Annotated in this window: 421 protein-coding genes, 3 tRNA genes and 6 pseudogenes (1 of these 430 cut by a window edge); 170 read left to right on the forward strand and 260 right to left on the reverse strand. The window is 55.3% G+C overall.

The genetic code is table 11. The annotated features are described in order from the left end of the window. The 11 genes from HS105_11355 to HS105_11405 all read right to left on the reverse strand — a co-directional run. Positions 1-1,585: the 5' portion of a cbb3-type cytochrome c oxidase subunit I gene (locus HS105_11355; GenBank protein ID MBE7517183.1), read on the reverse strand. Its footprint begins 92 nt before the window's first position; the window shows 1,585 of its 1,677 coding nt (coding positions 1-1,585); the start codon lies at positions 1,583-1,585; its stop codon lies beyond the left edge, outside the window. 14 nt (positions 1,586-1,599) lie between these two features. Continuing rightward, entirely contained in the window at positions 1,600-2,646 is a 1,047-nt protein-coding gene (gene coxB, locus HS105_11360; protein ID MBE7517184.1) for a cytochrome c oxidase subunit II, read from the reverse strand. 1 nt (position 2,647) lies between these two features. After that, positions 2,648-3,550: an SCO family protein gene (locus tag HS105_11365; protein ID MBE7517185.1), complete on the reverse strand. Its 903-nt coding sequence runs from the start codon at positions 3,548-3,550 to the stop codon at positions 2,648-2,650. Beyond that, positions 3,550-4,095, reverse strand: coding sequence for a hypothetical protein (locus HS105_11370; protein ID MBE7517186.1), 546 nt, complete (start codon positions 4,093-4,095; stop codon positions 3,550-3,552). The genes HS105_11365 and HS105_11370 overlap by 1 nt, the downstream gene beginning before the upstream one ends. 28 nt (positions 4,096-4,123) lie before the next feature. Next, entirely contained in the window at positions 4,124-5,341 is a 1,218-nt protein-coding gene (locus HS105_11375; GenBank protein ID MBE7517187.1) for a hypothetical protein, read from the reverse strand. After that, positions 5,342-6,076 (reverse strand): cytochrome c, encoded by a 735-nt coding sequence (locus HS105_11380; GenBank protein ID MBE7517188.1) that lies wholly within the window; start codon positions 6,074-6,076, stop codon positions 5,342-5,344. It abuts the gene before it with no gap. Next, the gene (locus HS105_11385; GenBank protein ID MBE7517189.1) at positions 6,063-6,572 is read right to left on the reverse strand and encodes a DUF3341 domain-containing protein; all 510 of its coding nucleotides are present in this window, start codon (positions 6,570-6,572) and stop codon (positions 6,063-6,065) included. The genes HS105_11380 and HS105_11385 overlap by 14 nt, the downstream gene beginning before the upstream one ends. 71 nt (positions 6,573-6,643) lie before the next feature. Beyond that, positions 6,644-8,092 (reverse strand): polysulfide reductase NrfD, encoded by a 1,449-nt coding sequence (nrfD, locus tag HS105_11390; protein MBE7517190.1) that lies wholly within the window; start codon positions 8,090-8,092, stop codon positions 6,644-6,646. A gap of 41 nt (positions 8,093-8,133) precedes the next feature. After that, positions 8,134-11,397 carry a TAT-variant-translocated molybdopterin oxidoreductase gene (locus tag HS105_11395; protein MBE7517191.1) on the reverse strand — a complete coding sequence of 1,088 codons (3,264 nt, stop codon included), beginning with the start codon at positions 11,395-11,397 and terminating at the stop codon, positions 8,134-8,136. A 34-nt stretch (positions 11,398-11,431) separates the two neighbouring features. Further along, positions 11,432-12,091, reverse strand: a complete 660-nt coding sequence (locus HS105_11400; GenBank protein ID MBE7517192.1) for a cytochrome c3 family protein — start codon at positions 12,089-12,091, stop codon at positions 11,432-11,434. A 240-nt stretch (positions 12,092-12,331) separates the two neighbouring features. Next, positions 12,332-13,255: an ROK family protein gene (locus tag HS105_11405; GenBank protein MBE7517193.1), complete on the reverse strand. Its 924-nt coding sequence runs from the start codon at positions 13,253-13,255 to the stop codon at positions 12,332-12,334. Between the two features lie 178 nt (positions 13,256-13,433). Here HS105_11405 and HS105_11410 point away from each other — a divergent pair, with 178 nt between their 5' ends. Both HS105_11410 and HS105_11415 read left to right on the forward strand, forming a co-directional pair. Then, positions 13,434-14,207 carry a DedA family protein gene (locus HS105_11410; protein MBE7517194.1) on the forward strand — a complete coding sequence of 258 codons (774 nt, stop codon included), beginning with the start codon at positions 13,434-13,436 and terminating at the stop codon, positions 14,205-14,207. Positions 14,208-14,221: 14 nt separating this feature from the next. Next, entirely contained in the window at positions 14,222-15,241 is a 1,020-nt protein-coding gene (locus tag HS105_11415) for a GHMP kinase (protein ID MBE7517195.1), read from the forward strand. Here the strand turns inward: HS105_11415 and purQ are convergent. Both purQ and purS read right to left on the reverse strand, forming a co-directional pair. Continuing rightward, entirely contained in the window at positions 15,238-15,936 is a 699-nt protein-coding gene (gene purQ / locus HS105_11420) for a phosphoribosylformylglycinamidine synthase subunit PurQ (GenBank protein ID MBE7517196.1), read from the reverse strand. The genes HS105_11415 and purQ overlap by 4 nt on opposite strands. Beyond that, positions 15,933-16,178, reverse strand: coding sequence for a phosphoribosylformylglycinamidine synthase subunit PurS (gene purS / locus HS105_11425; protein ID MBE7517197.1), 246 nt, complete (start codon positions 16,176-16,178; stop codon positions 15,933-15,935). The genes purQ and purS overlap by 4 nt, the downstream gene beginning before the upstream one ends. A 134-nt stretch (positions 16,179-16,312) precedes the next feature. Here purS and HS105_11430 point away from each other — a divergent pair, with 134 nt between their 5' ends. Beyond that, a complete protein-coding gene (locus HS105_11430) occupies positions 16,313-16,696 on the forward strand; it encodes a hypothetical protein (protein MBE7517198.1) in 384 nt (127 codons plus the stop codon). 82 nt (positions 16,697-16,778) lie between these two features. Then, on the forward strand, positions 16,779-17,183 hold the full coding sequence (locus HS105_11435; protein MBE7517199.1) for a hypothetical protein: 405 nt from the start codon (positions 16,779-16,781) through the stop codon (positions 17,181-17,183). On the opposite strand, the gene HS105_11440 is transcribed toward HS105_11435, so the two are convergent. From HS105_11440 to HS105_11515, 16 genes and pseudogenes are all read right to left on the reverse strand, one after another. Next, positions 17,180-18,472, reverse strand: coding sequence for an adenylosuccinate lyase (locus tag HS105_11440; GenBank protein ID MBE7517200.1), 1,293 nt, complete (start codon positions 18,470-18,472; stop codon positions 17,180-17,182). The two genes, HS105_11435 and HS105_11440, sit on opposite strands and share 4 nt — an antisense overlap. Before the next feature lie 131 nt (positions 18,473-18,603). Continuing rightward, complete coding sequence (gene asd, locus HS105_11445; GenBank protein ID MBE7517201.1) at positions 18,604-19,641, reverse strand: aspartate-semialdehyde dehydrogenase; 1,038 nt, start codon at positions 19,639-19,641, stop codon at positions 18,604-18,606. A 9-nt stretch (positions 19,642-19,650) separates the two neighbouring features. Beyond that, positions 19,651-20,802 carry a pyridoxal phosphate-dependent aminotransferase gene (locus tag HS105_11450; GenBank protein ID MBE7517202.1) on the reverse strand — a complete coding sequence of 384 codons (1,152 nt, stop codon included), beginning with the start codon at positions 20,800-20,802 and terminating at the stop codon, positions 19,651-19,653. Further along, positions 20,799-20,999: a hypothetical protein gene (locus HS105_11455; protein MBE7517203.1), complete on the reverse strand. Its 201-nt coding sequence runs from the start codon at positions 20,997-20,999 to the stop codon at positions 20,799-20,801. The genes HS105_11450 and HS105_11455 overlap by 4 nt, the downstream gene beginning before the upstream one ends. Before the next feature lie 28 nt (positions 21,000-21,027). Further along, positions 21,028-22,497 (reverse strand): RNB domain-containing ribonuclease, encoded by a 1,470-nt coding sequence (locus HS105_11460; GenBank protein MBE7517204.1) that lies wholly within the window; start codon positions 22,495-22,497, stop codon positions 21,028-21,030. Between the two features lie 51 nt (positions 22,498-22,548). Then, entirely contained in the window at positions 22,549-23,382 is an 834-nt protein-coding gene (locus tag HS105_11465; protein MBE7517205.1) for a 2,3,4,5-tetrahydropyridine-2,6-dicarboxylate N-succinyltransferase, read from the reverse strand. A 24-nt stretch (positions 23,383-23,406) separates the two neighbouring features. Continuing rightward, complete coding sequence (locus HS105_11470; protein MBE7517206.1) at positions 23,407-24,285, reverse strand: 4-hydroxy-tetrahydrodipicolinate synthase; 879 nt, start codon at positions 24,283-24,285, stop codon at positions 23,407-23,409. 17 nt (positions 24,286-24,302) lie between these two features. After that, positions 24,303-25,007 carry a dihydrodipicolinate reductase gene (locus HS105_11475; GenBank protein ID MBE7517207.1) on the reverse strand — a complete coding sequence of 235 codons (705 nt, stop codon included), beginning with the start codon at positions 25,005-25,007 and terminating at the stop codon, positions 24,303-24,305. Positions 25,008-25,082: 75 nt separating this feature from the next. Continuing rightward, positions 25,083-25,493, reverse strand: a pseudogene (locus HS105_11480) (GxxExxY protein). 65 nt (positions 25,494-25,558) lie between these two features. After that, a complete protein-coding gene (locus HS105_11485) occupies positions 25,559-26,560 on the reverse strand; it encodes a M20/M25/M40 family metallo-hydrolase (GenBank protein MBE7517208.1) in 1,002 nt (333 codons plus the stop codon). A gap of 412 nt (positions 26,561-26,972) precedes the next feature. Beyond that, complete coding sequence (locus HS105_11490; GenBank protein MBE7517209.1) at positions 26,973-27,401, reverse strand: type II toxin-antitoxin system VapC family toxin; 429 nt, start codon at positions 27,399-27,401, stop codon at positions 26,973-26,975. Then, positions 27,401-27,658, reverse strand: coding sequence for a hypothetical protein (locus HS105_11495; protein ID MBE7517210.1), 258 nt, complete (start codon positions 27,656-27,658; stop codon positions 27,401-27,403). Before HS105_11495 ends, HS105_11490 begins: the two co-directional genes overlap by 1 nt. Before the next feature lie 30 nt (positions 27,659-27,688). Continuing rightward, positions 27,689-29,062 (reverse strand): lysine-sensitive aspartokinase 3, encoded by a 1,374-nt coding sequence (gene lysC / locus HS105_11500; GenBank protein ID MBE7517211.1) that lies wholly within the window; start codon positions 29,060-29,062, stop codon positions 27,689-27,691. Positions 29,063-29,166: 104 nt separating this feature from the next. Further along, positions 29,167-29,955, reverse strand: a complete 789-nt coding sequence (locus tag HS105_11505) for a 3-oxoacyl-ACP reductase FabG (GenBank protein ID MBE7517212.1) — start codon at positions 29,953-29,955, stop codon at positions 29,167-29,169. Continuing rightward, positions 29,952-31,013, reverse strand: coding sequence for an alpha/beta fold hydrolase (locus HS105_11510; GenBank protein MBE7517213.1), 1,062 nt, complete (start codon positions 31,011-31,013; stop codon positions 29,952-29,954). The genes HS105_11505 and HS105_11510 overlap by 4 nt, the downstream gene beginning before the upstream one ends. Positions 31,014-31,087: 74 nt before the next feature. Further along, positions 31,088-32,398, reverse strand: coding sequence for a homocysteine synthase (locus HS105_11515; GenBank protein ID MBE7517214.1), 1,311 nt, complete (start codon positions 32,396-32,398; stop codon positions 31,088-31,090). 351 nt (positions 32,399-32,749) lie between these two features. On the opposite strand from HS105_11515, the gene HS105_11520 reads away from it, so the two are divergent. The 4 genes from HS105_11520 (at position 32,750) to HS105_11535 (ending at position 38,341) form a co-directional block, all read left to right on the forward strand. Beyond that, a complete protein-coding gene (locus HS105_11520; protein MBE7517215.1) occupies positions 32,750-35,530 on the forward strand; it encodes an AMP-binding protein in 2,781 nt (926 codons plus the stop codon). Between the two features lie 34 nt (positions 35,531-35,564). After that, complete coding sequence (locus tag HS105_11525) at positions 35,565-36,464, forward strand: cation transporter (GenBank protein MBE7517216.1); 900 nt, start codon at positions 35,565-35,567, stop codon at positions 36,462-36,464. Positions 36,465-36,499: 35 nt separating this feature from the next. Beyond that, a complete protein-coding gene (locus HS105_11530) occupies positions 36,500-37,108 on the forward strand; it encodes a DNA-3-methyladenine glycosylase 2 family protein (protein ID MBE7517217.1) in 609 nt (202 codons plus the stop codon). Positions 37,109-37,291: 183 nt separating this feature from the next. Continuing rightward, positions 37,292-38,341 (forward strand): hypothetical protein, encoded by a 1,050-nt coding sequence (locus HS105_11535; GenBank protein ID MBE7517218.1) that lies wholly within the window; start codon positions 37,292-37,294, stop codon positions 38,339-38,341. 6 nt (positions 38,342-38,347) lie between these two features. On the opposite strand, the gene HS105_11540 is transcribed toward HS105_11535, so the two are convergent. Continuing rightward, complete coding sequence (locus HS105_11540) at positions 38,348-39,196, reverse strand: DEAD/DEAH box helicase (GenBank protein MBE7517219.1); 849 nt, start codon at positions 39,194-39,196, stop codon at positions 38,348-38,350. Positions 39,197-39,335: 139 nt separating this feature from the next. Between HS105_11540 and HS105_11545 the strand changes: the two genes are divergently transcribed. The 5 genes from HS105_11545 (at position 39,336) to HS105_11565 (ending at position 47,056) form a co-directional block, all read left to right on the forward strand. Beyond that, positions 39,336-40,763, forward strand: coding sequence for a hypothetical protein (locus HS105_11545; protein MBE7517220.1), 1,428 nt, complete (start codon positions 39,336-39,338; stop codon positions 40,761-40,763). 2 nt (positions 40,764-40,765) lie between these two features. Further along, positions 40,766-41,476, forward strand: a complete 711-nt coding sequence (locus HS105_11550; protein ID MBE7517221.1) for a hypothetical protein — start codon at positions 40,766-40,768, stop codon at positions 41,474-41,476. 112 nt (positions 41,477-41,588) lie between these two features. Next, positions 41,589-44,396, forward strand: coding sequence for a preprotein translocase subunit SecA (secA, locus tag HS105_11555; GenBank protein MBE7517222.1), 2,808 nt, complete (start codon positions 41,589-41,591; stop codon positions 44,394-44,396). Between the two features lie 7 nt (positions 44,397-44,403). Then, complete coding sequence (locus HS105_11560) at positions 44,404-44,940, forward strand: energy transducer TonB (protein ID MBE7517223.1); 537 nt, start codon at positions 44,404-44,406, stop codon at positions 44,938-44,940. 19 nt (positions 44,941-44,959) lie between these two features. Continuing rightward, positions 44,960-47,056 (forward strand): beta-propeller domain-containing protein, encoded by a 2,097-nt coding sequence (locus HS105_11565; GenBank protein ID MBE7517224.1) that lies wholly within the window; start codon positions 44,960-44,962, stop codon positions 47,054-47,056. Between the two features lie 6 nt (positions 47,057-47,062). On the opposite strand, the gene HS105_11570 is transcribed toward HS105_11565, so the two are convergent. Beyond that, the gene (locus tag HS105_11570; GenBank protein ID MBE7517225.1) at positions 47,063-48,355 is read right to left on the reverse strand and encodes a membrane dipeptidase; all 1,293 of its coding nucleotides are present in this window, start codon (positions 48,353-48,355) and stop codon (positions 47,063-47,065) included. A gap of 212 nt (positions 48,356-48,567) precedes the next feature. Here HS105_11570 and HS105_11575 point away from each other — a divergent pair, with 212 nt between their 5' ends. Beyond that, complete coding sequence (locus tag HS105_11575) at positions 48,568-51,927, forward strand: PAS domain S-box protein (protein MBE7517226.1); 3,360 nt, start codon at positions 48,568-48,570, stop codon at positions 51,925-51,927. On the opposite strand, the gene HS105_11580 is transcribed toward HS105_11575, so the two are convergent. Beyond that, positions 51,898-52,941, reverse strand: coding sequence for a serine hydrolase (locus HS105_11580; protein MBE7517227.1), 1,044 nt, complete (start codon positions 52,939-52,941; stop codon positions 51,898-51,900). The genes HS105_11575 and HS105_11580 overlap by 30 nt on opposite strands. Before the next feature lie 141 nt (positions 52,942-53,082). Between HS105_11580 and HS105_11585 the strand changes: the two genes are divergently transcribed. Further along, the gene (locus tag HS105_11585; protein ID MBE7517228.1) at positions 53,083-53,499 is read left to right on the forward strand and encodes a hypothetical protein; all 417 of its coding nucleotides are present in this window, start codon (positions 53,083-53,085) and stop codon (positions 53,497-53,499) included. A 20-nt stretch (positions 53,500-53,519) separates the two neighbouring features. On the opposite strand, the gene HS105_11590 is transcribed toward HS105_11585, so the two are convergent. From HS105_11590 to HS105_11630, 9 genes and pseudogenes are all read right to left on the reverse strand, one after another. Continuing rightward, positions 53,520-54,539: an NAD-dependent epimerase/dehydratase family protein gene (locus HS105_11590; GenBank protein ID MBE7517229.1), complete on the reverse strand. Its 1,020-nt coding sequence runs from the start codon at positions 54,537-54,539 to the stop codon at positions 53,520-53,522. A 59-nt stretch (positions 54,540-54,598) separates the two neighbouring features. Further along, a complete protein-coding gene (locus HS105_11595) occupies positions 54,599-59,134 on the reverse strand; it encodes an AMP-binding protein (protein ID MBE7517230.1) in 4,536 nt (1,511 codons plus the stop codon). A gap of 37 nt (positions 59,135-59,171) precedes the next feature. Then, positions 59,172-59,576, reverse strand: a complete 405-nt coding sequence (locus tag HS105_11600; protein MBE7517231.1) for a GIY-YIG nuclease family protein — start codon at positions 59,574-59,576, stop codon at positions 59,172-59,174. Positions 59,577-59,666: 90 nt separating this feature from the next. Further along, positions 59,667-60,197 carry an ORF6N domain-containing protein gene (locus HS105_11605; GenBank protein ID MBE7517232.1) on the reverse strand — a complete coding sequence of 177 codons (531 nt, stop codon included), beginning with the start codon at positions 60,195-60,197 and terminating at the stop codon, positions 59,667-59,669. A gap of 199 nt (positions 60,198-60,396) precedes the next feature. Beyond that, positions 60,397-60,759: a type II toxin-antitoxin system VapC family toxin gene (locus HS105_11610; GenBank protein MBE7517233.1), complete on the reverse strand. Its 363-nt coding sequence runs from the start codon at positions 60,757-60,759 to the stop codon at positions 60,397-60,399. Further along, complete coding sequence (locus HS105_11615) at positions 60,746-60,976, reverse strand: type II toxin-antitoxin system Phd/YefM family antitoxin (protein ID MBE7517234.1); 231 nt, start codon at positions 60,974-60,976, stop codon at positions 60,746-60,748. Before HS105_11615 ends, HS105_11610 begins: the two co-directional genes overlap by 14 nt. A 43-nt stretch (positions 60,977-61,019) precedes the next feature. Further along, positions 61,020-62,621 carry a DUF2088 domain-containing protein gene (locus tag HS105_11620; GenBank protein MBE7517235.1) on the reverse strand — a complete coding sequence of 534 codons (1,602 nt, stop codon included), beginning with the start codon at positions 62,619-62,621 and terminating at the stop codon, positions 61,020-61,022. 129 nt (positions 62,622-62,750) lie between these two features. Continuing rightward, positions 62,751-63,179, reverse strand: a pseudogene (gene tnpA / locus HS105_11625) (IS200/IS605 family transposase). Between the two features lie 108 nt (positions 63,180-63,287). Beyond that, positions 63,288-63,962, reverse strand: coding sequence for an HAD-IB family hydrolase (locus HS105_11630; protein ID MBE7517236.1), 675 nt, complete (start codon positions 63,960-63,962; stop codon positions 63,288-63,290). Positions 63,963-64,115: 153 nt separating this feature from the next. Here HS105_11630 and coaD point away from each other — a divergent pair, with 153 nt between their 5' ends. Together coaD and HS105_11640 are read left to right on the forward strand one after the other, a co-directional pair. Next, the gene (gene coaD, locus HS105_11635; GenBank protein ID MBE7517237.1) at positions 64,116-64,613 is read left to right on the forward strand and encodes a pantetheine-phosphate adenylyltransferase; all 498 of its coding nucleotides are present in this window, start codon (positions 64,116-64,118) and stop codon (positions 64,611-64,613) included. 82 nt (positions 64,614-64,695) lie between these two features. Continuing rightward, entirely contained in the window at positions 64,696-65,886 is a 1,191-nt protein-coding gene (locus tag HS105_11640; protein MBE7517238.1) for a pyridoxal phosphate-dependent aminotransferase, read from the forward strand. 105 nt (positions 65,887-65,991) lie between these two features. Here the strand turns inward: HS105_11640 and HS105_11645 are convergent, their stop codons facing one another. The 6 genes from HS105_11645 to HS105_11670 all read right to left on the reverse strand — a co-directional run bounded on the left by HS105_11645 (position 65,992) and on the right by HS105_11670 (position 73,770). After that, positions 65,992-67,485 (reverse strand): ABC transporter ATP-binding protein, encoded by a 1,494-nt coding sequence (locus tag HS105_11645; GenBank protein MBE7517239.1) that lies wholly within the window; start codon positions 67,483-67,485, stop codon positions 65,992-65,994. Between the two features lie 232 nt (positions 67,486-67,717). Beyond that, positions 67,718-68,119, reverse strand: a complete 402-nt coding sequence (locus HS105_11650; protein ID MBE7517240.1) for a type II toxin-antitoxin system death-on-curing family toxin — start codon at positions 68,117-68,119, stop codon at positions 67,718-67,720. Beyond that, positions 68,109-68,366 (reverse strand): hypothetical protein, encoded by a 258-nt coding sequence (locus tag HS105_11655; GenBank protein MBE7517241.1) that lies wholly within the window; start codon positions 68,364-68,366, stop codon positions 68,109-68,111. The genes HS105_11650 and HS105_11655 overlap by 11 nt, the downstream gene beginning before the upstream one ends. Positions 68,367-68,408: 42 nt before the next feature. Continuing rightward, positions 68,409-69,479, reverse strand: a complete 1,071-nt coding sequence (locus HS105_11660; GenBank protein ID MBE7517242.1) for a BMP family ABC transporter substrate-binding protein — start codon at positions 69,477-69,479, stop codon at positions 68,409-68,411. A gap of 1 nt (position 69,480) precedes the next feature. Beyond that, positions 69,481-70,794 (reverse strand): thymidine phosphorylase, encoded by a 1,314-nt coding sequence (locus tag HS105_11665; protein MBE7517243.1) that lies wholly within the window; start codon positions 70,792-70,794, stop codon positions 69,481-69,483. A 150-nt stretch (positions 70,795-70,944) separates the two neighbouring features. Beyond that, the gene (locus HS105_11670) at positions 70,945-73,770 is read right to left on the reverse strand and encodes a VCBS repeat-containing protein (GenBank protein MBE7517244.1); all 2,826 of its coding nucleotides are present in this window, start codon (positions 73,768-73,770) and stop codon (positions 70,945-70,947) included. Between the two features lie 191 nt (positions 73,771-73,961). Here HS105_11670 and dacB point away from each other — a divergent pair, with 191 nt between their 5' ends. After that, positions 73,962-75,614, forward strand: a complete 1,653-nt coding sequence (gene dacB / locus HS105_11675) for a D-alanyl-D-alanine carboxypeptidase/D-alanyl-D-alanine-endopeptidase (GenBank protein ID MBE7517245.1) — start codon at positions 73,962-73,964, stop codon at positions 75,612-75,614. A gap of 10 nt (positions 75,615-75,624) precedes the next feature. On the opposite strand, the gene mpl is transcribed toward dacB, so the two are convergent. The 6 genes from mpl to HS105_11705 all read right to left on the reverse strand — a co-directional run bounded on the left by mpl (position 75,625) and on the right by HS105_11705 (position 82,579). Beyond that, positions 75,625-77,034 carry a UDP-N-acetylmuramate:L-alanyl-gamma-D-glutamyl-meso-diaminopimelate ligase gene (mpl, locus tag HS105_11680; protein MBE7517246.1) on the reverse strand — a complete coding sequence of 470 codons (1,410 nt, stop codon included), beginning with the start codon at positions 77,032-77,034 and terminating at the stop codon, positions 75,625-75,627. Between the two features lie 107 nt (positions 77,035-77,141). Next, the gene (locus tag HS105_11685) at positions 77,142-79,211 is read right to left on the reverse strand and encodes a S46 family peptidase (protein ID MBE7517247.1); all 2,070 of its coding nucleotides are present in this window, start codon (positions 79,209-79,211) and stop codon (positions 77,142-77,144) included. Between the two features lie 60 nt (positions 79,212-79,271). Next, on the reverse strand, positions 79,272-80,198 hold the full coding sequence (locus tag HS105_11690; protein MBE7517248.1) for an AAA family ATPase: 927 nt from the start codon (positions 80,196-80,198) through the stop codon (positions 79,272-79,274). Beyond that, positions 80,195-80,767, reverse strand: a complete 573-nt coding sequence (locus tag HS105_11695) for a nicotinamide mononucleotide transporter (GenBank protein ID MBE7517249.1) — start codon at positions 80,765-80,767, stop codon at positions 80,195-80,197. The genes HS105_11690 and HS105_11695 overlap by 4 nt, the downstream gene beginning before the upstream one ends. A gap of 3 nt (positions 80,768-80,770) precedes the next feature. After that, positions 80,771-81,931 carry a pyridoxal phosphate-dependent aminotransferase gene (locus HS105_11700; GenBank protein MBE7517250.1) on the reverse strand — a complete coding sequence of 387 codons (1,161 nt, stop codon included), beginning with the start codon at positions 81,929-81,931 and terminating at the stop codon, positions 80,771-80,773. Between the two features lie 51 nt (positions 81,932-81,982). After that, on the reverse strand, positions 81,983-82,579 hold the full coding sequence (locus tag HS105_11705) for a DNA-3-methyladenine glycosylase (protein MBE7517251.1): 597 nt from the start codon (positions 82,577-82,579) through the stop codon (positions 81,983-81,985). A 57-nt stretch (positions 82,580-82,636) separates the two neighbouring features. Between HS105_11705 and HS105_11710 the strand changes: the two genes are divergently transcribed. From HS105_11710 to HS105_11750, 9 genes are all read left to right on the forward strand, one after another. After that, complete coding sequence (locus tag HS105_11710) at positions 82,637-83,962, forward strand: thioredoxin domain-containing protein (protein ID MBE7517252.1); 1,326 nt, start codon at positions 82,637-82,639, stop codon at positions 83,960-83,962. A 16-nt stretch (positions 83,963-83,978) separates the two neighbouring features. Continuing rightward, positions 83,979-84,833, forward strand: a complete 855-nt coding sequence (locus HS105_11715; protein MBE7517253.1) for a glutaminyl-peptide cyclotransferase — start codon at positions 83,979-83,981, stop codon at positions 84,831-84,833. Continuing rightward, positions 84,830-85,306 carry a nucleoside deaminase gene (locus HS105_11720; protein ID MBE7517254.1) on the forward strand — a complete coding sequence of 159 codons (477 nt, stop codon included), beginning with the start codon at positions 84,830-84,832 and terminating at the stop codon, positions 85,304-85,306. The genes HS105_11715 and HS105_11720 overlap by 4 nt, the downstream gene beginning before the upstream one ends. Then, entirely contained in the window at positions 85,306-85,758 is a 453-nt protein-coding gene (locus HS105_11725) for a DMT family transporter (protein ID MBE7517255.1), read from the forward strand. Before HS105_11720 ends, HS105_11725 begins: the two co-directional genes overlap by 1 nt. A 6-nt stretch (positions 85,759-85,764) precedes the next feature. Beyond that, complete coding sequence (locus HS105_11730) at positions 85,765-87,306, forward strand: FAD binding domain-containing protein (protein MBE7517256.1); 1,542 nt, start codon at positions 85,765-85,767, stop codon at positions 87,304-87,306. Between the two features lie 42 nt (positions 87,307-87,348). Further along, positions 87,349-89,619 carry a molybdopterin-dependent oxidoreductase gene (locus HS105_11735; GenBank protein MBE7517257.1) on the forward strand — a complete coding sequence of 757 codons (2,271 nt, stop codon included), beginning with the start codon at positions 87,349-87,351 and terminating at the stop codon, positions 89,617-89,619. A gap of 59 nt (positions 89,620-89,678) precedes the next feature. Beyond that, positions 89,679-90,644: an XdhC family protein gene (locus tag HS105_11740; GenBank protein ID MBE7517258.1), complete on the forward strand. Its 966-nt coding sequence runs from the start codon at positions 89,679-89,681 to the stop codon at positions 90,642-90,644. Between the two features lie 100 nt (positions 90,645-90,744). Continuing rightward, positions 90,745-91,566 carry a VanW family protein gene (locus HS105_11745; protein ID MBE7517259.1) on the forward strand — a complete coding sequence of 274 codons (822 nt, stop codon included), beginning with the start codon at positions 90,745-90,747 and terminating at the stop codon, positions 91,564-91,566. 80 nt (positions 91,567-91,646) lie between these two features. After that, positions 91,647-92,474, forward strand: coding sequence for a TonB family protein (locus HS105_11750; protein ID MBE7517260.1), 828 nt, complete (start codon positions 91,647-91,649; stop codon positions 92,472-92,474). Between the two features lie 37 nt (positions 92,475-92,511). Here HS105_11750 and HS105_11755 read toward each other — a convergent pair whose 3' ends face one another. The 4 genes from HS105_11755 to HS105_11770 form a co-directional block, all read right to left on the reverse strand. Further along, the gene (locus HS105_11755) at positions 92,512-93,951 is read right to left on the reverse strand and encodes a DUF512 domain-containing protein (protein MBE7517261.1); all 1,440 of its coding nucleotides are present in this window, start codon (positions 93,949-93,951) and stop codon (positions 92,512-92,514) included. A 41-nt stretch (positions 93,952-93,992) separates the two neighbouring features. Beyond that, complete coding sequence (locus HS105_11760; GenBank protein MBE7517262.1) at positions 93,993-94,517, reverse strand: transposase; 525 nt, start codon at positions 94,515-94,517, stop codon at positions 93,993-93,995. 257 nt (positions 94,518-94,774) lie between these two features. Continuing rightward, complete coding sequence (ald, locus tag HS105_11765) at positions 94,775-95,887, reverse strand: alanine dehydrogenase (protein ID MBE7517263.1); 1,113 nt, start codon at positions 95,885-95,887, stop codon at positions 94,775-94,777. A gap of 127 nt (positions 95,888-96,014) precedes the next feature. Then, entirely contained in the window at positions 96,015-97,580 is a 1,566-nt protein-coding gene (locus HS105_11770; GenBank protein MBE7517264.1) for a peptide MFS transporter, read from the reverse strand. A 204-nt stretch (positions 97,581-97,784) separates the two neighbouring features. Between HS105_11770 and HS105_11775 the strand changes: the two genes are divergently transcribed. From HS105_11775 to HS105_11785, 3 genes are all read left to right on the forward strand, one after another. Continuing rightward, positions 97,785-98,126 carry a hypothetical protein gene (locus HS105_11775; protein MBE7517265.1) on the forward strand — a complete coding sequence of 114 codons (342 nt, stop codon included), beginning with the start codon at positions 97,785-97,787 and terminating at the stop codon, positions 98,124-98,126. A gap of 89 nt (positions 98,127-98,215) precedes the next feature. Beyond that, positions 98,216-98,291, forward strand: a tRNA-Ile gene (locus HS105_11780). 113 nt (positions 98,292-98,404) lie between these two features. After that, positions 98,405-99,010 (forward strand): transglutaminase family protein, encoded by a 606-nt coding sequence (locus HS105_11785; protein ID MBE7517266.1) that lies wholly within the window; start codon positions 98,405-98,407, stop codon positions 99,008-99,010. A gap of 288 nt (positions 99,011-99,298) precedes the next feature. Here the strand turns inward: HS105_11785 and HS105_11790 are convergent, their stop codons facing one another. Further along, positions 99,299-99,781, reverse strand: a complete 483-nt coding sequence (locus HS105_11790; GenBank protein MBE7517267.1) for a hypothetical protein — start codon at positions 99,779-99,781, stop codon at positions 99,299-99,301. Between the two features lie 63 nt (positions 99,782-99,844). Next, entirely contained in the window at positions 99,845-100,945 is a 1,101-nt protein-coding gene (gene ychF / locus HS105_11795; protein MBE7517268.1) for a redox-regulated ATPase YchF, read from the reverse strand. 117 nt (positions 100,946-101,062) lie between these two features. On the opposite strand from ychF, the gene HS105_11800 reads away from it, so the two are divergent. The 6 genes from HS105_11800 (at position 101,063) to HS105_11825 (ending at position 108,348) form a co-directional block, all read left to right on the forward strand. Further along, complete coding sequence (locus HS105_11800) at positions 101,063-101,869, forward strand: DUF3108 domain-containing protein (GenBank protein ID MBE7517269.1); 807 nt, start codon at positions 101,063-101,065, stop codon at positions 101,867-101,869. A gap of 77 nt (positions 101,870-101,946) precedes the next feature. Continuing rightward, positions 101,947-103,236 (forward strand): DUF4912 domain-containing protein, encoded by a 1,290-nt coding sequence (locus tag HS105_11805; protein ID MBE7517270.1) that lies wholly within the window; start codon positions 101,947-101,949, stop codon positions 103,234-103,236. A 90-nt stretch (positions 103,237-103,326) separates the two neighbouring features. Then, positions 103,327-104,928, forward strand: a complete 1,602-nt coding sequence (locus tag HS105_11810) for a DUF1957 domain-containing protein (GenBank protein ID MBE7517271.1) — start codon at positions 103,327-103,329, stop codon at positions 104,926-104,928. Between the two features lie 171 nt (positions 104,929-105,099). Further along, positions 105,100-106,419, forward strand: a complete 1,320-nt coding sequence (locus HS105_11815) for an inositol-3-phosphate synthase (GenBank protein ID MBE7517272.1) — start codon at positions 105,100-105,102, stop codon at positions 106,417-106,419. Between the two features lie 236 nt (positions 106,420-106,655). Next, entirely contained in the window at positions 106,656-107,864 is a 1,209-nt protein-coding gene (locus tag HS105_11820; GenBank protein MBE7517273.1) for an AAA family ATPase, read from the forward strand. 91 nt (positions 107,865-107,955) lie between these two features. Beyond that, positions 107,956-108,348, forward strand: a complete 393-nt coding sequence (locus HS105_11825) for a metalloregulator ArsR/SmtB family transcription factor (protein ID MBE7517274.1) — start codon at positions 107,956-107,958, stop codon at positions 108,346-108,348. Positions 108,349-108,426: 78 nt separating this feature from the next. Here the strand turns inward: HS105_11825 and HS105_11830 are convergent, their stop codons facing one another. Continuing rightward, a complete protein-coding gene (locus tag HS105_11830) occupies positions 108,427-109,170 on the reverse strand; it encodes a TlyA family RNA methyltransferase (protein ID MBE7517275.1) in 744 nt (247 codons plus the stop codon). 44 nt (positions 109,171-109,214) lie between these two features. On the opposite strand from HS105_11830, the gene HS105_11835 reads away from it, so the two are divergent. The 3 genes from HS105_11835 to HS105_11845 all read left to right on the forward strand — a co-directional run bounded on the left by HS105_11835 (position 109,215) and on the right by HS105_11845 (position 112,722). Further along, positions 109,215-110,174: a COX15/CtaA family protein gene (locus tag HS105_11835; GenBank protein ID MBE7517276.1), complete on the forward strand. Its 960-nt coding sequence runs from the start codon at positions 109,215-109,217 to the stop codon at positions 110,172-110,174. A gap of 82 nt (positions 110,175-110,256) precedes the next feature. Further along, positions 110,257-111,066 carry an ATP-binding protein gene (locus HS105_11840; GenBank protein ID MBE7517277.1) on the forward strand — a complete coding sequence of 270 codons (810 nt, stop codon included), beginning with the start codon at positions 110,257-110,259 and terminating at the stop codon, positions 111,064-111,066. Further along, positions 111,067-112,722 (forward strand): NAD+ synthase, encoded by a 1,656-nt coding sequence (locus HS105_11845; GenBank protein MBE7517278.1) that lies wholly within the window; start codon positions 111,067-111,069, stop codon positions 112,720-112,722. Between the two features lie 5 nt (positions 112,723-112,727). Here the strand turns inward: HS105_11845 and HS105_11850 are convergent, their stop codons facing one another. The 4 genes from HS105_11850 to HS105_11865 all read right to left on the reverse strand — a co-directional run bounded on the left by HS105_11850 (position 112,728) and on the right by HS105_11865 (position 117,361). Next, positions 112,728-113,840 carry a VWA domain-containing protein gene (locus tag HS105_11850; protein ID MBE7517279.1) on the reverse strand — a complete coding sequence of 371 codons (1,113 nt, stop codon included), beginning with the start codon at positions 113,838-113,840 and terminating at the stop codon, positions 112,728-112,730. Positions 113,841-113,915: 75 nt separating this feature from the next. Beyond that, complete coding sequence (locus HS105_11855; protein ID MBE7517280.1) at positions 113,916-114,884, reverse strand: OmpA family protein; 969 nt, start codon at positions 114,882-114,884, stop codon at positions 113,916-113,918. A gap of 252 nt (positions 114,885-115,136) precedes the next feature. Further along, positions 115,137-116,852: a 2-oxoglutarate dehydrogenase, E2 component, dihydrolipoamide succinyltransferase gene (gene sucB, locus HS105_11860; protein ID MBE7517281.1), complete on the reverse strand. Its 1,716-nt coding sequence runs from the start codon at positions 116,850-116,852 to the stop codon at positions 115,137-115,139. A gap of 89 nt (positions 116,853-116,941) precedes the next feature. After that, the gene (locus tag HS105_11865) at positions 116,942-117,361 is read right to left on the reverse strand and encodes a hypothetical protein (protein MBE7517282.1); all 420 of its coding nucleotides are present in this window, start codon (positions 117,359-117,361) and stop codon (positions 116,942-116,944) included. 100 nt (positions 117,362-117,461) lie between these two features. On the opposite strand from HS105_11865, the gene HS105_11870 reads away from it, so the two are divergent. After that, positions 117,462-119,633, forward strand: a complete 2,172-nt coding sequence (locus HS105_11870) for a DPP IV N-terminal domain-containing protein (protein ID MBE7517283.1) — start codon at positions 117,462-117,464, stop codon at positions 119,631-119,633. A 75-nt stretch (positions 119,634-119,708) separates the two neighbouring features. Here HS105_11870 and HS105_11875 read toward each other — a convergent pair whose 3' ends face one another. The 5 genes from HS105_11875 to HS105_11895 all read right to left on the reverse strand — a co-directional run bounded on the left by HS105_11875 (position 119,709) and on the right by HS105_11895 (position 123,265). Then, positions 119,709-120,134: a hypothetical protein gene (locus HS105_11875; GenBank protein ID MBE7517284.1), complete on the reverse strand. Its 426-nt coding sequence runs from the start codon at positions 120,132-120,134 to the stop codon at positions 119,709-119,711. Positions 120,135-120,146: 12 nt separating this feature from the next. Then, positions 120,147-120,395 carry a hypothetical protein gene (locus HS105_11880; protein ID MBE7517285.1) on the reverse strand — a complete coding sequence of 83 codons (249 nt, stop codon included), beginning with the start codon at positions 120,393-120,395 and terminating at the stop codon, positions 120,147-120,149. Then, entirely contained in the window at positions 120,392-121,408 is a 1,017-nt protein-coding gene (locus HS105_11885; protein ID MBE7517286.1) for a hypothetical protein, read from the reverse strand. Before HS105_11885 ends, HS105_11880 begins: the two co-directional genes overlap by 4 nt. Positions 121,409-121,606: 198 nt before the next feature. Continuing rightward, the gene (serA, locus tag HS105_11890) at positions 121,607-122,842 is read right to left on the reverse strand and encodes a phosphoglycerate dehydrogenase (protein ID MBE7517287.1); all 1,236 of its coding nucleotides are present in this window, start codon (positions 122,840-122,842) and stop codon (positions 121,607-121,609) included. A 33-nt stretch (positions 122,843-122,875) separates the two neighbouring features. Then, positions 122,876-123,265: a VOC family protein gene (locus tag HS105_11895; GenBank protein MBE7517288.1), complete on the reverse strand. Its 390-nt coding sequence runs from the start codon at positions 123,263-123,265 to the stop codon at positions 122,876-122,878. Between the two features lie 468 nt (positions 123,266-123,733). On the opposite strand from HS105_11895, the gene HS105_11900 reads away from it, so the two are divergent. The 3 genes from HS105_11900 to HS105_11910 all read left to right on the forward strand — a co-directional run bounded on the left by HS105_11900 (position 123,734) and on the right by HS105_11910 (position 127,732). Beyond that, entirely contained in the window at positions 123,734-125,473 is a 1,740-nt protein-coding gene (locus HS105_11900) for an SUMF1/EgtB/PvdO family nonheme iron enzyme (protein ID MBE7517289.1), read from the forward strand. A 440-nt stretch (positions 125,474-125,913) separates the two neighbouring features. Then, positions 125,914-126,360 carry an IS200/IS605 family transposase gene (gene tnpA / locus HS105_11905; GenBank protein ID MBE7517290.1) on the forward strand — a complete coding sequence of 149 codons (447 nt, stop codon included), beginning with the start codon at positions 125,914-125,916 and terminating at the stop codon, positions 126,358-126,360. Beyond that, positions 126,344-127,732 carry a hypothetical protein gene (locus tag HS105_11910; GenBank protein MBE7517291.1) on the forward strand — a complete coding sequence of 463 codons (1,389 nt, stop codon included), beginning with the start codon at positions 126,344-126,346 and terminating at the stop codon, positions 127,730-127,732. Before tnpA (HS105_11905) ends, HS105_11910 begins: the two co-directional genes overlap by 17 nt. Positions 127,733-127,870: 138 nt before the next feature. Here HS105_11910 and HS105_11915 read toward each other — a convergent pair whose 3' ends face one another. Further along, positions 127,871-128,221 carry a hypothetical protein gene (locus tag HS105_11915; GenBank protein ID MBE7517292.1) on the reverse strand — a complete coding sequence of 117 codons (351 nt, stop codon included), beginning with the start codon at positions 128,219-128,221 and terminating at the stop codon, positions 127,871-127,873. Positions 128,222-128,587: 366 nt separating this feature from the next. On the opposite strand from HS105_11915, the gene HS105_11920 reads away from it, so the two are divergent. The 4 genes from HS105_11920 (at position 128,588) to HS105_11935 (ending at position 131,460) form a co-directional block, all read left to right on the forward strand. After that, entirely contained in the window at positions 128,588-129,244 is a 657-nt protein-coding gene (locus HS105_11920) for a zinc ribbon domain-containing protein (protein ID MBE7517293.1), read from the forward strand. Positions 129,245-129,276: 32 nt separating this feature from the next. After that, complete coding sequence (locus tag HS105_11925; GenBank protein MBE7517294.1) at positions 129,277-129,924, forward strand: hypothetical protein; 648 nt, start codon at positions 129,277-129,279, stop codon at positions 129,922-129,924. Further along, a complete protein-coding gene (locus HS105_11930; GenBank protein MBE7517295.1) occupies positions 129,902-130,705 on the forward strand; it encodes a hypothetical protein in 804 nt (267 codons plus the stop codon). The genes HS105_11925 and HS105_11930 overlap by 23 nt, the downstream gene beginning before the upstream one ends. Before the next feature lie 77 nt (positions 130,706-130,782). Beyond that, complete coding sequence (locus HS105_11935; GenBank protein MBE7517296.1) at positions 130,783-131,460, forward strand: hypothetical protein; 678 nt, start codon at positions 130,783-130,785, stop codon at positions 131,458-131,460. A 107-nt stretch (positions 131,461-131,567) separates the two neighbouring features. On the opposite strand, the gene HS105_11940 is transcribed toward HS105_11935, so the two are convergent. The 3 genes from HS105_11940 to lpdA form a co-directional block, all read right to left on the reverse strand. Then, positions 131,568-131,783 (reverse strand): type II toxin-antitoxin system HicA family toxin, encoded by a 216-nt coding sequence (locus HS105_11940; GenBank protein ID MBE7517297.1) that lies wholly within the window; start codon positions 131,781-131,783, stop codon positions 131,568-131,570. Continuing rightward, complete coding sequence (locus HS105_11945; GenBank protein ID MBE7517298.1) at positions 131,780-131,983, reverse strand: type II toxin-antitoxin system HicB family antitoxin; 204 nt, start codon at positions 131,981-131,983, stop codon at positions 131,780-131,782. The genes HS105_11940 and HS105_11945 overlap by 4 nt, the downstream gene beginning before the upstream one ends. A 292-nt stretch (positions 131,984-132,275) precedes the next feature. After that, on the reverse strand, positions 132,276-133,685 hold the full coding sequence (gene lpdA / locus HS105_11950; protein ID MBE7517299.1) for a dihydrolipoyl dehydrogenase: 1,410 nt from the start codon (positions 133,683-133,685) through the stop codon (positions 132,276-132,278). Between the two features lie 164 nt (positions 133,686-133,849). On the opposite strand from lpdA, the gene HS105_11955 reads away from it, so the two are divergent. From HS105_11955 to fumC, 6 genes are all read left to right on the forward strand, one after another. Continuing rightward, positions 133,850-134,509, forward strand: a complete 660-nt coding sequence (locus HS105_11955) for a class I SAM-dependent methyltransferase (GenBank protein ID MBE7517300.1) — start codon at positions 133,850-133,852, stop codon at positions 134,507-134,509. Between the two features lie 117 nt (positions 134,510-134,626). After that, positions 134,627-135,055 (forward strand): rhodanese-like domain-containing protein, encoded by a 429-nt coding sequence (locus tag HS105_11960; GenBank protein ID MBE7517301.1) that lies wholly within the window; start codon positions 134,627-134,629, stop codon positions 135,053-135,055. A gap of 223 nt (positions 135,056-135,278) precedes the next feature. Then, a complete protein-coding gene (locus HS105_11965) occupies positions 135,279-135,656 on the forward strand; it encodes a DUF302 domain-containing protein (GenBank protein ID MBE7517302.1) in 378 nt (125 codons plus the stop codon). Positions 135,657-135,661: 5 nt separating this feature from the next. After that, complete coding sequence (locus tag HS105_11970; GenBank protein ID MBE7517303.1) at positions 135,662-136,276, forward strand: class I SAM-dependent methyltransferase; 615 nt, start codon at positions 135,662-135,664, stop codon at positions 136,274-136,276. Beyond that, the gene (locus HS105_11975; protein MBE7517304.1) at positions 136,273-137,478 is read left to right on the forward strand and encodes an aminotransferase class I/II-fold pyridoxal phosphate-dependent enzyme; all 1,206 of its coding nucleotides are present in this window, start codon (positions 136,273-136,275) and stop codon (positions 137,476-137,478) included. The genes HS105_11970 and HS105_11975 overlap by 4 nt, the downstream gene beginning before the upstream one ends. 53 nt (positions 137,479-137,531) lie before the next feature. Next, a complete protein-coding gene (gene fumC / locus HS105_11980; GenBank protein MBE7517305.1) occupies positions 137,532-138,938 on the forward strand; it encodes a class II fumarate hydratase in 1,407 nt (468 codons plus the stop codon). A 17-nt stretch (positions 138,939-138,955) separates the two neighbouring features. On the opposite strand, the gene HS105_11985 is transcribed toward fumC, so the two are convergent. The 17 genes and pseudogenes from HS105_11985 to HS105_12065 form a co-directional block, all read right to left on the reverse strand. Further along, positions 138,956-139,456, reverse strand: a complete 501-nt coding sequence (locus HS105_11985; protein ID MBE7517306.1) for a PAAR domain-containing protein — start codon at positions 139,454-139,456, stop codon at positions 138,956-138,958. Between the two features lie 22 nt (positions 139,457-139,478). After that, positions 139,479-140,063: a hypothetical protein gene (locus HS105_11990; protein ID MBE7517307.1), complete on the reverse strand. Its 585-nt coding sequence runs from the start codon at positions 140,061-140,063 to the stop codon at positions 139,479-139,481. A 168-nt stretch (positions 140,064-140,231) separates the two neighbouring features. After that, positions 140,232-142,976: a type VI secretion system tip protein VgrG gene (gene tssI / locus HS105_11995; GenBank protein ID MBE7517308.1), complete on the reverse strand. Its 2,745-nt coding sequence runs from the start codon at positions 142,974-142,976 to the stop codon at positions 140,232-140,234. Between the two features lie 66 nt (positions 142,977-143,042). Continuing rightward, complete coding sequence (locus HS105_12000) at positions 143,043-143,681, reverse strand: hypothetical protein (protein MBE7517309.1); 639 nt, start codon at positions 143,679-143,681, stop codon at positions 143,043-143,045. 3 nt (positions 143,682-143,684) lie between these two features. Beyond that, complete coding sequence (gene tssH / locus HS105_12005; GenBank protein MBE7517310.1) at positions 143,685-146,342, reverse strand: type VI secretion system ATPase TssH; 2,658 nt, start codon at positions 146,340-146,342, stop codon at positions 143,685-143,687. Positions 146,343-146,369: 27 nt separating this feature from the next. Next, the gene (tssG, locus tag HS105_12010) at positions 146,370-147,371 is read right to left on the reverse strand and encodes a type VI secretion system baseplate subunit TssG (GenBank protein MBE7517311.1); all 1,002 of its coding nucleotides are present in this window, start codon (positions 147,369-147,371) and stop codon (positions 146,370-146,372) included. Beyond that, positions 147,368-149,251, reverse strand: coding sequence for a type VI secretion system baseplate subunit TssF (tssF, locus tag HS105_12015; GenBank protein MBE7517312.1), 1,884 nt, complete (start codon positions 149,249-149,251; stop codon positions 147,368-147,370). Before tssF ends, tssG begins: the two co-directional genes overlap by 4 nt. A gap of 17 nt (positions 149,252-149,268) precedes the next feature. Then, the gene (gene tssE, locus HS105_12020; protein MBE7517313.1) at positions 149,269-149,751 is read right to left on the reverse strand and encodes a type VI secretion system baseplate subunit TssE; all 483 of its coding nucleotides are present in this window, start codon (positions 149,749-149,751) and stop codon (positions 149,269-149,271) included. A gap of 94 nt (positions 149,752-149,845) precedes the next feature. Further along, the gene (locus HS105_12025) at positions 149,846-150,334 is read right to left on the reverse strand and encodes a type VI secretion system tube protein Hcp (protein MBE7517314.1); all 489 of its coding nucleotides are present in this window, start codon (positions 150,332-150,334) and stop codon (positions 149,846-149,848) included. A gap of 136 nt (positions 150,335-150,470) precedes the next feature. After that, the gene (tssC, locus tag HS105_12030; GenBank protein MBE7517315.1) at positions 150,471-151,961 is read right to left on the reverse strand and encodes a type VI secretion system contractile sheath large subunit; all 1,491 of its coding nucleotides are present in this window, start codon (positions 151,959-151,961) and stop codon (positions 150,471-150,473) included. Positions 151,962-151,975: 14 nt separating this feature from the next. Beyond that, positions 151,976-152,482 carry a type VI secretion system contractile sheath small subunit gene (gene tssB / locus HS105_12035; GenBank protein MBE7517316.1) on the reverse strand — a complete coding sequence of 169 codons (507 nt, stop codon included), beginning with the start codon at positions 152,480-152,482 and terminating at the stop codon, positions 151,976-151,978. 65 nt (positions 152,483-152,547) lie between these two features. Next, a complete protein-coding gene (tssA, locus tag HS105_12040; protein ID MBE7517317.1) occupies positions 152,548-153,744 on the reverse strand; it encodes a type VI secretion system protein TssA in 1,197 nt (398 codons plus the stop codon). Positions 153,745-153,870: 126 nt separating this feature from the next. Then, positions 153,871-154,671: a hypothetical protein gene (locus HS105_12045; GenBank protein ID MBE7517318.1), complete on the reverse strand. Its 801-nt coding sequence runs from the start codon at positions 154,669-154,671 to the stop codon at positions 153,871-153,873. Between the two features lie 9 nt (positions 154,672-154,680). Continuing rightward, complete coding sequence (tssM, locus tag HS105_12050; protein MBE7517319.1) at positions 154,681-158,253, reverse strand: type VI secretion system membrane subunit TssM; 3,573 nt, start codon at positions 158,251-158,253, stop codon at positions 154,681-154,683. Positions 158,254-158,264: 11 nt separating this feature from the next. Continuing rightward, a complete protein-coding gene (locus HS105_12055) occupies positions 158,265-158,948 on the reverse strand; it encodes a DotU family type IV/VI secretion system protein (GenBank protein MBE7517320.1) in 684 nt (227 codons plus the stop codon). Positions 158,949-159,103: 155 nt separating this feature from the next. Then, positions 159,104-159,202, reverse strand: a pseudogene (locus HS105_12060) (energy transducer TonB). 698 nt (positions 159,203-159,900) lie between these two features. Then, a complete protein-coding gene (locus HS105_12065) occupies positions 159,901-160,476 on the reverse strand; it encodes a hypothetical protein (GenBank protein MBE7517321.1) in 576 nt (191 codons plus the stop codon). A 159-nt stretch (positions 160,477-160,635) separates the two neighbouring features. Here HS105_12065 and HS105_12070 point away from each other — a divergent pair, with 159 nt between their 5' ends. Further along, positions 160,636-160,941 carry a YbaB/EbfC family nucleoid-associated protein gene (locus HS105_12070; protein MBE7517322.1) on the forward strand — a complete coding sequence of 102 codons (306 nt, stop codon included), beginning with the start codon at positions 160,636-160,638 and terminating at the stop codon, positions 160,939-160,941. 52 nt (positions 160,942-160,993) lie between these two features. Beyond that, positions 160,994-161,608 (forward strand): recombination protein RecR, encoded by a 615-nt coding sequence (gene recR / locus HS105_12075; protein MBE7517323.1) that lies wholly within the window; start codon positions 160,994-160,996, stop codon positions 161,606-161,608. A gap of 28 nt (positions 161,609-161,636) precedes the next feature. On the opposite strand, the gene HS105_12080 is transcribed toward recR, so the two are convergent. Then, positions 161,637-162,251 (reverse strand): hypothetical protein, encoded by a 615-nt coding sequence (locus HS105_12080; protein ID MBE7517324.1) that lies wholly within the window; start codon positions 162,249-162,251, stop codon positions 161,637-161,639. A gap of 47 nt (positions 162,252-162,298) precedes the next feature. Next, positions 162,299-162,751, reverse strand: coding sequence for an NUDIX domain-containing protein (locus HS105_12085; protein ID MBE7517325.1), 453 nt, complete (start codon positions 162,749-162,751; stop codon positions 162,299-162,301). Positions 162,752-162,858: 107 nt separating this feature from the next. Here HS105_12085 and HS105_12090 point away from each other — a divergent pair, with 107 nt between their 5' ends. Together HS105_12090 and HS105_12095 are read left to right on the forward strand one after the other, a co-directional pair. Then, positions 162,859-164,817 (forward strand): VCBS repeat-containing protein, encoded by a 1,959-nt coding sequence (locus HS105_12090; protein MBE7517326.1) that lies wholly within the window; start codon positions 162,859-162,861, stop codon positions 164,815-164,817. A gap of 45 nt (positions 164,818-164,862) precedes the next feature. Beyond that, positions 164,863-165,267: a hypothetical protein gene (locus HS105_12095; protein MBE7517327.1), complete on the forward strand. Its 405-nt coding sequence runs from the start codon at positions 164,863-164,865 to the stop codon at positions 165,265-165,267. Positions 165,268-165,274: 7 nt separating this feature from the next. Here the strand turns inward: HS105_12095 and HS105_12100 are convergent, their stop codons facing one another. Genes HS105_12100 through HS105_12110 form a run of 3 tightly spaced genes read right to left on the reverse strand, consistent with a single transcriptional unit; the run spans position 165,275 to position 166,760 of the window. Next, positions 165,275-166,111: a pyrroline-5-carboxylate reductase gene (locus HS105_12100; GenBank protein MBE7517328.1), complete on the reverse strand. Its 837-nt coding sequence runs from the start codon at positions 166,109-166,111 to the stop codon at positions 165,275-165,277. Next, the gene (locus HS105_12105) at positions 166,099-166,518 is read right to left on the reverse strand and encodes a type II toxin-antitoxin system VapC family toxin (protein ID MBE7517329.1); all 420 of its coding nucleotides are present in this window, start codon (positions 166,516-166,518) and stop codon (positions 166,099-166,101) included. Before HS105_12105 ends, HS105_12100 begins: the two co-directional genes overlap by 13 nt. Then, on the reverse strand, positions 166,515-166,760 hold the full coding sequence (locus HS105_12110) for a type II toxin-antitoxin system prevent-host-death family antitoxin (protein ID MBE7517330.1): 246 nt from the start codon (positions 166,758-166,760) through the stop codon (positions 166,515-166,517). The genes HS105_12105 and HS105_12110 overlap by 4 nt, the downstream gene beginning before the upstream one ends. 147 nt (positions 166,761-166,907) lie before the next feature. On the opposite strand from HS105_12110, the gene HS105_12115 reads away from it, so the two are divergent. Further along, entirely contained in the window at positions 166,908-168,116 is a 1,209-nt protein-coding gene (locus HS105_12115) for a tyrosine--tRNA ligase (protein ID MBE7517331.1), read from the forward strand. On the opposite strand, the gene HS105_12120 is transcribed toward HS105_12115, so the two are convergent. From HS105_12120 to dnaK, 4 genes are all read right to left on the reverse strand, one after another. Beyond that, entirely contained in the window at positions 168,113-168,496 is a 384-nt protein-coding gene (locus tag HS105_12120; GenBank protein MBE7517332.1) for a helix-turn-helix transcriptional regulator, read from the reverse strand. The genes HS105_12115 and HS105_12120 overlap by 4 nt on opposite strands. Positions 168,497-168,556: 60 nt before the next feature. Further along, a complete protein-coding gene (locus HS105_12125) occupies positions 168,557-168,946 on the reverse strand; it encodes a four helix bundle protein (GenBank protein ID MBE7517333.1) in 390 nt (129 codons plus the stop codon). Between the two features lie 59 nt (positions 168,947-169,005). Further along, positions 169,006-170,160, reverse strand: a complete 1,155-nt coding sequence (gene dnaJ / locus HS105_12130) for a molecular chaperone DnaJ (GenBank protein MBE7517334.1) — start codon at positions 170,158-170,160, stop codon at positions 169,006-169,008. Positions 170,161-170,250: 90 nt separating this feature from the next. Further along, positions 170,251-172,182 (reverse strand): molecular chaperone DnaK, encoded by a 1,932-nt coding sequence (gene dnaK / locus HS105_12135; GenBank protein ID MBE7517335.1) that lies wholly within the window; start codon positions 172,180-172,182, stop codon positions 170,251-170,253. Between the two features lie 222 nt (positions 172,183-172,404). On the opposite strand from dnaK, the gene HS105_12140 reads away from it, so the two are divergent. Next, positions 172,405-174,762: a carboxypeptidase regulatory-like domain-containing protein gene (locus tag HS105_12140; GenBank protein ID MBE7517336.1), complete on the forward strand. Its 2,358-nt coding sequence runs from the start codon at positions 172,405-172,407 to the stop codon at positions 174,760-174,762. A 154-nt stretch (positions 174,763-174,916) separates the two neighbouring features. Next, positions 174,917-175,849: a hypothetical protein gene (locus tag HS105_12145; protein ID MBE7517337.1), complete on the forward strand. Its 933-nt coding sequence runs from the start codon at positions 174,917-174,919 to the stop codon at positions 175,847-175,849. Between the two features lie 83 nt (positions 175,850-175,932). Here the strand turns inward: HS105_12145 and HS105_12150 are convergent, their stop codons facing one another. Beyond that, positions 175,933-177,456, reverse strand: a complete 1,524-nt coding sequence (locus tag HS105_12150) for a DUF853 family protein (protein MBE7517338.1) — start codon at positions 177,454-177,456, stop codon at positions 175,933-175,935. A 302-nt stretch (positions 177,457-177,758) separates the two neighbouring features. Between HS105_12150 and HS105_12155 the strand changes: the two genes are divergently transcribed. Further along, positions 177,759-179,879: a sodium-translocating pyrophosphatase gene (locus tag HS105_12155; protein ID MBE7517339.1), complete on the forward strand. Its 2,121-nt coding sequence runs from the start codon at positions 177,759-177,761 to the stop codon at positions 179,877-179,879. Between the two features lie 75 nt (positions 179,880-179,954). On the opposite strand, the gene HS105_12160 is transcribed toward HS105_12155, so the two are convergent. Continuing rightward, positions 179,955-180,031, reverse strand: a tRNA-Met gene (locus HS105_12160). Between the two features lie 138 nt (positions 180,032-180,169). Here HS105_12160 and HS105_12165 point away from each other — a divergent pair. The 5 genes from HS105_12165 to HS105_12185 all read left to right on the forward strand — a co-directional run bounded on the left by HS105_12165 (position 180,170) and on the right by HS105_12185 (position 186,589). Continuing rightward, on the forward strand, positions 180,170-181,114 hold the full coding sequence (locus HS105_12165) for a tetratricopeptide repeat protein (GenBank protein ID MBE7517340.1): 945 nt from the start codon (positions 180,170-180,172) through the stop codon (positions 181,112-181,114). 270 nt (positions 181,115-181,384) lie between these two features. Beyond that, on the forward strand, positions 181,385-183,244 hold the full coding sequence (gene pilB / locus HS105_12170; GenBank protein MBE7517341.1) for a type IV-A pilus assembly ATPase PilB: 1,860 nt from the start codon (positions 181,385-181,387) through the stop codon (positions 183,242-183,244). Positions 183,245-183,264: 20 nt separating this feature from the next. Beyond that, a complete protein-coding gene (locus tag HS105_12175) occupies positions 183,265-184,059 on the forward strand; it encodes a hypothetical protein (GenBank protein MBE7517342.1) in 795 nt (264 codons plus the stop codon). Positions 184,060-184,068: 9 nt separating this feature from the next. Beyond that, positions 184,069-185,307 carry a type IV pilus twitching motility protein PilT gene (locus tag HS105_12180; GenBank protein ID MBE7517343.1) on the forward strand — a complete coding sequence of 413 codons (1,239 nt, stop codon included), beginning with the start codon at positions 184,069-184,071 and terminating at the stop codon, positions 185,305-185,307. 46 nt (positions 185,308-185,353) lie between these two features. Then, positions 185,354-186,589, forward strand: a complete 1,236-nt coding sequence (locus tag HS105_12185; protein ID MBE7517344.1) for a type II secretion system F family protein — start codon at positions 185,354-185,356, stop codon at positions 186,587-186,589. 62 nt (positions 186,590-186,651) lie between these two features. Here the strand turns inward: HS105_12185 and lon are convergent, their stop codons facing one another. From lon to HS105_12205, 4 genes are all read right to left on the reverse strand, one after another. Next, positions 186,652-189,087 (reverse strand): endopeptidase La, encoded by a 2,436-nt coding sequence (gene lon / locus HS105_12190; GenBank protein ID MBE7517345.1) that lies wholly within the window; start codon positions 189,085-189,087, stop codon positions 186,652-186,654. Between the two features lie 79 nt (positions 189,088-189,166). After that, a complete protein-coding gene (locus tag HS105_12195; protein ID MBE7517346.1) occupies positions 189,167-189,544 on the reverse strand; it encodes an Hsp20/alpha crystallin family protein in 378 nt (125 codons plus the stop codon). Between the two features lie 70 nt (positions 189,545-189,614). Further along, positions 189,615-190,031: a CBS domain-containing protein gene (locus HS105_12200; protein ID MBE7517347.1), complete on the reverse strand. Its 417-nt coding sequence runs from the start codon at positions 190,029-190,031 to the stop codon at positions 189,615-189,617. Positions 190,032-190,178: 147 nt separating this feature from the next. Then, the gene (locus HS105_12205) at positions 190,179-190,421 is read right to left on the reverse strand and encodes a hypothetical protein (protein MBE7517348.1); all 243 of its coding nucleotides are present in this window, start codon (positions 190,419-190,421) and stop codon (positions 190,179-190,181) included. Between the two features lie 221 nt (positions 190,422-190,642). Between HS105_12205 and HS105_12210 the strand changes: the two genes are divergently transcribed. Beyond that, a complete protein-coding gene (locus HS105_12210) occupies positions 190,643-194,053 on the forward strand; it encodes a hypothetical protein (protein MBE7517349.1) in 3,411 nt (1,136 codons plus the stop codon). 313 nt (positions 194,054-194,366) lie between these two features. Here the strand turns inward: HS105_12210 and nadA are convergent, their stop codons facing one another. Genes nadA through HS105_12225 form a run of 3 tightly spaced genes read right to left on the reverse strand, consistent with a single transcriptional unit; the run spans position 194,367 to position 197,256 of the window. After that, a complete protein-coding gene (nadA, locus tag HS105_12215) occupies positions 194,367-195,479 on the reverse strand; it encodes a quinolinate synthase NadA (GenBank protein MBE7517350.1) in 1,113 nt (370 codons plus the stop codon). A 57-nt stretch (positions 195,480-195,536) separates the two neighbouring features. Next, positions 195,537-196,616, reverse strand: coding sequence for an inorganic phosphate transporter (locus HS105_12220; protein ID MBE7517351.1), 1,080 nt, complete (start codon positions 196,614-196,616; stop codon positions 195,537-195,539). Between the two features lie 19 nt (positions 196,617-196,635). Continuing rightward, a complete protein-coding gene (locus tag HS105_12225) occupies positions 196,636-197,256 on the reverse strand; it encodes a DUF47 domain-containing protein (protein ID MBE7517352.1) in 621 nt (206 codons plus the stop codon). A gap of 384 nt (positions 197,257-197,640) precedes the next feature. Here HS105_12225 and HS105_12230 point away from each other — a divergent pair, with 384 nt between their 5' ends. Next, on the forward strand, positions 197,641-199,041 hold the full coding sequence (locus HS105_12230; protein MBE7517353.1) for a M48 family metalloprotease: 1,401 nt from the start codon (positions 197,641-197,643) through the stop codon (positions 199,039-199,041). Here the strand turns inward: HS105_12230 and HS105_12235 are convergent. Genes HS105_12235 through HS105_12245 form a run of 3 tightly spaced genes read right to left on the reverse strand, consistent with a single transcriptional unit; the run spans position 199,019 to position 200,725 of the window. Beyond that, positions 199,019-200,263: an MFS transporter gene (locus HS105_12235; protein ID MBE7517354.1), complete on the reverse strand. Its 1,245-nt coding sequence runs from the start codon at positions 200,261-200,263 to the stop codon at positions 199,019-199,021. The genes HS105_12230 and HS105_12235 overlap by 23 nt on opposite strands. A 5-nt stretch (positions 200,264-200,268) precedes the next feature. Further along, positions 200,269-200,529, reverse strand: coding sequence for a hypothetical protein (locus HS105_12240; GenBank protein ID MBE7517355.1), 261 nt, complete (start codon positions 200,527-200,529; stop codon positions 200,269-200,271). Further along, positions 200,510-200,725, reverse strand: coding sequence for a DNA gyrase inhibitor YacG (locus HS105_12245; GenBank protein MBE7517356.1), 216 nt, complete (start codon positions 200,723-200,725; stop codon positions 200,510-200,512). The genes HS105_12240 and HS105_12245 overlap by 20 nt, the downstream gene beginning before the upstream one ends. A 94-nt stretch (positions 200,726-200,819) precedes the next feature. Between HS105_12245 and HS105_12250 the strand changes: the two genes are divergently transcribed. Further along, a complete protein-coding gene (locus tag HS105_12250) occupies positions 200,820-201,797 on the forward strand; it encodes a hypothetical protein (GenBank protein MBE7517357.1) in 978 nt (325 codons plus the stop codon). Here the strand turns inward: HS105_12250 and HS105_12255 are convergent. Both HS105_12255 and HS105_12260 read right to left on the reverse strand, forming a co-directional pair. Next, positions 201,794-202,819, reverse strand: a complete 1,026-nt coding sequence (locus HS105_12255; GenBank protein MBE7517358.1) for a site-2 protease family protein — start codon at positions 202,817-202,819, stop codon at positions 201,794-201,796. The genes HS105_12250 and HS105_12255 overlap by 4 nt on opposite strands. Positions 202,820-202,908: 89 nt before the next feature. After that, complete coding sequence (locus HS105_12260) at positions 202,909-203,184, reverse strand: integration host factor subunit beta (GenBank protein ID MBE7517359.1); 276 nt, start codon at positions 203,182-203,184, stop codon at positions 202,909-202,911. A 179-nt stretch (positions 203,185-203,363) separates the two neighbouring features. Here HS105_12260 and HS105_12265 point away from each other — a divergent pair, with 179 nt between their 5' ends. Continuing rightward, positions 203,364-204,176, forward strand: a complete 813-nt coding sequence (locus HS105_12265) for a zinc metallopeptidase (GenBank protein MBE7517360.1) — start codon at positions 203,364-203,366, stop codon at positions 204,174-204,176. A 10-nt stretch (positions 204,177-204,186) separates the two neighbouring features. On the opposite strand, the gene HS105_12270 is transcribed toward HS105_12265, so the two are convergent. Further along, the gene (locus HS105_12270; GenBank protein MBE7517361.1) at positions 204,187-204,714 is read right to left on the reverse strand and encodes a hypothetical protein; all 528 of its coding nucleotides are present in this window, start codon (positions 204,712-204,714) and stop codon (positions 204,187-204,189) included. A gap of 98 nt (positions 204,715-204,812) precedes the next feature. Between HS105_12270 and HS105_12275 the strand changes: the two genes are divergently transcribed. The 3 genes from HS105_12275 to HS105_12285 all read left to right on the forward strand — a co-directional run bounded on the left by HS105_12275 (position 204,813) and on the right by HS105_12285 (position 209,527). Further along, on the forward strand, positions 204,813-205,406 hold the full coding sequence (locus HS105_12275) for a riboflavin synthase (protein ID MBE7517362.1): 594 nt from the start codon (positions 204,813-204,815) through the stop codon (positions 205,404-205,406). Positions 205,407-205,493: 87 nt separating this feature from the next. Further along, complete coding sequence (locus HS105_12280) at positions 205,494-207,431, forward strand: hypothetical protein (protein ID MBE7517363.1); 1,938 nt, start codon at positions 205,494-205,496, stop codon at positions 207,429-207,431. After that, complete coding sequence (locus tag HS105_12285; GenBank protein MBE7517364.1) at positions 207,431-209,527, forward strand: glycosyltransferase family 39 protein; 2,097 nt, start codon at positions 207,431-207,433, stop codon at positions 209,525-209,527. The genes HS105_12280 and HS105_12285 overlap by 1 nt, the downstream gene beginning before the upstream one ends. A 6-nt stretch (positions 209,528-209,533) precedes the next feature. On the opposite strand, the gene HS105_12290 is transcribed toward HS105_12285, so the two are convergent. From HS105_12290 to HS105_12350, 13 genes are all read right to left on the reverse strand, one after another. Further along, on the reverse strand, positions 209,534-210,268 hold the full coding sequence (locus tag HS105_12290; protein MBE7517365.1) for a type II secretion system protein: 735 nt from the start codon (positions 210,266-210,268) through the stop codon (positions 209,534-209,536). Continuing rightward, positions 210,249-211,340 (reverse strand): hypothetical protein, encoded by a 1,092-nt coding sequence (locus HS105_12295; protein ID MBE7517366.1) that lies wholly within the window; start codon positions 211,338-211,340, stop codon positions 210,249-210,251. Before HS105_12295 ends, HS105_12290 begins: the two co-directional genes overlap by 20 nt. Positions 211,341-211,350: 10 nt before the next feature. Beyond that, positions 211,351-212,235 (reverse strand): hypothetical protein, encoded by an 885-nt coding sequence (locus tag HS105_12300; protein MBE7517367.1) that lies wholly within the window; start codon positions 212,233-212,235, stop codon positions 211,351-211,353. After that, entirely contained in the window at positions 212,235-212,858 is a 624-nt protein-coding gene (locus HS105_12305; protein MBE7517368.1) for a hypothetical protein, read from the reverse strand. The genes HS105_12300 and HS105_12305 overlap by 1 nt, the downstream gene beginning before the upstream one ends. Before the next feature lie 125 nt (positions 212,859-212,983). Next, the gene (locus HS105_12310) at positions 212,984-213,913 is read right to left on the reverse strand and encodes a GGDEF domain-containing protein (protein MBE7517369.1); all 930 of its coding nucleotides are present in this window, start codon (positions 213,911-213,913) and stop codon (positions 212,984-212,986) included. Between the two features lie 107 nt (positions 213,914-214,020). Further along, complete coding sequence (locus HS105_12315) at positions 214,021-215,796, reverse strand: hypothetical protein (GenBank protein ID MBE7517370.1); 1,776 nt, start codon at positions 215,794-215,796, stop codon at positions 214,021-214,023. A gap of 142 nt (positions 215,797-215,938) precedes the next feature. After that, positions 215,939-217,894, reverse strand: a complete 1,956-nt coding sequence (locus tag HS105_12320; GenBank protein ID MBE7517371.1) for a hypothetical protein — start codon at positions 217,892-217,894, stop codon at positions 215,939-215,941. A gap of 253 nt (positions 217,895-218,147) precedes the next feature. Then, positions 218,148-218,711, reverse strand: coding sequence for a NifU family protein (locus HS105_12325; GenBank protein MBE7517372.1), 564 nt, complete (start codon positions 218,709-218,711; stop codon positions 218,148-218,150). A gap of 138 nt (positions 218,712-218,849) precedes the next feature. After that, positions 218,850-219,050, reverse strand: a complete 201-nt coding sequence (locus HS105_12330) for a hypothetical protein (protein ID MBE7517373.1) — start codon at positions 219,048-219,050, stop codon at positions 218,850-218,852. A gap of 159 nt (positions 219,051-219,209) precedes the next feature. Continuing rightward, positions 219,210-220,061 (reverse strand): peptide chain release factor N(5)-glutamine methyltransferase, encoded by an 852-nt coding sequence (gene prmC / locus HS105_12335; GenBank protein MBE7517374.1) that lies wholly within the window; start codon positions 220,059-220,061, stop codon positions 219,210-219,212. Next, positions 220,061-221,593, reverse strand: coding sequence for a sugar transferase (locus HS105_12340; protein MBE7517375.1), 1,533 nt, complete (start codon positions 221,591-221,593; stop codon positions 220,061-220,063). The genes prmC and HS105_12340 overlap by 1 nt, the downstream gene beginning before the upstream one ends. A gap of 21 nt (positions 221,594-221,614) precedes the next feature. Beyond that, entirely contained in the window at positions 221,615-223,237 is a 1,623-nt protein-coding gene (locus HS105_12345; protein ID MBE7517376.1) for a glycosyltransferase, read from the reverse strand. Between the two features lie 3 nt (positions 223,238-223,240). Beyond that, the gene (locus HS105_12350; GenBank protein ID MBE7517377.1) at positions 223,241-224,263 is read right to left on the reverse strand and encodes a glycosyltransferase family 2 protein; all 1,023 of its coding nucleotides are present in this window, start codon (positions 224,261-224,263) and stop codon (positions 223,241-223,243) included. 101 nt (positions 224,264-224,364) lie between these two features. Here HS105_12350 and HS105_12355 point away from each other — a divergent pair, with 101 nt between their 5' ends. From HS105_12355 to HS105_12370, 4 genes are read left to right on the forward strand one after another with little or no spacing between them, the layout of a single operon-like run. Next, positions 224,365-225,207, forward strand: coding sequence for a glycosyltransferase family 2 protein (locus HS105_12355; GenBank protein ID MBE7517378.1), 843 nt, complete (start codon positions 224,365-224,367; stop codon positions 225,205-225,207). After that, positions 225,204-225,974, forward strand: coding sequence for a WecB/TagA/CpsF family glycosyltransferase (locus HS105_12360; GenBank protein MBE7517379.1), 771 nt, complete (start codon positions 225,204-225,206; stop codon positions 225,972-225,974). The genes HS105_12355 and HS105_12360 overlap by 4 nt, the downstream gene beginning before the upstream one ends. Positions 225,975-226,034: 60 nt before the next feature. Continuing rightward, complete coding sequence (locus tag HS105_12365) at positions 226,035-226,556, forward strand: DUF4149 domain-containing protein (protein ID MBE7517380.1); 522 nt, start codon at positions 226,035-226,037, stop codon at positions 226,554-226,556. Continuing rightward, entirely contained in the window at positions 226,553-227,350 is a 798-nt protein-coding gene (locus HS105_12370) for a hypothetical protein (protein ID MBE7517381.1), read from the forward strand. The genes HS105_12365 and HS105_12370 overlap by 4 nt, the downstream gene beginning before the upstream one ends. A gap of 13 nt (positions 227,351-227,363) precedes the next feature. Here the strand turns inward: HS105_12370 and xerC are convergent, their stop codons facing one another. The 7 genes from xerC to HS105_12405 all read right to left on the reverse strand — a co-directional run bounded on the left by xerC (position 227,364) and on the right by HS105_12405 (position 233,015). Next, on the reverse strand, positions 227,364-228,275 hold the full coding sequence (gene xerC / locus HS105_12375) for a tyrosine recombinase XerC (GenBank protein MBE7517382.1): 912 nt from the start codon (positions 228,273-228,275) through the stop codon (positions 227,364-227,366). Next, positions 228,275-229,360 (reverse strand): VWA domain-containing protein, encoded by a 1,086-nt coding sequence (locus HS105_12380; GenBank protein MBE7517383.1) that lies wholly within the window; start codon positions 229,358-229,360, stop codon positions 228,275-228,277. The genes xerC and HS105_12380 overlap by 1 nt, the downstream gene beginning before the upstream one ends. 25 nt (positions 229,361-229,385) lie before the next feature. Continuing rightward, the gene (locus HS105_12385; protein MBE7517384.1) at positions 229,386-230,132 is read right to left on the reverse strand and encodes a sulfite exporter TauE/SafE family protein; all 747 of its coding nucleotides are present in this window, start codon (positions 230,130-230,132) and stop codon (positions 229,386-229,388) included. Next, a complete protein-coding gene (gene trmFO / locus HS105_12390; protein MBE7517385.1) occupies positions 230,120-231,454 on the reverse strand; it encodes a methylenetetrahydrofolate--tRNA-(uracil(54)-C(5))-methyltransferase (FADH(2)-oxidizing) TrmFO in 1,335 nt (444 codons plus the stop codon). The genes HS105_12385 and trmFO overlap by 13 nt, the downstream gene beginning before the upstream one ends. Positions 231,455-231,542: 88 nt before the next feature. After that, positions 231,543-231,860 carry a hypothetical protein gene (locus HS105_12395; GenBank protein ID MBE7517386.1) on the reverse strand — a complete coding sequence of 106 codons (318 nt, stop codon included), beginning with the start codon at positions 231,858-231,860 and terminating at the stop codon, positions 231,543-231,545. Between the two features lie 18 nt (positions 231,861-231,878). Next, entirely contained in the window at positions 231,879-232,730 is an 852-nt protein-coding gene (locus HS105_12400) for a P22 coat protein - protein 5 domain protein (protein ID MBE7517387.1), read from the reverse strand. 12 nt (positions 232,731-232,742) lie between these two features. Beyond that, positions 232,743-233,015: a hypothetical protein gene (locus HS105_12405; protein MBE7517388.1), complete on the reverse strand. Its 273-nt coding sequence runs from the start codon at positions 233,013-233,015 to the stop codon at positions 232,743-232,745. A gap of 133 nt (positions 233,016-233,148) precedes the next feature. Between HS105_12405 and HS105_12410 the strand changes: the two genes are divergently transcribed. After that, on the forward strand, positions 233,149-233,643 hold the full coding sequence (locus HS105_12410) for a hypothetical protein (GenBank protein ID MBE7517389.1): 495 nt from the start codon (positions 233,149-233,151) through the stop codon (positions 233,641-233,643). A gap of 20 nt (positions 233,644-233,663) precedes the next feature. On the opposite strand, the gene HS105_12415 is transcribed toward HS105_12410, so the two are convergent. From HS105_12415 to HS105_12440, 6 genes are read right to left on the reverse strand one after another with little or no spacing between them, the layout of a single operon-like run. Further along, a complete protein-coding gene (locus tag HS105_12415; GenBank protein ID MBE7517390.1) occupies positions 233,664-234,932 on the reverse strand; it encodes a phage portal protein in 1,269 nt (422 codons plus the stop codon). Then, positions 234,929-236,269 carry a phage terminase large subunit gene (terL, locus tag HS105_12420; protein MBE7517391.1) on the reverse strand — a complete coding sequence of 447 codons (1,341 nt, stop codon included), beginning with the start codon at positions 236,267-236,269 and terminating at the stop codon, positions 234,929-234,931. The genes HS105_12415 and terL overlap by 4 nt, the downstream gene beginning before the upstream one ends. Further along, a complete protein-coding gene (locus HS105_12425) occupies positions 236,266-236,649 on the reverse strand; it encodes a hypothetical protein (protein MBE7517392.1) in 384 nt (127 codons plus the stop codon). Before HS105_12425 ends, terL begins: the two co-directional genes overlap by 4 nt. After that, positions 236,606-236,992, reverse strand: coding sequence for a hypothetical protein (locus tag HS105_12430; GenBank protein ID MBE7517393.1), 387 nt, complete (start codon positions 236,990-236,992; stop codon positions 236,606-236,608). The genes HS105_12425 and HS105_12430 overlap by 44 nt, the downstream gene beginning before the upstream one ends. After that, positions 236,989-237,174, reverse strand: a complete 186-nt coding sequence (locus HS105_12435; protein ID MBE7517394.1) for a hypothetical protein — start codon at positions 237,172-237,174, stop codon at positions 236,989-236,991. The genes HS105_12430 and HS105_12435 overlap by 4 nt, the downstream gene beginning before the upstream one ends. Then, the gene (locus HS105_12440) at positions 237,171-238,226 is read right to left on the reverse strand and encodes a chitosanase (protein MBE7517395.1); all 1,056 of its coding nucleotides are present in this window, start codon (positions 238,224-238,226) and stop codon (positions 237,171-237,173) included. Before HS105_12440 ends, HS105_12435 begins: the two co-directional genes overlap by 4 nt. Positions 238,227-238,464: 238 nt before the next feature. Between HS105_12440 and HS105_12445 the strand changes: the two genes are divergently transcribed. Beyond that, complete coding sequence (locus tag HS105_12445; protein ID MBE7517396.1) at positions 238,465-238,713, forward strand: hypothetical protein; 249 nt, start codon at positions 238,465-238,467, stop codon at positions 238,711-238,713. Between the two features lie 57 nt (positions 238,714-238,770). Here the strand turns inward: HS105_12445 and HS105_12450 are convergent, their stop codons facing one another. Next, the gene (locus HS105_12450) at positions 238,771-239,505 is read right to left on the reverse strand and encodes a hypothetical protein (GenBank protein MBE7517397.1); all 735 of its coding nucleotides are present in this window, start codon (positions 239,503-239,505) and stop codon (positions 238,771-238,773) included. Between the two features lie 82 nt (positions 239,506-239,587). Then, positions 239,588-240,073 carry a hypothetical protein gene (locus HS105_12455; GenBank protein MBE7517398.1) on the reverse strand — a complete coding sequence of 162 codons (486 nt, stop codon included), beginning with the start codon at positions 240,071-240,073 and terminating at the stop codon, positions 239,588-239,590. Positions 240,074-240,158: 85 nt separating this feature from the next. Between HS105_12455 and HS105_12460 the strand changes: the two genes are divergently transcribed. Continuing rightward, positions 240,159-242,963 carry a tetratricopeptide repeat protein gene (locus HS105_12460; GenBank protein MBE7517399.1) on the forward strand — a complete coding sequence of 935 codons (2,805 nt, stop codon included), beginning with the start codon at positions 240,159-240,161 and terminating at the stop codon, positions 242,961-242,963. Here the strand turns inward: HS105_12460 and HS105_12465 are convergent. The 19 genes and pseudogenes from HS105_12465 to HS105_12555 all read right to left on the reverse strand — a co-directional run bounded on the left by HS105_12465 (position 242,960) and on the right by HS105_12555 (position 260,441). Next, positions 242,960-244,297: an O-antigen ligase family protein gene (locus tag HS105_12465; GenBank protein MBE7517400.1), complete on the reverse strand. Its 1,338-nt coding sequence runs from the start codon at positions 244,295-244,297 to the stop codon at positions 242,960-242,962. The two genes, HS105_12460 and HS105_12465, sit on opposite strands and share 4 nt — an antisense overlap. Further along, positions 244,297-245,565, reverse strand: a complete 1,269-nt coding sequence (locus HS105_12470; GenBank protein MBE7517401.1) for a hypothetical protein — start codon at positions 245,563-245,565, stop codon at positions 244,297-244,299. The genes HS105_12465 and HS105_12470 overlap by 1 nt, the downstream gene beginning before the upstream one ends. 4 nt (positions 245,566-245,569) lie before the next feature. Next, positions 245,570-247,375 carry a hypothetical protein gene (locus HS105_12475; GenBank protein ID MBE7517402.1) on the reverse strand — a complete coding sequence of 602 codons (1,806 nt, stop codon included), beginning with the start codon at positions 247,373-247,375 and terminating at the stop codon, positions 245,570-245,572. Beyond that, complete coding sequence (locus tag HS105_12480) at positions 247,376-248,614, reverse strand: glycosyltransferase (protein MBE7517403.1); 1,239 nt, start codon at positions 248,612-248,614, stop codon at positions 247,376-247,378. 99 nt (positions 248,615-248,713) lie between these two features. Continuing rightward, the gene (locus HS105_12485; protein MBE7517404.1) at positions 248,714-249,211 is read right to left on the reverse strand and encodes a dTDP-4-dehydrorhamnose 3,5-epimerase family protein; all 498 of its coding nucleotides are present in this window, start codon (positions 249,209-249,211) and stop codon (positions 248,714-248,716) included. A 405-nt stretch (positions 249,212-249,616) separates the two neighbouring features. Next, a complete protein-coding gene (locus HS105_12490; GenBank protein MBE7517405.1) occupies positions 249,617-250,393 on the reverse strand; it encodes an esterase in 777 nt (258 codons plus the stop codon). Positions 250,394-250,610: 217 nt separating this feature from the next. Next, a complete protein-coding gene (locus tag HS105_12495; protein ID MBE7517406.1) occupies positions 250,611-250,904 on the reverse strand; it encodes a putative addiction module antidote protein in 294 nt (97 codons plus the stop codon). 2 nt (positions 250,905-250,906) lie between these two features. Next, positions 250,907-251,100, reverse strand: a pseudogene (locus HS105_12500) (hypothetical protein). A gap of 127 nt (positions 251,101-251,227) precedes the next feature. After that, positions 251,228-252,517 (reverse strand): homogentisate 1,2-dioxygenase, encoded by a 1,290-nt coding sequence (locus tag HS105_12505; protein ID MBE7517407.1) that lies wholly within the window; start codon positions 252,515-252,517, stop codon positions 251,228-251,230. Positions 252,518-252,564: 47 nt separating this feature from the next. After that, the gene (locus tag HS105_12510) at positions 252,565-252,939 is read right to left on the reverse strand and encodes a GxxExxY protein (GenBank protein MBE7517408.1); all 375 of its coding nucleotides are present in this window, start codon (positions 252,937-252,939) and stop codon (positions 252,565-252,567) included. A gap of 41 nt (positions 252,940-252,980) precedes the next feature. Then, positions 252,981-254,093 (reverse strand): 4-hydroxyphenylpyruvate dioxygenase, encoded by a 1,113-nt coding sequence (hppD, locus tag HS105_12515; GenBank protein MBE7517409.1) that lies wholly within the window; start codon positions 254,091-254,093, stop codon positions 252,981-252,983. After that, positions 254,090-254,461 carry an ORF6N domain-containing protein gene (locus HS105_12520; protein MBE7517410.1) on the reverse strand — a complete coding sequence of 124 codons (372 nt, stop codon included), beginning with the start codon at positions 254,459-254,461 and terminating at the stop codon, positions 254,090-254,092. The genes hppD and HS105_12520 overlap by 4 nt, the downstream gene beginning before the upstream one ends. Positions 254,462-254,615: 154 nt before the next feature. Next, on the reverse strand, positions 254,616-255,830 hold the full coding sequence (locus HS105_12525; protein MBE7517411.1) for an IS256 family transposase: 1,215 nt from the start codon (positions 255,828-255,830) through the stop codon (positions 254,616-254,618). Between the two features lie 61 nt (positions 255,831-255,891). Beyond that, positions 255,892-256,062, reverse strand: coding sequence for an ORF6N domain-containing protein (locus HS105_12530; protein ID MBE7517412.1), 171 nt, complete (start codon positions 256,060-256,062; stop codon positions 255,892-255,894). A 143-nt stretch (positions 256,063-256,205) separates the two neighbouring features. Beyond that, entirely contained in the window at positions 256,206-257,426 is a 1,221-nt protein-coding gene (locus HS105_12535; protein MBE7517413.1) for a hypothetical protein, read from the reverse strand. A 102-nt stretch (positions 257,427-257,528) separates the two neighbouring features. Beyond that, positions 257,529-258,677 (reverse strand): WG repeat-containing protein, encoded by a 1,149-nt coding sequence (locus tag HS105_12540; protein ID MBE7517414.1) that lies wholly within the window; start codon positions 258,675-258,677, stop codon positions 257,529-257,531. A 350-nt stretch (positions 258,678-259,027) separates the two neighbouring features. After that, the gene (locus HS105_12545) at positions 259,028-259,246 is read right to left on the reverse strand and encodes a hypothetical protein (GenBank protein ID MBE7517415.1); all 219 of its coding nucleotides are present in this window, start codon (positions 259,244-259,246) and stop codon (positions 259,028-259,030) included. Between the two features lie 2 nt (positions 259,247-259,248). After that, positions 259,249-259,536: pseudogene (locus HS105_12550) on the reverse strand (type II toxin-antitoxin system HigB family toxin). Further along, positions 259,536-260,441: a phenylalanine 4-monooxygenase gene (locus HS105_12555; GenBank protein ID MBE7517416.1), complete on the reverse strand. Its 906-nt coding sequence runs from the start codon at positions 260,439-260,441 to the stop codon at positions 259,536-259,538. The pseudogene HS105_12550 and the gene HS105_12555 overlap by 1 nt, the downstream one beginning before the upstream one ends. 205 nt (positions 260,442-260,646) lie before the next feature. Between HS105_12555 and HS105_12560 the strand changes: the two genes are divergently transcribed. Further along, positions 260,647-261,078: an Lrp/AsnC family transcriptional regulator gene (locus tag HS105_12560; GenBank protein MBE7517417.1), complete on the forward strand. Its 432-nt coding sequence runs from the start codon at positions 260,647-260,649 to the stop codon at positions 261,076-261,078. A 69-nt stretch (positions 261,079-261,147) separates the two neighbouring features. On the opposite strand, the gene HS105_12565 is transcribed toward HS105_12560, so the two are convergent. Then, positions 261,148-261,564 (reverse strand): cupin domain-containing protein, encoded by a 417-nt coding sequence (locus tag HS105_12565; protein ID MBE7517418.1) that lies wholly within the window; start codon positions 261,562-261,564, stop codon positions 261,148-261,150. A gap of 107 nt (positions 261,565-261,671) precedes the next feature. On the opposite strand from HS105_12565, the gene HS105_12570 reads away from it, so the two are divergent. Together HS105_12570 and tnpA (HS105_12575) are read left to right on the forward strand one after the other, a co-directional pair. Then, a complete protein-coding gene (locus tag HS105_12570; protein MBE7517419.1) occupies positions 261,672-261,833 on the forward strand; it encodes a DNA cytosine methyltransferase in 162 nt (53 codons plus the stop codon). Between the two features lie 247 nt (positions 261,834-262,080). Beyond that, entirely contained in the window at positions 262,081-262,506 is a 426-nt protein-coding gene (gene tnpA / locus HS105_12575) for an IS200/IS605 family transposase (GenBank protein ID MBE7517420.1), read from the forward strand. A gap of 204 nt (positions 262,507-262,710) precedes the next feature. Here tnpA (HS105_12575) and HS105_12580 read toward each other — a convergent pair whose 3' ends face one another. From HS105_12580 to HS105_12600, 5 genes are all read right to left on the reverse strand, one after another. After that, positions 262,711-263,070, reverse strand: coding sequence for a DUF5615 family PIN-like protein (locus HS105_12580; protein MBE7517421.1), 360 nt, complete (start codon positions 263,068-263,070; stop codon positions 262,711-262,713). Next, positions 263,067-263,306, reverse strand: coding sequence for a DUF433 domain-containing protein (locus tag HS105_12585; GenBank protein ID MBE7517422.1), 240 nt, complete (start codon positions 263,304-263,306; stop codon positions 263,067-263,069). Before HS105_12585 ends, HS105_12580 begins: the two co-directional genes overlap by 4 nt. A gap of 37 nt (positions 263,307-263,343) precedes the next feature. Then, positions 263,344-265,014 (reverse strand): glutamate--tRNA ligase, encoded by a 1,671-nt coding sequence (locus HS105_12590; protein MBE7517423.1) that lies wholly within the window; start codon positions 265,012-265,014, stop codon positions 263,344-263,346. A gap of 44 nt (positions 265,015-265,058) precedes the next feature. After that, positions 265,059-265,679, reverse strand: a complete 621-nt coding sequence (locus HS105_12595) for a DUF421 domain-containing protein (GenBank protein MBE7517424.1) — start codon at positions 265,677-265,679, stop codon at positions 265,059-265,061. Positions 265,680-265,803: 124 nt separating this feature from the next. Beyond that, positions 265,804-265,894 (reverse strand) — tRNA-Ser (locus HS105_12600). Between the two features lie 156 nt (positions 265,895-266,050). Here HS105_12600 and HS105_12605 point away from each other — a divergent pair. Both HS105_12605 and HS105_12610 read left to right on the forward strand, forming a co-directional pair. Continuing rightward, positions 266,051-267,802 (forward strand): TonB-dependent receptor, encoded by a 1,752-nt coding sequence (locus tag HS105_12605; GenBank protein ID MBE7517425.1) that lies wholly within the window; start codon positions 266,051-266,053, stop codon positions 267,800-267,802. A 246-nt stretch (positions 267,803-268,048) separates the two neighbouring features. Further along, complete coding sequence (locus HS105_12610) at positions 268,049-271,000, forward strand: PAS domain S-box protein (GenBank protein MBE7517426.1); 2,952 nt, start codon at positions 268,049-268,051, stop codon at positions 270,998-271,000. Here the strand turns inward: HS105_12610 and HS105_12615 are convergent. Further along, positions 270,997-272,256 (reverse strand): MFS transporter, encoded by a 1,260-nt coding sequence (locus HS105_12615; GenBank protein MBE7517427.1) that lies wholly within the window; start codon positions 272,254-272,256, stop codon positions 270,997-270,999. The genes HS105_12610 and HS105_12615 overlap by 4 nt on opposite strands. A gap of 173 nt (positions 272,257-272,429) precedes the next feature. Here HS105_12615 and HS105_12620 point away from each other — a divergent pair, with 173 nt between their 5' ends. The 10 genes from HS105_12620 to HS105_12665 all read left to right on the forward strand — a co-directional run bounded on the left by HS105_12620 (position 272,430) and on the right by HS105_12665 (position 283,989). Beyond that, entirely contained in the window at positions 272,430-274,217 is a 1,788-nt protein-coding gene (locus HS105_12620) for a M61 family metallopeptidase (GenBank protein MBE7517428.1), read from the forward strand. Beyond that, positions 274,204-275,490, forward strand: a complete 1,287-nt coding sequence (locus HS105_12625) for a hypothetical protein (protein MBE7517429.1) — start codon at positions 274,204-274,206, stop codon at positions 275,488-275,490. Before HS105_12620 ends, HS105_12625 begins: the two co-directional genes overlap by 14 nt. A 258-nt stretch (positions 275,491-275,748) precedes the next feature. Then, positions 275,749-277,032, forward strand: a complete 1,284-nt coding sequence (gene murA / locus HS105_12630; protein MBE7517430.1) for a UDP-N-acetylglucosamine 1-carboxyvinyltransferase — start codon at positions 275,749-275,751, stop codon at positions 277,030-277,032. Positions 277,033-277,087: 55 nt separating this feature from the next. After that, positions 277,088-277,438, forward strand: coding sequence for a histidine triad nucleotide-binding protein (locus tag HS105_12635; protein MBE7517431.1), 351 nt, complete (start codon positions 277,088-277,090; stop codon positions 277,436-277,438). 6 nt (positions 277,439-277,444) lie between these two features. Beyond that, positions 277,445-278,326: a tetratricopeptide repeat protein gene (locus tag HS105_12640; protein ID MBE7517432.1), complete on the forward strand. Its 882-nt coding sequence runs from the start codon at positions 277,445-277,447 to the stop codon at positions 278,324-278,326. Between the two features lie 89 nt (positions 278,327-278,415). Next, the gene (locus HS105_12645) at positions 278,416-280,539 is read left to right on the forward strand and encodes a sigma 54-interacting transcriptional regulator (GenBank protein MBE7517433.1); all 2,124 of its coding nucleotides are present in this window, start codon (positions 278,416-278,418) and stop codon (positions 280,537-280,539) included. A gap of 17 nt (positions 280,540-280,556) precedes the next feature. Continuing rightward, complete coding sequence (gene selB / locus HS105_12650) at positions 280,557-282,455, forward strand: selenocysteine-specific translation elongation factor (GenBank protein ID MBE7517434.1); 1,899 nt, start codon at positions 280,557-280,559, stop codon at positions 282,453-282,455. Further along, positions 282,452-283,153 carry a DUF2071 domain-containing protein gene (locus HS105_12655; GenBank protein MBE7517435.1) on the forward strand — a complete coding sequence of 234 codons (702 nt, stop codon included), beginning with the start codon at positions 282,452-282,454 and terminating at the stop codon, positions 283,151-283,153. Before selB ends, HS105_12655 begins: the two co-directional genes overlap by 4 nt. 24 nt (positions 283,154-283,177) lie before the next feature. Then, on the forward strand, positions 283,178-283,660 hold the full coding sequence (locus HS105_12660; GenBank protein MBE7517436.1) for a dihydrofolate reductase: 483 nt from the start codon (positions 283,178-283,180) through the stop codon (positions 283,658-283,660). 32 nt (positions 283,661-283,692) lie between these two features. Further along, a complete protein-coding gene (locus HS105_12665) occupies positions 283,693-283,989 on the forward strand; it encodes a DUF962 domain-containing protein (GenBank protein MBE7517437.1) in 297 nt (98 codons plus the stop codon). 28 nt (positions 283,990-284,017) lie between these two features. Here HS105_12665 and HS105_12670 read toward each other — a convergent pair whose 3' ends face one another. Beyond that, entirely contained in the window at positions 284,018-284,995 is a 978-nt protein-coding gene (locus HS105_12670; GenBank protein ID MBE7517438.1) for an EamA family transporter, read from the reverse strand. Then, positions 284,992-285,486: an Lrp/AsnC family transcriptional regulator gene (locus HS105_12675; protein ID MBE7517439.1), complete on the reverse strand. Its 495-nt coding sequence runs from the start codon at positions 285,484-285,486 to the stop codon at positions 284,992-284,994. Before HS105_12675 ends, HS105_12670 begins: the two co-directional genes overlap by 4 nt. A gap of 199 nt (positions 285,487-285,685) precedes the next feature. Between HS105_12675 and HS105_12680 the strand changes: the two genes are divergently transcribed. Together HS105_12680 and tkt are read left to right on the forward strand one after the other, a co-directional pair. Beyond that, on the forward strand, positions 285,686-287,047 hold the full coding sequence (locus HS105_12680) for a gluconokinase (GenBank protein MBE7517440.1): 1,362 nt from the start codon (positions 285,686-285,688) through the stop codon (positions 287,045-287,047). Positions 287,048-287,131: 84 nt separating this feature from the next. Beyond that, complete coding sequence (tkt, locus tag HS105_12685) at positions 287,132-289,150, forward strand: transketolase (GenBank protein MBE7517441.1); 2,019 nt, start codon at positions 287,132-287,134, stop codon at positions 289,148-289,150. Positions 289,151-289,157: 7 nt separating this feature from the next. Here tkt and HS105_12690 read toward each other — a convergent pair whose 3' ends face one another. Next, complete coding sequence (locus HS105_12690; GenBank protein ID MBE7517442.1) at positions 289,158-289,439, reverse strand: 4a-hydroxytetrahydrobiopterin dehydratase; 282 nt, start codon at positions 289,437-289,439, stop codon at positions 289,158-289,160. A 62-nt stretch (positions 289,440-289,501) separates the two neighbouring features. On the opposite strand from HS105_12690, the gene HS105_12695 reads away from it, so the two are divergent. The 6 genes from HS105_12695 to HS105_12720 are packed head-to-tail and all read left to right on the forward strand — an operon-like array spanning position 289,502 to position 294,052. Further along, complete coding sequence (locus HS105_12695) at positions 289,502-289,990, forward strand: hypothetical protein (protein MBE7517443.1); 489 nt, start codon at positions 289,502-289,504, stop codon at positions 289,988-289,990. Between the two features lie 13 nt (positions 289,991-290,003). Then, entirely contained in the window at positions 290,004-291,230 is a 1,227-nt protein-coding gene (locus HS105_12700; protein ID MBE7517444.1) for a DUF1015 domain-containing protein, read from the forward strand. A 4-nt stretch (positions 291,231-291,234) separates the two neighbouring features. Continuing rightward, entirely contained in the window at positions 291,235-291,876 is a 642-nt protein-coding gene (pdxH, locus tag HS105_12705) for a pyridoxamine 5'-phosphate oxidase (protein MBE7517445.1), read from the forward strand. A 45-nt stretch (positions 291,877-291,921) separates the two neighbouring features. Next, positions 291,922-292,446, forward strand: a complete 525-nt coding sequence (locus tag HS105_12710; protein MBE7517446.1) for a hypothetical protein — start codon at positions 291,922-291,924, stop codon at positions 292,444-292,446. Beyond that, positions 292,443-293,225, forward strand: coding sequence for an SDR family oxidoreductase (locus HS105_12715; GenBank protein MBE7517447.1), 783 nt, complete (start codon positions 292,443-292,445; stop codon positions 293,223-293,225). Before HS105_12710 ends, HS105_12715 begins: the two co-directional genes overlap by 4 nt. Further along, positions 293,222-294,052, forward strand: coding sequence for an MBL fold metallo-hydrolase (locus tag HS105_12720; GenBank protein ID MBE7517448.1), 831 nt, complete (start codon positions 293,222-293,224; stop codon positions 294,050-294,052). The genes HS105_12715 and HS105_12720 overlap by 4 nt, the downstream gene beginning before the upstream one ends. A 143-nt stretch (positions 294,053-294,195) precedes the next feature. Here HS105_12720 and HS105_12725 read toward each other — a convergent pair whose 3' ends face one another. From HS105_12725 to ffh, 7 genes are all read right to left on the reverse strand, one after another. Beyond that, on the reverse strand, positions 294,196-294,936 hold the full coding sequence (locus tag HS105_12725; GenBank protein ID MBE7517449.1) for a ribonuclease HII: 741 nt from the start codon (positions 294,934-294,936) through the stop codon (positions 294,196-294,198). A 20-nt stretch (positions 294,937-294,956) separates the two neighbouring features. Then, complete coding sequence (gene rplS, locus HS105_12730; GenBank protein MBE7517450.1) at positions 294,957-295,322, reverse strand: 50S ribosomal protein L19; 366 nt, start codon at positions 295,320-295,322, stop codon at positions 294,957-294,959. Further along, positions 295,315-296,070 carry a tRNA (guanosine(37)-N1)-methyltransferase TrmD gene (gene trmD, locus HS105_12735; GenBank protein MBE7517451.1) on the reverse strand — a complete coding sequence of 252 codons (756 nt, stop codon included), beginning with the start codon at positions 296,068-296,070 and terminating at the stop codon, positions 295,315-295,317. The genes rplS and trmD overlap by 8 nt, the downstream gene beginning before the upstream one ends. Positions 296,071-296,112: 42 nt before the next feature. After that, complete coding sequence (gene rimM / locus HS105_12740; protein MBE7517452.1) at positions 296,113-296,619, reverse strand: 16S rRNA processing protein RimM; 507 nt, start codon at positions 296,617-296,619, stop codon at positions 296,113-296,115. Continuing rightward, positions 296,616-296,852: a KH domain-containing protein gene (locus HS105_12745; GenBank protein ID MBE7517453.1), complete on the reverse strand. Its 237-nt coding sequence runs from the start codon at positions 296,850-296,852 to the stop codon at positions 296,616-296,618. Before HS105_12745 ends, rimM begins: the two co-directional genes overlap by 4 nt. A 14-nt stretch (positions 296,853-296,866) precedes the next feature. Next, the gene (gene rpsP / locus HS105_12750) at positions 296,867-297,367 is read right to left on the reverse strand and encodes a 30S ribosomal protein S16 (protein ID MBE7517454.1); all 501 of its coding nucleotides are present in this window, start codon (positions 297,365-297,367) and stop codon (positions 296,867-296,869) included. A 74-nt stretch (positions 297,368-297,441) separates the two neighbouring features. Next, positions 297,442-298,932, reverse strand: a complete 1,491-nt coding sequence (gene ffh / locus HS105_12755; GenBank protein ID MBE7517455.1) for a signal recognition particle protein — start codon at positions 298,930-298,932, stop codon at positions 297,442-297,444. 245 nt (positions 298,933-299,177) lie between these two features. On the opposite strand from ffh, the gene HS105_12760 reads away from it, so the two are divergent. The 4 genes from HS105_12760 (at position 299,178) to HS105_12775 (ending at position 302,288) form a co-directional block, all read left to right on the forward strand. Further along, a complete protein-coding gene (locus tag HS105_12760) occupies positions 299,178-299,336 on the forward strand; it encodes a helix-turn-helix transcriptional regulator (GenBank protein ID MBE7517456.1) in 159 nt (52 codons plus the stop codon). Between the two features lie 18 nt (positions 299,337-299,354). Next, on the forward strand, positions 299,355-300,203 hold the full coding sequence (locus HS105_12765) for a Dam family site-specific DNA-(adenine-N6)-methyltransferase (protein MBE7517457.1): 849 nt from the start codon (positions 299,355-299,357) through the stop codon (positions 300,201-300,203). Positions 300,204-300,267: 64 nt separating this feature from the next. Beyond that, positions 300,268-301,251, forward strand: coding sequence for a DNA adenine methylase (locus tag HS105_12770; GenBank protein MBE7517458.1), 984 nt, complete (start codon positions 300,268-300,270; stop codon positions 301,249-301,251). A gap of 5 nt (positions 301,252-301,256) precedes the next feature. Next, on the forward strand, positions 301,257-302,288 hold the full coding sequence (locus HS105_12775; GenBank protein MBE7517459.1) for a hypothetical protein: 1,032 nt from the start codon (positions 301,257-301,259) through the stop codon (positions 302,286-302,288). Between the two features lie 137 nt (positions 302,289-302,425). Here HS105_12775 and HS105_12780 read toward each other — a convergent pair whose 3' ends face one another. Beyond that, on the reverse strand, positions 302,426-303,502 hold the full coding sequence (locus HS105_12780; GenBank protein MBE7517460.1) for a glycosyltransferase family 9 protein: 1,077 nt from the start codon (positions 303,500-303,502) through the stop codon (positions 302,426-302,428). Positions 303,503-303,505: 3 nt separating this feature from the next. Then, positions 303,506-303,685: a Trm112 family protein gene (locus HS105_12785; protein ID MBE7517461.1), complete on the reverse strand. Its 180-nt coding sequence runs from the start codon at positions 303,683-303,685 to the stop codon at positions 303,506-303,508. An 83-nt stretch (positions 303,686-303,768) separates the two neighbouring features. Between HS105_12785 and HS105_12790 the strand changes: the two genes are divergently transcribed. Continuing rightward, the gene (locus HS105_12790; protein MBE7517462.1) at positions 303,769-304,311 is read left to right on the forward strand and encodes a hypothetical protein; all 543 of its coding nucleotides are present in this window, start codon (positions 303,769-303,771) and stop codon (positions 304,309-304,311) included. A gap of 66 nt (positions 304,312-304,377) precedes the next feature. Here HS105_12790 and HS105_12795 read toward each other — a convergent pair whose 3' ends face one another. Next, positions 304,378-305,550 carry an SPFH domain-containing protein gene (locus tag HS105_12795; GenBank protein ID MBE7517463.1) on the reverse strand — a complete coding sequence of 391 codons (1,173 nt, stop codon included), beginning with the start codon at positions 305,548-305,550 and terminating at the stop codon, positions 304,378-304,380. 210 nt (positions 305,551-305,760) lie between these two features. Between HS105_12795 and HS105_12800 the strand changes: the two genes are divergently transcribed. Together HS105_12800 and HS105_12805 are read left to right on the forward strand one after the other, a co-directional pair. Further along, positions 305,761-305,904 carry a hypothetical protein gene (locus tag HS105_12800; protein ID MBE7517464.1) on the forward strand — a complete coding sequence of 48 codons (144 nt, stop codon included), beginning with the start codon at positions 305,761-305,763 and terminating at the stop codon, positions 305,902-305,904. Positions 305,905-305,944: 40 nt separating this feature from the next. Further along, positions 305,945-308,590: a protein kinase gene (locus HS105_12805; GenBank protein ID MBE7517465.1), complete on the forward strand. Its 2,646-nt coding sequence runs from the start codon at positions 305,945-305,947 to the stop codon at positions 308,588-308,590. Between the two features lie 2 nt (positions 308,591-308,592). On the opposite strand, the gene HS105_12810 is transcribed toward HS105_12805, so the two are convergent. The 7 genes from HS105_12810 to HS105_12840 form a co-directional block, all read right to left on the reverse strand. Then, on the reverse strand, positions 308,593-309,063 hold the full coding sequence (locus HS105_12810; protein ID MBE7517466.1) for a VanZ family protein: 471 nt from the start codon (positions 309,061-309,063) through the stop codon (positions 308,593-308,595). A gap of 46 nt (positions 309,064-309,109) precedes the next feature. Then, positions 309,110-310,414: a tetratricopeptide repeat protein gene (locus HS105_12815; protein ID MBE7517467.1), complete on the reverse strand. Its 1,305-nt coding sequence runs from the start codon at positions 310,412-310,414 to the stop codon at positions 309,110-309,112. A 459-nt stretch (positions 310,415-310,873) separates the two neighbouring features. Continuing rightward, positions 310,874-311,746, reverse strand: a complete 873-nt coding sequence (atpG, locus tag HS105_12820; GenBank protein MBE7517468.1) for an ATP synthase F1 subunit gamma — start codon at positions 311,744-311,746, stop codon at positions 310,874-310,876. Positions 311,747-311,800: 54 nt separating this feature from the next. Beyond that, the gene (locus tag HS105_12825) at positions 311,801-313,333 is read right to left on the reverse strand and encodes a F0F1 ATP synthase subunit alpha (GenBank protein MBE7517469.1); all 1,533 of its coding nucleotides are present in this window, start codon (positions 313,331-313,333) and stop codon (positions 311,801-311,803) included. A gap of 57 nt (positions 313,334-313,390) precedes the next feature. Continuing rightward, positions 313,391-313,933: an ATP synthase F1 subunit delta gene (gene atpH / locus HS105_12830; GenBank protein ID MBE7517470.1), complete on the reverse strand. Its 543-nt coding sequence runs from the start codon at positions 313,931-313,933 to the stop codon at positions 313,391-313,393. Position 313,934: 1 nt separating this feature from the next. Next, positions 313,935-314,510: a hypothetical protein gene (locus HS105_12835; protein ID MBE7517471.1), complete on the reverse strand. Its 576-nt coding sequence runs from the start codon at positions 314,508-314,510 to the stop codon at positions 313,935-313,937. A 5-nt stretch (positions 314,511-314,515) separates the two neighbouring features. Further along, positions 314,516-314,965 (reverse strand): hypothetical protein, encoded by a 450-nt coding sequence (locus HS105_12840; GenBank protein MBE7517472.1) that lies wholly within the window; start codon positions 314,963-314,965, stop codon positions 314,516-314,518. A 211-nt stretch (positions 314,966-315,176) separates the two neighbouring features. On the opposite strand from HS105_12840, the gene xth reads away from it, so the two are divergent. Then, entirely contained in the window at positions 315,177-315,944 is a 768-nt protein-coding gene (gene xth, locus HS105_12845) for an exodeoxyribonuclease III (protein MBE7517473.1), read from the forward strand. 3 nt (positions 315,945-315,947) lie between these two features. Here xth and HS105_12850 read toward each other — a convergent pair whose 3' ends face one another. Next, positions 315,948-316,493 carry an NAD(P)H-dependent oxidoreductase gene (locus tag HS105_12850; protein MBE7517474.1) on the reverse strand — a complete coding sequence of 182 codons (546 nt, stop codon included), beginning with the start codon at positions 316,491-316,493 and terminating at the stop codon, positions 315,948-315,950. A 137-nt stretch (positions 316,494-316,630) separates the two neighbouring features. Here HS105_12850 and HS105_12855 point away from each other — a divergent pair, with 137 nt between their 5' ends. After that, complete coding sequence (locus HS105_12855) at positions 316,631-317,047, forward strand: YbaN family protein (protein MBE7517475.1); 417 nt, start codon at positions 316,631-316,633, stop codon at positions 317,045-317,047. 31 nt (positions 317,048-317,078) lie between these two features. Here the strand turns inward: HS105_12855 and HS105_12860 are convergent, their stop codons facing one another. Then, positions 317,079-318,704, reverse strand: coding sequence for an aldehyde dehydrogenase family protein (locus HS105_12860; GenBank protein ID MBE7517476.1), 1,626 nt, complete (start codon positions 318,702-318,704; stop codon positions 317,079-317,081). Positions 318,705-318,766: 62 nt separating this feature from the next. Beyond that, positions 318,767-320,740: a hypothetical protein gene (locus HS105_12865; protein ID MBE7517477.1), complete on the reverse strand. Its 1,974-nt coding sequence runs from the start codon at positions 320,738-320,740 to the stop codon at positions 318,767-318,769. A 676-nt stretch (positions 320,741-321,416) separates the two neighbouring features. Between HS105_12865 and HS105_12870 the strand changes: the two genes are divergently transcribed. The 6 genes from HS105_12870 (at position 321,417) to HS105_12895 (ending at position 328,211) form a co-directional block, all read left to right on the forward strand. Continuing rightward, a complete protein-coding gene (locus tag HS105_12870) occupies positions 321,417-321,863 on the forward strand; it encodes an acyltransferase (GenBank protein MBE7517478.1) in 447 nt (148 codons plus the stop codon). Further along, positions 321,844-322,986: a dTDP-4-amino-4,6-dideoxygalactose transaminase gene (gene rffA / locus HS105_12875; GenBank protein MBE7517479.1), complete on the forward strand. Its 1,143-nt coding sequence runs from the start codon at positions 321,844-321,846 to the stop codon at positions 322,984-322,986. The genes HS105_12870 and rffA overlap by 20 nt, the downstream gene beginning before the upstream one ends. A 3-nt stretch (positions 322,987-322,989) precedes the next feature. Beyond that, a complete protein-coding gene (locus HS105_12880; protein MBE7517480.1) occupies positions 322,990-324,231 on the forward strand; it encodes a hypothetical protein in 1,242 nt (413 codons plus the stop codon). Positions 324,232-324,268: 37 nt separating this feature from the next. Then, the gene (locus HS105_12885; GenBank protein ID MBE7517481.1) at positions 324,269-325,048 is read left to right on the forward strand and encodes a class I SAM-dependent methyltransferase; all 780 of its coding nucleotides are present in this window, start codon (positions 324,269-324,271) and stop codon (positions 325,046-325,048) included. 108 nt (positions 325,049-325,156) lie between these two features. Beyond that, the gene (locus HS105_12890; GenBank protein ID MBE7517482.1) at positions 325,157-326,392 is read left to right on the forward strand and encodes an oligosaccharide flippase family protein; all 1,236 of its coding nucleotides are present in this window, start codon (positions 325,157-325,159) and stop codon (positions 326,390-326,392) included. 334 nt (positions 326,393-326,726) lie between these two features. Continuing rightward, a complete protein-coding gene (locus tag HS105_12895; protein MBE7517483.1) occupies positions 326,727-328,211 on the forward strand; it encodes a hypothetical protein in 1,485 nt (494 codons plus the stop codon). Between the two features lie 217 nt (positions 328,212-328,428). On the opposite strand, the gene HS105_12900 is transcribed toward HS105_12895, so the two are convergent. Then, positions 328,429-329,790, reverse strand: coding sequence for a tetratricopeptide repeat protein (locus HS105_12900; protein ID MBE7517484.1), 1,362 nt, complete (start codon positions 329,788-329,790; stop codon positions 328,429-328,431). 213 nt (positions 329,791-330,003) lie between these two features. On the opposite strand from HS105_12900, the pseudogene HS105_12905 reads away from it, so the two are divergent. Both HS105_12905 and HS105_12910 read left to right on the forward strand, forming a co-directional pair. Next, a pseudogene (locus HS105_12905) lies at positions 330,004-330,531 on the forward strand (DUF488 domain-containing protein). Between the two features lie 18 nt (positions 330,532-330,549). After that, positions 330,550-330,774, forward strand: coding sequence for a DUF2945 domain-containing protein (locus HS105_12910; GenBank protein MBE7517485.1), 225 nt, complete (start codon positions 330,550-330,552; stop codon positions 330,772-330,774). Positions 330,775-330,783: 9 nt separating this feature from the next. Here the strand turns inward: HS105_12910 and HS105_12915 are convergent, their stop codons facing one another. Both HS105_12915 and HS105_12920 read right to left on the reverse strand, forming a co-directional pair. Further along, positions 330,784-333,012 (reverse strand): NADP-dependent isocitrate dehydrogenase, encoded by a 2,229-nt coding sequence (locus tag HS105_12915; protein MBE7517486.1) that lies wholly within the window; start codon positions 333,010-333,012, stop codon positions 330,784-330,786. A 49-nt stretch (positions 333,013-333,061) separates the two neighbouring features. Continuing rightward, complete coding sequence (locus tag HS105_12920) at positions 333,062-333,313, reverse strand: hypothetical protein (GenBank protein MBE7517487.1); 252 nt, start codon at positions 333,311-333,313, stop codon at positions 333,062-333,064. Here HS105_12920 and purE point away from each other — a divergent pair, their 5' ends adjacent. From purE to larA, 7 genes are all read left to right on the forward strand, one after another. Then, positions 333,314-333,817, forward strand: coding sequence for a 5-(carboxyamino)imidazole ribonucleotide mutase (purE, locus tag HS105_12925; GenBank protein MBE7517488.1), 504 nt, complete (start codon positions 333,314-333,316; stop codon positions 333,815-333,817). Then, positions 333,817-334,956, forward strand: a complete 1,140-nt coding sequence (locus tag HS105_12930) for a 5-(carboxyamino)imidazole ribonucleotide synthase (GenBank protein ID MBE7517489.1) — start codon at positions 333,817-333,819, stop codon at positions 334,954-334,956. The genes purE and HS105_12930 overlap by 1 nt, the downstream gene beginning before the upstream one ends. A gap of 40 nt (positions 334,957-334,996) precedes the next feature. Beyond that, positions 334,997-335,494 carry a GAF domain-containing protein gene (locus tag HS105_12935; GenBank protein MBE7517490.1) on the forward strand — a complete coding sequence of 166 codons (498 nt, stop codon included), beginning with the start codon at positions 334,997-334,999 and terminating at the stop codon, positions 335,492-335,494. Position 335,495: 1 nt separating this feature from the next. Then, entirely contained in the window at positions 335,496-336,524 is a 1,029-nt protein-coding gene (locus HS105_12940; GenBank protein ID MBE7517491.1) for a TerC family protein, read from the forward strand. 8 nt (positions 336,525-336,532) lie between these two features. Further along, a complete protein-coding gene (locus HS105_12945) occupies positions 336,533-337,771 on the forward strand; it encodes a FecR domain-containing protein (protein MBE7517492.1) in 1,239 nt (412 codons plus the stop codon). 102 nt (positions 337,772-337,873) lie between these two features. Then, complete coding sequence (locus HS105_12950) at positions 337,874-338,725, forward strand: cation transporter (protein MBE7517493.1); 852 nt, start codon at positions 337,874-337,876, stop codon at positions 338,723-338,725. Then, the gene (larA, locus tag HS105_12955) at positions 338,725-339,969 is read left to right on the forward strand and encodes a nickel-dependent lactate racemase (GenBank protein MBE7517494.1); all 1,245 of its coding nucleotides are present in this window, start codon (positions 338,725-338,727) and stop codon (positions 339,967-339,969) included. The genes HS105_12950 and larA overlap by 1 nt, the downstream gene beginning before the upstream one ends. On the opposite strand, the gene HS105_12960 is transcribed toward larA, so the two are convergent. Then, entirely contained in the window at positions 339,962-340,486 is a 525-nt protein-coding gene (locus HS105_12960; GenBank protein MBE7517495.1) for a hypothetical protein, read from the reverse strand. The genes larA and HS105_12960 overlap by 8 nt on opposite strands. Positions 340,487-340,673: 187 nt before the next feature. Between HS105_12960 and HS105_12965 the strand changes: the two genes are divergently transcribed. The 5 genes from HS105_12965 to HS105_12985 all read left to right on the forward strand — a co-directional run bounded on the left by HS105_12965 (position 340,674) and on the right by HS105_12985 (position 346,859). After that, on the forward strand, positions 340,674-342,671 hold the full coding sequence (locus HS105_12965) for a DUF1800 domain-containing protein (GenBank protein MBE7517496.1): 1,998 nt from the start codon (positions 340,674-340,676) through the stop codon (positions 342,669-342,671). A 140-nt stretch (positions 342,672-342,811) separates the two neighbouring features. Continuing rightward, positions 342,812-343,657 carry an NAD-dependent epimerase/dehydratase family protein gene (locus HS105_12970; GenBank protein ID MBE7517497.1) on the forward strand — a complete coding sequence of 282 codons (846 nt, stop codon included), beginning with the start codon at positions 342,812-342,814 and terminating at the stop codon, positions 343,655-343,657. A 9-nt stretch (positions 343,658-343,666) separates the two neighbouring features. Then, a complete protein-coding gene (locus tag HS105_12975) occupies positions 343,667-344,503 on the forward strand; it encodes an ABC transporter permease (protein MBE7517498.1) in 837 nt (278 codons plus the stop codon). Between the two features lie 98 nt (positions 344,504-344,601). Continuing rightward, entirely contained in the window at positions 344,602-345,717 is a 1,116-nt protein-coding gene (locus tag HS105_12980; protein ID MBE7517499.1) for an ATP-binding cassette domain-containing protein, read from the forward strand. 14 nt (positions 345,718-345,731) lie between these two features. Then, positions 345,732-346,859: a glycosyltransferase family 4 protein gene (locus HS105_12985; protein ID MBE7517500.1), complete on the forward strand. Its 1,128-nt coding sequence runs from the start codon at positions 345,732-345,734 to the stop codon at positions 346,857-346,859. Here HS105_12985 and HS105_12990 read toward each other — a convergent pair. Together HS105_12990 and HS105_12995 are read right to left on the reverse strand one after the other, a co-directional pair. After that, complete coding sequence (locus tag HS105_12990) at positions 346,813-347,538, reverse strand: rhomboid family intramembrane serine protease (protein MBE7517501.1); 726 nt, start codon at positions 347,536-347,538, stop codon at positions 346,813-346,815. The two genes, HS105_12985 and HS105_12990, sit on opposite strands and share 47 nt — an antisense overlap. 15 nt (positions 347,539-347,553) lie before the next feature. Next, positions 347,554-348,957: a dicarboxylate/amino acid:cation symporter gene (locus HS105_12995; protein ID MBE7517502.1), complete on the reverse strand. Its 1,404-nt coding sequence runs from the start codon at positions 348,955-348,957 to the stop codon at positions 347,554-347,556. 87 nt (positions 348,958-349,044) lie between these two features. Between HS105_12995 and HS105_13000 the strand changes: the two genes are divergently transcribed. After that, complete coding sequence (locus HS105_13000; GenBank protein MBE7517503.1) at positions 349,045-350,469, forward strand: FAD-binding protein; 1,425 nt, start codon at positions 349,045-349,047, stop codon at positions 350,467-350,469. Continuing rightward, positions 350,466-350,975 (forward strand): histidine phosphatase family protein, encoded by a 510-nt coding sequence (locus tag HS105_13005; protein ID MBE7517504.1) that lies wholly within the window; start codon positions 350,466-350,468, stop codon positions 350,973-350,975. Before HS105_13000 ends, HS105_13005 begins: the two co-directional genes overlap by 4 nt. Positions 350,976-350,984: 9 nt before the next feature. Here the strand turns inward: HS105_13005 and HS105_13010 are convergent, their stop codons facing one another. Further along, positions 350,985-352,082, reverse strand: coding sequence for a VWA domain-containing protein (locus HS105_13010; protein ID MBE7517505.1), 1,098 nt, complete (start codon positions 352,080-352,082; stop codon positions 350,985-350,987). Between the two features lie 9 nt (positions 352,083-352,091). Continuing rightward, complete coding sequence (locus HS105_13015; protein ID MBE7517506.1) at positions 352,092-353,087, reverse strand: VWA domain-containing protein; 996 nt, start codon at positions 353,085-353,087, stop codon at positions 352,092-352,094. A 161-nt stretch (positions 353,088-353,248) separates the two neighbouring features. On the opposite strand from HS105_13015, the gene HS105_13020 reads away from it, so the two are divergent. Continuing rightward, complete coding sequence (locus tag HS105_13020; protein MBE7517507.1) at positions 353,249-354,607, forward strand: phosphomannomutase/phosphoglucomutase; 1,359 nt, start codon at positions 353,249-353,251, stop codon at positions 354,605-354,607. Further along, positions 354,608-355,633 (forward strand): lipopolysaccharide heptosyltransferase I, encoded by a 1,026-nt coding sequence (gene waaC / locus HS105_13025; GenBank protein MBE7517508.1) that lies wholly within the window; start codon positions 354,608-354,610, stop codon positions 355,631-355,633. Between the two features lie 90 nt (positions 355,634-355,723). Here the strand turns inward: waaC and HS105_13030 are convergent, their stop codons facing one another. From HS105_13030 to lepA, 3 genes are all read right to left on the reverse strand, one after another. After that, positions 355,724-356,545: a hypothetical protein gene (locus tag HS105_13030; protein MBE7517509.1), complete on the reverse strand. Its 822-nt coding sequence runs from the start codon at positions 356,543-356,545 to the stop codon at positions 355,724-355,726. Positions 356,546-356,562: 17 nt separating this feature from the next. Further along, positions 356,563-356,892 carry a DUF433 domain-containing protein gene (locus HS105_13035; protein MBE7517510.1) on the reverse strand — a complete coding sequence of 110 codons (330 nt, stop codon included), beginning with the start codon at positions 356,890-356,892 and terminating at the stop codon, positions 356,563-356,565. Between the two features lie 257 nt (positions 356,893-357,149). Further along, complete coding sequence (gene lepA, locus HS105_13040; protein ID MBE7517511.1) at positions 357,150-358,952, reverse strand: elongation factor 4; 1,803 nt, start codon at positions 358,950-358,952, stop codon at positions 357,150-357,152. A gap of 203 nt (positions 358,953-359,155) precedes the next feature. Here lepA and HS105_13045 point away from each other — a divergent pair, with 203 nt between their 5' ends. Together HS105_13045 and HS105_13050 are read left to right on the forward strand one after the other, a co-directional pair. Then, complete coding sequence (locus HS105_13045) at positions 359,156-359,593, forward strand: YtxH domain-containing protein (GenBank protein ID MBE7517512.1); 438 nt, start codon at positions 359,156-359,158, stop codon at positions 359,591-359,593. Positions 359,594-359,596: 3 nt separating this feature from the next. Next, complete coding sequence (locus HS105_13050) at positions 359,597-360,136, forward strand: hypothetical protein (GenBank protein ID MBE7517513.1); 540 nt, start codon at positions 359,597-359,599, stop codon at positions 360,134-360,136. A gap of 84 nt (positions 360,137-360,220) precedes the next feature. On the opposite strand, the gene HS105_13055 is transcribed toward HS105_13050, so the two are convergent. Beyond that, positions 360,221-360,766: a Spy/CpxP family protein refolding chaperone gene (locus HS105_13055; GenBank protein ID MBE7517514.1), complete on the reverse strand. Its 546-nt coding sequence runs from the start codon at positions 360,764-360,766 to the stop codon at positions 360,221-360,223. A gap of 236 nt (positions 360,767-361,002) precedes the next feature. Between HS105_13055 and HS105_13060 the strand changes: the two genes are divergently transcribed. The 5 genes from HS105_13060 to HS105_13080 all read left to right on the forward strand — a co-directional run bounded on the left by HS105_13060 (position 361,003) and on the right by HS105_13080 (position 368,309). Then, the gene (locus HS105_13060) at positions 361,003-362,928 is read left to right on the forward strand and encodes a 1-deoxy-D-xylulose-5-phosphate synthase (protein MBE7517515.1); all 1,926 of its coding nucleotides are present in this window, start codon (positions 361,003-361,005) and stop codon (positions 362,926-362,928) included. Between the two features lie 3 nt (positions 362,929-362,931). Further along, entirely contained in the window at positions 362,932-363,720 is a 789-nt protein-coding gene (locus tag HS105_13065) for a thioredoxin domain-containing protein (GenBank protein MBE7517516.1), read from the forward strand. Next, positions 363,721-364,182: a vitamin K epoxide reductase family protein gene (locus HS105_13070; GenBank protein MBE7517517.1), complete on the forward strand. Its 462-nt coding sequence runs from the start codon at positions 363,721-363,723 to the stop codon at positions 364,180-364,182. It begins immediately after the preceding gene. Positions 364,183-364,303: 121 nt separating this feature from the next. After that, positions 364,304-367,075, forward strand: a complete 2,772-nt coding sequence (locus HS105_13075; protein ID MBE7517518.1) for an insulinase family protein — start codon at positions 364,304-364,306, stop codon at positions 367,073-367,075. Positions 367,076-367,241: 166 nt separating this feature from the next. After that, the gene (locus HS105_13080; protein ID MBE7517519.1) at positions 367,242-368,309 is read left to right on the forward strand and encodes a class I fructose-bisphosphate aldolase; all 1,068 of its coding nucleotides are present in this window, start codon (positions 367,242-367,244) and stop codon (positions 368,307-368,309) included. A gap of 78 nt (positions 368,310-368,387) precedes the next feature. Here the strand turns inward: HS105_13080 and HS105_13085 are convergent, their stop codons facing one another. From HS105_13085 to HS105_13095, 3 genes are read right to left on the reverse strand one after another with little or no spacing between them, the layout of a single operon-like run. Beyond that, positions 368,388-369,062: an MBL fold metallo-hydrolase gene (locus tag HS105_13085; GenBank protein MBE7517520.1), complete on the reverse strand. Its 675-nt coding sequence runs from the start codon at positions 369,060-369,062 to the stop codon at positions 368,388-368,390. Between the two features lie 17 nt (positions 369,063-369,079). Beyond that, positions 369,080-369,385, reverse strand: coding sequence for a hypothetical protein (locus HS105_13090; GenBank protein ID MBE7517521.1), 306 nt, complete (start codon positions 369,383-369,385; stop codon positions 369,080-369,082). Further along, positions 369,382-369,828, reverse strand: coding sequence for a GNAT family N-acetyltransferase (locus HS105_13095; GenBank protein ID MBE7517522.1), 447 nt, complete (start codon positions 369,826-369,828; stop codon positions 369,382-369,384). The genes HS105_13090 and HS105_13095 overlap by 4 nt, the downstream gene beginning before the upstream one ends. 86 nt (positions 369,829-369,914) lie before the next feature. Between HS105_13095 and HS105_13100 the strand changes: the two genes are divergently transcribed. Then, positions 369,915-370,874 carry a phosphoesterase gene (locus HS105_13100; protein MBE7517523.1) on the forward strand — a complete coding sequence of 320 codons (960 nt, stop codon included), beginning with the start codon at positions 369,915-369,917 and terminating at the stop codon, positions 370,872-370,874. 93 nt (positions 370,875-370,967) lie between these two features. Here the strand turns inward: HS105_13100 and HS105_13105 are convergent, their stop codons facing one another. From HS105_13105 to HS105_13125, 5 genes are all read right to left on the reverse strand, one after another. Next, the gene (locus HS105_13105; protein ID MBE7517524.1) at positions 370,968-371,498 is read right to left on the reverse strand and encodes a hypothetical protein; all 531 of its coding nucleotides are present in this window, start codon (positions 371,496-371,498) and stop codon (positions 370,968-370,970) included. A gap of 137 nt (positions 371,499-371,635) precedes the next feature. Then, positions 371,636-371,950 (reverse strand): hypothetical protein, encoded by a 315-nt coding sequence (locus tag HS105_13110; GenBank protein ID MBE7517525.1) that lies wholly within the window; start codon positions 371,948-371,950, stop codon positions 371,636-371,638. A 305-nt stretch (positions 371,951-372,255) separates the two neighbouring features. Further along, positions 372,256-374,118: an amino acid permease gene (locus HS105_13115; GenBank protein MBE7517526.1), complete on the reverse strand. Its 1,863-nt coding sequence runs from the start codon at positions 374,116-374,118 to the stop codon at positions 372,256-372,258. 101 nt (positions 374,119-374,219) lie between these two features. Continuing rightward, positions 374,220-374,588, reverse strand: a complete 369-nt coding sequence (locus tag HS105_13120; GenBank protein ID MBE7517527.1) for a hypothetical protein — start codon at positions 374,586-374,588, stop codon at positions 374,220-374,222. A gap of 56 nt (positions 374,589-374,644) precedes the next feature. After that, a complete protein-coding gene (locus HS105_13125) occupies positions 374,645-375,790 on the reverse strand; it encodes an aminotransferase class V-fold PLP-dependent enzyme (protein MBE7517528.1) in 1,146 nt (381 codons plus the stop codon). Positions 375,791-375,858: 68 nt separating this feature from the next. Between HS105_13125 and HS105_13130 the strand changes: the two genes are divergently transcribed. The 4 genes from HS105_13130 to HS105_13145 all read left to right on the forward strand — a co-directional run bounded on the left by HS105_13130 (position 375,859) and on the right by HS105_13145 (position 380,510). Next, positions 375,859-377,544, forward strand: a complete 1,686-nt coding sequence (locus tag HS105_13130; protein MBE7517529.1) for a GAF domain-containing protein — start codon at positions 375,859-375,861, stop codon at positions 377,542-377,544. A gap of 24 nt (positions 377,545-377,568) precedes the next feature. Further along, on the forward strand, positions 377,569-378,642 hold the full coding sequence (locus HS105_13135) for a rod shape-determining protein (GenBank protein ID MBE7517530.1): 1,074 nt from the start codon (positions 377,569-377,571) through the stop codon (positions 378,640-378,642). A 127-nt stretch (positions 378,643-378,769) separates the two neighbouring features. After that, positions 378,770-379,600: a TIGR00159 family protein gene (locus HS105_13140; protein ID MBE7517531.1), complete on the forward strand. Its 831-nt coding sequence runs from the start codon at positions 378,770-378,772 to the stop codon at positions 379,598-379,600. A 1-nt stretch (position 379,601) separates the two neighbouring features. Continuing rightward, complete coding sequence (locus HS105_13145) at positions 379,602-380,510, forward strand: hypothetical protein (protein ID MBE7517532.1); 909 nt, start codon at positions 379,602-379,604, stop codon at positions 380,508-380,510. Positions 380,511-380,518: 8 nt separating this feature from the next. Here HS105_13145 and HS105_13150 read toward each other — a convergent pair whose 3' ends face one another. Further along, positions 380,519-381,190, reverse strand: a complete 672-nt coding sequence (locus HS105_13150; GenBank protein MBE7517533.1) for a hypothetical protein — start codon at positions 381,188-381,190, stop codon at positions 380,519-380,521. A 104-nt stretch (positions 381,191-381,294) separates the two neighbouring features. Between HS105_13150 and HS105_13155 the strand changes: the two genes are divergently transcribed. Both HS105_13155 and HS105_13160 read left to right on the forward strand, forming a co-directional pair. Next, positions 381,295-382,827: an O-antigen ligase family protein gene (locus HS105_13155; GenBank protein MBE7517534.1), complete on the forward strand. Its 1,533-nt coding sequence runs from the start codon at positions 381,295-381,297 to the stop codon at positions 382,825-382,827. A gap of 59 nt (positions 382,828-382,886) precedes the next feature. After that, a complete protein-coding gene (locus HS105_13160; protein ID MBE7517535.1) occupies positions 382,887-385,040 on the forward strand; it encodes a serine hydrolase in 2,154 nt (717 codons plus the stop codon). Here HS105_13160 and ttcA read toward each other — a convergent pair. Next, the gene (ttcA, locus tag HS105_13165; protein MBE7517536.1) at positions 385,037-385,939 is read right to left on the reverse strand and encodes a tRNA 2-thiocytidine(32) synthetase TtcA; all 903 of its coding nucleotides are present in this window, start codon (positions 385,937-385,939) and stop codon (positions 385,037-385,039) included. The two genes, HS105_13160 and ttcA, sit on opposite strands and share 4 nt — an antisense overlap. Positions 385,940-386,177: 238 nt before the next feature. Between ttcA and HS105_13170 the strand changes: the two genes are divergently transcribed. Together HS105_13170 and mscL are read left to right on the forward strand one after the other, a co-directional pair. Continuing rightward, positions 386,178-386,783, forward strand: a complete 606-nt coding sequence (locus tag HS105_13170; protein ID MBE7517537.1) for a polymer-forming cytoskeletal protein — start codon at positions 386,178-386,180, stop codon at positions 386,781-386,783. A gap of 41 nt (positions 386,784-386,824) precedes the next feature. After that, entirely contained in the window at positions 386,825-387,247 is a 423-nt protein-coding gene (gene mscL, locus HS105_13175) for a large conductance mechanosensitive channel protein MscL (protein MBE7517538.1), read from the forward strand. Between the two features lie 2 nt (positions 387,248-387,249). Here mscL and HS105_13180 read toward each other — a convergent pair whose 3' ends face one another. After that, the gene (locus tag HS105_13180; GenBank protein ID MBE7517539.1) at positions 387,250-387,825 is read right to left on the reverse strand and encodes a 5-formyltetrahydrofolate cyclo-ligase; all 576 of its coding nucleotides are present in this window, start codon (positions 387,823-387,825) and stop codon (positions 387,250-387,252) included. Beyond that, positions 387,822-388,943 (reverse strand): tRNA 2-thiouridine(34) synthase MnmA, encoded by a 1,122-nt coding sequence (gene mnmA, locus HS105_13185; GenBank protein MBE7517540.1) that lies wholly within the window; start codon positions 388,941-388,943, stop codon positions 387,822-387,824. The genes HS105_13180 and mnmA overlap by 4 nt, the downstream gene beginning before the upstream one ends. Positions 388,944-389,300: 357 nt before the next feature. On the opposite strand from mnmA, the gene HS105_13190 reads away from it, so the two are divergent. Further along, positions 389,301-390,719, forward strand: a complete 1,419-nt coding sequence (locus HS105_13190; GenBank protein ID MBE7517541.1) for an MATE family efflux transporter — start codon at positions 389,301-389,303, stop codon at positions 390,717-390,719. A 129-nt stretch (positions 390,720-390,848) separates the two neighbouring features. On the opposite strand, the gene HS105_13195 is transcribed toward HS105_13190, so the two are convergent. Further along, positions 390,849-391,955, reverse strand: a complete 1,107-nt coding sequence (locus HS105_13195) for a hypothetical protein (protein ID MBE7517542.1) — start codon at positions 391,953-391,955, stop codon at positions 390,849-390,851. Positions 391,956-392,162: 207 nt separating this feature from the next. On the opposite strand from HS105_13195, the gene HS105_13200 reads away from it, so the two are divergent. The 3 genes from HS105_13200 to HS105_13210 all read left to right on the forward strand — a co-directional run bounded on the left by HS105_13200 (position 392,163) and on the right by HS105_13210 (position 394,682). After that, on the forward strand, positions 392,163-392,774 hold the full coding sequence (locus HS105_13200) for a leucyl/phenylalanyl-tRNA--protein transferase (protein ID MBE7517543.1): 612 nt from the start codon (positions 392,163-392,165) through the stop codon (positions 392,772-392,774). A gap of 157 nt (positions 392,775-392,931) precedes the next feature. Next, positions 392,932-394,026 carry a sugar kinase gene (locus tag HS105_13205; GenBank protein ID MBE7517544.1) on the forward strand — a complete coding sequence of 365 codons (1,095 nt, stop codon included), beginning with the start codon at positions 392,932-392,934 and terminating at the stop codon, positions 394,024-394,026. Positions 394,027-394,028: 2 nt separating this feature from the next. Then, on the forward strand, positions 394,029-394,682 hold the full coding sequence (locus HS105_13210; protein MBE7517545.1) for a bifunctional 2-keto-4-hydroxyglutarate aldolase/2-keto-3-deoxy-6-phosphogluconate aldolase: 654 nt from the start codon (positions 394,029-394,031) through the stop codon (positions 394,680-394,682). On the opposite strand, the gene gyrB is transcribed toward HS105_13210, so the two are convergent. Next, positions 394,679-397,096, reverse strand: a complete 2,418-nt coding sequence (gyrB, locus tag HS105_13215; protein ID MBE7517546.1) for a DNA topoisomerase (ATP-hydrolyzing) subunit B — start codon at positions 397,094-397,096, stop codon at positions 394,679-394,681. The two genes, HS105_13210 and gyrB, sit on opposite strands and share 4 nt — an antisense overlap. A gap of 323 nt (positions 397,097-397,419) precedes the next feature. Then, complete coding sequence (gene recF / locus HS105_13220; protein ID MBE7517547.1) at positions 397,420-398,529, reverse strand: DNA replication and repair protein RecF; 1,110 nt, start codon at positions 398,527-398,529, stop codon at positions 397,420-397,422. 60 nt (positions 398,530-398,589) lie between these two features. On the opposite strand from recF, the gene HS105_13225 reads away from it, so the two are divergent. Then, positions 398,590-399,102, forward strand: a complete 513-nt coding sequence (locus HS105_13225; GenBank protein MBE7517548.1) for a TlpA family protein disulfide reductase — start codon at positions 398,590-398,592, stop codon at positions 399,100-399,102. A 3-nt stretch (positions 399,103-399,105) separates the two neighbouring features. On the opposite strand, the gene HS105_13230 is transcribed toward HS105_13225, so the two are convergent. The 5 genes from HS105_13230 to HS105_13250 are packed head-to-tail and all read right to left on the reverse strand — an operon-like array spanning position 399,106 to position 404,250. After that, the gene (locus HS105_13230) at positions 399,106-400,152 is read right to left on the reverse strand and encodes a zf-HC2 domain-containing protein (GenBank protein MBE7517549.1); all 1,047 of its coding nucleotides are present in this window, start codon (positions 400,150-400,152) and stop codon (positions 399,106-399,108) included. Positions 400,153-400,188: 36 nt separating this feature from the next. Further along, positions 400,189-401,139, reverse strand: coding sequence for a sigma-70 family RNA polymerase sigma factor (locus tag HS105_13235; protein MBE7517550.1), 951 nt, complete (start codon positions 401,137-401,139; stop codon positions 400,189-400,191). Between the two features lie 47 nt (positions 401,140-401,186). Further along, complete coding sequence (locus tag HS105_13240) at positions 401,187-402,233, reverse strand: abhydrolase domain-containing 18 (protein ID MBE7517551.1); 1,047 nt, start codon at positions 402,231-402,233, stop codon at positions 401,187-401,189. Between the two features lie 33 nt (positions 402,234-402,266). Then, the gene (locus HS105_13245) at positions 402,267-403,490 is read right to left on the reverse strand and encodes a PQQ-dependent sugar dehydrogenase (GenBank protein ID MBE7517552.1); all 1,224 of its coding nucleotides are present in this window, start codon (positions 403,488-403,490) and stop codon (positions 402,267-402,269) included. A 4-nt stretch (positions 403,491-403,494) separates the two neighbouring features. Further along, complete coding sequence (locus HS105_13250; GenBank protein ID MBE7517553.1) at positions 403,495-404,250, reverse strand: hypothetical protein; 756 nt, start codon at positions 404,248-404,250, stop codon at positions 403,495-403,497. Between the two features lie 61 nt (positions 404,251-404,311). Between HS105_13250 and HS105_13255 the strand changes: the two genes are divergently transcribed. Beyond that, complete coding sequence (locus HS105_13255) at positions 404,312-405,178, forward strand: polyphosphate kinase 2 family protein (protein MBE7517554.1); 867 nt, start codon at positions 404,312-404,314, stop codon at positions 405,176-405,178. Between the two features lie 7 nt (positions 405,179-405,185). Here HS105_13255 and HS105_13260 read toward each other — a convergent pair whose 3' ends face one another. The 12 genes from HS105_13260 to HS105_13315 all read right to left on the reverse strand — a co-directional run bounded on the left by HS105_13260 (position 405,186) and on the right by HS105_13315 (position 419,902). After that, a complete protein-coding gene (locus HS105_13260) occupies positions 405,186-405,833 on the reverse strand; it encodes an HAD family hydrolase (protein MBE7517555.1) in 648 nt (215 codons plus the stop codon). A gap of 12 nt (positions 405,834-405,845) precedes the next feature. Beyond that, a complete protein-coding gene (locus tag HS105_13265) occupies positions 405,846-408,941 on the reverse strand; it encodes a VWA domain-containing protein (GenBank protein MBE7517556.1) in 3,096 nt (1,031 codons plus the stop codon). 12 nt (positions 408,942-408,953) lie between these two features. After that, complete coding sequence (locus HS105_13270; protein MBE7517557.1) at positions 408,954-410,450, reverse strand: FHA domain-containing protein; 1,497 nt, start codon at positions 410,448-410,450, stop codon at positions 408,954-408,956. Between the two features lie 40 nt (positions 410,451-410,490). After that, positions 410,491-410,709 (reverse strand): hypothetical protein, encoded by a 219-nt coding sequence (locus HS105_13275; GenBank protein ID MBE7517558.1) that lies wholly within the window; start codon positions 410,707-410,709, stop codon positions 410,491-410,493. 9 nt (positions 410,710-410,718) lie between these two features. Beyond that, on the reverse strand, positions 410,719-411,498 hold the full coding sequence (gene lpxA / locus HS105_13280) for an acyl-ACP--UDP-N-acetylglucosamine O-acyltransferase (protein MBE7517559.1): 780 nt from the start codon (positions 411,496-411,498) through the stop codon (positions 410,719-410,721). Positions 411,499-411,502: 4 nt separating this feature from the next. After that, on the reverse strand, positions 411,503-411,793 hold the full coding sequence (locus HS105_13285) for a hypothetical protein (GenBank protein MBE7517560.1): 291 nt from the start codon (positions 411,791-411,793) through the stop codon (positions 411,503-411,505). Between the two features lie 5 nt (positions 411,794-411,798). Then, positions 411,799-412,245 (reverse strand): 3-hydroxyacyl-ACP dehydratase FabZ, encoded by a 447-nt coding sequence (gene fabZ, locus HS105_13290; protein MBE7517561.1) that lies wholly within the window; start codon positions 412,243-412,245, stop codon positions 411,799-411,801. Positions 412,246-412,331: 86 nt separating this feature from the next. Continuing rightward, on the reverse strand, positions 412,332-412,931 hold the full coding sequence (locus HS105_13295; GenBank protein ID MBE7517562.1) for an OmpH family outer membrane protein: 600 nt from the start codon (positions 412,929-412,931) through the stop codon (positions 412,332-412,334). A 170-nt stretch (positions 412,932-413,101) separates the two neighbouring features. After that, on the reverse strand, positions 413,102-416,176 hold the full coding sequence (gene bamA, locus HS105_13300) for an outer membrane protein assembly factor BamA (protein ID MBE7517563.1): 3,075 nt from the start codon (positions 416,174-416,176) through the stop codon (positions 413,102-413,104). A 237-nt stretch (positions 416,177-416,413) separates the two neighbouring features. Then, entirely contained in the window at positions 416,414-417,208 is a 795-nt protein-coding gene (sdhB, locus tag HS105_13305; protein ID MBE7517564.1) for a succinate dehydrogenase iron-sulfur subunit, read from the reverse strand. Positions 417,209-417,310: 102 nt separating this feature from the next. Continuing rightward, positions 417,311-419,086 (reverse strand): succinate dehydrogenase flavoprotein subunit, encoded by a 1,776-nt coding sequence (sdhA, locus tag HS105_13310; protein ID MBE7517565.1) that lies wholly within the window; start codon positions 419,084-419,086, stop codon positions 417,311-417,313. A gap of 102 nt (positions 419,087-419,188) precedes the next feature. Beyond that, a complete protein-coding gene (locus HS105_13315) occupies positions 419,189-419,902 on the reverse strand; it encodes a hypothetical protein (GenBank protein MBE7517566.1) in 714 nt (237 codons plus the stop codon). Positions 419,903-420,094: 192 nt separating this feature from the next. On the opposite strand from HS105_13315, the gene HS105_13320 reads away from it, so the two are divergent. Next, the gene (locus HS105_13320; protein MBE7517567.1) at positions 420,095-420,985 is read left to right on the forward strand and encodes a LysR family transcriptional regulator; all 891 of its coding nucleotides are present in this window, start codon (positions 420,095-420,097) and stop codon (positions 420,983-420,985) included. An 80-nt stretch (positions 420,986-421,065) separates the two neighbouring features. Here HS105_13320 and HS105_13325 read toward each other — a convergent pair whose 3' ends face one another. The 13 genes from HS105_13325 to HS105_13385 form a co-directional block, all read right to left on the reverse strand. Then, positions 421,066-422,340: an HD domain-containing protein gene (locus HS105_13325; protein ID MBE7517568.1), complete on the reverse strand. Its 1,275-nt coding sequence runs from the start codon at positions 422,338-422,340 to the stop codon at positions 421,066-421,068. A gap of 7 nt (positions 422,341-422,347) precedes the next feature. Further along, positions 422,348-422,668: an STAS domain-containing protein gene (locus tag HS105_13330; GenBank protein ID MBE7517569.1), complete on the reverse strand. Its 321-nt coding sequence runs from the start codon at positions 422,666-422,668 to the stop codon at positions 422,348-422,350. Between the two features lie 125 nt (positions 422,669-422,793). Next, positions 422,794-424,869: an ATP-binding protein gene (locus tag HS105_13335; protein MBE7517570.1), complete on the reverse strand. Its 2,076-nt coding sequence runs from the start codon at positions 424,867-424,869 to the stop codon at positions 422,794-422,796. Beyond that, positions 424,870-426,927 (reverse strand): diguanylate cyclase, encoded by a 2,058-nt coding sequence (locus tag HS105_13340; GenBank protein MBE7517571.1) that lies wholly within the window; start codon positions 426,925-426,927, stop codon positions 424,870-424,872. It abuts the gene before it with no gap. 102 nt (positions 426,928-427,029) lie between these two features. Next, positions 427,030-428,061: an ATP-binding cassette domain-containing protein gene (locus HS105_13345; protein ID MBE7517572.1), complete on the reverse strand. Its 1,032-nt coding sequence runs from the start codon at positions 428,059-428,061 to the stop codon at positions 427,030-427,032. Beyond that, positions 428,058-429,068 (reverse strand): ABC transporter ATP-binding protein, encoded by a 1,011-nt coding sequence (locus HS105_13350; GenBank protein ID MBE7517573.1) that lies wholly within the window; start codon positions 429,066-429,068, stop codon positions 428,058-428,060. The genes HS105_13345 and HS105_13350 overlap by 4 nt, the downstream gene beginning before the upstream one ends. Before the next feature lie 3 nt (positions 429,069-429,071). Beyond that, positions 429,072-430,028, reverse strand: coding sequence for an ABC transporter permease (locus tag HS105_13355; protein ID MBE7517574.1), 957 nt, complete (start codon positions 430,026-430,028; stop codon positions 429,072-429,074). A gap of 2 nt (positions 430,029-430,030) precedes the next feature. Beyond that, positions 430,031-430,948 (reverse strand): ABC transporter permease subunit, encoded by a 918-nt coding sequence (locus HS105_13360; protein MBE7517575.1) that lies wholly within the window; start codon positions 430,946-430,948, stop codon positions 430,031-430,033. 10 nt (positions 430,949-430,958) lie between these two features. After that, positions 430,959-432,977 (reverse strand): peptide ABC transporter substrate-binding protein, encoded by a 2,019-nt coding sequence (locus HS105_13365; protein ID MBE7517576.1) that lies wholly within the window; start codon positions 432,975-432,977, stop codon positions 430,959-430,961. Positions 432,978-432,996: 19 nt separating this feature from the next. Next, complete coding sequence (locus HS105_13370) at positions 432,997-434,841, reverse strand: peptide ABC transporter substrate-binding protein (GenBank protein MBE7517577.1); 1,845 nt, start codon at positions 434,839-434,841, stop codon at positions 432,997-432,999. Beyond that, complete coding sequence (locus HS105_13375; protein MBE7517578.1) at positions 434,819-435,445, reverse strand: dephospho-CoA kinase; 627 nt, start codon at positions 435,443-435,445, stop codon at positions 434,819-434,821. Before HS105_13375 ends, HS105_13370 begins: the two co-directional genes overlap by 23 nt. Then, on the reverse strand, positions 435,445-435,750 hold the full coding sequence (locus HS105_13380; protein ID MBE7517579.1) for a nucleoside triphosphate pyrophosphohydrolase family protein: 306 nt from the start codon (positions 435,748-435,750) through the stop codon (positions 435,445-435,447). Before HS105_13380 ends, HS105_13375 begins: the two co-directional genes overlap by 1 nt. Next, entirely contained in the window at positions 435,747-436,682 is a 936-nt protein-coding gene (locus HS105_13385) for a bifunctional 5,10-methylenetetrahydrofolate dehydrogenase/5,10-methenyltetrahydrofolate cyclohydrolase (GenBank protein MBE7517580.1), read from the reverse strand. Before HS105_13385 ends, HS105_13380 begins: the two co-directional genes overlap by 4 nt. A gap of 201 nt (positions 436,683-436,883) precedes the next feature. On the opposite strand from HS105_13385, the gene HS105_13390 reads away from it, so the two are divergent. Next, positions 436,884-439,163, forward strand: a complete 2,280-nt coding sequence (locus HS105_13390) for a transglycosylase SLT domain-containing protein (protein ID MBE7517581.1) — start codon at positions 436,884-436,886, stop codon at positions 439,161-439,163. A gap of 4 nt (positions 439,164-439,167) precedes the next feature. Continuing rightward, positions 439,168-440,061: an SCO family protein gene (locus tag HS105_13395; GenBank protein MBE7517582.1), complete on the forward strand. Its 894-nt coding sequence runs from the start codon at positions 439,168-439,170 to the stop codon at positions 440,059-440,061. A 1-nt stretch (position 440,062) separates the two neighbouring features. Here the strand turns inward: HS105_13395 and HS105_13400 are convergent, their stop codons facing one another. The 5 genes from HS105_13400 to HS105_13420 all read right to left on the reverse strand — a co-directional run bounded on the left by HS105_13400 (position 440,063) and on the right by HS105_13420 (position 445,244). After that, a complete protein-coding gene (locus tag HS105_13400; GenBank protein MBE7517583.1) occupies positions 440,063-441,331 on the reverse strand; it encodes an amidohydrolase family protein in 1,269 nt (422 codons plus the stop codon). Then, a complete protein-coding gene (locus tag HS105_13405; protein ID MBE7517584.1) occupies positions 441,331-441,909 on the reverse strand; it encodes a lytic transglycosylase domain-containing protein in 579 nt (192 codons plus the stop codon). Before HS105_13405 ends, HS105_13400 begins: the two co-directional genes overlap by 1 nt. A 53-nt stretch (positions 441,910-441,962) precedes the next feature. Beyond that, positions 441,963-442,100: a hypothetical protein gene (locus HS105_13410; GenBank protein MBE7517585.1), complete on the reverse strand. Its 138-nt coding sequence runs from the start codon at positions 442,098-442,100 to the stop codon at positions 441,963-441,965. A gap of 52 nt (positions 442,101-442,152) precedes the next feature. Beyond that, complete coding sequence (locus HS105_13415) at positions 442,153-444,549, reverse strand: ATP-dependent Clp protease ATP-binding subunit (protein ID MBE7517586.1); 2,397 nt, start codon at positions 444,547-444,549, stop codon at positions 442,153-442,155. Between the two features lie 173 nt (positions 444,550-444,722). Further along, a complete protein-coding gene (locus HS105_13420; GenBank protein MBE7517587.1) occupies positions 444,723-445,244 on the reverse strand; it encodes a DUF1232 domain-containing protein in 522 nt (173 codons plus the stop codon). Positions 445,245-445,338: 94 nt separating this feature from the next. Between HS105_13420 and pta the strand changes: the two genes are divergently transcribed. After that, entirely contained in the window at positions 445,339-446,352 is a 1,014-nt protein-coding gene (gene pta, locus HS105_13425) for a phosphate acetyltransferase (GenBank protein ID MBE7517588.1), read from the forward strand. On the opposite strand, the gene HS105_13430 is transcribed toward pta, so the two are convergent. After that, a complete protein-coding gene (locus HS105_13430; protein MBE7517589.1) occupies positions 446,353-447,261 on the reverse strand; it encodes a lysophospholipid acyltransferase family protein in 909 nt (302 codons plus the stop codon). A 182-nt stretch (positions 447,262-447,443) separates the two neighbouring features. Between HS105_13430 and HS105_13435 the strand changes: the two genes are divergently transcribed. From HS105_13435 to HS105_13445, 3 genes are all read left to right on the forward strand, one after another. After that, a complete protein-coding gene (locus HS105_13435) occupies positions 447,444-448,310 on the forward strand; it encodes a fatty acid desaturase (protein ID MBE7517590.1) in 867 nt (288 codons plus the stop codon). A gap of 94 nt (positions 448,311-448,404) precedes the next feature. Further along, positions 448,405-449,286: a HAMP domain-containing histidine kinase gene (locus tag HS105_13440; GenBank protein MBE7517591.1), complete on the forward strand. Its 882-nt coding sequence runs from the start codon at positions 448,405-448,407 to the stop codon at positions 449,284-449,286. Next, positions 449,283-449,993 carry a response regulator transcription factor gene (locus HS105_13445; protein MBE7517592.1) on the forward strand — a complete coding sequence of 237 codons (711 nt, stop codon included), beginning with the start codon at positions 449,283-449,285 and terminating at the stop codon, positions 449,991-449,993. Before HS105_13440 ends, HS105_13445 begins: the two co-directional genes overlap by 4 nt. 9 nt (positions 449,994-450,002) lie before the next feature. Here the strand turns inward: HS105_13445 and HS105_13450 are convergent, their stop codons facing one another. Next, the gene (locus HS105_13450) at positions 450,003-451,514 is read right to left on the reverse strand and encodes a hypothetical protein (GenBank protein ID MBE7517593.1); all 1,512 of its coding nucleotides are present in this window, start codon (positions 451,512-451,514) and stop codon (positions 450,003-450,005) included. Then, the gene (locus HS105_13455) at positions 451,466-452,230 is read right to left on the reverse strand and encodes an SGNH/GDSL hydrolase family protein (GenBank protein MBE7517594.1); all 765 of its coding nucleotides are present in this window, start codon (positions 452,228-452,230) and stop codon (positions 451,466-451,468) included. Before HS105_13455 ends, HS105_13450 begins: the two co-directional genes overlap by 49 nt. 74 nt (positions 452,231-452,304) lie before the next feature. On the opposite strand from HS105_13455, the gene HS105_13460 reads away from it, so the two are divergent. Both HS105_13460 and HS105_13465 read left to right on the forward strand, forming a co-directional pair. After that, positions 452,305-452,934 carry a hypothetical protein gene (locus tag HS105_13460; GenBank protein ID MBE7517595.1) on the forward strand — a complete coding sequence of 210 codons (630 nt, stop codon included), beginning with the start codon at positions 452,305-452,307 and terminating at the stop codon, positions 452,932-452,934. A gap of 20 nt (positions 452,935-452,954) precedes the next feature. Next, positions 452,955-454,715 carry an ABC transporter ATP-binding protein gene (locus HS105_13465; GenBank protein MBE7517596.1) on the forward strand — a complete coding sequence of 587 codons (1,761 nt, stop codon included), beginning with the start codon at positions 452,955-452,957 and terminating at the stop codon, positions 454,713-454,715. A 68-nt stretch (positions 454,716-454,783) separates the two neighbouring features. On the opposite strand, the gene HS105_13470 is transcribed toward HS105_13465, so the two are convergent. After that, a complete protein-coding gene (locus tag HS105_13470) occupies positions 454,784-455,272 on the reverse strand; it encodes a 3D domain-containing protein (GenBank protein MBE7517597.1) in 489 nt (162 codons plus the stop codon). Between the two features lie 348 nt (positions 455,273-455,620). Here HS105_13470 and HS105_13475 point away from each other — a divergent pair, with 348 nt between their 5' ends. Both HS105_13475 and HS105_13480 read left to right on the forward strand, forming a co-directional pair. After that, positions 455,621-455,986, forward strand: coding sequence for a PilZ domain-containing protein (locus HS105_13475; GenBank protein MBE7517598.1), 366 nt, complete (start codon positions 455,621-455,623; stop codon positions 455,984-455,986). A gap of 25 nt (positions 455,987-456,011) precedes the next feature. Beyond that, positions 456,012-457,157, forward strand: a complete 1,146-nt coding sequence (locus tag HS105_13480) for a saccharopine dehydrogenase NADP-binding domain-containing protein (GenBank protein MBE7517599.1) — start codon at positions 456,012-456,014, stop codon at positions 457,155-457,157. Between the two features lie 318 nt (positions 457,158-457,475). Here the strand turns inward: HS105_13480 and HS105_13485 are convergent, their stop codons facing one another. Continuing rightward, positions 457,476-458,264, reverse strand: a complete 789-nt coding sequence (locus HS105_13485; protein MBE7517600.1) for a restriction endonuclease — start codon at positions 458,262-458,264, stop codon at positions 457,476-457,478. Positions 458,265-458,540: 276 nt separating this feature from the next. Beyond that, entirely contained in the window at positions 458,541-459,107 is a 567-nt protein-coding gene (locus HS105_13490; protein MBE7517601.1) for an RNA polymerase sigma factor, read from the reverse strand. A gap of 347 nt (positions 459,108-459,454) precedes the next feature. Between HS105_13490 and HS105_13495 the strand changes: the two genes are divergently transcribed. Continuing rightward, positions 459,455-460,201 carry a hypothetical protein gene (locus HS105_13495; protein ID MBE7517602.1) on the forward strand — a complete coding sequence of 249 codons (747 nt, stop codon included), beginning with the start codon at positions 459,455-459,457 and terminating at the stop codon, positions 460,199-460,201. A gap of 15 nt (positions 460,202-460,216) precedes the next feature. On the opposite strand, the gene HS105_13500 is transcribed toward HS105_13495, so the two are convergent. Continuing rightward, the gene (locus tag HS105_13500; GenBank protein MBE7517603.1) at positions 460,217-461,341 is read right to left on the reverse strand and encodes an aminotransferase class V-fold PLP-dependent enzyme; all 1,125 of its coding nucleotides are present in this window, start codon (positions 461,339-461,341) and stop codon (positions 460,217-460,219) included. Between the last annotated feature and the right edge of the window lie 32 nt (positions 461,342-461,373).

A 461,373-nucleotide genomic window follows, 5' to 3' on the forward strand; every position in this document is an offset into this window, starting at 1 on the left:
CGGGCGTCGTTTCAAAGTTTTCCGTAGGCACAGGCGAACTTGTACGCCACTCGAGGCCGGGCAGCATCCACGGATTGGCAGGCGCCTTTTTGCCCTTAAAGAGTGAGTGCGTAAGATATATCGCCGGCATGGTCAGCCCGACCGCGAGTACGGATGCACCCGCCGTTGAAAAGATATTCAGCACCTGCAGTTCCTCAGGATACGCCGCATAGCGGCGCGGCATGCCCAGATAACCCAAAATGAGCTGCGGGAAGAATGTCAGGTTGAACCCGACAAAGATGACCATTACCGCAACTTTACCCCAAAATTCAGAGTACATTTTACCCGAGATCTTCGGCCACCAAAGATGCAGGCCGCCGAGGAACGCAATAAGCTGGCCCCCGACCATCACATAGTGGAAATGGCCGATCACAAAATATGTTTCCGTAAGATGCACTGCCAATCCGATCGAGCCTAGAACAACGCCGGTAAGGCCGCCGATCAGGAATAATCCGATGAACGAAAGGCCGTAAAGCATCGGCGTATTGAACTGGATCGAACCTTTATAGAGCGTCGCGGTCCAGTTAAAGGTCTTGATAGCTGACGGGATCGCCACGATCATCGTCAAGAATGAGAATACAAAGCTCGCGTAAACCGATTGACCCGAGACGAACATATGATGGCCCCAGATCAAAAAACCGAAGACCGAGATCGCTATCGACGAGAAAGCTACGAATTCATAGCCGAAAACCCGCTTGCGTGCAAAGTTTGCGATAAGCTCCGAAACCACACCCATCCCCGGAAGCACCATGATATAAACGGCCGGATGTGAATAGAACCAGAAAAGATGCTGGAACAAGATCGGGTCGCCGCCCAAGGCCGGGTCAAAGATGCCGATGTGGCCCAGGCGCTCGATCGCGACCAAGAGAATGGTTATCGCAACGACCGGTGTACCAATGACCATCACAAGGCTGGTTGCGTACATCGACCATACGAAAAGCGGCAGCCGGAACCATGTCATTCCGGGAGCACGCATCGTATGTGTCGTAACGATAAAGTTCAATCCTGTAAGGATCGATGAGAATCCGGAAATAAAGATACCCAGGCCTGCGCCGACGACGTAGGTGTTCGAGAACGTGGTCGAATACGGTACATAGAATGTCCAGCCTGTATCAACACCGCCCTGGATCATTGCCCAAAGAGTAATGACGGCGCCTATGACATAGATATAAAAGCTAAGGAGGTTGATCCTCGGCAGAGCAAGATCTTTGGCCCCTATCATGATCGGCAGCAAGAAATTGCCAAGCACGGCGGGGATCGACGGGATCAGGAAGAAAAAGACCATCAATATGCCGTGCTGGGTGAACAGCTTGTTATACGTTGACGTCTCGAACAGGTCGCTGGCAGGTGTCAGCAATTCGAGGCGTATTGCCGCTGCATACAGCCCGCCCATCACAAAGAATACGGATATCGACACCAAATAAAGTATCGCGATACGCTTGTGATCCTTCGTCAATAACCACGAAGCCAAGGTTGAGCCATTACTGAGATAACTCTGCGTCGGCTTCTCAATGAATCCAGTATCTATCGTTGCTTCCGTTTGCATAACACGGCCACTCCCTATTTCTTTGTATTGCCTTTTGTCTTATCATCTGCCGCGGTAGTGGCATTGGCCGCTGCAGGCTTGGTCTCGCTGCTGGATGCCGCCGGTGTCTGCCCCGCGTTAGGGCTGAGCGACTTCACATAAGCGACGAGAGAATTCAATTGCTCCTCGGTTACCTGCCCCTTAAAGGTCGGCATTATCGGCTGGAAGCCTTCGACGACCTGTGAGGCGGGATTAAGTATCGAGTTGCGGATATAGTTATCATCGGCAGTAACACTTTCACCGGTAGAAAGTTTGACCTTCGAGTCAAAAAGACCCGTAAGATTCGGCCCGCGCGCTCCCGATGTTCCGGTGTGGCATGAGGCACATCCGAGTTTGGTATCGAAAAGGTCTCGGCCTGCCTCGACCGGCGTTTGGCCTGAGGTATTGCCGCTGAGCCACGCGTCAAAATCACGCTGCTCCATCACATATACCCATCCGACCATTCCCGAGTGGTTAAGCCCGCAATATTCCGCACAGAAGATGCGATACTTGCCGGGCTTGGTCGCATTGAACCACATATAGGTGTAGCGGCCCGGAACCACATCGGCCTTTGTTCTGAACGCAGGTACGTCAAAGTCGTGTATGACATCCTCGGTCGTCATCGTGAGCTTTATGTTAGTGTTGACCGGGACGTGCAGCTCATTGATCTCACGTTGACCTGTCAGGTGCTGTGCTTTCCACATCCACTGTTTACCGACAAGATAGATATCCATCCCTTCGGTCGGAGGCGTGTACTGGTTGTAGTAAACGATCGCACCGCCGAGAAAGATACTCATGGCAACCATCAGCGGAATGACCGACCAAGTTACTTCGAGAGCCGCCGAGCCGTGGATCTCGGGAGTTCTGGCAAATTTCTCCTTTTCGCGGTACCTCAGTCCCAAGGTAAAGATCGCAAAAACGATCGGGATCGAAAAGATCAGGCTGATCGTGAGCCAATAGAAATACAGCAGATCAACATCCCGTGCGAACGTTGACGCAGCTTCAGGAAATAATGATACCCACGAAGTGTTCAGCAATATCATATCAGTTAGCGGCAGCCGGGCCGGCATTCTTGTTCTTATTCCGACGCCAGAAAACAATGCCGAAAATTCCCATCAGTATGACGGTGGCAATGCCTCCGAGACGCATGACACGCATGATCGCAACACCGTATTTTCCGGTTGCCGGATCGTAATGATAACAGTAGAGCAAGAGCTGCTCGGCAGTGTTGCCGACCTTGCCGTCCGCGGCCTCCATGACAGCGAATTTCACGTCCTTCGGTGCGTAGTCAATGCCGTAAAAATAGTGCGACAGGCGTCCCTCGGTATTTGCGACCATTATCCCGCCGGCATGAGCGAACTGGTCAGTACGGTCATCCCATTTATAGTGAAAACCGGCGGCCTGCGTAACCTTTTGTATCTGGTCTTCGGTTCCTGTCAGAAAGTGCCAGCCATTCTCGGTACCCGGCCTGTCGTAGCGTTCGAGATAAGCTGCTTTCTTATTGCGTGCAAGATCCGGGCTGTCGTTATCGCGCGGATCAAAGCTGATCGCCAAGATATCAAAATCCTTTCCCGGGTCGAGCGAAATACCCTTGAGCGAACCGGTCAGCCCGTTGAGCACCTGAGTGCAAAGCATCGGGCACTCAAAATAAACAAAGGCTACGATCACGGGCCTTTTGCCCAGATAATCGCCAAGCCTGACCTCGCGGCCATTCTCATCCTTGAGGATCGTATCAGCCGGAAGCGGCTCTCCAAGTTTTTGATCGATACCGACGGTCTTGAGAGCGTCCGGCAAGCCGGTCGTCGTATCTTCTTTCGGATCGTAGAGACGCGGATTATAGAGCGGTGAATTATAATGCTCCATAGTCTGAGAAAAGACAGAGACCGTGCCCGCCAAGACGACCGCTGCCGTAACTGCTATTCTCAATAACTTAAATTCGTACCACATTACCTTCGTATTTCCCCCGCCAGCCGTCCTGCGCTGGCATCTGAGATCATCAAATGAGAATCCTGGAAGAGTTTGTCGGCATCATCGCCCGTTCTTGCCTTCGGGTTCGATGCCAGGAATTTCTCCTTCGCCTCATTGATCGGCAAAATGACGACCGAGCCGGTCGCCTTATCTTTCTCACCGTTCCTCCAAAGATCGATCCATTGCTTATGCAAAGCCTTCCACTCGGCATCAGGAGATTCGAGTTCGAGGTTCACACGGCCTTCGGGAGAATCTACACCGAACCCCGGGGCCGATTGAAGCCGCGGTTCTGCCGGAAGAGCTTCCTTCTGCGACATGCGCATCGGGTTGCCCGGTTCTGAAGCCTCAGCCTCATGCCTGAAATTGCCGAGGGTTTTCCATAAGACCATCATTAGGATGAACGCAGTAATGATCAACAGCGACAAACCGCCGATAAACCCGAGAATGCCCTTCATGTTCACGTCATTCTCTTCGTACGCCTTATTCAGGTCGGCCGGTGTCATTTCATGCTTATTCGAGGCCATATTGCTCCAAAAACCGTCAAAATACCTATTAATGTGCCCTGCCATGTGCGACCGCACGCTCATAGAAAGGGTCATTCACCGGCACGATCGGGCGCTTCATCAACTGCCCGATAAAGAACCACAACCAAATACCGCCGACCGCGATCGGAGCAACGAAATCAAGCCAGCTCACGATGAACGCTCCGTCCGGAATGCCCGGCGTAACACGCGGAGTCGGGGCGATCTGATAGAACATATCCACGAACCGCATCAAGAGAAGGAAGGCGCCCAGCAGTGCCAGCCTTTGGGCACCGCGCTTGAACTCCTGCTGCAAGAGGATCACGAACGGAAATGCGAAGTGAAAAAGTATCAGGATCGTGCCGATCCAACCCCAGCCGCCTTTCATTCTCACCAGATACCATGAGGTCTCTTCCGGAATGTTTCCCGCCCAGATGATCAAAAACTGTGAGAAGTTGAAATATGCCCACACCATAACGAGCGCAAGCATCAGCTTTCCTAGATCGTGAAAATGGCGTGTCGTAAGCACAGCGTCCATCGGCCGCTTATCAGCCAGATACGCCAGAACCATGACACAGAACGATAATGCGCTCAACGCCCAGCCGGCAACGAACAGAAGCCCCCACATGGTCGAGAACCAATGCGGATCGAGCATCATAACCCAATCGACAACGGCAAAGGTTACGATAACGGAATATATGACAGTCATCGGGCCAGAAAAACGCGAGCTGATATCCATCGAGCGTGCAGCTCCGGCAAGATCCGCCGCCTTATCCTGCTCACCGCCCCACTTGTTCAGCAAATAGACCATCAGGCCAAAGATAAGGAAATAACATACCGAACGTACGATCCAGAACCACGGAGCCATAAAGACACCGCGATGCACCATTACAGGGTCGTCAGGCGACAGATGCGTAAATTCGTAGAACGTGTGGTTGTAAACCCCGATCGCGATCGGAACGAACATAAGGACGATCAGCGGAAGCGTCCTTGATGCAGCTTCCGTTATTCGTCTGATCACGATGCCCCAGGCACCGCCGGTCATATACTGGAGCATCAGAAGCCCGAGGCCTCCGATACAGATGCCTGCCCACGAAATAAAGCCGAAGAGCCACGACCGAAGCCCCTGCTCAGGCTGCATATATGTGCCGACCGCCCAAACGATCAGCGCAATGCCGCCAATACCCAATGCCGCAGAACGATATTTGTTCATCTCCTTCGGAGCGTAGTATTTGTCCAGGTCTGCCATTTACTTTGCTCCTCCGCGAGTGTCGGCACTCGGTTTTGCCGTGTTGGTGTTCGCTGCGGCCGGTGCGGCCTTCACTGCCTGATCAGGATCCTGACCGGCCTGCAATGCCCTGATATAAGAAACGATCGCCCATCGGTCGGCGGGCTGCAATTGATACGAGTATGAGGGCATCCGGCCCCAGCCGTTCGTTATCACATCAAAGAAATGTCCTACAGGTGCTTTTCGCAGGCGATCATCGTGAAATGTAGGCGGCTGCGGAAATCCGCGTCGCACGACCATTCCGTCTCCGGCACCGACCGGCCCGTGGCAAACCATACAATATATGTTGTAGCGATCCTGTCCTCGATCGACCAGCTCTTTAGTTACAGGGATCGGAAATTCATCGACATCGTTGGGAAAGCTTGACACCACTGTATTTCCGCTCGCATCTGTTGTTGTTTCAGGGGCCGCGGTCGTAGGATTATCGACCTTTCCGGTGTAGAAGGCTTTGTTATCGTGAAGCATACCGCGAGGCACGACGCCTTCGGGGAGCGTTCGCGACGCACGCTTATCGCTAAAGAAATCGCTTTCTTTGTATGCGCGGTAACGCGGCTGATCCTGCATATCGAAGCGAACACCGCAGGCGGATGCAACAACAGCCGCGAGCAGGCAAAGCAAAAATATCGGAACGCGTCTCATGCTCTTGCCGCAGTGAGCGTCGCCCGCTTGAAATCGGAGGCTCTTATTCCGGAACATCAATAACCTCCTGCGAACCCAAACTTTCCATGAACTTTCGTGTCTCGTCGTAATCGTAGCTGCTGTCCTTCGCCTCGATCACCAGGAAGAACTTCTCACGCGACGCCAGAGCGAATCTTGGAATATTGAACACCGGATGATACGGCGACGGCAGGCCGTTCAGAAAAAGCATCCCGAATACGGCCACGCCGGCCGAGAACAAGATCGTCAACTCGAACATCACCGGAATGAATGCCGGCAAACTGAAATGCGGACGGCCGCCGACAATGATCGGATAATCGATCACATGCACGAAGTAAACAAGGCCGAGCGCCGTCAACAATCCGGTTACGCCGCCCGCGAATATCAAATACGGCAGTATGCTGCGTTTGACGCCAAGTGCCTCATCGATCTCATGGATCGGATAAGGCGAGAACGCATCGGTCTTTGTATAGCCGGCGTCGCGCACCGCTCTGGCTGCATCCACGAGCTGGGTCGGCGTATCGAATTCCGCCATTATTCCGTAAAGTGTCTCAGACATATCTTCTTGACCTGCTACTGCCGATAACCGGATGAATCCTGCCTCGTTTAATCGTTTGGCGGATCCGTCTTGTCATAGGTGTATTCAACCTCAAGTACGTTCTCCTCAAAATCCTGCGAATGGCCGTGAACCGCCGCATCCGGAAGCAATGTACGCACCTCGAAGATCGAAATGATGGGCACAAACCTCACGAACAGATAAAGCAGCGTGAAGAAGAAGCCCAGCGTTCCGATGAACATCGTCCAATCGAATACGGTCGGGCTGTACATCGCCCATGATGACGGCAAAAAATCCCTGTGAAGGCTCGTTACGATAATGACAAACCGCTCCAGCCACATACCGACACTGACGACGACCGATATCAGGAACAACCAAAGTTCGCTCTCTCGAAAACGCTTGAACCACAAAAGCTGGATCGAAGCGCCGTTACAGAAGATCAGAAGCCAATATGACCACCAATAAGGACCGTCCCAAATACGGTTCTTCACCATGAAGACCTCGTACTCAGCGGCGCTGTACCAGCCGAAGAACGCCTCCATCGCATATCCGTAAACGACGATAAGGCCGGTCGCAAGCATCACCTTCGCACAGTAGATAAGATGCTGATCGGTGATAAAGTCCTGCATCCTGTACCACTTACGGAGCGGAATGGCAAGAATTAACACCATCGCAAAGCCGGCATACACCGCACCCGCTACAAAGTACGGCGGGAATATGGTCGCGTGCCATCCCGGAAGCTGTGCAACCGAGAAGTCCAGTGAAACGATGGAATGCACTGAAAGAACGAGCGGTGTCGAAAGGCCGGCAAGTATGAGATATGCGATCTCATATCGGTGCCAGTGCCGCGCCGAGCCACGCCATCCCCACGAAAGCAGCGCGTAAACGAACCGGAAATACTTATTCTTGGCTCTGTCGCGAAGCGTCGCGAAATCGGGGATCAATCCGACGTACCAAAAAAGAGCCGAAACCGTTGCGTAGGTCGAAACCGCAAAAACGTCCCAAATGAGCGGGCTGCGGAACTGCGGCCAAACGCCCATCGTGTTCGGATACGGGAAGAGCCAATAAATGGCAAGCCACGGGCGGCCTGTATGCAGCAGCGGAAACATCGCCGCGCAGGCCACCGCAAAGAGCGTCATCGCCTCGGCAAAACGGTTGATCGAGGTTCGCCACTTCTGGTTGAGCAGCAAAAGGATCGCCGAGATGAGCGTTCCCGCATGGCCGATGCCGATCCACCACACAAAGTTGATGATATCGAACGCCCACGCGACCGGCTGATTGTTACCCCAAATGCCGATACCGTTCGCAAGCAGCCAAACGACCGTGAACAGCAGCAGTTGGGCCACAAGGAACGATATCCCAAAGCCGATGAACCAATGGAACGGCGTCCGCTTCTTGAGCGTTACGTCACTGATCTTGTCAGTAACGGTCGCAAGCGAATGGTCGCCCTCGATCATTGGCGGATATAATTTCTTTTCGAGGTCCTGGATATCCTGCATAGGTGATATGGCCGATCCTGAAGTGGGAACAGTTCAGAGGATCAGTGTCCTTCGCCTCCCGCTTTCGTCTCTGAATGATGTCCGGGCTTTGAGACCGGCGGCCTGTAATCCGGCATTTCTTTGTTCTGATTGGTCAGCCCCGCAAGATACGTCGTACGCGGCTGAGTATTGAGTTCATTGAGCAATACATAGTCACGTTCGTCCTTCTTGGCCTTGGCTACGGCACTGTTCGGATCGCCCATATCGCCAAAGACGATAGCGTTTGTCGGGCAAACCGACTGACACGCCGTTACGACCTCGCCGTCACGGATCTTACGTCCGCCGTCCTTACGAGCTTCGATGCGTGCCGCTGAGATACGCTGTATGCAGTACGTACACTTCTCCATGACGCCGCGGCTGCGGATCGTAACCTCAGGATTGCGCATGAGTTTATACTGCGGCGTGTTCCAATCCTGATAGAGCAGGAAGTTGAAGCGCCTGACCTTGTATGGGCAGTTGTTCGAGCAATAACGAGTTCCGACGCAGCGGTTATAGACCATATCATTGAGGCCTTCCGCGCTGTGAACGGTGGCGGCAACCGGACAGACAACTTCGCACGGCGCCTGCTCACACTGCTGGCAAAGCATCGGCTGGAAGTGCGGCCCTTCCGGATCGTTTACACTCTCACCGCCGTAATACGCATCGATCCTGATCCAGTGCATCTCGCGGCTGCGATTGACCTGCTCCTTGCCGACCACAGGGATGTTATTCTCCGCTTGGCACGCTACGACGCAGGCATTACAGCCGACACACGAGTTGAGATCGATCGACATCGCCCATTTGGTATTCTCGTCGTAGAGCTTTTCGTACGGCTCACGCGGATACATCGACTTGTCGTAAAAATTCTCCTGCTTGCCGTTCCTGATCTCCTCGTCGATGTTGGCAATATCCCAACTGCGGAGGATATCGCGGCCCTCCATATTGAAATGGATCTGTGTTGAAGCAACGTCCGTCTGCTCTCCCGTACGTGTTACGTCACCAAAGCCGTGATCCATCGCATCCGAACGGCGAACGTCATAAGCGTTATAGCCAAGCCCGGTGCCGACCTTTCCCGCACGAGTCCGACCATAGCCCATGAAGATCGTAATAACATCATCGGGTTGGCCGGGCGTGATCCACATCGGGACCGGCTTTTCGATCTCGGCACCCTGATATTTGATCTTTGCGAGGTCAGAATATTGGTTGCCACCCTTTGTGTCGATGAACGCGGTTCCCTGCATACCGCCGACGAGCTCCTCGGCATTATTCTTGCGATTTATGCCCAGCTTTTCAGCGGTCTTTGGGCTTACGAGGCCGACATTCTCCCAAGTGATCTTATTAAGCGGATTCGGAAGTTCCTGAAGCCAGCCGTTATTAGCGAAGCGGCCGTCATAGACGCTCGGATCGGGCAGTATGGCTATCTCGACCGTGCCCGAACCCGCGGCCTTGGTTTCAGGCTGGCTTAAGAACGAGGCATTCACCGAAACGTTCTTTGCCGCGAGTGCCGTATTCGGAACGATACCGTTATGAACAGCTCTACGCCAATTATCCTCGAAGGAGCTGCCGGATGCGGGTAACGCGGCAGGCACTGCTTCCGCCTTCGCGGCGGCAGGAACCGTAGTTTCCGAAGCCTTTGTACCAGCTTTCGGCGCCTCTTTCGCCTCAGGCTTCGCTTCGGCCTTCGCGGCGGCAGGTTTTATGTCTTGGGTCTGCCAATAGGCCCTGACGATATCGTAGTCCTTCTTATCGAAATCCGCTTTGAAGCAAAGCTGCACAAGCTCGTGAGCGTTCTTGCCGTCGTAAAGCGGCGCGATGAGCGGCTGCACGATCGTTGCTGTGCCGTCGAACGCACGTCCATCGCTCCAGCCCTCAAGGAAGTGCTTTTGATTAACGTGCCAATGACAATATTCGGCCGTTTCATCGAAGTGCGAACCTAAGTGAACGCGCAACTCGACCTTGTTCAGCCTGTCGGGATCAAGCTTCAGATCCGCCGGCGTGTTATAAACCGGATTCCCGCCGAGTATGACAAGCAGCTTGACCTTACCTGCGTCGATATCCTGAACAAGCTCGCGAAGCTGCTCGATCTGGAGCTTATCACTGCCGGGTGCGATCGGATCGGTATAAATAACGGTCTGGCCTACATTGCCGAGAGCCTCATTCATCGCATGGGCGATAGCGTGAACCGCCGGCGAGGCACTGCGGCCCGCAACAACTAGCGATCTGCCCTTGTGCTCCGTAAGATCTTTTGCAACGCCGTTCACCCAAGCGGCATTCTCGGAATACGCGGAGTTCGCTCCGGCAACGCCTACGGCCTTTGCGATGGCCTTGGCAACCTCGGCGATCTGGCTCGGCTTGACCGCAAGCCGGTGATCGGCCTTTGCGCCCGTCAACGAGACCGTTGACTCGACCGCATAAAGCCGATTCATCTGTTTTGTCTCGGCATTGTACGCGCGGCCCTTTGAAAAATCCTTTATATAACCGACATTGAAGTCCGAAAAAATATCATGATCGAGCGTCAATATCCTTTCGGCCTTGTCGAACTTATAGACCGAATGTACGGGCGAACCGAACGCGAGCTTTGCACCCGCCATCGCATTATCGTTATTGATCGGATCGTACTGAACGAGTTTTGCGTTCGGCAGTTCGGCGGACAGCCGCTTGAATTGGTCAATAAGCGTCGGCGAATTAAGAGTTTCAGTAAGGAAGCGTATTCCCGCCCCGCCGCTTGCACGATCGCTGTCAACGGCGGCCCTTAGCGTCGGAGCAAAAGCCTCCCACGTCTTAACTGTGCCCCGAAACTTTACCTGCTCAGAACGGTCAGGGTCGTACATATTGAGGATCGACGCCTGAGCAAAGATGTCGGTCGCCCCTTGACTTCCGGGATGGTCGGGGTTGCCCTCTACCTTGATCGGCCTTCCCTCGTAAGCCTTTGCCAAAAGGCCGGTTGAGACGCCTCCGAGCGACATGGCGGTCGCTAGAAACAGCGGAACGCCGGGAAGCTGGCCTTCGGGATTCTGAACATAAGGAACGATCTTTTCGGGCGGCTGGATCACACAACCCGTAAGGCCGGCGAGAGCGAGTGACGCTCCCATGACCTTTACGAAATTGCGTCGGCTCAGGCCTTCGTCCCACGTCTCGTACTCGTGCGGATATTCCTGAGCAATAAAGTCACGAAATTCGGGCGTATCGGCCTGCTCTTCGATGCTGCGCCAATACCGTTTAGCGTCCTGCGAGATAATGCTCTCACGAAGACGTGCAAAACTTGAGGTTTTGTCTGAACTCGCCATTTTTGCTTTTACTGATCCTTGTTCCCTGCCTGAATTAACGATGACAAGTCGAGCAACTCGTCAACATTTCCCTGCTTCTGATCTTATAATCGACCTTCAATCTGTCGCGTTCCGATTGATCGATATCGCTCGGGCGAAAGTCCATATTGAAGATCTCGGACTTCGGCCGAATGAATTTCTCCGGCTCCTTATGACACGCGATGCACCATTCCATTTGAAGGGTGTTCTCTTGGTAAACAGCCGCCATCTTATCGACCGGGCCGTGACAGGTCGAACAGCCCACACCTTTCGCCACATGAATGCTGTGGTTGAAGTAGGCAAATTCAGGCAGGTCGTGAACACGCTGCCACTCAATGGGTTTGTTCTCTCTGAAACTCGCACGGATCGGCTCGAGGTACGGCTGATCCGCAAAGAGTTGGCTATGGCAGTTCATACACGTTTGTGTTGAGGGCATACCGGCGGACGCGGTCGTTTCGACCGTCTGATGACAGTAACGGCAATCGATGCCGTCATCGCCCACGTGGTGCTTGTGGCTGAACTGCACCGGCTGCTGCCTTTCAACATACCGGCCTGTCAAATACGATGAGCGTGCGATCTGCGTATAAGCATAGAAAGCCGTCCCCGCCAATATGACGACCGCGATCAGACTGATCCTTGCTACGTTATTTGAACTCTTTCGAAAGATCTGGGCCATTTTAACTCTCTCGCATCTGCAGTTCGGTGCGCTTTTAGCCGAAACCCTGCACTATTCTCACAATGCGGGACTTCAACTTCGGCCTATCGTTTACTAAATTAGATAACGAACTGTCAAGCTATTTAGAATTGTACTAAACCTAGTGTAAAGCGCAAATTCTCAAATCGAAAAAGAAAGTTCACTCGGGTGACGGCTGTTCGACACGTCAGATCGGCCATTTTTGAACCTGATTCCTTCCGATCAAGCCGAGAACGCTAAGAGGCCGGCACCTATCGCCGCGGCATTATTTCCGAGTTCGCCCTTGATGATCTCCGTTGAGTCGAATGAAGGTGAGTATGCGAGTTCTCTTGCCCGTTCGATCGCGGCATTAAGCACGATATGGTCGGCCTCCATTACCTCGCCGCCGATGACTATCATTTCAATGTTAAGAAGGTCAATAACACTTGCGATCGCAGTCCCGACAAATGTCCCGGTGCGTTCGAGCATTAGCCTTGCAAGGTCGTCATCAGCGACCGCTGCGGCAACAATATCGTCGAGCGTGATCGCGGCCTCGTCCAATTCCACCAGCGAAGATGTATTGTCCTGATGAAAACGGCTTCGCGTCCGGCGAATAATGTTCGGTGTCGAGGCAACGTCTTCGAGCCTTGTTCCGTCAGAGTCGATCGTGAAGTAGCCGAATTCGCCCGCAAAACCCGCCGCTCCTCGCCATAGGGCTCCTTTAAATATCAGAGCACCGCCGACGCCCGAACCAAGCGTTGCATAGAACAAATTCTCTGCATCGCGGCCCGCACCGGCGACAAACTCTCCGTAGCCGCCCGCATTGGCATCGTTTTCGATGATGGCACGAATGCCTGTCCCGGCCTCCACCTCAGCCGCGAGATCCATTCCCGAAAGCTCAGGGATGTGCGAACAGTATTTGACCGTCCGGCCGTCAGATGAAACGAGCCCGGGCACGGCGATTCCGAGATGCTCGAACGGCCCGCAGGCTTTCCTGAATTCCGAAAGAAGCTCCGACATCTGCTTTACCGCGGATTCGCGAAAACTGATCTCGGCATCTTTTTTATCGAATACCGTACCGTCGCGGCCAATACACACTGCGGTCATGGATGACCTTCCCAGTTCGACACCGACAGATCTTGAGGAGTTGATTTTGCTCTCGGCCATTGATCGTACTCAACAAAAAAGAAAATTTGATCGGACTATGGCGATTTTAGACAGTAGGGTAGCGGGTGTCAATAACTACGTTCCGGCATTCGTCTTCTTTGACTGATACCGCCGGCAAGGATACTCTTTCCATTGGCGTTCATTGTTGATGCGTCCGTACCGCGGCAGCCTCGGTAATATGGAAAGACACCTTTACGAGATAATCGAGATTTACGGAGTGTATGCGGTCTTTGCACTCTGTATGGTCGAAGGTGATATTACACTGCTCCTGTCGGGCGTGCTGGCAAACAGCAGCTTCTTCGGTTCCTACAGCCTCGTAAAGGTTGTTTTCTTTGGCACGCTCGGTGCGATGGTCGGTGATTCCTTCGGTTACTTTGTCGGCTTCAAGTTCCATGACGCCGTCAAGGGTTACCGCTTTTATCAAATGACGCAGCCGCGTATCGAGAAGCTGATAGATAAGTTCGGCCCGTTCGCGATCATAATCTCGAAATACGTTTACGGCATTCGTGTCGCAATGTGTATGTTTTACGGTATCAGCCGAATGCGTTTTGTAAAGTTCCTGCTGTTTGACGCGATAAGCTGTCTGCTTTGGGTCCTCGTGCTGAGCGGCGTCGGCTACTTCTTCAGCGGCGCGGTCACGTCGATCATCGGTGACTATCAGCGTATCGGGATAGCTCTTTTCTTCATCGTTCTTGTAGGCGTGCTTGTATTCTATGTGCTTGAGCGGTACTGGCTGTCCGATAAGATGGAGGATGCCAATCCGGGAGCCGTGCAAAAACTTGAGGAGACTCTGCTTGCGGTCGAGGAAGCAGGCCTCGGAACGCTCCGCGACATAGGCGGCAGGCTGCATCTCACGCGTGAGCCGACACGCGAGGAGAGGCCGGAAACGCCCGAAGCCGGGGCAGATAACCCAGCTCAGAATGCCGTAAAAGTTGATACGACCAAACCGTAAAACCGCTTCTGTTTATGATCATCGAAACTTCAGCACCGACGCGCGTTGACCTCGCCGGCGGAACGATCGACATCCCGCCGCTTTTCCTGTTTCACGAAGGTGCTGCGACCGTTAACTTCGCAGTGTCGATGCTCGCGCATTGCCGCATTGAAACGCGAGACGACGACAGGATCATACTCGAATCCGTCGATCAGAAGCGCCGCGTTGAGACGACCGTGAGCGAGGTCGCTAGCCTGAAGAGCGAATCTGAACTCGAACTGCTGTCCAAGCTCGTTTACTTCTTCCGCCCGGAGACCGGCTTTTCGATGACCACTGAGTCTGAAGCGCCGGCCGGAGCGGGCCTTGCAGGGTCGTCAACACTGAACATTGCGTGCATTGCCGCGCTCAATAAGCTAGTCGGCGATCGTTACGCACCTGAGCGGTTCATACCGATCGCTGCCAATGTCGAGTGTCAGGTCATAAAGGTGCCGACAGGGTTTCAGGACTATTATTCCGCGCAATACGGCGGCATCGCGTGCATACACTTTCAGCCCGACGGCATGCATCGTGAGCCGCTGGCGGTTGACACATCCGTTCTCGAACGCCGCGTCGCGATCTGCTACACGGGCGAGCCGAGGGATTCAGGTGTAAATAATTGGGAGTTGACAAAGCGGCACATCGACGGCGACACGGAGCTTATAAGGCTCTTTGACGGCATTCGCGACACAGCTCAAAAGGTGCGGGCTGCGCTCCGCGGCGGTGCGTGGGACGCTCTCGGCGACATCTTGGCTGAAGCACATCCTCAGCGAAAGCTTATGTCTCCCAATATCACGACGCCTCAAATGGATCACCTGATCGATGTCGCGACGGCGAACGGTGCGATCGCCGCAAAGGTGTGCGGCGCCGGCGGCGGCGGATGTATCGCCTTTTACTGCAAAGACGGCTTTCGGAGCGAGGTTGAGGCAGCCCTTGCCGGCGAAGATGGCTCCACGGTACTCGACTGGTCGCTAAACGCGGACGGCCTTACGATCGAGACGAGTTACGAGGAAAGCTAATTGAGTGTGCTGACCGCCTTTGTGAGCGAGCGGAAGATATCGCGGCCGTCATCAGAACCCAGCAACGCCTCGCACGCTCGCTCAGGATGCGGCATCATCCCGAGGACATTTCTGTCAAGATTACAAATTCCGGCGATATTCGAGCGTGCTCCGTTCGGATTGGCATCATCCGTAACATCACCGTTTTGGTCGCAGTAGCGAAAGACCACTTGGCCGTTCTCTTCGAGCATCTCAAACGTCTCGTCATCGCAGGTATAATTTCCTTCGGCGTGAGCGATCGGCAACGACAACACTTTGCTCGGCCGAACCTCCGATGTGAAAGGCGTATTTGAATTCTCAACTTTAAGATTGACGTGCTTGCAGATGAAATGAAGACTGCTGTTGCGAATCAGAGCTCCGGGCAAGAGGCCCGCTTCACAAAGGATCTGAAAACCATTGCAGATCCCGAAGACAAAACCGCCGCGAGCCGCAAGATCTTTGATCGCACCCATCACGGGCGAAAAACGTGCTAGCGCACCTGCACGCAAATAGTCGCCGTACGAAAAACCGCCGGGAACGATCACGGCATCGTAGCCGTCGAGGCTCGTTTCTTTATGCCATACGAAATCGACCGGCTGGCCGACGTGCTTTGATACGACGTGATATGCGTCGTGATCACAATTTGAACCGGGAAAAACAATCACTCCGAATTTCACTGATCCATCTCCACCCTGTAATCTTCAATGATCGGATTGGCAAGCATATCGCGGCTGATAGCTTCGGCTGCGTCGCCGATCTCGTCCGCGGACATGGTATCGTCGAACTCAAGTTCAAAGTACTTACCTTGCCGGGCGTCCGCAAGGCCTTTATGGCCAAGCAGTTCCACAGAATGCAGGATCGCTTTTCCCTGCGGGTCCAAGACCCCTTGTTTGAGCGTTACATAAACTCTGGCTTTCATCGAGCTCCTTCCGGCCTATGCATAAATTGTGGCGAACTTTGTTGAATTTATCAATAGGTTGTGCTAACTTTCACCCTACATTTCGTCAGACAACAAGCTGGTTTTGAAATTACAAAGGAGAACGGTTAAATACTATGGATAATTCTGGAAAGTCTGCACTCGGCCTCGATGCAAATGTTGCAGCAGGTTTGGCGTATCTTCCGATATGCCTTGTCAATATCGTGATGAGCATCATCATCATAGCGACCGACAAGACAAATAAGTTCGCACGTTTTGCGGCATTTCAATCGCTGCTTCTCGTCGGCGTACTGATCGTCGGCTACATCCTGACAATGATCGTAGCGGTTGCAGGCGCTGCAGCCAATTCAGCAATAATCTCCCTTTTCAGTTTGCTTGTTTGGCTGGTCTTCATTCTCGTTCCGCTCGTTTGCATGATCATTGCCTGTATCATGGCCTTCATGGGCAAGCAGTTCAAGCTTCCGATCATCGGCAATATGGCTGATAATTGGTCGAATTGATCGTGTTCTTTTTTATCGGGCCCAAGTTTATCGCTGACGACGGCGTTAATTTGGGCCTTACCAGTTTCAAAGGAGTACCTTTATGCCTAGTCCGGGAAAATCCGCTTTCGATCTCGATGAGAACGTTGCCGCAGGTTTAGCATATCTGCCGGTCTGCCTTGTCCACTTGGTGTTCAGTATAGCCATCCTTGCAACCGATAAGATCAACAAGCTTGCGCGCTTTCACGCGATACAATCGCTGCTCCTATTTGCATGCGGCATTATCGGGTATATTTGTATGTTCATCGCCATTTTCGTGGTGATGGCGCTCGCCGCCGCGACGCAAGTTTCAGCTTTTGTGTTCCTGATCTTCCTGATCTATGCCGTATTCGGGCTTTTCGCTCTTGGGCTTCTGGTGGCCCTCGTCATCTCGATGATCAAGGCATTCCAAGGGCAGATCTTCAAGCTCCCGATCATCGGCAATATGGCCGATAAGTGGTCGAGTTAATCGAACACGCGGGCGAAAACCTCATCGAGATTGCGTAAGTAGTGTCGCAGATCAAAGACGCGGTCTATCTCATCCGCCGAAAGGCGTGATGTGATGTCCCCGTCTTTCTTTATCAAGTCGCGGTAATCGCCGCCTTCGTCCCAGACCTTCATCGCGTTTCGTTGCGTGTAGGTGTAGGCGTCCTCGCGTGTTACGCCTTTCTGCGTCAAAGCGAGCATCAGTTGGCCGCTGAAGACAAGCCCGTGCGTCAGCTCAAGATTCTTGAGCATATTTTCAGGATAGACGATGAGTGTATCGAGCAGGCCCGCCGCCTTCGCAAGCATGTAATCGACCGCTGCGGATGAATCGGGAAGGACCACGCGTTCTGCCGAAGAATGCGAGATGTCGCGTTCGTGCCACAGAGCCACGTTCTCGAGCCCGACGATCGAATTCGCGCGCACCGTGCGTGCCATTCCGCAGATGCGTTCGGAAAGTATCGGGTTTCGTTTGTGCGGCATCGCCGACGAACCTTTCTGGCCTTTCTTAAAAGCCTCCTGAGCCTCGCGAACCTCCGTCCGCTGCCAATGCCGCACCTGCAATGCGATCTTTTCCAAGGTCGAGGCGATGATCGCAAGCGTACACAGGTATTCGGCGTACGATTCGCGTTGAATGACCTGGGTCGAAGCCTTAGCGGGCGCGAGGCCGAGCCGTTCGCAGACCCTTCGTTCCACGTCCGGCGACAGATGAGCGAACGCACCGACGGCACCTGATATCTTTCCTTTCGAGACGGCCTCGTGCGCCGAGATCAATCGCCGGCGGTTGATCTTCATATCTTCGTACCACAACGCCCACGTCAGCCCGAACGATGTCGGTTCGGCGTGAATGCCGTGGGTGCGGCCTATCTGCGGCGTGTCCTTGAACTCATACGCACGCCGCTTTATCACATCCATCAGTGCGTCGATCTTTGCGAACAGTATCTCGCACGATTCTTTCAGCAGCAGAGCATTCGCCGTGTCCACAACGTCGCTCGAAGTCAGCCCGTAATGCACAAACCGCGACGCCGGCCCGATATTCTCAGCCAGATTCGTCGTGAACGCGATCACGTCGTGGTCGGTCGTTTTCTCGATCTCGCTTATTCGCTCGACGGTGAACGCCGCTTTCGACTTGATCTCAACCAAAGCGTCCGCCGGTATCGTCCCGTCCTCCGCATGCACCTCGCACACAGCGATCTCAACATCCAGCCACTTCTGAAACTTATTTCCGGGCGACCACACACCGGCCATCTCGGGCAACGTATAACGTTCGATCATACACACCCGATTTTATTGTATAATCACCCGAATGTCAGTCGTCTTCGGATAAAAGATCGGTTACTGCCAAATGATCTTTGCTTCGTTATGCGTCAAATCCGACAAGGCCTCTAAAAAAAGCGTGAGTTGCCCTAGATAATGCCCTTCGAAATCAGCAGTTCGGCATTCAACACCGCAGAACCGGCGGCGCCGCGAACGGTATTGTGGCTTAAGCTTACGAATTTATAGTCGAAAACGGTGTCGGGAAAAATTCGTCCGACTGTGATGGTCATTCCGTTGCCGTTATTGCGGTCTAGTCGTGTTTGAGGCCGCGAAGGTTCGTCGGTAACTTGAATGAACCTGGCAGGCGACGAATGAAGGCCCAGCGACGGGAACATACTCATCGCATCGACGACCTGCTCAAGGTCGGCGGTCTCTTTCAGATCGACGCGGACGGAGATCATATGGCCGTCAACGACATTCACGCGGAAACACTGCGCCGACACCGGAAAATCAGCGTGCTTGATACCGCTTTCGGTAAATGTGCCTAGTATCTTCTGTGCTTCGATCTCGACCTTCGGCTCTTCGCCGGCGATGTATGGCAGGACATTGTCCGTGATATCAAGCGATGCCACACCGGGATAACCCGCACCCGAGATCGCCTGAAATGTCGTTATCACGCAGGAATCGACGCCGAAACGCCTGTGAAGCGCCGCGAGCGGCGGTGCGAACGATACCACCGCACAGTTCGGGTTCGTTACGATAAAACCCTTCGCAAAGCCGCGGTTCTGCTGCTGCTTCGTAATAAGCCCCACATGGTCGGCGTTGATCTCGGGGATCAGCAGCGGCACGTCCTCATCCATACGGTAGCTCGATGAATTCGAGATGACCGGATAGCCCGCACGCGCGAACGCCTCCTCTGTTTCGCGCGCCACGCTCGACGGCAGGCTTGAAAATACAATATCGCAGTCGAGCGGCGGCTCGATCGGCGACACGACGATGTCGCGTACATTCGGCGGAATGTTGCCCGGCAGCTTCCACGCGCACGCCTCGGAATACGGCTTGCCCGCAGAACGATCCGACGCGGCAAGCGCCGTTATCTCAAACTGCGGATGCCCTTCCAACAATTGGCAGAAACGCTGCCCGACAGTGCCCGTGGCACCAAGAATTCCTACGCGATATTTACTCACTTTTGTCCGTTACCTATCGAAAGCCTCTTTCATTCGCCTGACGCCTTCTGCCATGTTTTCTTCCGTATTGCAGAACGAAATGCGAAGGAAGCCTTTTGCCTCTTTGCCGAACGCAACGCCCGGTACGGTTACGACACGGTTTTGCAGGCATTTTTCGGCGATCTCCAAATCACTGCCAAGGCTGCGTACATCGAGCATCGTGTAAAAAGCCCCTTCGGGCGAAGTCGCTTTCAGTCCAAGTTCCTTTTCAAAAAGATCGACCAAGAATTCGCCGCGTCGTTTGTAGATGTCGCGTGCGTGCTGTTTCGCAGCCTCGGCTTCGGGCGTCCACGCGAGCAGGCTCGCTTTTTGAACTATCGTCGCCGCACACACAGTTGTGTAGCCGTGCATCACTTGTATCGCGTTCATCATCTCGGCGTCCTTGCCTGCAGCCCATCCGAGACGCCAGCCGGTCATAGATAGCGACTTTGATAAGCCGCTGACGATGATCGTCCGATCATAATACTCACTCGCTGAGTGCGGGCGATCACCAAAATAAAGCTCGCTGTAGATCTCGTCGGAAATAAGCCAAATGCCCGTTCCTTCCAGGGCCGCGGCGATGTCGCGAAGATCCTGTTCGGTCAGAACGCGGCCCGTCGGGTTTGACGGCGAGATAACGACTGCCGCTCGTGTACGTTCAGTGATCTTTGACCTGAATTCTTCGATATCAAAACCAAAGCTGCCGTCTGCCGGCATACGGTAATAAACCGGCACGCCTTGTGCGATACGCGTGCATGCGTCGTATGCCGGAAAGCTCGGGTCCGGCAGCAGCACTTCGTCTCCCTCATCGACCACGCACATAAAGGCGTCGGTCATCGCCTCTTGCGAACCGCACGTTACCACGACACCCGTGCGCGGCAGTTCCAAGTGCGGATACTGTTCGGCGATCTTATCGCGCAACGCCGGAAGGCCCGGATGCGACGTGTAGCCGTTCTGCTCGTCACGAGCGATGCGTGCCGCTTCGTCGCGGATGAACTGCGGTGTCGGCAGGTCAGGTTCGCCCAGACCGAAATTGATCGAATCAGGCAGCGCCCGCTCGAAGAACTGCCGAATCAGTGTCGGCTGCAGGCCGCGCATCCGCTGCGGCGGCATATATGCCTCGTCCTTTCGTGCCGGCTTCATTTCGTCTCGTCTTTGACGCCCTCTTCGTCAAGTTTTTCGCGGATCTCACCGACCTCTTGATTGAACTCGCCTTCCGCGATGGTGTTCGGGTCGCCGGTGAGTACGCCGCCGATCTCCTCGATACCGCCGATGATCTTTTGCGTCAGCCCGCTGATCTTCTCGGCAAGGCTGCCGTCTTTTGCCTCGGGTTCTGTCATTTTGAGCACCTCATCAATTAACAGTTTATCAGCGTTCGACGGCGAAATCGATAAAGCCGTTCTGCGGGTTGGCGGAGAGCAGCTTCACTCGGACCTTATCGCCGACATCAAGACGCTTTTGTCCGCGAACGACCATTCCATCCACAGGCGGACGAAGTATTCGTGCAAATATGCCGGCTTTCGTGTCTCCGGTAACGATCGCGTCGTATTCCTGGCCGATGTGATGCTGCAGGACGGCGGCCGCAACGATCTTTCTCATACGACGCTCAACCTTACGCGCAGCTTTCGCCTGAAGGTTCGCTTGCTCGGCAATATCGTCGAGTTCTTCGGGTGTGTAGGGCTGCTGCTCGCCCGCGATGACGGCTTTGACGATGCGCTGGACGACGATGTCGGTGAACCTGCGATTCGGAGCGGTCGAATGTGCGTAATCATTTACCGCGAGGCCGAAATGCCCGCCTGCATCCTCGCCCGGCCTTTGGACAACACATCGGCCCGCACCGATCAGCTTGATCAGCGAGAGCGAAAGGTCGGGAAAGCGTTCCGGGTCAGCCTGCTTTCGACGAGCCAAAAAGGCTGAGAACGCCGGAAGATCCGGTTCGGAGGGCAGTTGTTCGCCATATTCGGCGGCAATTCGAACGATCCCGTCCCAACGCTCGGGAGCTTCGACGACGCGTCGGAGCGAGGCGACATTCTCGCGTTCGAGAAACTCCGCCATCTCAACGTTCGTCGCGATCATAAAATTCTCAATGAGCTTGCGAGCCGCGTTCGGCTCCACGGCCCGTATCTCGCGAACCTCGCCATCCTCGACGACCGCCGAGGATTCGATGGATTCGAAATCGAGTGCTCCCTTCCTCGCACGATATTCGCCGAGACGAACTGCCGCAGCATTCTGAAGCCTGATCTGGGCTTCAAGCCCGACGGTATCGGCGATCTTCTGCGGGATCTGGCCTCGACCTTCGAGCCATTCGCCGACTGATTCGTAATCGAGCTTTGCGTGATTCCGCACCAACGCACGAAAGAATTTGGTGTCCGGCACATCGCCATTCTCTTTGACGATCATATCGGCAACGACCGCGAGACGATCCTCACCCTCGACAAGCGAAGTGATATCGGTCGAGAGCTCTTCGGGAAGCATCGGAAAGATGCGTGTCTCGGTGTAAACCGTTACCGTATTCTGCTTTGCGTGACGATCGATCGGCGTGTCTTTCTCGACGAATGCGGCAACGTCCGCGATCCCAACAAGCAAGCGGATATCGCCATTCTCAAGCTGCTCGGCCCACTCGATCTGGTCGAGATCCTTTGAAGTTTTGTTATCGATCGACGACCAGAGCGTATCGCGAAGGTCGGTGATGTTCGGTGCTGGCTCAGGATCGCGTCTCGCCACGATCTCTTTGAGCTGCGCAGCGACTGCGGCAGAAAAATCGGGTTCAAAACCATTACGGGTGACTGTCTCGTAGGCCCGTTCGCCGAGCCAGTTCTTATGTCCGGAATCGTTCATTCAGTTAAGTTCGATCTATGTAAGGCTGCTGCAAAATGCGTCTGCCCGATACTAACGAAGGTAGTCCTCGAGCTTAGTTGCGGCATCGGTTTTCTCGTCGCGATATTTGACGATGATCGGGCAATAGATCGAGAGGCCATTCTCGTGGCCGAAATCATTCGAGACCGCACGCGAACCTTGCACGACGACTGCACCGGCCGGGATCTCGAGCGAACCGCCTTCCGCCGCTTTTATTATTCGGTTATTCGGAAGATCGAACACCGGCGTCGAACGCGTCAGGATGACGCCGCTTGCGAGCACGGCACGCTCCCGGACGATCGTGCCCTCATAGACTCCCGTATTGCCGCCGACAAGAACGTCGTCCTCGATGACGACAGGCGTTGCATTCACCGGCTCGAGCACGCCGCCGATCTGCGCCGCGGCGGATAGATGCACGCGCTTGCCGATCTGCGCACAAGAGCCGACAAGAGCATGACTATCGACCATCGTGCCTTCGTCAATGTACGAACCGACATTGATATACGCGGGCGGCATTACGACGACGCTCGGCGCAACATAGCTGCCATCTCGGATCGCCGAACCGCCGACCACGATGCGAACACCATCCGCGAGCGACATCGGCCGTAAGGGAAACGTGTCCTTGTCAAAGAATTGAAGCGTCTCTGTCGGCTGCGAAAGCTCGACCATCTTTCCCATTCGAAAGCCGAGCAGAATTCCCTGCTTCACCCAAGAGTTTGCGTGCCAATTCCCGTCCGCATCTTTTTCAGCCGAGCGAATCTCACCACGCCGCAACGCGAGCTTGAATGCTTCGTAAACCTCGCGATCCGCAGCATCAAACTCAGTCTTCGCGAACATCTGTTCGATCTCTTCTCGAAGCTCCTTCATATTTCGATAGATCCGTCTTCTGAGTTACAACTTCAATTCCTTGATAATGGCGCGCAGTCGATTGCGAGTCGGTTCGGTCACCGGCACGAGCGGCAGACGGATGTTTTCTTCGCAGAGGCCGAGTTCTTTCATCACGAATTTGCACGGTGCCGGCGAAGCTTCGATGAAATTCGCTTCCATCAGCGGCAAGATCTTGTAATGAATTTTGCGTGCAAAATGGAATGAGCCGTTCAGGGCATGCTCGACCATCTTTGATGTCTCTTTGGGCAGTTCGTTGGCGATCACCGAAACAAGGCCGTCCGCACCGAGTGAGATCAGAGGCACGGTGGACGCATCATCACCCGAAAATACGCGAAAGTTCTTCGGCCGTCGGCGAATGATCTCCATTATCTGCGAGAAATTGCCGGACGCCTCTTTTGTCGCGACAATGTTATCGTGTTTCTCGGCAAGCCGCAGTGTCGTCTCCGCCGAGATATTCGACGAGGTTCGCGAAGGCACATTGTAGAGCATTATCGGCATCTCCCGAACGCTCTTTGCCACCTCGCTAAAATGGGCGAACATCCCTTCCTGCGTCGGCTTGTTGTAGTAGGGAGCGACGATAAGTGCGGCATCAGCACCGGCTTCGCGGGCCTTTCGCGTGAAATCGATCGTAGCAGCTGTATTGTTGCTGCCCGTTCCGGCGATCACGTTTGCCTTCAAGCTCTTCGCAACGGCGACCGCAGCGCGTATGACATCGAGCCGCTCGGCCTCATCCATCGTCGCGCTTTCGCCCGTTGTCCCGCACGGCACGAGAATTTTCACACCGCCTTTTATCTGGCGAGCGGCGAGCTTTCGAAAAACATCCTCGTCAAACGAGCCGTCCTTGCGGAACGGCGTTACCAATGCGGTGGCGCATCCCCGCATCCAATCGATCTTAAGCGTCATACGTTAAGGATATCACCGATCACATCGGTAAATTCAAAAAAACCTTTCTTTCCGACGATCCATTTGGCAGCCATCAGCGATCCGCGGGCAAAGCCTTCGCGCGAACGGGCCGTATGTTCGAGTAAAATCTGATCTGCCGGGCCGTCAAAGCCGACACGGTGCGTTCCCGGAATGTTGCCGGCGCGAGTTGCGGCGACGGAGATATTCCTGTCCGGGCCGATCTCGTCTCGGACGATCTCTTCTATCTTGAGTGCGGTGCCGCTCGGAGCGTCCTTTTTTCGCGAATGGTGCTGCTCCTCGATGAACACCTCGTACTCAGGAAACTTCGCGAACAGCTCGGCCGCGAATTCTGCCACACGGTAGAAAAGGTTTACGCCCGTCGAAAAATTCGCTCCGAAGACGAGGCTGCCGTTATGCAACGCAACCATCTGCTCGATCGCATCACGTTCGTTCTGCCAGCCGGTCGTGCCGATGACCGCGGCCGCTTCGGCGATCATAACGGCCTCGACATTTCGCTTCACCGCCGCCGCCGTTGAAAAATCGATCACCGCATCGGCACCGCGAAGCTTTTCAGCCAAAGCCGCCGCCGACAACGCGGCTTCACCGTCGGCGATAACAGCGACGATCTCATCACCGCCTTCGACGGCAAGCCGTTCGACGAGCTTGCCCATGGCACCGTGGCCGATAAGTGCTAGTTTCATAAATATTTTAACCACATAGGAACATAGAACACATAGAACGGAAAAAAACTATGTACCCTATGCCCATATGTGGTTCTAACTCTCCGATAGGTTTCGGTACAGTTCATTGACAAATGTTTTCTGCCCGTCCCGAAACAAATTCACACAATTGAAATTTATCAAGATCCCTTTTGGAGCACTCAATAGCTTCATTTAGGTCAAGAGCTGAGCTTCGTGAATAGGAGCAAGTGTCGAAACTGCTTTGAGTTCAACCGCCAAAATATTCTCAATGAAAAGGTCGCAACGCAACTCAGTATCTAAAACCATTTCCTTAAAACGAACGGGCACAACGAGTTCTGTCTGAAAGGCAATTTTCCTATCATTTAACTCATGCTTAAGACACTCGTGATAAACACTTTCGATAAGCCCCGGACCGATTGACTTATGTACCTCGATCGCCGCCCCGATCACGTCATATGTCAATTTATCCAGATACTTCTTCGTCATACGCTTGAGCCACATAGGAACATAGAAGACATAGTTTTTTCTTCTTTGCTATGTGCCCTATGTTCCTATGTGGTTAGTAAACTCTTTACGAGGTCAATGTACAACTCGACCGCTGTTTCAAGGTCTTTCTTAAGCACGAACTCGTCCTTCGTGTGCGCGACAAGGATCGAGCCGGGGCCGATAAGCAGCGGCTTGCCCCAGTTCGTCAAATACGGAATATCGGTCGTGAACCGCACGACCTTTTGCTCGAAGCCCGCGACAGCAAGCATCTTCACAGGCTCTGATGCTGACAACACTTCAATCTCGCCGCGACCGCGAACGACGCTCCTTATCGCGTCCTCGATCGGTTCGCGTTTTGTCGTGAGCCGTATCGCGAGGCCCGCTTCCGCGTTCGGCGGAATTACATTCAACGCCATTCCGCCCTCGATCGTCCCGATATTTACCGTAGTCTCACCGAAAAATTCATCGTTCGGCAGCCGCGTGTGCCGAACGTCTTCGAGAATGTCAAGAAGCTTCTCGATCGCCGACTCACCCTCTTCCGGATACGCCGAATGCGCGGCTTTGCCCGTCGTTCTTATCATCAGTCGGAAGGTTCCTTTTGAGCCGATCGCAAGGTCGTTATCCGTCGGCTCGCCGTTTATCAGATATTCGCACTTTGCGGCGAGCGGATGCATATTTGCGGCCTTCGCTCCCGTCGATGCACGCTCTTCCTCGACCGTGAACAGCAAGCCGATGTCCGTAATTCCCTCGGCTCGAAGACGCTCCGCCGCCGTTATCTGCGCCGCGATTATCCCTTTCGCATCACACGCCCCGCGGCCGTATATCTTCTCCTCATCCTCGGTCGGCGGAATATACGGCGGCACCGTGTCCATGTGCGTCGAAATCCAAACCCGCGGCGTTTCGTTCAAAGTTGCGATAACATTGTTCTGTCCCGGAGCAACTTCTTGAACTTCGACCGTCCAACCCAAACCCGCCAGATGATCGCGCAAGAAAAACCCGACCGCTTCCTCTTCACCGGAAACGGACGGAATGTTCATCAGGAATTTTGTGAGTTCGAATAGCGTCATTTATACACCGGATTGATGTAATTTACGTTTCCGTGAACCTCTTTGGTCGAATTGGATATTTCTGCCAAATCTCTACGCTTATCGTCAGGTCTAAACAGCAATACCCAGTAGCAATTTTTTTCGGCGTCTAGAGCCAGTTCGCTGCCCCCAAGCAACTCGGCATCCGTCACTCTGCGAAAAACATCAAGCGGCGATTGAGACAGATCATCAAGGTTACAGCTCTAATGCCGTGTACCCAGTAATATGTGTTTGAGCGGTTTGCCTTGATTCCGCGGGCCACAAAGACTTCCATCCGCCACCGGCCGAACAACGTCATCACGCTTACCCACCGTTACACTATTCAAAAGTTGACCACGAATCGGCTCGAATGCTGATTCAGGCTCAGTCGCTATCAAAGTGTAATATTCGTCTTTCATCCCAATCCATGAACCGTAAACCCAGCCGATCCCGCAGCTTTGAGAAGCCCTGCATCAGCCGAAACGAAGTCTCTATTTTTAGGATGCTCATTACACCACACCAGAGCGGCGGCAAGTTGCAGGCTGTCTGCGGCTTTTAATCCGTATTGAAACGGAAAGGTTCGGGCGAGTTGAATGATGCGATGGTCGTGCTCGATGATCTCCCACTTTGTCTCAAGATTCCCCAGTCGTTTTTTGGCTCTGTTAAATTCAACCATATCAAGCTGGTTCGTCCGCAATAACCGAGCAATAGCCGACTCCAGCTCCACCGGCGTCTCACACCATATAATTTGGCCGGACGAGCTCTTCCAAATTCGTCCGGCAGCAGACGAAGCAGATTCGTTAACACAAAGCGGCACCAAGGCACTGGTGTCAAAAAAAGGCATTAGTAAGGGGCCTCTTCTCTTTCGTCAAGAACAGCCTTTATCGCCGATCCTTTCGGCAACGACGGCGAGGAAAACAGGTCCTCCCAAAACTCTTCAGGAAGCTCGGTATCTTCCTTAGGCCCGGTTATTTTTGGTTCATGATCTCGAATGACCTTCTCCATCAAACGCTCGATAGCTTCCGCATTGTTCTTTGTTTTGAATATATCCCTGATCCTTTGCAGATTCTCAGTGTTGGCAATTTCAACTGTTACTGACATAACCAAATCTCCAGTCCCGATATTACCACATTAGAAAAACTCCTTATGCAGTTTCTTTATCACGTCGGCGGCGTCGGATTCGCGGACAACGAACGTTAGATTGACAGCGGACGCACCGTGCGAGACAAGAGCGATGTTGACGTCCTTTATGGTCGTAAAGATCTTTGATGCAAGCCCCGTCGAGGCACGAAGCCCCTCGCCGACAACGCAAATGACGGCATAGCCGCCTTCGACCTCGACCTCGCCGAGGCGCTCGAGTTCGGTAACGATCTTATCGAGTTCGGTCGTGTTGTCGAGCGTAAGTGCGATCGAAACCTCCGATGTCGAAATGACGTCGATCACCGTCCTGAAGCGCTCGAACACTTGGAAAACAGCGCTCATAAAGCCGTAGCTGCCGAGCATCCGTGCGGACGAAACGCGGAGGATCGTTATGTTCTTCTTATGCGCGATCGACTTGATCTTGTTCGGTGTTTCGGCCGAGCTCGCAACTACCATCGTGCCCGTCTCGTTCGGCTCGGATGTGTTGCAGACACGCACCGGAATGGCGTTATCAACCGCCGGCTTGATCGTCTTCGGGTGGAGCACTTTCGCACCGAAATACGCAAGTTCTGCCGCTTCTTCGTAGCTGAGGATCGGCACTGTGTGAGCGTCGCCGCATATACGCGGATCACAGGTCATAACACCCGTTACATCCGTCCATATCTGTAATTCCTGCGCAGCAAGTGCAGCGGCAACTATAGCCGCCGTATAGTCTGAACCGCCACGTCCGAGCGTCGTCGTCTCGCCCGCTTTGTTCGCAGCAATAAAGCCTCCCATCACGGGCACTTCGCCGCCCTTGATCAAAGGGAGCAGCTCAAGGCGGATCAGCTCATTTGTCTCAAAAATGAGCGGCTGAGCCGCTCCGAATTCGTCATCAGTAACGATCAAACGCCGCGAATCGACCTGCCGTGCGGCAATACCGCGCGACCTCAATACCTCGGCAAGCAGCCTCGATGAGAGCTGCTCGCCATAGCTGACGATGGCGTCTTTAAGCATCGATAGCGGCAAGCTGCGACGCTCGACACGTATCAAAAGATCATTCAACTCGCTCCGCGCGTATTGCAGTTCGGTATCGAAGGTATCCGCGTTCTCCGGCCGGATATAGTGCTTTGCGACTTCGATATGCCGCTGAAAATGCGGTTCGAGCGATGCGAACGCCGCCGTATGGTCACCGCGTTTGGCTATGTCGAAAGCGTCGAGCAGGGCGTCCGTAACCTTGGTCATCGCCGATACGACAACGATGGGCTGCCGCTCCAACTGAGTCGAAACGACCGTATGTACGCGCGCGAAGGCGGCAACATCGCCGACCGACGTTCCGCCGAATTTCATCACTGTCAGATCCGTTCGCTCGCTCACTTTGCTCATCTGAGATTAAAACACAAAGCAGCTTTCCGAAAAAACTGTGAAAGCCCGCGGGCGGGAGCAGTGATCCGGCCACGCCCGCGAGTATCGTTTACGACATCGAGATATTAGCCGCACAGGACCGCACCGCCGTTGACATTCAGCACCTCACCTGTAACGTGCCTTGCCCAATCTGACGCCAAAAATACGATCGAAAGAGCAACGTCGTCGGCAGTTGCGACACGGTTAAGCGGAATGCCGTCGATGACGCGCTCGCGAAACTCCGCATCGATAAAGACAGGGTCGTTCAGATTCGTATCGACCCATCCAGGCGCGACGGCATTGACTCGGATCCGCGGAGCAAGCTCATTCGACAAGGCTTTGGTGAACGCGATCTGGCCGCCCTTCGATGCTGCATAATTCGAATACCCTGCTTCGCCGCGCTGTCCGGCCGTGGAAGAAACGATCACGATCGAGCCGCCGCCGTTAGAGCGAAAATATGGCACGGCGGCACGGCATATCGTCCAAGTGCCTTTTAGATTCGTGTCTATCACGCGGTCCCAAAGCTCTTCAGACATTGTTTCGATGGGTTCGCCTTCCCAAATACCCGCGTTCGCAATGACTATATCGAGATGGCCGAAATTCTCGACAGCTGCCTTTGCAAGGCGCTCTGCTTCGTCCGGGACGGCAACATCCGCCTTGAATGCGAGAGCTTTTACGCCGAATGAAAGACATTCACGAACGACCGCGTCCGCCTCAAGGTCGTTTGTAAGATAGTTAACGATAACGTTAGCTCCTGCCTCAGCAAGACGTATGGCAGTTGCCCGGCCGATGCCTCGTGATGCTCCGGTAACTACAGCCGTTCTGCCCGAAAAGAGGCAGAACGGCAGTTTCTGTTCTAATTTTTCATTCTTCATAATTCAACTTTTGCAAGAGTTTTGGCTATCTGCTTTGCGTGCCGATAGGAAAGAAAATGTGCGGCCGCACTGCGTGCTTGTCCGCCGAGGACCTCGCGCAGGACGCGTGCCGTCTCATACGTGTCGCTTAGGAAGGCATCGTGCCCGTCGTCAGAACGCATCTCGTAATAACGTGCCTTGACACCGGAATCCGCGAGGCGGCCGCAAAGAGCTCGCACATCGGACGCCGGAAATAACTGATCGGATGAAATGCCGACAAGCGAAACCTTTGCCCGAATACGCTCAATGTCGCGGTCGGCAAGGTCAAAAAGGTCCATTGCCTTCAAGATCAGCTCGTACGATCCCGGCTCGAACCGCTGCAGGAACACTTCGCCCTGATGATCCAGATATCCGCCGATATCGAACCTGCCGCCGTGCTGATGCGGGTCTTCGCCGTTGCGGTTCGGCTTTCGCCCGTGGCGTGCATCGAACTGCTGATGCGACTTGTACGAAACGATCGCAACCTGCCGCGCAAGCGCGAGATCGCCCGCCGTAACGGCCTGCCGCTGAATGTGATTGAGCGCCAGCCCCATTGCGGATAACGGTGTGGCAGCGATCGAGATCGCGTGCTCGACGGAATCGGGAAATTCCGACGCGTGCTGAAGTGCAAGCATTCCGCCGACGCTGCCGCCTATTACGGCCTTGAACCTTTTGACACCCAAGCTGCGGAAAAGATGGCCGTTCGCACGCACCATATCGCGAAGGGTAACGAGCGGCGTTATGTTGTGTTCGTCCTGTTCCTTTAGCTGTCGGGCGCTTGTCGAGCCATAGCATGAGCCGAGATAATTCACGCAAATGAATGCATTCTTCGACGTGTCGAGCACCTTCTGCCTGCCGATCGTTCCGTTCCACCATTCGCCGATCCGCGAGGAACCGGTAAGAGCATGGAACACAAGCACCGCATTTGAGCGTTCAGCGTTCAGTTCGCCGTAGATCGTGCATCGCAACTTGACGGCATTGAGCACAGCGCCTGACTCCAGCTCGAACGGTTCGTCTATCGTGTGATCGAATTCGATCATTTTCACCTCCTTTGACAGAGCGGGCGATGTATTTGCAAGCAAGCACCGCACCGCCCTGTCATATCTGACGACACTTATGCCAAGGCCGCCGTCGCTGACGCCGCGGACGATGACAAAGCAGTGTCGAGATCAGCTATGATGTCGGCAATATCTTCGATCCCGACTGAAAGCCGTATCAGTTCGGGTGAAACACCGGTCGAGACTTGCTCTTCGGCAGTCAACTGCTGATGCGTCGTCGATGCGGGATGGATGACGAGCGATTTCGCATCACCGATATTTGCGAGCAGCGAGAAGAGCTTGACCGAGTTAATGAACCGCTTGCCCGCTTCGGCACCGCCCTTGATGCCGAACGTAACTATCGAACTGGCTCCATCGGGCAGGTACTTTTCGGCGAGTTTGTAGAATTTGCTCGACGGCAGCTTAGGGTAGTTCACCCATTCGACAAGCGAATGCCCGTCGAGGAATTCTGCGACCGCAAGTGCGTTCTCGCTGTGGCGCTCCACACGAAGCGGCAACGTTTCAGCCCCCTGCAAGAGCTGCCACGACGAGAACGGCGAGAGCGCCGCACCGGTATCGCGGAGGCCCTGAACACGTGCCTTTATGATGAACGCCAGCGGCCCGAAAGCCTCGGTGTACGATATGCCGTGGTAGCTCGGATCAGGCTCGTTGAACTCCGCAAAGCGGCCGCCGGCCGCCCAATCGAACTTGCCGGCATCGACTATCACGCCGCCGATCGTCGTCCCGTGTCCGCCAATGTACTTTGTCGCAGAATGAAGGACAATATCCGCTCCCCATTTTATCGGATTGCAGAGAACCGGTGACGGGATCGTGTTGTCGATAATGAGCGGCAGCCCGTTGCGGTGAGCGATCTCAGCAAGCCGCTCGATGTCGATCACATCGAGCTTCGGATTACCGACCGTTTCGGTGTATATCGCCTTCGTCCGCTCACCGATCGCCGCCTCTATGCCTTCATAGTCGGCCCCGTCAACAAGGCGAACCTTGATCCCGAGACGCGGCAGTGTGTGATGAAAGAGGTTGTAAGTGCCGCCGTAGAGCGACGTGGTTGAAACGATCTCGTCGCCGGCTCCGGCAAGCGTTATTATCGCCAGCGTTTCTGCAGCCTGTCCGCTTGCGGTCGCAAGCGCCGCAACGCCGCCTTCGAGTGCCGCCACGCGCTTTTCAAGCACATCGGTCGTAGGGTTCATAAGGCGCGTGTAGATGTTGCCGAACTCTTTCAGTGCAAAGAGGCGTGCTGCATGATCCGCGTCGTTGAACGCATACGACGTCGTTTGATAAATTGGCACGGCGCGTGAATTCGTCGCAGGGTCGATCTCTTGTCCGCCGTGTATCGCTAATGTATTGAAGCCGAAGTTGTTTTCTGACATTTCCATTTCTCTCCTATTGGTTTTATCGGCAACTTCGGTCAAAAACGAAAAAAGCCCTCGTGCCAAGTCGCACGAGAGCTTTAATAAAAGTCTTCCGTTTGTCGGCGGCGGTTTATGGTCGCCGAGACGCTTTAGCAGTGTTTTTAAGTGGAGCAAGTTGCCTTAAATCGCCACTTTGTAAGTTTTTCAATTCACGGTCGGCCATCCGTCCGCTTTGAGTAAGTTAGAACACAGTGCGGAGCGCTGTCAACCCAAGATCATCATTCCCGTGAATTTTTCGCTGCCGTGATGAAGATGATGCCGCATTTCAACTTCAAGAAACTGCGGCTCGCAATTAAACTAATCTTTAAGATGCAAGATATCGAAAAACCGGAGCAGCAGGCTGTTGCGTGGATACCGACCGAGGATGTTACAGAGCGTTCGCGCTTGATGCGATTTATGCGTCAAGTAGGTGTCTCAACTTGGGACGACCTTTATCAATACTCGATCAACAATGTCGAAAGGTTTACCGAAGACGTGCTGAAATTCCTCGATATCAAGTTCGACCCGCCGTACGACAAACTCCTCGACATTTCGAACGGCATCGAAATGCCGCGCTGGTTCTCACGGAACGCGGACACTCCCGTCCGCGTTCCGACCGCCGGGCTTAACATCACCGAAATGTGCCTCGACCGATGGCAGACGGATGAGATGAAGGACGAACCGGCGGTGATTTCGGAAGCCGAGGACGGACACACTCGCGAATTATCTTACGGCGAACTGCTTGCTATGACAGAGAGCTGCGCGGCAGGAATGCGGGCAAAGGGCCTTAAGAAAGGTGATGCGATCGGGATCCACCTGCCGATGCTTCCCGAAACAGTTGCCGCATTGCTCGCGATAAACCGCATCGGTGCGATCGCGGTACCGGTCTTTTCGGGCTATGGCATCGAAGCGATCGCCAGCCGTATGAACGCCGTCGGGGCCGCTGCGATCTTCATCAGCGAAGGATTTTCGCGGCGCGGCAAATGGGTCGATGCACTCACAACAGCCGAACAAGCTATCGACGAAGTGCCGACGATAAAAAACATCTTTCTTGTCCGAACGGCAGAAGCGAACGGCCGCACACCCGCGGAATTGAAAGGGGAAACTTGGTGTTCATTTGACCAACTCATTTCTGGAGGAGCAGATAACGCAAGGACCGAGCCGACCGCCGCCGAGGATCCGCTGATCATTCTTTACACCTCGGGCACGACCGGCAAGCCGAAGGGCATTGCTCACACGCATGCGAGTTTCCCGATCAAGGCGGCGCAGGATATGGCGTTCGGCACCGACGTCGGCAAAGGCACTCGCATTTGCTGGTACACCGACCTAGGCTGGATGATGGGGCCGTGGCTGATCTACGGCGCTCTCATTAATGGCGCAACGATCTGCATCTACGACGGCGCACCGGACTATCCGACCGCGGACCGTATGTGGAAATTTTGTGCAGATCACAAGGTCGAGGTGCTCGGCATTTCGCCAACACTAGTACGTTCGCTCGCGCGGAGCGGGGACACTCCTGTCCCCATGAGCGTCGCTTCGACGCGAACAGAAGATCTCGGCGGAGGAACCGCCGATGAGGACAAGAGTGTCCCCGCTCTGTCACGGAGAGGCTGGTATCGCTCACACAAACTACCGCATTTCGACGGTGAGGTCATTCAATTTGTAACATTCAGACTCGGAGATTCGCTGCCGCAGCCGGCACTTGAGAGGCTAAAACTTCAACTGGAGAACGAGAAACTCTCGGACGACTCAGATGCTTATCGGCAGCGCGTCGAAGAATATCTCGATCAAGGCGCCGGCGAATGCATACTTAAAGATCCCCGGGCCGCAGCCATTTTCGAAGAGCTTCTCTTGAATGAGCACGGCTCATCCTGCGATCTAAAAGCTTGGGTTGTGATGCCGAATCACGTTCATATTTTGGTGAGAATGTTGCCCGGTCACGACCTTGCAGGTCTAATCAAGCGGATAAAGGGCATCTCCGCCCGACGTATCAATCAGTTACTAGACCGCGAAGGTACGCTCTGGCAACCGGACTATTTTGACCGATATATTCGCGACGGCAAGCACTATTCCAAAACCCTTAGCTACATCGAAAACAATCCGGTAATTTCCAAACTAAGCGACAAAATAGAGAATTTCCGTTTCTCGAGTGCGTGGGCGTACAGGAGTGGGAACACTTCTGTCCCCATGAGCATCGCTTCGACGCGAACAGAAGATCTCGGCGGAGGAATCGCCGATGGGGGCAAGAGTGTCCCCGCTCCGTCGCGGTACGATCTTTCTTCGCTTCGCATCCTAGCTTCGACGGGCGAACCGTGGAATCCCGATCCTTGGTGGTGGCTCTTTGAAAAGGTCGGCAACTCAAAGCTGCCGATCATCAACTACAGCGGCGGCACCGAGATCGCGGGCGGCATTCTGATGGGAAATCCGCTTTTGCCGATCAAGCCGTGCTCATTTTCCGCTCCGTGTCCGGGTATGGATGTTGATATTTTCGGCGAAGACGGTAAGCCGGTCGAACGCGGACAAGTTGGCGAACTCGTGATAAAGCAGCCGTGGATCGGTATGGCTCGCGGATTTTGGCAGGACGCTGAGCGATATCACGAAGCATATTGGGCAAGATTTGAGAATATCTGGGTGCACGGCGACTGGGCGATGCAGGATGAGGACGGAAGCTGGTACATACTCGGACGCAGCGACGACACGCTCAAGGTTGCCGGAAAGCGTGTCGGCCCGGCCGAGGTCGAGAGTATCCTTGTATCGTACGACGGCGTCGTCGAAGCGGCAGTTATCGGCGTGCCGGACGAGGTCAAAGGCACCGCAATGGTGGCGTTCGTTGTACGGCAAAGCGACCTTCCGATCGGCGATGAACTCCAAGCCGAGCTTAAAGCATTGGTAGCAAAGGAAATTGGCAAACCGCTTGCCCCCTCGGAGATACATTTCGTCGCTGCCCTGCCGAAGACGCGAAACGCAAAAGTGATGCGGCGTGTTATTCGTTCGGCATTCCTCGGTCAGGATGCGGGCGACCTTTCGTCGCTCGAAAACCCAAATGCCGTCGCTGAAATAAGTAAACTCTGTCCGACGAAACAGAAAAACAAAAACGATACAATGGAATGAGCAGCCTGCTCCGAGGCTCGATGACGATAGGCAAATGCAGAACAAACGTCTGACCCGATTGGCATGGCTTTCAATAGCAACCGCTATTGCGACCATCTCATTAAAGGCGGCAGCATATGTGCTGACGGGATCGATCGGCCTTTTGTCGGACGCTCTCGAATCGGTCATCAATCTTGTTGCTGCGGTTTTCGCACTTTGGATGCTGACGATCGCGGGCCGGCCGGCTGATGACGGCCATCCCTATGGCCACACAAAGGCGGAGTATTTTTCCGGAGCACTCGAAGGCTCACTGATCGGAATGGCGGCGCTCAGCATCGCATGGGCGGCCATAGGACGAATGCTCGCTCCGCAGCCGATCGAGAACATCTCGCTCGGCCTCGTCATCTCTTTCATCGCATCAATCTTGAATCTCATCGTCGGCCAACTGCTCATCCGTGAAGGCCGCAAGCATCGCTCGGTAACACTCGAAGCTGACGGCAAGCATCTGATGACCGATGTTTACACGTCCGCAGGCGTTATTGTGGCTGTATTTGCGGTCGGCATAACGGGCTGGCTGATACTCGACCCGCTGATCGCGTTGATAGTTGCGGTCAATATTCTTCGGACGGGCTACGAGGTCGTCAGCCACGCAGCGACCGGCCTGATGGACGCCGCAGTGCCGCCCGAAGATCACGCAAAGATCGTCAGCATCCTCGACGGCTTCAAGGCGTCGCACGGCATTGATTATCACGCGCTGCGAACGCGGCGGTCGGGCACACGAGCATTCGTTACGGTACACATTCTCGTACCTGATGATTGGACCGTACAGTTTGGGCACCACTTCCTTGAGCAGATCGTCGATGACATACATATTGCGGTACCCGGCTCGAACGTCTTTACACATATGGAGCCGCTCAACGACCCGCTTTCGATGCAGGATATCGAACTAAAGTGACGCAAACACTCGTTACCGAAGCACATCTGCCGGAGATGGCGGAGTATCTTGCTAAAAAGCATACGATCTTCCGCAAAGTACTTATTCTCTATGGGCAGCCTCCGCTTTGGGGCCGTGAGCAGGGTTTTGCAACGCTCCTTCAGATCATCCTTGAGCAGCAAGTGTCGCTTGCCTCGGCAAAGGCCTGCTTTGATAAACTCGTGGCTCACATCGGGCGGCTCACGCCCGAAACGCTCCTTACTCTTGACGACATCACCATGAAGCGCATCGGTTTCAGCCGGCAGAAGACGGCGTATGCACGGCATTTGTCGCAGGCGCTGATCGACCGGCGGATCGATCTGGATGCCTTGGAGGCTTTGCCGGATCACGCGGTGAAGGCTGAGCTTGTAAAACTCAAAGGCGTCGGTGAATGGACAAGCGATATTTACCTTTTGATGGCGATGCTTCGGCCGGATGTGATGCCGCGCGGCGACATTGCCCTCCACGAAGCCTACCGGCGGCTCCGCGCGCTCGACGAACGGCCGTCTTCGAACACGTTCGCCGAGATCGCCGAACAATGGTCGCCCTATCGAAGCGTCGCCGCGCGGCTTCTTTGGCATTTTTATCTCAGCGAACGCCGGGCAGCACGCACTTTTGGCGAATAAATTTGTAGTAACTGCAAAAACACCTGCATTTTCGGCAAATCTTGCGCACTCAACCACATCGGAATTGACCGGCCGCTGTTTGCATTACAAGTGATCGAGTATCGGTGCGATGCGAATCAAAGCAAACCTTTCACGCTGCTTGCAGCATCTGTTATCCTAATGATCGTCGAAATGACCAATACTATGAGATCAAGAATATTTGCGGCGTTGATACTTTGTGGATTTTTGCTGAATTCGGCTGTTCTTGCCGGCCCGGACAAACGTCGGCCTGCAAAGCAAAAGCAGGCCGCCGACCTCGTTGCACTGCTTCCCGCGGCAGATGGCGCGGCTACGATCGACGTGAAGCGCTTCTTCAACAGCGCTCTTCCGCAGCTCCTGTCTGCCAACCAGAAGATGTTTGCAAAACTGCTCGGCCATGTTCGCGAGATCGAGAGCAAAACGGGCATCGACCTCCGCAAGTTCGATAACATCGCAGCGGCGGCAAACATAAAACCCGACGGAAAGGATAAATTCCGGATCGACCTCGTCGCTATTGCGCGCGGAGAACTTTCGGCAGCTGCAATGATCGGTGTCGTCAAGCTCGCATCTGACGGCAAATATCGCACGGAAACCATTGGCGAACGGACGGTTTACATTATCGACACAAAAGCGATCAAGGCCGCAGCCAAGCCGGCGAACGGCCCTGCTGCGGCAGATGCGGTTGCGGGCAAGGTGGACAGTGAAATGTTGAATGAGATCGCATTTTCCGAATGGGACGGCGGCACGCTGGTATTCGGCTCGCCCAATTTGGTCAAGGCAACGCTCGAACGGTCATCTGCGCTCTCATCCGATATCACTTCGCTTTTGTCCGCACGCGAGGCCGCGGTCTTTAGTGCCGCGTTTCGCCTACCCGACGGCATGTCCTCAACGCTGAAAATGGATACGGACGAATTTGCCAAGAATATCGATTCCATAAGGTACCTTAGCAGTTGGATCGATGTTATACCGACAGGAGCCGCACTTTCGATCCAAGCACGAACGTCAGACGCCGCACGTGCAAAAGATCTCTCGGACACGCTCTTGGGACTGCAATTCCTCGGTAAACAGCTTTTGAAGAACTCGAAGCGGGCCGATCAGCAGGTTTACGCACGGCTCGTCGAGAATGCCAAGATAACGCTTCGCGATACGGATGTGAGCATAGATCTGAAAGTGCCGCAGGCAGATGTCGATCGGCTTGTCGCAACACTGAAGTAGCCTTCGTTACCGGCGTCTTTGGCCATGCTGCCTCTTGGCCGCGAGGCGTTCAAGAGAACTGTCAAAGCTGCCGTCGGGCCTGAGAAGCGGATATAATTGAAGGCCGCCTGATAAATAGGCAGCCCTAAGCTCAACGGGCCGCGGGCCCGCTGTAATAACTCGCACCGTGCTCCCGCGCACATCTTCGATCCAGCTTGCCAGATCCTGCGGCTTTCCAATCGTTGCCGACAAGAGCAGAAGTCTGATCCGCGGAGGCGAAAGTATGATCGCCTCTTCCCAAACGTGGCCACGCTCATTATCGGCCAAATAATGGGCCTCATCGAGTATCACAAGGTCGGTGCGTACATCGAAGCCGCCCCGCAACGCGTCAAAAAGCTGATTTCTATAGATCTCAGTAGTGCCTACTATCAGCGGAGCGTCGGTATTCTCTTTCCTGTCGCCCGTCAAAATGCCGACGTTCCCGGCACCGAAGGCATCGGAAAATTCGCTGTATTTCGAGTTGGTAAGAGCTTTTAGCGGCGTGGTGTACCAAGCGCGCTTTCCCATTTCGAGCAGCCGGCGTATCTCTTCACGTGCGATCCATGTCTTTCCGCTGCCTGTCGGAGCGGTTACAAGCACGTCGTTCTCTTCGATCGCCGCAAGTGCCTCGATCTGGAATCTATCGGCAACGAACGGCGTCGGGGCGGGAACTCCGATGCCCGACAGCAGGCGTTCGACCGCTTGATGGCGTGCCGGTGAAAGCGGCGGCTCAAGTTCCACAGAACTTTCGCGTGCAAGCCGGCGTTTATCAGTTCGTTCTTTGTTTTGGCGGCGGTTGGGGCGTCGGCCCTTGTACCGCCGGTCGAAACGAGGCATTCGCATAGTTTATTGCCTGTATGGAACGAAGTCTAATCCTTTTCGCCGTTGAAAAACGATGTTATGATAGTAAGTTGCCTCGCAACCATTGAGCGGGGTTCTTGCGTCTAAGAAGCGAAAGGCCGGAGACGCGAACTATATGTTTGAATCATCTTTATTTGAACAGCCGTCCCCCATCGAGCAGCCTGTCGTCAATGAGGCTCAAAGCGGCGGTTTATTCAACGATTACGAGCTGAAGGGCTGGCAGCTAGGGCCGAGGATCTATAAGATCATCGGCATTTCGGCGCTTGCCAACATACTCGCCCTGCTCGTCTTTGCTCAGACCTCCATTTTGACGATGAAGGGCTGCGACAGTCCGCTTGTCGGAAATGTCTGTCGTGTGCTTGATACCGTCTATGTCGGAACGCTTCTCTTCGGCACCGATCGACAAATGGTCGATCAGGATTACGAAAAGACCGAGCTAGCCGATGCGGATATCACTTACGTTGACCTGACAAATGTCGATACGTCGAAACTGGAATATCCCGAGGGCTACTTTCAGATCGCGAATCCTGAGCAATTTACCGTTGACCCTGCAACCGGTGAATTGGCTGCAACAAAGCCGGGAGAGATCGCTCCCGGCATCCCGATAGGTGTTCCGCAGACCGCTCCGGCCACATCCGGTTCTACGCTGTTCGACACTAAGCCGAACATCCCCAAAAAGAACCGAAATGTGATCGATGAAAGCAAGCTGCCCAATGGCATTGACGACGCCACTGCTGGTGGGTCAAACCCGATCGCGAAGAATACGAAGGGACGCAAAGGAGTTCCGGAAGGCGGCATCAAGCCGAACGATCCGACATCGGACGACCCGACGAACAACGGAACCGTAGGTCAAAATCCTGCATCTACGCCGAAACCGTCGCCGGCGGCGGATGAGCCGACGCAGGATCGCTTTGGCGTCTATCTCAACAAGCGGCCGACCCGCGAATTTGCCGAGCAGGCGTTAAAGCAGATCGACGCAAAACAGGTTGACCTCAATACGCCTTTCAAGATAACGATGAAAGGCACGCTCGGGCTGGGAAAGGACGGAAAGACGACCATCCTGAAAGAGCCGCGATTAGTGCTTGAGAACGGCCAAACGGCGGGCGACCCCAAGATGCTGAAATTCGCCCAGGACGCGATCATTGCCTTTACGGACTCGGGCTGGTTCGGCTACCTTTCGGCGTTGAGCTCGAAAAATGTTGTTATAATGCTTGAGCAATCGGATTCCGGCGTGGTCGCGCGTATCACAGCGGATCAGCCGGATGAGAACTCCGCAAATATGGCGGCAAACGGGCTTCGAGGCCTGCTGACAGGAGCTCAAAGTTTTGCGGTTGACAATGATGAGAAGATTTTCCTGCAAGCCGCCCAACCCGGTGCTGATAAGAAAACATTCTTCGTCAACTTTCAGCTTCCGAAACAGATATTTACCGAGATGATCCAACGAAAGCTTGCCGAGCAGAAGGCCTCGCCAAAGCCTTCGCCCGGACAGCCCGATGGCAGCACAACAACCGGAAAATTAGCGAATAACACGGCACGTAAATAAGCTTGAGCCTAAATAAGAACAACTCGCTTCTCACCATCGTAACGCTCGGCGTATATCTCGGCCTGCTGCTTGCGGGCGGGGCACCGCAGGCGCTGGGGCAGGCCGCTCTTACAAAGCAGTTCGATGTAAAGGACGAGATCGAGTTCAAGGACGAACTTGACAACAAACCCGATGACGCCGCGGACTTCCTCGACGAGGTGTTTACGCTCATCCGCAACCTCGACGGACTCGCAAAAGAGAAGAAATTCGATTGGACCGCAAATAATGACCTTGCGATCGAAGGCTTTGGGATCTGCGAGTCCGATGAAAGCGACTCTTACCTTGGCTTTTATTCTGCAAATATCGGTGATGCTCCGCGGATCCAATTTAATCGTGCGGGCGTTGCCATAGCCAAGGAGCTGATCGAGCAAAAAGTGGCCGCGAACGCGGGCACAAAGTATGCTGATTGGCGCGAGGGCGTTGATGTCCGGCTTCAAACCGACGGCTCGCTCATAACTTTTACGGCAAAGGTTCGCGCTAACGATCCGACGGCTGCCGGGCAGCTCGGTGCAATAATTTCCGCAGCGGTTGCCAACCGAACATCCGCACGGATCGTAAGCGGCCCGCAGATACTCGCAGAAAAGACCACATCCGAGGTCGATGACGTTGCTGTTATTCTCGTTACGCGCCTTGCCCGTTCCGACCTCGACGCCCTGCTTACCGCCAAGGCATAGCAGCGGCGAGAAATCTCTTTTTCACCTCGCCATTTCCAAAAAAATATCAGCATACCCGAGTCTGTCGCCTTAACACGAACGCAGACCACGGAAATTTACGAATGAGGTTCTTATGGCTGTAAACAGTTTCGCAGATAAATTGGTTAAGAAGGTTTTCGGATCATCGAGCGATGTATTCCTTAAGAAAGTTAAGACGACGGTCGCCGAGATCAATTCGCTCGAACCGCGATTTCTAGCGATGAGCGACGACGAACTGAAAGCACAGACGCCGAAGTTCAAAGAGATGATCGCAAAACACATCGAAGGTATCGACGATAAGGACGAACGACGAAAGGCAGAGCAGGATATACTCGATCAGCTTCTGCCCGAGTCATTCGCTACCGTTCGCGAGGCATCAAAACGCGTTACCGGAATGCGGCATTTCGATGTTCAGCTCATCGGCGGCATCGCCCTGCACCAAGGCCGCATCGCCGAGATGCGTACGGGTGAAGGTAAAACGCTCGTTGCCACACTTCCCTCGTATTTGAACGGCCTCACAGGCCGCGGCGTTCACGTTGTTACGGTGAATGATTATCTCGCGAGCCGCGACGCCGAATGGATGGGCCGCATCCACAAATTCCTCGGCCTCGATGTCGGCTGCATCCAGAATGATATGGATGACGTCGCACGTAAGGACGCTTATGCGTGCGCGATCACCTACGGCACGAACAACGAATTCGGCTTTGATTATCTGCGCGACAACATGAAGTTCGATGTAGAATCGCTCGTACAGCCCGATCACTATTTTGCGATCATCGACGAAGTTGACTCGATCCTCATTGACGAAGCACGAACACCGCTCATCATTTCGGGAGCATCTGAAGAAGCGACCGATAAGTATTACACCGCGAACCAGATCATTCCGCACCTTGAACTCGGCCATAAGGACGAAGAAACGAAAGTAACCACGGGTGACTATCTGCTGGACGAAAAGAATCATTCAGCCGTGCTGACGGAACAAGGCGTTACCAAAGCCGAACGCCTGCTCGGTGTCTCGAACCTCTACGACCCGTCGAACATGGATATTCTCCATTGCGTCGAACAGGCGCTCAAGGCACATACGCTCTATAAGCTCGACCACCATTATGTCGTCCAGGATGGTGAGGTCATCATCGTCGATGACTTCACCGGACGCCTTATGCAGGGCCGGCGTTGGTCGGACGGGCTGCACCAGGCCGTCGAAGCAAAAGAAGGCGTCAAGATCGAGCGTGAGAACCAAACCCTTGCAACTATCACGCTGCAGAACTACTTCCGTATGTACGAAAAACTCGGCGGCATGACAGGTACTGCCGAGACCGAGGCTGAAGAATTCAATGAGGTTTACGGTCTTGACGTCGTCCAGATCCCGACAAATATGCCGATGATCCGCAAGGACACACCCGACGTGATCTATCGCACGCTGCCGGAAAAGTGGGACGCCGTGGTCAAGGAGATCAAGGAGCTGCATGAAAAGGGCCAGCCCGTGCTTGTCGGTACCGTTTCGGTCGAAAATTCGGAGTTGGTCGCGGCCAAGCTGAAGGCGCTCGGCGTTCCGCACAACGTGCTGAACGCAAAATACCACGAACGCGAGGCCGAGATCGTCGCACAGGCAGGCCGCAAGGGAGCGGTTACCATTGCAACGAACATGGCCGGCCGCGGTACTGATATCCTGCTCGGCGGCAACCCGGAATTCCTTGCCCGTGAGTACTTGAAACGTCAAGAGATCGATCCCGATGAGGCAACGGAAGAACAGTTCGAGGCGGAGTTGGCGAAGGCGAAAGCGGTCGTAAAAGAAGAGGCTCTTGCAGTGCAAGCCGTCGGCGGACTGCATATTCTCGGTACCGAAAGGCATGAATCGCGCCGCATCGACAATCAGCTTCGCGGCCGTGCGGGCCGTCAAGGCGATCCGGGAAGTTCGCATTTCGTCCTCTCACTCGAGGACGACCTGATGCGTATCTTTGCGGGCGACAAGGTTCGCTCGATGATGGAATGGCTCGGTATGGAAAAGGGCGTCGCTATCGAGTCAAAGACCGTTTCGCGGCAGATCGAGCGTGCACAGAAGGCGGTCGAGGCGCGCAACTTTGAGACGCGTAAACACGTCCTCAAATACGACGACGTTATGAACCGTCAGCGCGAAACGATCTACGGGTTGCGGCGGCAGCTTATGTTCGAGCCCGAACATCGCGAATATTTGCTCGGCGACCGAGGCGTCGCCAAGGATCTGCTTCACGACCTAACCGCAAGCTTTTTGGCAAATGATATCCATCCGGACAAATGGGATGTCGATACCTACGCGGCCGAGATCGAGAATATTTACGCGGTCGATCCCGCTCTTGATGCACATGTGGACTTCAAGAGCATGAACTCCGATCAGATCGAAGACGCTATCTGGGCGAAGGCCTCGGCAAACTATGCCGAAAAGGAAAAACTCGCGGGCGGCGACAGCCTTCGGGCATACGAGCGTTACATAATGCTCAACATCATTGATTCGCAGTGGAAGGATCATCTGCTCTCGATAGACCATGTAAAGCAGGGCATCGGCCTTGTTGGCTACGGACAAAAAGACCCGTTGGTCGAGTATAAGAAGCAGTCATTCGATATGTTCCAGGATATGCTCGACCGTATCGACACCAATACCACAAAGGCACTCTTCAACCTCGAAATAGTCGTTAAGGATGAGCAGGAGGAAATGGAGCGGCTGCAAAGGCTTGAAATGCAGCGTTCACGCCGCCAGGCCGCCGGCATGGCATTCACCGGTGCGATGGCAACGGCAGATGCCGCCGGCGCCGAGGCCGCACGCCATACGCCGTTCGTCCGCGATCAGCCTAAGGTTAAACCGAACGATCCGTGCTACTGCGGCAGCGGCAAGAAATTCAAGAAATGTCACGGCGCGGGTGTATGATCGCTGTATGAAGCCATTTATTCTTTCATTCGTATTGTTGTTCCTGACGGGGGCCGTACTCGCTCAAGATACTTTTGAGACCGGCATTACCCAATATCGATCAATGGATTATGAGGCTGCTGTCGCGACGCTTAGATCCGTGACAGCAGCTGACAAGAATAATAAGATCGCATGGGTCTATTTTGGCGCCGCGTTACTACGCAGTAGCAACACAAAGGAAGCAGCTAAGGCATTCAGAAAGGGCAGGGCCGGAAGCCAAGATCTGACACCGGGCGACGATACACCGTTAAGAATTACGAACCGAACTCGTGTGCGATACACAGAAGCTGCCCGAGAAAGGCTTGTTACAGGCAGGATCAAGCTGGCGGTGGAATTCAGGTCCGATGGAACGATCGGCTTTGTATTTCCGTTTCAAACATTGCCCGACGGATTGACAGAAAATTCTATTGCCGCAGCAAGAGGACTTACGTTCGAGCCCGCTACTCGTAACGGATCTCCCGTTACAACAGTAGCCATAATTGAACACACTTTCGATATCCACTAATAGATGAGGAACAACGATCGTGACAAAGGCTGTCTTGAACGACGGCCTTTCTCTGTCAGGGGCGTTCTTTCATTGCAAGGATAATTACCACCGCGCGTTCTTCTCTCAGATGGGAGATTTTTCCGATCGCACATATCAAGTGCAGGAGAGCGACAAAGCAATGAGAAGTTCTATATTTACGGCCGGTGTGATCTTATCCGTCTGCATCGGCGTACTCGCATATTCGCAGTTCGATACAAATTTAACGAACACGGGCGAACAAAACACGGTAAGGGCCGCGAAAGAAGGCAAGACAATGCCGGCTTTCAGTTCTGAAGAGGCACTTAAGGCGAAGTTGAAAGCGAATGCTGCTCGACGCCGCGGCAGCTCTTTCCCCGCAGCCAACTCCGCTGACGGAGCGGGCATTACCGAACCCGCGGCCACAATGTCAGCAGCCGAATCAAAGAGTTCCGCCGATTCCAGATCAACGAACGACGAAACATCAATAACCAATACGCAGACAGCAGGCGTCGATGAAGGCGGCATCGTAAAGGTTCACGGCGATCATCTCGTCATCCTTCGGCGCGGACGTTTGTTCACCGTAAAGGTCGGCGACGGCGACCTCAACCCGGTATCGAATATCAATGCGTATCCGCCGAAGATCAGCCCGAGCGGCGATTGGTATGATGAAATGCTGATCTCGGGCGACACGGTCATCGTGGTCGGTTACAGTTACAGCCGCGGCGGCACTGAGATCAACTTGTTCGACATCTCGCCGCAGGGCTCGCTGGCATATCGCTCGACCTATCATCTGCGCTCTAACGACTATTATTCGTCGCGCAACTACGCCAGCCGGCTGGTCGGCACAAAGCTTGTATTTTATACGCCGCAGTATCTTGGTTACTCGGATGACCCGATGCGCTCATTCCCGGCGATCCGCCGCTGGCATAGCGGAGCTCAGGACAGTGAGTTTCGCAGTGTTGTCCCAGCGACGAGGGTATATCATCCCGCGATACCGGACGACGAGCTCGCCGCGGACGCCCTGCACACTGTTACGGTGTGTGACCTTGCATCAGGTGAAATGCGTTGCCAAGGGACCGCGGTCCTCGGCGGAGCAGGCCGAGTATTCTATATGTCGCAAAACTCCGTCTATGTGTGGACAACGGAGCAGAACCATCGAGATCGCACCGACAGCCGCTCGATGCTTTACCGAATGCCGCTTGACGGCTCGGCTCCCTCGGCTATCCAAGTCGCCGGTGCACCGGTCGATCAGTTCTCATTCTTTGAAAACGATAACGAGCAGCTCAATGTTGTGGTTCGCAGCGACGGACGCGGCGACCAAATGTGGAATGGCGAATACTCGATCGGCGATGTGGCTCTCTTTCGGGTCAGTACAGACTCATTCTCGGACGGCAGCAGCAAGGCATCCATCGAGAACTATCGGTCGCTGCCTAAACCGGAAGGATATACGTTCCAGAACCGCTTCGTCGGCGATTACGTTCTTTACGGAACCGGGAACGGCTGGAGTGATCAGAGGAATCGGTCGATGACGCCTCTTTACGCGGTCAATTGGCGTACGGCGACCGTAACCTTCCTGAATGTCGAGCACAGCGTCGATCGTATCGAGCCGCTCGGCAATGCCGCTGTCGTTGTAGGCATCAACGGGAACGACCTTTACTTTTCGCCGGTTCGCCTCGGGCGACGACCCGAGCTGCGAACACCGTATGTCCGACCGAATGCATCGCAGGGCGAACTTCGCAGCCACGGCTTTTTCTACAAGCCCGATGATGATAACAACGGTATGCTCGGGCTGCCCATCGCCCGCCAGGGCCGCGCGGGTTACCGGCATCTTATCGAAAACTCTGCGGCCATCATATTCCTTCGAAATAAAGGGCTAAACTTCGATGAAATGGGTGAGCTGGAGGCGCGGACGGCCTCGACAAATGACGGCTGCCGCGCGTCATGTATTGACTGGTATGGCAATGCCCGGCCGATATTCCTCCGAGGCCGCATCTTTGCCCTGCTCGGCTACGAGATCGTCGAGGGCCGTCTTAGCGACGGCCGCCTTTTAGAGAAACAACGCGTGAATTACTCACCTCGCGGCTTTACTGCCGGCCGAGGCGAATACGAAGAATGACGCTGTTCATTGCCCGATCTTCGGCGGCGCAAGCTTTTTCAGGCTTCCGTCGCCGGAGATGCGGCGCGAACCCGCGACCCTTTCCATCTGCGTCATCGCACGCAGAAAATTCCCGCCGAGCACCTTTCGGATCTCGATCTCCGTATAGCCGCGGCGAAGCATCTCGTAAGTAACGAGCGGCAGATCTTCAACGCCCCGCATACCGGCCGGAAGGAACGGCACGCCGTCAAAATCGCTCCCGATACCGATGTTATCAACCGTACCTGTAACCTTTTTGATGTGGTCGATGTGATCCACGATCACTGTGTAAGGTGCGATATAGATCGGATTTTCAGCATAAAGCTTTCGCTGCGCAGCGAGGAAGCCTGCCGGGTCATCCTTGAACTTCGCCCTCAACATTTCGAGCTGCGGCTTGAGCCGAGCGTCACGTTCATTTTCCTCGCGGTTAGTTCGCGCGTCGAGGAATGACGGATAGAAATTGATCATTATCACGCCGCCGTTCTTCGCAACACGCTTCAGCACAGCATCCGACACGTTCCGCGTATGATCATTCACGCCTCTCGCCGATGAGTGCGATGCGATGATCGGCGCAGTGCTGACGTCGAGCACGTCATTCATAACTTTTTCCGAAACGTGTGAGATATCAACGAACATCCCGAGCCGGTTCATCTCGCGTACCACCTCTTTGCCGAAGTCTGAAAGGCCGTTGTTCTTCGGTTTATCGTTGTGCGCGTCTGCCCAATCGTGTGAGACATTATGCGTAAGCGTCATATAGCGGATGCCGAGGCGATAAAAGTCACGCAGTGCAGAGAGGGAATTTTCGATCGCATATCCGCCCTCGATACCCATAAGGGCGCATATCTTGCCGGCCCTCTTTGCACGGCGTATGTCCTCGGCTCTCGTACACATCGACAGCGCGTCAGGGTGACGTTCGACCTCGCGATATGTCGCATCGATCAGATCCATTGCCCGACGCATACCGCCGCCGCCGCGATATGCCGCACCCGACACATAGATCGAAAAGAACTCGCCCGTTACGCCGCCGTCGCGCAGGCGTTTGATGTCAGTGTGATACGGGTCGCCGTCGCGGTGAAACTTACCGCGTGTATCGGTACCGAGGTCGAGATCCTCATCAACCATCGGCGACGTGATATCGTTATGGCCGTCGATGACTATCGCTCGTTTGTGTATCTGAAGAGCCTTTTTCCAAAGTACCGGATCGGCACCGCTCGGCATCATTTGCGAGAATGCATAGCCGGCAAAACAAAGACCGAGGAATACGGCTGTTATTACTTTCATATCGAACACGATTTTACTCGTTTTCGCATGTTTGGCATAACCTTTCTGTGGCAGATCTTCAAAAATAAAACGCTGGTAAAATAGTACCCAAATTTGTTATACTTTGTTTTGGCTGCACCTTCCTGCGGCTTGTCTTACCGGTATTTTCGTTATGTTTAGGGCATTTGAGCCCGGCGAGATCCCTACGCTTCGACCGTAAACTCCGATCCAAAATGGACAAGATCGAAAAAAGATCGCACTCGACGACCATCCCCGGTAAGCGTCCGGAGGAACCGCCCGTACCTGCCGAGGCGATGTACGAGAGCTTTATCGAGAACCTTCCGGTAATGTTCTATGCGGTCACGCCGAAGCCTCCGCATCGAGCGATTTATATGTCGCCGAATTTTGAGGAATTCGGCTATCCCATCGAGGATTGGCTTACCCAACCGGACATTTGGGACCGCGTGATGCATCCCGACGATCGTGAACACGTTCTCGGAAAAACACGTTCGGCCATGAAGCGCGGCCGTGACGTTGATTTTGAATATCGCATAGTTTGCAAGAACGGCGACATACGCTGGATCAGGGACAGGAGCTGCTTTATACGCGACAAGAACGGCAAGCGCATATGCTGGCAAGGCGTCGTTGTCGATATCACTGAAAGGCGGCTCGCAGAGCAGAAGATCGAGCGCCGCGAGTTGCTCTATCGGACCCTTGCACATAATATCCCGCAGGCTGCGGTCCTGCTTTTCGACAAAGATCACAGATATCTGCTCGCCGAGGGGAGCCAACTTCTTAAACATAAACTCAACGGAAAAAAGATCGAGGGCAAAACCCTAAATGAGGTCTTCGATAAGGGCGTTACCGAGGAATGGGCCGCACTCTACGACCGAACGCTCGCCGGAGAATCGATAAACCTGGAAAAGGCAACTGACGATGCCGTGTACCAGATCGACCTGTTGCCGGTTCGCGACGATGCGGGAAATGTTTTTGCCGGCATGGTTATGTGGCAGGACATCTCCGAGCGCAAGAACGCTGAAGAGGCCCTGCGAAAGAGTGAGGCTCAGTATCGCGATCTGTTCGATAACGCGAGCGATATTATCTACGTGAACGATCTGGACGGCTTCCTCTTATCGATCAATAAGGCAGCGGAACGCATATTCGGATACACGCGCGAAGAAGCGTTGAAACTGAACATAGCGCAGATTGCCGCGCCGGAACACGTGAACCGCGCCCGTGCAGCATTGGCCCGTAAGGTTCGCGGCGATGCGACCCAAACGATCTACGAACTTGAATGTCTTAGCAAGACAGGGCAGCGGATCGTGCTGGAGGTCAACAGCAGCGTGATCCTCGACAACGGAGAACCGGTCGCCATCCAAGGTGTCGCTCGCGACATCACAGAACGAAAACAGGCGGAAACCGCGATACGCCGGAGCATGGAAGAGACGCGGCGAGCAGCGGAAGCCGCCCGCAACAGCGAAGCCCGCTTTCGTGAGCTTTTTGAGAATGCGAACGACCTGATCTACACGCACGACCTCGACGGCAACTTCACATCACTTAACCGTGCGGGCGAGATGATAACCGGCTATTCGCGTGCGGAAGCTCTCGAGATGAACCTAAGTGATCTGGTCGCACCTGAGTTCCTCGAAACCGCCCGGACAATGTCTTCGAAAAAGGCCGAGAGCGATACTGCACATTCGTATGAGATCGAGATCATTGCGCGGGACGGACGCCGGGTCGTGCTCGATCTCAGCACCCGATTGATCGTCGCGAACGGCCGGCCCGTCGGTGTTCAAGGCATCGGCCGCGATATCACTGAAAAACGAGCTGTAAGAAACTCGCTTCGCGACACTCTCTCACTATTCGAGACCACCTTTGAATCTACCGCGGACGGCATCGTAGTAATGAGCCTTGACCGCAACATCGTCACTTGCAACAAAAAGTTCGTTGAGATGTGGCAGGTCGATCCGGAGATAATTAAGAGTAAGAACGGCGATGCACTGGTCGCTCATATTGTTTCAAACCTGATCGACGGCGAATCATTCCTTCGCGACCTTGACGAGACGTACAAAGATCCGAATTCTGCCGTATCCGAATTACTCGAGCTGACGAACGGCCGTATCTTTGAGCGGTATTCGCAGCCTCAATACCTTGACGGGAAGCCTATCGGACGTGTTGCGTGTTTCCGCGATATAACCGAACGCAGCCGGGCAGAAGAGCGTTTAAGGCATGTTGCACTTCACGACACTTTGACCAATTTGCCGAATCGCGCCGAATTTATGAATCATCTTCAGGCGGCGATCGACCGCACGCGCGGAAATGATTATGCAAAGTTCGCGGTCCTCTTCCTGGATCTCGATCGGTTCAAGGTGATCAATGACAGCCTGGGCCACGCGGTCGGCGACAAACTGCTGGTTGCCATTGCCGAACGCCTGCAGGCAGGCGTCCGCCCGGGCGATATCGTAGCGAGGCTCGGCGGCGATGAGTTCACTATCCTACTGAACAGAAGCGGAGTCGCAGAGGATGTCGCCGGAGTTGCCGAACGCCTTCAGCGAATGATCTCCGCACCGTTCAAGATCGACAATTACGAGGTTTTCACGTCGGCGAGTATCGGCATAGTCGCCTCGGGAACGCTCGACCGCCAAGCCGAGGATTTTCTCCGCGATGCGGATGCCGCGATGTACCGTGCCAAAGAAGCAGGAAAAGCACGTTATGAGGTGTTCGACCAAGAGATGCATGTTCGCAACATGAACTTGCTGCGGATCGAGACCGATCTGCGGCATGCTGTTGATCGTAATGAGTTCGAGGTACATTATCAGCCGATCGTGGACCTTAAGAACGGCACAGTATCCGATTTCGAGGCGTTGCTCCGCTGGCGCCATCCGGAGCTTGGGCTTATTACGCCAACTCGTTTCGTCCATGTTGCCGAGGAGACAGGTTTAATAGTCCCGATCGGAAAGTGGATCCTGACCGAGGCGTGCCGGCAGATCGCAGAATGGCGTAATAAGTTCGGAAGAAAATTCGCCGTCAGCGTAAATCTTTCGGCAAAGCAACTCATGCATCCGACGCTCACGGCTGACATCGACCAAGTACTTGTAACAACCGGGCTTGATGCCGATCAGCTAAAACTCGAAGTTACCGAAAGCACCGTTATGGAGCACAGCGAAAAGGCGTTAAAGGTTCTCACCGAGCTTGATTCGCTCGGGATCGACCTTTCGACCGACGACTTCGGCACCGGCTATTCGAGCCTTAGTTATCTTCAGAAATTCCCGTTCGAGCGGCTAAAGATCGACCGCTCATTCATTAACTTGATGGTCAAGGACACAAAGAGCGCCGCGATCGTAAAGACGATCCTTATGCTTGGTGAGAATCTCGGCATCAGCGCGGTCGCCGAAGGCGTCGAGACCGTACCGCAATTCGAAGAGCTCCGCCGCCTCGGCTGCAAGCTCGGCCAAGGATACCTTTTCTCGCCGCCGGTTCGTGTTAACGAAGCAGAGTCCATTCTCGCAAAAGGCCGCGACGCTTTCCCCATCTTTCATCGTCGTGTTCTTGCGTTGTCCGCTTCACCCATCGAGCTCGCCGAAGTGCAGTAACGGCGCTGTCCTCGCACCGCGGGCTGCTATCGGGTTTTTCAGACTGTCGATCAGGCGGCCTGCAAGCTCGGGGATGATGTCTTTTTCATTTGCGTGTGCTTGTGTGAGGATCACGATAATGAATTTCCTGCCGTCAGGAAACGCCAAATACGCCGCATCGTGCCGTGCGGTGCTTGTCCAGCCTGCTTTTGACCATAGCTTTACATCGCGCAGATCACGGTCGATCAAAGCTTTGCCAATGAATGCATGTGCCTGATCCGCTTCATCGCCTTTCACGAACGGTTCGCGGTGAAGCACTTCCATCATCCGATCAGAGAACTGCTTTCCGGCAATGCGTCCGGTTACTATCTCGGCGAACAACCTCGCGGTCGCATCGGTAGTCAGCATATTGCGGTTCTCGCCGTTCGGCCCGCGTGACTGCTGTTCGATCCCGTATGCATCGGTACAAAAGGTCTTTTGATTTACATTGATGCCGGTGTAGCCCAACGCCGTGAAAAACCGATTGACGCGGTTTCGCTTGAACTGCCAGCGCTCCAATTCCTTTGCCGGCAGTTCGGGCCCGCCCGTCGTCCCCGTCAGTACATCGACGATCAGTTGTGTGGCCTCATTCGAAGAATCGACGATCATATCGCGTTCGGCACGCCTCAATTCATTGCTTGGGACGATCTTGCCATCCTCGATCTGCCGTTCGAGAGCCGCAAGGTAGAAGAGCTTAACGACACTCGCCGGATACAGTTTGATGCCGCCCTGATAACTCGCATCGAACGCCTTTGCGGGATCTGAAAGGTCAATGACGGTTGCGGCAAGTTCTCCGTCCTTGATCCCTTTCGCCGACATTATCTTGCTTACCGCATCATCGAGAATTGCCTGCAGCGACGCAGAATGAACAACCGCTATCGGCTTATAGACCGCCGGCGGCAAGATCGCGGACCTTGACGACTCCTTCTGCCCGAAGGCTGTCGATGCCAAGGCCGCGGCTATAAACAAAACAAAAAGATGGAATTGCTTTTTCATTGGCTTAGTTTTCGATAATTATAAACCGAATTTCAAAAAACACGGCGGCAATTTTGCGGCAACCAATTGCCGCTAAGCTCATCCTACTTATTAACCGGGTGTATCGTGAACTGAATGAAGATCTTGAAGGAGGCGTGAACCGTGAAACGAGCTTTACTTTTGATATCGGCGATACTGCTTCTCTCCGCAGCGGCCTTTTCACAGGCTGTTGAAGACAGGATGCATCGAACCGTCGGCTACATCTCATCAAGCGGAACCGTTGAGGACAAGTCGCATCGAACGCTCGGCTTTATTCTCGCCAACGGCACGATCGAGAATTCATCACGTCAAAAGATCGGCTACATCAGCAGCAGCGGTGCCGTCAGCGAGAGGTCGCTGCGCACGATCGGCTATATTCTAAAAAGCGGTGTCGTCGAGGACAGATCACATATAACCATCGGGCGTGTTAATAGGAACGGTTCTGTCGAGGACGGATCGCACCGAACGATCGGCTATGCCAAGGGGATCAAGCTCGAACACGCGGCGATATTTTTCTTCTTTTTCTTCGGAAATAAATGACGGCTTTCGGTGAACTTCTGTCAGCTAAAGATCCCTTCCCCGAGGAAGTTCTTCCTTAAGTAGCTCACCGTATCATTCAGCGTCGCCTGCGGGTCGCGCGGCGTAAACCCGAGTTCGGCCTCGGCTTTTGCCGAAGTAAAATACCAAAAATGTTCAGCCTGCTCTACTTCGCTCGGTGCTATCGGCGAAGGTTTCCCCCAATTCTTGAACACTGAATCTATCAGGCCGGAACCGGCGACGGCCAACTTCTTCGGCACCTTCAGCCCCGGCGCCGGTATACCGCTTAGCCGTGACAGCCGTCCGAAGAACTCTTCAAACGTCATATTCGCCGCACCCAACAGATACTTTTCTTGGTGCCGCCCTTTTTCTATCGCAGAAATAATGGCGCTTGCGACATCACGCACATCAACAAAACTGATACCGCCGCCCGGACAATACGGTATCTTTCGCCCTAGCATGTCGAGTACGGGTTTTGTCGATGACAAACGTTCATCCTGCGGGCCGAGCAAAAGCGTCGGATTCATTATCACAAGCTTTCGGCCCTTGCCTTCAAAGCCTTCTATCGCAGTTCTTTCCTGAAAATACTTTGAGGCGTAATATGCCCAGCGTGTAATGATATCGAGCGGCGGCGGATATGTTTCGTCAAAGATCTGCGGCTCACGGCTCACGGCGATCGTACCGCTCGACGACGCCAGAACGAACGTGCCGACGCCCGCTTCTTTCGCGGCCTCGCATATAAGCCGCGTACCCTGCAAATGAACTCGGTTCATCAGCGCCGCATCTGCCTGATCGCGAGAGACCTTGCCGGCAAGGTGAAGCACGACGGACGCATTCTTGCACGCCGCAGCAAGGTCATCCGGCTCAGTTACCGAACCCTCAACGGGTGTTACGCCTGCGTCCTTCATCCATTCCGGTATGTGCGACGCAAGGACGGTCAAGTTATCGGCACCTTCATCAAGTAGGGTCCGCACAACCCACGCCCCGAGGAAGCCCGTGCCGCCCGTGATCAAAATCTGCCGTATTTTCTTTGCTCTTGGCATCTCACCCCTTACCTTTCAAAAAGATCATCACATTCACGCGAGGCACTCTGTAACTGCTCCTATTCATCGATAACCGGTTCCTGTTTGCGGCTCTTTCGTCGCTCGGCCTTCCATGCCTTTCGCGTCGCTGCGACATCGAACGGCTCGCGTTTGCCGTCGCGCATATTCTCGATCTCGTGCTGAACGCGGGCAGCGATCAGGCGATACGCCTCAGTATTCGGCACTCCAGCGACCATTTCCTTCAGCTCTGAATATTCAAGAAATCGACCAACCTTTGCGCCGATACTCGCACCGATACTTTTCCGCGGCGGTATCACCATATCCTTCGGGAAGGCCTCGTATGTGCCCCAAATGTATATCGGCAGAATGCCGATCTTTTGATTTAACGCGAGGTAGCCGATGATCGGCTTGAATTCCGCGATACGGCCGCTCTTCTGCCTGCCGCCCTCCGGAAAGATCAGCGCATTATAGCCGTCTCTGAGTATCTGCAAAACATGCCTAAGCGACTGCCGCAGGCTGCCTGTGCGTTCGATCGGCACGAGCGTCGTAAAATTATTCATATACGCGCGTTTGTACTTCGTATCGAACCAATAATCGGCGGCAGCAACGGCGACCGTTTGCTCGGCAACGCCTTTTCCGAGAGCACGCTTTACCAACCCTGTATCGAGATGCGATGTGTGATTCGGCGCGACAATGAAATTCACATGCTGCGGCACGTTCGCCTCGCCCTCGATGTGTGTGTCGAGCACGTTTGAGTAGAGCGTGTCCTGGGCCAGATCGACCACTGCATTACCGATGCGTTTGACGATGCCGGGAATGTATATCTCCTTCTCTTCATCCTTCTCTTTCAGTTCAGGCTCATCGGCGAGTTTTTTCGACCGGTCAACGCGATCGACAGCTGTAAGCAGTTCACGCACCGTCTGGACCTCGTTCAGCGTATCCGGTGAAATTACGCGGCCGCCCGCATCCTCAACCGCGGCCTGAAGCTCGACGAACATCAGCGAATCAAATCCTAGTGTCAAAAGCTTGTCATCTATTGCGACATCGGACAGCGGCCTGCTTGACACGGTCGCGACGATCTTTCTGATCCAAAGGGCGTTGTCGTCGCCCTTTGCCTCGACAATGTTCTTCGTCTTTGAACGCGAGCGGCCTTCGAGCGTTTGAAGCATCTCAACGACCTCGGGCCGTTTTACTTTTCGTGTCGCCGTACGCGGCAGCTCGAACGGCGTAAGGTGCAGTACCTTTACGCGTTTGAAGAACGGCAGGCCGGCCGATATCTCGCGGAAATGCTCCTCGACCTTCTTATTCGCTTCGCTCCGATTGAGTGTGATGTCGTATTCATAATCAGGCACGACAAGCGCCGCGATCCTTTCGCCCGCATCTTCATCGGGCAGCCCGACGACGCTTAACTCTTTGATATAAGGCGACTTACCATAAAGCTCTTCGATCTCGTCGGGATAAATGTTCTTGCCGTTCGAGTCTATGATCACATCCTTCGAACGTCCGACGATGAACAGGTTTCCGTCCTCATCAAGCCGTCCGAGGTCGCCGGTGCGCAGCCATCGATCGTGCAGAACGGCTTCGGTCGCTTCCTCATTATTAAAGTAGCCGACCATTACATTCTGCCCGCGTGCCAACACTTCGCCGACACCGTTCTCGTCAGGCGAGTCGATCTTGACCTCGACGCCGGGAAGCGGTTTGCCGACACTTCCCTTCAGGAGTTTGTTGCCCGGCCGAGCGACCGTCAGCACAGGCGATGATTCGGTAAGGCCGTAACCTTCGAGCACGGTGAAGCCGAGGCCGTGCAGATCCTTTTGCACCTTCTCGGTAAGTGCCGAGCCGCCCGAGATCAAATAACGCATCTTGCCGCCCATACCCTGATGGATCGGGAAAAAGACGATCGGCCCGAGATTGAACGGCGTGTTATCACGTATCCACGCATTAAAATCGATGATATTGTCGGCGAGGTCTGCGAACCAATCGCCGCGTTCGCGCAGGCGTGTCTTTATGCGGCGATGCAGCATTTCCCAAAGCGCCGGAACGCCGACCATGCCCGTTACGTGCCCGTTCTCGATCGTGTGTGAAAGGTCCTCGGCCGTCAATTCGTTAAGATAGGTGATCTGCGTTCCGTTCGCGAACGGCGTCAAAAAGCCGGCAGAGAATTCAAATGTGTGATGCATCGGCAGCACGGACAATACACCGTCCGTGATGTCCATATCGAGTACACTCGAAAGCATCGAGATCATGTTGACGAAGTTCTTGTGCGACAGCATCACCGCTTTTGGCGTGCCGGTGGTGCCAGAAGTGAATATCAGCGATGCGATGGCGTTTGACGGAACCTTAGGCGGCAAAAGGGCGTTGCGTTTCGCCTCTTCGACCTCAGGATGCATCTCAAAGACATCGTCGAATGTCCACACGGCCGGAACGCGGACGCTCTTGTCCGCATCGCTGCCTGCCGCGAGACCGTCTCCTTCGCTCGACACCTTCGACAGATCCGCATCTTTCTTGCCTTTCGCACTATTGCGGACGGGATCATCCGCGTTCCAAACCTCCCGCAGCCGGCCCGGCAAGCCGCTGTTTTCCTCAAGCAACTTCGGCGAGATCACGATCGCGGCAGCCTCGCCGGCCTTCGCAAAATTGATCACTTCATCGACCGAACTCGACGGGTCGATCGGTATCGCCGTCGCTCCGGCCTTCAGGATCCCGAAGTAGCTAATGCCCCACTCGGGCATATTGTTCGAGAAAAGTACGACACGGCTGTTCGGCCCGATGCCGTTCGCCGCGAAGAACCCGGCGGCACGATAGACCAACTCACGCACATCTTCGTATGTGTACTGCTCTTTGCGGCCGTCACGCTCGATGCGCATTGCGACGCGTGTGCCGAAACGCTTTGTCGCCGTGTCAAAAAGATCGAGCAGATCTTTGTAGGTATAAGCACGCTTTTCGACCGATTTGAGTTCTTCTTCCAGCGTCGGCAGCACCCATTTGCGCATACCCGGAAAGTGGACGTTGAGCCAATAGTCGTACCAATCGAGCCTTTCGGGATACCACGGCAGCAGCGGTTTCTCTTTCTCCTTGATCATCGCCTGCAACGCCCGGACGTTGTCGGAACGGTAAAGATATTCGTTATCGATCATGAACGGCTTGAACATCCCGAACGCATCTATCGTCGTTTGCGTCGATTCCTTAAAGCCTTCGGTCGTCTTTTTCAGATCTGAAATGATATTGCCGATACGGCCGCCGCCCCAACGCGGTGCCGCCCTGTCCATTAGGGCGTCGGCACGCTTGGCGAGTTTATTGAGCATGGGAGCACTGGTCAGCTCGTATGTGCGCTGCGTTACAGAGCTTGTCTCTATCATTCCCGCGAGTTTATTGGCGATCTTATTGCCGGTGTCCTTTTCTTCAAAATGCTTGCGTTTGTAAAGCCCGACCAGCCCGACGATACGCTTCATATCGTTCGGGTTCGAGTCGCCGGAAGATGCCTGAAAAACGAGCGGCGGATGATCATCGATCAGAACATTCATCGCAGCCGCAAGTATCGCACCAGCGACCATATCGACCGGAATAATGTCGAGAATCAGCTTTTCATTCACCGGAATCACAGGCTGGCCGCGAAGCGCGATCAAAATAAGCGGAGCCGTCGTCGTAAAGCCCTCATTCCATCCCGGGAACGGATACGCTTGCGACGATTCGACGATCGAAGGCCGGACAAGCGACTTAACGATGTCATCCTGCGAAGCGATGATCTGCTCGGCGAGCGATTTTGAGTAGGTGTAGATATTTGTCCAGCCCCAATATTCCGCACGTTCGGCGCCAAGCTCCGTCGTACGCTCGCGGATCCACATCTTGCGTTCCCGAAATATCGCGGATTTCAGTTCGCTTTCGTCGTCCGGGTCGCGGCCTTCCTCGATGAACCGAGCGCGCGCCGCCTCGCGGAACTTTGCGGCCTGCACGGCATCGTTGGCCTCTTGACGCGCCTGCTCGCTCAAGCGGGCACAGTCCTCGACCTCACGCATGACGTCAAACGTTGTGCCGACAAGCTCATCTTTTCGCGGGAAATATCCGACGACCGGCTCATTCTCCCAGATCGGCCCGGAACGCTTACCCGCAACAAAGCACGTCGAAACGTGCACAAGCCGCGGCTTCTTCATCATCCGCGCGAGCTTAATTATGTTATTCGAACCGACAACATTTGTCCTTAGGGCCGACTCAAGCGGCGGATTGAACGTAACGTTGCCCGCGCCGTTGATGATGATATCGGTGTCGGCCATGATCGCCTCGGCCTCTGCTTCGTCGAGGCCCAGATACTCATTGCCGACATCACCGTTCACCGGTACGACCTTCGATCGAATGAAATCCTCAAATCCGTCGCCGTACTTTTCACGCAGCGGATCGAACGTCGGGCTTGTCACAATGCTCGTCCAGAATCTTATGTTCGACTCATTCGCATCACGAGCCCTGACGGTCGCATAGACCTTTCCGATCGCGGGAAAATTATGTAGCAGCATCGAGAGCGTAACCTTGCCGACAAAGCCCGTCCCGCCGATAAAAAATATCGTCTTGCCCTTAAATATCTCTGTTGGTGATAGTTTCATTTCCTGATTGGTACAAGCATTTCGTCCACGGTCTTTTTCAATTCACATTCCACGGAGGCTTCAGCTCATCAATAAGGCTGTCTTCGAGTCCCGCCGCGAGATTGATGTGAAAGCCGCCGTATTGGAACAAACCATCGGTGGACAGTCCATAGATTTCAACCGATTGTTTTTGTAAAAGGCATTTAACAAGACCCTCGTTATTGCGTGTGTTTGTAGTCTGCGAAACGTGAGCGTTTCGGTAATTTAACATTCGACTTCTAAGCCCTCTATCCGTTTTACCGATGTACATTACTTCACTATCAACAACAAATGCATATAGAATATTGGCACTTTCCGGCTCATCAAAGAGATCGAAATCTAGCTTTCCCTCAACCAGTTTCCATTTGCCAACAGGCTTAAAGCCTATAGATCCAATGCGCTTTAAGTTTTCGCCCACGACCACCTCCGTTAAACTGACTTTCAAAGGAAAAGCTCATGACCTCAATGAATTCGTGCGGATAAAACTCGTGTTTCCCTAAGGGCAATTCCTGACTCATTTCTTCCTCGTTCCAACAAATCCGATCTTCCGTTTCAAACGCTTCGGATCGCGCATGATCTCGCCTAATAACTGAAACACGACATCAAAATCGCCCTCATGCTTTGCGGCGACCTTTGCCAGTTGGTCAACCCGTTTCGCCAAATCTTTGTGCAATGCCAAAACAGCCCGCATCTTTACAAAAGCCCGCACGACAACGATACTAGCCTCAACCGCCGTCGGGCTATTAAGAATGCTCGCAAGCATAACCGCACCATGTTCGGTGAAAGCGAATGGAGCGTATTTGATATTCGAACCGCGTTTTGAGCCGCTTTTGTTCAAGGTCACAGTTTGTGACCTTGAAGCTTCCAGCTGTGATATCTCATCTTCGGTAAGTTCAAATAAGAAATCATCAGGAAATCGATGTCGATTCCTCCTAACCGCCTGTTTCAATACGCGCGTTTCGACCTTATAAACCTCAGCTAGATCACTGTCCAACATCACGCGTTGCCCACGGATGACGTAAATTTTATTTTCGACCTCTTGCATTACGGCCAAAGCCTGATTCTGTTCGGTCTCTTTGCTCATTTTATTCTTGAACAGTCCGATTACGATCTGGAACTGCAACTTCTGCGATCGGACGACTGACCGCTGTCCAACGGCTACTAATCCGTTACGCTGCAAAGCCCGGTGATCGGCTGATGCAGCATCGTTATCCCTTCGTTATAGTCTTCGGCGACGGCTTCGGTTATATCGCCAATGGAACAATTTTCGACTTCAATATCTTCCGGTCGCGCGTAATCAGCGGTATTTTTTCAACAAGGCTCGTTGCCGCGATGATCTCGTCTGCCGGATCGGATTGAAAATCAAGCGCGGTGCTAGCGCGGGCGATCTCCAAGGTTATTGGATAAACCGTTGCCTGTCGAAGAAATCTTCTGAATGCAACGCCATCAACATCAATGGAAATCCGTTTCTGTTGTACGAGTTTTGAAATTTCCCACAAAACGATGCCCGAAATAGCAACAGGTACGCCTTCGAGCAAGTCGAGTTCGCGCACCGAGAGATCGCCGATCAATCCATCTACAACTATGTGCGTGTCAAGATTCAGCATCCCATTTGATTCCAGTCGACATTATGTCCCCATGTATCTTGATCTGCCCTTTCATCGAGCCTATCCATTCGGAGTTGTTGGGCTTAATTGGTATGACTTTGGCGACCGGTTTACCTCGCTTCTCAACGACGATGCCCTCGGCCTCTAGATTGTCAAAGATACTTAGGCATTTTGCCTTAAATTCCGTTACGCTAATTGTTCGTGTTTTAGCTTTCATAACACAAATCTTATCATAATGACCAGTCAGGTGACCAGTCATTTTAATCCGTCACGCTGCAAAGCCCAATGATCGGCTGGTGGAGCATTGTGATCTCGGCGTTGCGGCCCATATATGATCGTGCCATTTCAATTGCCTCGGTCAGGTTGTCGGCGCGTTCCCAGCCGAGCATTTCGGGGACGTGAGCATTCTCGGCACCCGCGACTATAACTTTGCCGACGTGCTGACGCCCATTTTCGCCCCAATACCACATAAAGAACGGGTGCGCGCCGTGATAGGCATTGCCGCGGCGATACATCTCGACATAAGCCGGATTTGAAGCGAATTCACGCTCGTATTTCTCACGCAGATAGAAGGCGTCACGCGATTCGGGCAGCAGGCGATGAAAGAATTCGATATATGACGGGTGAAAATTATGATCGAACTCGTCAAAGCACGGATGCGTGATGACCATCACGCCGCCCTTTCGCAGCAGCGGCTTGTTGCGATACATATTGAAGTGATAGCCGAGGGCCATCACCTGCACGAGCAGCGGATTGAGCGCCGAATAGACATTGTAGGGCGAAATGTCCGGAATGCCCGAGATCAGGATGTCGCACTGCCCCTTGACCGGTATCTCGTACTGCCGATAATTCAGCTCGAGTATCCTTTCGTGAACAGGTTCGGTACGGCCCGCAAAACAGCCGATCATCTCGTATTGTGCCGGTATCGCATGCAGCATCTTTCGGCGTGCGGCACGCGGCAGCTTTGAGAACGTGCGTTTCATCGCTTCCCACTTGAGGCGGTCGGCGAATGAGAATTCGTCCTCGTTCCGCGTGAGTATGTCGTAGCCCTCGCCGAACATCCGATTGTTAAGAGCCGTCTCGATATGAAAGACCTTGCAGGCCTCGTCAACGAGCTTGCCGAGCCGGATGACCTTGTGATTGAGCGCCGACTTCGGCGGATCCATGTACGAGTCAGAGTCGCGTATCGTCTGCGGTTCGTGGTGCGCACGCAGCGACTCGTAATCGCACAGCCCGACCGCGACAGACTTATGTCCGCCGTCCATTGGCACAAAATTGACGTTGGCGTAGATCAGCAGGTCGCTCTCGATCGCACGCTTATTCACGCGAAGCGGCTCATTGTGCCGCGTGTGGCCGAGGGTGATCAGGTTGTCGTCGTCCTCGGCATCGTGGTTGTAATATCGGTCAGGGTAGAACTCGTCGAATATCTTCGAGCCGACCATCCGCTTCATCTCCCACTCGGTCATCTTGCGGTGGAGCGAATTCGCGATGATCAGGTGGATATCATCAACTCCGTTCGCCGCACACATATCCAAGATGACCTCAAGCATCGTCTGCCGTATGTCGGGCGTCGCCATCGGCGGCAGCGGTATGCTGATGTCGTCAAGCGCGATCGTTACGCGCATTCCCGGTTCGAGCAGCGCATACAGCGGCTCCATCTCGAACGGATGATTTACCGCATAGCGTATCGCCGCCTCGCGGTTCGGCAGGCCTTTGATCGGCGGATTCGGATAGATCACCCGCGTCCCTACCGGTATGTCCTCAAGGATGAAATCCTCGCCGTTCGGCATGATCCGCGGCGCCGAATCCTTGTCAATGTACACGATCGACTCGTGCGTTTTTCGTCTTAGCTGAAGTGCCATAATTTCTTAGCCCGCATCGCGGGCGGCTAGCATAAAGCCTAGGGCGTCAGCCCTAGGAACTCGTCAACAAATCTCACCCAAGCCCGCAGCCACGGGCGGCAGCGTCCCGATCTCTAAATACCTTTCATCAAACTCGACCCCGTTCTTAACCAGCAACTCAATGAACTCGTCCCGAAAATCGCGCTTCGCGTGATGAACCTCCTGTTCGGCAATGTATCGACGAACCTTCTCGATTTGCGACGCACTGACGGTAAACGCGCCATATCCACGCTGCCAAGCGAAATCTTTCGTTTCAGGAAATACATCGTGCATCCATCCACTTGAATTTGCTTTAATGTCTCTGAGCACATCGGATAGTGCCTTGTCGGGCCGCAGTTTTGCCAAAACGTGAGTATGATCAGGCATACCGTTTATCTCCAGAAAAATACCACCGAGATTTCGAATGATCCCGCCGATGTATTCATACAGCCGCACTTTCCGTTCCCCCGTAATTAGCTGTTGTCTCTCCTTCGTCCCGAAGACGATGTGATAGATCAAATTTGTGTACGACTGACCCATTTGTTTGACGCTGCCGCCCGCTTTGCGGGCTTTACCAATTTCCAATCCGTTTCCTGGGGCTCACGCCCCAGGCTTTATGCTTGTCACCCGCGTTGCGGGCAGCAGAGATCATTTCAGATCCAAGATCGCCCAGTCGTGTTGCAGGGCCGTTTGTTTCAGGCGAAAGTCGGGGCAAACGGCGACCGGATGACCGACGATCGAGAGCATCGGCAGATCGGATATCGAATCCGAATATGCATAAGACTCTGACAGATTTATGTTCTCACGCTCGGCGTATTCGCGTATCCACTTCGCCTTTGTCGCCGAAGCCATCACCGGCGGCAGAACGCGGCCCGTCGCATAGCCATTGACGAATTCGAGGCGGTTCGCAACATAATCATCAATGCCGAGATGATCCATCAATTTCGCGATGGTAAAGTCCAACGCGCCGGTCAGCACGACCTGCCGCTGCCCGATCTTCTTTCCCTGTGCGATCAGTTCTTCAGTGCCCGGAAAGATCGCAGGCTTCAGCACTTCCTCAAAAAGTTCGTCAGAAAAATACCGAAGCCGATCTTGCGAAAAGCCCTCGTAGCTGCGGAAGAAGACCTCGTTAAAGACGTTGCGCGAATACAGGTCGGTAACGCCGAAAAACGGCAGCTTTACGAGCGTCTCGACACTCTTGCGCGCGGTCTGCCAAAGCCCTTGCTGCCGCTTTGCGTAAAATGCGAGCGTGTGGACGAGGTTCGTGCTTACCAGTGTGCCTTCAAGGTCGTAAAATGCCGCCGCTTGTCCGTTTTTATTCATAGACGCGATGTGCTATCGTAATCTCACCCAAAAATGGCCCGGACCTGATAGTTAACAGAGCTTATATTAGCACCGATCCGAGCGAAGCAATAGGATTTTGAGCAACTCATTACAAAATAATTACATTTTGTAATTACATTGTAAATACATCATATGCGGCGAGCACTCTTTCCCGGCTCTTTTGACCCATTAACGAACGGCCATCTCGACATTCTTCGTCGCTCGGCACCGCTTTTTGACGAAATGATAGTCGGCGTGCTGAATAATCCTGACAAAAACCCGATGTTCACCGTCGAAGAGCGTTCAGAGATGATACGCGAGGCGCTGACGCTGATCGACGGCAGCGGCTGCAGGTTCACGGTTGCGAGCTTCTCGGGCCTGACGGCCGAATTCGCCCGCCGATCGGGCGCTTCAGCGATCGTTCGCGGCATTCGCGCCGTGAGCGATTACGAATACGAACTGCGAATGGCGTTGATGAACCGCCGGCTTGAGCCTTCGATAGAGACGGTCTTTCTGATGGCAGGCGAAGAATACTCGTACGTTTCATCGACCCTTATGAAGCAGGTCTTTTTGCTCGGCGGCCGCATCGGAGGCCTCATTCCGCCACAGGTCGAAGCCCGAATGCGAGAGAAACTTGATCCCGGCGCCTGAGAAATGAGTGCAAGGTTGCTCGGGCCGATAAATGCGACCGCCTGATTAGCCATTCCGCCTCGATATGGCACAATAGACAATTATGAGTTCATTCCCTGTTTCCGAAGCAGTTTCGGCGATGCACGGCTCATCGACATTGATCGCGGCGCAGATGGCATCTGAGATGCGGGCGCAAGGCATTGACGTCATTGATCTGTCGGTCGGCGAGCCTGATTTTTTAACGCCTGAGTTCATAAGGAATTACGCGATAGACGGGCTGAATGAGGGCTTTACGAAATACACGCCGGCGGCGGGCCTCGCGAACTTCAGGCAGGCGATCGTTGATTTTTATGCGAAGCGATTCGGTGCGGAACTTTCGACGAACGAGATAGCCGCGGCATGCGGCGGCAAACAGGCATTATTCAATGCCGCGTGTGCATTGCTCAACGCGGGCGACGAAGTGCTGATACCGCAGCCGTATTGGGTAACGTTCCCCGAGATCGTGAATTTCTGCCGAGCGGTGCCGGTTTATATCGACACCGAGCCGACTGAATTCATCCTGACGGCGGACAGTGTTGCCGCCGCGATCACGGATAAGACAAAGCTTTTGATCATCAACTCGCCGAACAATCCGACGGGCCGCGTCATACCAAAGGATGAACTTATTCGCATTTTCGAGGTTTGTGCGTCGAAGGGCGTTTACGTCATCACCGACGAGTGCTATCTGTTCTTTGTCTATCCGCCGGCGGAGCCGTTCTCGGCAGCGAGCCTGCCTGCTGCGATGCGCAAATACATCTGCATTGCCGGCAGTTTCTCAAAGACGTATGCGATGACGGGCTGGCGCATAGGCTATACGATAGCCGACCCGGAATGGACAAAAGCAATGGTCAAGCTGCAAAGCCACTCAGCAACGCACCCGACATCATTCGTGCAATACGCTTGTGCCGAGGCACTCGGCGACCTTGATAAAACGCTTGAGGTCGTCGCGCTGATGACAAATGAATACGAGAAACGCCGAAATTGGCTGGTGCCGGCGCTGAATGAGATCCGCGGATTAAAGTGTGCCATGCCGGAAGGCGCGTTCTACGCGTTCGTTGATGTTCGCGGGCTTTTGGGTGCGAAACTTCATACTTCCGCAGACGTCGCCGAAGTTATGCTGAAGCATGCTCACACCGTTGTTACGGACGGCGCGGGCTTTGGTGCCGAAGGCTTCCTGCGTATCTCGTACGCAACATCGCTCCACAACCTCGAACGTGCAATGACCGCACTGCGCGAACTCTTCGGCACGCGCTAAAAAAGACACGGCGGCATTATGCGCTCAGAAATGACCGACGGCTCGAACGAAGTTGCGCTGTCTTAGCCATTTCCGCATTCGCGCATTCGTGGCCGTACTCTTACTTCAGCCGCCGGTCATCATCAGGCCGATGTCCTCGGTAGAGGTTACGAGAGGGTCAACCTCGCCGACGATCTTGCCTTCGCGAATTACGAGCAGGCGATCGGCGAGGGCCGTTACTTCTTCTAATTCGGCGGAAACGAGCAGCACTGCCGTGCCGGCATCGCGCAGGCCGATGAGTTTGCGGTGAATGAACTCGATAGCACCGATATCGACACCGCGGGTAGGCTGTGAAACGAGCAGTAATTTGGGGTGTAACTCGAACTCGCGGCCGATAATCAGCTTCTGCTGATTGCCGCCAGAGAGCGAACGCGCCGCAAGCGTAGGATCGGACGGACGCACGTCAAAATCGCGTATTATCTCACCGACGCGTCCGGCGATCGCCGCGTTGCTCAGAAAACCTGCGGATGACGCGATAGGCGGGCGGTAATGAACGCCGAGTATGGCATTCTCCGCAAGGTCGGACTCGAGCAGAAGGCCGCGCTTGTGGCGGTCTTCGGGGATATGTGCGATACCAAGCTCTTTCAGATGGCGTGCCGAAAGGCGTGTTACATCGCGGCCGTTAAAATCAAATGAGCCTGAGCTCGGTTTTGTAAGCCCCGCAAGTGCCTCGATCAACTCCGTTTGGCCGTTGCCCTCGATCCCCGCAATACCGACTATCTCGCCCGCACGAACCGAGAACGAAACACCGTCCACCGCCAACCCGTGCTTCCCTTCGACCGACAGCTCTTTGACCTCAAGTACCGTTCCTGCCGGCTCGGCCTTTGTCTTCTCAACACGCAAAAGCACGTCGCGGCCCACGATCATACGAGCGAGTTCCTTTGCATTCGTCTCGCTCGTCGCGACGTTGCCGACCGCTCGGCCGTCACGCATAACCGTAACTTCGTCCGATATGGCCAACACTTCGTCAAGCTTATGCGTGATGATGATAATGGTCTTGCCTTGCTCCTTCATACGGCGAAGGATGTTGAAGAATTCGTCAACTTCCTGCGGCGAAAGAACCGCGGTCGGCTCATCCAAGATAAGCAGCTCGGCGTTTCGATATAGTGCCTTTAACAGCTCAACACGCTGCTGCTGCCCGACGGACAGATCCTCTATCACGGCCCGCGGATCGACTCCAAGCCTCAGCTTGTCAGAGAGCGCTTTTATGTCATGGTTAGCTTTTTCAAGGTCGAGGCTTGCCGCCGAACCTGTCTCGGCACCGAGGATTATGTTCTCGGCAACGGTCATCGTATCGACAAGCATAAAGTGCTGATGCACCATGCCGATGCCGAGCGCGATCGCATCATGCGGCGTCTTTATCGAGACCGGCTTGCCGTCAACCAGGATCTCGCCGCTGTCGGCATTGTAAAAGCCGTACGCGATGCGCATGATGGTCGATTTTCCGGCGCCGTTCTCGCCGACGATCGCGTGGATCGTACCCTTATGAACGGTCAAAGAAACATCGTTATTCGCGATAACGCTGCCGAAGGTCTTTGTGATATTTCTAAGCTCTAACATATAAGATCAGTGCGGGCCGAAGCTCGAACCCAGCAGATAAACTACGAGGCCAACCATCAATATGGCGACGGCGCCATTGACCCAGAAGCACTTCTTGAACATTGCCGGCGATGACGCAGCTTCTAAGACAACTGCACGAACCCTGGCAGTGATCATCAGGACCGAGCCGCTGTCAAGAAAAAGAAAGATGAAAAACCGATCACAACTATCAGTTTCAGAACACTCACGCGACCTAGTCGCCTTTCGGTACAACGTGTGGGCGTAACCAACCCTCGATCTCGTCAATACCCCATTTGCCCGCTTCGATTTTCAAAGCAGCATCAACGATCTCATTATCTTCTGCCGCAAGCTCACAGTCGTTCAACTCCAGAAATATTTCCATAAGGAAGGTTGCGGTCCTCTTGTTTCCTCCAACCCACGGATGGTTCTTTATTAGGCCGAAGCACATCGTTGCCGCCTGCCGAATAAGATCGGCGTCGTCATAGGCCGCCGCCTGCTTCGGTCGTGCAAGGGCTGACTCGATCAGATCTCGGCGATCTACGCCGAAATATATCTCATCCCAAGACCGCATCAACCAGATATGCAGGCTTATCGCCTCTTCGACAGGGAGATATACCGGCCCGTCAGTCGCCAATTCGCTTTAGTTCCTCGTACACTTTTCGACGCTTGGTCATCACCTTTTCAGCCACGCTTCGTGCCCGTTTCGAGAGCGGCGGCAGGACTTCGGCGCTCACTCGATCGCCATCCTTGAATGTGATAAGCACTTGCGTCCCTTTCTCGAGGTTGTTCTCACGAGCAAAATCAGCAGGCAGATCCAATACCCATGAGCGCCCAACAACCTTGATAGGCTTGTCTTTATCGGATTTTGCGTTGCTTACCATTTTTTGTCCTCGAATTATAGCACCGTTTACTATGCGTCCAGATCAATTCGCCATTGCGTCCGTAACTTTGATCTTGCCTGAGATGATATCGGCCTTTGCCTGTTCGACCTTTAGAATGACATCGCCCGGGATCAGCGATTCGCCGCGGTCATTTCGGTTATTCTCGTCCATTGCGTAGGCTACGCCGTCCTTATCGAGGCCGAAAACGTGAAAGCCGCCCTGGAACTTGCCGTCCAGCACCTCTTTAACAACGTCGTAGCAGGCATTATCAACACGCTTCACCATCGAGGTCAGTACGTAGCCGGGCTTGACGCCGTTCTGATTCGAGTCAACGCCGATAACGAATTTATTCGCCTCGCCGTTCGTTTTCCCGTATTGCTCGACGGCGTCGAACGCCCCGAGGCCCGAGTTGCCCGCAGCGGTAAAAATGACATCCGCACCGCGTTCGATCTGTGCAAGTGCGAGTTCCTTGCCCTTGCCGGGATTATTCCAGGCGGCATCCGTTACACCGACATAGTTATCGATGATCCTGATGTTCGGATTCACGCTTTTCGCCCCTTCAGCATAACCGGTCGCGAACTTATGTATCAGCGGTATATCCATTCCGCCGATAAAGCCGAGCACGCCTGTCTTCGATTTCGAAGCGGCGATCATCCCGACGAGATATGAGCCTTCATGCTCACGGAATACGAGCGATGCGACATTGCTGAGCGGTGTCTTGCCGTCCTTTTCAAAGATCACACCGTCAACGATGGCGAACTTGATATTCGGATAGTCCAACGCGACCTTTTGCATGATCGGCCCTTGAGCAAAGCCGACACCAAAGATCAGATCGAAATTCTTCTCCGCAAACGCCCGCATCGCAGGCTCGATCGAGGTCGGGTTTCCCGGCTCAACGTCAAAGAGGCAAATGTTAAGCTCCTCTTCGGCACGTTTGACGCCTTCCCATGCGGCCGCGTTGAACGAGCGGTCATTCTTACCGCCGATGTCAAAGACGATCCCGACGTTCACCTTGCAGCCCGGGCGCCGCGCCGCAACTCGCGGGCTGCACGACGACAAAAACCATACCGACATCAAAGCAAGGATGATCAAAAATATATTTCGATATCTCATATCAGACCGCTGCCCGAATAAATTTTACCGCTTTCGGAATTTCCGTTGATATTTTATAGGCACTTCGTATCATTTCGCTAATCGCCGTCGCATCGTCGGCCTTTCTTGCATAGACAGTGCCGACCGCATCGCCCTTGGCAACGTTTTCGCCCACCTTTTTGAGCGACGCAAAGCCTACAGTATGATCGACCGTATCCTCAGCCCTTACTCGTCCGCCGCCGAGCATACATACCGCGTTGCCGACCGCAAATGTATCGACTGCCGTCAGATATCCTTTAGATGCAGCGCGAATATCGAGCGTGAACAGCTTTTTTTCCAGCAGCCTGTCAGGCTTGTCGCACACACGCGGATCGCCGCCCTGAAGCTCGACATTGCGGCGAAAACGATCAAGTGCTTCGCCCGAGCGGAGCACCGAAAGTATCTTGTCCTTAGCGTCCGCCTTATTCGTTGCGATACCGCACATCAACAGCATTTTCGCAGTAAGCTCGACAGAAAGTTCGAGTGTCGGCAGCATCTCGGGTTCGGCATCGCCCCGCAAGATCTTTATGCACTCGTAAACCTCCAATGCGTTGCCGACAAATTTACCGAGCGGCTGGCTCATATCGGTTACGAGGGCCTGCGTCGTCACGCCAAATGATCGGCCGGTTTCACACAGAGCCTTTGCGAGTTTTATGGATTCGGTTGGCTTCCGTATGAATGCACCCGAGCCTGTCTTTACATCAAGGATCAAGGCATCAAGTCCCTCGGCAAGTTTCTTGGACATTATCGACGCCACGATCAGCGGAATGTACGGCACGGTCGCCGTCGCGTCGCGAAGCGCGTAAAGACGCTTGTCCGCCGGCGCTATCTGCATCGTCTGGCCGATAAGCCCGAAGCCGCACGCCTTCATCACTTGTTTTAATCGCTTGAATGAGAGGTTGACGTTATAGCCCGGGATGGATTCGAGTTTGTCGAGCGTGCCGCCCGTGTGGCCAAGCCCGCGGCCCGACACCATCGGTACAGCGATGCCGCAAGCCGCCGCTAACGGCGCTATCAGCAGCGATGTCTTATCGCCGACGCCGCCGGTCGAATGCTTGTCCGCCTTTGGCGCATCGATATCGCTAAGATCCATCACGATGCCGGAGTGCAGCATCTCGCGCGTGATCGAGTTTTGCTCACGCAGGTTCAGCCCGCGAAGGATCATCGCCATTACAAGTGCCGTGATCTGATAGTCGGCCCACGTGCCTGTCGTAAGGCCGACGACGAACTCGGCGATCTCGCCATCCTTCAAAGCATGCCCGTCACGTTTGCGTGCGATTATTTCCTGTGGACGCATATCGGTTGAACAAGTTTCGCACAACTCCGCTCAAAGTTGAATCTACCGACGTATCGTTGCCGTAAGCGGACGGGCCGCAAGCCGAATCGCTTCAAAGCATAAAAAGGCCGCCCGATCTATTCTCAGGCGGCCTGCTCGTGTGAGTTAATGTCAGCGGACGAAGATGCTTGGGACGGGAATGTCGCCCGTTGAGCCGAACTGTTTTATCAGAAGGCCGGCGGTCGAGCGTTTCACATACCAAGTGCTGCCGGTCGGACGGAACACCGCTGCGTCTGCCTGGCCGTCGCCGTCATAGTCGCCCGGCGAAGGCACATCGCCTGTCGTCCCGAACTGATCCGCGTAATATGTCAGATTTTCGCTCCGAAGGATGTACCACGTTCCCCCTGATGTCCAGAATGCAATGTCAGCCTTGCCGTCTCCCGTGTAGTCGGCAGGCACTGCCTTGTCCGTCGAAGAACCGAACTGTGTTGCGAACACGCTGTTATCCGAACTCTTGCGTATCCACCATTCGGCACCATTCGCACCGTTCGGACGGAATACGGCAATGTCAGCCTTGCCGTCGCCGTCATAGTCCGCTGCGACGGGTTTGTCGCCTGCCGCTCCGAAGCCTGTGATCGTAGTGCCGCCCGTTGTGTTGTTTATGTACCAAGTGGAGTTCGACGGACGGAACACTGCTGTGTCGGCTTTTCCGTCGGCATCGTAATCCGCAGGAACGGGCACATCGCCGTTTGCTCCGAACGGTGTTGCATAGTACGTCATATCCTCACTGCGGAGAACATACCAATAGCCTGTCGAAGGCCTCCAGAACGCCACATCAGCCTTGCCGTCGCCCGTGTAATCAGCCGCAACAACACTGTCTGTCGCAGCACCGAACTGCGTTGCGAACACTCCGTCATTCGAACTCTTTGATATCCACCACTCCGAGCCGTTCACTCCATTCGGTCGATAGATCCCGATATCCGTCTTCCCGTCCCCGTCAAAGTCGAACGCGGTTCCGGGCTGTACCGGACTGAAGATCGTGAATTGAATCAAGCGCGACACGGCAAAGCCGTTCTCAGCACCGGCATCAGTTACGTACCATCGGCCGTAGAATGTGCGGCCGACAAAGGCCGGATCGGACGGAATGGCAAGTGCAATGCTGCCGTATCCGTTACCGCTTCCGGTTCCGGCGAGTGTAATGGTGTACACGCCGAAGCTGCCGATCGTCGGAACTGATGCGCCGACGCCCGGATCCGCAGAGTCGATGACGAGTTTTGCGGCAGCACCGCCGAGACCGTTCGAGACGCCGAGCGTAAAATTCGGATTGCCGAGCATCGGCGGTTCGATGGCTGTCGCATCAGGCACACGCGCGCCGGAGCCCGCACGGCCGGTACCATGTATCAGCGGCACGCGCTCGCTTTCGGTATAAAGCCTCGGCCGGTCGAATGGGGCCGTCTCATCGCGGACACGCGGATCGGTAAGCGGGCGTTTTAGGAATGCCGCAAGGTTAGCCCGCTGTTCGTTCGTCAGCGATAACGGATGGATCAGGTCACGATCAATATTGGGCGCATTGAACTCACCGCCTATACGATAGAATTCGACAACTCCTTCGATCGCCTCTTTCTTGCCGTTATGAAAGTACGGCGAGCGGAGGAACACATTGCGCAGTGACGGGGTGCGAAAGCGGCCGTCGTCATCCTGAAGGCCCGTGATAGCGCCGCGGCCGCGGTCCTCGAACTGCGGGCGTACGCCGATGTTGTGGTAATTTCCGTCGCTGAGCAGCGGCCCGCCATGGCACGCTATGCACGAGTTCGTCAAAAAGACGATACGGCCGCCGTCCTCGTCCGGATGAAGCTCCGAAATGCCCTGTGCATATTCGTCAAGCGGCGTGCGGTCGGAGAAGAGCGTACGCTCATGCGTCCCTATCGCCATCGCGATCCGAGCCGGCGTGACCTGCGGCGTACCGAAGGCTTCCCTAAAAAGCTCCGGATATGAGCGGCCGCTTATCCAGTTCTTAAGTGCCGGCGGGATATGTGTCGCGAGGGCGAGCGGCCTTACGTTTTGAATGCGGGCAGCGACATCGACCCAAGAACGGCCATTATGACCCATCTCGCCCGCATTGACCGGCGGGCCGGCCGCCTGATTTTCGAGGCCTCCGTATGCGGTCAGAAGGACGTCGTTCGTTATCTGATCGTGAAAAACGTCGCCGGCGCGGCCGTCCCAGAACAAACCGTTGCGCGTGTAGCCCGCGTTGAGATAGGTCGGCGATTTGCGGCCGGTTACCTGCTCTCGGAATTTGAAGAGGCTGTTCCAGTTGTAGAGTCCGTTCGCGTTGTTGTCTATCACGCCCGGCGAGCCGAAGACATCGTCAGCGGTGTTAAAGACGTTGTCAAAGCCGGGATTTCGCGCCCGATCATCGTTGAAGATCGTCCGCGGGTCACTACCGCCTGCGCCGGGCCGATGGCAGGTGCCGCACGATACAGTATTCGTTGATGAAAGCTGCTCATCCCAGAACAATGCCTTGCCAAGATACGCCTTTGCGGCGGTTATGGGATTCTCGGGCGGTGCGGGCGGAGGTTCGAGCGGAAAAAAATCGTTCGGGTCGCCAGTAACCACGGCTCGAAAACCGCCATCGCCTCGGCTGAGCTGGCTTACGTTGCCGCCATTCTCGGCACGAACCCAATAATAGTAGGGCGTCGCAGCGGCCGGAGGCGTATCAAAGAAATAATTTGCCTCGGTCGTTCCGACATCAACGGCTGTAATGTAGTTTTCCGTATCGTTGCGAAAGACGCGGTAGAGTGTTGCATCACGAACCGTCTCCCACGAGACCTCGATCTTCTGGGCGTAATTACCATCCGACGCAGAAACATTCGTCGGCGAGCCGAGCGGAGCATCGAGAATTCTGCCCTTAACGCTCGTCGTTCGCGACGGCAGTAGATATAGGGCCGCGGACCCTCCGATCAGAGCAAAAATGATGCTGAGTTTAAGCCGACGCATTCTAAATACCTCTTGACGCGTGATACAACGGGACACTTTTCGGTTCTCAGGAGTATTCCCGCACATTTTAGCAGTTTTTACGGTATTGCCAAAGGAATTATGCGGCCGTTTCGGAGGACAGCTCTGCCGCAAATAATGATCGAGTGAAATAAACTGTGCAGAACATCCAGAGGTCGGGTAAAATCAGCCGTATGAAGATGCGTTCAACGGCTGCGGCCGTTCTGTTTGCAGCGGTATTTGTAGGCATTGTGGCCCACGGCAATCAAATATCGGCGGCGGCGTGGCGATCGGTCCAGGTTCAGCCGACCCCACGTCCGAGGGTGGTCGTTACGAGTGCCCCGACCTTGACGCCGACACCTACGCCGGAAGCGGCCGCTCCAAAACCGACGCCGAACGCGACGGGGCCGACCCTCGAAGAATTACAGTTAAAGATCCGTCAAAAGCTTTTCTCGCCCGATGTTCGACGAGGCCGCGTCGGCGTAAAGATCGTGTCGCTGGCAACGGGCAAGGTCGTCTTTGAGAGTGATGCCGACAAGTACTTCATTCCCGCGTCAAATATGAAGAATTTCACGATCGCAACGGCGATCGAACGGCTCGGGCCTGATTTCAAATTCATCACCGATATCATCGGCGAAGGCCCTGTCGATCCCGCAGGCACTGTCAAGGGAAACGTACGCATCTACGGACGCGGCGATATCTCGATGTCAACATCATTCGACCCTGCATTCCCTTCAGCGACGAACTATTTCCGTGCTCTCGATATGGTCGCGGATAAGCTGGCCGCCGCCGGCGTTAAGAGGATCGAGGGTGATCTGATCGGCGATGAAAGCTACTTCCGCGGCTTTGCCATTCCGCCGACGTGGGAATGGGACGATCTCGCGGCGTATTACGGTGCAAGCATCTCCGCACTGCCGATGAATGACAATGTGGTAGATGTTTCGATCCGTCCGGGTACAAAAGGCGGGCCGTGCATCGTGTCGATCCTGCCGTCAACACAGCTCGTAAAGATCATCAATAACTGCATTACGGGCAGCAGCGACACTGTTGAGATCAACCGGTTGATCGATCAGAACGTCGTTGAAGTGAACGGCGTGATGACAACGAACGCAAAAGAGAAGAAGGTCGCGATCCCGTTCTCACACATCGCCGACCTTTATATCGAGCTGCTGAAACAACGGCTTGCCGCAAAGGGCATTATCGTAACCGGCCGTGCCTTTTCGGTCAGCTCACCTCCGGCGGTGTGTAACGGCTGTACGAACGCGCCGACTTACCTTCTCGGCAAGGTAGAATCGCCGCCGCTTTCATACATCGCCGCAAAGACGATGAAATCCAGCCAGAATATGTACACCGAGACCATTCTTTGGGCTCTCGGCGAAGAGTCCGGACGTAAGAGCGGCGGTTCGGGGCCAAGTTCGGCTCTCGGGCTCGCGGCAGTAAAAAAATTCCTCACTGAGATCGGCATTCCTGCTGACGCCGTTCTGCAGTACGACGGCAGCGGAATGTCGCGCCACGATCAGATCACACCGTCCTCAGTGATCACGCTCTACACATATATGGCGAAAAGTAGGAATGCTCAGGTATGGCGAAGCAGCCTTGCTGTCGGCGGAGCGGACGGAACATTGCGGAAAAGGTTTGCAGGCACGGCCGCGGCCGGCAACTTCCACGGCAAGACCGGCACGGTCGATCAGGTTTCTGCGCTTTCCGGCTATCTCAAGACCGCAGGCGGCGAGGAGTTGGCAGTGTCGTTCATCGTCAACGGCGTGCCTGACACGCAAAAGCGCATCTCGCTTATCGATTCAATTGTGGTTGACCTTGCGAATTTTGCCGGCAAGGTCGATCAATGATCTCTGCACGCTAACGCCGCAGTACGTCGAGCAGCTTTTCATGGATGCCGCCGAAGCCGCCGTTCGACATCACGGCGACCACATCGCCGGCGCGCATTTCAGGCGCCAGATGTTCGACGATCGCATCAGCGTCCGCGAAGGTCGCAGCCTCTTTTCCGGTCGCGGCAATGTCTGCGACAAGCTTTTCTACATCGAGGAGTTCACTGCCGAAGCGCTTTGCATCCTCAGGATTGAAAACGCCGGCGATTATCACTTTGTCGGCGTGAGCGAACGCTTTTTTATAGTCATCCTCAAAAACTGAAAGGCGCGATGAACGAGAACGCGGCTCGAAAACAGCTATCAGGCGGTCATCCGCATAGCGTTGGCGGAGGGCTTTGAGCGTCTCGTCAACAGCTGTGGGATGATGTGCAAAATCGTCGATGACGGTAACGCCGCGTTCGACACCGCGAACTTCCATCCGCCGTTTTACCGACTCGAAGGTATCAAACGCCTCCTGCATCTTTTCTTGTGAGATACCCCACGCATCAGCGGCAATTATGACCGCAAGGCAGTTGCGGACGTTGAATTCGCCGATCATTTTTGTGCGAAAGCTGCCCCACTTTTCGCCGGCGCGATAGATCTCAAAGCTCGTCCCTTCGGCCGAGAACCCGATGTTGCGTGCCTGCCATTTTGCACGGTCGCCAAGCCCGAACGTCTCGACATTCGTGAAGAGTTTTCCCCGCATCGAATCAAGCACCTCCACCACGACCGGCGAATCGACACCGCAGATCAAGCGGCCGTTGCCCGGAACAAGGTTCATCAGCCGTGAGAACTGCCACTTGACAGCATCAAGATCCTTGTAGATATCGGCGTGGTCGAATTCGATATTATTTATGATCGCGATCTCCGGCAGATACGACATAAACTTTGGCTTCTTATCAAAGAATGCAGTGTCGTATTCATCACCTTCAATAACGAAATGATCGCTGTCCGTTACTCTGAAACTCCGGCCGAAATTCTGAACCACGCCGCCGACCAAAAATGTCGGATCAAGCCCGCCGACCTCGGTCATCCAGGCCGCGAGTGATGTCGTTGTCGTTTTGCCATGCGTTCCCGCGATCACCAGCGAGCGTCGGCCGCGTATGAATTCCTCGCGCACGACCTCAGCCTGCGAACGATAGAGCAGCTTGCGGTTCAACACCTCTTCCAGTTCGGGATTACCGCGCATTATGGTGTTCCCGACGATCGTTACATCGCGTTCGAGGTCGGCATTCTCGGCCTTGTAGCCCTGTATTATCTCTATGCCGAGCGCAGCAAGCTGCGTTGACATAGGCGGATAAACGTTCTGATCCGAACCTGTAACGCGGTGGCCGCGTGCCTGCAGCATTCCGGCGACCGAAGCCATCGCGGTGCCGCAAATTCCGATGAGGTGATAGTGCATATTTTACAGAACGCCGGCACATACAGGCCTGTCCGCAGGCCTGTATGTGCAAATTGGCAGGATACCGGAGCTGAGCCGTAAAAAACGAACGGCAAACGAACCCGCAGCTACCGCGCAAGAAGCTCATTTACCAGGCTGTCGGCCTTGTATAGCTTTTTCAGCGCTTCGAGTATTCCCGCGGAATGTACGCCGACCGCACGGCCGCCGTCAGCTTCATCGACATACCAATAGCGGTTTGAGAGCTTCTGATTATTGCTGTCGAAGTTGATACCGACGAATTCGCCGTTACGGTTTACGACCGGCGAGCCCGAATTGCCGCCGATGGTATCAGCCGTATAAACAAAATCGAGCGGCGTCGAGAGGTCGAGCTTATCGCGTCCGTTCTGCCAGCGGGGCGGCAAGTTCCACGGCTCCATTTGGTTAAAGCTGTCGGCGCGATCATAAAGGCCGTAGAAGGTCGTCTTATACGGTACAAGCGTCGTATCCTCTTCGTAGCCCTTGACACGGCCGTATGAGATGCGAAGGTTGAAGTTAGCGTCGGGCGGGATCGTCCTGCCGTAAACGGCGAAACGTGCCTTGGCGATCTTTTCGCCGGCGGCGGCGTCAACATTGGCGATATTCGTCTCATTCCACGCACGCAGTTCGCGAATGATAGGCTCGATCTTTCGCGCAATGACGATAAGCGGATCGGTCGAAGCATCGACCGCCGCAGAGCCGCCGTCGAGCAGCGCCTTGCGTGCCGCCGGATCCTTGAGCGTCGTCTTGTCGATCGCCTCGCTGACCACCTCGGCCGGTTCGCGAGTGCCGAGAACCGCACGTATGAACGGGTCGTTCGGCCCAAGCTCCTTCTTCGCATCGATAAGCCATTGCGTCAACGCTGCTTTATCAAGGTCGGGATAGATCGGGGCCGGCGACAGAAGGCCGAGCTTGAGCGAATCGAGGCGATTGTCGCGAAATTCGTCATATCGCTGATCGTTCGGCTTTTTGACCTCTTGCGAATAACGCACGATCTGTGTCGCGATCGAGCCGAGCCGCGACGGCGATATCGAAGTAAAGGCAAGGCGATTCGCCATACGCGGCAGTGCCGCATAAGCACGCGCGATCTGTGCCCATGCCGGTGCGTATTGAGCATTGAGCTTTGGTTGTTTTGCAAGCCCGGCTTTAAGCTCGGCTTCTTCTTTCTCTTTCTTTGCGAATTGCTTCGGGTCAAGAAGGCCGTCCTGCTGCCCGGATAAACGCTTGAGTGAGTTGCTAAGCGAGCGGATCGTGCTATGTGCCTGCCGTGCCTGCTCCGGCCCGCGTTTCGAGTAGTCCTCGAGGGCCTTGAGCCGCGATCCCCAAATCAGCTTCTGAAGCGGATTGCCGACATCGCGCTGATATTTTAGCTGTGCAACGGTCAGCAGGCGTGATGTTGAGCCCGGATTGCCAGGCAAAACGATGAACTCGCCGTCCTGTGCTCCTTTTGCCGACCACTTGAAATAATTGGGCGTTTTGATCGGCTTGCCGTCCTCATAAACACGCAGGAAGGTAACATCGAGGTCATGCCTCGGAAATACGAAATTGTCATAATCGCCGCCGAAGAAAGCGATCTGCTCCTCGGGTGCGAAAACGATGCGCAGATCGGTGTACTTTTTGAAACGGTACAACCAATACTCGCCGCCGCTGTAAAATGAGATAACCTCGCATTTAAGCGCCGTCGCAGCGGCACATTCACGCTCGATAGCCGCGCGTTCGATCTTTCGCTGCTCGCCCGCTTGCTTGTCGGTCGCCCCTTTTCTGACGGCCGAGGTTACGCGGCCGGTAACATTCTCGAAGGAGAGCAAAACGTTCGCTTCAAGGTCGGGCACGCGGATCTCATCCTTCTGGCTTTTGGCGTAAAACCCGTCCTTTATGTAGTCGTTCTCCTTTGTCGAGGATTTCGAGAGCTGGCCGCTCGCAACGTGCTGATTGGTAACAAGCAAGCCGTTCGGCGAGACAAAGCTGGACGACCCGCCGTCGCTGAGCCGTACACTCGCAAGCCGCAGGTTGTCGAGCCACTCCTTTGTCGGTTCGAAGTTATAGCGCTCTTTCCACTGCTTGAGCGGCGGATTATCAAAGGTCCACATTCCTTCATCGGCGTATCCTGCGGATGCAAGGGTGAAACTCAAAAGAATCAGAGACGTTAAAATTCTTTTCATTGCCAATACCTCAAATTGTCGATCTAATACAACGTAGTCAAAATGCCGCGATATGTCGAGTTAGCGCAGCAGCTTCTCCACCTCATCGACAGCTCGGCGCGTACGCTCGGCAAAGCTTCCGGTCAGCTCAACGAACGGAACCGTACCCGCTGTTAGACGCTCCTTAAAGCGGCAGTGCATCCAATCGCGTATCATCTCGCCGTCACGCACGCCGTCCTGAACGAACGGCACGTCCGGCGTCGGGATCAGATACAGGTCTGCCTTATCGAGTGCTCCTATCGCATCAACCTCCGCGTCGCGGCGGTTCTCGTACCGCTCGAACCAAGTGCCTGTCGTAAAAGCATTCGTATCACAGATCAGCACTCGGTTCGCGTTTCGTGCGGCCTCGTTCTCGCGCCGCTGCTGCTCCTGTGCGATATGCACGAAATCTTCGCGCGTCCACCAAACTGACGGCTTGTCCGGCGTCAGCGCACGTATCTTCTCTTCCCAATTCTCGCGGCCGTATTCGGCGACCCACAGCGTGTCGAAGTGCTCAGCCAGATGCCGTGCCAACGTGGTCTTTCCGGTTGACTCAGCCCCTATGAGAACGACCCTCTTGACAAAATAGGCACGTACGCAAGGCTCAAGGGACTGCAAGTTGTCGAGCGGTGCGGCTAATATGGCTGCCGACGAGAGATCTTCAGTCTCGCGTGCGCGTTCGATCTCAAAGAATTTCGCCCCGATCACGCGTGCATATTCCGCCGGCGAAGGGTCGCCGCCAAACACGATATCCGCTCCGGCACGCTGCCCGTTGTCGGTGAGTTCTATCCCGCAATCAGGATGTATCTCTTTGAGCCAGCTCATTCGCAGATCTGCTGCGATGGCATCATTCGCTCGAGTGTCGATAGCCACTGTCAGCATATCAACTCGACGGCGGGCCGTCCCGATCAGCTGCTTGTGTCCCAAGTGCGGCGGACAGAACCTTCCCGTGATCAGGCCTCGTGTCATACTGCGGCCGCTCCTTCAAGCCAGCTCTCGCGCCACTTGTAGTAGCCGACGAACGCCAGCCCCAAAAAGATCGCATACAGCACGGCCGTAAGATACAGCTCTTTATAGATATACAAAGGCACGTAAATGGCATCCACTGCGATCCAAAAGAGCCAATTTTCCAATAGTTTACGGTTGAGGAGCCACTGCCCGCACAGGCTGAATGATGTGGTAAGCGAATCAAAAGGAGACGCCGACCCGCCGACCTTGCTGAGAAATGTCCAAAGCAGGAGAGTGAGTGCGGTACCTATTGCAAGAACGATGGTCAATTCATGGCGTTTGATACGTGTTACGGCCAGAGCGGTTCCGCCCTCGCCGCCGTGCAGCCACATATGCCAGCCGATCGCCGTCAGCACGAAATATACGATCTGCAAGCCGGCATCGGCATACAGCCGCGATCCAAAGAAAACAATGCAGTACGCCGCGACATTTATCAGTCCGACAGGGAAATTCCAGATATTTTGCCTGACCGAAAGCCAAATATAGATGGCTCCCGCAGCAAAGGCAATGGTCTCCAGAAGCGAAGGCATTACTTATCCGAGCGTGCTCCTGAGCTTTGCCATCGCACCGTCAAGGATCTCATCTTCGCGAGCAATACAAATGCGGACGTGGGCATCCCAAAGGTCATTGTCTGCGAACGCACTGCCGGGCGTCATGCCCACTCCGGCGTCGCGCATCAGCATCTCGTTGAAGGCTATGGCATCGCTGAATTTGCGCGGAATTCGCGCCCAAATGTAGAACGCCGAGCCTGAGTTATAGATCTCGAAGCCAAGCTCCGCAAGGCCATCACAGAAACGGCGGCGTTTGGCATCGAATGTATCGCGAAGCTCTGTATAGTAGCCGTCATTTGCCGTCAGTACCTTGGCAAGAGCGGCCTGAAGCGGCGTCGCCGGACAAACGTATATCACATTTGCCGCATTGTTTATCGGAGCAATAAGCTCGCCGGTGCCGAACGCATAACCAAGCCGCCAGCCCGAGATGTTCCACGATTTTGAGAACGAATTGACCGTTATCGTACGCTCACGCATCTCGGGCAGCGATGCGATGGGAATGTGCGGCGTTTCGCCCGTTACATAGTGCTCATAGACCTCGTCGGAAACGACAAGAAGGTCTAGTTCCTTCGCGACATCGGCAATGGCTTCAAGTTCGGCTTGCGACATCACCTTTCCGCTCGGATTCGCTGGACTGCAGACGATGATCGTATGCAGCGGGTAGTCCTTGCGGCCTTTAAGTTCGCGGCAGTGTGCAAGCAGTTCATCTTTGCCGAAAGCGAGATCGGCATCCAACGCGAATGTCTCGGTCTTTGCTCCGAATTCCTCGAGTATGCGTTTGTGATACGGATAATACGGCTCGAAAACGAGCGCGGCCTTGCCTCGAAGATAGCTTTGCGCGATACCGATCAACGCGCCGGTGCCGCCGTTCGTGATCATCAGCTCAAAGGGCCGAGCATCCGCGTCGATGGAAATGCCGTTATATTTTTCGAGCTTTGCCGCGACTGCGCGCCGCAGCCCTTCATGGCCTTCGCTGCCGCCATAATGATTTTGGCTCGCGGCAATTATCGCGGCCGCCTCGGCAGCAAGCTGCGGATCGATCGGCAGTTCGGACTGCCCCTGCACAAGGTTTCCGCTCGCCGGCACAAGCCTTGTGATAGCGCGGATGTCGGGTTTTACCTTCTTAATGACCGGTTCTGACATAAACAATAAAAATAACAGCTTTCGCGGCAGGACGCTAAATAAGCTGCGGCGTCATTTACGGCTTACGAATGGGTTTCCGCTCACCCAGAACCGCAAAAGACGCTCGGCATCTTCGCCCGCAAAATCGATCCCGATGCGTTTTCCGACGGCCACTTCTTCATCCTTGAATCTCTTGTAACGCTCGATATAGATGTTCTCACCCAACAGGTCTTCGCCGTTGCGGTCGCGATCGAGGTCAAGTGCGATACAGAGCTTGCCCGGCCCAGAAGTAAGATTCGTGTCCTTCATATCGCCGCGCCGCAGCCGCATTGCATCAATGCCTTCGACCGGCTCGATGGCGCGAATAAGCACGCCGTGCGGATGGTCCGCCGGGCCGGTAACGATATTGAGCTGATGATACATCCCGTAAATGAAGTAGATATACGCATGGCCGCCCACGCCGTAGCTGACATTATTGCGAGCTGTCCGGCGGCCGCCGAAACTGTGGGCTGCACGGTCATTGTGCCCCATATACGCCTCTGTCTCGACGATCATTCCGGAGATGCGCCTACCGTCATCGCCCGGCACGACAAGCAGTTTGCCGAGCAGATCGCGGGCAAGCGACGGTGTATCGCGGGATAGATAGAATTTGCGCGAAAGCTTCTTCATGGCAACGTTCGGGCGAATAAAGGTGTCGAATTTGCTATCATCTGACCTTTGCAGCGTATGCGCACTCGAACATTACTCGCTATCTTACTTTTATCCTGTACCGCCGCACTTGCGCAAAAGCCGGACACCGTCATCGCAGTCGCCGCAGGCCACACGGTCAAGCTGAGCGACCTCGCTGATGACGTGCAGAAGATCGCGTCTGAAATGCCGGCGTCTCTCGCAAAGCAGCGGCGCGAACTGTTCTCGGATTTCCTGTTCCACCGCGTCATGAGCCTCGAAGCGGCATCGAAAGGAGTCTCGGAAAAGGAGTTTGTCGATTCAGAAAAACGAAAGGCAGCAGATCCGTCAGAGGCCGAAATAAGAACGGTCTATGAAGCGAACCGCGACCGTCTGGGTGATAAAACCTACGAAGAAGCTCATTGGATGCTCCTAAATTTCTTACGCACCGGCCCGGAAAGCAAAGCAGTTAATGCCGCGTATGACAGCTTGAAACAAAAGTACAAAGTAACTTTGGTGAAGGATATTGACGCAAAGGGCATCGCTCCCGGCGACACTGTTGCCTCGATCAGCGGTAAACCGCTGACATTAAAGGAGTTCGACACCTACGCCGCGCCTCGGCTTTATGACCTGCAAGCAGGTGCAGCCGATGAGATCATTGCGGATGCCGAGGGCCTTTTGCTCGATCTTCTTGCCCGCGACGAGGCAAAGATACAGCAACTGGAGCCGATGGATCTGTGGGCAAAGGAGGTAACCGATAAGATGAAGGACTTTTCGGATGACGAGCAGGACCGCCTCACCGAAGCCTTCAAACAGAAGCTTTTCGTCAAATACAATGCGACGATCGTTTACAAAGGCCCCGAGCCGGCGGCATATCCCGTATCTGCCGATCACGGACCTTCGACCGGGCCGGCGAATGCACCCGTTACGGTCATAATGTTCAGCGATTTTCAATGCCCGGCCTGTGCGGCAACTCATCCTGTTCTGAAGAAAGTGCTCGCAGAATATCCGGGTAAGATCCGCTTTGTCGTGCGAAACTTCCCTCTCGAAACGCTGCATCAAAACGCCTATCGTGCGGCACTTGCGGCCGGAGCGGCCAACTTGCAGGGAAAATTCTTTGAATATACTGACATACTCTACCGAGATCAGGACAAACTCGATGACGCATCGCTCAAGCGCTATGCCGCAGCCCTCGGTTTGAATGCCGCCAAGTTTGATATAGACTTGAAATCCGCCGCTGTCGCCGCCAAGGTCAAGAAGGATATGGCGGACGGCTACGACCTTGACATCACAGGCACACCGACGATCTATGTCAACGGCATAAAGGTGCGGCGGCTTACAGCCGATGCGTTCCGAGCCGCGATCGACCGCGTGCTGAAGAAATGAGCCTTTCTTTGTTCCTATGCGTTCCATATTGATCGTTTTCATTCTGAGCGTTGCCGCTGCCTGCGGCGCCCCGCCCGTAAACAACAAGCCGAACGTCAATAAGGCGCCGGCAGTACCGCAGCGGACGGCGTTGCCTGTTTACGGCTACGAGGTCGTCAAGGCATATCCGCACGACCAGCGGGCATTTACCGAAGGGCTTTTTTTCCATGACGGCGCTTTGTATGAGAGTACGGGCGAACAGAGACGCTCATCGATCCGAAAGGTCGAGCTTACAACCGGAAAGGTGCTTCAAAAATGGGATCTGCCGGCCGAGGACTTTGGCGAAGGCATAGCAATGATCGGCGACAAGATCTATATGCTCACATGGCAGCAAGGCCTCGGGCGCGTGTTCAACGCCGGCGACTTCAAACTGCTTCGCGAGTTCAGCTACCAAGGCGAAGGCTGGGGTATGACGACCGACGGGACGAACCTGATACTCTCACAGGGCACGCATGTGCTGAAGGTCATGGACCCGAACACGTTCGAAACGGTGCGGACCATTCCCGTGATGCGTGAGGACGGCAGGCCGCTTATGCGCATCAATGAACTCGAATGGATCAAAGGCGAGATATGGGCGAACGTGTGGCATTCGGAAGACCCTGAGGTGCTCGGAAAGCCGAATTATATCGCCCGCATCGACCCGAATTCGGGCAAGCTGCTAGGCTGGATAAACCTCGCGGGCATCTCGCCTGACGATCAGGACAAGCCCGGCCAAGAGGAGAATACGCTCAACGGCATTGCCTATGACAGCACCGGCGACCGCATCTTCGTCACCGGAAAGAACTGGAAAAAACTTTACGAGATCAAGATAAAGGAGCCGGCCGCACAATGAACGAGGACGATAAGAGATTCATGCTGCAGGCGATCGAGCTTGCGATCGAAGGCGTAAGAGCGGGCGACGGCGGCCCGTTCGGCTGTGTAGTGGTAAAGGACGGCGAGGTCATCGGCCGCGGGAATAATCGAGTTACCTCGGCGAACGATCCGACGGCACACGCCGAGATAGTTGCCATCCGTGATGCTTGCGGCAGGCTCGGCTCGTTCCAATTGGAGGGCTGCACCATCTATACAAGCTGCGAACCGTGCCCGATGTGCCTCGGTGCGATCTATTGGTCGCGTCCAAAGGCGATCTTCTTTGCCGGTACACGCGATGACGCAGCCGCCGCAGGCTTTGACGATGCTCTGTTTTACAGCGAAATGGATAAGCCGAATGACGAGCGCGTGCTGCAAATGAAAGCTCTCTGCCGCGATGAGGCTAAAGCGGCATTCCGAGCGTGGACTGACAAGGCCGACAAGACCGAATATTGATGTCGAACAGCTCTTACATCTTTATGCTGATCGCACTCGTCGCCGGTGCTTTTATGCCGACACAAGCCGCTACGAATAACAAAATGGCGGCAGTGATCAACAGTCCGCTGCTGGCGGCTTTCCTCTCGTTCCTGATCGGGACAGCGGCACTTCTTGTCTTCTCTGTCCTTTCCGGCAACGGGCTTGCATCACTTACGGCAGCGAAGAATGCACCGCCCGTAGCGTGGATCGGCGGACTGCTCGGGGCCTTTTTTGTTTACGCCACGGTGCTGTTGGTACCGCGTCTCGGTGTTGCGCTGACGTTCAGCCTGATCGTTGCGGGACAAATGCTTATAACGCTCGTCATCGATCACTTCGGGCTGCTCGGCGTCGATGTCAAAGAGGTAAGCCTCGCACGCGTCGCAGGCATCCTGCTGATCACTGCCGGTGTCGTCCTTATCAGAAAATTTTAAGAAACTGTGATCGAATTCATCCTCAACAACGAGAAGATCGCAACTGACCGGCCAAGCGGCACGACCATACTCGACTTCGTCCGCTATAACAAGTCTTTGACAGGAACAAAGATCGGCTGCCGCGAAGGCGATTGCGGAGCATGCACTGTCTTGGTCGGCGAACTCGCAGGCGGAACGGTTCAGTATCGCTCGGTCGTCTCTTGCTTGATGCCGCTCGCGGCGGCGCAAGGCAAACACATCGTTACCATCGAAGGCATCACGCCCGCCGACGGCTCACTGACGAGCGTTCAACAGGCGATGGTTGACGAGAGCGGCACGCAATGCGGCTTTTGCACGCCCGGCTTTGTGATGTCGCTCACGGGATTTTGCGTAAATGCCGCTCGGTGCGGAGATCAGTGCGAGGATCCGGAAAGGCTCATCGACGATGCGGTTTCGTCGATCGACGGCAATATCTGCCGCTGCACGGGCTACAAATCCATCGAGCGTGCCGCTCGGCAATTATGCGGGCTTTTGTCAGAACCGCCTGCGTCAGCGGGCGGCCAGTTCGATACGACACCTTTTACGTGCGTACCGCCATATTTCGCTGACATCGCGCCAAGGCTGCGAGACCTCGTCACCAGAGCGGCTGCAAATTCGCAACAAACTGACCGCCTGCTCACGCAGGCGGTTCTGACCGGCGGCGGAACCGACCTCTATGTTCAAAGGCCTGAGCAAATGGCAGACAGCGGCAGCATTCCGCTGCTGTACGATGACGGCCTGCGCGGTGTTCGTGATAATGGCGAATTTATCGAGATAGGAGCCGCCGCAACCGTCTCCGATCTGCTTAATTCGGACGTGATGCGCTCGATCTTTCCCGATCTTTATAAGCATCTGAAGCTCGTATCCTCGACACCGATACGCAATATGGCGACCATCGCCGGTAACTTCGTCAACGCCTCACCTATCGGTGATATGACCGTCTGGTTCCTCGCTCTTGACGCCGAGATCGATCTGTCGGAACCGCCTGCGTCAGCGGGCGGCCGGCTTCGTTCGATAAAACTGCGTGACCTCTATCTCGGCTACAAACAGCTCGCCAAGCAACCGGACGAGATCATCACTACGATTCGTTTCAAAAAACCGCCTGGTGATTTCCGCTTCAATTTCGAAAAGGTCTGCAAACGCACATACCTCGACATCGCGACAGTGAACACCGCGATCTCGCTCACTGTCAGGACGATGCCGGGTGAAGGCTGGACACCGCCCGCACTGTCAGAACCCGGAGCGATAGCGACTGGGCCCAGTGTTGCAAATATCGACTATACGATCATCGACGCTCACGTCGCCGCAGGCGGCGTCGCGGCGATACCGCTTTATCTAAAAGAAACGTCGGCTTTTCTAAAGGGCAAGCGGATCAGCGAGGAAACCATCAACGCCGCCGGCGAAATCATGCAGTCCGAGGTCTCGCCGATCTCAGACGTACGCGGAACCGAGCATTACAAACGTCTGCTGCTGCGGCAGCTTTTCCGCGCACATTTTGAAGAACTCTTCGGCACGAACGGCGCGGGATGATCGCCAAGCGGCACCTCGCGTACCGTACCAAAGATCGGCTTTATGAAGAACATCGACTCATATTCACACGTTCGCGGCGAGAGCGTTTATCTCGACGATATTCCCGTTATTCGCGGGACGCTGTATGCGTGTGTTTTTGATTCGCCGGTCGCACATGGCGGGCTGAAAAGCATCGATACGAGCGCCGCGGAACAAAGTGACGGTGTCGTATGCGTGATAACGGCAAAAGACCTCGTCGGTGAGAATCAGATCGGCGGGGTCGTACCTGACGAGCCGCTTCTGGCCGAGGGCGAGGTTCATTTTCAGGGCCAGCCTGTTGCGATCGTGGTTGCCGAGTCGGACGATCAGGCACGCAAGGCCGCAAAGCTGGTGACGGCGGAGATCGAGCCGCTAACGCCCGTTACCGATCCGCGCGTGGCGGCGGCGAACGGCGAGCTGATAGTACCGCCGAAGAAATTCGTGCTCGGTGATGTTACCGCTGCGTTCGCTCGCTGTGAATACGTTTTCGAGGGCCGCGTTGAGCTAAACGGCCAAGAACATCTCTACATCGAAACGCAGGGTGCATACGCGATCCCGACCGAGCAGGGCGGCATTCGCGTTCACTCTTCGACGCAAGGCCCGACGGCGGTTCAGCGTGCCGTCTGCCGCGTAACGGGCCTGCCGATGCACAAGGTTGAGGTCGATGTACAGAGGCTCGGCGGCGGCTTTGGCGGCAAGGAAGATCAAGGCAATGCATGGGCGTCGATCGTCTCAGTTGCCGCACAGCTGACCAAACGGCCGGTAAAATATTCGCTTCATCGAATGGAAGATATGCGGATGACAGGCAAGCGGCATCCCTATTCGAGCGATTATAAGATAGGGCTTGACCGCGACTTGAAGATAATCGCGTATGAGGCCGTCTTCTATCAAAATGCCGGTGCGAGCTGCGACCTTTCGCCGGCGGTGCTCGAACGTACGCTCTTTCACTGCACGAACAGCTATTTCATCCCGAATGTTACGGCGACGGCGTACAGCTGCCGCACGAATCTGCCGCCGAACACCGCATTTCGCGGCTTTGGCGGGCCGCAGGGTATGTTCGTGATCGAAGCCGCGATCGCCCATGCCGCAGAAAACCTCGGCGTAACGGCCGCGGAGATCCAGCGGCGAAATCTGCTTGTTGACGGCGATGAGTTCCCTTACGGCCAACTCGCCGAGAGCGACGCGGCCGCCTCATGGCAGCAGGCGGATGAGAAATTCCCGCTCACACGGCTGCAGCAGGAGGCAGACGAATTCAACGCGGGATCGAAGTATTTTAAGAAAGGCGTAGCCGTTATGCCCATCTGTTTCGGCATTTCGTTCACCAATACGCCGATGAATCAGGCTCGCTCGCTTGTTCACGTTTACACCGACGGAAGCGTTGCCGTCTCGACCGCGGCCGTCGAAATGGGCCAAGGCGTCAACACGAAAATGGCACAGGTCGCCGCCGCGATCTTCGGGATGGATATCGGCAATGTGAAGGTACATTCGACCAACACGCTCCGCATAGCCAATACATCGCCGACCGCGGCTTCGGCCGCAGCCGACCTCAACGGCCGTGCGACGCAGATCGCGTGCGAAACGATACGCGACCGCTTATTCACGGTCGCAAAGGACCTGGTCGAGGCCGCGACCGTCGAAGACCTTTCGCTAAAGGACGGCTTTGTTTACCGCAGCGGCGAGCGAACGGCGCTTTCGTGGCGTGCACTTGTTGCCGAAGCTCATCTCAGACGCGTAAGCCTTAGCGAACACAGCCATTATGCGACGCCCGGCATCAATTTCGATTGGGCGACGGCAAAAGGACATCCTTTCTCATATCACGTTTACGGCACGGCATTCGTGGGCGTAACGGTCGATTGCCTTCGCGGCCGCTATGTGGTCGATTATGTAAAAGGCTGTCACGACTTCGGAAACTCGATGAACAAAGCCGTTGACTACGGCCAGATCGAAGGCGGCATCGTCCAAGGCCTTGGCTGGATGACAATGGAGGAACTTGTTTACGACGCGGAAGGCAGGCTTCGCTCGAACGCGCTCTCGACCTACAAGGTCCCCGATATCCACTCCGTGCCAAAAGAGATCGACATCGTACCGCTTGCCGATGCCCGCAGCAGCCTTGCGATATTCAATTCAAAAGCCGTCGGCGAACCGCCGCTTATGTACGGCATCGCCGGCTATTTCGCGATCCGCAACGCGATAAGGGCGTTCAACGGCAGTTCTCCGACGTTCGACTGCCCGTTCACGCCTGAGAAGGTTTTGATGAACCTATACTCCGACGACCGGCCGATGTCGGACGAATAACGAACAACGGCCTTCGCCCCGTTCTCTACATTGCTGCCTTTCTGCGGTAAAATCCTGCTGTGTCTCCACAACCTGAATTTTGGCAATTCGTTGCGGCCCGCCTGAAGGATGGCGCTTGTGTCGAGCTTCTTGTCGTAGCGGTAAGTTCAGGGTCGAGTCCCGGGCGTGCAGGCTACAAGATGGCGGTCGCGGCGGACGGCGGGCTTTGCGGCTCGATAGGCGGCGGCGTAATGGAGGTAAAGCTTGTCGAGCAGGCGAAGGCAACACTTTCAGAGCCGCAATGTCCTGCCCGAGGATTGGTCATCCAACAGGTGCATCGCAAGAACGTCCCGAACTCGAGCGGGATGATATGCTCCGGACGGCAAAGCGTGATCGTAAAGCACCTTACTTCCGGCGACCTGCCGACGGTCGAGGGGTTACTCGCCCGCGGCGGAGCTAATTCGCCCGCCGCATTTGAGGTCTCAAATTCCGCGTTCCGAATTGTCGAAAGTACGGATGACGGCGAGCCGGTCTGCTTTCGTCAGGAAGGCGAAGCGTTCGTCTATCAAGAGGCGCTCGATCGTAAGGATCGGCTTGTTATCATCGGCGGCGGACATTGCTCGCTGGCATTGAGCGAGATCGCTGCGGGCCTCGGCTTTCACGTTTCGGTCTTCGACGACCGTCCGGAACTGAACACCATCGAAAAGAACGTATTTGCCGATAACGTAACGATCATCTCATCTTACGACCGTATTGCCGAGCATATCCCGCAGGGCGAAGATGTTTACGTGGCCGTGATGACGCTCGGCTATGTAAGCGATGCCGAAGTGATCAGAAAACTCATCGATCACGATGTGCGCTATTTCGGCGCGCTGGGCAGCACGGCAAAGATGGCGGCTTTGCTCAAGGAGCTCCGTGAAGAAGGCTTTGACGAAGCCAAGCTCGCCCGCATACGAACACCTATCGGCATAGCGATCAACAGCCGGACGCCGAAAGAGATCGCCGTTTCCATTGCCGCCGAGATCATCTCGGTCAGGAACGCCTGATCGCAGTGCAGCCACGAATTCACCAATAGCGATCACTGCCGTTCGTGCATTCGCGGGCGCACTTTCCGCTATGCTACGATAACGTTTCGGCTACCGGACAATGGACAGCAAAAATATCGCTAAACCTCTTAAACGAAGCTATTTACGTAGTTTGGCCGGGCGTGAATATTACACACTTCGCAGGCAGCTCAAATGGCTCTCGCAGTACCGCTCATTCGCAAAGAAGGACCCGGCAGCGCGTCTCGATCATTCGATCATCAAGCATCGCTCATTTATTCTCCGTCCGCTTCGCGATGTCGAAATGCACCTGCAGTACAACAAGATAACGAATCTGCGGCTCGCGATCGCTCCGCTCGACGGTATCGTGATAAAGCCGGGTGAAACGCTCTCGGTCTGGCACGAGGTCGGCAGGCCGACAGCCCGGCGGGGCTTTCTCGAAGGCCTTGTCCTGCACAACGGCCGTATCGAAAAAGGCATCGGCGGCGGACTTTGCCAGCTCGGCAATCTGCTGTATTGGATGGCTCTTCATTCGCCGCTGACCATTGCAGAACGCTACCGGCACGGCTTCGACGTATTTCCGGATATAAACCGAAAGATACCGTTCGCCTGCGGTGCTACGCTGGCGTACAACTATATCGACCTGCAGCTCCGCAACGACACGCAGGACACGTTCCGTATTGACCTGTGGCTCGACGATGAGTATTTGAACGGCGAACTGCGGTCGAGCCGCCCTGCCGAAAACGCCTATGAGATTTTTGAGACCGATCATCTGATAAAGCTCCAGCCGTGGGGCGGCTACACACGGCACAACCGCATCTGGAAACGCACAACATCGCTCGTTGACGGCATGACGAATGAAGAACTCGTTACCGAGAACCACGCGATAATGATGTACAACCCTCTGCTCAGCGACGGCAAATAATTCCACGCCTTGCACGGAACTTTTTCTTCCGAACGGTGTCTAAACATTCAGCGGTTGGCACCGGCAACAGAGGAGGAATTATGTTTGACAAGATGATCGAATCCGCAGCCGCCGGAGCTGACCTGAAAAAGCGGCGCAAGTACTTTGCAACATCAGCTGCCATCGTTGGTGTACTGTTCATAACTGCTGTCGTTATAAGCATTTACTCGGCAGAGTTCGGCGTTCACGGGAGCTTCGAAGTGAGCATTCTCGCACCGCCGATCGAGATGGCCGCTGCCGAGCCGCCAAAGCCTGAGCCGCGCACACCGACCGCACCGGTTACGCACGAAAAGAATACGCTCCCGACCCGCGTCGTAAATATGGCGCGCGTTGACGAGCCAACCGTTATTCCGACGACGACCTCGGTGGTTAAGAATCCGTATGCCGCAAGGCCGAATACGGCATTCACGATCTCGAAAGTCGATACCGATCCTGCAGTTGAAGCGTCAGCCGCGGGCCCGACCCGCAGCGGCGACACTTCAGGGACAACCACGGCAAGTATCGGAACGCGCCCAACGGGAAGCGACACTGTTGATGCCGAGAAACCTTCAACGCCTCCGCCTGCAAAGCCCGTAAAACCTCATGTGCCGCCGACGCAGACGAAAGGCGTGATAAACAGCCTTGCTATCGATCTGCCGAAGCCCGTCTATCCGCCACCGGCAAGGCAGGTGCATGCTATGGGAACGGTAAGCGTTCAAGTTACGCTTGACGAAAAAGGCAACGTGATCGCGGCAAGTGCCTTGAGCGGGCATCCGCTGCTTCGCGATTCAGCGGTAAGGGCCGCACGCGATGCACGCTTTACGCCGACACTGCTTTCCGGCGTGCCTGTAAAGGTAACGGGCATAATCACTTACAACTTCACGTTGTGATCGGAAATAAAAGGGGCGAGATGGCGTACGGCGTGCGTCATCTCGACTTAAAGAGGAACTTGATGAACGTGTCGAGGTCTATATCGTAGATCGGCAGCGGGAATTTGTCATTGAGTTCGGCGACGGTCATTCCGTCGATAAAGATCGGCTCATCCGACTTGATCATCACACGCGGTATCACCGCAAAATCTCCCACTATCTGTTCCTTCACTGCCAAAAGGTCCTGTGCTCCAAGCAGCCCGACAACTGAAACATCACCGCCGAAGTATGTATTCGGCACGGCAAGCACGTGCAGCTTTGCACCTGTCGCGGCATTATAGCGCTCGATATATTCACTGAGGATCGGTGCGAACATCTCGCCGGTCAGGATCGTGCCTCGGCGCGAAAGTATGTCGGGAGCGGCGATCTCGCGTGCCTTCGGAAAGATGGCCGCCGAATTATATCGGGGATTCGCCGGTGCGGACGCACTGCTGAAAGCGTGCCTCACTTTTTTGGGCGAAGCCTCAAGTGCTTTGAGCATCTTCTCGAACCGCGTGCTGAACGAACGCACCATGCCGACGCCGTCCTCGATCTGCGGATAATTGCCGTAATGCCGCCGCGAAGGTATCGCGACGCCGGCCTTTATGTAGATCTCGTCGCCGAGATACGCGAACGTAACGCCGAGCGTCCGGCGAAATTCCCTTTGCAGTTTCTCGACCTGTTTGATCGTCCTGCGGCAGAATTCGGGCGTAACGCGCGTCAGCCGCGGGTCCGTGTTATAGCGTGTCAGTGCAACGGGGACGATAGCAGTGCTAATCACTCGCGGGTATTCGGCGGCGAGGTCGCGCAACGTCTTTTCAAGTATCTCGCCGTCATTTATCGCGGGGCAAAGCACGATCTGAGCATGTATCTCGATATCGTTATCGAGCAGGAACTGCATCTTATCCGATATGTCCGCACGTTTTTCCGGTACGCCGAGCATAAACGCCCGCGTCTTCAGATCGGTCGTATGTACCGAAACGTACTGCGGCGACATACGCTGCTCGATGATGCGCTTCATCTCGTCCGGCGTTATCGAAGAAAGCGTAGTGTAATTGCCGTAAAGGAATGAAAGCCGTATGTCCTCATCACGTACAAAGAGCGAGTGGCGGGCGCCGTCCGGATTTCCCTTTGTAAAGCAGAATAGGCACTCATTGGCACATTGGCGAGGCACGATCTGCTCGAACATAAGCCCGAGATCCTCACCCTCTTCGCGGTCGAATTCGATATCGAGCGTTTCGCCGCTCGCCTTCTTTACGCGAAAAGTAAGCTCGGTCTCGCCCGCCGTCTGAAACCTGAAATCCAGATAATCACGCACGGGCCGGCCGTTCACGCGAACGATCCTGTCATTGACGCACAACTCCAGCTCATCGGCGACACTGCCGGGCGTAACCTCCGTGATCGTTACACCCTGCCGCCTCAACTGCGAAACCGCCGGCTCTACCGCAAATTCATACATAGTCAGAACCGCCTGCGTAAGCGGGCGGCCGGTTCGTTCGGTCAACCGTCAACTCGATCAAACTCAGGCAGCGGCCCGTCCTGCCCGTTCAGAACATAATTTGATGCAGCCCCGACGTGTTCCTCTGTCCATAGATAACGTCTGCTGCCCTTATCGACCCAAGGACTGTGAGCCTGCCCCCAAATGCTTGCCTCACGCAGCCTCCGAGTCGAGTATGCTTTCAGGTCGTTCAGCATCTTTGCCGAATCACAATTCCCGGATATTACGGCATGTACATGATTCGTTCGGACGGCAAGAGCTATCAGATACCATTCCCGAAATTTACAGACCTCTTTAATTGCGGCTTCTACGATCGTCCTGGCGTCAGCGTTAAGTAGAAACGGTTCCGATCTAAGCCTCGCGGAATGAATACCGGAACGAGCCTCGCTGGCAACCGCTCTCGGCCCGCCGTATTTATTATGATACTTGTCTATCGATCCGCGTTCGTCGCCCGGCAGCCACGTTCCGTATGTTCGGAACGTGATCAGAAAGGCAATCGGCTCGTCTGTGTCGTTCCACTTGCCCATATTTAGAACCGGCCGCCCGCTTGTGCCGTATCGAACTGGCCGCCCGCTTACACAGGCGGTTCTGACTGGCCGCCCGCTTGTGCCGTATCGAACTGGCCGCCCGCTTACACAGGCGGTTCTGACTGGCCGCCCGCTTGTGCCGTATCGAACTGGCCGCCCGCTTGTGCCGTATCGAACTGGCCGCCCGCTTACACAGGCGGTTCTGACTGGCCGCCCGCTTGTGCCGTACCGAACTGGCCGCCCGCTTACGCAGGCGGTTATGACAGGAGCGTATCGAGCGGTGTGAATTCGCGGCCCTGCGACGCAGCTACGGCGTCGTAGGTCAGCTTGCCCGCGTATGTATTCACGCCTTCGCGGAGGCTCTCATCATCCTTGATGGCCTGCTCAAAGCCCTTGTTCGCGAGGTCCAGTGCGTACGGCAGCGTTGCGTTCGTCAGAGCGAATGTCGATGTACGCGGCACCGCTCCGGGCATATTCGCGACGCAGTAATGCAGCACGCCTTCCTCGTAGAATGTCGGGTTCGAGTGGGTCGTGGCGTGGGTCGTCTCAAAGCAGCCACCCTGATCGACGGCCACATCGACAAGTACCGCACCTTGCGGGATCAAGTGCAGCATATCGCGTGTTACGAGTTTTGGTGCGGCGGCGCCGACGACCAGCACGGCACCGATCACGAGATCGGCGTGCGATATCGCCTCTTCGATCTGGTAACGCGATGATGCGAGCGTCTGCACCTTTGAAAGGAAGATGTCGTCAAGCTGGCGAAGCCGGTCAAGGTTGCGGTCAATAATGGTAACGCGGGCACCGAGGCCGACGGCCATCTTTGCTGCCTCAGTGCCGACGACACCGCCGCCGAGGATGACAACATTCGCCGCAGGAACGCCCGGAACGCCGCCGAGCAGAATGCCCTTGCCGCCGTTCATTTTTTCGAGATACGTCGCACCGACCTGAACCGACATACGGCCCGCGACCTCTGACATCGGCGTAAGCAGCGGCAGGCGGCCGTCCTTTGTGATCGTCTCATAGGCAACGCCCGTAACCTTGCGTTCGAGCATTATCTTGGTCAGCTCGACCTCAGGGGCGAGATGCAGGTAGGTGAACAGAAGCTGATTCTCACGCATTCGCGGATACTCGGGCGCGACCGGCTCCTTGACCTTTACGATCATATCGCCTGCATGCCAAACCTCGTCCGCTGTATCCAAAAGCCGGCCGCCGGCCTTCTCATACTGCTCATCGCTAAAGCCCGAGCCTTCGCCCGCCGAACGCTGTACAAAGACGCTGTGTCCGGCGTGTGCCAATGCCTGAACGCCCGCGGGCGTCAGCCCGACACGATATTCATTATCCTTTATCTCTTTCGGTAGTCCGATATTCATCAGTGATCTCTCCAACTTCTAATTTATAACGAGAACCAAACTTCTCATTCTACTTTGTTATCCGGCATTTTGCCATTGGCAGAAACCATCGCGGCGCTCCTTTCGCCCTTTATCTGATCGCGGATCATTACGGCTCCATCGGCACCATCTCTTCCGGCTCGGTGTAGAGCTTTTTAACAAGCGGCGAGATCGCGAAGAGGACGAGTGCCGCAACGATCAAAATAACGGCAACGATGGTGAAGATATTCGTCAGAACATCGGCCTTCGCCTCGAACTCGCCCGCGATGCGGCCCGCTACGTAGTTGCCCATCGATATCGAAAGGAACCATACGCCGAGCATTAGGCTTACCATCCTTGAGGGTGCGAGCTTTGTCATCGAGCTAAGCCCGACAGGGCTGAGGCAAAGCTCGCCGATAGTGTGGCACCAGTAAACAAGCACCAGCCACATCGGGCTGACCTTGCCGCCCGTTGTGAGCGACGCCGCGTACGCTACGACCACGAAGCCGACTCCCGCCATAAAAAGCCCGATGGCAAATTTCACTGCGTCGGCAGGCTGCCTTTTGCCGAGCTTCATCCAAACCCAGCCGATGATCGGTGCGAATATGATGATGAGAATGGCATTGACCGACTGCAGCCAGCTTGCGGGAAATTCCCAACCGAATATGCGGTTGTCGGTAAGCTGATTTGCAAAGAGGTTAAAGCTGGTAGCCGCCTGCTCAAAGCCCATCCAAAAGAGCGTCGAGAACGCAAAGAGGATCATCAGCACGGCAAGACGCTTCCAATCGTCAATGGTCAGCTTATCCTGCATGCCCGTAAAAAGAACACCGAGCAGGCCGGCTATCAGCACGGTGGGCATCAGTACATAACTGATGGCATCCGTAACGCCTTTGAAGTACGCAGTGCCGCCGATCACGGCAGCCGCGATCACTATAAGGCCGACCATTTGCACGATATACGCGGTGCTGATACCGTCTTCCTTTTTCTGAAGGGCGGAAGGCTCAGGCTGCGGCACTTCGCCGACGTTGGCCAGGCTGCGCCTGCCGAGATAATACTGAACAAGCCCGAAGAACATCCCGATACCGGCGGCACCGAACCCGAAGTGCCAGCTCATGTTCGGGTCGATGCCCATTCCGCCGATCCACGAACGAAAGCCCTCAGCCTGTGCCAGAAATCCGACAACCAGCGGAGCAATGAATGCCCCGAGGTTTATGCCCATATAAAATACCGAGAACCCGGCATCACGCCGCGTATCCTCACGCGTGTAAAGGTCGCCGACCATTGCCGAGATGTTCGATTTAAGAAATCCGGTGCCGACCGCGACAAGGATCAAGCCGAGGTAGAATGTGGTGATCGTCGCGAACGCAAGGGTGAAATGGCCGAACATTATGATGACGCCGCCGACAAAGGTCGCCCGCTTTGCACCGATAAAGCGGTCGGCGATCCAGCCGCCGATAAGCGGCAGAAAATAGACGCTCGCGGCGTAGAGGGCATAGATCGGCGCTGCCTCGGCAGGCTTCCAGCCGAGGCCGCCGATCGCGGTCGCCGATGTCATATAAAGCATCAGGATCGCACGCATCCCATAGAAACTGAACCTCTCCCACATTTCCGTAAAGAAAAGTGTCGAAAGGCCCTTCGGATGGCCGAAAAATGCACGGTCATGGCTCGGATCAGCGGCAATCGTATCAACGTTCATTAGGATCTCCTCGTTTGCAAAGTTGAACTATCGGACGAATTACGCAAATATAACAGAATTTCCCGTCTCCTAAAAGGTGTAACTATGCGCTCTAAAATACTTGCGGCATTTGTGATATCGGTGTGTACGGTGTTGTTCGCGGCAGATGCTGCGGCCCAGAAACGTGCGAGCGTTTCGGGGCCTGAGGTAACTGGCACATTCAGGATGAATTTCACCGGAAAGTTCAAGGGAAACTCGAACGAGATCCAGATACAGGCCCTCGGCCGCGGTAAATTACGCATCGGAATGATGCTTGTTTACCCGTACTTTGTCGGCAAAGAGCAAACGGTAAATATCGGAATTCTCGACGGCGAAGCCTCGATCACCGGCGATACGGCCGTTTATGAATCGGACGAGTTCGGCGAGTGCAGGATCATCATTACCTTTGTACGGCCCGGGACGATCAAGGTCGAACAGCAGGCCTCGGATTTTGCCTGCGGCTTCGGACATAATGTAACGGCCGACGGAACTTACACTAAGGTCAGCTCCGCCAAACCGAAATTTTGACCCAGCAGCATTGCAGGATCGAGATCGCGGCTCGCAATTCGGGCCGCGATTTGCTCCGTTTTTGCTAATTCTGTAAACTGCTTGCTTGTGCCCTTGTAGCTCAACGGTCAGAGCAGCGGACTCATAATCCGTTGGTTGTAGGTTCGAATCCTACCGAGGGCACCATCGTTGTCCCCTTCCGCACTCATCAAATTTCGCAGGCGTTCATTTTGTTCAAACTCATCTAGGCTTGAAAGCCGTTCTGTGCGGCGTCAGAATAGAGCTTTGGAGGTTTTGCGATGAAATTACAGCTCGAATCCGACCGGCTCGAAGATTACCTTGGCGAGATCCCGCCGATCATCGTATTCTCTACACCGAGGGTCAAAGAGACGATCGCCGCGATCGAAGCCCAGACGGATTCACCGAGAGAACGTGCGAAGCTCGCATTCGAATTCGCACGCGACAAGATCTCACATTCCTTTGATACGAACAGCGACGCGGTAACCATCAATGCCGAGGATGCGATCGATCAGAAAGAGGGCATTTGTTTTGCAAAATCCCATGTCCTCGCGGCGTTATTGCGCGGAATGCACATTCCCGCGGGATTTTGCTATCAACGCGTACTCCGCAAAGGCACTGTCGAATCCGGCTATGCGCTGCACGGGCTGAACGCTGTCTATCTTGACGGGACGGGTTGGTTCCGCCTCGATCCGCGCGGCAACAAACCGGGCATTGATTCGCAATTCTCTACCGACGAGGAAAAGCTCGCTTATCCGATCCGCGAAGAGTTGGGCGAGTATGATTATCCGCATGTTCTTACCGAACCGCTGCTTTCGGTTATCCGTGCGATGCAGGATACCGAGAATTGCCATACGCTTTTCTACGATCGGCCTGAGTTTATGTAACGCAGGATACGTCTTTCGACGCTTTTTCAGACATTGAAGCGGAAAGCACACCGTCATCTTCCTTGGAGAAATGTCTCCAAAAACTCTCTGTCTAACAATGAACTTCCCAAGTTTTTTTCTAAAACTTCCGCCGCTTCAGCGAGTGTGTGCGCGTTCGGAAATTGACTCTGGCGGCGCTCCCGAATGCACGGACAGAAAATGCCGATCTTTCTTGGCTTGTAGTGAACGGATCTAGTTGATCCCGTGCGCTTGACCCAAATTCGCCCGTGTCTGCCGACGGACGCAGTCTCACCCGCCGTATTCTTTTATCAGTTCAGCGCGTATTTGTTCGACGGACATCTTCTGCTCTTTTTGGAGTTTGAGTGCCTTGAGAGCTGAGTTCATACAGATATCGCAGACCGAGGCGTGACGATCCTCAAAGCAGCTGTGCAGGCTCTTGTGCCCGATCGAACGGTCGCAATGGCAATAACACGGAAGCTGAGCGATCGTCTTGGGGATCTCGCGCACGGCGGCGTAGGCTGCCTTTACATCGCTTTCGAACAGATCGGGCGAGAGCGTCGGCGGCAGGTCTTTCGCCTCTTCGGCGGTCATAAATGCCGGGATCGGCGGCTTCTGTCTTTGCTTAACACCGCTGTTCGCAACGGTTCGCGGTGCCTCATGCGAATGCGCGTTATCCGGTGCGGCAGTATTTGTCTCGGTATGCGTTGCGCAGCCGGTAAATGCCTGGAGTATCGATAGTGCGAGTGCGAAGACAAGAAAGCGTTTGAACATAATGTTTGTACTCGAAAGTCTATGGTAACAAAGCGGGCAAGAACAAGCCATTGCCGTACGGCGTCAGACATTGAAGCGGAAATCGACGACATCGCCGTCCTGCATAACGTATTCCTTGCCCTCAAGCCGAGCCAAGCCTTTTTCGGCGGCGGCCTTTCGCGAACCGCATGCGACAAGGTCGTCGTATGAAATGATCTCGGCGCGGATAAAGCCGCGTTCGATGTCGGTATGTATCTCGCCGGCGGCCTGCGGTGCTTTCGTACCGATAGGTATGGTCCACGCACGCACTTCCTTTTCGCCCGCCGTCAGGTAGGACATAAGCCCGAGCATGTGATACGCCGCCTTTATAAGCCCATCGACGCCGCTTGATGCAAGTCCGAGGTCTTTTAGATATTCGGCACGCTCATCCGCATCGAGTGCGACAAGCTCCGCTTCGAGCTTGGCACAGATAACGACAACATCGGAATTTTCTTTCGCTGCGTACTCCTTGACACTCGCTACATGCGGGTTCGCATCCGGATCGGCGAGTGCGGCCTCGTCAACATTCGCGGCGTAAACGGTCGGCTTTGTCGTCAGCAGGAACCAGCTTTTTACGATTGCCTTTTCGTCATCATCGAGACTGACGGCACGTGCCGGACGGCCCTGCTCAAGCACGGGCTGGATCTTATCGAGGATCTCGATCTCGCGTTTCGCATCCTTATCGCCCGCCTTTGCGGCACGCATTGCCTTATCGCGCCGTTTCTCTGCCGAAGCAAGGTCGGCAAGCGCCAATTCGATCTGGATCGTCTCGATATCGCGGATCGGATCGACACTGCCTTCGACGTGGACGATATTGTCATCGTCAAAGCACCGTACGACCTGCACGACGGCATGCGTCTCGCGGATATTTGCGAGGAATTGATTGCCGAGGCCCTCACCCTTTGACGCACCGCGCACAAGGCCCGCGATATCAAGGAACTCCACCGTCGCAGGCACGACCCTTTGTGCGCCGACAAGTTTTTCGAGCACCGCCAACCGTTCGTCAGGCACGGCTACGACACCGACGTTCGGCTCGATCGTCGCAAAGGGATAGTTTGCCGCCAATGCGGCCTCTTGTGCGGTCAGTGCATTAAAAAGCGTGGATTTGCCGACATTTGGCAGTCCTACGATCCCGGCTTGTAACATAATCGTCTCTCGAACAAAACGAGTATTTTACAATGCGGCCTGCGATATTACTACCGAACCCGTCAAGCAGATGAAATATTGGCGACAATCTGACGCAGCTTCGGGTATAATCTTCTATTGAACACTATGCGCCTCTCGAAGCTCTCAGCTCTGCTCATTATCTTTCCGGTGCTTTGCTTTTCGGCATTTGCACAGCCGGAACCCGACAAAGCTGTGTCAAAAATGCCGTTCGGCCCCGGCGAAGTGCTTGTTTATGAAGGCAAACTGACCAAGATCATAAGTGTCGGCGGTATCGCCGACCTCACGTTCAGTGTTTTGCAAGGCGAAGAGCCGGGCCGGCTCATCATCAAAACAAAAGCGGTCTCGAAGGGCGGGTTTCTGAGCCTCCTTAGCTTCAGCTTTCTTCAGGAATACGAAACGGTCGCCGATATGTCTGCCGGGCGCGTCTATAAAACAACCAAGCACGACGTGCAGAAAGAACGTGTACGCGACAGCGTGGCCGATTTTGACTACAAGGAAAAGCGCGTAACCTTTGTCGAAACCAACCCGAAAGAGCCGACACGGCCGCCGCGAAACATTGCCTCGGCAGTCGGCGATAAGATGTGGGATCTGACCTCGGCTATCTATTCGCTGAGGCTCGCACCGCTCGCGGTCGGAGCGAATTTGCAAGTTCCTGTCAGTGATTCGGGCCTTGTTTACGATGTGCCTGTACGCGTAACTGCACGCGAACGCCAGAATTCGATCTTCGGAAAGGTTTGGTGCTGGCGGGTCGAGCCGATGATATTCGGCGATGGCCGCCTTATAGAACAAAAGGGTAAAATGGTCATTTGGATAACGGATGACGCGCGTCGGCTTCCTGTTCGTTCGAAGATCTCGACGTCATTCGGCAAATTGGACGTCCGCCTGAAGTCGGTCGTGAGCTAGCCGCATTGCCTGCATTATCCCCTTCCTGCTTGTGCTTTTTTCTGCGATGGACGAAAATATGATTTTGCACGGTCAAAATGGCTAAGAGCACAGAAAGCACAACATCAAAGAAACGAGCAAAAAAGGCCGAAACGGCGCCTGTTGACCCGTTTGCTGAAACAGCGGACGGTACTCCTGCCGAGCCTGTCAAAAAGCCGAAGGCCGCAAGAACGGCAAGCTCGGCCAAGCCCGCTTCGGCCGACGCGTCGAAGCCGGGTCGCACACGCACTGCTGTAAAAGCGGCAGCGGCTAAAGATATTGGGGAGCCAAAGAGCGTTCGCAAGAAGGCTCGTAAAACAATTGCACTTGAGATCGATCCTTTTGCAGATGTTGCGGACACAGCACCGCCGATGCCGAAAAAGGCTGTGAAAAAGTCCCCTGCAAAGCGTACGGTAAAAACAAAAAAGGCGGCTGTTGCGGTGATCGAGCCGCCGGTGTTGCCGGAGCCGGAAGTCGAACTTTCGCCCGTGTTTCTCGCCCTTCGCGATGTTACGCTGCCCGAATTGGAACGCGAAAATCGTGCACAGCTGCTTGTTCAATCGCCGACGCGCATTTATTTCTACTGGTCTGTTCGGGCAAATCCCTGGCAGCAGCTCAAAGGTATTTTCGGTAATGATCTCGGCAGCTACACTCTTGTGGTAAAGCTCACCGACCTGACCGACGGCTCCGAGCAGATCGACCGCTGCGATGCCGAGGGCAATTGGTGGTTCACTACCGAACCTGATCACGAATACCGGGCCGAGATCGGCTTCTACGCCGTCAACAGGCCCTATTTCCGCATCATTTACTCGAATCAGGTACGCACGCCGCGCCGCAGCCCGAGTACGCACCCTTCGACCGAATCACGCTGGACCATCTCGGCGACAAAATTTGCCGAAGTGCTTGATGCATCAGGCTTTTCGCGCGACGCGTACGATGTCGCGATGGCAGGCGATGACGTGGCGGCGGCTGAGAATACGACACACACGGCATTTCGGCAGTTCATCGGAAACTCAGCGGCCGACCTCAGCAAGATATCGGCGGATGATATTCGCTATGTAATGCTGGCACTCGCATCCGGCGTTGCAGTTCACGAGCTTAACGGCCGCATCAGCCCGGCACTGTTCGCGATGCTGCAGGCCAGTGCTAAGAATGTCGGAAAGTCCTCGGCACGCGCTGCGCTGAAAGAACACTTCGAGATCGACGGCAGCGAGTGGCACGAAGAAGAAGCGGTGCCGGTCGTATTCGGCTCAAGCCTCGTCAATTTCCCGAAGACGTTAAAGCCGCGAAAGGCCGCATTGTCGTCGCCGCGATACAATCCTGTCAGCTCGCACAGCCTGCGGCAGTAGTTATTGGCGGCCGCCGATGTTAACATCAACTCACCATAATTTTACCGCCGTCAATGGCAGCTATTCGCGCGGCTGTAGATAACATCACGTATGCCAGCAGGATATTTCAGCCTGATACTACACGCCCATCTGCCGTTCGTCAGGCATCCTGAATATCCCGAATTCCTTGAAGAAGATTGGCTCTACGAGGCGATCACAGAAGTTTATCTGCCGCTCGTTTTCATATTTCGATCGCTGCACGAAGCCGGCGCGATGCCGCGCCTTGCAATGAACCTCTCGCCGCCGCTTTGCGAGATGCTCGCCGACGAACTTCTCCAGACGCGATACACGCAACACCTCTCGAACTTGCTTGAACTTGCGGAAAAAGAAGAGCTTCGCACGCAAACCGAAGACACCGAGTTCAATGATGCGGCGAAAATGTACGTCGAGAACCTACGCGTGTCATACGACCTTTGGGACAACCGCTATGGACGCGACCTGCTCAACGCCTTTCGCGAGCTGAACGACGAAGGTGTCATCGAGATCATAACGTGCTGCGCAACACACGGCTTTTTGCCGCTAGTTTCGACACAAGAGGCACGCCGCGCACAGATCGAGGTCGCGGCGGCAAATTATAAGAAGCACTTTGGCCGCAGCCCGCGCGGCATCTGGCTTGCCGAATGTGCGTACGAGCCGGGTGTTGAGGTGCTGCTGAAAGAGGCCGGCATCGAATACTTTATTGCCGACACGCATGCGATCCTTTACGGCGAGCCGAGGCCGCGTTACGGCGTTCATGCCCCCGTCGTAACACCGAACGGCGTCGCTGTTTTTGCACGTGATGTCGAAACGAGCCAGCAGGTATGGTCGGCCGAAAGCGGCTATCCGGGCAATGATGTTTATCGCGAATTTTATCGAGATATCGGCTGGGACGCGCCTCTGGATATGCTGAAGCCGCATCTGCACGCGGACGGAGCACGTCGGCATTTGGGGCTCAAATATCACCGGATCACAGGCCGCAACGTCCCGCAGAATAACAAGCAGGCATACATTCCCGCGTTGGCTCGGCAGCAAGCCGCAGATGATGCCGGACACTTTCTGAACGAGCGTATCAAACAGGCCCGGATGCTCCGCGACACGTTCGACGGACGCCCGCCGCTCGTCGTTTCGCCGTACGATGCCGAATTGTACGGCCATTGGTGGTATGAAGGCCCGCAGTTCCTCGATTTCTTTTTCCGAAAGGCACATTTCGATCAGAACACCATCGAGTGCATCACGCCGGGCGATATGCTCGACAGCGGCGTGCCTATTCAAGAACAGATGCCGGCAGCATCAAGCTGGGGCGAGAACGGCTACTACAAGGTGTGGCTCAACGAAGGCAATTCTTGGATGTACCCATATCAGCATGATGCTGAAAAGAAGATGACCGAATTCGCGAACGCCGCCGAAGATAACGAAATGAACTCGCGCCTGCTCAGCCAAATGGCTCGCGAACTTCTGCTCGCCGAGTCGTCGGATTGGGCGTTCCAGATCTATCAGGGCACGACCGTCGAGTACTCGAGCCGGCGCTTCCGCTCGCATATTCAGCGGTTCGATATGCTTGCAAAAATGTACACGTCGGGCGAGATCGATGAACTGCTGCTTGCCGAGATCGAGTCGCGCGACAATATCTTTGCCGAGGTGGATTGGCGGCATTACCGCACGAAAGATGATTGAATGAGGCTCTTTATCTAACTCATTCGCTGAGGAAATGCTGTGTTTTACAGGATATTTGCCCCGATCCGCAGCACCTAACCGCGCAGACGGTTTTTGTTAGCAACATCTGTCCATTAAAATAGAACATTGAGTATGACGCCATGCGCGGGCGCTCATGCCATCGGAGAAACTATGACAAAAAGTGGCGTTGAAGTTGCGCCGGCAGAGGGAAGGCTCGGTATCCTGCTCGTCGGACTTGGTGCCGTAAGCACGACCTTGATCGCGGGTGTCGAATCTGTCCGCCGCGGCATTTCGCAGCCAGTCGGCAGCCTTACACAGATGGGTACGATCCGGCTCGGTAAGCGAACTGATGAACGTGTGCCGAAGATCAAGGATTTCGTGCCGCTTGCCTCGCTCGACGACATCGTCTTCGGCGCGTGGGACATCTTTGCCGAAAATGCCTTCGATGCGGCAATGAATGCCGGTGTTCTCGAAAAGAGCCTTCTCGAACAGCTCGCCGAACCGCTGTCGTCATTAAAACCGATGAGTGCGGTTTTTGAGCAGTCGTATGTTAAACGTCTTCACGGCGATAACATCAAGCAAGGTAAGACCAAAATGGAGCTTGCCGAGCAGCTCATCGAAGACATTGCGGAGTTCAAACGCTCGAAAGGCTGCAGCCGGCTCGTAATGGTGTGGGCCGCTTCGACCGAGATATTCCTTCAGGCGTCCGACGTGCACGGTTCGCTCGCATCTTTTGAAAAAGGCCTTTACGACAACGATCCGCAGATATCGCCGTCGATGATCTACGCCTACGCGGCAATTAAGAGCGGCGTGCCTTTTGCAAACGGTGCACCGAACCTAACCGCCGACATCCCGGCGTTGATCGAGCTGGCCGAACGTGAGAAGGTGCCCGTCTGCGGCAAGGACTTCAAGACCGGCCAGACCTTGATGAAAACCATCGTCGCGCCGGGCCTAAAGGCTCGAATGCTGGGCCTCGACGGATGGTACTCGACCAATATCCTCGGCAATCGGGACGGCGAAGTGCTCGACGACCCCGAGAATTTCAAAACCAAAGAGGAGTCGAAACTCTCGGTACTCGAACACATCCTTCAGCCGCAGGTCTATCCTGAGCTTTACAAGGATTTCTCTCACGTCGTGCGGATCAACTATTATCCGCCGCGCGGCGATAACAAAGAAGGCTGGGACAATATCGACATTGTTGGCTGGCTCGGCTACAAGATGCAGATAAAGATCGACTTCCTCTGTCGCGACTCGATACTCGCAGCACCGCTAGCTCTCGACCTTGCTCTCTTTATGGATCTTGCTCAGCGTGCCGGTATGAAGGGCGTCCAGGAATGGCTTTCGTTCTACTTTAAAGCCCCGCAGACCGCACCCGGGCTTTATCCCGAGCATGATCTGTTCATCCAGCTTCAAAAGCTTAAAAATACTCTGCGGCACATGATGGGCGAAGACCTGATCACGCACCTCGGCCGCGAGTACTATGATGAATAGCGTCGGAACGAGGCGATCTCTATTGCTTTTTTCTCGGCAAATATGTTAAACAGTAAGTTGTCGAAGGCCTTCATACCTTTGGCGTTCCGATGGGCGTGTTGCTCCCGCGACATGTACCCGGCCAACTCATCAACTTTTGAAATCATCAATACTGGCGACAGACGGCCGTCTTCTTTACGGCAAGTCTGGTGTTCTGACCACGTCCCTTTACAGGGCGTGTCCTTGGGAGAAGTGAAATGAAGCAGGAATCGGCAAAGAAAAAAGAGAACGGCGAGACAGGGATCTTACTCGACCCTGACCGAAAAAGCCCTCGTGCGGCTGAGTTCGAAGATAAGCTCAGCGCTCAGATCGTCGGCCAGGAGCGCGCCGTCCGGCGTATGAGCGGCCTGTTCCAGATCTATCTTGCGGGAATGAATAACCCGACACGGCCGATCGGAACGATGCTCTTCCTCGGGCCGACCGGCTCGGGCAAGACGCGTGTTGTCGAGGCTGCTGCGGAAGTGCTATTTAACGACCCTTATGCGGTCGTAAAGATCGACTGTGCCGAATTCCAGCATTCGCATGAGATCGCCAAACTCATCGGCTCGCCTCCGGGATATCTCGGCCACCGCGAGACCTCGCCGATGCTTACGCAGGAGAACCTCGACAAGGCCCACACTGAAGATACGAAACTCACGTTCGTGCTTTTTGACGAGATCGAAAAGGCCTCAGACTCGCTTTGGCAGCTCCTGCTCGGCATTCTCGACAAAGCAACCCTTACACTCGGCGATAATCGGCGTGTCGATTTCTCAAGAACCATCGTCATCATGACATCGAACCTGGGCGCCCGCGAAATGTCTGAGATGATCTCCGGCGGCATCGGCTTTGCACCGACCAAAGCCGATAAAGCAAAGGAAGACAACGAGATCGACAGCAAGATCTATCGTACGGCTCTCGAAGCGGCCAAGCGGAAATTCTCGCCCGAGTTCATGAACCGCATCGATAAGGTGGTTGTTTTCCGCAGCCTCAAGGAACATCATCTTCGCCAGATCCTCGACATCGAGCTTAAGGCCGTGCAGTCGCGCATCACTGAATCGGCGGGGACGAAATTCATCTTTGAATGTACCGAGAAGGCAAAGGATTTCCTGCTCGGCGAAGGCATCGACCTTAAATATGGTGCACGCCATTTGAAGCGTGCGATCGAGCGATTTCTTGTCTATCCGCTCTCAAATCTTGTAGCGACCGAGCAACTCCGTACAGGCGACTTCGTCATCGTTGATTTTGACGAAAGCCGCGAAGGCCTGATCTTCAGAAAGCAGGAAGGTAAGATGATAATTGCCGACCCCGCAGAAGAGTGGGTCGAGCAAACGCCGCTTGAGAGCGCCGATGCCGCAGGCATGCCGCTGCCGCAGGCACAGCCGGCAACAGCACTTTCACGCTCGCAAGGCGAGAATAACGAGAGCTGATATTCCGCCCGCCTGTCATCACCATCGAGGCCGCTGCTAACAGCGGCCTTTTTTCTTGCATTACATATACGGATAACGTAATATGTGCAGCATGGCCACAAAAACCGATGAGCAAGAACTGACCGACGTCTTTCTCGCACTTGCAGACCACACCCGCCTGCAGATCGTCAGGCTGATCGGCAATTCCGAGGTTTCGGTAAGCAGGTTGTGCGAAGCTTTGGACGAAAGCCAGCCCAAGATCTCACGACACTTGGCAATGCTGCGCTCATTTGGCCTTGTAAATACAAGGCGGGACGGCAGGTCGATACACTACAGTTTGGTATCGCCCGTAAACCCGGCCGCGAAGGCGATCCTCGAAATCGCAGCGAACGGAACCTCGGCCGCCTCCGACACGGACGATGCAGTTACTCTAAAACAACATACATACGCCGAGACAGATATATCAACTCCTGCATTGAACGATATCGAGATATTCCTGCTTTGACCGAATGGCTGCTCACATTGCGGTGCTTTGGCCCGCTCAATGCGTGCAGCGTTCCATGATCCTAACTTGTGAGGCCGCTCAAGGATCGAGGCGATAAAGTGCCAGAAATTCCTTATTCCCTTCGGCCCCCAAGATCGGCGAATCGATCAGCCCGGCGCGGAACAGCCCGAGGCGAGCGGCGAAATCGTTCACCTCTGCGACAACACGCTCGTGCTTCTCTGCCTCACGGACGATGCCGCCCTTGCCTACCTCGCCGCGGCCGACCTCGAACTGCGGCTTGATCAGAACGATCAACAGACCTTCCGGCTTCAGCAATTCCATAACGGCGGTAAGCAGCATCTTGACCGAGATAAAGGAGACGTCCATTACCGCGATATCGAACCGCCGGATAAAGTCCTCGGGCTTGAGTTCGCGAGCATTCGTATTTTCGCGTACCTCGACGCGCGGATCGCTGCGAAGCCGCCAAATAAGCTGGTTCGTACCGCTGTCGATGGCAGTGACCGAAGCGCCACCGTGCTGCAAAAGGCAATCGGTAAAACCGCCTGTCGATGAGCCTATGTCGATGCAGTGAAGCCCTGCCGGATCGATACGGAACTGCTCCAGCGCGGCTTCGAGTTTCAAACCTGCGCGGCTCGCGTATTTTGATTCGCGTGAGACGCCTTTGATCCGTATCGCCGCATCAGGGGCGAAACTCTCTGACGGTTTCTCGACACGGCGTTCATTGACCAGCACCACGCCTGCCATGACCATCGCCTGTGCCTTTGTTCGCGAATCCGCCATTCCGGCAGATACAAGTAGTTTATCGATGCGTTCCTTTTTCACGATGCGCTATACAGAATGTTATGTTATTAAGTTCGGGGCCGTTAATGGAAAAGATCGAATTACCTGCATCCGTCCGCATGGCCGCGTTCACGCGATACGCTTGGGCGACACTATTTTATAACGTCATCGTTATTCTTTGGGGCGTATTTCTTCGCGCGTCGAAATCAGGCGACGGCTGCGGCCGGCATTGGCTTACCTGCCAAGGCGAGGTGATACCTTCGGCACCCGAATTAAAGGCCCTTATAGAATATTCGCATCGTATAACCAGTTTCTTCTCGCTTGTGTCGGTCGTGGTGCTGGTAATTTGGGCATTTCGCAGATTCGGTAAAGGCGACCGCGTACGAAGATCGGCGGTCGGTGCTCTTATCTTTGTCGTAACTGAAGCGCTTGTGGGTGCGGGCCTTGTTCTGACCGGCAACACGGCGGAGACCCTAACGAACGCAAGGCCATTCTGGATGGCAGGCCATTTGCTGAACACATTCATTCTGCTTGGCTTTCTGACGTCAACTGCGTGGTTCGCAAAAAACGGCCGCACTGTGAACCTCCTGCGCCCCGGCAAATACGCGGCAATGCTCGCCGCCATTGCTCTCGGCATAACGGTCATCGGAATGGCTGGGTCGCTCACGGCACTTTCCGAAATGTTATTCCCTGCCGAAAGCCTTTTGCACGGCATTGATCAGGATCTTTCATCCGCATCGCACATTCTTGTCCGCTTGCGGCTGCTGCATCCGATATTGTCGGTCGTGATCAGCGTATTTGTGATCTTTGCCGCCGGTTGGCTTGCCCGCGAGAGCGGGCGCGACCGCAGCACCGTTCGCTGGTCGAACGCGATCACGGGCCTGCTTATCTTTCAGATCTTCTTTGGTGGGGCGACACTGCTCACGCTCGCACCCATAGTTATGCAGGTCGGTCATCTGCTGATCGCTGACCTTATTTGGGTCTCGTGTGTATTGCTGGCACTAAGTTTTTATGCGGCGCCGGCAACAGAAGCGGGCGGCGGGTAGAAATCATCGCTTCAATTACGTTATTATTTGCAACAACAAGCGGCGCCGAACCGTTATTCTTTGCGGGATCAGCCGACCATCGATGCAGCGACGTATCCTTATTGTTGACGACCATAACGGCCTTGCCGGATCGCTCGGTGAGGCGTTCGGGCAGATGGGGCATTTTGTCCGCACGATCCATTCGCGTTCGGAGGCTGCGGCTGTCGATGACATCGAGAGTTTCGACCTTCTGATCAGCAACCTTGACGTCGCCAACGAACAACCAACGCAGTCAGTTTGCACATCGCCGTCATCGTGTCCTGCTTGCTCCACACTGATCGGCGATCGCGAACAGGCGACGATATTTAAGCTTTGTGCCACGAACTTTCGACGTGCGGAGTTTGACGAAGACGAGGTCTGCAAACTCGTCGCGACCGTTCTGGAGCACAAACTGAGGTCGTCGGGCACTTGTTCAACACCTAATTCGGTCCGCGAATATATCGAATTCGAGCTGCCTTCCGTTATCGGGCTGATGCACACCGTGCTCGAATATCTGATGCGGCGAGTAGAAACGCGGGGGCTTACAAATCCCGAGCGTTCGAACCTTTTTGTTGCGCTCGACGAGGCGTTCGTGAACGCCGTAAAGCACGGCAATAAGTACGACCCGACCAAGCTCGTTCGTCTAGCAGCCTCGATCTCAAGCACCGAGGCACGGTTTGTGGTCGAGGATCAGGGCGAGGGTTTCAACGTAAAGGCCATCGCCGACCCGCTCGACCCCGAAAATCTTTTCAAAACTTCGGGACGCGGCGTTCTCTTTATCCACAACATCATGGACGAAGTTACCTACAATGAACGAGGCAATCGCCTCACGATGGTGAAACGCGGCGACACCGTAACGCTCGAGAAAGCATAGATGAAAGTTACGATCGGCCAGATCAACACGACCAACGGCGACATCGCAGGCAACGTCAAAAAGATCATTGATGCGATCGAACGTGCAAAGGCCGACAGATCTGACCTTGTCGTCTTTCCTGAGATATCCACTCACGGCTACACTTCGCAGGATTGGTTCGAGGATCCCGATATCATCAATAACGCAGCTCACGCCTTGGATGAGATCATTCCGGCGACAAAAGGAATCGCTGCGATAGTCGGCACCATTCGAATGAATGACAGCGCTGACGGCCGCCGTATATTCAATTCCGCGGCTGTAATAGCGGACGGCAAATTGCTCGGTATGGCAGATAAGACACTGCTGCCCGAGTACGACGTTTTTGATGATCCGCGATGGTTCGAGCCGAACCACGCACCGCACCGCCTTTTTGACATTGCGGGTATCAGAACAGGCGTCGTTGTCTGTGAGGACCTTTGGAACGACAAGACCTTTTGGGATGACCGCCTCTACAGTAGCGACCCTGCCGATGAGGCCATAGCCCTCGGAGCCGAACTTCTGGTCTCCATAAATGCGTCGCCGTACAACAAGGGCAAAATACGGCTTCGATGCGAAATGGTCGCCCATCGTGCACGCACACAGGCCATACCGATCGTTTTTGTCAATCTCATCGGCGGCAACGACGGGATCATCTTTGACGGAGCGAGCCTCATTGCCGATGAAGAAGGCGACATTATCCTGCAGGCGGCGGCTTTTGAGGAATTTGTCGAAAGCGTCGAACTTGACGTACGCAAGCCGGATACACGCGGCATCACGGGCGGCGAGACAGCCTCCGTTACAGATGCGCTCGTGCTCGGCATACGCGATTACGCACACAAGAACGGCTTTAAGAAGGCCGTACTCGGACTGAGCGGCGGAATGGACTCCGCTCTTGTTGCAGCCCTTGCGGCACAGGCACTCGGGCCGGAGAACGTACTCTGCGTAATGATGCCTTCGCCCTTCTCATCGGAAGGCAGCGTGCGTGACAGCGAGGAACTAATCCGCAATCTCGGCTGCGACAGCCGCATCGAACCGATCTCCGATGCATTTGAAGTGCTTATCAAACAGCTTGGCCTCAGCAAACCTTCACGCGGCGGCGAAAGCCTTGCGGCCGAGAACCTGCAATCGCGGCTCCGCGGCGTGATCCTGATGGCGATATCGAATTCCGAAGGCCGCCTGCTGCTGGCGACCGGCAATAAGAGCGAACTTGCGGTCGGCTACTGCACGCTCTACGGCGACACGAACGGCGGAATTGCGGTGCTCGGCGACGTGCTTAAAACAGAAGTATGGGCGATCGCGCGTGACATCAACCGACGGGCCGGACGCGAGGTCATTCCAGGCAAGATCATTGAGAAGCGTCCGTCGGCCGAACTGGCGCCGAACCAGTTCGATCAGGACAGCCTGCCGCCCTACGAACTGATGGATCCGATCCTACAGATGTATTTTGAACAAAAGGCGGCACCCGAGGCTATCATTGCCGCCGGGCATGATAAGGAGCTTGTCTATTCGATACTGAATAGAGTTGAGCATCCGGCGAACGAATTCAAACGGCGGCAATTACCGCCGCCGCTCATCGTCTCAAAGAATGCGATAGGCGTCGGCCGCCGGCGTCCCGTAACGCACAAATACCGCCGCTAGACGGCCTATTTGGTGTAATATCCGATCCGCGAACGCGAACGCAGCCCCGGCCGCGACGGCAGCGTAACTTCCAGTTTCACATATTGGCCCGGCGGAAGATCTATCTCGGAATAGTATTGGATGAGGTACTGCGAACGCACCTCATTTGCAAGCTGACGAAATATCCGGTCAAGTGCGGCAGTGTTCGCACGGTCGTTATTCTCGTTGGCGTAATTATCCTTTGTATCTATAGGCTGAAATTTCGGCAGGAACGCCGTACCGCCGGTTTCGTCGGCGAAGGCCTGCATATTCTCTTGCCCGAAGGTACTTATCTTATTGAGCTGAAATGAGCTTCCCGCAGGATTTATCGAGTAAAAGACGGTGTCGCCGTTCTGCAGGATCTGCAGAACACGCTGCCGCTCCTTGCGGCTTGCGGCATCACGGGTTGCGACCGTCAGCTTGTAGAGCTCTTTCGAGTCTATGGTATTGATCTTTCTGCCGATCTCGGCATAGCCCTTCTGAAGTGCCTTTGCGATGTTATCGCTGTTGGTATCTTCACCGTCCGATATGGTTACAATGACGCGCCGAGTGCCGTCCGGCGCGTTCTGCTTGAGGTATTCTGCCGCCGCCCGCACCGTATCGTAGAACGCCGTATATTCCTTCGTCGCCTGTATCGAACGAAGTGCCGCCGCCGCATTCTCAGCCGTATCGAGCGGATGGACGAGCCGAGGTGAGGCCCCGATGCTGAATATGCACGCCCTATCCTCGGGCCGCATCACATCCTTTAGGAACTTGGCGGCGGTCTCGGCCTGAAATTTGAACATCGGGCTGGTCGTCGCCGAAATATCGAACAATAAAGCGATGTCGAGCGGCACTTTGTCCGCCGACCCGACCGAGTCGATCACCTGCGGCTTGCCGTTCTCGATCACACGAAAATCCGCGGCCGTCAATCCGCTTACCGCAACGCCCTGCTGATCGGTAACCGCGACAGGTATCATCACAAGCTGCGAATCGACCTTTATGATCTCATCATCCGGCGTCGGCGTTTGCTTTGGTGCGGTTTGTGCGAAAATGGCGGCAGCACAGGCAATGCTAAGGACAAGCAGATGCGCGGCTCGCACGATCGGTCGGCTGTTCATAATATCGGCAAAGAAAAAGGCGTTGCTGCCTGAGTGTGTCGATCTCAGCAAAAGCAACGCCTTGTCACAGGATGGTTATTCTTCGTTGGGATTGCTGTCCGGAGCCTTTATCTCAACGTTGGTGTTGATGCCGCGGCTCACAAGCAATTTTACTTCGACGCGGCGATTCTGGGCACGGCCTTCCCTTGTGGAATTATCGGCGACTGCCTGCAGTTCGCCAAAACCATATGATGTACCGATGCGGCGAAGCGGAACGTTGCCCTGCTCGACAAGGTAATCAATGACGGCCTGAGCACGACGCTGGCTTAGAACCTTATTCTTGGCCGCATTGCCCTCCGACGACGCAAAGCCTGTTACCTCGATGCTGAATCCCTTGAGTGTCTGTGAAGCGGACGCTATCTGGTCAAGCTGAGCCTTTGCTTCGGGCGAGAGCACCGAGCTGTTGACCTTGAAATTGACTGTCGCCGTTGACTGCACAACATAATCGTCTATATCGCTAATGCGTTTATTTGTCGCATTTACACCCGCGACCGCCGCATCGGCAGTATCTTGTGCGGCCTTTGCTCCGCCTTTTGCCGCGTTCGATATTGCCATCAGCTCATCGATCTGACCCGAAAGGCGCGAGGCGTTCTGTTCGGCTGCCGTAATGCGTTCCTCAGCGGGCGTTACACGGGCATCGATCGACTGCGCGGTCAGCAAATTGCTCTTGCTGAAACGGACCTTCGTCGCCGATAGTTTGCCGCTGCTGTCGCCGCGGCCCTCGACCTCTAGGTTGAGTCCGCGCACGAGGGCCGAGGCCGGATAGCGGTCGCCGCCGAAAAAGGCATTATTCTTGATGCTTGCATTTGGTTCGATCGCAATGCGTGTATCAACACCGGTCGCGTCGCGGATGATCATGGTCGAGTCGTTCTCTTTTGAAACGATAACGCCCTGGATCTTGTATTTCTGCCCGTTGGTCAGCGAGCGAAGTTGGTGATCTTGTGCAAGTGCCGCCACTGCAAAGATCGAGAGCATGAAGACGACTGCACCAATTTTCCTGATCATAGTAATTCCTCCGAAATGTCGCTGTATTGTCGCGAGAAGATGGACAACAGTGTTTCGACGCACGCCGTGCGAACGAGGTTGCAAACTTCTGAAATTTGTTTCAAATATCCGGTTCGTGCATCGAACCAAGAGAAAAGGACTGAAGACATTATACGGCACCGCGACCGCAAATGTCAGCAAAAAAGTTACGCAAAATGCATATCGGCCCCGCGCGAAGAGGCAGCCGCACTGCGACAATGCCGGGCCTATTCGCTATATCTCGAACGGCGCGTTCTCAATATAACGCTTCATATACGAGAGGAACTTCTCTGCATCTGCACCGTCAACTATACGATGATCGTAAGTTAATGCAAAATAAGCCATTTGCCGGATCGCAATGTAGTCATCACCATCGGGTGATGTCATCACTTTCGGGCGTTTTTCTATTGTGCCGACGCACAATATCGCAACCTGCGGCTGATTGATTATCGGCGTACCGAAAAGGCCGCCAAAAACGCCCGGGTTCGTAATCGTGAAAGTGCCGCCTTGAACTTCGTCGGGGTTTAACTTCTTGGCTCGAGCGCGGTCCGCCAGGTCGTTCGCGCTGACCGCAAGCTGCGAGAGCGACATTCGGTCGGCCTGTTTGATGACCGGTACGATCAGGCCCCAATCTAGTGCGACCGCCATACCGAGATTGATGTCGCCTTTATAGATTATCTGATCTCCGTCAACCTGCGAGTTCATTATCCGATGCTCGCGTATAGCAGCCGTTACAGCCTGAAAAATGAACGGCATAAATGTAAGCTTCGTGCCGTATTTCGCCTGAAATGCTGCCTGATTTGCCGCGCGGAACTTAGCGACATTGGTCATATCGAACTCATAAACGCTCGTAACGTGTGCCGAGGTCTGCTTTGAGAATGTCATGTGCTCGGCGATCTTCTTTCGCATCACCGACATCTTCTCGATACGGTCATCGACCGCTATCGCCGGCGGCGGCGGGACGAACGGCACAGCCGCCTTTGCCGCAGGCGGCGGTACCGGCGGAGCTCCTTTAACAAGCAGGTCTTGCGGCCGAAGAGCAGCACCGGTCTCGATAAAGCTGAGTATGTCGCCCTTTGTAACGCGGCCGCTCAAACCGCTTCCCGGAATTCGCGTAATATCGATTCCGTGTTCAGCCGCGATCTTTCGCACAAGCGGGCTTGATTTGGTTCGGCGAAGTTCATCCGCCGATGCCGAGCTTGTATCCGCATTTGCGTGGACATCCGAGATCACAGGCGGCGTTATTATCGGAGCGGCCGGAGGCGGAGCAACAGGCGATGCCTCCGCGGCTTTGGCAGGTTCCGAAACCGTAACAGCCGACCCTGAACCGCCGACAAGTGCAAGGACCGAGCCGACCTCAACCGTTTCGCCTTCCTGCACTTTGATCGCGAGCAGTTTGCCCGCCGTAGGCGACGGAACCTCGGCATCGACCTTATCGGTCGAGATCTCGAGCAAAGCTTCGTCCTTAGCGACATCGTCGCCAACGGCCTTGAGCCATTTTGAAACGGTTCCTTCGGTGATCGATTCGCCCATTTGGGGCATCACGACCTCTGCGGCAGCCGACGGATCCGCCGGTGCGGGAGTTTGCGGCACAGATACGGCTTCTGCGGAAGGCTGAGGCTCTTCAGCCTTTACCGGTTCTGCCGGCTGCTCAGGCACGGCGGCCGGTTCGGGCTTCGCCGGCGTTTGCGGAGCATCAGCAGGCTGCTCGCCTTCTTCGCCTATCACGGCTAGAGCAGTGCCGACCTCGACCGTCTCGCCCTCTTGAACATTGATCGCAAGCAGAACGCCGGCGGCCGGACTCGGCACTTCGGCATCGACCTTATCGGTCGATATCTCAAGCACGGCCTCATCCTTATCTACCTTATCGCCGACAGCTTTCAGCCACTTTGAAACGGTTCCCTCGGTGATCGATTCGCCCATTTGGGGCATTACGACTTCAACGCTCATAAAATCTCCGCAAAAAAGGTGTCAATTAGGTAGGATACAAGAATTTGGCCGCAATTTGAATTGATAAAGCCTATCCTGCGGATGAACGGCTACGACTGTGGGCCGATATTCGCCCTTACGACCGATACAAGCCGGTCGAACTGCGCTACCGAACGCGGCAATGCCACGGCTCCGCCGGGGTTCGTCATAAGAACACCGCGTTCGTCAATCGCTTCGATCTCTGTCCATAAAAGCCTGTGCCGCTTGAACTTAATGCCATTGTCGCACACGGTAACGACCGTCTTTCGCTGTACGGCGAATGAGAACATCATAACGACATAGATCACGAGGAATGCCGAGGCAAGCAAAAAATAGCCTATATTCTGCCGTAGATAAAAGGCAAGCATCATCGCCAAAAAGAACATGAATGAGAGCACGCCGATAAATACGGCACGCTGAATTATCGCGGGCTGAATCGGGTGGATCGACACTGTTTTGCCGAGATCGGACATCAGAAAGGATGTAATCATATCAAATTACGCTTGCTGGTGAATACCGCAGCGGCGGCGAAATGCAGTACACTGATGGGTGATACGGAAACAAAACTTTCGCTTCTGCGTACTAGAACAAATGAGAAAACTATCATTCTTCGTCCTTTTGATCGCGGCTTTCGCTTTTACGGCGAATGCACAAAATGCTCTTACGGCCGAGGACTACGCCCGCGCCGAAAAGATGCTCAGTTACAACACTGCGCCGCTCGTTGACCGTGCGGGCGTTCGTCCTGTATGGCTGCCGGACGGCCGTTTTTGGTACAGGGTGCTGACGCCGACGGGAAGTGAATTCGTCCTTATCGACCCGAAGGACGGATCGCGAAAGACGGCGGCAAAAATAACCGATCTCGGGCTGTCCGCGGCTCCGTCAATGGGAATGTTTCCGGCACGCTTTAGCGGCAACGCGATCATCTCGCCTGACGGCACAAAGCAGGTTTACATAAAAGACTGGAACCTCTGGGTCAAGGACCTGAATTCTGGCAAAGAAAAGCAGTTGACGACCGACGGCATAAAGGACTTCGGCTACGCCACTGATAATGCCGGCTGGAAGCACAGCGAACGTGCCATTGTGCTGTGGTCGCCCGATTCGAAAAAGGTCGCGACCTTTCGGCAGGATCAGCGGCACCTGCAGGATATGTATCTCGTTACTACGAACGTAGGCGCACCGAAACTCGAACAATGGAAATATGCCCTGCCCGAAGACAAGGACATCGCAAAGATCCATCGCGTGATAATTGATCTCGAAACAGGCAAGCTTGTACCGCTCAAAATGGAGGCGGACGACCACCGCTCGACGCTTTGCGACGATATAGCGTGCGGCGGTGAATTCACCGACAATGAATGGAGCGCCGACAGCACCACACTCGCCTTTGTTTCGAGCTCACGCGATCATAAGTCGGCAAAGTTCCGCATTGCGAACGCCGCTACCGGCGATGTGCGCGACGTTTTTCAAGAGGTTGTTCCGACACAATACGAGTCAGGGCAAGGTGCGGTCAACTGGCGTTACCTGCCTGAGACCAATGAAGCGATCTGGTACAGCGAACGCGATGATTGGGGCCACCTTTACCTCTACGACCTCGCGAAGGGTACGGTCAAGAATCAGATAACGAAGGGCAATTTTGTCGTAACCCGCGTAAGGCGCGTCGATGCCAAGAACCGCGTGATCTTCTTTGAGGCGAACGGCCGCGAAGCGGGACGCGACCCGTATTTCTCGCACTTTTACCGCATCAATTTCGATGGCTCCGGCCTGACACTCCTGACACCTGAGGACGGCAACCACGCTGCGATGTTGTCTGACGACGGCAAGTATTTCGTTGACAGCTTCTCGAAGCCGGACGTGCCGCCGACAGCGGTGCTTCGCGATATGAACGGCAAGTTGATCGCTAACCTCGAGAAAGCCGACATCTCGCGCCTGACGGCAACAGGCTGGAAGCCGCCTGTTCCTATCAAGGTCAAGTCGCACGACGGCCGCTGGGATCTTTACGGCGTAATGTTCCTGCCGACGAACCTCGATACGAGCAAGAAATATCCGGTTGTAAACTATATTTATCCCGGGCCTCAGGGCGGAGGCGTCGGCTCGCGGTCATTCTCACCGGCACGCGGCGACCATCAGGCTCTCGCGGAACTCGGTTTTGTTGTCGTCATTATAGACGGAAGCTGCAACCCGAACCGATCGAAGTCGTTCCACGATGTCTGCTACGGCAATATGGCCGACAACACGCTCGAGGATCAGATCTCAGGCCTCAAGCAGCTTGCCGAAACCCGCCCGTATCTCGACCTGACGCGCGTCGGCATTTGGGGCCACTCGGGCGGCGGATTTGCGACGGCGGCGGCGATGTTCCGCTTTCCGGATTTCTACAAGGTCGGGATCTCAGAGTCCGGCAATCACGACAACCGCAACTATGAGGACGATTGGGGCGAACGCTACATCGGCCTGCTAAACGGCGACAATTACGCACGGCAGGCAAATCAGGTCTATGCCAAGAACCTGAAGGGCAAGCTGCTGCTCGCACACGGTACGATGGACGATAACGTGCCGCCGTACAACACGCTGCTTGTCGTTGACGCTCTGATCAAGGCGAATAAGGACTTTGACCTGCTGATGATCCCGAACGCAAGGCATGGCTTCGGTGCGGCGAACAACTATATGATGCGCCGCCGCTGGGATTACTTCACGAAGAATCTTCTCGGCGTCGATCCGCCGAAGGAATACGAGTACCTGCCGAAGCAGGACCCGCGACTGATGCAGTAGCGGCATCCGCATTCACTTAGCGAACTCAGGTATTAGCCGCGTCGTAAATGGCGCGGCTAATTCGTTTTTGAAAGGTCAACTGAGAGGCTTTGTATCATCCTCTGAAGCATCGAAAAGCGATGGCGGTTCGGGCATCTGCGGCGCTTCGCTCTGCATATCACGCTGCATTTGCACTACGGCCATTTGTGCCTGCTCGGCATCACGCGCTGCAATGCGCAGCGTCAATTTGCCGTCCTTGTGGGGAACGCCGTTGAACGCGATCAGGCTGCGCGGCCGCACCTCGACCCTCGCCGGCACAACTAGGAAGCCGCGCTTGAACTTGATGTCGAGGATATCCTCGATCGAAATGCCCTTTTCCTTCACACCGTCGGATATTATTCCGAAAAGCTTCGATTCGAACTCAAGGACGATGCCCGCCGGCGAAAATTTCGCCAGTCCGTTCACTTCGGAAAATCCGCCGTTCGTCTTTGTCTTAAATGGAATACTGACAAAAGATCGCATATCTCACCGGCGTCAGTTCTGCCGCAGGAACCACTTTCCGATCCCGTAGAGGCTGATCAAAAGCCAGAATGATTCTACTATAAAGGACGGCAGGTTGAACGCGAAGATCAGCGAGATAAGTATAAGCAATGCTCCCGCCGCGTTCAGCAGCGAATAGCTCAGATGTTCGCTTTTGTTCCTTTCCGTTTGCAGCAGGATATAGCAGCCGACGATCACCGCCACACCGGCCGCACCTACGACGTCGAACCACTGAACGGTCATTTCAGCTTGTAAACACCGGCGGCGTCGCCGACCGCCCACACCGATGTTCTGCCGCGGGCAGCAACGGCGTTCAAACTCTCGCGGCCGACCTCCTTCCATGTCGCTCCGCCGTCATTTGAGATATCGGAGCCCAGCGCACCGACGGCGATGACCGTCTTTGCGTTAATGAACGCAACGCCCGAGCGATAGCCGAGGCCGCCGGTCAACGGCTTCCACGAATGGCCGCCGTCCGATGTGGCAAATACGTTGTCGCCCGCAGCCGTAGGCTTCTCGTAATTGCCGCCGACAATGATGCCGTTGTGAGCATCGCTCATAGCGATCGAAAAGATGCCGCTGCCGGACGTGCCTTTGACCATCGGCGTATTGGCCGCACCCCAGCTTTTGCCGCCGTTATGCGAGTGAAAAACGCGGGCATCGGAGCCGCCGGTCACGAGGTAGAGCAGGTTCTTATCAACGGCGATCAGGCATGTGCCGCTCGCCGCGAACGCCGCTTCGCCGGGCTTTGCCTGCGGAAGGCCGTCGGCAGGCAGCGGCTTCCATGCCTTGCCGTCCTCGGTCGCGATCAACCGGAATTTGCCGTCAACAGGATCGCTCATCGCCACGCAGTGCGTCGCATTCCAACAAGCGACGGCGTCGTAAAATGCCTTCTCGTCCGCGTTTTGGAACTGAAGTTCCCAGGTCTTGCCGCCGTCCGTCGTTTTATAGATCCGCGAGGCCCCGCCGTTACCGATGCTCAAGACGTACGCCGTTTTCGCATCGAACGCCTCGACATCGCGGAAGTCCAGACCCTGTGCACCCGGCACGCGTATCACGTCCCACCGTTTTCCGCCATTGATGGTGCGTATGACCGTGCCGCCGGTTCCGCTTGCCCAAATGACCTTTGCGTTCACGACCGAGAGCCCGCGGAATGACGTCTTCGCCTCAAGCCCCGCAACCTTCTGCTGCACCCACTGCGCCGACACCGCAAACCCGCACACCAGAACCGCCGCGGCCAATAAGATCGTTCTTCTCATAACTGCTATTCGTACCACTTAAATACGCCATCTGCAACAGTACCGCACACCAGCATGGCCGCGGTTATCAGTTGACTTTCGGCTTTCGCTTTGCGGCCTTTGCGTCCTCAGCTTTATCATCTTTGCGGTTCTCGATCTATCAGCAGACGGAAACCGAAAAGATCGCGTAAGCCCTCAGCGCTGCACAAAATGATCGGCTCAATAAACCATTCTCGCCTTGACGGTGGCGGGAACGTCCTTCAAAAGTTCGAACGCTTCTTTTGAGAGTTTCGATTCGACATCGAGGATGACGTAGCCGATCTCGTCGTTGGTCTTGAGATACTGGCCGGCGATGTTGATGCCGCGGCCCGAGAGACGCGAGTTGATCTCGCCGAGCACGCCGGGGACGTTGCGGTGAATGTGCAGTATGCGGTGAGTGCCGGCCTGTGCGGGCAGCGAGACGGGCGGCACGGTATGTGAGCCGTCGCTGGTGCCGTACTCGACATACTTTATAAGCTTGCCGGTAACGTCGAGGCCGATATTCGCCTGAGCCTCTTCGGTCGAGCCGCCGATGTGCGGCGTCAGGATCACGTTCGGCAGATTTTGCAGGACACTCGTGAATGCATCACCCGTTCTTTCGGGTTCATCCGGAAAAACATCGACCGCGGCACCCGCGAGTTTGCCGCTCTTTAACGCCTTTGCGACCGCATTCAGATCGACGACATCGCCGCGGCTGTAGTTGATGAGGATCGAACCTTTTCGCATCGACCGAAGAGCGTCGGCGTCGATCATATTCCTCGTCGTGCGGTCGGAAGGAACGTGCAAAGTTACGATGTCGGACCTCCGCAAAAGCTCTCGAAGCTCGCGCGTCTGTCGTGCGTTGCCGAGCGGCAATTTCGTCACCGCGTCGAAATAGATGACGTGCATTCCCATCGCCTCGGCCATCGTCGAGACCTGCGAACCGATGTTGCCGTAGCCGATTATGCCGAGCGTTTTACCGCGCAGCTCAAAGCTTCCCTTCGACTCCTTGAGCCAGATTCCGTTGTGTGCGGCCGCGTTCTTATCCGCGATCTTGCGTATCAGCATCACGCATAATCCGATCACCAACTCGGCGACCGAACGCGTGTTCGAGTACGGAGCGTTGAAGACCGCAATTCCCTTCTCCGTCGCCGACGCGAGATCGACCTGATTCACACCTATGCAAAAACATCCGACCGCGAGCAGCTTGTCCGCCGCCTCGATCACGTCCCGCGTGATCTTCGTCTTCGACCGAATACCGACAAGGTGCACGCCCTTGACCGCCCTCACCAGCTCGGCCTCGCTCAACGCGCCGCCCATACGCTCGATCTGCGTATAACCGCCCGCCTCAAGCTCCGAGACCGCCGCGTTAGAGATATTCTCAAGCAGAAGTATCTTAATTTTGTCGCGAGGATATGATGTCGAAGCTACTCCCATCTGTTTATCGTTGTGCGGCATTCAACTTATATTCTACTTCTCTTCGTGTAGATACAGCCGGTTGCCGTAGAGATCGCGGAGGAAGATGAACTTTCCATACGGCTCGTCGATAAGGTCACCTTCAAGTTCTACGCCATTTGCCTTGAACCTTGCGATATCGGCCTCGATGTCATCGGTTGTGATCCCGAGCAATGCATTGTCCGCATCTGACTGTTTACCTACCATTGCCTTGCCTTCGTCCGTGTGAACCGGCGCAAGCGAGATCTCAAATTCTTCCTGGCCAGGCAGGCAGACCGTCAGCCATCGATTGCCTTCGCCGAAGCTAGCGTCAGTGTGCACCGCAAACCCTAGCTTCTTCGTGTAAAAATCCAACGCCTCCTGCTGATCGCGTACGAGCAGGACAAATGATTTTACTTTTTGCATAATTACTATTGTCCGCGAAATGCTATTAACGGTGCAAGCCTAGCGGCCCCCGAACGAGAGTCCAGTTAAGAAATGAGAGTGAACATCCTTTTACGTATAATGTATAATTCTGACCTTAAACTGGATCGGCGAGGTCACGAGTTTATCGAGGAGGGCGTTTCGCTACATCCCGCAAGCTTGAATGACTCGGCACTGATCGAGTTCATCGGTGGAATAATGGTACTAGGATTGACTTTTATTCGCATGTCAGTGTAACATACCGCCCAATTTCTCATAACAATTTGTAAGAGAAAGTTTTGGAACTATGCCCATAGGTTTTAAAACTAGATCAGCGACCATGGTAATGTTCGTCTCGCTCGTTCGTTCGTTCGTTGCGATTGTCTTACTAAAAATCACAAAACAAGTGAAATCTCAAGGATGCAGGCCGAGCGATCGGTTTGCGTCCTTTTTTTTATATTTTAAACAGCTATGAAAAAACTTATCCTTGTTGCCTTTTTCTTTGTGTTTGCATTGGATGCAGCAGTCGTTATTGCCCAAAAGCGTCCGGTGCGTAAGACAACTACACCAAAACCTGCTGTAACGCAGCCGCAGCCGCAAGCGACACCCTTACCAAAGCCAAAATCTCCGGCGGAGCAGTTTTATGTCCAAGGCCTGAAGTGCCAAAAGGAAGACTACGACTGTCAGGTGTCGAACTATACAAAGGCGATCAATCTTGAATTAAACACAAAAGCCGTGTTCAAAAATCGCGGCTTGGCGTATATGGGCAAGGAAGAGTATGGAAAAGCCATCGGCGATCTCTCAAAAGCCATTGAATTGGACAAGAATGACGCCGAGGGCTACAAGGATCGCGGCAAGGCATATTATACCGTGGCTAAAAGCAATCAGGTGCTGGATATGGCGATACGTGATTTTACATCGGCGATAGAGCTTGAGCCGAAGGATGCCGAGGCGTATAAGTTTCGCGGGACGGCGTATTTTACGAGGTCGAGATTTGACGATGCAAAGGCCGATCTTGAAAAGTCTTTGAGCCTGAATCCGAAGGACGCGGACACAGCCGCGCGACTGGCTGAGGTCAGAGCCGAGGCCGCGAAATCACCCGCCGGCGCTCCGAACAGGCCTCAATCGTCGGACGACAAACTCGCCGAATTCGAAGCATGGAGCAAAACAAAAAACAGCACAAAGGCCGCGGATTACTGGGAGTTCCTGCAAACTTTCGCGAACGGTGCCTTTGCCAAGCAGGCGTATGACAAGATGATGGAGATCGGCGACCCTGAATGGAACAAGGTCAAGGACAGCCGCGACCCGTATCAATACAAGGCATATCTCGAGAAAAATCCTAACGGCCCGTTTTCCGGTTTGGCTCAGACAAAATTAAAATCCTCGACCGACGCGCTCATCGCATGGGAGCAGGTGGATAAAAGCAGTACGGCGGCGATAAACGAATTCATAAAAAAATATCCAGAATCCAAACAGGCCGCCGAGGCCGATGCCGTAAAGGAAAAGGCTAAAAAGGAATTCGAATCAAAGGCGACGGAAGCAAGGGCAAAGGATAAAACCAATTCTATCGGGATGCAGTTTGCCTTTATTCCCGCCGGGACGTTTGAGATGGGCGAGCCGGCAGCAAGCCATACCGTTACTATCAGCAAAGATTTTTACATCGGCAAATACGAAGTGACGCAGGCACAGTGGCAGGCCGTGACGGGCAGCAATCCGAGCTATATAAAACAGTGCGGCCAAAACTGTCCCGTTGAGGCCGTAAGCTGGGACGACGCGCAGGTATTTATCGCAAAGCTGAACGCAAAGAACGACGGGTTTGTTTATAGTCTGCCGACCGAGGCCCAGTGGGAATACGCGGCACGTGCTGGCACGACGGGCGATTACGGCGGCACAGGGAATCTGGATGAGATGGGCTGGTATGATAAAAACTCAGGCTCGACCTCGCACCCCGTCGGACAGAAACAGCCCAACGCATTCGGGTTATACGATATGCACGGCAACGTCTGGGAATGGTGCCAGGACTGGTACGGCGATTACCCAAAAGAAAGCGTTACCGACCCGAAAGGAGCCGCAAGCGGTCAATATCGGGTGCTTCGCGGCGGCTCGTGGCTCAGCTATGCAACTAATGCGCGTTCCGCCTATCGTATCGTCAATGCACCTGATGTCCGTGACGACTACATCGGTTTTCGGGTTGTTGCTTCCGTGAGGTAACTCTCTGACGTCAGAATCGGTAAAAGGGATTTTGCCGAGCGTGCATAGAGAGTACAAGAGATCATCCGGCGATGCCGTAAGGCATCCGAAAAACGCAGCAGGCACAGGTTGTCGAGTAGGTCAGAAACAATTCGAAAAACCGCCTGTGTCTTTAAATGGCGATTTACATTAGTCGTCGAAGACGACGGGATATTTGTAGCCCATATCGCAAGATATGGGACACGATCATAACAGGAAGGCCGAACCGTCGAAGACGGTGATATATCTTCGATGACGGCGTTAGGATATTATGCCACCATCTTCGATGGTTCCATGAAACATTGACGCCATTCCCATGGTTCACACCGTTGAACCCACGGTTTGCACCGTGGGCTACAATTATACCGTCGTCTCCGACGACTATGCACGAATAAGCCGTCGAAGACGGTGATATCACGACGATGGCACACACATATACCAATCTTATTTACCACGTCGTTTTTAGTACGGAAGGCCATATCCGTTCACTCACAAAAGAACGCCGTGCCGAACTTTTTGCCTATCTCGCGGCATTGATAAAAGAGAAAAAAGGCCTTCCTTTGATAATCAACGGTGTCGAAGACCACGTTCATCTGCTCTTCGAATTGCCGCCGAGCGTCGCGTTGTCCGACGTGATGCGGTTTCTCAAAGCGAATTCGTCCCGATGGTTCAAAGAGCGATTCGAGATACCTTTCGCATGGCAAACCGGCTTTGGGGCATTCAGTGTTTCGCGTTCGGTTGTTCCCAAAGTGTCGGATTACATTCGCGATCAGGAAGAACACCACAAAAAGCGGGGTTTCCGCGCGGAATTTATCGCCCTATTAAACAAAAGTGGTGTCGATATTGACGAAGATGATCTATGGAAGTAAAGGTTCAAACCCGTCGAAGACGGTGATATATTTTCGGCGTCCGATATTATGCCACCATCTTCGATGGTTCCTTGAAATGTCGGTGTCGTTTCCCCTCGGTTTGCACCGTGGGCTACAAATATGGCGTCGTTTTCAACGACTGGGGAGGCTTAACTATTTTATGAAAACATTATTCATATTACTGACGACAATAATTTTCTGCTCTTCGGCATTCGGACAGCAAAAGAAAGAAGTATCAAAACCCTCGCAGATCGGCATAACCGCCCCGATGCGCCGCCCCGGCGATATTCAGCCCGCACGCCCGCCGTCCACGCAGGCAAACACGTCGGGAAATCCCGCTCCTTCGGGCAATGCTAATGAGCTTGTCCAAAAGATCTTCGCCAACATGACCACTTATGCCAAAAAATCGCAAAATTGGCGGGTAGGATCAGATTGGGAATATACTACCTTTACTAATCTATCGCTTACCGGCAACGTCCTTATCGTATCGGAACGAGTTAAAGGCCGTTATATTGACAAAGCACGTGATGATTGCAAGGTAACGATCGACAAAAATTCTTGGGTTAGGCTTTGGAAAGAGCCAACAACAGGGATAATGGATGGCCTGAGTTTGCATGGCGGCGGCAAATCATGCGAATTCCACTATGAGCCGGGAGCGAACAATGCAAATTTTAATCAGCTCAACGGCCTGGTTGAACAGCTTCGAAATTTGGATAGGACACCAGCTTCGGTAAGCTCAAATAGTCAAACTTCTAACGCCAATCAATCCTCGACAAGAATAACCGTAAACCCAGCCGAAACCGCCCAGATAAATCGTCTGAAAAGGCAATTGGGCGGATCGGCCCGGCAAACGCAACAGATACAGACGGGCGAGCTGGCAGACGGTAAGGCTAAAGGCTTTAGCCATCCCTTAGCGGGACGGATCGTAAAACAATATCCCGTTAATAATGATTGCAGCACGGGAATTGTCGGAAATAAGCGGGTCTGTTGGGGAACGTGGGGATCGACTGAAGGAGTTCAGGTGCGTGTCAAAGGCCCCATCGCCGCAGGTTACAGCACTTACAAGGGGCAAAACACCGTTTATTATGAATGGCGTATTCAAATAAAAAATCCGACTAACAACATAGCCTGCTTAAATTATAAGTTCACCTATAAAGGCGGCTATCGTTCGTATGACGAGGACATCGGCGCCGGCATACCAATGCTCGGCGGAGCGTGTGTTGTTCCGAACGGAACCACCGAAGGCGGCGGAAATAGTGAGTCTTCAAAAACTTTCTCGCCTGAATCGGATGTCCATGTGGATATTCTTAACGTGCGTACCTGCTCAAAATGGAAGCAAAACGATTCGACCACTTTTGAGTGTATAGAATAGCCTCGGGTTTTGCCGCCGATCCGAGCAGCGGCGCAGCCGCAAGCAGTTTATTACGACGGTCGGAGAAGCAGAGTTTCTCCGCACATCGAGCCGCAAGATCTTTGGAAGGAATGCATTGAGATGATCTTTGCTTCTCTGTCACCGCAGGTGTTTTGGCACGTCTTTGACCTTGATGCCGAGTTTCTTGGCGAGGTTCTTCCACCTGCCGTCTTTGTCTAGATAATAGACGTAGGCGAGGTCTATGCCTTCGCCATTCACTTTTACTTCCCAATAGCCTTGATAGCCGGCATCCACGGCCTCGACGGTAGTGATCTCTTCGACGCGGTCGCCCTTGTCCTCGCAAGGAGCACAATAATGGCGAATTTGCTTCTTATCCTGCAAGAAGGCCGCCGCCTCGATCCAGCTGATCTTCTTCGCGTACGCCCTCAGTATTATCTCTTGTCGCTTCATGGCCTGCTCCACCGCGGCCTTTCCGTAGAGTCTCGTCATTACTCGATTCTCCACCGCCGCACCCAAAGCGGACATATCATCTGCTATTCACACCGGACATATGATGTGCTAACTACAGAATAATGGGATCAAGATTGACTTTTATTCGCATGTCAGTGTAACATACCGCCCAATTTCTCATAACAATTTGTAAGAGAAAGTTTTGAAGCTATGCCCATAGGTTTTAAAACTAGATCAGCGATCACGGTGACGCTCTGTCCAGCCTGTCCAGCCCCCGTTTTTTACCCCGAAAGGAAAGCTAGTGATTTAACGCTTCCGAGTTTAGGGAAAGTCGAGCCGGAGGCGAGGCTTTCACTAAACCATCTTTGTGTCCTTATTAATTTTGGGTCATGACCCATAAATATTATGAATAAATTTTGCAGAAAGTGCGGAGCCGAAATGGATGCGGATGCGGTGTTTTGCAATGAATGCGGATCCGCTGCAAGTGTTGCTCGTTCATCTGAAGTCACAATTGCAAAGTCAGTGGAACCTTTACCGATATCTAAAACAACTTCACAACCCGTTAAGAACAGCGAATCACCAACTTCGCAATTTCCCAAAGCATTGGTGGACTCGGTCAGACGACGATATCGCGAAGGGTATCTGTACGCAAGAACTATAGACGGCTTTGGCATCGCATATCAAGTTATAGGCGTAATTGTCGCGATCTTAGGGCTGATACTTGGATTTGCACTCGGAGCAGCTGCCTCTAATCCAAGAGACTCGTTCGGGCCCGATCTGGCATTCTTGGGGTTCCTTCCTTTTATCATTGGTTTAATTTTTGGTGCCATTTTGTTCATTACCGGCGTCGTTGTAAGAGCCGGCGCACAGCTTATGAAAGCGAGTTTTGATAGCGCCGTGAACAATTCGCCGTTTTTAACTAACGATGACAGAGCTGAAATGATGTCTCTGAGTGTTAGTGGCGGCGGAGTTTTAGATGGAATTGCGTTTAAATGCGCAAAATGCGGGTTAGACAACGATGGTAAAAAGAACTATTGCGTAGGCTGCGGAGCAGGTTTGTAAAAATGAGAACTTGTCAAACATGCGAAGCTTTTTTGGCTAACGATGACGTTTTTTGCGAATCATGCGGCAATCGCGTAGACGCTTATAAAAGAAAACGCCGAACAGAACTTGTTCCAACGCAACGAAATGCTGGCGGACTACCTACAAACAAAGCCGCCATGCTGTGTTACCTTGTGCCATTATCGGCTCCGCTCATAGTTTCACTTCTATTTTATGTGATGGCGAGTATGAGAGACAGACCTGACCTCGGACCGGTTTTGATGCTCTTATTTCTTGTAGGAATCATTTGTTCTTTCGGCTTTCAAACATATGTTCTTTTGTTTGAGCCTTTTAAATCAACACCATTTATACGCTTTCATGCATTTCAATCGATCTTTTTCAGCATTGCAGCAGTGATGATAGGTCCATGTGGGATTGGGATTTGGCTTTGGCTTGTGTCGTTAATTTTTATGATCTATTTGGCAGTAAAGGCAAATAAAGGACTTTGGTTTGGAGTTCCGGTCATTCAACAATGGGCGATGAAACTGGCCAGAAAACAGCCGTCTGTGACAGTTGGCCAACAGTTTATACAATCTGCATTTTGTCCGAATTGTGATGCAGATAATTCTGTTACAAATAAATTTTGCCGCAAATGCGGAGAAGCATTGGAAAAAAAAGATGAAAGTTTGTCCGAAATGTAATGGAACCTCAACCGGGGACAATCTGTTTTGTCCCGACGACGGAACGCGCTATGTCAAAAAATCCGATGCTCCGAACTTTTCGGCGTCCCGCACTGATACATTCACATTTCTGTGTCACTTATGTGACGGAATAAATAAACAGGGAGCGAAATTCTGCAAACAATGCGGCGTGGCTCTTAAGCTGCAATCGAATCAGCAATTCGAGCAAACGAATGTGGTATCAGATACTTTACAATCACCGAAAGGCGTAACACTCCCCACGACTACCGAGGCAAAACAGCCGCAAAAAAGTAATGTGCTGCCTATTATCTCAGTTTTGTTAAGCATTGTAGTTTTTGGTTCACTAATTTATATCGTCTCCAATTCCAACAATTCTACTGCATCAAGCGCGGTGGCGAACGCGGCGAACTTTCCCCCATCGCGAAATCGATCTTTTAATTCTATTGCATCAAACGCTGCATCAAACGCATCACACGCACCACCGTCTTCCCCAAACATCGGACGCACCGGACGTTTGACAACTAATCTTATTATTCGAAGCAATTCGAATAAAAATGCGGAAAATCTCGGTGTGCATTATAAAGATTCAAAAGTACGGATTCTTGATGAAGATTCGTACTCAACCGACGAAGGTTGGTCAATATGGTGGAAAGTGCGTGTGCTTGAAGAGGGCTGTGATGCGGAAGACATAAGAGGCTGCGGCAGTAATAACCGTAACGAAAACGTCGGTGAAGCCGCAATGGAAGGATGGATGAATTCTAGATTCATTGCTATCGATTGAGACGAAAATTAATGAAAACGTGTCCGAAATGTGCGAGAAAATATTCCGATGATGATATCTTTTGTTACGAGGACGGGATGCGTTTGGTTTTCGTGCCCGTTTCCGAGCCGACTGTTGTTATTACCACAGGACCTGCCAAAATTCGCGAACATACAGACTCTTCGCCGTCTGCGCTTTACCTCTTGATAGGAGTTCTCGGAACCGCTCTAGTTGCTACATTGATATATGTTTTTATTCTGAGTGATACAAAACCAGACAGTCAAAAAGTAACATCAGATTCTACTCATCCGTCAATTCTGGCAAAACAATCGCACGCAACAATCGCTAACAATTCCGAGCGGCTCACTAGACAGTCTGTTAGTTCTAATAACAACACGAGCTATGACGCTGAAATAAAAGAGCGATTGGAAAAATGGAAGTCTGATGGCGAGGCAAGAAACGCAGATGCGTTAATGGAAAATTATGCGTTTTCTGTAGATTATTACAAAAAGCGCGGAGCAACTCGTGATTTTATAAAGCAGGATAGATCCCGGGCTTATTCAAAATATACATCTATTAAGATTGACCTTACCAACATTAATATTAACTATTCAGACGACGCCTCTGCATTAGTAACGCTTGATAAAGGATTTATCCTTGACGGCAACGGTCATTTAGACGGAAAAGTTCAGCAACAAATCAAAATGATTCGTATCAATGGCGTTTGGCTTATAAAAGGCGAACGCGACACAAAGGTTTACTATATGAACCATTAAATCTATTAGGAGAATAATACCTGTGGCAGAGACAGAACATGCGAGGAATATCGAGCATTTTGGACGATGATATCGATTGCCCGCGGGCATGGGGTGGATCATGCTCGTTAAAGATTTGCGAATTCTGTTTCTGAGAGTTGTGTTTGTCGGAGAATGCTGCGCAGTGTGCCGCCTGCGACTTCGCGGTGTTTGGGAACGGTTGCTGTGATCATGCCGTTGGAGACAACTTTCGCAAATTTGACGTGGCTGCCTGCTTGGCCGGCTTCGTAAAAACCGGCTTTCAACAGTTTTCGTCTGACTTCGCGGTAAGGGAGCGGCTTCACGCGACGATCTCTAGTTCAAAGTGATGAACTTGCGGCAAGATGGTGGCAACGGGCGGAGTGAAATGGAGCAAAAGAGCTTCGTTCAGATTTTGGATCGCTTCTTCCTCGGTTTCGCCTTGCGAGGCGATATCGACCTCTAAACACTGAGCAACGAACCAATCGCCCTCTCGAGAAATGACAGCATTGAAGTCTTTGACCATATAAAGAATTATACAAAGTTTGGATTTTTTAGCGAAATTATTCTTGGGGAAACACTATGGCAGAGACAGGATATGCGCGGAATGTCGAGCATTTTGCGGCGTTGATATCGTCTGAAGGGATATACCGGCAAGTGAAACGATAGTTCCTTCGCATTTTGTAACCTGTCCGCCGTTTTCAGAAAAGGCTTTGTGACATTTCACAAAGCCTTTCGCATTTGTCATTAAGTTTCCTACGAAGTTCGCAAAAGCTTTCGCGATCATAAAAACATCCTGCGAACGCCGCCCACTCCGATCACATATGAATCGTCAGGTCGTGGACGCCTTCGGCGGCTTCCATTACGGATTCGGAGACGGTCGGGTGAGCGTGGATGACGCGGCCGAGTTCGTCTGCGGTAGTTTCGAGTGCCATGGCGACGCAGGCTTCGGCGAGAAGCTCGGTGGCGTGCGGGCCGATGATGTGAACGCCGAGCACCTCGTCGTATTTTTTCTCGGCGACGATCTTTACAAAGCCGTCTGTCTCGCCAAGGATGCGAGCCTTGCCGCTCGCAGAGAACGGGAATTTGCCGACCTTGACATCGTAGCCCGCTTCCTTTGCCTTTGCTTCGGTGAGGCCGACGCTTGCGACCTCGGGATCGCAATATGTGCAGTTCGGGACGAGGTTGAGTTTGATCGGCTCGACCTTCTTACCGGCGATCTTTTCGACGACGAGAATGCCCTCTTTCGACGCGAGGTGTGCGAGCTGCGCTGTCGGGACGACGTCGCCGATCGCGTAGATTCCGGGTTCGGCCGTCTCGTAAAATTCGTTGACCTCGACGGTTCCCTTCGGGCTGACCTTGACCTTCGTGTTCTCGAGCCCAAGGCCCTCGAGATACGCCATACGGCCGACCGCAACGAGCAGCATCTCGGCCTCAAGCGTAACGGTCTCGCCTTTTGCATTCTTGCCGGAAACCTTGACGCCCGACTTCGTCTTCTCCATTTTGTCGAGCTTTAAGCCGGTCTCGACCTTGATGCCCTGCTTTTTGAATGCCCGCTGCAACTCCTTCGAAACCTCGGCATCCTCGAGCGGCACGATGCGGTCCATAAGTTCGACAAGCGTCGTATCGGTGCCGAAACGGTGATAAACGCTCGCAAATTCCGAACCGACAGCACCCGAGCCCATCACGATCAGCGACTTCGGAACCTTTGTGAGTTCGAGAATGTGATCCGAATTGACGACCGTCTTGCCGTCCGTCTCAAAGCCCGGAATGGGCCGCACGACCGATCCCGTAGCGATGATGATGTTCTTGGTGTCGATCGTTTCTTTTTTGCCGTCGGCGAGAGCGACCTCGACCTTGCCTTTTCCGGCGATCTTACCGAAGCCGTTAAAGACCGTAACCTTATTCTTTTTCATCAGATAGGTTACGCCCGCCGAATTCTTCGCAACGATGTCGGACTTGTACTTCTGAACCTTTTCGAAGTCGAATCCGATGTTCTCGACGCTTAGACCGAAATCTGCGAAGTGATGAGCTTTGTCATACAAATGCGCCGCGTTGAGCAATGCCTTTGTCGGAATGCAGCCGCGCAGGCCGCACGTGCCGCCGAGCCGCGCGTCCTTCTCTTTCTCGATGATCGCGACCTTCAAACCCAAATGCCCCGCTCGAACCGCCGCGACATAGCCGCCGGGCCCCGAACCGATGATCGTTACGTCAAATTGTTCCGCCACAGAAATTTCCCTCTATTAAAATATTCAAATCAAAGCGTAAGTACTGATTATATCGTTATGCGAAGCGACGGACAAAGCGGCTCCGCTCGCTAAAAGATACCTTTAATACGCTTTGCCGTTATGCGAGAATTGAAATGATGTTAAATGACCGTGAAAGAATACAATTGAGGCTACGTGAACTTCAGGCCGAATTCGCCGAACGCGGCGATGCGACAGGCTGGTTTGATGCACTTTATAAAGAATCGGCGGGCGACAATACAAAGATACCGTGGGCCGATCTTGAGCCGAACCCATATTTCCAAAGATGGGTCGAGACTGCCGGCCTGAAAGGCGACGGAAAACGGGCGCTCGTCGTTGGCTGCGGGCTTGGCGACGATGCTAATTATCTCAACGGCCTTGGCTTCAAAGTAACTGCGTTCGACATCTCGCCGACAGCGATCGAATGGGCGAAGAATCTCTATCCGAGTGACGAGATCCAATTCGAGGTCGGCGACCTTTTCGAACCGGCTAACGACTGGATCGGGGCGTTCGATCTCGTGCTCGAGATATACACGATTCAGCCGCTTCCGCTTGAGTTTCGTGAAAAGGCCATAGCGGCGGTCGCGAGCTTTGTCGCTCCGAACGGCGAACTCGTTGTCGTTACCCGCGGCCGTGAGGATGATGAAGACCCCGGAACGCTGCCGTGGCCATTGTCTCGTAAAGAGTTGTCGCTCTTTGAGACACACGATCTCGAACAAGCAGAATTTGTTGAAATGGCTCCGGAGGAAGACGGCGATCCGAGGCGGTTCCTTGCTCGTTTCATTCGGCGACAGGGCGGCGGCTGACGGGAACGCTTATTGCGGGACCATGGGACGGGCAATGCCTCCAAGCAATGCCTCCAATGAGTTGATAATATAACCATATAGTTATACACTTGTCACTGGTTAAGGATTTTTGAAATAATGTACAGGATCGCCAAATTGAGAGCAGTATTTGTGGTTGCGTTGATGAGCCTTGCCTTTGCGGCTTGTACGGCGACACCGCCGCACACATCAGACACAACATCCGGCTTACAAACCGGTGTCAGCGAGATGACACCGAAAGAGGCTCTGCCGTATGTTCAGGCCGCATATTCGCAGTTCATCGATGTCCGCACCGTTGAGGAGTATGCTGAGGGACACGCCGCTCGTACGAGAAATATCCCGCTTGACACGCTTGCCGCAAACCTCGATATGATCGAGAAGAACGAGCCTGTATTCCTGATCTGCCGGAGCGGTGTACGTTCTCTTGCCGCCGCAAAGATCTTGGTTGATAACGGTTTTCCGCAGGCGATAAGCGTTTCGGGCGGAACCAATGAATGGAAGGCAGAGGGGCTGCCGATGGGAGAATAATATGAACGATGCGTTGTTATTGTTGGGCCTGCTCGGGCTGTGGCTGCTGTTCCAGTTGGTCATATTGCCGCGAATGGGCGTTTCGACCTGAATGCGCGGTGCATGTGACGCCGGGTCGCGTCAGGACAAAACAGAAGAGACGAAGATAAAGGAAACGGAGCATTAGGAGGCCGATATGGAAAATGCAGTTGCCGCAAGAACGGCGGAGAAATTCAGCTACGGTATGAAGCGCGAGATCGCGTGCGGATTTGATGAGGCGGTGGAAAGGACGCGCGAGGCTCTCAAGGGCGAAGGCTTCGGCGTGTTGTCCGAGATCCGAATGGACGAGAAACTCAAGGAGAAGCTCGGCGTGGATTTTCGCAAGTACGTGATCCTCGGGGCGTGCAATCCGCCGCTCGCTCATCAAGCGGTCGGCGAAGAGATCGACCTCGGGCTTCTGCTGCCGTGCAACGTGATCGTTTACGAGGCAGATGACGCCGCGAAGTCTGTCGTTTCCGTGATCGACGCCGCAGCGATGATGTCGGTCGTCGATAACGACAAGCTCGCATCCGTCGCAGGCCGGGTGAACGAAAAGCTCAACCGGGCACTCGACGCTATCTAGCAGCGATGGAGCGCAAGGCTCATTGGGAAAATATCTACGCCGCAAAAGCGCCCGGCGGTGTCAGTTGGTATCGGCGGCATCTCGAAACTTCACTGAGCCTGATTCTCGGCACAGGCTTGGGTACGGACGCCGCCGTAATTGACATCGGCGGCGGTGATTCCACGCTCGCGGATGACCTGCTTGAGAACGGCTTCGGTGATGTTACCGTGCTTGATATCTCTGCCGGTGCCATTGCGGCCTCGCAAAAGCGGCTTGGCGAAAAGGCCGCTCTTGTAAAGTGGATCGAGGCAGATATTACCGAGGCGGCCCTCGAAGCCGGGCGTTATGACGTCTGGCATGACAGGGCAGCCTTTCATTTCCTTACCGATGCAGCGGATCGGCGGCGATACGCCGAGCAAGCCGCCCGAGCGGTACGCACTGGCGGTCAGCTGATCGTGGCGGCGTTTGCGGAAGACGGGCCGGAGAAGTGCAGCGGGCTTGATGTCGTACGTTACAGTTCAGAGTCAATGCCGCAGGAATTCGGCCGCAGCTTCCGGCTGATCTCGTCAACGGCGGAATCTCACATCACGCCATTCGACACCACACAGAAATTCGTTTATTGTCATTATCAAAAAATATGACAAGGCGATTCGACCCAAGCGACGAGATCCAAGATCATCGAGTATTCGGCGAATTCGGCGATGTGAACCCGTCGATCACCGACTCGTCAACCTACACATTCCTAAGCCCTGAGCGGATGGAAGAGCTGTTCGAACACGAGATCGAAGGCTGCTTTCTCTATTCGCGGCATTGGAACCCGACGAACAAGTATTTGGCGGATGCGCTTGCCCGTATGGAAGCGAGCGAGGCCGCACAGGTCGCGGCTTCGGGAATGGCGGCCATTTCATCGACGATAATTCAACTCTGCGGTGCCGGCGACGAGATAGTTTGTTCACGCACGGTCTATGGCGGAACATACGCCTTGTTCAAGAATTTCCTGCCGCGGCTTGGCATAAATACGCGGTTTGTCGATATGCGCAGCCTCGACGAGGTACGCTCGAACATAAATGAGCGAACTCGTATCATTTATTGCGAATCTATATCGAACCCGCTTCTTGACGTCTCCGACATTCCGGCGCTTGCCGCGATCGCCCGCGAGCACGGCCTCAAACTCGTCGTCGATAATACGTTCAGCCCGCTGATCCTCTCGCCGATACGGCTCGGGGCCGATGTGGTCGTTCACAGCCTCACCAAATTCATCAACGGCACAAGCGACTGCGTGGCCGGCTCAATTTGTGCTTCAAATGAGTTCATTCACCGGCTCACCGATATTAACACCGGAGCATCGATGCTCTTCGGAGCGGTACTCGACAGCACGCGCGCCGCGAGTATTCTCAAGAATCTGCATTCGCTGCACTTGCGTATGCGGCAGCACAGCCGCAATGCTCAATTCCTAGCCGAAAAGCTTACGGAATTGGGAATGAGGGTACATTATCCCGGCCTTGCAGCACACCCGCAGCACGATCTTCTTACAAAACTAATGAACGACGGTTACGGCTATGGCGGCATGCTTGCCCTTGATGTCGGCGACGCGGCCGCGGCCAACCGTTTAATGACGCGGATGCAGGAGGAAAAGGTCGGCTATCTCGCCGTCAGCCTCGGTTATTTCAAAACGCTCTTCAGCTCGCCCGGCCACAGCACGTCATCCGAAATACCCGCGGAGGAACGCGAGCAGATGGGCCTCAGCGACGGGCTTGTCCGTTTTTCGATCGGCCTCGACAACAACATCGAGCTTGCGTTCGAGCGTATGAAGCACTGCCTCTCAGAGGCCGGCATCATCTAGCCCGGTACCTTCGAGAACAAGTTTGGCTGTATAATAGGGCTTTTGAATTAACTATGTCAGAAGCAATTGAAACAGCAGCAGCAACGCGAGTCGAGACGGACTCGATGGGGCCGATCGATGTGCCGTCGAACGTTTATTGGGGAGCGCAGACTCAGCGGTCGCTCGTCCATTTCAACATCGGTTTTGATGTGATGCCGCGCGAGATGATACGCGCTCTCGGCATCCTGAAAAAAGCCGCGGCGATAGTCAATTGCGACCTGGGCAAACTGCCCGAAGACAAAAAGGACCTTGTCGTGCGGGCCGCAGACGAGGTCATCGAGGGCAAGCTCGACGCACACTTCCCGCTGCGTGTTTGGCAGACAGGTTCCGGCACGCAGACGAATATGAACGCGAACGAGGTCATCTCGAACCGCGCCATCGAAATGGCGGGCGGCGAGATGGGCTCGAAACAGCCTATCCATCCGAATGACGACGTCAACAAGTCGCAGTCGTCGAACGACACCTTCCCGACGGCGATGTATATTGCGGCAGCCGAACGGATGACCGCGTTGATACCGGAAGTTGAAAAGATCAGCAACGCGATAAAGACAAAGGCGAAGGAATTCGAGGGCGTCGTGAAGATCGGCCGAACGCATCTGCAGGACGCTACGCCGATCACCGTGAGCCAGGAATTCAGCGGCTGGGCCGACCTTATCGACCGCGATATCGAACGCCTGCGTCTCGTCATGCCCGGCCTTTATGACCTTGCGATCGGCGGCACGGCCGTCGGCACGGGCCTCAATGCGCATCCTGAATTCGCCGAACGTGCCGCGGCAAAGATCGCCGAATTAACGGGCCTGCCATTCAGATCGCATCCGAACAAATTCGCGGCACTTTCGGCACACGATGAGATCGTTTTCGCTTCGGGCGCGGTTAAGACGCTGGCCGCGAGCCTTATGAAGATCGCAAATGACATTCGCTGGCTCGCTTCCGGCCCGCGATGCGGCCTCGGCGAGATATCGATCCCAGAGAACGAGCCCGGTTCGTCGATCATGCCCGGCAAGGTCAATCCTACGCAGAGCGAAGCGATGACGATGGTCGCCGTGCAGGTTTTCGGCAACGACGCTGCGATAGGTTTTGCGGGTTCGCAGGGCAACTTCGAACTGAACGTCTTCAAACCCGTGATGATCCACAACTTCCTGCATTCGGTGCGGCTGATACACGATGCGTGCCACGGATTTGTAGATTATTGTATCGCCGGAATTGAGTTGAACCGCGACAAGATCGACCATTACCTGCACGATTCGCTGATGCTCGTTACCGCACTAAATCAGCACATCGGCTACGACAACGCCGCAAAGATCGCTAAGCACGCTCACAAAAAGGGCATTTCGTTAAAAGATTCGGCTCTCGATCTGGGCCTGCTCACTTCTGAGCAGTTCGACGAATGGGTCGTCGCGGAAGATATGACGCATCCGTGATCCGGCGTTGAATTGAATTATCCGCCGATGATAACGGTCGGTTCGCCTTTCGTGATGGTGTTTTGCGGTCCGAGTGCCTCAAGGATCGTATCACCCATGCGGCCCGCAGGCAGATTATTGATCATAACGGTTGCCGAACCCGTAATATCGACGCCCGGCCCGTGCGGCGGTATAGGCAGCGGTGTCGTGCATAAATGTATATCCGCACCCGCGGCCGCGCTGCTGATAGCACTCGACATTGCAGCTAACGCGGCGGCTTTTGCGGCCTCCTCCGCGGCCTTTGCGGCGGGTCCTGCCGGCGTGCCTGCGGCTGCGGTGCTTGCAGCCTCGGCCGCCTTTACCGCAGTATCGGCAGTTGCTTTTGCTGATTGAAGTGCGGCTACGGCCGCGAGCGGAATGCCGCGCCAAGCCGGCAAAAAGCCGATCAACACGTTCGGGCTTCCCGGCCCCGGCGTCAAAATCGGCGGCAGCGGATGTGCTACCGGATCAGTTACCCTTGCTGCTGGACCTTGCGGCATATTTGCTCCCTAAATTCGGCAACTACATTGCATACGGTATCGGCAGACCGCTTTCAAGTACATTCTCTTTGATCGAAACGCTTCCGTCGGATGCGACATCGGCATCAAAACGCACAAGATCGCGGCCCTTGACGGTAAAGAGCGTACATATCGTGCCTGAGCATTTCGGCGGAACTACGACACGCGAAAATTTCTTCTGTATCTCGTCAAATCTCGCATTGTCCGCATCGCTCAAATTCGGCCGCCGGCGAATGCCGCCAATATCATCAAGTATCGTCAATGCTCCCGCAGGTGCCGCGACAGCCGCCAAATATAAACGCACGTATTCGAGGCGGTCAGACGATGAGATCAAGCTCAAGCCGGCACGTCCGACAAAGCCGGTGAATTTACCATCGTCGCCGTTGAGCACCGTACAGTCGCCTTCGCCCGGGCAGCCGATGTAGAAAATGACCGGCCGCGTAGGCAGGTCTGCCTGAACACGAAAGATAGCACCCTTTTGCAGGAACGGTGTCGCCATTTGTTCGTTTCGTTTGCCCTTTGCTCGGATCAACGAAGCGGTCGTCGGATCTGTTCTCTCGATCTTTTTTGCCAACTCTTCTATATCCATTTTTGCTTCCTTCCCACCGGCCCTATTTTCAGGGTAAGGTGTCGGTGTTGCGAGGCTCGGCGGAGTACTTTGCAGGTTGGGCTCAATTGAGAATGTTCCCGCTCCGCAACCGATAAACATCATACAGGCAAGTACTGTTGCCAATGCCGACGCGTCTGCCATACGCTGTTACGGAGTTCCGCCTCCGCCCGGATGGTGTGCATCCCAATCACCGCCATAATAGTCGGGGTATGTCTGTCCGGTCGATGTCGAAGGTACGACCTCTCCGTTATCAAAACCCTGCCGCACACGTTGGCGGCCCGCTTCGCGGCCGATCGCCTCAGCTTGCTCGTCGGAGATATTCGGGTCCGCCGCACGGGCATTGGCAACGGCCTGATCGTGTGCCTGCTGATATTCGTTTTCGAGCGGAAAATGCGAACCGGAGACATCGGTGCCGTTGGCCGCCAGTTCATTCCTGGCCTCTATGCTTCTGACAGTACCTTCCGTTTCTTCGTCGAGCATCGTATCTACATAGTCGTTTCGATTCTGCGTATCTACGTTCGCACTTCGGCCTTCGTGATGTGCCTCGGCATGATTCATCTCATGCGTGAATGTAAGTGCCGAAGTTGTCGGATCTTCGCTAGGATCGAGATTCATCCTATTGTCGCTCGAGCTGAAATAGGAGCCTTCGCCAGCGTTGAACGTCGGGTCTACGCCATAGCGATCATAAACCTCAAGAGCGTGCCGCCCCTGCGCGGAGTTTGCTAGAGTATTGCGCATCGAGGTTATGCGAGGATCTTCACCGGGACGCGGCGGGGCGATATGATGCTGCGACTTCAGTTTACGGCTCCTTCTGGTGCGGCCGCCGCCCGACCGCGGACGATCAAGATAGCCCGGCGCGCCCGTGTCAGCGGTTTCGGCATCCATCGGATCATCTATCGACGGATCGCCTGTTTCGGTTCCGAAGCCCCCGGAGTTGATCTTGACCATAGACCCTGCGATCGTAACACCCGAAGGGTCGATCACGACGCAGCTGCCGCCGACCTTCAGGCTTATTTTTGTTGATGCCTCGAGTATGATGTTCTGAGCGTTCGACTCTGCTTTCCCCTTCACCATCAAAGAGAGTCCGCCTTCGTAATTTTTGACGACGTCGCCCTTGACGGTCTCATTCAATTTGCCGTCGATGCCGATGAACTCATCTTTTTTGACGTGCAGATCGTAGCTGCCGCCGACGGTGATGGCGAGATTGCCGCCGGGTTTATTATCGGAGCGTACGCCGATGCTCTCCTGACGGTTGGCGCCGCAGGTCTCGTACATCGACTCCTTTACACGAAGATCGTAGCGCTTCTGCGAGTGGACAAAGACCTGTTCCTTGTCCTTCTTGTCCTCAAAGCGCAGCTCATTGAACCCCTTGCCGTCATCGGGCGAGGTGCGCGTTTTGATGTAGGTCAATGTCTTGAACTTCGGCAGTTCGTAGTGCGGCATCGTCTCCGGATTATAGACCGCGCCGGTGATGATCGGCCGGTCCGGGTCGCCCTCGAGAAAATCGACTATGACCTCCTGCCCGATTCGCGGAATGAACATCGTGCCCCACTTGTTGCCTGCAATTCCCGTACTGACGCGGAGCCAGCAGGATGATGTGGCATCATACTTGCCGTCGCGGTCCCAGTGGAACTGCACCTTAACGCGGCCGAACTTATCCACAAATATCTCTTCGCCCGACGGGCCTGTAACTACGGCAGTTTGACTGCCGCGCATTAGCGGCTTCACGGTGCGCCTGATCGGGCGGAACGGTGCGGAGCCGTCGCCCTGCGGTATGCATGTAAAGTTCGCAACGTAGGCATTTGCGACCGACGATTCGTCCAAGTAGGCGGGCGTCTGTATGGCCTCGGTCTTGACCGAGATGGTCAGATGATTCCGGTTGTTCGCAGGATTGGGATGTTCGGTCATACGGAACCGATAGCCCGGCGTCAGTGCACAGCAGTCCGACATACCGTAGCTCGACCTCATCGCGACATCGATCTCCTGCTGCCGCAGGCTTGTGGTTCGTTCACGATCGTCGAAGATCTTATTCAGTTTGCCGGATTGCTCACGCCCGCCCGAATCGATCCCGTCAAAGCGTTTTGCGTAGCCGCCGGGATAGTCATAGATCTCGGCATCCGACATACCTTTTGAATTCATCGCATTTGCTTCGAGCGAATTCTTAGGCAATTGGAAGTTATGATCCCGAAGCGTATAGCGGCCCGAGCAGGATTTACTCGCGGCACGCCAACTTCGGATGGCTCCTTCCCATTCATCGACATTATCGGAGATATCAATGCCGAAACGGATCGTCGAGCGCCCGGGCAATTCACGATGTGAACCCGGCATATTGCCGAGGATCATTCGGTGCGAGTTCTCAGTGTGCTCGAAATAGTAGTAGATGCCTTCTTCCTCCATCAATCTGGAGGCGAAATCAAAGTCAGACTCGCGGTATTGAACACAATAATTGCGAGCCTCGAAATTGCCTTGGATCTCGTGATCCACCTCAAAGCCTTCAAAGACCTGCCGCAATATCTCAGGCACTGACAGATTCTGAAATATGCGGCTTTGCGAATTCTGTGTAAGTATCCAAACGGACGGCACAAGTTCGGCGTGAAAATGCGACCAGCGGTGGTTACGCGAGCCTTGAGTGAACTCGACACACATTCCGTTGAAGAAGCGTTTTGTACCGTCAGGCTGAAGGACAGTAACGGTCATCTTCTGGCCGAGCATCTGTTCAGGATCGATAAGTGTAGGCACATTTCCTGCCTCTTCTTCGTCATGCACCATCTCGACATCAAAGCGGAACAGGTGCGAGATCTGCTCAGCAGCCCGCAAACGCTTGATGAGCAGAAAATCATCGTCGAGCGGCGTCGTTACCTTTAATGTTCTTCCTGCTTGTGTGGTCGGCATAGCTCTTTTGTGGGGCAATATCGTTCTGCCCGCAATATAGGACGCGCGGCAAGCGCGTTTTTTGCCCTAACGGCCTCCGTGCCGCTGCCTGTGGCTGTCATACCAAACGGCCGGCCGCGGCTCGCGTCTCGGATCGTGCACACCGCCGTCGCCGTCATACCACACGCTCGGGTTGCCGAACCGCGAAATAATACTGCCGTCACGGCCGTAAACAACGACCTCGCCTTCCCAATCACCGAATTCGATCGCCGTTTCCTCACAAAAGAAGAGCGAACAATGTTCTTCGCGGTAGTAGGTTTGCACTTCGCGGGCGGCGGTAACCTCGGCAGCGGCATTGAGAGCAATGCGGCGGCAAAGCTCATCGCCGTCGCCGCTTCGCGTCATTGTGGTCTCGGCGGCGTGACACGCAAAAAGCACGATCCGATCGACCTTTCCTCGAAGGCGCTGGAACTCCGAGACGTTCCGATACGAGATCAACTCGTGGCAGAACTGGAGTGCCGTAGTGTCCTCGGCGATGACGTGCAGGCCGTGGCACATAATATACAGCACATCTATGCCGCCGTGCGCGTCCGCGATCTCTGCGGTGTCGTTGAAGAACTCGTCGAGCGGCGTGTCCTCTGACACCTCGATCGTAAAGCTGTGCATATTCGTCGCGGGTGCACGGCCCTCGAGCCTTCTGTCATGTGCGATCACGTTTACGGCCATACGCTATTCGAATGTGTAGGCGAACTGCTCATTGTCGCCTACGGAAACACGCACGCTCTTGATGCCCTCGCCCTGTGCCATCCTCGAAAGCACCTCGCCGGACATCTCGGGCAGCAGCGTTCCGGTCAGGATGTTGTAAACATTGCGGGCACCGCTATCGACATCGGTGCACCGTTTCGCAACGGTTTCGATCACCGCATCGTCATATGAGAATGCCGCGTTGTGGTTTACCTTGATGCGGTCTGCTATCTTGCCGAGCTGCAGCTTGATGATAAGCCGCAATATATCATCCGAGATCGGATAATAAGGCACGGTTACCATACGGCCGAGCAGCGCCGGCTTGAACGCCTTTGTAAGCTCCGGCCTTACTGCATCGATCAGTCCGTCGGGCATCGGCTTGGTCTCAGGATCGGCACACAACTTCATTATGGTGTCGGTACCGACATTCGACGTAAGCAGGATGACGCAGTTCTTGAAGTCGATCTCGCGGCCTTCGCCGTCTTCGAGCACACCCTTATCGAACACTTGGAAAAAGAGTTCCATCACGTCAGGGTGTGCCTTTTCGACCTCATCAAGCAGCACTACCGAATACGGCTTGCGCCTGACGGCCTCGGTCAGCACACCGCCTTCGCCATAGCCGACGTATCCCGGAGGCGACCCTTTAAGGCTGGACACGGTGTGTGCCTCTTGATACTCGCTCATATTGATCGAGATGAGGTTGCGTTCGCCGCCATACAGCGCCTCGGCGAGAGCCAAAGCGGTCTCGGTCTTGCCTACGCCCGACGTTCCGACAAGCAGAAAGACGCCGATCGGGCGTTTCGGGTCTGTAAGGCCGGCTCGAGCGGTACGAATACGCTGTGCGATAGTGTCGAGTGCATGATCCTGCCCGAGGACACGTTCGCGGAGCGTCGAAGAAAGGTTCAGCACGGCATGGATCTCGTCTGCGACCATCTTGCCGATGGGAATGCCTGTCCAGCCCGAGATGACCTCGGCAACCGTTTGGCCGTTCACCACCGGCTGCATCAAGGGATCCTCGCCCTGAACTTGCTTCAGCTCATCGGTCGCGGTTTTGAGGTCGGCCTGCAGGGACGCGATATCGGCTGACGGCTCAGCGGCATCATCAAGCCGTGTTTGTTCAAGCTTGATACGGATACTGCGTATCTTCTCGACCAGCTCCTTTTCTTTCGTCCACTGCTCGTTCAGCTTGGCAAGCTTTTCTTCGGCAGCGGTGCGTTTCTCGATCAACTCCTGAAGACGTTCATCATGGCCCGCACCCGTGAGCTGCTCTCTTTCGAGGGCTCCGATCTCGGTGTTAAGATTCTCGATCGTTCGTGTCGTATCCTCGACCGATGCAGGCGTTGCACCTTGCCCTATCGCGACCTTCGCACACGCGGTATCAAGTACCGAAACGCTCTTATCGGGAAGCTGGCGTCCGGTAATGTAGCGAGCTGAGAGTTTGACGCATTCGACAATGGCTTCATCAAGCACGCGGACGTTGTGATGCTCCTCCATTTTATCGGCGAGGCCGCGCATCATCGCTACCGCCTTTTCTTCGTCCGGCTCTTCGACCTTTACAACCTGAAAGCGGCGTGCGAGGGCGGCATCCTTTTCAAAGTATTTCTTATATTCGGCCCATGTCGTAGCCGCGATGGTACGCAGTTCGCCGCGTGCTAGTGCGGGTTTGAGAAGGTTCGCAGCATCATTTTGGCCTGCTTGGCCACCGGCACCGATCATCGTGTGAGCCTCGTCGATAAACATTATTATCGGCTGCGGCGACGCCTTTACCTCATCGATCACGTTTTTCAGACGCTGCTCGAATTCGCCCTTGACGCCCGCTCCTGCCTGCAGCAGGCCGAGATCGAGCGAACGGACCGAAACATTCTTAAGCGGCTCCGGCACATCGCCCGAGGCGACGCGTGCCGCGAAGCCTTCGACAACGGCGGTCTTTCCGACGCCGGCCTCGCCCGTAAGTATCGGATTGTTCTGGCGGCGGCGGGTTAGAATGTCCACAATCTGGCGGATCTCACTGTCGCGGCCGAGTATCGGATCGATCTTGCCGGCGGCGGCCTTTGCGGTCAGATCCTCGGTATATTGATCCAATGCCTTTGTGCGGCCCGGAACACCGGTTGCGACCGGAGCACCGTCACCGGCGGCAGACGTCTCGCCGAGAGCCACGGCGTCGCGTGCCTCTGCTGAATCGGCGGTGACCTCTTCGAGCTTCGTTTGCAGCGATTCAGCCGAAATGTGATTGAATTCACGCGATATCTCGCGCGCAATGCGGGCAAGTCCGTCGTTCAGGACGAGGGCAAGGACAAGGTGGCCCGAACGCACGCGTGCCGCGCCGAAATCTACCGAAGCAAGCAGCCACGCATCCTGTATCCAACGCGGCAGCCGATCGCTCAATCCCGGAGTTCGCGTGTTGCCTGTCTTCAAACGATCGAGAGCTTCGCTGACATCCTTTGAGAGCCGGTCGATGTTCACCTCGTAATGGCTGCAGATCTTATGCAGGTCGGTGTCATCCTGCTCGAGCAGTTTTGCGAGGATGTGTTCGATCTCGATGTCATAATTCGTGCGTGAGAGGCAAAGCCCCGCGGCACCCTCGAGGGCGTTGCGGCATGTGTCGTTGAGTCGTGCTACAAGTGATTTAAGATTTACATTCATTCCTTTTGCCTATTTTCCGTCTTTCCCTCAGGCGAGGACGACCTGTTCATCATCCTGTGTGAAGGGCTTCGTTTTCAAAAAAGTGGTCCACCCGAGCATTGGCTTTCTCACCGCACGTGTGGTCAGAATGGCCGCAGGGACCTGTTTTGCCGCAAGTACGAGCTGAATATCATGATCGAACTCGAGGCCGAGTAGGAATTTAATGATCGACCGCAGCGGCGCCGCCGCGCTTCCGTTTGGCAGGAACGCCCGAAAACGATCAAAATTCAGCGGGCCGATGCGGATGCGGAGTTTCGACTGCTGATCCCAAACGCGTGTACCGATAATGGTGTTGACACCCAAATGGCTGTTCTTTTCGCCGAGTATGCTGTGATCGTCGGAACTGAGCTTGAGCCACTGGCCCGAGAACTGTTTGACCTTGACCGGCGTTTGAAAATAATCGCCAAGGATATTCTCGACCGCGTTATTGCTGTGCGGCCGCTGTGCAACGATGCCCGCGTACGGCAGCAGCGATTCGTCCTCGACGCTCATCCGTCCGCGAAGCCCTTTTGTGCCAAGCCCCGCAATGTCGTACAGGAACGCCGTAAAGCCGTCATCGCCGCGCTCATACGAAACCGGGAAACGATACTTTCGCCACGCCCTGTAAAAAAGCGAAACAGCCCGATGCGTAAAGATATCGAGGAACGACCACATCGCGGTATCGCGATGGCGGATGCGGTCAAAAACAAGCTCGGTATAGTGCGTCGGCAATACACCGCTGACGCCGACCATGCCCATGAAGTTGACCATCATCTCGACGCGCGTCTCGTCCGCGGTTCCAGTTTCGACCTCGTTGATCTCTTGGATCTCGCTTGGCGGAAAATCAAGGGCGACGCGCGAACGGAACCGGACGATCTCATCGGCAGGCATCGCCTCAGCACCGACACTCTGCTTGCCCGGCCGCGCCTTCTCCAGCACTCGCACGGCTTGGAAGAACTCGAACGAGTACGGCTCCTCCGCCAATTTTTTGGCAAGGCCCATCTCTGTCATAAAAGCTCCTGTTCTCCGGCACGCGGCGGAAATCGGCAAAGCTCTTCTTCACGCTGATCGGTACGAACGACGGTTTGGTTGAATGAGTTGATGCCTGCGTAAAGGCCGAGGAAATGCTCAATGACGCACGCGAAAAGGAACAGGCCGCTGCCCACGAACTGCTCTTCATCGAACGTCAATGTCGTTTCGATCCCGCGGACAAATCCCGCACCGACACGCTGCCCGATCTGGCGCACGACCTTGCGCGACGAGATACCGGTGATGCCCAATATCTGCTTCCGGGTGATCGCCGAGTCGTTGAAGTTATACAGGTGCAGTATCTCCTGCAACGCCTCGGCCGAGCCGTTGTTGTCGCCCACGATCGAGAGATAATTGAGGTTCAGGTGCGAGATCAGCCGCCAATGAGCGCTCCGCCGCTGCGGCGGCCGGAGCGTCTCGGTCGGTTTTGTAAGGCACTTTACACGCGAAAGCAACGCCGTACCTTCGATCTCAAAATCGCCTTCCTTGCCGCCGAACGGCAGCTTTGCCGGCAGATCGCGGTTCGTGCAGGTGGTCTTAACATTGAGCACCTCGACCGCAGGCACATTCGGGTCGAAATTCATATCGACGAGCGACATAAATATCTCGGTGCCTTCGTCGTCGGGACGCTGCGACTGCCGCCTGACGGTGTACCAGAACGATTTTTCCATCTGTTCGCCGTAGGCGTGCCGCATGGAATAGAACGGCGAGAATTCGCGTGTCGTATTGGTACGCGGATCGCTTGTTATGACCTCATCGACAGAATATATCTCGGTGGAATTCTGCCTGTGGACATCGGGAATTACCTGATATTCGTAACGCTGCTGCGACAGGTAGATCGGATCGGAAAGCCGTGAGAAAAGGTTGACGATCGGTGTGCATCCGAGGCGGAATGTATCCGCCGTTACAGGTGCACTCGGCGGCACAATATCCTTGACATCTATCACAAGCTCAAAATGGCTGCCGAAATTAGCGGCAATGGCACGGTCGAGGCCTTCGACATCAAAGAAAAGGAACTTGTACGGGAACGCAAAATATTCCGTCAGCAGGCGATAGCCCATGAAGGAACGCTTGGTGTAGGGCAGCATCGCCTCGTTCTCTGCAAATCCGACCTGCTTGATCGCATCTTTAGCCTGCAGAACAACCGGATCGGGCAAACGAAGCTGTATATGTTCAATGGTCTGACTTCCGATGGGTGCTTCCTTTGCGCGGAACTGCACCGTAACCGCGTTGTTGAAGATCAGCTCATAGAGCGGATACACAAGCTGCGGATCACCGTCGATATAGAACCGAAGCGTCGTCGGTACATCCTCGAGCGAACTTCTCCGAAGCTCACTAAGGCGCGAGTTGCCGTAGCAACGCATCCCGATGCGTATCTGTGCCGTCGCAAAACGTCCGCGTCCGTCCTTCGGTGCCGGCGATTCGAGCGAGGCGGACTCGACCTCGATCGGCATCAGATCGACATCATAAGCAGTTCGAAAGCGGCACGGGCTGCCGTCGATCGGCCGTGAATTGAGCCGCGTGCCGGCATCCATCTTCTGCACGGCTGTTAGTTTGTCGTGCGGCGAGCCGTAATTCATCTGCACGATCGACATCGATGGGATCGGGGCCAGATAGTGCGGATACAGGACGTTGAAGAAGGCTTCGGTTATCTCGGGCAGCTCATCATCAAGCTTCAGTCCGATGCGGCCCGTGAGGAACGCGAACGCCTCGATCAGGCGTTCAACGTGCGGGTCTTCGATCTTTTCTTCGCTGAGTTCGAGACGCGCGGCGATCTTCGGATAACGGCGTGCAAATTCCGCGCCCATGCGGCGCAGAAAGATGAGTTCGCGTTCGTAATATGCTAATAGTTCGTCACGCATCGCCCGTTAAAACGCCTCTATCGCTCCTTTACTTCAAATTCGCCGCTGCCCGACTGAAGTACCGTATCAAATACGACCGGCTCCGGTGTCGGCTCGATATCGAGGCTCGCCTCGATGCGGAATCTGAGGCTCCGCTCCGCTTCGTTCATCGGTTCGAGGATGATCCTCGGATGCAGGAACCGCGGCTCAAAATATTCAATGGTCTGTTCGAGTGCCTTTATGAGCCGCCTTTGCTCGGCGGGATTAGTCGGACTCATGGACATAATATCGGGCAGGCCGTAGCATGCCACAGAGTGCCGCACCTCGGCATCTTCGGCAACGTCGAGGTCGGGTGCCCGCGTATTGAGCAGCCATTCCAGGTCGCGGCGGACAGCCTGCTTCAGCTCACGCATCGATGTTGAGCGCGACTTCGGCGCCTCGGTCGAGACGCCGGGCTCCATATCGATGAGCCGGTCCAAGACCGACGGTGTTACCCTTACTTCTGCATCCTGTCTCGGCATTCGACTAAAAACGCGAAGGCAGGGTGGCGGGTCTTACGGTTTTCACGCCGCCCGCCTGCCCTGCTGTCCTATGGAGAAAGCTGAACGGTCGTGCTTAGATCAGCTTGTTGGCCTTCACATCGTAGCCGGCCTTAACGACACCGCCGAGCGTTCCGTCGAGCTTCTGCTCTCTGTACTCGAGCGTCATCTTCGCAAAGTTGAGCGAGATCTGATCGAGCGGGATCGTGTCAGCACCATCCGAACCGCCTGTGGTATAGGACGATACGAGGATGTCCTCGAACGTAACCTTCAAGAACTCCTGCTGCTCCTTACCTGCCTTGCGGGTAACGAGAACGGCGCGCTTGATATGCTCGCCGGTGGCGCACGCAAGGAAAAGCTTCGGCGAGGCCTTGTTGACCTTCATCACGAAGTGAAAGTCCTGCATCGCGACCTTACCCGCGCCGCCGCCGCCGCCGTATCCGAACGATCCGGTCTGGTTGGCACCCCACGAAAAGGATTCGATCTCGATGTCTCCCTTATGTTTCGCATCCTGGCTTTCGCCTTCGATGCCGTCTATCTTCAAGAAAAAATCTGCTATTGGCATTTTAGTTGCTCCTTTGACCTCGGTTAATAAAACAGCTGTGAATTACTTCTATCAGCTTCAATTGATTGACGTCTGCCGGGAGCTCTTTTGCCGAATAATTTCACATTTTTTCGGCAAAAGCTCCCGCCCCCTTTTATCACGCCTGCGCAGGTGCCGGAAGATCGGCGACCAACCGCAGCGATACTGACAGCTCGTCGAGCTGGAAGTGCGGCCGCAGGAATGCGACAGCTCTGTAAGCTCCCGGCTTGCCCGGAACTTCTGCAACATCGACGCGTGCTTCGCGCAGCGGATACTGTGCCTTGGTTGCCTGCGACGCCGTGTCGTCGTCGGTAACATAATGGCTGATCCACTGGTTGAGGAACATTTCGCAGTCCTTGCGGGACATAAATGAGCCGATCTTGTCGCGCATCATTGATTTCAGATAATGTGCAAAACGCGAAACCGCAAATATGTACTGAAGCTGGGATGAGAGACGCGCATTTGCATTTGCGGCATCGGAATCATACTTCTTGGCCTTATTGGCCGACTGTGTGCCAAAGAAGGCCGCATAATCGGTGCCTTTGCAGTGGACAAGCGGAATAAAGCCGTTATCGGAGAATTCCTTTTCGCGCCGATCGGTGATAGCGATCTCCGTCGGGCATTTCATTGCTATCTCGCCTTCGTCGGTCTCGAAGGTATGTGTCGGCAGGCCTTCGACAAGGCCGCCGCCCTCGACGCCTCGGATCGCCACGCACCAGCCGTACATCGAGAATGCCTCGGTCAGCCTTGTACCCAGAGCGTACGCCGCATTGCCCCAGAGATATTTTTTGTGATCCTTGCCGTCAACATCCTCTTCGAAGCGGAAGCTCTCGGTAGGCTTTGTCGCGGCTCCGTACGGTTCACGCATTAGAACGTGCGGAATAGTAAGGCCGACATAGCGCGAATCTTCCGATTCGCGGAAGCTCCGCCATTTCATATACTCCGTGCGGTCGAAGATCTTCGCAACATCGCGGACCTCGGCCATCTCGGAGTAAGAATCCCACCCGAACAGCCCGGCCGACGCGGCACTGATGAAAGGCGCGTGTGCGGCGGCCGCTACCTGCGATATGTTTTCGAGCAAGGCCATATCCTGCGGATGGTTGCCGAATTCGTAATCGCCGATGAGAGCCCCGAACGGCGAACCGCCGAACGTTCCGTACTCTTCCTCGTATATCTTCTTAAAGAGCGACGACTGATCGAATTCAAGAGCCCGTTCGAAGTCCTTAAGCAGGTCCTTCTTAGTAACGCTCATAACCTTGATCTTGAGCATCGGGCCTGTAAGGCTGGACTTGATCAGGTGATGCAGGCCGCGCCACGAGCCTTCCAGCTTTTGAAACTCCTCGTGGTGCATTATCTCGTTCATCTGTGCCGAGAGCAGCCGATCGATCTCAGCGATACGCGAATTTATGGCGACATCCATATTCTTTGACATCGTCAATTCGCCGCTCATGACCTGCGAGACGAACTCGCCGATCATATCCTTAGCCTGCTGCTTCTGATAGTCATCGCGGGCCATTCGGCCGTCAGCAAGTATTTGATCGAGCAGGCCGCCGCCGGATTCCTTTTCGACGGTTTTGACCGCAGCTTCTTGTTCTTTCTTAGTTGCCATTTTTATTGCTCCTCCTAACCGTCGATACCAAGCTCATCCTTGAGCTCCTTTTGCTTATCGGCGTTCGCAATGATGTCCTCGAGCATGGATTCAAGTTTCTCATTGCCATCCATTTTGGAACGCAGGTCGGCGAGCTTCTGCCGCGCTTCGACAAGCTTTCGCAGCGGCTCGACCTGCTGAACTATCTTATCCGGTTCGAAGTCGTCGATGTCCGAGAACTTAAGCTCGACGCCCATTTTGCTGCCGTCGCCGCTGAGCTTATTGTCAACGGTGAATGCAAGCCTCGGGGCCATACCGGCAAGCACTTGATTGAAGTTGTCAGGGTCGATCTCGACGAATTTCCGATTCTTGAGCGCCGGCAGCGGCTCTTCGGGTTTGCCGACAAAGTCGCCCATCACACCGACCACGAACGGCAGTTCTTTCAGTTCGATGGCACCGCCGACCTCGACATCATACGTGATCTGGACACGCGGCGGACGCACACGGTCGATCTTATGCTGTAAACTCTCTTTTTTTGGCATAGTTACTCTCCTTTTACTTATTTAATATCAAATACTCCGGACCATTACGTGCGTATGGCCGCCGATCACCAATCGCTGCTTGGCTCATCGGTCGCCGATGTTTCCGAAGACGTCTCGGCCGAACCCCAACTGTCATCCGACATCTGCCCTTGGGAATTATCAAGCCCGAGAGTGTCTCGAAGCTGAAAAAGCACGTTCTCATCCTTTATCACGTCGCGAAGCCATGTTTCGAGCGGCATATTGCCCCACTTGACCGCACGCTGAACCAGATACGCGACCGGCGAATGCGGCTCGGTCCTCTGAAAGAATGCGGCTATCTCGGCAAGCCGCTGCAAAGCCTCGCCGCGGCCGCGCACAGGCCCCGCACCGCCGCCGCTTGACGTTCCTTCGGCAGAACCTTCACCGTCCGCGTTCTCATCAGCCGCAACGCTGTCAGCCGGATCAGGCTCCTCGATACGCTTGCGTTCGAGGATCTTCTTTGCGAGGCCGCTAACCTCATCAAGCGTCTTTTTCAGATTTGAAAGCCCCGGCGTCTGGTTGCGGTCGTATTTCACCTCATCGACGTGATCAAGTTCGGCAAGAGCAGCCTCACACTCTTCGATCGTAAAACTCGTCTTTTCGCAGAATGCACGGCGTGTCTGGGCAAGAGCGGCCTTCCATTTCGCACTTGTCACGCGGTTCTCGCGTTCGGCCTGCGCCTTTAGGTCTGCGTAGTGCTGATACGACTCAGAATCCAGCGAGTCGAGATTATCGGGTATGTCAAACCTCTTTGCATCGACCCAATCGGCATAACCGTAACCCGCGCCTGAGGTCAAAGGAGCCGATCGGACGACGAACGTACCCTGGGAATCCAGCCAAGAGATCGCATTCGCGCGGCCTTCCATATCGCCTTCGTCGATCTCAGGGTGCAATGTGTCCCAGAACTTGTCCTGAAGCGCCGCAAGCAGTTTGAGGCCGTCACGCAGGCCTGCAAGGCCGTGCAGCTTTATCAGTGCTTCGGTCAGCCAAACCGCAAGCTGGATGTCCTTCGACCGGGTTGTAAGCGCGGGAATGGCGATCTCGGCGACCTTGCGATGATCCGCGGTCTTAAGCTCGGTCTGCCAATCGCCCTGCGACAGTGCGTCATCGGCGCGGCGTGCCTCGGCGATCTCGTCATAAATGCCCGAATATCGCAGATTTTCACCCGAAGGCTCGTCGTCCGAAATTGGCACAAGCAAGGCGTCAATATCTATGACCGGCGGTATTTGAAGTTCTTCGCTCATTAACAAACGGCTCCTCGCTGTAGGAACAAAGACGCTCTTTCTCAAACAATTTGCGTTATGCGCCGATAATGATACATCAAAACAATGCGCAAATACACAAGAATCTCTTATCGGCCGTCAGCCGCGTTATTCGGCCTCGTGGTCGAATTCGATGCTTTTCAGTTCAAGGATCGGCCTGTCTTTGCCGTCCATCCAAAACAGCCTAAGTCCTACACCGACAAACAGGTCGTTGCCGACGTCACGCCAATCCGTCATTCGGCCGAGCCTTACTGCGTCATTATCATGCCGATACGAGCCTGAATAGAGTGTCGGGAAGAACATTTCGCCGGCGGTTCCGTTCGTCATTTTGACATTCGCCTGCAGCCAATAGAGGTCGCGGAGCGTCTTCGGCTCAAAGAATTCGACCTTTGCCACGTTCTCGAACGGCAGCCACGTATATGTATCTTTGAAAATGACCTCGAACAGGCACATCGTCGCGTCGTTATAATCCCTGAGGTCCTCAACTGCTTCGCCGTTCACTTTGCAGGCGAAGGCGGGCCGCTCTTCCTCAACTCTGTCGAGTATCGCCCGTGCCTCGGCGCTGTTGCCCTCGCGCAGGCGATTATTGGCGTTGAGCATATCTTCGATATAGCCGGGCGGCGGTGCGAGAATGCCGGGCTTTAGCCCATCGTTAAAGAATTTTTCGCGATCCTGCTCGGCGCGGAGGCACTGCCGATAGATCAGCGAACCGATCGCCGCACCCGCATCCTGGTGGCCGATGACATCCAACTGCCGTTCTGCCCTTTCATAATTTCCGGCAAAGAGTGACAGCTCAAAGAGAAAGATGCGGCTCGAAACATTGGTCGGCTCGGCGCGCACCATATCGAGTGCCGCGGCGATGGCCGTATCAAGGTGGCCTGCATCAAGAAGTTTTTTCGCTTTATCCATTCCTCCTCCTTACTCGAAAAGGCTCTGCGGCGCCCTGACGGCCTTAAAGATCTCTCTGTCAAAAAGGTCGCCGCCGTTCGGCTTTATCGACGCAGAAACAGACTTGCCGCCGACGCTGTAACTCAGCGAATACTCGCCGCTCGCTTGCTTGGACGGATGTCCCGCATCGACGAATCTGAACAGGCCCCACGTGCCCGGGAACTTGAGCGTGCCCGGAGCCGCAGGCGCTGTCGCAGTGTTGCTGTTGCCCGCGGTCGCGGCTGCCGCCGAAGTGCCCGTCGTTACCACCACGCCGGTCTCCGCTGAGGCCGCCGCCGGAAATACGCCATTGATGGATGAAGTTCCCTCGGACGTTATCTTCTGGCCGTCGATGACAACCTCGATAAGCGAATCCTTGCCCGGCTTCAAGCTGAAGCCATATTCGAATTTTGGTGTCTGACTCGTGCCGTAAAGAGCCTTTCGTATGGCGAAGGCGCTGTTCAGATAGGCGACGAACTTATCGCTGAACTTGACCTCGGCAGTATCTTTCAGCTTGAGCACTCCGTTCGACTCTTCAAAGTATTTCTGCAAACGGTCAGTGTAGAACTTCGACAGCAGCCCGTCCGCAGGATTTAGGAATGCCGAGACCTTTGTCATATCGCATTCGGTGTCGCTCGCATCGAACGGATAGCATTTCTCGATCTCTTTTGCGGCCGGCAGCACTTGATCATTCCACTGCTTGGCGATCTGGCTCTTGGCGTCGGCACCGAGCAACGCCCGCAGGTTGCCGAGCGGTTCTTGGATCAACTCGGCGACATCCTGCGACGAAGGGGTTTCGCTAAAGCCCTGTATCAAGTTCGAGATCGCCGTCTCCGAGCGCCTGATGCCGAGGCGATCCTGATCGTTCGCAAGCTCTTGTGCGACCTGCTTGAGAGCATCGGCGGACAACCCGTTGATCGCATTCGACACTTTCCCGATCTCGCTGCGGTATTTTTCGACAGGTGCGTTCTCCTTATCTTCTTTCTTTCCAATAAATACGAATAGCGGCCTAAATTCCTTCTCCGGCTGCGAGTCGCCGCCCGTGTCGGGTGTGTCATCGCGCGTGAACCAGCTCTTTATCCATTCCCACCAGCCCGTCGCTTCGGGCTTTGCGGAAAGATTTGTGTTCTTCGCGACCTCCGTCAAAAGTACCTTCATCGGCGAGTTCGCTGACGAGAACGTCTGAAGTGCGGCTTGCGCCGCGTCCTTATTCTTGTACGGCCTGACCGTGGTAGCCTTGATAAAGGCACGCCATTGATCGGCATAATCACGCAGATAACGATCCTCGATCTTTGCCGCATCGGTGGTCTGCGCTACCTCCTTTTTGCCGAGTTCGCCCATTACCCAATCATCTTCGGAGAGTTTGTCGTTCGCCTCGGTGATCGCCTTCTTCATAAGGACGAAACCCGACTTTGTATATGCGCCCGGCACAGTGTAGCTGCCGTCCAGCAGGTTAGCATCGGCGCCGTTGCGGGCGAGGATCGCATCAACCGACATCGGGCCCAGCTTCTCGTCGATCTCACGGCTGATCTCGGAGACCTTACGCTTGTAATAGCGGTAAACCGCCGGGAATGCCTGCAGCTTCTTCCGCACGTCGTCAACAAGCTTGCCGTCGGGCATTATCCGCGGAAAGCTGTAATCGCTGTCATTGCGGTCAACCTGCTTCGCCCAGAAATCGAGCTGCTGGAGCGAAACGAGCTTCATGTCCGGCGGGATCTTCGCATCGCTCGTCCAATAGTCCTTGAACGTCGCAGCGATAAAGCCGGCGTCCGCCTTATCCTTGAATTGCCCCGTAAGCATCAAGTAAGCCTTTAGCAGATCGTACTTTTTACTAAGCAGGTCCTCTTCCTTATCGGTCAGCTTGCCCGGATTTGCGACGGGATTGGAGTCGGCGAATTTTCTAAGGTCGGTCTCGACACTTTTGATCGTAGCCGTCTTATAGCGGTTCTCGATCACCGCCATATAGATCTTCAAAAGGTTCTGCTTATAAACGCGGTTGCCGCTGTACAGCCCGAAACGCATATACCACGGAGCACCGTTCCGCTCATAATCGTCAAGCTTTACAAGCAGTTGCCTCAGATCTTCGGTCGTATTCAGTTCGTTGCGGAGCGAGCGCTCATCCGCTTTCGACGGGTCTTTGAATGCATCGGTACGCGTGATGGCAAGAAGCTTTTCGCCGCGGTCGGTGGCCTCATCCAGTAATTTTTTATTGTTGTACAGCGAGACGCCCGATAGGATCAGCAGCAGCGTTACGAGGCCCGCAAGGATGGTTGTCAACGCCCAGCCAAAGATCGGCGGACGCTGCTTTTGCGCCAAAAATGTTGCCACGAGATCGCGGTCACGCAGGATGACATCACGAAACAGCCTCTCGGTAAAATACGATGAGCCGACCGTTGGCGGGATGTTCGCGGCAGACCTTGCACCGACGTTCGATGCAAAATAGAAGCCGCGCAGGAACGGATTTTCACTAAATGGATTCGGCCGAAAAAGTGCCGCAACAAATGCTCCGATCTTACGGCGGGCTGAGCCGAAGTGAAGCGGAAAATTAAAGATACGAAGCTGCTTGACCGCCGGGAACGGTGCCGAAAGCCGTACGATGCGCCGCTTCATCACGGCATCGCGGAGGAGTTCGAATTCAGGGTCGAACTGTGCTTGTGCGTTCTCACTCTTCTCGATCGGAATGGTGGCGCCCCAAACCAGGTTCTTCGCCTCGTTCTTTGTTACGGAGAACGAATCCGAAAAGCCCTCGATCCCGTCAGCATGCGAGAAGACCAAATAGACCGGAAAACGGACCTTCAACCGCTGAACGGCATCATCGAGCCGCGTTCGCAGCACCTTTGCCGCCTGTTCGTTCTGCTGCTCGTCAGACTTGAGCGTCTGATCGGCATCGACGACGAGTATGAAGCCGTCGATCGGACGGCCCGGACGATGCTTCTTGATGGCTTCGAGCAAAACGCTCCAGTCATCCGCAACGCTTCCTTCGGCCTGATAACGGCCTGTCGTGTCGATAAAAACGCCTTCGCTCGTTACACGCCAATCGACACCTTTGGTTGGCCTAACAAGCCGCTGCTCGGATTCGCGCTGGCTTGCGGTTGTGCGAAAGTCGAGATTCGAACCGATTATCAGCGAACTCTTGCCCGACTTTGAAGGCCCGGCAACGATGTACCACGGCAGCGAATAAACCGCATCTTTGCCCGCAGCCCCGAGATTGGATGACTTTAGGAAATCAACGACCTCTTGGATGCCGCTGTCGATCTCGGCATTAGTGCCGACAGGGCCGGCCGCCTTTACGGGAGCCGCAGCCTGATCGGGCTGCGGGGCCTCAGCGTCAGGTTCGGCGGCAGCTTCGGCAGCCGCACGTTTGCGTTCACGCCTTGAGCGCACAAAACTAAAAAGCAATGCGAACGGAAGCGTCAGCAGCAGGAATGCTACAAAGATTATCCGCTGATTATCGCTGATGACGTTGCCCGGAAGCCAATAGGCAAGAACGGCCATCGCGCCGTAGAACGACATAATGCCGCCAAGTCCCAGTGCATACGATAATTGGCTTGTGTGCCAGCTCATATTTGTTACTGCTACGCTCCGAACTGCAAGTTATCTACCGCTTTCTGCAGATAATTCGACGCCATTAAAAAGAAGATCAAATAGACGATCACGGCAAAGCCGAGGCCCGCGAACGCCGTTATCTTTGCCCACATCGGCATACCGCGCTTCTTCGGCGGCTCGGGCTGATCGTCCGCCAGCCAGTGCGGCGACAGCTCAACGGGATGTATCTTGCCTGCCTTTACGAGCGCATTGGCGGTCGATTGCATGATCGCGAGCAGCTTCTCCTGCTCATAGACGCCGTAACGCCCCTTAAAGCCAAGCAGCATACAGAAGTAATAGACCTCGACCGCATCCTGCGTTACGTCGATCTGCCGCAGCATCGACTCAAGCTTGTCAAAGAACTTGTTGCCGGCGAGCTGTTCGCCGAAATACTCGAGCTGTAGCGGATTGTGCTCCCACTCATCACGCAGCGGGAAGTTGTTCGTCAGCACCGTCTCGTCCACAAAGGACGCGAGCGCGAACTTCGACACCGAAACGATCTTATGATTGAAGCGGTAGCGCTCGGCACGCTTTTCAAAGTCGTCAAGCATACCCGCGATTCGCGGCCGCAACTCGTTCGAAGGCGCGACGATTCCGGACTTCAGCCGTAGGACCAGATCAAATATCGGCCCGGCAAAAGCGATCAGATCGTTCTTACTTGCGTTTTCTGACATTCAGCTTGCCTACATTCTAGCCTTAAAACATTTATTTTCCAAGACTTTGCTGCCTTCGTCCTGACCTAGCGTTCAGGTGACGGATTTGCCGTCGGGCGCGGCCCCTGACGCGGTGTCGGCGCCGGTGTCCTTGGAGCGATATTCGTAAAACGCGGCGTCGGCGATACTTCCGGTGTCGGAGCGGCGGTGCGTTCGGGCGTCGGTTCGGGTGTCGCCGTCGGACTTGGGCTCGGTTTTGGCGTCGGCGTCGGTGTCTTGATCTGCATATTAACATTCGTGTTCAGATTGACATCGGGTGTTGACGCACTCGGCACCGCATTAAAGTTAAAATTCGAATCAAAGCCGACATTTGTGTTCAGGTTCGTATTCTGATTCGCGTTCAAATTCGTATTCGCGTTCGCATTGGCCGGAGCACCCTTTTGAAGGAACCAGAAAAGCAAAGCCCCAAGGCCCAGCAGCGCTATCGTGCCGAACACGGTCAGAACAACGATCTTCAGCGTGCTTGGGGGCGGCTGCGGCGGCGGATAATACGGCGGGATCGTACGGGGGCGAACGTTCTGTTCACGCGGGGCTTCGGCAGTATCGATCACGATGCGTTCCGACACTGGTTTTACCGAAGGCAGGCCTTCATCAAGATCAGGCGGCAGCGGCGGTACGCTTGCGTCATCCTTTCGCCGAATGACAGTAACCTCGCCCGGATCGTCCTCTTCCCCTTTGACAAAACTCTCGCTCGGCAGCTCGGTGAATCTCGGTTCGGCCTCCTCGATAAGCGGCGTGCCATCGACCGTGCAAAATCTTATTACTTCTTCATCAAACCGCGTCTCGCATTTCGGGCAATATTTCATAGGTATCACACGCCGCACACGCGGCCGCAGGCGAATTCATAGAAACGCGATAATTCTAGCACGAAACCGTTAACTTAAAGTAACAGAATACAGTTATCGCGGGCCGTCTAGCCGTCGCCCGCGAAATTGCCGTTAATGTAGCCGTGATACATCGGGTTTGAGCGCAGGCTGTTGCGCAGCTCATCGATAAAGAATTCAATGTTTGCGGCGTTCCCCTGCCGCAGCTCGTTGACCGCATAATAGGCCACTCTCGATTCCGAACCCAACTCAAATGCCTCTATCGAGAGCCCCGAATTACGCGCGTAATAGGCCTGTGCAATATACGCGGCGGCTTCGTTATCGATCCACGGCAGTGAAGAACTCGTCAGATCGAACGACGCGTGAACCGACTCATGGCAGATCAATGCGTTGAACAGCCGCGAATAACGCTTATTACGCCCGAGGTAGAAAGTGTTGGCGTCGTAGCCGCCCGCCGGATCGGCACGTGAGCTGTACATGGCAATATCGCCCGGAAACCTATTCTCGACGACCGCAATACTGCCGCTCTGAAGCGCGTTCGCAACGCGAGTAAATGTCGTCCTGTCAATACTTATCGTTGCGCCATTCGAACCCCTAAAGCTGAAGGCGATGCGCGCCGCCTCGCCGCTCGTAAGAATGCCGATCATCTGCTGCTTTACACTCATCTCGCCCTAGACCATGCTGTTTATTTGACGTAGCCGTGTGCCATTTTTGCACTTTAGCGTGCTTATGTCGATTTCTTTCATGTCGATCGCACCCGAAATATCGCACAGGCATCGCCCTCAGCGTGGTTCGGATGTTATCCTATCCGCAGGAGTGAACTTATGAAATTTCCCGGTGGTATGGATATTGGCTCGATGATGCGGCAGGCTCAAGCTATGCAGGAAGAGATGAGCCGAGAGATGAAGAACACCTCGGTCGAAGCGGCCGCAGGCGGCGGTGCCGTTACCGTCAAGATGCGCGGCGATTTTGAGGTGCTGAGTGTAGCGATATCGCCCGATCTCTTTAAGGAAGGCGATGTCGAGATGCTGCAGGATCTGATCGTTGCCGCCCTTAACGAGGCTCGCCGCAAGGTCGAAGAATCACTCAAAGGCAAACTCGGCGGAATGCTGCCGCCCGGACTAATGTAGAAAGGGCAGCCCGCTTTCGCCGCCGGCGATGCGGTCCGCGGCAGCAGCTTATATGCTTGACCATTCAGAGCCTGTCGAAAAACTGATCGACGAATTCAAGCGTCTGCCGGGCATTGGTGCGCGTTCGGCGCAGCGGCTTGCGTTCTACATACTTCGACGGCCTGCGGCCGAGGTCGAGTCCTTTGCCGACGCCCTTCGCGATGTAAAGGCCCGCATCGTTTTCTGCTCGACGTGCAACAATCTGACCGACGTGGACCCTTGCCTTTACTGCACAAATCCGAAACGCGACCGCTCGCAGATCTGCATCGTCGAAGAGCCGTATAATCTCGTATCCATCGAAAAGACACGATCATACCGCGGTCTTTATCACATACTGCACGGCTCACTTTCGCCGCTTCGAGGCATCGGGCCGGACGAACTGATGCTCAACAACCTGATACCGCGCCTTCGGCCCGAGAATAATCAGGGCATCGAGATCGCAGAGGTGATCATCGCGACAAACCCGACGACAGAGGGCGAGGCTACAGCGAACTATATCGCACGCCTGCTAAAGCCTTTGGGTGTAAAGGTTACACGGATAGCGATGGGAATGCCCGTAGGCTCCGATCTTGAATTTGTTGATGAAGTAACGATGGACAAAGCTCTCGCTAATCGCCACGAGATTTAGCAAAAAAGCCCGTCTTAAGCAGCCTCTCCTAGAATCTCACATGCTCAGGCGGAGCGTCCGAAGCGCTTCGCGAAACTTTCCATTCTTCCTCGGTGTCGTAAAAATTTACGTCAAAACTCAGCAGCGAACGAGCGGGAATGCCGTCAAACTCATTGGGAGCATCCTCGAATTTTACGATAGTTCCGATCCCTATGACTTCGGCGCCAAGTTCGCGCACAAGCGCGATCGTCTCGCTGATCGCCCTGCCGGTGCGGTTAATGTCGTCAACTATCAACGCGGGGAAGAGTTTGTCGTCCGATACGTATTGCCTGAATTGGCGCTTGCCGTTCTCCATTTCGGCCCACGATATCTGCTGCGCCGTCAGTGCTTGCCGGACGCCGAATGCCACCATAATGCCGCCCGGGCCGGGGCTTATGACCGAGATATTCGGCAAATGGCTCGAAACGGCCTTATCTTGCCGGAACATTCGGCTAAGTCCTACTGACAGGATCCTGGCGTTGTCGTAATAACGAAATGCAAGCGGCATCTGAAAATAATGCGACGCACGTTTGCCGTTCGGATAAATGAATTGCCCTCGGCGATAAGCACCCGTGTCGGTCAAGAGTTTCATCACAGATTCCGGCTCAGGGATCAAATTCACCATATTATTTCTCCTACGAAGTTCAATTCTAAGCCCCTTACGGCCTTTTATCAAATTTCTGTCCCGAACACGTGTGCGAGCAGCGACCGTTGATCCAGATTCATCTCCGTCGGTATGTCGTCCGCCGCGAACCACCGTATCTGTTTGATCTCGCGGCTCAGTATGCGGCCTTCGCCGGAGGAATTTGCCCTGTAAAGCACCTCGACGTGACGCTTGAACGTCCGAACGCGATAAAAGCTCACGTTCGTCAGCTCCAGCCCTGTCTCTTCGCGGATCTCACGCCGCAAAGCCGCTTCAGGCTGCTCGCCCGGCTGAATAAAACCGCCCGGAAGGCCCCAACCCGAGCCCGGCCGCAGCAAGTGGTCGAGCAGCAGCACCTCGCCTTGCGGATTGGTAACGATGCCGGCCGCCGAGGCTGTAAACTTATGCTGCGTCGCCCTTGTCAGGCGCAAACGCGCCCAAGGCGGCATCTTTTTCCATAACTTACCCAAGAGATGAAGCATTTTAAGGAATGCTAACGGCGTTAAATGTTTTTATTATTGGTAGAGGTGTTAACATTGCCGCTTGGCTATACTGACATCTTATATCAGTTCCACCTTCCGGAGTTACAATGAATTCTTACATACTTCGCTCGGCCTTCTTTTTATTGTTCGCTGCGGCCTTTCCGGGCGTCATTTTTGCTCAAGTCGGCCTTAGGGCAGACCTTGACGCAAATTTTCGCTCATACGATCTCGTGCGTATTGATGCCGGATCGACGAATCTGAATTTTCGCGCAGCGGCGGGCAGTGTCTCGATCGAGCTTATCGAACACGACCTGCGAAGCCCTGACTACCGCGCAGAATCGGACGGCATTCTCGGACGCGTTGCCGTTGAGCGCGGCAAAGTGAACACATTTATCGGCCGTATCGACGGCGATGCGTCGGCAATTTCGAGATTCAACCGTGTAGGAAACGGACTTGAGGGCTTTTTCGATCGCGGCGGCGAGCGCTTCTTTGTCGAACCTGCAAAGAACTACTCGGCGGACGCGGCCCCGTCGCAGTATGTGATCTATCGGCTCGCCGATGTTCGTGCCGACAGTTTCTTTTCATGCGGCTCAATAATGGAGAAGAAGATAACGGACGGCCGCTCGATAGCCTTCGGCGGCGAGAACCTCGCGTCCGTACCCAAACGGCTTCGCATCGCCACTGACGCCGACCAAGCGTATGTGAATACGCTCGGCAGCTCATCGGCGGCAAATGCCGAGATACTCGGCATTCTCAACACGATCGAAGGCGTCTATCAACAGCAGCTCGGCATCAAGATCTCGGTCGTTTATCAGCATACATGGACAACCGCAGATCCGTTCGCGGGCACAACGCCCGAGGCCGCGGTTCGCAGCTTTCAGGCATATTGGAACAGCAGCCTTCCCGTTACCGAAGTGCCGCGCGATATTGCACATTTGTTTTCCGGAAAGGCAAATATTCAATCGCAGGGATGGGCGTTCATCGGCGTAGCCTGCACAAGCCCGACCTACGCATACGGAATGAGCGGCTACATAAGCTGGGCACCGGGAAAATATCTGATCACCGCACACGAGGTCGGACACAACCTCGGAGCGAATCACGCCGAGGTGGCTCAGGGCTGCGGCTCTACGATCATGAATGCACAGATCAGCGGCGCTACACCGTTGGAATTCTGTACGTATTCGCGAAATGAGGTCGCGAACTTTGTCGGCCAGAACTCGTGCCTGCTGCCTTCCGTCGGATGTAAATACGATATCGACGGCGACGCAAAGGCGGATATCGGCATCTTTCGGCCAAGCGTCGGCGAATGGTGGTTCCTTCGCAGCGGCAACGGCTCGAACGGAGCCGCTCAATTCGGAACGGGCACAGACAAGACGGTGCCGGCAGACTTTACCGGCGACGGCAAAACGGATATCGCGATCTGGCGTGAAACAACAGGCTCGTGGTATATCCTCCGAAGTGAGGATCAAACATATTACGCATTTCCGTTCGGCGCCTCGGGTGATGTTCCGGTGCCGGAAGATTACGACGGCGACGGCCGTGCAGATGCCGCCGTGTATCGGCCTTCGGCCGGCACTTGGTATGTCAACCGCTCAAGCGGCGGCACCGATATCGTTCAATTCGGCACGGCGGGCGATGTACCCGTTCCTGCGGACTACGACGGCGACGGAAAGGCCGATGCAGCGATCTTCAGGGCTTCGGACTCGACATGGTGGCTCAAGCGTTCGATAGCAGGGGTCGCAGCATTCACATTCGGCTCGGCCGGCGACCGGCTGGTGCCCGGCGATTATACCGGCGACGGCAAAGCGGACGTCGCCATATTCAGGCCTTCGAATGGTATGTGGGCGATACTCCGCAGTGAGGACGGCAGCTACTACTCACTTCCGTTCGGCCTGGCCGATGATATGCCGGCACCAGGCGACTATGACGGCGACGGCAAGTTCGATCAGGCTGTATTCCGGCCTTCAAATTCGACGTGGTACATACAAGGTTCGTCGGCAGGAACTATCGTAAAGCAGTTCGGCACGGCGGGCGACGTCCCGATCTCGAACGGCTATGTCAGATAGGCAAGGTTTGCTAACCTCGACCGACCCGTTATAACGTCGTGGCAGATGGGCCGCGCATTTCGAAAAGCCGATATCGGCCGCGTATTCACCTGGGATGAGGTGAGCGACATTCATCGCTCACAGCACGGCATATATCAACGCGACGGCACGGTCATCTCGTTGCTGACCGATCTTGGCAGGATCACGCCGTGCTATCCCGACACGCTTAGCAATGGCGGAAAAACTCTCACTTACACCGGTTCGGGCCGCCGCGGCGATCAAAAACTCGACATCCGCAACCGTACTTTGCTCGACGCTGCGTCACGCGGGCGTGTCGTGCCGCTTTTCAATAAACTCGGCGTTAACCGCTGGGAATATATGGGCCGCTGGCGTATAACGGCTCCGCGTTATGTGTTTGACGAGGCCGGCGAACGCATGGTGTGGCAATTCACGCTTGAAAGTGCGGACTAGGGCGCTGTTACTTTTTACCGAGGGCGACGGCCCGCTTGTACGCCGAATAAACTGCCTTTGAAAGCACGGTGCGAAGGCCGCCTTTTTCCATCTGATAAATTGCCTCGGCAGATGTTCCGCCGGGCGAGGTTACCATGTTGCGAAGTTCGGCGGGATGTTTGTGCGATTCCATCGCGAACTTGATCGAACCGAGCATCGTCTCTTGAACAAGTTCTTTCGCCATATCACGCGAGAATCCGAGATGCACGCCCGCATCGGTGAGCGCTTCCATGACCAGAAAAGTGTATGTGGGGCCGGTCGCCGAGAGCGATGTCGCCATGTCGATCATATTCTCGGTCTCGACGAAAAGCTCTTTGCCGAACGCCGAAAGGAACTCTCGTACATGTGCCTGCTCCTCGCGTTCGACAGCCGCGGTACACGTCCACGCAGTGATGCCCGCACCGATCTGCGATGCAGTGTTCGGCATCGCCCGAACGATCTTTGCAGTGCCTAGTTCTTCGGCAATGTGGCTGATGGTCGCACCCGCAACTATCGAGATCACAAGCTGTTCGGGATGGACAACATCCTTTAGGTCTGCGAGAACACGGGCCAACCGCTGCGGCTTGACGCAGACGACGAGCGCCGACGCCTCTTGGCCCGCGGCTGAACGCGCGGCGTCTGCGTTCGACTCGAACACCGCAATGCCGTATTTTGCCGCAAGCTCGTCGCGGCGGTTCACCCTCGGATGGCTCGCCGCGATCTGTTCAGGCCCGACGAGGTTTTGCTCGATAAGCCCCGCGAGCATCGATTCGCCCATGACACCGCAGCCGATAAAGGCAAGGTTTAAGTCGTTTATTTTGCCCATGGGTTAAATAGCTCAACTCCTGTTCTATCAAAATCGTTTATGTTTCTGGTTGCGATTATAAGCCCATGTTTAATGGCGATGGCGGCGATCTGCGAATCAAATGGCGATATCGGAGCTCCTGTTTTATCGGCACGGCCGCGCATTTTACCCCAAATTTCGGCAGATTCGATATCGAAATCGAGCGTTTTCCCTTTATAAACGGTCTTTATATCATCAAGCCATTGCTCCAGCTTTGATCTACGCTTTGTTGCATCGAGCCTTTCGATCCCGCGCATGATTTCACTTATCGTAAAGACCGACAAAAACAACACTTCCGGCTCTTTCGACTTGATCCAATTTACAACTTTTAGTTCAGGTATCGGTTTGATGATCTCCGAAATGACACAGGTATCGAGCAAGTACATCATTCGGTATCCTCACTGAGATCAAGAGGAGGGCGATCCGGAATATTATCGCGCGTCAGATCGAGCTCTATACCATATTTACGGAAAGGATTGTCGAGCAAGAATTCGATAAAATTCTGTTCTTTTTTCTTTTTCTTCTTCCCGCTAAATTTATTGTGGTATTCCTCAATTGAGATCACGACCGCAGTTTCCTTGCCGTTTTTGGTGATTATCTGCGGTTCGCCCTTCGCCGCGTCGGCGATCACTTGACTGAACTTATTTTTCCCTTCGAATATCGACAGCGTCTTCATTTCTATACCTATCTAGCTTAGCTAGATAAGTAGTATTGTATTCCGATATTTTCTCGTTAGTCAATGGCGAAAATTCAACAGACTGTCTTACAATCACCATTTATGACCATTGACGAGCAGCTTGAATTTTTAAAGAAGGGCACGGTTGACCTGATACGCGAGGAAGACCTGCGCAAGAAACTTGAACGAAGCGAACGCACAGGCAAGCCTTTGCGTGTGAAGCTCGGGCTTGATCCGACGGCGCCGGATATTCATCTCGGGCATACGGTGGTGATCCGCAAATTGAAGGCGTTTCAGGATCTCGGCCACACGGTGATCTTCCTTATCGGTGATTTTACGGGAATGATCGGCGACCCTTCGGGCAAGAACATCACGCGGCCGCCGCTCTCGCGTGAAGAGGTGAACGCGAACGCAGAGACCTATAAAAAGCAGATGTTCAAGCTGCTTGACCCGGAAAAGACCGAGCTGCGGTTCAACGGCGAATGGATGGACAAATTCACCGCGGCAGATTTTGTAAAGCTCTGTGCGCGAACGACCGTCAAACAGATACTCGAACGCGATGATTTCGCCAAGCGATTGGCTGAAGAAAAGCCGATCTCGCTTCACGAACTGCTCTATCCCCTGACGCAAGGCTATGACAGCGTTGCCCTAAATGCTGACGTCGAGCTGGGCGGAACCGATCAGAAATTCAACCTCTTGATGGGCCGCAACCTCCAGCGTGAATACGAACAGGAGCCGCAGGTCATAATCACGACGCCGCTGCTCGAAGGCCTCGACGGCGTCAATAAAATGTCGAAGTCTCTCAATAACTACATCGGCATCGAAGACGCGGCTGATGAGATGTTCGGCAAGGTGATGTCGATCTCGGACGAGCTTATGTGGCGGTATTATGAACTGCTCACTGATCTGTCACCATCTGAAATTTCAGGCCTCAAAGCCGAGATCTCGAACGGCAAAAATCCCCGTGATCTGAAAGTGAACCTTGCAAAGCTCATCATCAAGGACTTCCATTCGCAGGCGGATGCCGACGCAGCAGAGGAGGAATTCGTCAAGCGCTTTGTGCAGAAAGAAGTGCCCGATGAGGTCGAAGTAATGACACTCGCGGCAGGCGAATATGCCCTCGCCCAACTGCTTGTGGATACAGGGCTTACGGCGTCAAAAGGCGAGGCACGACGCCTCATTGATCAAGGCGGCGTAAAGGTGGACGGCGAAAAGGCAGGTTCGGCAACCGCACCCGTAGCGGTAGATGCGGAAGGAGTGCTGCTTCAGGTCGGCAAGCGTCGTTTCTTGCGTGCCAAGGCGCAGCGTTAATGCCGTTTGTTTATCATCCGCAAGCGTGAGAGCGGTATCAATGCCTGGCCCGACCTTTCAGGCTCGTCCGACCGCGAGAATTCGTAGGCGTGGTTGCGCAGATACTCAAAGAATCGCTCGAACTCACGCTGCATCTCATCCATCTTTGAGCGCATATTGAGGATGATCTCGACGCCCGCGAGATTTACGCCGAGGTCGCGTGTCAGCGACAGTATGACCTCAAGGCGTTCAAGGTCGGTATCTTCGTAAAGCCGTGTATTGCCCACCGAACGCGACGGCTTCAAAAGGCCCTCACGCTCATACAGCCGCAGCGTCTGCGGATGTATCTCGTACATCTCAGCGACCGCACTGATCGTATAAGTTTTGACACGCTTCTTCATGATCCAAAAGTTACAGAGTTACAGAGTTACAGAGTTACAGAGTTACAGAGTTACAGGGTTTTAGAGTTTTCGCGTTTTAACGTTATCGTTTTCCCGCAGATATCTTGCCAAAGCTAAACACATTTTTGATACTTCGCTAAGGCCCTCATAATTAGTTCTAAACTCCGTATCGTCAATATAGCCGAGACCGCGGGCTATATGTAAGTGCGACTGAACCTCGGCAGCAGACCCGCGAGCAACACTCAAAAAATTAGCGAACTCAGAATTAGTGCGGCGTCCGTGCCCTTCGGCGATATTAGCCATTATGGAAACCGACGCTCGGCGTATTTGATCCTTCAAACCGAAATCTTTCGAAAAGCTCCCATTCGATGAGATCCGATATACATCCATCGTAACCTCGAACGCCCTTTTCCAAGCGTTTATCTCCTCAAAGCTGTTGAACTTTGCCATCTGCGTCGGTCTCCGAACTCATTAGCTTTCGGCAACTCTGAAACACTGCAACTTGCCCTCTACCCCAATCCCATTGCCTTACGCGGGTTCTCGGTATTGAGCTTCTCGAATTGCCGCAGCAGTTCCTTCGTCTCCTCTGAGATGACCTTCGGCAGAGTGATCTTGACCTCGATGAACTGATCGCCGCGAAGCGACGGGTTGCGAAGGCTCGGAAAGCCGCGCTCGCGCAAGCGGAACTTCTGCCCCGATTCGGTTCCCGGCGGGATCCTGAGTTGCGCCCGGCCCTCGACGGTCGGCACCTCGATCTTTGTCCCGAGTGCAGCCTCCGAAACCGTGATCGGCACGGTAACGTAGATGTTGTCGCCCTTGCGTTCGAGAAATCGGTGTTTACCGACATTCGTAACGATAAAAAGGTCGCCCGGCTCGGCACCCAAACGCCCGCCGTGCCCTTTTTTGGGAACGCGCACGCGCGAACCCGTATCAACTCCCGCAGGTATCTTCACTTTTACCTGCTCGGTCTTAGGCGTTGTGCCTTTGCCGTTGCAGAGCGAGCAAGGTTCGCGGCGGCGGCCCGTTCCCTCGCAGTCGCTGCACGTTGCCGAGAACTGCAGCCGTCCGCCGGTGCGCATCACTTGGCCGCTGCCTTTGCATGTGGGGCAGGTAACGACGGGGCCGCCCGTATCGCCCGCACCTTGGCAGCGTGAACACTGTTCGCTGCGGTTCACGGTCAGGTTGGTCGTAAGACCTGAAAATGCCTCTTCAAAGCTGAGCGCAAGCGGTATCTCGATATCGCGGCCGCGTTTCGGCATCGGTTTCGGAGCCTCGGGCTGCGTTCGCGTGCTGCTGCCGCCGCCAAAAAGATCCGAGAAAATATCCCTGAAACTCGAGCCTCCGGAGCCGGACCCGGAAAAATCGAAGCCTGAAAAGTCGTAGCCCGAGGCAGAGCCGCCGGCCGGACCTGCGCTTGCAAAAGGCGAATCGGGATCGAGATTGTCGGCGTAGTAGCCGAAGCGGTCAAAGACCTTTCGCTTCTTTTCATCCGAAAGGACATCGTAGGCTTCCTGCACCTCTTTGAACTTATCCTCAGAGACCTTGTCGTTCGGGTTCACGTCCGGATGAAACTTGCGCGCGAGGCGCCGATAGGCCTTTTTTATCTCATCGGCCTTCGCATCTTTCTTTACACCGAGAATCTTGTAATAGTCCTTCTTTGCCATTTCGGGTCTTCGACGAGTCTAAAGGCAAGAAGGACGAGAGGCAAACCTGTTACTAGCCTGTCCCTCGTCCCTCACCAGTTCGTCAAGAAGCTAGTCCTTCTTTTCGTCCTCTACATCGATGTACTCAGCATCGATCACATCGCCGTCATCCGATGAGGCAGCCGTTCCGGCATCGCCCGACGCCGAAGCCGACGACGCTTGGTCGGCGGCGGCGCCGTCCTGACTCGTCTGGCTGTAAAGCACTTCGGCAAGTTTGTGCGACGAGGTCTGCAGCCGCTCAAATGCGTTATTCATCGCATCAACGTCATCGCCGCTGAGCGCCGTCTTTGCATCAGCGATCGCCGCTTCGATCTCACCGGCTGCGGCCGCATCAAGCTTGTCCTTGTTCTCGGACATCGTTTTTTCGACACTGAAGACAAGGCCGTCCAAGCGGTTACGAGCTTCGACCGCAGCCTTTTTCTTCTCGTCCTCACCGGCATGCGACTCTGCATCCTTGATCATCTTGTCGATCTCGTCCTTTGAAAGGCCGCTCGAAGCGGTGATCGTGATCTTCTGTTCGCGGCCCGTGCCGACGTCCTTTGCGGATACGTTCACGATGCCGTTCGCGTCGATGTCGAACGTAACTTCGATCTGCGGTACACCGCGCGGTGCCGGCGGAATACCGACAAGGTGAAACTTGCCGAGCGTCTTGTTGTCAGCGGCCATCGGCCGCTCGCCCTGCAGAACGTGCACCTCGACCGACGTTTGATTATCCGAAGCGGTCGAGAAGATCTCCGATTTGCGCGTCGGGATCGTCGTATTCTTCTGGATCATCGGCGTGGCAACGCCGCCGAGCGTCTCGATACCAAGGCTGAGCGGAGTAACGTCAAGAAGCAGGATGTCGGTCTTTTCGCCTCCGAGGACGCCCGCCTGTACGGCGGCACCGAGGGCAACGACCTCATCAGGGTTCACCGACTTATTCGAGTCCTTGCCGAAGAAGCCCTTGACCATCTCCTGAACCTTGGGAATACGCGTCGAACCGCCGACAAGCACAACCTCTTGGATGTCCTTTGCCGAGAGGCCCGCATCCTTGATCGCCTGCTCGACCGGCGGCATCAGCCGCTTGAGCACAGGCTCGGCAAGCTGCTCGAACTTGGCACGCGTGAGCTTCATTACGAGGTGCTTCGGGCCGGATGCGTCAGCCGTGATGAACGGCAGGTTGATCTCGGTTTCCATCGCGCTAGAAAGCTCGACCTTTGCCTTTTCACCGGCCTCTTTCAGCCGCTGAAGCGCCATTTTGTCGTTATGCAGGTCGATGCCCTGATCCTTCTTGAACTCGTCAATTATCCAGCCGACAAGCACTTCGTCAACGTCATCGCCGCCGAGGTGTGTGTCGCCGTTGGTCGATTTTACTTCGACAACGCCTTCGCCGACCTCGAGGATCGAGATGTCGAACGTACCGCCGCCGAAGTCGAATACGGCGATGGTCTCATCCTTTTTCTTATCCAGGCCGTATGCAAGCGCCGCCGCCGTCGGCTCATTGACGATGCGGAGCACCTCAAGCCCGGCGATCTTGCCGGCGTCTTTCGTCGCCTGGCGCTGTGCGTCATTAAAGTATGCAGGGACCGTTATAACGGCCTGTTCGACCTTTGAACCGAGATAATCCTCTGCGGCCTGCTTCAATTTCTGCAGCACCATCGCCGCAACTTCGGGCGGGCTGTACTGCTTGCCCTCGGCGTCGATGCGTACGTCGCCGTTCGAGGCCTTTTCGACCTTATAAGGCACCTGCTTTATCTCGTCCGAGACCTCATCGTACTTGCGGCCCATGAAACGCTTGATCGAATAAAGCGTATTCTCGGGATTCGTTACGGCCTGACGTTTCGCCACCTGGCCGACCAGACGATTTCCGTCCTTGGTAAATGCCACGACCGACGGCGTGGTGCGGCCGCCTTCGCTGTTCGTGATAACGACCGGTTCGCCGCCTTCCATAACGGCAACGACCGAGTTTGTCGTTCCGAGATCGATACCGATTATCTTTGCCATATCTTAAAAACTCTCCTAATGATCGCGTACTCAATAATTACACTGCTTGAGCCTTTTTGAATGATAATAGTTGAGTGCATTATTGTCAAGTTTGTTCTGCCCGCTGAATTCATAATATTCTCAACTTATCTTGTATCACGGGAGTAAAAAATATATCATTTCTCCGCTGCCCCACATTGGCCGGTGATAGATCGGCCTTTTTATTCAAATTTGAGGTAACGTATGATATTCGCGAATCTGTTCAAATCGCGGCGATCAAGCAAGGCTGCACTGTGTGTGCTGTCGCTGCCCATCGCCTTTTTCTTGCTGATATTTGCCTTTGAAAGCAGCTCTGCGGCACAAAATGTCAGCGGCAGCCTTTGGACCGATGTGCCTGAAGCGTCGCTCGTTTCGACAGGACGAAGGCTGATATTTCCCGATGTTTACAGGACACTGCGTATCGATCATGCGGTGCTGCATAACCTCATCGCTATCGCGCCCGAAGAATTCTCGCCCGAGGTGAGCGGTGCCGGTAACATCATCACGCTTCCGATGCCTGACGGCAGCTTTCAGCGATTCCGATTTTACGATTCGCCCATAATGGAGCCTGACCTTGCAGCAAAATTCCCTGAGATACGAACCTTTTCGGGTCAAGGTATCGACGAGCCTGCCGCGATAGTGCGTTTTGACGTAACGCAGTTCGGCTTTCATGCTCTTGTACTTCGGCCCGAGGGCAGCGTCTATATCGACCCGTACGCGCTTGGCGACAAAGATAATTACATCTCGTATTTCAAACGGGACTTCTCGGCACCCGAAAAGCGTTTTGTTTGCGAGACGCAAAGCGACGATCTGATCCGCTCGCTTCGCCCGCGAGGGCCGATGTCAGTATTCGGCGAGGATGAGAACGTCGTAAACAACGGAGGCACGCTCCACAAATACCGCCTCGCAATGGCGGCGACCGGCGAATACACGGCATTTTACGGCGGAACGGTCGCCGGGGCGATGTCCGGCATAACGACGACGGTCAACCGCGTCAACGCGGTATATGAACGCGACCTTTCGGTACGGCTTATCTTGATCGCGAACAACAACCTTATCGTTTATACCAATGCCGCCACCGACCCCTACACGAACACGTCGAGCGACCTTAACGCGAACCAATCCAACATCAACAGCGTTATCGGCTCGGCAAACTACGATGTCGGCCATCTTGTCGGGACGGGCGGCGGCGGGGTCGCACAGTTGCGCGTTCCGTGCACTTCATCCAAAGCAAAAGGCCTGACAGGCTCGCCCTCGCCGATCGGCGATCCGTTCGATATCGATTATGTTTCCCATGAGATGGGCCATCAGTTTGGCGGAAATCACACTTTCAACTCGACGCGGAGCAGCTGCGGCGGCGGCAATCGTAACGCCGCAACCGCCTTCGAACCCGGCAGCGCATCGACGATCCAGGGTTATGCGGGAATTTGCGGCACATCTGACCTGCAAAGGAACAGCGACGACTACTTTCATATCATCAGCCTCGAGGAGATGACCGCATTCATCACGGGCACGGGCGAGTCGTGCGATGTTGACACATCTACGGGCAATAGCATTCCGACGGTAACGGTTCCGGCGGATTTCACTGCACCGATGCAGACGCCTTTTGTCCTTACGGGCAGCGGCTCGGACGCGAACGGCGATACGCTTACATACACTTGGGAGGAATACGACACCGGAAGCTCGACGAACGCGATACCTAACTCCGACAGCGGTGGACCACTGCCGATCTTTCGCAGCTATAAGCCGGCAACAAGCCCGACGCGGTACTTCCCGTCGCTGCCGTTCATACTCAACAATGCCAACGTGCCGCCGGCGACATTCTCGGGAACGAACGCTGTCGGCACTTACTGTTCTTCCGGCAATTGTCTGACCGGCGAACTGATGTCGCAGCGTGACCGCACGATGAAATTCCAAATGACGGTCCGCGATAACCGAAGCGGCGGCGGGGCGGTACGATCGGCACAAACTAACGTTACGATCACGACGGCGGCGGGCCCGTTCAAGGTGACCTCGCCGAATTCCGGCGTTACATGGTACAGCGGTACGAATCAAACGATAACATGGAATGTAGCTAATACGACCGATGCTCCGGTGAGTTGTCCGAACGTTGACATCCTGCTTTCGACCAATGGCGGTTTATCATTCCCGTTGCTCGTCTTGGCCGCCACTCCGAATGACGGTACGCAGAACGCGTACATTCCGCCATCGGCCGGAACAACATCGCGGATCAAGATCCAATGTTCGACGGCGCCGTGGTTCGACATATCGGACGTCAACTTCACACTCCTCGCACCCTCCGCCGGCGGCGTTACCGTCGAAGGCCGTGTTACCGATGCAAGCGGCCGCGGCGTCTCGCGAATGGCCGTTGTCTTTACGGATCAGCACGGTATTGCCTACACCACGGTAACAAGCAGCTTCGGGTACTTCAGGTTCGACGACCTGCCGGCCGGCGTAACTTATGCCGTAAGCGGAGCGTCGAAGCTCTTCACCCTTGTGCCGCAGGTGATCCAGGTTCAAGATCAGATGACGAATGTTGAACTCACAGCAGCCTCGAACTAGAGCCTACCGAAAGAGCGGGCCGAACTTTTTGCTTCGGCCTGCTTTTTTGGAAAACACCCTCAGACATTTTTTTTGCATCAAACACTAGTCCGATGCGGCGAAAGGTATTATTATTTATCTTTTCCATAAATTTGGCGGGAGTAAAACTCAAACGATGAAGAAAGCAATTTTTGTAGCAGTTTTGATGGCAATGGTCGGTGCATTTTCTGTTGCCGCCATCGCACAAAACAAATCGAGGGAAGAGTCGCTTAATGAGATCGCGGCACTCACGAAGACGAAGAAGCCGGAAGATCAGGCAAAGGCCTACGAACTCGGCAAGGAGTATCTGAAACGCTTCGGCAGTGAAAAGGATAAGGGCACAAAGCAGGTTGCTGCTTTTGTCGATCATTATCGTGAGGATTCATTCTACAAAGCGGTAGATAATAAAAAGCTTGACGAGGCATTCTCGCTCGGCAATGAGCTGCTCGCCGAGAACCCTAATAATGTTCCTGTCCTGATGAATCTGGCTTATACGGGCTTTAACGGCCTCGCCGTCGGCAACAACACGCATGCTGCTGAATCAATAAAGGTATCCGACAAAGCCATCGAACTTATCTTGGCAGGCAAAGGCCCCTCAAACTATGCACCGTTCAAGGATAAGAATATGGCTCTTGCGTGGCTCAACTACATTAACGCGATGATCTCGCAGACTACCAACCTTAAGTTGGCCGCAGCACATATGTATCAGGCTCTTCAGTATCCTTCTGAGATCAAGGATAACGTCGATCCGTATCACTTCATTGCGTTCTATTACGAGGAATCATATACCGCAGCCGAAGAAGCATTGGGCAAGAAGGTCGCGGCAAAGACCATCTCCGATGCAGAACGAAAGACGGAAGAGGACAACATCAATAAGATCCTCGACTTTGCGCTTGACGCCTATGCACGAGCTATTAAGGTCGCCGATACGACAAAGAACACTAAAGCGACCGAGCTTCGCAAACGGCTTACGCAGATACTGAAATTCCGGAAAGGGACGGATGCAGGAATGGAAGACTTTATTAAGTTCACCGCTAACTCGCCGATGCCCGACCCTGCAAAACAGTAGGCACTATCGCGTGTAAAAAGGTTCACGGCGTTTCGCTTCGATAAGCGAAACGCCGTAAATTTTTCCCCTGCGGATCAATATTCCTAAAACCAGCTCTTCTTGCCTTTGCCGCCGAATATACCGCCGAGTACGCCTCTGATTATTGAGTTGCCGATCTGGCGTCCGATCGTCGAACTGGCCGAGCGCGCGGCACTCTTTGCGATCGACTCGACCAGGCTGTCGTTGCGGCTTGCCGCACGCTGGGCACGTGCTTCCTCTTTCTCCTGTTCAGCGGCGGCCTTGGCTTGAGCTTTCGCCTCGGCGTCCTGCTGCTCTTGCTGCATTCGGGCTTCTGCTCTGGCGGTGAGCAATTCAAATGCCGACTCGCGATCGACGGCCGCGTCATAAACGCCCGCAACAAGCGAATTTGCAATAAGCGCGGCTCGCTGCTCATCGGTGATCGGCCCGATGTGGCCTACCGGCGGTATCACGAACGCCCTATCGACCATTGACGGAATGCCTTTTTGGTCGAGGCATGAGATCAGCACCTCGCCGACACCGAGCTCAGTGATCGTTTGTTCGGTATCGAGTGCAGGATTGACGCGAAATGATGTCGCAGCGGCTTTTACACCCTTTTGCTCCTGCGGCGTATATGCGCGCAGTGCATGCTGCACTCGGTTGCCGAGCTGTGCGAGCACTTTTTCGGGAATATCTGCGGGATTTTGCGTTACAAAATAGACACCGACGCCCTTTGAGCGTATAAGGCGGACGACCTGTTCGACCTTATCGATCAATGCCTGCGGCGCATCGCTGAAAAGCAGGTGAGCTTCGTCAAAGAAGAACACGAGCTTCGGTTTGTCGAGGTCGCCTGCCTCGGGCAAATTCTCAAAAAGCTCGCTCAGCAGCCACAGAAGAAATGTCGAATAAAGCTTCGGTGCGTTTATTAGCTCATCCGCCGCGAGAAGGTTCAGCACACCCTTGCCGTCCAGCGTCTGCATAAAATCGTCAAGCTTTACCGCAGGTTCGCCGAAAAAGATGCTGCCGCCCTGCTGTTCGAGCTGGAGCAGGCCGCGCTGTATCGCACCGACAGATGCCGACGAGATATTCCCGTACTGCAGCGTCAGGTCCTTCGAACTCTCACCGACGAATCTCATCAATGCCTGCAGGTCCTTAAGATCGAGCAGCAGCATTCCGTTGTCATCAGCATATTTGAATGCGATGGCGAGCACGCCTTCCTGTGTATCGTTCAGGCCGAGAAGACGGCTGAGAAGCAGCGGGCCCATTTCCGAAACGGTCGCTCGCAGCGGCGAGCCTTGTTTGCCGAACACATCCCACAACGTCGCGGGGAAGCCTCGGAAAGCGGGCGTGATGCCGAGCAGCGTGTTCCGCTCGTCAATTTTCGCATTCCCGCCTCCGGGCTGCGTAACGCCTGTGAGGTCGCCTTTGATGTCGGCCATGAATACGGGAACGCCTCGTTCGCTGAATCCCTCGGCCAGACGCTGTAGCGTAACGGTCTTACCGGTTCCCGTCGCTCCGGTGATCACGCCGTGGCGATTCGCCATTTGGGTCAGAAGGAAAAATCCTTCGTCCTGTGCATTCTTCTTTGCTGCAAGTATCGGTTCGGTCATAATCCAGTTCTCAGATGCCGGATGAATTGCCTGACGCTGTACGCAAACAGGTCGCCGCCAAGCGTTGGACATCTTCAGCGTTCGTGCAACGAATTATACATATTCGCACTGCGAATACTCAAATTTGCGGCTCGCAGCGGTCTCATTTCGCGGTATTTGCCGCTCTGAAGTTGTTTAACCGCCGCGATTATCTCATAATTATCGTTTTTGATATCCGCGTACCGTCGCAAAAGTAACGGCGGACCGATACCAACTTCTAACTTTGTTCGGGAACGCCTCTTGTCAGGCGGCAGTTTAAGAATATGAATAGCTACGTGATCTATTTGGTACCTGCACTCGGTATATTGGGCCTGTTGGTGATGGCTTTCAAATCGTCGTGGATCGGCAAACAAGATGCCGGCGACGCGACCATGAAAGAGCTTGCCGGACACATTGCCGACGGCGCTATGGCCTTTCTGAAAGCCGAGTGGAGGGTGCTCAGCATCTTTGTCATCATTACAGCCGCACTGCTCGCTTATTCAGGCACGGTGCATGAGATCGGCGGCCGCAAGATACATTCAAGCTGGGTCATTTCCATAGCCTTTATCATCGGTGCCGTCTTTTCCGCGACGGCCGGTTTTATCGGCATGAAGGTCGCGACAAAAGCTAATGTGCGCACAACGCAGGCCGCACGGACAAGCCTTAAACAAGCTTTGAAGGTATCATTCACCGGCGGCGCCGTCATGGGCCTCGGTGTTGCCGGCCTTGCAGTGCTTGGCCTCGGCGGGCTGTTCATCGTCTTTTTGGCAATGTTCGCCGGTCTCGGAGCAGATCAGGTGGCAACCTCTATCGAAGTTCTTACCGGCTTCTCGCTCGGTGCCGAGTCGATCGCTCTGTTTTCGAGGGTCGGCGGCGGCATATATACAAAAGCCGCTGACGTCGGTGCGGACCTTGTCGGAAAGGTCGAGGTCGGAATTCCCGAAGATGACGTACGTAATCCGGCAACCATCGCAGATAACGTCGGCGATAATGTCGGCGACGTGGCCGGCATGGGCGCCGACCTTTTCGGCTCCTATGTCGCGACGATCCTTGCTACGATGGTGCTTGGCCAAGAGATCAAGGTGCACGATGCCTTTGGCGGCCTCTCGCCTATCCTTCTGCCGATGATCATCTGCGGCCTCGGCCTTGTCTTTTCGATCGTGGGAATGTTCTTTGTCCGGATCAAGGATGACAGTTCATCCGTGCAGAACGCCCTCAACCTCGGCAACTGGGGAGCAATGATCCTCACCGTTGCGGCATCGCTCGCCGCCGTCATCTTGGTGTTGCCCGACGGCCCTATAACGCTCCGCTCGACCACATTTACGCGTATGGATGTCTTTTGGGCGATCGTTGTCGGTACCGCGGTCGGCGCGATAATGAGCTTTGTTACCGAATATTATACGGCAATGGGCAAAGCTCCGGTCCGCTCGATCGTTGAGCAGTCCGGCACGGGCCACGCAACAAACATCATCGGCGGCTTGGCCGTCGGCATGAAATCGACTGTCATCCCGATCATTACGCTTGCGGCCGGCATCGTGATCTCATACAGATTTGCGGGCCTCTACGGCGTTGCTATCGCCGCCGCCGGTATGATGGCAACGACCGCAATGCAGCTTGCCATCGACGCTTTCGGGCCGATCGCTGACAACGCGGGCGGCATCGCCGAAATGAGCCAGCTTCCATCCGAGGTTCGCGGACGCACCGACGCACTCGATGCGGTCGGCAACACGACCGCCGCGACAGGCAAAGGCTTTGCTATTGCCTCAGCTGCGCTTACGGCACTTGCTCTGTTCGCAGCGTTCGTCGGCATCGCGGGTATTGACCGCATCGATATCTATAAAGCGAATGTCCTCGGCGGCCTGTTCGTCGGCGGTATGATTCCGTTCATCTTCTCTGCCCTTTGCATCGAAGCCGTCGGAAAGGCCGCGATGGACATGGTCGAAGAGGTTCGCCGCCAGTTCCGCGAGATCCCCGGCATCATGGAGTACAAGGCAAAACCCGAATATGAAAAGTGCGTTGCCATCTCGACCAAAGCATCGATCAGACAGATGATCACTCCCGGAGCCATCGCCCTATTGACGCCGGTCTTTGTCGGTTTCATCTTCGGCCCCGAAGTTCTCGGCGGCCTGCTTGCGGGCGTAACGGTCTCGGGCGTCCTTATGGGCATTTTCCAAAATAACGCCGGCGGCGCTTGGGATAACGCAAAGAAATCGTTCGAAAAAGGCGTAGAGATCAAGGGCGAGATGCACTTTAAGAAGAGCGAACCGCATAAGGCCTCGGTAACCGGTGACACGGTCGGCGACCCGTTCAAGGACACTTCCGGCCCGTCGATGAACATCCTTATCAAGCTGATGTCCATCGTCTCGCTCATCATCGCTCCCTACATCAACGGCATCGGACAGTAAATTCCTCCGCCGTTCAAAACAGAAAAAGAGGCCGCTCCGAAATGGCGGCCTCTTTTAATTTTCCCAAAAAACACGTGGTGGCGGGGGGGAGACTTGAACTCCCGACCTCGGGGTTATGAATCCCGCGCTCTAACCAGCTGAGCTACCCAGCCACAAACTCTTAATTATAGGTTTGCACGGCATTTTTGCAAGTCGCAGCCTGCTCCGCTTCCTGCTATGATATCCGAAACGTCTTGCAGGCAACGCGGACGGGCGTTCGCACAGTCCTATGGGACACATGGTGTTCGCTTATGAAGATGCGTAAGTTCACTGACCTTTCGATATTTGCCTTTATGCTGCTTGTGTTTGCGGCACTCAGCATACCGGCGCAGCGTGCCCCTGCGGCTTTTCGTTCAATTACTGTCAAAAGCGAACCGGGAGCGGCGGTTTGGGTCGACGGCGTTCTATTCGGCAGAACAGCAAAGGATGGAACGATCACGATCTCGACCGTTTCTGCCGGGGTTCACACGATCCGCGTCCGTGCCGACGGATTCAGCCAGATCGAGCAGCCGCTCGGAGCTGCACAAAAAGGCACCATCAATATCACATTGAAGAAAACGGACGATCCGGCGGAGCTTGCGTTCCAAGAGGCCGAGCGGCTGACGCTCGTTGATCGTGAAAAGGCGGTCGCGGCTTATGAACGTGCCATAGCGGCAAGGCCCAAGTTCCCCGAAGCATTTCTTGCAATGGCAAGGATGCAAACCGATATGGGCGACCTCGATGATGCCCTGCGCTCGATCAACTCGGCACGCAAACTGCGCCCGGGCTATGCGGAAGCAACTGCCGTCGAGGGCCGCATCCTCAAGGAAATGGGCGAAGAACAAAAGGCGATCGCCGCTTTCAAACGTGCCGTTGCCGAAGGCAAAGGTTTTCAGCCCGAAGCGCTTACCGGACTTGGACTTTTGTACAAAGACCGTGCGGAGTTCGCCGGCGGTACCGGCGAGTTCAGCGAAGAAGCGGCAAATTACGCCGAAAGCGCAAAGTACCTGCGCTCGGCACTCAAGCAGCTTTCGGGCGCACCTGACGCCATCGTCATTTATCAGATCGTCGGGCTGATCTACGAACGCCTTCAGCGGCCCGATGATGCGATCGCTGTTTACGAAGAATTCCTGCGGATATTTCCCTCGGTTCCCGAGGCAACTGCGGTCCGCTCCTTCATCACTCAACTCAAGAAGACGCCGGCGCAGCCGCAATAAGCCTATCCGATCGTCCTTTGCAGGGCCGCGTCGGCGGCCCTTTTTTGTTTCTCGGTCTATCTGACCAACTCGCTGTCAATTTGAAAGAAAAGTTTCTCTCATTTTGCGAAAACAAGTTGTTGACTTCCAAAAAGAAAACAATGTATTATCAAGTATCAACGATGTTTGTCATCGTTGGTCTAGTGCCTCTCAAAAATTTTTTGACCGGATCATACTCGCGCTGTTTACCCCCAAATAGATGTCGATTGGCCGCTCGAACTTCGCATCCAGATGTCTGCAAAACTTGGCGAAATACTTATCCGTGAGAATCTGATAACCTCGGAGCAATTGCGCGAGGCGTTAGAGTATCAGCGGGCCCACGGCGGACGGCTCGGTTCCAACCTTGTAAGGCTCGGCATCGTTTCCGACGATGTTGTAACGGCGGTTCTCTCGCGTCAATACGGTGTGCCGTCGATCAATCTCGAGCTTTTCCAGATCGGGCAGGACGTTATTAAGCTCATATCTCACGAGGTCGCTCTTAAATACTCGGTACTTCCGGTCTCGAAGGTCGGCGCCACGCTGACGCTCGCGATGGCCGATCCGACGAACGTCTTTGCGATGGACGACATTAAATTCATGACCGGATTTAATGTTGAGCCTGTGATCGCGGCCGAATCGGCGATTCAGCTTGCCATCGGCAAATACTATGTCGGCTCGAACGAGATCGATATCTTTGACGCCGCCTTTGCCATGGAGGCCGAAACGCTAGCAGCCGCTCCGGCAACGAACGGCAACGGCAAAAAGGCCGTTCACGGCAAGGCCAATGGTACGGCCGATGCCGGCCCGCAGCGGCTTACATCGGACGATCTTGACGTATCGCTTGACCGTTTTGAATTCGATGCCGCAGAGGGCGAAGACCTCGAGGTCGTCGAAGAGAACGACGAGATCGATCTCGCAGCTCTCGCACGGGCAAGTGAAGATGCTCCGGTCGTTCGGCTTGTCAACGTCCTGCTGGTTGACAGCCTTCGCCGCGGCGCATCGGACATACACGTCGAGCCGTACGAGAAGGACTTCCGCATCCGCTTCCGTATCGACGGCGTCTTGTACGACGTGATGCACCCGCCGCTCAAGATCCGCGACCCGCTTATATCGCGTCTCAAGATCATGGCCAAGCTTGATATCTCGGAAAAGCGCCTGCCGCAGGACGGACGCATCAAGATCAAGGTCAAGGTCGATAACCGCTCCCGCGAGCTCGACTTCCGCGTATCCAGCCTGCCGACGCTTTTCGGCGAGAAGGTCGTGCTTCGTCTGCTCGACAAGGACAAGCTGATGCTTGACATGACCAAGCTCGGCTTTGAGGAAGAGAGCCTCGAAAAATTCAAGCGGGCGATCGCGAATCCCTACGGAATGGTGCTCGTTACAGGCCCGACCGGTTCGGGCAAAACGAACACGCTGTACTCGGCACTTCAGTCACTGAATACGCCCGAGACGAACATTATGACGGCGGAGGATCCGGTCGAGTTCAACCTCACCGGCATCAATCAGGTGCAGATGAAGGAGCAGATCGGCCTGAATTTTGCCGCCGCCCTTCGATCCTTCCTGCGTCAGGACCCGAACATCGTCCTCGTCGGCGAGATCCGAGACTTTGAAACGGCTGAGATCGCCATCAAGGCCGCTTTGACCGGCCACCTTGTACTATCGACGCTGCATACGAACGATGCTCCTTCGACGGTTTCGCGTCTCGTAAATATGGGCATCGAGCCGTTCCTTGTGGCGACATCGGTCAATATCATTCAGGCGCAAAGACTTATCCGACGCATTTGCGGCAACTGTAAAGAAGCGGTCAACGTTCCGGAAGAAGGACTTGTTGAGATCGGTTTCAGCCCAGAAGAGACATCGACACTCGAGATCTTTCGCGGCAAGGGCTGCGCCACGTGCAACAACACCGGCTACAAAGGCCGTGTCGGACTCTACGAGGTCATGGAGATCAATGACGAGCTTCGTGAACTCATCATCATCGGCGCAAGCGCGATGGAACTGCGGAGAAAGGCAATTGAACTGGGAATGATCACCCTTCGCGAATCAGGCCTGCACAAGATACGCCAAGGCATCACGACCATAGAAGAGGTGGTGAAAGAAACGGTCCTCTAGCAGAGGGCCACGGAGGCAATATGTTAGTAAGAGCTATCGCATTATCAATGGCACTGCTTGTCGGCATCGGAGTGATCGTACCGCTCTCAACCGACAATGTTGAGGCGGGGCCGCGAAAGCACAAGAAGCATCGCAAGGTTAAGAGATACCGCAAATATTCAAAGGCATGGTGGCGTCAGTACCGTGCCAAACAGCGGAAGCGCGCCGCTGCAAGGAAGAAAGCCAGAGCGCTGCGTCTGCGACAGCTTCGCCTTGCACGCGCCGCAGCGGCATCGAACCGTCCCGAGACGAGGTCCACAAAGCCGCCGAAGGCTGCAAAGACGGCAAAGCTGCCGAACGGAAAGAGTGCTCCTGAGGGCTGGACCGCTTCCTCGTCATCTCCTGCGGAGCTCCGATTCCGTGTGGAGGATTCGGCCGGCTCGCAGGTCGGCAATGCCTCGATCTCCGTCATCGGCCCGGCCACCGGCGAAAGCGTCAACACGCCAAGGCAAAAGGCGGTCGGCGGTGTTGCGACGACGGCCCTTCGCCGCGATGTGATCAACAAGATGATCCAAGAGAACGGCTGGGTGGTCAACGACTATCAGAAAGAGATCGGCGGACGCCAGGTCTATGTTGTTGTCGCCCAATCGCAGAACCGCAGCGGCCAGATCGAATCGCGTATGTACTATTTCACCGAGGTTGACGGCCGCATTTACAGTGTTGCGACGAACTCGCCTGTCGATCAGGAAGAGCGTCTTGCCGCCGAATCGGAAAAGGTCATCGACTCGCTCCAGAATCGGGTTCGGGGTGTTCAGCGTGCATCAACAAGGGAATAATCAAGCATTATGAGTTACGAGAATCAGGCATCTGTCGAGTCTCAGGTTACATTGCCCGACCTTCTCCGCAAGATGACGGACGCGGGCGGCTCCGACCTCCACCTTTCGACGAATTCAGCTCCGCAGGTACGTATTCACGGGCATCTGTCGGCACTCGCGGGCTTTGCACCGCTGAGTGCTTCAGATACCAAGCGTCTCGCCTACAGCGTACTGACGGATGCGCAGAAGCACCGCTTCGAAGAGAACCTCGAACTGGACTTTTCGTTCGGTTTGAAAGGTATGTCGCGATTTCGTGCCAATCTTTTCAATCAAAAAGGTGCGGTCGGTGCGGTATTCCGAGCGATCCCTTATGAGATAAAGACCTTCGACGCTCTCGGCCTGCCGCAAGTGGTCTCCGACCTCTGCAAAAAGCCCCGCGGCCTCGTTCTCGTAACCGGCCCGACCGGATCGGGTAAATCAACGACCCTCGCCTCTATGATCGATAAGATCAATATCGATCGCCATGACCACATTCTGACGATCGAGGATCCGATCGAATTCCTTCACAGCCACAAGAACTGCGTCGTCAATCAACGTGAGGTCGCAGCCGACACACACAGCTTTGCGGATGCCCTTCGCACGGCGCTTCGGCAAGACCCTGACGTCGTGCTCGTCGGCGAAATGCGTGACCTCGAAACCATCGAGATGGCACTTCGTATCGCCGAAACGGGCCACCTGACCTTCGCAACGCTTCACACCAACTCCGCATACTCGACGATCAACCGTATCATCGACGTATTCCCCGCGGGCCAGCAGGCACAGGTCCGGACACAGCTCTCGCTTGTACTCGAAGGTATCCTTTGCCAATCGCTCCTGCCGAAAGCCTCCGGCGACGGACGCTGTATGGCGTTGGAGATACTTATCCCGAATGCCGCTATCCGAAACCTCATCCGAGAGGACAAGATCCACCAGATATATTCGATGATGCAGACCGGACAGGATAAGTTCGGGATGCAGACCTTCAATCAGGCCCTGGCATCGCTTGTTCACAGCCGGACGATAACGATCGAGACGGCGATGCAGCGGACATCGAACGCGGACGAACTCAAGGAGCTGATCGAGCGCGGCAGCGGGCTGAACACTTCCTACGGAGGCGGCGTCCGTCCGGGCGTTGCAGGCACCCGCACCGGAACGAACGGCACTGCAAGCGGCCATGCAAGCCCCTACGCACAAGGCCGCCCTATCGGCCAAAGGCCGAACACCCGTTAGTAAAGACTGACCTTTTTCTACCTACCGAAAGGAGCAGACGCAAGAAATGGCTACATACGTTTTTAAGGGAAGAAACCGCTTGAATGAACTCGTCAGCGGTGAGCGCGAAGCAGCGACGCAGGATGAACTGCGCGCATTGCTGCGTCGTGAACAGATCGTTATGACGCAGGCCTCAGAAAAAGGCCGCGAGATATCCATACCAAAGCTCGGCCGACGCAAGAAGGTCAAGGCGCACGAGCTTGCGGTCTTTACACGACAGTTCTCGGTGATGATCGATGCGGGCCTGCCGCTCGTGCAGTGCCTCGATATCCTTGCCGAGCAGCAGCAGAATGCATTCTTTAAGGACATTCTCCGTGATGTGCGGCAAAGTGTTGAGGAAGGCTCGACGCTTTACGCGGCCCTCGACAAACATCCGAAGGTCTTTGATAAGCTCTTCACTCACATGGTCGAGGCCGGCGAAACGGGCGGTGTGCTCGATCTGATCCTCCAACGCCTTGCCACCTTGATCGAAAAGGTCGTCAAACTGAAGCGCAGCATCGTGTCGGCTTCGATCTATCCGGCCGCTGTCATCCTTGTTGCTATCGGTGCGATCGCGATCATTATGATCGTCGTCATCCCGCAGTTCCAGCAGATATTTCTCGGCCTTTTAGGCCCCGGCGAACAGCTTCCGCTGCCGACGCGTATCGTGATGGCAATCAGTAGCTTCCTCGCAGGTTGGGGCGGCTTGACCTCGCTTGTCGCGATAATCGCCGCATCCGTTGGCATTAGTTATTACTACAAGACGCCAAAGGGCCGCTGGCAGATCGATGCCCTTCTGCTGAAGGCCCCGATCATCGGCAGCATCCTGCGAAAGGTCGCGGTAGCTCGTTTCTCACGGATACTTTCGACGCTGCTTTCATCCGGCGTACCGATCCTGCAGTCGCTTGATATCACGGCAAAAACGGCCGGCAACGTCATTATCGAGGATGCGATCCTAAAGGTGCGTGCCGGCGTCGAACGCGGTGAGAATTTCGTCGATCCGCTAAAGGCTACCGAAGTGTTCCCGCACATGGTCGGCCAGATGATCGGCGTCGGCGAACAGACCGGCGCCCTTGATGCGATGCTCGGAAAGATCGCCGACTTCTACGAAGAAGAGGTCGATACGGCGATCGCCGACCTGCTCGGTTTGATGGAACCTGTGCTCATCGCATTCCTCGGTATAACGATCGGCTCGATCGTCATCTCGATGTACCTGCCGCTCTTCTCGCTTATCGGAAAGCTCGCGACCGGCGGAGCAAAGTAACGGCTTTACAACCGGAACAAAAGCAAAGAGGCTGTCATCTTCGGCAGCCTCTTTCGCAATTATCAGATATGGACACTCCCTTGTTCCGGCGGATGCTCCTCAGGCGGCACGACCTTTGGCGGGTCGGTAATGTCCTTTTCGAGCGTGGCATTCAGCACCTCGCTGATCCATGCGCAAGGCACGATGGTCAGCTCTTTCCGCACGTCCTCAGGTATCTCTTCTATATCGGCTTCGTTGCGGTCGGGCAGAACGATGCGGCGAATACCCGCACGGTGCGCCGCCAACACCTTGTCCTTTATGCCGCCGACCGGGAACACCAGTCCGGACAGCGTTATCTCGCCCGTCATTGCCGTATCGTGACGGACTCGGCGGCCCGTATAGAGCGATGCGAGCGCCGATGCCATCGTAACGCCCGCCGAAGGGCCGTCTTTCGGTATCGCACCGGCCGGAACGTGCAAATGAACGCCGTTCTTCTTTATAAGCTCGGGGTCAATGCCGAATTCCGCAGCATGCGACCATAGATAGCTTCGTGCCGCCTGTGCGGATTCCTTCATAACATCGCCCAACTGCCCCGTAAGCGTAAGGCCTCCTCCGCCCGGCAAGAGAGTTGCCTCGATAAACAGCACTTCGCCGCCCATTTCGGTCCACGCCATTCCAGTTGCAACGCCTGCGGGCAGCTCGCTGCGCGCCTCTTCGGGAAAGACCTTCGGCGGCCCGAGATAGCCCTTGATATCATCCTTGCCGATGACTACCTTTTCCGTGTGCCCTTCGGCTACCTTCAGCGTAACCTTGCGTGCAAGATTGCCGATCGCGCGCTCCAACTGTCTTACGCCCGCCTCGCGCGTGTAGCGCGTTGCAAGCAGCAGTATCGCGTCATCCGTAATATCGAACAGCTCCGGCGTGAGGCCGTTCTCCGTGATCTGACGCGGCAAGAGGTATTGCTTGGCGATGCCCAGCTTTTCGCGGTCGCTGTAGCCGGCGAGCTGAATGATCTCCATACGGTCGCGAAGCGGCATCGGGATCGGCCCGAGCTGATTCGCAGTAGCGATAAAGAAAACCTTTGAGAGATCGAAAGGCAGATCCAGATAATTGTCGCGGAATGTGTTGTTCTGAGCCGGGTCAAGTATCTCGAGCAGTGCGGACGCCGGATCGCCTCGAAAATCGTTGCCGAGCTTATCGATCTCATCAAGCATCATCACCGGATTATTGACGCCGACACGCCGCAGCGACTGAATGATACGGCCGGGCATCGCCCCGATGTACGTTCGGCGATGACCGCGAAGCTCTGCTTCATCGCGCATACCGCCGAGGCTCATGCGGTCGAATTCGCGTCCCAACGCCCGCGCTATCGAACGCCCGAGCGACGTCTTGCCGACTCCGGGCGGGCCGACAAAAAGAATGATGGGCGACTTACTGTCGGGCCGCATCTTTACGACGGCTAGCGATTCCAGGATGCGTTCCTTTATGTCCTCGAGGCCGAAATGATCCTCGTCGAGTACCTTTCGCGCTTCGGCAAGGTCGAGTTTTTCTTCACTCGACTTACGCCACGGCAATTCAAGGATGTATTCGAGATAAGTGCGGATAACGTGGTAATCCGGTGCCGACTGCGGCAATGCCTCCATTCGCTTAAGTTCGCGTTCGGCTTCTTTGCGGACATCGTCGGGCAGGTCAGCCTTTTCGAGACGCTCGCGAAGCTGTTCAGCTTCAGCTTTTTCACCCTCGTCCTCGCCGAGTTCCTTTTGGATCGCCTTCATCTGCTGCCGCAGCACATAATCACGCTGCGACTTGTCCATTTCGACCTGTGCTTCGGTTGCGATCTTCGAGCGGATCTGCATGATCTCAAGCTCACGCGCAAGCGCGGCATGCGTCAGCGTCAAAAGCCCGTCAACGGTCGAAGACTCGAGCATTTTCTGCTCGGTCTCGGTGCCGAGATCGAGTACTGAGGCAAGAAAATATGCGAGCTGCACAGGATCTTCCTGTGACATCACGGCCATCCTTATCTCAGGCGGCACGTTCGGAAGCAAAGCGAGAGCTTCCTGTATCATGCTCTGTATATTACGTTTAAGTGCCTCGACCTCTTCATCGTCAACACGGCGAAGCTGCGGCAGCATCACGACCCGCGCTTTCAGATAAGGCTGCTCCGTGAGCCACTCGACGATCTCAAAGCGATGGACGCCCTGCACGATGAGCTGCATCACATCGTCATTGCGCATCATCCGCTTTATGTTGACCACAGTGCCGATCTTATACAGGTCGCCGGGTGCGGCATCATCACCGTTGACATTTTCGGTCCGCGTGGTGATACAGGCCAGCAGCTTTTCTTCCGTCGCAAGTGCCTGCTCGGTCGCGCGTACCGAACGTTCGCGGCCGACGGCGAGCGGCACGACGGTTTCCGGGAAGAGTGTCGTATTCTGAAGCGGCAGAACGGGCAGTTCAAGCTTATCGGGCACCGATGCCTGAACATCATCGGCCTTTTGCGTGGTCTCTTTATCGGACATAATCGATCTTTGCTTGCGTCAATTCCATTCCTGTCGCTTCGGTCGGCAGAAGAGCGGCAGCGGCGTTGGACGCGGTGTGTTACGCGGCGTTCTTGTTTGCCGCTTGTTTCCTCAAGTGGATGATCAGCAGGCCATTCTCGAATTGATGCTCTATCTGAGCACCCTCAATGGCGGCGGGAAAATGCAGCGTCTTTTCAAAGTTGCTGTACGTGATCTCCATCTGCTGATACGACGCGCCGGCGCCGCACGAACGGTCCTTTCGCGAGCCTGCGATATAAAGCACATTGCCTTGGATATCAAGCTCGATATCCTCGGGTGAGACACCCGCAAGCTCGACCTTGACGACCCATCCCTCGGGGGTTTGATAGACGTCAGCGGCCGGATACCAGAGCTTGCCGCTGCCCACATTCTTTGATGTGCCGATGAACTGAAAGTGCCGATTTATCGATCTTGCCATTGTGGTATCGGATCACGGTCGATCCTAAGCGATCCTGAAACTGCAATATACGGCTAAAGGGCCGTGCATTCTATGTTCTGCCCCAGAAAGATGCGCCGCTCGATATCTCTTCGATGGTCTCGGCGATCTCGCGTTCGTCTTCGGTTCCGAGTGCAACATCCGCGAGAGCGATAATGCCGGCCAAGGTACCGTCGGCATTTGTAACCGGCACGCGCCTGACCTGCTTGTCGCCCATCAATCTGACTGCCTGAAATACAAAATCATCCGGCGCAACCGTGTAGATCTCCGATGTCATCACACCGTCTATCGGTGAATCAGGCGAACGCCCTTCTGCGACCGCACGTACGACGATGTCGCGGTCGGTAACAAGGCCGACGAGACGCCCGGCGTCAACGACCGGCACGGTGCCCATGTCGCCGTCGCGCATCATTGCCGAAACCTCGCGAAGCGTAGCCGCGCTCGATGCGGTAACGACATTTTTTGTCATTATTTCACTGCAACGCGTGCGTGAGATAGCAGCATTTTCGGCATCGCCCATGGTTAAAACTCCTTGCTCACATTTTGAAAGAGTTAGCCGCAGAAAGCAAGACGCGCCGCTCGATAGTACCGCATCACACTTTTCCACCCAGTCGTTTTAGGTAACCGTAGCGGCCTCAAGACTGTCCGCTTCGGGCATTTGGCGAACGATCATGTGATCCGGTACTATGCCGCGGCTCCGCATACCGACCCATGAGACAGTTGCCGACGACCTCACTGGTAGCGACGGTCCCGTCAAATAAACACCTTCGAACAATACGTGCGTTGTTCGTAAGAACCGAGCGCTGAAACATCCCTCGTTCTCGTTCAGCGCGACCGAAGTCCCGCCAATGTCGAACATGTATCTTCACCAGCAGCGGTATGTGTTCTCGAAGCACGTTTCGGAGTAAGAAAACCGAATGCCGTTCGTATCAAAAATTTTTGCTTGTAATTTTTAAGATTTATTCTAGAATACTTTGAAGCACAATTTTATTGACAACTTTCAGCCTCACCATATCTTTGCGTGACCGGCAATTGGAGAATTTTATGCAGACGAAACCCACTCGATCGATATTTCTTTCAATGGCTATTGCACTTATTTTCGTTGCGGTTACCGAGACCGCATCCGCTAACCAACAAAGCAGCAATTGGATTGGAAGCTACTGCAGCCTGACGAATGGCTTTGAACCGTTCAAGTCTTACTATGAAGGAGCTGAACATGTTCACAGCCCCTCGCAAAGTGGTGATTGGCAACAGGGTCTTGCGATATTTATTCTTGATTCAAGTGGCCGCAAAGATGCTTTGCGCTCGTTTGAATTTGCAAAAACGCATGGAGCGAATATTGCGATACTGATCGATCATTTGATGATCGGTTGGGTCGATGCCTCGCTTGCCAATGAGCTCGCCGGCAAGAGCGGAATTAGATCGATCTCGTTTAGTGAGATCGATCTTTCTGCGCTGCCGGTGAAAGATGAAACTACGATTGCGACGGCTCGATATTTTAACGAGGCGGTATCTGGCCGCCTTGGCCGTGAGATCGAAAAAGCGCGGCAAATTACCGGCGATCCGCTATCCGGCGATGGTTTTCCGCATCCTGAGATCGACATCGATGACTATCACGCCAACCTTGCTGGAAAGGTAATGTCTCCCTCGCTGGGCAATAGCGATGCAATGACAGGGACTGTCGCTGTTGCACTATTTTTTCTTGAAAGCACTGGCTCAATCGACGCAAATGTTTACACATGGACGTCGGTAGATCAGCAGAATACTTTTAATAGGGCATTGTCAGGATTTACGTGGTGGGCAAATAAGGCGGCTATTTACGGATATAGCTTAACTTTTACCCCTGTACTGTATGGTGCAACACATCCCGCCACCCAAATCGGTTATGAACCCATCTTGCATCCGTCTGGGGACAACGTCCAGTGGGCAACCCAAGTGATGGCGAACCTGGGATTTACATCGGGCAACAACTTTACCAGATTTTCTGCGTTCAATACAGCACTAAGAAATACCTATTCGTCAGACTGGGCCTACTCGGTGATCATCGGCTACAACCCGTCACCAGCCCCCTCAACGTTTACTGACGGTCATTTTGCATTTACGTGGATGGGCGGTCCTTACATTCAAATGCTATTTAACAATGACGGCTGGGGCGAGAATAATTTTGGAATGGTCTTTTCGCACGAGACTGGGCACGACTTCTGGGCTTGTGATGAGTATTACCAGCCTGGTTACGGCGGGTGTACATCGTGCGGAGCCTGCGCGTCAGGCGGCCCGCGACCAACGATCCTGAACGGAAATTGCGAGTACTGTAATTCGCAGTCCGTCGCCTGTATGATGAAATCGAACTCCGACACCTTATGCGCATATTCAAGAGACCAAATTGGTTGGCTTGTCGGGACACAAAGTTCCATACAGTTCAGCTCAACCGCCTACAACGTGGGTGAGGGAGACGGTTATGCAACGATAACCGTAACAAGAACGGGTGGTACGAGTGCCGTCGGCGTAAATTACGCAACGTCGAATGGCACCGCAACTGCCGGCTCGGACTATACAGCCGTGAGCGGAACATTGAGCTTCGCCGTAAGTGAAACCACCAAAACTTTTAACATCCCCGTAATCAACGACACCGCAGTCGAAGGAAATGAGACTGTAAATATCGCCCTCAGCAATCCGACGGGCGGGGCCACGCTTGGAACTCCGAGTACGGCGGTTCTGACTATCATTGACGATGATGTGGCGTGCACATATTCAATTTATCCGCCAAGCGTGAACTTTTCGTCGGGCGGCGGTTCGGGCGGCGTAAACGTTACGGCACCAGCAGGATGCCCATGGACAGCCGTCTCGAACAATTTTTCCGACAGTGCAGTTGCTGATGGAAACCCGAGAAACGACGATGCGGCCTATAGCGAAAACTCACTGATGACAGCCGCATTTTCTGAAGATTTTGCAAATATAGCAACGCTCCCCGGCAGCGGTTGGTACACACAGAACAACAGCGTACCGGTCGGCTCGACCAGTTGGTTCCAGGGGAATACAACCGTCTTCACATCTCAAAGCGGGAACGCCGATTCTTATATCGGTGCTAACTTCAACGCGACTACAGGCGTAAACACGATCAGCGAATGGCTACTGACACCAACAATTGGATTCAACAACGGCGATGTGATCCGGTTTTGGACCCGAACGGTAACCGGGAATCAGTTCCCCGACCGCCTGCAGGTCAGGCTGTCATTGAACGGTTCAAGTACGAATGTCGGAACCGGCTCAGCGAGCGTCGGAGACTTCACTGGGCTTATTACGGATATTAACCCAACCTACACCGTCGGTGGTTATCCGGAAGTTTGGACACAATATACGGTTACAATGTCTGGGCTTTCAGGCCAAACCTATGGCCGACTGGCCTTCCGGTACTTCGTCGAGAATGGAGGGCCGAACGGAGATAACTCAAATTACATCGGCATTGATTCCTTCTCATACACACCATCGGGCGGGGGCTCAAGCTGGATCACCGTCACCGGCGGCTCGAGTGGCGTCGGCCCCGGAACAGTTGGCTATTTCGTCGCTGCAAACAGCACCGGAGTGAATCGATTAGGAACGATCACGATCGCCGGCCAAACATTCACAGTCAACCAGGCCGGATCATCGACCACACAATCGAGGAAATTGTGCGATTTTGACGGCGACAATATCTCGGACCTTTCCATCTTTCGACCGTCGAACGGCCAATGGTGGTGGCTGCGCAGTAGTAACGGCACCAACGGAGCGGTCACATTTGGTGCATCAACTGATAGAGTTACACCCGGGGACTTTACCGGTGACGGTAAGAGTGATTTTGCAATCTTCCGACCCTATACGGGACAATGGTACGTTCTTAGGAGCGAAGATTTCTCATACTACGCCTTCCCCTTTGGTACTAGCGGCGATGTGCCCGTTCCGGGCTACTTCGACAGCGATGCAAAGGTTGACGCGGCTGTATTTCGCCCATCAAACTCAACATGGTATATTAGTCGCTCAACCGGCGGCACGTCTATCCAGCAATTTGGATCAAGCGGCGATGTTCCAGTTGCTGCGGACTATGACGGCGATGGTATCTGGGATCGCGCAATCTACCGGCCAAGTGTCGGACAGTGGTGGCTTCAGCGTTCGTCGCTTGGTACTGTCGCGTATCAATTCGGAGCCTCGACCGATAAGACCGTACAGGGCGGCGATTTTACCGGTGACGGTAAGGCCGATATAACTATTTGGCGGCCTTCGACAGGGCAATGGTTTGTATTAAGGAGTGAAAATCAGACCTACTACGCTTTCACCTTTGGTATTTCATCCGACCTACCAGTTGCAGGCGACTACGACGGCGACGGCAAACAGGATGCTGGTGTATTTAGGCCTTCGACCTCGACGTGGTACATCCAGCGCTCAGCCGCAGGCACCCTCATCCGACAATTCGGCACAACAGGTGATCTGCCTCTTCCAAATGCGTATGTAAGATGATCAAAAGCCACGGACTTGCTTGTTCGATAGGAATGGTCTAGAAATAATGCGACGTGGCAATAGACCCAGTGGCGTATGTTTACTTATCACGAAATGTTGAGGACACAGCCGCCACTGCCTCTGTTTCGTCCTTGCACATGCAATGAAATATGGGCGTAACTGCAACATTTTCGGGATAAAAGGCCGTTTATTCTACTGCCCACGAACTTGTAAAAGTCGTTTTTAGAAAGTAACGCCGACATTGCGCCGACGGCATGCCGCCAACATACCTATTTTCTTGACATCAACGCGGTACAGCCGTGTGCCTTGCCCGTCAGTTCTTGTTCTCGGTCAGCGAGATCATACGGCCGAGGGCGACGTTGGCATAGTGTCGGGTCTCAGCATCAACGACGATCTCATTCACCACATTGCCCGCGGCGAGGTTGTCGAGCGCCCATGCGAGATTTTGCGGTGCTATACGAAACATCGTCGCACACATACACAGGTCGGGGGCGAGCAGCCGAATGTCCTTGTCCGGGAAACGTGTCTTGAGGCGGTTGACGAGGTTGACCTCGGTGCCGATCGCCCATTTTGAGCCGCTCGGAGAATTTTCCACGGTCTTGATGATGAACGATGTCGAACCGTCAAGGTCGCTCTTAACCACGACCTCGTGCGGGCATTCAGGATGTACGAGAACCTTTACTCCCGGCACTTCCTCACGCACCTGATCGGCGTGCCATTCCTTGAAGCGGCCGTGTACCGAGCAGTGGCCACGCCAAAGGATCAGCTTCGCGTCATGCACGGCCTCGGGCGGATTTCCGCCGAGTTCCTTATGCGGATCCCAAACGATCATTTTGTCGAGCGGTATGCCGAATTTTGCCCCGGTGTTGCGCCCGAGATGCTGGTCGGGAAAGAAGAACAGCTTGTCGAAATTCTTAAGATAATGGTCAAAGAGCGGTATCGCATTCGATGACGTACAGACCACGCCGTCGTTGCGGCCGCAGAAAGCCTTGATCGCGGCAGACGAGTTCATATAGGTGATCGGTGCAACACGCTGTTCGAGTACGCCGATCTCCTCGAGCTGTTCCCATGCATCCTCAACCTCTTCGACCGAAGCCATGTCCGCCATCGAACAGCCGGCGCCCATGTCGGGCAGAACAACGGTCTGGCCGTCCTTGCCGAGAATATTCGCGGATTCGGCCATAAAGTGTACGCCGCAAAACACGATGTATTCCGCATCCGCCTTTGACGCCATTACCGACAGTTGGTATGAGTCGCCGGTAAGGTCGGCGTGCTTCACCACATCATCACGCTGATAATGATGGCCGAGAATTACGACGCGGTCACCAAGCTCACGCTTTGACTCGACGATCGACTCCGCAACATCCTCATCGGACATCACGAGAAAATCTTCCAACGGACGTACCGCTTCTGCTACTGCTGACATAAAAAAATGATGACACTTTTGCAGTATGCGTGCAAGGCCTATTCGGTTGGTGAAGTTTTAGGCGACGCCGGTGATCTTTTCAAACAAAAGCAGCACCGCATACGATGCGGCAGCGATCAACGCGGCGGCAGGGATAGTAAGCACCCATGCCCAGATGATGCGGCCTGCGACGCCCCACTTCACTGCCGAGAACCGCTTTGCAGATCCGACCCCGACGATCGCTCCGGTAATAGTGTGCGTCGTCGAAACGGGAATTCCGAGAGCCGTCGCGCCAAAGAGCGTTATCGAGCCGGCCGCCTCGGCACAAAAACCGCCGACAGGCTGCAGCTTTACGATCTTCGTACCCATTGTCTTGACGATACGCCAGCCGCCCGAGAGCGTTCCGAGAGCGATCGCCGCACAAGCAGAGACCTCGACCCAAAGCGGTACGTCCGGCAGCTTGCCGTCCGGCGTCATATTCAGAAAACCGCCCGCCACGAGTGCTATCGTCATAATGCCCATCGTTTTCTGGGCATCATTACCGCCATGGCCGAGGCTGTACGAAGCTGCGGAGAAAAGTTGGCCGATGCGAAAGATGCGGTCGACCTTGCGCACGGATACGCGGTGAAATATCCAGTAAACACTCACCATCAAGCCAAAGCCGAGCAGCAATCCGATGGTTGGCGAAAGCACGATGAAAGCCAGCGTCTTTATCCAGCCTTCGGGCTTCAGCATGCCCTCAACGCCCGCTGACGTGCCCTTTTGGATTATGTAGGCCGTTATTGCGGCTCCGGCATACGCGCCCACAAGTGCATGCGAACTTGACGTCGGCAGGCCGAGATACCATGTGATCAGGTTCCAGAAGATGGCACCCAAGACGCCCGCAAGCAGCACGTAAAGACGCGTCTGCTGTTCGAGCATATGAATATCGACGAGGTCGCCGCCGACCGTCTTTGCGACAGCAGTGCCGAATACTATTACGGCAATAAAGTTAAAAAAAGCGGCCATCGCAACGGCGGCTCCGGGCGAGAGCACGCGAGTAGCAACAACCGTCGCAATGGAGTTAGCGGCATCGTGAAAGCCGTTGACATAGTCGAACGCAAGTGCGACCAGAATGATAACGATCGCGATGACGGTTGCTGAAGATACTTGATCCATAAGAGGTTTGGCTTGGGTATCAGTTATGTTTCAGCACGATGCTTTCGATGATGTTGCCGACATATTCGCATTTATCGGTAGCAGCTTCGAGCAGTTCATAAAAGGCCTTCCACTTGATGATGTTGAGCGGGTTGCTTGAGTGCTTGAAAAGATCGGCCATCGCACCGAAATAGATGTCGTCAGCTTCGTTCTCGAGGCGTTGTATCTCGAGCAGATGCGGCTTCATTCCTTTGCCGCGTTCGAGCAGATCGACAGCGCTTTTTATTTCGGCGGCTTGCTTCTTGATAACTGCGGCGAGTTTGACCGCATTCTCGTGGATCTCGTGAATGTCATACATTACGATCGCACGGGCCGATGAGTCGATGTAATCGCAGACATCATCGAGAGCGACCGAAAGCGTATAGATATCCTCACGGTCAAAGGGCGTGATAAAAGAGCTGTTGAGCCTTGTCGTAACGGTATGCGTAAGCTCGTCGCACTCGTGCTCGATATGCTTGATCTTTTTTGAGAATGAATCGAACTCAGAGTTGTCCGCCTGCACCATCTCGTGCAAAACGCTCGCCGCTTCTTCGAGCTTACTGCTCATACGCGCAAATAATGCGAAATATTGATCTTCTTTTGGTAAGAAACTAAACCCCATCGTCAGGTCTCCTTAATAAAGGCATTTATTATATTCAATTCCGCTGCACGAACACCGTACAAAGCGTCCGATCATTCCGCTGCCCTGCAGGACTTGCACTCGAATTTCGTACATACTTATAGCCGCCCTTTCGGGTTCCGGTTCAAAAGGTCTCAAAGGGATGTGCGGCCATAACCGCTGCTTCAATTAGTTCCGCCAAAGGCGCCGTATGCACTCGATTATACTCGACATTGCATACGGATGTGGAATGTAGGAAATAAGAAATCTCTGCAAAAGCCGTCTTGCCGCCACTGATAACTGCGGCAAACTCGCGCTGTTATACGGCTCATCATACCCCGCGAGGCCGCCACTCGTGCTAAAATGGCGGAAAACCTTAGAGGACTTATGAGACAACAGACCCAGGCGATCGACCTTCGCAACAAAGTATCCGCAGCAGCTCTTGTTTTTGCACTGATCGTTATGCCGCTGGCGGCGATCGCGCAAACGCGGATCGATATGCCTAAGAACAAATACAAGGTGCAGGAAGACGTCAAGCTCGGCAACCAGGCAGCGGCCGAGATCGAGAAGAAATTCCCTATCCTGCGCGATGCCGAAGCGACTAACTATGTCGGGCGCATCGGCAGGCGGCTCGTCAACGCGATACCTGCGAGGTTTCGGCAGCCGGATTTCGATTACCGATTCAAGATCGTGAATGCCAGCGATCTGAACGCATTTGCTCTTCCCTCAGGGCCGATGTACGTAAACCGCGGAATGATCGAGGCGGCACGCAATGAAGGCGAGCTTGCAGGCGTCATGGCTCACGAAATATCGCATGTTGCCCTCCGCCATGCGACCGCGCAAGCCACAAAACAAAACAGCTTCGGAAATCAGCTCGGTATGCTCGGCATGATCCTCGGCGGGGCGATCTTGGGCGGCGAGGCAGGAGCACAGCTTGGTGCCCTTGGTGCAATGGCGTGGATGACAAAGTACAGCCGCGCGTATGAGACGCAGGCAGATATCCTCGGATCGCAGATAATGGCCGATGCAGGCTACGATCCGCAGGATCTTGCCAATGTTTTTAAGACCATACAGGCAGAGAGCAAGAACAGCACTCCTCAATGGCTCAGCAGCCACCCTGATCCGGGCAACCGTTATCAACGGATCAGCGAAGAGGCTTCCCATTTGAACGTAAGCCCGAACCCGATAAAGATCACTCGTGATTTCGAGCGTGTCCAAACCCGCTTGCGGGCTATGCCGAAGGCACCGACAATGGCCGAGATCGAAAAAGGTGCTGCGGGCAATTCGAATCCGACCGCCGGCGGCCGATATACGACGAACGTGCCGGCGCCTTCATCACGCACACAGCGGTATTCAGGCAGCGGGATCAGTTTCTCATACCCGTCGAACTGGCAGCGATTCGACACATCTGAAGGCTTTATGCTCGCACCCGAAGGAGCTTACGGCGACCAAGGCATAACGCACGGAGCTATGTTCGGTGCGATGCAGGTGCAGTCAGGCGACCTCAGCAGTGCCAACGACGAATATATCCGCTCGATGCTTCAGGAAAACACATATCTGCGTCAGCAGGGCAGCACGACGAGCAGCTATATTGCCGGCCGCCAAACGCTCATTACAAGGCTTCGCGGCACCTCGCCCGTTACGCGCCGCGTCGAGAGCGTTACGATCTATACGCTGATGGTGAATAACAGCGGAATGCTCTATATCGCGACCGTTTCGCCCGAACGAGACGCCGCAGCGTACTCGCGTTCGTTCACGAATATGCTCAATTCGCTTCGGCTGCCTTAGCCGCCGCACCCTTTACGGTAAGGAACATCGCAAGTGCCGTCATCGAAACGGCCGCACTTGCGATGAATGCCGTTGCCGCTCCGAATTCATACCACAAAAAGCCGAACAGCAATGATGCGGGCAGCACCGTAATGCCGTACGCGAGGTTGTAGATGCCGTATGCCGTGCCGCGCTTATCCTCACCGACAAGGTCGGCGACAAATGCCTTTTCGACACCTTCCGTAAGCCCGAAATATGCTCCGTAAATAATGAACAGCGCCCAGCATTGCCACGCCGAGCTGACAAAAGCAAAGCCGAGATACACCAGTGCATAGATCAGCCAGCCCGACGCTATCACCGGCTTTCGCCCGAGTTTGTCCGACATCACGCCGCCCGCGAGCGAGCTTACGACCTTACTGAAGTGCAGCGTCATCCAAAGAAGCGGCAGCACGGCGGGCGAGATACCGGCTTCGGCGGCACGCAAAAGAAGGAACGCGTCGGTCGAATTCGACAGCGTAAAAAGAGCTACGACGCCCATAAGACGCCAAAAATTCTTATCAAAGCCGGAAAATGACAGCGACGGCGACGCTTCGGAACGGCGTCCCTCCGGTTCATCGCGAACAAAGGCCGCGATAACGAACAGCCCGGCAATGACCGGCAGCGATGCGAAAAGGAATGTCCGCTGATATTCGGCGACGCTCGGCGAACTCGGATCGGCGGCAAAGTACGTCAAAAGGAAAAATGCCGCGACCGGCCCAAAGACGGCCCCGAGATGATCTGCGGCACGATTGAATCCGAATGCGGCACCGCGCCGCTCGACCGATACGCTCGACGCAATGATCGCATCGCGCGGAGCGCCGCGTATGCCCTTGCCTATGCGGTCAGCCGAGCGTAGCACAAGGACGCCCGGCCAACTTCCAACAAACCCGAGTAAAGGCCGCGTCAATGCCGCAACGGCATAACCGAGCAGTACCGGCATCTTCCGCGTCCCCAAACGGTCGCTTAAATAGCCCGAGACAAGTTTCAGAAGGCTTGCAAGTGATTCGGCAAAACCCTCGATCAGCCCGATGGCGAAAGGCGACGCACCGACAGCAAGTGCGAGAAAGGCAGGCAGCAGCGGATATATGATCTCGCTTGACGTATCGTTGAGCAGGCTGACGGCGCTCAGCGCAACGACATTTCGCGGCATATTTGCGAATCTTCGCAGGCCGCGCGCTTCTGAAGCAGGCTTTGTCGGATCCATTCGGCTTATCTTTGCGGGCCGGGACGTGCCGCAGGCCGCGGCCGCGGGCTTGGCCCTGTCGCGGCGAAGTAGATGGCAAGCGTCCCTGCAATTCCGATTGCAAGCGTGATCAGAACGATTAGTATCCTGACACTCATCTGCACCGACCTCTTGAGAACCTTGAATGCAATGAGGCCCACCGCAGCAAAGGTCAGAAAAAAAGCGACCGCCGCAAAGATGCCGACACCGCCGCCAAGCGGATTCATATCAAGGAGCATTGCTGTCATCTCGTTCCTCCTTCGCTTGCTCGATGCGGATGCGATCCTCTTCGCTCAGTTCCGTGGTCTGGGCGGGCAGCGCATATTCGCCGTCGGCCCACGCCCCGAGATCGAGCAAACGGCAGCGTTCCGAACAGAACGGACGAAAGTCGTTGCCTGCGAATTCAACCTCTTTACCGCACTGCGGGCATTTCACTAACGCCATACAGTCGAAAGATTATCACAGACGTCTGCTGCGCCGAACATTACGCCTGACAAAAGCGTATCTATCGTCATCGAACCTGTGATAAAACTTAGGTATGAGTGACTATAAAGATAAATTCAACGCTTGGACGAAAAAGGCGACCGATAAGCTGGGAGAGATCGATTCGCAGCTCGGCCTGAAGGAAAAGATCGAGGACGGCGCAAAAACGCTCGTCGATGCAGCCAAAACAGGCGCGGGCTACGTAAAGCAAGAGGCGAATAAAAGCGAACTCGGCCGCAAGGCCGTCGATCTGGCGGAAACCGCGATCGATACTGCGACCGATGCCGCCCAAAAGGCTTGGGACGCCAGCGAACCCGTGCGCGACGCAGCCGTTGACGCAGGAATGAGGACGGGCGGAGCGGTAGTCGATGTCGCCGAACGCGCCGGAGGCATCGCCGCCGATACGTTCACCACGGTCGGCGCCGGTGCAAAGCATGCATCGCGTGTTGTCGGTTTTGGGGCGAGCCTCGCTTCTACCCTTGATGCGGCGATCTCCTCGGCAAAGAAGGCAGCCGCGTGGGCCGCCGATGATCCGGTAAAGGCCGCAACAACGGGCGTTTCGATGGCGATCGGCGCCGGCCTCGGCGTTGTTTTCACGGGCCTAAGCTCGCACTGGCTGATGAACTCAGCGATACCGACACTCACGGTCAAAGAACTTGCCGTGCGTTTCGACGGCTATCTGAAACGCCGCGAGGAGCTTATCAAGAAAGGCGCTCTCAATCAGGCAGACGCCGAAAGGATACAGTTCGAACGCGACCTCGCAAAGCGCGTCGGCGCTCCGCTGCTCGGGGCATTCGCATTCGCATCCGGTGCCGTTATGATGACCAATGTCCTCGACCCGTCGAACATCACGGGCTTCCCGATCGGCTCGATCATCGGCGGCAGCCCGCTGCTCGAAGGCATCTGGTTCTTCGGCAACGGAATGGTGTGCATCAAGACGAGCTACGACCTATTTATGATCGCACTCGACGGCGACGAAGATGTTGAGCGTATGGTAAAAGAGATCAAGGGCCTTCTGCCGCAAACGAGCTAATTTATCTGTATCGGGAACGGCACAAAGCAGAGAACGAATATCGCTAATGTGATCAGGGCGACAAGCTTGCGCTTTGCGTCAAGCGGCGTGTCATCGAGAGGCGTCGGGTGGCCGACCTTCATCATTACCGCGAGGATCACCGCTATCAGGAAGCCGCTCGGGCTTGAGTAAAAGTAAGCTCCCGCTATCGACAACAAAGCCATTGCCGCGAACGCGATCCGGCCCGACCATTGATGCACCGCACGCCCGAAGACGGCAAATAATGCGTGTCCGCCGTCAAGCTGCCCCGCAGGGATCAGGTTAAGTGCGGTAACCAGTACACCGACCCAAGCCGCATAATAAAATGAGTTGCCCACGCCGAAATTCAGGTCGATCCCGAAAAGATACGCAATAAAGCGCATCAGCAGCGGGTCGCCGAATACAAGCTCGCCGGATGAATTCGCGATCTGTACAGGAGTTGCCGTTTGCATTGTCGCGATGCCCCAAACGGCGATCGGCAGAAGTGCGATAAAACCCGCGAGCGGCCCGGCAACACCGATATCGAAAACAGCACGCCGCGAGGGCATCGGCGAGCGTATCTTTATGAACGCGCCGAATGTGCCGGCAGGCCCGATCAGCGGCGGCGTCGGCAGAAAGAACGGCAAAGTTGCATCGACGCGATAGATGCGGCAGGCGATATAGTGCCCCATCTCATGACAAAAGAGTATGAAGAGCAGCGAGCACGCGAACGTTACGCCGTCGGCCATTACGCCCGGGTCGGTGAACATCTTGCTGAGCGCCGTCCCGACCAGCCCGATATACTTTTCGGGCATTTGATACAAAAATGTCAGAAACTCGCTGAATGTCTGCGGGTCGCCTTCGGGCAGCGTCGTTATCGGCCCGAAAGGATAGAGCGTTCCGGCCGTCATTGTCGTACAGAACGTGATAAGCAAAAGAAGGAGATGACGCGCGATCGTGCGGCTGTCAGGCTTTGGCGGCGGAGGCGGAATGTATTGCCGATAAATACTGCTCTGATCGGTCATCGGTTCGCATGATGCTAAAAGCGCGTGCCCGCAAACCCGAAGGCGTCGTTCTGCGGCCCGCGCTGTATGGTTTTCGTTACTACAAGGAACTAGCCGACGGCTTTTGCCGAAAGTTCCTTACCCGGCTTGAATCGTATGGTCTTGCCCTCTGGGATCGGCACCTCGGTGCCTGTCCGCGGATTACGTCCCACGCCGCGTTTGCGGTCCTTTACGACAAAGACGCCAAACCCGCGAAGTTCGATCCGTTTGCCCTCGGCGAGAGCTTCTTTCATAGCTTCAAAAAGAGAATCTACTACCTTTTCAGCTTTTTGTTTTGCCACACCCGTACGCTCTGCCACCAGGTTTACGATGTCTAATTTTATCATTCTGCCTCCTTTTGAAAAGAATGCCAGTGCGGGAGTAAGCCGAAAACCTAGGAACGTCTTGAATGATAATCCTCTAACTTCCGATATGTCAAGATTTTGCGGTGATATCAGCACAATGTCTCAGCTTTTTCCAATCAGTGCTACAATGCTAGAATTCTGTTCGATAAGGAGAATGTGGTATGCGTTGGAGTGATCTGCGGCCAAGCGGAAATGTTGAGGACAGGCGCGGCATAAGCGGCGGAATAGCGATCGGCGGTGGTGGTATCGGGATCCTTCTGCTGGCTCTCGCGATCTATATGTGCGGCGGCGACCCGAGCGCGTTGCTGACCGAACAGCCGCCCGTCTCAGGGCCGGCGGCGAACAGGCCGGAGCCGGCTAACGATCAGAATATGGCGTTTGCAAAGGCCATCGAAGGCAGCCTCGAGGATACTTGGAAGCAGGTACTTCCGCAGCAGGCCGGCATACAATTCCGGCCGCCGAAGCTAGTCATTTTCACCGGACAGGTCGCGAGCGCCTGCGGCTATGCAAGCGCGGCGACCGGGCCTTTCTACTGCCCGGGCGACTACAACCTTTATCTCGATTTTGCTTTCTTTGATGAGCTGAGGCGTGAATTCCGTGCGCCCGGCGATTTCGCTGAGGCATACGTGATCGCTCATGAATTCGGGCATCATATACAGAATCTAATGGGCACGATGGACAAAGTGCAGCGTGCAGGCAACTCGAACCGCCTGAGCGTGGCTCTCGAACTTCAGGCCGATTGCTACGCCGGCATCTGGGCAAACACGGCGGCGAAACAAGGCCGCCTCGACCAAGGCGATGCCGAAGAGGCGATCCGTGCCGCGCAGGCGGTCGGCGACGATATGATCCAAAAACGGACGCAAGGTTACGTCGTCCCCGATTCCTTCACGCACGGCTCGGCCCAGCAGCGTATGCAGTGGCTTACGCGCGGCATGCAGTCGGGCAGTATGAAGCAATGCGAGACCTTCAGGTAACTAATGCGACTTATGCACTGAATGGCTTGCCGTAGATGTCCTGATACGCCCAGCCCAGCAGTCTTGCTTCGGCGGTGTAAAGCGTTTCGAGCCAGCAGCTTGTGAGATACGCACGTTTTTCGTCGTTCGAGGGCAGGAGTTCGGCCTTTGCGAGCGGTGACGCTTCGGCGTCCGCCTTGTCAAGCCCGAATGCCTCCGTCATCTCGGTACGAAGCTCGCGTGCATCGTGCAGTGCCTGCAGGCAATCGCCGATCCAAAGGCTGAGCATCGGCTCGGAATTATTCTCACGCAGCGCCTGAACTGCACCGATCGCAAACCTTGCCTCGGCACTCTCGAACGGATATGTCGCAACGCCGTTCGCCTCGTCATCGGCCTGCTTCCAGATAAAAAGTTCATTCGAGTGCGGATGCCGCAAGCGGGCGGTCCGCTCGTCGTAGTTGAGGAACCATTCGATCAGGTCTGCGACAGAATCATTGTCGGGGCCGCCCTGTGCGGTTCGAAGTTTTGGCGGCTGTGATGTTGCTTGTTGTTCGGCCATATTCGATAGGTGCATCGCCGCACCTGCTCATTTACTATATAATCAACTTGCCCAAGTAACAGAATGGCCGCACGGCTCACTCAGGAATTTTAGCAGCTATGTTCACCGGCATCATTGAAGAACTCGGCACTGTCGCCGCTATCCACGAACACGAGGCAGGCTCGCGGATCGAGATCGCCGCAACGCTCGTTACCGAGGATGTCCGCGCGGGCGATTCGATAGCGGTGAACGGCGTTTGCCTAACGGCAATGGAGCCTGCCGCCGACGGCTTTGCGGCCGACATCTCGCCCGAAACGCTGCAGCGGACGACGCTCTCGCGGCTTGCGGCCGGCTCGCGTGTCAACCTAGAACGCGCGGTAACGCCTGCGACACGCCTTGGCGGCCACATCGTACAAGGCCATGTCGATACGACCGGCACGTTCGCCGGTGCTGCGGCTGAAGGCGATTTCTACACGGTAACGGTCGCCTTTCCCCGTGAGTTCGCAAAATACCTTGTCTTCAAAGGCTCGGTCGCCGTTGAGGGCATCAGCCTTACGGTCGCCGCATTGCGTGAAGGTGAGTTCGATGTCGCCGTCATCCCAAAAACGTGGGAGCTGACCGATCTTTCATTGCTGAAGCCCGGCGACGCCGTCAATCTTGAGGCCGACGTTATCGCGAAATATGTCGAGCGGCTGCTGGCCGAACGCGTTTGACGCTTCTGCCGCCGCACAACGCGACGGACGGCGGGTTTATTTTCACCCGCAGGTAAGGTAAGTTATTGAAAAGTTTAACATTGGCGAATGTTGGTCTCTGCCCTTTTTCTCATCGTATTGACGCTTGGCGGCGTCGCACTCACATATCTCGTCTTTGATGACGAGCGGCTGATGTGGCGCATTGCGGCGGGCAATGTAGCGGGCTGTGCGGTATTCGGCACGCTGCTCTTTGCACTGTCGTTCGTCAGCGGCTTCGGGCTGCCGTCGATCATTGCCGCAGTGATATTGACGCTCTGCCCGCTGCTCATATTTCAGATGCCGGCAAAGCGAAAACAGCTCAATGCTGACATCGCAAAAGCAAAGGGACGCCTGCAGGGCGGCACTGCCGACCGCTTCGTTTCGTTCGGCTACTACACCTTTTTTCTGATCGTTATCTTCCTGTTCTTTGAGCAGGTGATGTACACCAACTCGCAGGGCATATTTACCGGCGGATCACAGAACTTGGGCGACCTGCCTTTCCATTTAGGAGCTATCTTCGGCTTTACTGACGGAGCCAATTTCCCGCCGCAGAACCCTTCCTTCGCAGGCACACGATTCTCGTATCCGTTCATCGCCGATATGCTGGCCGCAGCCTTTGTGAAGGCCGGAGCCGATGTACGCTCAGCAATGGTACTGCAGGACACGGCGTGGGCGATGTCGCTGCTTGTCATCATCGAACGCTTCTGCGCAAGGGTTACCGGCAGCCGGCTTGCGGGCCGCATCGCTCCGGCGCTCTTTTTCTTCAGCGGCGGGCTTGGTTTCGCAGCATTCTTTTCGGACTACTGGGCACAGAACAAAGGCCTCTGGGAATTTTTGTGGACGCTGCCCCGAGACTATACGATCGGCGACCATTATCGCTGGGGCAACTCGCTGGTTTCGCTGTTGATGACGCAAAGGAGCCTTTTGCTTGGCCTGCCGCTGACAATGATGGCCTTGTTGGGCCTTTGGGGCATATTTACTGCGAAAGATACCGGCGACGCTCAAAGTCCGTCCGCACGCTATGCTCCTGCCGCGATCCTCGGCCTTCTCGCCGGCACGCTGCCGCTGATACACCTGCACAGCCTCATGGTGCTCTTCATCGTAACGCTTCTTTTGCTGCTGATGAGGGCAAGGCTGTGGATCAGCTTTGTCGCATTCGGCATCGGTGTCAGCATCATTGCAGTTCCCGAGCTTATTTGGTCCGTAAGCGGCAGCGGCAGCGATGCGGCTAAGTTCTTTTCGTGGCACTTCGGTTGGGATAAAGGCAACGCGAATATAGCATGGTTCTGGCTAAAGAACGCGGGACTCGCCATGCCGCTGATCGCCGTCGGCATATATCTTTGGCTGACGGCATACAGGAGTGATGAGGAGCGAGAGGGCCGCCGCAGTTTGCTGCTGTTCTACATACCCTTCCTGCTTTTGTTCGTGATCTCGAACGCAGCGAAGCTTGCACCGTGGGAATGGGACAATATCAAGGTGCTGATCTATTGGTTCGTAGGCTCGCTGCCCTTCATTGCGTTCGCGCTTGCGTGGCTTTGGGAAAAAGCCCGGCCGCTAAAGGCGCTCGCGGCCGTTCTGCTCGTTACGCTTGTCCTTTCCGGTGCGCTGGATGTCTGGCGAGTCATCTCGGGCCAGATCAAGATACGCGTTTTTGACTCTGATGCAGTAAAGGTCGCCGATCAGATAAAGGCAAAGACGCCCGCGAATGCGCTCTTCCTCAACGCCCCGACATACAATTCAGCCGTTGTGCTTTCGGGCCGGCAGTCGCTGATGCGTTATACGGGCCACTTGTCGTCGCACGGCATTGATTACGCGCCGCGCGAGGCGGACGTACGCAATATCTACCGAGGCGGCGGAACTGCCCCGTTGCTTTTGAGCAAATATGATATCGACTACGTTCTCATCTCGCCCGATGAACGCAACTCGCTCGCGGCGAATGAGGACTTTTTTCGCCGGTTTCCCGTTGTAGCGGAATCAGGCCAATATCGCGTCTATAAGGTCAAGTGATGGTCAAAAAGAAGGCTAAAGCACAAAAACGTACTGAGGAACCCGTGGAGATAACCGTAGGGGAACCGGCAGAGAAGCCTCCGGAGATGTCCGCAGAGAAGCAGGGCCGTGACACGCAGTGGCTTGTTACCTGTGCCGCGATCACGGCGGTCGCAACGCTGCTGCGTTTCGTGCTGCTGACGCTGAAGCCGATGCACCATGACGAAGGTGTCAACGGCTTTTTCCTTACGAACCTCTTTCGCGACGGCAAATATACATACGACCCGGCGAACTATCACGGGCCGACGCTTTATTACATCTCGCTTGCATTCGCCAAGGTCTTCGGCCTCAATACGGCTGCGGTAAGGATGAGCGTGGCAGTTTGGGGCGTTCTGATGGTCGTTGTTGCGTTCTACTTAAAACGCTACATCGGCCGTGTCGGTGCGATAGCGGCGGCCGTATTTTTGACGCTCTCGCCCGGAATGGTCTTTATCTCGCGTTATTTCATTCACGAGATATTCTTTGTCTTCCTCAGCCTGACGTTCGTCATCTCGGTCGTCTATTTTATCGAGAAAAAAAAGGCAGGGCCGGGAGCCATCGCATGGCTGATTCTGCTTCTGCTCGTATGCTTCGTTTTTGCCGCCTTGCCGCTCGGTACTGCTTTTGGCGGCATCATCGGCACAACAAACGAGACGGCGATACTCGCATACCGCTTTGTGCTGACGCTTATCGGCATTGCGATCGCGTATTTTCTGCAGAAGATCCTGCGTGAGTGGCAGGACGGGCGGCCGATCTATATCCTGCTTGCGGCCGCGTCGGCGTCGCTGCTTTTCGCAACAAAAGAGACGACATTTATCACGCTCGGCACTATGCTCATCGCGTGTTTTTGTGTTTGGATATGGAAAGCGACAGCCAACGGCAACGCATTCCAAAAGAACCGCCGCGGCGTGGTCATTTCGCTCGGTGTTGCAGCTGCGGTTGCTGTGGCCACCTTTTACGAACAGCTCTCTGAGGCGGTCAAATGGACATATAATTATTTTGTCGGCCCGAGCCAGATACCGGAACCCTTTGCACTTTATACGATCACCGCTCTTGTCTTGATCGCATTGGCGACACTTGTAGTTTTTGCCGTTGACTATGCGCGTGCGAACGAAACATCGCTTGAAGAACCCGTCGCACTGACGTGGGCGGAATTCCGCAACGGCCTCGGCAGCGGCACAAATACTTTGCTGATCGCGGCCGCGGCGGCAATAACCTTCGCGTATCTCTTTATCTTGTTCTTCTCATCCTTCTTCAGTTATGCCGACGGCATAAAGAAAGCGTTCGAGGCATACGCGATATGGACAAAGACGGGCAATAACGCACACACGCAGAACGGAGCACTTGCATATCTGAAGTGGGGCATGAAGGTCGAGGCGCCGCTGCTGATAATGTCCGCTGTCGGTGCGGCAATGGCTCTTTTGAAGGCAAAGCACCGCTTTGCGATGTTCACGGCGTTCTGGGCATTCGGGCTGCTGGCGGCGTACTCGATCATTCCGTACAAGACGCCGTGGCTCGCCCTCAGTTTCTATCTGCCGATGTGCATTGTCGCCGGATACGGCATCAATGAGCTTGTAACATCTAAGAAGCAGATCACCCGCGTACTCGGAGCCGCACTCGCCATTGTCGGCTGCGTCGTCCTTGCATATCAGACCTACGACCTCAATTTCGTACGCTACGACGACGAGGAAATGGGCTATGTTTACGCCCACTCAAAGCGACCGATGCTCGACCTTGTGGCAAAGGTGCAGCATTACGCCGAAAAGAGCGGCAAGGGTGATGATGTCGCGATAGCGATCGTCTCGCCGGACTATTGGCCGCTGACCTGGTACTTCAACGATTACAAGAAGGCTCTGTTCCACGGCAGAATGGTCGATGTGAACGCGGACGAGATGATAATTGCGAAAAAAGGCCCGCAGGATGCCGAGGTCATTCGCCGCTATGGAGCGCTTTACGACCTCGACGGAGTTTACCGGCTGCGGCCCGGCGTCGATCTGATGCTGCTTGTGAGAAAGAACCTGGCCGACCCCGATGCGCAAGATGCGTATAAGATAAACGAATATATCCCGCCGAAATGACACGGCCTAGCGGCCCATCGAAGGCGTCATTGGCGAAGTCCCCGGTAAATTCGGAGCATTCACGGCCGGGCCGCGGCCGGGCCTCGCACCGAATTGATTGGTTGTCGGTCCGCGGAACAGAGGCGTAAATATCCACTTTGAGTGATTTTCCTGCCCGTAGTACGAGATCACCGAGCGGGCACGGCTCTGGCTCACGACGCCGATGAACGGCGTATTGTCCGTTGTAACCTCGCCCTCAAAGTCCTCCGGTTCGGTCGGTTCGGTCTCGCTCTTTGTGTTAACGGCGTTAACTATGACAAGTGTGTAACGGTCGAGCGAGCGGCTGGGGTTCGACGGCAGGATGCCGCCGCAGTAATCCTGAACGCGTTTGGCAAATGGCCCGAGGCTTTGAATGTCGGGCTTTACGAGACGCCATTTGCCGTCCTCACTCAGCGGATCGACCGCCGCCGAGGCACGCAGTATCTGCCGCTTTTTCGTGCCTTGCGGGAGCCCTTCTAGCAGGTCGTCCATTGAGTTCGGCAGCTTTGCTCCGCCGTAGAACTCCACATACTGGCGAATAGCATCCGCCACTTCTTCTCCGCGCCGGATCGCCTCAAGCTCACGCTCACGCTGCACTTCCTGCTGAACTGTCGGCGCGATCACCATCAAGGCTATCGCGATCACGGCCATAACGGCCATCACCGCGAACAGCGTCATACCGCTCTGGCTCTTCCGCGGGCTGTCATTGATCGTCGTCGACATCCTCTTTCTGCTCACGAGCTTTCTGCTGTTCCTGCTGCTTCATCCGGTTGGGATCGCCCATCTGCACCCTGGGAATATTGCACGGAATTCCGGGAGGGCAATCTTCCGTATTCATGCGCGGCTGTGGGACCGACGGGAATCCAAAGCCCGGATTTACGGTCGGATAGCTGTTTGACGGAGCTCCTGTGCTCGCACTTGCGGTCGCCTTTACGATCGGCACGCGATGCTTGAACTTAAGATCGACATCCTCAAAGATGACCTCTTGCGGTGAAATATTTATCAGCCTGAAGCGTTTTTCGACAATGTCGTTCAGCCTGGCGCTGAACGGCGTCGGCTTGTTCGCTTCTTGAAAATACGCAGTATCGTTGTTGTAGCGTTTTCGCCCGACCAGGCCGATGTACTGAACTGTCGGCCGCGGCGGGGCCATTATGGTGAGGCTGATCGGATTTGAATTCTTTACGCCGTCGGGCGTTTGCACGATGATCTGTGCGTTGCCCTGCGCGACGATCATGCTTGCCGGTATATCGGTCACGACACGCTGCGAATTGACAAAGGTCGTCGGCATCTCGGTCTGGTTAAAATAGATGCGCGAATCAGGCGTAAAACGGTCGCCGTTTATCTCAAGCCTGAAGCCCTGCGAACCCGCATAAACACTTTGCGGCTGCGTAAAACCGGCAACGAACCAAGGCGTCGGCGTAGGTGCAGGCGGCTTTATCTCGGGCGGCTTCGGTGTCGGTGTCGGGCACTCGCTCGGCGGGCACGGCGGCGGCGGTTCGAAAAAGGCGAAGATGTTGCGGCCCGGATCCGGCGCATACGAGGCCCCCGGAGTGTAGCTGATCGGCACCGTTACATCGTTGAATTCCTGTTCTTCCTTTGACGGCAGTGCGAATTTATTGTCGCCCGGCGTAGGGCTTGGCCGCGGTGTCGGCGTAACCTTTGCCGATGACGAGCTACTCGAGAACATTCCGCGTCCGAAGGCGAAATAAAGAGCAAAGACCGCCAGAATGCCAAGCACGATAGCCGCGATCAGCTTGTTACGGTCTTGTTTGGTCTTTGTCGAAGGCTCTGCCATTTCAGCTTTCTTACTCTGCCGCCGCCATCGGCGCAAAGTCGGGCCGCCGGAAATACGCGGCCATTTCTAAACGCAATGCGACGACCTCGCCGTGCATCTTGCCCTTTTTGGGGTTCACTGCTCCCGCCGCGGGACCGGCCGTCGGGTTCACGAACATCGGCTGTGCACCGGTCGGATCCGGCGGTACGGCGGCACCGGTATTCTGCGGTGTTGTTTGCGCCGGCGCCGTACGCTGCTCGGTATCCGACGGCGCAAGCTCGACCGAACTAATGATCACGAATTCGCGCCCTGTCTCGATCTCACGAATAAACCGGCGAAGATTCTGATACGGCCCTTCGAGCGTCATCGTTACATAAACGCCGGGAAAAAGGCTGCGAAAACGCTCGCGGCCCCGCTCCTGCTCGGTTTGATTATTGCTTTCGCCGGGATTTGCGACATCAAGCGGCTGATAATCTGGCCCTGTGGTATTCCGCAGCCCGTAACCGACGATCAGGGCATTCAGACGCCCGTAAAGCTCCGTGCGGCCGTTCACCGCCGCCGGCAGAAAACGCGTCTCAAAGTCATCCGCACTTGTGAGCAGCTTATTGACCTGCTCGTGCGTGCTTGTGATATCGCCGTACTTCGTCTCGGCCGATGCGACCTCGGCACCGAGCCGATCATTCTCCGAGCGATCCTTTGCAAGTTCGCGGCTCGACGGCAGCACGAGAAAAAGATAAAGCAGCACCGCCAGCAGGATGCCGAGGGCACCGGCTGACACCGCCAAGATCTCAGGCACGCCCCAAATGCCTGCATTCACCTTTCGCGGACGCCTTGCGGCAAGGAGCGGATCGACACCCTGCGGCTCATAGCCTGCGGCCGGCGGCGTTTCGATGATGTCCGGTTCGGTCTCAGCCATTACTGCCCGCCTCCGTTCGCCGCAACATCGCCGCCGGGAGCCGCCGAATAGCTGTAGCCCGGCGAGTAGATGATATGAAGTGTGTATTCGGTAAAGGTCATCCGATCGGTCCGCTGAAGATCCTGCCCGCGCAGCTCGGCCTGAAAAAGCCCCGAGTTCTGCATATTCTCGATCATCGACATCACGCCGGCGTAATCCTTTGCGAGCACTGCGAGTTCAAGCTCGGCCTTTAGCCGGTCGCCGTCCGTATAGACATTCTGTACAGTGATGCGCGAGGCGCTGACATTCGCCGGCATTACGGATTCGAGGTCGGCAAAGAACCGCGACCAACCGAAACGCTTATTGGCGACGAGCTTATGAGCGGCACTCAGCACGGCCTTCTGATCCGGGGTCAGCTCTTGCTGGATCTTTTCACCCTCGCCCTTTAAGTCCTTGAGCCTTGCCTCGCGTGTGGCTATCAGCCCCGCGTATTGTTTGACGCCGTCGGAATTCTGCTTGTAGAACAACAGAAATAGCCCGATCAAAAGCACGGAAATACCAAGCAGGACCGCCGACACAAAGTACGGCAGGAACCGATTTCTGAACGGCCGTGTTGAAAGATTCAGTTTGTTGAGCAGTGCCAAGAACAGCTCCCCCGCATCAGATTACACACAAGCAGCACCGGCGGCACCGCGTGTCGAACGAACAGAAAGTTTAACACGAACGCCGTTCTAATGCGTACACGCGCGGGGCGGTCTGTTTGTTGCAGTTATCTTTCGCGGCGGGGCGGCAGGTGCCGGCTCAGCTCTTCCTGCGAGATGTCGCGGTACGCGGCAACACGGTTGCGGCCTTCGCGTTTTGCTCGGTAAAGTGCCGAATCTGCCATCTCGACAAGCTCGATCGGGTCGGATGAGTCTTCCGGGAACGATGCGATGCCGATACTCAGCGTGATCCGATGCTTTTCGCCCGTTCGGCCCGGCTGCACGACGCTGAATTCATGCTCGGCAACGCTGGCCCGCATCCTTTCGGCAGCGATAAGGGCCTGCGGCAATTCGGCATCGAGCAGGAACGCGGCAAATTCATCGCCGCCAAAGCGGGCCGCGGCATCGCCGGTGCGAAGATTCGCCATTATCGCAAGGCCGATCTCTTCGATGGTCTTGCTGCCCGTAAGATGGCCATAGGTGTCGTTGACCGTTTTGAAATTGTCGCCGTCCATCATCAGAACACAAAATGGGCGGCCCTCGACGGCGGCCCTTCCGGCCTCGCGCCTGAGTTCGGAAAAAAAGGAGCGGCTTGATAGCAGTCCTGTAAGGTCGTCGTGCGAGATAAGACGATGTATCTGCCGCTGATATTCGCGGTCGATCTCGTCAAGCAGGTCAAAGCGCAGTATCGTATCGCCGAGAGCGATCTTGTCGCCGTTGTTGAGCGCCGCACTTTCGATACGTTTTCCGTTGAGAAACGTGCCGTTCCGCGACGAAAGATCGGTCAGAATGTAGCTCTTCGCGCCGCCTTCGTTGACCGTTTCGACGCGTGCGTGCTGACGCGAAACTTGCGTGTCATTGACGCGCACGTCAGCCTCGAGCGCACGGCCGAGAATGACCGCCGCGCGTTCGAGCGGTATAGGAACAGCAATAAGCTCGCCGCTCAAAAAGACGAGGGCGGGCTTCAGGTCCTGTCGAATCGTTCCGATATCGTTCATAGTAGGAAGAGGCGAACGAGGAAAGACCAAGTCATCTGTTAGTTTAACCTATTTATTACAACAATTAAAAGTCTTTTTTCACGTATCCACAGTACGCGGAACGGCGGCTACTTCGTCCATTCATCCGAAACGGAAACGTCCACCTTGATCGGCACGACGGAAACATACGTCTCGGCGGCACGCACCATTGCGGACTCGAGCGTTGCGGACGTTCTCTCCGCATCTGCGGCGGCGCACTCGACAATGATCTCATCGTGAACGATATTGACGAGCTTCGCAGAGCTTTCGCGTATATCGTTGTGCAAAAGCCGCATCGCACGCTTCAGAATGTCGGCAGACGTGCCTTGTATGGGCATATTTTTTGCGTAACGCTGTGCCGCGGCGACCGAGCTGCGGTCGTTCTCGTCAAATCTGAACCTCGAAAGGCGGCCCGAACGCGTCCTCGCTTTGCGTGTTTCAACTACGTCCGCGGCGGCTGCACGCAGCCACTCGTTCAACCGCGGATACGTACCAAAGTAACGCCGCAGCGTATGCTCCGCCTCGGATTGCGTCAGGCCCGTCATCATCGCAAAACGCTGCGCGCCGATGCCGTAAACGACACCGAAATTAAGGCGTTTTGCAAACGAGCGCTGCTCCGGCGACACGTCCTCAGGCTTGACGCCAAAGACCTGCGACGCCGTTGCCGCGTGAAGGTCGGCTCCGCTCTCAAAAGCGCTGATAAAGTTCTTGTCACCCGAAAAATCGGCAAGGATCCGCAGCTCGATCTGCGAATAATCCGCAACGACAAGTTTGTTGCCGCTCTCGGCACGAAAGCACCGCCGATATTGCGTCTCGTGCGGTATTTGCTGCAAATTCGGGCGCGAACACGCAAATCGCCCGGTCGGAGCACCGATCTGCCGAAAATCGGCGTGGATACGGCCTGTCGCCGGCTCGACGGAGTCGAGTATGTTCTCGCCGAAGCTTGAAATGGCCTTTGCGGCGGCTCGATATTCGAGCAGCTTTGCGATCACGGGATATTGCTCGGCGAGCGGCTGAAGCTCCCATGCCCGCGTGGTATTCGGCATCGGCACACCGAGGCCGCGAAGTGCATCGCCGACCTGCTGCACCGAGTCAAGATTGATCTCGGGCCGGCCAAAAAGCGAGGCCTGCGCAACGCCCGACGACAGCATATCCTGAAGCTCATCCGCCGCCTTCTGTTGTATCTTTGCCACCGATGCAAGCTGCTCGCGCCAACGCTCTTCGTCGAGAAAGAACCCGTTCAGCTCCATTTCGGCTACCGGCACGACACACTCATTCTCGAGCTTCATCACATCTTGAAGCTCATCACGTTTGATACGTTCTTCGAGAGCGGCGTGAACCTCGGGCATTATCGCGGCATCTTTCGCGGCATATTCGACCTGCGAATTCGTAAGCTCATCCGCGGCCCAATCGCTCACCTGCTCGGTCTTATCAAGCGTTCGGCCCAAAAAGTACTGCACGACATCGGCAAGGCCGTGGCGGCGGTCGCCTTCGCCTGCGGCGACCAGGATGCTTGCAAGATACGTATCGTAAACATTGCCGACCTCGACGCCGAGATGGTGGCGGACCCATTTCGTATCGAACTTGGCATTGTGTGCGATCTTTGCCTGCTTTTCCGATTCGAGCAAGCTGCGAAGCGGCCTGAGTGCGGGTGTCGTTTGCAGTTCCTCGCCCGCGCCGAACGCACGCAGGTCAACCACCATCGTCTTTGCACCGTTGCTCAACTGAACAAGCCGCACTTCGCCGTGATACGGGTCAAGTTCGGTCGTTTCGACGTCAAAACCTAACCGCTCGGCTTCCGCCAGCTCGCCGCACATCTTTGCGAGCGTCTCTTCGTCCTTGACCAGCTGAAAGTAAAGTTCCATCGGTAATAAGCTATTGTACAGATAGGACGCTTGTTCGCCAATTTACTCCGATCGCCGCCGGTTTTTTGGGCCGGAAAGTCCTGATACAACAAAAAAGGCCGCCCGGGAAGGCAGCCTTTTTCGTTAAGGTCGGCTCTGACGATCAGACCGCCGAGCCGGGATAACCCAACCCAAGGCGGCTTTCGTCGCCCTCACCCAACGAGTTGACTATTTCGTAATGGAAATAATCGAACTTTGCGGCAACGGGCGGCTGCACGCGTTTATCGTACATCTCACGCGAGCGGTCGATCGCTTCTTTCAGGCGAACGTATAGGTCGTGCGATTCGCGGCCTTCACGTACCTTCTGCTCGTTATAGAGCTTGATCTCAGAGACCAAAAGGCGGGCAAAACGGCGTGCATCATTGTGCAGGCGGCGTTCATCTTCGGGTACTTCGATCGGAAGATCGACGTTGCGGTCAGACAAACGCGAACGCTGCGGGGCGACCGTAGCCGTAGCCACCGCCGGTTCAGGTGCGGCCGCAGGCATCGGTTCAGGCTGCGCGAACGAATCGCCGTGATACGGCTCATTTTCGTAAGGGTTCTGCCGATCGAAGTTACTCTCGAAAACGAAAGCCGGCTCCGCAGTAGCAGGCTCCTCAGGCTCTTCAACAGCGGGTTCGGCCGGCTCCTCAGCAGGCTCTTCAGCCGCCGCTTCAGGTTCAGGCTCAAATTCGGCCGCCGGTACCGTATATTCTGCGGCCGGTTCGACATATTCCGAGTGCGAAGGCTCCTGAGGTTCGAACGTCGAGGTTTCGACATCTATGCGGGCGTCTGCCTCGTGCCCTTCGAAATTTTCGACGGGCACGCTAGGTTCAAAGCTGTCGTACTTGACTTCCGCTTTGACCGCAGGTTCATCAACGGCGTGTGATCCGAACGGCGAGGTTTCAAGTCCTGCCTCGGTGACAGGCTCGGCAGCTTTTACCTCATATGATGCTCCGTAAACCGGCTCTTCAACTTGTTCAACCGCAGCGTTCGGCTCAAATTCGCCATACTTCGGCTCTTCCGCCGCCGCTACAGGTTCCGCCCTGAATGACGGAGCTTCGAAATGCGTTTCGGCAGCAGGTTCTTCGGTATGTTCGGCACTCTCGCCGCGATCCGCATCGTCAAAAGCAGCTTCTGACGGCCGGTAGCCTTCGAATGGCGGCGGTTCGACAAATACCCGCGGTGTGTCGGCCTGCGCAGGCTCTTCTGTAGTATCGAGGGCGTGAATGCTCGGATCGTCGTAAGCCGTCGCCGGTGCCGCTCCCGTTACAGCGTGTGCGCTCCGGTTCGCGGCAAGCAGTTCGACCGTAACTCCTGCGACGTGAACAAGCGTTTCGAGCGCGTCGGTGTTCAGCGCGATCCCCTCGTGGCCATAATCGGCGTACATAACGGCAACGGTGCGTCCGCGTGCGATCAATGGTATCGCATACATACGGTCGGGCGTTCCGTATTCGAGGCGACCCAAGATATCTGCATCGTCCGCAAAGGCTCCCGCATTACCCTCAACTGTCGCAAGTGAGGCAGCAGCCTTTGCCAGAATGGTGTCCGCCGTTATCGGAATGCTGATATCGCGTACGGCTTCCTCGTTAGCAGACGCCTCTTTACCAAAGACCTTCCAGCCGACGAAGTGCTCGGCCTTGACGATGAAGAATGCTCCGCGCGGTGCGTAATTCGCCGCGTGTTCTATGAGTGTTTTAAGGATCGCCGATTGCGACTGCTTTGAGCTGATGTCCTTGATCGCATCGCGAATACCGCCGAAATCAGCTTCGGGTACGGCCTCTTTCTCAAGCGCCTCGGCCTCGGCTATCGCGGCTGCGGTAATTGTCGCACCCTCATCGCGGGCAAGCCGCAGATGTTCCGTTACCGATTCACTGAACGCGGCATCGAACTCATGCTTCCCGTCAAAACGCTCTGTAAACTCTTTTATAATATCGTCGAAACGTGCCCGATGTTCATCGAACTGCGATCGAATCTTCGTCTGAAATTCGGCGGCATCATCGCGCATCTTTGCGGCGACGCCATTCAGATATGTCTCAAATTCAGCTCTCAAACTTTGTTCGAGTTCTTCACTATTCACTGTATTTCTCCTCCGTCAAATAGCACGACAAGGGTATTGGGCTGGTGTGGGTGGCGACACTCAATTTTTGAAGTTACAAAAATGTGCGGGCCGGCAAACGGGGGCAAATCCGTCACCAGTTAGATTATGTCTAAATTCGTTTAATTATGTCAAGAATTTGTTTTACGCCCAAAAGCCCCGACGATGTAGATGCAAGGCCGCGGCTACGCGGTTTACCGAAAACCGCATCGGCAGAACTTTTTTTGATATGCCGTCATACGGTGATCACTTCGAGTTCCGGGTCGATCTCTTCGCGCAATATGTTCTCGATCGACATCAGCGTGCCGCTTATCGAACTTGGGCAAGTGCCGCACGCGCCTTGATAGCGGATCATTAACGTGTGTCCGACAAGTTCAATCACCTCGAGCCAGCCGCCGTCACCCATAAGGTAAGGCATTACACGCTCTTCAAGCACAGCCATGATCTCGGCGACCTTCGGGTCGCCGTCCGCCGCCGCGGCTATCGCACCGCCGACGCTTTCGGCCGCCGAGCGTCCGTTGGCCGGCGTCGCGCTCTCGGCCGCTCGGATCGGAATCGCCAGATCAGGCAGGATCTCATCCCATTCGATCTCGTCATTCTTTTCGACCGTCACCATCTTGTCCATATAAAACACGGATAAGACATTGCCTACATCAAAGAGCGAAGAGGCGAGCTTATTGTCCCGGGCCTCCTCGGCACTCTGGAACGAGTGCGACGTACCGTACGAGACCGGCTCGCGGAGAATGAACTTGACTGCGTTAGGATTCGGTGTTTCCTGGATATCAGCGATCTTTGGCATTGCTTTACATAAACGCAACGAACAAATCATTACATTTATGTAAACATTGTAGTCTTATTGGCCGAAAAAAGAAAAGCGGCAGCGCTGCAATACGCGGCGCTGCCGGCAAAGAGACGGAACACTTGCACTGCAGCAGACCTATTCGGTGATGTGAATATCGTCGTCCTTATTGATCCTGCCTGACAGGAATAACCCGCCAAGGCCTATCGTAATGAGGCCGCAGATGATCGCAACCACCAGCCAGATCCTCTGATCATTGCTGCCCGTATATCTTACGAACGAAAAGATCGCAACAACAGCGGACACCAGTGCGAGTACGGCATAAAGCATATCCTTCACAAAAACCACCTCCGATCATGAAAAAGGAAATCGACGGTTCGCGCCGCAGCTGTTTCGCCAAAGCCGGCGCTCCTGACACGTCCGAAATTGCCAAATAACTCAACTGTACAAAAAGTACCCTTATATTAACCTTACCTTCACTCTGAAAGCAAGCAAGAGTTAGACGCGGGCGAGGCAAGCTTTGGCGATGCGCTCATGTCCCTGCAGATCGCGAATGAACACAACGTCATTCCATCTGCCGCCCGCGAACATTGCTTCAACAGCGCGAGCCTGCGAAAAGCCGATCTCTATAAGAATTACGCCGCCCGCAGTGAGATGTTCCGGAGATGATCCGATAAGCCGCCGGATGATCGACGATCCGTCGGCATCGTCTGTAAGCGCGATGTACGGTTCGTGTTCGCGAACTTCGGGCTGGAGTGTTGAAACCTCGCCGGCGCCGATATACGGCGGGTTTGAGAGTACGGCATCAAAACGCCGTTCGCCGACCGCAGAAAAAACGTCGGATACGATGACCTCAAGGCGACCCAAAACGCCGGCTCGGCGTGCATTCTCAGCCGTCATTGCGGCTGCCGCAGGCGAGATATCTGCCGCAACGGCTCTCGCGTCAGGTACATTCTTAAGCACCGCGACGCTGATACATCCCGAACCGGAGCCGATCTCACAAAAGGCCGGCTGTTCGACCTTCTTCAAATGCTTGATAGCTTCTTCGACAAGCAATTCGGTCTCGGGCCTAGGTATCAGCACATCGGGCGAGACAAGGAGCTCGATCCCGTAAAACTCCTGAACACCGGTAATGTATTGCAGCGGCTCGCGCGTGCAGCGGCGTAAGATCGCGGCGGTATATGCCTTATGCTCACTGTCCGTGAGTTCGTATTCGGGATGTGCGACAAGGAACGTTCGGTCGCGGCCGGTGATAAATGCGAGCAGCACGGCAGCATCAAGCCGTGCATTCTCGATCTCGGCGGCTCGGAGCTTGGCCTCGGCGGCGGTTAGTTCAGCGGCGATGTTCATCACACGCCGTCGCCTCGGAACATCGCGGGCAATGTCAGTACAATGATCCGCAGGTCGAGCATCAGCGACCAATTCTCGATGTAATAGATATCGGCACGCACCATCTCATCGAACGTAAGTTTATTGCGCCCCGAAACCTGCCAAAGCCCCGTCATGCCGGGCTTCATATCGAGGCGTTTTCGATGCCAAAGCTCGTAACGCTCGACCTCATACGGAATAGGCGGACGCGGCCCGACGATGCTCATTTCACCGCGCAGCACATTGAGCAGCTGCGGCAGTTCGTCGAGGCTTACGCGTCTGAGGAATGTACCGACGCGTGTGATGCGCGGGTCATCCTTTACTTTGCCGAAGATCGGATGGTCCTCGTCGCCTGCATTCGCCGCCGCTTGCCCCTCGATATTCTTCTCATAAGCCTCGCGATGCACGGCCTCATCCGCATCGGCGTTCATTGTGCGGAATTTGAAGCAGAGGAACTTCCGCCCGTCCATTCCGACACGCTCCTGCCGAAAGAAAACGGGGCCTTTCGAATCCGCCTTGATGGCGATCGCTGCCGCAAGCCAGAACGGAGCGGTAACAACGGCCGCGACCGCCGCAATAGCTATATCCGAAACTCTTTTGATGAACCGCTGAGTATCCGAGAGCGGCTCGCGAAAGAGCCTCACCATCGGCAGAACTCCGATCTGATCGACGCTGGTCTTTTGCGGCAATAGATCGAGTATGCCGGGCGCAAACCGGAACTCGACCTTTTGCCGGCGGCCTACACTCATCATTACGTCAAAGAGCCGCGCGCTTTCGATATTGTTGTCGGTGATTATCACCTCTTGGATGCCGTGTTCGCGTATGACGCCGGCAAGCCCGTCAAGCGATCCGAGCACGGGAACGCCAAGGTCTGCATGCTCGCCTTCGCTTGATGCGACAGCGCCGAATATGCGATAGCCGAGATGCCTTTGCTGTTCGAGTTCGAGTATGGTCTTTTCCGCTTCGGCATTGGTACCGACGACGATCGTCGGTATCAAATTGATGCCGCGCTTGCGAAAACGCACCTGCGCGGCCCGCAGCATCCAGTGAAATGCCGTAAGGCCGACGAGCAGGAAAGCAAAATCGATCAGAAATACGCTTCGTGAGTATGAGAATTGCTGGTACTCGAAAAATCCTCTGAATAGGAACGCCCACGCAACCGTCAAAAGCGATGAGAAGACCACGGCGTAAAAGACCTTGCCCGCCTCGTGCGTGAATGAGAACGCACCGAAAAATCGATACGCACGCTGATAGACAAGCATCACGACGGTCGCCACCACCGAGAAAGCGGCAACTCCGGCGTAAGGAGCGAACGCCTTTGACCAGCCGCCGCCGGCAAAGATCGCCTCGCCGTGCCTTACGCGGAATGCAAGTATGAATGCAGCAGCGGTAATTGCCGCATCTGCGCAAAAGATCGCCGCCGTTACCGCAGGCATCACCCAACGCGGCATAAGCCTTACGTCCGAGCGTATCTCGGCGGGCGTCAGCTCTTGTTTTGCGGCTATCACTCTCACACTTCCAAATTGCCGCCGACCCTACCGGCAAGCAGGGCCAAAGGGCGGCGACTTCGATAAGTTAACATTAAAATACGGATCAGCGTAAAAAATTTCGGCAAAGCGCTTCTTCAATACGCCGAGATCGCTGTGCCCGACAGTCCTGCCTGCGGCCTTTACGACCGCGAACGGCGTCGCGACATTATTACATCCCGCAAGCATCGCCCGGAACGAAAGATCGACGTCGGGCCGCTGTTCATCGCTCATTCCGGCGTCAAAGCCGCCAAGCCTCTCGAAAAGCCCGCGGCGGACCGTCATCGCCTCGATGGAGACGGCCGAGACGTTGCGGACAACATTCTTTTCAAGAAAGCCGCTCAGCCGCAAATTTTCACCCGCAAATTGTGAACCGATACCGTCATTCAGCCCTGCGGTCAGGCCGATCTCGACGATTGTTCCGCTTCCTTCGACAAGCAAAGGGCCGACAACGCCGACATTCGGCATCAGCGCCTGCGCCGCAAGCTCTTCGACAGCGTCGAGCGTCAACGCGGAAATGTTTTGCGGCACAAAGCAAAGCACATCGCCCGCCGCTTTCGCCGCTGCGGCCTGCAGAGCCGCAAAAATACGCTGCGGCGGATCGGCCTCGATCACCTCGAGCACATCGCCTTTAACGGCCGCAGCACTTTCACGATCGAAACAGATGACCGAGACATGGGCGGCGACATTCGATCCCGCACGCATCCGATGAAGTTCGCCGATGCCGCGGATCGCCCGCACATCGGAACCGATGCGTTCGAAATGTTCATCGAGTGCCGCGCGTGCACGCTCGTGCGCATAGCCCTTTTGCGACGGCGCCAACGCAACAGACCCCTCGACCGAGCGCCAATGGTAAAGCACTTTCGGTATGTGTACGACGTCACTTCGCGAAAGCCCCTCGCTCGCCCGCAGCAGCAGATCGTAGTCCTGACTGCCGTCAAATTCGCTCCGGAACTTTAGATGCTTGATAAGCGCCGTGCGATATACCGTGAGGTGATTCACATAATTCACGCAATGCAGCAGATCGGGGCTCCAATTCGGTTTGAAATACGGCGAATAGCGGCGGCCTTCGGTATCGATCACGTCATGATCGCTGTAGATGATCGCCGCGCCCGGCTCCGCAAAAGCCGCAGCCGCGGCCTCAGCCAAAGCGTTCTCCGACAAGAGGTCATCGTGGTCTAGTAATGCGGTAAATTCGCCGTTCACGAGGCCGAGTGCCGAATTCGATGCTGCGGAGATGTTGCCGTTCGCCTCACGAAACACAGCCTCGATGCGCCCGTCATTCTCGGAAAATGAACGCAGCAGCGGCCTTATGTGTTCGGCCGTTGAAGCGTCGTCGGCGATGCAAAGCTGCCATTTCGGGTACGTTTGCGCGAGCACCGACCCGATCGCCTCGCTGAGCAGCCGCTCGGGCGTGTTGTATGTCGGCATCAGCACCGATACGGACGGAAACTCGTCAACCTTTGCGGGCAATGCTGTCTGCGTCGCCGGCTCGCATTCGGCGATCCATTGCCGATACTGCTTATCGGTGTTGCGCCCGCGAAGCCTCCGCAGGACCTTGCTTGCAGCGACGGCAAAGCCGTCACGCCGCATCGTCTCAAGCACCTGCCGGAAATGTATCGATAGCCGCATTGTTTATTTTCGGATCGTATCGAGCAAAGCGCTCTGCCCGCCGCGCGAGAACTCGTAATAGCGGCCGCTGTAAAGCTCGGCAAGCACCGGAGCGATGCGGGCGATACGCAGCTTAGGATAGTTCATTCGTGTCTGAAGATGGGCGATCTCGAGGCTGATACGCAGCCGCGCGGCTTCGAGCATCGAGGCAAGCCGCCGGCGATCCGGCACAAGCTCCGGCATCGGCGCCGCAGCACGCATTGCCGCGAGCCGTGCCTCGTCAAAAAGCTCGGCGAACTGATCGAATCGCTCATTTGCACGCAGGCGCTCTTCGACGATGCGTCGGTGCTGATCGGCACGCGAAGCGTCCCTTTGCCCGTGGCCGACACCCAACTGCTGGGCGTCGTGCTGTCGATAAAGTATCAACTGCTCATCGACCGCCGCGACGCGCGATGTAAGCGATGCGATGAGCGAGATCCAGCCGTCGTGGATCATACCGGTGAGTTTCGGTATCGGCAGAGCCGCACTCACGAGCGAACGTCTGAAAGCCATCGTCGCACCCGTTACGACATTGTAATAGAGCAGCACTTCGGCCGCGCGGCCCTCGGCGAACATCTTCCGGTCGTAAGCACGGAACGTCCAACGCCAAAGCGGCAGGCCGAGCGGCCGAAGTTCCGCATCCACGACCTTTGCATTGCTGAACGCCATCCCGACTTGCGGATCGTCGAATCCACGCATCATCCGCTCGACCTTGTGCGGCAGCCACACATCATCCTGATCGGCGAGGAAGATGATGTCGCCGCTGCATTTTGCGATAGCGCGTTCGAAATTCTTATCCGATCCGATGTTCTGCTCGCCTCTTACGATGTGAACTTCTGCCGCCGCAGTGGCGGCGAACCGCTCGGCTGTTTCCAATGTGCCGTCGGTCGAGGCATCGTCGCTGATGACGATCTCGTCGGGGCGGCGTGTCTGTGCCGCGATACTGTCAAGCTGCTCCTGCAGGTAACGCGAGCCGTTATACGTGCAGAGGGCGACGGAGATCTTCATAAGCCGGGCATTGCGCATGTTGCGCTTTCGTTGGCAAGATTTTAGCATCATTGCGGCGATGTCGAAGCCAGAGGGCTTCCGCGCCTGTGCCGCTTTGCCTTATGCCGCGTATCGATGTGCTGATGTCAACCTTTAACGGAGCTGCGTTCCTGCCGCCGCAGATCGACTCGATCATTGCACAGGAACACGCGGACTGGCGGCTTTTGATACGCGATGACGGCTCGTCGGATGCCACGCTCAATATCATCAAGGCCTACGCCGAACGCGACGCCCGAATCGAACTGCTGACCGGCGACAGCGGCAACCTTGGCGCCTTCGCGAGCTTTATGCGGCTGGTTGAAGCCTCGGACGCACCGTACTTTGCTTTCTGCGATCAAGATGATGTCTGGTCGCCGCAGAAATTATCACTGCTTCTCGAAAAAATGATCCGTTCCGAGACTCAGTACGGTGCAGATACGCCGCTTGTCGTCTTTAGCGATATGTCGGTGGTCGATGAGAATTTGGTTCTGCTGGACGCCTCTTTTCGCCATTTTTCGCAGTTCGATCCGTTCATAAGCCGAGATTGGCGGCGGCTTCTTGCCCAGAATGTCGTCCTCGGCTGCAGCATGCTCGCGAACGCGGCCGCACGCCGCGCCGCTCTTCCCTACAAGCTACGCGATATGCCGCACGACCAATGGGTCGCGGTGAATGCAGCACGTTCGGGCCGCATCGAATTTATAGATGAGGCGACGGTCAGCTATCGTCAGCACGGCCGTAACTACGCGGGAGCAAAGAAGTTCGGGCTGCTCTACGCAATATCGAGGCTGCCGCACTTCATCATTACGATCGGCGAATATCGGCGGGCGGCGGCACATTTCGGCGATGTTACGACGCTGCAGTTGACTGCAAGCAAATTCCGAACGAACGTCCGCCGCTTTGACAAAAAGGAGGCGTTCCGCGAATGAACGCCAAAAAGACACGCATCATCAGCCTCAACGTCGATGTTATTACGCTCGCCGGCGCTCTCGAACGCATCACGGAGTTTTGCAGAAAAGGCAGCGGCGGTTTTGTTTGTCTCGCAAATGTGCACATGGTGATGGAGGCGTATGACGACGCATCGTTCGCAGATGCCGTCAATGCTGCCGATCTCGTCCTGCCTGACGGTATGCCGCTAAAATGGATGCAGCGGCTTTCTGCCGAACGCACCGCCGCACGCATCCGCGGCAGCGATCTTATGAACGCTTTGCTTGCCCTCGCCGAACAAAGAGGCCTTACCGTCGGTTTTTACGGCAGCGAACCTTCGGTTATCGAAGCCATCGAGCGCCGCCTTGCGGTCGAGTTTCCGGCTTTGAAGGTCGCATATTCATATTCGCCGCCGTTTCGCCCGCTCACAGCAAACGAAGATACCGACATTATTGCGGCGATCGGCCGGAACGCTCCGGACATACTCTTTGTCGGCCTTGGCTGCCCAAAACAGGAGCGTTGGATGCACGGTCATCGGCCGCATCTGAAAGCCGTGATGCTCGGCGTCGGTGCGGCGTTCGATATCTTTGCCGGAAAGCAAAGCGAAGCTCCGCGTTGGATCAGCCGCATCGGCCTCGAGTGGCTCTATCGACTCCTGCTGGAGCCGAAGCGGCTTTGGCGCCGTTATTTATTGCTGAATCCGCGATTCGCGGCTCTTGCCGCGATGCAGCTTGCGCGGCGAAATGTAAGGCCCAAGGACGCCGCATAGCCGTGTTGCCCTTCTGCCTTAAAAACCGGATAATACTTGCTTCGGCCCGCGATTCGCATTATGAAGTTCCTTTCTGACATTCGGCTCTTACTGCTCGGCGTTTGGCTTGGCAGTGCGGTCTTCTTTATCGGCGTTGCTCAAACGGCTTTTGCTCTCGTCGCTGACCGCGGGCTTGCCGGTGCGGTCGTCGGGCGCAGCCTTTCGATCCTTAATTACGGCGGGCTTATCATCGCCGTTCTTTTGATATTGACATCCCTGATGATACGCAATGCAAGTGCGTTCTGGCTTTGGACAGAACGTTTGCTTCTGCTTATCGTCGGTGCGGCGTGCGCCGTCGGCGAATTCGTGATCGGGCTTTGGATGTCGTCGATACGCTCGCAATTCGGCGGCTCGATCGATCAGGCGGCCGCTGACGACCCGCTGAAGATCCGCTTCGATCAACTGCATCATTGGTCGGAATGGGTGCTCACCGCCGCGATGATCGCTGCGTTCATCGCATTCTTTATCATTGCGAACCGCAAATTCACGACACCGAAGGCCGCAACCAATATTTACGATTTTGAAAAAGAGTTTAAGATATGACCATGGAATTGATCGAGAACCGCGACACATTCAATAAAAGATTTGCCGCTTGGAAGCCCAATGATGACCTCGCAGGGCTGCCTTACGCCGAGAACGTCCACTCGATGCTGACGCCTTTCCTGCGTTCGCTGCCGATGCTGAACCTCGCGCTTATCTCATCGGCCGGCGGTTATATCACAGGAACCGAAGCCTTCGATCTGTCGGCAAAGGACGGCGACATAAGCTACCGCGAGATCCCCGTCGAGGTCGAGGCCGGCGACATCTCATACGCCGCAAAGGGCTACGACACAAAGGATGTGCTTGCCGACCGCAACTCCCTGATCCCGATCGACCGCCTGCAGGAATACGCTGCGAACGGCGTCATCGGCAGCCTCAATGGCGTCTGGTGGTCGGTTAGCAGCCGCATCCCGAATGCCGTTCGTGTTGCCGATGAGCTTGCACCCGCAATAGCCGGACGCCTTGCTCATTACAACTGCCAGGCGGCGCTGCTCATTCCCGCATCGCGCCTCTGCCACCAAACGCTCGGCATCGTCGCCCGTGCGGTCGAAGATGCCGGCATCCCGACGGTTTGCGTATCGGTAGATCGCCCGATGACCGACCATGTGCGGCCGCCGCGTGTCGTCTATTACAAAGGCTCCTTCGGCTCCGTCGCGGGCAAGCCGAACTTCAGCGAGTATCAGCGACGCATCCTCGATGAATCGCTGCGTTCGGCTGAGACCTTTGATCAGCCCGGCTCGCGCAAACTCGTCGTCGATCTCGAAACACAGACCGAGACCGCACGCGGCGAACGATGAACTTATCTGCAAGCTACGCTTTCGGATGCGCCTTGTCGTAAACGTCGATCATCTTTTCGATCGAAACCTGTGTATAGATCTGTGTGCTCGACAGACGCGCGTGGCCGAGCAGTTCCTGTATATCCCGCAGGTCGGCTCCGTTGTCGAGAAGATGCGTGGCAAAGGTATGGCGCAAGCTGTGCGGCGAAATGTTGTGAATATCAGCGAACATCTTGATATATTTATCGACCATTCGCCCGACGCTCCGCGTCGTCAACCGCCCGCCGCGGCGGTGCAGAAAGACGGCATCGAGGTCGCGTTCCGCTTCGGGGCAAGCATTCAGAAAGGTCGCACGCGTTTCCTGCAAATAATTTAACAGAGCCTCCGCCGCCGGCTCGCCGAATGGCACTATCCGTTCCTTTCGCCGTTTTCCCATCACGCGCACCATACGCTCGCGCAAGTCGATGTCCTGCAGGTCGATCCCGACAAGTTCGCCGACACGAATGCCCGTCGCGTACAGGAATTCGAGTATCGCGCGGTCGCGCCGCCCGAGGTCGGTGTTGATATTCGGCATCTCGATGAAACGCACGGCATCTTCCATCGATAGCAGTGTCGGAAGCTTCCGCTCGATCTTTGGCGTGGCGACCAATTTTGCCGGGTTCCGTTCGGCTCTGCCCTCCTGCATCAAAAATGCAAAAAAAGTTCGCAGGCTTGAGAGCTTTCGTGCAACGGTCGTTTTCTTATGGCCGTTGTGAAGTTCAGCGATCCATTCGCGTATCGTCAAATTGTCGATCTGCCCGATCGCGATGTCGCTACGCTTCTCGATCCTAAAGAGGAATTCGGCGAATTGTTCAAGGTCGGATTCGTAGTTCCGGAGCGTATGCGGACTGACGTCACGCACGTATTTGAGATGCTGCAGAAAATCTTTTCTTTCTTCGGTGAATATCACGGCCGCTTTGGGACATAGTAGCCTTTTCGCGTTCGAACCGTAAGGCCGCTGCGGCCGTTTACCTTTACCGTGATCTCACGAAAGGCTCCCGCTTCAGCCGCCGTATCATCGGGATAGTATGCGAGAATGTACTGCTGCGAAAGGCTCGCCGAGATGTCGTCGAAAGCCTCGTTCATCTCACGTTCATCGATCGGCGAAAAGACCGCTCCGCCCGTCTGCTCTGCGATCTCGATCATCCGCCGCTCAGCCGTGAGCGAGCGAATGTTGGCATTTCCCTCACGGCTGCCTGTGCGTTTGAAGTTCTCAAAGTCCTTTGTTTTCACCACATACACTTGACAGTTCGTTTGTTGAAGCGTCTTTACGACGCCTTCGAGCGTCGTGCTCAGCTCGCTGTAAGTGTCCTCACCATCCGAGACTATCACTATCACACGGCGGCCCGAATAGGCCTTCAAATACTCCGCAGCCTCGATGATGCCGTCAAGCAATGCGGTTGCACCCGCAGGCGGCGGGAAGGCGTTTATCGCATGCGTAAGCAGCGTTGTATTCGCCGTCAAAGGCTGTGAAAGGCGCGTGTAGTCGGCAACCGAAAAAAGTGCCGCTTGGTCGATCTCGGGGCGAAGCACACGCGTAAAGAATCGTACGGCCGCGTCGCGTTCGAAATCACGCGCGGCGAGTATGCTTGACGAATTATCATACAGCATCGCAAGCCGTATCGGCGAGCGGCTGCGGAAGACCTCGTCGATCTCGACCGCCTTGCCGTCAACACGCACTTCAAGATCACTTTTCTTCAGCGTCGTAACCGCGCGGCCTCTGCTGTCAAAGACCGAAACAGGTATCGGAACAAGCATCGAGCTTACGCGCACCACCTCGTCCGTCTGCTTCGGTTCCGGTGTCGGTTTTGGTGTCGGCTCGGCGCCGGTTCGGGTCGGCCTGTAGCCTGTCGAAATGCTCGGTTCGGGCGTCGGCGTCGCCTCGGGTTTTATCCGCCCCGACTGTGCCGCAGCACCGATGGCAAACAAAAGCACAATGACAGGCACGAATGGCCCGATCCCGGCTGAATTTTGCTGCAACTGAACAGGCATCCGGAAGTTTGATGCAATTTAACGGCTAAATGAAAAAGAGTTTTACGCCCGCGAGCAGGAGAACCACCGCGAGCACACGCCGAAGCGTGATCGAATCGAACTTCTTTGCCCCCAGCGTCGATCCGACGATGCCGCCGCAAACCGCTGCAATGATCCAGAACCAAACACCCGACGGAAGCTGAAAAATATTCGTGCCTTTTCCCATCAGATAATTTCCGAGCAGCCCCGCAAATGAATTGACGAGTATGAACAAGACCGAAACTGCGGCCGCGGTCTTCGTTTCGGCCCAATGCGCGAGCATCAGCACCGGCGTCAGAAAAATGCCGCCGCCGACGCCGACCATCCCCGACAAAAGGCCGATCGCAGCACCTATTACAAGCCCGACTGGAACGGGCGGCTCTTTCGCATCGTTGTCATCACTTGCGAACTTGACCGCAAGCCGCAACGCCGCAAGGCAAAGCACGACGCCGAGCACTATCTTATAAATGTGTGTCGGCAGCTGCACAATACCGCCGTAAAACGCGAAAGGTATCGACGTGGCCGCGAACGGCCAGAATGTTCTCCATCTGAAATGACCCGCACGCCAGAATTGATATGTGCCGATAGACGCCACAAAGAGGTTCAACACAAGCGCCGTCGGCCTTGTGATCTCGGGCGCGACGGACATGAACGCCATCACTGCCAGGTAGCCCGACGCTCCGCCGTGCCCGACCGAGGAATACATAACGGCCACGATAAAGACCGCTATCAGGACGATCACTAGTTGTTCCATAAATTCGATATAAAGCGGTCCCAATCCGCAAGTGCATTTTCTACCTGTATAATGTGCCGCTCGCGCTTGTTGCGGTGCTTTTTGCGAAGCTCTGCGGCAAGCGGTTCGAGCAGCCCGAAGGTTATATTGACGGGCTGGAAGTTCTTTGTCTCAACGTTCGACACATAGCGGCATAAAGCTCCGATGGCCGAGGCGGCCGGTGCGGTCAGATACCTGCTGCCGCGCAGTGCCCGTACCGCATTCTGCCCGGCAAGCCAGCCCGTCGCGACCGACTCCACATAGCCTTCGACACCGGTGATCTGCCCTGCAAAGAAAAGCCGCGGATCGCTCCGCGTTGCAAGCGTTTCATCGAGTATCTTCGGGCTGTTGATGAAGGTATTGCGGTGTATCTGCCCGAACTGAAGGAATTCGGCGTTCCCGAGGCCGGGAATAAGCTTCAGAACACGTTCCTGCTCGCCATATCGCAAGTGATTCTGAAAGCCGACCATTCCGTAGGCATCCGCCATCAAGTTCTCCTGCCGGAGCTGTACGCACGCGTAAGGCTCAGCACCTGTTCGCGGATCTGCAAGGCCCTTAGGCTTCATCGGCCCGAAACGTAGCGTATCGACCCCGCGGCGTGCGATCTCTTCGATCGGCAAACAGCTCTCGAACCAATGCGTCTCTTCAAAACGCTTTAGCGGTACCGAGCGCGCACTTGTCAGGGCGTCATAAAACGCAGCATATTCGTCAGCCGACATCGGGCAGTTTATGTAATCATCACCGCCCTTGCCGTAACGCGCCGCCTTGAACGCCACCGCCATATCGATCGAGTCTGCCGCAACGATCGGAGCTATCGCGTCATAAAAATAAAGCTGATCGTCGCCGGTACGCCGCATTATATCGGCCGTGAGAGCGTCGCTGGTAAGCGGCCCCGTGGCGATGATCGTCGGCGTTTCGGCCGCACCTTCGCCGAGCGATGTTACTTCCTCGCGAACGACCTCGATACGCGGATGGGCCTCTATCTTGTCGGTAATATATTCGGCAAATCGAATACGATCGACCGAAAGAGCCGCTCCTGCGGGCACTCGCGTCGCCGCCGCCGCCTCCATCACCAGCGAGCGGCCGCGGCGCAATTCTTCCTTCAGAAGGTATGGTGCCGTTCCGGGTTCATCCGACTTAAGCGAATTTGAGCAGACTATCTCCGCGAGTTTGTCCGAACGGTGTGCCGGCGTCTGCTGCAGCGGGCGCATCTCGAACAGCCGCACGTCAGCCCCCGCCTCTGCCGCCTGCCACGCCGCCTCGACACCGGCAAGTCCGCCGCCAATGACCTTTACAGTACCCATTGCAGAGATTATAGGCTAAAGCCGCGTAGCGCGAAAAGGCGGCACAAAGGCCGCCTTCCGAATAATACATATGGCTTAACATATGTATTTATTTTGTTATGATACTCAGGTTCTTTTTGCGTAGGAAAAAGCGGGCCATCGCACGGCAATTGTCGAAGACCTTTGACGTTGCGGGGCCTTCTGCCGCTTCATCGACCGATGCGGCTGCCCGTGCGGCTTTTATCAACCACGCCTTTGCCGCCGCAGCATTAAGATCATAGGTCGGCGCCCATCCGTCGTCGTCAGGAGATCGGCCGCCCGCATCGGCCACCGATGCAGCCGCCAGCAGATCATCGAGCTCAGCTTCCGCAAGCACCGGTTCGCTTTCCCATGCCGTGAGCAATTTTAGTTCGTCGAGTGTTGTCATCGGCAACGCGGTCGCCTCCTAGCTCTTGTTTGCCGTCAGCACCGCGAGGGCGGTCGGCCGCACTACCTTTGCACCATAGACGTGAAGGCCCTTGACCGCATCGCCAAACCGCTTTTCCGGCTTATAGCTTTGGATGTCAAGGATCTGCTCTACATACGCGGTAGCGATGGCGTGTCCGGCAATGATCTTGTATTTTGAGCTGTCAGTATTCGGAACGTTATTCGAACGCAGTATCGCAAAGCCGGCCGCTTCGCCAACCTCGCCGTTCGCCAAGCGGCTGTCGGAAGCTTTGCTGCCCATCGCAACGAACCGCTCGTCCTTGAGCAAAAGCCCGTGAAACCACGCCGGGACGACCACGAAGCGGCCCGTGAGCGGGACATTCGCCTCATCAAGCATCGTGCTGAGATCGACGAGGTATTCGTACGCATCGTCCTTGGTCGGCACCTTTGGCGAGACGTTCGAGCCGATAGTGTTCGCCGCGTCAGCCTGTGCATACATAATGCCGGCGATGAACTTATCAGCTTGGTCGCGTAGTGCCCACGCTGAGCGGCGCATCGCTTCATCAAGCACATTTACGTTCTGCTGTGCACGATCTATCGAGTCGATGTAGAAGTTGAAGTACTTCTGCCGGTCGATATTGAGCGTTTGTTCATCGTCGGTCAGTACCTCAGGGTCGGCGATGTCCGTATCCTTTGTATAATCGCCGATCGTAACATCGCCGATCGATGCGATCTTGACCGTATCACCGGCCGAGCGTATCTCGCCCTCATACGAGCGGTCGCATACATTCGCTTGTCCATATATGAGTGAGCCGTTCAGCGCCGTCAATAGGCGCGCCGCCCACACTGTCGGGATAAAATCCAATGCCATATCGTCTCCTTATCAACGCGTCCTCAGGACGCGGCTTACCTCATTCCAATCAAGCCGTGCTATTTCGCTCGGCGACATTCTGTGCAGTGCTTCGCGTGTCAAACGCGGGCCTTGATCAAGGCCTGCACCGGCGTCGATGCCGTTTGCCGCCGCATAGCGGCCGGCAAGCTCCGCTTTCATCTCGGCGATCTCGCGGCGGAGTTCGTCGAGCGATGCCTGAAAGCCGGCTTCGGGCTCCCGCTCCGGTTCGTTCTGCCGCACTTCTTCTCGCACTTCATTTTCCATATCGTTATTTCTCCTGATGTCAGCTTGTGCAAAAACTCGGTTCCTTTTTCGTCTGCTCATTACAGCGGGGAGGGCCGCGTTGACGTACGGCCGGATAACCGCCAGAAAATAAATACATTTCGGATGTCAAGATATGCCTATTTTTAAAACTCAAGGTTTGAATCTCGTTGCTCAGCCCAAAGACGCTGTTTGCTGGTGGGCAAGCGCCACGATGCTTTACAGATGGTCAAAAAAATCGGGAATGGGAAGTATGATCGACCCGCTTTCCGACAGCGGCTTTGCATACCGCTACGAACAGAATCTCGACTGGCCGTCAGAGCAGAACGGCTACATGGCGAGCCAGCTCAGAATGAAACAGATCGAGAAGATCGATCTCAGTTACAGCAGCCTTTCAGAAACGCTGCAAAAGCGCGGCCCCATTTTTGCCGGCGTCGAAAGGAGTTGGGGCGGCGTTGTACCTTTCGGACACGCGATAGTGATCGGCGGCGGCGCCGATACCGGCGTACTTGTTTACGATCCGTGGCCGGTCAACCGCGGCTGCATAATTTGGCTCACATGGGCACAGATAAGGAAGGCGATCGATGCGATCACGCAATACGCACGCCCTCAGTTTTTGGCGGCAGCATAATGCCGCCTTCGGCGACCTCGTCATGAAGGCTCGCCCTTTGCAGCCTCGGCACCGTATCCCGCTTCGATAACGAGTTCGGATCGCGGAATGCCGAGCTGCTTTTTTAATAAAAGGATCTGAAGACGTTCGCGTTCCGACAGCGGCGACGGATCTTGCCAGAGCGTTACAAGCTGCGTACCGCGTATGCCTTGTATCGCAAGGGCGAATGACATCACATCGGCCCAAACCTGCCCATACGCAAGCTGCCGAGAAAGGACCTTTGCGATAAACCGTGCACTCGCCTGCCGCAGGCTCTCGCCGCTCGGAAAAGCGGCCGCATCCTGTACGAAATAATGCAGCGGCGTGCCCGTAACCGTTGCAATATCAACACGAAAACCTTCCTTGACCTTTAAGAACTGCTCCAGCTCCGCGGCTTGAAAATCGCCAAAACGGGCGCTCGGATCGCCTGCTATCCAAAGCGAATCGACACCGGAAGTGAAAGGAGCGACAGCGTTGCCGTCGCTGTCGTATTCGACCTCGATGCCGGCCGCCCACCGCTGCCGGAACGCGGCGAATTCCATCGCTACCAGCATATCGAGCACGGCTTTGTTCAGGCCGTCCTGTATCGGCAGTGCCGCTTCAAGCTCGGAGCGGCCGGCCGACCCGATCTCGCTGTTGTTGGCGAAATGAAAGAGCGGCACGCGGCCGTACGGATTTGCGATCGCCGGGCCGGCAGGCATCATATCCTTGACTTCGGCAGCGGCCGAGACATTCTGCATGCGCGAGATGTATCGCTCGGTGCGGTCGGGGTAAAAGAGGTTGAGCCGCGTGTGCTTCTTGCCGTCGAGCCAGCATTTTGCGGCAAACTCGATCGTATCCGGGCGGCTTTCCTCATAGAACACTGCAATACCCGCACTGTGTTGCGGATAGATGCACGGCCTTCTATTTACGTCAGGCCAGACAAGCACAAAGCCGTCGCCCTGCCGAAGCGCTTCTTTATGAACCTCGCCCGAACGGATCGCCATTCGATTCCGCGACCAGACGTCACGCACGGCTGCATCGACACGCTCTGTAAGGTGCGGCGAACTCTCAACACTGAAGCCCTTTACAAGAAGCTTGTCCTTAACGGCATCACAAATAATGGGGCAAAGGTTGAGTGCGAACTCGCGGAAGAGCTTGCCGAATGTGTTCTCAAATTTCTCGGTCGCGAACCGCAGATCGTGGTCGCCGTTGTAATAGCGTTCGTACTTTTCCGTGAGCGGCCGGCGCGTATGCAGAGCGTCGATCGCCCGTTCGATATCCTTTTTCATCTGTCTCCTCTGAAGGCGTACATCGCCCGTTTTCGTTCAGCCAGCATCCGCACGGCAATACTCACCGCATCGATCTGGTCGTCGTGCTCGCCGTTCGGGAATGCGCACGCCTCATCAATGAATTCATCGATCCAGCCGCCCTGTACGAGGGCGATCTTTCCCGCCTCGGCAAGCGGTGCCCAGCTCAGGGCACGCGTCCACTTGTCGGCATCGACCCTTACCGCACGCAAAGGGCTTGCACGGCTGCGCTGCGAACGCCGAAGGTCCTGCAGCAGAGCCTTGCCGTGAAGAGCCTGTTCGATGCCGTGCATCGTGTCGCGTTCGGCAAAGAGGCGTTCGATGACGAATTTTCGTTGCTCGGGATATTTGATCCGTCGTCTAAAGCCGTCCGCAATGTAGAGCGTACCGTCCGGGCCGAACGCACAGCGGAAACTTGCCGTGTGATCGGCCGTAGTTCGGGTCGAGACCGCAAGGTCGTAACCGCGTGCCCACGATAGTCCTTTCGGTGCGGCCGCCACGATATGCGTGAACCATTCCCGCTTGAACATCTCGCCGTCACGCGGCACCGGGCTTTGCTGGTAAAGTGCCGAGAATGAATAGCTTCCGAGCTGCCGCTTGATGTCGAGAAGGCGTTCGATGCCGAACCGCTCAGGCCACAATGCCTCGCCGCAGCAGCGTCCGAGTGCGTCGCCATCTTCGGCGATCGCCGGAAGCTTTATCACACGCCAATGCCCGCTGCCCTCGTCATCTTTTAGAAGACGGCCGGCAAGATCGTCCTCGTGCCAACGCGTCTGTATCAGGATGATCGCGGCCTCGGGCTCAAGCCGCGTGTAGATATCGTCGCTGAACCACTCGGACGCCGTATTGCGGCGACGTACGCTCTCGGCTTCCGCACGTCCTTTTATCGGATCATCAATGATCACAAGCGACGCACCAAAGCCCGTAACGCCCGCACCGACACCGACCGCACGGACGCCGCCGCCCGCCTTTGTTTCCCACTCGTCAACGGCGGTCTTATCAGCCGCAAGCTCCACGCAAACGCTTACGATCCGCCGGATACGGCGCGAAAAGCGGTTGGCAAGCTGCTGATTGTAGCAGGCAACGATCAGGTTCAGCCGCGGGTCGCGTATCAGCCGCCACGCTGCATAATGTATCGTTACCATCTCGCTTTTTCCGTGACGCGGCGGCATAAAGATCATCGATCTGCGAATGCGTGATGCGGTGATCTCGCGAAGGTACCCGCAAAGATACCGCTGGTGCGGGTGCCTCCATTCGAGTGTCGGTGCCGTGTGTTCGAGCCATTTCATAAACTCGTCATCCTCATCGCTCGGCATCATTTGAGAATGATCGCCGCACCCGCACCGAGCAGTATGTCGCCGACACGCCGCCATATACTCGAACGCTTCTGCTTCAAATGGCCGATAAGCTCCTCTTGCGCGGCGATCGTCCGGCCCTTTGCGTCGAGGGCCTCGTTCTTTGCGTCAATCGTTGCCGTAAGCGCTTTAGTTTGAGCCTTTTGCGTTGCAACAAGCTCCGTCAGCAACGCGTTCAATTCGCGCTCGGCGGCAAGCGCCGTCCTCAGCGCCTGCGCTTGGCTTTCGAGCGATGCCGCAAAGGCTCGGACCGCGCTCAACTCGTCGGCCGCCTGTGAACAAGCAGCGGCAAGAGCGCGTTCATCGCCCTTCGCACGTATAGCCGAGGGCAGTGAGCTTTTCACAGACGTCGGCGGTATTTGCGGGCTTTGTGCCTTGACGCCTGACAGCATCAACACGGCGGCGAGCATTGCGAACATCATTTTCACGATCACGTATCCTTTCATCATTCTCCTTGGCTTGGGTGCGAAGTTTCTCGATGCCTGCCTCGAGGTACTCGATCTTTTCCTCGTAGGCCGCGGCCTGCAATTCTTTTTCGGCGGCCAGCCGCTCGGCACGGGTCGCGGCTTGCCTGAACTGTTCCGTTCGCAGTTCGGCCCGCGAGAGGCGGTATTGGGAAATGCCGCTCCAGATAGCCAGAAGCGCCGCCAGCGCGATACCGAGAGCGATGTATGCCTTCGTAGTCATCGCCGGCCGCCTCGCTTTGAGCGTTCGAGGTAGATCTGTATCAGGACATCGACCGATTTCCCGATCGAAAATAGAACTACCGGCAGCACGATCGTAACGACAACGTCGTATGAGAATGCGGTCGTCAGCAGCGTCGAAAGCGAACTCGACCACGCGATCGCGATATTCTTTGTGTCACTCATTGGTTTTGTTCCTTGATCTTGTCCGAGACAAATTGGCGATAGACATATAGTGCCGTTAAGATAGCGGCCGCGGCGGCAACGGTGATCCAGACGGCTCGCGGCAGCCCGGCAAAGAAACTGCCGGCCGCCCAAAGCGTCTGCCAGATCGTGCCGGCGACCGTTGTCCGCAGTGCCTTTACGCGGCCTGCGCGGTACGCAACGCCCGTAACGATGCCGTCAACGCTGTCAAATGCCTGCTCTGCCGCTGCGAATATCGAAGTTGGTGAAAGCTGCGGCTGCTCATTCGGCGGGATATTAGTGTGCGGTTGCTGCGAGGTTTCGCGGATCTCGGCAGGCTGAATGGAGGGCACAGCCGCAGCTTCTTCGTCCGTAATTACGGCGAAGATATCGTTGGTAAGGCGTACACCGTTAACGTTCAGCGGCAGCCGAAGATCCCAGTTCGAAACGGCGATACAGTTGAGGAAGAACTTTGTCCGGTAGCGTGTTCGTGCGAGACGCGGGAAGCTTGCGAGCCACGCATCGCGCCTCCGCACATAAGCGGTGATGTACTCGTGCTCATTCGCGGCACTGACGTTCACAGTTCGTGCGACACGGTTCAGCGAGCCGTGCACGATCGAATCATAAAGCACGGCGAGGCTCAGCGGCTCAGTGAAGCCGAGGCGTTCGCACAAACGGATCGCAGGACGAAGATAAAGCACTTCGGCGATCTCGCGTTGGGCACGCTTCATCTGCGGCGACCCGGCGGCGTCAATGAGCGCTTGCCTGAGCTGCCGGTCATTGCTTGCCGCCGTGATCGCATCGCGTGACGTGCGTTCAAGCAAGCCGAGCCGTTCTTTTAGGATATCTGCGGCGACCACGCCGCCGAGTGCGAGATAACGCTTTGCGACGCGGGCAAGCGAACCCGAACGGTGTGTGAATTGGTTCATTCCGTACGATATTCCCGCTCCGTCATTCAACACTGCCAGTGCCGAGCAAATGCCGAACGGAGTTGCCGTTTCGAAAGAATGTACGATCGCAAGGGCCTTTAACGTATCGGTTTTGGTGAAAGACATTGACATTCTAGATGATCCTTATGTAGTATTGATTACAACGGTCGGACGATATTTGAATAAGAAGACCGCCGACCATTCTCATCGTAATACGAACCAATACGGGAAGAAATGCTGAATTTCAAGGCCTATATCACAATGCGTGTATTACAGTATTTTTCTCTATTTAAACGAAATTTGAACGCCCGCTCGGCCGAGATGCCAACATCGGCGGCAACGAACCCAAATCACCACAGAAGCCATGAATACCACACAACGTTTATTGGATTTGTCACCGCGGCCAAAGCTCCGCCTGAGCGAGGTCGAGCGTCTGATCCGCATCCATCGGATCATCACACCCGCGCCGTCGCGCAGGGCATTGATAATGCTTTGCGAATCCGGCGTGCTTGAGGCGGCGCCGCGTAGTGCGAACAGCAACTCGCCGATCCTTGTTTACGAGGATAGTTTTTTGCGGTGGGTAAAAAGTATGGACAGTGAGGCCGCGGGCTGAGGCTGCCCGCCGGCATGCCGAACCGATCGGCGATCGCCCCTGCTCCCGGCCGTGCTCCTAGGCAACGGTCGCTTCGCCGGCCGGTGCTTTTACGACATAGAGGATGCGGGCACAGTTCTCACAGGTGATTATCTCCGTGCCGCGCTTCACTTCAAGCAGCATTTGCGGGCGCAGCGACATATAGCAGGCACTGCACGAGCCGCTCTGAACCTCGGCAACGGCAATGCCGTCGCGGCTTCTCGTGGCAAGGCGATCGTAAACCGAAGCGAGCTGCGGCGACAGCGTCGCAAATGATGCTGCCCGCTTCGCAGTCTCTGACTTGAGTTCGGCCTCGGCCTTAGCAGCCTCGTCGTCGTGTACGGCGAGAGCGTCGGCCAGCTTACTGTCATGCCCGGCTATCTCGTCAGCGCGTTCGGTAAGCTCCTTGTCAACCGTTTCGAGTTCGTCGAGCATCTCGACGGTCTGATTCTCAAGGGTTGAGATGCCTTTCTGCAGGGCATCGATCTCGCGCATTGCGGTTTCGTATTCTTTCGAGTTCTGGGCGTGTTTAAGGTTGCGTTCCGCACGTTCAAGATAGACCTTATTATCGGCTATCTGTTTTTCCAGCTCGGAGCGCTTTGAGGTCAGGCCCTGTCGGCGGTCCTGTATCGCCCGCACTGCCGAGGCTTGTTCATTGAATTCGTTCTCGATCGCGGCCCGGCGCTCGCCCGCCGTATCCAAGAGTTTTCTGAGCCGTCTGATATTCGTATCCGTATTTTGTAATTCGATCAATTTATCGAGGTCTTCGATCACTGGTTAAAAGCTCTCCCCCACGCAGATCCGTGTCATCTGCATTTTATCGCACAAATCGGCCTCAGCGAAACCTACGCCACATTCAGCCCAGAAATATCTCAAAATGGCGGCGGCAATCGGCTAGTTCGAAGCGGCTGCCGTCCGCCGTGATCCAATGCGGCATTTTCCTGTCGAAAGCGAGTCTGATCAGCTCATCGTTACGCGGCATCCCGAAATGCGACAGCCGTGCGGCGGCTAATGCGCCGCCCCGCATTATTCCGTCTGACGGCGTTCGCGTCCAACCGGCCTCGACGCTGAGGCATCTCACCCCTTGCCGCAGAGTGAGCCGGGTTCCGACTAGGTTTGAGTTGCCCTCGCGGAATGAGTGCGGTTCATCGCGTTCGACGATCAGCTCGCGGATCAGATCGGCTTGTGCAACGGCGATCATCGAATCGATCAGCCAGCCGACGCCCGCGGTGCGCAGCTTGTCGTTGGCCGCACGCAGACGCAGGAATGCGGCAGCATCACCTGTGGCATTTTCGGCCGCGGCGGCGATCATTTCGGCCCAAAGAGCGTCAAGCTCGGTCATAGTGCGAGGATAAGGGGCAAAGGCACAAAAGCCAACTTCGTGTTATGCTTTTGCTTGCTCAAAAAGGGTGAATTTTGTCATAAATATGCGTGTTACAGCAGTTTTGATGCTCCTTCTGATGTCGCTGGTACCGGCCTTGAGCCAAGGCAAGCAGACCCGCGCCACAACACGCGACGCGAAGAACGGGCCTGCCGTAAAGACCGCCCCCGCTCCAAAACCAAAGCCAAAGCCAAAGCCGACACCGACGCCGAAGGCGGATAACTCCGCGAAAGAAAAGGAGGACCTTCAGAAGGCGATCGACATCGAAGACGCAACCGCACGCATAAAGGCGTTGGAACGCTTCATCCGGACGTATCCGCGATCCAAGAATGTGGTCGATGCTCGCGAGGTCATTGTAAAGGTCAATTCAGACCTCGGCAACGAGCGTCTCGCGGCCTCGGACGTCGCAGAGGCGATGAAGTATTTTACAGCCGCGGTTACCGCCGCACCGCAGCCTTTAGGCGACACGCTCTTTAGCGAGATACTTGTTAAATTCGCACCGAACCTTTTCTTTCGAGGCGCCCGCAAAGAAGCTGTTGACCTAACAAAACTGCTTGAAGCAAAGACCGAAGGCAATGCCGAAAAGACGCTTGCTCTTGCCGGCTTTTATTTGAGTATCGAGGACGGCGCGGATGCGGCGCGGCTCGCGAACGCGGTCATTGCCGAAAAGCCCTCTGCCGCTGCCTATCAAACTCTGGCTCTTGCAAAGCGGATCGATTTTGACATCGAGGCCTCGGCAGAAGCATTTGAAAAAGCACTCGAACTGGATAACTCGTCAACGGCTGCCCGGCGCGGCCTTGCCGAGACGAAGCGTTCGCTCGGCAAACCTGAAGAGGCTCTCGCTCTGTATAACACGATACTGGAAAACGACCCGAAAGATGTGCCGGCACGCACCGGCGTCGTGCTGTCGCTATTCGACCTCGGTAAACGCACGGAGGCCGAGGCCGAAATGAGCTCGCTGATGGCCGACAGCCCCGGCAACGTCATCCTGTTAGCAAGTGCGGCGTATTGGTACGCATCGCACGACATGGCAGACCAGGCGGTCGAGTTCGCACAAAAAGCGATCGCGGCCGACCCGCGTTTCATCTGGTCGCATATTGCACTTGCCCGCGGCTATGCGGATAAGAATGACTTTCCTGCCGCTGAAAAAGCACTTCTTAAGGCCCGTCAATACGGCAATTTTCCGACGCTTGACTATGAATTGGCCCGCATCCTGCTCGAGCAGGGCTTTTATCGTGAAGCCGCTGAAACGCTCGATCACAGCTTTGCCGTCGAGGGCGACAAGGTCGCGGCGGACCTCGGCTTTCGTGTTCGCCGCTCGGCAGATGATCTCATCGGCTTGATCGCACTTGAGCGGCGTTCGAGCATCTTTCTTGCGGATGCGAACGAGGACAAGGCCGTCGCGCAGCGATTGCGCAACCTGCTCGATTTCGAGGTCAAGGTTCAAACCTCAAGGGACGCTCAGGCCGTTCTTCCTGCTGCTGATGCCTTTATCGCGGGCGACGATAAGATGCAGGTGTTCCGCCGGCTCTTCGTCGCAAATGAACTTCTGAACGAGAAGCTCGATGCCGACCGCGTCATCGAACTGGCGCGTGAGGCGATGGCCGGCGTTGATGACGGCGTCACACAAAAAGCCGCTGTCTCGGCGACGCTGGCTGATGAGCTTTACGATCCGCGTGCTCTTGCATCCTCGCACGCGGAGTACGTTGAGCTGCCGATCATTTCGCGATCTGTTCTGTCGTCGATCATTCGCGGCCGCATTGAGGATATCGCGGGCGAGGCGCTGCTTATCAAAGGCGATACGGATGCCGCCGTTATCCGACTTCGGCGTGCAGTCAGCGTCCTGCCGACCGACAGTGTCTGGTGGCGGACTAGTACATGGAGGCTCGCTCGCGCTTTGGAAGAGAGCAAGCCTGAAGAGTCTCTTGACCTGTCAATAAAAAGTTATAAAGCAGGGCCGCCGGATATCGTAAAATACGGCACGATCGAAGCGCTTTACAAAAAGATCAATGGCGGCATAGAAGGGCTTGAGGCAAAGATCGGTGCAAATCCGCTTTATGCGGTCAAGATCGCGGATAACACGCCGACGCCCGAGCCGACGCCCGAAACCGCTCCGAGCATGACCCCGGCCGCCACGCCGGAACTTGTTCCTGTCACCGCTCAAGCCTCGCCTGAATTAAGCCCGGAGCCTGTGGCATCGCCAACGCAGAAGGAAGCTGCCGAACCGACGCCGACACCTGAGCCAAGCCCCGAAGCTGCGGCATCACCAATACCAAAAGAAGCTGCCGAACCGACGCCGACACCTGAGCCAAGCCCCGAAGCTGCGGCATCACCAATACCAAAAGAAGCTGCCGAACCGACGCCGACACCTGAACCAAGCCCCGAAGCCGCGGCATCGCCAACGCAGAAGGAAGCTGCCGAACCGACGCCGACACCTGAACCAAGCCCGTCTCCGACGGCAACAACGGATAGCAAGGACACGCTGTTTCCGCCGGTCGTTATCGTTATTCCAAAGCCTGCGGCTAAAGACGCCGAACCGAAAGGAACGCCGCAACCCGAGCCTGAGCCGAAGCCGTGCACGCTTACTGTCAGCGAAGATATGCTTACATTCACGCCGGTGATAAAGCAGCTTGCCGTGGTCCTCGGGACGGAAACCGATGAGGATCTGACCGATCTGTCTGGCAATTCCCTCAGCCCCGAAAATGTCGCTGTGCGGCGCGAATCGATACCCGAGGTCAAAACACGCGCGATCTACATCATCGGGCCGCTCAAGGACGAGATAGGCGAGTACGAGGTGGAATTTGCCCTGCCATGCGGCCGCAAGAAGATCGCCGTCCGCGTGGTACGCTAAGCATCGGTCGAGGCCGGGCCTGCTGCAATGGCCGCAAGCAGAAGGAAGAAGAACGCATCGGCAGGCGTACGAAGCGGAAAATCGACAAAACTGTGCAGCAGTATCGCAAAGCAGCCGCCGAGCGCTCCGATGCGGAAGGTCATGTCCGCACCATTTGCGGCTGAAAGCTGCTTCATTGCCCTTGAGAACAGCAGATAAATGAACGCCGCGGCGATGCCGAAGCCGATAATGCCTGCATCGGCAAGCATTTGCAGATAGTCGTTATGGGCCTGCTCGACACGGAACTGCCCCGGCCATGTGTCGTATTTCGGGAACGCGTAACCGAACGTGTCAAGGCCCGTCCCGAGCAGCGGATGATCGATGAATATACGCAATGCCACGCTCCAAAAATGTGTGCGGCCGTTCGAGACGTCATCCTGCACACCCGCGATCCCAAGCCCTCTCAGCAGTGAGCCGTCGCCGCCCGCGAACAGCACGACCGACATTACGACGATAACGCCTGCAAACGCGAGTGCCGCAACCGTAAGCAGCGACCTCGAACGGTGCTCAGCCCCATTGCGTGCCGAATAGATACGGCCGATGGCGAACACGAACACAAGCCCGGCCGAAAAGCTCAAAAGCCCGCCGCGTGAGCCGGTCATAAGGCAGGCCGCGGCCATCACGACAAATGCTACGGCAACAAGCACCTTTCGTTGACGCGCGATGCGGTTTGAGAGCAGCATCGCAAAGCAAAGAGCACCGGTCATTTCCATAAAGGCCGCAAAGTGATGGCTGTTCACAAGCGGCCCGAACGGCACGGCCTGAAACGGCGTTCGAAGGCCGTAGATCGTATCGGGGTCGGCAATTCGCTGAAGGATCGCAAAGAACGCGAACAGCGAACCGGCGATGACAACCGTTAAGGATGCGATCTTTGCGCGTCGGCGGTTCAAGAAGGTAAGTGCGGCCGTCAAAAAGATCGCGTAAGCAAAGATGCGAATGGTCAGGAACAGCGTCGAGAATGGGTCGAGCGAGAGCGCCGCCGCACCGCTGCCCGGAAGTTCCGGCGGAATATCATTCTTAAAAAGCGGCAGCAGTTGAATAAGCCCGACACAGCCGAGCAGTACGATCGGCAGCGGGAGCAGCGACGTCGTTACTTCAAGTTCGCCGCGTCTGAGAGCACCGGCGAGCCACCACGCCGTAAGCAGGAATATCGCTACGGAGATAAGCGTCCATGTAGCTGTATCGACGCCGCCGTAAAGCGCCATTGATGCGATCGGCAAAAGGAGCAGCAGCACGAAGATAAAACGGTTGCGGCCGCCTTCTGCATCATCTTGATGTATGACAACTTCGTTCATCACTGCTTCGCGATCGCTATATCATCGATCCACAGCGTTCCGCTGATCGGGCAGATCGTTGCCGCACAGTCCGAACGCACAAGCCGCACGATAACACCTTCGCCATCGCGCGATGTCGTAAAGCGGGCTTCAACGCGTGTCCAATCTGCGTTTGCCGCAAGGTCAGGTGTGCGCGTAAGTACCGCTCCCGTTGCGGCATCGACCGCCTCGAACCGAACGGTGCTTGCAGCCTTAAGATCTGCACGGTAGAACGCGCTCAGAACATACGCCGTGCCGGGTTCAACCGCTGCAAGGCGGCTTACGCTGCGAAATTCTGACGCCTGGCGTGCGTTGAAAACAAGCATCAGGCTGTTCGCACCCGAATGGAACTGAGCAGTGCTGAGTGCGATCTGCGGTTCGCTGCCTTCGCCGATGTTCCACTCGAAAACGCCCGCACCGCGTATTTTCACGCCTGTTTCAAACCCGCCGTCAAAGATCGTATCCGGCGGCGTATTCACCGCGCCGATGCTGCGTGAGATCTCATACGCAAGCCGATACTGCTTTGCGTTCATCAGCGGGCCGATAAGAGGCTCGCCTTGGGGCTTCAGATCGCCGCTGAATGAAGCGGCACGCTCCCAAGCGCTACGAGCCGCGTCATATCGGCCTGCAAATATGAAATATGCGGCCGCCGCCGCGTTCACTTGCTGCGTATCGCCCAGCGCCTCGCGCACGCTGCCGATCTCGCCATCCGACCCCTGAAGGATCGCAGTAACGGCGGGTACCGCATACTTCGAATTCCCCGTCATTGCCGAACGCAGAAAGCCGTACGCCGCTCCATCGCCGCGACGCAGTAGTGCCATGCCGTATGCCCACTGAACATCGGCGTAGTTCGGTGCAAGCTTCAACGCGCGCGCCAATGCAAGTTCACCTTTGTCCGGCTCGCCGGCGTGTACCTTTGCAGCACCGAGTGCGAGCCAACTCAAATAGTTGTATGGAGCGGCGGCGGCCGAGTGTTCGTATTCCGAAAGTGAGCGTTCCAGATCGCCTGCTTCGAACGAGCGTTCGTAAATGACCGCGGCGGTGTAACGAGTCTGCGGATCGCGCGGTGAAAGGCCGGCGGCCAAAGCTGCAAGATCTTTATCTTTAACGCGCGTTGAGACGGCATTCGCAAAGTTCCACTTCGCCGCAAATACCGTGAGCACAAAGCATGCGAGCATCACAGCCGCGACCGCGGCACGCCCCGGCAGCGTTTCGATACGGATCTTTACAATGCTGTGTTGTTTCGCCACACGTTCAGTCGAAATTAACCGGCTCGATAGTTATCAAGGCCCGCTTAAGGTCGATATTTTCTTCGCGCGCCATTGTGCGCAGCCTTCGAAACCGATCCGGCTCAAGGTCGCGAACGGAGATCAATATCTCGTCAATTTGATTCTCACTGCAAAGGCTGCTCAGCGTGCCGTTTCCGCTAAATACACGCAGGCCGTGAATGACCTTGTCCGTTTTGACCGGATCGTCATCAATAAAGCCGACCGGCAGATAGTTCCACGAAGGGTTGTTGCGAAGCTCGCGCAGAACCATTTCGCCGCCGTCGCCCGCACCGTATATCAACACCCGGCGGCCGTCGGCCGGAGCGGGCATCGGCAGTGCCTGGCGAATGAGCCGAAAAGCCAAGCGGCTGCCTGCGACAGCGAACAAAAGCAGGATCGCGTCAACCACAAAGACCGTTCTCGAATAATATTGGAAACGATACAAAAGCAGCAGTCCGAGAACGGAAAGAACCGAGCCGAGGACGACGCCCTTTGAATAAGTTATGACATCGCTGACACTCGTATAACGCCAGATACCGCGATAAACGCCGACGATCAAGAAAGCCGCGATCTTTACGATGACAACGATCGGCAGGCTCTTAATGAACAGCTCCCATTGCCCCGTATCCTCGATCGGCCCGAGGACAAGGACGAACGCCAAATAGTATGCGAGCGTGATCAGAAAGGCATCGAGGAACACCTCAAAGATGCGCCGCTTGTGCGAGAACTGTATAAGAAATGCAAAAGCGGCGTTATTCGAAACGGCAGTCATTTCTTCGTCCGCGTCGTACACGCGGACCTTCGACAGATAGACGCCGATGATCGCAAGCGTGATCGAGAACAGCGCTATAAGCGCAAGGCTCTGTGTCGTGTAGAGCCGAGCGACCAATATCGAAAGCGTACCCGCCGCGGCCGCAAAGGCATAAAGCATCAGCACGGCGCTTCGCTCCGACAGCCCTAACGCAACAAGGCGGTGCGACGTATGATCACGCCCGCCCTGAGACGCCTTGCGGCCGCGGAGCTTTCTTAGAAGGGTTACGAAGGTCGTGTCAAAAATGGGGATGAAAAGTATCAGCGCCGGCACTGCCAGGATAGCAAGTATGCCGCGTGAACGGCCGCCGCTTTGACCCAGAAGGACGGAACCCGCAAGAAAGAATCCTACGAACATCGACCCGCAATCGCCCATAAAGATCGATGCGGGATTGAAGTTGAAGACCAAAAAGCCGAGTATCGCTCCGATAAATGCCGTGACCAAGCCAAGCTCGCTCATTTGGCCGCCGCTAAAAAAGCTGTACGCAAGTGCAATGCTGGCGATCGCGGATATTCCGGCAGCAAGGCCGTCCATATTGTCGAGCAGATTTATCGCGTTCGTGATGCCGACCAGCCAGAAGACCGTTATCCAAATGTCTATGATGTCATAGCCCGTTATCGGCATCCTCAACCCGAACGACACGAGCAGAACGGCACCGACAAGCTGGCCGATCAGCTTCTGATACGGGCGGATGTCGAGAATGTCGTCGATCAAGCCGACAAAGAACAGAACGGTCGAACCCGCGAGCAGCACGATCGAATCGCGGTCAAGCGGCACGAAAAGAATGCAGACCGCGAGCGTGGCCGTAAAGATCGCCGCGCCGCCCATAAGCGCCGTCGGGCGTTTATGCCATCGGTCGCTCTTCGGTTTGGCGACAAAGCCGCGGGCGCTCGCAAAGTGCCGCACGGCGACCGTCATAACGATGCCGAGCACAAAGCTGATACAGCCGATCAATAGTGGGTTGTTGATCTCGTTTATCATCTAATTCGCATCGGACGCCTGCGGCAACAGGTCCCGATAGATCGCCTCCACGTCCGCAACAAGCCGATCGACCGAATAATTTTTTGTCGCGAACTCACGTCCGCTATTACTTAACAGCGATTGTAATTTCGCACTTTTTGCCATATAAATCAAGCCTTTTGCAAAGTCAGCCGTTTCACGCCCGCGCACCGCTATACCTCTTTCACAAACATCAAAACCGTCGTGATGCTCGGTCGCCTCACCCAAAAGATCGGTAACGCCGCCGACGGCAGTCGCGACAACCGGCAATCCTGCAGCCATCGCCTCGATCATCGAAAGCGGCGTCCCTTCGTTAAGTGACGATAAGGCAAGCATATCAAATCCCGCCAGCAGCTCGAAAACATCGGTTCGGTTGCCGAGAAATGTGATCCTTTCGCCCAAATCCAGCTCAGCAGCAAGGCTTTCCAGACTCGGTCGCAACGCACCGTCGCCAACGATCGCAAGCTTTAGCGGCGGAGCGTCGTCGGCAGCCAAAGCTTTGGCAAAAGCGTTGACCAGCAGCGGAATGTCCTTGATCTCGGTCAGGCGTCCGGTGAACCCGATCACAAGATCACCCTCTTTCGCTCCGAACGCCGTACGCGCCGCCGCCCTTTTCGAGGTCTGCTCCTTGAAAAGATCCAGGTCGATCCCGAGCGGCACTATACGGAATTTCGACGTGTTGCCGATCCCAAAGCGACCATTTATCTCCTGCAGTTGCTGGCGGCTCAACACGAGTATTCGATCAGTGGCAACATGTGCAAGAACGCGTTCGATAAACAAAAAGAACTGTGTCTTCGCCCGTCCATAATAGCTGTGGAATACGTGCCCGTGAAAGGTGTGAACAATATGAACGCGTCGCGGGCGCCCGATCGCGATCCCGAAGGTCAGCCATTTATAAAAAAAGGCCGCGGTCCGGCCGATAGTTCCGGCTTTTGCCGTATGTGTGTGGATGATGTCGGGCCGCACGCGCCGCATTTCGCGATAAACCTTGGCAAGTGAAATAATATCGCGTATCGACAATTCGCGGCTCATTTCGGGAATAACATACGGCTCGACTCCGTTCTCGGCGGCAAACCACGCCATATCTTCTTCGCCCGGCGGTACACTGCCTGTAACCAGCACCGTGTCAAAGCCTTTTGCCCGCAACTTCTTGGTGAGCCAAACTACGTGACGTGCGGGGCCGCCAACGTTGAGGCGGGCGATGATCCTTAGGATTTTCATCTGTTATAGGAGTATGGCGGCGGCTGCCTGTCCCGGAGCGGCCCTGTTGCCAAAGCGGCATGGGCGGCAGCGGGACGCGATCGTGCGGGGAACTCGCTGTCAGCCGCCGAACTTGTCTCGATCATCCATCTTAAAGAGCGTTTCGGGGTCATCCTCGTGCCTGACCTCATCGATCGGCTCCGTTCGCTTCGCTCCCATATAGAGCTTGTTGGGGCAGTTTATCACCATACCGTCGGTCTCGCCAACATTCTTGTAGCCGTGCACAACGCCCTTCGGCACGATGACCGCAAGTGCCTCATTCTCACCCGCAAAAAGCGTCATCCGGTGGTTGTACGTTGGCGATGCCGGACGGTTGTCCCACATACGCAGCTTGAATGTCGAAGGCCCGAGAAAACAGAAAAGATCGGCCTGATCGACGTGTTCGTGCGGCCCGCGTGCAACGCCCGGCTTTGTGAACGAAATATATGACATCGCAGGGTGAAACTCCTCTGCGATCTCATCGTTACGGAACAACTCGGTCAGCCAGCCGCGCTCGTCCGTGTACCTCTTTAGCGGATACACGACCACATCCGCGATAGTCTCATCAATGAACGCCATAATTACAAATTGTTAAGATATCAAGCCGCGAAAGCATTTACGACCCGCCGAAGCCCTTTTTTTTATAAGTTCCGGCTGAGAGTCAGCAAATATAAGTCCGCACTCGTCACCCGCTCATCGAATACCGGCAGAGTTCGCGGCAGGCCCGTCCGAAGTCGGGAATTTATTGAAAGCCTCGCCTCCGGCCCGGCTTCCGCTAAACTCGGAAGCGCTAGATCACTGGCTTTTCATCCCGGCTAAAAAACGGGAGCTGGACATGTCCTCCGCTGTGCAACGAGAAGGTCATTGGCGGGACGAGCACAATACACTCCGGACACCGCATTGCGGCGGAGACCCCGAACGTCGGTCATTTTAACTGGTGATGCAGAATGTGCTCGGCAATATCACCGGCCGGTCTCTGAGGTTTTAATGTTTAGTGTTGCGTTTGAAGAACGCGACGATATCGGAGATCGAGTCTGTCGGAAACTGATGCCCGGCCTTTCGGATCTGTACTGCGAGTTCGGTATCATTCCTGCCTTTATAGGTTACGGTGTCGCCTTTTGAAACGCCCTTTCTCACGTCGATATCTAAAAGTTCCTCGACGAGGTTGAGCGATGCTTTCTGTGACCGTATCGGGACGATCGGATCATTTTCGCCCATGCTTACCCAGATCGATCTTGGAGCCGCATTTTGTATCAAACGCCCGCCCGGGGCGGCCACCGCACAAAAAGCAGCAAATTTGTCGCCGCGTGCTGCCCACAAAACGTAAACAAAACGCGCGCCGTTCGAAAATCCCGCAGCGTAAACCCGCTTGTCGTCAACCTTATAGTCTTTGTGCAGTTGCTTTAGAACTGCATCAAAAAACTTCAGATCACGATCACCTGCCGTTCCGGGCGCATTTTGCCAGCCATTCTTTACGCCCTCTTTGTCCGTGATTAGCCCAACGCCGGGAATGCCTTCCATATAGACGACGATCGCGTCCTTCCACGCGTCGTGAAACCTAAATCGCCGCGCGGCAAAGTCTGCGTTACCACCGTGTCCGTGAAAGAAGAACACCACCGGCGAGCTTTTTGTCTTGCCCGCACCGGCAAAAATGATCGCCTTTCGCTGAACACCGTCAACATTGAACGTCTGATAATTCTGAGGGAATGCCTGAACCGCAAATAGAAAGATCGCCGCTGCCGCAAATAATATCGTTCTCATAAGCTAAAAACGCCCGCCGAATATTAGACTCGATAAGATCAGATCTGGCCGAAGAGATCTTTAGAATGATCGGCGGCCCGCACAAGCGGCCTTTGCGTCTTTACTTAACGATCTTTGCGATGGAAAGGTACGTTGCATCACGCGGAGCAACTGTGGAGAATTTTGTTGGGCTGAAGAAACGGCGGAATTTTAGGCCATCGTACCCACAGGATACGACTTAAACAGCTTCGGCGTGGATTTTCAGACCGAGTGCGGAGATGACCTTGAGGATCGTGTCGAAACTCGGTGTGCGTTCGCCTGAAAGAGCTTTGTAGAGGCTTTCACGCGATAGGCCGGCTTCACGAGCGATCTCGGTCATGCCTTTCGCACGGGCAATATTTCCCAAAGCTTTTGCAATAAACGCTGCATCGCCGTCGGCAATTTCGAGACAAGCCTCAAGGTAAGCGGCCATGTCTTCCGGAGTTTCCAGATATTCCGCTGAATCGTACAGAGTTGTTTTTGTGCTTCCCATTTCTAAAGTTCCTTGGCTAGTTCTATCGCCTTTCGAATATCATCCGACTGTGAACTTTTGTCGCCGCCGGCAAGAAGAAAGACCAGTTGAGATCCATGTTGGGTAAAGTAAACTCGGTACCCGGGCCATAATTGATACGCATCTCGGAAACGCCTTTTCCCACCGGCAGTACATCGCCAGTATTTCCGTCCTGCATCCGGTCAATACGTGCTTGGATGCGAACCCGAGCGAGTCGATCACGAAGACCACGAAGCCATTTTGTAAAAAACCTCAGTTTGCCGGACTTCTACCATAAGGAAGTGTAGCCCATTGGCTACACTTTTTTAAGCCTTAAAATTCTTCGTGAACCCTTGCCACACCTCGGAATATTCGTGTTGGAGCTGCGCACAGTCCATGGCGAATTTTGTCGGGCGAATGATGTAGCGCGATTCGAACATAAAGGCCATCGTGCCGCTTAGTTTTTGCGGAACAAGCTCTGCGTTCGAGGCTTTTTCAAAGGCGTCGAGGTCGGGGCCGTGTGCGGTCATTTGGTTATGGAGCGAGCCGCCGCCGGGCAGGAAGCCCTCTTCTTTGGCATCGTACCGGCCGTAGATCAGTCCCATATATTCGCTCATCGTGTTGCGGTGGTACCAAGGCGGGCGGAAGGTATCTTCGCCGACGAGCCAGCGGTCAGGGAAGATGGCAAAGTCGCAGTTCGCAGTGCCGGCATCGCCCGAAGGGCTTGTCATTACCGTAAAGATCGACGGATCGGGATGATCGTAAGAAATGGTGCCGATGGTGTTGAAACGGCGAAGGTCGTACTTGAACGGAACGTTCGTTCCGTGCCAGGCGACGACATCGAACGGCGAATGGGCGATCTCGCAGGACCAAAGGTTGCCGCCGAATTTCGCGACCTGTTCAAAGGCGCCTTCGCGCCCGTCATACCATGCGACCGGCGTTTCGAAATCGCGCGGATTCGCAAGGCCGTTGGCACCGATCGGGCCAAGCTCAGGAAGGCGGAATTGCGCGCCGAAGTTCTCGCAGATGTAGCCGCGGACAGCGCCGTTCTCTTCGCAAGGTTCGGCCTGAAAACGAATGCCGCGCGGCAGCAGGACGATCTCGCCCGGCTCAGCCTCGATGCGTCCGAGTTCGGTCAAAAAGCGTATCCGCCCCATCTCGGGCACGAACAGCATCTCGCCGTCGGCATTGTAGAAATAGCGGTCGCCCATTCCGCGATTTGCGGCGTAGATATGGACGCCGATGCCGGCCTGCGAAAGGATGTCGCCGTTAAGAGCGATCGTCGTAACGCCCTCAATGAGATCTGTCGGCTCGGTCGGCACGGGCAGCGGATCCCAGCGCAGCTGATTTGGCGTTATGTCGATATCATCCGACTTGCCTTGCCAACGCCCATTGCCTATGCGTTCGAAAGGCTTGTGCATCGCCGAAGGGCGTATGCGATACGTCCACGTGCGGCGATTGTTCGCACGCGGAACCGTGAACGCCGTGCCCGAAAACTGCTCGGCGTAAAGCCCAAGCGGAGCCCGCTGCGGCGAGTTGCGCCCGACGGGCAACGCACCTTCAACAGCCTCGGTCGCAAACTCATTTCCAAATCCTGTTTGATATTTTAGTTTCATATGAGATCCAGCCACGAACAAACACGAAATGACATGAAATAACAAGGTCACATAACGAGCCGTTCATGTTCAAGTGAATCTTTCCCAAAATTGAGAAGAATCGCAAGTTTCAGTCCGGTCGCTTTAAGATAATTCAAAACTTGAGCTTTATGAACCGGAATTATTTTATCGAGAGCTTTTAATTCAAGGATTATTGAATCTTCGACCAATATATCGGCGATATAATCACCAATAATTTGTCCGTGAAAGCTAACCTTGATCGGAACTTGCTGCTCGGCACGAATGCCGTTCTCTCGGAGCAGAACCATCAGCGCGTTTTCGTAGACTTTTTCGAGAAAGCCAAATCCTAGCTCCTTCCTGACTTGAATCGCCAAGCCAACGATCCGATAGGAAAGGTCTCTGTAAACAATTTTGTCTTCCATTACTTGTTCGTGACCTTTCGTGTTTGTTCGCGGCTAAGCTCCTATAGATTTCCGCGCCGCCGCTGTTCTTCCTCGATCGAGACGAAGAGCGCCTTAAAGTTGCCTTTACCGAATCCCTTGCAGCCCTTGCGTTGGAGAATTTCGTAAAACACGGTCGGGCGGTCTTCGACCGGCTTTGTAAAGATCTGGAGCAGGTAGCCTTCGTCGTCGCGGTCAACGAGTATGCCGAGGCGTTTCAGGTCCTCGATGCTCTCGTCGATCTCGCCGACGCGTGCTGGGATCTCTTCGTAATATTCGTCCGGGACGCGCAGAAATTCGATGCCGTTGTCCTGCAGTTTTTGAACCGTCGCCAAAACATCGCGGCACAGCAACGCTACGTGCTGGGCACCGGCCGAGCGATAAAAATCGATGTATTCCTGGATCTGCGATTTGCCGCCCTTGCCCTCGGCAGGCTCGTTGATCGGGAATTTGATATTGTGCTGGCCGTCACTCATCACGATGGACATCAGCGCCGAATATTCGGTCGAAATATCCTTATCATCGAACGTGATGTAACGCTGGAAGCCCATCACATCCCGATAGAAATCGCACCACACGGTCATCTTGCCGAGTTCGACATTACCGACGATATGATCGACGAGCATAAGGCCGGTCGATTCGCCCTCTACCACTTGTTCGACAAAGCCGGGCAGGAACGGGCCGGAATAATTATGGCCGTTATTTGTGTTATACGAGATGAACGAGTGGATCGTATCGCCGTAGGTTCGGATCGCAGAATGCCGGACAGAACCATTGTCGTCCTTTAGGTCGCGCGGTTCGACTACGGGTGCGGCGCCACGCTTCACCGCCTCGTTAAAAGCGTGATCGGCATCCTCGACATAAAACGCGATGTCCTTTACACCGTCGCCGTGCTGTTTAAGATGCTCGGCCGCGGGATGTTCCGGGCCCATCGGAGCGGTCAGGACAAAATTGACCTTGCCCTGTCGGAGCACATAGCTCGTTGTCTCGCGATTGCCGGTTTCGAGGCCTGAGTACGCAACACGCGAGAAGCCGAACGCCTTTCGATAATAGAATTCGGCCTGCTTCGCATTGCCTACGTAAAACTCAACGTGGTGTATCTTCTTAAGCCCTAACGGATTATTTTGTTCTGTCATGATCTCTTCCTGTTCCTTATGTAACCTATTTGTTTTTCCGCTTTAGCCGGCGGATTCAGCATGGCTCGTATCGCCCCGAATACCTTTTTAAAACTCTCATCGTGATGATCGATCCTTTTTTCGATCGCAGCTAATTTCTTGGCAACTTCTTCGTTGGTTAAAGCCATTTTACGGATATTTACGAATGCCCGCATAATGGCGATGTTTACCTGCACCGCACGGTCGCTGTTCAACACACTCGAAAGCATAGCAACACCCTGCTCGGTAAAAACATACGGCATATAACGCCGTCCGCCGTAGTTGCTCGAACTTGAGATGCCAATTTGGTACCTCAAGTTTTCAAGCTCAGCTTCTGAAAGCCGAAACATAAAATCTTCAGGAAACCGTCGAATATTCCTTTGACGGTAGTGTCAAGTTCTTTGTGTAAATGATCTCCCTTCATTTTCAGTAGTAGTAGCAGGGGCTGTGGGAACGGTGGAAAAATGTCTTTTATTTTTCCACGGTTTCCATAGCCCGATCTTGTCAACTCTGTGGCAGCCGGTCTTCGTAGACGATAGCGAACCGGCTGAGGGCGGCCTTCCAATCGCGGATCGGCATGGTCCATTTTTTTGTGATATTTCGCAGAGCGAGATAGAGCAGTTTTTGCACGGCCTCGTCATTTGGAAATGATCCGCGGGCCTTTGTCACTTTGCGAAGCGTCATATTGAGCGACTCGATGGCGTTGGTCGTATAGATCACGCGTCTGATCTCCGGCGGATAGGCAAAAAATGGGATTATGCGGGTCCAGTTCGAGCGCCAGCTTCGAGAGATCGTCGGAAAGCGGGCATCCCACTTGTCGGCAAATTCGTCGAGCCGCTGTTCGGCCTCTGCGTCAGTCGCCGAGCTATAGATCGTTTTAAGGTCCCGGGCCACTTCTTTACGCTCCTTCCAGCCGACGTAATTGAGCGAATGGCGTACCATGTGGACGATGCACAACTGTACCTCAGCTTTCGGAAACACGGTCTCGATCGCTTCGGGAAAGCCTTTGAGCCCGTCAACACAGGCGATAATGATGTCATTAACGCCGCGGTTCTTGAGTTCGGTGACGACCGAAAGCCAGAACTTTGCCCCCTCACTCTGAGCTATCCACATGCCCAGCACTTCCTTCAATCCGTCCATGTTGACACCGATCGCCAGATAAACGGCCTTGTTTCGAACGTGGCCCTGGTCTCGAACCTTGAACTGAAGAGCGTCCAGGTAAAGGATCGGGTAGACCTCGTCAAGCTGCCGGTTCTGCCACGCTTTTACTTCATCAATGACCGCATCGGTGACTGTCGAAACAAGCGTCGGCGAGACTTCCACCTGGTAGATCTCTTCGATGTGCTGCTGTATCTCGCGGGTCGACATCCCACGTGCGTAAAGCGATATGATCTTCTCGTCAAAACCCGTGAATCGCGTCTGATGCTTGCCGACGATCTGCGGCTCGAACGTCCCCGCCCGGTCACGCGGCACCTCGATCGGTACTGTGCCAAAGTTGCCTTTCAGCGTCTTTCTCGATGTCCCGTTGCGCGAATTGCCGCTGCCTCTGCCCGACGCCTCATGCTTTTCGTATCCCACGTGCTCGGTCAGCTCTGCCGCCATCGCTCGCTCCAGCAGCCGCTTCGTCAACTGCTTCAGCAATCCGTCCTCCCCGATCAGATCCTCCGGCTTCTTATAGTCCTTCAATAAATTGTCAATCAGCTCGTTGTCTATGGTCATCTTTCCTCCCTCGCCGAACCTTATCCCATTCGACCGTTAATGACCATTTACACAAAATTATTTACACCCTCCTTTTGACCGCACGGTTCAATGCCGAGGTCGTTACGCCGTAAAGGCTTGCCAACTCACTATCGAGCATCACCTTATTACCGCGAATCATATATATTCGCCGCTCAACCTGGTCGAGCGTGACTATCGCCGTTTCGATCGTCTGCTTGCCTTTAGCCGCCATAGTTGAAATTCAACGCGATATATCTTCTTCGGCCCAAGCGGGTTCTTTACCTCAGCGCTCGTTTCTGTGATCACGCATTCGTAAATACTCCCGGATCAATACTCAATACGCCATCTCCGAAAGGAGGTCAGAATTTGCCGCTATCATTTCGTTTTATCAGCATAATAGCTGTTCGCTAATGTTTCCGTAAAATCGGCTACGAATTTATCCTTGCCGGGTTTTGCCTTTGGCCAGACCATATCAAAGTATTTCCATGCGAGGTCCTCGTGCCCGGTGTACATCAGATCGATCATCTCGCTCCAGAATGCCTCGTCGAACTGAAAGTCACCCGAATCGCTCGTATAAGGAGCGTTCGAGATCTTCTTCCTTGCGGCTGCTGCCTTTCGCGTCAACACGGCAAGGCTCGGCGCACGCTTTTTCATCAGATCGAAATTCGGCCGCGCGACTCCGTCGCGAAATTCGAGTATCACGTCGGGCATTGGTGAGCCTGCGAATGACATATTCCAATACGCCCAAGCGTTGTCGGCGGTCGCAAAACGCAGGCCGCCGCCGGGAGCCTTTCCGATGGCAGACATTCCCGCATTTTCGGTCGGCACCTCGCGGATCGCGCCCGTGCCGTTCGCGGGCAGCTCGATAAAGTAATAGGTCGTGCAGCAGTGAGCACCGCCCGAATAATAAGACAGCATGACGTCGGGCACGCCGTCGCCTGTTTTGTCCGCGGTGTTCTTTATAAGCGCAAGGCTCTTTTTACCTTGAGCCGATACCCCTTCGTCGTCGTCGCTTGCGTCCGCAAATGAGAATCCCATTACCGGCGATTCGATATCGCCGTAAAGAATATTCTTGAGCAGTCCGCCCTTCTTTACCGTGGCGAACGTCGCGCCGGCCTCGTCATCAGAGCCCGGTATGGTCACAAGCTCGATATCATAGCCGGCGGCCTTTCGCTTATCTTTGACAGTTGCATTTGCCGGCACTTTGAACTGATCGCTGAGCGAAAGCGAAACCGTTTGCGGCTGCTTGTCATCCGCCTTCGGATCGATGAAGAACTTTATCGAATACGTGTCCGCTTTCGGAGCGACAAAGTATGCCGCATGGACGTATGACGCGTCGCCGCGTTGCTCTTGCCCGCCCGCGCTGTTCGTGATCGAATAAGACAACCAACTTCTCGCTTCCTCGGTCGTCCACGAAAAAGCTGCAAACCCATTCTCTTTCAGCCTGACGTCAAATACAGCCGGTTTATTGAATTCGACCTTGAAGTCCCGCCGCTCGCCGGGAGCGAGTGCATTTGCACCATTTTGCGCGACCGCCAATGACCGGACGCCAAATATCGCCAAAGTTAAAACAACAAATGTATAAATTCTCTTCATAATGACCTATTTCAAACTATAAGCTACAAAGCCGTATCCTTCGCAACGCCGCGACCGCCGTAAAATCAGGCCGCATCAAAAATGTAAGCATCCGCACGTCCGCTATTTCGTCGGCTGCCAGATGACTTTTCCGGTTTTGTCGATATAGCCGCACTTTGCCCCAACATCGTAACTCTCGCAAACCTCAGAAAGTCCGCGATAAAAATCTTGTGCGCTCCCAAACTTTTGTCGAATAACTAGGCTTCCTTTTTCATCAATAAAACCGATTTCATTACCCGCTAAATAGACTTCCGCCAGTCCGTCACTAAAATCCGACCAAATATCAATCGACGGATCGAACAGAAACTTCCCTGTTTTGTCTATTGCGCGATGTCCCGGTCCCACTGCAACACGGGCGATTCCATTTGAAAATGATTCGCAACCGCCCCTGCCGACCTTGAATATTACTTTCCCGGTTTGGTCAATAAACCCATAGTTAGCATTATGTCTTGTTATGGACATTCCAGTCGGCTTGACCACGTCTCCACCAAGTTTCACGCAAGCGAGACCTTCGGAAAAATCTCTTGCCCAGCTAAATTTGGGTTTTATTACAATCTTTCCGGCTCGATCAATATAGCCATATTTGCCATTTACAAAAACTCTGGCTAATCCTTCGGAAAATTGATTGGTATCGTCAAAATTTGGGGGTATTACCCATTCACCTTTTGTGTTGATGAACCCCATTTTCCATTCGGACATTATCGAGATCTCAGCGGCAGCAATGCCATTGCGAAACTCAGAAACCTCTGAAAACTTTGGTTCAATCACCATCTCGCCTTTTTTATTTATAAAACCCCAGCGATACCATGTATGCGATGCAGAGGTGTAAAAGGTATTATTGCCGATCTTGATTTTTTGCTTGGTTTGATCGTATCCAACAGCCGCAAGGCCTTCTGAGAAATGCGCCGCAACATCCCATTCAGGCCGGATAACGACCTTACCGCTCTCATCAATGAACCCCTGACTAAACCCTTGTGTGATTATGGTGTCTCTGCCCACAGACACGCGAGCTAAGCCTTCTGAAAAATATGAGGCCCCATCGAATTGCGGCTCAATGACGATCTTTCCCGTTCTGTCAATGTAGCCGGCCTTTCCATTTACATAGACCGGGAACCAGTTGTCCGATACATGATCCTGAGCCGCAATTCGTTGAACGCCCGTCAGCACCGCCAAAAAAGCCGCGATCAAAAATGTGTGCAGCAGAAAACGCATCACTTCGTATCTCTGTTTTAGATGCTTTGCATCATAAAGACGCCATTTGGCACTTCAGAGCTTTATCGCTAACTCTAACTCACCGCCGAGGCCGCTTTCGGCAATCTCTTCTCAATGTTGAAGCAGACACATTCAAAATGTCATTTTCGTTACGTTAGATCTGAGCTTTGTTAATGGCCAACTTCGCAGCATCAATCCATTTTGTTGATGAGCGGCCTCGACCTCGATACCAGGCTTGAAAAGCACAAAAGTCTTTTCAGGTCCTTCTCAACGCGCAGTGCCGAACTCTCCGTGAGAGCATCAAACGTGGCCATCAAGTACTATGACCCGCTCATTTCGCATTGCGCTCTCTAATTCAACCTTAATTCCGGCACATGAGCATTTTCGTAATTTTCTATCAGCGCCGAAAGCACATCCATAAGCGACGCCAGCGGATGCACTTCGTCTTCGCCGACCCGATCGATAAGTCCGTCGAGCATTGAAACAAGGCGTTCGTACTCTGCATCATTATGCGGGACGAAAACGGTGTCTGAAATGTTTTTCCAAGACTGGATGTCAATTGTTTGCATCTTTACTCCTTCCACGCACCTGCGTCATATTCCTTGTGTGACAATTCAGCGCGAATGTAAACCTTCTTACGATTGAAGTGGATAGCTGTGATAATTCTCACTTTATTTCCACCTACGTTGAACACCGTCAACTTACCAACTTTGTCCGCCGTTGGAAATGTTCTACGAACTTCTTCGATCGTCGAAAATTCACCGTTTCTCATTTGACGATACCAGTTCGCTAATCAGTTGCTCGTTCGAGGGTATCGTTCGGCGAAATCATTTAAACGTTTTCTCGTGATGACGTGCATTACTTGAAGCTCTCGATATATTTCCTTGTTACCTCCTTCAGCTCCGCATACGATGGGATCACATAGAGAATAGGCTGCATATCGCTGTATGTATATTCGTGGTTGATGACCTGTTCAAGGTCGAACGGGCGGCGATCGACGTTATCGGAGAATGCGTGTTCAAGCTCGCCGAATGAGGACAGCAGGCCGGCGCCGTAGGCCTTGATGGAACCTTCGTGTTCGACGAGGCCGAATTCGACCGTGAACCAATAGAGCCGTCCAAGTTCCTCGAGCTGGCGATCGTTAGCGATGCGTGCACCGTGGCCGATGAACTGGGAAAAGTCGGCAAAATTCGGGTTAGTGAACATCGGTATATGGCCGATCGATTCGTGCACGATGTCAGGCTCAGGCGTGTATGCGGGCTGTGAATGATGGCGTATGTATTGCGTACAGAGCATTACGCGGTACGAGAGCCAGCTTAGGAAGCCGCGTGTCTCGACAAGTCCTTCGATCGGGGCAAGGCGAAAGCCGGTCAGTTCCTTCAGCCTGCGGTTCATTTCCGTAAGCTGCGGTATGCGGTCGGTTCTGATGCCGAGATCGCGTTTTGCTTTAAGATAGAATGGCGACGCGTATGTCTGCTGCAGATCCTCAAGCTCCTCGGCAACATATCGCCACACGCGCTGTTCACGCGGGCTGTAATCGACGTCGGTGATCTCGCCCGTCTCGCGAAAGCGTTTGGCAAGCGATGCGATATAGCCGCGGCGTTTGCGGTATTCAAGATCGTTGGCCCCCGGATGATCGAGATGAAGCTGCTCTATATCCTCAAAAGCCAGGTCTTCGAAAGGCGGCACTTCATCGTCTTTCGGGCGGAAATTCTTCAATGCGAATTCGGTATCGGTCTGTTTTGCGGCTGTGTCATTAGGCATTTGTACAAGGCTCCTGTGCTGATCGCGTTGGTGCAGGCTGTAATTCTTCTATGTCTAATAGTGTAAGCGAAAGCCGCCACCGGTTTGAATGAGTAAAATGAAGAATCCGGCAGCCATTACGGAAAAAGATTAGGTATTTTGTGATCATCACTTTAGAATGTGAACAAGACTAAAGATGAATGATCTTTTTTAGGAAATTCGGCTTATGGATGACATAGACCGCAAGATACTGAGTGAGCTTCAAGCCGACGCGCGTACGAGCTTCGCCGAGCTTGGCCGCCGTGTCGGGCTGACGACGCCCGCAGTGATCGAGCGTGTGCGAAAGCTCGAGGACGCGCGCATCATCGCCGGCTACCACGCCGAGGTCGATGCCGCAAAGATCGGGCTGCCGATAACGGCTTTTATAAGGATGAATATCGCCGGCGTCGATTTCAGCCACATAATCGAGGTCGCGGAGAATTCATTCGAAGTGCTTGAATGTCACAGGGGTACGGGCGGCGACAGCTTTATAATGAAGGTCGCCGTCAGCTCGGTCGAACATCTGCAGGAGGTCATCGACCGGCTGACGCCATACGGCATCACAACCACGACCATCGTCCTCTCATCACCGGTCAAAAGACGCTCGATCGCCCTTTAGCCGGCATTTGAACAAAGACGGCGCATGCCCCCGCACACGCCGTCGTAAGATACGCACTTTGCCGAGCCGCTACTTCTTCTTTTTCAGCTTCTCGGTCGTCTTGCCGTCAAAATCTTCGTCGTTCGCTTCTGCCTCGGCCTTTGTCCTGCGAACGATCTGATCTTTATGATGCGGCGGCGCGTAGATCGTGTAGAGCTTCAGATCCTCGCTCGCCGACATGTTGATGACGTTGTGCTTGGCACCGGCCGGAACGATCACGGCATCGCCGTCCTTTACGGTGTACTTATTACCGTCGATCTCGACACGGCCGCGGCCGCCCTCAAAACGCAGGAACTGATCGTTCTCCCAATGTACCTCAAGCCCTATCTCTTCCTTTGGCTTCAGGCTCATCAGCACAAGCTGAAGATGCGGCCCCGAATATAGAACCTTGCGAAAATTCTTGTTCTTGAGAGTGTCCTTCTCGATATTTGTTTTGTAACCTTTCATAGCGCTCACTTCCTGATACTTCGCAGTCAGTGTAATACCTTAAATGCCGGACTACAACTATCATGCGGGTTTAAGGTAATATCTATTCAACTGCGTTCTTTATGGCAATGAGCGTTCGACCTACTGCGATCGACCTATTTTCGGGCTGCGGAGGGCTGTCTTACGGGATGGGCCGCGCAGGTTTTGATGTCGTTTCGGGCATCGACCACGACAGTGATGCGCTTCGATCATTTATCATAAATCATCCTGATTGTACTCAGAAAGATTGATTCGTCATCGGCATTCGACCTTCTTTCAGGAGCTTTTCGTAAAGTACGAATCGAAAAACATTCATATGCCGAGAAAGATATCAATAGGAACGGATTTTCTGAAATTTCATAACGATAATATCTTTCTTGGCAGTTAGTTTTCGTAAGTCTTGTCCCGAAGGGCAAATAGCCACGTGCTTCAGCACGTGGTTTAATAGCGACAAATTAAAAAGGGCGTTTTAACGTCCTTTGATCAGCTTTAGCAAGAATGTCAGACGCTGTTTACTCCGAGATAAATTTCCATATCACGTGGCATACAAAATCAAGTCTGCCGATGATAGCGGAGCATATAGAAAACAAGCTTTACCAATTTCTGACACACAAAATCCTCGAAACGCCCGAAGCGAGGCTTCACGCGATCGGAGGGATAAACACGCACATTCATATTGGGGTCAGTTTGCAGCCAAATATTCTCGTTTCAGACTGGGTCGGCAAACTCAAAGGATCGAGTGCTTATTACATCAATCACGAAGTCCAGCCAAAAGCTTTGCAATGGCAACGAGGCTACGGCATTGTCACTTTTGGCACAAAGGACCTCAAATGGGTGATCGATTACATAAATGATCAGAAGGAGCATCACCGCGTCGGAACAATTCACGGGAGGCTTGAACGATATTTCGACGATGCAGGCTAAAGCATCGAAAGGACGTTAAAACGCCCTTTCATTGAATTTCCGCACCTTTTCCACGTGCTAAAGCACATGGCTATTTGCCCTTCGGGAAGCAATCAAACATCGCGGGAAATTCGGATAAGGGCATCGATCTTACGCAGCGTTGCTTCGCAGGTCTGTGATCTTACGGACGAGGCTGTGATATTGAGGAACGCGCGTATTGATGAGCTAGTTCTCGCCCCGGATCCTCACTCTGTTTTCATCAACGAGCCAGAGTGTGTGCACCACTTTCTCACGAGCGAAGATCGCGAGCGTTTTTTGAACTGCGGATAGAACGTGAGGCTTATCTTGTCGATCGAGCCGAAAAACAATAAGACCAAAATGGTCTTGCGGAGGATAAGTGCGAATATCAGCGAAATCAATGTCCAGCGTCATCAAGATGCGTTCCTCAGCATCGCAAACATCCAGTATGCGCCGATCTGATCCTCCCGCCAGACCCTGCTCATAGACGGTCATGGCATCGTGGCCATGATCACGGAGCAATTCCGCGACTTCGACGGGCATATTCTCATCGATCTTAAATTTCACGCCGCTATCGGTTCCGAAATATACACGATCCTTTCCCTTGCGAGCTCAGCGGCGTAGGAAACCGCGGCGTGGATATCTTCGGCGGTTATGGATGGATAGCTTTTTAGTATCTGATCAGTAGGCGTATCGACGGCGAGATTATCGAGAATCACTGAAACCGGAACGCGCGTACCCTTGATACACGCTTTTCCGTGGCATACGTTCGGGTCGGTCGTTATACGGTCTCTCCAGTCCATCACTTGCTGATTGTATCACGACTTAGGAATTTACATATTAAGTTCGATCGGGCCACGCGAGGCGGCTTTTGAGGCGGCAGGTTGTTCTTGTCAGCCCGATGGTCTCAAAGACGGCGAGCATTGACGGGCCGACGGAGACGCCGGTTAGCAGGGTGCGGGCGCCGTTCATAATGACACCGAGCTTTGTGCCCTTTTCTTCGGCGAATGTTTTGACGACACACTCGATATTAACTTCGGAGAATGCGTTGACCTTCATGCACGAAATGCCGCCGCCCGCATCGCCGTTTCCGAATACTGAGTCGAAGCGATCTGCCAGCTCGGGCATCCACTCACGAAGCTCGGGAAATTTTTCGAGGTTCTTGGCAACGGCGGCAGGGTCAAAATCGTAATCTTCGCTAAAGTACGCGCGGCCCTGGGCTGAGAAATCTTTTAGTGTGAAGAATCTCGCTCGGATCAGATCGACCGTGTGGACGTACCAATCATATGTGCCGTAAACGGGCAAGCCGATGGTGAGCGACTCAGGGCGGTCGCCGATCTCGGTCGAGCTTTCGAACGATTGAGCTTCGGTCGATGGAATCGCGGCGGTCAACGCCCGGCCGTCCGGCTCGTACTCCTCACGCCAGAGCTTTGCCGCGCGGAGTTCGTCTCTTACGAGCGGCAGCAGATCACTTAGCGGCATCGTGCGTATGTATTCGGCGTTCATCCAGATGGCCTTATCATCGGTCCAACGCTTCGGGTCGCTCTCATTGAAATTAAAGACCGCGTTCGAGCGGTGTATGCCATCGAGCGAGAATTTAGCGATCAGTTCATCCATCGAATAGATGTCGCGTTCTTCGCCGGCCGACCAGCCGAGCAGTGCGAGGAAATTGCGGAATGCGGCGGCGACAAAGCCTCTGTCGCGATACGTGGTCATCGAAACGACCTCGCCGTGCTTGCGTTTTGAGAGCTTGCCTTTGTTCGGCGCCATTATCAGCGGCAAGTGTGCGAATTTTGGCGGTTCGACGCCGAGTGCCTGATAGATAAGAAGCTGCTTATGCGTGTTCGTAAGGTGATCTTGGCCGCGTATGACATCGGTTATGCCCATTTCGATGTCATCGCAAACAACCGCAAGGTTGTAGAGCGGATGGCCGTCGCTGCGAAGAAGAACGAGGTCTTCGGTCTCGGCGTAGTCGCGTTCCTGCAGGCCGTAAACCGCATCCTCGAAAGACGTCGCGCTGACGCCATCGCCGGCGACATCAGGCACCTTCAACCTGATGGCGAACGGTTCGCCCGCCGCCGCACGTGCGTCTGATTCCTCAGGCGCAAGATCGCGATACGGATTGTCGCGGAAGTTCTTTTCGCCGCCCTGTGCGCGGGCGCGTTCCTTTATGGCTTCCTTGACGTTTGCGTCGTTCGGTTCGGCCTTCGGCGTAAAGTCGCGATAAGCCTTGCCGTCGGCAAGCAGTTTCATTGCGGCGGCTCGGTGCTTTTCGACATTGTCGGACTGAAAGACGGTCGTTTCGTCCGGTTTTAGGCCGAGCCATGAGAGGCCCTCGAGGATCGAGCGGGTCGATTCTTCGGTCGATCGTGCGAGGTCGGTGTCCTCGATGCGCAAAAGGAATTTGCCGCCGGTGTGGCGCGCATACAAATAGTTAAAAAGTGCGGTGCGCGCCGAGCCGATGTGGAGGTAGCCGGTCGGCGACGGTGCAAATCTGACACGTACGGACATAAAGAGTAACCTTGCCTGATCCTAATAGCATATTGCTTGCCGGGTCAGGTCTTTTGCAATTGTTTAGTAAGCTCGGCGAGCTGTGTCGAAAGGTCGCCGATCTTCCGGAGCACTTCGCGTTTGAACCGAGCATCGCGGATCTCGTGCTTGGCGTCAACGAGGAAATTCCCGTTAGGGTCGAGCACCAGCTTTTCGATATCAGCAGCGCCCTCGAGGCCGTGCTGATGCGCGATAACCTCGAGATCACGCTGCGAGATCAATTCGCGTTTACGCTCCGGCTCATTTACTTTACCATTTTCGATGATCTTTAGCGGAAGGCCTTCGGTAAGCATTTCAACCTTCTGGAACGAAAAATTCAGGCGCGAGACGACATAATTGGCGACAAGCAGTGCCGCCGCACCGATCAGCCCGCCGATGAGCGAATTATCCGGGCCGATTATCGCGTTCTGCACAGTGTTCGAGAGTGAGAGAATGACGACAAGGTCGAAAGGGTTCAGTTGAGCCAACTCGCGGCGGCCGAAGACACGCAGCATCACGATAAGTGCGGCGTAAACGATCATCGGCCGGACGATCTTCTCGGGCAGATTTACGGTCGGGTCAAGCGTGAAAAGATTCGGCAGCCAACCTGCGGCGTCTATAAAAGCAGGAAAGGTCTCGATGAACATGGTTGGGTCGTTACCTCCGAAAAGCAATAAAAGCGCAGCAAAGAGTGTATGCCCAACAAAGCGAAAGTTAAACCCAAAAAGCAAAAGCTGCCCGCCGCAACCGGCTGACAGCTTTCCCGACAAATGGCGGAGACGACAGGATTCGAACCTGTGAAGGGCGTTTAACCCTTAACGATTTAGCAAACCGCCGCTTTCAGCCGCTCAGCCACGTCTCCGCATGAACGCCAAAAGACAATTCTCAATTCTAGCGGCAAGGCAAACTTTGTCAAGCCATATCTCATCTAATGCCAATACAAAGGTATGCAACATAATGCTTGACACTATTGCATTTTGCGAACAAAATACGTAGTTTGCAGTACCTTGGCTGTTAAATGGCTTCTTTGGGCAACATAAGATACGCAGCGGCCGCCTTTTTTGCGGCAATGCTTATGGCGCTCGGTTTTACACTTCCGGCACATGCGGAAGCATCTGCGGCCGCATCCCCATCGGGCCTCGGTATCATCAAGGGCGTTGTTCGTGATGAGGCGGGCGATCCGATCGCCGGTGCAACGGTCGCGATCTTCAAGCTCGGCACCTCAACGCTGCTCAAGCAGGTCAATTCAGCGGCGAACGGAAGCTTTCTCACGCGCATAGCAGCCGGCAGATATACCGTCTTGGCCGTTGCCGAGGGCTTCAACCCGGAGAGCCTCCGTGAAGTTACCGTAAACAGATCGGCGGAATTGAACTTCGGCTTTAATCTTGTTCGCGCCGGTGCCGGCAACACTTTGCCGGAAAAGCGGGTCGATCGGAACAGCTCTAAATGGCGCGTTCGTGCGGCCCAAGTGCAAAGGGCTATCTACCAAAATCAGCAGGGCAGGCTGCCCATCGACACCGCAGCGCCGAACGATGAGCAAACGGCGGCAGAGCAGGACGACGCCGATGACGATGAAGGTACCGGCCGCAAGCCCGGCGTAAGATCCGTTGTCGAAACAAATTTTACGACCGGCCGCCACGGTGCCTTCCCTACAGTAAATTTTGCCTCGGTCATACCTTTAGCAAAACGTACTGAGGTCGTGTTTCTTGCCCAAACATCGCCGTCAACGCTCAGTTCGCAGCGTTTCGAGACAGTGGTAAACTTCCGGCCGAACGACACGCACCGGATACGCATCTCGGCTGCGGCAACAAAACTAGGTCGAACTCCGCACTCGTCAATTGAAAAAACGCTTGGGCAGGCATCGATTCAGGCACTTGATGAATGGCGTGTCCGTGAAGGCCTCGTTCTCGTTTACGGCGTTGATTATTCGAAATTCTTGGGGGCGGGCAGCGACGCCTCACTAAGCCCGCGGCTTGGTTTGCAGTTCGACATCGATCCGCGAACGAGGTTCACCGCGGCCTACGCCTCGCCGACCGAGCAGCCTACGTGGTCGCAGGTGATCGAGAGCGAGAGCGGAGGCGCACAGTTCCGCGAGCCTTTATTTGTCGAGGACCTTGCCGTAGTCAATTCAAAGCCGCAGATGAACAAGAGCCGCAGGCTCGAGTTCGGTATCGAACGTGTTCTGGACAACAGTTCGTCGATCGAAACCGGCGTATTTTATGATACGACCGCCGGGCGCGGTGTCGGGCTGACAAATCTACCGTTCGATGTGATGGGCGGCGATGAGTTCGGCGAGTTCGTTGCCGAGCAGCACGGCAAGGCACGCGGCGTCCGCGTTTTTTATAATCGCCGTATCAGCGGCGTGTTCAGTGCCGGTGCGGGCTACTCGTTCGGCGAGGGCCAGATGCTTGCTGTCGATCCGGAAGATCCGGCTAACGTATTCGACCGCTCGCTGTTCCAATCCTTCTTTGCAAAATTGAGTGCGGATATGGACAGCGGCACAAGCGTCCAGACAGTATTCCGACTTTCGCCTAAAGCGACCGTTTTCGCCATTGACCCGTTTATGGGACGCCTTGCGATCTACGATCCCGGCCTCAGCGTGATGGTTACGCAGCGTTTGCCGAACTTCGGCCTTCCGTTCCGTGCACAGGCGATGGTCGATGCAAGGAATGTGCTTGGCTTCTCAAGCGGTGTCTCAAGCGAAGAAGGCACGCTCAGGCTCGCCTCGTCAGGCCGTGTACTCCGCGGCGGCATTCTCGTAAGATTCTAATTGGTTGGCCGGGTCAGTGCAGATCGGGACGGTGTTGGCCGCCGAAGCATGCATTTGCGCGTTTGTCCGAAATATTGGATTATCGAGCAAAAAACTGTATTACGGCCGAGCGGCCCTTACACTGAAATGCCCGAAAAACCGCTGTAAATGCGATGGATGCGTGCACAGCGGAGCTGTCTGTGATAACACGAAGGTTGGAACGTATTTTGCGTTGTAAAACAGTTTAGGCCGTGGCGGCCGTGACAGATGAAAGGAAAGCTGTTCACAAGCTGGAGTTTGGGGTGGCTGCTTGCCGCGATCTTGCTCGTCGCAGGCGGCTCGCTGAACATGCTCCAACGGGGCTTTCAAAAGCTTCCTCCGACGGATGGTGTTCTTTGGGTTCAAAGGGCCGACGGCATCTATGCCGAGAAGGTTCTGAAGGGTTTTGCAGGCGACAGAGCGGGCATTTCGGTCGGCGACCGCCTGATCGGTATCGGCATCGGAACGGATACCACGGACGAAATAACCGCACCGTCGGACGTGCAGATGTATCTGGACAGCGCGGGCGTTGACGGCAGCCTCACATACTTCTACCAAAAGACCTCATACAGTTTTACCGACAATTACTATTTCGCTGACCTGCGGCACATCGATCCTGTTCCGCGTTGGACACCGTCGATCATCTTTTTGTCGCTCGTCGGGGTCATCTGGCTTGCGGTCGGTATATTCGTACTTTTCAAGCAGGGCGGCCACTCGCCGTTCGTCATACACTTTGCCGCGATCTGCCTCGCAGCATTCGTCTTTCACGTTTACAAGCCGCTCGGCATCGGCCAGGATTTCGACCTTGCAGTGTCGCTTATCGACGACCTTGCGTTCGCTCTTTTTGTCCCGCTTTTTGTCCACTTCTGCATGCGTTATCCGGTCCGCAGCACGATATTTGACAGAAAGCGTTGGAAGACCGTAGCTCTCTATGTGCCGGCGGCTGTGATATGGCTGTCGATAGCGGGGCTGGTGCTGATACCGCAGATCTCGACCGGCAGCGGGGCTGCCGAGGCGATCGCCCGTTTTGATAATACATATAACGCTCTCGGCATCCTGTACACGGCGCTGCTTTATCACTTCGTTGCAGGCATTTCGGTCGGAGCGGCTTTCTTGATCTGGCGTTTCTTCAAGAATCGGCAGGCGATAGTCCGGCAGCGCCTGAAGTGGGCAATGTGGGGCACGGTCGCGGCGCTCGTGCCGGTCGTTCTGTTCCAGACAGCGAAGCTCGCCGGTATCGACATTCCGAATGACAGTTGGAGCGCGGCTCTTACGACGCTGCCGCTCGCGCTCATACCGCTCAGTTTTGGCCACTCGGTAGTTCGCTACAGGTTGATGGATGTCGATATCGTCGTTCGCCGTGCTCTGGTTTACGCATTGACTACGCTGGCGATCGCGATGATGATCGGTGCCGTTGCATTAGGCCTTGTCTTCATCGTTGTCGGCAAAGACCTCTCATCGACCGAGATCACGCTGCGGGCATTGATCGCCGTAATTGCGATGGCCGCCATCGTGCTTATAAGCGAGCCGCTCAAGAAATTCCTGCAGGAACGTGCCGACCGCTTCTTTTACGGCGAGCGTTACGATCTGCGGCAGGGCCTGCTCGACTTCGGCAAGACGCTGTCAGCAACAACGGCGCTCGACCCGCTGATGAACGCCCTCATCGAGCGTCTGCGGCAGGTGCTTGATGTTGAAAAGGTCGCCATCTTCGTCGAGGACGAGCATGAACGCGAGCACTATCGCCTTGCAAAAGCCGAGGGTTTGGATGAGACGTACCGCATTCCCGCCGATTTCCGGACGATGATCCGTCTGAAGGCAAGGGGCAAGGGCATCGTGCGTGCTGACGAGATCGACTCGGCGGACGACCCGGCGGCCGGCAACGGTTCGCAGGTACGCCAAGAACTGCATTACTTCGTCCCGTGCCTTGCCCGCGGCAAGATGGTAGCCGTCATCGGCCTCGGGCGTGCAAGCGACGGTTCGCTGCTCTCATCCGAGGATCTTGAGATCCTGCGTACGGTCTCGGGCTACGTCGCCGTAGCGATCGAGAACAGCAGGCTTTACCAAGAGCAGCAGCAGCATACCGAACAGCTTGCCGTACTCAAGGAATTCAATGAATCCATAGTCGAATCGGTAAACGTCGGCCTTCTCGCGGTCGATGAAGAAGGGCGTGTAACAAGCTGCAACTCGCCGTTCGAGGTGATAACGGGACGCCTGCGAGAGGATATCGTCGGCCGCCTTGTCGAAGAGATATTTGACGAGAATTTCGCCCTCTCGCTCGATGCTATACTCGGCAAGGGCCGCTGGCACCTGACCGAGATCCGCAATGCCTATAAGCTCCACACGGTCAATGCGTCGGGCAATCCGCTGATATTGAACGTCGCCGTTGCTCCGCTGCGTTCGACCGGAAATCAGCATACAGGTGCGATCATCGTCCTCGAGGACGTGTCAGCCCGCGTCAAGCTCGAAGAGACGCTTCAGCAGAGCGAAAAACTCTCAAGCATCGGCCTGCTTGCCGCCGGTGTCGCACACGAAGTAAATACACCTCTGACGGGCGTTTCATCGTACACGCAAATGCTGATCGGAATGATACCCGAGACCGATCCTAAACATGCGCTTCTGCAAAAGATGCAGCGGCAGACCGACCGCGCCTCGAACATCGTCGGCAACCTGCTCAACTTCTCGCGTACAGGCAACTCCACCGATTTCGAAGAGCTGGACCTTAACAAACTTCTGAACGACACGCTGCAGCTTCTTGAACCGCAGCTTCGAAAGTCAAATGTCTCGATCGTCAAGGAATACGCCGAAGGGCTGCCGGCGGTAAGCGGCAACGCGGGCAAACTGCAGCAGGTTTTCACAAATCTTGTGATGAACGCACGCGATGCGATGTTCAGCGGCGGTACGATCACACTGCGTACACGCCTTGCCGAGAATGATGTGCTTCAGGTTCACGTCATCGACACCGGCGAAGGCATACCTGCCGAGAATCTTACAAAGATCTTCGATCCCTTCTTTACGACAAAGGGTGTCGGCAACGGCACCGGCCTCGGGCTTGCCGTTACATATGGCATTGTGCAGGAACACGGCGGCTCGATCGAGGCGCAGAGCGACGGCACATCCGGCACTACATTCATACTCACCTTCCCGGTGTCGATGCTTTCACGCCGCCGAGCGGTCAGCTAATTACGGCCGCGTTTATCCTCTCTTGATACCCAATAATGAACGGCTATCAACAATGCAGCCAGCATAACTGCCGCCGCCGTCCAGTACGTCCGCCGGATCGTACTGTCATCCACTTGGCCGACCGCGTTATCGAGCAAAAGACCGCAGACGAACGGGCCTATCACACGCGCAAGGCTTGCTCCCGATTGAAGTATCCCGAGCGCCTGGCCTTGCTCGGTTTCGCCGACGACCTTTGACGCAAGGCTTGTTATCGACGGGTTGGCGATCGAGTTGCCGACCGTGATCATTCCCAAGACAACAAGAAGTGCGGTCAGCCCACCCGAGCCTGCACCGACAAACGGTGTCGCGAAAAGGCTTGCGACAAGGATAGCGCTGCCGGCCATGATGAGCCTCGCCTCGCCGAATTTGTTTGCCAGCATCCCGAAGATGCCGCCTTGGATCACTACGCCGAGGACGCCGACGAAACCGAGCAGATAACCTGTCCTTTCGGCATCGTACTCGAACTTGAACAGCGTAAAATAGGCGAACGATGTCGTCATTATCGAGAACGCCGTAACGAGCAGGAAGTATTCGCCCATTATGGTCGCGAACTTCTTGTCGCCGACCGCTCGTAAAATGGCCTTTAGCCGGCCCTTCTTTCGTTCGTGATGCGAGGATGCGTGCTTCGGCTCAGGCAGTATGAAGTAGAGAACAACGGCATTTATAAGGCTTAGAGCGGCTGCAAAATAAAAAGGGAACGCTATGCCGAATTTACTCAGAACGCCTGCAAGAGCAGGCCCGAGAATGAAACCGAGGCCGAACGCCATACCGAATAGGCCCATTCCGCGTGCACGGTTCTCGACGGTCGTAACATCGGCAACATAAGCTTGTGCGGTCGAGAGGTTGCCGCCCATTATACCGGCGAGTATCCGGCCGAGATAGAGCATCCAGAGGCCGCTTGCCAGTCCCAGAATCAAGTAACCGGCGGCCGAGCCTAAGATCGTGATGAAAAGGACGGGGCGGCGGCCAAAGCGATCGCTCAGGTTGCCCCAGATCGGAGCAAAGATGAACTGCATCAGCGAGTACGAAGCCATCAGAATACCGACATCGAACGGTGTTGCACGGAATTCTTCGGCGTAGAACGTCAGCAGCGGGATCACGATGCCAAAGCCGATAAGGTCAATGGTTACCGTGACGAAGATGATAAGCAGCGGCGGGGTCAGGAACCGCTCGTCGGCCCCTTGTCCGCCAATTTTGGGTGAGTCAGTGTCGCTCATAGGGCCAAATCGGGTAAGTGAGGATGACACCGCAAACGTCTCGTTCTATAGTAAGTGTCAAGGAAATTACCTTAACATCTCGCCGGAGAAACCTAAAAGCAATGCATAGAAAAGTAAGTCGGACAGCTATAATATTCATCTTCGCGGCCATAATTTTTGGAATGTATCAGGAAATGCCGGCACAGAAGAAAAAGTCGAAGAAGGCACCTGCCGCAAAGCAGGTGAAGCCCGCGGCGCCCGAGATCTCATATACGGTCTCGATGTCAAAGCCCGCAACGCACCTGCTTGAGGTCGAGATGCACGTCAAGTGGCAGTCGATGCCGGCGCAGATCGAGCTTAAAATGCCTGTTTGGACGCCCGGAAGCTATCTCATACGCGAATACGCACGCCACGTACAGGAATTTGGCGCCGCAGGCGCGAGCGGCTCAAAGCTTAACTGGCGAAAGGTCAACAAGAATACATGGCAGATCGATACCGGCGGGGCGAGCGAGATAACGGCTCGCTACAAGGTTTATGCGAACGAACTGACCGTTCGTACGAACGAACTCAACAGCGACCACGCATTTTGGAACAATGGCGCGACGCTGATGTTCGTCAAGGGCGGTCTGCGTGTGCCGTCAACCGTGGCGGTCAAGCCGTTCGGATCGTGGAAGGTCGCAACGGGACTGCCGCCGGTTGCAGGTGCGGAAAACACGTTCCGCGCCTCGGACTACGACGTGCTTTATGATTCGCCGTTCGAAGTAAGCGACTTTCGCGAGGTGAACTTCACTGTCGAGGGCAAGCCTCACCGCGTCGTCTTCAGCGGCGACGGCAACTACGACATGAAGCAGACGGCTGCCGACATCACAAAGATCGTTGAGCAGGCATACAAGATATTCGGCGAGCTGCCGTACGATGATTACACGTTCATTGTGAACCTTCGCGGCGGCGGCGGCCTCGAACATCTGAACTCGACCGCATTGCAGACAAATCGCTTCGCCTTTAAGCCTGCCGCTCGTTATAAGGGCTTTCTCGGGCTTGTGGCACACGAGTATTTCCATTGCTTTAACGTAAAACGGATACGTCCTGATGTGCTCGGGCCGTTCGATTACGAGAACGAGAATTACACAACGCTGCTCTGGATGGCCGAGGGCGGCACGGAGTATTACTCGAACCTCCTGCTTGTGCGCGCGGGCCTTATCACCGACAAAGAATATCTCGCACAGATAAGCAGTGCCATACAGCAGCTCCAGAATCGGCCGGGCCGCTTTGAGACGAGCCTAGAGCAGGCGAGCTTTGATGCGTGGATAAAATACTATCGGCAGGACGAGAATTCAATTAACAATCAGGTGTCGTACTACGATAAAGGCGAGCTTATTACGATGATGCTCGACCTTGCGATACGCGAAGCCTCAGATGGAGCGAAGTCGCTGGATGATGTAATGCGTTATTTGTACGCCGAATTTTATAAGAAGGGCAAGAACTATTCCCGTGCGGACCTTCAGAAGATCGCCGAGACGATGGCCGGCAAGAGCCTTGATGACTTTTTCACGAAATATGTCGGCGGTACGGAGGATGTCGATTGGCAGTCATTCTTCGGGCCGCTCGGCCTCACGGTCAATGTTACTCTCCCGAATACCGGTAAAGCGTACATCGGTGCCGATATGGCGGAGGAAGGCGGCAGACTGACGATCAGGTCGATACCCGCGGGAACGCCGGCTTATGACCAAGGGCTGAATACCGGCGACCAGATAGTGGCCGTTGACGGTTATCGCGCGAGCCAAGCCTTTCTGCAGAGCTATGTCGCCGAGCGAAAGCCCGGCGATAAGGTGCGGTTCACCATCTTTCGTTTCGACGTTATGCGGGATATGGAGTTCACGCTCGGCAGCAACGATCGCCGCGAATACTCGATCCAGAAGGTTGCGGCGCCGGTCGATGCACAGCGGCGGCTCTATAAACAATACTTGAATGCTGAGTTTTAGTAACACCCGCCGGCGTGCGGCGTCTGCGATCATTGCGGCTTCGTCATTGCTGGCCGCATGCGGCGGCGGCGAGCATAACAGCAACGTCACCGTTGTCGCAAGCCTGGCTGTGCTTCCGTCCGTACGGCTTAACTACCGTTACGAGCCGGACGTTCCGGGGCCGACGCTTCCGGAAGCCGCGGCCGAGGAACGCAATGCCGCAGTGCAGACTGATTTTGACGAGCATCGGCCGCACGAGCAGCTTGACCGCACGATCACATCGCCGGACAAGAAGAATGTGCTTGCCGTTTACCGCAATGTTACCGACCTTTCGTCAGAGTATCGGCTCGACATCTATTCGCCCGACGGTAAGCTGCTTCGGAAAGTTACGCCGGATGCGATGGCGGCACATTTTCCCGATACGATCGTCTGGTCACCGGACTCGTCATCTGTCGCTTTCGTCGCAATGCTGCGTGCACTGACACCGCTGCCCGCAGCGACGCCTTCCCCCGCGGCATCCGTGCCGGCCGGCGAAACTGCGGACCCGAACGCTAACGCCGCACCCGAAACGACGCCCGCAGCAGCAGCGCCGACACCCGCAGCACCTGCGAATGTACTGACATTCCGCACGGAGCAGATCTATATTTGCAATGCCGACGGCAGCGGCCTAAAACCGCTTACGCAGAACGACGGGCTGATCTATTTCTATTATGTTTGGTCGCCAGACAGCGCGATGCTTGCGGCATTGGCACTTACCGCGCGTGAATGGCGTTACCTCGAGGTACTCGCAGACCAAAAGGGAGCGATGATGATACCCGTCGGACGCCCGCGTGTGATCGAAAAGAACGGCCGCGAACGCCGCCTCGATGATAACTTGTCGGCTGTACATCCGGTTTGGTCGCCTGACAGCTCAAAGGTCGCAGAGGCATTCGATACGCAGGTGCGCATATATGATGCGACCGGCACCAATCCTACGCAGGCAGCGATTCCGCTCAAGAATCAGCTTTTGCTCTCATCGCAGGCATACGACCGGCAGCAGCAGCGAATGGCCGCGAACGGTGCTGAGAACACAAATTCCGTTGATGCCGAAACACAGCCGCAGGCAACGCTGCCTGACGAGAAGCTGCTTGTCTCGTACAATCCTATCGTCGAGATCGCGTGGCCGAATGACGATCTTATTTACCTAAAGACCGCATACCTGAAGCGTATGAAGAATGAGGCTGAAAATGTTACGAGCTTTGTCCGCTGGCACCGTCTTGTGCTTTCCGCACAAGCAGAAACGCCTGTAAGATAAGCTAACCGGACGATCGATACGCTGAGGCGGGTAAATTGAGAACCGGACGGAAGGAGGGCTCCGGCCGGTTCTCGAACTTCAGCCAAAATTCACAGCTTCACAGACACTCTTCGGCCGAAGCAATGTTGTGATGGCACCGCTCTTTGCATCGTTGCAAAGAAATTCTTGCCTGTTTACATCGTGCAGTGCCGCCAACCGCTTGCCGAAGTGCGGCTGCGTTATGATAAGATTTCGTTCTCGTATCTATTCGGGCTTCTTATGGACAAGTTTTTGATCAAGGGCGGAAAGCCGCTGCACGGACGTATCGAGATCAGCGGCGCCAAGAACTCGGCTTTGCCCTGCCTTGCCGCAGCTCTGCTGACCGCCGAGACGGTAACTCTGCACAATGTGCCGTATGTAAAGGACCTCATCACGCAGCGCCGTCTGCTCGAGGACCTCGGGGCGACCGTTCTGACGCCGGAACTGCGTACACATAAAGTGAACGCCTCTAATGTACAGGTATTTGAAGCTTCGTACGAGCTTGTAAAGACGATGCGTGCGAGCGTATTGGCTTTGGGGCCGCTGCTTGCGCGCTTCGGGCGAGCAAAGGTGAGCCTGCCCGGCGGCTGTGCCATCGGAACGCGGCCGATCGACCTGCATCTTAGGGCATTTGAGCAGTTGGGAGCAGAGGTCTCGCTCGAGTCAGGCGATGTTGTCGCAACGGCACCCAAAGGCAGGCTTAAAGGCGCCGTTGTCGATTTTGAGAAAGTTACGGTAACCGGCACTGAGAATGTGATGATGGCGGCTTCGCTCGCCGACGGGCGAACGGTTATTAAGAACGCCGCTCAGGAGCCTGAGATAGACGACCTCGCCGAACTTCTGAACAAGATGGGTGCACGCATAAAAGGTGCCGGAACATCGGAGATCGTTATCGAAGGTGTCGAAGCCCTCGGCGGTGCACAGCACACGATCATTCCCGACCGCATCGAGACGGGAACGTTCATCGTCGCGGCGGCGATCACCGGCGGCGAGCTTGAGATAAAAGGCTGCCGTCCGGAGCATTTGACCGCAGTTATCGAAAAGCTGCGTGAGGCCGGCGTCGATATCGACGAGTTGAATCAAAGCACACTTCGCGTAAAATGCGGCACGGGCGGCCTCTCGGCACGCGATGTTACGACAGAGCCGCATCCGCTTTTCCCGACCGATATGCAGGCACAGTATATGGCGTTGATGACGCAGGCCGAAGGCACTTCGCACATTACTGAGACCATATTTGAGAACCGGTTCATGCACGTTTCAGAGCTTGTAAGAATGGGCGCGAATATACACGTGAACGGAAATACAGCGGTCGTAACCGGAAGGACGCCGCTTATGGGCGCAAAGATCATAGCATCCGATCTGCGGGCATCGGCATCCCTCGTGCTGGCGGCGTTGTGTGCCGAGGGCGAGACCCTTATCGACCGCGTTTATCACATCGACCGCGGCTACGAGACGATTGTGCGGAAGCTCCGCTCCTTGGGTGCCGACATCGAGCGATTGGCGTCATCGAGCGCATCTGCGTAGGTATGTGAACGGGCGGCGTTTCACGCGGCTTTCTCAATTTGATATCCTTGGGTGAATGACCGATACGAACTGTATCTTCTGTAAGATCGTCAGCGGCGAGATACCCGGCCCGAGGGTATTTGAGGATGACATATGCGTTGCGTTCAATGATATCGAGCCGCAGGCACCGACGCATATCTTGATCGTGCCGCGCGAGCATCTCGCAAGCCTCGATAAGGCGGCCGAAGAGCACGCATCCGTGCTCGGGCATCTGTTGTTGACCGCTGCTGATATCGCACGGTCAAAGGGCTTTTCTGAGCCGGGCTACCGCATCGTGATAAATACGAATGTCGATGGCGGCCAGACCGTTTTTCATCTCCATATTCACTTGCTCGCAGGGCGGCCGTTCGTCTTCCCTCCGGGCTAAATCGATATGATCCGGACAGCAGCACTCTTACTTTTCATCGTTTCTCTGTGTACCGGCGGCGCGTGCCGCAAGGCTGTTTCGAACAGCGCGTCCGAAGCGAACGCTGACGCCGCCGCGATCTCACCCTTTGCTGACATTACCGACCCGAATGCTGCGTTGGCCGAGGGCGACCGCCTTTTCGATACGAATGAAACGGAGCAGGCGATAGAGGCCTACAAACGTGCGGTCGAGCTTAATCCCGACCTTGCCGATGCCTATTTTAAGCTGGGTGTCGCGTACGGCCTGCTTGAGAAGCAGGCACTGCGCAGCGGTACAAGCGAGGTCGTACCCGGCGAGATGAAAGGCAACAAACTCGTAAAGACAGAGTCGGACAAAATGTTCGAAAAGGCAGCGGCTGCCTATAAAAAGCTCGTTGCCGCCTCGCCCGATGATGCGGCGGCGTACTTCAATCTCGGCCGTGCGTACAACAAACTCAACAAGGATGAAGAGGCTGAGGACGCGCTTGAGAAAGCCGTAAAGCTGAACCCGGAAGATACCGAATATCAGACCGAGCTTGGTGCGATCCGCATCAAGCTGGCAAAATATCATCAGGCGATCGGCCCTTTGAAGAAAGCACTTGAACTTGACGCCGAGAATGTCGAGGCTGAAGAATTGCTTGAGGATGCTGAGGCGGGCGCCCGCCGCATAGATTACTCGCCGCCGGAAGCTAACGCCGCAAAGAAGGCGAACGCGAATGCCAATGTAGCTGATGCGGATCCCGAGTCAGGCCCTGCGACAGCCACGAATACAGCGCCAAAGCCGCCCGCCAATAACAAGAAGCCGGAAACGAGGCCTGAAACCAAACCTCCGACGAAACCGACACCAAAGCCTGTGTCAACACGACATTAGGTGTCCCGAAACAACACATCTGTTTACTGTAATGTGTCAACTTGACATCTTTGCGCCAAAATCGCACATTTCGTGTATAGGGAATTGCGATGACTTCAGAACTGTCGGCATCAAGTGAGCTCTCGCCCGAGAGGCGTGCAAAGATGAATGAGGCACGCGACGGGATCATCTTTCGCCTCGCACGCGACCTGCCGACCGAGATCAATCTTGAACGCTACCTTAATGTCGTCGTATCCGAGATCGGCCGTATGTTCGAGGCCGACAGGTGCGACCTGCTTCAGCTTGTGCCCGACAGCGAACTGTTCATCAGCCATGAGTGGCGCCGCGACGAACGCGTTCCGAAGAGTCAAGGCACCAAAATTCCTTTCGATGCCTCATCGCTGTCAGAACGTTTTGACCTTGCAAAGCCCGTTCGGATAAATGACACATCTGAGCTGAAGGATGCAACGCTCAAGTTCTTTACAAAGGCGCTTGAGACACGGTCGCTGCTGATAATACCGATAATCCTTCGAGGCGAACCGCTCGGCATGCTCGGGCTTCACGACACGCATGGCCCGCGCGTTTGGCTTGATGAAGAAGTTGCTTTCCTCGAGTCTATCGCCCAGCAGCTTGCTATCGGCTATCAGTACACGCGGATATATGTTACGCAGCAGACCGAGACGCGGCGGACTACCGCGCTGCTCGAGATAGCCAATGTTCTGAATTCACACTCAGATGTCAAACAAGCGTCGGCAGGCGTATTGGAGCGGGCCGTTAGCCTTGTCGGTGCTGACTACGGCGCGCTCGGCGTACTTGACCAAACAGGCAGACGCATATCGCTTGCTTCGTTTCGTGCGGCCGAGGGCATAAAGCTGGGCAAACTGCTGAAGATAATCGAGCAGCACAACAGATCGCTGGATATAGACTCGTTCGCGGCTCTCGGCGACTTGCTTCGCGACGGTAAGACGCTGCGGCTGACCGATTCTGAACTGCCGTTCGGGATACGCCTGTTCTTTAACCATCAGCTTAGGGCAAGGGCCGCACTCGTAACGCCTGTTCAGGTTGCGGGGAAAGCATTCGGGCTTTTGGGCTTTGTCTGGAGCAGGCAGAGCGAATTCGCCGACGAAGATCTGGCACTTGTGCAGGGGATCGCCGACCAGATCGGTACCGCACTCGAACGCGACCAACTGTCGGCCGAGGTGATGCGGCTTAAGAGCGAGCTTCACCAGCGAAGCGAGATCATCGGGCAGGCTCCGGCGATTCGGCGTGCGGTCGAGCTTGGGCTTAACGTCGCCGACACCGATACGACCGTGCTCGTAACGGGTGCTTCCGGAACGGGCAAAGAACTGATCGCCAATCTTCTGCATTACAATTCGCCGCGTCGTGACAAACCATTTATCAAGATAAATTGCGGTGCGATACCGGAGACGCTGCTTGAAAGCGAGCTTTTCGGCCACGAGAAAGGGGCGTTCACCGATGCTCATACGCAGCGTATCGGCCGCTTTGAAGAGGCGGACGGCGGCACACTCTTCCTTGATGAGGTCGGCGAGATGTCGCCGCAGGCACAGGTCGGGCTGCTCCGCGTGCTGCAGGACGGTGAATTGACGCGGATCGCGGGCAAGAAAGTGATAAAGACGGATGTTCGCGTTATAGCCGCAACCAATGTCGATCTCGAAGTGGCGATCAACGCGGGCACGTTTCGCAAAGACCTTTATTACAGGCTGTCGGTTTTCCCTATCGCACTGCCGCTGCTTCGCGAAAGGGCTGAGGACATACCTCTGCTTGTTTTCCACTTCCTTGAGAATTACAAGGAGAAAACAGGCCGCTACGTGTCGGGCATTGCGGATGATGCGATGCGTGCACTCGTCAATTACGAATGGCCCGGCAATGTGCGTGAACTCGAGAATGCGATCGAGCGGGCGGTGATCATCGCTTCGGGGCGGCAGATCGAATTGAACGATCTCCCGGATGCGATCGCACGCGAGGCTTGGGGCGGCGACGCCTATGTAACACATGAACGGATACGCGCATTGGGCGAGGGACGCGGCCTCGGGCTTGAGATCGAGCTGCCCGCGACCATTGACGAGATAGAACGCAAGGTGATCGAAGCGACGCTCGAATACACCGACGGCGACAAGTCGCAGGCCGCACGCCTGCTCAACATCGGCCGCAAGACCCTTTACCGCAAGCTCGATCAATACGAGGATACTCAAAAGGCCGCATCGAACGGCTGACAGGCGGCACAGATCAAATGGATCTCATAGTCGGCACCGCCGGCCACATCGATCACGGTAAGACCTCGCTGGTTCGCGCTCTGACTGGCGTTGATGCCGATCGTCTTCCGGACGAGAAGCGGCGCGGCATCACGATCGACCTCGGCTTTGCCGAGACGGAGCTTGGCGGCCTTTCGATAGGTTTCGTTGATGTGCCGGGACACGAGCGTTTTATAAAGAATATGCTCGCCGGTATCGGCGGCATCGGCCATTTGCTGCTCGTGGTCGCCGCTGCGGAAGGCGTTATGCCGCAGACGCGCGAGCATTTTGACATCTGCCGCCTGCTTGATATTCGCGAAGGAACGATAGTTCTTACAAAGTGCGACCTTGTTGATGACGAGACACGGCAGATCGCCGAAATGGAAGTACACGACCTTGCGGCAGGCACCTTTCTCGAAGGCGCTCCTGTTATCGGCGTGAGCAGCGTTACGGGCTTTGGCATCGATGTACTGAAGCAGAGGCTTACCGAGGTAGCCGCTCGCTACCGAAAAGAACCTGACGGCAAAGTAACACGGCTGCCGATCGACCGCAGCTTCACGGTCAAAGGATTCGGCACGGTCGTTACGGGAACACTCGTTTCCGGCAGCATCGCCCGCGAGGACGAAATGGAACTGCTGCCGCAAGGTGTGCGTGTGCGTGTACGAGGTGTTGAGGTTCACGGCCGAAAGGCGGAACGGGCCTCGTTCGGCCATCGCACCGCGGTCAATCTAGCGGGCGTACAGCAATCGGAAGCCTCACGCGGTATGACGCTTGCCGAGCCGGGTGTTCTCAGACCGACGCAGATCGTGAACTGCGAAGCTGAGGTGCTGATGTCGTCGCCCTTGATGCTTCGGTCGCGGCAGCGTGTCCGCGTACATATCGGCACCGCAGAGGTGCTTGCCCGCGTGAATGTCCTCGACGCGGCCGGTGAGATCGCTGCGGGCGGCAAAGGTTTTGTCCAGCTGCGCTTTGAATCGCCGATCGTGTGTGTTCCCGGCGAGCGATTCGTGATACGCCGCTACTCGCCGCCGGCAACGATCGGCGGTGGATCTGTGATCGAAAATGACGCGGAGCGTCTGCGGCAAAAGCTGGCACCGAGTACACGCGAACGGCTCTCCGCCATCGCCTCCGCCGCAGATCGCAACACAGCGCTGATCGAGGCCGCGGTGAATTCAGCCGGCAGAAAAGGCGTAACATTCGGCGGCCTTGCGGCTCGTACGGCGGCTGTAAACAGCGTGCTTTATGCCGCTATCGACGGTACCATCGCAAGCGGCAATGCGGTCAAGGCCGGCGGGCGTTTGGTTGCGGCAGCCGTTTATCAGGGCCTGAAAAAAGAGGCCGCAGCTGCGGTCGAGAACTTCCAAAAGCGCGAGCCGCTTGCCAAGGGAATGCCGGTCGAGGCACTGCGCGAACAGGCATTTCGCGGCGTGGTTGAGGCCGTTTCAGATGCAGTTCTGCGGGAATTGGAAGCCGACGGCACGGTCAGGGTTACGGCCGGTTTTGCTGCGGCGGGAAGCGGCGGAATGCAGCTTCCCGCAGCAGATAAAGTATTGTTAGATAAGATCTTAGACATTTACACGGTATCACGGCTCAGCGTGCCGCGTCTCGATGAATTGATCGCCGACATTGGCGTTTCAAAGGACAAATGCTTAAAATTGCTAACCTTGCTGGTCGATAGAGGCGAACTGATAAGGGCCGCGGCGGAGTTCTATTTTTCAAGGGCCGAGATCGATGCTTTGATCTCAAAACTGCGTGCCCCGGGCCGCGGGCAATTTGATGTTGCCGAGTTCAAGGCGGCGGCGGGCGTTTCACGAAAATACGCGATACCTCTGCTCGAATATCTCGACCACGAGCGCATTACCGTGCGTGTCGGCGATAAGCGGCAGTTGATAGGATGAAAAAGTTTCTTACAGCCCGATGGGAGGACCTTATAATGGCGAATTACGAGGTCGATCCGGCATTACTCGCCGCCCGTGTGCCCGAGCGAACGACACTCGATCTCTTCGAAGGCCGCTGCTTCGTAAGCCTTGTCGCCTTTATGTTCCGCGACACGCGCGTCCTGGGTGTTCAGGTGCCTTGGCATGTGAATTTCGAAGAGGTGAACCTGCGCTTTTATGTAACCTACGACGCCGGCAATGAGCTGCGCCGCGGTGTTGCTTTTTTGAAAGAGATCGTGCCGAGGGCGATGATCGCACTCGTCGCACGTAATTTGTACGGCGAGCCTTACGAAGCTTGGAAGATGAGCCACGAGGCCGATAGCGGCCGGATCGCCTACACGTGGAGCCGCGATGATCTGCGTAACGCGATTTCCGTAAAGAAGGGCGAGCTGCTGGGTGTGCCGGCAGCAGGTTCGCACGAAGAGTTCATCATTGAGCACTATTGGGGCTATACCGCTCGGGGCGGCGGCCGTGTCGATCAGTACAAGGTCGAGCATCCGAAATGGGAGTTGTTCGAGGCCGGCGATGTTACGATTGATGTCGATATGGGAGGCACTTACGGTGATGCGTTCGCGTTCCTGAGTTCCGCAAAACCTTTCTCGGTCGTGCTTGCGGCGGGTTCGGAAGTGAGTGTTTATAAGGGCAAACGTATATCATAGTAAGGGTATGCGGGGCGTTAGAATATGGCTATTATCGGTATCATAGCAATATCAAAGAATTTTGCGATAGGCCGCGGTGGCAAGCTGCCGTGGCATTACAGCGAGGACCTTAAGTTCTTCAAACGCACGACGATGGATAACGCCATCGTAATGGGTTCGAGAACGTGGCTTTCGCTGAACGGGCCGCTGCCGGGACGCGAAAATATCGTCCTGACCCGCTCGGCAACACTTACGCTGCCCGACGGCGTGCGGCAAATGTCGGGCGTTGACGAAGTTCTGGATTTCGACAAGGACTATCCGCACGACGTTTTTGTTATCGGCGGTGCGAGCATCTTCAAGTCGTTCGCTGAGGTGATCGACCGCTGGATCGTTACCGATATCCCCGAGACGATCGAGGATGCCGATACCTTTATGCCGACCGATTTTCTTTTTGACTTTGACCTCGAAGAGACCATCGACCTCGACGGCGGCCTTCGCGTGCGTATCCTGCATCGGCACCGCGATTGAAATGTTATGATGCAGGAAATGGAGAATGTATTATGATGGGCGGACGCAGCTGGGACGATTGGATCGAAGAGTATTCACGGGCACACAGTCATCCGGTGAACAAGCTGACGCACAGCTTCGGCATCCCGATGATAATCCTCTCGATCCTGCTGATCATTCCTTCGTTCTTTTTCCCGCGTCTTTGGCCGGCGGTGGCCGTGCTGTTCGTCGTCGGCTGGATCCTGCAGTTCATCGGCCATTACTTTGAGGGCAAGCCGCCCGAGTTCTTTCACGACTATCGCTTCCTTTTTGTCGGTGCGCGTTGGTGGCTGAAGAAAACCTTCGGCTAAATTGCGGGCCAAAAGCGGCTTTCGAACATTATGCCGGCGCGGTGCAGTGTATCTCGTCGCAGTAAACGTCTTCCGGCATCGGGTCGGGCTTTGCCTTGCTTCCGGTGATCAGCACGACCGAGCCGACGATAGCAGCGGCACCGATCAGCATCTGCCCCGTGAGCGATTCACCCGCGATCAGCCATCCCAAGATCACGGCGATCGCAGGATTTACATACGCGTAGGTCGAAACGGCGGCCGGCGACGCATTCTGCATAAGCCAGCTGTATGCAGTGTAGGCGACGATCGCGCCGATGACGATAAGGTACGCGAGAGCGATCAACGAGCTGCGCGACACTGCTGAGATATCAAAAGTTGCCCATTCACCTGCGAGCAAGCTTATAGCAAAAAGGATCGATCCGCCCGCAAGCATCTGCATCCCGGCGGCGGTCATCAGGCCTTTTGGTATCGGTGCCTTAGCACCGTACAGCGAGCCGATCGCCCAACCGAGCGTCGAGAGCATTACAAGACCGACGCCGAGCCATTGGCCTTCATGAGCTTCCTCGCTGCGGCCGACTATCAGCATCATTACGCCCGCAAAACCAACCAACAGCCCAAGGACAACCTTGCTGTTCGGCCGCCCCTTGCCCATAAAGAGCCATGTTATCAGCACGATCCAAAAGGGGTTTGTTGCGATAAGCAATGCCGTCAAACCCGAAGAAAGATAATGCTCGGCAACGACCACGCCGCCATTGCCGATGCCTAAAAGAAATGCTCCGAGGATAAAACTCGCTTTCCAATTCTCGCGTGTCGGCCGCTGATAGCCCTTTGAGAATCTGCCGACAGTGAACAGCACGGCCCCGGCGACAAGGAACCGTACCGAGGCCATGATAAAGCTCGGGATCGTCTGGATCGCGTACTTGATGCCGAGATAGGTCGAACCCCAGATCAAATATACGGCCGCAAATGCGATGACAAGATAAACCATCTCGCGCGTCGAAAATATCCTCTTGAGCTTCTCTGTCATTTCTTCACCTTTTTCTTCTTGCCGCCCGCGGACGGCTCATTCTCGCATGCAACAGGCACTGACGACGTTTCTTTGATCGTCTCGAGCACGACCGTTGTGCGGGTCGAAAGCACGGTCGGCACCGCTTTTATCTTTTCTCGGAGTAGTTTTGCCAAACCTTCGGGCGATCCGGCACGAACTTTCAGAAGGAACGAGTCTTCGCCGGCGACATCGTGTATCTCCAGAACCTCCGGGATCTTTGCCAACGCCTCATCCGTGCCGTCGCCCCATTCGCGGCTTTTCACAAAAACAAATGCCAGCATTCCGAGGCCGAATTGCCTATGATCGATGCGGGCCTCATAGCCGCAGATAACGCCGCGTTCCTCGAGTTTTCGCACGCGCTCATGTACCGCCGAAGGAGCAAGCCCGACCTTGCGGGCGATGTCCGCATTCGAAATGCGTGCATCGTACTGAACAATACGCAGTATTTGGTGATCTGTATCGTCAATCATTCAGCATTACCTCACTATTAGAGAATAATCTACGGCAACAGATAAGTCAACAAGAATATTCAGCGTCCGTACCGCTTATTCCGTTGATCGTCGCCAAATGCTGTACAATGTTAGTTGATCATTACAGTTCGATGCCGGCACGAGGCTCCTCAGCACGAGATAAAGCAGGCAGATACAATTAGTTGCAAGGATCGATCATTTGGCAGACAGACCACAGAAGATGATATTGGCACTCGACGTCGGTTCGTCGAGTGTACGTGCGGGGCTTTACGATATGAACGCGCAGATGTTGCCGCGGATGTCCGCTGCCCTAGCTCACGAATTTGAGCGAACGGCCGACGGCGGTTCGCAAATGGATGCCGAGGAATGTTTCCGCCGTGTGGCCGATGCAATAGATGTTTTGCTAGAGAAGAGTGAACGTGTCGGAGGCGAGATCGCTGCGGTAGCGGCGTGCACCTTTTGGCACAGCCTTATGGGTATCGACGCAAAAGGGCGGCCGACGACAAAGCTGCTCGGCTGGGCCGATACGCGAAGCCGTACGCACACGCCGCTGCTAAAAGAGGCATTCGACGACAGAGCAGTACACGACCGCACGGGAGCTCATTTTCACTCAAGCTTTTGGCCGGCAAAGCTGCTTTGGCTGCGGAATGAGAACCCGGATGCGTGGAAGCGGACCGAGTGTTGGGCCTCGTTCGCAGACTTCCTCGCTATGAAGCTTTCCGGCGAGGCTGCGACAAGCGTTTCAATGGCATCCGGCACAGGCGTCTTCGATCAGCGATCCTGCGAATGGGATCGGCCGCTGCTCAAATACCTAAAAGTGCCGCTCCGGCGTTTACCGCGGATCGCGGCGGATGACGGCGTATTTCGCTTAACGCCGAAATTCGCACGCCGCTGGCCGCGTTTGGCGAACGCGGTGTGGCTGCCCGCGATCGGCGACGGCGCGGCGAACAGCGTCGGCGCGGGCTGCACAGAAAAAGGACGCGCCGCCCTGATGGTCGGAACTTCGGCGGCGATGCGCATCGCTTTTAGAGGCAAGCCGCCGAAACGAATTCCGCAAGGCCTTTGGTGCTACCGGATCGACCGTGAACGCGTGGTCATCGGCGGCGCACTGTCGGACGGCGGAAATCTGTACGCTTTGATCAAGAAGCGGTTCGGTCTTGGCAGCGATGCGGAAGAGCTCTTGGCAGCGCGTGAGGCGGCTGACGGCCTTGTTGTAGTACCGTTCTTTTACGGCGAACGCAGCACCGGCTACGATGAGGCTGCCGGCGGCGCAATTATCGGTATGACGGCCGAACACGACGGCATCGATGTGCTTCGTGCCGCGATGGAGGGCGTAGCGTTCCGGCTCGCGGATATTTTTGAGCGTTTACAGAGCGTCGGGAAAATGAACGAGATCATTGCATCGGGCGGCGCGCTTCGTGCATCGCGAACGTGGACGCAGATCATCGCCGATACTCTCGGCCGCGATATCAAGCTTGCCGAGGCTGATGAGGCATCGTCAAAAGGCGCCGTCATGCTCGCGATCGAGCGGCTCAAGGCCGCAGATTTTCGGTCGCCATAAGCGCGGTGTTATGATGTTATCAACGAGGCATTTTGTCGATAAAGGCGAGGTCAGCGAACCGGACGCCGATCTGAAAGAAATACTATGGCACTAAGAACGAACGAACTCGATCAGCTCTGCATCAACACCATCCGTACGCTTTCACTGGATGCGATCCAAAAGGCGAATTCAGGCCATCCGGGGCTTCCGCTCGGAATGGCCTCAGCCGCGTATGTGCTTTGGACGAAGTTCCTTCGCCACGACCCGAAAAACCCGAAATGGTTCGGCCGCGACCGCTTTATTCTCAGCGGCGGGCACGGCTCGATGCTGATATACTCGCTGCTTCATCTTACCGGCTACGGCCTTTCGATGGCTGAGATAAAACGTTTTCGCCAGCTTCATTCAAAGACGCCCGGCCATCCCGAGAACATCACCACTGCGGGCGTTGAGGTTACGACCGGCCCGCTCGGCCAGGGATTTGCGAACGGTGTCGGCATGGGCATTGCACAGGCTCACCTGGCCGCAACGTTCAACCGCCCCGGCCACAAACTGCTCGACAACTACATCTACGTCATCTGCACGGATGGCGACCTGATGGAGGGCGTCAGTTCCGAGGCAGCATCGCTTGCCGGCCACCTGAAACTCGGCAACCTGATCTATCTGTACGACGACAATCAGGTAACGATCGACGGTTCGACCGACCTTGCGTTCACCGAGGACAGATCAAAGCGGTTCGAGGCTGCGGGCTGGCACGTGCAGGAACTTGCCGACGGCAACGACCTCAAAGCCATCGAACACGCGATCAGAGAAGCAAGGCGTGTCAAAGATAAGCCGTCATTCATCCGCTTGCATACGATCATCGGCTTCGGAATGCCGAAACAGGGCACGAACAAAGCACACTCCGACGCACCCGGCGAAGAGGCCGTACGCGAGACGAAACGTAACCTCGGCTGGCCTGAGAATAAGCATTTTTTTGTACCGAAGGAGGCAGCGGCACATTTTGGAAAGGCGGTCGCCGCCGGTGCAAAGCATCGAAAGGAATGGAACGCGCTCCTTAAGAGCTATGCAAAGAAATACCCTGATCTTGCCGAAGCATTTCAGCGAACGATCAACGGCGAGTACCTTCCGGGCTGGGAAAAGTCCTTGCCGTCATTCGAGAATGTCGAGGCAAAGGCGACGCGTGCTTATTCGGGCGAGGTGATAAACGCCGTCGCTCCGTTCATACCGCAGATGATCGGCGGCTCGGCCGACCTTACGCCGTCGAACAACACTTTTATCAAGTCGTCATCGGATTTTCAGCCCGGCCGCTTCGGCCAGCGGAATCTGCATTTTGGTATCCGCGAACACGGTATGGGAGCGGCGCTCAACGGCATCGCACTTTTCGGCGGAACGATCCCGTTCGGCGGTACATTCCTTACGTTCTCTGATTATATGCGGCCGGCGGTGCGTATCGCCGCTCTATCCCACGCACGGTCGATCTTCGTCTTTACACACGATTCGATCGGGCTTGGCGAGGACGGCCCGACACATCAATCGGTCGAGCACCTTGCCGCATTGCGTGCGATACCAAATCTTGCCCTCATTCGCCCGTGCGATGCCCACGAGGTGCGCGAGGCATGGCGGGCAGCATTGCTCCGCAGCGATGCACCGACCGCTCTTGCACTTTCGAGACAGAAGGCCGCACTCGTTGATCGTAAGAAGTTCGCGGATGCGAAAGGCCTTCACAAAGGCGGCTACGTGCTTGCAGAGGCAGAGAATATGACAGGCAAAGCCGCAGCTCCGAAGCTGATCTTGATCGCGACGGGAACTGAGGTTGGCCTTGCCCTCGATGCCCGCGAGCAGCTTAACGCGGCGGGCGTGGCGACACGCGTCGTCTCGATGCCGTGCTGGGAATTCTTTGACGAACAGCCGCAGAAGTATCGCGATGAGGTTCTGCCGCCGCGTGTTACGGCCAGGCTCGCCGTCGAGGCAGGCGTGCCGCTCGGTTGGCATAAATACGTCGGCGATAAGGGCGATATCCTCGGTGTTACGCGATTCGGCGAGAGTGCGCCTGCGGCCGAAGTGTTTCGCGACTTCGGGTTTACGGTCGAGAATGTAGTGGCAAAAGCAAAGAAGCTGTTATAGCAGCGGCCTAGAGGGTATCGATCTTCTTTGCCAACGCTACATCAATATCCGTTACGCCGCCGCGGTCGTGTGTTGTCAATGCGACCTCGGCATAACCCCAGCCGAACGTGATGTCCGGGTGATGGTCTGCGGCTTCCGCAAGGTCGCCGACCGTATTCACAAAAGCGAGTGCCTCGGCAAAGTTTGCGAATTCGCGCCGCATCTTTATCTCGGCGCCGTCACGCCGCCAGCCGTTCAGTTCCGCAAGCGCCTTGCTAAGTTCATTTTCTTCCAGTAATTCGCGTTCCATTCGTTCGGCTCCGTCGTTTTAAGCTATAATCAACATTTTGGGCTATATTACACAGTATCCGTATGATGCGTTCTTGGTCAATATTCCTATTATTCATTGCAGCGGCGGGCATTACGGCATGCAGCGGGCCGCAGGCGGCGACACCGCTCGAAACCTTTAAGACATACACGAAAGCGATCAAGCAGAAGGATGTCGCTACGATGAAGCTGCTGCTCTCGGACGCGACCATAAAGATGCACGAAAAGGAAGCAAAGTCGCTCAACATACCGCTTGACGAAGTGATAAAGCGGCAAACGCTCTTTGGCGAAGACCAGACGAGTGTCGAGTTTCGCAATGAGAAGATCGACGGCCAAAAGGCGACGCTCGAGGTCAAGAACCGTATGGGCAATTGGGAGACGGTGCCGTTCGTTTTTGAGGGCGGAGCATGGAAGATCGATACCGCAGGTGCGGCCGAGCAGATGATGCGCGAGATCGAGGAGCAGCAGAATAGAACTTTCGGCGACCCGACGACCGCGGCGCCGATGACCGAGCCGATGACGCCGGTGCCCTGATCGGTACGCAGATATGTCGATAATAAAACCTTTCAAAGCGATACGGCCTCCTGCCGGTAGAGCGGCAGACGTTGCGTGCGTTCCGTATGACGTGATCTATGATGACGAGGTGCGTGCGGCCATTGCCGCAAATTCCTCAACGTTTCTCCGTATAACGCGCGCCGAGGGCGAATTTCAGCCGGGCGAGAATGTATCGCATGAAGCTGCGAATGAGCGAGCGCGTGCGAATTTTGATGCGTTCGTTGCTGACGGCATTCTTGCCGAGGATGCCGAAGCCGGCATCTTTATTTATCGATTGACCGAGGGCCATCATGTTCAGACGGGCATTGTCGCGTGCTGTTCGGTCGATGAGTACGATCGCGGGCTTATACGCAAACACGAAAAGACGCGGCCGGACAAGGTAAAGGACCGCACCGACCATATGCTTGCCGTCGGGGCGCAGACGGGGCTGATCTTTCTGGCATTTCGCAATACGGACAAGATCCGTTCGATCATCGCACAAACTGCCACCGCCGAACCGCTGTACGACTTTACGGCAAGCGACGGCGTACGGCAGACCGTTTGGCGCGTTGCGCGGACCGATGATCTTGAAGCCGCGTTTGCCGAACTGCCCGAGCTGTACATCGCTGACGGGCATCACCGTGCCGAAAGTGCCAAGCTTGCCCGCGATATCAAACGTGATGCGAACGCATCGCATACGGGCAGCGAGGAATATAACTTCGTAATGGCGGGCATTTTCCCTGCCGAGGACCTGAACATACTCGCCTACAACCGCGTCGTCCACGACCTTAACGGCCTTTCCGAGGCCGAGCTGATCGAACGTCTCGGAGAGAGTTTCATCGTTACGCCCGACGCCGAAAAGATGCCGTCCGAACACGGCAGCATCAGTATGTATCTCGGCGGCAAATGGTACGGCCTTCGGTTCAATGTGCAGTTCTTTCGCGAGCCTGACGCGATCGAGCGGCTTGATGTAAGCGTACTTCAGCAGTATGTGCTTGCGCCGCTGCTCGGCATAGGCGATCCGCGCACCGACACGAGGATAACTTTTGTCGGAGGCCGCCGCGGCACCGAGGAGCTTGAACGCCTTGTCAACGAACGCGGCAGCGGCGTCGCGTTCTCAATGTTCCCGACAACGATGGATGAACTTTTTGCGGTTGCTGATATGAACGAGATAATGCCGCCGAAATCAACGTGGTTCGAGCCGAAATTGAAGGACGGCCTCTTTGTCCACAGGATCTGAGACGATGACACATCACGATATTGCTGACATCAGACGCGATTTTTCGGCGGGCGAGCTGATCGAGGAGAATTTGACGGCAAGCCCTTTCGAATTATTCGGTAAGTGGCTTGACGATGCACTTGATGCGGGCCTGATCGATGCCAACGCGATGACGCTTGCCACCGCAGGCCTCGACGCACGGCCGTCCGTGAGGATCGTCCTGTTGAAGAGCTTTGACGAACGCGGCTTTGCGTTCTTTACGAATTACGAAAGCAAAAAGGGCCGCGACCTTGCCGAAAATCCCTTCGCGTCCATCCACTTCTTTTGGGCGAAGCTGGACCGCCAAGTTCGCATCTACGGAAGCGTGGCAAAGGTTACGCGTGAGGAATCGCAGGCGTATTTTGATTCGCGTCCGCTTGAGAGCCGCATCGGAGCATGGGCTTCGGCACAGAGCCGGACGGTAGCTTCGCGTGAGGTGCTTGATGAACGCTTTGCCGAGATAAGGGCAAAGTACGGTGATAATGTGCCGCTGCCGCCGTTCTGGGGCGGCTTTCGACTGACGCCCGATAAATTCGAGTTCTGGCAGGGGCGTGAGAACCGTTTGCACGACCGTATCTGTTACGAACTGAGCGGAAGCGAGTGGGCGATATCACGCCTGTCGCCGTAGCGAGCGGGCGACAAAGGCGAAAGTCCGCTGTACCGAGCCAGACCTTTGATGAAGCCGAACATTCCAAAGCTGATCTTTGCGAGCCTTGCGAGCTTGTATTTTCTTTGGATCGCGTACGATCCGATGCAGGGCAGCTTTCTCGACCTCGTCGATCTGCCGATACATGAGGCCGGGCATTTGTTCTTCCGCATTCTGGGCGAATTTATGGGCATTGCGGGTGGCTCGCTCTTCCAAGTTATTGTTCCGCTTGTGTTTGCGGGATATTTTGTGTGGAGGCAGCGATATTATTCGGCTGCGATAGTGATGCTTTGGGTTGGGCAGAGCATTCTGAATGTGTGGGTCTATGCAGCGGATGCGCAGGTGATGCAGCTTGTTCTGCTGAGCGGTTTTACGGGCAGCGAAGGCAGCTTTCATGATTGGAATTGGATGCTGACCGAGCTTGGCCTGATCGACGCGACAAAGACGGTGGCAAAGGTGATCCGGTTCATTGGCACAATTACCATCATCATCGGAGCGGCAGCGGCTGTGATCTACTCATTCATCCCGCCGCCGCCGGAACAGGAATTATGAAAGCAGCGTTGATCACCGGTGCATCCGGCGGGATAGGCGAAGAGTTCGCGAGGCGTCTTGCCGCCGAAGGGCGTGACCTTGTGCTTGTTGCGCGTTCAGAAAAGCTCCTGCACGAGCTTTGCGACGAATTGATGCTCAAGCATAAGACCACCGCGCATTACGTAACGCTCGACCTGACGAAACCTGAGGCCGCCGACGAACTCTTTGCTGAGACACAGCGGCACGGATTCGAGATCGACCTGTTGATAAACAACGCGGGCTTTGGCTCGGCGGGCGACTTCATAAAACTCGATCGCGGCCGCGAGCTTGAGATGATCGATCTCAACATCCGCGCGCTTGTTTCGCTTACGCATCTTTATCTCGCCGAAATGCGCGGGCGCGGCTCGGGTGCGGTGATAAACGTATCATCGGCCGCGGCATTCCAGCCGCTGCCTTTCATGGCGACCTACGCGGCGACAAAGGCTTTTGTGTCTTCATTTACGGAAGCGATCGCCGAAGAGAACCGGCCGTTCGGTATAAAGGTATTGGCACTTTGCCCCGGCTCGACAAAGACCAATTTCTTCGCCGCTTCTAACATAGACCGTGCAATACAGGTCAAAGGCCAACAGACGGTCGAGGAGGTCGTAGAGACCGCATTGAGGGCGCTGAAGAGCGGCAAGGCACGCGTCGTTTCGGGATTTTCAAACAAGGTCGGAGCGATGCTCGGGACACATGCGCCGCATTGGCTGATCACACGAATGGTCGCAAAGGCACTGAGAAAAAGGTATCAGAACGGATGATAAGGTTCACCGTACTCGGCAGCGGTTCGACCGGCAACGCTGTGCTCATATCGAGCGAGCGTACGCACGTGCTTGTGGATGCGGGCATGAGCGCAAAGGAGATAACGCGGAGGCTCGGCGAAGCCGGAGTTAGGCGTGAAGATCTTTCAGCCGTCCTGCTCACGCACGAGCATGGTGATCATGCAGGCGGGCTTCGTGTATTTATGTCAGGGGTCAAGTGTCCGGTTTTTATATCGGACGCGACCGAGGATGCATACTTTGCGACACGTGCCGGTGCTAACGGCGACGGCGAATCGCAAAAGCGTAAGGCGGCGCTCGCGGGCCGCACGGTTTCGATCGTCTCGTCCGAGGAGTTCCGCATCGGCGATATCGACTTCGAACCTTTCAGCGTTCCGCATGATGCGGCCGATAATTTCGGATTTGTCGCAAAACGTGACGGCGTTCGCGTGGCGACGCTGATGGACTTCGGCCATATAACGGATGCGATCTGCGACCGGCTCAACGGCTGCGACGCCGTCATCATCGAATCAAACCACAGCCGCGATATGCTGCGTGCCTGCTCGGTTTACAGTTGGGATCTCAAGCAGCGGATAATGTCGCGTACGGGGCATCTGTCGAATGAGGACCTTGCGGAGTGGTTGCAGTTCCGGTTCGACGGCAAGGCACGCCTTATCGTTTTGGCACACCTTTCACAGCGTGCCAACGACCCGCACCTTGCACGCATTACCGCAGAAACCGCTCTGAAGATGCGTTCGCCGCTCGCGCGTGCCGAGACACACATAACCGTCTCACACCCGAAGCAGCCGACCGATTGGTTCGAGTTTTAGAAGTTTCTTTTGATCGAACGTCGCTTAAACGTAACAACCGATCTTAGTTCAAGCGTTGGAAAAGCTCTATGTGTTCTATGTTTCTATGTGGTTTAAAAAAGCAGAATTAACCACATAGAAACATAGGGCACATAGGATCGATCTTAATCTGATGATCTAACCACGCCGGATGCGTCGGGTGGGGCAATGGATGTTTCGGCTTCTGGGACAACGCCGCGAAAGCTTGTTCGGTGCAGTTTGCAATGGCCGTATTCGCGAAGTGCGGCAAGGTGAGCGGCGGAACCGTAGCCTTTGTGCCCCGCAAAGCCGTATTGCGGGAACTCGATGTCGTGGGCTGTCATCAGCTCGTCGCGAAAGGTCTTTGCGATGATCGAAGCGGCGGCGATCGAAGCCGAGATCGAATCGCCCTTTATAATGGCCTTTTGAGCGATACCGATGCCCTTTAGGTGAAGGGCGTCGATCAGCAGATAGTCGGCCTGCGGAGAGAGCTTTTCGAGCGCACGGCGCATCGCGAGTTTTGTCGCTTCGAGAATATTTATTTGGTCGATCTCTTCTGCCGAAGCCTCGCCGACGGCCCACGCGGCGGCTGTTTCGCGCAGCTCGGCGGCGATCTTTTCACGCCGAGCGGGCGAGAGCTTTTTCGAATCGTTAAGGCCGTCGGGGAGCGGACGCGAGAGATCGAGAATGCAGGCGGCGGCAACGACCGGCCCCGCAAGGCAGCCGCGGCCGACCTCATCAAGGCCGGCGATAAAGCGAAAGCCTTCTGCAGCGGCCTGCTGCTCGAACGCCGTGTCGATGCCGTTTTTGCTGATGTCGTCAAACAACAGAACGCGGCCAGCCGATCCGTCAATAGTTTCCGGATCTGCCGAAGCCGCATTCGTCATAATTCAAATTCTGCCGCGGGCTAGTTCGCCTGCTTCTTTGTGCGTGTGTCGCGTTCCTTGATGCGGGCCGCTTTGCCGCGGAGGTTTCGCAGATAATAGAGCTTTGCACGCCGCACCTTACCGCGCCGCACAACGTCAATATGATCGATCACGGTCGCATGCAGCGGGAAGATGCGTTCGACGCCGATGCCGAAGCTCACCTTACGCACCGTTACGGTCTCGCGGACGCCGCCGTGTTTACGTGCGATGCAAACGCCCTCAAATGCCTGGAGACGCTCTTTGTTGCCTTCTTTGATCCGCACATGAACGCGGAGCGTATCGCCCGGCTGAAACGCCGGGATGTTTTCCTTCAACTGTGTCTTTTCGACGAAATCAAGTCTATTCATTTTCTTTTCGGCCAGAGGTCAGCATATCACTATGCCCACATTCACCATTTTCTCCTGTCAAAAGATCGCTTCTGACGATCTTGGTTTTTTCAAGCGCCTTTTTGCGGCGCCATTTTTCGATCTCGGCATGATTTCCGTTTAGAAGAACCTCGGGAACCTTCATGCCTCTGAATTCCGCCGGCCGCGTATAATGCGGGCAGTCGAGCGTGCCGGCCGAGAATGAATCATTCTCAGCGGACGTCTCGCTCCCGAGTGCGTCCGGCAAAAGCCTTACAATACTGTCAACCAAAACGACCGCTGCCGGCTCACCGCCCGACAGCACATAATCTCCGATCGAGATCTCGTCCGTTACAAGTCCCTCATTGACACGCTCATCAACGCCCTCATAACGCCCGCAGATGATGATCAAATGATCGGCCTCATCTGCAAATTCACGCGAAACGGCCTGTTTGAGAGGCCTGCCCTGTGGCGAAAGCAGCACGACGCGCGTACGTGCCGGATATGCTTCACGCGTTGCTGCGCCTGTCAGGTCTTCGACTGCGGCAAAGATCGGCTCGGGCTTTAGTACCATTCCGTCGCCGCCGCCGAACGGCCGGTCATCGACCATTTTGTGCTTATCCGTCGCGTATGAGCGGATATCGTGCACCGCGACACGGACGATATCCGCAAGCTTTGCCCTGCGGATTATCCCGAGATCGAAGACCGTGTCAAAGAACTCCGGAAAAATTGTCAAGACCTCGATCTTCATGGCCTTTGACCTTTCACACTCATCTCCGGCATTTGCCGAAGGTTAAAACTCAAGCAGCCCATCCGGCGGATCGATGACGATGAGTTTGCGTTCGACATCGACCGCGGTGCAGATGGCTTCGGCAAAAGGTATAAGATGCTCGCGTTCGCCGATCACGACCAAAAGGTCGGTTCCGCCAGTCCGCATAAGCTCCTTTACGATGCCGATCTCGACGCCCGCGGTATCTTCTACGCGGCAGCCCTCGAGCTGCCAATCAAAGAATTCGCCTTCATCAAGCTCGACCGCTTCGTCCGCGCCGACACAGATGTCGGCTCCGCGAAGCTCTTCTGCCGAATCGACGTTGTCAACACCCGCAAATTTCAGCACGATGCGGCCCGCTTGGAACCAATGGCTCTCGATCGTAAGCGGCCGTTCGCCTGCCGGCAAAACCGCCGTAACATTATCGAGGCCCTCGAAGCGTTCGGGAAAATCGGTAAGCAGGTCGCAGACCAACTCGCCCTTCAGCCCGCGTGGCCGCACGGCCTTTGCAACCGCGACCAGATCGCTCACCGGTCTTCGACCAGATCGAGATGATAGCGGCGGCCGTCCTTCTGGCCGGCGATGAAAAGGATGCTGCGTATCGCCTTGATAGTACGGCCTTCGCGCCCGATGATGCGGCCCATGTCATGTTCAGCGACGCGGACCTCGATGCGGACGTTCTTGCCTTCCGCGGTCTCGCTGACCTCGACCGCATCCGGCTCGCCGACCAGCGAAGCGACGATCTTTTTAACAGCTTCCTTCATTACGTCTCACGCGGCTATTCGCCCGCTGCCTCGCTTTCCTCTGCCGCAGGTGCTTCTTCAGCAGCAGGAGCCTCTTCGGCAGGCGTTTCGGCTGCGGCTTCTGCCTCAGCAGCGGCAGCAGCTTCGGCCTCAGCGGCCGCTTTTTCGGCAGCTTCCCTTTCGGCGGCTTCGGCGGCAAGGCGTTCCTCTTCGGCCTTTTTAGCAGCAAGGCGTTCTGCCTCGGCGGCGGCCTTTTTATCGGCGCGCGCCTTGAGCATCGCTTCGCGTTCCTCGTCGGACATAGCCGGATTATGCTTGATCAGGCTCCTGACCGTATCGGTAGGCTGTGCGCCGACGCCGATCCAATAATTTATCCGCTCGTGGTTGAGCAGCACTTCGGCAGGGTCGAGCATCGGATTGTAGGTGCCGAGGTTCTCGAGGTATTTGCCGTCACGCTTTGAGCGTTTCTCCTTAACTACGACGCGGTAAAAGGGCTTGCCCTTTGCGCCGATCCTCATAAGACTGATTGCTAACATAAATTTAGTGATGAGTGACGAGCGAAGAGCGATGAGTGAGGATCGGGAACTCGCCACTCACAACTCATATCTCATCACTTTCTCTTCTTGTGTCGTTTCTTCTTCCTTAAACTTCTCGACGACGTATCATTGTCGTCGTCAGAATGATCTATCGCAGAGCCGCCCGCAAGCATACCAAGCGGATTTCCGCCGCCGAGCATACCGCCGAGGCCGCCTGCAAGGCCGCCCGCCATCTTTCGTGCCATGCCCGAAAAAAGGCCGCCGCGGTTCATTTGAGCCATCATCTTCCGCATCTGTTCGTACTGACGCAGGAGCTGATTTACTTCGCCGATGGTCGAGCCGCTGCCGCCGGCGATACGCGTTTTGCGGCTGGCATCGATCACCTTGTGGTTATTGCGTTCGAGGCGTGTCATCGAGTCGATGATGGCCTCGGTCCGCTTCATATGCTGATCCAGCTCGCCTTGCTGCTCATCAGAAAGCTGCATTCCGCCGGTGAGTTGGTCCGGCAGCATCTTCATAAGCTTTGACATCGAGCCGAGCTTTTTGAACTGCCCCAACTGGCTGCGGAAATCCTCGAGCGTGAACTGATCGCTCGACATCTTACGCAGCTGTTCCTGTGCCTCTGTCTCATCGATCTTGCTCTGGACCTCTTCGATAAGCGAGAGGACGTCGCCCATGCCGAGAATGCGCTGGGCGATGCGGTCGGGATAAAAAGGCTCGATCGCATCATATTTTTCGCCGACGCCGACGAACTTTACGGGCCGGCCCGTTACCTGCTTGATCGACAGAGCCGCGCCGCCGCGTGCGTCGCCGTCCATTTTGGTAAGGACGACGCCGGTGATGCCGACACGCTCATGAAAGACCTCGGCCGAGCGGACGGCGTCCTGGCCGGTCATCGCATCTGCGACAAAGAGCACCTCGATCGGCTTTGTCTCGGTCTTGATGGCTTCAAGCTCGGCCATCAGCTCATCGTCAATGTGCAGGCGGCCCGCCGTGTCGATCAGCAGCGTGTCAAAGCCAGTGTCCTGTGCGTGCTTTACGGCACCGCGGACAAGCGTCATCGGGTCATCGGTTTCGTGAGCCTCGTAAACCGGCACGCCGACGGCATCGCCTACGACCTTTAGCTGTGCGCGTGCCGCCGGCCGATATACGTCAACCGAGACGAGCAGCGGCATCCGCTCTTGATTATCACGCAGCCAACGCGAGATCTTGCCGGTGGATGTCGTTTTGCCAGAGCCTTGCAGCCCGACGATCATCACGACGTTCGGTATCTGCTTTGTAAAGACCAGCCGCGACGAAGTGCCACCCATAAGCGCCGCCAGCTCGTCATAGACGATCTTTACGACCTGCTCATGCGGCTTTAGGCCGTTCCAGACCTCTTCGCCCTCGGCCTTTGCCCGCACGGCCTCGATAAAATCCTTTGCGACCTTGTAATTGACGTCCGCCTCGAGCAGTGCCATCCGTATCTCGCGCAGAGCGGCATCCACGTGCGCGGGCGTCAGCTTGCCCTGACCGCGAAGATCACGCAGCGTCAGCTTTAGTTTTTCGGACAGCGATTCGAACATCAAGACACACTTCGGCCACAAGAGTCGAAACTATAAATACTAGTGTTTTAACCCGCAAGAGTCAAGAAAACGGCGGAAAAATGACGGTGAGGCAGCGTCCGAGTTCACTTGATCGCGTTAAAGTGAACTAACGGGCCGCGTAAGGATACTTTATCGGCGGAAAGGGGCGACGGCGGGCGGGCCGCGGGCGGTTGATACGCATTGTATGTTGATCGCTGCATACAATGCGTATAGCTTTGATCCCGATGCCAAACAACGCCCTCATCAAGGCCTTCGGCAAACGTATCCGCAGCCTACGCACCGAACGCCGCCTCTCACAAGAGAAACTCGCCGAACTCACCGGCTTTCACCGCACATATATCGGTATGGTCGAACGAGCCTGTTGTAACATTCTTTACGCTTAATGATTTAATATTGCATAAATGAAAGTCGAAGCCAGTAAGGGCGCAAAATGTCGATCAAATATTCCTAGGTTTAAGCCTTTCTTGAAATGGGCAGGTGGAAAATCGCAATTGTTGGGTGAAATACTACCGCTCATCCCAAGTTCATTCAATAAGTATGTTGAGCCGTTTCTTGGAGGAGGCGCGCTATTCTTTGCTCTTGCCCACAACCCATCGATCATTTCGGATGCTAATGAAGAACTAATCATTACATATATCGCGATTCGTGATGAAGTGTCGGCAGTAATCGAAGAACTCAAAAGATTTAGAAACACCAAAGAGTTGTTTTATGAAGTTCGAGCGTGGGATCCATCGTCGTTGCCGTCGGCCAAACGTGCAGCGCGTCTGATTTTCTTGAATAAGACCTGTTTCAACGGATTGTATAGGGTTAATAAGAACGGTGTGTTCAACACACCCTATGGTGGAAATCAAAGCACCAAGTTTCTTGAAGGTGAATTGCTTTTAGAAGCTCATCTCGCATTGCAAAACGCAAGAATAATCTCGGGAGACTACAAGTGTATTCTTCAGAAATATGCGAAGGCTGGAGACCTCATTTTTCTGGATCCACCGTACAAACCGGTCGGTAGATTTTCAGATTTCAAACGATACACGAAAGAGAGATTTCATGATAACGATCACGTCGAACTTGCGCGTACTTTCAACGACCTTGTCGACCGTGGATGCAAGGTTATTCTGACGAACTCTGCCCATGAGTCGATTTTTGAACTTTATATGGGGTATGATTGCAGGGTAGTAAATTCTAAAAGGTTAATTAGCAGCAAAGTAACAACGCGAAATGGAAAGGATCTCATTGTACTCGGAGGATTTTGAGGCAGACGCTATTAACAATTCCTCGCGAGTCGATCGATTCGACAGATTTCCCGGAACTCGGTACATGGGAAGTAAGAATCGAATCCTTAATGAGATTTGGGGACATCTCAAGAGTCTGAAATTTGAATCCGTATTGGACGCTTTTGCCGGGAGTAATGTGCTTTCCTATTTCCTTAAGTGTCGTGAAAAACGTGTCATCACAAATGATTTCCTGCGTTTCAGCCACTTAACGTCTAAAGCGCTGATAGAAAACTCAACAGATATTCTAGATCTCGCGGATATTCAATTTCTGATTTCAAAAAATACGAAAAGTAGTTTCATACAAGATACTTTTCGCAATATTTTTTTCAGCGATGAGGAAAATGCATTCCTGGATCGTGTACGAGCAAACATTAGCTCACTTGACAGTGAATATACGAAAGCACTCGCATTAGCCGCCCTAACGCGGGCCTGCATCAAAAAGCGTTCTCGTGGGATATTTACATTCGTTGGCGAGCGATATGATGACGGACGCAAGGATATGCAGAAGTCTATCGAAACTCACTTTCTCGAGAGTATTGCTATGTTCAATGATGCCGTTTTTGATAATGGAAAGGATAATCGCTCACTTCACGGGCGAACCGAAGAACTGGATATCAAAGCCGATCTCGTTTATCTAGATCCGCCGTACTACTCTCGAAAATCAGATAACGATTATGTGCGACGTTATCACTTTGTAGAAGGACTTTCACGAAATTGGGAGGATCTGGAAATTCAAGAACAGTCAGCGGTGAAAAAATTTAAGAGCTATTATTCGCCGTTCTCGAAGAAAGAATCGGCGTATTCAGCGTTCGACAACCTCTTTGATCGTTTCAAGGAGTCTATAATTGTCGTTTCATATTCTTCGAATTGCCTTCCGACAAAGGCGGAAATAGAAGAAATGTTAAGAAACTACAAAGAGTCCGTTATCTGTCACGAGATCGATCTAACGTATTCAATAGGAAATCAGGGTCATAAAATTGGTAATAAAAGTAATCGAGTGAAAGAGTATCTATTTATCGCACAATAGCACGTATGAATCTTACTAGCCTCGACGTCCCCCAGGCCGACCGTCTTGAGACGGTAATACAGGTAATAATTAATATTGCAAATGGTGCTCGGTCTGATGTCGAAATAATAAGAGGAATTCAAGGGTTATCGGCAGCAAGACAAGGTCGTTATTATCGAAACGCCGCGGAACTATTAGGCTTTGTTGAAAACCATGCGAACAATGCAACTCTAACTGCAGACGGTCAAAAATTCGTTCAGAATCCGTCGCTGAATAATCCGGCCTTTATTGCAGCAGTTCTCAGATTGGAAGTTGTACAACGGCTAATTCCGTATCTAGAATTAGCCGGGAAGGGTGGAGCGATGAGGAGCGACATTGTTACATACCTAAGTTCGCTCGTAGTAAAAAAGATTGGGGCGGTTACTCTGAATCGCCGCGTCTCCACCATCTTGTCATGGCTTCAGGCAATCAATGTTGTAAATACTCTGAACAATCGATATTACATAACCACGGCGTTTACAGCGAATTTACCGGTTGTGGAGATTACGGATGAGGAGCAACGCATATTACCCAAATCTGGAACACTTGAGGAATACAAAGTGGTTCAGGAACGAATTCGTAATGCAAAAGAATCTGTTGAAGTATTTCGAAACGAGGCCTTAATGGACCGGGCCAGAGTCTCACATCGCCGTTTGGTAAATATTACCTCTGAACGTATCAGAAAGCACGGCGCAATTCCCAAATCCAATTCGTTTATTGATTTAGCGGTGTCTTTCAACAAGGACTTTATTTTTGAAATGAAGTCCACGACCGAAACAAATATCCGATCGCAAGTTAGAAAAGGTATCAGTCAGCTTTACGAATATAGGTACCTAGAAGATAGTAAAGATGCGACTCTAGTTTTAGTGCTAGAGAACCCATTACAGAACGCAGACCTTTGGATGCATGATTATCTCGAAACTGATCGCAATGTTCTTTTGGTTTGGGACGGTAACAATAGACTGTTCGGCTCGGATCGTGCCGTCAAGGAACTCTCATTTTTGAGTCTGAATTCCTAAATACAATTCTTAAATTTCAGTCGTGGCTGACGCGACGTCTTCGTTGTTTGATCGAACGTCCGTGGCGTGAACGCCACGGCTACATTCGACGAGCCGCTACGCGGCCATGTGCGCTGACGGGGCAGGAAAACCGGCCGCTATCGCTCACGATTCTGACAAGGCAAAATGCGGTCGATGGCGGCGTTGACGGCTGCCGGTGAGACGGTGAGGATGCAGGGTGCGTCGCCGAATTCTTCGCACACGTAGCCGGGGCACGGCTGGCAGCTAAAGGGCACGAAGACGGTTTCACTCGGGGCATCGGTCCACGGCCGCCAGTGTTCGCGGTTCGAAGAGCCGAACGCGACGACCGTCCGGCAGCGTACGGCGGCGGAGATGTGTGCGATGCCCGAATCGTTCCCGACGAATATCTCGGCCCGCGAAAGGAGCGCGGTGATCTCGGGCAGCGAAAGATCGTCAAATGTCGTGATGTCGGCGTGTACCGCAGCTTTGAGCTGTGCGAGGATGTCAGCCTCGCCGGCAGATGCAAGGGCGATCACGTCGAGGCCCTTTTCGGCAAGGTGCTCCGCAGTGCGTGCAAAGTTCTCAACGGGCCACTGCTTTGTAAAGAATGCCGTCGCGGGGTGCAGCACGGCGTAGCTGCCGCGTTCGTGCCATTGCCGCACACGATCCGAAAGGCCCGCTTCGGTTATCGGCAGGCTGCTCGGCGGCAGGTCATCCATGGGTACGCCGACAAAGCCGAGAAGCGCGAGCTGCCGCTCTACCGAATGAAGCCCGCCGCGCCGCCAGAAGTCCTCCGCCGACGCCAGAAGCCGATCATAGAGGAATGAGTAGCGGTACGAGCGGTATCCGACGCGATGGCGGGCACCGCTCGCACGCACAAAGAATGTCGCGGTCGCGCCGCCGTGCAGGTTGAATGCGACATCGTAACGGCGGCGGCGAAGCTCGCGTGCAACGGCAAGCCGGTCGCCGAGGTCGCGGCCGACGCTTATCACCTCATCGACCGAAGGATGGCCTTCGAGCAGCGGAGCGACCCAGTCTTCGAGCAGAATGTCGATCTTTGCCTCGGGCAGGAAACGCCGAAAGGCATCGAGCGAAGGCGTGGCCAGCACGGTGTCGCCGATCGAACGCAGCTTGACGATCAGCACACGGCCGACGCGGCCCCAATCGATACGGGCGCTCTCGTGCGGAGCCGGCGTGCTGGCTTCGGCCGTCATCGGCTATGCCTTCTCGGCAACGGCCTCTTCGACCACCATTACGGGAATGTCATCGCGGATCGGATATACGAGGGCACATTCGGGGTTCACACACTTCAGTCGTGTCTGTGCCTCGTCGATCTCGACCTTTGAATGGCACTGCGGGCAGCGGAGGATCTCAAGCAGTTCGGAGTTAACTGGCATATCTTATGTAACGCCCTTGCCGACGAAAAATACTCACGCCGAAGCGGGCTTTGAATGTAGAATTATATGCGAGAGGTACATAAATGATGAAACGAACTCTCTTGCTCGTGCTGCCGATCTTGTTGTTGACCGTGCTCTCGTGCCGGCTGGCCGAAAAAGTTACGTCATTGGGCGGCGATCTCAACCGCGTCGGCGATATGTGGAGTGACGTTCCGAAAATGGACGGCTTTACGAACTCGGAAGCCGATATGCCTTTCGCCTTCAAGCTGATCTTGCGAACGGCACTCAATAATCTCTGGCGCGTCAACGATGAACGTGAGGACCGAACTCCGGCAACCGGCGATTGGCTGGTCTATTCGACTACGGCAAAGCCTGCGGATGTGGCCGCATTCTATACGAGCGCGAAGATGACGGCCTATGGCAAATGGGATGCGTCGGATAAACCGAGCTGCATCGACGGCCGGAAGGACGGCATTCCCGGCGAGCTGTGCGTTTTTAAGAAGACGGAAGGCGATAAGGAGACCGGACTCGCCGTTGTTGCAGTAGCCGATGAGAAAGGCGATGCGACCAACGTCTTTTTCCTTCGTATCGAAACGCCAAGGGCCGCCTCGAATACGAAGAGATGAGGCCAAGCGAAAAGGCGTCGGGGCCGAAGCCGCGACGCCAATGATCCCGCGTAAAGAACGCTTTGGTTATGCCTGCGGTGCTGCGACCGGCGTTCCGCATTCGGGGCAGAACTTTGCCTCTGCGGCCAACTCGAATTGGCAGTTCGAGCACTTCTGCTTCTCCTGCGATGTGCCGCACTCCGAGCAGAATTTCGCACCCTCGCGAAGCTGTGCACCGCACTTGATGCACGGCACCTTTACGACCTCCATCGTTCCGCCGCAGTCAGAGCAGAACTTGGAACCGGCGTTATTCTGCTTGCCGCACGAAGGGCATGCGACGGTCGCCGCTGCGGCACCGCCGCCGGCGGCCGCTTGGCCTGCGCCGCCGCCCTGCTGGCCGAAAGCGTTCACCATCTGATTGCCGACGGCAAAGCCCGCACCAAGGCCCGCACCAAGGCCCGCACCGCCGCCTTCGTTCTGCGCCGCATCGCGAAGCGCGTCGGCCGCCTGGAACTTCATATACTGATCGACGTTACCGATGGCACCCATCTGAGCACGCTTGTCCATCGCCTCTTCGACCTCGGGAGGCAGGCTGACATTCTCGACATAGAACTTGGTAACCTCAAGGCCGTAGGTCTTGAAATCCTCATTGATCTTGCCGCGGATACCCTCGCCGATCTCCTTGTACTGTGCCGCAAGGTCAAGCGCCGGTATCTTCAGCTCGCCGAGGGCGTCGGAGAATTCGGTGACGATGGCACGCTTGAGCTGGCCGTCGATATCCTCGGTCTGGAATGTGGCGTTGGTACCGGCGATCTGCTTTATGAACTCGCTCGGATCGGCAACGCGGAGGCTGTAAGCACCGAATGCCCGCAACCGCACGATGCCGAAGTCGGCGTCGCGCATCATAATGGGATTTGACGTGCCCCACTTCATATCAGTGAACTGCTTGGTGTTGACGAAGTAAACCTCTGACTTGAAGGGCGAGTTGAAGCCGTACTTCCACGCGCCGAGCTTTGTAAGGATCGGCGTGTTGCCGCCCTCGATCTCGTACTTGCCCGGCTCGAAGACATCGGCGACTTGGCCTTCGTGGACAAAGACCGCCGCCTGCGATTCGCGAACGATCAACTGGGCACCGTTCTTGATCTCCTGGCCGGCGACCGGGAACCGATAAACTATTGTGTCGCCGGTATTATCAAGCCATTCTATGACTTCGATGAATTGATTCAGCGCTTCACTCTTGATCCTGTCTAAAATGCTCATAACGTCTCCTCTATTATAAAGTCGTAAACGATAGAATATCGCATAAAGTTCGTTGAAAAGGAAATTTTGCAAACCGGCAAGGCCGATCAAAAACGCGGCAGCGACGAAAACCGATCCGGCGTCAAAAAAAGATGCTGCGCATTGCGAAGGTTGGGATATACTGGTAGCCATGTGCGCAAGAACGTGTCTTAAGGGCTCCGGATCACTCAAATGCTGCGCGATCAGATCGGCAGTGACCTTGCGATCATTCGGCATTCGGAGATCTGCCAGATCGCAGATCCCGGAATGAGCGTTGGTCTTGTCATCCCGGATGGTGCGTTGACGCGGCAAATGCACGGCTGTGCAACAAGTTAATAAGATAGTGGCGTCCAACGATCCTAAAAATTCGAAAGAAGTGCGGGATATCTTCGTCGCGGCCTCGAAACTTCCGCCCGGCGAACGCCCATCGTTTCTCGGTTCCGTATGCGCTGACGACACAAAGCTCCGCCGCGAGGTCGAAGAGATGCTTGCCTCATCGGACGCCGATACGAACCCAATGAAAGTTCCGGCGATCGAAGCACCTGCGGGCCGCTTTACGGGCGGCGGCCAAAGGCTCACGATCGGGCAGGAATTCGGTCAATACAGGATACTCGCCCCGATCGGCAAAGGCGGAATGGGCGAAGTTTACCTTGCCGAGGACTCGCGTCTCGGACGAAAAGTCGCTCTTAAGATATTGTCGCAAGTATTTGACCTCGATCCCGACGGGCTGCGGCGTTTTATCCGTGAGGCAAAGATCGTTTCTAAACTCAATCATCCCAACATCCTCACTATTTACGAAAGCGGCGAGGAAAAGTCGATCAAGTTCATCGCATCGGAATACGTCGAGGGTGAGACGTTGACCGAGCGCCTTCAAAAAGGGCCGCTCGGTGTTGAAGCCGCGTTGGACATCGCTGTTCAGGTCGTAAGCGCATTGCTCGCGGCACACGGGGCTGCGATCATTCACCGCGACGTAAAGCCGGACAACATAATGATACGGCCCGATGGCGTCGTTAAGCTGCTCGATTTCGGCATCGCAAAACTATCCGAGCCGCTGCGGACGACAGGCCCGCGCACCGCTCCGGGTATGATCGTCGGCACGCCGAACTACCTCTCACCCGAACAGGCTCGCGGCAAAGAAGTCGATCCACGCTCGGATATATTCAGTTTCGGCCTGGTACTCTACGAAATGCTTTCGGGTGCGAAGGCGTTCGAGGCAGACAGCGCTATCGACGTGATCAGCGCGATCCTGCAGAAAGAACCGGTACCTTTATGCTCCGTTGCCCCGGAGATACCTTCCGAAATATCTGATGTGATCTCTAAAACGCTGCGAAAACATCCGGAGGAACGCTACACATCTACGGCCGACCTTCTCGTTGAGCTTAAAAGTGTGCGTTCCGATCTCGCCCTTCAAAGTAAGGGGGACAGCGGATCGGCCGACGTTTCTGTCGCCGCACCTGTTGATAATGTTCAGCCTGACGACCTTGAGATCGAATCGGACGGCGGGCACGGGGCCGTAGCCGTAAAATACTCGCTGCGGGAATACCTTAGCCAACATCGGCGAACGGCGACGCTTGCCGTAGCGATCGTTCCGGTGCTGTTCGGTTCGATACTCCTTTATTTCTATTGGACGGGTTCTACTTCGCGATCGCAGATAGCTTCGATCGCAGTGCTGCCTTTCGTAAATGAGTCGGGCAGTGCCGATGCCGAATACCTATCGGACGGGATCGCAGAATCGCTGATCGGCAGCCTCTCTCAAGTATCGGGACTGGATGTAAGGTCGCGCAATTCTGCCTTTGCATACAAGGGAAAGGACGTAGGACTAAGGCAGATCGCCAAAGAGTTGAAAGTACAAGGGATCTTGAGCGGGCGTGTTGCAGTTCGCGGTGACGACCTGACATTCTATGTAGAGTTGGTCGATATGGCAACTGATAAGGTGATCTGGAGCCAAACGTATAATAAGCCGTTATCGAGCCTCCTTGCACTCCAAACCGAGATCGCCCGTGACGTCTCGGGAAATCTCAGAGCCAAATTATCCGGCGCCGACGAGCAGCGGCTTACAAAGAACGCTGCGGCGAATTCAGAAGCATACCGCCTATATCTAAAGGGCAATTTCGAATGGAATAGGCACACCGAAGAGTCCTTGCAGAAGGCGATAGACTTTTACGACCAAGCTCTCGAAAAAGACCCGAACTATGCGTTGGCATATACCGGATTGGCCAAAACATACGGCGTCCTCAGCAACAATTATCGTTCACCGAACGAGACCTTCCCAAAGGCATTGGAGTTTGCCCAAAAGGCGTTGATGATCGATGGGTCGCTGGCCGAAGCCCATGCCGTAAAAGCGGCGGTCCATCTCTACTATCAATGGGACCTTGATGCGGCGGCAAAAGAGACCGCACGTGCGTTCGAGCTTGACCAGAATAACGGACTTGCACATCAGATCGAGGCCGGACGGCTGGAGTCCATCAGTCGGTTCGAAGATGCGTTGGCTGAACGAAAACGAGCTGTAGAGATCGACCCGCTCTCGTCAATGGACAATTATTCGCTCGGAGCCACGTATTATCTGAAGGGCGACCTTGATCGAGCCGTAGAACAACTTCGCCAGACGATCGATATGGAGCCGCGTTTCGGCCCGGCATACGAATTTCTGGGCCAAACTCTCGAGGAAAAGAAGATGTATTCCGATGCGATCAGGACATATCAGAGCGGCCTTTCAAATACAGAGCAAAATCCGAGACTCTTTGCATTCCTGGCCCACGCCTATGCAATGTCGGGCGATCGTGAACAAGCAAATGCTACGCTCCGCACGCTTAACGAATGGTCCCGGCGAGGCTATGTAAGCCCGTATCTTTTCGCCGTCGCACATGCCGGGCTTGGCGATAAGCAGGAAATGTTCGAAGCCCTCGAGAGTGCATACAAAGAACGATCCGTTTATCTCCTCTGGTTGAGGATCGACCCCATATTCACGCCATTCCGAGCCGATCCGCAATTTCAGGAGCTGTTAAAGCGTATAGGCGTGTGACGCTAAGCACCGTTCCGGGCGTCTAGTTCACGACGCGAGAAGTTGCGACTCGCAAGGGTCAGCCATAACAGACAGCACGCGAACGCTGCGCCAAAGCCGTCCAAGAGAACATCGTAAAGCGACGATGTGCGAGCAGAGTTGAAGCTCTGAACGAACTCGTCGATAAATGCGACTGCGAAAGTCAGCAGGAAGGCATTCAGAACCGGACGTGAAAAAAATCGAAAGGCGTTCCATGCAAGGAACGCGAGTACGGAATATTCGGCAAAGTGCGCGAATTTGCGAATCGCGGCGTGGATGAACCGGTGCGTTTCGGCCGAAGCGTCGGGAAGCAGCCATCTGAGCAGCGGGCCGATGAACCACGCGGTTTCATCCATAGCCCCGAGGCTCGTGCCGAGGGCGAGAACGACAACCGTCCAAACGATCAACGGCGCATAAGCCGTAAGCCATCGATGCCTTCGAAAACTCTTCTCCATTACGAGCAATTTTGATTCCCTCGGATCCAATCGGAAAATTACGGGACTACGGCGTAACGCCATATTTAAGCAGATCCTGCTTCGCCTTTGGATGCTTCGGATTCAAGCGAAGTGTAGAGCGGAAATCGCTGATCGCGGCGTCGCGGTTGCCGAGCCGTCGATAGATCTGTCCGCGCAGGTGATAATATTCGGCGATATCCTTACCGCCTAGAGAGACGGCCTTCGCCGCATCGCTCAAAGCCTTTTGAAGGTCGCCCAACGCGGCGTACGTCACCGCCCGATTGTAATAGGCGGTCGCGAATCTGTTATCAATAATGACGGCACGGTCGAGGTCCGCGATGGCATCGTTGGGACGTCCGAGCTCGTATCGTACCCGTGCGCGCTTCGCGTAAAGCTGAGCCATTCCTCGCGCCGCGATCGCTCGGTCGAAATATTGTTCCGCGAGTTCGAGATTCTTTCCCTCCTTCGCGGCATCCCCCCAACGCTCATAGTCAAGTTCCGGCGCTTTTTGTGCTGAGACGCTTATTCCGACTCTGCTTGATCCCTTTATGCTGCCTACAAGCTGAAGTCCGCTCAATGTTAGATCGACGCGTCCGCCGGCGTAGTCAAAAAGCACCCTGTAAGGTCCTGACATCCAATATCTCAGCGTTTCCGGCGATGATGTCCGTGCATCGACGCGAACACTTGCAACACCGTCAATATCGAAGATCCACGTGGTCTCCCTCACCGGCTGGTTTCCCGGATATCTAAGCCTCACGTTCCAACTGCCCCTTATGTAGCCCGGACTGCGAGGGTTCATATCGACAACATTTCCGTAGAACGGCGTTTCGGGAGTGCCAGGGGTTTTTCCGCCCGCAACTGGTGGCTTTGCAGCACCCGAACCCAATACGATCTGACGCCAACCGACGCCCGGTGGAATTCGTTGCTCCAATGTTGGCACTGTCTGGCCATTTTGCCGTGACTGAAAATCTGCGATCACCTGCCGCGAACTGCGTTTTACTAACTCGTTGACCTCCTTCGGCAGCGCGTTCGCCGTCGGGAGTGTCAGCGGAGCTTTGATATCGCTCAAGAAGTACTTGAGAGCGGCATAAAAGTCCGTTTCCGCGACAAGAGTGCATTTTGCGGCAAGAAGCTTTGCCTTTTGCTCAATTGTGAACGCGGTCGCCGCGACCTCCTTCTCATACGTGCGGAGAGCCTCTCTGCGTGCCGAGGAAGGGTTTGTTGCGTTGACCGCAGCGGCAAACGATCGCTGAAACGCAGCTTCAGCCGAGGCCGAAAGAGCCGGCTCTTGGGCAAAAACCGTCAGCGAGAAAATGAGGTGGACAAAGAGGAGCGGAACGCGAAGTCTCATAGAGCAAATTGATTCCCGCAAAAAACAGGTGCGGCGAGCAGGCAACCTAGTCTACGCGTCGAAGGCCTATCGGTCATTAGGGAAAATAATGGGCCACCCGGAGACAGATCTGAGAACACTGAAAGGCCGCCGGAAACCATCATTATCAGCCAACCCGCGATTGCAAGAAGCAGCGGCACCATGCCCTGATTCCTCATTGCGTAAAAACGATTCCGCCTACTGGCCGGCAGAAGAAATTAACAAGCCCCCGGACGACTTGATCGTTGGTATCTGCACCGGATCGAATGCCGTAGCAACCAACCGAATCATGCCAACCGGCAACAGGATATAGCCGACGATCATTAACATCGCGTTCTTCCAAAGGTAGTTTTAGTTAATTGGAAAAGCACGGTAAATAACATACTGACTCAGCGAAAATCGCCAAGCCAAATATTTCACCGGCCGCCTATAACGGCTCAATTACGCGGCGGCTGCACCGCTGACGACCTCGATGATCTCCTTTGTGATCGCGGCCTGTCGGATGCGGTTCATATTGAGCGTGAGCGTATCGATCAGTTCGCCGGCGTTCTTAGATGCCGAGTCCATCGCCGTCATTCGTGAGCCTTGCTCGCTGGCGACCGATTCGAGCATACCCTTATAGATCTGCGTCTCGACCTGTTTCGGCAGCAATTTACCAAAGATCTCGGCGGCGGGCTGCTCATAGATGTACTCGGCAGCCGCGGTGTGTTCGTCCGTCGCGGCAGTTTCTGCCTTTGGGATCGGAAGGAGCTGCTCGATCACAGGCCGCTGCGAGAGCACCGTCTTAAATTCGGTGAACGCGATGAATACCTTATCGATCGATGTGTCTTCGGTAAAGAGCTTTATGACGCGTGTCGCAATGTCGAGAGCGTCCTGATGCCGAACCTGCCCCGAGCCTGTCAGGCCGACGTACTCTTCGACAAAATTGACCGAGCGGCGTTTGAAGAAGTCGCGCCCTTTTCGGCCGACGGGCATCATCTCGATCTCCTTGCCCGAATCGGCAATGAACGCTTGAACGGCCTTGATGATGTTCGCGTTGAAAGCGCCGGCGAGGCCTTTATCAGCGCTCACCAGCACGACCAAATACTTGTCATCGCCGCGTGTATCGAGCAGCGGATGCGAGAATTCGTCGGTAACCTTTGAGCTGAGGCCGCCGAGAACCTCACTCATTTTTCCCGCAAAGGGACGCGAGGCAGTTACACGATCCTGTGCGCGTTTGAGCTTTGCGGCGGCGACCATCTTCATCGCCTTCGTTATCTGCTGCGTGTTCTTAACCGACTTGATGCGTCGGCGCATGTCCAAAAGACTTGCCATAAAGTTGCATCACACACCGCACCGCAAGTTATCTTCGGTGCGGCAGCTAAACCTCTAAGCCGCGGCCGCCTCTGCCTTGCCCCAACGTGTTGCCTTGAAGTCCTCGACAGCTTCTTTCATTGCCGCCTTGAGGTCGTCGTCAAGAATCTTTTTCTCGCGTATCGTATTGAGCACGGCCGGGCGCGAACTCTTTGCAAAACCGAGCAGTTCGCTTTCAAAGCGGCTGAGGTCCTCGACCGCGATGTCATCCGCGAAACCATTCGTTACCGTCCAGATGCTGAATACCTGCTCTTCGACAGGCATCGGCACATATTGCGGCTGCTTCAAAACCTCGGTCAGGCGGCGGCCGCGTTCAAGCTGAGCCTGCGTTGCCTTGTCGAGATCGGAGCCGAACTGAGCGAATGCCGCAAGCTCGCGAAACTGTGCGAGGTCGATGCGGAGTGTTCCGGCTACGGCACGCATCGCCTTGATCTGTGCACTGCCGCCCACACGTGAAACCGAGTTGCCGACGTTGATCGCGGGACGCACGCCTGAGTTGAACAGGTCGGATTCGAGAAAGATCTGGCCGTCGGTGATCGAGATCACGTTGGTCGGGATGTATGCCGAGATGTCGCCTGCCTGCGTTTCGATGATCGGGAGCGAGGTAAGCGAGCCGCCGCCGCGCGCATCCGACATCTTTGCCGCCCTTTCAAGCAAGCGTGAGTGCAAATAGAAGACATCGCCCGGATACGCTTCGCGGCCCGGCGGACGCCGGAGCAAAAGCGAAATCTCACGATAAGCGGCAGCTTGCTTCGAGAGGTCGTCATAGACCGTCAGGGCGTGGCGGCCGTTATCGCGGAAGTACTCGCCCATTGCGCAGCCCGAATACGGAGCAAGGAACTGCATAGCCGCCGGGTCTGATGCCGAAGCATTTACGATGATGGTGTAGTCCATCGCACCGAATTCTTCGAGCCGCTGGCGAACCTGTGCTACGGTCGAGGCCTTCTGGCCGATAGCGACATAAACACAGATCACGTCCTTGCCCTTTTGATTGATGATCGCATCGATGGCAAGTGCCGTTTTGCCGGTCTGGCGGTCGCCGATGATCAGCTCGCGTTGGCCGCGGCCGATCGGAACCATCGAATCGATCGCCTTGAGGCCGGTCTGGAGCGGCTCCTTCACCGGCTGCCGGTCGATGATGCCGGGTGCGATAGCTTCGACAGGCATATACGTGTCGGTTATGATCTCGCCGCTGCCGTCGATCGGGTTGCCGAGAGCATCGACAACACGGCCGATCAGAGCATCGCCCACAGGGACACTCATGATGCGTTTTGTACGGCGTGCCTCGTCGCCCTCTTTGATCTTCTGGAAATCGCCGAACAGCACGCAGCCGACCTTGTCTTCCTCGAGGTTGAGGGCAAGGCCGCGGACGCCGTGGTCAAATTCGAGCAGCTCGCCCGCCATTACCTTTTCGAGGCCGTAAACCTCGGCGATGCCGTCGCCGACCTTAATGACGGTGCCGACCTCGGCGACCGTCATTGTCGCATCGAAATTTTCGATCTGTGCACGAATGATCTCATTGATCTCGTTGGCTTTGATTGGTTCCATATTCATTTGCGGTTCGCTCGTGCCGCTGCCGAAAGACAGCCGTTTCGGCAGGGCGAACTACCCATTGATAAGTTGTTCTCTAAGGTTCTGTAATTTCGTTCTTACGGAGCTGTCGTACACGGTCGAGCCGATGCGCGTAACGACACCGCCGATGATATTCTTGTCTATCGAATAACTGACATTCACCTGTTTTCCGGTCAGCTTTTCAAGGTTCGTTTGAAACTTTGCCCTTTCGTCAGGTGCGATCTCGGTCGCTGAAACGATCTCGGCCATGACAACGCCGCTGCGTTCGTCAAGGATCGAATCAAAGCGCTCGTTTATCTCGCCGAGTTCGGTGATGCGGCCGTTCTTGACCAGCACGCGGAGGAAGTTGGCCGTGGTCTTTGACGGCTTCGTCCTTTCGAGCAGTGCGTTCAGCACTTTTTCCTTACTTAGGTGCGGGATCGCAGGATTGGCAAAGACGGCGTGCAGGTCGCGGCTTTCGGCAAAGATGCCGCTGAACTGTTCAAGTTCAGATTTAACATCGCGGGCAGTGCCTGCGTTAATGACAATGTCGGCGAGTGCGCCGCCGTAGCGGCGTGCGATGGTTTCGACGCTCATATCAGTTCAGCCCTCCGATCTCGGCGATAGCCGTGCTGATAAGCTGCGCGTCGCTCTTGCCGTCGAGGCGGGCCCGGATCTTTCCTTCAGCAAGCCGAAGGCTCTCCTCCGCAGAAAATCGGCGAAGCCCTGCCTGCGTCTGATCGGACAGACGCGAAAGGATCATATCAGCCTGCTGCTTGAGACGTTCGGCATCGCCTTCGGTCTGCTCGGCAAGACGTTTCCTCTCATCCGCGGCCTCGGCAGCCGCCTTCTGCATAATTGAGGCCTTTTCAGCTTCGAGGCCAGCGATCTTGGCATCGGCGGCGGCCAATTTGTCGAGTGCGGCCTGCTTTTCTTCCTCGGCTTTGATCAATTCCGCCCTTATCTCATCGCGCTTTGCCTTGAACGCATCGCCGAGCGGCTTCTTGAGCAGATGGATCATCACGGCGACGAAGATGGCGAGATTGAGGAACTTCCACGCTTCAAACCCCGGAATGTTGAACCATTCGTTATACCAATGCTTGAATGACTCCCAGGAACTCGGTTCCGCTGCCAATGCGAGCAGTATCGCTGATTTGCCTATGAACGCGAACATATTTGCTATGAACCCAATATTGCGGCCGCGATCTTATCGGCCATTATTTCGGCATTTGTTTCGATCGAGCTGCGTGCATCGCTGCGTTGACGCTCGATCTCGCCCTTGCCTGATGCGACCGTGTCGGCGACAGATGCTTTGACCTGTGCGATCCTCTCATCGCGTGCCGCGATCGCCTCTTTTTGTTCTTTTTCGATCAGTTGATAGCCTTGATCCCGCGCGGCGAGTATATCCGCTGAGTAGCGTGCTTCTTTCTCACCGGCTTCGGCCAAGATCGAGTCAGCAGCACCGCCGTGATGGCCCTTGGACCGCTCGCGGCCTTCCATGATCTTATTGATCGGCCGGAAAAGCGTGCGGTTCAAGATCCATATCATTACAAGGATCAACACGATGTGTATAAAAAAGGTGCCGTCCGGAACAAGCTGGACCGATTCGGCAAATGCCAGCATATGCATATCTTAAACTGAACGATCCGCACAGGCCGCACGGCGTTTTCCGACGGCCGATGCCAAAAGATACAAGGTTATCACGCGTCTGATGTAAGGGCAAGGACGCGCTAAGGGCGCTCGGCACAATATTTTATGGCGTTTCCGACAGCATCGGCTGCAACAGCCGGAGCATTCGGTTCTTTGGCAATTTTGCTCTGCGGCGAAGTAAACTATTGCAATGAAGATCGCTACATGGAACGTCAACTCGATAAACGCCCGGCTGCCGCATCTGCTCGAATGGCTCGCGGCCGCAAAGCCCGATGTGGTGTGCGTGCAGGAAACAAAGACGATCGACGAGAAGTTCCCGCGATCTGAACTGGAGGCGGCGGGCTATGACGCCGCGTTCATGGGCCAAAAGTCATATAACGGTGTCGCCATCATATCAAAGTTGCCGATCACGGACGTTCAACGCAATTTCCCCGATGATGACGACGATGCACAAAAACGCCTGATCGCGGCGACGATCGGCGGCATACGCATCGTCAATACATACATTCCGAACGGCAGTGAGATCGGTTCGGAAAAATTCGCGTTCAAGCTCGATTGGCTTATGCGGCTGCGGCGCTTCTTTGAAGAAACGTGCGAGAGCAAGGCCGACGTGCTGCTGTGCGGCGATTTTAATGTCGCGCTCGAAGCGGAGGATGTTTGGGATCCGGAAGGCTACGAGGGCAAGCTGCACTTTTCACGCCCTGAGCGTGCCGCCATCACTTATGTAAAGCAGTGGGGCTTCACGGATGTATTCCGCAAGATGAACGGCGATGTCAAGGCCTTCTCATGGTGGGATTATCGTGCCGGCTCATGGCAGCGCGACCGCGGAATGCGGATCGACCATATTTGGACATCAGAGCCGCTTGCAGCACGGTGCACCGGCTGCGTGATCGATAAATGGCCGCGCGGCCTCGAACTGCCGAGCGACCACACGCCTGTCATTGCCGACTTCAGTTAAGCGTTAGCCTTGAAATCGCTTGGCCCGGACGATCAATGCCTCGACCGCCCGCTTTAGATGTTCACGAGTTTTCTCGTCCTTGAGTTCGCCGTTCTCATCGAACTTGTCGGCGGCGTTGTTTATCATCACTTCCGGTTTATTGAGCGGGTGCATATTCAGAAAGACCATGGACTGCCGCAGGTGATATTGCATGCGGGCCGTGCCTATGGCTCCGATCGAAGCGCCTACGATCAATGCCGGCTTGTCTTCCCAAACATTGTCGCCGTACGGGCGTGATGCCCAGTCGATCGCATTTTTCAAATGGCCCGGGATCGAGTAGTTGTATTCCGGAGATGAGAATATGACGGCATCAGCCGATCGCACCGCAGCTTTCAGATCTTTGACCTTCTGCGGCGGGTCGGCAGCCATGTCGTCATTGAAAGGCTCAATGCCCGATAGATCAAAGATCTCAAAGTCAACGCCTTCCGGTACGATCTCTCCTACCGCATGCAGAACGGCCGTATTATAAGCACCCTTTCGCAAACTTCCTGAAATTCCAAGTATTTTCATAAAACACGACTCACGCCTCTGAGAACTTCGGGCGTGTTATAAAACTAACACCTTCGACGGCTGCAGCACCTCACGCGATAGTACCGGATGCGGCTACCCTAAACGGATGAAGGCTGATAAACTTGAAACTAAGGGCAATGGATATCAGAAAGGCGATACTTATCTTTTTGGGCACCGTTTGTGTCGGACTCGGCGTAATGGGTATGTTCCTGCCGCTGATGCCGACGACGGTCTTCCTGCTGCTTGCGGCGTATTGCTACTCAAAAAGCTCCGAAAAATTCCACACATGGCTGCTGACCAACAGGCTCTGCGGCAAATACATCACTAATTACAAGTCGGGCCGCGGCATCACCGTACGGCAAAAGGTGAGCACATGCTTGACCTTGTGGGCATCGATCGGTCTGAGCATCTGGCTGATCGACGGCAAGCTTTGGGTCTCACTTCTGCTTGCCGCGATCGCTATCGGCGTAACGGCACACATCCTCTGGCTCAAGACCTACCGCCCCGAAGCGAAAGAGGTAGCGGCACTCGACACTGCAGAAGAAACGGCATAAAGAGGCCGCGGATGGTTCCCTGTTAAAGCTGTCAGCGGCCCTTGTTGAACCGCATAAGTTCGCGGATACGCTTCCATAGACGCGGCATCAGCGCCATTGCCTTTAACGGCGAACCTTCGGCAAAGTGCGTCGCAAACCCGCGAAACGCGTCGGCCGCGGTGCTTGAATACGGCATCCACCACGCATCCGGCAGTACGGCAAGGCGGTTCGTGTGGATGTGCTGTGGCTGAACGAGTTCTAAAAGGCCTTCGCGGCCATGCGTACGCCCGCGGCCGCTGTTCTTAAAGCCGCCCCAAGGCGTCTGTGCGATACCGTGCGTGTAGAGAACCTCGTTGATGCAAACCGTGCCCGCCTCTATGCGTTCGGCGACGCGGCGTCCGCGTGCACCATCGCGTGTCCAAACGCTTGCCGTCAGTCCGAATTCGCTGTCGTTCGCAAGGCGTATCGCCTCCTCTTCCGTCTCAAAGGTCGCGATCGGCAGCGTCGGGCCAAAGGTCTCGGCCTGCATCGGCAGCATATCGTTCGTCGCTCCGGTAATAACGGTCGGCATATAGAACAGGCCGCCCGCGGTCTCGACACGTTCGGTCGGCTCGTTAAAGCCCGGTACGAGCATCTCGCCGCCCGTCTCGATCTTTGCGCCGGCGGCACGAAATTCCTCGACGTGGTCGAAAACGGTCTTCAACTGTCGCTCTGATGACATCGCCCCGACCGATACATCATCGGCATCGCCCGCACCGACCTTTAGGAGCTTCGTCTTTGCGACGATCATTCGCGTCAGCTCCTCGGCAACCGAGCTTTGCACATACAGACGCTCGACCGATGAACACGACTGGCCCGCGTTGCAGAACGCACCCCAAACGGCCGCACTCGATGCAAGGTCGAGGTTGGCGTCTTCAAAGACGATCATCGGGTCTTTGCCGCCGAGTTCGAGCACGACGGATGTGAGGTTTGCCGCCGCGGCCTCGGCGATCTTGCGGCCCGTTGCGACCGAGCCTGTGAACATTATTTTGTCGGGAGCCGCCGCGACCAACGCCGCACCGGTCTCGCCCGCACCCGTTACGACCTGCACTGCGTTTTCCGGAAAGCCCGCCTTTGTAAAGATCTCGCCGATACGCAGCCCGACGAACGGCGTCAATTCCGACGGCTTAATTATGACCGTGTTGCCGGCAAGCAGTGCCATTACCGCCTCGCCAAGCGGTATCGAAAAAGGATAATTCCATGCGGGGATGATGCCCACCACGCCCAGTGGCCGATATACGACCTGCGAAGCACGGCCAAGCAAGCCATAAAGCCCGATGCCGATCTTTTGCGGCCGCAGGAGCTTTTCGGCACTGTTTGCTAAGTACCGCATAAGGTCAAGCACCGGCGCGATCTCCATCGAAATGGCCTCGGCAACCGGCTTGCCTGATTCGCGGGAGATGAGCAGGGCAATGTCGTCCATTTCGGCAAGGATGACCTCGCGTGCCGCCAATACAAGACGCCGCCGCTCGGCAAATGACGTAAGCCGCCAGCCGTCAAAAGCCTTGCGTGCATCGCGCACCGCCGCCGCAACGTCATCCGCCGAACCGATCGGCACGCGTCCGATCTCCTCGCCGGTGGCGGGGTTTGTCGAGATCAGATCCTCAGCCGTAATGCCCGATGTGCGCTTTGGGTGCATTCGATGCAACGATGATATGCCCCTTGGCCGCTTCGGGCAAGGGTGCGTGCCGCCTGAGCGCCTTACGCAGCGATACCTTTGATAAATGCGAATGCCGCGTCTAGTGCTTCTTGAAGCTTGGCGGAATCGGGGCCGCCGCCTTCGGCCATATCGGGTTTGCCGCCGCCTTTGCCGCCTACGACCGGCGCGATCTCGCGAATGATATCGCCCGCTTTTATGCGGCCTGTGAGGTCGGCGGAGACGCGGACGATCAAGCCCGCTTTTGAATCGTCGCGGCGGCCGATGATCACGACACCGGACCTCAGCCGAGCGAGCAGCGTATCCGAGAGCTGCCGCATACCGTTCGCGTCGATACCGTCAACGATCTTGGCGACGACCTTCACGCCGGCGACATCGCGGACATCATCCGAATCGCCTCCCGCACCGCCGCCGGTCGCGATCTTCAGCCGAAGTTCATCTACCTCTTTGCGTGAGCGCTTCAGATCTTCCTGAAGGCGTTCGATCGCGTTCGGGAGGTTGTCACGCTGCGTCTTCAGCACACCGAGCGACGCATCAATGAGCCGCTCGTCCTCGCGAAAACGGGCAAAAGCGTCAATGCCGGTGATCGCCCTTATGCGGCGAACACCGGAGGCGATGGCCTCGTCCGATGTGATCTTGAACGAACCGATATCGCCCGTCGCACGCACGTGTGTGCCGCCGCAAAGTTCTCGCGAGAATTCGCCGTTTCCGACACTCAGAACGCGAACCTCGGCCCCGTATTTCTCTCCGAACATCGCGACCGCACCCGAACGCATCGCGTCCTCAAGAGCCATCATATCGGTCGTAACCGGTTCATTCTGAAGGATATGGCGGTTCACGAGGTCCTCGACCTCGGCGATCTCGGCCGCTGACATCGGCTGATAATGCGTAAAATCAAAACGCAGATAATTTGGTGCGACGACCGAGCCTGCCTGCTTGACGTGCGTGCCCAAAACCTCTTTCAACGCCGCGTGAAGAAGGTGCGTAGCAGTATGATTTCTCCGCGCCGCATCGCGTTTTTCGACATTGACGCGGGCCGAAACTGAGTCGCCGATCTTGACGGTGCCTTTCTCTACCTTGATCTTGTGAATGATCAACCCGGCGGCCGGCGAGTATGTATCGGTAACGACCGCTTTCATCAGGCTCCCCTCCTTACTAAGGATGGCTTTCGTCCGGCTCCCCTCCTTACTAAGGAGGGGTGTCAGCGTTTCGCTGACGGAGTGGTTCTCTCTTTCGCCGACAAACACACCGGTATCGCCTACCTGGCCGCCCGATTCCGCATAGAACGGAGTGTTGTCCAGCACTACGCCGCCTTGCTCGCCTTCGCTTAGTGCATCGACACGCTTTTCGCCGTCGAGTATCGCGACGACAGTAGCATCTTCGACCTCGGTCGTCTCATAGCCGCGAAAGACGTTCTTGCCGACCGCATCAAGCACTTCGGCATAGATCGGCGAGGCCTCGCTCTTGCGTTCGGTCTTTCCGATGCCCGACTGCTTTTGCAGTTCGGCGAGAGCGGCGTCAAAACGGCGGTTAAAATCGTCCTCTTCGAACTCGATGCCTTTCTGTTCGAGAAAGACGCGGATCAGATCGCGCGGCGTCCCGAACGTGTCGTAGAGCTTTGCGACGGAGATGAAAAGAGCGTCGTCCTTCGCCGTGTCGGCAGTAACGTCCAGCTCACCGAGCTTTGCAAGGCCGACCGTTACCGTCGCACCGAACCGTTCTTCCTCGAGCTTGACCATCTTTGCGATAAAGTCACGCTGCGTTTCAAGCTCGGGGTATGCACCGCGCATCTTATCAACCACGGCGTCGCAAACCTTGTAGAAAAACGCGTCATTTTGCCCAAGATGTTCGCGGCCGTGATAGATCGCGCGGCGCATTATCTTACGCAGTACATAATTGCGCCCCTCATTGCCCGGCAGAATGCCGTCCGCGATCGCGAACGCCGTCGCCCGCGCGTGATCCGCAATGACGCGGCACGCGAACTGTTGTGTTTCCGAAAGTTCTTCGTAAGCGGCCATAAAGCCAATATTGTATTACAGCCGCAAAATGTTGTGTAATCCACCAGCCCGTTGTGATAGCCCTAACAAAGATCTTAGGTCGTAGGCTTTACCTGTCGATGTGCAGCGACGCCCTGCTTCGCAGGTGAGCCCCTTCCAGAATCCTTCGGTGGTGATGCAATCGCGGACTTTCTGAAGGCAAAGGGCGCGACAGTGATGCGCGTCCTGAGCGAGACGAACGTCAATCAGCATCCTCTTTGAGCGGCGGCGATACTGAACATAATATTCCGACATTTGGCCGAAAATTGCGACGCGAGACGAGGGGACGTAACCGCCTATGACGCAGCTTTTGCGGGTATCGGCGCGATCACTACACCTATTCAGGAGATGCCTTCGACGAATGGTTTCAGCAAAACATGCTATGGATCGAGGGCAAAAAACGCGGTGAATTAACTACATTTCCGGCCCCGAGCAAGACTTGCGCGATGGTCTATTATTCCGGTCAGCTTTACAAACAGTCCGCCTTAAAGGAATATGCTGAATCAGGCTTTGCTTTGCGGAATACGGAAGATCTCCAGTGAAATCGTCCTGTCGCTACTGATCCATATCGAAATGGCGGCGGCGAAACAGGCCGTAATGACCGCCGCGTTGCTCAAGAATTTTTGTTGACAATAGACGCGGCGGCGGCGTAAATTCTATGTACGAAAATGACCACAATCCGTTAGCGTGGATCCGCGGACTTGAAACGGGGAACGTTACCATCGAAGATGACGTTTGGATCGGACCTTTCTGTGTGATCGACGGGCAATACGATAAGCTTTTTATTGGCCGCGGCGTGAATGTCTCTTCGGGGTGCCAGATAACGACTCACGATACGGTGAAGCGATGTGTAACGGGCCGTCGTTACAGCAATATCGATCATGCTCCGATACGGATCGAGGAATACGTATATATCGGCAGCAACGCGGTCGTGTTAAAAGGAGCTATCATCGGGCACCATTCGGTAATAGCCGCCGGTGCGGTTGTAATGGAGAATGCAGTGATACCGCCGTACAGTCTTGTTGCAGGCGTGCCGGGCGTGGTCAAAAAGAACATTTCTGAAAGTGTTAAGAGTTGGTCAGACGATGAAGATCCCATTCAATAAGCCCTACTTAACTGGTAACGAGACAAAATATATTAGCGATTCGGTCGCCTCGGGCAAGATCTCGGGGGACGGCGGCTTCACGAAAAAGTGTCACGAGTATTTTGAGAAAAGGTACAGATTTAAGAAGTGCCTTCTGACGACAAGCTGTACCGATGCTCTTGAGATGGCGGCGATATTGCTCGACATTCGCGAGGGCGACGAGGTGATCTGTCCCTCATACACATTCGTTTCGACGTCGAATGCGTTCGTGCTTCGCGGAGCTAAGATCATATTTGCGGACAGCGAAGCGGACAGTCCAAATATTGACGCAGAAAAGATCGAGAGCCTTATCACGCCAAAAACCAAGGCGATCGTCGTGGTGCATTACGCCGGCATCGCCTGCAACATGGACAAGGTGATGGAGATCGCGGCGGCCAATGATCTATTTGTTGTCGAAGATGCGGCTCAGGCCGTGGACAGCTTTTTTCGGGACAGGCCGCTCGGGAGCATCGGGCATCTGGCGGCGTTCAGCTTTCACGAGACCAAAAACATTATCAGCGGCGAGGGTGGGATGCTGGTCATCAACGACGATCGGTTTGCGGCGCGGGCGGAGATCATTCGAGAAAAAGGCACCAACCGCAGCCAGTTCTTTCGCGGCGAGGTCGATAAATATGGTTGGGTCGATATCGGTTCGTCGTTTTTGCCTTCCGATATCGTCGCGGCATTTTTGTATGCGCAACTTGAGAATCTGGACAAGATCCAGGACAAGCGAAAGGCTTTGTGGAACCGCTACAACGAACATCTCAAACCGCTCGAAGAAGCCCGATCGCTGACACTGCCGCGAGTTCCCGAAAATGCGACAAATAACGCCCACATGTTCTATATCGTCTGCAATACGCCCGACGAACGCGCGGAACTGATCGCAATGCTCAAGGAAAACGATGTTCAGGCCGTGTTTCACTATCTGTCGCTGCACAAGAGCGAATATTATCGGAGCAAATATGAAGGCGAGGAATTGCCGAACTCGGACAAGTACAGTGATTGTTTGGTCAGATTACCGTTATTCTACGAACTTCAAGAAGAACAAGTCGATATGATCGCCGGGCTGATCACCGACTTTTACGAAGATCGGCGGCGCGACTAATTTATGAAGGTACACGTATATGGAAACACGCTGAACAGCGCGTTCCATCTGACAAAGGCCCTGCGGGACAAGGGCATCGACGCCGAGATGTTCCTCGATAATTCGTCGCCGTTCGACCAGGATTTTCCGTGGTGGGACGACGCTTCGCTGACCGCCGACAATCTGCCGCCCTGGATACGTTATTACAAATTGTTTCCGAATTTCGTTCTGCCGACCGGCGAAACGAAGAGGATGATAGATGATTTTGCGAAATGCGATGTTGCGCTCGTTAGCTGTTACGGGCCGATGCTGGCGATGCGCGCCAAAGTTCGATTTGTCTTTTACAGCCTCGGTAATGACCTGAACACGATCGACTATAAGGACGAGATCAGCGCGCTGTTCTTCAGCAGCATTACATTCAAGAACCGGCTGCGAAAACTCGTAAAGCTCTTGGGGTTTGTGAGGTTGCAATCGCGGGCATTAAAGCGGCATGCAGCGAGAATCATCATCTATATGGGCTATCAATACGGGCCCTATATCGTCAAACACGGATTACAGGACAAGACTGTTAAATTAACCTATCCAAAGGACGTGATCAACTACGCGGTACCGGTCGATAAAGAGCTATACGAAGAATACAGGCAATTTGACTCGGTCTTCTTTATGCTTTCGCGTCACTCGTGGAAATCGGTCTGGAATGACATTAAAGGGAACGACAAATTCATTCGCGCGTTCGCGAGATATGTGAGATCAAGAAAACCCAATGTCATTTTGATAATGGCTAATAAAGGTATCGATGTAGATGCGAGCAAGGCTCTTGTAAATGAGTTGGGCATTGGCGAATTCATACAATGGGTCGATGATATGCCCAAGCATAGGCTCAAAAAATACCAGTCGCTGCCGAATGCGGTGACGGTAGATAATTTTTGGCATGACAAATGGTACGAGCGGTATCCGGAAGACAAAGACGCTCCAAAGGTTGGTTTTGGGTTTGGATGTATCGAGGCTTTGGCGTCAAAGAGTCTTTTGATCACGGCCTTTAAGGACCACGAATTTTACGGCGGCGAGTCGCCACCGATACTCGACGCATTTACCGAAGACGAGATCTACGACCGGCTTGTCGAACTCGATGAAATGCCGCCGAATGAGCGCGAAGAGATGCGACAGGCAGGCTATGATTTCGTGTTAAAGTGGCATGAGCAGACCACTGCTGTTGATACTCACATAAACATATTAAGAGACGTGTATTCCGCGGGCAAGAGATGACATTTAGCATCGAAAAGCGGCGGACTTTATCTGCGCTATGAATTTTATTAAGGATATTATAAAGAACAGACTTTACGATTCGTATCTCAGCCGTTTTGATTTTGGTGCGGAGTCACGAAAGGCGATGAAGCTGGTAAAAGGCCATACAATGTCAACACCGATCGATATGGCGACCCTTTACGAACTGGTAATACACCTCGATCGCTACAATGTCGAAGGCGACCTTGTCGAGTGCGGCGTTTGGAAAGGCGGCAGTGCCGGGATCATGGCCGCTGCGAGTTTACGGGGAGCGAAAGAGGCAAAACGGGTCCTCCATCTATTTGATCTGTTTGATGATATTGTCGCCCCCGATCCGGAAAAGGATGCCGGGCGGGGCGTTGATGAAATAAATGAATTTCTGAAGAAAAAGGGAAAGACGCTCTCGGATATTAGCGCAAACGAGACATTGACCGGTATCTATGACGGTCATGGCGGCCATGGCAAGGTTGAGATCGTTCGGGAATTACTTGTGAATAAGATAAGATACCCGGAATCGAAATTGTGTTTCCATGTCGGGTTGTTTCAGGATACGGTTCCGGCAGCCGATGATATAGGCAAGATCGCCATGCTGCGACTTGATGGTGATTGGTACGACTCGATCAAGATCCCGCTTGACCATTTGTATGATCGTGTTGTCAAAGGCGGCGTTGTGATCGTCGATGACTATTGGACCTACGAAGGATGTCGTCGCGCCGTCGATGAGTTTATGGAGGAAAACGAGCTGACCTATTTCAAATGCTATTCCCGGCCTCAAACCAGGTTCTTTTTTAAGACCTAGTGCGCGCTTGGCGGCGCCATACCGACGATCGAACATCCCTTGCTGAAAATTCTTAAAAAAACCTATAAGCAGTTTGCATACCGCGGGATCCTATTGGAAGGAATGGTCGTGAGCGTGACCGAGTATTTGATGCTCGGCGGTTTTGTGCTGGTTAATTTCCTGATCAACCATTATTACGGAACCGAGGTAGTCGGTGTGTATGCCCTTTCTTTTGCAATAGCGCAAATTGGCATCCTGGGTATCGGCAGTGTGTTTTCGCTGCTGATGAGGCGTGATCTGAGCATTGGGGAATACTCCGCAAACTCCTATCTTGCGAAAGTACAGATCCTCAGGTCAGGCAACATGGCGATCGTCTTGGTCTTCGCTGCCGCCGTTATTCTTGGTTTTTATTCTTCGTTGCGGGTAAACCTGATATTCATATTGTTGATGATCTGTATTAAGGGCGTCGATGCCTTGAATGAAACCTACTATACGGCGCATCAAACCTTACAAGACCTTCGTGAGTACGGTGTCTTTAAGTGTTCAAATGCGATCATTTTTGTGGGTATCTCAGCATTCGTCTGTATCAGCCGATTTGACATCGTTTACCTTTATCTTGCCCAGCTTGTATGTGCCGCGTTAATGTTAGCCGTCAACGTTTTTCGGTGGCAAAAAATACGCGCTAAACAGGTCGAAGAAAAAGGCCTTCGGTGTGTGGACTTTCGCTTCCTTTTGATCGAATCATACCCGCTGATCGTCAGTGCGATGGTATTTCAGTTAGGTTTGCGGGCAAATAACGTATTGATATTCGATGTCCTCGGGGAAAAAGATCTTGGGATTTTTTCCTTGATCGTCATCACGGTAGGTGTTTTTGCCGGTGTGGCAAACACACTTGCCATTGTCTTTTTCGGCCGGCTGAGCAGGGTGTTTGTAGAGGAACCGCGGGCCTTTTCGAGAAGATTACATCAGACGATCGGACTGTTTCTGGGCCTCGGGATTATGCTGATGGCGGCGTGCCTTGTAATTACGCCTCTGAGCGAGTTTGCATTTGGCCTCGCTTTCGATCGGACATTGTACACCGTGATGGCGGCCGCAATTCCTTTCATGTTCATGGTAAGTTGTTTAGGAACAATGTTCACGGTAATACGCAAACAAAAGGTCGGTATGTACCTAACAGTGGTCGTGATGGTTTTCAATCTATTGGCATATTTTTATTTGCCGCAGCGTTATGGTTTGATCGGGGCGGGATATGCCTTTTTGATCACGGCGATCATCCAGAGCATGCTTATCTACCTTGGCACAATAGTATCCTTAAGGCTCATCGATCGCGATGGGCGATTTGATCAAAGTCCGAGCCGACAATGAATGCGGCAAAGGCATAACTCTCAATCGGTTAACAAGAGTTCCGCTGGAAAAACCCGACTTTCCGCGATCTGTCGGCGTCTTAGACGTGCGCCAATTGATAAGACGCTGTTTTGGCGCAGGGCTTTACGGTACGGGCAAATCTCTCATAGCCGCTCGCGATTTTGATGCCGATCGCGGCGGCGCCGCCAATTGGCGTTTTTGCAGGACTCGTTAGCATTTTGTATAATCGTTTTGGAAACACCAGCGGGTTTAGGTGAACGTACACAGTGAACGTGCACTTACAATAGGTTTGGCTGCTGAGCTGCCTCAGCTTAGAACCGGGCCTCTCACAAATATGAAAAAAAAGAGTGTAGATCGAAGGAGTTTCTTGCGGCGAACGGCTGCGGGAGTTGCGGGCCTGGGATTAGCGGCATCAGTCGATGCCGGTACCGCAACAGCAAGCGGCCGAAGTGACAAAACGGATGCCCCCCAAGCAACGCTCGAACATTCCGAGTTAGGAGGACTCGGAGCGGACGACCATCTACAGTATTTGACCGATCTACGCGGTGATGACCGCTATTATCGAAAAGAAGAAGTGTCAACTGCACTTGACACCAAGATCGATACATCGCAAATAGATCAGCCGAACGGAGTGGCGGGCCTCGACAGTAACGGCAAGGTCGATCCCGGAAGGATAGCTACCCTGACATCTCCAAAGAATGGAGATTCCCTTCGATACCGCGACGGCGCAATAGTGAACGTCTCCGAGACCTACCGCAGACTTGATATTGAGTTTGGCGTAGTTCCGGACGGCGTTACCGACAATACACCGGCTATCCAAAACGCTCTCAACGCTCTTAGGGAATCGAGCGGCGGAACCCTTGTCTTCCCGAACGGGATCACTAAGATCATGGGATCTACCGCGCTCAATCTGCACGGAAGCCGAGGGGCGGTCAGGATGTTAGGGTCAGGCGGCGATTCGGTCGTTCACATTGCCGGAGCAACGCCTGAGCAGCTTCCGGAAACGGTTTTTTATATTATAAACGGGCCAAGTCTAAGGGTTGAAGGATTGACATTTATCGGAACTCCCGGTGCTAATGTTTACGATTTTAAGAAGGCGGTGTTTTTCTGCAATGAGATCGATCGCGCAGTGTTTAAGGACTGCAATTTCATCGGCCTTTCCGTGCGTGCTTCAGAGGCGACGAGCTTGAACAAGTTTTGCGGGATCATTGTGGGCCGCCGGACAAATCTTTTTGTCGATGGCTGTCTGTTTGGCGGATGTGCAACTTATCAATGTCCAAATGTAGGTGCTTGGGAGTGGTTCGGCTTAACTGTGCAGGATTCACAGTTCATCGATTTCGGTTACTTTAGGGATCAAACTATCATAAAGACCGGCGGCACGATCAACACCAGTTGGATCAGGGCTTTCATGCCGCTACCGGCCAATCAAGCTTTTCACCGAAACAAGATCCATATTACACGGTCGAGCTTTGACGAGGGTTGTTATAATGCTATCTATCTTAACGGTGCTCAATGGGTAGAGTTGAATAACATTGCGATCAACGGCGGCGTGGAGGCTGCAGTGCTGCTGCGAAATATTACGAATGCGACCATTAAGGACTCGCTGATCGGGCATATTAATACTCAGTACGGGGTTTCCGCTATTGACTGCAATGTCGTCCAATTGGATAATCTTTTGCTAACCGGCAATGTGAAATATGTTCTTGTTAGAGGCACGACCCGGAGGCTGATCTCGAACTTTTCGAATCTGCCGGGAGGCGCGGAGTCGGAAACAGGAATTATTAACGGTTCGGGTGCTACCGTGGACATAATAACCTAGACAACTCAAACCACTCCGGCGTTCTTCGCCAAAACTGCGGAGCCGCTAGTTTTAGAATTCAAACTCACCGGAAAGGCAGAGCCTTTGCTCACATCGAGATTTACAGCCGCCGAAAAATACCAAACGGGCAGTGCAGCCGGCAAGCGGCTTTGATCGAACGGTCGGGGCGTTCGGGTCGGAGCGGGCCGATAGTTTTCGCGGGCTCGGCCCATCGGTGCTACTTAGGGCAGCTGAGGGTGGCGTTGGCACCGAGCGAGTTGGCCGTCTTCAGGTCGGCGATGGCCTCCTGCGGCAAACCTTGCTTGCAGTACGCCAAGGCCCGCATCAAATACGCCCGGAGATACTTCGGCGAGAGTGAGATCACCTTGGTCATATCTTCGATGGTGCGGTCGTATTGCATAAGTGAGTTGTACGTCCAGCCGCGGTTGAAGTATGTGTCAGCGTTCGAAGGGTCGAGCCGGAGCGCGGCACTGAAGTCTTCGATGGCGCTGCGTGGAAACTCGCGCATACTCAGCGTGCCGCGGTTGAAGTAAGCGACCGACGTGTTGTATTTTAGCTCGATCGCGTTTGTAAAATCGGCCCGGGCGGGCGCTGTCATCTCTGCTTTATCATATGCGAGTGCTCGTTTGAAGTACGCCTCACCGCTGCTTGGCGCCAGCGTTACCGCGGCATCGTACTCCTTTATGGCTTCAAGATACTTGCCCTGTTCACCCAGGTCGTCGCCGCGCTTTATATGATCGGCCGCGGTCGAGAGCAATGCGCGGGCGGGCGGCTTCACGGCAGGTTTTTGAACGGCCGGTTTTGCGGGCTGTGAGACAGTCGCCGGCGCCGCCGCATCGCCGACGAACGAAAGCAGCGTGGTGCGGAGCATTGCCGCAAGAGCTTGCTTTTCATTATCAGTGTAGCTTGTGCGGCCGCCTAGAGCCTGCAGGTTTTTAATATTGTCGAGGAATGCCGCGGGAACGTCCGCGGGCCTCTTTTGCGGATCAAAACCTTCTGTGAGCGACGCGAGCTTCTTGTTTATATCTGCGACATATTTGTCGTTGTTCGGGAGCTTGTACCAGTTGATCAAAGAGGCGCCGAACTCGCCAAGAGCCATACCCGCTTTGAATTTCCACTGCTCGGCCGGGTCGTTCTTCGGCTCCTCGGGGCGTCCCGATTTGAGCGATTCGAGCATCGAGCTGATGCCTGTGTACTTGCCGGTCCACTTCTGCACGACGAATTCCTGTATCGCCTTGCTTTCCGCCTCGGTCGGGTCGCCCCAGTCCGTGGCCGAATTCTGATTGCGGGCGACTATCGCCTTAAGTACGGGGTCGAGTTCCGGATCGTAAAGATTCAGCACCAGGCGGTCGATGTTGATGCGTATCGTTTCGAGCTTTGCGATGCCGAGCTGCGTAATACCCTTCAAATTCCAGCCGTAATATCCCATAACGAAAGGCTTTACGGCCTCGCTGCGTCGGCGCCCGCCGGGCGAGGTGTCCCCGGTGATATCCGCGACCTTCTGTCCCAGTGCGCCGCCGCCGTCATCGAGCGGCTTCCCGAGTGTGACCTTGCCCTGTGCGGCTGCACTAAACGGCATAAGTACCAAAGACAAAGCAGCAACGACGACAGCGACGGATATTCTTACGTTACGGTTCCTCATTTTAATCTTTGATGTCCTCATCCGCGGATGCGGGCGTGAAAAACGATCCTATAAGGACTGTCAATATCGTACAACACTTCGATAGTCTGCGGCAGTATTTATGCCCGCAGCTTGGCACACGGCAACGTGCAGCGTAGTGTTAGAAATGCGATGGCACACAAGGCTCTCAACGGCATCACAGTATGGACGATCGGACACTCGACCCGCACGATAGGCGAGTTCGTCGCGCTATTGGCGGCGAATAAGATCGAGCTGCTAGCTGATATCCGCCGTCACGCAGGCTCGCGGAAATTCCCGCAGTTCAACCCCGAAGCCCTTGCCGCATCACTTGCCGATGCAGCCATCGGTTACGCGCGGATAGAAGAGCTTGGCGGCCGCCGTAAGTTCCACGCCGATTCGCACAACACGGCTTGGCGAAACGCGTCGTTCAGAGCGTACGCCGACCACACTGAAACGGAAGAATTCCGCATTGGCATCGCAAAGCTTGCCGACCTTGCCGCACAGCAGCCTACCGCGATAATGTGCGCCGAGGCCGTTTGGTGGCGTTGCCATCGCTCGCTAGTCGCCGACCTTTTGAAGGCAAAAGGAGCGAGAGTGTTGCATATTTTGAGCGAAACGAATGTGCGTGAGCACCCTTTTACATCGGCCGCAACGGTCGTCGGCGATACGGTCAGTTATCGCGGGAATATGAACAATATGTCAGAAAAAGATAAGAGCTTTGCGATCGGCGACCACGTTGCGTGGAACTCAGAGGCGGGGCAGGTCTCCGGCACGATCATAAAGATCCACAATGCGGACTTCGACTACAAAGGCCACACGCATCGCGCAAGCCCCGACAGCCCGCAGTACGAGATCAAAAGCGACAAGACCGACCACATCGCGGCCCATCGCGGCGATGTTTTGACCAAGATCGAGGACTGACGGCCCGCTTTACGGAAGCTTCATTCCGTCAATGATGGAATTCAAGGCTGCGGAAGGCCGCATCGCTGCATATGTCCGCTCGGCGTCAGGATGGTAATAGCCGCCGATGTCCTGCGGTTTGCCTTGTGCCGCGATCAGTTCGCCGCCGATCTTGGCCTCATTCTCCTTCATCGCTGCAGCGACCGGGGCGAACTGTGCCGCAAGCTCGGTGTCGGCGGTCTGTTCCGCAAGGCTTTCGGCCCAATACATCGCGAGATAGAAATGTGAGCCGCGATTGTCGATCCCGCCGACCTTTCGCGCCGGCGAACGGTCGTTCTCGAGGAATTTTGCATTTGCCGCATCCAAGGCGTCAGCCAATACTTGTGCCTTCGCATTGCCTTGCGTTTGGGCGAGGTGTTCGAGGCTCGCCTGAAGGGCAAGAAATTCGCCCAGAGAATCCCAACGCAGGTAGCCTTCATCCAAAAACTGCTCGATGTGCTTCGGCGCCGAACCTCCCGCACCCGTCTCAAAAAGTCCGCCGCCATTCATCAGCGGCACGATCGAGAGCATCTTTGCGGATGTGCCCAACTCAAGGATCGGGAAAAGGTCTGTCAGGTAGTCGCGCAGCACATTACCCGAGACCGAGATCGTGTCCTTGCCTTCGCGGGCGCGTTTCAGCGTTTCAAGCATCGCATCGCGGACATCCATGATGCGGATATCGAGCCCGTCAGTATCGTGTTCCTTGAGGTGTTCCTCGACCTTTTTTATTATCTGCGCGTCGTGTGCACGGCCCTTATCGAGCCAAAATATCGCGGCCGTATCTGAGAGCCTCGCCCGATTTACGGCGAGCTTTACCCAATCGCGTATCGGCGCATCCTTGGTCTGGCACATCCTGAAGATATCGCCGGCGTTCACTTTTTGTTCGAGCAGAGTGTTCCCATTCTCGTCCTCGACCTTTACCGTGCCGGCGCCCGAAAGCTGAAAGGTCTTGTCATGCGAGCCGTATTCTTCGGCCTTTTGTGCCATGAGGCCGACATTCGGGACAGAGCCGAAAGTGCGCGGGTCGATCGCTCCGTTCTGTTTCATATCCTGAATGACCGCATCGTAAAAGCCGGCATATGTGCGGTCGGGAATGATGCAGACCGTATCTTCCTCTATGCCGTCCTTATTCCACATCTTGCCGCCGCCGCGAATAAGGGCTGCCATCGAGGCGTCGATGATCACGTCCGACGAGACGTGAAAATTTGTAATGCCGTTGTCGGAATTGACCATCGCAAGCCGCGGCCCTTGCTCGATCGTGCGGGCGATGTCGGCCCTGATCTCGGCCTCTTGTGCATGGCCCGAGATCTTTTCGAACAGAGTGGCGAGGCCGAATTTCGGATCGATCTCAAGCTCGGCGAAGGTCTCTTTGTATTTGTCGAAAACGTCTTTGAAGTATGTCTCAACGATGGCACCGAAGATGATCGGGTCCGAGACCTTCATCATCGTCGCCTTCAAGTGTGCGGAAAGCAGTACGTCCTTTGCTTTTGCCTCGGCCATCGCCGTTTTGACAAAAGACCTGAGTGCGGCGATATCCATTACCGATGTGTCGATGACCTCGCCGGCCTTCAGCGGTGCAAGATCTTTCAGCACTTTTTCAGTACCATCGGCCCCGTAGAATACGATCCTGAAATTTCCTTCGGCCGCGGCCGTCGTCGAATTCTCAGATCCGTAGAAATCGCCGGAGGTCATATGCGCGACCGAGGTCTTCGATTCAGAACTCCACGCACCCATTCGATGCGGATGAGCTTTCGCGTAATTCTTTACCGCCTTTGGCGCTCGCCTGTCGGAATTGCCTTCTCTGAGAACCGGATTAACGGCGCTGCCGAGGACGCGAGCGTACTTTTTGTTGACGGCGATCTCTTCGTCGGTTTTAGGTTCGGCGGGATAATTCGGTACGGCGAAACCCTGCTTTTGAAGCTCGGCGATGGCCTCTTCCAATTGCGGTACTGACGCAGAGATATTAGGCAGTTTTATGATGTTCGCTTCCGGCTTGGTCGCAAGTACGCCCAATTCGCTCAAAGCATCGCTTGTTCGTTGGCCGTCCTTCAGGCACTCGGGGAAATTAGCGAGAATTCGCCCTGCCAGCGAAATATCGGGCACCTCGACCTCAATATCGGCCCTCTGCGTGAATGCCTTAAGGATCGGCAGGAACGAATGTGTGGCGAGCATCGGTGCCTCGTCGGTCAGCGTGTAATAGATCTTTGATTTGTCAGTCATTTATGTGTGTTGTGCCTGCGAATGTATGGATCCGAACTCGGCATTTACATTATTTTAGGTTGCCAAGGCCAAAACGTGAAATTTGCAAACCGATATATGCCGAAGCGGACGAAAAGCCGCTTTCTGCCCGCGAACGGCCAAGGGTACGACCCGGAACGCCAACGACATTTCGATTCTCAACATAATGCAACGCCAGACCGCCATTTTTGAGCGGAAAGCGTTCTAATAACGTGTACCGCTCGATATGCCAAAGCAAAGCCGACTTTTGCTGTAAGGCGTACTCTGATAAATTTAATCGCATATGGCGGCGAAAAAAGCAGCAAAAACACTTGTTTCGATCATAATGGGCAGCAAGAGCGACTGGCCGACGATGGAGCAGGCAGCGCTTATGCTCGATGAATTCGGCGTTGCGTACGAGACGAAGATAGTATCGGCGCATCGGACGCCGGACCTGCTGTTCGACTTCGCAAAGGCGGCGGAAGGCCGCGGCATCGAGGTGATCATTGCCGGTGCCGGCGGTGCGGCACATCTGCCGGGAATGTGTGCTTCGCAAACGGTAGTGCCTGTGCTCGGCGTTCCCGTCGAAAGCCGTGCGCTCAAGGGCCTCGACTCCCTTCTCTCGATCGCACAAATGCCCGCCGGCGTTCCCGTAGGTACGCTCGCGATCGGTCAGGCAGGCGCGAAGAACGCCGCACTTCTTGCCGTCGCTATACTCGCAAATTCACGCCCGGACCTTCGCAAGAAACTACATAGTTTTCGCTCAAAGCAGACAAGAGCCGTACTTAAGACAAAGCCGGCCAAATAATGCTATCGAAACCGCCAAATTCGACGATCGGCATCTTCGGCAGCGGCCAACTCGGCCGTATGTTCGCTATTGAGGCTGCAAAATTGGGCTATCGCGTGCATACGTTCTCACCGGGCCGCGACACCTCAACAGGGCAGGTGTGCGGGCTTGAGACCGCGGCATCGTACGACGATCTTTTCGAAGTACGGACCTTTGCTCAGAGCGTGGATGTCGTTACGTTCGAGTTCGAGAATGTGCCGTCGGCAACGATCGAGGCGGCGGCGGAGTTCGTACCGGTGCATCCGCGCGGCGAGATACTGCACACCACGCAGAACCGCCTTCGCGAGAAGACGTTCCTTGCGGAGAACGGCTTTCCGCTTGCGGAATTTCGACCGATACGCACGGCTGAGGATCTTTACAAAGCCTGCGAAGAATTGGGCTTTCCGGCGGTGCTCAAGACGGCGGGTTTCGGCTATGACGGCAAAGGCCAGGCACGGATCAATGCCCGCAGTGAGATCGAGGCCGCATTTGACGCACTAGACGGCCGCGATTCTGTGCTTGAGCAGTTCATCACGTTCGAAAAGGAAGTCTCGGTTGTTTGTGTACGCGCTCAGGCGGGCGAATTCGCTCACTACGGCGTTATCGAGAACGACCATTCGAACCACATCCTCGATGTATCGCAAGCTCCCGCAAATGTCGATCCTGAGGTCTCAAAACAAGCGATCGAGATCGCGCAGGCGATCGGCGAGGCATTCGATTACGTTGGCACTTATTGTGTCGAATTCTTTCTCGCGCCGGACGGGCGATTGCTTGTCAACGAGATCGCACCGAGGCCGCATAATTCCGGGCATCTGACGTTCGACGCGTGCGTAACTTCGCAATTCGAGCAGCAGGTGCGCGCGGTGTGCGGCCTGCCGCTCGGATCGACCGAATATTTCCGGCCGGCGGCGATGGCAAATCTGCTTGGCGGCCTTTGGGCGAACGGCGAGCCGAATTGGACGGCAGCTCTCAAAGATCCTGCGGTCAAACTCCACCTATACGGCAAATCCGATCCTCGACCCGGCAGAAAAATGGGACATTTGACAGCTCTCGGCAACACCGCCGGCGAAGCCCGCCAAAAGGTGCTTGCCGCCAGAGAGCGTCTAACGGCCGGCGAATGATCTACTTATCCGCACGGCTTTTCTGCTAAACTCAAAAGCTGTGGCCGAATCACTCGTTTTCACAGAAGGTGCGGGCCGCGACGTCATATACGACGAGATAATGCCGCAGATCGAAGCGTTGGTTGAAGGTGAGGCCGACCTGACGGCAAACTTGGCGAATATTGCGGCCGCTTTGAAGCTGGCGTTCGAATTTTTTTGGGTCGGCTTCTATTTCGCAAAGGGCGACACGCTTGTGCTCGGGCCGTTCCAAGGGCCGCCGGCGTGTACGCGTATCGGCATTGGCAAGGGCGTTTGCGGCTATGCATTCTCAATGCGCGAAACAACGATCGTCGCTGATGTCGATGCGTTCCCGGGCCATATTGCGTGTGCGTCGGAGTCGCGTTCCGAGATCGTGGTGCCGATATTTCGTACCGGCGAGGCGGCAGGTGTGCTTGATGTTGACAGTGCTCGGCTTGATGATTTTACGAATGTTGACGCCGAGGGCCTCGAGCGTGTCGCGCAAATAGTTGAGCGGCTCCTTGCCTTGCAGGCTGTTTAAGATGAATCCTATCGAATATCCGTTTTGGGTCTGGGCAGTGTTCTTCGGCGTTGTTCTGTTCGCCCTTTTTGTTGATATCGGCATCGTCAACCGCCGGCCGCATGCGCCGAGCCAAAAGGAAACGATCGTTTGGAGCATCATTTGGGTCTCACTCGCGTCTCTGTTCGGGCTGTTCGTCCTTTACCAATTCGGCAATTTTAAGGCGAAGGAATACTTTACCGGCTATCTGATCGAATTATCGCTTTCGATCGACAATTTGTTCGTCTTCCTGCTCATCTTCCGGTACTTTGACGTGCCGAAAAAATATCAGCATCGCGTGCTCTTTTGGGGTATTTTCATGGCCCTTGTGCTGCGCCTTGTGATGATATTTGCCGGTGCGGGGCTTGTCGAGAGTTTTCATTGGCTGCTGTACGTATTCGGTGCTTTCCTTGTTTACACGGGCATCAAGATGTTCGGGGAGGATGATGTTTTCGAGCCGCACGAAAGCGCCCTCGTGAGGCTGACCACAAAGTTCGTGCGCATCTCGCATGACTATGACGGCGAGGCCTTTTTAATAACACTTGACGGCAAACGGACGGGTACGCTGCTGCTGCTTGTGCTTGTGGTGATAAACGTAGCGGACATCGTTTTTGCGATCGACTCGATCCCTGCCATATTCGGCATCACAACCGACCGTTTCATCATTTATACATCCAATATTTTTGCCATTCTCGGACTGCGGACGTTCTTTTTCCTGCTGGCGGATATGGCGGACCGCTTTCATTTCCTGAAGTACGGACTCGCTTTTGTACTTTCATTCATCGGTATTAAGATGCTTTTGCCGCTTGTCGGCGACGTCCTGGTGATCCTTTCCGGCGGCAGCAGCAATTCACCGATAGGAAGGTTTATCGAACGCTATGCCAATGGCGAGTTCGATCATGCGATGATCAATATCTCACTGGCTGTCGTCGGCGGTGTGATCGCATTATCGGTGATACTGTCGCTTTTGTTTCCGCGAAAGGATGATGCGGACGCTGAAGAGGCCGAGTGATCTTGTAGATGGACGATAATAAGTATCGCAAGTTTTATCTTGAGTGGTGGAACATCCGCAGGAGCACGATCTATGCGGGCATCGCTCTGGTGATACTTGTTGTCGTCATAGTCATCGGGCTTCGGTACGCTCAGAATCACAACTGGTTCCGTGCCGTTCAGGACACCGAGGCACCGGCGGACTCGGCCCGCATCATCTCATTCGAAGGCGAGGTCAGGATAACGCGTGCAGCGACGCGGGAGACGATACTCGTCACGCGGGAGACGTATGTTACCGCGGGCGATACTGTGCAGACCCAAGCGGACGGCCGTGCGAAGATACAAATGATCGACGGCTCGATCTATACGGTCAGGCCTAACAGCACTGTCGTTGTACGAGATACTACAACGCTTTTTGGCGGCAGGAATGTCCGTGTGCGGGTTGACGGCGGCCAACTTAATGTTCGAACCGAAGAGCAGCCGGAAGACACGAGCAATATTGTCGAACTTGGCGAGAGCGAGAACCGCCTCGGTCCGAAAACGGATGCGAGCTTCAGTGCCGACGGAACTGACGGCGGCGAGATCCGTGTAAGCCGCGGCGGCATCGAGACAACCGTGGGCGGCGAGACGACAAAGATCGACGAGAACACATACGCGACGGTCAACGGCGGCAAATTGTCGGGCCGTGAAAAGCTTCTTGCACCGCCGCGTCCAATTTCGCCGGCAAATTCCATGCAGATCGTCGATAGCGGCGGCGGCGTGAGTGCGGCTTTCGCATGGCAGGACCCGGACGGCTCGAAGGCGATCGACTTCTACCTTCAGGTAGCGCGTTCTCCGACGTTCGCAGCGGACTCACTTCTGGTAGATCGCAGCGGAATGACCTCGCGCGACTTTCGGCTCTCGGGTTTGGCTCCGGGCACGTATTATTGGCGGCTGAAAGCAACGGGCAGGTCGGGCCAGATGACGAATTGGAATGATGCGTGGCGATTCACCGTGGTTCGCGGCGGCAGCGGAGGCTCGGCGATCGAGGCCTCTGATTGGGCAGCCGAATCGCTCGGCGGCGGCGTCTATATGATAAGCGGCCGCACGCTGCCCGGAATGGCGGTTCGGAGCGTCGGCCGCGAGACATTTTCGGCGGCGGACGGCACCTTCCGCATACAGGTCTCATCGCGATCTACGGAAGCCGTTGTTGAGATAGGCGATGATCGCGGCAACCGCGGCTCATTCGTCATCTCGCTTAGAAGCGGCAAAATGCTGCGGCGCTATTAACGCGGAGGTTCGGCAATCGTACACGTTCATCAGGCAAAAGGCAACGAAAACAGCACGCGGAAGAAGCGGCTTACTGCCGCGCTCGCGCTGACGGCGCTTTATATGTTGATCGAGGCGGTCGGCGGCTGGCTCGTCAATTCGCTGGCGCTCATCGCCGATGCGGGCCACATGCTTACGGATGTTGCGGCGATGTCGCTTACCCTTGTCTCATTCTGGTTCGCAGCACGTCCTGCTACCGCACAAAAGACCTTCGGCTATTACCGTTCCGAGATACTTGCCGCGTTCATAAACGGCATCGCGCTCGTGCTCATCTCGATCTGGGTGATATATGAAGCGGTACTGCGTTGGCGCTCACCGCAGGATGTGCAGGGACGCGAGATGACCTACATTGCCATCGGCGGGCTTGTGATAAATATCATCTCCGCGCGGCTTTTGCACGGCGACCACGAGAATGACCTCAACATCCGCGGCGCATACCTTCATGTCATCGGCGATCTGCTCGGCTCGGTCGCGGCTATCGTTGCCGGCGTTTTTGTTTATTACATGGGTTGGGCCTGGGCGGATGCGGCCGCAAGTATCGCCATCAGCATTATCATAATCCGGGGTGCGTGGCGGCTTGTGGCCGACTCGGTCAACATACTGCTCGAGGGGACGCCGCGCGGCCTCGACCTTTCGCTTGTTGAATCGACGATACGATCCGTCGATGGCGTTACGGGCGTACACGACCTTCACGTGTGGACTATCTCATCGGGCATCGACGCTCTCTCAGCACATATCAGCCACGACCGCTCCGCCGAACAAACCGCTCTGCTCGGCATCGTCCGCTCGCGGCTGCATGACGCCTTTGACATCGATCATCTCACGATACAAATGGAGGCCGAGGGCCTAGAGACCGAGGCGATCTACGTTTGCGGCACGGGGACGAAATGCTTCAAGGCAGCCGAGTGTAAATAATGGTGGAGCAGATCAAGCTCAAGTACGGGCACGCCTCCGTCGATCTTCAATACGAGGCGGGTCAATTCGAGGTACTAAGCATCCCCGCCGAAACACTTCCGCTGACGGATGCCGAGATAAATGCCGCATACGATGCCCCGACAGCGGCTCCTGAGATCGAGGATATCGCACACGGTGATGAGACCGTGCTTCTCGTTGTTCCGGATGCGACACGGCAAAGCGGCAGTGCCCAGACCGTAACGCTTCTCGTTCAGCGTCTCATCGCAGGCGGCACGGCACCCGGCAACATCCGCATAATATTCGCGACCGGGATCCATCGCAAAGTAACTCAGCAGGAAAAGAATGAGCTGCTGACGCCTTTTATCGCGCAGCGTATAAGGCTTCTCGATCACGATGCGTTCGATGCGGCAAAAGTGATCTCATTCGGCAAGGTTGACGGCATCGCGGTCGAGCTTTCGCGTGCCCTGCTCGATGCCGACAAAGTTATTTTGGTCGGCGGTGTTACATTCCACTATTTTGCTGGCTTTACAGGCGGCCGCAAGCTGATCTGCCCCGGACTTGCGTCAGCCGAGACGATTCGAGCAACGCACGCACTCGCGTTTGACTGTGTAACGCATTCACGGCGCGAAGGCGTCGGCACCGCGATGCTTGCGGGCAATGCCGTTCACCGGGCGTTCGTCGAAGCCGCGTCGCTGGCTGAGCCTGCGTTCGGCGTAAATGCGATCGTTGACGGTGCGGGTTATGTAACCGGCGTATTTTGCGGAGATTGGTATCTGTCGCATGAGGCGGCGTGCAAAGCGTACGAGCGCTCGCGCACCGTTGAGATAAGCGAGAAGCGGCCGCTGGTCATTGCAAGCTGCGGCGGATATCCGTACGACGTGAACCTGATACAGGCGCACAAGGCTCTCGATGCAGCGTCGCACGCTTGCGTGGACGGCGGCCAGATCATATTACTTGCCGAGTGTGCCGACGGGCTTGGCCGTTCCGACTTCTTAAAGTGGTTCGAGCAGCCGCATGCGGACCGCATTGCAGATCGGCTTTGCCGCGAATACGAGGTCAACGGCCAGACGGCGTGGAGCCTTCTGAAAAAAGCAGAGCGGTTCAATGTGCGGCTGATGAGCGGCCTTGATGACGCGAACGTGCGTAAAATGCGTATGTCGCCGATAAAAAGCCTCGCTCACTTTGGCAGTGAACGAGGCTTCATCATTCCGTCGGGAGCGTCGGTACGTGTCCGGGTTACTTGAGTGCAAAAGTTCGTGCGATCGAATCGGTCTGGTTCTGTATCGACAGCAAGGATGCCTTTTGGCCCGTGAACCGCAGCGAATAGACGGCAGTGTCGCCTGATCGCAGATAATAGAAGCGGCCGCTCATCGCGCGTCCGTCCTTCAGGAATTCGAAATTATAGACCATGCCGCGGAGCTTGCCGGCAAAATTCTCCTCTTTACCTGCTACATAGCCGCGCATGAACTGGAGTTTTGATTCTTCCGAGCCGTGGATAAGCTCGCCGATCAGCTCATTCTTGCCGATATCGAGCTTGCGTATCTCAAGGTGGCCTTTTGTACGGTCGCCGTAAACGTATTCGACGTTGGGGCTTGTTGGCGACGGCTTGATGGTCATTCGCCATTTATCGTCAGGCAAAGTGAACGTATAGTCGGCGTTCGCGTCGCTGAAGACCTCCTGTGCCGATGCCGCAACGGCGCCGAGCAGTACGAACGCACAAATACTCAACAGTAAAAGGGTCTTTCGATCAGATATCGTCATCGTTTTAACCGTAACAGTGATTTTAGCCCAATTCGGCGGTCCATTGCCAGACCTTTGATGATAATGCGGCACAAGCTGTTGTCCCAATAGGGCGTGCGGCCTTTTATGTTGTTTCGTCCAATCGTCCGCGCAGTGCGTCTAATGTTCGGTAAGAAAGAAACCTGCGTGCATCTTTGAGGTTTGAGATATGAGATATAGCAACATTTTTAAGCAGACGGCAGTACATTTGCTGATAACCGCACTGTTGGTGCCGATATTCGTTATCGGCGGAAGGGCCGAAACGCCAAAAAGCCTGACCGAAGATCAGAAGATACTTCACGTGCTGAACAGACTCGGCTTCGGGCCGCGGCCGGGCGACCTTGAAAAGGTGCGGGCTATGGGCTTGCAGAAGTACATCGACCGGCAGCTTGATCCGTCATCGATCGACGACAGCACCGCCGAAAATAAGGTCAAAGGGCTTGATATATTCTCGATGACCACCGCACAGCTCTTCGCCAAATATCCAAGCCCGGCAGCTCTGCTGCGTGCTTTGGGTGTGGAAGCCCAACCGCAGCAGCAGGCTCCGCCGCCCGCGAACGCCGCCGCGCCGCAAACCGATGCCCCTGCTGCACCGCCTGCGGATGTACAGGCTTCTGACAATGAAAGGAAGATGCGGCAGGATAGGCTCAAAGAGGTCTATGCTAAATACGATCTCGAACCTGCAGCGCGTTTAATGCCCGAGATCGTCGCCAACCGTGTACTTCAAGCGGCCTATTCGGAACGCCAGCTTCAGGAGGTGATGGTCGATTTTTGGGCCAATCATTTCAACGTATTTTCGGGCAAAGGACCGCTGCGCTGGTACATACCGAGTTTTGAACGCGATGTGATACGCAAGAATGCCCTCGGCAATTTTCGTGATCTTCTTGTCGGCACGGCGATGCACCCTGCGATGCTGTTCTATCTTGATAATTTCCAATCCGTTTCACCGAATGATCAGAAGCCGAAGAATAATGAGCCGCGCCGCATCATGATGCGGACGATGCGCGACCCGGCGATGCGGCCGATGACACCGAACGGCCGCGTAAGACGCGACCTCGGCATCAATGATCCTCTGCTCAACCGAAGAGCGATGCAGGACCTGCCAAAGCAGAACTTGCCGACGGCACCCAAGAAGCAGCAGAATCGCCGCGGCATTAATGAGAACTACGCACGCGAGTTAATGGAGCTGCATACGCTCGGGGTTGACGGCGGATACACGCAGCAGGACATTATCGAGGTGGCAAAGTGCTTTACCGGCTGGACGATCGCTGACCCCAGAGGCGACCGCAAACTTGCGGCACTTGCGATAAAGGGAATGGACAACGAGCAGTTGGAGAAGCTTCGACGCCGCGCAGGCGTGCCGGATGATATCGACAGCGGCGAGTTCTACTTCAATTCGCGTGCACACGAAGGCGGAACAAAGACCGTGCTTGGCCAAAAGATCGATGAAGGCGGAATGAAGGACGGCTTAAAGGTCATCGACATACTTGTCAGCAGCCCTGCTACGGCACGCTTTATTGCCCGTAAACTCGCTGTCCGGTTTGTGAGCGACAACCCGAGCGATGCGCTCGTTCAGCGTGTGGCGGATGCTTTCCATAACTCAAAGGGCGATATCAAAACAACTCTTCGAGCGATCTTCAGCGATAAGGAATTCTTCGCACCTGAGAACTACCGGGCAAAGATCAAGACGCCGTTCGAACTTGCCGTAAGCTCGATCCGTGCGATCGGCGCCGATACGGACGGCGGCCCACAGATGTTCGCAATGCTAAGAAAACTCGGCGAAGTGCCTTACGGCTATCAGGCTCCGACCGGTTATCCCGACACGGCGGAGGAATGGGTCAATACCGGTGCACTGCTCGAACGGCTCAACTATGCGATCGCCCTTTCCGGAGGCCAGATCCGCGGTACACGCGTCGATCTGAGTCACTTTGAGGGTAAGACGCCCGAAGCAACGCTTACAAATGTGATCGACGGCGTTCTCAACGGCGAGATCTCCGCTGCGACGCGGGCATCGTTAGAGAAGCAGCTTAAAGAGCCGATAAGCCCCGCAAATGTTCCCGTTTCAGGGCAGAAGCCGGCGACGCGCCCGCTCGCGCCAAAAGGCGACCCCGATGTCTTTCGAGCTGTCAGCCTAGTGCTCGGGTCGCCCGAGTTCCAACGGCAGTAGCTTGTTGAAACCTTCAGCGTAAGGTTTGCCGCCGCGCGTTTATGTGCGGCGGCGTTTTTTGTACACTATTCAGCTTGAACGCCGCTAAAGAAAATCGAATAAGCATCGTCGGGGCAACATCTCCGCTCGGCATTGATCTAATGCGTGTTCTTGCCGACGGCGGCAATGAGATCGTTGCGCTGCACCGAGACCCGGCGAGGCTTCCGGGCCTTTTTCGAGGACGCCCGAACATCGAACTTCTCCGGCACGATCTGGCGCACGATGTGCCTGCTGCTGTCGAAGGAACGGTCATCTGGCTCGCTCATCTCGACCAAGGCAGGTTCAACGAACGGGAAACCGAGGTGAACCTCGCCGCGATCGAACGCTTTTTCGAACACAGCCGAAATGTTCTGCGCGTTATCTTCGTCTCAAGCGGCGGCTCGGTTTACGGGCCGGCGGAGAGTTTCCCTATCGACGAGGATGCGAGGCTAATGCCTCTTTCGTCGTACGGCAAAGCAAAGGCGGCGATCGAACGGCGCCTTGCCGAATTGGCCGCCGAACGAGGCTTCGGCCTCGCGATCCTGCGGCCGGGCAATATCTACGGCTTTTCAGACCCGAATCATGACGTAAAGGGCGTAGTTGCTGCCGCGGTCGATTCGCTAGCGAACGCCGCGCCTTTTACGCTTATCGGTGAAGGCCGAACCATTCGCGACCTGATCCACATTGATGATGTTGTGAGGGCCGTTGCCGCCGCTATCGAGAGCGAGCGGCAGAACATCATCTGGAATATCGCTACCGGAAAAGGCACGGCCGTTTCCGATGTGATAACGAAAGTTGAGGCGGCTGCAGGCCGGAAGATAACAAACATCCGGCACATCGAGAATTTCTCATCCGATGTCGATGCGAACATCCTTTCGATCCGCCGCGCGGCCACGCAGTCGGGGTGGCGGCCGCTCATTGCGCTTGATGACGGCATTGAGCGCACAGTTTCCGAACATCTTGTATAATCACGAACTATGTCCGAACGAATGACAGGGCCGACCTTTGTAAAGATCGGGGCACGCCGCGCGCTGCTCGGCGCCGAGCTGTCAGAGCTTTGGCGGTATCGCGAGCTGCTCTATTTCCTCGCGTGGCGTGACGTAAAGATCCGCTACAAGCAGACGCTGATCGGCGTCGCGTGGGTCGTGCTCCAGCCGATCATCACCGTCGCGATATTCACCGTCTTGTTCGCCCGTGTCGGCGCGATCGATACGGGAGTAATCGCATATCCGGTCTTTGCATTTGCAGGTCTGCTCGTATGGCTCTTTACGCATACTGCTGTAACGGCCGCGGGTGCGGGCTTTCTGACGAATACAAATCTCGTTACGAAGGTATATTTCCCGCGGGTTATCGTGCCGCTTGCGGCAACGCTTGCCGCGCTTTTCGACGTGCTGTTCATCGCGGTGCTGTTCGCGGGTTTTATGGTGTATTACGGCGTCATTCCCACGGCGGCGATCGTTCTTGCACCTGTTTTCTTTCTGCTTGCATTCATTCTGGCCGCCGCCGCCGGCATTCTTCTGTCGGCACTGACGGTGAAATACCGCGATGTGAAATTCGCACTTCCTTTTGCGCTTCAGGTCTGGATGATAGCTTCGCCGGTCTTTTACCCCGCAGCTATCGTTTCGGAAAAATGGAGGCTTTGGTTCGGCATAAATCCGCTGACGGGCATCATCGAAGGTTTTCGCAGCTCGCTCTTCGGCACGCCGTTCGACTGGCCTCTGATAGCCGTCTCGTGCATTTCGCTGCTCGTTATCTGCAGCGTTTCGCTGCTCGTGTTCACAAATATGGAGGATGAACTCGCCGACGTCATCTGACCTCGGCTGAACTGCCCGTGACCGCGATACGTGTGAACAATCTTTCAAAGCGCTACACGCTCGGCGGCGTGCGGCACAACTCGCTCCGTGATGCTTTGATGGGGATCTTTTCGCGCAAGGGTGCGGGCGGCGAGACGATACTTGCGCTTGACGATGTGAGCTTCGAGCTTGCCGAGGGCGAAACGCTCGGCGTTATCGGCCGCAACGGTGCGGGCAAATCAACGCTGTTGAAGATACTCTCGCGAATTACGCGGCCGACATCGGGAACCGCCGAGATACGCGGCCGCGTAGGCTCGCTGCTCGAGGTCGGCACGGGCTTTCATAATGAGCTTTCGGGCCGCGAGAACATCTATCTGAACGGCGTCATACTCGGTATGCGGCGCAGCGAGATCGACCGCAAATTTGACGAGATCGTTGAGTTCTCGGGCGTCGAACGCTTTCTCGACACACCCGTAAAGCATTACTCGAGCGGTATGTATATGCGGCTCGCGTTCTCGGTGGCGGCTCATCTTGAGCCCGAAGTGCTGATCGTTGATGAGGTCCTTGCGGTCGGCGACATCGAGTTTCAGGCAAAGTGCCTCGGCAAGATGGATGAGGTCAGCCGCTCGGGCCGAACGGTGCTTTTTGTCAGCCACAACCTCGGCAGCCTTGCTCAGATATGCCGCCGCGGGCTTGTGCTTGAAAAAGGCCGCATCGTTACGCTCACCGATATTCACGATGCGACGGCCGAGTACCTGAAGCTCGCACGCTCGGCAAAGCAGTTCGCGCTTGAGGCCGCGACCGACGCCCCGATGCAGATCTACGAGGCCGCTATCGTCAACTCCGAAGGCCTTGTTACATCCGAGATCGGGCACGAGAGCGAATTCTTTCTCGAATTCTCGGTGCGTGTCGCCGAGATCGAACGCGGTGCGATGTTCTGCATCGCGGTGCTGAATAAGTACCGCCGCCGTGTTTTCACGGTGCATCAGCAGCTTGCCGAACTTCTGCCGCGTGAGAAGGGCGACTTCGGCCTGCGCTTCCGTATTCCGGGCGAATTTCTCGCGCCGAACGACTATTCGTTCTTGATTCAGATCTTTTTACCGAGCGGCGAAGTGCGGCAGGAACTTTTTGACATCTGTCCGTTCGTTATCATAGACACGGGCTCGGAGCTTGCGGCCTACCGCGACTTCGGATATGTGCAGTTCAAGGCCGATTGGCAGGTCGAGGAGCATTGAACCGGCGGCTGAATATGAGCATCGAACGCATCCTATTGATAGGCCATAACGGAACGCGTACCGGCGCTCCGGCGGTGCTGCTGAACCTCGCAAAGTGGCTTGCCCGCAGCCATCCGGAAATATCGATCGACATCCTGCTGATGACGGGCGGGCCGCTCGCGGACGAGTACCGGAAATACGGCGATGTTCACGCGATGTACGATGCGGGCGAAGGCATCGGTGCAAAGATCAAGCGGCGTTTGACCTCAAGCTTGCCGCACTTCAAGCGGCGATACGACATCGTGCTGGGAAATACGATCGTCACGCTTGCTTTGCTCGACCGGTTCAAGGAGCGCGGGTTTACGACCGCCGCATGGCTTCACGAACTCGACAGCATCATCCGCTCGTGCTGCGCGCCCGAGGAATTCAAGAGGCTTATCGAGCGGCAGGATGCAGTGATCGTGCCGTCGGCGGTTTTTAGCGATATGTTCCGGCGTTTCGACATAGATGTTGAGCCGGCGATAGCGCACGACTTCATCGTTAATGACGGAGCGCCGGATACGGTGCCGTTCACGCATACTGAGCTGGGCGTACCCGAGGGAAGCTTTATCGCGGCAGCGGCAGGTACGGTCGAGTGGCGAAAGGGCACCGACCTTTTCCTGCAGATCGCAAAGATCGTTCTTGAGCGCCGCAAAGACGTGCGGTTCATTTGGGTCGGTGCGGATACGGGCGATGAGAAAGACCGTGAGCGGATAGAATATGACGCGGCAAGAATGGGCTTCGGCGACAGTGTGAAGTTCATACCCGCAACGCCCGAATATCGGCGGATAGTAGCCGCCGCGGATGTCTTCACGCTCACTTCGCGTGAGGATCCCTGCCCGCTTGTCGCGCTTGATGCCGCCGATCTGGCAAAGCCGGTGATCTGTTTTGAAGGTGCCGGAGCCGCCGCCGAGCTTGTCGCGGACGGTGCCGGTACTGCGGTACCGTACGGTTCGGCAGAACGCTTTGCCGAGGCGATCCTGAGCTACCGTGAAGACCGCGGCAAGCTGCGTGCGGCTGGTATTGCCGCAAAGGCGAAGGTAACCGATGTCTTCACCGCCGATGCGTCGTGCAGCATCATCTTTGATACGATCTCGAACGCCGCCCGAGGGCGAATATCTTGACTAGCAAAAGCCCTGCGACAAAGCCGCCGATGTGTGCCGCATACGCGACTCCGCCCGAGTCTGACGGTGTAAAATAGCCGAGCACGACCTGATACAGTATCCAGATGCCGATCGCGACGAACGCCGGGACGTTCATGATCACATTGAAAACGAGCGCTTTGACCGAGCGTTTCGGGAACATAAGCAAATAGCCGGCGAGCACACCTGAGATCGCACCTGAAGCGCCAAGCATCGGGATGACCGAGTTCGGGTCGAGTGCCATTTGAGCACCTGCGGCCGCAAATCCGCACACGAGATAAAAGAACAGATAGCGAAAATGGCCGAGCAGGTCTTCGAGATTGTCGCCGAAAATGAACAGGAACAGCATATTACCCGCAAGGTGCATGATGCTGCCATGCATGAACATTGACGAAAGAAAGTTGAAATAGACCGGCAGCGGTGTCGGATACTGAGGTATCTCGCCGAGCATACGGCCGGTGGCATCCGTAATACGAATAGCACTTTGAAGGTCGATACCCGTAACGATCTCGCGCGGGACGAGCGAAAATGCGTAAGTGAACGCATCATTACCGCCGAGCCGCTGGAATATCAGAAAAACAAGTACATTCAGCCCGATTATCGTGTAATTGACGACCGGCTGTGTCCTGCGATCGCTGTTATCGTCGCCCAAAGGAAACATATCTCGATGTGTTTTCTAGCCTATGCCCGCGTGGTCGCTCGCCCTAAGCAATTCGTAGCCCTCGCTGCGTGCCACATACGTTGCCGCAGTGATGTCGCCGACGACATTCAGCGTGGTCCTGCACATATCCAAGATGCGGTCAACGCCCAAAATGATGGCTATTAATGCCGGGTCGATGCCCAACATAGCAAGTATTCCGATGATGAACGGTATCGAACCCGAAGGCACGCCCGCAGTTCCGATGCCGCCAAGTATCGCCAAATAAACGACCATAAGCTGAACGCCGATCGTGAGGTCGATGCCTGCAAGCTGTGCGATAAAGAGCACCGTTACGCCCTCATAAAGTGCCGTGCCGTTCTGATTCGCCGTAGCGCCGACGGTGAGCACAAAGCTGTTGATATCCTGCGGGACGCCGAGATTTTCCTGCGATACGCGGAGCGCCGTCGGCAGTGTGGCATTGGATGATGAGGTCGAAAATGCGGTTACGATCACTGTCCTGACGCGCCTGAAGAACTCGATCGGATTTATCTTTGACAGCAGCCAAACGGAGAGCGAATAAACGCCGAAGAAATGCAGAGAAAGCCCGATAAGCACCGTTGCCACGAACCATGCCAGCGAACTTAGGAGGTCGAAGCCGAATTGGGCAACATTATTGAACAATAGACACGCGACGGCATACGGCGCGAGCTTCATTATCACGTCGATGATCTTTGACGTTATATCGAATGTCGCCTCCATAAATGAAACGAACGGCGCGGATGTCTTTGCGGGCAATAGTGTTATCGCGATGCCGATCAAAAGTGCAAAGAACATTATGTGGAGCATGTTCGGCGTCGGCGATGAGATGGATGAAAAAGGATTGCTCGGGACGATGGTCTTTACCGCCTGCATCAGCGGCGAATCCGTCTTTGCGGCCTCGGCTGCCTTCTTTTGTGATTCAGCCGCCGTTGTCGCACCGCTCGAGAACTTTGCCTTCAGCTGCTCCTGAACGGCGGGATCCATACGGTTGCCGGGCTTGATGGTGTTCGCAAGCGTCAACCCGATAACGACAGAAATGGCTGAGATCACAAGCGTATATGCGAACGATTTGAGGCCGATGCGGCCCAGCTTTCTGATATCGCCAATGCCCGCAACACCAACAACCAGAGACGAAAAGACGAGCGGTACGACGATCATCAGCAAAAGGCTGAGGAACAGTGTGCCGATCGGCTGCGTAATATTCTCGACCGTCCAGGCGATGGCAGGGCTTGAACCGCCCCACACCTGATTCGCGGCCAATCCCGCGATGACACCTATCGCGAGGCCTATCAGGATCTTCGTATGCAAAGCCATTCCGGGCTTATCATCGGTCTTGTCGTCAAGGTCGGTCGCCATCTCACGCTCGTATTCATCAGGTGGGATCTGTTCGTTTTCCGCCATATATTCTCCGAAAAGGTTTTTTTCAATCAGCGAGAGTGTACCAGAAGCGTTGTTAAAATTACATTTTTGGCGGAATATTAGAAGATCATGTTCAGTTCGATCCATTTCGAATCAACAGGCCGCAAGACGACCAATGCATCAAAGCCCGAGGTGCTTGCCGCACTCAGGGCAATGGTCGGTGAGGATAATGTCGTTGTCGATCCCGAGCGGATCGAGCCATACGGAGCGGATGCCGTCAAGGAGAAATTCCCGCCCGAAGCTGTCGTGTTCCCGGCCACAACTGCCGAGATGGCAGCGATAATGAAACTCGCGAATAAGCATCTTTTCCCTGTAACGGCACGCGGCGGCGGCGTCGGCTATACGGGCGGCGCGGTTCCGATCGACGGCGGCATAGTCATCGGCACCGACCGGATGAACAAGATCATCGAGATAAGCTCCGACGACCTTTACGCGATATGCCAGCCGGGCATACGGACATTTGAACTGCAGCAGGCCGTTGCGGAGCTCGGCTTGCTCTTCGCACCCGACCCTGCGAGCTACAAAGATTCGTTCATCGGCGGCAACATCGCCGAAAATGCGGGCGGCATGCGCACGCCGAAATACGGCGTTACAAAGCATCACGTTCTCGGGCTGGAGGTCGTAACCGCTACCGGCGAAGTGATACGCACCGGCGGCCGCACGGTAAAGAACGTGGTCGGCTTTGACCTTACGGGCCTTATGTGCGGGAGCGAGGGCATGCTCGGCATTATCACCGAAGCCACGCTGAAACTGCTGCCGATGCCAGAGGCGACGGCGACCGTTCGCGCCAATTTCAACTCGATGGAGGCCGCCTGCCGCGTGCTGACAAAGTTCACGCCGCACGGCCTGCTGCCGATGGCGATGGAGGTCATCGACAAATACTGTGTGGCGGCGGTCGAAGAGAGTTTTGCATTCGGGCTGTCGCGTGATGCCGATGCGATCCTGCTTGTGGCCGTTGACGGTTCGCGTGAAGAGGTCGAGAAGAACGCCGCACTCATCGAAGACATCATCGCCGATAACGGCGGCTTTGACGTTATGCGCTCACGGTCAAAGGAAGAGGAGGATCGGCTTTGGGATGTGCGGCGTGCCGTTTCGCCGAGCCTTATGAAATACGGCACGCTCAAGATCAATGAAGATGTCGTAGTACCGCGTTCCAATGTGCCGGAGCTTGTAGCGCGTATCGAGGAGATCGGCCGCCGCAATGATACCTTCGTGGCAAATTTCGGCCACGCGGGCGACGGCAATATCCACGTCAATTTTGTCGTCGAGCGTGAAGACGCCGCGCAGGTCGCGCGTGCGCGAAAATGTGTTGCCGAGACGTTCCTGCTTGCCGTTGAGCTTGGCGGAACCATTTCGGGCGAACACGGCATCGGTTATGTCAAAGCGCCTTATATGTCATACGCGCTCGATGAGGCGACGATCGAAGTAATGAAGGCGATAAAGCGAACGTTCGACCCGAACGGCATACTCAATCCGGGGAAGATGTTCGTATGAGCGGCCGTGCTTTGCTCGTGATCGTTCCCGTTTTCGTCCTGCTGTTCGCGGGTGCGGCCGCCGCACAGAAAAAGACATTCATCCTTGTGCGGCACGCCGAGAAGGACACATCGCCGACCGCCGATAAAAAGGATCCGGAACTGACCGAGGCGGGCCGTGCGAGGGCCGAGCGTCTTCGGCATGTGCTTAAGCGTTACAAACCCGATGAGATATTTGCTTCGGAATTCAAACGTACAAGGGCAACGGCCGAGCCGACCGCGGCGTGGCGCCGGCGGCAAATTCAGGCTTACAACATCGCAGGCCTTAACGAGCTTGCCGAACAGGTGCTTGCATCAAAGGCAAAACGCACACTCATCGTTGGCCACAACACAACGACGCCGGCTCTTGCCAACATCCTCATCGGGTCGCAGCTTTTCAAGGCAATTCCGGATGATGACTACGGAAAGATCTTCATCGTACAGCTGCGTGACGGCAGGCTGAAAAAAGCCGAGATAATTGAATACTGAACGCCGCGGTCACTTCTTCGGTGCGGGCGTGCCTTCGTTCTCAGCAAAGTAGCCTTGGCGGTGCGTTACCTTGATCTTCTCACGCTGCGGATTTGTGATCTTGACGTTTATCGTGCGGTATGACCCGTCGCGTTTCTGGTTGCTCGGCTCGTACGCGACCAGATATTGCGAACGCATATCCTCTTCGATCTGCCTGAATGCATCGCGAAGTTCACGCTCATCACGCGGGAAATAAGCACGGCCGCCGGTGCGTTCCGACACCTTTGTGAGTGCTCCTTTATCCACCGAATAACGATAGCCGCCGCCGATGCCGATCGAATAAATTATGGCCTCGGCCTTATTCGCGGCATTCACGGCGTCGTCGAGGCGCTTGCGGCTGAATGTATCGTCGCCGTCGGTGAGCAGGATGATCGCGCGGCGTGTCTTTTCCGGAGCGGGGCCGAGTATCTCTTCGGATGTTACCCATATCGCATCCCACAGTGCGGTCGCCGCGGCCCGCATTTGATTATCGCCCGAGAGCGGCGGCGTGCCGGGAATACCGCCGCCGTTCGCGACGACCCCGCCGCCGATGTAGTTCGACGGCGCAACGAACTGCACGCGGTCGATCGCCCGCCGCAGCCGCGTGATGTTGTTGGTCATTCCTTGTTCGAGTGTCGAATCGCCCGTAAAGGAGACCACCGCAACCTCGTCCTTTGACGGCCGAACGACCGATTCGAGGAATGAGATAGCCGCGGACTTCTCGTCCGGCAGTGTCTGTTCTTGCGACAGGCTTGTGTCGATGAGTATCGCAAGGCTAAGCGGCAGATCGACCTGTTTCGCGAACGCACTGATCTCCTGGACCTGACCGTTCTCGAGCACCTGTACCTCGCTCTCTTTGAGGTCGGTGACCATTCGGCGATTCTTGTCCTGAACGGTGAATAGAACGTTCACCACGTTGGTGTCGATCTTTACGATGTCATCGTCATCTATCACCAAAGGTGTCGCCGTTGGCGAGGGCAATGGCTTTGAAGCGGCATCCTGCGCATTAGTGCCGCCCGTAAGATAAAGAGCGCCAAAGCCGAGGGCGCCCGACAATGCTGTCGTCAATATTGAACGTAAATGTGACATCGCTTGCATTTATTTCAAAACGTCTTTGACCGCACGGTAGCTAGTCTTTGTGCGTATCTTGTACTTCTTTGTTTTGCTGCTGTCCGTGAATCTCACTTCGATCTTGCGAGTGCGGCCGTCATAATTCTGATTCGCGGGTCTGTACGTGATCACATACTGCGACTTCATCTCGTCTGATATCCGCTTGAACGCGCGTTCGAGTTCGAGCATCGCTTTGTTGCCGCCAATGGGAAAGAAGGCTTCGCCGCCGGTCTCTTCGCAAAGCTGTATCAAGTATTTATCGCCCTTGTCGCGCGGCGTTCCGGCCTCGACGCCCGGCACCGAGCCTAGAAAGCCGCCCTTTGTCGAGATCGCAAATATTGTCGTCTCGGTACGCTGTGCAATATCGATCGCGTCGCGCAGGTCCGCACGGCTGAAAGTATCATCGCCGTCCGAGATGACAACTATGACCTTTCGGCCCGGAGCGCTTCGCAGTTTCTCGTCGGTGAACTGCCAGATCGCATCATAAAGTGCCGTTTGCGAGCCTACCTTGCTCACCTTATCGACCGCCTTTTGCAGAAGGTCGAGCTTGTCGGTAAAATCCTGCCGCAAGACGATATCGTGGTCGAAGGTCATAAATGCGGCCTTGTCCTTACGAAGCTGGATCACGGTGTAAAGAAAGTTCGCCGCTGCTTCCTTTTCGAATGTGAGCTTGCCCGCGGTCGATGGTGAGGTGTCCATCAGCACGCCGACGAATACGGGCGGATTGGTCTTTTCATCACTGAAGTAAGTGATCTCTTGCGGTACTCCGTCCTCAAGAACCTCGAAGTCGCCGCGAGTGAGGCCGCTGATAAGATCCTTCTTTTGTGTAACAGTTACCGGCAGCCGCACCTCAAAGGTCTTGAGCGGGCCTTCGTCGCCGCCGTTGACGTCGGGCGTTGGTGTCGGTGTTTGTGCCGCGACGGCCGCAACCGCTAAGAGGCAGCCGAAACATACAAAAATGAGCCTTTTAACTGAAATGTTCATAGACATAAGCGGCACCTTGTTCGATGCCGCGCAGAGTGCTGCGTGTTGCCTTAAGCAAGGCGTTTAACGGACATCATAGCAAACTTGAGCTTGCCGGACATCAATCCGCCTGACGGCCTTGCTTGCGCCGAGTGAGCTAAGTGAGAATGAAGGTACATTCTATGAACGAGAATATCTTTCGCGAATACGACATACGCGGCATCGTCGGCGACCAGTTGACCGATGAAGCGGTTGCCGTCCTCGGCCGTGCCGTCGGCACATTCTTTGTCAATAACGGTGCGCGCCGCGTCGCGATAGGTTTCGATGCGCGTGCAAGCTCGCCGGGCTTCTGCGAACTGCTGACCCGCGGCTTTACCGAGTGCGGCATCGATGTTATCTCGATCGGCCGCGTTCCGACGCCCGTGCTTTATCATACCGTCTATACACGAGATGTTGACGGCGGCGTGATGATCACAGGCTCGCATAATCCGCCCGACCACAACGGGTTCAAGATCTGCCTCGGCAAGGGTACGCTGTTCGGCCCGCAAATTCAGGAAATAAAGCAGATAGCTTTCGGCGGCAAGTTCACCGAGGGCAGCGGAAGCGTCAGCGAATTATCGGTGCTCGCCGATTATATCGACGACATAGCCGGCCGCATCTCGCTCGGAAGCCGCAAGATAAAAGCTGTGGTCGATGCGGGAAACGGCATGGGCGGCGTTACGGCAGTTCCGGTTTTCGAGCGTCTCGGCGTCGAGATGGTAAAGCTCTTCATCGAGCCTGACGCGACATTCCCGAACCATCATCCTGACCCGACCGTTATCGAGAATCTTGAAGATACGATCGCTGCCGTTCGCGAGAACGGCGCGGACATCGGCATCGCCTTTGACGGCGACGGCGACCGGATCGGCGTTGTGGACGAGACGGGACGCATCATTTGGGGCGACGAATTGATGGTACTGCTTTCGCGATCAGTGCTTGCCGAGCGGCCGGGAGCGACGATCATCGCCGAGGTCAAATGCTCGCAGACGCTCTATGACGACATCGAGCGGCACGGCGGCAAAGGCATAATGTGGAAGGCCGGCCACTCGCTCATAAAGGCGAAAATGAAAGAGACCGGAGCCGCACTTGCAGGTGAGATGAGCGGACATATCTTCTTTGCCGACAGATTTTACGGTTTTGACGACGCGACCTACGCGGCGGTACGTTTGCTCGAGATATTGTCGCGGACGGACAAGGAGCTATCCGAACTGCTGGCAGATGTGCCAAAGATGTATTCGACGCCCGAACTGCGTGTCGAATGTTCGGACGAAGCGAAATTCGATGTTGTCGCGGCGGTCGCAGACCAATTTTCGCGCGACCACAAGGTGATAACCATCGACGGCGCGCGGATACTTTTTGAACACGGCTGGGGCCTCGTGCGCGCATCGAACACGCAGGCGATACTCGTGCTGCGCTTTGAGGCCGATTCGGAAACACACCTTGCCGAAATACGCTCGACGGTCGAGGCAAAAACGGCCGAATTGATCGAACGATATCAATAAATGAAGGTCCTCGTGGTCAGATTAAGCTCGATGGGCGATGTCGTGCAGACACTGCCGGCCGTCGAGGACGCCGCACGAGCACTGCCCGATGTGTCATTCGATTGGGCGGTCGAGGAATCGTTCGCAGACATCCCGAAATGGCATCCGCGGGTCGAGAATGTCCTGCCGCTGGGGATACGTCGTTGGAACCGTTCACGCGTCGATGCTGTAAGGAAAGGCGAGCCCGGCCGTGCGTTGCGGCTGCTGCGGTCGCGGCGGTACGACGCGGTCATAGACCTTCAGGGAACGCTCAAAAGTGCCGCCGTCGCGCGGCTTGCACGCGGGCCGCGTGTCGGTTACGACGCCCGAAGCGTCAACGAATGGGGCGCACACGCCGCTTATCGGCGGCGCATCAAGGTCGAAAAGGGCATACACTCGTCATTGCGGATGCGAAAACTTCTCGCCGCAGCACTCGGCTACGAATTCGATGCAGAGAACGCGGATCACGGCATCGACCGTTCGCGGCTCGAACCCGACGGCGTCGAGATCGGCGGCCCTTTTCTAGTCTTTATAACCTCGACAAGCTGGCCGTCAAAGAATTGGCCGGAAGACAGGTGGAAACGACTTACTCAGATCGCGCGTGCTGCGGGTTTTCAGGTCGCGATCCCTTGGGGCAGCGATGCCGAACGCGAGCAGGCAGAGCGGATCGCCGCCGGAAACGCGTTCGTGCTGCCACGGCTGACGATCGGTCAAAAGGCGTCAGTCATCGTACGCGCGGCCGCAGCCGTAGGACTTGATACGGGGCTTACACACATTGCGGCCGCACTTAATGTACCGCAAGTATCGCTCTACGGCCCGACCGACCCAAAGCTTGTCGGTGCTCTCGGCCCGCGACAGGTGAGGCTCGTCGCGCGTTTCGACTGCCTCTTCTGCCATCAGCGAGTATGCACATATCCCGGGCTTGCCGATTTCAAGCCCGCGTGCCTTGTCGAATTCCCGCCGGAAAGAGTCTGGGGCGAATTGATGAAGCTCCTCAGCTCTCGTTGAGCTGTTTTACGGCGAGAGATCTTTCCACAGCCGGCGCATTTGCCGATGTCGGCATTCGTCTAAAGCCGGCAGGAGCAAAGATCGTTAACTTCAAGTGGATTTAAGATAGTACGTCAGCAAGAGTTCGAATGGCTCCCATTTGCCGAAACCTGTTTTATCCCCACGGTCATAAATATCGAACTTTTGTTGAAGCGATCTGTTGCATTTCACCTCAACAAAAGCAACCCCGCCGGTCATGCCGCCATTTACGCGGATATCAAAAGTTTCACCCGGATATTTTTTTGTGATCGCTTCTCGCAAACGTGCCAGCAGTAGTCCTTCGTTTTTTATCATCCAGCAATCCTCTCCTATATCCGCCGGACATTTTATGTTGAATTGAAAGCTGCCCTCGTGATTTAACCACTGTGGAGGCCACGAATAGACGTATTCTTTGTCTTTTTTAAGTTCTTCCAGAAAAAGTCTAGCTTGTGTCACTGTTGAAAATTCGCGCTCTTTCATTTGAAGATGTTTGAATTTTGAGGCAAACATTTCCAGCTTTTTGAGGTCGAAATACAATGAGCTGTTTGGAGAAACCAATTCATTGCATTCAAGGTTGAGAGCGAATGAGTCAAGTTTCTCTCCGTCTTTTACGACAATGATGTCGTAGTGATAACCGCATGCGTGCATATGCTGCGGCTTTTTGAATACCCATGCTTTCTTAATTGCGTTTAGAACGGAAATATCATCGGTATAGAATTCGCCGATCTTTTTTTGGAGAGGATGATCTTTGTGGTCTGCAAAGATGCCGATCATCGCATAGCCGCCATCATCGAAATGGTATTTGTCAAATAAAGATGTCTGGCTAAAACATGACTGTCCGACCAAAGCCCAAAACAAAGGCACGGCAAGGGTAAAAAACAATTGTTGCCTCATGGCCACAATACTCTATTTTAAACTGTTTTCAATCGATGCAGCGACGTTCTGAAAATCTCTAGAACACCAATAACCTGTTCGCGTCTAACAGCCGGGAACTTATCGAGGAATTCATCTAATGATGCCCCCGCTTCTATATTGTCGATCAATTCGGAAACGGGAACTTTGGTGCCGTGAAAGACCGGTTCGCCGCCAAGAACTGTCGTCCCAGTAAAGATTTCGGGGATATGTGAACTAATTGAGAAAGCAGGCTTTCTATTGACGCGAATCGGCTGCTCCCAAGCAAAATCGTTATTCACCTCGGAAACTACCAACTCGTCGATCTCTTTTTCGGTCAAATTCTGCATTAGATGTCCCAACCTGTAATTATCTATCCGCACTATTCGATCTGTTTTCAACTGAAAAATTATCTTCAATGTCCTACCGCCAAAGGTCTTGCCTATCAATTGAAATCGATCTTTGAATGATTTGTTGCGTCGGACTTCAAAATCGTTGTAGAAACATTCTACTGCCTCTTTGAAAGTGATTCTATGTGCGTATAGTTCGTCTCGTTCAAAATCGTATTCAAAGTCGGTTGGCTCAAATTTTGACCAGTCCATATTTGCTATCCTTCATTCACCTTCAGGACGGCAAGGAACGCCTCTTGCGGAATTTCGACGCGGCCGACCTTTTTCATGCGGCGTTTGCCTTCTTTCTGCTTTTCGAGGAGTTTGCGTTTACGCGAGATATCGCCGCCGTAGCATTTGGCGATGACGTTCTTGCCCATGGCTTTGACCGTCTCACGCGCGATGACCTTGTTGCCGATCGCCGCTTGAATGGGTACTTCAAAGAGCTGCCGCGGGATCAGCTCTTTCATTTTGGCGGCCAGGACACGGCCTTTTGCCTGTGCGGTGTCGCTGTGAAGGATGAGCGAAAGGGCATCGACCGGCTCGCCCGAAACAAGGATGTCGAGTTTTACGAGCTTGCTTTCCTTGTAGCCCGAAAGGTGATAGTCGAGCGATGCGTAGCCGCGTGAGACGCTTTTGAGGCGGTCGTAAAAATCGAGCACTATCTCGTTAAGCGGCAGTTCATAAACGAGCATCACGCGATCCTTCGTTACATACTCAAAGCGTTTCTGCACGCCGCGTTTCTCATCCAGAAGCGGAAGGATGCCGCCAAGGAATGAGTCGTTCGTAAGGATCGTTGCTTCAATAAACGGTTCTTCTATCTTAGTGATCCTTCCGGGATCAGGCATCTGCGACGGCGAATCGATCTCGTGCACTTCACCATCGGTCGTCGTTACGCGATATCGGACGCCCGGCGCGGTGGTGATCAGGTCGAGGTCGAATTCGCGTTCGAGCCGCTCCTGTATGATCTCCATATGCAGCAGTCCGAGAAAGCCGCAGCGGAAGCCAAAGCCGAGTGCGGTCGAGCTTTCGGGTTCGTAAAAGAATGAGGCGTCGTTGAGCCGCAGCTTATCCATCGCATCGCGAAGGTCCTCGTACTGTGCCGAATCTGTCGGGTAAAGCCCTGCGAATACCATAGGCTTGACCTCTTGAAAGCCCGGCAGCGGTTCTTTTGCAGGTACGGCGGCGTCCGTTATCGTGTCGCCGATCTGTACATCGGCGACCGTCTTTATCGAAGCCGTAAGAAAACCGACCTCGCCCGGGCCAAGCTCGGCGATAGGTGTCGGCCGCGGCTTATTGACCCCGATGGTCTCGACGAGGTATTCGCGGCCCGTGTTGAAGAAGCGTATCTTCATACCTTTTTTCAGCGTGCCGTCAACCACGCGAAAGAGGACGATCACGCCGCGATACGAATCGTACCAACTGTCAAATATAAGTGCCTTTAGCGGTGCGTCCTTGTCGCCTTTCGGCGGCGGTATCTTTGCGACGACCGCTTCGAGCACGTCCTCGACGCCGAGGCCTGTCTTGGCCGAAGTTAACGCCGCATCGCTCGTGTCGAGTCCTACGATGCTCTCGATCTGCTCCTTTATCCGGTCGGGTTCTGCCGAAGGAAGGTCGATCTTGTTGAGCACGGGGACGAGTTCCAGGTCGTTGTCGATCGCAAGATACGTGTTCGCAAGTGTCTGTGCCTCAACACCTTGCGAAGCATCGACAACGAGGAGCGCGCCTTCGCAAGCCGACAGCGAACGCGAGACCTCGTAGCTGAAATCGACGTGGCCGGGCGTGTCGATGAGGTTCAGGACGTACTGTTTGCCGTCCTTTGCCTTGTAATCGAGCCTCACGGCGTGCGCCTTGATGGTGATGCCGCGCTCGCGTTCGAGGTCCATATCGTCAAGCATCTGCGCTTCCATATCGCGGTCGGCGACCGCGCCGGTGAGCTGCAGGAGGCGGTCGGCGAGAGTTGATTTGCCGTGATCGATATGGGCAATGATCGAGAAATTTCTTATTAGTGAAGCGTCCATGCTCGAAAACAAACAGGAATTGTAACAAATCAGCAGTGAAAATGCTTTGCGGTAATGCGCCTAGCTGAGACGCAGCTTCATTCAAAAAGCAGCGTCGGGTAAATAATACATTGCCTAAAAAACGTTGTCTTTGTTATATTTTAATCTCAGTATATTCGATCCGTTTTTGTTGCGGCACCGAAGGATCGCCGCAGGAGGAGTTTATGAGAGAAGAATTTGAACGAGAAGAAACGAGCGTAGCTACGAAACTAACGTATTTGCTTGTCGGCGGCGGCATCGGAGCGATCCTTGCTTTGCTTTTTGCGCCGAAATCGGGCGTTGAACTTCGCGGCGATATCGCAGATGCGACGCGTAAGGGCATCGAAAAGAGTAAAGAGGTCGGCGCGCACCTCCAGGAAAAGGCAGGCGAATATTATGAGGTCGGCCGTGACCGTGCGACCGAGATGTACCATTCGGCTCAGGATAAGGCATCCGAATTCGCACAAAAGGCAAAGTCGGCCGCGGCTCGAACGACAAGCCCGTTCTCCGCGGCGATCGAGGCCGGCAAGGAAGCTTACACTGATGAGAAGCGCAAGAACGAGGCAAAGGCGATTACCGAAGGCCGCGCCAGCTACCCGATCGATGAGGAATCGAAATCGTAAAGTATGAACGTAAATGAACCGCAATTCTGGATGATGGTCTCGTCGATCATCATCGCCGTCTGCTTCCTCGTGATGGCGGTCGCTCTGATCTGGATCGCGGTCACGGTCAAGCGTGTTGTTGCCACGGTGCATCGCGTCGAAGCACGTGTTGATCCGCTCATAACAAAGGTCGATGCCATAGGCGAGCAGGGCCGCGAGATCTCGGTCTCATTCGCCGAGATCTCGGCTAACATCTCCTCTGCGACGCATCACCTTGCCGAATCGGCCGAGCTTATAAAGGAAGAGGTGCGCGAGCTTAAGACACTTGTCGGCGAGACCGCCATAACTGCCAAAGATAAGGTCGAAATGGTGAGCGAGTCGATCGACCGTACGCATGCGCGAGTCATGGACACGACCGAATTCGTCAATCAGAAGATCGTCGTGCCCGCCCGTGAGATAGCCGCCATCATGGCGGGCGTCCGCCGCGGGCTTGAAGTGCTCTTTGCACCGGCACCGAAGCAGATCGACCGTGTCTATGTCGAGGATGAGCTCTTCATCGGCTGACGCCCGGAAACGGTCTGAACACAAAAAGAAAAGGCGTGGGTTCAAGGTTCCCACGCCTTTCGTGTATGCCTCTTGGCTCTTCAACTAATTGCTTTTCGCGGGAGCCGCCGGCGCATCGGCCGACTTCTTCTGCCGACGCTCCTTCATCATCTCGCGATGTTCCTGCATACGCTTCTGCCTTTCGGCCTTATTCGCCTCGATCTGCGCCTTTTGTTCGGGCGTCAGGATCGCATCGATCTGCGTACGAACCGCAGTCTGCTTCTGCATTCTCTCGGTGCGGATCGCCTCCAGACGGGCCTTCTGCTCGTCGGTGAGCGTGCCGCTGCGGCGGGCTGCCATAAGCGTCTTCATCTCTTCCATGGCTGCCGGCGTCGGCTTATTCGCCTCGCGGATCGTCTTGATCTGAGCCTTCTGTGCGTCGGTCAGCGTGACGCCGCGGAAGTCGCCGTTGTGCATACCGCGCTTGCCGAACTTTCGGCCAAAGTCCTTATTGCCGGCCTTATGTCCCTGATGTGCCGTATTGTCCTTGCCGGCCGGCGTGGTCGCCGCTGCGTCCTGTGCATTTATGATAGCCGTCGAAAAGAAAACCGCGGCCGCCAATGTGACGATCGAAACCAAATTCTTCCTCATTTTAGATACTCCTGTTCCTTACTTCGATATTTGCGCTGCTTCCAACGCATTTCACAGTGTTTGACGAACGCGCGCCCTGCTTTGGCCGAATAATGTTGTCATTCTCATTGTAAAGAAATGTCAATCCGTTTTCGGCACATTTTAGCGTCTTTTGGCGAATACCGACCCGCAAGGGTTGAAAACGAGGCCATAAAATGCGAAATTTGAGTGCTTGAGTGTGCATCCGCGATCTTGCCATGAGGTTCCTTAACGAGATCAATTCACCGGCCGACCTGCGGCAGCTTCGCGTCGAAGACCTGCAGGAGGTCGCAGATGAGGTTCGACAGTTCATTATCGACACCTGTGCGCGCATCGGCGGACACACCGGAGCGAGTCTCGGTGCCGTTGAGCTTGCGGTAGCGATGCACTATGTGTTCGATACGCCGCGCGACCGCCTTGTATGGGATGTTGGCCATCAGGCCTACGCTCATAAGATACTCACAGGCCGTCGCGACCGTCTGAATACCATTAAGCAGCCGGGCGGCCTCTCGGGTTTTTTGCGCCGCGATGAGTCGGAGTATGACACCTTTGGCGCGGGGCACGCGTCCACATCGCTGTCCGCCGCATTGGGTATGGCGATAGCACGCGACAGAAAGGATGAGGACTTTCACGTATGCGCGCTGATCGGCGATTCTTCGCTCGCGGGCGGTATGGCGATGGAGGCGATCAATCAAGCCGGGCATCTCAAGTCAAGGCTCATAATTCTCTTGAACGACAATGATATGTCGATCGCACCTGCGGTCGGAGCATTGAACGGCTATCTCGGCAGGATAAAGGAAGCGCAGAGCTATCAGCACCTGAAAGAGGAGATCGGCGACGCGCTCGAAAGCGTTCCGGGCATCGGCGGTACGCTTCGCCGTGCCGCAAAGTCGTTCAAAGATGCCATAGCAGCGGCGGTTCTGCCGGGTGCTTTGGTCAATGAACTCGGCTTCAAATACATCGGATATGTTGACGGGCATAATGTGCCGGCGCTCGTAAAGGCACTCGAAGAGGCAAAGAAGGTCGATGACGGCCCTGTTATTGTCCACGCTCTTACGACGAAGGGCAAAGGCTTCCCGAATCCCGAAAAGAACTACTACGCATATCACGCGACCGGCCCTTTTGACCCGAAAACGGGCCAGCCGTACAAGTCTGCAAAGACGGCTCCGCCGTCGTACACAACGGTTTTCGGTGACGCGCTATGCGAACTGATGGCAGAAGATGAGCGTATCGTCGCACTCACTGCCGCAATGCCCGACGGCACGGGCATCGACCGCGCCCTTGAGAAGTTCCCGAAGCGTTCGTTCGATGTCGGCATTGCCGAGCAGCACGCCGTCACGTTCTGTGCGGGCATGGCGTGCGAGGGCCTCAAACCCGTTGCGGCGATCTACTCAACGTTCCTGCAGCGCGGCTTTGATCAGGTGATCCATGATGTTTGCCTGCAGGATCTTGACGTTACGATAGCGATGGACCGCGCCGGCATCGTCGGTGCCGATGGCCCGACGCATCACGGCTTGCTCGATATCACGTATCTTCGAGGCTATCCGAACATCGTGCTGATGGCGCCCAAGGATGAACGCGAACTTCGCGATATGCTTGCGACCGCTGTTGCCCATAACGGCCCTGCAGCGATACGCTATCCACGCGGCAACGGCGTCGGTGTCGAAATCTCGGCGAAGCCGTCGCTTATCGAGATCGGCAAGGCCGAGGTACTGAGCGAGGGCAGCGATGCGGCGATAATCGCCTACGGTTCAATGGTTTATCCCGCGGTTGAGGCGGCAGAGATACTAGCAAAGAAAGGCGTCAAAGCAGGCGTTATCAATGCCCGCTTTGTAAAGCCGCTTGATGCCGAGACGATCTTGAAAGCCGCACGAAGCAGCCGCGTGATCGTAACTGCCGAAGAGGCGTATCTTGCGGGAGGCTTCGGCTCGGCAGTGATGGAACTGCTCGAAGAGAACGGCCTGCTCGATGCGGTAAAGGTAGTGCGGCTCGGTATTCCCGATGTGATAGTCCCGCACGGCGATCCGGAAGCTCTGCTTGCGGGATACGGACTCAATGCGGACGGCATAGTATCGGCCGTGACGAAAGCAATAGAGAGTTTGAAGGCCGACCCGGCTGACAAAGGGCGGCTGAAGGTGGCATAACAGATGAATAGAAAAGATCAAACAGGCAAGATCCCTGCTCCGCTCATCCTGATCGTGGCAGTTCTGCTCGCAGTGATTCTCATCGGCTGGTATATGATCAGCAGCAATAACGGCAACACGCAGTCGAACAAGAACGCGGCAAAAGCCAATACAAACACGCAAAAGCCGCCCGCAGGGGCGATTCCGCCCGGAGCAGTGCCGCCGAACTTTGCCGGCTCGGTGAACTCGCCGGTCGTTGTCGAAGAGTTCGCTGATTTCCAATGTCCGCAGTGCGCCAACAGCAATCCGATCTTTACTGAGATCAAGTCGCTCTACGGCAGCCGGATCAAGTTCATCTTCCGTAATTTCCCGCTTCCAATTCCGGCTCATGATAAGTCGTTCGATGCGGCGGTCGCTGTCGAGGCGGCAGGCCAGCAGGGCAAGTTCTGGGAGATGCAGCATCAGCTCTTCTCGAATCAGCAGGCGTGGACCGCAAACCCGAACTATAAGCAAATGTGGGCCGATTATGCCAAGAACCTCGGGTTAGATGTCGATAAATTCAAGACAGACATGGCAGGCGTCTTTACAAAAGGCCGCGTCGAGGCCGACATGGCACGAGGCCGCGGTTTAGGAGTGAATTCGACGCCGTCGCTTTATATCAACGAGGTTCCGGTCGCTTTTCCGGATATGAATGTCAGTAAGCTCAAGGAGCTTATCGATGCCGAGCTTCAGAAGGCCGCTGCGGGCAACGCCGCTCCCGCATCTGCCCCGGCCGCACCTGCAAATGCCGCACCGGCATCGGCCGCAAAATAAGTGGAAGAACGCTCCGACAACGAACAAAGCAGATGGCCGGCACTTCTGGCGACGATCGTCGCACTTATAGGGCTGGCCGACGCGGCCTACCTTACCATACACCACTACACTGCCGCACCCGTTCCGTGCGGTGCCGGATTTGACTGCGAAATGGTGCTTAACAGCCCGTATGCGACGGTCGCGGGCCTGCCGCTCGCGATCTACGGAGCGGCGGCCTACTTTATCGCATTCTCGCTGGCGGTCTTTTGCGTTTACGGCTACCAAAAACTCTGGCCGCTGTTCGGCATACAGGCGATGCTGATGGCCGCATTCTCGGGCTGGCTTATCTATGTGCAGGGCGCATTGATCGGTTCTTTTTGTATGTACTGCATCGTCTCGGCCGGCACATCCGTCACACTCTTCATTATCTTTGCTGCTTCAATGCTCTCCGCAAGGCGGCATGGAAGCATCCGCTCTTCGTGAAACCCTGACACCGCATCAAGCGTAACAATTAAATGAAAAGATAACGCCGGACGGCTGTTTCCCGCAACGGCGGGAACGGCTGCCGGTCATTTTCCATTTTTTCTGACAGCGAGGATGTAGTATGCGTTTAAGCACGATCTTTATTGCGGCCGCCATCATCACGGCCATGGTTTCAGCGGCAATGTCGCAGACACTGCCGCCGATCAACGTAAAAGAATATAAGCTCAAGAACGGCCTGACGGTCGTTTTTCATCAGGATCGATCGGCACCTTTGGTTGCCGTGAACCTTTGGTATCACGTCGGCTCAAAGAATGAAGAGCCCGGAAAGACCGGCTTTGCTCACCTTTTTGAGCACATGATGTTCCAAGGCTCTAAGAATTACAACGACGGCTATCTCGGTGCGATGGAAGATGTCGGTGCACAGGTCAACGGCACTACGAATGAGGACCGCACCTATTATTACGAGGTCGTTCCGGCCAATTTCCTTCAGCGTGCCCTGTTCCTTGAGGCAGACCGCATGGGCAACCTGCTTGATGCGATGTCGCAGGAAAAGCTCGACAATCAGCGTGATGTCGTAAAGAATGAGCGCCGCCAGCGGATCGACAATCAGCCGTACGGCACATCCTTCGAAAAGATCGGCGAGATAATGTATCCGAACGGCCATCCGTATCATTGGTCGGTCATCGGCTCGATGGCGGATCTGAGTGCGGCTTCGATGGAGGATGTCGAGGCATTCTTTCGCCGATATTACGCACCGAATAACGCAGTACTCGTCCTCTCAGGCAGCTTTGATGAGAAGCAGGCAAAGACGTGGATAGAACAGTACTTCGGCCCGATCAAGCGCGGGGCGGCCATCACGCGGCCGAGCGCCGCACAGCCGAAGCTTAACGGCGAGATCCGCAAGACGGTCGAGGATAACGTGCCGCTGCCGCGTGTAATGTATGTATGGCACGGCGTTCCGCAATTTTCGGCTGATGAGCCGGCGCTCGACGTACTCAGTTCGATACTTTCACAGGGACGAGGCTCGCGGCTTCAGAGCAGCCTTGTTTACGGCAAAGAGCTTGTTCAGAGCATCTTCGCATCGAATGATTCGAGCGAACTCGCCGGGCTTTTTGAGATATCGGCAACGGCAAAGCCGGGCAAGTCGCTCGACGATATCGAAAAAGAGGTTGATAAGCAGATATCCGAGATAAAGGCCGCTCCGCCGACCGCCGAGGAAATGGAACGTGCCCTCAACGGCATCGAAGCACAGCGTATCTACGGGCTTCAGACCGTGCTCGGCAAGGGCAGCCGCATCGCCGATTACGCAGGTTTCTTGGGCCGCCCGAATAATTTCCAACAAGACCTTGATCGCTATCGCAAAGTAACTGCCGCCGACGTGCAGCGTGTCGCGAAGGCGTATCTGAACGCCGACCGACTCGTGCTTGCATACGTCCCGCGTAAGGGTGAGGCTCCGAAGATCAACGCTGCCGAGAACAAACCGACATCCACAAAGGAAAAGGAAAAAGATGCCCAAAAGCTGGCTGCCCAAAAGGCGAACCTGCCGAAGGGCGGCCCCGACCCGAGCTTTACGCTGCCGGCGATAGAAAAGCAAAAGCTCAGCAACGGCCTGAACGTTTGGCTCGTCCGCAAGGGTACGCTTCCGATAATCTCGATGAATCTGGTGATGAAGACCGGCGGGCTGCTGGATCCGGCGGGCAAGGCAGGTGTCGCGAGCTTTACGGCAAATATGCTCAACCAAGGGACAAAGACACACTCGGCGGAGGAGATCGCGAATCAGCTGCAGGCCATCGGTGCGTCGGTGAACGCGGGTTCGAGCTGGGATTCGACCAACGTCTCGATGCAGACGCTGACAAAGAACCTCGATAAGGCACTCGGCATCTATGCTGATGTCGTGCTCGATCCGACGTTCCCTGCGTCGGAATTCGAGGCGACACGCCGCCGGGCACTCGTCGGGCTGATGCAGCGGCGATCGATGCCGACCGCCGTTGCAAACGCGGTATTCGACAAGGTGCTTTACGGAAAGCAGCCGTACGGTCGCCAGCTTACGGGCGATGAGGCGAGCGTCAAGGCGATCACGCGTGATGACCTGGAGAAGTTCTATCACTCGAACTACGGCCCCGAAGGCTCGACGCTCATCGTCGCGGGCGATGTTGATGCAAAGACGCTTATGCCGAAGCTTGAAAACGCCTTCGGAAGCTGGAAGGGTGCGAGCAGTTCGGCGGCAAATGAGCCGGCCGAAACCATGGTCGCAAAGCCGGGCATCTATCTTGTTGACAAACCCGGAGCGGCGCAATCATCCGTGATGATCGGCGAGGTCGGCGTCTCACGCTCGAACCCGGACTATTACGCGCTTCAAGTAATGAACTCGATCCTCGGCGGCGGCGGCTCGGCACGCCTCTTTATGAACCTGCGCGAGGATAAGGGCTACACCTACGGCGCTTACAGCCGCTTTCAATTCCGCCGTGAGGCAGGGCCGTTCGCGGCATCGGCTGAGATACAGACCGGTTCGACAAAGGAGGCTGTGGTCGAGTTCATGAAGGAACTGAACGGCATTCGCGGTTCGATACCCGTCACGGCCGAGGAGCTGGACAATAACAAGCAAAGCTTGATACGCCGGTTCCCCGGCGGCTTTGAAACGCTGGGGCAGCTTTCAGGCCAGCTTGCAAACCTCTACATCTACGGTCTTGCGGATACTTACTTCAATGACTACATACGCAATATCGGAGCCGTTTCGGCCGCTGATGTTGACCGTGTCGCCAAGAAGTACCTGCAGCCGGACAAGATGGCGATCGTCATCGTAGGCGATACGAAAGTGATCGAGCCGAAGCTCAAAGAGCTCGGCTACCCGATCACACACCTCAACGCTGACGGCGACCCGGTCGCGAATTGAAACTGTCAACAGCAACGGATCGGCGGCGGAGCATCGTGCTTCGCCGCCTTTTTTTTGTCGAAATTGGCGAAAAGCAGATCGTCGCGAGTAAACAGTTGCGGGTTGTGCTACAATATCTGCTTGAACACGCATTTCTTACAGATCTTTCAGGAGGTTCATTTCAAAAATGACCGTTGATATCGCACAACTTCTCGGCGATGATGCCGACAGCCTTTTGAACCACGTTTCGCGGACGATCCCCAAGGAAGAGCTCAGTTTGCCGGGCAGCGACTTTGTTGACCGGGTTTGGAGCATTTCTGACAGGAATCCGCGAGTTCTCCGGAGTTTGCAGGCGCTTTACGGGAACGGACGCCTCGCCGGCACGGGCTATTTGTCGATCTTGCCTGTCGATCAGGGCATCGAACATTCCGGCGGAGCGAGCTTTGCCCCGAATCCGCAGTATTTTGACCCTGAGTATATCGTCAAACTTGCGATGGAAGGCGGCTGCAACGCCGTAGCCTCGACCTTTGGCGTTCTCGGCGCTGTGTCGCGCAAATACGCACACAAGATACCCTTTATCGTAAAGATAAATCACAACGAGCTTCTGACGTATCCGAATAAGTTCGATCAGGTGATGTTCGGCACGATCGATCAGGCATACAACATGGGTGCTGTGGCCGTCGGCGCGACGATCTATTTCGGTTCTGAAGAATCGACCCGCCAGATCACTGAGGTCTCGGAGGCGTTCGCCTACGCACATGAGCTTGGAATGGCGACGATCCTCTGGTGCTACCTGCGTAACTCGGCGTTCAAAACACCCGAAGGCGATATGCACACCGCGGCTGACCTTACGGGACAGGCAAATCATATCGGCGTTACCATCCAGGCTGATATCATCAAGCAGAAATTGCCCGAACGTAACGGCGGCTATCCCGCACTCAACAAGAACGGAAGCTACGGCAAGACAAGCCCGCTGGTTTACGAAAAACTTACGACGGACAATCCGATCGACCTCGTGCGTTATCAGGTAGCTAACTGCTATATGGGACGCTGCGGCCTTATAAACTCGGGCGGCGAGTCGAAGGGTGCGGGCGACCTCGCAGCGGCCGTGCGTACGGCGGTCATCAACAAACGCGGCGGCGGCACGGGGCTTATCTCAGGCCGGAAGGCGTTCCAACGCCCGATGGCCGAAGGCGTCGAACTGCTGAACGCCATTCAGGACGTTTACCTCGACACCTCGATCACCGTCGCATAAGCGAACGTCATTCTTTTCTGCCGGTTTGCGGAATGAGCCTTATTACCCAAGGTGACCGCCGCAGCCGGCTTCTTATTCTTAATACTTGTAAATACCTGTAAGAAAAGGGTTTGTCGCATGCTCGCGGCCCACGGTCGTCTCAGGCCCGTGTCCCGAATACACTATCGTTTCGTCATCGAGCGAGAGTATCTGTTCATTTATCGAGTCGATAAGCTGTTCGTGGTTGCCGCCCGGAAGGTCGGTCCTGCCGACCGAGCCGAGAAAGAGGCAATCGCCGACGAACACGCTCTTTCGCTCGATCTCGGCCAGCACAACATGGCCGGGCGTGTGTCCCGGACAGTGCCTGACGGAGAAACGGAGTTCGCCGACCGTGTATGTTTCGCCGTGCTGCCAATAGCGTGTCGGCAGCGGCGGAGCGTCGTAGCTGAGCCCCATAGCCGTAAGCTGATGCGGCTGAAAGCCGATCCTTAGCGGCTGCTGCGGAAGCGCGAAATATAGCTCCTCGTCGTCCTTGTGGATCAGTATCTCGCTTTCGGGAAACTCGTCTGCCAGAGCTTTGACGCCGCCGATGTGATCAAGATGTGCATGCGTTATCGCGATAGCCTGCAGCTCGAGGCCGCTGCCGCGAATGAACTCGACAAGTTCGCGTGAGGGTTCAGCAGGGTCGATGCAGATGGCCTGCCGTGTCGCCTCACACGCTACGACACGCGTGTTCTGTTGAAAGAGTGAAAGGACGAAGGTCTCGATCCGCATGGCGAAAAACAGCAGGCTCAGGCCGCAGTTCCCTCAAGGCCAGGCTCAAACAGCGCGAGATGTTTTGCCGCATCGAAAGGATGCGCCGCCCGGCCCTTGAGTACATGATGAATGGCGTCATGGTACATACGTGCGTCGGGGCGGCCGTTGAAGCACGGCGTTTCGATCTCGCTGAGGCTCAAATAGCTTATCAGGCAGCTCAAGAGCATCCAAAGCAGTATCTCCTGCTCGGTGCCGTGCGGGTTGTGTTTGACAATGCTCTCGCGGTCGCTGTGAATATCGCCCACGATCCGTGCAAATTCCGGCTCGGTGATCGTGGTCATAATTCTGCGTCGTACATAAAATAGGGCGAGCGGCTCATCCCCAGCTTTTCATAGACGCGCTGGGCGTGTTCATTCTCGGTCTCGACATAAAGGCGTATGCCTTTTACATTGCCCGCGTGCTGAGCTTTCTGCTTTACAAACTCGTACATAAGGCTGTAAATATGGCGGCCGCGTGCTTTCGGCTTAATGTAAACGCTCTGTATCCACCACCACCAACCGCGCCGCCAGTCGCTCCATTCGTACGATATCATCAGGCTGCCGACGACCTCGCCGGCGTCCTCGGCGACAACATAAAAACCCTTCATGCCGTCAGCGAACACATCGCGCACAGCACCGGCGACGACTTCGGCATCGAGAACTCTGTCCTCTGTTTCAAGTGCCATTGCCACTTGAAAGCCCGCGATCGCGTCGGCATCTTCGACCTTTGCGAACCTTATATTCATTTCCTTGTCTTGACGAATGCCCGATCGTCCTCTAGCCTATGATGTTTTGCGACGGCGGCGAGCACCCTGCAAAACCCGGACGACCTATGAAGCTAAGAATACTTTATCACGGCAATTGTTTTGACGGTGTGTCGTCAGCGGCCATCTTTACGAAATTTTACAGAGCGACGGTCGCTGGCGATGCCGACATTGCCTATACGCCGACGATGCACCGTGCGGGTAATGCCTTTGACCGCGAGCAGTTTGACGGCGATGAGAATGCGATAGTCGATTTCAAATACTGCCCCGACGAGCGCCTTACATGGTGGTTCGATCATCATCAGTCGGCGTTCCTGTCAAAGGCCGATGAAGAGCATTTTCTGGCAGACACGTCGGGCAAAAAATTCCTTGATACGACGAGTAGATCGTGTGCCGAATTCATAGCCCGCGTGGCAAAGGAGAAGTTCGGCTTTTATGACCCGTCGCTTGATGAGCTTGTCCATTGGGCACATATAATCGACGGAGCTCTTTATGATTCGCCCGCACAGTGCGTCGAGCTGCGTTCGTCGGCACTAAAGCTGATGCAGGTGATCGAGGGCGAAAAGGATCCGGCCTTTGTCGAAGAGATCATCAAGATGCTGACACGCGACACGCTCGATAATATTGTTGCGGCGCCTGAGATACAGGCAAAACTCGCCCCGATCCTTGAGCAGCACTGGGCGACAGCGGCGATCATAAAAGAACGTGCCGTTGCTGAGCGCGGCGTTGTCTCATTCGACCTGATCGGCACCGGCATCGAAGGCTACAACAAATTCATTCCGTACTACTATCATCCCGAGGTTACTTACGTGGTTTCGCTCAGCGAAAGCTCATTCCGCACAAAGATATCGGTCGGCTCGAACCCGTGGGCGCCGCGGCCGCGAACGCACAACATCGCCGAGATATGCGAAAAATACGGCGGAGGCGGCCATGCCGTTGTCGGTGCCGTCTCGCTTGCACCGGGCCAAGCCGAGACAGGCCGCAAGTATATGCGGGAGATCATAGAACTGCTTCAGTTTCCCGATTGAATATGCCAAAAGGCCCTTGACGCACCACAAGCAGGTGCTGTATCAAAGGCCTTTCGGTTGATATAGGATATTCGTCGCGGGTCTGCGGCGAAGCTACTGTTTATGAAAGACGAAGGTGTTCGATGTCGTGCCGCGCGGCGATGACATCTCGCGGTGCATGGTCAGCGTCCTGCCGTCCGCACTGAGTGTCAGCGTTTCCTTATTTAAGATCGTAACCTCGCCCATCGGGCTGCTGAAGCTGACGTCGCGTGTTAGCTCGAGTTTGTCCTTTTCATTTTTCGCCTTGAGCGATGCAGGCATCGAGCCGTTCTGCGTTTTGACCTCGGTCTTTTTCGCCTTGCCGTCGAGCGAATAGGTGGTCGTGCTGTCGCCCATCATACCGCCGCCCATGCGCCCGCCCATTCTGCCGCCTTCGCTGCTCATCGCACGTTTTGTCTCAGTGGCAACGGTGATCTCTTTCTCGGTTTGAGTGATCGTAAGCGTCATCGACTCGATGTTCTTTGAGCGGTCGTCAAGCTTTGACGCCGCCTTATCCAAATTCCATGTTCCCGAATAATCCTGGCCGAACGCCGCGAACGAGAACACAAGTACGGCAACTGCCGCAAACATAACATTCCTTTTCATAAGAACGCTCCAAAAAAATTGAGATAAACCGGTCACAGGTGAACTGTGATGCAAGTTTATCTCAAAAATGTTTTCCGTCAACGTAAAGAATTGTAAGTTACGAACTCGTCCTTTACGTCGGGCAAAGCCGTGTCAGATCATCCCCACGGTATGGACTTCTCGGCCCATATTGTATCGGAATATTGGTCTTTGAACGCCTTGGTAACCGCGCCAAGTGCGCTCGCGTCACCTGTTGCTTTGTAAACACATACGCCCTTCCAATAGACCGCCTCGGCCGCGAATTGAGAATCCGGCATCGTCTCGGCAACCTTTGCGTAAAGCTTCTCGGCGGCCTCAAAATCCTTGCTCGTGAATGCAACACGTGCAAGGCCCATCATCAGATAAGCGTGGAAATTATCCTTTGTCAGGTAGCCTTCAAGCCGAGTACGCTCTTTGCCGTCAGGGTCCATCACAAGCACCGTCGGTGTCCAGAGAGCATCAAAGCGGTGAAAATTCTTCGGGTTCTCCTTGATGTGAACCTCAAGGGCGATGAAGTTCTCGTTTATGAATGACGCAAGACCTGCGTCAGCATACGACTCTTGTTCGAGCCGCAGGCAGCCGCCTCAACCGGGTGCGGCACTGAAATCAATAAGTAACGGTTTGCTGCTGTCCTTAGCGGCCTTTAACGCCGCATCAGCATCGGTGAGCCAATTCACCTTCATATCACACCTCCTTGCAGGCAGTGAAATAAGAACTGCCGTTACTTATTATATCAGGCTCAAGCCGCTGACTCCTCCTTTTGAAAATTGAGCTTGCTGTGCCGGCGGCTGTAAAGGAAGTAAACGACCAAACCTACGATCAGCCACACGCCGAAGCGGAACCAATTCGTCCAGCCGAGTTCGGTCATCAGATATGTACAGCACATTATTCCGAGCACGGGAATCAGCGAGAGACGTTTTACAAAGCACAGAACGGCCATGATCGCCGAGAAGATCATAAAGCCGAAGTACGGTATCCGCTCCAAAAATACGCGCGTCGTCGTCTCGTATCCGTTCTTAATATCTTCGGCGGACGGCGTGTAATCAACAAAGAAATTGCGTACCGCTTCGCCGTTGTACGCGAGCAGCAATCCCCAGATGATCAAGAAAACCGCTGGGCCGATCAGCATGGAATTTATGTAAGGGACGAATCGTTTTTGCCCTGTAAATTCCTTGTCTTTGACAAGCACTCCCGCGCAAACGATCGTGAACGCGAAGAGCGTGCCGATGACCGAAAGCTCGGTAACCTCTGAAAGATTCATGAATAATGCCGGGATCGCGACAACAATACCCGTGAGTATCGTCGAGAACCACGGAGTTCGGAATTTCGGGTGAATGGACGAGAATATCTTCGGCAGGAGGCCGTCGCGGCTCATCGCCATCCAAAGACGCGGTTGGCCGAGTTGGAAAACGAGCAGCACGGTCGCCAAGGCGATAACAGCACTGACCGCGATGATGCCTGAGACCCAAGCGATATTGACGCCTTCAGGGCCGAATACGAACGCCAGCGGATCGCCGACGTTGAGCTTTTTATACGAGACCATTCCGGTCAGCACCAAAGCCAGCAGCACATAGAGCACCGTACAGATGATAAGGCTCAAGATCATTCCGCGCGGCAGCGTCTTGTAAGGATCCTTACATTCTTCGGCCGTCGTCGATAGGGCGTCAAAGCCGATGTAAGCGAAAAAAACAGCGGCAACGCCCGTCATAACACCCTTGAAGCCATTCGGCAGGAACGGGTTCCAGTTCTCGGCGTTCACGTAGAACGCGCCGAGAATGATCACGAGCATGATGATCGCAAGCTTTAACGCGACCATTATGTTCGATGCGGTCTTTGATTCGCGTATGCCGATGTAAACGAGGGCCGTTATCACAAAGACGATGCCAAGAGCCGGCAGGTCGGCGATAACCGGAATGCCAAAGAGGTGCGGTGCCGTACTGTACGCCGTATAGGCCTCGATCTGGCCGCAGTTGACGGCGGCATCCGCTGCGTCACAGGCCGTTCTCAGGCTTTCGAGCGTGCTGCCGTCCGCGATCACCTTTGACACGGCATCAAAGCCTTGATGCGCCGTGCGGAAGTCCATCGTGAAATGCAGCGGGATATTGATGCCGTTCGGAAAGCCGATAGACGGCGCATTGATGCGCGCCAAAAGGCCCGTAAAATAATCACTCCACGAGATCGCGACCGCAATGTTGCCGATCGCGTATTCGACAAGCAGGTCCCAGCCGATGATCCATGCCAGAAGTTCGCCAAAGCTTGCGTAGGCGTATGTGTATGCAGAGCCGGCGATCGGTATCTTTGATGCGAACTCGGCGTAGCAAAGCGCGGCAAATCCGCACGCGATCGCGGCAAAAATGAACAGAAGGATGACGCCCGGCCCGCCGTTGAATGACGCTTGGCCGACCATCGCGAAAATTCCCGCACCGATGATGGCGGCAATACCGAGCATCGTCAGGTCGAAAGTGTTCAGCGAGCGGCGAAGCCCCGTAACGCTGTCTTCGGCCGGTTGGCCCGGCACCAAGGTCTCAGAGTCAGAGAAGCCTGCGGCCGCATCCGCCTGTATTTGTGCTATGGATTTCTTGCGAAAGATCGAGTTCGACATACGTTAAGCTCCCGGATCGTTGGTTCTGTGGCTGCTTGGAGAGTTCGTTTTACGCGAAATTCTGACCCAAAAGCCTAACGTAGTCAAGGAAATAGAGCGACCTAGTCAGCAGAACACTTGCCGACATCCCAAGATGTCAGTGAATATTTGTTCTGCAGATCCCTGTAAACAACCGCGGTAACGGTGTGCTTGCGTCCCCGCGAACCGTCGCGAACCTGCATACATACGCGGTAATTCATACCCGCAACGACCTGCGTTTGAGCCTTGGTGATGCGGACGAGCTTGACCTTGGCATTGTGTTCCTTTGCCTGTTCGCTGACGGCGAAAGCAGCAGCGGCCTTTACCTGTTTGTCTGAAACCTTGGCCTTGCTGTATGCACCGGTCAGCTGTGCCGAAACACGGGTCTGCGATGCGGCCGCACCGAACGCGAAAACAAGTCCGAGCAGGACAAAGAATGTGAATTTTTTCATGATCATCATTAACTCCGATTTAGTTGATCGTCGAGTATCGACAGACATTGAACGGATCAAGGGGCTATTGCTTGCAGCTTTTCTATGATCGGCGGAAGTTCATCCGACAGCGTCTCGATATCTCTGTCAGTATTATAGCGGCTGAGCGAAAATCTTATCGAACCCATCGAGCGTGAGAATGGTACATCCATTGCCGCAAGCGTCGCCGACGCCCGATGATGAGCATCGCTGCATGCCGAGCCGGTCGAGACGCAGATGCCGCGGCTGTCCAGCATATCCATTATCATATCGCCGTTGAGGCCCTCGAATGAGATGTTCGAGGTGTTGGCAAGCCGCCGCTGCGGGTCGCGTGTGCCGTTGACGGACGCACATTCAATTGAGGCGAGCACTCCGTTCTCCAGCCGATCGCGAAGCGCGCGGACAGGCTCCGTTGCCGCGAGAGCTCCGGCGAGCTCCGCTGCGGCGCCGAGGCCGGCTATTTGGTGCACTGCTTCGGTTCCCGCCCTTCTGCCGGCTTCCTGTCCGCCGCCTATCGAGTGCGGCGGGAGTTCGACACCACGGCGAATGTACAGCGCGCCGATGCCTTTAGGTGCGTGAAATTTATGACCTGAGACAGACAGCAGATCGACGCCGGTATGTGCGGCGTTTATCGGCGTTTTGCCTGCGGCATTGACCGCGTCGGTGTGGAACAGAGCGTCGGAGTATTCATGCACCATCCGGGACGCTGCTTCGATCGGGAAAAGTACGCCGGTCTCGTTATTCGCGGTCATAATTGATACGATCGCGGTGTCGGGCCGAAGCGCCGAGCGAAGTTCGTCAAGGTCAAGCAGGCCTTCGCTGTCCACCCCGAGGCGTGTAACCTCGCAGCCTTCTTTTTCAAGCCTGTCGCAAAGGAACCGCACTGCCTCGTGCTCGACGGCGCTCGTAATGATATGTTTGCTGTCAGGGCGGACGCGGAGAGCTCCCAGGATCGCCCAATTGTCGCTTTCGGTACCGCCGGAGGTGAAGACGATCTCATCGGGTGAGGCGGCGCCAAGCAACGCCGCAACCTGTTCGCGTGCGGTTTTCACGACTTTTCTCGAAGCCGTGCCTGCCGAATGTTTTGACGATGCGTTGCCGAATTCGCCGGTCATAAAAGGCATCATCGCTTCAAGAACCTCATCGGCGATACGTGTCGTAGCATTATTATCGAGATAGATCATTGTACCCGGCCGCGGCCCGAAGCCCCGTTGTTTACATTTTAGAATTACCATTTACAATTATAAACATCGTGGACGCAATACTTACGATAACCGAACCGACAGGCAGCACTTTCGAGATCGAGCTCGAGACAGGACGCCTCTATATGATCGGCAGGGCAAAAGGGAACGACATTGTACTGAATGACAGCCGCGTTTCGCGTAAACACGCACATTTAAGCTCGGGGCCGCAAGGGTTTCAGATAGTTGACGGCTATTATGAGAACGGAAAACTGGTCCGTAGCGTCAATCATGTTTATGTAAACGGTGCGCCGGAGCAGCAATGGATACTCTCGGCCGGCGACAAGATCCGCGTAGGCGAAAGTGTACTTGAGTTCGGCTTCAAACAGCCTCAGGCAATGCCGGAACCTGAGCCTGTCGTATCCGCGGCGTTGGCGCCCGGCGCCGTGCAGTATGAGGATACGCCGCTTGGCAACACGCAGGTAAGGATCTCGGCAAGCGAGATAATCGGAGGCCGGTCGCATTTGCAGATCGAGTCGCCCGCAGCAACACCTGACGAAGTAAAGGATCTTCGCCGCAAAGCAAAGCTGCTCGAACTGATGTTCGAGATGTCAAAGACGCTCGGCACGATCTTTGACCTCGAAGAGATATTTGAAAAGGCGACCGACCTTATCTTTCGCGGCACACCTGCCGACCGGGTGATCGCATTGCTGGCGGATGAGACGGTTGACGGCAAGATACTGACCTACAGCCTTTATCAGATCGGTTCGCGAACACGCGATGACAGCATCAAACAGCTGTCCGAAAAGATGCCTGTCAGCCGCACCATCACGCAAAAGGTGATGAATGAAAAGGTCGCCATACTGAGTCAGGACGCCCGCACGGATGCACAGTTCGTTGGCTCGGAGTCGATCGTTTCGCAAGGCATCCGCTCCACTATCTGCGCACCGCTCATCACGCAGTCGAACGTACATGGCGTGGTCTATGCCGACCGGCTTGATCCCTTCGCGGCCTTTACTCAGGACGACCTCGAACTTGTCAGTGCCGTGGCCGCGCAGACGGCAGTTACGGTCGAGACGGTAAAGGCGCACAACCGCTTGGCACGCGAAGAGGTCGCACGAGCGAACTACGGGCGTTTCCTGCCCGAATATGTGGTCAAGCAGCTGCTCGAAAACCCGAATTCATTCAGGCTCGGCGGCGTGAACCAAACGGTAACGGTGCTGTTCGCCGACATACGCGGATTTACGGCTCTGTCGGAGCACGAAAAGCCGGAAAAGGTCGTCGCTCTGCTTAACCGATACTTCTCTGCAATGACCGAAGTGATCTTTGCACACGGCGGGACGCTCGATAAATATATCGGCGACGGATTGATGGCTCTTTTCGGTGCACCGACCGCTTCGCAAAATGATCCGGTCAATGCGGTCAAGGCCGCCGTTGCGATGCAAAAGCGTGTTGTAAAGCTTAATGATGAGCTGCGTGCCGAAGGCTTTCCGGCCGTACAGGTCGGCGTCGGGTTGCACACCGGCGAGGCGGTCGTCGGCTATATCGGCTCCGACAAACGCTCGGAATACACGGCGATCGGCGATACAGTGAACCTCGCATCCCGCCTCGAATCGAATGCCGGGCCCGGACAGATCTTGCTTAGTGAGGCAACGCAAACTGCCGCCGGGAACATCTTTCCCGTGACCGCACGCGAACCGCTTTCGGTTAAAAATCGCCGTCAGCCCGTAACGCTTTTTGAGTTGAATTGGAAATAAGTTGATATAATAGCCGCGACGCCCATGCTCAAGATCTCATCACTAAAAAAACTTGTTACCGATTCGATGGCGATCGACCTCGGCACTTCCAGCATCATCATCGCCGTGAAAGATCGCGGCGTAGTGCTCGATGAACCTTCGCTCGTAGCCGTCAATGAGATGACCGAAGAGATCGTTGCTTACGGCCGCGATGCCGGCGATATGGCGGGCCGCGAAGGCCGCGATGTCGCGGTTGTCGCTCCGCTGACGGGCGGCGTGGTCGGCGACTTTGAACGCACTAAGCGGATGCTCGCCCACTTTGTCAAAAAGGCAAAGACACGCGGCTCGAACATCGCGATACAAGCCGTAATGTCGATCGTCTCGGACGTAACACACGTTGAACAGCGGGCGCTCCTTAACGCGTCCGAAGATGCAGGCATCGGAAAGGTCTTTATGATGGAAGAAGGCCTTGCCGCCGCATTCGGGGTCGGCGTTCTGCCAAGCGACAAGCGTGCATCGGCTATCGTTGACATTGGCTCGGGAACAACGAATTTTGCGGTGATCGCAAAAGGTGCCATAGTTAATTCGGCATCCGACAGGCACGGCTCTAATGCCATAAATGATGCGATCGCGACGCACTTGCGGCGCCATCGCGGATTGCAGGTCGGCAGCGAGACAACGGAGTTCATAAAGACGAATTTCGCATCTGCATTCCTGCCGTCCGATCTTTCGCGCTCGATGGAGGTTCGCGGCCGCGATGTTCAGACCGGAAGCCCCGCGGCTGTCGAGATAACTGCAGGCGAGATATACCCGATCGTTGAGGCCATCGTTCGCCGCATTGCGACGCGCGTGAAAGATACTTTGACCGAGCTTCGGCCCGAGGTAGCGGCCGACATTTACGATCGCGGCGTGATCCTGACGGGCGGCGGCGCTCTGCTCGAAGGCATCGACAGATACCTGCGGGAGTTCATAAAGCTTCCGGTAACCGTCCCCGACGAGCCGCGTTATGCGACCGTACACGGCCTCGTAAAGATGTTCGATGATCAAGACCTGCTCGAACGCGTCTCACGCAACGAACTTCACCTGCTCCGTAACGCCGAGATACCTTTTGAGGTCTGAGGCCTTATCTGACCGCTGCTGACGGCCCCGAAGGAAGATATTTTACGCATTGTCAGGCGATATAGAGACGGTTTCGCCCGGACTCTGTGTTATTCTGCAACCATTGAACGGAGCCGGGCCCGTCGGCATGGATTACAGTGACCTCATAGCCACATTGAACACGCTCCGCAGCGTGATCGACATAGCGTTGGTATTCATCATCGTCTATGTCGTGCTGAAGCTGCTGCGCGGCACGCGCGCCGTCCCGACGGTGATCGGGATGGTCATTCTTGCACTGCTTTATTGGATATCGGTCGCATACGATCTGCCGACGCTGGAATTCGTTCTGCGCTACGCGGTCGCATTCATCGGGATCGCCATTATCGTGCTTTTCCAATCGGAGATACGGCAGGCATTGATGTACTTTGCCAACAGGCTCCGCTACCCGATCATCAAACGCCAGCGTTCGCAGTTCGGCGGCTCGGTCTATGATGAGATCGTGCTGGCTATGACGACGCTTGCCTCGGACAAGACGGGAGCATTGATCGTGATCGAACGCAGTGTCGGGCTGCGCAATTTCATCGACGCAGGCGTGATGCTTGACGCAAGGATCAGCTATGACCTCCTTGTTACGATATTTCGGCCTGAAACGCCGCTGCACGACGGCGCCGTGATCATCCAGAACGAAAGGATCGCCGCCGCCTCGGTCTTCCTTCCGCTGACAAAGAACCCTGAAATTTCACGCGAACTCGGCACGCGGCACCGCGCCGCTATCGGGATCACCGAAGGCTCGGATGCCATCTCACTTGTGGTTTCCGAGGAGACCGGCCTGATCACATACGTCGAGTCAGGACAGGTTCGGCGCAACCTCGACCCGCCGACGCTTCGCAAACTCCTGCTCGATGCGATGCAGGTTCCGCTTACCGAAACGCTTCCGGCATCACAGTTCGCCGATGACCTTGCGGAGGGAGCCGATTGATATGGCAGAAACGCGGACACTTTTTGCCAAACATATACTTCGCCAGATCTTCCTTGAAGATTGGGCGTTGAAGCTGACCGCACTTGTCATCACGCTGGGCCTTTGGTTCGGCGTAACGGTCGTAAGCCGAGGCAAGCAGGCGAGCGAACGCTTTTCGGCACCGTTGAATTTTCGTGTTCTCGACAATGCGATAGTTACGAGTGCACCTGTGCAGGAGGTCGAACTTCGGGTTCGCGGCTCGGGCGATAAGGTCGATCAGATACGCCGCAGCGACCTTATCGTGAACGTAGATCTCTCAGAGATACAGCCCGGCGAACGTGTGATCGAGCTTACGCCCGAGACGGTCTCGGTCCCGCTACCCGAAGGCGTGAAGTTAGTGGATTTGCAGCCGAGCCGAGTTCCCGTCACGATCGAGGCGGCGGTAGAAAAGGATGTCGAGGTGCACGCGGTGACAACAGGCAGGCCGGCCGCAGGGTTCGAGGTTTACGGCGACCCTCTGATAGTGCCGAAAAAGGTCAAGATCCGCGGGCCGCGCTCGGTGGTCGATCCGATCGATCATCTGTTCACGGACAAGATCTCGCTTGACGGCCGGGACCAAGACCTCATTGCCCGGCAGATACCGATAACTTCGCCGGATAACAGGATTACGATCTACAACACCGTCGTTGACGTATCGTTCAAGATCGGCGAGAAGCGTGTCGAGCACACTTTCACAGTGCCTGCATCCGAGGCTGTACCAAAGGCGGTCTCAGTAACGCTCTACGGCCCGAAGAGCATCCTTGCGAAGCTGCGTACCAGCGAGATCAAGGTTGAGCCTGTACGCGGCGACCAGGACAGAGAGGTGATGCATGTCGTGCTGCCGGCAGATTTGGTCGACATCATCGAAGTAAAACGCCCGGCTCAGCAGTGATGCCGCTGTCAACCTTCGGCGGCGAGAAAGGCTTTGATATCGGAGCGCATCTCGTCAGTCAGCGCATGGCCCGCATGATACTGTTTTGAGCCGTAGCGTGGAAGGATAGCCCGCAGCCGTTCATCGTATGACGCGAACTGCTCCCGGCTGTAAAATTCATCATCGTCGCCGTACAGATACAGCATCGCCGCATCGAACGGCCTGTAGTTTTCGTTGGTGTCGAGATCACCCGGAATGCCGCCGCATACACCGATAACGCCCGCGAGCACTTCGCCGTGCGTGAATGCGAAGCGTAAGTTCAAGGCACATGCCTGCGAAAAGCCGTAGAGAAAGACCTTCGATTCGTCTATCAGCCTCTCTCGGTCAAGCTGTGCCATCACATCCAAAATGAACTTGTGATGCAGGGCAATGTCCTGCTCGGGACGTTTATCGCATAGCCAGCCGTAACCGATACGATAGCCATCGTCGGTTTGCCGGTAATGCGGGTGCGGTGCCTCGACAGAGGCGATGACGAACCGCTCGTCGGCAACAATCTTGGCCTCGCGCATCATATAACGCTTATGAGCACCGTAGCCGTGTACGGCGATCAGCAGCGGCAGCGGCCCGCCCGCCGCGTCGGGCACATAAATATCGTATAATAGGGCGATCTCGGCTTTGACCGAGAGGTCTGTGCGATCCATGCTCAACTGTCCGCCGCGTCGTGAACCATTCGCCGCTATTGTGCATAATGCTACAAGCGGGCCGCACCGCAGCGGAAGTCAAATATTAGGAAATGCGAGAGTTGATGACAAGGCTTGATGCGTTGGCGGGTATCGACGAGGTTCGGCCCGCCGCAAAGTTGCTTGCCCGCACGACATTCATTTTTGTCGTTCTGATGGCATTCTCGATACCGTTCTCGATAGCGGCCGCGAATATCACCGGAGGCATTGCCCTGGCCGCGTTCACCGCGTCGCTTTTTGTCTCAAAGGCTGCAAGGCGGCCGCTTCATCCCGTTGAGATAGCCCTCGTCGGTTTATTTCTTTGGTCAGCGGTTACCGCATTTACGTCTTATGACAGGGCGTTGTCGCTGGACCAACTGAAGGGACCGCTGCTGTTCCTGATCGTGATGATCGTCAACCGTACGATCCGCAATGCTCGCGCGGCGTGGTTCATTACGGCAACGCTGCTTGTTTCGACAACGATCGTCGCGCTCATCGCACCCGTTTACAGGATCATCGGCAGAGGCATCGAGATACACGGCGTCGCACCGGACGGGGCTCTCGGAGCTGCGGGCCTGATCGAGAACGATCAGCTGATGCGTATCGGCAGCACGCGTATCTATGACCCTGCGGACATCGTCGCCGCTTGTCAGCGAACGGGCGGCGTGTTGAAGGTGCCGTTCCATAGGCCTGACTATTACGGCACCGCGAATGTCGATTGCTCGCTTGTCGCGGACACCGGAACGCCTGCTGAGCGGCTGGGATTTACGAGCTGGCGTGTGCCGCACTATTGGCGTTCGAGCGGGTTTTACAGCCACTACACGACATTCGCCGAGGTCTTGATGCTTGTCGGGGCATTGGTGTTCGGTATCCTTGCGGCGGCATTCCTGCAAAAGCGCCAGCTGCCGCCCCAAGTGCCGCGTGTTCTGAGCTCGCGCCTGCTCATTGCGTTCGTATTCGGTGCGGTGATGCTTGCCCTTTTCCTGACCGTAACACGCGGTTCCGAAATGGCGATGCTCGCCGCCGCGTTCGTTATGATTCTCGTGATCGGCAGCCGAAAGGCGATCATTTCGATGACGGTCGTTACGATCATCGCCGGCGCGTTCGGACTTTACCTGCTTCAGCGTTCGCGCGATGTGGGTATGATCGACACCTCTGACGGCTCGACGCAATATCGCTTAATGATGTGGCGCGACGGCTTTCGAATATGGACAGCAAGCCCGCGCAACTTCATTTTCGGTGTCGGAATGGACTCGATCAAATCGCATTGGTTCGAGTGGGGAATGTTCGATAAAGGCTGGCAGCAAATGGGGCATTTTCATTCCCTTCCGATGCAGCTCGTTGCCGAACGCGGCCTGCCTGCATTGCTGATCTGGATCGCGGTCGTAGCTGCATTCCTGTTGGCGATGCAGCGTGCGATACGCAACGCCGATCCGCCTGACCGAGGCATTTTGCTTGGGTGTTTCGGAGCGATGGCGGGCTTTGTCGTCAGCGGCCTTGTGCATAACAACCTGGGCGATGCGGAAGTAGCGATCGTACTGTACATCATCATCGGCATCGGCATCGGGCTTGTCCGCACCATCGCACTAAAAGATCATGCTCAAGCGTCCGGTTCGTGAACGGCGAGTTTCGTTCTAAAATAGAAATTTCGGCCGTACGCGCCGAGCGAGGAAATGATATGGAGCATCTGAAAGCTGAGATCCGCAATGTTACGGCCGCCCTTCTTTTGATAATTCTGACAGCGGCATCGCTGCCGTTCGGTGCGGCCGCGCAAGCCGCGGCGAAGCCTGATAACACCGGCGCACTCGCAGCGATCGAAGCGAAAATAGACGCACGCCGTAAGGAACTCGGTATCCCAGGTGCCGCCCTCGTTATCGTAAAGGACGGCAAGATCATCTTTCTAAAAGGCTTGGGCTATCGAGACCTTGAGGGCAAGATAGCCGTCACACCCGACACACAGTTCCCGATCGGCTCCGCGACAAAGGCGTTCACGGCGTTGGCCCTCCTGATGGCTCAGGATGAAGGCAAACTCTCATTGGAAGACTCGCCAAAGCAATATCTGCCGTACTTCAAGATCAACGATCCCGATACGGACAAAGCCATTACGATCCGCGACCTTTTGCGGCACTCGTCGGGGCTGATGCGGACAGACCTTGCGATGCTTTCCGATAAGCTCGACCGTAAACAGCTTATTGAGGTTGCGGGCGAGGCAAAGCCGACCGCGAAGCTCGGTGCGGCGTTCCAATATCAGAACATAATGTTCGCGGCCGCCGGCGAGATCGTTGCGACGGTCGAGAAAGAGCCGTGGGAGACGTTCGTTACGCGGCGGATACTTAAGCCGCTCAAAATGTACAACACCACGACGACGCTTGCCGGGCTGGAGAAAGCAAAGGATCGCTCGCTCGGCTATCTGTACAATGCCGAAACAAAGGCAACACGGCGGCTCCCGTACCGTGATATCACCGCATCAGCACCGGCCGGCTCGATAAACTCATCTGTACGCGATATGGCGAAGTGGCTCGAATTCGTAATGAACGACGGCACCGCACACGGCAAAAGGCTGGTCTCGGACAAGGGCTTTGAAGAATGGCTGAAACCGCAGATGAAGATCTCGCCCGACGGAACAATGTCGTACGGATTGGGCTGGTTCCTGCAAAAATGGCACGGCCTGACGGTGGTCCAGCACGGCGGCTCGATCGACGGCTTCAACTCCATGGTCGCGATGATACCGGAGAAGAAACTCGGGTTCGCACTGCTGACCAATGTGAGCGGTTCACCGCTTACGAATGAAGCGATGGAGATCGTTTGGTCGCAGCTGTTGCCGGAGATGATACCGGCCAAGAAAGAAGAAGCCGCGGCGCCGAACAGCACGAAGGAAGCAAGCCCCGAGACGCTCATCGGCAAATACACCGGCCCCGGCGGTGCCGAGATCGAGATAAAAAGTGAAGGCGGGAACGTCACCTTCAACATTTCCGGGCAGCAGCCCTACAAACTTGTACCGCGTCCGAACGGCGGCTATGCAATGGAGCCTCTGCCGGCTGTATATTGGCTCGGTGCAAAGCGCGACGACGCCGGCAAGGTAACGGCCGTAGTTGTAAATCAGCCGGAGGGTCAATTCGAGTTCAAACTGAAGACGGAGAACGAAAAGCCGCCGATCGCCGTCGATGAGTTGATGCAAAAGATGATCGACGCACGCGGCGGCGAAGCGAATTGGCGAAAGATCAAAACGCGTGTCGCTGCGTTCGATGTTGACCTTGAAAATCAAGGCGTAAAGGGTGCCGGTACGTCTTGGGCAAAGGCGCCGTCGTTCGCTGCCGCCAAGATCACCCTCACCGCTCTCGGGCGGCCGATCGGCACCGAATACACGTATTTTGACGGCAAAGGCGGCGAGGAACAGCTTTCGTTCTTCGAAACGCAGCCGTTCTCAGGCAAGCGGCTTGCCGATGCCGCCGTCTCGGCGGACTTTTATGACCTATTGAATTGGAAAAAGAATTGGGCGTCCGTCGCGGTTACGGGTACCGAAAAGGTCAACGGCGAGGACTGCTACGTCGTCAAATACACATCGGAGAAAGGCACGAATCGGACGGAGTACGTCTCCGAAAAGACCTTCTTGACCGTGCGGCGTGTCGGCGAGATTGCCTCGGATTTGTCGTCCCAAGCCTTACCATACAGGACGGATCTCTCCGACTACCGCGATGCCGGCGGCATTCTGATGCCGTTCCGCGAGGTTACGACTTCTGCGATCATGGGAAAGATCACGACTACGATACGATCGGTCGAGGTCAATGTGCCTGTCGATGACAAGGTGTTCGGGCCGGTGAAGTTCGATTAGCGGCTTGAGGTGATCTGAGTCAGCCGCGCGGCAGGCGTCGGGTCGCCATTGAACGAAGGTTCGCTGTGGTCGAACACGTCGTCAAGCTCGCGTTCGACCGAGCCGTGGCCCGCAGGTATCGTCTTGATCAGCGGCTCGAACTCGCCAAAGTCGTACAAGCTCCGATCGAGCAGGTGCGACGCTGTTACGTTGGTCAGAGCCGTCATTATCGAGCTGCGGATGAAAGGCGTTTCTTTCTCAAGGTCGTTGACGAGCCGCTTTACGCGGGCACGCTTCATATTGGGCTGCGAACCGCAAAGGTTGCACGGGATGATCGGGAACTGCTGCTCTTCGGCATACGCCGCGATCTCGCTCTCATGTGCGTAAGCGAGCGGGCGTATGAGCGTATTGCGGCCGTCGTCGCTCCGCAGGATCGGCGGCATCGCCTTTAGCTGGCCGACATAAAAGAGGTTCATCAAGAACGTGGCGATGATGTCATCGGCATGATGTCCGAGTGCGATCTTTGTACAGCCTTCTTCGACCGCCGTCGAATAAAGTATGCCGCGGCGCAAGCGGCTGCAAAGCGAGCAGAACGTCTTGCCCTCGGGTATGTGGGCACGCACGATCGAGTATGTATCTTCCTCGACGATGCGAAAATCGACGCCTTTTGCGCTGAGATATTCGGGAAGGATGTGTTCAGGGAAGCCCGGCTGTTTTTGATCGAGATTTACAGCGATCAGGTCGAATTTGATCGGCGCACGCCGCCGGACGTCGATCAGAAGGTCGAGCAGCGTATAGCTGTCCTTGCCGCCCGAAAGGCAGACCATGATCTTGTCACCGTCCTCGATCATCGAGAAATCTTCGATGGCGCGGCCCATCTTCTTCAGAAGCTTGGTCTTCAGTTTTGTCTCAGCCTTCATTACCTTGCTGCGTCAAACGCCCGAAAAACTTAGAGTCTGACACTTTAGCGGGCGATTTACAACCCCAAAATATCACTAGACACTCGTCGTAGAACTCATTTATCATTATAGCGACGAAACATAAGCGTGGCACGGCAATGCTCGGAAATGCGTGCATTTCACAGTGTTTCGGTTTCAGTTCTATTGACTCGGGCGGCCCTGGGCCCCGCACAGAATAATTTGTTGAGGTAATATCGATATGATCAGAATGGGCAGAAGCTCCCGACCGGAGGAGCCGCACGAGACACCGACACCGCAGGCACCGAGCGATGCCTACCGATACGCGAGTGAGCCGCAATCGGCACAAACGCGGGCAGTTTCCGAGAGCGAATCGATGGCACGCGACATCAAAGAAGGCCGCCTGAGCGGCTTTGTCGGCCACGGCACGACGCTCACGGGCGAGACGGTATTTCAGGCTATGCTGCGTGTTGACGGGCATCTTATCGGTTCGGTAGCATCCGAGACGGGAACGCTGATCGTCGGCACGAACGGCCAGGTCGATGCGAACATCTCGGTAGCCACAGCCATGATAAACGGCACCGTGAACGGCGATATCGTAGCTATTGAAAAACTTCAGCTCGGCCGCACGGCCCGCGTGATGGGCAACATCCAATCGCCAAAACTCGTCATCGAGGAAGGAGCGATACTCGAGGGAAGCTGCTCGATGCTCAAGGCCCGCGAGATGCGCGAGAAGGAGATCGCGGCAAGCAATGCTCCGGCCTATGAAACGCAGGCGGTCGAGACGGACGCTGCCGGCCTTTTCGGTGAGGCCGAAGAGGAACAGGCTGATGCGGCCGATGCTTGATACAGGCGATCTGTGATCACAAAGCAATTTGGAGGCTTTTTATGTGGAACGAATTCAAGGCTTTTATCGCACGCGGCAATGTTCTTGACCTTGCGATCGGCGTCATCATAGGTGCGGCATTCGGCAAGGTCATTTCGACATTCACGGAAGGCATCATTATGCCCTTCGTCGGCTTGATTACCGGCGGCATCGATTTTAAGACAAAATTCTACGACCTGAGCGGCAAGCTGCAGGCAGGTGCGACCGCCGAACAGATCGATGCCGCGGTCAAGAGCGGTGCTCCGCTGGTCCGCTACGGACAGCTGATCAGCGATATCGTAACTTTCATTATAGTCGCGTTCGTGATGTTCATTATCGCTAAGCTGGCGATGGATTACTTCAAACGGCTTGCCGCAGAAACGCCGCCGCCGCCGCAGGAAACGCTGCTTACCGAGATACGCGATATTCTGAAGGAAAAGAAATAACTTCAGCGAAGATCAAGCACGGCATCCGGCATGATGTACATATCAAGCCGGATGTCGTTATCATTTGCGTCCGTGACCGCATCGACAGGCTCGAAGATCCCCAAGCCGATCTTCAGACAATCCTTGCGGCACTTTGCCAGAAAGCGGTCGTAAAAGCCCTTGCCGTAGCCGACACGCTGGCCCGAAGCATCACAAACGATCAGCGGAACAAGCACTATATCAAATATCGCGTCGTTATCGACCGCCGGCCCTGCAGGTTCGCGTATTCCGAGGTCGCTTTCTATAATCTCGGTCGCCGGCGTGAACTTTACTGAGGCCATCTCGCCCGTCGCCATATCGCTTCGCGGAGCGTAGATGCCAAGCCGCGGCAGGTCACGCCAAAGCCTGAAATAGATCGCCGAAGTGTCGATCTCATTCAGCCTTGCGATGCGTATGAAGGTATGCAGGTTCTCGGCATTTCGCAGATCGATCGTCGAGAACAGCCTGTCTGCGATCTTTTTACTTGCGTCAGCGATGGTGCTGAGGCTGATACTCTTACGCTCTCTGAGGTATCGCTTACGCAGCTCTGCCTTTGTCACCTGTCCTCCGGCTTTACGATCCAGCCGCCGCCGAGCACCTCATCGCCTCCGTCAGGGTCGTAAAAGATCGTTGTTTGGCCAGGTGTGACCGCACGCTGCGGCTCGTCAAAGACTATACGTGAGCGCGTGTCGCCGAGCGGATGGATCGTTGCGGCGACCGGCTCATGCCGATAGCGTACCTTTACACGCGCCCGCACGGGATGCGAAGGCTCATCGAATGCGATCCAGTTGACGCCCTTGGCAATAAATTCCGGAGACTCAAGATCGTGTTCTTCGCCGACAACGATGCGGTTCGACGCCCGCTCGATCTTTACGACATAGAGCGGCCGCTCATGTGCGATGCCGAGGCCGCGACGCTGGCCGATCGTATAGCGATGGATGCCGGTATGCGAACCGATCACCTCGCCCTTGAGGTTCACGATCTCGCCGCCGTCGGGGCGTTGGCCGCCTTCGTGGTCAAGATAGCGGTCGATGAACTCGCTGTATTTTCCGTCGGGTACGAAGCATATCTCCTGCGATTCCCGCTTCTCGGCGGTGTAGAGTTCCGCGTGCCGTGCGATCTCGCGGACCTCCTGCTTTTCCATCGCACCAAGCGGGAACAGCGAGCGTGAGAGCTGCTCCTGCGTCAATTCCCAAAGGAAATAGGTCTGATCTTTCCAATGGTTAGTTGAGCGGAAAAGGCGATACCTGCCGCTCGCTTCGTCGTAATTTACGCGTGCATAATGTCCCGTTGCGACCTTCTCGCAGCCGAGGCTAGCGGCCATTCGGTCGAGCGAGGCGAACTTCAGCCGTGAGTTGCATGAAACGCACGGTATCGGCGTTTCGCCGGCGAGGTACCTTGCGACAAAGGGTTTGACGACACCTTTTTCGAACTCATCTTCGAGGTTCAGCACATAGAACGGAAAGCCGAGCGATGCCGCAACGCGGCGTGCATCATAAACATCATCGAGCGAGCAGCAGCGTGACGGCAGCGGGTCGCCGTTCTCATCGACACTGATGCCGCGCCGCTGGTTCCACAACTGCATTGTGAAACCGACGAGTTCATGTCCTTGTTCTTTGAGCAATGCTGCGGCCGCGCTCGAATCGACACCTCCGCTCATCGCAACTGCGATCTTCATAATACTTTCGCGTATCGGACGCGAAACTCTTTATTATATGCCTCCCGTATCCAATTTGTAATCAAACATCCCAAATTACGCATTCTGGAGCTTCGCATCTCTTGCATAGAAAAAACGTGCTCTGCCGATTTTCATTTGCCGCGTCGAATGCTATAGTCTCTCCTGCTATGAAGGTCTCTGTCCGCTAAATAACCTCCCGTACAACTCTGGCGAAAGGCACTAGTTGCGCGTTGAATTCGCAGGCCGAGTGTGCCGGAACGCTGTTTTTTGTGGCTTCGCCGCGTAAGCCTCGGGGAGCTTTGCATCCTGCGAGGCGATGAGTGGTTTCGCGTGATCCGAAACGAATTTTTTAATTTTATGTCCACGAACGGTAACGGTACAGAGGTGTCTAAAGAATCAATATTTGCGATCCTCAAAGAGGCGGTCGCAGGCTCGGATCGCGATTTTACGACCGCACCTTTGGGGACCGCGATATTTTTATTGGCTGTGCCGATGATCATCGAGATGTTCGCTGAGAGCCTTTTTGCGATCGTCGATATCTTTTTTGTAGCGCATATCGGAGCGGACGCGATCGCTGTTGTTGGAATTACCGAGTCGATGATGTTCCTCATCTATTCGGTTGCGATCGGCATTGCGATCGGAGCGACGGCGACCGTTGCGCGCCGCGTCGGCGAAGGCGATGCGGACGGTGCTTCTCGAACGGCGACGCACGCGATCTATCTTGGATTTGCGGCCTCGGCGATCTTGGGTGTGATCGGCTTTGTGTTTGCGGCAGATCTACTGCGGCTGATGGGCGCCGAAGGATCGGTCGTTGCGACCGGCACGACTTTCACGCAGATAATGCTCGGCGGCAACATCGTCGTGCTTGCGCTTTTCCTTCTGAACGCGATCTTTCGCGGAGCCGGTGATGCGGCGATCGCGATGCGCGTGCTTTGGTTCGCGAACATTCTGAACATCATTCTCGGGCCGTGCTTTATCCTCGGTATCGGTTTCTTTCCCGAACTCGGCGTAACGGGTGCGGCGGTCGGCACGACGATCGGCCGCGGGTGCGGTGCACTGTACGCGGCGTATTGCCTTTTTTTCGGGAACAGACGCATCACGATCCATGCCGAGCATTGGCGTCTCGAACCCGAGCGGCTCCTGAAACTCGTAAAGGTTTCGGCGCCCGCGGTGGTGCAATTTTTTGTGCAGACGGCAAGTTGGATCGGGCTTGTTCGCGTCGTAACGGGATTCGGGACGGCCGCGGTCGCGGGTTATCAGATCGGGATCAGGATGGTGATGTTCGCTCTGTTGCCGTCCATCGGCCTCGCGAACGCAGCCGCCACTCTCGTCGGCCAGAACCTCGGTGCCGGAAAGCCCGATCGTGCTGAACAAGCCGTTTGGAAGGCCGTCCGCTACAACGCGCTCGTGCAGACGTCGATCGGGATCGTGTTCGTCATCTTCGCAGCACAGATCGCCGCAATTTTCTCGACCGAACCGGACGTGCACGCATACGCGACCGATGCTCTTCGCGTCATTGCCTACGGATTCTTTTTCTACGCCGTCGGAATGGTGCTCGAGACCGCGTTCAACGGAGCGGGCGACACGATCACGCCCACGTATATCGCGCTCGGTGTATTCTGGCTTTTTGAGATACCGCTTGCTTACTTTCTCGCGTATCACATTGGGTTGGGCGCTCACGGCGCGTTCTGGTCGATCACGATCGCGTTCTCCGTGCTCGCGGTCGTCTCGGCCGTGATATTCAAGCGAGGAAAATGGAAGCTGAAGGAGGTGTAGAAAGATTGAGAGCTAAATGCTGCGGCCGCGCTCGAATCGACACCGCCGCTCATCGCAACTGCGATCTTCATCCTTTTATTAGTATAGCCCCTGAGGCTTTTGCGCGGAAGACGGATGCGGCCGTCGCCTTTACGGCTTGATAAGCGGTGCGAGTGCACTCTTTATGTCGTTGAAATAGGCGCGTGCACCGGCAGCATCGGGATGACCGATGGCCGCGATCTTACATCGGTTGACGTTCACCTTGATATCGGCCTTTTGCTTCAATTCCTTCAGAACTGTCGTGCATTCGCGGCCTCGCTGTTCGAAAAGCGGATCGTTCGTATGACCTTTCTTGTTCATTCTAAAGAGCTTAGTATCAGGCATTTCGAACGCATCAGCTTCGGTCAGCGATGATCTTACAAAGATCGCCTGCTGCCTGCCGGCCGTTCGGTTAAAGCTGTTAACAGCGGCCTGAAGCTCTGTGTTCGATTCCGTTATCCATATACGCGAGTGGCGGATCATCTTTTTTATGACGGAGTTGAAGATGAGGCCGCGAGTAACGGGATTGTTCAGGATCGGCTTGAAGATGCCGGGTATATTGATCGCCTCGAGCATGCTGTTCATCAGCTTGCTGTGCTTAGCCTTTGGTGAAAGGATGGGGAAATAGCCTGTAGCGACGATCAGTGCGTCCGGATTTTTGCCGGCGATGTGTGCGAGCAGCTCGCCGACGCGTGCATTGCACGATTCTTTGATAAGCCGACGAACGCTCTCAGTACTGTGCAGCGGATTGAGCAGGCCCTCGACGGCAATATCGGTTATGCCTGCAGTAAGCAGAACAAGATCCGCACCGCTCACACCCGCGCGTACATATTCCTCGTCGGCCGTCTCTACCTGCGACCACATGCTCGGCGAAGACAGCGTAACCTCGCCCGGATACGGCTGTTTCTCATCCATTTTCGCGCGAATGAGTTTCTCCAGTTCTTTCGGTACGGGTTTGATGGTCGCTCCGGAATGTGCCTTGACCGTCAGGTTGACCTTGCGGCGGCCTTCAAAAACTTCATCGCGGAGCCAATCAGCGGTGAGGCGGTAGAATTTCGTTGTCTCCTCGAGGCCTTGGCCCCAGATCATTGAGTCGCCGATGACGAGTATCTCGTAAGGATCGGTGCTGTTCGTCGCCGTGATGCGTCCGCTTAAAAACGTCAGGCTGACGGCGGCGGCAAGTCCTTTTAAGAAGGAGCGTCGATCAAGTTGAGTCATGTCGCAACCAATAATAATATCGGTGTTAGAATTAGACAAGTGTCGGAAATACAGTCCTTTGCATAAATTTCAACAAGGGCTGCCGCGGTCTTTTTTTTCCGCGAGAGCTCCGATGCGGCAAATAATATCGTGGTCTTTCCCGATCCCGCAAATTACGAGTTCCCTTGGTATGTTCGCATCGGCGACTATAATTTCCCTTCATTCAATATTGTTGCGTTCGGCGTTCCGCTGACGGCGGAGAACGTGCTCGAAGCGCACGGAAAGGGCATCTTTCCGTGGTATGTCGAGAACGTTCCGCTGCCGTGGCATTGCCCTGAAGAGCGAGCATTACTCGATCTTGAACGAATTACCGTTCCGCGAAGCCTTGCAAAGGTGCGGCGGAAAGCGGAATTCACATTTACGATCGATGCGGCGTTCGAGCAAGTGATACGCGAGTGCTCGCTCGCACCTCGTCCGGGTCAGCACGGCACATGGATAACCGATGATTTCATAAGGGTTTACACTGAGCTGCACAAGGCTGGGCCGGCACACAGCGTCGAGGCGTGGGATCGCTCGGGGCGGCTTGTCGGCGGCCTTTACGGTGTCGAGAGCCGCGGCTACTTCAGCGGCGAATCGATGTTCCACAAGCGTTCAAATGCCTCAAAGCTCGCCCTGCTCCACCTTATCGATCACCTCAGCGAGCGCGGTGCACGCTGGCTCGACATCCAAGTAATGACGCCGCATATGAAGGCCCTCGGTGCGATAGACGTCCCTCGGCAGGACTTTCTCACGCTCATTGAAGAAGCGGACGCACGCCGCCTCCGCCTCTTCGGTGAGTAGGATACGGCATATGATAGGTTAACGAGCAGTACGTTCTTCGACATCCTTTTGCGGCTAAGTTAGAATTAAGCGTCAAACATCACAGCGGCGTGCGGCGTGTTACCTTCCTCGGCACCGGCCGGGGCCGCTTTCTAGTGCAGACGTAGGTCATAGCAGAATGTTGAATATACGGCAAAAAGATGAATGCAGATGGGACATCCTGTCGCTTGGTGAAGTAATGCTGCGGCTCGATCCGGGCGATAAGCGCATACACACGACGCGCAGCTTTGATGTGTGGGAAGGCGGCGGCGAATACAACGTTGCGCGCGGCCTTAAACGGTGCTTCGGGCTGGATGCGGCGGTCGTTACCGCACTCGCCGATAATCCCGTCGGGCGGCTTGTTCAGGATCTTATTTATCAAGGCGGGGTCGATCAGAGCCATATAAAATGGGTCAAGTACGACGGTGTCGGGCGCGAGGTGCGCAACGGTATGAATTTTACCGAACGCGGCTTTGGCGTTCGTGCCGCTTTGGGCTGTTCGGATCGCGGCCACACAGCCGTTTCGCAGCTCAAAAAAGGAGACATCGATTGGGAGCGGATCTTTGGCGAGGAAGGCGTCCGCTGGTTCCACACGGGCGGCATCTTTTGCGCGCTTTCCGGGACCGCGCCCGATGTCGCGATGGAAGCGATGGAATGTGCCAAGAAGTACGGCACGATCGTTTCGTATGATCTAAATTACCGCGATTCGCTCTGGCGAGCTATCGGCGGCCAAGCCAAGGCACAAGAGGTAAACCGCGAGCTTGCCCGCCACGTTGATGTGATGCTGGGCAATGAGGAGGATTTCACTGCCTGTCTGGGTTATGACGTCGAGGGCCAGGATGAGAGTCATTCGAAGCTCGACATCGCGAACTTCGAGAAGATGATACGCAAGGCGGTGGCCGATTACCCGAACTTCGCGGTCGTGGCGACGACGCTTCGCAACGCAAAGACCGCATCGGTCAACGATTGGGGAGCGGTTTGCTTTACCGAAGGGCAGCTTTATCAGGCGACGATGCGGCACGACCTCGCGATCTTCGACCGTGTCGGCGGCGGCGATTCTTTTGCGTCGGGGCTGATCTACGGCTTCCTCACAGGCGAGACGCCCGAGTGGGCGGTCAATTGCGGTGCGGCGCACGGTGCGCTTGCGATGACGACGCCGGGCGATACGACGACCGTCGGATTGGCGGATGTGCTCAGGGTGATGAAAGGCGGCGGTGCCCGCGTTGCGAGGTGATGATGGACAGAAGGCAGATCGTTGAACAAATTGAGAAGATCGGACTGGTGCCTGTCGTGCGGGCTTCGTCAGCGGACGAGGCGTTGCAGGCCGTCGAGGCGATAAAGAGCGGCGGCGTCAATATCCTTGAGATCACGATGACCGTGCCGGGAGCCGTCAAGGTGATCGAAAAGGTCGCCGACACATACGGCAGCGATGTTCTTGTCGGTGCGGGGACTGTCCTCGACCCTGAGACGGCACGCGCATGCCTTCTTGCCGGTGCGCAGTTCATTGTCAGCCCGGCTCTCAACCTTGACACTATCGCGATGTGCCATCGATACAGCGCACCCGTGATGCCCGGCGTCCTGACACCGACAGAGGTGATAACGGCGTGGAGTGCCGGTGCCGATATGGTGAAGGTCTTTCCGTGCGGATCGGTCGGCGGTGCGAGCTATGTCAAGAATCTGAAAGGCCCGTTCCCGCAGGTCAAGATCATCCCGACGGGCGGCGTTTCGCTTGCCACCGCGGCGGAGTTCATAAAGGCCGGAGCCTCAGCGCTTGGCGTCGGCACCGACCTTGTTGATGTGAAGGCTATACGCGCGGGCAACGCATCCGTCGTAACGGAGCGTGCGCGTGAATTCATCCGCATCGTGCAGGAAGCACGTTCTGCCGCCTAGACGTCCAGATTCTTTACGTCAAGGGCGTTGTCCTCGATAAAGCGCCGGCGCGGCTCGACCGAATCGCCCATAAGCACCGTAAAGAGGCCGTCGGTCTCGATCGCATCTTCGATCTGCACCTGCAGCATCGTGCGTTTCTCAGGATCCATTGTGGTTTCCCAGAGCTGTTCGGGGTTCATTTCGCCGAGGCCCTTGTAGCGCTGTATCGAAAGGTCCTTTTTTGCAAGGGTAAGCACCTTGTCCAACAAGGCATCGCGCGACTCGACCTGTTCGCTCTTGCCGTTCTCGCCAAGGACGAAAGGTGCCGGGAAATCCTCTTCGAGATCGCGTTTCAGTTCGACCGCTTTTTGGAACTCGACATAGCTTGCCAGATTCCAGTCGATCTTTACGGAGTGGCCTGTCGGATAGGAAACTTCGATCTCCCAAAGACTGTGCTCGACGTCGTTATTTAGCTCGGTATTGAAGCCCGCGTCAGCGAGCCGGCCTTCGACCTTTGCAAGCAGTTCCTGCTCCGCAAAGACCTTACGCAGCCGTATGCCGCCCGGCGAAAGAACGCCGTCCTTGCCCCCAAAGGCTTCGAGAAGTACCTGAGCAAGATGGCTGTCGTTGCCGATGCGGCGCGCCAATCGGTCAGAGAATGTGTAGAATTCCTTTGTCTTTTCGAGCAAGCTTGAGAGCGAACGCCCCTCGATCGTCTTACCGTCCGCCGTTATGTGCAGGTCGCCGCTCGCCTGCCGCATAAGGAAGCGGAACATCGCCTTTTCGTCCTTGATATACTCTTCCTTCTTACCCTTTTTGACCTTGTAGAGCGGCGGTTGGGCGATATAGACATAGCCGCCTTCGAGCAGCTCCGGCATCTGACGGTAGAAGAATGTCAGCAGCAGCGTACGGATGTGCGAGCCGTCAACATCAGCATCGGTCATCAGGCAGATCTTGTGGTAACGCAGCTTTGAGACGTCAAAGTCGTCCTTGCCGATGCCCGTGCCGAGCGCTGTGATAAGTGCTTTGATCTCGCCGTGGCCGAGCATCTTGTCAAAGCGTGCTTTTTCGACGTTCAATATCTTGCCCTTGAGCGGCAAGATCGCCTGATTGCGGCGGTCGCGGCCCTGTTTTGCCGAGCCGCCCGCCGAATCGCCCTCGACAATGTAGAGTTCGCTGTTCTGCGGGTCCTTTTCCTGACAGTCCGCCAATTTGCCCGGAAGTCCCGAGCCGGACATTGCCGATTTTCGAACGATCTCGCGGGCCTTTCGTGCGGCCTCGCGTGCACGTGCCGCGTCAACTGCCTTGCCGACGATCTTTTTGGCGACAGCCGGATGCTGTTCGAAGAATTCGCCGAGTTTTTCGTTGAGGAATGATTCGACAGGCCCTTTTACGGGCGAATTGAGCTTGCCCTTTGTTTGTCCCTCGAACTGCGGCTGCGGTATCTTGACCGAGATGACGGCAACGAGGCCCTCGCGGACGTCATCACCCGAGAGAGCTACTTTGGAATTCTTCATCATTCCGGAACTCTCGGCGTAGCTGTTTATCGTGCGGGTCAGCGCACTGCGAAAACCGGAGAGATGCGTGCCGCCGTCAACTGTGTTGATGTTGTTGGCGAATGAGAATATCTTCTCGTCGTAGCTGTCGTTGTACTGCATCGAGATCTCGATCGACAGCTCATCGGAGGCCTGTTCAAAATAAAGCGGCTCGTCGTGCAGCGGCGATTTATTACGGTTCAGATGCTTTACGAACTCGGCAATGCCGCCTTTGTAATAGAATTCGTGCGAGCGCTCTTCCTCTTCGCGTTCGTCGCGAATGACGATGCGGATGCCCTTGTTTAGGAACGCCTTTTCACGCAGCCGCTCAGACAGCTTCTCAAAGCTGTAAACCGTAACCTCAAAGATGTCAGGGTCGGGCTTGAAGGTAACTTTTGTTCCGCGCTTTGTCGTTGTGCCGATCTGTTTGAGCGGCGCGACCGGTATGCCGCGCTCGAACTCGACCTCGTGCGTTTTGCCGTCACGCCAGATCTCAAGCCGGAGCCATTCAGAGAGAAAGTTGACGCAGCTTACGCCGACGCCGTGCAGCCCGCCCGAGACCTTGTAGCTGTTCGAATCGAACTTGCCGCCGGCATGGAGTACGGTCATAACAACCTCGGCGGCACTGCGGCCTTCCTGTTTATGTATGTCGGTAGGGATGCCGCGGCCGTTATCGATCACCGTGATCGAATTATCGATGTGTATGGTCACTTCGATCGTGTCGCAAAAGCCCGCAAGAGCCTCATCGACCGAATTATCGACCACCTCATAAACCAAGTGATGCAGTCCGAGGTCGCCCGTCGAGCCGATGTACATCGCGGGGCGCTTACGCACCGCATCGCGGCCCTCAAGCACGGTTATCGAATCTGCACTGTAATTTGTCTTTGCTTTTGCCAAAATTTACCTCTGATCGGACCTCTTAATGTCTCAAATTACGGATCGTGCCGCTGTGTTGTGCCCACACACGACGCATCGGCCGTACGATCTTTCCATTCGACAATTGATGCTGCAGGCTCGCCGGAGCGTCCAAGTTGCGCCTGCCATCGGGGCGTGAGAGCGGAACGGTCGGAAAGAATACTTTCGTGTGTTCGAAGCGTCGTTGCCGCAGGAGCCGTCGAATGTCCGGCTGCCAAAAAAGGACGCCAATTTTACCGTAGGAACGCCACGATCCAATTAAAGGAATTATAACATTTTAAGGGCGAGATTGCAGGTTCTGAGAGGTGTTAACGGGGCTTTGTTTCAAGCCGCTCCGCACGTCCGGCCGCGACCTTGAGAACGGCTGCTTTGGCACCGAAACGCACGATAAAACTCTCCTTTGACGTGGTCAAGAAAACCTGCGTTTTCCCCTCCAGATATTCAAGCAGCAGGCCGATGCGCCGGTAGTCGAGTTCGGCGTCGATATCATCGAGCAAATAGAGCGGATATTCGCCGCGCGTCGCGTAAAAAACCGTGATCGCGGCCAGATGCAGCAGCAGCAGGGCGCTCCGCTGCTGGCCGGCAGAGCCGTACTTTCTGATATCGTGGCCGTCGAGCATCATCTCAAGATCATCTCTGTGCGGGCCGATGAGCGAATTGCCCGCGGCGGCCTCGGCCGAAAGCCGCAGTTCGAGGCGTTCGGCAAGTAGGCCTTCGTAATCCGAAAGTGAGCCTTTGCCCTCAAGCGATGAAAGATACCTGACCTGCAGATCCTCGCTGCTGAACAGCCGATGTTCGAGGTCGGCATTCAGCCTTTCGACAAAACGCAAACGTGCCCTGTGTATCCGCGATGCAAGCCGCACAAGCTGCTGGTTCCAAGGCTCGATCCGCACCCGCAGTGCATCGACGCTCATCGTGTCCGAGGCGGCGAGCAGGGCGTTCTTTTGCTTTAGGACGCGGCTGTAATCCGAAAAGGTCTGAACAAAAGGCGGATGAAGCGACACGATGCCGGCGTCGAGAAAGCGGCGGCGTGCCTCGGGGCGGCCGCGTACGATGTCGAGTTCGCCGGCCTCGAAAACAAGAGCATTCAACTGCCCAAGGTAGTTCGGTGTCGTTTCTTTTTTGCCGTTGACCGCGAGTGTTTTGCCGTTCTCGCGAATGGTGATGCCAAGCCGGCGCACGATCTCGGCCGATTCCTCGACCGAACCGCTGATAACGGCTTCCGAACTGCCGAAGTTTATCGCCTCGCCGAGCCTTGCCGTGCGGAATGAGCGTGCCGAGGCGAGCACCGCTATCGCTTCAAGCCAGTTGGTCTTGCCTTCGCCGTTCGGGCCGGCAAAGATGTTCAACGCCCGATCAAATTCGATGCGGCCGGAAAGGTTTCGGAACTCGTTCGTCTGAAGCGACAAGAGGAGCATTAGGCGATTCTAACAAAAGTCTTGACACGCTGCCTTCATCCCGTCGGATAATGGAATTGTATGCGTCGTTTCAAGATCGCGATCATCATTTGTCTTATCTCGGCGGCCGCTTATGCGCAGGGCGTGCCTGTCGGCGAGATCCAGCCGGACTTTACCGCGACGGATATGCATGGCGAACAGGTGAGTTTAAGCGCGCTTCGCGGCAAGGTCGTCGTGTTGAACCTTTGGTTCATAAACTGTCCGAACTGCCTTGCGGAGATCAAGGAACTGAACGGCCTTGCAGACGAGTACAAAGGCCGCGATGACATCGTCTTCTTAGCTCCGGCCGCAAGCGGGCAGGCGGAGCTTCAGGCCTTCCTAAAGAAACATCCTTTCAAATACCGCATCGTGCCCGATGCCGCCGCCCTTATACTCTCAAAATTCGGCATCGCCGCTCCGAACGGCGAACTGTATGTGCTGTTCCCGATGCACATCGTTATAGACCGCGACGGCAAACTCACGGTCAGCGAACGCGGCGCAAAAGGCATTGCGGCCGTTCGATCCGAGATCAAGCGGCTTTTGCCCCGAAATTGAAGTTTATTTGATCTTGTACGCGCGGCCGCTCCAAACCACGACCACAGTGCCGCTGATCTGGTTGGCGATCGAGCGAAGGCCTTCGTCCAGTTGTGCGAATTTATCAGAACCGCGTTTTACTTCCGTCGCGGCGCCGCCTTTGTAGGCAGTGTCGTACCAGACGCCGCCACGCAAACTGAAGGACTTGCCGCCGACGCTGCGTGTGCCGGATGGCGGAGCCGCACGCTTGGCCGATAAGGTTGCGCCGTCAGCATTCATCGGCTTTTCGGCGTTCGCCGGCTCATCGACCGTGCTTTCGGCGGCAGCTTTGAGACGTTCGTCAGCTCGGTCGGCAGGTGCGGCGGCGGACGGCCTCGGCGGCGGAACCGCAGAAGGAGCTGTAACGCTCGGGACATTCGCGCCGCTGCCTCCGTTGGCAGTAACCGTTACCTGACGTTCATCAGGACGTGCCTGCGCGATCTCGACCTCTCTGGCAATACGGGCGCCGGACGTTTCGGCCTCGGGCTTTGATGAAGGCGAAGCAGCGGTCGCAGGGGTCGAAGCGGCAGCTATCGTATTTGTGCTGTTCGCAGGAACCGCAGCGGCGATCGAGGCTTCAGGTGTAGGCGCGGCCGAATTACTTTGAACCGCGTTCTGTTCGTCAACCTTTGCGACCGATGAGATGTTATCCGTCACACCGCGCATAAGGCTGAAAGCGAACAATGCCGCAAAGATCGCGAAAAGGCTTCCCATTACGAGGACGAGCCTCGGAGCCTGCAAGATCGACATAGGCTCGCGTTCGCGGCTGACGGCTGCCGGTGCGGCAGCCGTGGAACTCGGCACAGGTTCGATAACCGATCCGACCGGCCCGACCGTGCGGGCAAGGAGCGAGCGGCACCTGTCGCAGTCGGCAAGGTGCGTTACAAATTCGCTTCGCGAGGCCTCGGGCAAAGCATTCTCGGCGAAGGCGGCCAGCACGTCCGCGTCGAGGTGTCCCTCGGCGGGCGAGCGCGGCGGCCACGGCGTTTTCCGCAGCAGTGCGTCTATCTCCTTGTCGAATTCATGTTCCATCGCAACCAAAACCCATTGGCCCGCTTTTAGAACGCATTACGTCCAAAATTCTTGCATACAAGCCGCAAGCAGCAATGCCGCGAACATCGTTTCGAGGTTGATGCCAAGCCCCGAAGCGGTCTCGCTCAGGTGCCGCTTAACTTCGGTCTCTGACCAGCCGTGGCCGGCCCGGAGCTCCTTTTCAACGCCTTTGCGTATATCTGACTGTATCCGAGCGAGCCGCCGGCTTGCGGTGGCTTCGTGATAGCCGAACATTGCGGCAATATCCTTCAGCTTCAGCCCCTCGAAATAATACAGTTTGATCAGCAGCCTGTCTTCGTCATCAAGTGCGGCGACCGCAGTTCGAAGAGCCTCGGTGATGTCGGAAACAGCGCTTTTTTGAGAATAGATATCTTCGGGATCGCCGATGTGGCCGGCAGTTCGCGTATCGTCCGATTCGGCTGCGGCATTCACGGCGTTCTCGAGGTCGCGGTCTTCTTCGACCTGCACATATTTTGCGTCCTTTCGATAACGATCGACCGCAAGCTGCGAAACGACGGCGCGAAGCCATCCCGCGAGGCTGCCGCGGCCCGTATAGTACGCGAGTTTGCTCTTTCGCTTGCCGTCCGCGTCGGTTCGAAGCCCGTAAAGTTCCGCCCAGATCGACGAAGCGAGGTCTTCGGCGTCCTCGGCATTCGACGCGATCTTGCGCGCGGCGCTCTTGACGGTCGCGTCAAAGTTCGCCAAAAGGTCCGACCACGCAGCTTCATCGCCGCGTTCACAAGCGACGATCAGACAAAGGTCATCAGCACGGATCTCAGCGATGAAGTCAATGATATCAGCGTGTTCGTGGTGCTCGCCCTCGCCGAAAAGGTACTTCGTCACAGCCGCCTCAATACGCGGACGCAGATCCGCGATCGACAGCCCGCGGCTATTTTCGGCACGGGTGACCAAGTGGACAACGGCCTCATCGATCGTTGCTGAATACTTTTCCGGCAAGTGGCTCATCAGTGCAAGCGAATTGATTTTAGCACCTATAAGATGCAAATGCGGTGTCAGCGAGGCCGCCGGCGCCCTGCTGCAAGGTGTTTTCTGATGAAAGACACGATCTTAAAGCCGTCGATATAATTCCAAGGCTTTTCGCCGAGCGTGTAATGGCCGCACGGCAGCACCGTCTCGGAGTGTGCGATCTTCCGCCGGCGAAGCTCGCGCATAGTATCCAGCGAGAGTTCGTACGGAAAGGTAAGATCGTAGCGTGTGTATATGTAACGCTGCGGACGCTCGTTCTGTGCGGCAAGCTTGTCCATATAGGCGAGCGGCGAGATCGGCAGCCAGTAGCGGCGAAGCTCATCGAGCGTAACGGCCTTTTCGAGCGATTCGCGTACATGATAGGTCGAGAGGCCGCGCCAAACGACATCCGAGAAATAGCCCGAAACGTGGTTAAAAACGGCGGCGTCGATATCTGTGTCGTGTACGAACGCAAGGAACGCCGTACACGAGCCGATGCTGGTGCCGACTATGCCGATGCGTTCAAAGCCCTGCTCTTTCAGCCATCGAACGGAGGTGCGTGTGTCGAGAACGGCCTGCCGCACGCTTTGTATCGTCCGCCCGATGTTCGGATAAACGAGATATTCCGCGCGGTCAAGCTCGGGCGGCATTCGCTCTTCGTGATACGGCAGCGTCAGCCGAAGTGCCGCGATGCCGACGCGGTTGAATATCCTGCAAAGGTCAAAATAAGTGCCTGCCTTTGCGTTCCAATGCGGCAGCACAAGGACAGCGGCGCGCTCTTTGCCATCGACGGGAAACCACGCCGCATACGCCGTGTTATTCTCGGCCGAAGGCGTCACGACGGCGCTTTGCCACGTTAGATCTACGGAATTATCGCCGCTGCGGGCGGCTATTGCGGGCATACTGCCAAGCGCAAAAAAGTCGTCGCTTGCAGCGATCGAGGAGCGTGAAAACTCGGTGAAGAACCGCCGCGGTTCGGCCGCATCGACATCTGCCGCGACGAATTCCGTGCCCCATGCAAAAGGGTGCACCACGCGATCGTCATTGAGCATCGCGAAGTAACGCTCGCGTTTGTGTATGTACCGTCGAAGCATTGCCGAATTATCGTGCCGTCAAAAGCCGTTTCCTTAGTCCGCTGCGGCTCTCGGGATCGCAGGATGCGTGCCTTTCTTTCGCACAAGGTAAACAACGCCGCGATCGTCATCGGTGAAGAGGAACGAGTTGGCCCCGAGCTTCATAATGTCGCACGGGCGTCCCAAGACGCTGCCTTTTGAGAGAAAGCCGTTTACAAGATCCTGCGGCGCCTTGCCTTCACGCATTATCACGATCTTGTAGCCGCGGCGTAAATTCTTATCAGATGAGCCGTGAAGAGCCACGAGGAACGAGCCTTTGATAGACGCATCGGTGTCGGGATCATCAAAGCGGTCAAAACCGAGCGCCGATGCGTGTGCGGGAAAGAATGCATACGGCGCGAGCACATTCTTGCACTGGCCGGGCCGCTTGAATTTCGGATCGGCAAAGATCTTGCCGTTCGATGAGTGACAGTAAGGCCAGCCGTAGTCGCCGCCGTCCTGCAGCTTATAGAACGTCTCGTCGGGCTTTTGCGGGCCGAGGTGATCGCTGCCTTGTTCGGTTACAAAGACCGAATCGCCGATCGCGCGTATCCCGACCGCGTTGCGGAGGCCCTTTGCGAATACACGCTTGCCGCTGCCGTCGGGGTTCATTATGAGGACGGTTCCTCGCTCAGGCTCGCTCGCCTTTTCAACGCAAACATTGCATGACGAACCGACTGAGACATAGAGCATGCCGTCCTGCGAGAAGGTGATGGTTCGTGTCAGGTGCCAGCCGCCGATCTTGTAGCTTTCGCCGTAGTCGGGGAATGTCGCGATCACCTGCGGCTTATTGTCGGTCGGGGCGTTCTCGCCAAGCGTGAATTTTCGGCGTGTCAGCTGTTGGGTCTCTGCGATGTAGAGCCACCATTGGCCGTCCGCATCCTTATAGAACTGGCAGCTGTTCGGGTTGCGAAGCCCCGACAGATATCGAGTAAGCCTTTTGAACTTGCCGCTTTGCTCGTCGAAGCCGTCAAGTATGAATATCGAGCCTTTCCTATTATCGCCCGGTTCAAAGAGGTCGGTAACAAAGATGCGGCCGTCGGGTGCGTTGGTGAGGAAACGCGGGCGCCGCATACCATCGATCGCCCGTATGATCTCAAAACCGTCGGCCACATTGAGTGTAAATGCCGCTCCGCGGTCCGGTTTTATCCGTTGACTGACGAGCCGCGGTTGGGCCGCCATTGTAGATGTAAGCAAAAGTGCGGCAGCGATCGCTGTGATGATATTTCGAGCGTTCATTTCCCTATTTTATAACGTTGAGCCGAATTGTCTCGGACGTGATCCTGTAATTGATCGTTCCGCCTTTTACCGTTTCGGCGGGAAGCGATGCTGTGGATGAAACTTCGGCACTAAGCTGTGCCTTACCGACGGCGAATTTCGCAAGCGTGTTTGCGTTGACCGTGACTGATATCGAGCCGGTAGCCGGCTGGTCGTCGATATCTATCGAGGTGTCGATCTGCGGCTGCTGTTGAGCATTTGCGCTATTGCCCGTATCGCTTATCGGCGGCGGCGTGTCCGAAATGAGCTTTAGAGAAAGCCTCTCGTTTGCGGCAAGCGGCCGCGAGAGCCGTATTTCGAATCCTTTGCTTCGGCTCACTTCGCTGGTGTCGGCAGTGATCCCGATCGGAGCAAAGTCGGCCGATGCGCGATGCTCGCGGCCTGCGCTGTCGGTCAGGACAAAGATATTCGAGCCGACAAAGCTGTCAGACGAAGCCGAATAGAATGATCCGCCGAGCGGCGTGCGAAGATGCGGGGTCATCGGCTTGCCGTTGTATTCGACCTTGCTCGGTTCGACAAGCGCAATGGTCGTTCCGGTCGAGCCGCTTACACGAAACGTCGCATTGACCTCTGTCGCCGTGCCGCTTGCATTGATCCAGTATTCAGAATAGACCTCAGAAGGATCGAGCTTTGACGAGTCGATCGTGTCGCACGATCGGCACCCGAAAACCGCCAGCATCAATATCGGAAGCCATAAGAGACTCTTCAGATGATTTTTCATAGAAATAGAGTGTGCCTGAAGATGCCGTGTTTGTCAGCACATTTCTTGCTAAAATGAGCAAATGAAGACCGATCAATTCCTCGTACCGGAAAATACGAAGCTCGACCTGAAAGACTACAAGACCGACTTTACCGCCGGTTATCACGACAAAAGTGAGGCTGTAGAGGCGCTTGAGGATAATGTGGCAAAGCTTAGCAAGCTGCAGGACGCCCTTTATGCCGAGGGCAAACAGGCACTGCTCGTCGTACTGCAAGCGATGGATGCCGCCGGCAAGGACAGCACCATCGAGCATGTGATGAGCGGCGTCAATCCGCAAGGCTGTCAGGTCGTCTCATTCAAACAGCCGTCGGCAGAGGACCTCGCACACGACTTTCTTTGGCGCTGTCAAAAGGCACTGCCCGAACGCGGCAAGATCGGTATCTTCAACCGCTCGCATTATGAAGAAGTTCTCGTTGTGCGTGTGCATCCTAGTATTCTTGCGGGCCAGGCTCTGCCCGCCGATGTCATTTCGGATAAGGACATTTGGAAGAAGCGCTACGAGAGCATACGCAGATGGGAAGAACACCTTGGCGAGAACGGCGTCCGAATTATCAAATTCTTTCTTCACGTCTCAAAGGACGAGCAGAAGAAACGCTTTCTAAAACGCATCGATCAGCCGGAGAAGAACTGGAAATTCTCGATGGGCGACGTGCGCGAACGCGCCCTTTGGGACGAATATATGAAGTGCTACACCGAGGCGATCGCGGCAACTTCGACCAAGGACGCGCCGTGGTACATCATACCTGCGGATACAAAGTGGTTCACGCGGCTTGCCGTGTCCGAGATCATCGTAAAAACGCTTGAGAAACTCGACCCGCAATATCCTAAGATGAGCGATGAGCAGCGTGCCGGATTGGCCGAGGCTAAAAAGGCGCTCGAGAACGAATAGCGGATGCTCAAAGCTCGTCTATCGAAAGAAGGTCGCCGATCCGCTCAACGGTAAGGTCCGCGGGCGGATATTTTGCCACAAGCTCGGCGTCGTGCGCGTAGTGGCCCTGCCGTACAAATACAGTACGGACGCGTTCGGCCCAGATCTCTTTTATCGCAGCGAGGATGCGTATCTTGTCATCCACGACCACATAGCGGTCGGCAGGATACCGCCTTTCGACATCTGCAAGCTCTTTTTCCTTGTGTATGTAGATCAGAATGTTGCCGGCAACGGCATCATAGAGGCCCGAGCGTTCGACCTTACGCGGCTGAAAGACAACGTCGCCATCCGTCAGGATCACCGTCTTGCCAAGCGTACGGCAGCGATCGATGACATCGAGCGAATTTGGAAAGAGGCGGTTGGCGAACGGATAGTTGATCAGATACGTCGAGACGGCAAGCAGGTGCGAGTCATAATGATGGGCCATCCGATAGCGTTGGAGTGCCCCGAGGTAGTCGGCATAGCCAAGCTCGGTTCGCAGCTCCTCGAATATCTCCCAGTAAAGAGTACTTCGCTTTGTTCCGACCTCTTTATCCAGATAATGCCGCAGGTCCTGCGTAACGCGGTCGTTGTCGAGCAGCGTGTTGTCAACGTCAAATAGAAAAACGGTTCTCATAAGTCTCGCCGTTCAGCTAGTCAATCGGCGGTAAATGTTCGGCATACGCTCAGGTAGCGAGAGCACATCATCGATGATCGTGTAGCCGACGTTGCCGTAAAGGTTACGCAGTTCGGCCTCGGATTCGCGGTCTATCGTGATGCAGAAGGGCGTGATGCCGCCTGTCTTCGCTTCGGTCAATGCTTCCCTGACGTCCTCGCGGGCATAGCGCGCATCGCCGTAATCATGATCGTAAGGCCGCCCGTCGGTCAAGATGATAAGCAGCTTCGTACGCGATGACCGCCGCAGCAGCTTGTGGGCCGCATGGCGAATCGCGGCACCGAGCCGCGTGTTGTTCTGAAAGGTGATGCCGCCGATACGCTGCTCGATCTCGGACGAATACTTCTCGTCAAAGTCCTTTATTATAAAGAACTTAACGTTTCGCCTGCCTTCGCTTGTAAAGCCGTATATCGAATAGATATCGCCTACGGACTCGAGCGCTTCGCTCATTAGGACGAGGCCTTCCTTTTCGATCTCGATGATGCGGCGGCCGGGATGCGTATAGGGCTGGAGCGGGTTTCGCGTGATGGTGCGTGCCGTCGATGATGATTGATCGAGCAGTATCGAAACGGCGACATCACGCTGCTTACGAAGCCGCTTGATATAGATATTTTCCGCCTGCCTGCCGTCCGCCTTTCTGTCGATCACGAGATCGACAAGGGCATTCAGATCGTAGTCCTCGCCATCCAATTCGTGATGAATGCGCGCCAGATTCTCGGGCTTCATCAGTTGGAACTGATGCCGTATCGACGATATCACGCCGCGATAACGAGACCGCGTCAGCTCAACAAAAGTGCGGTCGCCGCGCCTTACCTTCTTTTCGATGACGCGGCTCCAGCCGACGCGGTAATCGCCGATCTCGCGATCCCACTCGTCGTATGCGAACGCGACATCATCGGGTTCGAGAGGCACTTCGGGTATCTCAGCGTGCGCCCACGCTTCGGCACCCGAAAGGTCGTCAGGCTCGCCTTCGTCATCAGTGCTGTTCCATGCGTTGAACAGCTCGGAGACATCGTGGGCAGTGCGTTCACGCTCGCGCTTGACCTGATCCTCGGTTACGGATTCCGCGGCATCCTTGTCGTCGTATGCAAAGTCAGAGTCGTCATCGCTCTCGTCTGATGCGGACTCCTGTGTTTGCTCGGGCGAAATATTCTGAAAGAGGTTGTAAACGCGCGAGGTTGCCAACAGCGAGTCGGCAACGGTCGAGTCCCGCCGCATATCACGCAGATAACGTTCGATCACAGCCTCGATCTCGGCGGCCGCTTGGCCGTAGAATTTGCGTGCGTCATCGGTCGCACCGCCGCACAGCGTTATCTGGAAAAGCAGCTCGAACGGCACTTGTGCCGCAGGCACGTCGAAGATGTACGGCCGATTTTCGCGCAGGTATCGCTGCATCAGGTCGAGATCCTTTCGCAGTCCGCGATATGAGCGGCGAAGCTCGTGATCGATCCGCGCATTCTCCATTGTGCCGAATATCTTTCGCGCAAGGCGCGGTTCGGGAAACGCCCCGATCACCGCGCGATGATCCGAACCCTCGGGCAGAACGGCGGCCGACGCCGGGAAGGCGTCATAGGGCCTCGCTGCTTCGCCATTCCGCACGTCATCGATGTAGCCTGAAAGCGAAAAGGCATCGAGCTGCTCGGCGGTGGCTGCGTAAAGCTGTTTCAGCTCTCGAAATGCGGCTTTCAGCTCAGGCGTATCGACGGCAAAGGTACCGAACTCGATCTGCCCCGCGCCGTGTGCGGCAAGCACTTTGAAGAGGCGGAAGTCAGTCTCGTCCGAGTCGAATTCGCTGATCGCGGCAGGCAGAAAGATGGTCTTGCCGTCGCCGATGCGCGTTTCCTGCGAGAGTGCGGTGAACGGTTCGATCTCGACCTCGCGGCCCGTCAGAGCCTCGACATAGAGCCGCAGAACGTTGCGTACACTGTCGAGCGAAAGGCCGAGCCGAGTGCGCCGCAGATGCTCATTTGATTCTCGAGTTTCGAGGGCGAAGTAGCTGCGGCGCGATTTTTGCGATGCCTCGGCCTGTTCGGCAAGCCCCTTATCGACCCACGCTTCGAACTGATCGGCAGAAACATGAGCCAACGCATCGGCACTCGCACGAAATGCGGCCAGAGCACTCTCGGCATCTCGGGCCGCTATCTTTCCGATGTTCTCAAATACCTTTGCAACATTCGCATCGGCCTCGGCGGGGCGTTCGCGAACCACGGAGGAAACGACGCCCGGCGTTGAACGAAGAAATGCGATAAGCACCGAATTGCCGGCGCCCGCAAGTGCGCGAATGATCGTTACCCAGCGGTCGAACGCACGCGGCTGTATCGAAAGCAGCCGGCCGCCCGAACGTACGAAGTGCAGCGTTACGCTGCCGCCGAGGTCAAGCATATCACCCGCTTGTGCCGTCAACTTTACGGCTTGATCGGCATCGATGCGTGAAAGCGTTTCGGGCAGCTCGGCCCAAAGGTCGGCCGCCATGCCGCCCGTGCGTTCAGCGAACTGCATTCCGAGCGTCAAAATACTTTCGGCGACTTCGCTCCGCCGCTCACCGAAGGGTTCGAGTGCAGCGGCAACGGGTTCGCATTGGTTGAGAAAATCGGCGCTGTGCTTTGCCGAGCGGTTAGCTATGGTGAGGCCGAGTTTGAAAAAGCGTTCGGCAAGCGTTGTGTCGCGAAGGGCCGCGGCCGCCTTTGGTGCAAGCCGAACTGTCTCGACCGCCGTCGAGCTTGAAAGCACAAGCTGCTTCATTGCTGTCTGAAGGACAAAGGAGCGCGCGGCACAGCTCATACCGGCTAAAGCTCCGGCACCTTCGGCAAAAAAGGCGATTCCTGTTTCGAGGTTGGTCATGCCGAGTTTGCGTCCCAGCTCGGCCCATACGCGCAGTTCATCCGCTGAGAGGATCTCAGCCGCCGCAGGCACAGCCTCGACAAATTCACGGCTGAGGCGCAGGCTCACGGCGGCAAGAGCCGCGCTGATCTCGACAGCAGCACGCTTTTGTTCTGACGGCAGAGCACTGAGGCTTTTGGCTAGCCCGCCGATCTTTCGCCCGGCCGAGCCGTCCGCAGGTCTTGACATACCACTTTTATTCTACATTTTCGGCGGCACGCCGTCAGAATAGATAAAGACGTGGAAGCAGGCGTTGGCTCCGTATTCGATGAGTGCGTCCAGTTTATTCGCGTCTTCCATTTCGGCGAGTCTCTTCATAACGAAGTTCTGCTCATCGGCGGTCATGTGTTTGCGGGCGAGGTCAAAGGCACAGCCGGAAGTGTGCGGCGGCAGGCTGCCTTCGCCGCGCACCTTGAATGAGTTCGGATTATTGGCATTCAGCGCTATCTGATAATCCATCGAGCGTGTCAGCGAGGTTACGCGCAGCGGGCGGCCGTATTTTGCAAAGTAGGCGTCGGCAACCTCTTTCAAGATGGCCTTTGCTCGCGGATTGAACATACGCAGAAGCCGCACACGCATCTGCTTGCGGTCGCTCGCGTTGTTGAGGTCGTATTGATGGCCCGCAAAGTTCGCGGCCAGATTTACGAGAGCCTGAAATTTCGGCGAACCGGACGCGAGCGGCTGGCTGCCGTCTTGGAACGTGAACGAATTGAAAGGGCCGTCGCTTGCACTGCCGCCGACGTCAAGGTAGAAGCTCTCCGTGGCCATCGGCATCTCGATCAGCTCTTTGTCGAGGCGCTTTGCCGCAAGGTCGGCAAAGTCCATGGGCTGTCGATAACCGGTGGAATTCATCTCGCGCAGCTTCGCCTTTTGCTTTATCACGCCGTCGCCAAAGAGTTCCTTTGGCGGGTCGAGGCCTGCGGGGCGGATGCCTGTCTCGGCATTTCGCGGTTCGAGTGCCTTCTTTTGCCGGTCGGCGAGGAACGCGGCTGTTACATTAAGGTCTGATTCGGCAGCATCGCTGCTCCCGACCGAGACATCACCGACGGTCGAAGCATCGATCTCCTTTTCCTCGACTTCCCATGATGCGATGAGGTCGTCGAGGTCGTCTTCATCCTCGCCGCCGAGCGGGTCAATGACACGCATAGGGATCAGGCCTGAGCGTATCTGCGGCGTTTGTTTTCCGCCGCCGGCGCCATCTTTTCGTGAGACAGCTATGAAGGCAATGCCCGCTCCGGCAAGTATGACAAAGATCATCACGACAGATCCGAGGATCACATAACGCGAATTGTCATCACTACGCGTCGGCGGAGCCTTTGCCGCAGAAGCGGCGGCGGCATTTTGTACAGGCCGAGAATGCTCGGCCGCCGACTCGTGTTTTGCGGTATGAACGGCTGCGGCTGAAGTGAATGCGACGCGAATATGCGTATCGCTGCCGATCTTGAGTTCGTCGCCGTCGCGGAGCGGGCGTGCCCGGCCGGTAAGGCGTTCGCCGTTTAGAAAGGTACCGTTGAGCGAGTCTTCATCGACAACGAGAATGTCCTCACCGTCGCGAAAGATGGTCGTGTTACGCCGTGAAAGCCCGCCGTCCGCCAAGATCAGCGTCGAGGCATCGGTGCGGCCGATGGTCACCTCATCATCGAGGCTGTATGTTCGCTCGCCATCGATCGACGAAATGTAGAGCGTTACGTCACGCATCGCTCATAAGCATAGCCAAATTTCGCTCAGAGTCTCAACGTCAGTGGTGATGTTCGTCGGCTACTTCCTTCAACTTTGAGAGGTCGAGCAGTTGTGAAAAGTCGTTGAAATGGAACATTGTCTCGTCGTGGCAGTGTTCGCAGTAGAAGGTTACGTCCTCGCCGAGGTACATATCCTTGAGGTGATAAGCGATAAAGCATCCGTAACAGCGCTGTATGCGCTTGCCGAATTCGGCGACGATCTCAGCAGAATTTTCCATTGTTGTTAATTATTTGACGACGCCGCGTGTTGATGCCGCGATGAAATCAAGCAGCAGATCGACCTCGGGCGAACCGGCGATCTCCTTTTTGATGCGTTCGACGGCCTGTGTGGTGTTGAGTTTGGCATTAAGCAGCAGGTGGAACGCGTGGTTCAGGTTTTGTATGGCCTCGGGCGAGTGGCCACGGCGTTTCGCACCGACGCGGTTAAGGCCGTAGCATTTTGCGTGGTTGCCTTGGATGGTAGCGAACGGCATCGCATCCTTTACGACGACCGAATAGCCGCCGACAAAGGCCTCGATGCCCATACGGCAGAATTGGTGAACGCCCGAATACGCGCCGATGCTCGCACGGTCGCCCACTTCGACATGGCCTGCGAGCGTGGCGGCATTCGCCATAATGATGCCGTCGCCCAGTCGGCAGTCGTGCGCTACGTGTGCCTGTGCCATCAAGAGGTTGTCGCTGCCGATTCGCGTTACGCCGCCGCCGCCCGCCGTGCCTCGATGAATGGTAACAAACTCGCGTATCTGGTTCCGTTCGCCGATCTCGGTCGAGGTCGGCTCGTCCGCGTATTTCAGATCCTGCGGAGCAAGCCCTATCGATGCGAAAGGGAAGATATGTGTACCCTTGCCGATCGTCGTCCTGCCGTCGATGACGACGTGCGAGACGAGCGTAACGCCTTCTGCAAGAGCGACGTCCGCCCCGACGGTGCAGAATGGCCCGATGGTGCAGCCGCTGCCGATCGCGGCTTCGGGGTGAACGATCGCTGTCGGGTGAATGGCGGCGGACATCGTGTCAGTCGTCAGAGCGTGCTTCCTCCGCGGCAGCTTCTGTTGCTTTCGGAATTTCCGCAGCGGGTTTGTTGCGTTGTATCAAAAAGACAAAGCCGATCATCACAAAAAGCGGAAGTATGCTCCACAGCGCACCTGCGACGATCGACACGAGAAACCCGATAAGTCCGAGCCGCGGCTTTCCCTTTTTGCGGCCGTAAATAAGCGGAATAAGACCGAGGACGACACCGATAACGACGCCGACCATGATCAGGAAGATAATATCTTCGCGGGTTATGTTCCCAAAGCCTGTCACAAAGGTTACTCTTTTCGGCGGTCAGCAATGACCGACATAATGGTTGCCTCGGCAGTAACGCTGCCGTCAACCGTGGCGACGCCGCTCATCTTTTGCACACGGCTGCCGATGCGAAGAGCCGTTACTTCAAGCATCAATGTGTCGCCGGGTACGACGGGGCGGCGGAACTTTGCCGCTTCGATGCCGCTAAAGAACGGTATCTTTTCGTCGCGGTTCTCAAATTCGCGCAGTGCAAGTATCGCACCGACCTGTGCAAGGGCCTCGATCTGCAGTACGCCGGGCATCACGGGCGCACCGGGAAAGTGTCCTGCAAAGAAAGGTTCGTTCACCGTTACCTGTTTTACGCCGACGATTCGCACACGCGGCTCAAGCTCAACGATCTTATCAACGAGCAGAAACGGATACCTGTGCGGCAGTATCTCTTGAATAGCGACTGAATCGAGGATCGGCATAATGCGGCTAAGAGAAAGATATAAGCGAAAAGCCGGCAAAAATCAATTTTGCCGGCTTGGCCAAATGTTAATGGATCAAATGATCACTAGGGTTTCGTCGTTGCGGTCGCAGACGCCGGGCGAGCATTGTAAAAGGTAATGAACTCCTTCGTAACATCGATCTTTGCAGGGAGGATAGCAAGAAGGATCTGCTGCTGATCGAGCTTTGCGGCATCGAGGATCAGGTCGTAGCCCTTTGCCTGTGCAAATTCCTGCATCGCCTTGCCAATATCCTGAAGGACCGGCCCGAGCACCGCCGCCTGACGTTTCTCGTATCTTGTCTTGGCATCTTCCTGCTTGCGCTTGATCTGGATCTCAAGCAGCTGGTACTCGTCAACCTTAGCCTGTGCGGCCTTTTCGTCGATCGGCACCTTGCCGCCGCTGGCTTGATCTTGAAGCGTCTTGATCTCTTTGCCGAGGTTGTTGTACTTGGTAACAAGCCCCTGGATCTCGGTATCGAGCGGCTTGAACTCATTTTCGAGGGCGTTCATTGCATTCACATATTTTGTGATGCCTTTTTCGTCGTCGAAAGCGAGCGTGTTGATCAGAACGACCTTCATGGGCGCGGTCTGTGCCTGTGCCTTTACGGCAACGCTGAGAACCGCTGCGAACATAAGGCAAGCGGCAATTGTATAAATTCGTTTCATTTCCTGCGAAAAACTCCTAAAACCAATAAAGACCTAATAAGTGTGAACCACCATTCTATATGCGGTACGCTGCTACTTTGAAACCAATAAAGGCGTTTGTGTTGTACGCAGCATTGAAAAAGAACCGCAATGTTATATTCTTGGCCCGAAAGTGTCAATCATCGTGACGATCAGAATGTGCGGCCCACCGTAAACCTGAAGCCATTTCTCTTGCCCGGCAGGAAGATCCCGGGCAGTTCCTGCGTATATCCGATCTTTGCGTTCGGATTGTAATAATATATGAGCCGGAACGGCACATTTACGACCGGCACCTGCACACGAAGTTCAACGCCCAAACTCGCCTTGTAATCTTTAATGGTGCCGAACGCACTATCATTGACCCTCAGCAATGAGTTCTGCTGAACATCGCCGCGAAGGTACAGCGGCTGTATCTGCGGCGAAAGCGATGTCGGGCAGCCAAAACGGTTGCCTTGGCAGAATTCGCTCAAGTAATCGCTCTTTGTCATCACGCGCCCGCGGTAGAAAAGCAGGGCGCCGAAGCTGCTCTCGAGCACCGGCGTATTTATCAGCCCGAGTGCCGTCAGGCGGCCCGCGCCGAGAAGTCTTTCATCGGGCAGAAATTCGCTGTTGATCCGCTGCGTGCCGGTCTTGTGAATGTTGAATACTGAGCCGACATCTGCAAAGAGGGCGAGCGTTGCCGGCCCGTAGATAGGTATTCGGTATTCGACGTTCGCCAAAAGCTGCGTGTCGCCACCGATAAAGCGGAAGTTCCGCGAGAATAATGCCGGATTTATGCCGTCCGGGCCGGTAAGCTGTCCGATGGTCAGGATCTCGTCACGCGTACGGTCGTCGATGCCGTGGTTGGTATTCGCATCGCCCGAAGCGTTGGTCGCCAACTGTACGTTACGGCTGGTGATGTATGTGTCGAACGGGGCAACAGGGCCGATCGAGCGATAGTTGTATCCGCGAATGTCATTCTCACTGCCGAGGAAGAAACGCTCATACATCGGAATGCCGCCGACAAAGGCGATCGAGTTCGCGTCGCGGATCTTCTTGCTCATTGACCACGAGCCGATCGTGGATGCCATTATGCGAAATGCAAGCACCTCGGGGTCTTTCGAGCGCTTCTTCCGCATCGGAATGAAATTCGAGTACGAAACCGCCGGCGAGTATGTGCGTACGTCGCCGCCGAGGCCGGCGAAACCGACGTTTATCGAGAGTTGGCTGCCGCGAAGTGTATCAATGCCGTTCTTGGCCGGCTGGCGCGTATCGTAAACGAATGAGCCTGAAACACGGCTTGTCAAAATATTCGGCTGGCGATAGATGACCGGTATCGTCTTTGACGGATCGTTCAGGGCGTTCACGGCCGGATCTTGTATGCTGGTTAGCGATACCTGATAACTGAAGCCGACCCTTGAGAACTGTGTGAACCGGCGCTTTTTGAAGAACAGCTCTGAGAGCGGAGCCGTAGCGAATACATTGGCACCGTAGGAATTTTGCGTAAAGAGGTTGCTTGAGTCCGTTACGATGTTCCCGTAAGGGTTGTACAGAGCGTTGAGAACATCCTGATTTTGCGTCAGGAATGTGCCTTCACCCCAGAACTTGTAGCGGCTGGCGAACAGCGTAAAGCCCGCGGAGATCGGCCTGTCGCGAAAGTACGGCTCCTGATAAGTGAACTGCAGGTTTTGCTGGCGGTTGCCGATGCCCAAGTTGAACGAAAGCACTTCGCCGCGGCCGGCAAGATTGTTCGTCGAATACTCGACACCGAAGAACGAGCCGCCGATACCCGAAACACCGCCGTTGAACGAGATCTGCTGGCGGCCTTTTTCCTTCACTTTTACGATCAGATCGACGCTGCCTTGGTCCTCATCTGTTCGCGTTTCGACATCCTGATCTTTATCGATCGGGTCGAAATACTGCGTTTGGTTGATGCGTGCGATCGAAATCTCAAGAAGGTTCTGGTTGTAGATGTCACCTTCGTTTATGAGAAATTCGCGGCGCATTACGCGGTCGCGCGTGAACGTATTTCCGGTGAATTCAAGCCGGTGCAGCGAGAACTGCTTTCCTTCTTCAATGTTGATCGTTATATCGACCGTACCCGCTTTCGGATCCTTCGGGTCGTCCTTGAAATCGGGGTCGAATTCCGCGTTGTACTGCACAAAGCCTTGGCCGCCGTAAACCTTCTTCAGATCATCATAGACGGCGTCCTGCAGGCGTTTACCGTCGGCGATGTCGCCTTTTTTCAGCCCGATGTAATTTAATATCTGCTGCTCACTGAAGATCGAGTTGCCTTCTACCTTTATATCGCCAATGCGATAGATACGCCCTTCCGTTACAGGTACGACTATCTTAAGCGTGTCATCCTTTGACGTGATCAGCGGCAGCGGAATGGCGCTCAGCAGCGGCAAAAGCCCTGTGCGCCGATAACCGAGGCCTATGACCTCAGGGTCGCCGATACGTGCCTGAAAATACCCCTTCGAGAACATATATGAACGCACATTTCTCTGGAGGTCGTATTGCAGCTTTTTGAGGTCGAGAATATCCTGGCCCTTGATACGCGAGATCAAACCTGTCTTTTTCACAAGCTGCAGCGCGTTGCGAAGCTCACTTTGCTTGAAGTGTTCGTTGCCTTCGAACTCGATCTTTACGATGCGCGACCGGTTTCCCTGATCGACATCGAATGTGATCGCGATCGATGTCGCCGAGACCTCTTCCTCTTTTACCGTAACGGTCGCATTGGGAAAGCCTTTTGCGGCAAGCATCTCGCGCAGCACACGCGTCGCATTGCGTGCCTTTACGGGGTCGTAAACAGATTCCTTTGACACCCCGACACGCTTCTCACGGAACTCCTTTAGGATGTCGGATTCTTGAAGCGCCTTCGCACCCTTGAATGAGAGGTCGCGGATGATCGGCAGTTCGCGCACCTCGAAGATGACGTTGACGCCGCCGCGTATGCCCTCTTCCGTGAGGACCCTCGTGGCCGTTTTGTCAAAGAAATTGAGCGAGAGCAGCTCTTTAAGATCGCGTTCGAGCGCCGCGGGGTCGTAAACATCACCGGGCCGCGTCTTTATGTAATACAAAAGATCCTCATCGCGAAGGCGTCGGTTTCCCTGAATATCGACACTTTCGATGAGCTGCTGGGCGCTGACCGCCCTTGTTGCCGAGGCGCCGGTATCTGCGATCGCGGATATCACAAATAAAGTGACCGTAATACAGACGAACGCAAATACGCGTGGTTTGAACATAAACCGAATATCCTTAGAACCTGCAAATTTAAGGGCTTCTGCGAGCCCTGACAATGCTGCTTATCGTGAGGTGTCCTTCTTTAGCGGGTCGTCCGTTCAGCATTGTTCGTGTCGGAATTTACGCGTTATATGATTCGCGCCTCCGGACACAGGTTGCCCCACGCAACCTGAACATCAAAGTTACGAATTATACAGGCAAGAAATTGCAAAAACAAAGCCTAAAGGGCAGTGTCAATGCTACTTACCGAGCAGCTTGAAAAAGACATCGGCCGTAATATCGCGATTCGATTCGTAGATCGCCTTGGTCAGCGGCACACCCATCGGGCATACGCGGACACAGTTCTGGGCGTTCCCGCACTTCTGAATGCCGTTCTCTTCCATCAGCCCGTTCAGGCGCTCCTCCTTGGTCGTTTTACCTGTCGGGTGCATATTGAACAAGCGCGCCTGTGCGATTGCTTGCGGGCCGATGTAATTGTCGTCGCCGTATTGCGGACACGCTTCGAGACAGCAGCCGCAGGTGAAGCAGCGTGATATCTCATAGCGCTCGTGTGCAAGCTCGGGCGAGGTGTGCGGGCCCGGCCCGAGGTCGTAGGTGCCGTCCAGCTCGATCCACGCCGAGACCTGCTTCAGGTGATCGAACATCTCTGTGCGATCGACCACTAGGTCGCGCACCTTAGGGAATTTCGACATCGGCTGGAGCGTGATCGTGTCGCCGCCGGTCGCGAGCAGGAGGTCATCTATGAGAGCAGAACACGATTGGCGGACATAGCCATTGATGAGCATTGTGCAAACGCCGCAAACCTGTTCGAGACACGACATCTCCCAAACCGGCGGCGTCGTTTCCTTGCCGTCAGCGGTAACTGGGTTCTTGCGGATATCCATCAAAGCGGAGATCACGTTCAAATTACGGCGGTAATCGACCGTAAACGTCTCCCAATAGGCCGGCGAATCCGGATTCGCACGCCGCTCGATCCTGAACTTGATCTTCGCCGGAGGATTTTCCAAACGCTTCTTTTCGATATGTTCACTCATTGTCGCTTTAATAGCTTCCGATGGCAGTGCTGCTGCCGTTCGGCCCTTTTGCGGAAATTGCCGCTGTCAATTCAATGGTTGCCGACATATTGCCGGCGATCGTCAACTCTTAGAATAATCCCTCTTGCGCGGCTCGACTAGTGAGATATCGACTGGCTCGTAGCTGAGCACAGGGCCTTCGGCCGAGTATTCGGCGATTGTCGATTTGAGCCACTCTTCATCATTGCGGTTCGGAAAGTCCGGCTTGTAGTGAGCTCCGCGCGACTCATCACGGTTCAGTGCTCCGAGCGTGATGACGCGGGCTAGCTCGAGCATATTCTTGAGCTGGCGTGCGTGAGGCACGGCCTGCGTCGCCCAGAGATTCGAGTCGTTGATCGATATCTTCTTGAAGCGATCCTGCAGCTCGAGGATCTTTTCATCGGTCGCCTTAAGGCGATCGTTGTAGCGGACGACCGTTACGTTATCGGTCATTACCTTTCCAAGCTCATCGTGCAGCTTATACTGATTCTCGCTGCCTTCGTTCTTGACGATCGCGTCATTCAATTCCTGCTGCCGCTTTACTTCAGCATCGTGGATGCCGTTGGTCTCGGTATCGCCGCGTTCGACATTGCGGGCGTATTCGATCGCCGACGGTGCGGCCGAAAAGCCGCCGTAAACGCATGAGAGGAGCGAGTTCGCACCAAGGCGGTTGGCTCCGTGTATCGAATAATCGCACTCGCCGGCGGCAAAGAGGCCCGGAATATTCGTACGCTGTTCGAAATCGACCCAAAGGCCGCCCATCGAATAATGCACGCCGGGGAAGATGCGCATCGGAACGAAACGCGGATCGTCGCCGACGAACATCTCATAGATCTCGAGGATCGCACCCAACCGGTCAGTAAGCGTATCTGCCGGAATGTGTGTGAGGTCGAGATAGACCTGATTTTCGCCGCCGATGCCGTGGCCCTCGAGGCAGACCTGAAATATCTCGCGCGTTGCGATGTCGCGCGGTACGAGGTTGCCGTATGCCGGATATCGTTCTTCGAGGAAGTACCAACGCTCGCTTTCGGGGATGTCGCGCGGATGCCGCGTATCGCCGTCCGCTTTCGGCACCCAAACACGGCCGCCTTCGCCGCGTGCCGATTCGCTCATGAGACGGAGTTTGTCCTCACCCGGGATCGATGTCGGATGAACCTGTATGAATTCGCCGTTCGCATAGCGGGCACCCTGCTGATAGCAGGCAGCGGTCGCGCTTCCGGTACAGGTCATCGAGTTGGTTGATTTACCGAAGATGAGGCCCGGGCCGCCGGTCGCCATGATAACCGCATCTGCCTCAAATGATCTAAGCTCAAGCGTTTGCAGGTTCATCGCGACGAGGCCGCGGCAAACCTGATGGCTGTCTAGCACGAGCGAGAGCATCTCCCAGCCTTCGAATTTCGTAACCTTGCCCGCAACCTCCATCCGCCGCACTTGTTCGTCGAGCGCGTACAAAAGCTGTTGGCCCGTCGATGCACCCGAGAATGCCGTACGGTGGTGCAGCGTACCGCCAAAACGCCGAAAGTCCATAAGGCCTTCCTTCGTTCGGGAGAACGGCACGCCCATTCGGTCAAAGAGATAGATGATCTCGGGCGCCATGTCGCACATACGTTTGACAGGCGGCTGATTGGCGAGGAAGTCGCCGCCGTAAACCGTGTCGTCAAGGTGTATGTAAGGCGAGTCGCCCTCACCCTTTGTATTCACGGCACCGTTTATGCCGCCTTGGGCGCAAACCGAGTGTGAACGCTTAACGGGCACGACCGAAATAAGCTCGACGTTGTGCCCCGCTTCCGCGATCCTCATCGCTGCGGCGAGGCCCGCAAGCCCGCCGCCGACGATCGCGATCTTTAGATCTTTTGCCATAATAACTTAAATGTTTGCCATCATTCGCCGGTCAAGCGTCGGCTCATGCCGATCGAGGGCGGATGATGAGCGGTGAGTGAAATTTCCAAATCCCGTCATCGCTTACGGGCCTTTTTGCACGGGCATTCTCGGTGTAGGGGCCTTTTCCGCCGGAGATCGTTCAGCAGAATCCTGGCACAGCTCCGCAGGCATAAAGCCGCAGGGCCGCTTGAACGCGAATGCCGAATTGATGCCGACAAATGCAAGTATCAACCCGAATCCGAGGCAGCCGTAGAGCAGTATCTTTTGTGCCTTGACGCCGATAACGATGCCCCAATCGACCGCAAAAAGGAATACGCCGTATGCAAGATGCCACGCCGTAGCGAGCAGGCCGAGGATATAGAGCACAAGCACCCACCAGATGGCGAACTCCTTCGCGATTATCGCGTAAGCCTGCTGAGCATTGCCTGCGACGGGCGTCATATTGAGTCCCGGTATCAAGCCGAAGCGGAAATTCAGTATGTGGAACAGCAGGAAGAAGAACAGGTAAACACCCGATATCCGCTGGAGCACATAGAACCAGTTCCGCGCAAAGCGGTAGTTGAACACGTTGACCTTCGCCTCCGACGATATCAGCATGCCGTAAACCGCGTGAAACATCAGCGGAATAAAGACGCCGAATATCTCGACCAACAGCAGGTACGGCATTTCGTGAAGATCCTCAACGTGATCGTTAAAGACCTTCGCGCCGTTCAGTGCAGCGGAGTTCGTGTAGATATGGAACAAGAAAAAGATGCCCAGCGGTACGATGCCCGTAACCTGATGCAGCTTTCTCATCAGAAAGGAATTAGAAAACTTGATCGCCATCTATTGATTGATCATCTGCCAAACTTGGTGTCCGAGTAACAAAAATTCTAGCCCAAAGCCGCTCTAACGGCAATAGTGGACGCAGATTTTTATGATACGACCGATCGAATATGAGATAAAATGAATAATTCAGTGCATAATAAACAGTCCGGCTAATAACTTATGAATCTCGACACACTCAAGGTCTTTTGCGACCTCGTCGATCTCGAAAGTTTCTCGCTTGCGGCCGAGCGTAATTTCATTACGCAGTCAGCGGTCAGCCAACAGATACGGGCGCTCGAGAAAAAATTCAATAAACGCCTGCTCGAGCGTGTACGCGGACGCCGCGAGGTCAAACTCACCGGCGCGGGCGAAGTGTTCTATCGCGAATCAAAAAAGGTGCTCGCCGCCTATGGCGAGATGCAGGAGAATATGCGCGGCGCCGTCGGGCGTATCGGCGGCACCGTTCGTGTTGCGACGATCTACAGCGTCGGGCTTTACGAACTGCCCGCTAAGGTGCGTGAATTCATGACCAAGTATCCTGCAGCAAAGATCGACCTCGAATATTTGCGCACGACCAAGGTGGTGCGTGATGTGCTTGACGGCAAGGTCGAGCTTGGCGTGATCGCATTTCCCGAACCGAAACGCGGGTTGACGATCGTGCCGATGCCCGAGAACCGCCTTGTCGTGATAGCGCCGCCGGGGCATCCGTTGTCAAAACGGAAGGAGCTGAAGGTTACGGACCTCAGCGGCGAGGACCTCGTTCATTTCCAACGTGATATGCCGACTCGAAAGATGATGGAAAGGACGTTCAAGCAAAATGGCATCGAGGTCAGAAAGGTCGCCGAATTCGATAATATCGAGACGATCAAACGCGCCGTCGAAGCCGGCTTCGGGCTTGCCGTCGTGCCTGAGCCTTCGGTCATCGAAGAGCAGCGAAACAACGCCCTTGCGGTAATTCGGCTTGCGGAAGATTATTGGAAACGCTCCGTCGGCGTGATCCACAGGAGCGATAAGAGCCTTTCGCTCGCCGCAAAGAAATTCATCAAGCTGCTCGAAAAGCCCGCAGAATAAAACCTCTGTAAAGCAAAAGAAAGGGCCGTCTGCCGCGATCCGTTACTGCGGATCGGCCGTTTGTGAGTTCAAATAAGGGCCTAGAGAGCAGGGCGGTCAGAGGCCATAAGCGATATCGGCCGCGAAGGTGCGATATCGTTCAAAGCCGAGCGGACCATCGCGCCGAGGCCTTCCGCCTCCATATAGTCGCGTCCGAGCACGCGGCGGTAACGTTTCCCTTTCGTTTCACCGTTGAGTTCCTTTAGCATCCCGCGAAGGAAGGCCGTTACAAGCTCCGGGGCGAACTGCTTGCCCGCATTACGCCGCAGGTCGTCGATCACTTCCGCGGCGGGCCGACGCGCTTTGTACGGCCTGTCGCTCGTCATCGCATCCAGCGAATCGGCAAGGCTCACGACCTTTGCGATGTACGGTATCTCGCGATCGTAGAGGCCGTCGGGGTAGCCGCGTCCGTCGAGGCGTTCGTGGTGGTACTTTGCCGCAAGCGGCACGTTCGCGTACGGGTGATGTATCGGCGACAATATCTCGTAACCGACGGCCGGATGCTTGTTCAATTCGGCAGATTCTTTCGCATTTATCCTATACGGCGCATTGATGATCTTTCGCTCGACCGTCAGCTTGCCGACGTCATGCAGATAGCCCGCGATGGCCGCACCTTCGATCTCTTCGGGTTGCCATTCGAGTTCTGTTGCGATGATCTCGCTGTACTTTCCTACGCGTACCGAGTGGCCTTCGGTGTATTTGTCTTTGAAGTCTATCGCTGCGGCAAAAGCCTTTACCGTGTCGGTATATGTCGTGCGCATGTTATCGACGAGTTTGCGGTTCGCTTCGGTATGCCGTTCGATCTCGGCCATCATATTCCGCTGTGCTATCGCAACGCCGATGTGGCGTCCCATTGCGCAAATGATCTCTTTTTCGTAGCTCGTGTAAGGCTCAGCCGTCGCCTTTTCGCCGAGGAACAGAGCGCCGACAAGTTCATCGCGTATGATGAGCGGTACGAACAGCTCGATCGAACGGCGTTCAAAGCTTCGGTCGTAAACCTGAAAGAACGGCAGCACTTTTGCGGCCTGCGTTTCGATCGGGTTGAGGCCGTTCGCAAGGAATTGGCGTTCGTCCTCGAGACAGAGCGAGAGCGTGAGCGGAAAATCGTCGCCGAGGCCGCGAATCGCGATCATATGCAGCTCATGCCCGAAGCGTGAATAGCGTGCGACACCGCCGCGCATGATCGCCAACGCACCCGAGATCAGATGCAGCGAAGTGCGTATCGTCTCCTGAAAGCTGTTCTTGTTCGCGACCTCATTGCCGAGTTCGGCGAGGGCACCAAATGCGTGTATAAGCTTCTGCTGTTGCTCGATCATAGTTCCCTCAAACGATCGTTACATGGCGTGTAAGGCCGAGTGTCTTGAAAAGCTCGGCAGAGCCGGCGTTCAGATCGGCAAAAAAGACCTCGGCACCGACGCTCTTGGCCGAGTCGATAATGCCAAGAAGGATCGATATGCCGATGCTGTTAATGACCTCGGTGCCCGAAAAATCTAGGACGATCTTTTTGCAGCCTTCATTCAGGCGATCTTTGCATTCGCGTTCGATCTTTTCGCCTGAAAGTTTGTTGAGGTAGTTTCCGGCAAGGACGACCGCCTGTTGGCTTTCGCCGCCGGGCCCACTTTGGTAAACAGGTTCTGCGATCACGTAATTATTTCCTTTTGTTAAGTTTAGAGCGAGACGCCGAAGAATCAACTTGAACGTAGTTCTATCACATCGAAACGATATTTACAATAGAAAATTTAAGCGCTTAAGAACATAAGCGCGGAGTCTTAGGCGTCGCTGCGCGGGAAGGACTTCGACATACGCAGGCGTGTTCCGTCATCAACAGCCTCGATCACAACCGTATCCATAAGGCTTTTCATAAGCCGAAGGCCCCATCCGCGGCGTTGTACATCGCCGATCTGCTCTTCATTATGACGCGGCGAAAGACGTACGCCGCGACTGGCTACAGTGATGTCAATTCGTTCGGGTAGGACGGTAAAACTGACCGCAAGACGGCGGTCGGGACTTAGGCTGTGTTCGGCAGCATTGATGCACGCCTCGACGACAGCGGTCTTTATCGGCGTGATCGCCTCCTGCGGTAGCCTGTGCCGCTCGGCGATCGAATCGATCGTGCGGACAACGAACATCTCGGCATCCTCGCCCATCGGGGCGATGACCTCATAAGAAGGCGGAGTTTCGGCGGCGGCTTTTCCGAATTCGCGTTGCAGCAATGCGAACTGAGCTTTGCTTGTGCCGATGGCTCCGCGCGCGTTAAGAATGTCGAGAGCGTCCGGCGCGAAGCCTTCCGGAGCTATCAGCCAAATTTGTGCACGGCGAAAGCCGCAATGTGCAGCGAGCATTTCGAGTCGGTCGCACCAGAATTCGGCAGTGTCGGCCGCCGCCTCGAGTTTTGAGTCGATCTCGGCGGCGATCCATACGGCTCTGTCTTCGTTCGGCTCATTGTTCGCAATTATGGCAACGGCGGCGCGGCCGGCATCAAGCTGTGTAGCTATCGGCGGATAAAAAGATGCGGCGTCGGCAGCAAAGATAGTTTCAGGAAGCGTGAACATATCTTCCGAAGCTGCCGTTCGTTCGGCGATCTCGTCGGCACTTCGGCCTTTGAGGTCGTCGTGGTACGGATAATAGTCGATCATTGCCCGTGCTATCGAGCGCCCGTCAAAAAGCCGCAGCAATTCCTTGATGCCAAGCGATGCGCTATCGCGATAATGCTGCCGCATTAGGTGCGGCGCGCCTTCGACAAGTTCGGCTAGGCGCTCACCGATAACCGAAGCACGAGAATCTGCCTTCACGAGCCGAGATGCCGTTTCGAGATGGTCGTTGAGGGCACGGCAATGCCTTTCAAGCACGATGCCGCGGGCCGTTGACGACACGATCTCGAGCCGCTCAAGCCGCTCGATGTCGTGCGGATCGATGGCCGTTCGCATTCGCTTTGCGATGCGGCCGGATGCTGCAAGTTCGATCATCGCATCGTACGGCAAGGCCGTCAGGGCTTTATCAAAATACCTTCCGATACGCCCGCCGGAAAGCTCGTCGGCGTAGGCGCCCATCACCGCTCGAAAAGTGTCGAGCGAGTCGCCCTTGTCAGCCGCACGCCTGAAAAGACAGCTGATGAAAAGCGGATCGCACTGAAGCTGTACGGCGATAAGGTCTGTTGTCTCAGCATTTACGGCGACGCCGGCGCGTCGTGCGAGGCGCTCGATGAGTGTTCGCGTGTCGGCAAGTGAAAGCGTTTCGAGCGGGAGCGTCTCAAGCTCGATACGCGGATAGAGACAGCGCCGGTGGCCGGCGATGACGAACGAGCGCCCTGCGCGGGCAAAGACCTCAGTGAACGTCGCGACAAGCCCTTCCGCGGCAAAGTGAGCATCATCGATCATTACAAAACACTCGGAACCGAGCGTTGCTCCGATGAGCGAGGCTGCTGCTGCATCACCGGAAATGGCCGCCTCGATGACCCTTTGCGAAACGAATTCATCGTCAGGATGAGTAAGGCGTTCAAGGGTCGCGAGATCCGGCTCGGTAAAAAGCAGCGACGGGTCGCGGCGGCGAAATGCGACCAACTGTGTCAGAAATGTTAGAGCAAAACGCTTTGCTGCGGACCGCTCGCTGCGGTCGTTATCGCGAAAGCGAAAATAGACCGGAGCGATGCGTTCCTGCCTGACAAAAAGCCTGTCAAAGACCTGCCGCAGGAGTTCCGATGCACCGGCCCGCGGCTGTGCAAGCAGGCAAATACCGCCGGTACCCTCAAGGGCATGTTTTGTGAGGCGGCCGATCTCGCTCTCGCGGCCGATGAAGTCGGCGGCTGCAAGATCGGCGATCAATTTGTCGCGCACACGGCTTGCCATCTATTGAAATGTTCCGTCCTGTTTATCCAATTCCGAAGCGGCAACGACAGCGTTGCGCCCGCGGTGTTTCGCTGCGTATAGAGCTTGATCTGCCTCGTGTATAAGGCTTTCGGCCGCGCACGATTCGCTCAAACACGTTGCCGCACCGATGCTGACGGTTACCTCCCTATGCGGAAAGATCGCCGCTGCTATGCCGGCACGGACGCGTTCGGCGATCGCCATTGCTTCTTCGCTCGTCGTTTGCGGCAGAAGGATGGCAAATTCTTCGCCGCCGAAGCGTGCCGCAACATCGGCGCTTCGCAGTGTCTCCTTCAGGTGATGTGCGACGAGTTTCAGAGCCTCATCGCCGGCCGGATGGCCGAAGGTGTCGTTATAGCTCTTGAAATTGTCCACGTCGATCATAAGAAAACTCATCGGGTAGCCGTGGCGGTTCGAGCGTTTGACCTCTTCCAGCAGACGCTGCTCTATGTAGCGGCGATTAAGCAAGCCCGTGAGCGTGTCGGTAACGGAAAGCTGCTCGAATTCGCCCGCTTTTTCGCGGAGTTCGATACGGTCGATGGCAATGGCAATATGCGAGCCGACGGCCTGCAGCAGTTCAAGGTCGCTGCGGTCAAATGCCGCTCCCGAGGCCTTGTCGGTGAAGTTGATCACGGCAAGCTTTTTATCGCCGAGAACGATCGGGCTGCTGATAAATGAAGACGTTCGGTAGCGTCGCTCTTCGGCGAGCGGCCCGAGGCCTGATGTTGTGATGTTCGACACGACGGCCGGTGTACCGCGCTCAAAGACGGTACGCGAAACGCGCCGTCCGGGATCGGGGTCGGACAATGCATCCGGCGGAGTTCCTATCGCAGCCTTTATCACAAATCGGTCGGCTGCTTCGTCGTACACCATGATCGATGCCTTTTCCGACTGCATCAGCTCTGCTGAGTTGATGGCAAGCTGCGACCAGAAGTCTGCGGTGTCCACATTGCGCAAACTGTCGGTAAATCGGCGGACCGAGCGAACAAGGTCATCGCGGCCGGCGACCTCGGCACGCAGCCGCAGGATCTCGATCCGCGGTGCTATTGTGCTGCACAGCCGTACGATCTGCCGCCGCATCGCCAGATCCTCGATCGGATCGAGTACGGCCAACGCCGATGTGATCTCGGTGCCGACACGGAGCGGAAAAATGCAGAGCGAGCGGGCATCCTTGCCGGTGCTCGTGCGTTCGGTCAGTACAAGCGGCCGCTCGTTCTCAACTGCCTCGACAAGGCGGGCGTCCGCAGTGTCTATGCCGATGCGGACGTTGCTGTCGTTCATGCGGCCGCGTGCCGTGAACTTACGAAAACGCCCTTCGTGGGCAGTAAGCCAGCCGAGCGATGCGATGCCGTATATCTCGGCGACAAAGTCAACGACCGCCTCACACGCCGAACGATAGTCGCGCTCGAGCAACGAGCCGTAAAGCGAACGCCATGCTCCCGCATCATCTCTTGAAACGAGAACATCGGGCGGCTTTTGCGGCTGCTCTGCGGGCGTCGGATCAGTTGCCTCCGTTCCCGGTTCGGTGTGCTTTCCGGCAGGCACTTCTGCCGAAAGCTCGGCGGCGGCCTCGCGTGCGAGTTCGAATGCGGCCTCGACCTGATCGGATGAGCCTGTCATCAGCACGTGTTCGAAGAGTGCCGAGGTGTCGAGGCCTTTCCAGTCGCCGCTTGTGGCACGCGCACCGGCACGGCGGTAATTCTCCGAGCGTGTGAATGTTCGGCCGACGACGGCCGCAAGCATGTGATCTTCGGACCGCATAGGGAAGGCACGGCACTCAAGCCCCGCGTGGCAGACAAAGCGTACGGCCTTGCCGGTCGCGGCCGTCTTTTCGTATGCCTTGCCGCAGAATTGTGCGCATTGCGGGCTGAGCACACCGTCAGGATTGAGCGTTTTGCAGATCGAGTTGTCGTTAGCCGTAAAGACCTCGCGCATCGCGCCGTCAATGACGGCGATGGCGATGCCGTGCTTTTCGGCTATCCGCTTGAATTTGTCTCGTATGCCCACGCCTTTTCGTATGATAGACGCTGCCCTTCCCATGCGCCCATGTGCGAATGAAAAGAATGCGTTTAGCCTCAAAAACTTCGAATAGCATCGAGTTTTCAGTACTTTTTAACAACTTTTCAAGTTGTGCGCATCGCCTTATTCGAGAGCTCGGAGGCCGGCGGCGGCATTTTCTGCGATGTTCGGATATTCGGGCGAGATGCGGATGCAGGCCGCGAAATGGTTCGTTCTTATCTCTTTGAGCTTCGGCGTCTGCTGCTTACATTCTTCGATGGCGAATGGGCAGCGTGTATGGAAGTGGCAGCCTGACGGCGGATCGATCGGCGAAGGAACATCTCCATTTAGGATGATCCTTTCGCGTTTTGCCTCAACGACAGGGTCGGGAACCGGCACGGCAGAAATGAGAGCCTGCGTGTAAGGCATCAGCGGTTCGCGATAGATCTCTTTGCCGTCGGCAAGCTCGACAATGCGGCCCAGATACATCACGGCGACACGGTCAGAAAGATGCCGTACGGCACGCAAGTCGTGTGAAATGAACAGATACGTAAGCTGCTTGGCGGCCTGCAGATGTTCCATCAGGTTCATTATCTGGGCCTGAATAGAAACATCGAGTGCCGAGATCGGCTCATCGGCAACGATGAATTCGGGATCGACGGCCAGCGCACGGGCGATGCCTATACGCTGACGCTGCCCGCCCGAGAACTCGTGCGGATAACGCTTGATGAAGCGGCGGCTGAGCCCGACCGTTTCCATAAGCTCTTGGACGCGGCCGTCAACCGAGCCTTTTGCAAGCCCAAAGGTTCGTAAAGGCTCGCCGATGATCTGCCCGACGGTCATTCTCGGGTCGAGCGAGGCATACGGATCCTGAAATATCATCTGAAGCCGTTTTCGCCGTTCGCGCATCGCCGAATTCGGCAGCCGAGCGAGATCCTTGCCGTCATAGACGATCTGCCCCGAAGTGGTGTTCGTAAGCCGAAGTATCGCCTTGCCGAGCGTAGATTTGCCGCAGCCTGATTCACCGACCAGCCCGAGCGTCTCGCCTTTTTTTATGCTGAGCGATACGCCGTCAACCGCCTTGACGGTCTTAGCGTGGCTGAAAAGCCCGCCGCCCGAGCGGTAATGCACTCTTACGTCTTTGAGCGTTATCAGATCGTTGGTTCCAGTCGTCATTCTTTCGGCGCTCCTTCGCGGTAAACCTCTTCGGCAAAGTGGCATAGCGAATAATGGTCGTCGTTTATCTTGATGAACGGCGGAAATTCGCGGCGGCATACATCCTCGGCGCGCTCGCAGCGTTCGGCAAACGGACAGCCCGGCGGCAGATGTGCGACATCGGGCGGCAGGCCCGGAATTTGATAGAGATCTTTGCCTTGTTCGTGTGCGGGATCGGGAACGCTGCGGAGCAGGCCTTGCGTATAAGGGTTCGCGGGCCGCTCGAACAGCTCCTTTGTCGGAGCCTTCTCAAAGACCTTGCCGGCGTACATAACGATGATCTTATCGGTCATGCCCGCGACTACGCCGAGGTCGTGCGTGATCAGGATGACGCTCGTGCCCATTCGCTCTTTCAGGTCCTTTATAAGTTCGAGGATCTGTGCCTGAATGGTTACGTCGAGTGCGGTCGTCGGCTCGTCGGCAATAAGCAGTTCGGGGTCGCAGCTCAGCGCCATCGCGATCATCACACGCTGGCGCATTCCGCCTGAGAATTCATGCGGATAACCGTCGATACGGCTCTCGGCATCGGGAATGCCGACCATTTTGAGCATCTTAAGGGCGTGTTCGCGTGCCTGCTGCTTGGTGTGGCCGAGATGAAGCTGCGTTACCTCCATCAACTGTTTCGAGATCTTAAGGAACGGATTGAGCGATGTCATCGGATCCTGAAAGATCATCGCGATGCGGCGGCCGCGTATCTTGCGGACCTCATCGATCGGCAGCGAAAGCACGTCGATGCCGTCAAATGTAACGCTTCCGCCCGCGATCTGACCCGGCGGATCGGGAATGAGGCGCATGACCGACAGGTTAGTTACCGATTTGCCCGAACCCGACTCGCCGACGATGCCGAGCGTCTCGCCTTTCTTTAATTCGAACGACACATCATCGACCGCCTTGACGATGCCGTCCTCGGTGCGGAAATAGGTCTTGAGGCCGATGACCGAAAGAATTGTGTCGCTTTTTGCGTTCATTTATCAGAATTTGCGCGTCTGCGGATCGAGTGCGTCACGCAGGCCGTCGCCCAAAAAGTTCAGGGAGAAAAGAGCCAAAGCCATGGTTATGCCGGGTGCGATCAGCTGCCACGGGAATATCGCGACATTCTTGATGCCGTCCGCGGCAAGGCTGCCCCAAGATGCAAATGGTGCCTGAACACCAAGCCCGAGGAATGAGAGGAACGCCTCGGTCAGCATCACGCTCGGCACGGTCAGCGTGGCGTAAACTATCACAGGCCCGAGTGAGTTCGGTATCAAATGACGGAATATTATGCCGAGGCTCGAAACGCCGGTCGCGCGTGCCGCCATCACGAATTCCTGATTCTTGAGGCTTAAGACCTGGCCGCGCACCACGCGTGCCATCGTCAGCCATGAAACCAGGCCAAGTGCAAAAAAGAGCAGCAGTATTTGGCTGAGTCCTTGATTGCCTTCGCCGCCGACGGTTGTCGAGAGCCACTTGATCCAGCCGGGCGTCGAAGGGCCGCCAAAGACCGCGAGCAGTACGATCACGATCAGGATGTACGGTATCGAGTAAAGGATATCGACGATGCGCATCATTAGATTGTCGATGCGGCCGCCGAGGTAACCTGCTGCGGCTCCGTAAGTTACGCCGACGATAAGCGAAACGAGCGTTGATATGATGCCGACCATCAGCGAGATGCGGCCGCCTTGCAGGACGCGCGCCAAAAGGTCGCGGCCCGCGTCATCGGTGCCCATCAAATGTGTCAGTGACGGCGGCATCGACCGGACAAGCGCGCGGTCCGTCGGGATCGAATCGTATGTATAGCCGGTCAGCGCTTGTATCAAATACGGCCCGACGATCACTGCCGCGACCATGACCGCGAGCACGACGAGGCCGAAGACCGCGAGTTTATTTCGCAGCAGCCGCTTCCAAGCGTCGCCCCAAAGCGAGGTTGACTTGACCGTTTCGTCAGACATACTTACTCGTATCTGATCCTCGGATCGAGAAATCCGTAGCCGATATCGACCAACAGGTTAAAGACCATTATCAGTATGGACAAGAATGCAACGATGCCGAGAATAAGCGGCTCGTCGCGGTTCAGTACCGACTGAATGAAAATATTCCCGAGGCCGGGAATGACAAAGACCTTTTCTACAACAACGGTTCCGGCGAGCAAGGCCGCAAGTGCCGGGCCGGTGAACGAAAGCACAGGGACAAGCCCGCCGCGAAGTGCGTGCCGCAGCAGGACGGTCCTCTCGTCAAGCCCTTTCGCACGAGCCGTTCGTATGTAGTCGGACCGCAGCACTTCGAGCATTCCGGCACGTGTCAAACGTGCGATGTACGCTGCATAGATCGCGGCAAGCGTTACAACGGGCATAACGAGTCCGGCAAGCCCGCCCCAACGTGCCGGCGGCAGCAGGTAAAGCCAAAATGAGAATACGAGCACAAGCAGCGGCCCGAGCACGAAGTTCGGGACCGAAAGCCCGAGCATTGCAAGCGACATCGAGGCGTAATCAAAGACGGAGTTCTGCTTCAGAGCCGCGATGATGCCTGCCGAAAGCCCGATCATCAATGCAAGCAAATATGCGAGAAAGCCGATCGCCGCCGAATACGGTAGATGCCTGCGTATGATCTCGTTGACCGATTGCCCTTGGTATTTGAGCGAATCGCCGAAGTCGCCGCGGATCACGTTCGACATCATCAGCCCGTACTGCTGATACCACGGCAGGTCGAGGCCGTATTTCTTGCGGATATTTGCTTCGACAGCCGGCGGAAGCTTCTTTTCGCCCGTGTAGAAGTTGCCCGGCGCTATGCGGATCAGCCCCCACGTCAGCGTTACGACGACAAGAGCCATCGGAATTATGAAAAGAAGTCTGCGGATGATGAAGCTCAGCATCGTTTATCGGCTATTTTGCGTCTTCCTTCTGCGTACTCATAAGGTCGGCAAGCTGTTTGTCGGCCTGCGGATCGGGCGTCGTCATTATGTTCTCCACATCTGATGCCCACTTTGCCGGGTCGTGTTCGATATAAACGAATTTCCACGGCAGCATCGTGCCCGGATTCGGATACATTCCCTTGACGTACGGCTTTTTCATCCAGTTGGTGGCGTTGACCGTGAGCGGTATCATCGGCAGTTTCTCCATCAGATAAGCTTCGGCACGCGCGAGCATCTCCATACGCTTTTCAGTATCGAGCTCGGCATTGGCGTCATCGAGCATCTTGTCGTACTTCGGGTCGTAAAAGCCCGCTCCGCCTTCGTTGTCCTTGCCGTACTGAAGGCCGAGGAACGTATAAGGATCCATATAATCGCCCGACCAAAGGAACTGTGCGAAACCCTCATACTGCAGCGATTTGAAGTACGGCAGATAGGTCTTGAATTCCATCGTCTTCAGCGGGATCGTAACGCCGAGATTCTGTTTCCACTGTGCCTGAATGAATTCTGCTATGGCCTTATTATTCTCGTTCGTGTTGTATGTGATCGACACGCGGTCGGTCGGGAACGAAGGGCAAGTAAAGCCATTGCCGGTGGCATTTACCTGAAAGCCTGCCTCGGCCAACAACCGCCGTGCCTTGTCGGGGTCGAACTTGAAGCGGTTCTTCCATTCTTCGGGAGTTACGCCGTTCTCCTTTGCCATCTCATCGTTCACGATCGCGGCTGCTTTGTCATACGCCGGAAAGATGCCGGTCGGGACCTTGCCGTATAAAGGCTTTGTTACCTTGCGAAAATCCGACAACGCCTGACGGTCAAGGCCGAGCAGGAAGGCGCGGCGCACTTTAATATCGTCGAAAGGCGGCTTTGTCATATTCATCGCGTAGTATGCGGTCGCCGCCTCGGGAAAGTTCATGTACTCGTCCTTGTACTGCCGTATCTCGCTGATCCAAGATGTCAGCACCGTGTGGTTAAGGAATGCATCGATCGCACCGGCCTTGTAGAGGTTCAGCGTCGTCGAATTATCCTCTACCGGATAGAACTCGATACGCGAAAGGTGCACATTATCGGCATCCCAATAGTACGGGTTCTTTTCGACAACGAGTTTGTCGTAAGGCCGATATTCTTTTAGCCGGAACGCGCCGCCGGTAACGATGTGCTCGGGGCGGATCCACTCCTTGCCAAACTTTTCGATCGCCTGACGCGGCACGAACTTGAAGAATTGATGAGCGAGAAGCCCGACAAAGAACGGAGCGCTCTGTCTCAGCGTGATACGCACCGTGTATGGGTCGATGGCTTCGACGCCGATATCCTCGCCCTTTACAGGGACGAACTCCGCGCCGCTGACGAGCGCGGCGAGCTTCTTATCGCCGGCCAATTCTTTTGCGCGTTTCGCCGCATCGCCCTCAAGTGTTATGCGGTCAGGCGCGTGCAGAGCGCGTGAAACATCCGTTTCCGGCCCGATAGGCTCGGTCCGCCGCGGCGTCTCGCCCAGGTCTTCTATGGTGAGGAAGCGGCCGTCCTTTTTTGCAAAGACCCTTGCTCCGTTGTAATCCTCAGCGTACTTGATGAAATAGCCGAGGCCGGCGGTGCGCGAGGCCGTCTCGGGCGCAAAGCCGCGGCGCATCGAATAAACAAAATCGCCGGCCGTTATCGGCTGCCCGTCGCTCCAGCGGGCATTGTCGCGAAGATGAAAAATGAACTCATCGACCGCGTGGCTTGATTCCCAGCTCTTGGCGAGTGCCGGTATCGGCTGCTGATCCTTCGGGCCATATTCGACAAGGCCTTCGTAAAGGGCCATGAAGATGCGTGCCTCGGGCTGTCCGTCGGGTATTTGCGGGTCGAGCGATTCGGGTTCCGAGCCGCTGACATAGCGGAGCGAGTCATCTGCCGGTGCGACCGTCTTACCGAAATAGCGCCCTTTTGCCGACGTCATACAGCCCGCCGAAATTACAGCGATAACCGACAAAATGACAGTAAGTTTATGTGATCTCATTACTGTGCCGGATGTGCCGCTACTGCTTTTGCACATTCCAATTGTTGTTGATGCTGACACCGCTAAGCAGGGGTGCATCAAGCGCGTTGACCTCGAAACCTATCACGTACGGCTTGATCAATGACTGCGAGGTCGGAAAATAAAGCGGTATCGCTTTTAGGTCATAGAGCTCCGAACTTTCTGACAGCAATATATCCGAGATAGGCGCTTCTGCCAAACCGTCAGGTTGCGGCGTTGCTGCATCGGGCGTGCCGAGAGGTTCGCCGGCGCTCGGCCGCGGCTCTATGTCAACAGGTGCTTTTGCCAGCGGCGGCGCCGTGCGAGGTCGTTTCGGCGTGCCGAAGATAGCACTCAAACCGGCGAATTCATCCGATGTCGGCAGCAGTACGCCGCGGCGAATCAAGTCAAAGTCGCTGGCCTTTCGCACCTCATCCAACTCGGCTGCTTCTTTGACGATGATCTCGGCATCGATATTCAGATGCGTTTTCCACATACGCGTTACGGTCTTGGCAACACGCTGCTGTGTATCGTTGCGGTTGATGACGAGCCGCAGTGTCGGAAAGCCTTCGCCGGAAGGGAAGCCTGCCGCCGTCATCAGGTCGGCCGCTCGGTCGGGGTCGAAGGCAATCGTCTTTCGATGATCGCCGCCAACAGCAAGGAACGTAGCGGCAGGCTGCATGGAGCCTTGGAGTTCGCCGTCAACTATTTGTTCGCGGTCGATCGAGATCGCAAGCGCCTCGCGCACGCGGCGGTCGGCAAGCGGGCCTGATCGTGTATTGACCTCGTAGAAGTTCAGCGCGCTGTGCGTTGTTTGCCGAAAGTCCTTAAAAGGTGCGAGCAGCTTTAAGGCCAGCGGCTCGAAATTGGCATTAGTTACCACATCGAGTTCGCCGCTGCGGTATGCCTCCAGCGCCGCATCGGATGAATCCTTCGGGATGAAATATACGCGGTCGAGCTTGACAGAGTCGCGGCCCCAATAGGTGTCGGAACGTGCGAGTGTTACCGCGCCGCCGTCAATTGCCGCTATCTCGAACGCACCGTTCGTTACAGCTTCATCGTTCAGCGTGTCAGCCTCGAATTCCTTGCCTTGCCGAAAAACAGGCCGGAACAGCGGGTCGGCGAGCAGCTTCGGCAGGTCCTTATCGGGATGAATTAGCGTGATCTCAAGTGTCGCGTCATCGACTGCACGCACACCGAACGGCTCTGCTTTCTCAGTATCAGATGCCGGCGGCTTCTCTCGCTCCGCCGGCTTTTCATTTCGCGTTTGATCTTGGAAGCGGTGAAAGTTAGCCCCGTTGTTCTCAGGTGCGGCGGAGGGCGTTCCCGGCGGAGTGAGTTCGGGTTCGATCAGCACCTCGTTTTCAGCGGCATCTTTCGGGGCCATTCCTCTGATATTGCTGAAAAGCGTGTAGTTCGCTGCCCTTGTTCCGAGTGATGCCAGCCGTTTGAATTCTGCAACAAAATCATTTGCCGTAACATTTTGGCCGTTCGACCAGCGTGCATCATCGCGCAGCTTGAATGTCCAAACCTTGCTGTTCTCGGCCGACGACCACTTTTCGGCAACGGCGGGAACCGCATAAAGCGTACGCGGGTCGATCTCGGTCAGCCCCTCGTAGATAGCCCTTACGATGTCGCGTTCGGGTGCCGCAGCGGCCAATGCAGGGTCGAGCGAGCGCGGCGATCTTCCGTTCGACCAACGAAACTCCTGCCGCTGCGGCGCGGCGGTTTCGGAATAAAAGGCGTCAACCGCGGGCTTTTGAAGCTGTGTGCATGAGGCTGCCGTCAGGATGATCCCGAAAATGAGCGCGTTGACGCAAAACGCGGGAAAAAGAGCCTTAAACTTACGTTGAGCGTTCCTTTTCATTATCAGCTTCGGAGCGAAGTTCGCGAACGACTTGAATGGTGCGTTCGCGCGTTGCTTCAAAACCATCCGACGTGTCGATCAGCAGGTCGGCAAAGGCCTTCTTTTCATCCTGCGTCATTTGAGCTTCGATCCGCCGCCGAGCCTCGTCCGCCGTGATCGAATCGCGTAACATCAACCTTTGCAATTGTATCGCGCTATCGCACCAGACGACAATCAATTTATCAAAGCGCTTATAGCCGCCCGATTCTATCATCAAGGCTGCATCAATAACGGCGATCGCGTCCGGAGCGGAAGCCTCTATGCCGCGAAGCCACGCGTCCTGTGCCTCGATCACAAGCGGATGAACGATCGAGTTGAGCAGTTCCCGCTTATCCTTGTCCGCAAAAATGATGCTGCCGAGGCGTTTGCGATCGAGTTCGCCGTTCGCGTCAAGTACCTCTTTGCCAAAATGTTCGACTATCGCAGAAAGGCCCGGCGTGCCCGGCTTGACGACCTCGCGTGCGGTCACGTCAGCATCCAGAACGTAACAACCCTCGTCCCGCATCACGCTGATGACAAAGGATTTACCGACGGCTATCGAACCTGTAAGGCCGGCCTTCAGCATCAGGCGGCCCTGTTGTGCCGCTTGGCGAGCTTTGCGACGTTATACTCGGCTATCTCGGTCAGCGTTATTCCAAGTTCATCCGCGCAGGCCGAGATGTACCAAAGAACGTCTCCAAGCTCGTCCTTGAGCTTGGTGCGTATATCGTCAGAAATGATGCCGCCGTGATCGCGTTGGATCTTCTTTACGACATTTGCGACCTCGCCGGCCTCGCCCGTCAGCCCGAGCGTCGGATATTCGAGGTTCGAGAGGCGACGCGGATATAGAGCCGTTCGGCTTGCTTCGGATTGATATTCTTCAAAATTCATACTTCTATGCCGCGCCGCATCTTAGCGGCGGTCAATGTATTCTTCATCAGCATTGCAACGGTCAAAAGCCCAACGCCGCCGGGCACCGGCGTGAAATGCGATGCACGCTCCAACGCAGCTTTCGGTACGACATCGCCGATGAGCGTCGAGCCGCGGGCCTGAATGGCACGGCGGCGTTTCTCGACATCCTCTGCGGAAAATAGTGTTTCGAGTTGAGATGCGTCGGTCAGGCGGTTGATGCCGACATCTATGACGACAGCACCTTCGCGTATATGCTCGGCACCGATAGCCGCGGGCTTGCCGATGGCGGCAACGAGGATATCGGCCCGGCTCGTTATGGATGCAAGATCGTGCGTACGCGAGTGGCAGACAGTAACCGTCGCATTCTCACGCAGCAAGAGAGCCGCCATGGGCTTGCCGACGATGTTGCTGCGCCCGACCACGACGGCGTGTTTGCCCGCGATCTCGATGCCGGAGCGCTTGAGTATCTCGATCACACCGGCAGGCGTGCACGGCACAAGCGATGGATAGCCGAGCGTCAAATTGCCGACATTCACGGGATGAAAGCCGTCTACATCACGCCGCGGATCGACGGCTTCGAGCACTTCGCGCTCGTCGATGTGGCCCGGAAGCGGCAGCTGCACCAGAATGCCGTCAACTTGCTCATCGCGGCCGAGAGCTTCGATAAGCGACAAAAGTTCTGCCTGCGCCGTTTCCTTGTCAAGGTGGTGCTCTCGCGAATCTATGCCGAGTTCGGCCGCCGTCCGTACCTTGTTCCCGACATAGACCTCCGATGCCGCGTCGTCGCCCACTCGAACGACATCAAGCCGCGGCCTGAAATTGTGGATATCGGCCAGGTTGGCAAGCTCGCCGCGCAGCTCGGTCAGAATGCTGTCAGCGATCGCGCGTCCACTTAAAATCCTCGCACTCATTTTGTTGTTGATTTTAACTGACGTCGCGGCAATTGTCAGTTTTGCCGCCGCGATGCTGCCGCGATAACATTAGCTTTTAGTGCGGCGTCTGAAATGCGTTTTTCCGGCAACATGTTTTTGCGGCTCGCAGCAATGCTCACAGCGATGCTGGCGGCTTCTTCATTAATTAGAGCTGACAGCAGTTTTTCGCATACCGAATTGATGTCGCTGCTCGACGGCCATAAGGATGATGCGGCGGTGCAGCGGCTTGTCGAGCTGCGTTCACAGGACGCCAAGTTCTTTGCTGACAATAATTACGACTATCTGCTCGGCAGGCTTGCAGAAGCCGGCGGCAATTTCGCCCTTGCGATCGAAAGCTACTCGGCGGTTGCGGAACGCGACTCGATCTTGAAGGCGTACGCGCTCTATCACCTTGCAGAGATGTTCGGCAACTCGGGAAACCGCCTTGCCGAGGGCATCTATCTGCGCCGTATCCTGATCGAGATGCCGCAGAGCCTTTTAGCAAATGCCGCACGGATAAAGCTCGCCGAAAGCTGTTACGCAACTGAGAATTTCGCGTGCACTGCCGCGATGCTGACCGCAGGGTCGCCGCAAGGTTCAATTTCGGACAAGGCTCTTGTGCGGTATCGGCGTACTGATGAGAACCTTTTGGGCCTTGCAAAGCTCCGTTCGGGCGATAGCGGCGGCATTGCGATAATGGAGGAAGTGATCGCGTCCGCAGCGGATCCGGCAAGGCCGGACGACGCGGCATTAACGGCGGCGAGAGCACTTGATGCAGCCGATATAGGCGCCGATCCCGACGGCACGAAGGTTGGCGACCTCAGCGAGGCTGAGCACCTTCGGCGTGCGGGCGTTTATCAGTTCAATCGTGAATTCGCCCTTGCAAAGCCACACTTCGAGGCGGCTGCGGCGAAAGCAACCGAACCGGCAAAGGCAGCGGATGCACTGTTCCGGATCGGCCGCGGCTTTGCGCAGGCCCGCGATCATGTCGAGGCATTGAAGTGGTTCGAGCGCATACGCGAGCAGTATGCTGACACGGATGCGGCAAAGGAGAGCCTTCTGCAGGCTGCGGCATCATACGCACGTGTCGGCAAGCCGAAGGAGGCGAAAATTCGCTATGAGCAGTTCATACGGCAATACTCTTCGGATGAAAAGCTCGACCGTGCCTACCTGAACATCGTCGATGTGCTTCGAGACCAAGGCGACGACATCGAGGCGTTGAAGTGGGCAGGCAAAGCGGAGGCGATATTCAGCGGCAAACCGCCTGCGGCGGCGGCCGTGTTCAACGAAGTTAAGATACATTTGGCACGCTCCGATTGGCCGCAGGCTCTCGCTGCTCTCGATAGGCTGTTGTCATTCACCGATCTTGGCGGCAGTTCGATGCCGGGCGGAACGGATCGCACGGAGGTTACGTTCCTAAAGGGCTACGTGCTCGAACAGCAGAAGCATTACGATGCGGCCGTTGCCCTTTACCTTTCGATCGCGGACACATCCGCGGGCTATTACGGCTGGCGTGCGAGTGAGCGGCTTCACGCTCTGGCGGGTGCGGAGGACGCAAAGCCTGTCATCGCGGCGCAGCTTGCCGCTGCGGCGGCGGGGCTGAATTCAAAGGATGCGGACGCGCGCCGGCAGTCGGCACTCAGCGTTCTGCGGCTTACTGATGCCGCGGACCTGAAAGCGCGTGCCATCGGGGCCTTTCATTCGGCCATAAGTACGTCGGGCATCCGCTCACGGCCTCAAATTCGCGGGCAATTGACATCCGATACGCCGAAGACCGATCGCAGCGGCCTTGGCGAGCTGTTGTTTCTCGGCCTTTATGACGAGGCTGCCGGACAGGCGGCGGCTACAAAACCTCCGCTTTCAACAGCGGAAATGAACGACATATATCTTCGAGGCGACCGTGCCGATCTGGTGATGGCAAGGCTGGAGCCGCAGCTGGGCAAGGCCTTTGCGGAGCTGCCGCCTGAGATGACCGCAAAGGACAGCCTTGCCTTGCTTTATCCGACGCCTTTTGCCCGCGAAGTGCTTTCTGCGGCAAAAGAGCGTCGGATCGACCCGCGTTTCGTCTATGCGATAATGCGGCAGGAGTCGCGTTTTGCTCCCGACGCGGCATCGTCTGCAGCGGCAAGGGGGCTTATGCAGTTCACGGCGCCGACGGCCCGTCGGTACGCTGAACATCTTGGCTTTGCGGCGCTTCGGCAGGAAGACCTCTTCCGGCCGAAGATCGCGATCGGGCTCGGCTCTGCGTATTTGTTCGATCTTTTTGCGATGTTTCCTGAGCATCCGGCATCGGTCGCGGCGAGCTACAACGGCGGCGAAGATAACGTTAAGCGTTGGGCCGAGCGTTCACGCTCGAACGACACGGATGTTCAGGTGCCGGAGTTCGTCTTTTCACAGACAAAGGACTACGTTCATCGCGTGATGAGTGCTTATCGCGTATATTGTTACTTATACGATGAAGAACTGGAACCTATTGATTAGAGTTATGAGGGTCACTTTATTTTTCGCCCTGTTAAGTTTGATCTTTTTCACGGCTTGCAGCTCGTCAAATGCACCGGCGGCAAATGACGATGCGAATGTTCAACGCTACAAGCTTCACGGCACGGTTGTATCGGTCGATCCGCAGGCGAAGACCGCAGGCATCGAACATGATGCGATCCCGGGCTATATGGCGGCGATGACGATGGACTTTCCGATACGCGCGGACTGGGTTTGGAATGATATGAAGCCCGGCTCCGAGATACGCGCCGACCTTCTTGTGGACAATAAGAACGGCAAATATTGGCTCGAAAACATCTCGCTTATGGTCGCATCCGATAAAGGCAAACCTGCCGAGGTCAACCCGAACGTCGCGAGCGTGGGTAAGGAGGTTCCGAACTTTGTCCTGACCGATCAGGACGGCAAGAAGCTCGCATTTGCTGATCTTAAAGGCAAAGCGTACGCCGTAACATTCATCTACGCCCGCTGCCCGCTGCCTGATTACTGTATCCGAATGTCAACGAATTTCAGTGACGTTGCACGAAAGGCCATGGCCGATGCGGCCGAGCGTGACAAGATACGGCTTATCAGCATCTCGTTCGACCCGGAAAATGACACGCCGGAGAAGCTGCGTTCATACGGCATCGGCTATCTTGGCAACGATGTGAAGCCTGACTTCACCGTATGGAAGCTTGTCGTCGGCAAGGATGCCGAAGTGCGTAAGGTCGCCGACTTTTTCGGGCTTCGCTATGAGGTCGATGAGACCGACAAGACGCAGATAAATCATTCGCTGCGAACAGCCGTTATCTCGCCCGAAGGCAAGATAACGAAGATATTTACCGGCAACGGATGGACGCCCGAAGAGCTTTACGCCGCGTTAAAAACTGCCGCGGGCGAGTAATTCAAAGGAGGTCCCTGCCGGCGACGATGGTTCGCCGCACATCGCGTCCGCTTGCCGAGAAGACCAAAGCGGCGCAGATATCGCCGAGCGGTTCAAGCGACTCGTGTTCCAGCGATATCACGGTGATGTCAGCTTGCTTGCCTTCTTCGAGCGAGCCGATGCTGTCATCCATCCCGAGTGCGGCCGCGCCGCCTAATGTTGCCGCAAAAAGAGCCTCACGCGGCGTTACAAAGCTCGGGCCGTTATCGCGCACGCGGGCAGCTAGTGCCGCAAAACGCGACTCTTCGATAATGTCGCAGAGATTGTTGCTCGCCACCGAATCGCTCCCCAAACCGGTTGCAATGCCCGCATCGATGAACTCCTTGAACGGTGCAACGCCGTGCCCGAACTTGGCATTTGATTTCGGGCAATGAGCAACGGCAGCACCGTTGTCGGCGATCCGCTCGATGTCTGTCGGCGTGACCATTACGCAATGAGCGAGCAGCGGACGGGCTGAAAGTACGCCGAGGCGTTCGAGATACTCGATAGGCGAGCAATACGGACTGTGCCACTCGAGTTCGAATTTTTCAAAGAATGAGCGGAAAAGCCCAGTGCCGCGTTCGAGCAGGTCGATCTCGTCAGCCGACTCAGCAGCGTGGATCGAGATCGGCAGGCGATTTATGATCGCGTATTCGGCGATGAGCTCGAACAGCCGCGAGCCGACCGTGTATGGCGAATGCGGCGAGATGCCGACCTTCACAAGCTCGGTCTCATCGCGTTTGAGAGCCTCGAACTTCTCCGTCAGCTTCAGGAAATCATCATCGGCCGTGCGGTTATCGGGCGAGAATTCGGTCTCTTGATACGCAATACCGCGAACGCCTTCTTTCGCAAGTGCAGAAAAGCCGATGTGCCCGAGCCGTCCGATATCACCGAAGCAAGTAACACCGGCACGGATGCCTTCGCGAACGCCGTTGACCGCCGCCGCGTACAGCCGATCCTCGGTGAGCGATGAGCGTATCGCGTTAAGCCGCAGAAGCCATGCTGCAAAATCGTTCTCGACATCGTCGAGCATACCGCGCATCGCCGTTATCTCAAGATGCGAGTGGCAGTTCACAAGGCCGGGAATGATGACACTCGTGCCGGCATCTTCGATCTCGGCATCGGGAAAGCGGGCCGAGACCTCATCGAATTCGCCGACGGCCGCTATCGTATCGCCGTCATAGGCGACGGCTCCGCGTTCGATCGGATCGGATGAGATCGGCAAAAGATGCTCGGCAGTGAGGATCTTCATTATGCTGCACCGGGCTTCTTCTCGCGGCTGCGGTAGCGTTCGAGAATTGACGTTACATATTGACGGGTTGTTGTGATGTTTATTCGCGAAATGAACTCGCCTTCGGTTAGTGCGGCCGGATCGGTGTCGCGCAGCCATTCCTGCACGCGGCTCGGCCCCGCGTTGTATGCAGCAAGCATCATAGCCGTTTCGGATGGTGAGCCGCGATACTGTTCGCGCAGTTTTTCGAGATACCAGCAGCCGACCTGGATGTTGCGTTCCGGATCGACAAGTAGCGTATTCACATCGTCAGCGGCTTGGCGTTCGAGGTCTTTAAGGCCGGTTCCCTTTGACCATTCACGTGCGACGGCGGGCGTTACCTGCATAAGGCCGATCTCGCCGGCGGCGCCGACCTTCCACGCTCGGAAGAACGTTTCTTCATAGATCAGACTCCATACGAGGCGTTCATCGAGCCTGTAGATGTGCGCCTGCCGATCGATCAATTCATCGTAGCGGTGTACCCAATACGAAGGGAAGTACAGCGACGCCGAGGCGGCGATCACTGCGGCAATAAAGAGGATCGAAAGTATGTAACGCATCGGCCCTGAAAGGATATCATACGACGAATGGCCGCTGCCGACATAGAGAATTGTTACGCGGCGATGTCGCTTTCGGCAGGAACTTCGGCAGGTTTCGTCCCGGCCTCGGTATTTTCGGCCGCGGGTGCGGTATCTTCCGAGCCCAGCATACGGACGAAGGTGCCGACATCGAAGTCAGCCTCTGCTGCCATTTCTTCACGGATACTGAGAAGGATCCGGTTTATTTTCGAGCGTCTGTACATCTTAATTCGCCGCTTTCTGGCCAACCTTTGCCTTATCCTTTGACGGTGCAGGGCGGAATGCGAGTTTGCCCTCCTGAACAAATACCTCGATCACGCCGGACAACGCAACGCTTCCCTGAAGCAGGCTGTCGGAAAGATCATCCTCGATGTACCGCTGCAAGGCACGCTTTAGCGGCCGTGCCCCGTATTTGCGGTCGGAGCACGTCTTTTCAACAAGCCATTCGTTAGCCTCACGCTTGAGCCGAAGCTCGATGCCGCGGCCGTCGAGGATAGTATTCAGCCGTTTTACCTGCAGGTCGATGATCTGATACATATCCTCATCATTCAGCTCATCGAACATCACGAGTTCATCGAGCCGGTTGATGAATTCGGGTGCGAACGTCTGGCGAACGCTTGCCATTACCTGTTCCTCGCGTTTTTCACGCGTGGCTGCCGCATTTGCCGCAAAGCCGACCGAGCCTGATTTTTGTATGATGCGCGCGCCGATGTTCGAGGTCATTATGAAGATCGCATTTTTGCAATCGACCGTTTGCCCGGACGAATCGGTAAGCGTTCCGTCCTCAAAGATCTGGAGCATTATGTTGTAAACATCGGGGTGCGCCTTTTCGATCTCGTCAAAAAGTACGACGGCATAGGGCGAGCGCCGAAGCTTCTCGGTCAACTGGCCGCCGTCCTCATGGCCGACATATCCCGGAGGCGAACCGATGAACTTTGCTACCGCATGTTTTTCCATGAACTCGCTCATATCAAAACGGATGAGCGAGCGTTCCGACCCGAAAAGGTATTCGGCGATCGAGCGGGCGACCTCGGTCTTGCCGACGCCTGTCGGGCCGAGAAAAAGGAATGAGCCGACCGGCCTGTCGGGATTCTTCAGCCCTGCACGCGAACGCCTGATGGCCCTTGCGAGTGCCGAAATGGCAGGCCGCTGCGAGACGATGCGTTCACGCAAAGCGGCTTCGATATTGAGCAGCTTCTTGGCGTCATCTTCTTTGACAGAGGTTACGGGAATGCCGGTCCAGCGTGAAATGATCTCGTTCACGTCATCATCTGTAACTTCGACCGCAAAGAATGAGTTCTCGAGCGAACGCAGCTCGTATGAGATGAGCTGGTCTTCATTTGCCGAAACGCGCTTCCAATTTTCGACGGTTTCTTTCCACGAAGGTTCGCCGCGGTTCTCTTGCTGATAACGCAGCTTTGCACGCGCGCCGGCCTGATCGAGTACATCAATTGCCTTGTCGGGAAGGAATCGGTCGGAGATATAGCGGTTCGATTGTTTGACGGCGGCGGCAAGGGCAGGCTTTGTGTACCTTACCTGATGGAACGCCTCGTAGCGTTCGACGATGCCCTCGACGATGCGCCGGGCTTCATCCTCAGACGGCGGCTCGACCTTGATGCCTTGAAAACGGCGTTCTAGAGCACGATCCTTTGCGATAGATCGGCGGTATTCCGCGGGCGTTGTCGCACCGATGCACTGCATCTCGCCGCGTGAGAGCGCAGGCTTCAGGATATTGGCGGCGTCGAGCGTACCTTCTGCCGATCCGGCACCGACAAGGGTGTGAAGCTCATCAATAAAGATTATCAGATCATCATCCTTTTGAAGCTCTGCCATGATCTTTTTCAGGCGCTCTTCAAATTGGCCGCGATACTTTGTACCCGCAACTATCAGCGAAAGATCTAGGGCAAGGATGCGTTTATTTTCAAGGAACGTCGGCACCTCTTTGTGGACGATGCGCTGGGCAAGCCCTTCGATTATTGCGGTCTTGCCGACGCCCGCTTCACCGATAAGCACGGGATTGTTCTTTGTCCGGCGACAAAGTATCTCGACAAGACGCTCGATCTCTTCCTCGCGGCCGATGAGCGGGTCGAGGCGGCCGTCCGCCGCATCACTCGTAAGGTCGCGTGTGAATTCAGAAAGAGCAGGGCTTCGCTGCGGATCGGCAGCCGCCGGAAAAAGGCCGGGAATGGCGGCCCGGCGGGTCAATTCGTCGCGTACGTCGTGCGGCCGCAGCCCGTAACTGAATAGTATCTCTGCTGCAAGCGAACGCTCCTCGCGCAGCAGCCCGAGCAGAAGGTGTTCAGGCCCGATATGGCGGTCTTTCAGTTGGCGGCTTTCTTCATTTGCGTAGAACAGCACGCGTTTTGTCAGTGGCGAAAGATGGAGTTCGGTCGATTGAGCGATACGCTCGCGAAGGACAATGCGTTGTTCAATGTCGCGGCGGATCGTCTCGACCGAGACGGTCGGGCTGAACGGGAAGAAGCGTGAGGTCAGATTCTTATCCTCGCGTAAAAGGCCGAGAAGCAGGTGCTCGGGGGCAATTACCTGCGAGCCGTATTGAAGCGCCTCATACCGTGCGAAGAAAATGACCCTGCGTGACCGTTCAGTATAACGTTCGAACATAAGATACAGATGCTGCCGCTTCCTAAAAGCAAGAGTAAACCACTTACCCTTGTGAAAGAAAAGCCGGCACGTACTCAAAACAGATCTAAAATTGATGCTACTCGCGCTCTCTGCTAATAAAAGCGCAAAGGACGCGATGCTCCAGAACTAGACCCGCAAAAGATGCATCTTTTTCAATGCGTACGCGAAGATCGTTCTTCGATCTCGACGATCGTGTCCGAACTGACCTCTCGTACTATCGCCTCATTCTTTTTCGTGACCGCACTGATGATCTTACCGGCCGATGCAAGCTCGACCTCTGAGGTCAGCACGCGGGCGATACGCTTTGGCAGGAACTTCGGGGCGATCGATGCAATGGAGTCGGCAAGCGCGACAATATCGCCGCCGCCCGACCAATGCCGGCGGACGACCGACTCGTCCGAGCGGTTGACAAGCCGCAAAATAACGAGAGCGACCACATAAAGATCATCGGCCTGGCCGATAAAGGGGAAAACATCGGGGATGAGGTCGAGCGGAGAAATTACATAGACAATGGCTGCGGCAAACAAGGCCTTCTCGGCTGCCGGCACACGCGCATCCTTCAAAAGACGCCCGAGCAGGAGCACCATATTCGGCAGGAACATCAAGAAGCCCTTAAGCCGATCTTTCGCCTGCGTCCTTTCCTTTCGCTGTAATTTTGTCTTTCGTTTCTTCATTTCGCCCGCCGTATCCTCAAAGTGTATTTAACGACTGCCGTTTGAGCAAGTTTCAGCCATTCGCGTTGTATGTTAAATTCAAAGGCGGTTACCTATGATCCTGCAACAGATCAGACGCCGCGCGGCCGGCGACATTCAACATATAGTGCTCCCCGAAGGCGAGGACATTCGCACCATCGAGGCGGCGGCGATCTGCTCGCGCGACCGGATCGCGAAGATCACCGTGATCGGCAATGAAGAGAAAGTGCGCGCCCTTGCTCAAGAGGCGTCGGCAACCCTCAACGGCGTCAATATCATCGATCATCGCAGCTCGCCGGACATCGGCAGGTTTGCAACGCTCTATCATCATCTTCGCCGAGCAAAGGGCACGACGCTCGAAGAGGCCGAGCAGGCCGTAAAGGACGCGCTCTATTTCGGTAACTTGCTTGTGCGTGAAGGCCGTGCCGACGGTTCGGTTGCCGGTGCGACCAACACTACGGCACACACGGTCGCGGCAGCGCTGCGCTGTATCGGCGTACAGGCGGGCTTCAAGATCGTCTCGTCTTTCTTCTTAATGGTCGTTCCCGATGCGAAATTCGGCGAAAAGGGAGCAATGATCTATGCCGATTGCGGCGTGGTCATCGATCCGGATGTGAGCGAACTTGCCGAGATCGCTATCGCCTCGGCAGGCTCATGCCGCGCATTGCTCGAAGCCGAACCGCGTGTTGCGATGCTCTCATTCTCGACCAAGGGCAGCGCCAAGCATAAGCTGATCGACAAGGTCGTCGATGCTACAAAACATGTAATAGCCCGAATGCCGGAGATGCTTATAGACGGCGAACTTCAGGCTGATGCGGCTCTTGTAAAGAGCGTCGCCGACTCGAAGGCGGCCGGTTCGCCGGTCGCGGGGCGTGCCAACGTGCTTATCTTTCCCGACCTTAACGCCGGAAACATCGCGTATAAGCTGACGGAACGCCTCACGGGCGGAACCGCGATCGGCCCGATCCTGCAAGGGCTGGATCGTCCGTGCAACGATCTTTCACGCGGCTGCAAGGCTGAGGACATCGTCGATGCCGTTGCGATCACGGCGGTGCAGTCGCAGGCGCGCAAAGCCGAGCAAGGCAAGTGATCAGTAAAGTTCGGGTTCGCCGGGCGGCCTGGTCTTCCAACGGCGATGCGTCCAAAGATATCGGTCAGGATAGGTACGTATCAATTTCTCAAGCTCAAGGTTGTAGGCGGCAGTTGTCTCGATGATATCCTGCTTATGGTCGCCGGTGCGGATCGGCTCGATCGGTTTGCCGGCCGCCACGCGATATTTTGCGGTCTTGCGATCCCAAACACACCAAACAGGCAGGATCACCGCGTTGCTGCGCAGCGCGAGCGTCGCCGTGCCGGTGGGCGTACACGCCGGTATCCCGAAGAACGGTACGAAAACGCCGCGTTCTAATGAGGAATTGACATCCGGCAGCATTGCAACGGCGCCGTTGTCGGAAAGCAGTTTTGGCACGATCCTTCCGATATTGCGTTTTGTAACGACCTTGTGGCCGCACCATTCACGACCTTCCGTCAAGTAACGGTCGATCAGGGGATTATCCATTTCGCGGGCAACGAGCGCCATCGGCCGACGTGTCGAGTAATACAACGCGATCACCATTAGGTCGGGACTGCCCAAGTGCGGACTTATCACAATGGTACCGCGTGACGGGTTGAGCAATATCGACGGGTCTGTATCGACATATTTCCCGATATTGGCCGCAGTCATAGACCGTACTTTCGCAAGCACGCTGAACATACGGCCGAACGTGCGAAATGTGCCGTGTATCACGCGTTCACGCTCGGCCGCACTCATTTCCGGAAATGCTATCTCAAGGTTGCGGATCCCGCGGCTCCGCTGCTTTTTCAGGAGGCGATAGGCGAGGCTGCCGAGAGCGACACCGGCGGCATGCGCCGCGCGACGCGGCAAAATGGCGATGCCGCCGAATACCACCCGAAGGGCGAGGTATTCTGCAATGATCTGGAACTTCGATTTCTTTGCCATTTAAGCGGTTTCAAAGCACGGACAGCCCGGCGGCTTCCTATAAAAATTCTACTAATACTCGGCTTTGCAGCCAAACGCCTGCCGCCGCGGCGAAGTGTTACAAAAGTCTTACAATCACGCGGCTCTTTAGCTGTTAGTCTTTACTTATGCGGTACTTACCGGCCCACGCCGCCATAATGTAAATGAAAGAAAATATAATTGAATTTGAAAAGCCGTCAGACAAACGGAACTGGGATACGATCATCTTTGTGGCTCTGTTCCACATTCTCGCGCTCGTAAGCCTGACGATGTTGAATTGGGCATCAGTGGCCGCGGTCCTCATTACATGGTGGATATCGGGCAGTTGGGGCATCGGCATCGGCTATCATCGGCTGCTTACGCATCGCGGCTTTGTTACGTCGAAATGGCTGACTCGCGTCCTTGCGACCTGCGGGGCATTGGCATTGCAGTCAGGGCCTATATCGTGGGTTACGACGCACCGCCTGCATCACGCATTCACGGATACTGACCGTGATCCGCACAGCCCGCGAAAAGGCGCATATTGGGCACACATGGGCTGGATCTTTCGCGGAACCGGACAGGCACACCCGAAAGCGGTCGAAGAGAAATATTCGCCCGACCTTCTTCGTGACCCTTATCTCGTCTGGATCGAGAAATACTTCTATCTGCCGACCGTCGTCGCAGCTGTTGCCGCCCATTTCATCGGCGGCATACCGATGGTGCTTGCCGCGGTCTTTCTGCGGACGGTGATCGGCTGGCACTGCACATGGATGGTCAATTCCGTTACACACATCTTTGGCAGCCGCCGCTTTGAGACGGACGAAGACTCACGCAACAACGCTCTCGTTGCGGCACTTACGTTCGGCGAAGGCTGGCATAACAATCACCACGCGCATCCGCGTTCGGCAAAGCACGGCCTTGTCGCACGCGAGATCGACGTTAATTGGATCCAGATACGGCTGCTCGAAAAGCTAGGCCTTGTAAGCGATGTTTACGCTCTCGACCTCAATACCGAGAAAGCGCGGCGTACGATGAAAAAAGCGGCGTAATTTACCCGCACTTTATCGGATATAGGCAAGAAAGGGCCGCACATTCGGGTGCGGCTCTTTGCCTTTTTTCTGTCGTATCCATACCTTTGGAGTAATGCGGCGGCGCAAAGCAGCTATATTCTTTCTCGCACTCGGCATCAGCCTTTCGGCTGTGGCCGTGGCGCTCAACATCGGCTGGATACTGCTGAATCTGCGTGAGCTTGCGATACTGATCGTCGGGGTTGTCCTGTTCGCATTGGTGATCACGGGCCTCATCCTGAACACCATCTTTCTGGTACGCGAGATCCGCCGCAATGAGCAGCACGATGCGTTTCTCAATGCCGTTACTCACGAGCTGAAGACGCCTATCGCCTCGATAAAGCTGTATCTTGAAACGCTGAAACGGCGCGACCTTGATGAGGCAAAGCGCCAAGAGTTCTACGGCATCATGCTTGCCGACAACGAACGCCTGCTCAGCACTGTCGAACAGATCTTGCAGGCGAGCCGTACTCGTGAGAAGGGCAGGCCGATGAATCTCGCCGAGGTCGATCTCGGTGATCTGCTGAGTGAGACCGTCGAGATCGTGCAAAAGCGGCATCATCTTGCGTCTGATGTCTTTCGGCTGTCGCTTCCGAATGAGAAGGTCAAAGTGCTGTCCGACAGGGCCGAGATGCAGACCGTTTTTGCCAACTTGCTTGACAATGCGGTTAAGTATTCGCCCGATGTTCCGCGGGTCTCGGTTAAACTGCGTGCCGCGGGTAAGAATGCCGAGGTCTATGTGCGCGATAACGGCGTCGGTGTCGCACGCGGCGAGCAGCGGCGGATATTCAAGCGTTTCTACCGTGTGCCCGGCGCTTCCACCGCGAATGTGAAAGGAACCGGTCTCGGGCTTGCGATCGTAAGGGCGATCGTCGAAAAGCACGGCGGCCGCGTTTCGGCGCAAAGCAAAGGCGAAGGCCGCGGAACGACGGTGCTGGTAAGCTTCCCGCAGATATGAAGATACTTGTAGTTGAAGATGAGGCATCCATAGCGAACGGCCTGAAGTTCAATCTCGACGCCGAGGGGTTTGACACCGCCGTTGCTCCGGACGGCGAAACGGCACTCGACCTGCTCGCGACAGACGGTTTTACGGTCGTCGTTCTCGATGTAATGCTGCCGGGCATCGACGGCTTTACCGTCGCCCGCCAAATGCGTGAACGCGGCGACTTTACGCCCGTACTTATGCTGACCGCATTGGGGCGGCCGGAAGACGTGATGAAGGGCTTTGATGCCGGAGCCGACGATCATCTTGAAAAGCCTTTTGATCTCGGCGTCCTGCTTGCCCGGATAAAGGCGCTTCTTCGGCGGCGCAAATGGCTGCGCGAAGAAGCAGCGGCTCCGGCCGACGTTATCGAGGTGAACGGCCGCACGATCGACCTCGCAAAACTCGAATTGCGGCACGGTGAACGGCTCCATCGGCTGACGCTGATGGAAGCAAAACTTCTGAGATATCTGATAAAAAATGCAGGCACTCCGGTTTCGCGGAAGATGCTGCTCGAGGACGTGTGGCAGCTTCAGGAGAATACGGACACAAGGGCGATCGATAACTTTATCGTGCGGCTGCGCAAGTATATTGAGGATGATATGGAACGACCGGTTTTCGTCAGGACCGTCCGCGGTGTAGGGTATCGCTTTGACCTCACCGAGCACGAAAGCGGTGATTGATCTGCCGGATCATTGATCCGATGAATGGCGCCGGACGACCTTTATTCGGCGGCGCCAATCCTCATGAAGTTCAAAGCGCCATAGTTCGATCTCGGGCGAGAGCATTGCCGCAAACTTGTCGAGGCCCGCATAGAAGCTCCACGCCGGAGCGACGAGATATACCAACGCACTTTTATCAATGATCTCGCGGCCGTCGAACAGGTTCGCTTCGGCAAGGATGCCGTGCCGCCGCTGCAATTCGATGTGCCGCCAATAGCCTGCCGCTTGAAAGATCGCGTTGCGGTCGGGGTGTGCCTTGACCTCGACTATTACGAGGCGGCCGTCGCGCCGCAGTGCGAGCAGGTCGATCTTACGTCCGGCCGAGCGGAATTGGCCGTAGATGGGCGAAATGATAAGGTTCGCGTCAATGGCGGCAATATTTCGGCGAAGTATCGACTCAAGCCACGCTTCCGGTGCAGAACGATAAAGCGTGTGGCGTTGGTTCCGGCTCGCGGCTGCACGGTAGGCGTCAAGGTCGGCAAGCACGGATGACAGACGCTTCTGCGTATCATCGCCGAGCAGATGCTGCTGCCTGCCGGTGCCGAACCAAACCTTTTCGCGGCCCATCAGGGTGCGGATGCGCACGAAAGGCAGTCCGTTGAAACGCAGCGTTTCGCCGTGCTTACCGTTCACAATGTCGATCTTTCCGTCCGCTCTTTCGATCAGCCGCCGCGCAGTTTGGCTCCGCTCACACACCGGCGGCAGCGTGAGTTTGCGCGGCTTTTCACGCCAAAGCCCGCTGATGCGGCGCTCGGCCAATATATCAAGCCTCGGCTCGCCTGCCGCGCGGTCGATCATAATGATATGAACCTTTGAACGCCATTTTGCCGAAAGCAGTGCGTGAAGTTTCTGAAGCTCGCGAGCGCGGCGGCGTTCGCTGACAATGCCGATAGAGAGTACCGGGCGTTTGCGCCGCAGTTCGAGCGTTTCGAGCCATGCGGCCGCGGATGCGAGCAAGCTTTCGGCCGACAGTTTTGCCGTTACGTCGGCGATAGCGGCGGCCGCTGTGTTCGGCGGCAAAGTGTATTCGATCTGTGCGATGCGGCCGTTATCGACGTTGAGGGCAACGCGGCCCAGCCTTGCTCCGGCAAAGCTCAACTCGACCAATGCGGCGATCTCATTCGCCTTGTTCAGGCGGGCCGCTTCGATCGCGGCTGTCAGTTCGGCAGCGGGCGTTCGCGGTACAAAACGGAGCGTTTCCTTTGTTTTGCCGAAGCCGGCCGCAGCCTCGATAAAGATCTCGTCGCCGCTGATGCCGCCGCCCGTAACGCGCCGCTGCTGCACACCTTTGTCATCGACAAAGCGAAGGATGAGTTTGCCCGCGTCCTCATCGACCGTTATCTCTTCGCAAAGCAGCGGAAAGGATGCAGCCGTGTCCCGAATAAGGAGCCACTCGCTGAATGTGCCGAGTTTTTCGGCGATCTCGCGGACGTTCACCATGCTCCTTGTGCCCGGAACTCTTCTGTCATCGCCTCGGCCCATTCGGAATAGCCTCTTTCAGAAGGATGTATGCCGTCAGCGAAGAAGCCTTCGAGGTCGATGCCGACAGGCTGCGGATAATAATGTACGCCGTCAAGTCCGGCGGCAAGCTCACGCATATTCTCGTCATGCATACGCGAGATGCGCCAGAGGATGCTCTTGACCGGTTCGGGCAGAACCGGCGAAAGGATGATCATCGGGCAGTTCGATATCAGCACCTTGGGGTGCGATGGCCGCCCGCGCATTATCTCGATCAGCTCAGCCATATCGTGCCGCCATTTTCGCGGGCTTGAGAGCTTCATTACATCATTGCCGCCTATGCCCAGAAGCACATAATCGAAGCTGATGTCAGGCACTTGCGGTACGAGTTCGTCAATGGTGCGGCGTGCCGTTACACCGTTGAGGCCGATCACATGCCACTCGACAGCGCGGCGCGTCGATGCGGACATAAAATGAGCAAAGCGTCCGGCAAGCGCATGTTCGTGATCGCGTGCACCGAGGCCCGCGACCGTTGATTCGCCGATGACGAGCAGGCGTATTGTTTCGCCGCCGCTGCCTGCCATGCCGTGAGTTTCGCCGGCCGCATTCGGCAGCAGGCCCACTTTCCAGCGCGTGATCTGCCCTTGCACATAAAGCAGCGGGCCGAACGGCAGGATGGCCGCCGCACCCGCGATGTAGCGGTGCTGAAGGCGGCGGACAAGTGGAGTTTCCGTGTTCATCTTCGTCGTATGATAAACTTCGTCCACAGGGGATGTTCTTGTCAAATCTGCGATCTTTTCCGGTGCTTGTATGTTTGAGTTTGCTGCTCATGCAGGCGTGCGGCTCAGCACCGAAAGCAGTCAATGCCGACCTCTCATCTATCGGGCGCGGCGGCAGCGGATTTCCTTTCGCCATTAGTGAACCGAAGGCTTTTAATTGCCGCATCGTTCAAACCACGGGATCGACAACAGCAGAATATTTCATCGCCCGCGACGGCGACAGTTACCGTTTTGACATAGTACACGGCGAAGGCGGCCGGATGTCGCAGGTCAAAGCGGGCGGCAAGGAATATCTCGTGTCATACAAGCAGCATTCGTTCTACGAGATGCCGGCGAACGGCAGCGAAGTAACACCCACAGGCTCGATCGATGCGATGTTTCGGGGAATGATCCCCGAAGGCGGCGAGCTTAGATACGAGAAGGTTTCCGCCGAGAGCGGCCGTACCCGTTACGCAGCGGCAAGTGCCGACGGCAAGAGCGAGGCTGTCATCGAGACGGACGATGCGACAGGGCTGCCTGTCAGCCATGAGTTCTTCGGCATCGAGGGCGGCACGCGGCGTCTGATCTTCTCGATAAAACTGGAAGATGTAAAACTCGACGCGCCGGCCGAACTCTTTGCCCTACCTGAAGGCTTCGTACGCTCCGCAAAACCGCCCGACAGATAGGCCGCGAACGGGCCGAGAATATGGAAGAACTGCGAAAATTCGCCGGTTATTTTGCACCGTACAAGGGCGTGATCGCCATTGGTATCGCGTGCATTTTGGCGTCGATGTCATTCGGCCTGCTGATACCTTATATGGTCGGGCAGGCCGTCGATGACCTTTCGCAGGACATTACGTGGCAAAAGGTCGTTTACTATCCGCTTGTTATCCTCGGCATCAACTTGCTGTCCGGCGTTTTCCTGTTCCTTCAGCGGCGTCTTTTGATAAACACATCGCGGCATATCGAGTTCGATATGCGGCAGGATTTCTATTCGGCTCTTATCGATCAGAGTGCTGCATACTTTAACGAGAACCGCGTCGGCGACCTGATGGCGCGTGCGACGAATGACCTCGGAGCGGTGCGGCAGATCGTCGGGCCGATGATCCTTTACAGTTTTCAGGCCGTCTTTGCACTGTGCGTAAGCCTGCCGATAATGATGCACATCTCGGTAAAGCTGACGCTGCTGCTGCTGATCCCGATGCCGCTCGTCTCGCTGACCGTGAAGTTCCTCGGCAGCCGCATCCACACGCGGTTCGAGAAGATACAGGAGTTCTTCTCCGACATTACGGCCCGCGCGCAGGAGAACCTGAACGGTGTGCGGGTCGTGAGGGCATACGCACGCGAAGATTCCGAGATCGAGCAGTTCGAGGTGCTCAACCGCGAGTACGCGATCCAGAACCTCAAGCTCGTAAAATACGCCGCGGCGATGCGGCCGCTGCTGTTCTTCTTTATCGGCCTCGGCTTTGTAACGATCGTCGGCGTCGGCGTGCCGATGGCAGTACGGGGCGAGATTACGGCGGGCGACTTCACCGCGTTTATGCTTTATCTTCAGCGGATGATCTGGTACCTGATCGCGTTGGGCTACGTCGTCAATCTTTACCAACGCGGCACCGCTTCGCTTAAGCGCTTCAACGCGATACTTGACGCCGTGCCGACGATAAAGGATGGCGACGGCGTTGCGCAGCAGCCGCCGATCAAGGGCGGCATCGAATTCCGCGGCCTGACGTTCGCATACAACGGCCGCAGCGTGATACACGACATAAACCTTGCGGTCGAGCCGGGCAAGACCATCGCTTTCGTAGGCAAGACCGGCAGCGGCAAGTCAACGCTGGTCGGCCTCGTGCCGCGTTTATATGACGCACCGGCTGGCAGCGTGCTGATCGACGGGCGGCCCGTCCGCGATTATCCCCTCGAACAGCTCCGCGGCTCGATCGGCTTTGTGCCACAGGAAACGTTTCTTTTCAGCGACACGCTTGCCGCGAATATCGCTTTCGGTGTGCCGGCCGAGAAGCAGTTGACCAACTGCGCGGAGGGAATGACCGTCGAACATGCGGCGGAAGTTGCGGCAATGTCGGACGACATCGCGGAATTTCCCGACGGCTACCGACAGTTGGTGGGCGAACGCGGTATTACGCTCTCCGGCGGGCAGAAACAGCGCACGGCGATCGCCCGTGCCGTGATGCGCGAGCCGCGAATACTTATCCTCGACGACTCGCTCTCGGCCGTCGATACCTATACGGAAGAAAAGATCCTCGCCAACCTGAAAAATGTGCGAAAGGGCCGCACGACGCTGATCGTCTCGCACCGCGTTTCGACGATCAAGGATGCCGATCTCATTTGCGTGCTTGCCGACGGCCGTATCGTCGAACGCGGTTCGCACGACGAACTCATCAAGCTCGACGGCGAGTATGCCGACCTGTACGAACGGCAGCGTCTCGAAGAAGAGCTTGATGCGACGCAGTGATCGCTGACGCACCAAAAAAGCCGCCCGGCTTTTTTGGGCCGGGCGGCAGAGTATAAATTAAGAGTAATTTAATCTACGGCGTAGATCTGGACAGAACGTCTGCCGAACTTACGAGCTTCGGCACATCCGGGAACCCAGATGTCGATCTTCTTGCCTTTGATCGCACCGCCGGTGTCGGATACCAAGTAGGTTCCCGTCCACTGGCCTGCTTCTACATAAACACGCGAACCGAGCTTAAGAACTCTCGGATCGGCGGCGATCAGCCCGCGCCGGACCTTGTGTCCCATGGCGGTTTTTCCCGAAAAGCAATATGCCGTTGCCGAGAAAGAACCGCGGCTTGCGCCGACCGCTTTTGATGACACGGTCTTTTTGACAAGCTTTTTGTCGTCTTGGGCCGTATTGGTTATTGAATTATCAAATTGCTGTTGTGTATTTGTTTGCGAATCATTCGCTATTACGAGAGCGGACCCCACATCTGTTTTTGCCTGAGCGTAAATTAGTACGACAAAGGCGGAAAGCAGAATAAGGACCGCGCCTCCTCTAACGAGGTTTTTCATTAATCTTCTCCCTTCTGAACGACCTCGACGAAGTTTCAGGGCAGGCCGCCGGCAAGTGTCCCGGCGAAAAACGCCATCCCAAATCATATTTCGAAGCCAGTTGCGGTGAGCGGATTCCCACCTGTTTTCACGCCACGGCGGCGGAAACATGTTTTGCAGAATATCAATTTTGCCGCTGCGTGTCTATCGGCAAAAAGCCCGCAAACCCTTATATTATTTGCAATTGCTGTATTCAAAGACACTTAAGCGTGGCATTTTTTTTCGATTTTGATACACTTTAGACGCAAAATCGGCAGCCGCAGCGCCTCGGTACGTGCGTGATCGGCGGCCGCCCGTCAAGGAGAATTTATGCAGGAAAGACGCAACGCAGTACGGCATATGGTCGCGTTTCCCGTTCGTGTCCGCTGGAAGGACGAGAACGGAAAAGAGGTCATCCAAGACGGACTGACCGAGAACGTCGGGCCGCAAAGTGCTCTCATCTACTTGCCGCGTGTTCTTCCGAGAGTTGCCGGAAAGGTGCGTGTAACTGTTACTGAAGACCCTTCCGATGAGGTCTCGGTAACAGCCGAAGTGATACGGCTCGAGCGCAATGCCGCGCATCCGCAGGTCGCGCTCCAACTCACGGACGGTATGCGTGCCTGGAAGAAAAAGGTGTGGCAGCACGCCGCGGCCGTCATTGCCGCACAAGAGCCTGACGGGCCTGACGAATGGTGACGCCGGCCGCTCGGCTCAGGAAACAATGAAGATACTCGTCCTCGGTGCGGGCCGTATGGGCTACGGTGCCGCCTTTGATCTGATACATAATTCGCCTGATGTTGCGGGCGTAACGATCGCTGATCTTGACCCAAAGAAGGCTCAGGGTGCGGCCGAGCGTGTAGGCTCATCGCGGATAGAGGCAGCGTGTATCGACACCGCAGATCAACGCGCCGCGGCGGAGCTGATGCGTGGGCACGACTCGGTCATATCGTGCGTAAACTATTGGCATAATGCATCGCTCAGTGGGGCGGCGATCGCCACGGGGACGAATTTCTGCGACCTCGGCGGCAACAACTATATCGTCGATAAACAGCTTGCGATGGATGCGGCGGCAAAGGACGCTGGCATAAATATAATTCCCGACTGCGGCCTTGCACCCGGAATGGTGTCGATACTTGCGATGCACGGTGCCGCTCGTTTCGAGCGGCTCGACGAACTGCACATACGCGTCGGCGGCCTGCCGCAGCGGCCCGAACCGCCGCTGGATTATCAGCTCGTATTTTCGGTCGAAGGCCTGATAAATGAGTACATCGAACCGGCACGGATCATACGCGGCGGCACGGTCGCCGAGGTCGAGTCGATGACCGAGATCGAGAGGCTCGAGTTCGAAGGCTTCGCGCCGCTCGAGGCATTTCAGACATCGGGCGGCACATCGACGCTGCCGGACACCTTCCTCGGCAAGATACGCGAGCTTGACTACAAGACCATACGCTACCGCGGGCACTGCGAGAGGTTCAAGACGATGATCGACCTCGGGCTTTGTTCGAGTGAGCCGATCATTGCCGATCATCAAAAGGTAACGCCGCGAAAGGTCTTCGGCGAGCTGCTTCAGCAGCATCTGCCCGCGGATGGGCCTGACCTCGTGCTGGTGCGCCTGGAATTTGTCGGTACGGCTGACGGTGCCGAAAAACGCATTCGTTACGACATCGTTGACAGGCTTGACGAAGCGACGGGCCTCTCGGCAATGATGCGCACGACCGCGTTTCCGGCATCGATCATCGCTCAAATGATGGCTCGCGGCGAGACGCTCTTACGCGGAGCCACGCCGCAGGAGAAAGCCGTCGATCCCGATAAATTCGTCGCCGAACTCACACGCCGCGGCATCCGCATCGACTCACGGCCGTTCTGATGTATTTACTGTTTGCGGGCAAAAAGGTCTATTCTTCGAATTTCTGTCGGAGCCATTCAAGTACCGCTCTTTGGTCTGAGATCGTCGCCCGTCTGATCTGAGAAAGTAGGTGAATTCGGTCGGGCTTAGGCAGAGCAGTGTTCTTTAGTAGGTTTAGACTTCTTAACCCAGACTCACACTCGTCGCAGAGTGTCCAAAGGGCGTCGGAGTCTCCGAACCGAGGTTTCCTGCTTAAAATAATTGTACGTGAAGGGTGAGATTCCCAACAATCACCGATCATTGAGCCACACATTTCACAATATGTCGTTGGATCGCTTGCTATATTGACTTGAACCATTCTTCGTCGATTGTTACCCTCTCTATTTTTTCAATGTGCACACCGAGGGAAAGCTCCCTCAGTTTTTCAGCAAGTTTGTCCCCATCGACTAAATCTATGGCTATTGCACCATCTCTTGACGCTTCAATAGTCGCGTCGCGCGTGAAGTACCCCGTCGTTATAAAAAGCCCTTTATCTGCTCGCCCTTGCATCGCGCCTCTAAAATCTCTTACTTCACTAGCGCCAACTGAACCACGGTATCGTTTACACTGAAAGACCACTCGAAAGCTTAAGATTCCATTTATTTTTGCAATACCCTTTCCATCGATTCCACCGTCCCCACTTCGTCCCGTAACCTCTACTTGACTAAAGCCGGTTTCACGCAATATGCGCTGTATAAGCCGCTCAAAAGCAGCAGGTGAAAGTGTCTCCACAAGAAATGCATTCATCCGTGTTCGCCAGTCGTCAAATTCAGCATCCTCAGCAATCGCTTTGATATTAAAGTCGTCTTCGTAGCTCTTTCCTGTCAGTACCCATACGCCCCTTCGAGAATTTTCCAAAATTCCTAGTTGCTTCAAAACCGTTCTTGCCCAAGCAAGTTCGTATTCAAGTTGTGTTCGGCCGTCATTGCCGCTTCTTGTTTTGTGAGGCTGGACCACTAAACTATCTGGAATCTGTAGGAGTGAAATCACCCTTTCAACAATCTCGTCAGTGGTCGCGGAGCCGCCGAGAGACGCAATTGCCTCCATAATTGGCTTCATCAGATGATTTCTATGTGGCAATTCGTTCATACACTTACAAGATCAGAGAGGTAATGTTACCTTTTTTAAATAGACCTTAACCATTGGCTGAGTCCTTGCTGAATGATACGCCGCTATTGTTCGTTGGTTCTCGGCAATCGCCTTCAAGAATTTGAAGCTGACCTGAGATATGAATACTTGTACTACTATCTGGCATGTAACGACATTATAGCCATATTTTGAAAAGACAAAAGCGCTTTCGAGTTGTGCGCAAAAAAAACCGCCCCTTACGGAGCGGTTCGAGAATTCCGAGTTGTCTTACAGATATCAAGACCAAGAGTTGACGAGACGCGGATTGGCCTTTTTCTTCAAGAGCCGCTGCAGTTTGAGCCTCGCCTTATGAAGCTGCGATTTTGACGTGCCGACCGAGCAGCCGAGGATCTTTGCGACCTCTTCGTGTTCAAAGCCCTCGACATCGTGGAGCAGGAACACATTCTTGTAGCCGTCCGGAAGCTGCGAAATTGCGTGTTCGAGGGCGATCTTGTCAACGATCTGCATCCTTTCGGGATCGACGGTGCCGACGACCACTTGATCGGGCGTTTCGCCTTCTTCGGTCACTTTTTCGTACTTGACCGTCCGTTTGCGAAAGTGCATAAGCACTTGATTGACCGTCATTCTGTGGAGCCACGTTGTGAATGCCGAGTCGCCGCGAAAGCTGCCGATCTTGCGATATAGCTGTATGAAGACATCCTGTGTAAGGTCTTCGGCCTCGCTCGAGTTTTGCAGCATCCTCAAACAGATCGAGTAAACTCGCCTGTGGTGCCGCTTGTATATCTCTTCGAATGCGGCCATGTCATCTTTGGCCGCTGCCTGCGTAAGTTCAAGGTCGGACATCGTTTCCGGTGCCGCCGCCTGCTTGAATTGAACGACATCCGATTCGATGCCGTGGTCGCTGTGAAAGACCGGAAAATTTAATGTGTCTGTGTTCATCACTCTTCCCCTCCGACTAGGGCATACTTCAAGCGCCGTGCCAAACTCTGCAATATTTCCCAAACCGATGAAATTTCACGAAAAAGGAACGATTTTGTTCACTTTTTTTGCATACACACAGCGAAAAGCGGCATCGAAAGATAACAGCACGAATTGCGTTTTGGCGGTGGCGCACCTTTTGGGATACACGTTTTCGTATAGAAAAATGCTAAAATCCTCTTTCCGGCGGCACGCGGCGGGCATTGTATTTGATGAGATCAGCCAAATTTTCTTTTCTGTCGGTCGCTTTAGCCGTTCTTTGCCTTGCAGCCGCGGCCGGTTCGGTGAGTGCGCAGGTTAAGTATCACTCGCAGGAGGTGTCGGAGAGCGACGGCATTCCGGTTCTTATCAAGCATCTTCCCGACTGGGAGTCGCTCCGTGATAAGACGACATTCGCGACCGACAAGGCGGGCCTTCAAGCGGCATTGGGTGAGCGGCCGGTGCTCGATCTCATCGAATTTGCGGGCGGCACAGAGGCTGTAACCGCACCGTATCCCGCGGGCAAGCTCCTGATCGTCGAATATAACAGCCCGCAGCTGTCTGCCGAGGCGGACGGCATCTTCAAGGACGACCTGGACAGCTCAACGGCCTATCGGCGCATCGGTAATTACAATGCCTTTGTATTCGACGTTACGGACCGGGCGGCGGCCGAAGCTCTGCTCGATCAGGTCAAGTACGAAAAGGACATACAATGGCTCGGCAAAAATCCTTTCCGGATCTCGGCCGAGCGTGCTTTTGTATTGACGACGACCGACATCTTTATCTCAACGCTGCTTTGGATCACGATGGGTATTGCCGCGTCGATCATCATGGGCATCGTAACAGGACTGATATATTTCCGCTTTCGCGACCGCAGAAGGAGCCGAATGACGGCATTTACCGACGCCGGCGGGATGACGCGGCTGAATCTTGACGGCTTTACGCCGGAGATCCTGCCCGAACATCTCCTTAAAGACTGACGAAAGACTGACGCGCTACGGCAGTGCCTCGACCAGCCGGTCAATATCCTCGATATTGTTATAGAAATGGGGCGATATCCTTACGCGGTCATTCCGCGGAGAGATGATGATGCCTTCGCTTTCGAGTTTCGCGGCGATCTCGTTCGGGTGCAGGCCCTTGGTGCTGCGGATGCAGACGATAGCCGAGCGTTCGCCGTCGCGCCTCGAGCTGACAAGCTCGTAATCGGTGGCTGCAAGCCGGCCGCAAAGGTGATCTGTCAGAGCTTCGAGGTGCTTTTCGATCACATCGAGGCCCGTTTCGGTAAGGAGCTTGAGGCTTTGCTCAAGCCCGTAGAACAATGCGGCAGGCCCTGTACCGCTCTCCCACGCAAGCGCGGTCGATCTTAGCGGCTGTTCGCGGTCATTGAAATTCCAAGGATCGTCAACGCTGATCCAGCCCGTCAGCGTCGGCTGAACGCGTTCGCGTGCTCGATCGGAAAGATAGATGTAGCCGCAGCCTTCGGGGGCGCAAAGCCACTTTTGGCTCGCACCGCACGCTGCATCGACAAGCTCGGCCTCAAGCTCAAAGCCCCGCGCTCCCAATGCCTGTATAGTATCTACACAGAAAAGAGCATCAACGGCACGGGCGGCGCGGCCGATGCGTTCGAGGTCGGCACGAAAGCCGGATGCGAACTGCACCGCAGAGATCGTAACGACGCGGGTATTCTTATCAATGGCATCGATCATTCCGTCGATATCCACGCGGCCGTCGCTCTCGTCAACAAGCCGCAGCTTGGCGCCGTACGTTTCACGAAGCCGCCGCCATGGGTAGAAGTTGGCGGGAAATTCGCCCGAAAAACTGACGATGTTGTCGTCTGACGACCAATTCAAGCCATTCGCTATTGTCGAGAAGCCGTCCGAAGTGTTGCGTACAAAGGCAACTTGCTCCGCACGTATGCCCATCATAGATGCCAGCAATGCCCGTGCACGGTCCTTTGTGGCCGTCCAAGCGGAAAAGCTCAGCGTACCGTTCGCTGCAACGTCATTGAGCTGCGAGACGACCGCATCGATCGCCGTAACAGGCACCGGTGAGACGGCGGCGCTGTTCAGGTAAACAAATTTATTTGCCGCAGGAAACAGGGATCTTATTGACTCATTCATACGTAAATATTCGTTGACAACCGAGCGTCAAA

Source organism: Chloracidobacterium sp., from assembly GCA_015075585.1.
Classification (GTDB): domain Bacteria; phylum Acidobacteriota; class Blastocatellia; order Pyrinomonadales; family Pyrinomonadaceae; genus OLB17.

Bases quoted from the DNA above. Each gene is read 5' to 3' on its own strand.
- HS105_12985 (MBE7517500.1), top strand. From the start codon at position 345,732: ATGAGCATCGAACGCATCCTATTGATAGGCCATAACGGAACGCGTACC.
- HS105_13240 (MBE7517551.1), bottom strand. From the start codon at position 402,233: ATGCTTCGACGGTACATACACAAACGCGAGCGTTACTTCGCGATGCTC.
- HS105_13365 (MBE7517576.1), bottom strand. From the start codon at position 432,977: ATGAGATCACATAAACTTACTGTCATTTTGTCGGTTATCGCTGTAATT.
- HS105_13395 (MBE7517582.1), top strand. From the start codon at position 439,168: ATGAGGGTCACTTTATTTTTCGCCCTGTTAAGTTTGATCTTTTTCACG.
- HS105_11630 (MBE7517236.1), bottom strand. From the start codon at position 63,962: ATGAATAAAAACGGACAAGCGGCGGCATTTTACGACCTTGAAGGCACA.
- HS105_13350 (MBE7517573.1), bottom strand. From the start codon at position 429,068: ATGAACGCAAAAAGCGACACAATTCTTTCGGTCATCGGCCTCAAGACC.
- mnmA (MBE7517540.1), bottom strand. From the start codon at position 388,943: ATGAAGATCGCAGTTGCGATGAGCGGAGGTGTCGATTCGAGCGCGGCC.
- HS105_12225 (MBE7517352.1), bottom strand. From the start codon at position 197,256: ATGGGGTTTAGTTTCTTACCAAAAGAAGATCAATATTTCGCATTATTT.
- HS105_13405 (MBE7517584.1), bottom strand. From the start codon at position 441,909: ATGCGTTACATACTTTCGATCCTCTTTATTGCCGCAGTGATCGCCGCC.
- HS105_11655 (MBE7517241.1), bottom strand. From the start codon at position 68,366: ATGGTAAGCAACGCAAAATCCGATAAAGACAAGCCTATCAAGGTTGTT.
- HS105_13135 (MBE7517530.1), top strand. From the start codon at position 377,569: ATGCTCAAGATCTCATCACTAAAAAAACTTGTTACCGATTCGATGGCG.
- HS105_11870 (MBE7517283.1), top strand. From the start codon at position 117,462: ATGAGAAAACTATCATTCTTCGTCCTTTTGATCGCGGCTTTCGCTTTT.
- HS105_12915 (MBE7517486.1), bottom strand. From the start codon at position 333,012: ATGACTGACAAATCAAAGATCTATTACACGCTGACCGACGAGGCACCG.
- HS105_12120 (MBE7517332.1), bottom strand. From the start codon at position 168,496: ATGAAGAAGCGTGTCAAAACTTATACGATCAGTGCGGTCGCTGAGATG.
- HS105_11875 (MBE7517284.1), bottom strand. From the start codon at position 120,134: ATGCGATCTTTTGTCAGTATTCCATTTAAGACAAAGACGAACGGCGGA.
- HS105_11645 (MBE7517239.1), bottom strand. From the start codon at position 67,485: ATGTTAGAGCTTAGAAATATCACAAAGACCTTCGGCAGCGTTATCGCG.
- HS105_12145 (MBE7517337.1), top strand. From the start codon at position 174,917: ATGAAGAAAGCAATTTTTGTAGCAGTTTTGATGGCAATGGTCGGTGCA.
- HS105_12865 (MBE7517477.1), bottom strand. From the start codon at position 320,740: ATGGCCGCTTACGAAGAACTTTCGGAAACACAACAGTTCGCGTGCCGC.
- trmFO (MBE7517385.1), bottom strand. From the start codon at position 231,454: ATGGGTACTGTAAAGGTCATTGGCGGCGGACTTGCCGGTGTCGAGGCG.
- HS105_11690 (MBE7517248.1), bottom strand. From the start codon at position 80,198: ATGACACGAGGCCTGATCACGGGAAGGTTCTGTCCGCCGCACTTGGGA.
- HS105_12070 (MBE7517322.1), top strand. From the start codon at position 160,636: ATGAAATTTCCCGGTGGTATGGATATTGGCTCGATGATGCGGCAGGCT.
- HS105_13100 (MBE7517523.1), top strand. From the start codon at position 369,915: ATGAAGCTAAGAATACTTTATCACGGCAATTGTTTTGACGGTGTGTCG.
- HS105_13450 (MBE7517593.1), bottom strand. From the start codon at position 451,514: ATGGGCCGAGGCGATGACAGAAGAGTTCCGGGCACAAGGAGCATGGTG.
- HS105_13085 (MBE7517520.1), bottom strand. From the start codon at position 369,062: ATGCGGATCGAGACCTTCGTCCTTTCACTCTTTCAACAGAACACGCGT.
- HS105_11435 (MBE7517199.1), top strand. From the start codon at position 16,779: ATGCCTAGTCCGGGAAAATCCGCTTTCGATCTCGATGAGAACGTTGCC.
- larA (MBE7517494.1), top strand. From the start codon at position 338,725: ATGGTGGAGCAGATCAAGCTCAAGTACGGGCACGCCTCCGTCGATCTT.
- HS105_11660 (MBE7517242.1), bottom strand. From the start codon at position 69,479: ATGAGATATCGAAATATATTTTTGATCATCCTTGCTTTGATGTCGGTA.
- HS105_13385 (MBE7517580.1), bottom strand. From the start codon at position 436,682: ATGAGTGCGAGGATTTTAAGTGGACGCGCGATCGCTGACAGCATTCTG.
- lon (MBE7517345.1), bottom strand. From the start codon at position 189,087: ATGTCCGATAAAGAGACCACGCAAAAGGCCGATGATGTTCAGGCATCG.
- HS105_11615 (MBE7517234.1), bottom strand. From the start codon at position 60,976: ATGAAAGCTAAAACACGAACAATTAGCGTAACGGAATTTAAGGCAAAA.
- HS105_11475 (MBE7517207.1), bottom strand. From the start codon at position 25,007: ATGAAACTAGCACTTATCGGCCACGGTGCCATGGGCAAGCTCGTCGAA.
- prmC (MBE7517374.1), bottom strand. From the start codon at position 220,061: ATGAACATCGCCGCTGAACTAACCGCCGCCGAGGCCAAGCTCCGAGCC.
- HS105_12525 (MBE7517411.1), bottom strand. From the start codon at position 255,830: ATGACCATAGACAACGAGCTGATTGACAATTTATTGAAGGACTATAAG.
- HS105_11970 (MBE7517303.1), top strand. From the start codon at position 135,662: ATGGAGCGCAAGGCTCATTGGGAAAATATCTACGCCGCAAAAGCGCCC.
- coxB (MBE7517184.1), bottom strand. From the start codon at position 2,646: ATGATATTGCTGAACACTTCGTGGGTATCATTATTTCCTGAAGCTGCG.
- HS105_11885 (MBE7517286.1), bottom strand. From the start codon at position 121,408: ATGAGAAGAACGATCTTATTGGCCGCGGCGGTTCTGGTGTGCGGGTTT.
- HS105_12235 (MBE7517354.1), bottom strand. From the start codon at position 200,263: ATGGATCCGACAAAGCCTGCTTCAGAAGCGCGCGGCCTGCGAAGATTC.
- ttcA (MBE7517536.1), bottom strand. From the start codon at position 385,939: ATGAAGGCTGAGACAAAACTGAAGACCAAGCTTCTGAAGAAGATGGGC.
- HS105_11835 (MBE7517276.1), top strand. From the start codon at position 109,215: ATGGAAAAGATCGAATTACCTGCATCCGTCCGCATGGCCGCGTTCACG.
- HS105_12810 (MBE7517466.1), bottom strand. From the start codon at position 309,063: ATGGAGAAGAGTTTTCGAAGGCATCGATGGCTTACGGCTTATGCGCCG.
- HS105_11900 (MBE7517289.1), top strand. From the start codon at position 123,734: ATGAAAAAACTTATCCTTGTTGCCTTTTTCTTTGTGTTTGCATTGGAT.
- serA (MBE7517287.1), bottom strand. From the start codon at position 122,842: ATGGGAGTAGCTTCGACATCATATCCTCGCGACAAAATTAAGATACTT.
- HS105_11380 (MBE7517188.1), bottom strand. From the start codon at position 6,076: ATGTTCCGGAATAAGAGCCTCCGATTTCAAGCGGGCGACGCTCACTGC.
- HS105_13335 (MBE7517570.1), bottom strand. From the start codon at position 424,869: ATGGCAAGCCGTGTGCGCGACAAATTGATCGCCGATCTTGCAGCCGCC.
- HS105_11785 (MBE7517266.1), top strand. From the start codon at position 98,405: ATGAAATTACAGCTCGAATCCGACCGGCTCGAAGATTACCTTGGCGAG.
- HS105_13375 (MBE7517578.1), bottom strand. From the start codon at position 435,445: ATGCTGAAGGCCGGCCTTACAGGTTCGATAGCCGTCGGTAAATCCTTT.
- HS105_11990 (MBE7517307.1), bottom strand. From the start codon at position 140,063: ATGGATATAGAAGAGTTGGCAAAAAAGATCGAGAGAACAGATCCGACG.
- HS105_12095 (MBE7517327.1), top strand. From the start codon at position 164,863: ATGGGCCGCGCATTTCGAAAAGCCGATATCGGCCGCGTATTCACCTGG.
- HS105_13045 (MBE7517512.1), top strand. From the start codon at position 359,156: ATGAGAGAAGAATTTGAACGAGAAGAAACGAGCGTAGCTACGAAACTA.
- HS105_12295 (MBE7517366.1), bottom strand. From the start codon at position 211,340: ATGGCAGAGCCTTCGACAAAGACCAAACAAGACCGTAACAAGCTGATC.
- HS105_13015 (MBE7517506.1), bottom strand. From the start codon at position 353,087: ATGAACATTTCAGTTAAAAGGCTCATTTTTGTATGTTTCGGCTGCCTC.
- HS105_12480 (MBE7517403.1), bottom strand. From the start codon at position 248,614: ATGAAAATCCTAAGGATCATCGCCCGCCTCAACGTTGGCGGCCCCGCA.
- HS105_12970 (MBE7517497.1), top strand. From the start codon at position 342,812: ATGCGTGTTCTTGCCGACGGCGGCAATGAGATCGTTGCGCTGCACCGA.
- HS105_12100 (MBE7517328.1), bottom strand. From the start codon at position 166,111: ATGGGCAAAATAAACGACTTAAACCTTGCCTTTATCGGCTGCGGTGTC.
- HS105_12440 (MBE7517395.1), bottom strand. From the start codon at position 238,226: ATGTCTTTCACCAAAACCGATACGTTAAAGGCCCTTGCGATCGTACAT.
- rplS (MBE7517450.1), bottom strand. From the start codon at position 295,322: ATGAATAGACTTGATTTCGTCGAAAAGACACAGTTGAAGGAAAACATC.
- HS105_11755 (MBE7517261.1), bottom strand. From the start codon at position 93,951: ATGTATGAATTTGCGGTAGAGCCGGCGGTTTCGCAGTTGAGGCGGCAG.
- HS105_13430 (MBE7517589.1), bottom strand. From the start codon at position 447,261: ATGGCAAAGAAATCGAAGTTCCAGATCATTGCAGAATACCTCGCCCTT.
- HS105_13235 (MBE7517550.1), bottom strand. From the start codon at position 401,139: ATGAGCCACTTGCCGGAAAAGTATTCAGCAACGATCGATGAGGCCGTT.
- HS105_11485 (MBE7517208.1), bottom strand. From the start codon at position 26,560: ATGACGCTATTCGAACTCACAAAATTCCTGATGAACATTCCGTCCGTT.
- HS105_13380 (MBE7517579.1), bottom strand. From the start codon at position 435,750: ATGAATTTTGAAGAATATCAATCCGAAGCAAGCCGAACGGCTCTATAT.
- HS105_12175 (MBE7517342.1), top strand. From the start codon at position 183,265: ATGTTAGTAAGAGCTATCGCATTATCAATGGCACTGCTTGTCGGCATC.
- HS105_12790 (MBE7517462.1), top strand. From the start codon at position 303,769: ATGATGAAACGAACTCTCTTGCTCGTGCTGCCGATCTTGTTGTTGACC.
- HS105_13050 (MBE7517513.1), top strand. From the start codon at position 359,597: ATGAACGTAAATGAACCGCAATTCTGGATGATGGTCTCGTCGATCATC.
- HS105_12980 (MBE7517499.1), top strand. From the start codon at position 344,602: ATGGGGATCTTTTCGCGCAAGGGTGCGGGCGGCGAGACGATACTTGCG.
- HS105_12635 (MBE7517431.1), top strand. From the start codon at position 277,088: ATGACCGATACGAACTGTATCTTCTGTAAGATCGTCAGCGGCGAGATA.
- HS105_11945 (MBE7517298.1), bottom strand. From the start codon at position 131,983: ATGGTCAAAGACTTCAATGCTGTCATTTCTCGAGAGGGCGATTGGTTC.
- HS105_12690 (MBE7517442.1), bottom strand. From the start codon at position 289,439: ATGGAACGCGAATTACTGGAAGAAAATGAACTTAGCAAGGCGCTTGCG.
- HS105_13245 (MBE7517552.1), bottom strand. From the start codon at position 403,490: ATGAACGCTCGAAATATCATCACAGCGATCGCTGCCGCACTTTTGCTT.
- HS105_11915 (MBE7517292.1), bottom strand. From the start codon at position 128,221: ATGACGAGACTCTACGGAAAGGCCGCGGTGGAGCAGGCCATGAAGCGA.
- atpG (MBE7517468.1), bottom strand. From the start codon at position 311,746: ATGGCAAGTCTTTTGGACATGCGCCGACGCATCAAGTCGGTTAAGAAC.
- HS105_12090 (MBE7517326.1), top strand. From the start codon at position 162,859: ATGAATTCTTACATACTTCGCTCGGCCTTCTTTTTATTGTTCGCTGCG.
- HS105_12280 (MBE7517363.1), top strand. From the start codon at position 205,494: ATGTTGGTCTCTGCCCTTTTTCTCATCGTATTGACGCTTGGCGGCGTC.
- HS105_12345 (MBE7517376.1), bottom strand. From the start codon at position 223,237: ATGCGGCTATCGATACATTTCCGGCAGGTGCTTGAGACGATGCGGCGT.
- HS105_11375 (MBE7517187.1), bottom strand. From the start codon at position 5,341: ATGGCAGACCTGGACAAATACTACGCTCCGAAGGAGATGAACAAATAT.
- HS105_12300 (MBE7517367.1), bottom strand. From the start codon at position 212,235: ATGGCTGAGACCGAACCGGACATCATCGAAACGCCGCCGGCCGCAGGC.
- tssG (MBE7517311.1), bottom strand. From the start codon at position 147,371: ATGACAGAGATGGGCCTTGCCAAAAAATTGGCGGAGGAGCCGTACTCG.
- pdxH (MBE7517445.1), top strand. From the start codon at position 291,235: ATGACACATCACGATATTGCTGACATCAGACGCGATTTTTCGGCGGGC.
- HS105_12640 (MBE7517432.1), top strand. From the start codon at position 277,445: ATGATCCGGACAGCAGCACTCTTACTTTTCATCGTTTCTCTGTGTACC.
- HS105_12275 (MBE7517362.1), top strand. From the start codon at position 204,813: ATGTTCACCGGCATCATTGAAGAACTCGGCACTGTCGCCGCTATCCAC.
- HS105_11465 (MBE7517205.1), bottom strand. From the start codon at position 23,382: ATGAAGGAGCTTCGAGAAGAGATCGAACAGATGTTCGCGAAGACTGAG.
- secA (MBE7517222.1), top strand. From the start codon at position 41,589: ATGGCTGTAAACAGTTTCGCAGATAAATTGGTTAAGAAGGTTTTCGGA.
- HS105_12370 (MBE7517381.1), top strand. From the start codon at position 226,553: ATGACCATGGAATTGATCGAGAACCGCGACACATTCAATAAAAGATTT.
- HS105_11610 (MBE7517233.1), bottom strand. From the start codon at position 60,759: ATGCTGAATCTTGACACGCACATAGTTGTAGATGGATTGATCGGCGAT.
- HS105_11965 (MBE7517302.1), top strand. From the start codon at position 135,279: ATGAAGCGCGAGATCGCGTGCGGATTTGATGAGGCGGTGGAAAGGACG.
- HS105_12115 (MBE7517331.1), top strand. From the start codon at position 166,908: ATGACCATTGACGAGCAGCTTGAATTTTTAAAGAAGGGCACGGTTGAC.
- HS105_13160 (MBE7517535.1), top strand. From the start codon at position 382,887: ATGGAGCATCTGAAAGCTGAGATCCGCAATGTTACGGCCGCCCTTCTT.
- HS105_12395 (MBE7517386.1), bottom strand. From the start codon at position 231,860: ATGACAACACTCGACGAACTAAAATTGCTCACGGCATGGGAAAGCGAA.
- HS105_13115 (MBE7517526.1), bottom strand. From the start codon at position 374,118: ATGTCGAACTCGATCTTTCGCAAGAAATCCATAGCACAAATACAGGCG.
- HS105_13355 (MBE7517574.1), bottom strand. From the start codon at position 430,028: ATGTCTGACGAAACGGTCAAGTCAACCTCGCTTTGGGGCGACGCTTGG.
- tssB (MBE7517316.1), bottom strand. From the start codon at position 152,482: ATGCCAAAAAAAGAGAGTTTACAGCATAAGATCGACCGTGTGCGTCCG.
- ychF (MBE7517268.1), bottom strand. From the start codon at position 100,945: ATGTTACAAGCCGGGATCGTAGGACTGCCAAATGTCGGCAAATCCACG.
- HS105_12220 (MBE7517351.1), bottom strand. From the start codon at position 196,616: ATGGATCAAGTATCTTCAGCAACCGTCATCGCGATCGTTATCATTCTG.
- HS105_12615 (MBE7517427.1), bottom strand. From the start codon at position 272,256: ATGAGCGACACTGACTCACCCAAAATTGGCGGACAAGGGGCCGACGAG.
- HS105_12760 (MBE7517456.1), top strand. From the start codon at position 299,178: ATGCCAAACAACGCCCTCATCAAGGCCTTCGGCAAACGTATCCGCAGC.
- HS105_13030 (MBE7517509.1), bottom strand. From the start codon at position 356,545: ATGAGGCAACAATTGTTTTTTACCCTTGCCGTGCCTTTGTTTTGGGCT.
- HS105_13260 (MBE7517555.1), bottom strand. From the start codon at position 405,833: ATGAGAACCGTTTTTCTATTTGACGTTGACAACACGCTGCTCGACAAC.
- HS105_11725 (MBE7517255.1), top strand. From the start codon at position 85,306: ATGTCGAACAGCTCTTACATCTTTATGCTGATCGCACTCGTCGCCGGT.
- HS105_12990 (MBE7517501.1), bottom strand. From the start codon at position 347,538: ATGTTTCCTTTGGGCGACGATAACAGCGATCGCAGGACACAGCCGGTC.
- HS105_12485 (MBE7517404.1), bottom strand. From the start codon at position 249,211: ATGGCGTTCATTGATGAGACTATCGCGGATGTGGTCGTGTATCCGCTA.
- tssM (MBE7517319.1), bottom strand. From the start codon at position 158,253: ATGAGCTGGCACACAAGCCAATTATCGTATGCACTGGGACTTGGCGGC.
- HS105_11450 (MBE7517202.1), bottom strand. From the start codon at position 20,802: ATGAAGCCGGCACGAAAGGACGAGGCATATATGCCGCCGCAGCGGATG.
- HS105_13255 (MBE7517554.1), top strand. From the start codon at position 404,312: ATGAAGACCGATCAATTCCTCGTACCGGAAAATACGAAGCTCGACCTG.
- HS105_11825 (MBE7517274.1), top strand. From the start codon at position 107,956: ATGGCCACAAAAACCGATGAGCAAGAACTGACCGACGTCTTTCTCGCA.
- HS105_12855 (MBE7517475.1), top strand. From the start codon at position 316,631: ATGGATATCAGAAAGGCGATACTTATCTTTTTGGGCACCGTTTGTGTC.
- HS105_12605 (MBE7517425.1), top strand. From the start codon at position 266,051: ATGGCTTCTTTGGGCAACATAAGATACGCAGCGGCCGCCTTTTTTGCG.
- HS105_12535 (MBE7517413.1), bottom strand. From the start codon at position 257,426: ATGAAGAGAATTTATACATTTGTTGTTTTAACTTTGGCGATATTTGGC.
- HS105_11665 (MBE7517243.1), bottom strand. From the start codon at position 70,794: ATGCGTCCACAGGAAATAATCGCACGCAAACGTGACGGGCATGCTTTG.
- HS105_13210 (MBE7517545.1), top strand. From the start codon at position 394,029: ATGGACAGAAGGCAGATCGTTGAACAAATTGAGAAGATCGGACTGGTG.
- purE (MBE7517488.1), top strand. From the start codon at position 333,314: ATGGCGGCGAAAAAAGCAGCAAAAACACTTGTTTCGATCATAATGGGC.
- HS105_11640 (MBE7517238.1), top strand. From the start codon at position 64,696: ATGAGTTCATTCCCTGTTTCCGAAGCAGTTTCGGCGATGCACGGCTCA.
- HS105_12385 (MBE7517384.1), bottom strand. From the start codon at position 230,132: ATGGAACAACTAGTGATCGTCCTGATAGCGGTCTTTATCGTGGCCGTT.
- HS105_13265 (MBE7517556.1), bottom strand. From the start codon at position 408,941: ATGTCAAGACCTGCGGACGGCTCGGCCGGGCGAAAGATCGGCGGGCTA.
- HS105_13155 (MBE7517534.1), top strand. From the start codon at position 381,295: ATGACAAGGCTTGATGCGTTGGCGGGTATCGACGAGGTTCGGCCCGCC.
- HS105_12210 (MBE7517349.1), top strand. From the start codon at position 190,643: ATGGCTATTGCACTTATTTTCGTTGCGGTTACCGAGACCGCATCCGCT.
- HS105_12585 (MBE7517422.1), bottom strand. From the start codon at position 263,306: ATGGACTGGAGAGACCGTATAACGACCGACCCGAACGTATGCCACGGA.
- HS105_11505 (MBE7517212.1), bottom strand. From the start codon at position 29,955: ATGAAGAATGAAAAATTAGAACAGAAACTGCCGTTCTGCCTCTTTTCG.
- HS105_13275 (MBE7517558.1), bottom strand. From the start codon at position 410,709: ATGGAAAATTCTGCTGAGATCGTCGCCGAATTCGGCAAGCGCATACAG.
- HS105_11530 (MBE7517217.1), top strand. From the start codon at position 36,500: ATGGCGGAGTATCTTGCTAAAAAGCATACGATCTTCCGCAAAGTACTT.
- HS105_13005 (MBE7517504.1), top strand. From the start codon at position 350,466: ATGAGCGGCCGTGCTTTGCTCGTGATCGTTCCCGTTTTCGTCCTGCTG.
- HS105_12495 (MBE7517406.1), bottom strand. From the start codon at position 250,904: ATGGGAAGCACAAAAACAACTCTGTACGATTCAGCGGAATATCTGGAA.
- pta (MBE7517588.1), top strand. From the start codon at position 445,339: ATGATCCTGCAACAGATCAGACGCCGCGCGGCCGGCGACATTCAACAT.
- HS105_13440 (MBE7517591.1), top strand. From the start codon at position 448,405: ATGCGGCGGCGCAAAGCAGCTATATTCTTTCTCGCACTCGGCATCAGC.
- hppD (MBE7517409.1), bottom strand. From the start codon at position 254,093: ATGACAGAACAAAATAATCCGTTAGGGCTTAAGAAGATACACCACGTT.
- HS105_11750 (MBE7517260.1), top strand. From the start codon at position 91,647: ATGTTTGACAAGATGATCGAATCCGCAGCCGCCGGAGCTGACCTGAAA.
- HS105_12945 (MBE7517492.1), top strand. From the start codon at position 336,533: ATGGACGATAATAAGTATCGCAAGTTTTATCTTGAGTGGTGGAACATC.
- HS105_11820 (MBE7517273.1), top strand. From the start codon at position 106,656: ATGAAGCAGGAATCGGCAAAGAAAAAAGAGAACGGCGAGACAGGGATC.
- HS105_12310 (MBE7517369.1), bottom strand. From the start codon at position 213,913: ATGAACGATATCGGAACGATTCGACAGGACCTGAAGCCCGCCCTCGTC.
- HS105_12505 (MBE7517407.1), bottom strand. From the start codon at position 252,517: ATGAAACTAAAATATCAAACAGGATTTGGAAATGAGTTTGCGACCGAG.
- HS105_11840 (MBE7517277.1), top strand. From the start codon at position 110,257: ATGCAGCGACGTATCCTTATTGTTGACGACCATAACGGCCTTGCCGGA.
- HS105_11695 (MBE7517249.1), bottom strand. From the start codon at position 80,767: ATGCCTTCGCTTCTGGAGACCATTGCCTTTGCTGCGGGAGCCATCTAT.
- HS105_11470 (MBE7517206.1), bottom strand. From the start codon at position 24,285: ATGCGGGGATGCGCCACCGCATTGGTAACGCCGTTCCGCAAGGACGGC.
- HS105_13105 (MBE7517524.1), bottom strand. From the start codon at position 371,498: ATGAAAAGGAATGTTATGTTTGCGGCAGTTGCCGTACTTGTGTTCTCG.
- HS105_13455 (MBE7517594.1), bottom strand. From the start codon at position 452,230: ATGAACACGGAAACTCCACTTGTCCGCCGCCTTCAGCACCGCTACATC.
- HS105_11365 (MBE7517185.1), bottom strand. From the start codon at position 3,550: ATGTGGTACGAATTTAAGTTATTGAGAATAGCAGTTACGGCAGCGGTC.
- HS105_12660 (MBE7517436.1), top strand. From the start codon at position 283,178: ATGGCTATTATCGGTATCATAGCAATATCAAAGAATTTTGCGATAGGC.
- HS105_13060 (MBE7517515.1), top strand. From the start codon at position 361,003: ATGAGGTTCCTTAACGAGATCAATTCACCGGCCGACCTGCGGCAGCTT.
- HS105_11510 (MBE7517213.1), bottom strand. From the start codon at position 31,013: ATGATCGAATTCGATCACACGATAGACGAACCGTTCGAGCTGGAGTCA.
- HS105_13345 (MBE7517572.1), bottom strand. From the start codon at position 428,061: ATGACGACTGGAACCAACGATCTGATAACGCTCAAAGACGTAAGAGTG.
- HS105_12895 (MBE7517483.1), top strand. From the start codon at position 326,727: ATGAAAAAAAAGAGTGTAGATCGAAGGAGTTTCTTGCGGCGAACGGCT.
- HS105_12960 (MBE7517495.1), bottom strand. From the start codon at position 340,486: ATGACGATATCTGATCGAAAGACCCTTTTACTGTTGAGTATTTGTGCG.
- fabZ (MBE7517561.1), bottom strand. From the start codon at position 412,245: ATGCCGATCCTCGATTCAGTCGCTATTCAAGAGATACTGCCGCACAGG.
- HS105_11570 (MBE7517225.1), bottom strand. From the start codon at position 48,355: ATGAAAGTAATAACAGCCGTATTCCTCGGTCTTTGTTTTGCCGGCTAT.
- HS105_11910 (MBE7517291.1), top strand. From the start codon at position 126,344: ATGATCTATGGAAGTAAAGGTTCAAACCCGTCGAAGACGGTGATATAT.
- HS105_12465 (MBE7517400.1), bottom strand. From the start codon at position 244,297: ATGAACGAAGTTGTCATACATCAAGATGATGCAGAAGGCGGCCGCAAC.
- dnaJ (MBE7517334.1), bottom strand. From the start codon at position 170,160: ATGGCAAAGAAGGACTATTACAAGATTCTCGGTGTAAAGAAAGATGCG.
- HS105_11895 (MBE7517288.1), bottom strand. From the start codon at position 123,265: ATGCAAAAAGTAAAATCATTTGTCCTGCTCGTACGCGATCAGCAGGAG.
- HS105_11580 (MBE7517227.1), bottom strand. From the start codon at position 52,941: ATGAAAAAGCAATTCCATCTTTTTGTTTTGTTTATAGCCGCGGCCTTG.
- HS105_11745 (MBE7517259.1), top strand. From the start codon at position 90,745: ATGGACAGCAAAAATATCGCTAAACCTCTTAAACGAAGCTATTTACGT.
- HS105_12255 (MBE7517358.1), bottom strand. From the start codon at position 202,819: ATGACCGATCAGAGCAGTATTTATCGGCAATACATTCCGCCTCCGCCG.
- HS105_13075 (MBE7517518.1), top strand. From the start codon at position 364,304: ATGCGTTTAAGCACGATCTTTATTGCGGCCGCCATCATCACGGCCATG.
- HS105_11455 (MBE7517203.1), bottom strand. From the start codon at position 20,999: ATGACAGAACCCGAGGCAAAAGACGGCAGCCTTGCCGAGAAGATCAGC.
- HS105_12185 (MBE7517344.1), top strand. From the start codon at position 185,354: ATGGCTACATACGTTTTTAAGGGAAGAAACCGCTTGAATGAACTCGTC.
- HS105_13325 (MBE7517568.1), bottom strand. From the start codon at position 422,340: ATGATCGAGCAACAGCAGAAGCTTATACACGCATTTGGTGCCCTCGCC.
- HS105_12270 (MBE7517361.1), bottom strand. From the start codon at position 204,714: ATGGCCGAACAACAAGCAACATCACAGCCGCCAAAACTTCGAACCGCA.
- HS105_12140 (MBE7517336.1), top strand. From the start codon at position 172,405: ATGATATTCGCGAATCTGTTCAAATCGCGGCGATCAAGCAAGGCTGCA.
- HS105_13055 (MBE7517514.1), bottom strand. From the start codon at position 360,766: ATGAGGAAGAATTTGGTTTCGATCGTCACATTGGCGGCCGCGGTTTTC.
- HS105_12565 (MBE7517418.1), bottom strand. From the start codon at position 261,564: ATGAAAGGTTACAAAACAAATATCGAGAAGGACACTCTCAAGAACAAG.
- rffA (MBE7517479.1), top strand. From the start codon at position 321,844: ATGAAGATCCCATTCAATAAGCCCTACTTAACTGGTAACGAGACAAAA.
- HS105_12400 (MBE7517387.1), bottom strand. From the start codon at position 232,730: ATGGCATTGGATTTTATCCCGACAGTGTGGGCGGCGCGCCTATTGACG.
- HS105_13270 (MBE7517557.1), bottom strand. From the start codon at position 410,450: ATGCGTGACGTAACGCTCTACATTTCGTCGATCGATGGCGAGCGAACA.
- nadA (MBE7517350.1), bottom strand. From the start codon at position 195,479: ATGTCAGCAGTAGCAGAAGCGGTACGTCCGTTGGAAGATTTTCTCGTG.
- mscL (MBE7517538.1), top strand. From the start codon at position 386,825: ATGTGGAACGAATTCAAGGCTTTTATCGCACGCGGCAATGTTCTTGAC.
- trmD (MBE7517451.1), bottom strand. From the start codon at position 296,070: ATGAAGATCGAGGTCTTGACAATTTTTCCGGAGTTCTTTGACACGGTC.
- HS105_12260 (MBE7517359.1), bottom strand. From the start codon at position 203,184: ATGATAAAATTAGACATCGTAAACCTGGTGGCAGAGCGTACGGGTGTG.
- HS105_13400 (MBE7517583.1), bottom strand. From the start codon at position 441,331: ATGAAGATCCTCACTGCCGAGCATCTTTTGCCGATCTCATCCGATCCG.
- HS105_12165 (MBE7517340.1), top strand. From the start codon at position 180,170: ATGAAGATGCGTAAGTTCACTGACCTTTCGATATTTGCCTTTATGCTG.
- HS105_12410 (MBE7517389.1), top strand. From the start codon at position 233,149: ATGCCTATTTTTAAAACTCAAGGTTTGAATCTCGTTGCTCAGCCCAAA.
- HS105_12545 (MBE7517415.1), bottom strand. From the start codon at position 259,246: ATGCAAACAATTGACATCCAGTCTTGGAAAAACATTTCAGACACCGTT.
- HS105_11735 (MBE7517257.1), top strand. From the start codon at position 87,349: ATGAAGAACATCGACTCATATTCACACGTTCGCGGCGAGAGCGTTTAT.
- dnaK (MBE7517335.1), bottom strand. From the start codon at position 172,182: ATGGCAAAGATAATCGGTATCGATCTCGGAACGACAAACTCGGTCGTT.
- HS105_12920 (MBE7517487.1), bottom strand. From the start codon at position 333,313: ATGCGATTAAATTTATCAGAGTACGCCTTACAGCAAAAGTCGGCTTTG.
- HS105_13035 (MBE7517510.1), bottom strand. From the start codon at position 356,892: ATGCAGAATTTGACCGAAAAAGAGATCGACGAGTTGGTAGTTTCCGAG.
- sdhB (MBE7517564.1), bottom strand. From the start codon at position 417,208: ATGAGTGAACATATCGAAAAGAAGCGTTTGGAAAATCCTCCGGCGAAG.
- HS105_13480 (MBE7517599.1), top strand. From the start codon at position 456,012: ATGAAGATACTCGTCCTCGGTGCGGGCCGTATGGGCTACGGTGCCGCC.
- HS105_13315 (MBE7517566.1), bottom strand. From the start codon at position 419,902: ATGAGAAAGCTGCATCAGGTTACGGGCATCGTACCGCTGGGCATCTTT.
- HS105_11545 (MBE7517220.1), top strand. From the start codon at position 39,336: ATGTTTGAATCATCTTTATTTGAACAGCCGTCCCCCATCGAGCAGCCT.
- HS105_12415 (MBE7517390.1), bottom strand. From the start codon at position 234,932: ATGAAAAAGGATATCGAACGGGCGATCGACGCTCTGCATACGCGCCGG.
- HS105_12105 (MBE7517329.1), bottom strand. From the start codon at position 166,518: ATGATGTACTTGCTCGATACCTGTGTCATTTCGGAGATCATCAAACCG.
- HS105_13020 (MBE7517507.1), top strand. From the start codon at position 353,249: ATGAACGAGAATATCTTTCGCGAATACGACATACGCGGCATCGTCGGC.
- HS105_12150 (MBE7517338.1), bottom strand. From the start codon at position 177,456: ATGACCGAACCGATACTTGCAGCAAAGAAGAATGCACAGGACGAAGGA.
- HS105_12795 (MBE7517463.1), bottom strand. From the start codon at position 305,550: ATGAGCATTTTAGACAGGATCAAGAGTGAAGCGCTGAATCAATTCATC.
- HS105_11770 (MBE7517264.1), bottom strand. From the start codon at position 97,580: ATGAACGTTGATACGATTGCCGCTGATCCGAGCCATGACCGTGCATTT.
- HS105_11920 (MBE7517293.1), top strand. From the start codon at position 128,588: ATGAATAAATTTTGCAGAAAGTGCGGAGCCGAAATGGATGCGGATGCG.
- HS105_11760 (MBE7517262.1), bottom strand. From the start codon at position 94,517: ATGGGCAAGTGGAACGACACAGACGAGCCGATTGCCTTTCTGATCACG.
- HS105_13170 (MBE7517537.1), top strand. From the start codon at position 386,178: ATGATCAGAATGGGCAGAAGCTCCCGACCGGAGGAGCCGCACGAGACA.
- HS105_13140 (MBE7517531.1), top strand. From the start codon at position 378,770: ATGGATTACAGTGACCTCATAGCCACATTGAACACGCTCCGCAGCGTG.
- HS105_12815 (MBE7517467.1), bottom strand. From the start codon at position 310,414: ATGAGACTTCGCGTTCCGCTCCTCTTTGTCCACCTCATTTTCTCGCTG.
- HS105_11930 (MBE7517295.1), top strand. From the start codon at position 129,902: ATGAAAGTTTGTCCGAAATGTAATGGAACCTCAACCGGGGACAATCTG.
- HS105_12055 (MBE7517320.1), bottom strand. From the start codon at position 158,948: ATGTCAGAAAACGCAAGTAAGAACGATCTGATCGCTTTTGCCGGGCCG.
- HS105_13205 (MBE7517544.1), top strand. From the start codon at position 392,932: ATGTTGAATATACGGCAAAAAGATGAATGCAGATGGGACATCCTGTCG.
- HS105_12695 (MBE7517443.1), top strand. From the start codon at position 289,502: ATGATGCGTTCTTGGTCAATATTCCTATTATTCATTGCAGCGGCGGGC.
- HS105_11405 (MBE7517193.1), bottom strand. From the start codon at position 13,255: ATGGCCGAGAGCAAAATCAACTCCTCAAGATCTGTCGGTGTCGAACTG.
- HS105_13475 (MBE7517598.1), top strand. From the start codon at position 455,621: ATGCAGGAAAGACGCAACGCAGTACGGCATATGGTCGCGTTTCCCGTT.
- HS105_12995 (MBE7517502.1), bottom strand. From the start codon at position 348,957: ATGGCGGAAAACGAACAGATCCCACCTGATGAATACGAGCGTGAGATG.
- HS105_13120 (MBE7517527.1), bottom strand. From the start codon at position 374,588: ATGAAAAAATTCACATTCTTTGTCCTGCTCGGACTTGTTTTCGCGTTC.
- HS105_12975 (MBE7517498.1), top strand. From the start codon at position 343,667: ATGTCCGAACGAATGACAGGGCCGACCTTTGTAAAGATCGGGGCACGC.
- HS105_11960 (MBE7517301.1), top strand. From the start codon at position 134,627: ATGTACAGGATCGCCAAATTGAGAGCAGTATTTGTGGTTGCGTTGATG.
- rpsP (MBE7517454.1), bottom strand. From the start codon at position 297,367: ATGTTAGCAATCAGTCTTATGAGGATCGGCGCAAAGGGCAAGCCCTTT.
- HS105_13415 (MBE7517586.1), bottom strand. From the start codon at position 444,549: ATGTTCGAACGTTATACTGAACGGTCACGCAGGGTCATTTTCTTCGCA.
- recF (MBE7517547.1), bottom strand. From the start codon at position 398,529: ATGCTCCTCTTGTCGCTTCAGACGAACGAGTTCCGAAACCTTTCCGGC.
- HS105_13390 (MBE7517581.1), top strand. From the start codon at position 436,884: ATGTCGCTGCTCGACGGCCATAAGGATGATGCGGCGGTGCAGCGGCTT.
- tssC (MBE7517315.1), bottom strand. From the start codon at position 151,961: ATGGCAACTAAGAAAGAACAAGAAGCTGCGGTCAAAACCGTCGAAAAG.
- ffh (MBE7517455.1), bottom strand. From the start codon at position 298,932: ATGTTCGAATCGCTGTCCGAAAAACTAAAGCTGACGCTGCGTGATCTT.
- HS105_12850 (MBE7517474.1), bottom strand. From the start codon at position 316,493: ATGAAAATACTTGGAATTTCAGGAAGTTTGCGAAAGGGTGCTTATAAT.
- dacB (MBE7517245.1), top strand. From the start codon at position 73,962: ATGAAGATGCGTTCAACGGCTGCGGCCGTTCTGTTTGCAGCGGTATTT.
- HS105_12870 (MBE7517478.1), top strand. From the start codon at position 321,417: ATGTACGAAAATGACCACAATCCGTTAGCGTGGATCCGCGGACTTGAA.
- recR (MBE7517323.1), top strand. From the start codon at position 160,994: ATGCTTGACCATTCAGAGCCTGTCGAAAAACTGATCGACGAATTCAAG.
- HS105_13320 (MBE7517567.1), top strand. From the start codon at position 420,095: ATGAATCTCGACACACTCAAGGTCTTTTGCGACCTCGTCGATCTCGAA.
- HS105_12625 (MBE7517429.1), top strand. From the start codon at position 274,204: ATGCTGAGTTTTAGTAACACCCGCCGGCGTGCGGCGTCTGCGATCATT.
- HS105_13065 (MBE7517516.1), top strand. From the start codon at position 362,932: ATGAATAGAAAAGATCAAACAGGCAAGATCCCTGCTCCGCTCATCCTG.
- HS105_12430 (MBE7517393.1), bottom strand. From the start codon at position 236,992: ATGACTACGAAGGCATACATCGCTCTCGGTATCGCGCTGGCGGCGCTT.
- HS105_11495 (MBE7517210.1), bottom strand. From the start codon at position 27,658: ATGTCAGTAACAGTTGAAATTGCCAACACTGAGAATCTGCAAAGGATC.
- HS105_12230 (MBE7517353.1), top strand. From the start codon at position 197,641: ATGAGACAACAGACCCAGGCGATCGACCTTCGCAACAAAGTATCCGCA.
- HS105_13340 (MBE7517571.1), bottom strand. From the start codon at position 426,927: ATGGGAAGGGCAGCGTCTATCATACGAAAAGGCGTGGGCATACGAGAC.
- HS105_13500 (MBE7517603.1), bottom strand. From the start codon at position 461,341: ATGAATGAGTCAATAAGATCCCTGTTTCCTGCGGCAAATAAATTTGTT.
- pilB (MBE7517341.1), top strand. From the start codon at position 181,385: ATGTCTGCAAAACTTGGCGAAATACTTATCCGTGAGAATCTGATAACC.
- HS105_12800 (MBE7517464.1), top strand. From the start codon at position 305,761: ATGCTGCGCGATCAGATCGGCAGTGACCTTGCGATCATTCGGCATTCG.
- HS105_12125 (MBE7517333.1), bottom strand. From the start codon at position 168,946: ATGGCAAAGTTCAACAGCTTTGAGGAGATAAACGCTTGGAAAAGGGCG.
- HS105_12780 (MBE7517460.1), bottom strand. From the start codon at position 303,502: ATGACGGCCGAAGCCAGCACGCCGGCTCCGCACGAGAGCGCCCGTATC.
- HS105_11440 (MBE7517200.1), bottom strand. From the start codon at position 18,472: ATGATCGAACGTTATACGTTGCCCGAGATGGCCGGTGTGTGGTCGCCC.
- HS105_12715 (MBE7517447.1), top strand. From the start codon at position 292,443: ATGAAAGCAGCGTTGATCACCGGTGCATCCGGCGGGATAGGCGAAGAG.
- HS105_12325 (MBE7517372.1), bottom strand. From the start codon at position 218,711: ATGCCAAAGATCGCTGATATCCAGGAAACACCGAATCCTAACGCAGTC.
- HS105_12675 (MBE7517439.1), bottom strand. From the start codon at position 285,486: ATGATTGACGATACAGATCACCAAATACTGCGTATTGTTCAGTACGAT.
- HS105_11415 (MBE7517195.1), top strand. From the start codon at position 14,222: ATGATCATCGAAACTTCAGCACCGACGCGCGTTGACCTCGCCGGCGGA.
- HS105_11460 (MBE7517204.1), bottom strand. From the start codon at position 22,497: ATGAACGATTCCGGACATAAGAACTGGCTCGGCGAACGGGCCTACGAG.
- HS105_12245 (MBE7517356.1), bottom strand. From the start codon at position 200,725: ATGGCGTTAGTGAAATGCCCGCAGTGCGGTAAAGAGGTTGAATTCGCA.
- xth (MBE7517473.1), top strand. From the start codon at position 315,177: ATGAAGATCGCTACATGGAACGTCAACTCGATAAACGCCCGGCTGCCG.
- coaD (MBE7517237.1), top strand. From the start codon at position 64,116: ATGCGGCGAGCACTCTTTCCCGGCTCTTTTGACCCATTAACGAACGGC.
- HS105_11400 (MBE7517192.1), bottom strand. From the start codon at position 12,091: ATGGCCCAGATCTTTCGAAAGAGTTCAAATAACGTAGCAAGGATCAGT.
- HS105_12435 (MBE7517394.1), bottom strand. From the start codon at position 237,174: ATGAGTGACACAAAGAATATCGCGATCGCGTGGTCGAGTTCGCTTTCG.
- ald (MBE7517263.1), bottom strand. From the start codon at position 95,887: ATGAATATCGGACTACCGAAAGAGATAAAGGATAATGAATATCGTGTC.
- HS105_13495 (MBE7517602.1), top strand. From the start codon at position 459,455: ATGAGATCAGCCAAATTTTCTTTTCTGTCGGTCGCTTTAGCCGTTCTT.
- HS105_12775 (MBE7517459.1), top strand. From the start codon at position 301,257: ATGAATCTTACTAGCCTCGACGTCCCCCAGGCCGACCGTCTTGAGACG.
- HS105_12355 (MBE7517378.1), top strand. From the start codon at position 224,365: ATGCCGCGTATCGATGTGCTGATGTCAACCTTTAACGGAGCTGCGTTC.
- HS105_13000 (MBE7517503.1), top strand. From the start codon at position 349,045: ATGTTCAGTTCGATCCATTTCGAATCAACAGGCCGCAAGACGACCAAT.
- waaC (MBE7517508.1), top strand. From the start codon at position 354,608: ATGAAGGTCCTCGTGGTCAGATTAAGCTCGATGGGCGATGTCGTGCAG.
- HS105_12555 (MBE7517416.1), bottom strand. From the start codon at position 260,441: ATGCCTAATGACACAGCCGCAAAACAGACCGATACCGAATTCGCATTG.
- HS105_11540 (MBE7517219.1), bottom strand. From the start codon at position 39,196: ATGCCTCGTTTCGACCGGCGGTACAAGGGCCGACGCCCCAACCGCCGC.
- HS105_12620 (MBE7517428.1), top strand. From the start codon at position 272,430: ATGCCGGCACAGAAGAAAAAGTCGAAGAAGGCACCTGCCGCAAAGCAG.
- HS105_11985 (MBE7517306.1), bottom strand. From the start codon at position 139,456: ATGCCGCAAGGTCCAGCAGCAAGGGTAACTGATCCGGTAGCACATCCG.
- purS (MBE7517197.1), bottom strand. From the start codon at position 16,178: ATGAAAGCCAGAGTTTATGTAACGCTCAAACAAGGGGTCTTGGACCCG.
- HS105_12840 (MBE7517472.1), bottom strand. From the start codon at position 314,965: ATGCATATGCTGGCATTTGCCGAATCGGTCCAGCTTGTTCCGGACGGC.
- HS105_11520 (MBE7517215.1), top strand. From the start codon at position 32,750: ATGCAAGATATCGAAAAACCGGAGCAGCAGGCTGTTGCGTGGATACCG.
- HS105_13125 (MBE7517528.1), bottom strand. From the start codon at position 375,790: ATGATCTATCTCGATAATAATGCTACGACACGTATCGCCGATGAGGTT.
- HS105_13465 (MBE7517596.1), top strand. From the start codon at position 452,955: ATGGAAGAACTGCGAAAATTCGCCGGTTATTTTGCACCGTACAAGGGC.
- tssI (MBE7517308.1), bottom strand. From the start codon at position 142,976: ATGCCGACCACACAAGCAGGAAGAACATTAAAGGTAACGACGCCGCTC.
- HS105_12860 (MBE7517476.1), bottom strand. From the start codon at position 318,704: ATGCACCCAAAGCGCACATCGGGCATTACGGCTGAGGATCTGATCTCG.
- HS105_12085 (MBE7517325.1), bottom strand. From the start codon at position 162,751: ATGCTTCATCTCTTGGGTAAGTTATGGAAAAAGATGCCGCCTTGGGCG.
- HS105_13360 (MBE7517575.1), bottom strand. From the start codon at position 430,948: ATGCTGAGCTTCATCATCCGCAGACTTCTTTTCATAATTCCGATGGCT.
- HS105_11935 (MBE7517296.1), top strand. From the start codon at position 130,783: ATGCGTTTGGTTTTCGTGCCCGTTTCCGAGCCGACTGTTGTTATTACC.
- HS105_13230 (MBE7517549.1), bottom strand. From the start codon at position 400,152: ATGGAACATGAATTCGACAAGGAGATAGACGCACTGCTGCGGAAAACG.
- HS105_12665 (MBE7517437.1), top strand. From the start codon at position 283,693: ATGATGGGCGGACGCAGCTGGGACGATTGGATCGAAGAGTATTCACGG.
- HS105_12490 (MBE7517405.1), bottom strand. From the start codon at position 250,393: ATGAGAACGATATTATTTGCGGCAGCGGCGATCTTTCTATTTGCGGTT.
- terL (MBE7517391.1), bottom strand. From the start codon at position 236,269: ATGATGCCGAGCGATGAGGATGACGAGTTTATGAAATGGCTCGAACAC.
- HS105_12595 (MBE7517424.1), bottom strand. From the start codon at position 265,679: ATGTTCATCGAGACCTTTCCTGCTTTTATAGACGCCGCAGGTTGGCTG.
- HS105_12205 (MBE7517348.1), bottom strand. From the start codon at position 190,421: ATGTTCGACATTGGCGGGACTTCGGTCGCGCTGAACGAGAACGAGGGA.
- HS105_11880 (MBE7517285.1), bottom strand. From the start codon at position 120,395: ATGACCGTTCAGTGGTTCGACGTCGTAGGTGCGGCCGGTGTGGCGGTG.
- HS105_12825 (MBE7517469.1), bottom strand. From the start codon at position 313,333: ATGGAACCAATCAAAGCCAACGAGATCAATGAGATCATTCGTGCACAG.
- HS105_12700 (MBE7517444.1), top strand. From the start codon at position 290,004: ATGTCGATAATAAAACCTTTCAAAGCGATACGGCCTCCTGCCGGTAGA.
- HS105_11670 (MBE7517244.1), bottom strand. From the start codon at position 73,770: ATGCGTCGGCTTAAACTCAGCATCATTTTTGCTCTGATCGGAGGGTCC.
- HS105_12560 (MBE7517417.1), top strand. From the start codon at position 260,647: ATGGATGACATAGACCGCAAGATACTGAGTGAGCTTCAAGCCGACGCG.
- HS105_12880 (MBE7517480.1), top strand. From the start codon at position 322,990: ATGAAGGTACACGTATATGGAAACACGCTGAACAGCGCGTTCCATCTG.
- HS105_11525 (MBE7517216.1), top strand. From the start codon at position 35,565: ATGCAGAACAAACGTCTGACCCGATTGGCATGGCTTTCAATAGCAACC.
- HS105_12655 (MBE7517435.1), top strand. From the start codon at position 282,452: ATGAAAAAGTTTCTTACAGCCCGATGGGAGGACCTTATAATGGCGAAT.
- HS105_12195 (MBE7517346.1), bottom strand. From the start codon at position 189,544: ATGGCAAGATCGATAAATCGGCACTTTCAGTTCATCGGCACATCAAAG.
- HS105_11535 (MBE7517218.1), top strand. From the start codon at position 37,292: ATGAGATCAAGAATATTTGCGGCGTTGATACTTTGTGGATTTTTGCTG.
- HS105_13420 (MBE7517587.1), bottom strand. From the start codon at position 445,244: ATGAAGAAACGAAAGACAAAATTACAGCGAAAGGAAAGGACGCAGGCG.
- tnpA (MBE7517290.1), top strand. From the start codon at position 125,914: ATGGCACACACATATACCAATCTTATTTACCACGTCGTTTTTAGTACG.
- HS105_12590 (MBE7517423.1), bottom strand. From the start codon at position 265,014: ATGTCCGTACGTGTCAGATTTGCACCGTCGCCGACCGGCTACCTCCAC.
- HS105_12520 (MBE7517410.1), bottom strand. From the start codon at position 254,461: ATGTTTCGGCTTTCAGAAGCTGAGCTTGAAAACTTGAGGTACCAAATT.
- selB (MBE7517434.1), top strand. From the start codon at position 280,557: ATGGATCTCATAGTCGGCACCGCCGGCCACATCGATCACGGTAAGACC.
- HS105_11605 (MBE7517232.1), bottom strand. From the start codon at position 60,197: ATGCAAGAGGTCGAAAATAAAATTTACGTCATCCGTGGGCAACGCGTG.
- HS105_12900 (MBE7517484.1), bottom strand. From the start codon at position 329,790: ATGCCGTTTAGTGCAGCCGCACAGGGCAAGGTCACACTCGGGAAGCCG.
- HS105_12045 (MBE7517318.1), bottom strand. From the start codon at position 154,671: ATGGATAAAGCGAAAAAACTTCTTGATGCAGGCCACCTTGATACGGCC.
- HS105_12530 (MBE7517412.1), bottom strand. From the start codon at position 256,062: ATGGCGGCTAAAGGCAAGCAGACGATCGAAACGGCGATAGTCACGCTC.
- HS105_12200 (MBE7517347.1), bottom strand. From the start codon at position 190,031: ATGACAAAAAATGTCGTTACCGCATCGAGCGCGGCTACGCTTCGCGAG.
- HS105_12940 (MBE7517491.1), top strand. From the start codon at position 335,496: ATGAATCCTATCGAATATCCGTTTTGGGTCTGGGCAGTGTTCTTCGGC.
- HS105_13485 (MBE7517600.1), bottom strand. From the start codon at position 458,264: ATGAACGAATTGCCACATAGAAATCATCTGATGAAGCCAATTATGGAG.
- HS105_11370 (MBE7517186.1), bottom strand. From the start codon at position 4,095: ATGGCCTCGAATAAGCATGAAATGACACCGGCCGACCTGAATAAGGCG.
- HS105_11590 (MBE7517229.1), bottom strand. From the start codon at position 54,539: ATGCCAAGAGCAAAGAAAATACGGCAGATTTTGATCACGGGCGGCACG.
- HS105_11560 (MBE7517223.1), top strand. From the start codon at position 44,404: ATGAAGCCATTTATTCTTTCATTCGTATTGTTGTTCCTGACGGGGGCC.
- HS105_12965 (MBE7517496.1), top strand. From the start codon at position 340,674: ATGAGATATAGCAACATTTTTAAGCAGACGGCAGTACATTTGCTGATA.
- HS105_12725 (MBE7517449.1), bottom strand. From the start codon at position 294,936: ATGACGAATGCGGCTTCGGCAGATCCGGAAACTATTGACGGATCGGCT.
- HS105_12240 (MBE7517355.1), bottom strand. From the start codon at position 200,529: ATGACAGCAATGCTCCTTGATATGAATCCGCTTGGCGGCGGTGTCGGC.
- HS105_12350 (MBE7517377.1), bottom strand. From the start codon at position 224,263: ATGAAGATCTCCGTCGCCCTCTGCACGTATAACGGCTCGCGTTACCTG.
- HS105_11620 (MBE7517235.1), bottom strand. From the start codon at position 62,621: ATGGCACTTCAGCTAAGACGAAAAACGCACGAGTCGATCGTGTACATT.
- atpH (MBE7517470.1), bottom strand. From the start codon at position 313,933: ATGAGCGTCGAAACCATCGCACGCCGCTACGGCGGCGCACTCGCCGAC.
- tnpA (MBE7517420.1), top strand. From the start codon at position 262,081: ATGTCAGACGCTGTTTACTCCGAGATAAATTTCCATATCACGTGGCAT.
- HS105_13225 (MBE7517548.1), top strand. From the start codon at position 398,590: ATGCGTCGTTTCAAGATCGCGATCATCATTTGTCTTATCTCGGCGGCC.
- HS105_11810 (MBE7517271.1), top strand. From the start codon at position 103,327: ATGCCAGCAGGATATTTCAGCCTGATACTACACGCCCATCTGCCGTTC.
- HS105_11805 (MBE7517270.1), top strand. From the start codon at position 101,947: ATGGCTAAGAGCACAGAAAGCACAACATCAAAGAAACGAGCAAAAAAG.
- HS105_12835 (MBE7517471.1), bottom strand. From the start codon at position 314,510: ATGTTCGCGTTCATAGGCAAATCAGCGATACTGCTCGCATTGGCAGCG.
- HS105_11395 (MBE7517191.1), bottom strand. From the start codon at position 11,397: ATGGCGAGTTCAGACAAAACCTCAAGTTTTGCACGTCTTCGTGAGAGC.
- nrfD (MBE7517190.1), bottom strand. From the start codon at position 8,092: ATGCAGGATATCCAGGACCTCGAAAAGAAATTATATCCGCCAATGATC.
- HS105_13150 (MBE7517533.1), bottom strand. From the start codon at position 381,190: ATGGATCGCACAGACCTCTCGGTCAAAGCCGAGATCGCCCTATTATAC.
- HS105_11595 (MBE7517230.1), bottom strand. From the start codon at position 59,134: ATGAAACTATCACCAACAGAGATATTTAAGGGCAAGACGATATTTTTT.
- HS105_12380 (MBE7517383.1), bottom strand. From the start codon at position 229,360: ATGCCTGTTCAGTTGCAGCAAAATTCAGCCGGGATCGGGCCATTCGTG.
- HS105_13295 (MBE7517562.1), bottom strand. From the start codon at position 412,931: ATGAAACGAATTTATACAATTGCCGCTTGCCTTATGTTCGCAGCGGTT.
- HS105_12180 (MBE7517343.1), top strand. From the start codon at position 184,069: ATGAGTTACGAGAATCAGGCATCTGTCGAGTCTCAGGTTACATTGCCC.
- HS105_13370 (MBE7517577.1), bottom strand. From the start codon at position 434,841: ATGAAAAGGAACGCTCAACGTAAGTTTAAGGCTCTTTTTCCCGCGTTT.
- HS105_13195 (MBE7517542.1), bottom strand. From the start codon at position 391,955: ATGACTCAACTTGATCGACGCTCCTTCTTAAAAGGACTTGCCGCCGCC.
- HS105_12540 (MBE7517414.1), bottom strand. From the start codon at position 258,677: ATGCGTTTTCTGCTGCACACATTTTTGATCGCGGCTTTTTTGGCGGTG.
- HS105_12360 (MBE7517379.1), top strand. From the start codon at position 225,204: ATGAACGCCAAAAAGACACGCATCATCAGCCTCAACGTCGATGTTATT.
- HS105_13410 (MBE7517585.1), bottom strand. From the start codon at position 442,100: ATGGCAGCAGAGGCTGACTTCGATGTCGGCACCTTCGTCCGTATGCTG.
- HS105_12445 (MBE7517396.1), top strand. From the start codon at position 238,465: ATGAATACCACACAACGTTTATTGGATTTGTCACCGCGGCCAAAGCTC.
- HS105_12155 (MBE7517339.1), top strand. From the start codon at position 177,759: ATGAATAGCTACGTGATCTATTTGGTACCTGCACTCGGTATATTGGGC.
- HS105_13090 (MBE7517521.1), bottom strand. From the start codon at position 369,385: ATGACCACGATCACCGAGCCGGAATTTGCACGGATCGTGGGCGATATT.
- HS105_13080 (MBE7517519.1), top strand. From the start codon at position 367,242: ATGACCGTTGATATCGCACAACTTCTCGGCGATGATGCCGACAGCCTT.
- HS105_12930 (MBE7517489.1), top strand. From the start codon at position 333,817: ATGCTATCGAAACCGCCAAATTCGACGATCGGCATCTTCGGCAGCGGC.
- tssA (MBE7517317.1), bottom strand. From the start codon at position 153,744: ATGAGCGAAGAACTTCAAATACCGCCGGTCATAGATATTGACGCCTTG.
- bamA (MBE7517563.1), bottom strand. From the start codon at position 416,176: ATGTTCAAACCACGCGTATTTGCGTTCGTCTGTATTACGGTCACTTTA.
- HS105_12250 (MBE7517357.1), top strand. From the start codon at position 200,820: ATGAGTGACTATAAAGATAAATTCAACGCTTGGACGAAAAAGGCGACC.
- sucB (MBE7517281.1), bottom strand. From the start codon at position 116,852: ATGAGCGTTGAAGTCGTAATGCCCCAAATGGGCGAATCGATCACCGAG.
- HS105_13445 (MBE7517592.1), top strand. From the start codon at position 449,283: ATGAAGATACTTGTAGTTGAAGATGAGGCATCCATAGCGAACGGCCTG.
- HS105_11790 (MBE7517267.1), bottom strand. From the start codon at position 99,781: ATGTTCAAACGCTTTCTTGTCTTCGCACTCGCACTATCGATACTCCAG.
- HS105_12285 (MBE7517364.1), top strand. From the start codon at position 207,431: ATGGTCAAAAAGAAGGCTAAAGCACAAAAACGTACTGAGGAACCCGTG.
- lysC (MBE7517211.1), bottom strand. From the start codon at position 29,062: ATGAGCAAAGTGAGCGAGCGAACGGATCTGACAGTGATGAAATTCGGC.
- HS105_12765 (MBE7517457.1), top strand. From the start codon at position 299,355: ATGAAAGTCGAAGCCAGTAAGGGCGCAAAATGTCGATCAAATATTCCT.
- HS105_13435 (MBE7517590.1), top strand. From the start codon at position 447,444: ATGAAAGAAAATATAATTGAATTTGAAAAGCCGTCAGACAAACGGAAC.
- HS105_12455 (MBE7517398.1), bottom strand. From the start codon at position 240,073: ATGACCGAGCTTGACGCTCTTTGGGCCGAAATGATCGCCGCCGCGGCC.
- fumC (MBE7517305.1), top strand. From the start codon at position 137,532: ATGTCAGAAGCAATTGAAACAGCAGCAGCAACGCGAGTCGAGACGGAC.
- HS105_11515 (MBE7517214.1), bottom strand. From the start codon at position 32,398: ATGTCAGAAAACAACTTCGGCTTCAATACATTAGCGATACACGGCGGA.
- HS105_12365 (MBE7517380.1), top strand. From the start codon at position 226,035: ATGAAGTTCCTTTCTGACATTCGGCTCTTACTGCTCGGCGTTTGGCTT.
- HS105_13190 (MBE7517541.1), top strand. From the start codon at position 389,301: ATGTCCACGAACGGTAACGGTACAGAGGTGTCTAAAGAATCAATATTT.
- HS105_12510 (MBE7517408.1), bottom strand. From the start codon at position 252,939: ATGGAAGACAAAATTGTTTACAGAGACCTTTCCTATCGGATCGTTGGC.
- HS105_11490 (MBE7517209.1), bottom strand. From the start codon at position 27,401: ATGCCTTTTTTTGACACCAGTGCCTTGGTGCCGCTTTGTGTTAACGAA.
- HS105_12645 (MBE7517433.1), top strand. From the start codon at position 278,416: ATGACTTCAGAACTGTCGGCATCAAGTGAGCTCTCGCCCGAGAGGCGT.
- HS105_12315 (MBE7517370.1), bottom strand. From the start codon at position 215,796: ATGGAACTTTACTTTCAGCTGGTCAAGGACGAAGAGACGCTCGCAAAG.
- HS105_11685 (MBE7517247.1), bottom strand. From the start codon at position 79,211: ATGAAAAGAATTTTAACGTCTCTGATTCTTTTGAGTTTCACCCTTGCA.
- HS105_13095 (MBE7517522.1), bottom strand. From the start codon at position 369,828: ATGAATATAAGGTTCGCAAAGGTCGAAGATGCCGACGCGATCGCGGGC.
- murA (MBE7517430.1), top strand. From the start codon at position 275,749: ATGGACAAGTTTTTGATCAAGGGCGGAAAGCCGCTGCACGGACGTATC.
- HS105_11975 (MBE7517304.1), top strand. From the start codon at position 136,273: ATGACAAGGCGATTCGACCCAAGCGACGAGATCCAAGATCATCGAGTA.
- HS105_13250 (MBE7517553.1), bottom strand. From the start codon at position 404,250: ATGAAAAATCATCTGAAGAGTCTCTTATGGCTTCCGATATTGATGCTG.
- HS105_11715 (MBE7517253.1), top strand. From the start codon at position 83,979: ATGCGTTCCATATTGATCGTTTTCATTCTGAGCGTTGCCGCTGCCTGC.
- lepA (MBE7517511.1), bottom strand. From the start codon at position 358,952: ATGGACGCTTCACTAATAAGAAATTTCTCGATCATTGCCCATATCGAT.
- HS105_12785 (MBE7517461.1), bottom strand. From the start codon at position 303,685: ATGCCAGTTAACTCCGAACTGCTTGAGATCCTCCGCTGCCCGCAGTGC.
- tssF (MBE7517312.1), bottom strand. From the start codon at position 149,251: ATGCGTGACGAACTATTAGCATATTACGAACGCGAACTCATCTTTCTG.
- HS105_12570 (MBE7517419.1), top strand. From the start codon at position 261,672: ATGAGCGTTCGACCTACTGCGATCGACCTATTTTCGGGCTGCGGAGGG.
- HS105_13490 (MBE7517601.1), bottom strand. From the start codon at position 459,107: ATGTCCGACCTTGAACTTACGCAGGCAGCGGCCAAAGATGACATGGCC.
- lpxA (MBE7517559.1), bottom strand. From the start codon at position 411,498: ATGTCCGCCGCCATTCACCCGACAGCGATCGTTCACCCCGAAGCCGCG.
- tkt (MBE7517441.1), top strand. From the start codon at position 287,132: ATGGCACTAAGAACGAACGAACTCGATCAGCTCTGCATCAACACCATC.
- HS105_11575 (MBE7517226.1), top strand. From the start codon at position 48,568: ATGGACAAGATCGAAAAAAGATCGCACTCGACGACCATCCCCGGTAAG.
- HS105_11705 (MBE7517251.1), bottom strand. From the start codon at position 82,579: ATGAAGAAGCTTTCGCGCAAATTCTATCTATCCCGCGATACACCGTCG.
- HS105_12025 (MBE7517314.1), bottom strand. From the start codon at position 150,334: ATGCCAATAGCAGATTTTTTCTTGAAGATAGACGGCATCGAAGGCGAA.
- HS105_11775 (MBE7517265.1), top strand. From the start codon at position 97,785: ATGAATTTCACCGGAAAGTTCAAGGGAAACTCGAACGAGATCCAGATA.
- HS105_12745 (MBE7517453.1), bottom strand. From the start codon at position 296,852: ATGAAGGAAGCTGTTAAAAAGATCGTCGCTTCGCTGGTCGGCGAGCCG.
- HS105_11865 (MBE7517282.1), bottom strand. From the start codon at position 117,361: ATGATTACATCCTTTCTGATGTCCGATCTCGGCAAAACAGTGTCGATC.
- HS105_11410 (MBE7517194.1), top strand. From the start codon at position 13,434: ATGGAAAGACACCTTTACGAGATAATCGAGATTTACGGAGTGTATGCG.
- HS105_13145 (MBE7517532.1), top strand. From the start codon at position 379,602: ATGGCAGAAACGCGGACACTTTTTGCCAAACATATACTTCGCCAGATC.
- HS105_11720 (MBE7517254.1), top strand. From the start codon at position 84,830: ATGAACGAGGACGATAAGAGATTCATGCTGCAGGCGATCGAGCTTGCG.
- HS105_11700 (MBE7517250.1), bottom strand. From the start codon at position 81,931: ATGTCAGAACCGGTCATTAAGAAGGTAAAACCCGACATCCGCGCTATC.
- HS105_12885 (MBE7517481.1), top strand. From the start codon at position 324,269: ATGAATTTTATTAAGGATATTATAAAGAACAGACTTTACGATTCGTAT.
- HS105_11430 (MBE7517198.1), top strand. From the start codon at position 16,313: ATGGATAATTCTGGAAAGTCTGCACTCGGCCTCGATGCAAATGTTGCA.
- HS105_11815 (MBE7517272.1), top strand. From the start codon at position 105,100: ATGACAAAAAGTGGCGTTGAAGTTGCGCCGGCAGAGGGAAGGCTCGGT.
- sdhA (MBE7517565.1), bottom strand. From the start codon at position 419,086: ATGGCAAAAGATCTAAAGATCGCGATCGTCGGCGGCGGGCTTGCGGGC.
- tssE (MBE7517313.1), bottom strand. From the start codon at position 149,751: ATGCCGAGACAGGATGCAGAAGTAAGGGTAACACCGTCGGTCTTGGAC.
- HS105_12720 (MBE7517448.1), top strand. From the start codon at position 293,222: ATGATAAGGTTCACCGTACTCGGCAGCGGTTCGACCGGCAACGCTGTG.
- HS105_12950 (MBE7517493.1), top strand. From the start codon at position 337,874: ATGTTGATCGAGGCGGTCGGCGGCTGGCTCGTCAATTCGCTGGCGCTC.
- HS105_11385 (MBE7517189.1), bottom strand. From the start codon at position 6,572: ATGGCGGAATTCGATACGCCGACCCAGCTCGTGGATGCAGCCAGAGCG.
- HS105_12080 (MBE7517324.1), bottom strand. From the start codon at position 162,251: ATGGTGAATTTGATCCCTGAGCCGGAATCTGTGATGAAACTCTTGACC.
- HS105_12290 (MBE7517365.1), bottom strand. From the start codon at position 210,268: ATGTCGACGACGATCAATGACAGCCCGCGGAAGAGCCAGAGCGGTATG.
- HS105_12460 (MBE7517399.1), top strand. From the start codon at position 240,159: ATGCGTGTTACAGCAGTTTTGATGCTCCTTCTGATGTCGCTGGTACCG.
- HS105_11850 (MBE7517279.1), bottom strand. From the start codon at position 113,840: ATGAACAGCCGACCGATCGTGCGAGCCGCGCATCTGCTTGTCCTTAGC.
- tssH (MBE7517310.1), bottom strand. From the start codon at position 146,342: ATGAATGTAAATCTTAAATCACTTGTAGCACGACTCAACGACACATGC.
- HS105_12405 (MBE7517388.1), bottom strand. From the start codon at position 233,015: ATGGAAAATGAAGTGCGAGAAGAAGTGCGGCAGAACGAACCGGAGCGG.
- HS105_12000 (MBE7517309.1), bottom strand. From the start codon at position 143,681: ATGGCCGTAAACGTGATCGCACATGACAGAAGGCTCGAGGGCCGTGCA.
- mpl (MBE7517246.1), bottom strand. From the start codon at position 77,034: ATGCACTATCACCTCATCGGAATTTGCGGCACCGCGATGGCTTCGGTC.
- HS105_12610 (MBE7517426.1), top strand. From the start codon at position 268,049: ATGAAAGGAAAGCTGTTCACAAGCTGGAGTTTGGGGTGGCTGCTTGCC.
- HS105_13010 (MBE7517505.1), bottom strand. From the start codon at position 352,082: ATGTCACATTTACGTTCAATATTGACGACAGCATTGTCGGGCGCCCTC.
- HS105_12265 (MBE7517360.1), top strand. From the start codon at position 203,364: ATGCGTTGGAGTGATCTGCGGCCAAGCGGAAATGTTGAGGACAGGCGC.
- HS105_12670 (MBE7517438.1), bottom strand. From the start codon at position 284,995: ATGACAGAGAAGCTCAAGAGGATATTTTCGACGCGCGAGATGGTTTAT.
- HS105_13470 (MBE7517597.1), bottom strand. From the start codon at position 455,272: ATGAAAAACCTCGTTAGAGGAGGCGCGGTCCTTATTCTGCTTTCCGCC.
- HS105_11855 (MBE7517280.1), bottom strand. From the start codon at position 114,884: ATGATCAGGAAAATTGGTGCAGTCGTCTTCATGCTCTCGATCTTTGCA.
- HS105_12475 (MBE7517402.1), bottom strand. From the start codon at position 247,375: ATGATAAACGAGATCAACAACCCACTATTGATCGGCTGTATCAGCTTT.
- HS105_12770 (MBE7517458.1), top strand. From the start codon at position 300,268: ATGGGAAGTAAGAATCGAATCCTTAATGAGATTTGGGGACATCTCAAG.
- HS105_11845 (MBE7517278.1), top strand. From the start codon at position 111,067: ATGAAAGTTACGATCGGCCAGATCAACACGACCAACGGCGACATCGCA.
- HS105_11710 (MBE7517252.1), top strand. From the start codon at position 82,637: ATGCGCACTCGAACATTACTCGCTATCTTACTTTTATCCTGTACCGCC.
- HS105_12910 (MBE7517485.1), top strand. From the start codon at position 330,550: ATGTCAGAAAAAGATAAGAGCTTTGCGATCGGCGACCACGTTGCGTGG.
- HS105_12065 (MBE7517321.1), bottom strand. From the start codon at position 160,476: ATGAGTGTAAAGCAGCAGATGATCGGCATTCTTACGAGCGGCGAGGCG.